The organism is Yoonia sp. GPGPB17 (genome assembly GCF_037892195.1).
In the GTDB taxonomy this organism is placed as follows: domain Bacteria; phylum Pseudomonadota; class Alphaproteobacteria; order Rhodobacterales; family Rhodobacteraceae; genus Yoonia.
The window spans coordinates 2,053,368-2,508,242 of the sequence record NZ_JATACI010000002.1 but is presented as its reverse complement, the minus strand read 5'-3'; the positions used below and the strand labels follow the sequence as shown (position 1 = coordinate 2,508,242).

438 protein-coding genes, 1 tRNA gene, 50 pseudogenes and 1 riboswitch (2 of these 490 running past the window's edge) are annotated in these 454,875 nt (G+C 56.5%); of the genes and pseudogenes, 229 read left to right on the top strand and 260 right to left on the bottom strand.

Annotated features, from left to right (window positions below; translation table 11 throughout):
* Nucleotides 1-375: the 3' portion of a dioxygenase family protein gene (locus QTO30_RS13435; RefSeq protein WP_340425936.1), read on the top strand. The gene continues 213 nt to the left of window position 1, outside the view; the window shows 375 of its 588 coding nt (coding positions 214-588); its start codon lies off the left edge, out of view; it ends in the stop codon at nt 373-375.
* 152 nt (nt 376-527) lie between these two features.
* Here the strand turns inward: QTO30_RS13435 and QTO30_RS13430 are convergent, their stop codons facing one another.
* Entirely contained in the window at nt 528-1,430 is a 903-nt protein-coding gene (locus QTO30_RS13430) for a hydrogen peroxide-inducible genes activator (RefSeq protein WP_340424605.1), read from the bottom strand.
* A gap of 104 nt (nt 1,431-1,534) precedes the next feature.
* Here QTO30_RS13430 and katG point away from each other — a divergent pair, with 104 nt between their 5' ends.
* Nucleotides 1,535-3,718 (top strand): catalase/peroxidase HPI, encoded by a 2,184-nt coding sequence (katG, locus tag QTO30_RS13425; protein WP_340424603.1) that lies wholly within the window; start codon nt 1,535-1,537, stop codon nt 3,716-3,718.
* 244 nt (nt 3,719-3,962) lie between these two features.
* Here the strand turns inward: katG and QTO30_RS13420 are convergent, their stop codons facing one another.
* Complete coding sequence (locus QTO30_RS13420) at nt 3,963-5,171, bottom strand: DUF4331 family protein (protein WP_340424601.1); 1,209 nt, start codon at nt 5,169-5,171, stop codon at nt 3,963-3,965.
* Nucleotides 5,172-5,251: 80 nt separating this feature from the next.
* A complete protein-coding gene (locus QTO30_RS13415) occupies nt 5,252-5,779 on the bottom strand; it encodes a phage tail protein (RefSeq protein ID WP_340424600.1) in 528 nt (175 codons plus the stop codon).
* Between the two features lie 379 nt (nt 5,780-6,158).
* On the opposite strand from QTO30_RS13415, the gene QTO30_RS13410 reads away from it, so the two are divergent.
* The 6 genes from QTO30_RS13410 (at nt 6,159) to QTO30_RS13385 (ending at nt 16,535) form a co-directional block, all read left to right on the top strand.
* Nucleotides 6,159-10,040, top strand: a complete 3,882-nt coding sequence (locus tag QTO30_RS13410) for an HYR domain-containing protein (protein WP_340424599.1) — start codon at nt 6,159-6,161, stop codon at nt 10,038-10,040.
* 321 nt (nt 10,041-10,361) lie between these two features.
* Nucleotides 10,362-11,564: an aminopeptidase P family protein gene (locus tag QTO30_RS13405; protein WP_340424598.1), complete on the top strand. Its 1,203-nt coding sequence runs from the start codon at nt 10,362-10,364 to the stop codon at nt 11,562-11,564.
* 227 nt (nt 11,565-11,791) lie between these two features.
* Nucleotides 11,792-12,886, top strand: a complete 1,095-nt coding sequence (locus QTO30_RS13400) for an ABC transporter ATP-binding protein (RefSeq protein WP_340424597.1) — start codon at nt 11,792-11,794, stop codon at nt 12,884-12,886.
* A 75-nt stretch (nt 12,887-12,961) separates the two neighbouring features.
* Complete coding sequence (locus QTO30_RS13395) at nt 12,962-14,068, top strand: extracellular solute-binding protein (protein ID WP_340424595.1); 1,107 nt, start codon at nt 12,962-12,964, stop codon at nt 14,066-14,068.
* Between the two features lie 59 nt (nt 14,069-14,127).
* Entirely contained in the window at nt 14,128-15,705 is a 1,578-nt protein-coding gene (locus QTO30_RS13390) for an ABC transporter permease (protein ID WP_340424594.1), read from the top strand.
* Nucleotides 15,645-16,535 carry an ABC transporter permease gene (locus QTO30_RS13385; protein ID WP_340424593.1) on the top strand — a complete coding sequence of 297 codons (891 nt, stop codon included), beginning with the start codon at nt 15,645-15,647 and terminating at the stop codon, nt 16,533-16,535. The genes QTO30_RS13390 and QTO30_RS13385 overlap by 61 nt, the downstream gene beginning before the upstream one ends.
* A 76-nt stretch (nt 16,536-16,611) precedes the next feature.
* On the opposite strand, the gene QTO30_RS13380 is transcribed toward QTO30_RS13385, so the two are convergent.
* From QTO30_RS13380 to QTO30_RS13345, 8 genes are all read right to left on the bottom strand, one after another.
* On the bottom strand, nt 16,612-17,643 hold the full coding sequence (locus QTO30_RS13380; RefSeq protein ID WP_340424592.1) for a GlxA family transcriptional regulator: 1,032 nt from the start codon (nt 17,641-17,643) through the stop codon (nt 16,612-16,614).
* Between the two features lie 10 nt (nt 17,644-17,653).
* A complete protein-coding gene (locus QTO30_RS13375; protein WP_340424591.1) occupies nt 17,654-18,457 on the bottom strand; it encodes a phytanoyl-CoA dioxygenase family protein in 804 nt (267 codons plus the stop codon).
* A gap of 176 nt (nt 18,458-18,633) precedes the next feature.
* Nucleotides 18,634-19,455 (bottom strand): adenylate/guanylate cyclase domain-containing protein, encoded by an 822-nt coding sequence (locus tag QTO30_RS13370; RefSeq protein ID WP_340424590.1) that lies wholly within the window; start codon nt 19,453-19,455, stop codon nt 18,634-18,636.
* A 16-nt stretch (nt 19,456-19,471) separates the two neighbouring features.
* Nucleotides 19,472-20,089 (bottom strand): FIST signal transduction protein, encoded by a 618-nt coding sequence (locus QTO30_RS13365; RefSeq protein WP_340424589.1) that lies wholly within the window; start codon nt 20,087-20,089, stop codon nt 19,472-19,474.
* A gap of 46 nt (nt 20,090-20,135) precedes the next feature.
* Nucleotides 20,136-20,624, bottom strand: a complete 489-nt coding sequence (locus tag QTO30_RS13360; protein WP_340424588.1) for an FIST N-terminal domain-containing protein — start codon at nt 20,622-20,624, stop codon at nt 20,136-20,138.
* Between the two features lie 29 nt (nt 20,625-20,653).
* The gene (locus QTO30_RS13355; RefSeq protein WP_340424587.1) at nt 20,654-21,589 is read right to left on the bottom strand and encodes a hypothetical protein; all 936 of its coding nucleotides are present in this window, start codon (nt 21,587-21,589) and stop codon (nt 20,654-20,656) included.
* Between the two features lie 29 nt (nt 21,590-21,618).
* Nucleotides 21,619-22,902, bottom strand: coding sequence for a pyridoxal-dependent decarboxylase (locus tag QTO30_RS13350; RefSeq protein ID WP_340424586.1), 1,284 nt, complete (start codon nt 22,900-22,902; stop codon nt 21,619-21,621).
* A gap of 132 nt (nt 22,903-23,034) precedes the next feature.
* Complete coding sequence (locus tag QTO30_RS13345) at nt 23,035-23,724, bottom strand: Crp/Fnr family transcriptional regulator (protein ID WP_340424585.1); 690 nt, start codon at nt 23,722-23,724, stop codon at nt 23,035-23,037.
* A 197-nt stretch (nt 23,725-23,921) separates the two neighbouring features.
* Between QTO30_RS13345 and QTO30_RS13340 the strand changes: the two genes are divergently transcribed.
* The 5 genes and pseudogenes from QTO30_RS13340 to QTO30_RS13320 all read left to right on the top strand — a co-directional run bounded on the left by QTO30_RS13340 (nt 23,922) and on the right by QTO30_RS13320 (nt 27,554).
* Complete coding sequence (locus QTO30_RS13340; protein WP_340424584.1) at nt 23,922-24,167, top strand: hypothetical protein; 246 nt, start codon at nt 23,922-23,924, stop codon at nt 24,165-24,167.
* A 69-nt stretch (nt 24,168-24,236) separates the two neighbouring features.
* A complete protein-coding gene (locus QTO30_RS13335) occupies nt 24,237-25,307 on the top strand; it encodes a phosphotransferase (RefSeq protein ID WP_340424583.1) in 1,071 nt (356 codons plus the stop codon).
* Nucleotides 25,304-26,293, top strand: coding sequence for a T3SS effector HopA1 family protein (locus QTO30_RS13330; RefSeq protein ID WP_340424582.1), 990 nt, complete (start codon nt 25,304-25,306; stop codon nt 26,291-26,293). The genes QTO30_RS13335 and QTO30_RS13330 overlap by 4 nt, the downstream gene beginning before the upstream one ends.
* Nucleotides 26,290-27,018 (top strand): annotated as a pseudogene (locus tag QTO30_RS13325) (lanthionine synthetase LanC family protein); the annotation flags it as partial. The gene QTO30_RS13330 and the pseudogene QTO30_RS13325, both read left to right, overlap by 4 nt.
* Entirely contained in the window at nt 26,976-27,554 is a 579-nt protein-coding gene (locus QTO30_RS13320) for a lanthionine synthetase LanC family protein (protein ID WP_340425935.1), read from the top strand. The pseudogene QTO30_RS13325 and the gene QTO30_RS13320, both read left to right, overlap by 43 nt.
* A 7-nt stretch (nt 27,555-27,561) precedes the next feature.
* On the opposite strand, the gene QTO30_RS13315 is transcribed toward QTO30_RS13320, so the two are convergent.
* The 5 genes and pseudogenes from QTO30_RS13315 to QTO30_RS13300 form a co-directional block, all read right to left on the bottom strand.
* Nucleotides 27,562-28,272: a hypothetical protein gene (locus tag QTO30_RS13315; protein ID WP_340424581.1), complete on the bottom strand. Its 711-nt coding sequence runs from the start codon at nt 28,270-28,272 to the stop codon at nt 27,562-27,564.
* Nucleotides 28,269-28,547, bottom strand: coding sequence for a hypothetical protein (locus tag QTO30_RS13310; RefSeq protein WP_340424580.1), 279 nt, complete (start codon nt 28,545-28,547; stop codon nt 28,269-28,271). The genes QTO30_RS13315 and QTO30_RS13310 overlap by 4 nt, the downstream gene beginning before the upstream one ends.
* Nucleotides 28,544-29,563, bottom strand: a complete 1,020-nt coding sequence (locus tag QTO30_RS13305; protein ID WP_340424579.1) for a hypothetical protein — start codon at nt 29,561-29,563, stop codon at nt 28,544-28,546. Before QTO30_RS13305 ends, QTO30_RS13310 begins: the two co-directional genes overlap by 4 nt.
* Before the next feature lie 190 nt (nt 29,564-29,753).
* The gene (locus QTO30_RS22125; protein WP_445327152.1) at nt 29,754-30,044 is read right to left on the bottom strand and encodes a substrate-binding domain-containing protein; all 291 of its coding nucleotides are present in this window, start codon (nt 30,042-30,044) and stop codon (nt 29,754-29,756) included.
* A gap of 37 nt (nt 30,045-30,081) precedes the next feature.
* Nucleotides 30,082-30,732, bottom strand: a pseudogene (locus QTO30_RS13300) (LacI family DNA-binding transcriptional regulator); the annotation flags it as partial.
* A 222-nt stretch (nt 30,733-30,954) separates the two neighbouring features.
* Between QTO30_RS13300 and QTO30_RS13295 the strand changes: the two are divergent.
* The 6 genes from QTO30_RS13295 to QTO30_RS13270 are packed head-to-tail and all read left to right on the top strand — an operon-like array spanning nt 30,955 to nt 34,875.
* On the top strand, nt 30,955-31,353 hold the full coding sequence (locus tag QTO30_RS13295) for a hypothetical protein (RefSeq protein WP_340424578.1): 399 nt from the start codon (nt 30,955-30,957) through the stop codon (nt 31,351-31,353).
* Entirely contained in the window at nt 31,350-32,249 is a 900-nt protein-coding gene (gene ltnD / locus QTO30_RS13290) for an L-threonate dehydrogenase (protein WP_340424577.1), read from the top strand. The genes QTO30_RS13295 and ltnD overlap by 4 nt, the downstream gene beginning before the upstream one ends.
* Nucleotides 32,246-33,160, top strand: a complete 915-nt coding sequence (gene otnK / locus QTO30_RS13285; protein ID WP_340424576.1) for a 3-oxo-tetronate kinase — start codon at nt 32,246-32,248, stop codon at nt 33,158-33,160. Before ltnD ends, otnK begins: the two co-directional genes overlap by 4 nt.
* Nucleotides 33,150-33,479, top strand: a complete 330-nt coding sequence (locus QTO30_RS13280) for a nucleotide-binding domain containing protein (RefSeq protein ID WP_340424575.1) — start codon at nt 33,150-33,152, stop codon at nt 33,477-33,479. The genes otnK and QTO30_RS13280 overlap by 11 nt, the downstream gene beginning before the upstream one ends.
* The gene (gene otnC, locus QTO30_RS13275; protein WP_340424574.1) at nt 33,476-34,123 is read left to right on the top strand and encodes a 3-oxo-tetronate 4-phosphate decarboxylase; all 648 of its coding nucleotides are present in this window, start codon (nt 33,476-33,478) and stop codon (nt 34,121-34,123) included. Before QTO30_RS13280 ends, otnC begins: the two co-directional genes overlap by 4 nt.
* Nucleotides 34,120-34,875, top strand: coding sequence for a hydroxypyruvate isomerase family protein (locus tag QTO30_RS13270; protein WP_340424573.1), 756 nt, complete (start codon nt 34,120-34,122; stop codon nt 34,873-34,875). The genes otnC and QTO30_RS13270 overlap by 4 nt, the downstream gene beginning before the upstream one ends.
* Before the next feature lie 40 nt (nt 34,876-34,915).
* On the opposite strand, the gene QTO30_RS13265 is transcribed toward QTO30_RS13270, so the two are convergent.
* A complete protein-coding gene (locus tag QTO30_RS13265) occupies nt 34,916-36,670 on the bottom strand; it encodes a BTAD domain-containing putative transcriptional regulator (RefSeq protein WP_340424572.1) in 1,755 nt (584 codons plus the stop codon).
* Nucleotides 36,671-36,774: 104 nt separating this feature from the next.
* Nucleotides 36,775-36,939, bottom strand: coding sequence for a hypothetical protein (locus QTO30_RS13260; RefSeq protein WP_340424571.1), 165 nt, complete (start codon nt 36,937-36,939; stop codon nt 36,775-36,777).
* A gap of 212 nt (nt 36,940-37,151) precedes the next feature.
* Here QTO30_RS13260 and QTO30_RS13255 point away from each other — a divergent pair, with 212 nt between their 5' ends.
* From QTO30_RS13255 to QTO30_RS13245, 3 genes are all read left to right on the top strand, one after another.
* Nucleotides 37,152-37,643 (top strand): hypothetical protein, encoded by a 492-nt coding sequence (locus tag QTO30_RS13255; RefSeq protein WP_340424570.1) that lies wholly within the window; start codon nt 37,152-37,154, stop codon nt 37,641-37,643.
* A 57-nt stretch (nt 37,644-37,700) separates the two neighbouring features.
* On the top strand, nt 37,701-38,732 hold the full coding sequence (locus QTO30_RS13250; RefSeq protein WP_340424569.1) for a trypsin-like serine peptidase: 1,032 nt from the start codon (nt 37,701-37,703) through the stop codon (nt 38,730-38,732).
* A 99-nt stretch (nt 38,733-38,831) separates the two neighbouring features.
* A complete protein-coding gene (locus QTO30_RS13245; protein WP_340424568.1) occupies nt 38,832-39,641 on the top strand; it encodes a hypothetical protein in 810 nt (269 codons plus the stop codon).
* 151 nt (nt 39,642-39,792) lie between these two features.
* Here the strand turns inward: QTO30_RS13245 and QTO30_RS22120 are convergent.
* From QTO30_RS22120 to QTO30_RS13235, 3 genes and pseudogenes are all read right to left on the bottom strand, one after another.
* Nucleotides 39,793-39,985, bottom strand: a pseudogene (locus QTO30_RS22120) (IS3 family transposase); the annotation flags it as partial.
* Between the two features lie 38 nt (nt 39,986-40,023).
* Nucleotides 40,024-40,461 carry a hypothetical protein gene (locus tag QTO30_RS13240; RefSeq protein ID WP_340424567.1) on the bottom strand — a complete coding sequence of 146 codons (438 nt, stop codon included), beginning with the start codon at nt 40,459-40,461 and terminating at the stop codon, nt 40,024-40,026.
* Nucleotides 40,458-40,733 (bottom strand): hypothetical protein, encoded by a 276-nt coding sequence (locus QTO30_RS13235; RefSeq protein ID WP_340424565.1) that lies wholly within the window; start codon nt 40,731-40,733, stop codon nt 40,458-40,460. Before QTO30_RS13235 ends, QTO30_RS13240 begins: the two co-directional genes overlap by 4 nt.
* Before the next feature lie 128 nt (nt 40,734-40,861).
* Here QTO30_RS13235 and QTO30_RS13230 point away from each other — a divergent pair, with 128 nt between their 5' ends.
* The gene (locus QTO30_RS13230) at nt 40,862-41,212 is read left to right on the top strand and encodes an H-type lectin domain-containing protein (RefSeq protein WP_340424564.1); all 351 of its coding nucleotides are present in this window, start codon (nt 40,862-40,864) and stop codon (nt 41,210-41,212) included.
* 3 nt (nt 41,213-41,215) lie between these two features.
* Here the strand turns inward: QTO30_RS13230 and QTO30_RS13225 are convergent.
* Nucleotides 41,216-42,236, bottom strand: a pseudogene (locus QTO30_RS13225) (ribose-phosphate pyrophosphokinase).
* A gap of 118 nt (nt 42,237-42,354) precedes the next feature.
* Between QTO30_RS13225 and QTO30_RS13220 the strand changes: the two are divergent.
* Together QTO30_RS13220 and QTO30_RS13215 are read left to right on the top strand one after the other, a co-directional pair.
* Nucleotides 42,355-42,951, top strand: coding sequence for a 2-hydroxychromene-2-carboxylate isomerase (locus QTO30_RS13220; protein WP_340424563.1), 597 nt, complete (start codon nt 42,355-42,357; stop codon nt 42,949-42,951).
* Nucleotides 42,951-43,736, top strand: coding sequence for an alpha/beta fold hydrolase (locus tag QTO30_RS13215; RefSeq protein ID WP_340424562.1), 786 nt, complete (start codon nt 42,951-42,953; stop codon nt 43,734-43,736). The genes QTO30_RS13220 and QTO30_RS13215 overlap by 1 nt, the downstream gene beginning before the upstream one ends.
* On the opposite strand, the gene QTO30_RS13210 is transcribed toward QTO30_RS13215, so the two are convergent.
* From QTO30_RS13210 to QTO30_RS13185, 6 genes and pseudogenes are all read right to left on the bottom strand, one after another.
* Nucleotides 43,705-44,751, bottom strand: coding sequence for a threonine aldolase family protein (locus QTO30_RS13210; RefSeq protein ID WP_340424561.1), 1,047 nt, complete (start codon nt 44,749-44,751; stop codon nt 43,705-43,707). The genes QTO30_RS13215 and QTO30_RS13210 overlap by 32 nt on opposite strands.
* Nucleotides 44,752-45,219 carry a YcgN family cysteine cluster protein gene (locus QTO30_RS13205; RefSeq protein ID WP_340424560.1) on the bottom strand — a complete coding sequence of 156 codons (468 nt, stop codon included), beginning with the start codon at nt 45,217-45,219 and terminating at the stop codon, nt 44,752-44,754.
* Nucleotides 45,209-46,150: a bifunctional riboflavin kinase/FAD synthetase gene (locus tag QTO30_RS13200; RefSeq protein ID WP_340424559.1), complete on the bottom strand. Its 942-nt coding sequence runs from the start codon at nt 46,148-46,150 to the stop codon at nt 45,209-45,211. The genes QTO30_RS13205 and QTO30_RS13200 overlap by 11 nt, the downstream gene beginning before the upstream one ends.
* 93 nt (nt 46,151-46,243) lie before the next feature.
* Nucleotides 46,244-46,687, bottom strand: a complete 444-nt coding sequence (locus QTO30_RS13195) for a MaoC family dehydratase (protein ID WP_340424558.1) — start codon at nt 46,685-46,687, stop codon at nt 46,244-46,246.
* 90 nt (nt 46,688-46,777) lie between these two features.
* Nucleotides 46,778-47,652 (bottom strand): annotated as a pseudogene (locus QTO30_RS13190) (TIGR01459 family HAD-type hydrolase).
* A gap of 37 nt (nt 47,653-47,689) precedes the next feature.
* Nucleotides 47,690-48,607, bottom strand: coding sequence for a manganese-dependent inorganic pyrophosphatase (locus QTO30_RS13185; protein WP_340424557.1), 918 nt, complete (start codon nt 48,605-48,607; stop codon nt 47,690-47,692).
* A 541-nt stretch (nt 48,608-49,148) separates the two neighbouring features.
* Between QTO30_RS13185 and QTO30_RS13180 the strand changes: the two genes are divergently transcribed.
* The gene (locus tag QTO30_RS13180; RefSeq protein WP_340424556.1) at nt 49,149-49,799 is read left to right on the top strand and encodes a DUF2161 domain-containing phosphodiesterase; all 651 of its coding nucleotides are present in this window, start codon (nt 49,149-49,151) and stop codon (nt 49,797-49,799) included.
* 6 nt (nt 49,800-49,805) lie between these two features.
* Here the strand turns inward: QTO30_RS13180 and QTO30_RS13175 are convergent, their stop codons facing one another.
* From QTO30_RS13175 to QTO30_RS13145, 7 genes are all read right to left on the bottom strand, one after another.
* Entirely contained in the window at nt 49,806-50,798 is a 993-nt protein-coding gene (locus tag QTO30_RS13175) for a TraB/GumN family protein (protein ID WP_340424555.1), read from the bottom strand.
* 63 nt (nt 50,799-50,861) lie between these two features.
* Nucleotides 50,862-51,176 carry a hypothetical protein gene (locus tag QTO30_RS13170; protein ID WP_340424554.1) on the bottom strand — a complete coding sequence of 105 codons (315 nt, stop codon included), beginning with the start codon at nt 51,174-51,176 and terminating at the stop codon, nt 50,862-50,864.
* A gap of 444 nt (nt 51,177-51,620) precedes the next feature.
* Nucleotides 51,621-52,301: a Crp/Fnr family transcriptional regulator gene (locus tag QTO30_RS13165; RefSeq protein WP_340424552.1), complete on the bottom strand. Its 681-nt coding sequence runs from the start codon at nt 52,299-52,301 to the stop codon at nt 51,621-51,623.
* Nucleotides 52,291-55,293: an ATP-binding protein gene (locus QTO30_RS13160; protein ID WP_340424551.1), complete on the bottom strand. Its 3,003-nt coding sequence runs from the start codon at nt 55,291-55,293 to the stop codon at nt 52,291-52,293. Before QTO30_RS13160 ends, QTO30_RS13165 begins: the two co-directional genes overlap by 11 nt.
* Nucleotides 55,294-55,420: 127 nt before the next feature.
* On the bottom strand, nt 55,421-57,061 hold the full coding sequence (locus QTO30_RS13155; RefSeq protein WP_340424550.1) for an FAD-binding dehydrogenase: 1,641 nt from the start codon (nt 57,059-57,061) through the stop codon (nt 55,421-55,423).
* A 62-nt stretch (nt 57,062-57,123) separates the two neighbouring features.
* Nucleotides 57,124-57,897, bottom strand: a complete 774-nt coding sequence (locus QTO30_RS13150) for a crotonase/enoyl-CoA hydratase family protein (RefSeq protein WP_340424549.1) — start codon at nt 57,895-57,897, stop codon at nt 57,124-57,126.
* Nucleotides 57,887-59,530, bottom strand: a complete 1,644-nt coding sequence (locus QTO30_RS13145; protein WP_445327193.1) for an AMP-binding protein — start codon at nt 59,528-59,530, stop codon at nt 57,887-57,889. Before QTO30_RS13145 ends, QTO30_RS13150 begins: the two co-directional genes overlap by 11 nt.
* Nucleotides 59,531-59,673: 143 nt before the next feature.
* On the opposite strand from QTO30_RS13145, the gene QTO30_RS13140 reads away from it, so the two are divergent.
* Nucleotides 59,674-60,336 (top strand): response regulator transcription factor, encoded by a 663-nt coding sequence (locus QTO30_RS13140; RefSeq protein ID WP_340424547.1) that lies wholly within the window; start codon nt 59,674-59,676, stop codon nt 60,334-60,336.
* Complete coding sequence (locus QTO30_RS13135) at nt 60,333-61,685, top strand: sensor histidine kinase (RefSeq protein WP_340424546.1); 1,353 nt, start codon at nt 60,333-60,335, stop codon at nt 61,683-61,685. Before QTO30_RS13140 ends, QTO30_RS13135 begins: the two co-directional genes overlap by 4 nt.
* Here the strand turns inward: QTO30_RS13135 and QTO30_RS13130 are convergent.
* Together QTO30_RS13130 and QTO30_RS13125 are read right to left on the bottom strand one after the other, a co-directional pair.
* On the bottom strand, nt 61,682-62,671 hold the full coding sequence (locus QTO30_RS13130) for a YcjF family protein (RefSeq protein WP_340424544.1): 990 nt from the start codon (nt 62,669-62,671) through the stop codon (nt 61,682-61,684). The genes QTO30_RS13135 and QTO30_RS13130 overlap by 4 nt on opposite strands.
* Nucleotides 62,668-64,080, bottom strand: a complete 1,413-nt coding sequence (locus tag QTO30_RS13125) for a YcjX family GTP-binding protein (protein ID WP_340424543.1) — start codon at nt 64,078-64,080, stop codon at nt 62,668-62,670. Before QTO30_RS13125 ends, QTO30_RS13130 begins: the two co-directional genes overlap by 4 nt.
* 95 nt (nt 64,081-64,175) lie before the next feature.
* Here QTO30_RS13125 and truA point away from each other — a divergent pair, with 95 nt between their 5' ends.
* Entirely contained in the window at nt 64,176-64,943 is a 768-nt protein-coding gene (truA, locus tag QTO30_RS13120; protein WP_340424542.1) for a tRNA pseudouridine(38-40) synthase TruA, read from the top strand.
* Here truA and QTO30_RS13115 read toward each other — a convergent pair.
* Nucleotides 64,940-65,458: a DUF3726 domain-containing protein gene (locus tag QTO30_RS13115; RefSeq protein WP_340424541.1), complete on the bottom strand. Its 519-nt coding sequence runs from the start codon at nt 65,456-65,458 to the stop codon at nt 64,940-64,942. The genes truA and QTO30_RS13115 overlap by 4 nt on opposite strands.
* Complete coding sequence (locus QTO30_RS13110) at nt 65,458-67,107, bottom strand: hypothetical protein (RefSeq protein WP_340424540.1); 1,650 nt, start codon at nt 67,105-67,107, stop codon at nt 65,458-65,460. The genes QTO30_RS13115 and QTO30_RS13110 overlap by 1 nt, the downstream gene beginning before the upstream one ends.
* A gap of 152 nt (nt 67,108-67,259) precedes the next feature.
* Here QTO30_RS13110 and QTO30_RS13105 point away from each other — a divergent pair, with 152 nt between their 5' ends.
* From QTO30_RS13105 to QTO30_RS13095, 3 genes and pseudogenes are all read left to right on the top strand, one after another.
* On the top strand, nt 67,260-68,531 hold the full coding sequence (locus QTO30_RS13105; RefSeq protein WP_340424539.1) for an autotransporter assembly complex protein TamA: 1,272 nt from the start codon (nt 67,260-67,262) through the stop codon (nt 68,529-68,531).
* A complete protein-coding gene (locus tag QTO30_RS13100; RefSeq protein ID WP_340424538.1) occupies nt 68,452-69,030 on the top strand; it encodes an autotransporter assembly complex protein TamA in 579 nt (192 codons plus the stop codon). Before QTO30_RS13105 ends, QTO30_RS13100 begins: the two co-directional genes overlap by 80 nt.
* A gap of 29 nt (nt 69,031-69,059) precedes the next feature.
* A pseudogene (locus QTO30_RS13095) lies at nt 69,060-73,282 on the top strand (translocation/assembly module TamB domain-containing protein).
* A gap of 46 nt (nt 73,283-73,328) precedes the next feature.
* Here QTO30_RS13095 and QTO30_RS13085 read toward each other — a convergent pair.
* From QTO30_RS13085 to dapB, 8 genes and pseudogenes are all read right to left on the bottom strand, one after another.
* Complete coding sequence (locus tag QTO30_RS13085) at nt 73,329-75,152, bottom strand: ABC transporter ATP-binding protein (protein ID WP_340424535.1); 1,824 nt, start codon at nt 75,150-75,152, stop codon at nt 73,329-73,331.
* Nucleotides 75,153-75,154: 2 nt separating this feature from the next.
* Nucleotides 75,155-76,081 carry an ABC transporter permease subunit gene (locus QTO30_RS13080; RefSeq protein WP_340424534.1) on the bottom strand — a complete coding sequence of 309 codons (927 nt, stop codon included), beginning with the start codon at nt 76,079-76,081 and terminating at the stop codon, nt 75,155-75,157.
* A gap of 12 nt (nt 76,082-76,093) precedes the next feature.
* Nucleotides 76,094-77,020, bottom strand: a pseudogene (gene oppB / locus QTO30_RS13075) (oligopeptide ABC transporter permease OppB).
* Nucleotides 77,021-77,091: 71 nt separating this feature from the next.
* Nucleotides 77,092-77,847 (bottom strand): peptide ABC transporter substrate-binding protein, encoded by a 756-nt coding sequence (locus QTO30_RS22115; protein ID WP_445327151.1) that lies wholly within the window; start codon nt 77,845-77,847, stop codon nt 77,092-77,094.
* Nucleotides 77,848-77,860: 13 nt separating this feature from the next.
* Entirely contained in the window at nt 77,861-78,727 is an 867-nt protein-coding gene (locus QTO30_RS22110; protein WP_445327150.1) for a peptide ABC transporter substrate-binding protein, read from the bottom strand.
* A 254-nt stretch (nt 78,728-78,981) separates the two neighbouring features.
* Nucleotides 78,982-79,344, bottom strand: a complete 363-nt coding sequence (locus QTO30_RS13065; RefSeq protein ID WP_340424533.1) for a dihydrodipicolinate reductase — start codon at nt 79,342-79,344, stop codon at nt 78,982-78,984.
* 121 nt (nt 79,345-79,465) lie between these two features.
* Nucleotides 79,466-79,915, bottom strand: a complete 450-nt coding sequence (gene rpiB, locus QTO30_RS13060) for a ribose 5-phosphate isomerase B (protein WP_340424532.1) — start codon at nt 79,913-79,915, stop codon at nt 79,466-79,468.
* 27 nt (nt 79,916-79,942) lie between these two features.
* Nucleotides 79,943-80,753 (bottom strand): annotated as a pseudogene (dapB, locus tag QTO30_RS13055) (4-hydroxy-tetrahydrodipicolinate reductase).
* Between the two features lie 97 nt (nt 80,754-80,850).
* Here dapB and rbfA point away from each other — a divergent pair.
* From rbfA to QTO30_RS22105, 3 genes are all read left to right on the top strand, one after another.
* Nucleotides 80,851-81,246 carry a 30S ribosome-binding factor RbfA gene (gene rbfA / locus QTO30_RS13050; protein WP_340424531.1) on the top strand — a complete coding sequence of 132 codons (396 nt, stop codon included), beginning with the start codon at nt 80,851-80,853 and terminating at the stop codon, nt 81,244-81,246.
* Nucleotides 81,246-81,965, top strand: a complete 720-nt coding sequence (locus QTO30_RS13045; protein WP_340424530.1) for a phosphodiester glycosidase family protein — start codon at nt 81,246-81,248, stop codon at nt 81,963-81,965. Before rbfA ends, QTO30_RS13045 begins: the two co-directional genes overlap by 1 nt.
* Before the next feature lie 110 nt (nt 81,966-82,075).
* Nucleotides 82,076-82,402 carry a hypothetical protein gene (locus tag QTO30_RS22105; protein ID WP_445327149.1) on the top strand — a complete coding sequence of 109 codons (327 nt, stop codon included), beginning with the start codon at nt 82,076-82,078 and terminating at the stop codon, nt 82,400-82,402.
* Between the two features lie 72 nt (nt 82,403-82,474).
* On the opposite strand, the gene QTO30_RS13035 is transcribed toward QTO30_RS22105, so the two are convergent.
* The 10 genes and pseudogenes from QTO30_RS13035 to QTO30_RS12990 all read right to left on the bottom strand — a co-directional run bounded on the left by QTO30_RS13035 (nt 82,475) and on the right by QTO30_RS12990 (nt 91,625).
* On the bottom strand, nt 82,475-83,242 hold the full coding sequence (locus QTO30_RS13035; protein WP_340424529.1) for a nuclear transport factor 2 family protein: 768 nt from the start codon (nt 83,240-83,242) through the stop codon (nt 82,475-82,477).
* Between the two features lie 200 nt (nt 83,243-83,442).
* Nucleotides 83,443-84,216, bottom strand: a complete 774-nt coding sequence (locus QTO30_RS13030; protein WP_340424527.1) for an outer membrane protein — start codon at nt 84,214-84,216, stop codon at nt 83,443-83,445.
* 370 nt (nt 84,217-84,586) lie between these two features.
* Entirely contained in the window at nt 84,587-84,712 is a 126-nt protein-coding gene (locus QTO30_RS13025; protein WP_340424526.1) for a hypothetical protein, read from the bottom strand.
* A gap of 9 nt (nt 84,713-84,721) precedes the next feature.
* Nucleotides 84,722-85,899: pseudogene (locus tag QTO30_RS13020) on the bottom strand (formate dehydrogenase subunit gamma).
* 77 nt (nt 85,900-85,976) lie between these two features.
* The gene (gene fdh3B, locus QTO30_RS13015; RefSeq protein WP_340424525.1) at nt 85,977-86,570 is read right to left on the bottom strand and encodes a formate dehydrogenase FDH3 subunit beta; all 594 of its coding nucleotides are present in this window, start codon (nt 86,568-86,570) and stop codon (nt 85,977-85,979) included.
* Nucleotides 86,571-86,583: 13 nt separating this feature from the next.
* Entirely contained in the window at nt 86,584-89,484 is a 2,901-nt protein-coding gene (locus QTO30_RS13010; RefSeq protein ID WP_340424524.1) for a formate dehydrogenase subunit alpha, read from the bottom strand.
* A gap of 148 nt (nt 89,485-89,632) precedes the next feature.
* The gene (locus QTO30_RS13005; protein ID WP_340424523.1) at nt 89,633-89,830 is read right to left on the bottom strand and encodes a twin-arginine translocation signal domain-containing protein; all 198 of its coding nucleotides are present in this window, start codon (nt 89,828-89,830) and stop codon (nt 89,633-89,635) included.
* Between the two features lie 78 nt (nt 89,831-89,908).
* Nucleotides 89,909-90,517 carry a TorD/DmsD family molecular chaperone gene (locus QTO30_RS13000; protein ID WP_340424522.1) on the bottom strand — a complete coding sequence of 203 codons (609 nt, stop codon included), beginning with the start codon at nt 90,515-90,517 and terminating at the stop codon, nt 89,909-89,911.
* Complete coding sequence (locus QTO30_RS12995) at nt 90,514-91,068, bottom strand: DUF3306 domain-containing protein (protein ID WP_340424521.1); 555 nt, start codon at nt 91,066-91,068, stop codon at nt 90,514-90,516. The genes QTO30_RS13000 and QTO30_RS12995 overlap by 4 nt, the downstream gene beginning before the upstream one ends.
* The gene (locus QTO30_RS12990; protein WP_445327192.1) at nt 91,065-91,625 is read right to left on the bottom strand and encodes a DUF3305 domain-containing protein; all 561 of its coding nucleotides are present in this window, start codon (nt 91,623-91,625) and stop codon (nt 91,065-91,067) included. The genes QTO30_RS12995 and QTO30_RS12990 overlap by 4 nt, the downstream gene beginning before the upstream one ends.
* Before the next feature lie 274 nt (nt 91,626-91,899).
* On the opposite strand from QTO30_RS12990, the gene QTO30_RS12985 reads away from it, so the two are divergent.
* The 5 genes and pseudogenes from QTO30_RS12985 to QTO30_RS12965 all read left to right on the top strand — a co-directional run bounded on the left by QTO30_RS12985 (nt 91,900) and on the right by QTO30_RS12965 (nt 96,306).
* Complete coding sequence (locus QTO30_RS12985) at nt 91,900-93,831, top strand: 4Fe-4S binding protein (RefSeq protein ID WP_340424519.1); 1,932 nt, start codon at nt 91,900-91,902, stop codon at nt 93,829-93,831.
* A gap of 21 nt (nt 93,832-93,852) precedes the next feature.
* On the top strand, nt 93,853-94,047 hold the full coding sequence (locus QTO30_RS12980; RefSeq protein WP_340424518.1) for a DUF6494 family protein: 195 nt from the start codon (nt 93,853-93,855) through the stop codon (nt 94,045-94,047).
* Between the two features lie 3 nt (nt 94,048-94,050).
* Nucleotides 94,051-95,117, top strand: a pseudogene (locus QTO30_RS12975) (Mrp/NBP35 family ATP-binding protein).
* A gap of 20 nt (nt 95,118-95,137) precedes the next feature.
* Nucleotides 95,138-95,815, top strand: a complete 678-nt coding sequence (locus tag QTO30_RS12970; RefSeq protein ID WP_340425933.1) for a biotin/lipoate--protein ligase family protein — start codon at nt 95,138-95,140, stop codon at nt 95,813-95,815.
* Complete coding sequence (locus tag QTO30_RS12965) at nt 95,812-96,306, top strand: DUF6505 family protein (protein WP_340424517.1); 495 nt, start codon at nt 95,812-95,814, stop codon at nt 96,304-96,306. The genes QTO30_RS12970 and QTO30_RS12965 overlap by 4 nt, the downstream gene beginning before the upstream one ends.
* 5 nt (nt 96,307-96,311) lie before the next feature.
* Here QTO30_RS12965 and QTO30_RS12960 read toward each other — a convergent pair whose 3' ends face one another.
* The 4 genes from QTO30_RS12960 to QTO30_RS12945 form a co-directional block, all read right to left on the bottom strand.
* Nucleotides 96,312-97,115, bottom strand: coding sequence for a substrate-binding domain-containing protein (locus QTO30_RS12960; RefSeq protein WP_340424516.1), 804 nt, complete (start codon nt 97,113-97,115; stop codon nt 96,312-96,314).
* The gene (locus QTO30_RS12955; protein ID WP_340424515.1) at nt 97,112-97,819 is read right to left on the bottom strand and encodes an ATP-binding cassette domain-containing protein; all 708 of its coding nucleotides are present in this window, start codon (nt 97,817-97,819) and stop codon (nt 97,112-97,114) included. Before QTO30_RS12955 ends, QTO30_RS12960 begins: the two co-directional genes overlap by 4 nt.
* Before the next feature lie 2 nt (nt 97,820-97,821).
* Nucleotides 97,822-98,526, bottom strand: coding sequence for an ABC transporter permease (locus QTO30_RS12950; RefSeq protein WP_340424514.1), 705 nt, complete (start codon nt 98,524-98,526; stop codon nt 97,822-97,824).
* Nucleotides 98,527-98,636: 110 nt separating this feature from the next.
* The gene (locus QTO30_RS12945; protein WP_340424513.1) at nt 98,637-99,548 is read right to left on the bottom strand and encodes a bile acid:sodium symporter family protein; all 912 of its coding nucleotides are present in this window, start codon (nt 99,546-99,548) and stop codon (nt 98,637-98,639) included.
* 155 nt (nt 99,549-99,703) lie between these two features.
* Between QTO30_RS12945 and QTO30_RS12940 the strand changes: the two genes are divergently transcribed.
* Nucleotides 99,704-100,612, top strand: a complete 909-nt coding sequence (locus tag QTO30_RS12940; RefSeq protein WP_340424512.1) for a 1-acyl-sn-glycerol-3-phosphate acyltransferase — start codon at nt 99,704-99,706, stop codon at nt 100,610-100,612.
* Nucleotides 100,613-100,773: 161 nt separating this feature from the next.
* On the top strand, nt 100,774-101,865 hold the full coding sequence (locus QTO30_RS12935) for an MraY family glycosyltransferase (protein WP_340424511.1): 1,092 nt from the start codon (nt 100,774-100,776) through the stop codon (nt 101,863-101,865).
* 4 nt (nt 101,866-101,869) lie between these two features.
* Here QTO30_RS12935 and QTO30_RS12930 read toward each other — a convergent pair whose 3' ends face one another.
* The 14 genes from QTO30_RS12930 to QTO30_RS12865 form a co-directional block, all read right to left on the bottom strand.
* Nucleotides 101,870-103,090, bottom strand: coding sequence for a glycosyltransferase family 4 protein (locus QTO30_RS12930; RefSeq protein ID WP_340424510.1), 1,221 nt, complete (start codon nt 103,088-103,090; stop codon nt 101,870-101,872).
* Nucleotides 103,091-103,095: 5 nt separating this feature from the next.
* On the bottom strand, nt 103,096-104,739 hold the full coding sequence (locus QTO30_RS12925; RefSeq protein ID WP_340424509.1) for a heparinase II/III family protein: 1,644 nt from the start codon (nt 104,737-104,739) through the stop codon (nt 103,096-103,098).
* A gap of 6 nt (nt 104,740-104,745) precedes the next feature.
* Entirely contained in the window at nt 104,746-105,303 is a 558-nt protein-coding gene (locus QTO30_RS12920; protein ID WP_340424508.1) for a Gfo/Idh/MocA family protein, read from the bottom strand.
* Nucleotides 105,304-105,394: 91 nt separating this feature from the next.
* A complete protein-coding gene (locus QTO30_RS12915; protein ID WP_340424507.1) occupies nt 105,395-106,879 on the bottom strand; it encodes a zinc-binding dehydrogenase in 1,485 nt (494 codons plus the stop codon).
* A gap of 99 nt (nt 106,880-106,978) precedes the next feature.
* On the bottom strand, nt 106,979-107,983 hold the full coding sequence (locus QTO30_RS12910) for a glycosyltransferase (protein WP_340424506.1): 1,005 nt from the start codon (nt 107,981-107,983) through the stop codon (nt 106,979-106,981).
* Nucleotides 107,950-109,185, bottom strand: coding sequence for a glycosyltransferase family 4 protein (locus QTO30_RS12905; protein ID WP_340424505.1), 1,236 nt, complete (start codon nt 109,183-109,185; stop codon nt 107,950-107,952). The genes QTO30_RS12910 and QTO30_RS12905 overlap by 34 nt, the downstream gene beginning before the upstream one ends.
* A gap of 9 nt (nt 109,186-109,194) precedes the next feature.
* Complete coding sequence (locus QTO30_RS12900; RefSeq protein WP_340424504.1) at nt 109,195-109,581, bottom strand: hypothetical protein; 387 nt, start codon at nt 109,579-109,581, stop codon at nt 109,195-109,197.
* Between the two features lie 10 nt (nt 109,582-109,591).
* Complete coding sequence (locus QTO30_RS12895) at nt 109,592-110,371, bottom strand: hypothetical protein (RefSeq protein ID WP_340424503.1); 780 nt, start codon at nt 110,369-110,371, stop codon at nt 109,592-109,594.
* Nucleotides 110,364-111,596 (bottom strand): hypothetical protein, encoded by a 1,233-nt coding sequence (locus QTO30_RS12890; protein WP_340424502.1) that lies wholly within the window; start codon nt 111,594-111,596, stop codon nt 110,364-110,366. Before QTO30_RS12890 ends, QTO30_RS12895 begins: the two co-directional genes overlap by 8 nt.
* 7 nt (nt 111,597-111,603) lie before the next feature.
* Complete coding sequence (gene wecC, locus QTO30_RS12885; RefSeq protein WP_340424501.1) at nt 111,604-112,863, bottom strand: UDP-N-acetyl-D-mannosamine dehydrogenase; 1,260 nt, start codon at nt 112,861-112,863, stop codon at nt 111,604-111,606.
* Entirely contained in the window at nt 112,853-113,968 is a 1,116-nt protein-coding gene (wecB, locus tag QTO30_RS12880) for a non-hydrolyzing UDP-N-acetylglucosamine 2-epimerase (RefSeq protein ID WP_445327191.1), read from the bottom strand. Before wecB ends, wecC begins: the two co-directional genes overlap by 11 nt.
* 88 nt (nt 113,969-114,056) lie before the next feature.
* Nucleotides 114,057-114,464: a MarR family EPS-associated transcriptional regulator gene (locus QTO30_RS12875; RefSeq protein ID WP_340424499.1), complete on the bottom strand. Its 408-nt coding sequence runs from the start codon at nt 114,462-114,464 to the stop codon at nt 114,057-114,059.
* Nucleotides 114,465-114,710: 246 nt separating this feature from the next.
* Nucleotides 114,711-116,840, bottom strand: a complete 2,130-nt coding sequence (locus tag QTO30_RS12870) for a GumC family protein (protein WP_340424498.1) — start codon at nt 116,838-116,840, stop codon at nt 114,711-114,713.
* Between the two features lie 143 nt (nt 116,841-116,983).
* Entirely contained in the window at nt 116,984-117,631 is a 648-nt protein-coding gene (locus QTO30_RS12865; RefSeq protein ID WP_340425932.1) for a metallophosphoesterase, read from the bottom strand.
* A 391-nt stretch (nt 117,632-118,022) separates the two neighbouring features.
* On the opposite strand from QTO30_RS12865, the gene QTO30_RS12860 reads away from it, so the two are divergent.
* The 4 genes from QTO30_RS12860 (at nt 118,023) to QTO30_RS12845 (ending at nt 122,547) form a co-directional block, all read left to right on the top strand.
* Nucleotides 118,023-120,107, top strand: coding sequence for a YjbH domain-containing protein (locus QTO30_RS12860; protein ID WP_340424497.1), 2,085 nt, complete (start codon nt 118,023-118,025; stop codon nt 120,105-120,107).
* The gene (locus QTO30_RS12855; protein WP_340424496.1) at nt 120,104-120,733 is read left to right on the top strand and encodes a YjbF family lipoprotein; all 630 of its coding nucleotides are present in this window, start codon (nt 120,104-120,106) and stop codon (nt 120,731-120,733) included. Before QTO30_RS12860 ends, QTO30_RS12855 begins: the two co-directional genes overlap by 4 nt.
* A 110-nt stretch (nt 120,734-120,843) precedes the next feature.
* Nucleotides 120,844-121,065: a hypothetical protein gene (locus QTO30_RS12850; RefSeq protein WP_340424495.1), complete on the top strand. Its 222-nt coding sequence runs from the start codon at nt 120,844-120,846 to the stop codon at nt 121,063-121,065.
* Nucleotides 121,066-121,200: 135 nt separating this feature from the next.
* Complete coding sequence (locus QTO30_RS12845; protein ID WP_340424494.1) at nt 121,201-122,547, top strand: polysaccharide biosynthesis/export family protein; 1,347 nt, start codon at nt 121,201-121,203, stop codon at nt 122,545-122,547.
* Between the two features lie 20 nt (nt 122,548-122,567).
* Here QTO30_RS12845 and QTO30_RS12840 read toward each other — a convergent pair whose 3' ends face one another.
* The gene (locus tag QTO30_RS12840) at nt 122,568-123,449 is read right to left on the bottom strand and encodes a bile acid:sodium symporter family protein (RefSeq protein WP_340424493.1); all 882 of its coding nucleotides are present in this window, start codon (nt 123,447-123,449) and stop codon (nt 122,568-122,570) included.
* On the bottom strand, nt 123,449-125,170 hold the full coding sequence (locus QTO30_RS12835) for an AMP-binding protein (protein ID WP_340424492.1): 1,722 nt from the start codon (nt 125,168-125,170) through the stop codon (nt 123,449-123,451). The genes QTO30_RS12840 and QTO30_RS12835 overlap by 1 nt, the downstream gene beginning before the upstream one ends.
* 331 nt (nt 125,171-125,501) lie before the next feature.
* Between QTO30_RS12835 and QTO30_RS12830 the strand changes: the two genes are divergently transcribed.
* Entirely contained in the window at nt 125,502-127,718 is a 2,217-nt protein-coding gene (locus QTO30_RS12830) for an NADP-dependent isocitrate dehydrogenase (RefSeq protein WP_340424491.1), read from the top strand.
* Nucleotides 127,719-127,833: 115 nt separating this feature from the next.
* On the top strand, nt 127,834-128,268 hold the full coding sequence (locus QTO30_RS12825; protein WP_340424490.1) for a universal stress protein: 435 nt from the start codon (nt 127,834-127,836) through the stop codon (nt 128,266-128,268).
* A 47-nt stretch (nt 128,269-128,315) separates the two neighbouring features.
* Here QTO30_RS12825 and QTO30_RS12820 read toward each other — a convergent pair whose 3' ends face one another.
* Genes QTO30_RS12820 through QTO30_RS12805 form a run of 4 tightly spaced genes read right to left on the bottom strand, consistent with a single transcriptional unit; the run spans nt 128,316 to nt 132,600 of the window.
* Nucleotides 128,316-129,527, bottom strand: coding sequence for an efflux RND transporter periplasmic adaptor subunit (locus tag QTO30_RS12820; RefSeq protein ID WP_340424489.1), 1,212 nt, complete (start codon nt 129,525-129,527; stop codon nt 128,316-128,318).
* Between the two features lie 3 nt (nt 129,528-129,530).
* The gene (locus tag QTO30_RS12815; protein ID WP_340424488.1) at nt 129,531-130,256 is read right to left on the bottom strand and encodes an ABC transporter permease; all 726 of its coding nucleotides are present in this window, start codon (nt 130,254-130,256) and stop codon (nt 129,531-129,533) included.
* On the bottom strand, nt 130,250-131,893 hold the full coding sequence (locus QTO30_RS12810; protein ID WP_340424487.1) for an ABC transporter permease: 1,644 nt from the start codon (nt 131,891-131,893) through the stop codon (nt 130,250-130,252). Before QTO30_RS12810 ends, QTO30_RS12815 begins: the two co-directional genes overlap by 7 nt.
* A complete protein-coding gene (locus QTO30_RS12805; protein ID WP_340425931.1) occupies nt 131,893-132,600 on the bottom strand; it encodes an ABC transporter ATP-binding protein in 708 nt (235 codons plus the stop codon). Before QTO30_RS12805 ends, QTO30_RS12810 begins: the two co-directional genes overlap by 1 nt.
* Nucleotides 132,601-132,764: 164 nt before the next feature.
* Here QTO30_RS12805 and QTO30_RS12800 point away from each other — a divergent pair, with 164 nt between their 5' ends.
* Nucleotides 132,765-132,974, top strand: coding sequence for a YgaP family membrane protein (locus QTO30_RS12800; RefSeq protein ID WP_340424486.1), 210 nt, complete (start codon nt 132,765-132,767; stop codon nt 132,972-132,974).
* A gap of 91 nt (nt 132,975-133,065) precedes the next feature.
* On the opposite strand, the gene QTO30_RS12795 is transcribed toward QTO30_RS12800, so the two are convergent.
* From QTO30_RS12795 to QTO30_RS12760, 8 genes are all read right to left on the bottom strand, one after another.
* Nucleotides 133,066-134,343, bottom strand: a complete 1,278-nt coding sequence (locus QTO30_RS12795) for an FGGY-family carbohydrate kinase (protein ID WP_340424485.1) — start codon at nt 134,341-134,343, stop codon at nt 133,066-133,068.
* Complete coding sequence (locus tag QTO30_RS12790) at nt 134,340-134,474, bottom strand: hypothetical protein (protein WP_340424484.1); 135 nt, start codon at nt 134,472-134,474, stop codon at nt 134,340-134,342. Before QTO30_RS12790 ends, QTO30_RS12795 begins: the two co-directional genes overlap by 4 nt.
* Nucleotides 134,471-135,292, bottom strand: coding sequence for a class II aldolase/adducin family protein (locus QTO30_RS12785; protein WP_340424483.1), 822 nt, complete (start codon nt 135,290-135,292; stop codon nt 134,471-134,473). Before QTO30_RS12785 ends, QTO30_RS12790 begins: the two co-directional genes overlap by 4 nt.
* A gap of 4 nt (nt 135,293-135,296) precedes the next feature.
* Entirely contained in the window at nt 135,297-136,106 is an 810-nt protein-coding gene (locus tag QTO30_RS12780; RefSeq protein WP_340424482.1) for a TIGR01459 family HAD-type hydrolase, read from the bottom strand.
* 3 nt (nt 136,107-136,109) lie between these two features.
* Nucleotides 136,110-136,385 (bottom strand): hypothetical protein, encoded by a 276-nt coding sequence (locus QTO30_RS12775; RefSeq protein ID WP_340424481.1) that lies wholly within the window; start codon nt 136,383-136,385, stop codon nt 136,110-136,112.
* Entirely contained in the window at nt 136,382-136,603 is a 222-nt protein-coding gene (locus QTO30_RS12770; RefSeq protein ID WP_340424480.1) for a hypothetical protein, read from the bottom strand. Before QTO30_RS12770 ends, QTO30_RS12775 begins: the two co-directional genes overlap by 4 nt.
* The gene (locus tag QTO30_RS12765) at nt 136,575-137,045 is read right to left on the bottom strand and encodes an MBL fold metallo-hydrolase (RefSeq protein WP_340424479.1); all 471 of its coding nucleotides are present in this window, start codon (nt 137,043-137,045) and stop codon (nt 136,575-136,577) included. Before QTO30_RS12765 ends, QTO30_RS12770 begins: the two co-directional genes overlap by 29 nt.
* Nucleotides 137,046-137,139: 94 nt before the next feature.
* Nucleotides 137,140-137,796, bottom strand: coding sequence for a GntR family transcriptional regulator (locus tag QTO30_RS12760; protein ID WP_340424478.1), 657 nt, complete (start codon nt 137,794-137,796; stop codon nt 137,140-137,142).
* Between the two features lie 150 nt (nt 137,797-137,946).
* Between QTO30_RS12760 and QTO30_RS12755 the strand changes: the two genes are divergently transcribed.
* The 6 genes from QTO30_RS12755 (at nt 137,947) to QTO30_RS12730 (ending at nt 144,042) form a co-directional block, all read left to right on the top strand.
* Nucleotides 137,947-139,020 (top strand): ABC transporter ATP-binding protein, encoded by a 1,074-nt coding sequence (locus tag QTO30_RS12755; RefSeq protein WP_340424477.1) that lies wholly within the window; start codon nt 137,947-137,949, stop codon nt 139,018-139,020.
* Nucleotides 139,021-139,049: 29 nt separating this feature from the next.
* Nucleotides 139,050-140,393, top strand: coding sequence for an extracellular solute-binding protein (locus QTO30_RS12750; protein WP_340424476.1), 1,344 nt, complete (start codon nt 139,050-139,052; stop codon nt 140,391-140,393).
* Nucleotides 140,394-140,469: 76 nt separating this feature from the next.
* A complete protein-coding gene (locus QTO30_RS12745) occupies nt 140,470-141,384 on the top strand; it encodes a carbohydrate ABC transporter permease (protein ID WP_340424475.1) in 915 nt (304 codons plus the stop codon).
* Nucleotides 141,381-142,253, top strand: coding sequence for a carbohydrate ABC transporter permease (locus tag QTO30_RS12740; RefSeq protein WP_340424474.1), 873 nt, complete (start codon nt 141,381-141,383; stop codon nt 142,251-142,253). Before QTO30_RS12745 ends, QTO30_RS12740 begins: the two co-directional genes overlap by 4 nt.
* On the top strand, nt 142,253-143,377 hold the full coding sequence (locus tag QTO30_RS12735) for a Tm-1-like ATP-binding domain-containing protein (RefSeq protein WP_340424473.1): 1,125 nt from the start codon (nt 142,253-142,255) through the stop codon (nt 143,375-143,377). Before QTO30_RS12740 ends, QTO30_RS12735 begins: the two co-directional genes overlap by 1 nt.
* Before the next feature lie 5 nt (nt 143,378-143,382).
* Nucleotides 143,383-144,042, top strand: coding sequence for a class II aldolase/adducin family protein (locus QTO30_RS12730; protein ID WP_340424472.1), 660 nt, complete (start codon nt 143,383-143,385; stop codon nt 144,040-144,042).
* 645 nt (nt 144,043-144,687) lie between these two features.
* On the opposite strand, the gene QTO30_RS12725 is transcribed toward QTO30_RS12730, so the two are convergent.
* The 3 genes from QTO30_RS12725 to QTO30_RS12715 form a co-directional block, all read right to left on the bottom strand.
* On the bottom strand, nt 144,688-145,479 hold the full coding sequence (locus QTO30_RS12725) for an alpha/beta fold hydrolase (RefSeq protein WP_340424471.1): 792 nt from the start codon (nt 145,477-145,479) through the stop codon (nt 144,688-144,690).
* Nucleotides 145,480-145,639: 160 nt separating this feature from the next.
* Complete coding sequence (locus tag QTO30_RS12720; protein ID WP_340424470.1) at nt 145,640-146,278, bottom strand: helix-turn-helix transcriptional regulator; 639 nt, start codon at nt 146,276-146,278, stop codon at nt 145,640-145,642.
* An 804-nt stretch (nt 146,279-147,082) separates the two neighbouring features.
* A complete protein-coding gene (locus QTO30_RS12715) occupies nt 147,083-147,304 on the bottom strand; it encodes a hypothetical protein (RefSeq protein ID WP_340424469.1) in 222 nt (73 codons plus the stop codon).
* A gap of 171 nt (nt 147,305-147,475) precedes the next feature.
* Between QTO30_RS12715 and QTO30_RS12710 the strand changes: the two genes are divergently transcribed.
* From QTO30_RS12710 to QTO30_RS12695, 4 genes and pseudogenes are all read left to right on the top strand, one after another.
* Nucleotides 147,476-148,486: an ABC transporter permease gene (locus QTO30_RS12710; protein ID WP_340425930.1), complete on the top strand. Its 1,011-nt coding sequence runs from the start codon at nt 147,476-147,478 to the stop codon at nt 148,484-148,486.
* Nucleotides 148,486-149,261 (top strand): annotated as a pseudogene (locus QTO30_RS12705) (ABC transporter ATP-binding protein). Before QTO30_RS12710 ends, QTO30_RS12705 begins: the two are co-directional and overlap by 1 nt.
* Nucleotides 149,262-149,322: 61 nt before the next feature.
* The gene (locus tag QTO30_RS12700; protein ID WP_340424468.1) at nt 149,323-150,438 is read left to right on the top strand and encodes an MlaD family protein; all 1,116 of its coding nucleotides are present in this window, start codon (nt 149,323-149,325) and stop codon (nt 150,436-150,438) included.
* 4 nt (nt 150,439-150,442) lie between these two features.
* Nucleotides 150,443-151,051 (top strand): ABC-type transport auxiliary lipoprotein family protein, encoded by a 609-nt coding sequence (locus tag QTO30_RS12695; protein ID WP_340424467.1) that lies wholly within the window; start codon nt 150,443-150,445, stop codon nt 151,049-151,051.
* A 4-nt stretch (nt 151,052-151,055) separates the two neighbouring features.
* On the opposite strand, the gene QTO30_RS12690 is transcribed toward QTO30_RS12695, so the two are convergent.
* Nucleotides 151,056-151,484 carry a DUF2267 domain-containing protein gene (locus QTO30_RS12690; RefSeq protein WP_340424466.1) on the bottom strand — a complete coding sequence of 143 codons (429 nt, stop codon included), beginning with the start codon at nt 151,482-151,484 and terminating at the stop codon, nt 151,056-151,058.
* 132 nt (nt 151,485-151,616) lie between these two features.
* On the opposite strand from QTO30_RS12690, the gene QTO30_RS12685 reads away from it, so the two are divergent.
* Together QTO30_RS12685 and QTO30_RS12680 are read left to right on the top strand one after the other, a co-directional pair.
* On the top strand, nt 151,617-151,976 hold the full coding sequence (locus QTO30_RS12685) for a hypothetical protein (RefSeq protein ID WP_340424465.1): 360 nt from the start codon (nt 151,617-151,619) through the stop codon (nt 151,974-151,976).
* 2 nt (nt 151,977-151,978) lie between these two features.
* On the top strand, nt 151,979-152,935 hold the full coding sequence (locus tag QTO30_RS12680) for a 1-phosphofructokinase family hexose kinase (RefSeq protein ID WP_340424464.1): 957 nt from the start codon (nt 151,979-151,981) through the stop codon (nt 152,933-152,935).
* Nucleotides 152,936-153,066: 131 nt separating this feature from the next.
* Here the strand turns inward: QTO30_RS12680 and QTO30_RS12675 are convergent, their stop codons facing one another.
* The 3 genes and pseudogenes from QTO30_RS12675 to ppsA all read right to left on the bottom strand — a co-directional run bounded on the left by QTO30_RS12675 (nt 153,067) and on the right by ppsA (nt 157,216).
* The gene (locus QTO30_RS12675) at nt 153,067-153,744 is read right to left on the bottom strand and encodes an ATP-binding cassette domain-containing protein (protein WP_340425929.1); all 678 of its coding nucleotides are present in this window, start codon (nt 153,742-153,744) and stop codon (nt 153,067-153,069) included.
* A gap of 417 nt (nt 153,745-154,161) precedes the next feature.
* Nucleotides 154,162-154,545: pseudogene (locus tag QTO30_RS12670) on the bottom strand (ATP-binding cassette domain-containing protein); the annotation flags it as partial.
* A gap of 292 nt (nt 154,546-154,837) precedes the next feature.
* Nucleotides 154,838-157,216, bottom strand: coding sequence for a phosphoenolpyruvate synthase (gene ppsA / locus QTO30_RS12665; protein ID WP_340424463.1), 2,379 nt, complete (start codon nt 157,214-157,216; stop codon nt 154,838-154,840).
* Between the two features lie 132 nt (nt 157,217-157,348).
* Between ppsA and QTO30_RS12660 the strand changes: the two genes are divergently transcribed.
* The 3 genes and pseudogenes from QTO30_RS12660 (at nt 157,349) to QTO30_RS12650 (ending at nt 159,093) form a co-directional block, all read left to right on the top strand.
* Nucleotides 157,349-157,669, top strand: a complete 321-nt coding sequence (locus QTO30_RS12660) for a TraR/DksA family transcriptional regulator (protein WP_340424462.1) — start codon at nt 157,349-157,351, stop codon at nt 157,667-157,669.
* 70 nt (nt 157,670-157,739) lie between these two features.
* A pseudogene (locus QTO30_RS12655) lies at nt 157,740-158,623 on the top strand (MBL fold metallo-hydrolase).
* Between the two features lie 11 nt (nt 158,624-158,634).
* Complete coding sequence (locus QTO30_RS12650) at nt 158,635-159,093, top strand: hypothetical protein (RefSeq protein ID WP_340424461.1); 459 nt, start codon at nt 158,635-158,637, stop codon at nt 159,091-159,093.
* Between the two features lie 51 nt (nt 159,094-159,144).
* Here the strand turns inward: QTO30_RS12650 and QTO30_RS12645 are convergent, their stop codons facing one another.
* A complete protein-coding gene (locus QTO30_RS12645; RefSeq protein WP_340424460.1) occupies nt 159,145-159,507 on the bottom strand; it encodes a phasin family protein in 363 nt (120 codons plus the stop codon).
* A gap of 164 nt (nt 159,508-159,671) precedes the next feature.
* Between QTO30_RS12645 and QTO30_RS12640 the strand changes: the two genes are divergently transcribed.
* Both QTO30_RS12640 and QTO30_RS12635 read left to right on the top strand, forming a co-directional pair.
* Complete coding sequence (locus tag QTO30_RS12640; RefSeq protein ID WP_340424459.1) at nt 159,672-159,806, top strand: hypothetical protein; 135 nt, start codon at nt 159,672-159,674, stop codon at nt 159,804-159,806.
* A 17-nt stretch (nt 159,807-159,823) separates the two neighbouring features.
* Nucleotides 159,824-160,387: a VIT1/CCC1 transporter family protein gene (locus QTO30_RS12635; RefSeq protein ID WP_340424458.1), complete on the top strand. Its 564-nt coding sequence runs from the start codon at nt 159,824-159,826 to the stop codon at nt 160,385-160,387.
* Nucleotides 160,388-160,391: 4 nt separating this feature from the next.
* Here QTO30_RS12635 and QTO30_RS12630 read toward each other — a convergent pair whose 3' ends face one another.
* Nucleotides 160,392-160,829, bottom strand: coding sequence for a host attachment protein (locus QTO30_RS12630; protein WP_340424457.1), 438 nt, complete (start codon nt 160,827-160,829; stop codon nt 160,392-160,394).
* Nucleotides 160,830-160,948: 119 nt separating this feature from the next.
* On the opposite strand from QTO30_RS12630, the gene QTO30_RS12625 reads away from it, so the two are divergent.
* The gene (locus QTO30_RS12625) at nt 160,949-162,514 is read left to right on the top strand and encodes an ATP-binding protein (protein ID WP_340424456.1); all 1,566 of its coding nucleotides are present in this window, start codon (nt 160,949-160,951) and stop codon (nt 162,512-162,514) included.
* Here QTO30_RS12625 and QTO30_RS12620 read toward each other — a convergent pair.
* Nucleotides 162,430-163,197: a response regulator gene (locus tag QTO30_RS12620; RefSeq protein ID WP_340424455.1), complete on the bottom strand. Its 768-nt coding sequence runs from the start codon at nt 163,195-163,197 to the stop codon at nt 162,430-162,432. The genes QTO30_RS12625 and QTO30_RS12620 overlap by 85 nt on opposite strands.
* Before the next feature lie 167 nt (nt 163,198-163,364).
* On the opposite strand from QTO30_RS12620, the gene QTO30_RS12615 reads away from it, so the two are divergent.
* Nucleotides 163,365-164,039, top strand: coding sequence for a helix-turn-helix domain-containing protein (locus tag QTO30_RS12615; protein WP_340424454.1), 675 nt, complete (start codon nt 163,365-163,367; stop codon nt 164,037-164,039).
* 167 nt (nt 164,040-164,206) lie between these two features.
* Here the strand turns inward: QTO30_RS12615 and QTO30_RS12610 are convergent, their stop codons facing one another.
* From QTO30_RS12610 to QTO30_RS12600, 3 genes are all read right to left on the bottom strand, one after another.
* Nucleotides 164,207-164,791 (bottom strand): hypothetical protein, encoded by a 585-nt coding sequence (locus tag QTO30_RS12610; RefSeq protein WP_340424453.1) that lies wholly within the window; start codon nt 164,789-164,791, stop codon nt 164,207-164,209.
* Nucleotides 164,792-164,886: 95 nt separating this feature from the next.
* On the bottom strand, nt 164,887-165,111 hold the full coding sequence (locus tag QTO30_RS12605; RefSeq protein ID WP_340424452.1) for a hypothetical protein: 225 nt from the start codon (nt 165,109-165,111) through the stop codon (nt 164,887-164,889).
* Entirely contained in the window at nt 165,096-165,398 is a 303-nt protein-coding gene (locus QTO30_RS12600; RefSeq protein ID WP_340424451.1) for a hypothetical protein, read from the bottom strand. The genes QTO30_RS12605 and QTO30_RS12600 overlap by 16 nt, the downstream gene beginning before the upstream one ends.
* A 143-nt stretch (nt 165,399-165,541) precedes the next feature.
* Between QTO30_RS12600 and QTO30_RS12595 the strand changes: the two genes are divergently transcribed.
* Nucleotides 165,542-166,027: an Hsp20/alpha crystallin family protein gene (locus QTO30_RS12595; protein WP_340424450.1), complete on the top strand. Its 486-nt coding sequence runs from the start codon at nt 165,542-165,544 to the stop codon at nt 166,025-166,027.
* 53 nt (nt 166,028-166,080) lie between these two features.
* Nucleotides 166,081-166,920 (top strand): universal stress protein, encoded by an 840-nt coding sequence (locus QTO30_RS12590; RefSeq protein ID WP_340424449.1) that lies wholly within the window; start codon nt 166,081-166,083, stop codon nt 166,918-166,920.
* Here the strand turns inward: QTO30_RS12590 and QTO30_RS12585 are convergent.
* Nucleotides 166,856-168,310 carry a GntP family permease gene (locus QTO30_RS12585; RefSeq protein ID WP_340424448.1) on the bottom strand — a complete coding sequence of 485 codons (1,455 nt, stop codon included), beginning with the start codon at nt 168,308-168,310 and terminating at the stop codon, nt 166,856-166,858. The genes QTO30_RS12590 and QTO30_RS12585 overlap by 65 nt on opposite strands.
* A gap of 67 nt (nt 168,311-168,377) precedes the next feature.
* Nucleotides 168,378-169,097, bottom strand: coding sequence for an endonuclease/exonuclease/phosphatase family protein (locus QTO30_RS12580; protein ID WP_340424447.1), 720 nt, complete (start codon nt 169,095-169,097; stop codon nt 168,378-168,380).
* A gap of 38 nt (nt 169,098-169,135) precedes the next feature.
* On the opposite strand from QTO30_RS12580, the gene QTO30_RS12575 reads away from it, so the two are divergent.
* Nucleotides 169,136-169,777 carry a hypothetical protein gene (locus QTO30_RS12575; RefSeq protein ID WP_340424446.1) on the top strand — a complete coding sequence of 214 codons (642 nt, stop codon included), beginning with the start codon at nt 169,136-169,138 and terminating at the stop codon, nt 169,775-169,777.
* Here the strand turns inward: QTO30_RS12575 and QTO30_RS12570 are convergent.
* Entirely contained in the window at nt 169,774-170,280 is a 507-nt protein-coding gene (locus QTO30_RS12570; RefSeq protein ID WP_340424445.1) for a ClbS/DfsB family four-helix bundle protein, read from the bottom strand. The genes QTO30_RS12575 and QTO30_RS12570 overlap by 4 nt on opposite strands.
* Before the next feature lie 41 nt (nt 170,281-170,321).
* Here QTO30_RS12570 and QTO30_RS12565 point away from each other — a divergent pair, with 41 nt between their 5' ends.
* From QTO30_RS12565 to QTO30_RS12550, 4 genes are all read left to right on the top strand, one after another.
* Nucleotides 170,322-170,768, top strand: coding sequence for a MarR family winged helix-turn-helix transcriptional regulator (locus QTO30_RS12565; protein WP_340424444.1), 447 nt, complete (start codon nt 170,322-170,324; stop codon nt 170,766-170,768).
* On the top strand, nt 170,765-171,982 hold the full coding sequence (locus QTO30_RS12560; protein ID WP_340424443.1) for an MFS transporter: 1,218 nt from the start codon (nt 170,765-170,767) through the stop codon (nt 171,980-171,982). The genes QTO30_RS12565 and QTO30_RS12560 overlap by 4 nt, the downstream gene beginning before the upstream one ends.
* Entirely contained in the window at nt 171,979-172,104 is a 126-nt protein-coding gene (locus QTO30_RS12555) for a hypothetical protein (protein WP_340424442.1), read from the top strand. The genes QTO30_RS12560 and QTO30_RS12555 overlap by 4 nt, the downstream gene beginning before the upstream one ends.
* A 285-nt stretch (nt 172,105-172,389) precedes the next feature.
* Nucleotides 172,390-173,241, top strand: coding sequence for a universal stress protein (locus QTO30_RS12550; RefSeq protein WP_340424441.1), 852 nt, complete (start codon nt 172,390-172,392; stop codon nt 173,239-173,241).
* Here QTO30_RS12550 and QTO30_RS12545 read toward each other — a convergent pair whose 3' ends face one another.
* Nucleotides 173,242-174,009, bottom strand: coding sequence for an alpha/beta fold hydrolase (locus QTO30_RS12545; protein WP_340424440.1), 768 nt, complete (start codon nt 174,007-174,009; stop codon nt 173,242-173,244). It abuts the gene before it with no gap.
* 242 nt (nt 174,010-174,251) lie between these two features.
* On the opposite strand from QTO30_RS12545, the gene QTO30_RS12540 reads away from it, so the two are divergent.
* The 6 genes from QTO30_RS12540 to QTO30_RS12515 all read left to right on the top strand — a co-directional run bounded on the left by QTO30_RS12540 (nt 174,252) and on the right by QTO30_RS12515 (nt 180,470).
* A complete protein-coding gene (locus QTO30_RS12540) occupies nt 174,252-175,442 on the top strand; it encodes a helix-turn-helix domain-containing protein (RefSeq protein WP_340424439.1) in 1,191 nt (396 codons plus the stop codon).
* A 250-nt stretch (nt 175,443-175,692) separates the two neighbouring features.
* Nucleotides 175,693-176,250 (top strand): outer membrane protein, encoded by a 558-nt coding sequence (locus tag QTO30_RS12535; RefSeq protein ID WP_340424438.1) that lies wholly within the window; start codon nt 175,693-175,695, stop codon nt 176,248-176,250.
* Nucleotides 176,251-176,333: 83 nt separating this feature from the next.
* Nucleotides 176,334-177,137: an alpha/beta hydrolase gene (locus QTO30_RS12530; RefSeq protein WP_340424437.1), complete on the top strand. Its 804-nt coding sequence runs from the start codon at nt 176,334-176,336 to the stop codon at nt 177,135-177,137.
* A 194-nt stretch (nt 177,138-177,331) separates the two neighbouring features.
* Nucleotides 177,332-178,153, top strand: coding sequence for a hypothetical protein (locus QTO30_RS12525; protein ID WP_340424436.1), 822 nt, complete (start codon nt 177,332-177,334; stop codon nt 178,151-178,153).
* A gap of 85 nt (nt 178,154-178,238) precedes the next feature.
* Nucleotides 178,239-179,006: a penicillin-binding transpeptidase domain-containing protein gene (locus QTO30_RS12520; protein ID WP_340424435.1), complete on the top strand. Its 768-nt coding sequence runs from the start codon at nt 178,239-178,241 to the stop codon at nt 179,004-179,006.
* 93 nt (nt 179,007-179,099) lie between these two features.
* Nucleotides 179,100-180,470, top strand: a complete 1,371-nt coding sequence (locus QTO30_RS12515; RefSeq protein ID WP_340424434.1) for a S41 family peptidase — start codon at nt 179,100-179,102, stop codon at nt 180,468-180,470.
* On the opposite strand, the gene QTO30_RS12510 is transcribed toward QTO30_RS12515, so the two are convergent.
* Nucleotides 180,439-181,257: an N-acyl homoserine lactonase family protein gene (locus tag QTO30_RS12510; protein ID WP_340424433.1), complete on the bottom strand. Its 819-nt coding sequence runs from the start codon at nt 181,255-181,257 to the stop codon at nt 180,439-180,441. The two genes, QTO30_RS12515 and QTO30_RS12510, sit on opposite strands and share 32 nt — an antisense overlap.
* On the bottom strand, nt 181,254-181,544 hold the full coding sequence (locus tag QTO30_RS12505) for a putative quinol monooxygenase (protein ID WP_340424432.1): 291 nt from the start codon (nt 181,542-181,544) through the stop codon (nt 181,254-181,256). Before QTO30_RS12505 ends, QTO30_RS12510 begins: the two co-directional genes overlap by 4 nt.
* A gap of 197 nt (nt 181,545-181,741) precedes the next feature.
* Between QTO30_RS12505 and QTO30_RS12500 the strand changes: the two genes are divergently transcribed.
* Genes QTO30_RS12500 through QTO30_RS12485 form a run of 4 tightly spaced genes read left to right on the top strand, consistent with a single transcriptional unit; the run spans nt 181,742 to nt 184,532 of the window.
* Nucleotides 181,742-182,056 (top strand): isocitrate/isopropylmalate family dehydrogenase, encoded by a 315-nt coding sequence (locus QTO30_RS12500; protein WP_340424431.1) that lies wholly within the window; start codon nt 181,742-181,744, stop codon nt 182,054-182,056.
* A gap of 1 nt (nt 182,057) precedes the next feature.
* Complete coding sequence (locus QTO30_RS12495) at nt 182,058-182,834, top strand: isocitrate/isopropylmalate family dehydrogenase (protein ID WP_340425928.1); 777 nt, start codon at nt 182,058-182,060, stop codon at nt 182,832-182,834.
* Nucleotides 182,831-183,859 carry a Gfo/Idh/MocA family protein gene (locus tag QTO30_RS12490; protein ID WP_340424430.1) on the top strand — a complete coding sequence of 343 codons (1,029 nt, stop codon included), beginning with the start codon at nt 182,831-182,833 and terminating at the stop codon, nt 183,857-183,859. Before QTO30_RS12495 ends, QTO30_RS12490 begins: the two co-directional genes overlap by 4 nt.
* Nucleotides 183,816-184,532: a GntR family transcriptional regulator gene (locus QTO30_RS12485; protein ID WP_340424429.1), complete on the top strand. Its 717-nt coding sequence runs from the start codon at nt 183,816-183,818 to the stop codon at nt 184,530-184,532. Before QTO30_RS12490 ends, QTO30_RS12485 begins: the two co-directional genes overlap by 44 nt.
* A gap of 81 nt (nt 184,533-184,613) precedes the next feature.
* Here the strand turns inward: QTO30_RS12485 and QTO30_RS12480 are convergent, their stop codons facing one another.
* The 8 genes from QTO30_RS12480 to QTO30_RS12445 all read right to left on the bottom strand — a co-directional run bounded on the left by QTO30_RS12480 (nt 184,614) and on the right by QTO30_RS12445 (nt 191,719).
* A complete protein-coding gene (locus QTO30_RS12480) occupies nt 184,614-185,405 on the bottom strand; it encodes a hypothetical protein (RefSeq protein ID WP_340424428.1) in 792 nt (263 codons plus the stop codon).
* Between the two features lie 144 nt (nt 185,406-185,549).
* Nucleotides 185,550-186,461, bottom strand: a complete 912-nt coding sequence (locus QTO30_RS12475; protein ID WP_340424427.1) for an RDD family protein — start codon at nt 186,459-186,461, stop codon at nt 185,550-185,552.
* Nucleotides 186,458-187,459, bottom strand: coding sequence for a stage II sporulation protein M (locus QTO30_RS12470; protein WP_340424426.1), 1,002 nt, complete (start codon nt 187,457-187,459; stop codon nt 186,458-186,460). Before QTO30_RS12470 ends, QTO30_RS12475 begins: the two co-directional genes overlap by 4 nt.
* On the bottom strand, nt 187,459-188,733 hold the full coding sequence (locus QTO30_RS12465; protein ID WP_340424425.1) for a DUF58 domain-containing protein: 1,275 nt from the start codon (nt 188,731-188,733) through the stop codon (nt 187,459-187,461). The genes QTO30_RS12470 and QTO30_RS12465 overlap by 1 nt, the downstream gene beginning before the upstream one ends.
* 17 nt (nt 188,734-188,750) lie before the next feature.
* Entirely contained in the window at nt 188,751-189,707 is a 957-nt protein-coding gene (locus QTO30_RS12460; protein WP_340424424.1) for an AAA family ATPase, read from the bottom strand.
* Nucleotides 189,697-191,001, bottom strand: a complete 1,305-nt coding sequence (locus tag QTO30_RS12455; RefSeq protein WP_340424423.1) for a hypothetical protein — start codon at nt 190,999-191,001, stop codon at nt 189,697-189,699. The genes QTO30_RS12460 and QTO30_RS12455 overlap by 11 nt, the downstream gene beginning before the upstream one ends.
* Complete coding sequence (locus tag QTO30_RS12450; RefSeq protein ID WP_340424422.1) at nt 190,998-191,453, bottom strand: DUF4129 domain-containing protein; 456 nt, start codon at nt 191,451-191,453, stop codon at nt 190,998-191,000. Before QTO30_RS12450 ends, QTO30_RS12455 begins: the two co-directional genes overlap by 4 nt.
* Complete coding sequence (locus tag QTO30_RS12445) at nt 191,420-191,719, bottom strand: hypothetical protein (protein ID WP_340424421.1); 300 nt, start codon at nt 191,717-191,719, stop codon at nt 191,420-191,422. Before QTO30_RS12445 ends, QTO30_RS12450 begins: the two co-directional genes overlap by 34 nt.
* Nucleotides 191,720-192,027: 308 nt before the next feature.
* On the opposite strand from QTO30_RS12445, the gene QTO30_RS12440 reads away from it, so the two are divergent.
* Nucleotides 192,028-193,050 carry a LacI family DNA-binding transcriptional regulator gene (locus QTO30_RS12440; RefSeq protein ID WP_340424420.1) on the top strand — a complete coding sequence of 341 codons (1,023 nt, stop codon included), beginning with the start codon at nt 192,028-192,030 and terminating at the stop codon, nt 193,048-193,050.
* A 215-nt stretch (nt 193,051-193,265) separates the two neighbouring features.
* On the opposite strand, the gene QTO30_RS12435 is transcribed toward QTO30_RS12440, so the two are convergent.
* The 5 genes and pseudogenes from QTO30_RS12435 to QTO30_RS12415 form a co-directional block, all read right to left on the bottom strand.
* Nucleotides 193,266-193,640, bottom strand: coding sequence for a hypothetical protein (locus tag QTO30_RS12435; RefSeq protein WP_340424419.1), 375 nt, complete (start codon nt 193,638-193,640; stop codon nt 193,266-193,268).
* Nucleotides 193,641-193,650: 10 nt separating this feature from the next.
* Nucleotides 193,651-194,343, bottom strand: a complete 693-nt coding sequence (locus tag QTO30_RS12430; RefSeq protein ID WP_340424418.1) for a hypothetical protein — start codon at nt 194,341-194,343, stop codon at nt 193,651-193,653.
* Nucleotides 194,340-194,780 (bottom strand): winged helix-turn-helix transcriptional regulator, encoded by a 441-nt coding sequence (locus QTO30_RS12425; protein ID WP_340424417.1) that lies wholly within the window; start codon nt 194,778-194,780, stop codon nt 194,340-194,342. The genes QTO30_RS12430 and QTO30_RS12425 overlap by 4 nt, the downstream gene beginning before the upstream one ends.
* Before the next feature lie 194 nt (nt 194,781-194,974).
* Entirely contained in the window at nt 194,975-195,694 is a 720-nt protein-coding gene (locus QTO30_RS12420; RefSeq protein ID WP_340424416.1) for a winged helix-turn-helix domain-containing protein, read from the bottom strand.
* Nucleotides 195,651-195,933 (bottom strand): annotated as a pseudogene (locus QTO30_RS12415) (hypothetical protein). The gene QTO30_RS12420 and the pseudogene QTO30_RS12415 overlap by 44 nt, the downstream one beginning before the upstream one ends.
* 160 nt (nt 195,934-196,093) lie before the next feature.
* On the opposite strand from QTO30_RS12415, the gene QTO30_RS12410 reads away from it, so the two are divergent.
* The 3 genes from QTO30_RS12410 (at nt 196,094) to QTO30_RS12400 (ending at nt 198,580) form a co-directional block, all read left to right on the top strand.
* On the top strand, nt 196,094-196,567 hold the full coding sequence (locus QTO30_RS12410; RefSeq protein WP_340424415.1) for a hypothetical protein: 474 nt from the start codon (nt 196,094-196,096) through the stop codon (nt 196,565-196,567).
* A 181-nt stretch (nt 196,568-196,748) separates the two neighbouring features.
* On the top strand, nt 196,749-197,381 hold the full coding sequence (locus QTO30_RS12405) for a ribonuclease HII (RefSeq protein ID WP_340424414.1): 633 nt from the start codon (nt 196,749-196,751) through the stop codon (nt 197,379-197,381).
* An 89-nt stretch (nt 197,382-197,470) separates the two neighbouring features.
* Nucleotides 197,471-198,580, top strand: coding sequence for a site-specific DNA-methyltransferase (locus QTO30_RS12400; RefSeq protein WP_340424413.1), 1,110 nt, complete (start codon nt 197,471-197,473; stop codon nt 198,578-198,580).
* Between the two features lie 110 nt (nt 198,581-198,690).
* On the opposite strand, the gene QTO30_RS12395 is transcribed toward QTO30_RS12400, so the two are convergent.
* On the bottom strand, nt 198,691-199,467 hold the full coding sequence (locus tag QTO30_RS12395; protein WP_340424412.1) for an ion transporter: 777 nt from the start codon (nt 199,465-199,467) through the stop codon (nt 198,691-198,693).
* A gap of 136 nt (nt 199,468-199,603) precedes the next feature.
* On the opposite strand from QTO30_RS12395, the gene QTO30_RS12390 reads away from it, so the two are divergent.
* A complete protein-coding gene (locus QTO30_RS12390) occupies nt 199,604-200,260 on the top strand; it encodes a hypothetical protein (protein ID WP_340424411.1) in 657 nt (218 codons plus the stop codon).
* Here the strand turns inward: QTO30_RS12390 and QTO30_RS12385 are convergent.
* Both QTO30_RS12385 and QTO30_RS12380 read right to left on the bottom strand, forming a co-directional pair.
* Entirely contained in the window at nt 200,226-201,086 is an 861-nt protein-coding gene (locus tag QTO30_RS12385; protein ID WP_340424410.1) for an SDR family oxidoreductase, read from the bottom strand. The genes QTO30_RS12390 and QTO30_RS12385 overlap by 35 nt on opposite strands.
* Before the next feature lie 95 nt (nt 201,087-201,181).
* Nucleotides 201,182-201,932 (bottom strand): annotated as a pseudogene (locus tag QTO30_RS12380) (class II aldolase and adducin N-terminal domain-containing protein).
* Nucleotides 201,933-202,003: 71 nt separating this feature from the next.
* Between QTO30_RS12380 and araD the strand changes: the two are divergent.
* On the top strand, nt 202,004-203,764 hold the full coding sequence (gene araD, locus QTO30_RS12375; RefSeq protein ID WP_340424409.1) for an L-arabinonate dehydratase: 1,761 nt from the start codon (nt 202,004-202,006) through the stop codon (nt 203,762-203,764).
* Nucleotides 203,764-204,672 (top strand): Gfo/Idh/MocA family protein, encoded by a 909-nt coding sequence (locus tag QTO30_RS12370; protein ID WP_340424408.1) that lies wholly within the window; start codon nt 203,764-203,766, stop codon nt 204,670-204,672. The genes araD and QTO30_RS12370 overlap by 1 nt, the downstream gene beginning before the upstream one ends.
* A 16-nt stretch (nt 204,673-204,688) precedes the next feature.
* Here QTO30_RS12370 and QTO30_RS12365 read toward each other — a convergent pair whose 3' ends face one another.
* Nucleotides 204,689-204,838: a hypothetical protein gene (locus QTO30_RS12365; RefSeq protein WP_340424407.1), complete on the bottom strand. Its 150-nt coding sequence runs from the start codon at nt 204,836-204,838 to the stop codon at nt 204,689-204,691.
* Here QTO30_RS12365 and QTO30_RS12360 point away from each other — a divergent pair.
* Genes QTO30_RS12360 through preA form a run of 3 tightly spaced genes read left to right on the top strand, consistent with a single transcriptional unit; the run spans nt 204,837 to nt 207,856 of the window.
* Nucleotides 204,837-206,174, top strand: a complete 1,338-nt coding sequence (locus QTO30_RS12360) for an NAD(P)-dependent oxidoreductase (protein ID WP_340424406.1) — start codon at nt 204,837-204,839, stop codon at nt 206,172-206,174. The two genes, QTO30_RS12365 and QTO30_RS12360, sit on opposite strands and share 2 nt — an antisense overlap.
* A gap of 38 nt (nt 206,175-206,212) precedes the next feature.
* Nucleotides 206,213-206,530 (top strand): hypothetical protein, encoded by a 318-nt coding sequence (locus QTO30_RS12355; protein ID WP_340424405.1) that lies wholly within the window; start codon nt 206,213-206,215, stop codon nt 206,528-206,530.
* A 21-nt stretch (nt 206,531-206,551) separates the two neighbouring features.
* A complete protein-coding gene (preA, locus tag QTO30_RS12350; protein ID WP_340424404.1) occupies nt 206,552-207,856 on the top strand; it encodes an NAD-dependent dihydropyrimidine dehydrogenase subunit PreA in 1,305 nt (434 codons plus the stop codon).
* On the opposite strand, the gene QTO30_RS12345 is transcribed toward preA, so the two are convergent.
* From QTO30_RS12345 to QTO30_RS12335, 3 genes are all read right to left on the bottom strand, one after another.
* Nucleotides 207,857-208,480 (bottom strand): zeta toxin family protein, encoded by a 624-nt coding sequence (locus tag QTO30_RS12345; protein ID WP_340424403.1) that lies wholly within the window; start codon nt 208,478-208,480, stop codon nt 207,857-207,859.
* Between the two features lie 20 nt (nt 208,481-208,500).
* On the bottom strand, nt 208,501-208,860 hold the full coding sequence (locus tag QTO30_RS12340; RefSeq protein WP_340424402.1) for a hypothetical protein: 360 nt from the start codon (nt 208,858-208,860) through the stop codon (nt 208,501-208,503).
* A 214-nt stretch (nt 208,861-209,074) separates the two neighbouring features.
* Nucleotides 209,075-209,677 (bottom strand): TetR family transcriptional regulator C-terminal domain-containing protein, encoded by a 603-nt coding sequence (locus QTO30_RS12335; RefSeq protein ID WP_340424401.1) that lies wholly within the window; start codon nt 209,675-209,677, stop codon nt 209,075-209,077.
* Nucleotides 209,678-209,839: 162 nt separating this feature from the next.
* Here QTO30_RS12335 and QTO30_RS12330 point away from each other — a divergent pair, with 162 nt between their 5' ends.
* From QTO30_RS12330 to QTO30_RS12285, 10 genes are all read left to right on the top strand, one after another.
* Nucleotides 209,840-211,090, top strand: a complete 1,251-nt coding sequence (locus tag QTO30_RS12330) for a Zn-dependent hydrolase (protein ID WP_340424400.1) — start codon at nt 209,840-209,842, stop codon at nt 211,088-211,090.
* Between the two features lie 93 nt (nt 211,091-211,183).
* Entirely contained in the window at nt 211,184-212,638 is a 1,455-nt protein-coding gene (gene hydA, locus QTO30_RS12325) for a dihydropyrimidinase (protein ID WP_340424399.1), read from the top strand.
* 558 nt (nt 212,639-213,196) lie between these two features.
* Complete coding sequence (locus QTO30_RS12320; protein WP_340424398.1) at nt 213,197-213,970, top strand: ABC transporter ATP-binding protein; 774 nt, start codon at nt 213,197-213,199, stop codon at nt 213,968-213,970.
* Between the two features lie 48 nt (nt 213,971-214,018).
* Nucleotides 214,019-214,939 (top strand): ABC transporter permease, encoded by a 921-nt coding sequence (locus tag QTO30_RS12315; protein WP_340424397.1) that lies wholly within the window; start codon nt 214,019-214,021, stop codon nt 214,937-214,939.
* Nucleotides 214,936-215,787, top strand: a complete 852-nt coding sequence (locus QTO30_RS12310) for an ABC transporter permease (RefSeq protein ID WP_340424396.1) — start codon at nt 214,936-214,938, stop codon at nt 215,785-215,787. Before QTO30_RS12315 ends, QTO30_RS12310 begins: the two co-directional genes overlap by 4 nt.
* A 52-nt stretch (nt 215,788-215,839) precedes the next feature.
* On the top strand, nt 215,840-216,832 hold the full coding sequence (locus QTO30_RS12305) for an ABC transporter substrate-binding protein (protein WP_340424395.1): 993 nt from the start codon (nt 215,840-215,842) through the stop codon (nt 216,830-216,832).
* A gap of 230 nt (nt 216,833-217,062) precedes the next feature.
* A complete protein-coding gene (locus QTO30_RS12300) occupies nt 217,063-217,518 on the top strand; it encodes a twin-arginine translocation pathway signal (protein ID WP_445327190.1) in 456 nt (151 codons plus the stop codon).
* Nucleotides 217,505-217,801, top strand: coding sequence for a hypothetical protein (locus tag QTO30_RS12295; protein WP_340424393.1), 297 nt, complete (start codon nt 217,505-217,507; stop codon nt 217,799-217,801). The genes QTO30_RS12300 and QTO30_RS12295 overlap by 14 nt, the downstream gene beginning before the upstream one ends.
* On the top strand, nt 217,777-218,109 hold the full coding sequence (locus QTO30_RS12290) for a hypothetical protein (protein WP_340424392.1): 333 nt from the start codon (nt 217,777-217,779) through the stop codon (nt 218,107-218,109). Before QTO30_RS12295 ends, QTO30_RS12290 begins: the two co-directional genes overlap by 25 nt.
* A gap of 81 nt (nt 218,110-218,190) precedes the next feature.
* Nucleotides 218,191-219,372, top strand: a complete 1,182-nt coding sequence (locus QTO30_RS12285; RefSeq protein ID WP_340424391.1) for an NAD(P)/FAD-dependent oxidoreductase — start codon at nt 218,191-218,193, stop codon at nt 219,370-219,372.
* Here the strand turns inward: QTO30_RS12285 and QTO30_RS12280 are convergent.
* From QTO30_RS12280 to QTO30_RS12255, 6 genes are read right to left on the bottom strand one after another with little or no spacing between them, the layout of a single operon-like run.
* A complete protein-coding gene (locus tag QTO30_RS12280) occupies nt 219,369-220,394 on the bottom strand; it encodes a P1 family peptidase (RefSeq protein WP_340424390.1) in 1,026 nt (341 codons plus the stop codon). The genes QTO30_RS12285 and QTO30_RS12280 overlap by 4 nt on opposite strands.
* Entirely contained in the window at nt 220,378-221,115 is a 738-nt protein-coding gene (locus tag QTO30_RS12275) for an SDR family oxidoreductase (RefSeq protein WP_340424389.1), read from the bottom strand. Before QTO30_RS12275 ends, QTO30_RS12280 begins: the two co-directional genes overlap by 17 nt.
* Before the next feature lie 41 nt (nt 221,116-221,156).
* Nucleotides 221,157-222,743 (bottom strand): ABC transporter ATP-binding protein, encoded by a 1,587-nt coding sequence (locus QTO30_RS12270; protein WP_340424388.1) that lies wholly within the window; start codon nt 222,741-222,743, stop codon nt 221,157-221,159.
* Nucleotides 222,740-223,555, bottom strand: a complete 816-nt coding sequence (locus QTO30_RS12265) for an ABC transporter permease (protein ID WP_340424387.1) — start codon at nt 223,553-223,555, stop codon at nt 222,740-222,742. Before QTO30_RS12265 ends, QTO30_RS12270 begins: the two co-directional genes overlap by 4 nt.
* The gene (locus QTO30_RS12260) at nt 223,552-224,496 is read right to left on the bottom strand and encodes an ABC transporter permease (protein ID WP_340424386.1); all 945 of its coding nucleotides are present in this window, start codon (nt 224,494-224,496) and stop codon (nt 223,552-223,554) included. The genes QTO30_RS12265 and QTO30_RS12260 overlap by 4 nt, the downstream gene beginning before the upstream one ends.
* Nucleotides 224,493-224,993 carry a GNAT family N-acetyltransferase gene (locus tag QTO30_RS12255; protein ID WP_340424385.1) on the bottom strand — a complete coding sequence of 167 codons (501 nt, stop codon included), beginning with the start codon at nt 224,991-224,993 and terminating at the stop codon, nt 224,493-224,495. Before QTO30_RS12255 ends, QTO30_RS12260 begins: the two co-directional genes overlap by 4 nt.
* A gap of 43 nt (nt 224,994-225,036) precedes the next feature.
* Nucleotides 225,037-225,180: riboswitch (FMN riboswitch) on the top strand.
* Nucleotides 225,181-225,259: 79 nt separating this feature from the next.
* Here QTO30_RS12255 and QTO30_RS12250 point away from each other — a divergent pair.
* Nucleotides 225,260-225,700 carry a 6,7-dimethyl-8-ribityllumazine synthase gene (locus QTO30_RS12250; RefSeq protein WP_340424384.1) on the top strand — a complete coding sequence of 147 codons (441 nt, stop codon included), beginning with the start codon at nt 225,260-225,262 and terminating at the stop codon, nt 225,698-225,700.
* A 38-nt stretch (nt 225,701-225,738) separates the two neighbouring features.
* On the opposite strand, the pseudogene QTO30_RS12245 reads toward QTO30_RS12250, so the two are convergent.
* A pseudogene (locus tag QTO30_RS12245) lies at nt 225,739-227,215 on the bottom strand (ABC transporter substrate-binding protein).
* A gap of 119 nt (nt 227,216-227,334) precedes the next feature.
* Between QTO30_RS12245 and panB the strand changes: the two are divergent.
* The gene (gene panB / locus QTO30_RS12240) at nt 227,335-228,162 is read left to right on the top strand and encodes a 3-methyl-2-oxobutanoate hydroxymethyltransferase (RefSeq protein WP_340424383.1); all 828 of its coding nucleotides are present in this window, start codon (nt 227,335-227,337) and stop codon (nt 228,160-228,162) included.
* A pseudogene (panC, locus tag QTO30_RS12235) lies at nt 228,159-229,002 on the top strand (pantoate--beta-alanine ligase). Before panB ends, panC begins: the two are co-directional and overlap by 4 nt.
* Nucleotides 229,003-229,298: 296 nt before the next feature.
* Here the strand turns inward: panC and QTO30_RS12230 are convergent.
* Entirely contained in the window at nt 229,299-229,796 is a 498-nt protein-coding gene (locus tag QTO30_RS12230; protein WP_340424382.1) for a response regulator transcription factor, read from the bottom strand.
* Nucleotides 229,797-229,994: 198 nt separating this feature from the next.
* Here QTO30_RS12230 and QTO30_RS12225 point away from each other — a divergent pair, with 198 nt between their 5' ends.
* Complete coding sequence (locus tag QTO30_RS12225) at nt 229,995-231,569, top strand: alpha/beta hydrolase (RefSeq protein WP_340424381.1); 1,575 nt, start codon at nt 229,995-229,997, stop codon at nt 231,567-231,569.
* Here QTO30_RS12225 and QTO30_RS12220 read toward each other — a convergent pair.
* On the bottom strand, nt 231,530-232,384 hold the full coding sequence (locus tag QTO30_RS12220; protein ID WP_340424380.1) for a surface lipoprotein assembly modifier: 855 nt from the start codon (nt 232,382-232,384) through the stop codon (nt 231,530-231,532). The genes QTO30_RS12225 and QTO30_RS12220 overlap by 40 nt on opposite strands.
* 305 nt (nt 232,385-232,689) lie before the next feature.
* Nucleotides 232,690-233,295, bottom strand: a complete 606-nt coding sequence (locus QTO30_RS12215; RefSeq protein WP_340424379.1) for a hypothetical protein — start codon at nt 233,293-233,295, stop codon at nt 232,690-232,692.
* Nucleotides 233,296-233,845: 550 nt separating this feature from the next.
* Between QTO30_RS12215 and QTO30_RS12210 the strand changes: the two genes are divergently transcribed.
* Together QTO30_RS12210 and QTO30_RS12205 are read left to right on the top strand one after the other, a co-directional pair.
* A complete protein-coding gene (locus tag QTO30_RS12210; RefSeq protein WP_340424378.1) occupies nt 233,846-234,175 on the top strand; it encodes a hypothetical protein in 330 nt (109 codons plus the stop codon).
* Between the two features lie 76 nt (nt 234,176-234,251).
* Nucleotides 234,252-235,280: a Hint domain-containing protein gene (locus QTO30_RS12205; RefSeq protein ID WP_340424377.1), complete on the top strand. Its 1,029-nt coding sequence runs from the start codon at nt 234,252-234,254 to the stop codon at nt 235,278-235,280.
* A 152-nt stretch (nt 235,281-235,432) separates the two neighbouring features.
* Here QTO30_RS12205 and QTO30_RS12200 read toward each other — a convergent pair.
* Nucleotides 235,433-236,072: pseudogene (locus tag QTO30_RS12200) on the bottom strand (tyrosine-type recombinase/integrase).
* Nucleotides 236,073-236,194: 122 nt separating this feature from the next.
* Here QTO30_RS12200 and QTO30_RS12195 point away from each other — a divergent pair.
* Together QTO30_RS12195 and QTO30_RS12190 are read left to right on the top strand one after the other, a co-directional pair.
* Nucleotides 236,195-236,440, top strand: coding sequence for a type II toxin-antitoxin system ParD family antitoxin (locus QTO30_RS12195; protein ID WP_340424376.1), 246 nt, complete (start codon nt 236,195-236,197; stop codon nt 236,438-236,440).
* Complete coding sequence (locus QTO30_RS12190) at nt 236,440-236,739, top strand: type II toxin-antitoxin system RelE/ParE family toxin (protein ID WP_340424375.1); 300 nt, start codon at nt 236,440-236,442, stop codon at nt 236,737-236,739. Before QTO30_RS12195 ends, QTO30_RS12190 begins: the two co-directional genes overlap by 1 nt.
* A 553-nt stretch (nt 236,740-237,292) precedes the next feature.
* On the opposite strand, the gene QTO30_RS12185 is transcribed toward QTO30_RS12190, so the two are convergent.
* Complete coding sequence (locus tag QTO30_RS12185) at nt 237,293-238,459, bottom strand: glycosyltransferase family 2 protein (RefSeq protein WP_340424374.1); 1,167 nt, start codon at nt 238,457-238,459, stop codon at nt 237,293-237,295.
* A 208-nt stretch (nt 238,460-238,667) separates the two neighbouring features.
* Here QTO30_RS12185 and QTO30_RS12180 point away from each other — a divergent pair, with 208 nt between their 5' ends.
* Genes QTO30_RS12180 through QTO30_RS12165 form a run of 4 tightly spaced genes read left to right on the top strand, consistent with a single transcriptional unit; the run spans nt 238,668 to nt 240,841 of the window.
* Nucleotides 238,668-239,453 (top strand): hypothetical protein, encoded by a 786-nt coding sequence (locus QTO30_RS12180; RefSeq protein WP_340424373.1) that lies wholly within the window; start codon nt 238,668-238,670, stop codon nt 239,451-239,453.
* Nucleotides 239,454-239,457: 4 nt separating this feature from the next.
* Complete coding sequence (locus tag QTO30_RS12175; protein ID WP_340424372.1) at nt 239,458-239,847, top strand: hypothetical protein; 390 nt, start codon at nt 239,458-239,460, stop codon at nt 239,845-239,847.
* 38 nt (nt 239,848-239,885) lie between these two features.
* Nucleotides 239,886-240,455 carry a hypothetical protein gene (locus QTO30_RS12170; protein WP_340424371.1) on the top strand — a complete coding sequence of 190 codons (570 nt, stop codon included), beginning with the start codon at nt 239,886-239,888 and terminating at the stop codon, nt 240,453-240,455.
* Nucleotides 240,452-240,841 (top strand): GtrA family protein, encoded by a 390-nt coding sequence (locus QTO30_RS12165; protein ID WP_340424370.1) that lies wholly within the window; start codon nt 240,452-240,454, stop codon nt 240,839-240,841. Before QTO30_RS12170 ends, QTO30_RS12165 begins: the two co-directional genes overlap by 4 nt.
* On the opposite strand, the gene QTO30_RS12160 is transcribed toward QTO30_RS12165, so the two are convergent.
* Complete coding sequence (locus QTO30_RS12160; RefSeq protein WP_340424369.1) at nt 240,828-241,442, bottom strand: class I SAM-dependent methyltransferase; 615 nt, start codon at nt 241,440-241,442, stop codon at nt 240,828-240,830. The genes QTO30_RS12165 and QTO30_RS12160 overlap by 14 nt on opposite strands.
* Nucleotides 241,443-241,610: 168 nt before the next feature.
* Between QTO30_RS12160 and QTO30_RS12155 the strand changes: the two are divergent.
* The 5 genes and pseudogenes from QTO30_RS12155 (at nt 241,611) to QTO30_RS12135 (ending at nt 248,045) form a co-directional block, all read left to right on the top strand.
* Nucleotides 241,611-243,616 (top strand): annotated as a pseudogene (locus QTO30_RS12155) (hydantoinase/oxoprolinase N-terminal domain-containing protein).
* 236 nt (nt 243,617-243,852) lie between these two features.
* On the top strand, nt 243,853-244,461 hold the full coding sequence (locus QTO30_RS12150) for a CDP-alcohol phosphatidyltransferase family protein (protein ID WP_340424368.1): 609 nt from the start codon (nt 243,853-243,855) through the stop codon (nt 244,459-244,461).
* Nucleotides 244,462-244,472: 11 nt separating this feature from the next.
* Nucleotides 244,473-245,674 (top strand): annotated as a pseudogene (locus tag QTO30_RS12145) (ABC transporter substrate-binding protein).
* 51 nt (nt 245,675-245,725) lie between these two features.
* The gene (locus tag QTO30_RS12140) at nt 245,726-247,420 is read left to right on the top strand and encodes an ABC transporter permease (protein ID WP_340424367.1); all 1,695 of its coding nucleotides are present in this window, start codon (nt 245,726-245,728) and stop codon (nt 247,418-247,420) included.
* Nucleotides 247,413-248,045 carry an ATP-binding cassette domain-containing protein gene (locus tag QTO30_RS12135; RefSeq protein WP_340424366.1) on the top strand — a complete coding sequence of 211 codons (633 nt, stop codon included), beginning with the start codon at nt 247,413-247,415 and terminating at the stop codon, nt 248,043-248,045. The genes QTO30_RS12140 and QTO30_RS12135 overlap by 8 nt, the downstream gene beginning before the upstream one ends.
* Nucleotides 248,046-248,153: 108 nt before the next feature.
* On the opposite strand, the gene QTO30_RS12130 is transcribed toward QTO30_RS12135, so the two are convergent.
* Genes QTO30_RS12130 through QTO30_RS12115 form a run of 4 tightly spaced genes read right to left on the bottom strand, consistent with a single transcriptional unit; the run spans nt 248,154 to nt 251,841 of the window.
* Nucleotides 248,154-248,501, bottom strand: coding sequence for a hypothetical protein (locus QTO30_RS12130; protein ID WP_340424365.1), 348 nt, complete (start codon nt 248,499-248,501; stop codon nt 248,154-248,156).
* 8 nt (nt 248,502-248,509) lie between these two features.
* Complete coding sequence (locus QTO30_RS12125) at nt 248,510-249,124, bottom strand: hypothetical protein (RefSeq protein WP_340424364.1); 615 nt, start codon at nt 249,122-249,124, stop codon at nt 248,510-248,512.
* Between the two features lie 11 nt (nt 249,125-249,135).
* On the bottom strand, nt 249,136-251,376 hold the full coding sequence (locus QTO30_RS12120) for a xanthine dehydrogenase family protein molybdopterin-binding subunit (protein ID WP_340424363.1): 2,241 nt from the start codon (nt 251,374-251,376) through the stop codon (nt 249,136-249,138).
* 3 nt (nt 251,377-251,379) lie between these two features.
* Nucleotides 251,380-251,841 (bottom strand): (2Fe-2S)-binding protein, encoded by a 462-nt coding sequence (locus QTO30_RS12115; RefSeq protein ID WP_340424362.1) that lies wholly within the window; start codon nt 251,839-251,841, stop codon nt 251,380-251,382.
* Between the two features lie 81 nt (nt 251,842-251,922).
* Between QTO30_RS12115 and QTO30_RS12110 the strand changes: the two genes are divergently transcribed.
* From QTO30_RS12110 to QTO30_RS12095, 4 genes are all read left to right on the top strand, one after another.
* Complete coding sequence (locus QTO30_RS12110) at nt 251,923-252,483, top strand: TetR/AcrR family transcriptional regulator (RefSeq protein WP_340424361.1); 561 nt, start codon at nt 251,923-251,925, stop codon at nt 252,481-252,483.
* A gap of 373 nt (nt 252,484-252,856) precedes the next feature.
* Entirely contained in the window at nt 252,857-253,537 is a 681-nt protein-coding gene (locus QTO30_RS12105; RefSeq protein ID WP_340424360.1) for an ImuA family protein, read from the top strand.
* Nucleotides 253,506-255,149: a Y-family DNA polymerase gene (locus tag QTO30_RS12100; protein WP_340425927.1), complete on the top strand. Its 1,644-nt coding sequence runs from the start codon at nt 253,506-253,508 to the stop codon at nt 255,147-255,149. Before QTO30_RS12105 ends, QTO30_RS12100 begins: the two co-directional genes overlap by 32 nt.
* A complete protein-coding gene (locus QTO30_RS12095; RefSeq protein WP_340424359.1) occupies nt 255,056-258,364 on the top strand; it encodes an error-prone DNA polymerase in 3,309 nt (1,102 codons plus the stop codon). Before QTO30_RS12100 ends, QTO30_RS12095 begins: the two co-directional genes overlap by 94 nt.
* A gap of 252 nt (nt 258,365-258,616) precedes the next feature.
* Here the strand turns inward: QTO30_RS12095 and QTO30_RS12090 are convergent, their stop codons facing one another.
* From QTO30_RS12090 to QTO30_RS12075, 5 genes are all read right to left on the bottom strand, one after another.
* Nucleotides 258,617-259,048, bottom strand: coding sequence for a universal stress protein (locus QTO30_RS12090; RefSeq protein ID WP_340424358.1), 432 nt, complete (start codon nt 259,046-259,048; stop codon nt 258,617-258,619).
* The gene (locus QTO30_RS12085) at nt 259,045-261,657 is read right to left on the bottom strand and encodes a TRAP transporter permease (RefSeq protein WP_340424357.1); all 2,613 of its coding nucleotides are present in this window, start codon (nt 261,655-261,657) and stop codon (nt 259,045-259,047) included. Before QTO30_RS12085 ends, QTO30_RS12090 begins: the two co-directional genes overlap by 4 nt.
* A gap of 90 nt (nt 261,658-261,747) precedes the next feature.
* A complete protein-coding gene (locus tag QTO30_RS12080) occupies nt 261,748-262,716 on the bottom strand; it encodes a TAXI family TRAP transporter solute-binding subunit (protein ID WP_445327148.1) in 969 nt (322 codons plus the stop codon).
* Nucleotides 262,717-262,750: 34 nt separating this feature from the next.
* Nucleotides 262,751-263,047 carry a MurR/RpiR family transcriptional regulator gene (locus QTO30_RS22100; RefSeq protein WP_445327147.1) on the bottom strand — a complete coding sequence of 99 codons (297 nt, stop codon included), beginning with the start codon at nt 263,045-263,047 and terminating at the stop codon, nt 262,751-262,753.
* A gap of 5 nt (nt 263,048-263,052) precedes the next feature.
* Entirely contained in the window at nt 263,053-263,613 is a 561-nt protein-coding gene (locus QTO30_RS12075) for a MurR/RpiR family transcriptional regulator (RefSeq protein ID WP_340424356.1), read from the bottom strand.
* A 102-nt stretch (nt 263,614-263,715) separates the two neighbouring features.
* On the opposite strand from QTO30_RS12075, the gene QTO30_RS12070 reads away from it, so the two are divergent.
* Together QTO30_RS12070 and QTO30_RS12065 are read left to right on the top strand one after the other, a co-directional pair.
* Nucleotides 263,716-265,035: an aspartate aminotransferase family protein gene (locus QTO30_RS12070; RefSeq protein WP_340424355.1), complete on the top strand. Its 1,320-nt coding sequence runs from the start codon at nt 263,716-263,718 to the stop codon at nt 265,033-265,035.
* Between the two features lie 17 nt (nt 265,036-265,052).
* Entirely contained in the window at nt 265,053-265,802 is a 750-nt protein-coding gene (locus QTO30_RS12065; protein WP_340425925.1) for a 3-keto-5-aminohexanoate cleavage protein, read from the top strand.
* 265 nt (nt 265,803-266,067) lie between these two features.
* Here QTO30_RS12065 and QTO30_RS12060 read toward each other — a convergent pair.
* A pseudogene (locus QTO30_RS12060) lies at nt 266,068-266,795 on the bottom strand (SGNH hydrolase domain-containing protein).
* A gap of 404 nt (nt 266,796-267,199) precedes the next feature.
* Nucleotides 267,200-267,694, bottom strand: a complete 495-nt coding sequence (locus QTO30_RS12055; protein ID WP_340424354.1) for an acyltransferase family protein — start codon at nt 267,692-267,694, stop codon at nt 267,200-267,202.
* Between the two features lie 325 nt (nt 267,695-268,019).
* On the opposite strand from QTO30_RS12055, the gene QTO30_RS12050 reads away from it, so the two are divergent.
* The 4 genes and pseudogenes from QTO30_RS12050 to QTO30_RS12035 all read left to right on the top strand — a co-directional run bounded on the left by QTO30_RS12050 (nt 268,020) and on the right by QTO30_RS12035 (nt 272,787).
* Nucleotides 268,020-268,694 carry a Crp/Fnr family transcriptional regulator gene (locus QTO30_RS12050; RefSeq protein WP_340424353.1) on the top strand — a complete coding sequence of 225 codons (675 nt, stop codon included), beginning with the start codon at nt 268,020-268,022 and terminating at the stop codon, nt 268,692-268,694.
* 183 nt (nt 268,695-268,877) lie between these two features.
* Nucleotides 268,878-269,087, top strand: a complete 210-nt coding sequence (locus tag QTO30_RS12045) for a YgaP family membrane protein (RefSeq protein WP_340424352.1) — start codon at nt 268,878-268,880, stop codon at nt 269,085-269,087.
* A 194-nt stretch (nt 269,088-269,281) separates the two neighbouring features.
* Nucleotides 269,282-270,963, top strand: a pseudogene (locus QTO30_RS12040) (TIGR01244 family sulfur transferase).
* Nucleotides 270,964-271,050: 87 nt separating this feature from the next.
* Nucleotides 271,051-272,787: a SulP family inorganic anion transporter gene (locus QTO30_RS12035; protein WP_340424351.1), complete on the top strand. Its 1,737-nt coding sequence runs from the start codon at nt 271,051-271,053 to the stop codon at nt 272,785-272,787.
* 226 nt (nt 272,788-273,013) lie between these two features.
* Here QTO30_RS12035 and QTO30_RS12030 read toward each other — a convergent pair whose 3' ends face one another.
* A complete protein-coding gene (locus tag QTO30_RS12030; protein WP_340424350.1) occupies nt 273,014-273,700 on the bottom strand; it encodes a response regulator transcription factor in 687 nt (228 codons plus the stop codon).
* 156 nt (nt 273,701-273,856) lie between these two features.
* Here QTO30_RS12030 and ribA point away from each other — a divergent pair.
* Nucleotides 273,857-274,934, top strand: a pseudogene (ribA, locus tag QTO30_RS12025) (GTP cyclohydrolase II).
* A gap of 42 nt (nt 274,935-274,976) precedes the next feature.
* Here the strand turns inward: ribA and QTO30_RS12020 are convergent.
* The gene (locus QTO30_RS12020) at nt 274,977-275,546 is read right to left on the bottom strand and encodes a putative glycolipid-binding domain-containing protein (protein WP_340424349.1); all 570 of its coding nucleotides are present in this window, start codon (nt 275,544-275,546) and stop codon (nt 274,977-274,979) included.
* A gap of 135 nt (nt 275,547-275,681) precedes the next feature.
* Here QTO30_RS12020 and QTO30_RS12015 point away from each other — a divergent pair, with 135 nt between their 5' ends.
* The 3 genes from QTO30_RS12015 (at nt 275,682) to QTO30_RS12005 (ending at nt 277,292) form a co-directional block, all read left to right on the top strand.
* Entirely contained in the window at nt 275,682-276,176 is a 495-nt protein-coding gene (locus tag QTO30_RS12015) for a L,D-transpeptidase family protein (protein ID WP_340424348.1), read from the top strand.
* A 52-nt stretch (nt 276,177-276,228) separates the two neighbouring features.
* Nucleotides 276,229-276,732 (top strand): RNA pyrophosphohydrolase, encoded by a 504-nt coding sequence (locus QTO30_RS12010; protein ID WP_340424347.1) that lies wholly within the window; start codon nt 276,229-276,231, stop codon nt 276,730-276,732.
* Between the two features lie 74 nt (nt 276,733-276,806).
* Nucleotides 276,807-277,292 carry a hypothetical protein gene (locus QTO30_RS12005; protein WP_340424346.1) on the top strand — a complete coding sequence of 162 codons (486 nt, stop codon included), beginning with the start codon at nt 276,807-276,809 and terminating at the stop codon, nt 277,290-277,292.
* Here the strand turns inward: QTO30_RS12005 and QTO30_RS12000 are convergent.
* Nucleotides 277,272-278,459 (bottom strand): lytic murein transglycosylase, encoded by a 1,188-nt coding sequence (locus QTO30_RS12000; protein ID WP_340424345.1) that lies wholly within the window; start codon nt 278,457-278,459, stop codon nt 277,272-277,274. The two genes, QTO30_RS12005 and QTO30_RS12000, sit on opposite strands and share 21 nt — an antisense overlap.
* 122 nt (nt 278,460-278,581) lie before the next feature.
* Between QTO30_RS12000 and QTO30_RS11995 the strand changes: the two genes are divergently transcribed.
* Complete coding sequence (locus tag QTO30_RS11995) at nt 278,582-279,004, top strand: DUF1801 domain-containing protein (RefSeq protein WP_340424344.1); 423 nt, start codon at nt 278,582-278,584, stop codon at nt 279,002-279,004.
* Here QTO30_RS11995 and rnr read toward each other — a convergent pair.
* The 4 genes and pseudogenes from rnr to QTO30_RS11975 form a co-directional block, all read right to left on the bottom strand.
* Nucleotides 278,985-281,242, bottom strand: a pseudogene (gene rnr / locus QTO30_RS11990) (ribonuclease R). The gene QTO30_RS11995 and the pseudogene rnr sit on opposite strands and share 20 nt — an antisense overlap.
* A 207-nt stretch (nt 281,243-281,449) precedes the next feature.
* Nucleotides 281,450-282,594, bottom strand: a pseudogene (gene dapE / locus QTO30_RS11985) (succinyl-diaminopimelate desuccinylase).
* Nucleotides 282,595-282,681: 87 nt separating this feature from the next.
* Nucleotides 282,682-282,804, bottom strand: coding sequence for a hypothetical protein (locus QTO30_RS11980; RefSeq protein WP_340424343.1), 123 nt, complete (start codon nt 282,802-282,804; stop codon nt 282,682-282,684).
* Between the two features lie 122 nt (nt 282,805-282,926).
* Nucleotides 282,927-283,634, bottom strand: a complete 708-nt coding sequence (locus tag QTO30_RS11975; RefSeq protein WP_340424342.1) for a heme-dependent oxidative N-demethylase family protein — start codon at nt 283,632-283,634, stop codon at nt 282,927-282,929.
* A gap of 146 nt (nt 283,635-283,780) precedes the next feature.
* Between QTO30_RS11975 and QTO30_RS11970 the strand changes: the two genes are divergently transcribed.
* Nucleotides 283,781-284,182 (top strand): hypothetical protein, encoded by a 402-nt coding sequence (locus QTO30_RS11970; RefSeq protein WP_340424341.1) that lies wholly within the window; start codon nt 283,781-283,783, stop codon nt 284,180-284,182.
* Here QTO30_RS11970 and QTO30_RS11965 read toward each other — a convergent pair.
* The 3 genes from QTO30_RS11965 to dapD all read right to left on the bottom strand — a co-directional run bounded on the left by QTO30_RS11965 (nt 284,179) and on the right by dapD (nt 285,715).
* Nucleotides 284,179-284,508: a hypothetical protein gene (locus QTO30_RS11965; RefSeq protein WP_340424340.1), complete on the bottom strand. Its 330-nt coding sequence runs from the start codon at nt 284,506-284,508 to the stop codon at nt 284,179-284,181. The genes QTO30_RS11970 and QTO30_RS11965 overlap by 4 nt on opposite strands.
* Nucleotides 284,505-284,786 (bottom strand): hypothetical protein, encoded by a 282-nt coding sequence (locus tag QTO30_RS11960; protein ID WP_340424339.1) that lies wholly within the window; start codon nt 284,784-284,786, stop codon nt 284,505-284,507. Before QTO30_RS11960 ends, QTO30_RS11965 begins: the two co-directional genes overlap by 4 nt.
* A gap of 101 nt (nt 284,787-284,887) precedes the next feature.
* Nucleotides 284,888-285,715 carry a 2,3,4,5-tetrahydropyridine-2,6-dicarboxylate N-succinyltransferase gene (gene dapD / locus QTO30_RS11955; RefSeq protein WP_340424338.1) on the bottom strand — a complete coding sequence of 276 codons (828 nt, stop codon included), beginning with the start codon at nt 285,713-285,715 and terminating at the stop codon, nt 284,888-284,890.
* A 137-nt stretch (nt 285,716-285,852) separates the two neighbouring features.
* Here dapD and QTO30_RS11950 point away from each other — a divergent pair.
* Nucleotides 285,853-286,700, top strand: a pseudogene (locus tag QTO30_RS11950) (LOG family protein).
* A 1-nt stretch (nt 286,701) separates the two neighbouring features.
* Here the strand turns inward: QTO30_RS11950 and QTO30_RS11945 are convergent.
* The 3 genes from QTO30_RS11945 to QTO30_RS11935 all read right to left on the bottom strand — a co-directional run bounded on the left by QTO30_RS11945 (nt 286,702) and on the right by QTO30_RS11935 (nt 288,954).
* The gene (locus QTO30_RS11945; protein ID WP_340424337.1) at nt 286,702-287,118 is read right to left on the bottom strand and encodes a ribbon-helix-helix domain-containing protein; all 417 of its coding nucleotides are present in this window, start codon (nt 287,116-287,118) and stop codon (nt 286,702-286,704) included.
* A gap of 34 nt (nt 287,119-287,152) precedes the next feature.
* Complete coding sequence (rlmN, locus tag QTO30_RS11940; protein ID WP_340424336.1) at nt 287,153-288,328, bottom strand: 23S rRNA (adenine(2503)-C(2))-methyltransferase RlmN; 1,176 nt, start codon at nt 288,326-288,328, stop codon at nt 287,153-287,155.
* 95 nt (nt 288,329-288,423) lie between these two features.
* A complete protein-coding gene (locus tag QTO30_RS11935) occupies nt 288,424-288,954 on the bottom strand; it encodes an invasion associated locus B family protein (RefSeq protein ID WP_340424335.1) in 531 nt (176 codons plus the stop codon).
* Nucleotides 288,955-289,151: 197 nt separating this feature from the next.
* Here QTO30_RS11935 and QTO30_RS11930 point away from each other — a divergent pair, with 197 nt between their 5' ends.
* From QTO30_RS11930 to QTO30_RS11920, 3 genes are read left to right on the top strand one after another with little or no spacing between them, the layout of a single operon-like run.
* Nucleotides 289,152-290,144 (top strand): asparaginase, encoded by a 993-nt coding sequence (locus QTO30_RS11930; RefSeq protein ID WP_340424334.1) that lies wholly within the window; start codon nt 289,152-289,154, stop codon nt 290,142-290,144.
* A 54-nt stretch (nt 290,145-290,198) separates the two neighbouring features.
* Nucleotides 290,199-290,987, top strand: coding sequence for an exodeoxyribonuclease III (locus QTO30_RS11925; RefSeq protein WP_340424333.1), 789 nt, complete (start codon nt 290,199-290,201; stop codon nt 290,985-290,987).
* A 9-nt stretch (nt 290,988-290,996) separates the two neighbouring features.
* A complete protein-coding gene (locus QTO30_RS11920; RefSeq protein ID WP_340424332.1) occupies nt 290,997-292,022 on the top strand; it encodes a zinc-binding dehydrogenase in 1,026 nt (341 codons plus the stop codon).
* Here QTO30_RS11920 and QTO30_RS11915 read toward each other — a convergent pair.
* Together QTO30_RS11915 and QTO30_RS11910 are read right to left on the bottom strand one after the other, a co-directional pair.
* Nucleotides 292,003-292,251: a helix-turn-helix domain-containing protein gene (locus tag QTO30_RS11915; RefSeq protein ID WP_340424331.1), complete on the bottom strand. Its 249-nt coding sequence runs from the start codon at nt 292,249-292,251 to the stop codon at nt 292,003-292,005. The two genes, QTO30_RS11920 and QTO30_RS11915, sit on opposite strands and share 20 nt — an antisense overlap.
* Nucleotides 292,248-292,784: a hypothetical protein gene (locus tag QTO30_RS11910; RefSeq protein WP_340424330.1), complete on the bottom strand. Its 537-nt coding sequence runs from the start codon at nt 292,782-292,784 to the stop codon at nt 292,248-292,250. The genes QTO30_RS11915 and QTO30_RS11910 overlap by 4 nt, the downstream gene beginning before the upstream one ends.
* 66 nt (nt 292,785-292,850) lie before the next feature.
* On the opposite strand from QTO30_RS11910, the gene QTO30_RS11905 reads away from it, so the two are divergent.
* The 10 genes and pseudogenes from QTO30_RS11905 (at nt 292,851) to QTO30_RS11860 (ending at nt 301,863) form a co-directional block, all read left to right on the top strand.
* On the top strand, nt 292,851-293,366 hold the full coding sequence (locus QTO30_RS11905) for a hypothetical protein (RefSeq protein WP_340424329.1): 516 nt from the start codon (nt 292,851-292,853) through the stop codon (nt 293,364-293,366).
* A gap of 62 nt (nt 293,367-293,428) precedes the next feature.
* Nucleotides 293,429-293,863 (top strand): ribosome silencing factor, encoded by a 435-nt coding sequence (rsfS, locus tag QTO30_RS11900; RefSeq protein WP_340424328.1) that lies wholly within the window; start codon nt 293,429-293,431, stop codon nt 293,861-293,863.
* Complete coding sequence (rlmH, locus tag QTO30_RS11895) at nt 293,863-294,333, top strand: 23S rRNA (pseudouridine(1915)-N(3))-methyltransferase RlmH (RefSeq protein WP_340424327.1); 471 nt, start codon at nt 293,863-293,865, stop codon at nt 294,331-294,333. Before rsfS ends, rlmH begins: the two co-directional genes overlap by 1 nt.
* Nucleotides 294,334-294,390: 57 nt before the next feature.
* Nucleotides 294,391-295,904 (top strand): annotated as a pseudogene (gpmI, locus tag QTO30_RS11890) (2,3-bisphosphoglycerate-independent phosphoglycerate mutase).
* Nucleotides 295,901-296,974 carry a murein hydrolase activator EnvC family protein gene (locus QTO30_RS11885; protein WP_340424326.1) on the top strand — a complete coding sequence of 358 codons (1,074 nt, stop codon included), beginning with the start codon at nt 295,901-295,903 and terminating at the stop codon, nt 296,972-296,974. The pseudogene gpmI and the gene QTO30_RS11885 overlap by 4 nt, the downstream one beginning before the upstream one ends.
* A 13-nt stretch (nt 296,975-296,987) precedes the next feature.
* On the top strand, nt 296,988-298,331 hold the full coding sequence (locus tag QTO30_RS11880; protein ID WP_340424325.1) for a S41 family peptidase: 1,344 nt from the start codon (nt 296,988-296,990) through the stop codon (nt 298,329-298,331).
* Between the two features lie 99 nt (nt 298,332-298,430).
* Nucleotides 298,431-299,354 carry an MBL fold metallo-hydrolase gene (locus QTO30_RS11875; RefSeq protein WP_340424324.1) on the top strand — a complete coding sequence of 308 codons (924 nt, stop codon included), beginning with the start codon at nt 298,431-298,433 and terminating at the stop codon, nt 299,352-299,354.
* Between the two features lie 124 nt (nt 299,355-299,478).
* The gene (locus QTO30_RS11870) at nt 299,479-300,297 is read left to right on the top strand and encodes an ABC transporter substrate-binding protein (protein WP_340424323.1); all 819 of its coding nucleotides are present in this window, start codon (nt 299,479-299,481) and stop codon (nt 300,295-300,297) included.
* Nucleotide 300,298: 1 nt separating this feature from the next.
* Nucleotides 300,299-301,132, top strand: coding sequence for an amino acid ABC transporter permease (locus QTO30_RS11865; RefSeq protein ID WP_340424322.1), 834 nt, complete (start codon nt 300,299-300,301; stop codon nt 301,130-301,132).
* A complete protein-coding gene (locus tag QTO30_RS11860) occupies nt 301,132-301,863 on the top strand; it encodes an amino acid ABC transporter ATP-binding protein (protein WP_340424321.1) in 732 nt (243 codons plus the stop codon). Before QTO30_RS11865 ends, QTO30_RS11860 begins: the two co-directional genes overlap by 1 nt.
* Before the next feature lie 179 nt (nt 301,864-302,042).
* Here QTO30_RS11860 and QTO30_RS11855 read toward each other — a convergent pair whose 3' ends face one another.
* The 5 genes from QTO30_RS11855 to QTO30_RS11835 form a co-directional block, all read right to left on the bottom strand.
* The gene (locus QTO30_RS11855) at nt 302,043-303,035 is read right to left on the bottom strand and encodes a glutathione S-transferase family protein (RefSeq protein ID WP_340424320.1); all 993 of its coding nucleotides are present in this window, start codon (nt 303,033-303,035) and stop codon (nt 302,043-302,045) included.
* A gap of 10 nt (nt 303,036-303,045) precedes the next feature.
* Nucleotides 303,046-303,507: an SgcJ/EcaC family oxidoreductase gene (locus tag QTO30_RS11850; RefSeq protein WP_340424319.1), complete on the bottom strand. Its 462-nt coding sequence runs from the start codon at nt 303,505-303,507 to the stop codon at nt 303,046-303,048.
* Nucleotides 303,504-304,061, bottom strand: a complete 558-nt coding sequence (locus tag QTO30_RS11845; RefSeq protein WP_340424318.1) for a DUF924 family protein — start codon at nt 304,059-304,061, stop codon at nt 303,504-303,506. The genes QTO30_RS11850 and QTO30_RS11845 overlap by 4 nt, the downstream gene beginning before the upstream one ends.
* A 61-nt stretch (nt 304,062-304,122) precedes the next feature.
* Nucleotides 304,123-304,995: an NmrA/HSCARG family protein gene (locus QTO30_RS11840; protein ID WP_340424317.1), complete on the bottom strand. Its 873-nt coding sequence runs from the start codon at nt 304,993-304,995 to the stop codon at nt 304,123-304,125.
* A 118-nt stretch (nt 304,996-305,113) separates the two neighbouring features.
* Entirely contained in the window at nt 305,114-305,968 is an 855-nt protein-coding gene (locus QTO30_RS11835) for a LysR family transcriptional regulator (protein WP_340424316.1), read from the bottom strand.
* 106 nt (nt 305,969-306,074) lie between these two features.
* Here QTO30_RS11835 and QTO30_RS11830 point away from each other — a divergent pair, with 106 nt between their 5' ends.
* Both QTO30_RS11830 and QTO30_RS11825 read left to right on the top strand, forming a co-directional pair.
* Entirely contained in the window at nt 306,075-306,632 is a 558-nt protein-coding gene (locus QTO30_RS11830) for an NADPH-dependent FMN reductase (protein WP_340424315.1), read from the top strand.
* A gap of 10 nt (nt 306,633-306,642) precedes the next feature.
* Nucleotides 306,643-307,800, top strand: coding sequence for an MFS transporter (locus QTO30_RS11825; RefSeq protein ID WP_340424314.1), 1,158 nt, complete (start codon nt 306,643-306,645; stop codon nt 307,798-307,800).
* A 181-nt stretch (nt 307,801-307,981) separates the two neighbouring features.
* On the opposite strand, the gene yidD (QTO30_RS22095) is transcribed toward QTO30_RS11825, so the two are convergent.
* The 3 genes from yidD (QTO30_RS22095) to QTO30_RS11810 are packed head-to-tail and all read right to left on the bottom strand — an operon-like array spanning nt 307,982 to nt 310,947.
* A complete protein-coding gene (gene yidD, locus QTO30_RS22095; RefSeq protein ID WP_445327146.1) occupies nt 307,982-308,494 on the bottom strand; it encodes a membrane protein insertion efficiency factor YidD in 513 nt (170 codons plus the stop codon).
* Nucleotides 308,491-309,831 (bottom strand): cysteine--tRNA ligase, encoded by a 1,341-nt coding sequence (gene cysS, locus QTO30_RS11815; RefSeq protein WP_340424313.1) that lies wholly within the window; start codon nt 309,829-309,831, stop codon nt 308,491-308,493. Before cysS ends, yidD (QTO30_RS22095) begins: the two co-directional genes overlap by 4 nt.
* A gap of 3 nt (nt 309,832-309,834) precedes the next feature.
* Entirely contained in the window at nt 309,835-310,947 is a 1,113-nt protein-coding gene (locus tag QTO30_RS11810; protein ID WP_340424312.1) for a CobW family GTP-binding protein, read from the bottom strand.
* Between the two features lie 124 nt (nt 310,948-311,071).
* Here QTO30_RS11810 and hisI point away from each other — a divergent pair.
* A pseudogene (hisI, locus tag QTO30_RS11805) lies at nt 311,072-311,503 on the top strand (phosphoribosyl-AMP cyclohydrolase); the annotation flags it as partial.
* A gap of 9 nt (nt 311,504-311,512) precedes the next feature.
* Nucleotides 311,513-312,124 carry a bifunctional diaminohydroxyphosphoribosylaminopyrimidine deaminase/5-amino-6-(5-phosphoribosylamino)uracil reductase RibD gene (ribD, locus tag QTO30_RS11800; protein WP_340424311.1) on the top strand — a complete coding sequence of 204 codons (612 nt, stop codon included), beginning with the start codon at nt 311,513-311,515 and terminating at the stop codon, nt 312,122-312,124.
* A gap of 783 nt (nt 312,125-312,907) precedes the next feature.
* Here the strand turns inward: ribD and QTO30_RS11795 are convergent.
* Nucleotides 312,908-313,332 (bottom strand): annotated as a pseudogene (locus tag QTO30_RS11795) (RrF2 family transcriptional regulator).
* A gap of 181 nt (nt 313,333-313,513) precedes the next feature.
* Here QTO30_RS11795 and QTO30_RS11790 point away from each other — a divergent pair.
* Nucleotides 313,514-314,678 (top strand): annotated as a pseudogene (locus tag QTO30_RS11790) (S-(hydroxymethyl)glutathione dehydrogenase/class III alcohol dehydrogenase).
* Between the two features lie 55 nt (nt 314,679-314,733).
* On the opposite strand, the gene QTO30_RS11785 reads toward QTO30_RS11790, so the two are convergent.
* Nucleotides 314,734-315,126 (bottom strand): VOC family protein, encoded by a 393-nt coding sequence (locus QTO30_RS11785; protein ID WP_340424310.1) that lies wholly within the window; start codon nt 315,124-315,126, stop codon nt 314,734-314,736.
* A gap of 220 nt (nt 315,127-315,346) precedes the next feature.
* On the opposite strand from QTO30_RS11785, the gene QTO30_RS22090 reads away from it, so the two are divergent.
* Nucleotides 315,347-315,523, top strand: a complete 177-nt coding sequence (locus tag QTO30_RS22090; RefSeq protein ID WP_445327145.1) for a TGS domain-containing protein — start codon at nt 315,347-315,349, stop codon at nt 315,521-315,523.
* A gap of 15 nt (nt 315,524-315,538) precedes the next feature.
* Nucleotides 315,539-316,069 (top strand): annotated as a pseudogene (locus QTO30_RS11780) (His/Gly/Thr/Pro-type tRNA ligase C-terminal domain-containing protein); the annotation flags it as partial.
* A gap of 145 nt (nt 316,070-316,214) precedes the next feature.
* Here the strand turns inward: QTO30_RS11780 and QTO30_RS11775 are convergent.
* The 4 genes and pseudogenes from QTO30_RS11775 to QTO30_RS11760 all read right to left on the bottom strand — a co-directional run bounded on the left by QTO30_RS11775 (nt 316,215) and on the right by QTO30_RS11760 (nt 319,926).
* A tRNA-Arg gene (locus QTO30_RS11775) sits at nt 316,215-316,291 on the bottom strand.
* Nucleotides 316,292-316,351: 60 nt separating this feature from the next.
* Nucleotides 316,352-317,752 (bottom strand): sensor histidine kinase, encoded by a 1,401-nt coding sequence (locus QTO30_RS11770; RefSeq protein ID WP_340424309.1) that lies wholly within the window; start codon nt 317,750-317,752, stop codon nt 316,352-316,354.
* A 19-nt stretch (nt 317,753-317,771) separates the two neighbouring features.
* Nucleotides 317,772-319,191, bottom strand: a pseudogene (locus QTO30_RS11765) (dihydrolipoyl dehydrogenase family protein).
* A gap of 3 nt (nt 319,192-319,194) precedes the next feature.
* Entirely contained in the window at nt 319,195-319,926 is a 732-nt protein-coding gene (locus QTO30_RS11760) for a TVP38/TMEM64 family protein (protein WP_340424308.1), read from the bottom strand.
* Nucleotides 319,927-320,224: 298 nt separating this feature from the next.
* On the opposite strand from QTO30_RS11760, the gene rpmH reads away from it, so the two are divergent.
* The 3 genes from rpmH to yidD (QTO30_RS11745) are packed head-to-tail and all read left to right on the top strand — an operon-like array spanning nt 320,225 to nt 320,978.
* Nucleotides 320,225-320,359 carry a 50S ribosomal protein L34 gene (gene rpmH, locus QTO30_RS11755; protein ID WP_008231458.1) on the top strand — a complete coding sequence of 45 codons (135 nt, stop codon included), beginning with the start codon at nt 320,225-320,227 and terminating at the stop codon, nt 320,357-320,359.
* A gap of 47 nt (nt 320,360-320,406) precedes the next feature.
* On the top strand, nt 320,407-320,760 hold the full coding sequence (rnpA, locus tag QTO30_RS11750) for a ribonuclease P protein component (protein ID WP_340424307.1): 354 nt from the start codon (nt 320,407-320,409) through the stop codon (nt 320,758-320,760).
* Entirely contained in the window at nt 320,757-320,978 is a 222-nt protein-coding gene (yidD, locus tag QTO30_RS11745; RefSeq protein WP_340424306.1) for a membrane protein insertion efficiency factor YidD, read from the top strand. Before rnpA ends, yidD (QTO30_RS11745) begins: the two co-directional genes overlap by 4 nt.
* Here yidD (QTO30_RS11745) and QTO30_RS11740 read toward each other — a convergent pair.
* The 3 genes from QTO30_RS11740 to QTO30_RS11735 form a co-directional block, all read right to left on the bottom strand.
* Nucleotides 320,975-321,562 (bottom strand): YwqG family protein, encoded by a 588-nt coding sequence (locus tag QTO30_RS11740; RefSeq protein ID WP_340424305.1) that lies wholly within the window; start codon nt 321,560-321,562, stop codon nt 320,975-320,977. The two genes, yidD (QTO30_RS11745) and QTO30_RS11740, sit on opposite strands and share 4 nt — an antisense overlap.
* Nucleotides 321,501-321,698 carry a DUF1963 domain-containing protein gene (locus tag QTO30_RS22085; RefSeq protein ID WP_445327189.1) on the bottom strand — a complete coding sequence of 66 codons (198 nt, stop codon included), beginning with the start codon at nt 321,696-321,698 and terminating at the stop codon, nt 321,501-321,503. The genes QTO30_RS11740 and QTO30_RS22085 overlap by 62 nt, the downstream gene beginning before the upstream one ends.
* A gap of 254 nt (nt 321,699-321,952) precedes the next feature.
* Nucleotides 321,953-322,489, bottom strand: coding sequence for a DUF3833 family protein (locus QTO30_RS11735; protein ID WP_340424304.1), 537 nt, complete (start codon nt 322,487-322,489; stop codon nt 321,953-321,955).
* Nucleotides 322,490-322,926: 437 nt separating this feature from the next.
* Here QTO30_RS11735 and QTO30_RS11730 point away from each other — a divergent pair, with 437 nt between their 5' ends.
* Nucleotides 322,927-324,330, top strand: a complete 1,404-nt coding sequence (locus QTO30_RS11730; RefSeq protein WP_340424303.1) for a PstS family phosphate ABC transporter substrate-binding protein — start codon at nt 322,927-322,929, stop codon at nt 324,328-324,330.
* Nucleotides 324,331-324,646: 316 nt separating this feature from the next.
* Nucleotides 324,647-325,252 carry a LolA family protein gene (locus tag QTO30_RS11725; RefSeq protein WP_340424302.1) on the top strand — a complete coding sequence of 202 codons (606 nt, stop codon included), beginning with the start codon at nt 324,647-324,649 and terminating at the stop codon, nt 325,250-325,252.
* A 38-nt stretch (nt 325,253-325,290) separates the two neighbouring features.
* On the opposite strand, the gene QTO30_RS11720 is transcribed toward QTO30_RS11725, so the two are convergent.
* Both QTO30_RS11720 and QTO30_RS11715 read right to left on the bottom strand, forming a co-directional pair.
* A complete protein-coding gene (locus QTO30_RS11720; protein WP_340424301.1) occupies nt 325,291-325,881 on the bottom strand; it encodes a transglycosylase SLT domain-containing protein in 591 nt (196 codons plus the stop codon).
* Nucleotides 325,882-325,955: 74 nt separating this feature from the next.
* Nucleotides 325,956-326,837: an AEC family transporter gene (locus tag QTO30_RS11715; RefSeq protein ID WP_340424300.1), complete on the bottom strand. Its 882-nt coding sequence runs from the start codon at nt 326,835-326,837 to the stop codon at nt 325,956-325,958.
* Between the two features lie 81 nt (nt 326,838-326,918).
* Here QTO30_RS11715 and hspQ point away from each other — a divergent pair, with 81 nt between their 5' ends.
* Nucleotides 326,919-327,245 (top strand): heat shock protein HspQ, encoded by a 327-nt coding sequence (gene hspQ / locus QTO30_RS11710; RefSeq protein WP_008231445.1) that lies wholly within the window; start codon nt 326,919-326,921, stop codon nt 327,243-327,245.
* Here hspQ and QTO30_RS11705 read toward each other — a convergent pair.
* Nucleotides 327,242-328,081, bottom strand: coding sequence for a fumarylacetoacetate hydrolase family protein (locus QTO30_RS11705; protein WP_340425924.1), 840 nt, complete (start codon nt 328,079-328,081; stop codon nt 327,242-327,244). The two genes, hspQ and QTO30_RS11705, sit on opposite strands and share 4 nt — an antisense overlap.
* Before the next feature lie 102 nt (nt 328,082-328,183).
* Here QTO30_RS11705 and yaaA point away from each other — a divergent pair.
* A pseudogene (yaaA, locus tag QTO30_RS11700) lies at nt 328,184-328,962 on the top strand (peroxide stress protein YaaA).
* On the opposite strand, the gene QTO30_RS11695 reads toward yaaA, so the two are convergent.
* The 3 genes from QTO30_RS11695 to QTO30_RS11685 form a co-directional block, all read right to left on the bottom strand.
* The gene (locus QTO30_RS11695; RefSeq protein ID WP_340424299.1) at nt 328,959-329,798 is read right to left on the bottom strand and encodes a DUF2927 domain-containing protein; all 840 of its coding nucleotides are present in this window, start codon (nt 329,796-329,798) and stop codon (nt 328,959-328,961) included. The pseudogene yaaA and the gene QTO30_RS11695 overlap by 4 nt on opposite strands.
* Nucleotides 329,799-329,986: 188 nt before the next feature.
* On the bottom strand, nt 329,987-330,280 hold the full coding sequence (locus QTO30_RS11690; RefSeq protein WP_340424298.1) for a Dabb family protein: 294 nt from the start codon (nt 330,278-330,280) through the stop codon (nt 329,987-329,989).
* Between the two features lie 74 nt (nt 330,281-330,354).
* On the bottom strand, nt 330,355-331,530 hold the full coding sequence (locus tag QTO30_RS11685; RefSeq protein ID WP_340424297.1) for an acetyl-CoA C-acyltransferase family protein: 1,176 nt from the start codon (nt 331,528-331,530) through the stop codon (nt 330,355-330,357).
* Between the two features lie 251 nt (nt 331,531-331,781).
* Between QTO30_RS11685 and QTO30_RS11680 the strand changes: the two genes are divergently transcribed.
* The 7 genes and pseudogenes from QTO30_RS11680 to selD all read left to right on the top strand — a co-directional run bounded on the left by QTO30_RS11680 (nt 331,782) and on the right by selD (nt 339,472).
* Complete coding sequence (locus QTO30_RS11680) at nt 331,782-332,042, top strand: glyoxalase (protein ID WP_340424296.1); 261 nt, start codon at nt 331,782-331,784, stop codon at nt 332,040-332,042.
* 107 nt (nt 332,043-332,149) lie between these two features.
* Nucleotides 332,150-332,653: a hypothetical protein gene (locus tag QTO30_RS11675; protein WP_340424295.1), complete on the top strand. Its 504-nt coding sequence runs from the start codon at nt 332,150-332,152 to the stop codon at nt 332,651-332,653.
* A gap of 91 nt (nt 332,654-332,744) precedes the next feature.
* Nucleotides 332,745-333,401 carry an ABC transporter ATP-binding protein gene (locus QTO30_RS11670; RefSeq protein ID WP_340424294.1) on the top strand — a complete coding sequence of 219 codons (657 nt, stop codon included), beginning with the start codon at nt 332,745-332,747 and terminating at the stop codon, nt 333,399-333,401.
* A pseudogene (locus QTO30_RS11665) lies at nt 333,398-335,783 on the top strand (FtsX-like permease family protein). The gene QTO30_RS11670 and the pseudogene QTO30_RS11665 overlap by 4 nt, the downstream one beginning before the upstream one ends.
* A complete protein-coding gene (locus QTO30_RS11660) occupies nt 335,773-336,801 on the top strand; it encodes a lipocalin-like domain-containing protein (protein WP_340424293.1) in 1,029 nt (342 codons plus the stop codon). Before QTO30_RS11665 ends, QTO30_RS11660 begins: the two are co-directional and overlap by 11 nt.
* Nucleotides 336,794-337,351, top strand: coding sequence for a pyridoxamine 5'-phosphate oxidase family protein (locus tag QTO30_RS11655; protein WP_340424292.1), 558 nt, complete (start codon nt 336,794-336,796; stop codon nt 337,349-337,351). Before QTO30_RS11660 ends, QTO30_RS11655 begins: the two co-directional genes overlap by 8 nt.
* A gap of 24 nt (nt 337,352-337,375) precedes the next feature.
* Nucleotides 337,376-339,472, top strand: coding sequence for a selenide, water dikinase SelD (selD, locus tag QTO30_RS11650; protein WP_340424291.1), 2,097 nt, complete (start codon nt 337,376-337,378; stop codon nt 339,470-339,472).
* Here the strand turns inward: selD and mnmH are convergent.
* Nucleotides 339,459-340,511: a tRNA 2-selenouridine(34) synthase MnmH gene (mnmH, locus tag QTO30_RS11645; RefSeq protein WP_340424290.1), complete on the bottom strand. Its 1,053-nt coding sequence runs from the start codon at nt 340,509-340,511 to the stop codon at nt 339,459-339,461. The two genes, selD and mnmH, sit on opposite strands and share 14 nt — an antisense overlap.
* A gap of 82 nt (nt 340,512-340,593) precedes the next feature.
* Between mnmH and QTO30_RS11640 the strand changes: the two genes are divergently transcribed.
* The gene (locus tag QTO30_RS11640) at nt 340,594-342,519 is read left to right on the top strand and encodes a hypothetical protein (RefSeq protein ID WP_340424289.1); all 1,926 of its coding nucleotides are present in this window, start codon (nt 340,594-340,596) and stop codon (nt 342,517-342,519) included.
* On the opposite strand, the gene QTO30_RS11635 is transcribed toward QTO30_RS11640, so the two are convergent.
* From QTO30_RS11635 to QTO30_RS11625, 3 genes and pseudogenes are all read right to left on the bottom strand, one after another.
* On the bottom strand, nt 342,516-343,304 hold the full coding sequence (locus QTO30_RS11635) for a metallophosphoesterase family protein (RefSeq protein WP_340424288.1): 789 nt from the start codon (nt 343,302-343,304) through the stop codon (nt 342,516-342,518). The genes QTO30_RS11640 and QTO30_RS11635 overlap by 4 nt on opposite strands.
* 11 nt (nt 343,305-343,315) lie before the next feature.
* A pseudogene (gene serA / locus QTO30_RS11630) lies at nt 343,316-344,909 on the bottom strand (phosphoglycerate dehydrogenase).
* A gap of 44 nt (nt 344,910-344,953) precedes the next feature.
* Nucleotides 344,954-346,092 (bottom strand): annotated as a pseudogene (locus tag QTO30_RS11625) (phosphoserine transaminase).
* 478 nt (nt 346,093-346,570) lie between these two features.
* Between QTO30_RS11625 and QTO30_RS22080 the strand changes: the two are divergent.
* Nucleotides 346,571-346,785, top strand: a pseudogene (locus tag QTO30_RS22080) (transposase); the annotation flags it as partial.
* 145 nt (nt 346,786-346,930) lie between these two features.
* Here QTO30_RS22080 and QTO30_RS11620 read toward each other — a convergent pair.
* Nucleotides 346,931-347,908, bottom strand: coding sequence for a hypothetical protein (locus QTO30_RS11620; protein ID WP_340424287.1), 978 nt, complete (start codon nt 347,906-347,908; stop codon nt 346,931-346,933).
* A 5-nt stretch (nt 347,909-347,913) separates the two neighbouring features.
* Nucleotides 347,914-349,446 carry an Ig-like domain-containing protein gene (locus QTO30_RS11615; protein WP_340424286.1) on the bottom strand — a complete coding sequence of 511 codons (1,533 nt, stop codon included), beginning with the start codon at nt 349,444-349,446 and terminating at the stop codon, nt 347,914-347,916.
* 1,297 nt (nt 349,447-350,743) lie between these two features.
* On the opposite strand from QTO30_RS11615, the gene QTO30_RS11610 reads away from it, so the two are divergent.
* Genes QTO30_RS11610 through QTO30_RS11600 form a run of 3 tightly spaced genes read left to right on the top strand, consistent with a single transcriptional unit; the run spans nt 350,744 to nt 353,078 of the window.
* Nucleotides 350,744-350,980 carry a TFIIB-type zinc ribbon-containing protein gene (locus QTO30_RS11610; protein ID WP_340424285.1) on the top strand — a complete coding sequence of 79 codons (237 nt, stop codon included), beginning with the start codon at nt 350,744-350,746 and terminating at the stop codon, nt 350,978-350,980.
* Between the two features lie 58 nt (nt 350,981-351,038).
* Complete coding sequence (serB, locus tag QTO30_RS11605; RefSeq protein WP_340424284.1) at nt 351,039-351,914, top strand: phosphoserine phosphatase SerB; 876 nt, start codon at nt 351,039-351,041, stop codon at nt 351,912-351,914.
* Nucleotides 351,915-351,956: 42 nt separating this feature from the next.
* Nucleotides 351,957-353,078 carry a trans-sulfuration enzyme family protein gene (locus QTO30_RS11600; RefSeq protein WP_340424283.1) on the top strand — a complete coding sequence of 374 codons (1,122 nt, stop codon included), beginning with the start codon at nt 351,957-351,959 and terminating at the stop codon, nt 353,076-353,078.
* Nucleotides 353,079-353,185: 107 nt separating this feature from the next.
* Here the strand turns inward: QTO30_RS11600 and QTO30_RS11595 are convergent, their stop codons facing one another.
* Nucleotides 353,186-354,343, bottom strand: coding sequence for a M24 family metallopeptidase (locus QTO30_RS11595; protein WP_340424282.1), 1,158 nt, complete (start codon nt 354,341-354,343; stop codon nt 353,186-353,188).
* 321 nt (nt 354,344-354,664) lie between these two features.
* Here QTO30_RS11595 and QTO30_RS11590 point away from each other — a divergent pair.
* Together QTO30_RS11590 and QTO30_RS11585 are read left to right on the top strand one after the other, a co-directional pair.
* Nucleotides 354,665-355,800 (top strand): annotated as a pseudogene (locus QTO30_RS11590) (amidohydrolase).
* Complete coding sequence (locus QTO30_RS11585) at nt 355,797-356,990, top strand: diaminopropionate ammonia-lyase (protein ID WP_340424281.1); 1,194 nt, start codon at nt 355,797-355,799, stop codon at nt 356,988-356,990. Before QTO30_RS11590 ends, QTO30_RS11585 begins: the two are co-directional and overlap by 4 nt.
* A 45-nt stretch (nt 356,991-357,035) precedes the next feature.
* Here the strand turns inward: QTO30_RS11585 and QTO30_RS11580 are convergent, their stop codons facing one another.
* Both QTO30_RS11580 and QTO30_RS11575 read right to left on the bottom strand, forming a co-directional pair.
* Nucleotides 357,036-357,830, bottom strand: a complete 795-nt coding sequence (locus QTO30_RS11580; protein WP_340424280.1) for a maleate cis-trans isomerase family protein — start codon at nt 357,828-357,830, stop codon at nt 357,036-357,038.
* Nucleotides 357,830-358,972 (bottom strand): M24 family metallopeptidase, encoded by a 1,143-nt coding sequence (locus tag QTO30_RS11575; protein WP_340424279.1) that lies wholly within the window; start codon nt 358,970-358,972, stop codon nt 357,830-357,832. The genes QTO30_RS11580 and QTO30_RS11575 overlap by 1 nt, the downstream gene beginning before the upstream one ends.
* Nucleotides 358,973-359,179: 207 nt before the next feature.
* Between QTO30_RS11575 and QTO30_RS11570 the strand changes: the two are divergent.
* Nucleotides 359,180-359,230, top strand: a pseudogene (locus QTO30_RS11570) (hypothetical protein); the annotation flags it as partial.
* A 70-nt stretch (nt 359,231-359,300) separates the two neighbouring features.
* Entirely contained in the window at nt 359,301-359,630 is a 330-nt protein-coding gene (locus QTO30_RS11565) for an Lrp/AsnC family transcriptional regulator (RefSeq protein ID WP_340424278.1), read from the top strand.
* A 120-nt stretch (nt 359,631-359,750) separates the two neighbouring features.
* On the opposite strand, the gene QTO30_RS11560 is transcribed toward QTO30_RS11565, so the two are convergent.
* Nucleotides 359,751-360,677, bottom strand: coding sequence for a LysR family transcriptional regulator (locus tag QTO30_RS11560; RefSeq protein ID WP_340424277.1), 927 nt, complete (start codon nt 360,675-360,677; stop codon nt 359,751-359,753).
* Nucleotides 360,678-360,787: 110 nt separating this feature from the next.
* On the opposite strand from QTO30_RS11560, the gene QTO30_RS11555 reads away from it, so the two are divergent.
* Nucleotides 360,788-362,326, top strand: coding sequence for a trimethylamine methyltransferase family protein (locus QTO30_RS11555; RefSeq protein WP_340425923.1), 1,539 nt, complete (start codon nt 360,788-360,790; stop codon nt 362,324-362,326).
* Complete coding sequence (locus QTO30_RS11550) at nt 362,256-363,236, top strand: NAD(P)-dependent oxidoreductase (RefSeq protein ID WP_340424276.1); 981 nt, start codon at nt 362,256-362,258, stop codon at nt 363,234-363,236. Before QTO30_RS11555 ends, QTO30_RS11550 begins: the two co-directional genes overlap by 71 nt.
* On the opposite strand, the gene QTO30_RS11545 is transcribed toward QTO30_RS11550, so the two are convergent.
* The 11 genes from QTO30_RS11545 to QTO30_RS11495 form a co-directional block, all read right to left on the bottom strand.
* Nucleotides 363,233-364,150 carry an alpha/beta fold hydrolase gene (locus QTO30_RS11545; RefSeq protein WP_340424275.1) on the bottom strand — a complete coding sequence of 306 codons (918 nt, stop codon included), beginning with the start codon at nt 364,148-364,150 and terminating at the stop codon, nt 363,233-363,235. The two genes, QTO30_RS11550 and QTO30_RS11545, sit on opposite strands and share 4 nt — an antisense overlap.
* Complete coding sequence (locus QTO30_RS11540; protein ID WP_340424274.1) at nt 364,150-364,581, bottom strand: hypothetical protein; 432 nt, start codon at nt 364,579-364,581, stop codon at nt 364,150-364,152. Before QTO30_RS11540 ends, QTO30_RS11545 begins: the two co-directional genes overlap by 1 nt.
* 110 nt (nt 364,582-364,691) lie before the next feature.
* Nucleotides 364,692-364,925, bottom strand: coding sequence for a hypothetical protein (locus QTO30_RS11535; RefSeq protein ID WP_340424273.1), 234 nt, complete (start codon nt 364,923-364,925; stop codon nt 364,692-364,694).
* A gap of 31 nt (nt 364,926-364,956) precedes the next feature.
* Nucleotides 364,957-365,136, bottom strand: a complete 180-nt coding sequence (locus tag QTO30_RS11530) for a hypothetical protein (RefSeq protein WP_340424272.1) — start codon at nt 365,134-365,136, stop codon at nt 364,957-364,959.
* A 264-nt stretch (nt 365,137-365,400) separates the two neighbouring features.
* Nucleotides 365,401-366,288, bottom strand: coding sequence for a dynamin family protein (locus QTO30_RS11525; RefSeq protein ID WP_340424271.1), 888 nt, complete (start codon nt 366,286-366,288; stop codon nt 365,401-365,403).
* Nucleotides 366,285-367,877, bottom strand: a complete 1,593-nt coding sequence (locus QTO30_RS11520; protein WP_340424270.1) for a hypothetical protein — start codon at nt 367,875-367,877, stop codon at nt 366,285-366,287. Before QTO30_RS11520 ends, QTO30_RS11525 begins: the two co-directional genes overlap by 4 nt.
* Before the next feature lie 196 nt (nt 367,878-368,073).
* Complete coding sequence (locus tag QTO30_RS11515; RefSeq protein ID WP_340424269.1) at nt 368,074-368,376, bottom strand: hypothetical protein; 303 nt, start codon at nt 368,374-368,376, stop codon at nt 368,074-368,076.
* 161 nt (nt 368,377-368,537) lie between these two features.
* A complete protein-coding gene (locus QTO30_RS11510) occupies nt 368,538-369,899 on the bottom strand; it encodes a hypothetical protein (protein WP_340424268.1) in 1,362 nt (453 codons plus the stop codon).
* 123 nt (nt 369,900-370,022) lie between these two features.
* The gene (locus QTO30_RS11505; RefSeq protein ID WP_340424267.1) at nt 370,023-371,078 is read right to left on the bottom strand and encodes a PP2C family protein-serine/threonine phosphatase; all 1,056 of its coding nucleotides are present in this window, start codon (nt 371,076-371,078) and stop codon (nt 370,023-370,025) included.
* Nucleotides 371,062-371,664, bottom strand: coding sequence for an FHA domain-containing protein (locus QTO30_RS11500; RefSeq protein ID WP_340424266.1), 603 nt, complete (start codon nt 371,662-371,664; stop codon nt 371,062-371,064). The genes QTO30_RS11505 and QTO30_RS11500 overlap by 17 nt, the downstream gene beginning before the upstream one ends.
* Nucleotides 371,665-371,973: 309 nt before the next feature.
* Nucleotides 371,974-374,325 carry a protein kinase domain-containing protein gene (locus QTO30_RS11495; protein WP_340424265.1) on the bottom strand — a complete coding sequence of 784 codons (2,352 nt, stop codon included), beginning with the start codon at nt 374,323-374,325 and terminating at the stop codon, nt 371,974-371,976.
* A gap of 470 nt (nt 374,326-374,795) precedes the next feature.
* On the opposite strand from QTO30_RS11495, the gene QTO30_RS11490 reads away from it, so the two are divergent.
* The 8 genes and pseudogenes from QTO30_RS11490 (at nt 374,796) to uvrC (ending at nt 381,946) form a co-directional block, all read left to right on the top strand.
* The gene (locus QTO30_RS11490; protein WP_340424264.1) at nt 374,796-375,773 is read left to right on the top strand and encodes a type I glyceraldehyde-3-phosphate dehydrogenase; all 978 of its coding nucleotides are present in this window, start codon (nt 374,796-374,798) and stop codon (nt 375,771-375,773) included.
* A 125-nt stretch (nt 375,774-375,898) separates the two neighbouring features.
* Nucleotides 375,899-376,192 carry a hypothetical protein gene (locus tag QTO30_RS11485; RefSeq protein ID WP_340424263.1) on the top strand — a complete coding sequence of 98 codons (294 nt, stop codon included), beginning with the start codon at nt 375,899-375,901 and terminating at the stop codon, nt 376,190-376,192.
* A gap of 145 nt (nt 376,193-376,337) precedes the next feature.
* Complete coding sequence (locus QTO30_RS11480) at nt 376,338-377,264, top strand: ABC transporter ATP-binding protein (protein WP_340424262.1); 927 nt, start codon at nt 376,338-376,340, stop codon at nt 377,262-377,264.
* Nucleotides 377,261-378,021, top strand: a pseudogene (locus tag QTO30_RS11475) (ABC transporter permease). Before QTO30_RS11480 ends, QTO30_RS11475 begins: the two are co-directional and overlap by 4 nt.
* A gap of 38 nt (nt 378,022-378,059) precedes the next feature.
* Nucleotides 378,060-378,854 (top strand): S49 family peptidase, encoded by a 795-nt coding sequence (locus QTO30_RS11470; protein ID WP_340424261.1) that lies wholly within the window; start codon nt 378,060-378,062, stop codon nt 378,852-378,854.
* Entirely contained in the window at nt 378,851-379,018 is a 168-nt protein-coding gene (locus QTO30_RS11465) for a hypothetical protein (protein ID WP_340424260.1), read from the top strand. Before QTO30_RS11470 ends, QTO30_RS11465 begins: the two co-directional genes overlap by 4 nt.
* A complete protein-coding gene (locus tag QTO30_RS11460; RefSeq protein ID WP_340425922.1) occupies nt 379,015-379,791 on the top strand; it encodes an SDR family oxidoreductase in 777 nt (258 codons plus the stop codon). The genes QTO30_RS11465 and QTO30_RS11460 overlap by 4 nt, the downstream gene beginning before the upstream one ends.
* A gap of 286 nt (nt 379,792-380,077) precedes the next feature.
* Nucleotides 380,078-381,946 (top strand): excinuclease ABC subunit UvrC, encoded by a 1,869-nt coding sequence (gene uvrC, locus QTO30_RS11455; protein WP_340424259.1) that lies wholly within the window; start codon nt 380,078-380,080, stop codon nt 381,944-381,946.
* Between the two features lie 98 nt (nt 381,947-382,044).
* On the opposite strand, the pseudogene QTO30_RS11450 reads toward uvrC, so the two are convergent.
* The 9 genes and pseudogenes from QTO30_RS11450 to phnG all read right to left on the bottom strand — a co-directional run bounded on the left by QTO30_RS11450 (nt 382,045) and on the right by phnG (nt 388,399).
* A pseudogene (locus QTO30_RS11450) lies at nt 382,045-383,237 on the bottom strand (alpha-D-ribose 1-methylphosphonate 5-triphosphate diphosphatase).
* 79 nt (nt 383,238-383,316) lie between these two features.
* Nucleotides 383,317-383,862 (bottom strand): phosphonate metabolism protein/1,5-bisphosphokinase (PRPP-forming) PhnN, encoded by a 546-nt coding sequence (phnN, locus tag QTO30_RS11445; protein WP_340424258.1) that lies wholly within the window; start codon nt 383,860-383,862, stop codon nt 383,317-383,319.
* Nucleotides 383,859-384,540, bottom strand: a pseudogene (gene phnL / locus QTO30_RS11440) (phosphonate C-P lyase system protein PhnL). The gene phnN and the pseudogene phnL overlap by 4 nt, the downstream one beginning before the upstream one ends.
* A gap of 3 nt (nt 384,541-384,543) precedes the next feature.
* Nucleotides 384,544-385,314 carry a phosphonate C-P lyase system protein PhnK gene (gene phnK / locus QTO30_RS11435; RefSeq protein WP_340424257.1) on the bottom strand — a complete coding sequence of 257 codons (771 nt, stop codon included), beginning with the start codon at nt 385,312-385,314 and terminating at the stop codon, nt 384,544-384,546.
* Nucleotides 385,311-386,168, bottom strand: coding sequence for an alpha-D-ribose 1-methylphosphonate 5-phosphate C-P-lyase PhnJ (locus tag QTO30_RS11430; RefSeq protein ID WP_340424256.1), 858 nt, complete (start codon nt 386,166-386,168; stop codon nt 385,311-385,313). Before QTO30_RS11430 ends, phnK begins: the two co-directional genes overlap by 4 nt.
* Nucleotides 386,165-386,293, bottom strand: a complete 129-nt coding sequence (locus QTO30_RS11425; RefSeq protein WP_340424255.1) for a hypothetical protein — start codon at nt 386,291-386,293, stop codon at nt 386,165-386,167. Before QTO30_RS11425 ends, QTO30_RS11430 begins: the two co-directional genes overlap by 4 nt.
* Nucleotides 386,290-387,380, bottom strand: a pseudogene (locus tag QTO30_RS11420) (carbon-phosphorus lyase complex subunit PhnI). The gene QTO30_RS11425 and the pseudogene QTO30_RS11420 overlap by 4 nt, the downstream one beginning before the upstream one ends.
* Nucleotides 387,380-387,944, bottom strand: a pseudogene (phnH, locus tag QTO30_RS11415) (phosphonate C-P lyase system protein PhnH). Before phnH ends, QTO30_RS11420 begins: the two co-directional pseudogenes overlap by 1 nt.
* On the bottom strand, nt 387,944-388,399 hold the full coding sequence (gene phnG / locus QTO30_RS11410) for a phosphonate C-P lyase system protein PhnG (RefSeq protein WP_340424254.1): 456 nt from the start codon (nt 388,397-388,399) through the stop codon (nt 387,944-387,946). The pseudogene phnH and the gene phnG overlap by 1 nt, the downstream one beginning before the upstream one ends.
* 81 nt (nt 388,400-388,480) lie before the next feature.
* Between phnG and phnF the strand changes: the two genes are divergently transcribed.
* Nucleotides 388,481-389,200: a phosphonate metabolism transcriptional regulator PhnF gene (phnF, locus tag QTO30_RS11405; protein WP_340424253.1), complete on the top strand. Its 720-nt coding sequence runs from the start codon at nt 388,481-388,483 to the stop codon at nt 389,198-389,200.
* On the opposite strand, the gene QTO30_RS11400 is transcribed toward phnF, so the two are convergent.
* The 5 genes and pseudogenes from QTO30_RS11400 to phnC all read right to left on the bottom strand — a co-directional run bounded on the left by QTO30_RS11400 (nt 389,197) and on the right by phnC (nt 393,830).
* The gene (locus tag QTO30_RS11400) at nt 389,197-389,814 is read right to left on the bottom strand and encodes a DapH/DapD/GlmU-related protein (protein WP_340424252.1); all 618 of its coding nucleotides are present in this window, start codon (nt 389,812-389,814) and stop codon (nt 389,197-389,199) included. The two genes, phnF and QTO30_RS11400, sit on opposite strands and share 4 nt — an antisense overlap.
* Nucleotides 389,814-391,127 carry a phosphonate ABC transporter, permease protein PhnE gene (phnE, locus tag QTO30_RS11395; RefSeq protein WP_340424251.1) on the bottom strand — a complete coding sequence of 438 codons (1,314 nt, stop codon included), beginning with the start codon at nt 391,125-391,127 and terminating at the stop codon, nt 389,814-389,816. The genes QTO30_RS11400 and phnE (QTO30_RS11395) overlap by 1 nt, the downstream gene beginning before the upstream one ends.
* Nucleotides 391,124-391,999 carry a phosphonate ABC transporter, permease protein PhnE gene (gene phnE / locus QTO30_RS11390; protein WP_340424250.1) on the bottom strand — a complete coding sequence of 292 codons (876 nt, stop codon included), beginning with the start codon at nt 391,997-391,999 and terminating at the stop codon, nt 391,124-391,126. The genes phnE (QTO30_RS11395) and phnE (QTO30_RS11390) overlap by 4 nt, the downstream gene beginning before the upstream one ends.
* A 65-nt stretch (nt 392,000-392,064) precedes the next feature.
* Complete coding sequence (phnD, locus tag QTO30_RS11385) at nt 392,065-392,973, bottom strand: phosphonate ABC transporter substrate-binding protein (RefSeq protein WP_340424249.1); 909 nt, start codon at nt 392,971-392,973, stop codon at nt 392,065-392,067.
* Between the two features lie 54 nt (nt 392,974-393,027).
* A pseudogene (gene phnC / locus QTO30_RS11380) lies at nt 393,028-393,830 on the bottom strand (phosphonate ABC transporter ATP-binding protein).
* A gap of 212 nt (nt 393,831-394,042) precedes the next feature.
* On the opposite strand from phnC, the gene QTO30_RS11375 reads away from it, so the two are divergent.
* Nucleotides 394,043-394,333 (top strand): hypothetical protein, encoded by a 291-nt coding sequence (locus QTO30_RS11375; protein ID WP_340424248.1) that lies wholly within the window; start codon nt 394,043-394,045, stop codon nt 394,331-394,333.
* Between the two features lie 120 nt (nt 394,334-394,453).
* Here QTO30_RS11375 and QTO30_RS11370 read toward each other — a convergent pair whose 3' ends face one another.
* The 4 genes and pseudogenes from QTO30_RS11370 to QTO30_RS11355 form a co-directional block, all read right to left on the bottom strand.
* Entirely contained in the window at nt 394,454-394,690 is a 237-nt protein-coding gene (locus QTO30_RS11370) for a MoaD/ThiS family protein (RefSeq protein WP_340424247.1), read from the bottom strand.
* Nucleotides 394,691-394,703: 13 nt separating this feature from the next.
* Entirely contained in the window at nt 394,704-396,941 is a 2,238-nt protein-coding gene (locus QTO30_RS11365; protein WP_340424246.1) for a xanthine dehydrogenase family protein molybdopterin-binding subunit, read from the bottom strand.
* A 1-nt stretch (nt 396,942) separates the two neighbouring features.
* A pseudogene (locus QTO30_RS11360) lies at nt 396,943-397,421 on the bottom strand ((2Fe-2S)-binding protein).
* Nucleotides 397,418-398,281, bottom strand: a complete 864-nt coding sequence (locus QTO30_RS11355) for an FAD binding domain-containing protein (RefSeq protein ID WP_340424245.1) — start codon at nt 398,279-398,281, stop codon at nt 397,418-397,420. Before QTO30_RS11355 ends, QTO30_RS11360 begins: the two are co-directional and overlap by 4 nt.
* Nucleotides 398,282-398,444: 163 nt before the next feature.
* On the opposite strand from QTO30_RS11355, the gene pgsA reads away from it, so the two are divergent.
* The 3 genes from pgsA to QTO30_RS11340 are packed head-to-tail and all read left to right on the top strand — an operon-like array spanning nt 398,445 to nt 399,795.
* Nucleotides 398,445-399,113, top strand: coding sequence for a CDP-diacylglycerol--glycerol-3-phosphate 3-phosphatidyltransferase (pgsA, locus tag QTO30_RS11350; protein WP_340424244.1), 669 nt, complete (start codon nt 398,445-398,447; stop codon nt 399,111-399,113).
* Nucleotides 399,110-399,355 (top strand): molybdopterin converting factor subunit 1, encoded by a 246-nt coding sequence (gene moaD / locus QTO30_RS11345; protein ID WP_340424243.1) that lies wholly within the window; start codon nt 399,110-399,112, stop codon nt 399,353-399,355. Before pgsA ends, moaD begins: the two co-directional genes overlap by 4 nt.
* Nucleotides 399,355-399,795, top strand: coding sequence for a molybdenum cofactor biosynthesis protein MoaE (locus tag QTO30_RS11340; RefSeq protein WP_340424242.1), 441 nt, complete (start codon nt 399,355-399,357; stop codon nt 399,793-399,795). Before moaD ends, QTO30_RS11340 begins: the two co-directional genes overlap by 1 nt.
* Here the strand turns inward: QTO30_RS11340 and QTO30_RS11335 are convergent.
* Complete coding sequence (locus QTO30_RS11335) at nt 399,782-400,384, bottom strand: DNA-3-methyladenine glycosylase I (RefSeq protein ID WP_340424241.1); 603 nt, start codon at nt 400,382-400,384, stop codon at nt 399,782-399,784. The two genes, QTO30_RS11340 and QTO30_RS11335, sit on opposite strands and share 14 nt — an antisense overlap.
* Nucleotides 400,385-400,452: 68 nt before the next feature.
* Here QTO30_RS11335 and QTO30_RS11330 point away from each other — a divergent pair, with 68 nt between their 5' ends.
* The 4 genes from QTO30_RS11330 (at nt 400,453) to gcvA (ending at nt 404,649) form a co-directional block, all read left to right on the top strand.
* A complete protein-coding gene (locus tag QTO30_RS11330) occupies nt 400,453-401,259 on the top strand; it encodes an EAL domain-containing protein (protein WP_340424240.1) in 807 nt (268 codons plus the stop codon).
* A gap of 150 nt (nt 401,260-401,409) precedes the next feature.
* Nucleotides 401,410-402,585, top strand: coding sequence for an acetyl-CoA C-acetyltransferase (locus QTO30_RS11325; RefSeq protein ID WP_340424239.1), 1,176 nt, complete (start codon nt 401,410-401,412; stop codon nt 402,583-402,585).
* 80 nt (nt 402,586-402,665) lie between these two features.
* Complete coding sequence (gene phbB / locus QTO30_RS11320) at nt 402,666-403,391, top strand: acetoacetyl-CoA reductase (protein WP_340424238.1); 726 nt, start codon at nt 402,666-402,668, stop codon at nt 403,389-403,391.
* Between the two features lie 316 nt (nt 403,392-403,707).
* On the top strand, nt 403,708-404,649 hold the full coding sequence (gene gcvA, locus QTO30_RS11315; protein ID WP_340424237.1) for a transcriptional regulator GcvA: 942 nt from the start codon (nt 403,708-403,710) through the stop codon (nt 404,647-404,649).
* A gap of 37 nt (nt 404,650-404,686) precedes the next feature.
* On the opposite strand, the gene QTO30_RS11310 is transcribed toward gcvA, so the two are convergent.
* The 3 genes from QTO30_RS11310 to QTO30_RS11300 form a co-directional block, all read right to left on the bottom strand.
* Nucleotides 404,687-404,854, bottom strand: coding sequence for a YdcH family protein (locus QTO30_RS11310; RefSeq protein ID WP_340424236.1), 168 nt, complete (start codon nt 404,852-404,854; stop codon nt 404,687-404,689).
* Nucleotides 404,855-404,971: 117 nt separating this feature from the next.
* Nucleotides 404,972-405,748, bottom strand: coding sequence for a tRNA1(Val) (adenine(37)-N6)-methyltransferase (locus QTO30_RS11305; RefSeq protein ID WP_445327144.1), 777 nt, complete (start codon nt 405,746-405,748; stop codon nt 404,972-404,974).
* Complete coding sequence (locus tag QTO30_RS11300; protein ID WP_108814091.1) at nt 405,720-405,938, bottom strand: putative signal transducing protein; 219 nt, start codon at nt 405,936-405,938, stop codon at nt 405,720-405,722. Before QTO30_RS11300 ends, QTO30_RS11305 begins: the two co-directional genes overlap by 29 nt.
* Before the next feature lie 55 nt (nt 405,939-405,993).
* On the opposite strand from QTO30_RS11300, the gene QTO30_RS11295 reads away from it, so the two are divergent.
* Nucleotides 405,994-406,992 carry a polyprenyl synthetase family protein gene (locus tag QTO30_RS11295; protein WP_340424234.1) on the top strand — a complete coding sequence of 333 codons (999 nt, stop codon included), beginning with the start codon at nt 405,994-405,996 and terminating at the stop codon, nt 406,990-406,992.
* On the opposite strand, the gene QTO30_RS11290 is transcribed toward QTO30_RS11295, so the two are convergent.
* The 4 genes from QTO30_RS11290 to sfsA form a co-directional block, all read right to left on the bottom strand.
* Nucleotides 406,989-408,272: an O-antigen ligase family protein gene (locus QTO30_RS11290; protein WP_340424233.1), complete on the bottom strand. Its 1,284-nt coding sequence runs from the start codon at nt 408,270-408,272 to the stop codon at nt 406,989-406,991. The genes QTO30_RS11295 and QTO30_RS11290 overlap by 4 nt on opposite strands.
* A gap of 320 nt (nt 408,273-408,592) precedes the next feature.
* Entirely contained in the window at nt 408,593-409,630 is a 1,038-nt protein-coding gene (locus tag QTO30_RS11285) for a TRAP transporter substrate-binding protein (RefSeq protein ID WP_340424232.1), read from the bottom strand.
* 127 nt (nt 409,631-409,757) lie between these two features.
* The gene (gene map, locus QTO30_RS11280; protein ID WP_340424231.1) at nt 409,758-410,567 is read right to left on the bottom strand and encodes a type I methionyl aminopeptidase; all 810 of its coding nucleotides are present in this window, start codon (nt 410,565-410,567) and stop codon (nt 409,758-409,760) included.
* Between the two features lie 56 nt (nt 410,568-410,623).
* Nucleotides 410,624-411,325: a DNA/RNA nuclease SfsA gene (gene sfsA / locus QTO30_RS11275; protein WP_340424230.1), complete on the bottom strand. Its 702-nt coding sequence runs from the start codon at nt 411,323-411,325 to the stop codon at nt 410,624-410,626.
* A gap of 40 nt (nt 411,326-411,365) precedes the next feature.
* On the opposite strand from sfsA, the gene QTO30_RS11270 reads away from it, so the two are divergent.
* The 4 genes from QTO30_RS11270 to QTO30_RS11255 are packed head-to-tail and all read left to right on the top strand — an operon-like array spanning nt 411,366 to nt 414,316.
* A complete protein-coding gene (locus QTO30_RS11270) occupies nt 411,366-412,088 on the top strand; it encodes a competence/damage-inducible protein A (protein WP_340424229.1) in 723 nt (240 codons plus the stop codon).
* Nucleotides 412,085-412,810, top strand: a complete 726-nt coding sequence (locus tag QTO30_RS11265) for a GNAT family N-acetyltransferase (RefSeq protein WP_340424228.1) — start codon at nt 412,085-412,087, stop codon at nt 412,808-412,810. The genes QTO30_RS11270 and QTO30_RS11265 overlap by 4 nt, the downstream gene beginning before the upstream one ends.
* 4 nt (nt 412,811-412,814) lie before the next feature.
* The gene (locus QTO30_RS11260; protein WP_340424227.1) at nt 412,815-413,381 is read left to right on the top strand and encodes a peroxidase-related enzyme; all 567 of its coding nucleotides are present in this window, start codon (nt 412,815-412,817) and stop codon (nt 413,379-413,381) included.
* Nucleotides 413,378-414,316 carry an OmpA family protein gene (locus tag QTO30_RS11255; RefSeq protein ID WP_340424226.1) on the top strand — a complete coding sequence of 313 codons (939 nt, stop codon included), beginning with the start codon at nt 413,378-413,380 and terminating at the stop codon, nt 414,314-414,316. The genes QTO30_RS11260 and QTO30_RS11255 overlap by 4 nt, the downstream gene beginning before the upstream one ends.
* On the opposite strand, the gene QTO30_RS11250 is transcribed toward QTO30_RS11255, so the two are convergent.
* A complete protein-coding gene (locus QTO30_RS11250; protein ID WP_340424225.1) occupies nt 414,297-415,067 on the bottom strand; it encodes a GGDEF domain-containing protein in 771 nt (256 codons plus the stop codon). The genes QTO30_RS11255 and QTO30_RS11250 overlap by 20 nt on opposite strands.
* A gap of 148 nt (nt 415,068-415,215) precedes the next feature.
* Nucleotides 415,216-416,121 carry a LysR family transcriptional regulator gene (locus QTO30_RS11245; protein WP_340424224.1) on the bottom strand — a complete coding sequence of 302 codons (906 nt, stop codon included), beginning with the start codon at nt 416,119-416,121 and terminating at the stop codon, nt 415,216-415,218.
* A gap of 195 nt (nt 416,122-416,316) precedes the next feature.
* Between QTO30_RS11245 and QTO30_RS11240 the strand changes: the two genes are divergently transcribed.
* Complete coding sequence (locus QTO30_RS11240) at nt 416,317-417,390, top strand: NAD(P)-dependent oxidoreductase (RefSeq protein ID WP_340424223.1); 1,074 nt, start codon at nt 416,317-416,319, stop codon at nt 417,388-417,390.
* Nucleotides 417,391-417,417: 27 nt separating this feature from the next.
* Here the strand turns inward: QTO30_RS11240 and QTO30_RS11235 are convergent.
* A pseudogene (locus QTO30_RS11235) lies at nt 417,418-419,445 on the bottom strand (FAD-dependent oxidoreductase).
* A gap of 156 nt (nt 419,446-419,601) precedes the next feature.
* On the opposite strand from QTO30_RS11235, the gene QTO30_RS11230 reads away from it, so the two are divergent.
* The 3 genes from QTO30_RS11230 (at nt 419,602) to QTO30_RS11220 (ending at nt 421,989) form a co-directional block, all read left to right on the top strand.
* A complete protein-coding gene (locus tag QTO30_RS11230) occupies nt 419,602-420,585 on the top strand; it encodes a fatty acid desaturase (protein WP_340424222.1) in 984 nt (327 codons plus the stop codon).
* Nucleotides 420,582-421,424 carry a sugar phosphate isomerase/epimerase family protein gene (locus QTO30_RS11225; protein ID WP_340424221.1) on the top strand — a complete coding sequence of 281 codons (843 nt, stop codon included), beginning with the start codon at nt 420,582-420,584 and terminating at the stop codon, nt 421,422-421,424. Before QTO30_RS11230 ends, QTO30_RS11225 begins: the two co-directional genes overlap by 4 nt.
* A gap of 88 nt (nt 421,425-421,512) precedes the next feature.
* Nucleotides 421,513-421,989, top strand: a complete 477-nt coding sequence (locus QTO30_RS11220; protein ID WP_340424220.1) for a hypothetical protein — start codon at nt 421,513-421,515, stop codon at nt 421,987-421,989.
* A gap of 141 nt (nt 421,990-422,130) precedes the next feature.
* Here QTO30_RS11220 and QTO30_RS11215 read toward each other — a convergent pair whose 3' ends face one another.
* The 5 genes and pseudogenes from QTO30_RS11215 to ilvD all read right to left on the bottom strand — a co-directional run bounded on the left by QTO30_RS11215 (nt 422,131) and on the right by ilvD (nt 426,306).
* Nucleotides 422,131-422,622 carry a fasciclin domain-containing protein gene (locus QTO30_RS11215; RefSeq protein WP_340424219.1) on the bottom strand — a complete coding sequence of 164 codons (492 nt, stop codon included), beginning with the start codon at nt 422,620-422,622 and terminating at the stop codon, nt 422,131-422,133.
* A 129-nt stretch (nt 422,623-422,751) separates the two neighbouring features.
* Complete coding sequence (locus tag QTO30_RS11210; protein WP_340424218.1) at nt 422,752-423,108, bottom strand: hypothetical protein; 357 nt, start codon at nt 423,106-423,108, stop codon at nt 422,752-422,754.
* An 11-nt stretch (nt 423,109-423,119) separates the two neighbouring features.
* Nucleotides 423,120-423,893, bottom strand: coding sequence for a DUF6478 family protein (locus QTO30_RS11205; protein WP_340424217.1), 774 nt, complete (start codon nt 423,891-423,893; stop codon nt 423,120-423,122).
* A 61-nt stretch (nt 423,894-423,954) separates the two neighbouring features.
* Complete coding sequence (locus tag QTO30_RS11200) at nt 423,955-424,566, bottom strand: dihydroxy-acid dehydratase (protein WP_340424216.1); 612 nt, start codon at nt 424,564-424,566, stop codon at nt 423,955-423,957.
* 5 nt (nt 424,567-424,571) lie between these two features.
* Nucleotides 424,572-426,306, bottom strand: a pseudogene (ilvD, locus tag QTO30_RS11195) (dihydroxy-acid dehydratase).
* Nucleotides 426,307-426,416: 110 nt separating this feature from the next.
* Here ilvD and QTO30_RS11190 point away from each other — a divergent pair.
* The 7 genes from QTO30_RS11190 to QTO30_RS11160 all read left to right on the top strand — a co-directional run bounded on the left by QTO30_RS11190 (nt 426,417) and on the right by QTO30_RS11160 (nt 432,919).
* Complete coding sequence (locus QTO30_RS11190; protein WP_340424215.1) at nt 426,417-427,322, top strand: CPBP family intramembrane glutamic endopeptidase; 906 nt, start codon at nt 426,417-426,419, stop codon at nt 427,320-427,322.
* Nucleotides 427,323-427,382: 60 nt separating this feature from the next.
* Nucleotides 427,383-428,327 (top strand): acetyl-CoA carboxylase, carboxyltransferase subunit beta, encoded by a 945-nt coding sequence (gene accD, locus QTO30_RS11185; RefSeq protein WP_340424214.1) that lies wholly within the window; start codon nt 427,383-427,385, stop codon nt 428,325-428,327.
* 29 nt (nt 428,328-428,356) lie between these two features.
* Nucleotides 428,357-429,598 (top strand): bifunctional folylpolyglutamate synthase/dihydrofolate synthase, encoded by a 1,242-nt coding sequence (locus QTO30_RS11180; RefSeq protein WP_340425921.1) that lies wholly within the window; start codon nt 428,357-428,359, stop codon nt 429,596-429,598.
* Complete coding sequence (locus QTO30_RS11175) at nt 429,598-429,777, top strand: hypothetical protein (protein ID WP_340424213.1); 180 nt, start codon at nt 429,598-429,600, stop codon at nt 429,775-429,777. The genes QTO30_RS11180 and QTO30_RS11175 overlap by 1 nt, the downstream gene beginning before the upstream one ends.
* Nucleotides 429,778-429,820: 43 nt before the next feature.
* Nucleotides 429,821-430,102 carry a hypothetical protein gene (locus QTO30_RS11170; protein WP_340424212.1) on the top strand — a complete coding sequence of 94 codons (282 nt, stop codon included), beginning with the start codon at nt 429,821-429,823 and terminating at the stop codon, nt 430,100-430,102.
* Between the two features lie 278 nt (nt 430,103-430,380).
* The gene (locus QTO30_RS11165) at nt 430,381-432,075 is read left to right on the top strand and encodes a tetratricopeptide repeat protein (protein WP_340424211.1); all 1,695 of its coding nucleotides are present in this window, start codon (nt 430,381-430,383) and stop codon (nt 432,073-432,075) included.
* Nucleotides 432,032-432,919, top strand: a complete 888-nt coding sequence (locus tag QTO30_RS11160) for a 4-(cytidine 5'-diphospho)-2-C-methyl-D-erythritol kinase (RefSeq protein ID WP_445327143.1) — start codon at nt 432,032-432,034, stop codon at nt 432,917-432,919. The genes QTO30_RS11165 and QTO30_RS11160 overlap by 44 nt, the downstream gene beginning before the upstream one ends.
* A 33-nt stretch (nt 432,920-432,952) precedes the next feature.
* Here the strand turns inward: QTO30_RS11160 and QTO30_RS11155 are convergent, their stop codons facing one another.
* From QTO30_RS11155 to QTO30_RS11140, 4 genes are read right to left on the bottom strand one after another with little or no spacing between them, the layout of a single operon-like run.
* Nucleotides 432,953-433,141, bottom strand: coding sequence for a hypothetical protein (locus tag QTO30_RS11155; RefSeq protein ID WP_340424209.1), 189 nt, complete (start codon nt 433,139-433,141; stop codon nt 432,953-432,955).
* The gene (locus tag QTO30_RS11150) at nt 433,138-433,812 is read right to left on the bottom strand and encodes an HAD family hydrolase (protein ID WP_340424208.1); all 675 of its coding nucleotides are present in this window, start codon (nt 433,810-433,812) and stop codon (nt 433,138-433,140) included. Before QTO30_RS11150 ends, QTO30_RS11155 begins: the two co-directional genes overlap by 4 nt.
* The gene (rsmD, locus tag QTO30_RS11145) at nt 433,802-434,359 is read right to left on the bottom strand and encodes a 16S rRNA (guanine(966)-N(2))-methyltransferase RsmD (RefSeq protein ID WP_340424207.1); all 558 of its coding nucleotides are present in this window, start codon (nt 434,357-434,359) and stop codon (nt 433,802-433,804) included. Before rsmD ends, QTO30_RS11150 begins: the two co-directional genes overlap by 11 nt.
* Nucleotides 434,356-435,570, bottom strand: a complete 1,215-nt coding sequence (locus QTO30_RS11140) for an NAD(P)/FAD-dependent oxidoreductase (protein ID WP_340424206.1) — start codon at nt 435,568-435,570, stop codon at nt 434,356-434,358. The genes rsmD and QTO30_RS11140 overlap by 4 nt, the downstream gene beginning before the upstream one ends.
* Nucleotides 435,571-435,664: 94 nt before the next feature.
* Here QTO30_RS11140 and QTO30_RS11135 point away from each other — a divergent pair, with 94 nt between their 5' ends.
* Nucleotides 435,665-436,177 (top strand): peroxiredoxin, encoded by a 513-nt coding sequence (locus QTO30_RS11135; RefSeq protein WP_340424205.1) that lies wholly within the window; start codon nt 435,665-435,667, stop codon nt 436,175-436,177.
* 165 nt (nt 436,178-436,342) lie between these two features.
* Here the strand turns inward: QTO30_RS11135 and QTO30_RS11130 are convergent, their stop codons facing one another.
* Both QTO30_RS11130 and QTO30_RS11125 read right to left on the bottom strand, forming a co-directional pair.
* Entirely contained in the window at nt 436,343-437,632 is a 1,290-nt protein-coding gene (locus QTO30_RS11130; RefSeq protein ID WP_340425920.1) for an MFS transporter, read from the bottom strand.
* A gap of 508 nt (nt 437,633-438,140) precedes the next feature.
* On the bottom strand, nt 438,141-438,758 hold the full coding sequence (locus QTO30_RS11125) for a TetR/AcrR family transcriptional regulator (RefSeq protein ID WP_340424204.1): 618 nt from the start codon (nt 438,756-438,758) through the stop codon (nt 438,141-438,143).
* Nucleotides 438,759-438,945: 187 nt separating this feature from the next.
* Between QTO30_RS11125 and QTO30_RS11120 the strand changes: the two genes are divergently transcribed.
* From QTO30_RS11120 to QTO30_RS11100, 5 genes are all read left to right on the top strand, one after another.
* Complete coding sequence (locus QTO30_RS11120) at nt 438,946-439,890, top strand: homocysteine S-methyltransferase family protein (RefSeq protein WP_340424203.1); 945 nt, start codon at nt 438,946-438,948, stop codon at nt 439,888-439,890.
* Nucleotides 439,891-439,927: 37 nt separating this feature from the next.
* Nucleotides 439,928-440,605: a hypothetical protein gene (locus tag QTO30_RS11115; protein WP_340424202.1), complete on the top strand. Its 678-nt coding sequence runs from the start codon at nt 439,928-439,930 to the stop codon at nt 440,603-440,605.
* Between the two features lie 70 nt (nt 440,606-440,675).
* Nucleotides 440,676-441,008, top strand: a complete 333-nt coding sequence (locus tag QTO30_RS11110) for a hypothetical protein (RefSeq protein ID WP_340424201.1) — start codon at nt 440,676-440,678, stop codon at nt 441,006-441,008.
* On the top strand, nt 441,005-441,286 hold the full coding sequence (locus QTO30_RS11105) for a GNAT family N-acetyltransferase (protein ID WP_340424200.1): 282 nt from the start codon (nt 441,005-441,007) through the stop codon (nt 441,284-441,286). The genes QTO30_RS11110 and QTO30_RS11105 overlap by 4 nt, the downstream gene beginning before the upstream one ends.
* 27 nt (nt 441,287-441,313) lie before the next feature.
* Nucleotides 441,314-441,631, top strand: coding sequence for a hypothetical protein (locus QTO30_RS11100; protein ID WP_340424199.1), 318 nt, complete (start codon nt 441,314-441,316; stop codon nt 441,629-441,631).
* Nucleotides 441,632-442,023: 392 nt separating this feature from the next.
* On the opposite strand, the gene QTO30_RS11095 is transcribed toward QTO30_RS11100, so the two are convergent.
* Genes QTO30_RS11095 through QTO30_RS11075 form a run of 5 tightly spaced genes read right to left on the bottom strand, consistent with a single transcriptional unit; the run spans nt 442,024 to nt 445,593 of the window.
* A complete protein-coding gene (locus QTO30_RS11095) occupies nt 442,024-442,914 on the bottom strand; it encodes a mechanosensitive ion channel family protein (protein WP_340424198.1) in 891 nt (296 codons plus the stop codon).
* Nucleotides 442,871-443,170: a 4a-hydroxytetrahydrobiopterin dehydratase gene (locus QTO30_RS11090; protein WP_340424197.1), complete on the bottom strand. Its 300-nt coding sequence runs from the start codon at nt 443,168-443,170 to the stop codon at nt 442,871-442,873. The genes QTO30_RS11095 and QTO30_RS11090 overlap by 44 nt, the downstream gene beginning before the upstream one ends.
* Nucleotides 443,167-444,351: a GNAT family N-acetyltransferase gene (locus tag QTO30_RS11085; protein ID WP_340424196.1), complete on the bottom strand. Its 1,185-nt coding sequence runs from the start codon at nt 444,349-444,351 to the stop codon at nt 443,167-443,169. The genes QTO30_RS11090 and QTO30_RS11085 overlap by 4 nt, the downstream gene beginning before the upstream one ends.
* 31 nt (nt 444,352-444,382) lie before the next feature.
* The gene (locus QTO30_RS11080) at nt 444,383-445,135 is read right to left on the bottom strand and encodes a glycerophosphodiester phosphodiesterase family protein (protein ID WP_340424195.1); all 753 of its coding nucleotides are present in this window, start codon (nt 445,133-445,135) and stop codon (nt 444,383-444,385) included.
* Nucleotides 445,132-445,593: a RidA family protein gene (locus QTO30_RS11075; protein ID WP_340424194.1), complete on the bottom strand. Its 462-nt coding sequence runs from the start codon at nt 445,591-445,593 to the stop codon at nt 445,132-445,134. The genes QTO30_RS11080 and QTO30_RS11075 overlap by 4 nt, the downstream gene beginning before the upstream one ends.
* A 121-nt stretch (nt 445,594-445,714) precedes the next feature.
* On the opposite strand from QTO30_RS11075, the gene QTO30_RS11070 reads away from it, so the two are divergent.
* Nucleotides 445,715-446,095: a hypothetical protein gene (locus QTO30_RS11070; RefSeq protein WP_340424193.1), complete on the top strand. Its 381-nt coding sequence runs from the start codon at nt 445,715-445,717 to the stop codon at nt 446,093-446,095.
* Here the strand turns inward: QTO30_RS11070 and QTO30_RS11065 are convergent.
* Nucleotides 446,092-448,254: a transglycosylase domain-containing protein gene (locus QTO30_RS11065; protein ID WP_340424192.1), complete on the bottom strand. Its 2,163-nt coding sequence runs from the start codon at nt 448,252-448,254 to the stop codon at nt 446,092-446,094. The genes QTO30_RS11070 and QTO30_RS11065 overlap by 4 nt on opposite strands.
* A gap of 279 nt (nt 448,255-448,533) precedes the next feature.
* Between QTO30_RS11065 and QTO30_RS11060 the strand changes: the two genes are divergently transcribed.
* The 5 genes and pseudogenes from QTO30_RS11060 (at nt 448,534) to QTO30_RS11040 (ending at nt 453,353) form a co-directional block, all read left to right on the top strand.
* A complete protein-coding gene (locus QTO30_RS11060) occupies nt 448,534-448,872 on the top strand; it encodes a P-II family nitrogen regulator (protein WP_100368648.1) in 339 nt (112 codons plus the stop codon).
* 22 nt (nt 448,873-448,894) lie between these two features.
* Nucleotides 448,895-450,212, top strand: a pseudogene (locus QTO30_RS11055) (ammonium transporter).
* A gap of 233 nt (nt 450,213-450,445) precedes the next feature.
* Nucleotides 450,446-451,447 carry an N-acetyltransferase DgcN gene (gene dgcN, locus QTO30_RS11050; RefSeq protein WP_340424191.1) on the top strand — a complete coding sequence of 334 codons (1,002 nt, stop codon included), beginning with the start codon at nt 450,446-450,448 and terminating at the stop codon, nt 451,445-451,447.
* Nucleotides 451,448-451,528: 81 nt separating this feature from the next.
* The gene (gene dgcA / locus QTO30_RS11045; protein WP_340424190.1) at nt 451,529-452,488 is read left to right on the top strand and encodes an N-acetyl-D-Glu racemase DgcA; all 960 of its coding nucleotides are present in this window, start codon (nt 451,529-451,531) and stop codon (nt 452,486-452,488) included.
* Nucleotides 452,485-453,353: pseudogene (locus tag QTO30_RS11040) on the top strand (D-amino-acid transaminase). The gene dgcA and the pseudogene QTO30_RS11040 overlap by 4 nt, the downstream one beginning before the upstream one ends.
* Here QTO30_RS11040 and QTO30_RS11035 read toward each other — a convergent pair.
* The 3 genes from QTO30_RS11035 to QTO30_RS11025 form a co-directional block, all read right to left on the bottom strand.
* Nucleotides 453,350-454,156, bottom strand: a complete 807-nt coding sequence (locus QTO30_RS11035) for an aminoglycoside 6-adenylyltransferase (RefSeq protein WP_340424189.1) — start codon at nt 454,154-454,156, stop codon at nt 453,350-453,352. The pseudogene QTO30_RS11040 and the gene QTO30_RS11035 overlap by 4 nt on opposite strands.
* Before the next feature lie 42 nt (nt 454,157-454,198).
* Nucleotides 454,199-454,438, bottom strand: a complete 240-nt coding sequence (locus tag QTO30_RS11030) for a hypothetical protein (protein ID WP_340424188.1) — start codon at nt 454,436-454,438, stop codon at nt 454,199-454,201.
* A gap of 89 nt (nt 454,439-454,527) precedes the next feature.
* Nucleotides 454,528-454,875, bottom strand: partial view of a 2-hydroxychromene-2-carboxylate isomerase gene (locus tag QTO30_RS11025; RefSeq protein ID WP_340424187.1) — the 3' portion only. 297 nt of this gene lie beyond the right edge of the window; the window shows 348 of its 645 coding nt (coding positions 298-645); its start codon lies off the right edge, out of view — the gene reads right to left on this strand; the stop codon is at nt 454,528-454,530.

Below are 454,875 nucleotides of genomic sequence, written 5' to 3'. Positions count from 1 at the left end.
GCGCGCCCCGATATCGGCCGGTGGCGTCCTAAGCATATCCATATCTCGGTGAGCGGTGGATCATCACGCCTTGTGACGCAAATGTACTTCCCTGATGAGCCAAACAATGCGACCGACCCAATGGCGATCCTGATGGGGGATGGGTTTAAACACAATGTCGGCAAACCCTATGGCACCCCGGATCAAAACGTCGACGAGGGTTTTCGTTTTGATATCGTTGTTGGCGGACGCAACGCGACTTTTTTGAATGAAGGATCTGGGTCGAAGGGCTCCCGGTACTGTTCGACCTTGGAACCGACCCCGTGCATCAAGATCAGATCAGGCGGATGCGCGAGACGCTCTTTGCATGGGCCTGCTAGCAACATTCGCGTGTGACCGTCTCTGATAATATGATCGAAACAGTTTCTGCGCAGATGATGCGGTTGATGCTGTACAATTGGGCTTTTGACATGCGGTAGAGCATGAGGCATGAAAAACGCGCAACGCGCGTGATGCCAGAACACTGCTGTCAGGTATCAGATCGCCACTCAACCAACCGATGAGGCGTCTGACGCCTTGCGCACCATAGCACCTATTTCCATCAATTCATCGCTCAGTGGGTTGGTTTTGCGCCATACCATGCCGATGGTACGTCGCGGTGGGTGTTTAGGAAAAGGCTGTACCGAAACATCGGCGGCACGGGTTTCGAAGTGTCGCGCCATTTCTGGGATCAGGGTAACCCCGATCCCGGCGCTGACCATGCGAACCAATGTGGAAAGCGAACTGCCTTCCATGATATTGCGTGCACGGGTGCCAGTGGCATTGCAGAAAGATAGCGCCTGATCGCGAAAGCAGTGCCCTTCTTCCAGCAACAACAGCTGCATCGCGGGCAATGCGGCGGCATCTGGCACGGGCAGGGCCGCGTCGCCTGCCGGACGCACCAGCAAGAACTCTTCATCAAATAAACTGAATTCCTGTAAATCAGGCTCCGAGACAGGCAAGGCGACAATGGCAACATCAAGCCGCGACGCCAGGATCTCATTCACGAGTGATTGCGTGATGGTTTCTTTTGGCTCAAGTGAAAGGTCAGGATAGCGGACCGACAATGCCCTGATAATCGTTGGCAACAAATAGGGTGCAACCGTTGGGATAACCCCAATGCGCAGGCGCCCGGAAAAAGGGCTGTCGCGCTTGCGCACCAGCGCATCAAGATCATCGATACGATGCAGGATTTCGCGCGCACGCACCAAAAGATCCTCACCCAAAGCGGTCAGGCGGATCTGCCGGGCCGCCCTTTCGACGAGCGGGCCCCCCATGATCCCCTCCAGTTCCTTGATCTGCAAAGACAAGGCGGGCTGCGAAATCATGCAGGCGTCAGCGGCGCGGCCAAAGTGGCCATGGTTGGCCAAAGCTTCGAAATAACGCAGGTGTTTGAGCGTCAGTGATTTCATTTGCAAAACTTATCGTTGGTATTTGTATAATGTATTGGAGCTTATTTTTGAATCATTCTAAAGAGGATGCAAGTTTCCAAAAATATCGACAGAGGAGAGATCTCATGGACGGCAATCCCATTAACAGTAAATCTGGTGGCGGCTGCCCCGTTATGCACGGCGGGAATACGGCCACAGATAATGCAGTGACCAAATGGTGGCCCGAGGCTCTGAATCTCGACATTCTGCATCAACATGACCGTCGGACCGACCCGATGGATGAAGGTTACAACCACCGCGAGGCCGTCAAGGCGTTGGACTTCGCGGCGGTGCGCGCAGATGTCGAAATGCTTTTGACGGATCGCCAGGACTGGTGGCCTGCTGACTGGGGCCACTACGGCGGCTTGATGATCCGCCTCGCCTGGCACTCGGCCGGATCTTATCGCATGGGTGATGGCCGTGGCGGCGGTGGTGCGGGCAATATCCGTTTTGCGCCTTTGAACTCCTGGCCCGACAACGCCAGCCTTGATAAGGCGCGCCGTCTCTTGTGGCCGGTTAAAAAGAAGTACGGCAATGCTCTGTCCTGGGCTGACCTGATCCTGCTGAGTGGTACAGTGGCCTATGAGGCAATGGGTCTGAAGACTTTTGGTTTTGGGTTTGGCCGCGAAGATATCTGGGGTCCCGAAAAGGACGTCTACTGGGGGTCCGAGAACCAATGGTTGGCCCCATCCGAGAACCGTTATGGTGATCTGGATACGCCGGGCACCATGGAGAACCCGCTGGCGGCGGTGCACATGGGTCTGATCTACGTCAACCCAGAAGGTGTGAACGGCAACCCTGATCCGGCGCGCACTGCACTGCACATCCGCGAGACGTTTGCGCGGATGGCGATGGATGATGTCGAAACAGCTGCATTGACCTGCGGCGGCCATACTGTTGGCAAGGCACATGGTGCGATGGCAGGTGACAATATCGGCGCGGAGCCCGAGGGCTGTCCCGTACACGGTCAGGGTCTGGGCTGGAACAACGCTGATCAAGACGGCAAAGCGACCAATGCTTTCACATCCGGTATCGAAGGTGCCTGGTCCAAAGAACCGCTGAAGTTCGACATGGGCTATTTCGACTATCTGTTCGGTTACGAGTGGGAGTTGACCAAATCCCCTGCTGGAGCACATCAGTATCAGCCGGTCGATATGCCAGAGGATGAAAAGCCGGTCGATCCAACGGACCCATCCGTGCGCCGCATGCCGATGATGACGGACGCTGATATGGCGATGAAAGTGGACCCAACCTACAACGAGATTTGCCAGAAGTTCATGGCCGATCCCGATTTCTTCCGCGATGCCTTTGCACGCGCGTGGTTCAAACTGACCCACCGTGATATGGGGCCACGGCCAAACTACTATGGCCCATTTGTACCGCAGGAAGAACTGATCTGGCAGGATCCAATCCCTGCTGGCAGCACCGATTACGATGTGGATGTCGTGAAGGCCAAGATCGCAGAAAGCGGCCTGACGGCTGCCGAGATGATCGCTACCGCCTGGGATAGCGCGCGGACATTCCGTGGCTCTGACAAGCGGGGCGGGGCCAATGGCGCCCGTATCCGGCTTGCTCCGCAAAAGGATTGGGCGGGTAATGAGCCGACACGCTTGGCCAAAGTGCTTGGTATTCTAGAGCCGATTGCGGCCGCTGCCGGTGCCTCGATCGCGGATGTGATCGTTCTGGCGGGCAATGTGGGTCTGGAACAGGCGATCAAAGCCGCTGATTTTGATGTCGACGTGCCCTTCACGCCGGGCCGCGGTGATGCGAGTGATGCGCAGACAGATGCTGACAGCTTTTCTGTGCTCGAGCCGCTGGCGGACGGGTTCCGCAACTGGCAGCTAAAGGAATACGCGGTCTCGCCAGAGGCGATGATGCTGGACCGCGCGCAGCTTCTGGGTTTGACAGCTGCCGAGATGACGGTTCTGGTTGGCGGCATGCGGGTGCTTGGCACCAACCATGGCGGCAACACCCACGGGGTGTTCACCGATCGCACAGGTCAGTTGACAACCGATTTCTTCGTCAACCTGACCGATATGGCGTTAAGCTGGCATCCGGTTGACGGCGGTACATACGAGTTGCGTGATCGGGCCTCTGGCGCGGTCAGGTTCACGGCGACAAGTGCTGATCTGGTGTTTGGATCAAACTCGATCCTGCGCGGTTACGCAGAGGTCTATGCCCAGGATGACAACGCTGGGAAATTCGTGCGTGACTTCGTTGCCGCATGGACCAAGGTGATGAACAATGACCGGTTCGATCTGGTTGCCTAAGTAACTGTCTGGCCGGGCGGACGTTCGCCACCCGGCCAGACGCATTCCGCAAGCTGCACGCGTCTGTAAGTAGCGGGGTGTCTGGGTTTGCAGTTCGCCCTACATGACTCAGTTTTTGACATGAGGATAAGCAACTATGGTGAACACTTGTGACCACTTAGCCTGCACATCACTTGTCTTTTTCCAACTTCTATAAGAAATCCCCGCAGATCGCCCTCTGCGGGGATTTTGGCAAGTTTGATCTCTAGTCCATGTAGATTGGTGCTACGGGCCGTACCGGAACACCAGGTTGCCACGCCTGATTGAACGAAGGTGCGGCGTAAGGGAATTTCTCCATATTGAGCGCCTGATCAGAAATGCGGGGCAGGAAACTGTCAGGTGCGGCGTACAGGAACGGGTTAATGTCCTTGATCGTCCAATAAATTGCATCCTCAGCGAAGCTGCGGCCATTGGGATAGCCAGCAGGCTTTGACGGATCCCATGCCAGCATGTCCGGGGCATAGAATGCGACGGTATCGTCCAGTTTCTGCTCTTCGACTTCTAGCCGGTTAAAGCTAAAGGCGAATTGATCGCCAAAGCGGGACAATCCTTCATCAGGACTAGCGGCATTATAGGCGTTGTTGAAATCGCCGACCGTTGGATAGTCGGGATCGACGGGCAGGTAGCGATCTTCGTTATAGCCGACGGGTGGGTCGACGAAGAAAATACCTTGCACGCCTGCGCGGCCCATACGGTCAACGGACGTTCCATCCCGGTCCGCCACCACGGCCCAGTAATTCAGCGCCTGATCGGCCAGTCCGGGGACCTCGAGCACGATCAGGGTCATATCGGAGATACCAAACGCCCCAATGGATGTGGGTTCAGCCGGTAGGTTGTCGCCCCCGGCCAGCGCTTGCTTGATAGCGAGGGCCGCAGGCGCCTGAACTGTCGTGAAGTCAAAGAAAAACGGATCACGTCTTGGCCCAATGAACAGCAATTCGCCGTTGTCGCCTTCAGTCACTTCAAGCGCGCGGTTCAGGGCTGTGGTATAGCCGCGGGCAATCTCGCGTCCGTTCCAGTCGTTTGACTGTGCATCATCGCCTTCCGCAAGGCGTAGCTCGACCGTCTGCTTTTGACGGTCATCCTCGATGTCGCGCACTCTGATCTTATAGGCGATATCGGCGATCGCGTCGCCATCTGTATCAAGGCGAAACATGTAGATCAGGTCTGGATCAAGCTTGATTTCTTCAGACCCTAACGTGCCTGGAGCGCCGCTGCCGGATAGCGGGTTTAGCGTATATGCCATAGTTAACCCGCCGGTTTGTGCCCCGCGAAATAGGAAGCTGTCACCGATATCGGACATGGGATAAAGCTGGGTCAGCGGCGCATCGCGATGGTCAGATGCGCTGACAGCTGAGGCCTGCAAAGTAATGCAAAAAAGGGCTGTCGCGCATGGCGGAAAACGGAGAGACAAATGCTGTTCCTTTCGAAATTGATGAAATCGGGCAAGCCAAAATGTCTTGGCTTGCCCATTTGTATGCGATGCAATCAGCTTTAGCTACGCGACGGGAAGATTCCCTGCAATGCGATGATGTAGTTGATGCAAAGTGTTGGCTGCATGTTTGGGTGTGCTTGACCGCCGCCCGCGTTTGAGATTGTACCGGCATTCAGGGCAATCGACGGCAAGGTCGCCGGATTTGAATCGTCCCGGTTTACGTAGATTGAGGTGCGGCCAATCGCGTCGCCGGATGCACGGTCATTTGCGGCAGGCGCAGCAGCAGTAAGAAGCTCGTGATTGTGGTTGGGTAGCTCTGCTGCGCTCAAGGCAACATCCTCGATACCGACACGCTGTCCAATTTGACGTGGTGTCAACCCGGGTCCGGTGCCTGCATGCATGGGTACGCGCCCACGCAGATCGGGCAAGCCGAATGATGTGCGACCGTCGCCCCCATAAGTTGTGCCAAGAATTGAGAACAGCGCCGAATTACTTGCAATGGGTAAAAGCTGCCCATCACAGAATGCCCAACCACGCGGGGCGAAGTTGCCCCCGAAAAGCATGATTTGCGCGATAAATGGTTCCATTGTTACTCCAATCAATGTGTTTCAGCGGGGTGAGTGGAAACCTTTGCAGGTCTGCCCGCCTTCGTGATGTCAGAGTGATCGGCTTATCCACGATGTTCTGTGTCTGCGCGCACATTACTACTTTTTCTGTTCGGCTAGTCATATCGCAAGCGTGCGTCGCCTTGGCGTGCAGCAATTATGTGAAGGGTTGTTTAAATGGGTCGTTTTGCGAAACCGAGACTTTTGAGAGCTATGAAGGCCGTTGCTGTGGTCGGCGCAATTCTGGCGCCTGCATCTGCGAATGCGTTGGGGGGCAGCAATATTGACACCGGCAGTACCTTGAAGCCGCAAGGCATCTCAGACGCGTCATGTTTGTTTACGGGCTTCAATGAGCCAGGCAATGATTCAGCTTGGCGTATCGTTTAACGCTCCAGGTCTCGGGATTACCGCAACAGGTGGTAGCGAGTGGTTTTTCGGAAGTGTGGACACCTTTGCAAGCCCGGTCACTGAAGCAGACCTTTTGGCCAGTTGTCCTTTTCAGAATGCGACCATTGTTTCGCAGAATGGTGCTGACAACGGCAGCTACGCCGCCGACGATTTCATGGGCATCACATTTCGTGCGCAGCCCAATGGCGACCCCCTCACCTATGAGTACCGAATAGGGATAGAGGGTGTCACAACAACGGTTGTTGTGAACGAAAGGACGGTATTCACAGCCCCGAACGTCGCACCTACCGCTAATGCGGGGTCGAACCAGTCTGTTCAATCCGGCACGCAAGTCACACTAGACGGTTCGGGCAGCGCTGACTCAGATGGCAGCATCGCATCCTACGCCTGGTCACGGACGGGTGGCACCGGATCGGCAGCCGACGCCATGTTGAATGACGCCACCGCCGAAAACCCGACATTTACAGACAACTCGCTCAACGCAAGCAGCAGTGCTGTGACACATATCTTTGAACTTGTTGTGACGGATGATGATGGCGAAAGCTCTGTTGCTGATTCTGTAACGATTACGATCACACCACCACCAAACACAGCACCCACTGCGAATGCCGGTACTGATCAAACGATTCCCTCTGGTTCCTTGGTTACACTTGATGGCTCTGCCTCAAGTGACCCGGACACCGGCCAAACATTGACCTATAGCTGGATGCAAGTGGGCAGCCCGGCGGTGTCTTTGTCAGATCCCACTGCAGATATGCCGACCTTCACAGCACCAACCTTAAACCTTGGCGATGCTGATGTTGGTTTAACATTCTCGTTAACCGTATCTGATGGGATCACATCCTCGGTAGCGGCAACCGTCACAGTCACGGTCGAAGCTCCCGCCGATACAGTGGACCCCGTTGTGACTGTGCCTGCTGATATCAGTGTGAACACGGATCCCGGTGCAAGTACGGCAGTTGTCAGCTATGCCGGAGCGATGGCGACAGACAATGTTGGCGTCACCAGCGGTCCTACGCTCACTGGTGGTTTGGCCTCTGGTGCTGCTTTTCCTGTTGGAATAACCGTTGTGACATTCGAGGCCGCTGACGCTGCCGGGAACACCGGTTCCGCCAGCTTTAGTGTCACCGTCAATGACAACGAGGACCCCATCGTCAGCGGACCATCCGATGTTGTTGTCTCGACGGACTCGGGCCAAAATATTGCGACTGTCACATATGCAATCCCGACAGCTACGGACAACGTAGGTGTTGCATCTGGTCCTGCATTGACGGCAGGTCTGGCCTCTGGTGCCAGCTTCCCGCTTGGCACAACGACGGTAACCTACACCGCGACCGATGCTGCCGGAAACGCTGGGGCAGCCAGTTTCAATGTTACCGTCAACGACAACGAAGCGCCGGTTGTTAGCGTCCCAGCCAATATCATGGTCGCCACTGATCCGGGCCAAAACACAGCCACCGTTACTTATGCGACGCCAACCGCCACGGACAATGTTGCTGTGACAACTGCTCCGGCGCTGACCGCCGGTCTGGCCTCTGGCGCGATATTCCCTGTCGGGGTGACGACGGTCACATTTCAGGCTGGCGATGCGGCTGGCAATCTTGGCGATGCAAGCTTCACGGTGACCGTCACAGATGATGAAAATCCGGTAGTGAATGTCCCGGCCGATATCGCCGTCACAACAGACGCTGGTCAGAGCACGGCGACGGTAACTTACCCTGCCCCCACTGCGACAGACAACATTGCCGTCACCTCTGGTCCGACGCTCACCGCTGGTCTTGCCTCTGGTGCCGGGTTCCCTGTCGGGGTTACCGTTGTGACCTATCAGGCTACCGATAACGAAGGAAATGTTGGCGAAGCCAGCTTTAACGTGACGGTGACAGATGCCGAAGATCCGGTTGTCTCAGTGCCAGCCAATATCGTAGTGTCCGCTGATCCGGGGCTGACGACAGCCGTTGTCACCTACGCTGCCCCTACGGCCACGGACAACGTTGCCGTGACAACAGGCCCGGCTTTGACAGCGGGTTTAGCGTCTGGGGCGGCATTTCCCACAGGAATGACGACGGTGACATATCAGGCCGGTGATGCGGCCGGAAACACCGGCACTGCCAGCTTTACGGTAACGGTCAGCGATACCGAGGCTCCCGTGATCACCCCACCAGCGGCGATCTCTGCCGAAGCAGGGCCCGGTGGCACGGCGAACGTCAGCTTTGCTGCTGTGGTCACCGATAACGCTGCCGGGTCAATCACACCTGTGTACACTCTGGCAGGGAATGCGATTTCCAGCCCGTTCGACTTTGCCGTTGGTGCCAATACGGTGCTGGTGGATGCAACCGATGCGGCTGGCAACATGGCTGCGCAGCAAAGCTTTGTGGTGACTGTCGCCGCAGCGGTGGCACCGGATGCACCTTTGATCACGACGTCGGTAATCAATGCAAACCGGTCCCTGACAATTGGCGGCACGGCGGAGGCTGATTCAATCGTCAACGTGACCTTCCCCGACAACAGCATGCAAAGCGTTACTGCAACGGGGGGCACATATTCGGTGACTTCAGCCGCTGATATGACGGGCGGCACGGTGTCGGTTACGGCCACCGATGCAGTTGGCAATACGTCTGCCGCGGCAACCGTTGACCTGTTCCCGGACTTTGACGGACCGACAGTGGCGATCAGTGGCGCACCTTCCAGCATCTCTGATGCGACGCCATTTGTTGTGACGATCACTTTTTCCGAAACTGTGACTGGCTTTGTGCAGGGTGATCTAAGCGTGACAGGTGGCAATGTGACGTCCTTTGCGGGGTCAGGTACGACCTACACTGCGCAAATCACGCCGTTGGGTACTGAAGTGGTTACAATCAACGTGGCCGCCGGTGTGGCCGAGGATGATTTTGCGAACCCCAATGAAGCCTCTGCAACGGTATCAATCGGCTTGGGCGCCATAACCGCAACAGAAGAGATGATCACGCAAACGGCGCGTCAGCGCGCCAGACAACTGATCCAGTCGCAGCCGCAAATCAACCGGTTCTTGTTGGGTGGTCATGATGGACGCTTCAACCTCAGCGCGACGCAAGGGGCCGGTAACTTTGATCTGGGCACCGCGTCCGACCGTCCCATCTGGCTGTCTGCGCGCGGGCAATGGAGCACGCAGGACGATCTTGAAGGCGCTTATGCCAACCTGACCTTGGGCTCACATTATGAGGTGCGTGAAGGTCTTTTGATTGGTGCAATGGCGCAATTCGACACGATGACGTCTGACGATGGTCCGATGGAATTCGAAAGCACCGGCTGGCTGGTCGGCCCCTATGCTGTGGTGCGTTTGCCCGAGCAAGATATTGTCTTCTCTGGTTCCTATCTGTTGGGTCAAACCGACAACACACTATCGCCCTTGGGTACTTACGAAGATGACTTCACAGGCGACCGCAGCATCCTGACGCTGAATGTGGCGGGTGAAGTTGCGCTGGACCGGGTCACGCTGATCCCGATGCTGGATCTTGCTCATGTCAGGGATGAAAATGAGGCCTATCTTGGCGGTGATGGTTTTGAGGTACGCGCCATCACCGTCACCACAACCGAGGCGCGGCTTGGCATCGATTTCATTGTGCCGATAAGCATGGATGACGGCGCGCTTGATCTGCTGGGTGGGTTTGGCGCTAACGCATCGGTCTTTGATGATGGGTTCATCCGGACCGAGAGCGACCGGGGCGAGGTGAGATTGGGCGCGCGCTACGCGTTCGGGACCACTGGCCAATTCTCGATCATGACCAGCTATGATGGGATCGGGGACGACAGTTACGAAGCCTTCGGTGCCAGCGCTTTGCTGGAATTCGATTTCTGATCTGATCTGGCCAAAACGGAAAACCTGACCCCGGCTGTTAACGTACTGGGGTCAGGTTTCATGAGCAGTTCCAGCTCTTTTAGTACGGCGAGCATCAACTGCCGAACGTCACCTTAAATGAGGTGGCAATTTTTTCTTGCCTACAGTTATGAAATTTCGCAACATAACTTCGCTGGTTTGGCGATGGCGTCGTCAGGGCACTTTGATGCGCCAGCATATCTTATCTATCCTGAACGCCGGGATTTTGCTTTGCTGATGTGTGCGGTGGGGAAAGTCTTGGCCCCTCGTTGCGCGTCGCATGCGGAACGAAGGAGTTCGAATATGGATCGTCCACAGCAATACCGTTTTCATCAGGGTGAAAAGACCCTCCCGTTCGCGGATGCCGAATATGATGCGCGCCTGTCCAAGCTGCGAACGGCGATGGCTGCCGAAGGTGTAGATGCCTGTGTTTTCACGTCGATGCACAATGTCGCCTACTACTCGGGCTTTTTGTACTGTGCGTTTGGTCGCCCATACGCCTTGGTTGTGACCCCCGGCGAAAGTGTTACTGTTAGTGCTGGCATTGACGCCGCGCAGCCATGGCGCCGCAGCCATGCAGACAACATCACATTCACAGATTGGCAACGGAACAACTACTGGCGTGTCATTGAATCTGTGACAGGGCAGGGCAAGGTGATCGGGTACGAAGGTGACCACATCAGCCTTGCGCAAAAAGCGCTGCTGGATGGGTTTTTGAAACCGAGCGCATCCAAGGATATCGCGCCGGTCACCATGGTGCAGCGCATGCATAAATCTGACGCAGAGATTGCATTGATCCGCGCAGGTGCACAGGTGGCTGACGTGGGTGGCTATGCGATCAAGGATGCGATCAAGGCAGGCACCCGCGAGATTGATGTCGCCATGGCCGGGCGTGATGCGATGGAGCTTGAGATCGCCAAACGGTTCCCGGATGCCGAATACCGCGACACATGGGTCTGGTTTCAGTCCGGTATCAACACTGATGGCGCCCACAACCCGGTCACATCGCGCCAGTTAGAACGTGGCGATATCCTCAGCCTCAATACCTTCCCGATGATTTCCGGGTATTACACCGCGCTTGAGCGGACCCTTTTTGTGCAAGAGGTGGATTCGACCAGTCTGAAGATCTGGGAGGCCAATGTCGCGGCCCATGAATACGGGATGAACCTTTTGAAGCCGGGTGCCACCTGCGCCGAGGTCACCCATAAGATCAATGCGTTCTTTGAAGAACGCGATCTGCTGCAATATCGCAGCTTTGGCTATGGTCACTCCTTTGGGGTTCTATCGCACTACTATGGCCGCGAGGCTGGTTTGGAGTTGCGCGAAGATATCGACACTGTGTTGGAGCCCGGCATGGTGATCTCGATGGAGCCGATGCTGACAATTCCGGAAGGTCAGGCAGGGGCTGGCGGTTACCGCGAGCATGACATTCTGGTCATCACAGAAGATGGCAATGAGAACATCACAGGCTACCCCTATGGCCCGGACTTCAATGTCGTTGGCTAAGGCTTACCCACAATCCATCGGGCGGCACAGCATGCTGGCTGTCCGGTGCCACAAATTGCAGCAAACTGCTTTGCATCCATGCGTAAAAAATCATTGGGTGAGATTGTTCAACATAGTGTCGCTGACTGTTTGCTTGCGTTCTGCATCTGCATTTTGCACGCTACTCGCTAACGTGCCGTTTTATGACCGGTTCCAGTAGACGATTGTTTGAAAGGGAAACCCTCTCAATGCTAGATGCACAAGACGCCTTTGTTGCTTTTGAGCGTGTCCAAAAAAGTTACGATGGTGAGACATTGGTGGTTAAAGACCTGAACCTGTCGATGCCAAAGGGCGAGTTTCTGACGATGCTGGGGCCATCGGGGTCTGGCAAGACAACCTGCCTGATGATGCTGGCGGGATTCGAGACCGCAACCCATGGTGATATCACGCTGGACGGTGTGTCGATTAACAATATCCCACCGCACAAGCGCGGCATCGGCATGGTGTTCCAGAATTATGCACTCTTTCCGCATATGACGGTAGGTGAAAACCTCGCGTTTCCGCTGGAAGTGCGCAAGATGGGCAAATCCGAGCGCGATGAGAAGATCAAACGCGCCCTTGATATGGTCCAGATGGGTGATTTTTCAGGCCGCCGCCCTGCGCAGCTTTCAGGCGGTCAGCAACAGCGGATTGCTTTGGCCCGTGCCTTGGTGTTCGAACCCGAGCTGGTGCTGATGGACGAACCATTGGGTGCGCTGGACAAACAGCTACGCGAAACTTTGCAGTTTGAGATCACCAATCTTGCGCATGAGCTGGGCATCACAACCGTTTACGTGACCCACGACCAGACTGAAGCACTGACGATGTCAGACCGTGTGGCCGTGTTTGACGATGGCCGTATCCAGCAACTGGCCCCACCGGATGAGCTTTATGAGAAGCCCGAGAACAGCTTTGTGGCGCAGTTCATCGGCGAAAATAATACGTTGGATGGTGTTATCGAGGAGATTCAGGGCGATACTTGTATCGTCAAGCTGGATAGCGGCGACATTATCGATGCCGTGCCTGTGAATGTCAGCAAGGTGGGCGAACGCACCAAAGTGTCCATCCGTCCAGAGCGTGTTGAGTTCGACCGTGCGCGTTTGCATGCCGATGCGCATACGCTGCAGGCTGAGGTGCTCGAGTTCATCTATATGGGTGATATCTTCCGCACGCGTTTACGTGTGGCGGGGACGGACGAGTTTGTAATCAAGACACGCAATGCGCCGGACCAAACGCGCCTGAAACCCGGCCAGACACTGGAAATCGGCTGGCTTGCGCAGGATTGCAGGGCGCTGGACGCCTGAACCAAACAAGGGATTGCGGTCGCCCGGATCGCTCTTCTCTCAATACCAAACCGGGCCTTACTTCGGGAGACGAAAATGAAAACTACGATGAAACTGATGGCAACCACGTGCCTGACGCTGACGGCGTCGATGGCGGTATCTGACGGCCATATGGCCAGCGAAATGACGATCGTCAGCTGGGGCGGCGCATATTCTGCATCACAACAGAATGCATATCATGACCCCTATATGGAAATGACGGGCGTCAACATCATCAACGACGAAAGCTCAGCCGAGGCTGTTGCGAAGCTGCGTGCCATGAACGAAGCTGGCAACGTCACCTGGGATGTCGTTGACGTTGTGGCCTCGGACGCGATCCGTCTGTGTGACGAAGGTCTGGCGCTGGAGATCGACCACGATGAACAGCTTGCCCCCGGTGATGACGGGTCAACGGCATCTGACGACTTTGGTGACTTGATTGTATCCGACTGCTTCATTCCGCAGATCGTGTATTCGACAACTGTTGGCTATCGCACTGATCTGGTAGGTGATACCGCGCCAACAGATATCTGCGCGATCTTCGACACAGAAACCTACCCCGGTCAGCGTTCGCTGGAAAAGCGCCCCATCAACAACATGGAATGGGCGCTGCTGTGTGACGGCGTTGCCAAAGACGACGTCTATGACGTTCTTGAAACAGACGAAGGTCAGGCGCAGGCATTTGCCAAGCTTGATACGATCAAGGACAGCGTTGTCTGGTGGTCTGCTGGTGCAGATACGCCGCAGCTTTTGGCTGACGGCGAAGTTGTCATGGGTTCGACCTATAATGGCCGTCTGTTCAGCTTGATCGAAGAGCAAAACCAGCCCGTTGCCATGCTTTGGGACGCGCAGGTGTTTGACCTTGATGGTTGGATCATCCCAACCGGTCTGAGCCCCGAGCGCGAAGCGCGTGCGCTTGATTACGTCCGCTTCGCGACAGACACGCAGCGTCTTGCAGACCAGTCGAAGTGGATCGCCTATGGCCCGGCGCGTGCGTCCTCGGCACCGTTGGTCAGCACACATGCTGAACTGGGCATCGAAATGGCCGCGCATATGCCGACAGACCCTGCCAACGCGACAAACACCTTCCTCTATAACTACGAGTGGTGGGCGGATTATCGCGACGATCTGGACGCAAAGTTCCAAGCGTGGCTGGCGCAATAAGCCAATGATTTGGGGCGCGGCACAAAGATCGCGCCCCATACCCAACGGGAGAGCGTAACGTGACAGAAGTACTGGCAGCAGATGGGCGGCCCCTAAAGGCGTCGCTGAACCGTGCGTTACGACGCCAGAAACTGCGCGCACTTGCGCTAATCGCGCCTCTTTTGCTTTTCATTCTGGTCTCGTTTGTGATGCCGATTGGCGACATGCTGTTCCGCTCGGTCGAAAACCAGATCGTATCAGAGACTTTGCCGCGCACGGTCACAGCACTTGAAGACTGGGACGCCAACAGTGATGAGGCACCGGGCGAAGCGGTCTTTGCCGCGCTTTATACCGACATGGCGCTGGCAACCGAATACAAGACCCACACCCGCCTTGGCAGTCGCCTGAACTATGAGATGACAGGGATTTCGTCACTGTTCCGCAAATCGGGCCGCGGTGTCGGGCGTTTTGACACGGATACCTATACAAACGCTTTTCAGGAAGCCGATCCTGCCTACGCCGACCCGGCGCAATGGTCCGCATGGATGCAGGACGCCAACGTGCGCACAAGCCTGCCCGAAACCGCCGCGACCTATGATGCATGGGCGCAGATGATTGTTGAGGCCGAAGGCGACGTCCCCTCCGAGGAAGAGCCTTGGGATTTCGTTTATACCGCGCTTTACAAAGAGGTGATGGCCGGAGCGCAGCCCCCCATCGCCGTTGATCTGTCTGATATCGTGCCGATCTCATTGCAAGCACAGTTTGCCGATATTGATGAGGATTGGTTGGATCCGGATGTCTGGCAAACCATTAAGATTTATGCGCCTTCGTACACCAGCGGCTATTTTCTGAATTCCGTAGATCTGGCCAAAGGGGCCGACGGGATCGAAACGCGGCCCGAAAACGAACAGATTTATATCACCCTATTTGTGCGCACGATGGTCATGTCGTTGTCGATCATGGGAATGTGCGTGTTGCTGGGTTATCCTATTGCTTGGTTGCTGGCGAACCTGCCCGACCGCAAGGCGAACCTTTTGATGATCCTTGTGCTGTTGCCGTTCTGGACTTCCTTGTTGGTGCGGACATCTGCATGGAAAGTGCTGTTACAACAGCAAGGTGTGATCAATGATGTGTTGGTCTGGATCGGGATTGTCGCCGATGATGGCCGGTTGCAGCTGATCAACAACCAGACCGGTACGATCATTGCCATGACGCATATTCTGCTGCCGTTCATGATCCTGCCGTTGTATTCTGTGATGAAGACGATTCCGCCCAGCTATCTGCGCGCCGCCAAATCATTGGGCGCCAACGATTGGACGGCATTCTGGCGGGTGTATTTTCCGCAGTCCGTGCCGGGCATTGGCGCCGGGTGTATCCTCGTGTTCATCCTCGCTATTGGATACTACATCACGCCCGAACTGGTGGGTGGCACCAAGGGTGTCTTTATCTCGAACCGGATCGCGTTCCATATCTCATCCTCGCTGAACTGGGGACTGGCGGCGGCGCTTGGGTCAATCCTGCTGGCTGTCGTGCTGATCCTCTATTGGGTCTACGACAAGATTGTCGGCATCGATAACGTGAAATTGGGGGCTAGGACATGGCACTGCCAGCATATGCAAGCACCGGTCAGCGCGTCTGGCACTACAGTTTCCGCGTGATCTGCGGGTTGATCTTTTTCTTCCTGATCGCACCGATTCTGGTAATCATCCCGCTGTCGTTTAACGCCCAGAATTTCTTTACTTTCACCCCAGAGATGCTGGCGCTTGATCCGGCCGGGTATTCAACGAAACACTACGAGGATTTCTTCACCAACTCTGACTGGCAACTCGCGCTGCGCAACTCGCTGCGCATTGCGCCGGTGGCGACGATCCTGTCAGTAACGCTTGGTACATTGGCGGCTATCGGTCTGTCACAAAGCCACGTACCATTTCGCCGGGCCATCATGGCGATTTTGATTTCGCCGATGATCGTTCCGCTGATCATCTCGGCGACGGGCATGTATTTCTTCTACTCCAATCCTTACATCCCCACGCCATTCGGAAAGATTGAACTGCCCTTCACGCTGACGGGCACCTATTGGGGCGTTGTGCTGGCGCATGCGGCCCTTGGTATCCCCTTTGTGATCATCACCGTGACAGCAACCCTTGTTGGATTTGACCAGTCGCTAACCCGTGCCGCGGCCAATATGGGGGCCGGACCTGTGACGACCTTTTTCAAGATCCAGATGCCGTTGATTCTGCCAGGCGTCGTATCAGGCGGGTTGTTTGCTTTCATCACGTCGTTTGACGAGGTTGTTGTGGTGCTGTTTGTCGGTTCAGCCGGACAAAAGACACTGCCGTGGCAGATGTTTACCGGGCTGCGCGAGCAAATCAGCCCGACCATTCTGGCGGTTGCGACGATCCTGATCGGAATCTCGGTGCTGTTGCTGTTTACGCTAGAGCTTTTGCGCCGCCGGTCCGAGCGTTTGCGGGGTATGTCACCGACCTAGGTCATTGAGAATGGGACATGCAATGGCAGTTGCAAGCTGTACCTTTGCATGTCCATTTGTCCCACTGGTGAAAACACTAGCTCTTGCCACGTCCGCGCTGTCCGTATGGGCTTTCGCCATAGCGTGCTTTGTAATGGCGGGTGAAGACCGAGTTTGAGTTGAAACCGGCGGCGACGGCGACTTCCGAAACACTGAGATCGGTTTCGGTCAGCAAGGCGTGCGCCCGGTCGAGCCGGATGTTGCGATACACCTTCGCGGGTGGTTCATCCATCAGTTGAATGAACAGGCGCTCCATTTGTCGGCGTGATACCTGGACGTTCTCGGCCAGTTCCTCGAGCGTCAGCGGGTCTTCGACGTTGGCGTACATTTGGCGCAGGATTGACAACATGCGTGGATTGCGCGAACTGATCGCTTTGGCAATGGACGAGCGTTGATCGGTATGTGGCGATACCTCTGGCCGGTTCAGACACATATCCGAAACGGCCAGCGCAAAATCCTGACCATAGTCCTCCGAGATGAGCGATAGCATCATCTCGGTCGACGCCATGCCGCCGCCGCAAGTCAGCAAATCTCCGTCGCGTTCAAACCTGTGACGTGTCGGGGCATAGTCGGGGAAGGTTTCAAAGAAACCGGGCTGATTTTCCCAATGCAGTGTGAAGTCTTTTCCATCCAACAACCCGGTGCGTGCCAATGTTGCAGCCCCCGTGCAAATCCCGCCCGCCATGCCGCCAAATCGGACGTGGCGGCGGATGCGGGCAAGGACATTTTCCGAGGCGACTTTGATGCCGTTGTTGCCGGAACAGACAAACAGATAGGTATCCGGGTCAAGAACATCGAGGCTCGCATTTACACCGATATCGATGCCTGAAGACGACGAAACAGCGGTTCCATCTTCGGATAGGACCACCCAGCCATAGAGCGGCTTTTGCGCCAGCTGGTTGGCAATGCGCAATGGATCAACGGCGGCGCTAAAGGCGAGTAAGGTAAACTGCGGCAAGAGTAGGAAGCCGAACCAACGGGTGCCGTGTGGGTCCTTCACTGGATAGGTGAAGGCGCCCTCAGGAACGAGGTCGGGCCTAGTCGCATCTGTCGTTATGACTTTGACCAAATTGCTACCGTTAGGTTGTTGTATCTAACAGAACGGGGAACCAGTCCGTTCGCAAGCGTTGGCCCGCCGTCATGGCATGACCGGGAAAGGGCGGAGACGTCGGACCTGGACGTTCCACGTACCGCGCGTCATCGCCAAGCAAGCGCAAGGAAAACGCACGGCGGCGTGCGTCGCTTTCATTGCCGCGTGCGCCGTGCAATGTCTTGTAGTTGAACGCCACCGCATCGCCCGGTTCCATTTCGTATTCACGGATGTCCATACCTTCGGCGTCTGGGTCGGGGACCTGCATGTAGTCATCGTCATTGGGGTAAAAACTGGTCTCGGCGAGCCAGCGGGTTGGCAAGACTGGCTTTTCCCAATGATGCGAGCCCGCGACGCAGCGCAGTGAGGCATCGCGCACCGGATCAAGCGGTGACCAGAAGCTGACCGTCTGTTCACCTTCAACAAAGTAGTACGGGCTGTCCTGATGCCAGGGTGTTGGTTTTGATGTGCCCGGTTCTTTGACCAATACATGATCATGGAACATCTGAACGGTCTTTGACCCCATTAGTTCCGCCGCAACGGCGGCTGCAGATGACGCCGCAATGGCCTCTCGGAATTCGGGGATGCGGGTCCAGTTGCAGTAATCGTCAAAGAAGCGCCCGCTCTCACCTTGTTTGAGGTTTTCGGCGGCATAAGGGCCCGGTTCGGCCATGTTGCGCGCGACACCCGCGCGCAGTTGTGCGACCTGATCCTTGAACAGGCCTTTGACAAGCACGACGCCGTCGCGCGCATAGCTGTCGATGTGATCCTGAGTTAAAAGCGGGTGGGCCATGGTACTTGCTCTCCTTTCGTTCAGTGACCCGGAATACCGGACAAATTCAAGCTATTTTCGTGGGCGCAGTCCGATGCATCTTTGGCGCCATCACAACAAATGACCATGCGTGAATGCCAGGAAAACCATGCGGAAGCCACCGGTATCGTGCTGGGACACCCATGTCGCGCCGTCCTTCAGGCCGGGCAAAACAGCTCAATCATGCCGCGCCCCTTGGCATTGACGCGACCGCAAGCCTCAAAGCTTGATGGATTTGTCATCATTTCGACAGTGCTACGCGACAGTCTGATTTCGTTGGGGTGGCTAGCACTTACGATCCGTGAGGCGATGTTGACCGTATCCCCCCAAACATCGAAACTTAGCCTGTCCTGACCGATGACGCCTGTTGATACAGGACCAGAGTTAATGCCTATCCGGATCTGCCAAAGTGGTCCTTGCGGGTCCAGACTGGGCGGCCTGACCTGTGCAACAAACTGCACAAACTCATGGGCTGCGGCAATGACGTGGTCGGGGGATGCCGGATCATCGTCCAACCCAGCGACGCACATATAGGCATCACCGATGGTTTTGACCTTTTCGATGCGGTGACGGGCGGTGATGCGGTCAAACTCGGAATAATAGTGGTCAAGGATGCGTAACAGCACCAGCGGATCGAGCGTTTCCGATTTGGCTGTGAATCCCACGAAATCTGCGAACATGACAGTCGCATTTTCGCAGCGCCGGGGGGTAACACCATTTTGTTGTTTCAATTCGTCGGCGATGGAGTTGGGCATGATCGAGCGCAATAGCCGGTCGCTGCGCGCCTGCTCTTGCTGCAACTTTTCGTTGAGCTTTTGCAGCTCTGCCTTTGCCCTTTCGACTTGAGCCAACACACTGCGCTGAAAAGACTGGCCGGTATCGATCAGATGCTCAAGCTCGACCCTGCGCATGTCCGATTTCGCCAACCGGCGTTTCAGGCGCGACAACTCTTTGTTTAGCGGCGCGGGTTGGTTGGTCATGGGGCTTTCTTCTTTGCTAGGCCCCTGATGCGCTCAGGAATACTGCCACAAAGGCGTTGGTATGTGTCAGCGAGGGGCCGTCCACTGTTTCGGGGCCAATTTCACCATAGCAGTAGAATCCGACAGTGGGTACATCCTGCCCGATGATGGTGCGCACTGACTCATACTCTTCCACGGTGCGCGTACCCAATGTTGCCCGACGCCCCGCGCAGGAATAAAGCAATGCGGCATCGACCGTGTTGCCCTGCATGCCAGCCGCCGCTTGGCCAACCGCATTGCGCGCCGCATCGACAATTTCCTGTCGCGATGCTGTGGAAAGCTGCACAACGCTGTCTTGCGCTACCGGATTGACCAGATGCAATGCGCCGGTATCAGCGTCAAAGTTAAGCGGTGAACTTAGCACCAGTGACTTACGTGTCTCGTCCTGAACCGCGAGGGGGTAGAAGATCGACGGTTGTTGCAGATAGTCGGCATAAAGGTCCGCCGCCGGGCGGTTGTCGATCTGGTGGACGACGGCACCTTCGGCCTTGGTGACCTTATGTGGTTGACCCAATGGGGTATAACCCGTGGCCAGACCAACCGAAACTTTGACCGATCCGTGCAGCGTCAGAAGAACGACAGCATCACTTGTCACGGTGTCATTGCAAATCTGGTGCGTTCCCTCAAACCGTAGTTGGTCGCTAAGCTGCCCCGCCAACAACGGGTACATTTGAGCCCAGTGCCGTTTGCAACCCGCCTACAAGGTGATGGATGTTCGTGCCCAACCCTTCCAGCATGGCAATGCCAAGGCAGATATCCTTGTCTGATCCGGCCCGCGCCATGGCCACGGCATCGGCTGTGGACTGGGCCGGTTCTGCAATGGCGTTGTGTCCAATACCCACGGAAAAATCCAGGGTGTCAGAGGCAAAGAGCATTATCACAATGCTGTCTTCGAGAAAGCCTTCACCACCGGCGATTTCGCCATCTGTCGTCCCGCCTGCGATCAGAAGCTCAGGATAATCGGCGCGCATCGCTTGTCCGACCAATGCAAGGTCCTGATCAATGGCTGCATAGACTAATGCCGCTTTCGGAGCATGGCCGTCCAATGCTGAGACGGCCATGTCCAAGGCCTCTTTCGCTGCAATGGCACTATCGGGATCATCTGACCAACCAGTTCCAACTTTCAGCATAAGAGACCCTTTCTAAGGTTTTGGTGTATTCAGCCGCGCTGCAATCCGTGTTTGCGCATAACGTCGTCAGCCGCAGTTTTAGCAGCCGCTTTGAATGCTGCAACAACTTCGGGTAGATAATTCCCCTTTGCTGTTGCAGATACCCATGGATCCTGCGTTGTCGAGATCAAGAAAGAGATCGACGTGCCATCCGTGGGGTCCAATCCGGCCCTTGCACCGTAACCATCCACAAAACTTTGACCATAACTTGGCACATCGAAGGCCGAAGATGTCACAAACATCGGATTTTTGGGGACAGTGCCACCATCGAAGGTGCTGATCGACAAGGCTTGATAGATCGCAGTGTTCACCTCGTTCATCAGGTCGACATCCGTGTTCCAGCCGTCACTGGTTTTGAAATTGACCGCATAGGTGACGATGTTCTGGTCCGACCCAAGTTCCTTGAACAGTTCCAGTGCCTTGTCATCATGGTGCAGGAAATCGACCAGATCATCATTTTGCCGCGGTACAAAGTTCCTACGGATGTAGGCAACCTGTTCAGCGCGCGCGTGATCGCCCTTGTGTTGTTTTTCGCAAGGCAAGCGCTGGAAGGGTACCACTTTGATGTAGTCATCGGTGCCATCCAGCGAGACGAGTTCGGCATAAAGTCGTTTGGAGTTGAAGATACACTTGCCAAGCAACTTACCATAGCCCGATTTATCAGGTCGGATCATCGCGTGGGACAGATAGACACCTGCGGCGGCTGCCCCCGGTTTGGACCCTTCGATACCATAAACACCGACTGTTGGATCAACTCCGCCGTGATAGACGACCGGTGCGGTAAAGGTGATCATGTCGCGCATCGCCCCATTACGATAACACAGGGCGCCCGCTGGGTAGGGGATAAATCCGGCTTTATGCGGGTCGACGGTTTGTGTGTCGGCATGTTTGAAGGCGCGGTATTGGCGCATGACATAGTCGCTCATGATCATGGCAGGGGTTTGTTCCAGTGCGCTTAAGCCTGATTGGGGTCAATCGGTTCCTTGCTGTCGCGCAACATCGAGGCAAAGTAGCCGCCCCATGCTCCATCGACATGTAGGGAAAACTCTAGCCCTTTCTTGCGGAATTCATCGCGCAATTCCACGATATCGGCGAGCGGATCGACGGCGCTTTCTTCGGTAGAGCCGATGACGGCGACCACTTCGACAATGGGGCGCTTGTTGTCCAGACAATCCTGCAATGTCTCGCGCAGGTGATCCATGCGCATGCGACCATCCTGATCAACATGGACGCGCCACAACTGATTGGCGCCCAACCCGATCAGAGCTGCACTTTTCGGCCATGAGTAATGCGCCGTTGATGGAGCCAGCACCACTGGCAGGTGTTGGACGTCTTTGGCAATAAAGCGTTGCTGGTATTCAGCCAGCCCAAGGTTCTGGACCGAGTATTTGTCCAGCGCTGCTTTGATCGCCTCTTGGGTGATGTGGAAATCCTTTTGCAGGCGCGGGGACAGGGCGATGACATCATCCAGTGCCACGTTCAGCAATTCCCAACAATCCAGATCAAGCAATTTGGCTGATCGCCCATCCGCAAGGGTGACTTTGACATCCTTACCACCTGCCATTTCCGGTTCATTGCGGATCGCTTCGGCCAATGTGATGGGCATGTATTTCAGGTTACGCGCCGCCCACATGGATTCGCCATTGGCGACCGACCCATCGCAGGTGATATGCGCCCATGGCGTCAGTGCGCCTTTGGCTGTCTCTGCATCGCTGGGCACATGATACCCCAGCATACGCGCCAGATCCTTGCCGACTTCGATTTCAAGCAGAGTTGTGACGGGCGATGCCTCTGCTGCCACGTTGTTTTGATTGTACAGCATTGCCGCGAAATACCCGATGGCACCCGGCATCGTGATATCCCAATACATATGTGATTGGTTGCGATAGCTGGAAAGCGGGATGGATCCGTGCAGCGCACCCAGAAGATCATCCAGCTTGGTGTCCAATGTGGCAATGGTTTTGCGGTACTCTTCAGAGGCCTTGATCTCTGGTGTGACAAAAACCGGATCCCCAAACTGATCGCCGTATTCACGGCGGGCATCGCAATGGGCGGCGACTGCCTTGGTCACAGATTGCGCCAGCACCTCCTGGTTTTCGGCCATGGGCCCCAGAAACCAACCCGCCAGCGAGGTCGAGCCTTTGCTGCGATCCAGATCCATGCGCCCCTCATCTTTTTCACTGCTATGAAAGGCTGACAGCACACCGGTGATGTGTTTGTGTTTTTGATTGCGGTCCATGGAGGTCTCCGTGATTGATAGGTTTTATTGATTGCGCGGCACGTAGCCCAAAAACAAAAGGGCCCTCGCAAATCGGCCCCATCACTCAATCATCTGCACAGGTGCTGCGATGTGCGTTGGCGCACGCCACAGCTAATCTTGGACATCCATTAGAGTCTCGACGTCATTGATCCTAATTTCGCCGCGTTTTGCGGCGATCACACCAGCGCGGTTCAGTTTGGCGATGACACGGCTGACCGCTTCGCGGTTTGCGCCTATGAAGTTCGAGATCACCTCATGCGTTGGGGCGTTGGCAATCACACCGCCATCCAAAAGCTGTTCCTGTTCCTGAGCCAGTTGCATCAGCCGGACGCGAACCCGTGTTTCGACATCATAGACCACAAGACCGAAGACGCGGTCATTCATGTTTCGCAGTCGCGCGCCCAGATCAGTGGCAAGATTGATAGCGATTTGGGGATATGCGCGCAGGAGCTTCAAGAAGGTTGGCCCCCGAAGCTTGCCCAGCACACAGTCGGAATGAGCTGAAATTGCGATCGACCGGGCTTTGCCGTCAAGTGCTGCCAACTCTCCGAAATACCCGCCTTCCGCAATTTCGGTAAACAGGATTTCCCGCCCGGTTTCGGCAACAATCTGGCCAATGACAGACCCTGACAACAGGAAATACGTCTCGGTTGTCGTATCGCCATGCATCATGATCAGCTTACCGCGCGGGACGCTCAAAACTTCCATTTCCTGTAACACCGCATCCAATGCTCGCTCATCAATACCCCGCAAGAGGGTGCAGTCTTTCAGCGATTGTTGGGTTACGTCTTTGACGGCCATTTTTGCCTCAGGGTCATCTTGGCGTCACCTTAGCTTTGTCGTCCCACGATAGCCAGCCTGCAGCGACGCGCAAATTTTTCGTAAAATTGTGTCCGGCCGCACATCTGTACCATTCTCTGCACCCTAAAACGAAGTGGTCACGAGGTCGATGAGACGGCCTTGGGCATCAAACAAATTTCAATCGAGAGGATTTTATAATGTGTGTTAGTGTTGCATTTACAGCAGGTTGTACCTTTGGTGATGTTGCTGAGGCGACAAAAGCCGCAGCTGCGACTACGCCGCCAGCGGTCTCTGATGGCTGTGTCAGCGTCATGTTCACGGCGGGTTGTACCTTTGGTGATATCGCCGAAGCTCAGGCCGCTGCAAAACCCCATATTGATGCGCTTACATCAACAGAGCTTGGCTGCGGCAGTGTAATGTTCACCGCAGTCTGCAGCGTTTAAAAATTTAGGGGGCGGCACGTCGTGCGCCGCCCTCAACAAGACCTTTTAGCACTTTCTAGTGAGGAACCCGTGGAACCGATTGCACGCAACATTATCCAAACGCTTCAAACGCAAGGATTGGTGTCGCAACGTGATCTTGTAGATGGCTCGAGTGTATTGTTTATGGGCCGCCAACGTAATCGTTTCTTTGTCTACAAACAGCTCCACGGGCCCTCATTTTTTATCAAACATGCGCATGAGGGCGAGGCAGGTACAGTTGAGTCCGTCACCCTTGAGGCGCAGATTTACAAAGCCGTTGCAGATAACGCTGACTTCCAACACCTGCAGGCCGTAATGCCGCAGCTTTTGCATTTTGACCAAGACAGCGCGACCATGACGCTGCTGTTGATCAAAGACGCCGAAGATCTTGGTACCCGCGCGCGGCGTCTTGGCCAGAACTCCTGTGATGACGCGGGGCAGATGGGTCGGATAGCGGCGCAGTATCATATTCTGCCCCAATCAGCCGTTGACGCGCTAGCGGTCGATTTCCCGGCCAAGCCGCATTGGATCTTCCGGCTTGAGGAAACTCCCAGCCCTTTGCCATCCTTACGTGGGCGCAGCCCGGCCAGTGCCGCGCTGATTGATGCCCTGCGCGCTAATCCGCAGATCAAGCACAGCTTGCAATGGTGTCGCGACAACTGGGTGTCTGACGCATTGATCCATGGTGATTTCAAGCTTGAGAACTTCCTGACCGCCCCGTCCGAGGCTGATCCCGGCCACCAGACACTGCGTCTGATTGATTGGGAACGGGCGGATCGGGGCGATCCCGCATGGGATGTGGGCTGCGGATTTGGGGCCTTTGTGATCCATCGTGTCATGCAGAAAAGCGGTGACGCTTTGGGTGCAGCTTTGCCCGAGATGCGGGCCTTCTGGACGGCCTACAGCGCGTCGCGCAGCGGATGTGACAGCGCGTTTCTGGACCGGTGTATCGCAATGATGGCGGCCCGGCTGTTGGTTGCGGGTTACGAATACTGTTTTGCACAGGATGATCTGCCGGACTTGTCTTTGGCTCTGATGCAGCTGGCAGAGACTGTCATCTCCCTAGAAGGGCAGGCTGAAATTGCCGCCACTCTGGCTCGGCCATGCAAGCAAGCAGCATGACACCTGCACTAGGGGCATTTGTCGCACAGGTCGGCATTAACGCGCAGGATCAGATCACTTTCAAAGGTCAGCCGGTACAGCGCGCCAGTCAATCGGGCGCACCGTTTGAACTGCAATTGACTGAGTTTGCTTACAAGTACTTCTACACCCACCCGAGCGGCCAGATCGGTGACGCCTTTGGCAGTGGCACACCAAGCGCGGCCTTGATCGCGGATATCTCGGCAGCGAATACAACCGTTCCCAAGGTTGAGGACGGCTGGGTGGTGCGCAGTGTGCTTGCCGAAGGATCCGTTATGGCTGAGCGTTTTGGCACTGTGCGCAAGTTTATTGCCGGTCAGTTTTTGGCGGCACCCGATGCTGCACCTGTCCGCTCGGGGTCAGAGATTACTGTGACGCATCTTGCAGGCTCCAAGACGGTGCAACCTGGGTTCTTTCATATCTTTGGACAGGAACACCTGGATGCAGCAGAAGAGGTTAAAAACATCCGCCTTTATTTCAATCTGACGGGACCGGGCGCCGCGGCACCTGTGGCCGGGCTGATTTCGCAGGTTCTGAACGACTACCTTGTGCCCTTTCGCTTCAAGACCGCCACGCGCATCTGTGATTTTTCGCGGGTGGATACAGCGGTGCTGTATCTGCCCCAACGTGTGTTCACCGTCGCAGCCATGGCATTGGCAACACAGCTGGCGCGGTTGGAGCATTTCCTTGATGACGCGGTCCCGCCATTTACCAAACCGATGGGGCGCGGTATCGGACTGGCCGAAGATACCCCTGACGCAGGCAGTTTTGGCGCAGCACGATGCAAGCTGGTGGCGCAGGCCATCATGCAGGCGCGTGCTGATGGAGAGATTGATCCAAACCTTTTTGAGACAGTGTTCAAGACACTCTGCGCAGCACAAAATCTGGACGTTGGCAGGCTCTATCTAAACCCGGGTTCAGATACGGACTACTGTCTGAATGCGCCGTCAGCGACGATTGCCGCATGACCGACGACGATATCCGACAGATGGCATTGCATATTGGCAAGATGCTGGCGCGTGATGCGATCTGGGATGATGCACGATGCAACTGGCTTGGCCCGGCGAATGATATGTTTCTGGGTGCGACGATGGCGGGCTATGGTGCGCTTGGCCCGAGTATCTATGACGGGACCGCAGGCATCGCACTCTTTCTGGCGCATCTGGGCCAGATGACAGGCGATCCGGTGATCCAGCAGACAGCACAAGGCGCGATCAACCATGCGCTCTCGCGGTATCAGGATTGTCCGCCGACGGTTGCGCTGTCGTTCTACACTGGTCATGTCGGTATTGGCTATGCTGCCATTGTGGTCGGGCAGATGACAGGGCAGGACGCGCTCATTGCCAAGGGCAAGGCGATCATTCTGCAAGCGCTGGAGGCAGACACCGAAGGGACATGCATTTTGGATGTCATGCTGGGTGTCGCAGCATCCATCCCCGCGATCATCAGTTTGCAGGATGTTCTGGGTCGGGACCGCATCGAGGAACCGTTGCTGCATTGGGGCGAAGACATCCTTGCGCAAGCTGTCGAAGACAGCCGTGGGTTGTCATGGGATACAACATCCGAAATGCGCGCCAATGCGGGTAATGCCGGTTGGCTGGACGCCGATGCGCCAGCAAAACCTAACCTGTTGGGTTACGGTCATGGGGCCTGCGGCATTGGTTTGGCGCTGATCGAACTTGGTGTGGCTTTTGGGCAAGACCATATGACAGCAGCAGGAAAAAAGCCTATGCGTATGAACAAAGCTGGTTTGACAATCTGCGCGGTGTCTGGCCGGATTTACGTTATCATGGGCAGACAGAGGCCAGTGGTTGCACAGAGGTCGCATGGTGCCATGGTGCAACAGGCATCGGCCTTGCTCGGTTGCGCGCCTTTGCGTTGACCCAAGATCCAGCATTTTTGGCACCGGCTCAAACAGCGGCTGCTCTGACCAGAAAGACCCTACTTACGCGGCTGACGCCACAGACAAATCTATGCCTGTGTCATGGTGTGTGCAGCGACATCGAGGTTTTCCTGCATCCCATCACAGATGATCGCTCGGTGCTGCACGAAGTGCTGGATTTCATCAAATCGACATATCTGGATGCCGGGCGCCCTCTGGCTTACGGCGGCGGTGCCACACACAAACCACCCGGCCTTATGCTGGGGTTGGCAGGGACGGGGTATGCTGTCTTGCGTTGCATGACCACGGACCGACCTCCGTCATTGGTCTGCATTGGTAGCAGTTGATCCCGGGTCAAGCCGATGCGGCGTGACCCTCCTGCTGGCTGATCACGGGCCCGGGTACAAGGTATTCCCAGCAATATTCGTTCAGGTAGGTTGCGGACAGCCTGCCGTTTCCGCGGCCTTTGGCGGCTTGTGGCATGTCATCACCCAGCGATCTGGCAGCAAATTCCGTGCCCCAGCTATTGCGGAACGTGAACCACCCACCCATTGGTTCGGTTTCGTCGGGGACAAAGCCGGTCAGGCAGACCACATGCCCGTCAGATCGGGGGCCATCCAATGGTGGGCTTTCAGCATCTTCGGGGCAATGAACCAGACCGTGCGCCAGGGCTGAGGGTAAGGTCCAGTTCGTCAATCCGCTGGGATGTAGAAAAAGCGGAATGCCGACCACAATGGGATAGCCCGCCGACAGGAAATCGAGGCATTTCTGGGCGATACCCTCACCGGTGGAAAAATAGACCGTGCGTGGATCATCACCTTCACGGGCTTTGCCGATGCGCCCGTATTCAACACAGGTAAATGTGTCCTGAGCCGCACGCGTCTCTACACTTGCGGGGGCGGGCGGGCCCGAGGCGGCCATGCTATGGGCCGCCGACCGGTAGGGCACATGTGCCGTGTCAACAAGGCCCACGTTCTCGATTACAGCCCAGGCCTGACGTAGCAAGAGACCGCCATCAGGCATCGTGGCTTCTTCAGCGCTTCTCAGAGGGAATTTCGATTTCATTTGCTCATCCATAAACTGTTCCGACAGTCTTTCGGGGGCAGGTCCTTTTCGCGGGCACGCATAAGTTCGATCGCGGCAATGGTGCCGAATGCCACGCAAGTGCCGCGGCCGAACTGGTCTCGCGCGGGCCAGATGTTACGCCATTGCGCGTCAAGGAAGATGGGGCCTTGTGGGTTCAGGGCTTGCGGGGCAGCACGGCCCTTACGGGTGGCGCGGTCACTGTCATAATCCGCCTTGAACGGCGCTTCGGTGCCAAATGCAGGGCGAATACTCATGCGTGGACCTCTGTTTCAGGTGTGTTGGTTGAGCCGCCAAAACCGGCGGCATAGGAGATTCCATTCAGATACGGCAGATTGCGCATGGGGGCGTGGCCTGCGATGTTCCATTCAGCGCGAGCATCCGCAAGAAGTGACTGCATCGTCGTCAGATTGCGCAGATAGGTTTGGTCCAGCCATCGGGCAATCTGGCGCCCGGCATCGCTGTCCTGCGAAAAATGTAGACCGCCAATTTCGCGATTTTCGGCCAACCGGAATGCCATCGCACCGATCGTGTCGCCATAGCAGTGCTTCATCGAATCTGGTAGCAGCCGCAAGAGCAACAGGCCCACCAGTTCGTTCTGAAGCGCATGATTGGATGGGTACGATGGGTGATTGGGTGTTGGCACCACTGTCAACAGGTTGGGCATCAGGTGTGCAGGACGGGCGCGGGCAAAGAAGTCCTTGAAATACATTCCCACCATCTGACCAATACTATAGGCGCAATGGATTGCCGCCATCGTCGCGGGCTTGCTAGCGGCATCAATGGACAACAATGTGGTCCAGTAATCCACGGGGCGGTCCGCCTGCCAGGCGATCTCGGACATGCGGGCGCCATTGCGTTGCGTGTCGCGTTTTTCAAGAAGGGCGGCAATCTCGGCCTCGGCGCTGTCCACATGATCCAGCGGCGCGGGCGCAAGAGTGAAACCATCGCTGTGTTCCCAGCGGACGCGGGGTACAGTATTCGCGTTGTTGATGTCGCGCCAGTCGGTGGCACCAAAGTCGCCCAGCACCAATTGCGCACGCAGTTCGGGCGACCAGGACGCCTTTGGAAAGGTCATCCCGGTGGGCAGACAGGCATTGTCGATGTCATCAAGGGCCAAAACGCCATCAAATGGGATCACCCCGGATGCGCCGTCCAACCCGCCTGTTGGCACGGTAAATCCGGTACTGCCCCCATTGGACCCGCCGTTACTACCGCCGTTGGACCCACCGTTGCTGCCACCATTGGAGCCCCCGTTGCTTCCGCCGTTCATAAAACCAAACAATGGGCATCCCCCTCATGCGTTTATCTTGCGAGAAAGGTAGCCCAAGGGCCGTCAAGCTATCGTCAAGTCGCAAGACAGCTTTAAAGGTATCCTCTATTGGCGAAACTTATGCTGGATGAGCTGTTGTCATCTTGAAACGGGGCTGTTTTACCGCAACAGCTGCCTTGCCCGCGATCCGCTATGTGGTGTCACCGATGCGCAACGTCGCTTCAAGCACAACCTTACGTATGGCTGTCTCTTCATCCGGTTGCATGAGCCACTTTGCAGCGGCTGTCCCGATATCAAAGCGTGGGGTTACCGTTGTCGTGATTAGTTTGGGCAGGGCTGACAGGAAACTCAGACCATTGAACCCGGCGAGGGCAACCTGCTCTGGTGTGGAAACCCCTTCTGCCAAGCAATGCATCAGACCACCCGCCGCCAAATCGTCGTTCGCGAAGTAGATAGCGTGCGGCGGGGTTTGTTGCTGCATGAGCTAAACTTGTGATTGCCCGCCCGATTTCCATCGAAGATGCACCATCCGACGTTTCCAGCGCCACGATTTGCGCGCCTGCTTCCTTTATGACCTGAGCGAAGGCCTCAAAGCGTTTTGTCGCACGCAGATCAAGGCCACCCTGACTGCCAACATAAGCAAAGGTGCGATAGCCCTGCGCGATCAGATGTTTGCCCATGTCGTGCCCCGCCTTGGTATGTGAGACGCCGAAACAGGCGGACATCGGGTCGCCGTCTGTATCCATAATCTCTGCCAGCCGTACGCCTGTTTGCGCAATGATTTTCCGCAGGGAATCGGTGTGTTCCAAACCCGAGAGAATCAGGCCGCGCGGGCGCCAGGACAGAAGGTCGAAAACTAGGTCTTCTTCTGTCTCAAGGGAATAGTCGGATACGCCAAAGACCGGCCTCAACCCGCTTTCGTCAAGGGTTGCGTTGATGCCTGAAAGCACTTCGGTAAAGACGCGGTTTTGCATGGTCGGCACCACAACCCCGACAATCGGATTGTCGTATGTGGCATTCCCGCTTACCAGTCTGTTGTGCACATAGCCGATCTCGCGCGCGGCCCTAACCACCTCTTTTGTCACGTCTTTTGAGATGTAGCCAGCACCGCGCATGACGCGGGAAACGGTCATTTGGCTTACGCCTGCGACGCGCGCAACATCATGCATCGTCGGCTGTTGTTTTCCAGATCGCGTCGCCCGCCGTTTCGCCATGTTGCGGCTTCCCCTGAATCTTCACTTGACTACTGTTTATGTAAACATCTACCGTGGAGACAATATGTTTACGTAAACACTTATGGCGCATTGCAAGGATTTGAAGATGGCGGCGGCAGGGAGGAAAAATGAAAAAGCTTCTATTAAGTTCGGCAATTGGCTTCGCTTGATAGTCTGATGCCCGATTTTGGCGTTGTCGTATTGATCACCGTGGGGAGCTTTTTCTTCACGCAAGTACTTAGCGTTGACTACCTCACCCAACGACTTCAGATCGCTAACGCTGGCGCGATTGAGGGCGCTAGTTTTCCCGGAATCGATTATGATACCCCTCACCATATCATGGTCTTTGACGTCAAAGTCATCGCGCTGTTCAATCCTCCCGACTTTGCTGTCGTGGCTCCGGGCGTACCAAACGGGTTTCGCGTTGATCATGAGGGCTTCATCTGGGCCTCTGCGATTGATGACGTGTCGGGCCGCACCGCGTTTATCACTTCATCTGACAAAATTCACCTTGTGGAAAGCAAACGGCGCGATGCATCCCACGTCTTGAAAGGCACTGGAAGGAACCCATTATGAGCGTGCGTATGGCTGTCTTCGGTCTTGGGTCCATGGGCCATGGCATGGCGCGGTCCTGCTTGCGGGCCGGGTTCACCGTACATGGCTTTGACGTTGTAGCTGAACACGTCGCGCGGTTTGTCGCGGAAGGTGGGAAAGCCGGTGACGTTGCAGAGGTGGCACCAGACCTCGATACGGTTGTGGTGGTTGTTCTGAATGCAGCCCAGGTCGAGAGCGTGCTTTTCGGAGCGGATGGTATCGTGCCCCGCCTGCGCAAGGGGGCGACCGTTATGGCCTGCGCCACAGTCCCACCGGAGTTTGCAAAGGACATGGAATGTCGCTGCAATAGCCATGGCGTGCACTACCTTGATGCGCCGATTTCCGGCGGCTCGGTCAAAGCGGCAGAGGGTAAGCTGGGTATCATGGCATCCGGGAGCGCTGCTGCATTTACAGCACTGGCGCCGATCCTTGACGCAACGGCCGAGACCGTGTTCCGTCTTGGTGATGTCGCAGGCGCGGGATCTGCCATGAAAGCGGTCAATCAGTTGTTGGCGGGCGTGCACATCGCCACCATGGCCGAAGCAATGACCTTTGGCATGACCCAAGGCATCAAACCTGATGTTTTTGTCGATGTGATCGCCAAATGCGCTTGCAATTCTTGGATGCTGGAAAATCGCGCGCCCCATATCGTGGCGGGCGACTATACCCCGCACAGCCAGGTCAATATCTGGCCGAAGGATCTTGGTATCGTGCTGGAAACTGCGCGGACAGCGGGCTTTCACGCTCCAATTACAGAGACAGCTTTGGAGCAATATAAACGCGCGGTTGCCATGGGGCTTGGCCATGAAGACGACGCCGCCATCGCCAAGGTCTATGCAGCAGAAGCGGGGCTGGTTTTGCCAGAAGAAAAACAATGAAACTTGGCTGTATCGGAGACGATTTTACCGGTTCAAGTGACCTTGCCAATACGCTGGCCAAACACGGCATGCGCGTTGCGCAGTATTCCGGTATCCCCGCGGGGCCTGCCGCACCGGAGGTAGAAGCCGGAGTTGTGTCTCTCAAATCACGGTCAATCGCGCCAGAAGATGCTGTTACGCAATCGTTGGCGGCGCTCAAATGGCTACAGGATCAGGGCTGCACCCAGTTCTTTTTCAAATACTGTTCGACCTTTGATTCCACACCAAAGGGCAACATCGGCCCGGTCGCGGATGCGCTGGCAGATGCGCTGGGCGCCGATCGCGTGATTTTTTGTCCTGCATTTCCCGGAACGGGGCGCTCAGTCTACCAGGGGCATCTTTTTGTAAATGATGTATTGTTGAATGCATCGGGCATGCAGAACCATCCGTTGACGCCCATGACCGATCCAGACCTGCGACGATGGCTTGCGCCGCAAACGACAAACCAGATCGGCCATGTCGCAGCTGCCACAGTTTTTAAAGGCGCAGAGGCAATACTGAAGGCGCTGGATGCCCAGCACGCTGCGGGAAAGCGTCATATAGTTGTCGATGCCATTCGCGATGCGGACCTGATGGAAATTGGGCGCGCCGCAGCAGATTTGCCGCTTGTCACAGGTGGATCCGGCGTTGCATTGGGTTTGCCGCGCAACTTTGGCTGCACACCCGGCGTACCTGTTTGGACGGGGCAAGCGGGGCCGGTTCTGGCGGTTTCAGGGTCATGTTCGGCGGCCACTCGCGCTCAGGTGAAGTATCACGCTGCGCGCCATCCCGCACGCGAAGTGGTTGCCGAAGATATCATTGAACAACGTATTATGCCCGACGCCATCCTTGACTGGGCGCTTGCCGCCTGGCGGGTTGCCCTTGATCTATAGCTCTGCTGATCCAGAGGTTGTGAATGATGTGCAAAGCAGGTTTGGCCGCGAGATTGCCGCCACCGCCATTGAGGGTTTCTTTGCCAACCTCGCCCGGGCGGCTGTTGCGGCTGGTGTGCAGCGGATCATCACCGCCGGGGGCGAAACATCTGGCGCTGTTGTAGACGCGCTTGGCCTTGACGCGCTCAGCATCGGACCCGAAATTGACCCCGGCGTGCCTGCGTTGCGGGCGACCCCCGACCTTGTGCTGGCACTCAAGTCGGGCAACTTTGGAGCAGAGGACTTTTTTGAAAAAGCATCTGTCGTATTGGACGCATGAGCGAAGCAAAACTACGTGAACAAATCTGTCTTCTGGCCAAGTCGCTGTTTGATCGTGGCCTGACCCATGGGTCAACCGGTAACATCTCATCGCGCACCGAAGATGGCGGGCTGCTTGTATCGCCCACGGGCACGAGCTTTGGGCGTTTGGACCCTGCGCGGCTTAGTCGGTTTGACACCGCGGGTCGGCTGATTGATGGTGATCAGCCCACCAAAGAGATGCCGCTTCATACGGCCTTTTATGACACACGCAGTACAGCTGGTGCGGTCGTTCACCTGCATTCATGTCATTCAGTGGCGCTGTCACTTTTGCCTGATTGCGACGAAGACAGCTTTTTGCCGCCTCTGACGCCTTACGCGATCATGCAGCTTGGCCATGTCAAACTTCTGCCCTTCTTCGTGCCTGGTGATCCCGCGATGGGCGATGCTGTGCGTGGTCTGGCAGGCAAGCGCAGCGCTGTGATGCTGGCCAATCATGGGCCTGTTGTCGCGGGCAAAACCGTCGAAGCGGCCTGCAATGCCATTGAAGAGCTTGAAGCGACAGCGCGCCTTGCCTTGATGATGCGAGGCATCCCGGCCCGCACGCTTTCACCAGAACAGATCACGCGTGTTGTCACTAAATTCGATGTGGATTGGGACAAATGACCCGGTTTTCAGCGAACCTGGGCTTCCTTTGGACCGACCGACCCTTGCCAGATGCGATCCATGCGGCGCATGCAGCTGGTTTTGCCGCCGTGGAATGCCATTGGCCGTATGAGACGCCCGCAAGCGATGTTCGTGCGGCGTTGGATGCAACAGGCCTGCCGATGCTGGGCCTTAACACCGTGCGTGGGCAGGTCGGTGAAAACGGCCTTGCGGCACTTCATGGCCGCGAGACAGAGGCGCGCGCCGCGATCGACCAGGCGATCGCCTATGCCGACGCAGTTGATGCGCAGGCCATCCACGTCATGGCGGGTTTTGCCAAGGGCGAAGCGGCACGCGACACATTCGAAACGAACCTCACCTATGCGACCGCTCAGACTGATAGGACCATTCTGATCGAACCGCTGAACCGCCATGATGCGCCGGGTTACTTTCTTGAAACGACGGGTCAGGCGCATGAGATTATGTCACGGGTCGATGCCCCCAACCTCAAGCTTATGTTTGACTGTTATCACGTGGGCCGAACCGAAGGTGATGTGATGACAAGGCTCGGCGATTTGCTGCCTCTGATCGGCCATATCCAGTTTGCTGCGGTTCCCGATAGGGGTGCCCCGGATCATGGTGAATTGAACTATACTGCCATTTTTGGCCATATCTCATCACTCGGGTGGACCGCGCCGCTGGGGGCAGAGTTCAAGCCGCGCGATCCTGATGCGCCTTTGCGCTGGATGCAGTCGCAATCTCTGCTTGCTTAGAAGGTCACGACCGTCTTTTCGCCCGCCTTGCAAAAGGCATCTAGTTCGGTAAGCCCGCCCGCCGCAGCAGATCACCAAAATCGGCACGTCGGGCAGGGTCACGAAAACCCTGTCGCTTGATGAATTCCGAAACTCTGAAATCGGGTTCTAGCAGCAGGATACGCGCGCCAAGCTCGCGGGACTTTTCCATGTCGCCGATGGCTACGCAAGCCCCGGTCGTCACACGCAAGCTTGAGGTATAGCGGCTGTTCCGCATCAGGGAACTCACGCCGATCCGGGCGGCCTCTGACATGTTCCCGGCGGCAAAGTAGGCAAGACTAAGGAAATGCTCGTAGCGAAACCGCAACGGGTTATCGAGCGTCAGACGGCTGGCTTGCAACAGCCGCTCAATTGCTTCGCCCTCCTGATCGGTATAGGCCAATGTTGGGCCTGTCCACAAAAGCGTTTCGGCATCGCCCGGCGTAGCACGCAAGGCATCTTCAAAGAGGGAAAGTGCCTCGTCATAGCGGCGGGCATAAATGGCAAGGTTATGTCCAAGCATCGCCAGCGCACGCCCGCTGCGCGCATCATTTGTCACGACATTTTGCAACATGGACTGGATCGCGCGCATATCGGCCTGCGGGTCCTGCGACCAGCCTTGCCCGACCCACAAACTGTACCAATCGGCCAGCGCGACGCGGGCAGGCACATAGTCCGGCCAAGTGGCGACGGCGTCTTGCAACATACCACCGGCCATTTCGACCAGCGGTTTGGATAGCGTATAGACCAGTTCCTGTGCTTTGAGCAGTTTTTGATAGGCTGAGAGGTTTTCGATGGTGTTGCTGCCCATGCCTTGAATCTCAGAGCGTTGCAGGTGTGGCATCAACATATGCACAACCTGTTCTGCGGTGTCGCTGTTTGCCTGAAACAATGCGTCTTCCGTCACTTCCAGGCTATGCGCCCAGAGCAGCACACCATCATCGGTGCGGGTAAATGCCATGTTAAGGTGATAACCCAGATCGGTGATCCGGATTGTCCCGCTGAGGACATAGCGGACGTTAAAGTTTTCGGACAGGACGGCCACAACATCTGGCCGGTCAGTCAGATGCCGTATGGAGACTTGCGATATGACCGAGATCTCGCGCTGCCGGGTGATCTTCATAATGACATTGTCAACAAGCATGTCCGTCAGATGAGTCTGCAAAGGCTGTGTACCAACCACCTGCAAGGGCAGGACTGCCATGATAGGTCTGCCGTGGTTGCGCAGCGCGGCTGGTTCGTTTGGCAACGACACGGCCGGGTTATGGGCTGGTGTGGACGCAGGGGTGGTCTTGTCCAATTCATTGGTTGTCCCAAGTTTGATGCTGGCCGCCAGATCCTGCGTGGCCAAAGACGGCTCCATATCCAGTTCGGCCTCCATCCGGGCATAAAAGGCCGAATAGATCTGAAGCGCGCGTCCTATATCGCCAAGGTCATTGGCCAGCGACATAGCAAAGCGGCAAACGTTTTCGCCAAGCGGATCAAGGGCAAGTGCTGCTTCGGCCATATCGATGCGTAACTGGGGCGACAAATCCGTACGATTGGCGGCCTTTTCCATGCGATCAAGGTAGCTCGCCGTGATCTGGCGTTTCGTGTCGGCCAGCCAATCGGCGAACCGGTCACCCAATGCTTCGAAACCGTAGAGCAGATCATTGACCAACTCGCCACCGCCACCGCGTAAGGCAGGTGGCAGAACACCAGCTTTGAGGGCATCCCGCAGAACAGTTATGTCGCATTGCACTGCATTCTGATCAAGCAGCACATTTGTTCTGTCCACTTGCAATGCGTCGCGCAGGATTGGATGAGCAGCGCGCAACTCGGATAAGGCCTGCCGCAGCGATGCGCGTGCATTTGGGTCGGGTACATCGCTCCACAGTAGGCCTAAGCCAGCAGGTCACGGGAGGCACTGAACCGATCCAGCGCCAGATATGCGATCAGTGCAACTTTCTTAGGCGCGGTGATGCGCGCCACCTCGCCCGGCAATTCGATCCACGCACCCCCAAGGGCACGCAGTGTGATATAGTGATCACCTTGCGCGTGTGCCATGTCATTCCTTCCCCTTGGCGTCAAACTAACCAAACAGCTCTCTTTTGTCTTGGAAACATTGTCGCTGGCATGACAGTGCCGTGACGCTGACCTGACGGTCCGTCGGCATGGTGGTTGGCAGGTGATCAACGTCACCAGATCAGCCGATATTTCTGCGGTTGATTTCAACGAAGCCGCATGGCGGCACAACATTTGAAAAAGAGAGTTTTAAAATGGACAACGAAGTAGTCGGCAACACGCCAACCGCACCCCAGATGACAGCAAACGATGCGCCTGAAAGCGCCGAAGTTGCAGAGATTGCGGCGGATTTTGCACAGGTCGAAGAAGATTTCGGTCTTGGCCTTACAGCTCGTCTTGGCGCACCAGAGGCGATGGACGAGCTTGACCAGGCCGCGCAGGGGACAGTGTTTGCAGCACCCAGCGCGGAAACAGGCGGCACATTGACATTGCTGGATATCGCAGACGGCAATGTGGGCAACGGGCAGGAAGGGTTTTTTGACTTTCTGAAACCGGTCGTGAACGCGATCAAGCGTCGGGCGCAAAAGATTATCCGCAAGATTGTGGCGCTGGTGCGCAAATACGCGAAGTATGCGGGTTGCATCCCAAAGGTCGTTAAGGCCGTCCGGTCGTTTGCCGCCAAGAAGTACGGGACCGCATTGCAAGATGCCCTGGCCGCCTTCGCTTGCATTCAATCCAAAGCTTAATGGCCACGGCGCATCGGGCATCGCGGCCCGGTGCGCCCCTGATTGGGAGGGCTTGAAATGCCTGCGAAGAAAACTCCGCCGAAGAAGGCACCCGCGCGTAAAACCGCCAATAAGTCGGCCAAAACCTCCGGTACGCCATCTGTATCCGAGGCAGCAGAAGCCGAGATGGCTGCGTTTCTGCGAGATTATGCAGAGGCAGAACCAGCTCCTGAGATGGCAACCAACGAAACCTTGCTCGAAGATGGTTATGACGTCATGACTCATGGCGGCGGTAGCCTCGAGACAGCCCCCGGTTTTTCGCTACTGGAACCGATGGTGCACGGGTTGGGTGAATCTGCACCATGCGGCCTGCCCGAAGCTTATGACCAAATGCCGCTTGCGGCCTCGTTGCACTTTGGTGGCGGACCACAGGAATCGGTTTGTGGTCGCGACGGGCGTGTCCAGATTGCCCAGGATGGCGCGCCACCCTGGCGGATGATCTGTCAGCTGCTGATCACTATGGCCAATGGCGCGGTCAGCCGCGGCACAGGTTGGCTGATCTCACCGCGCACAGTGATTACCGCAGGGCATTGCGTGTTTTCAGCGCCGAATGGCGGATGGGTACAATCGATCGAGGTTGTGCCGGGCATGAGCGGTCAACTGCGCCCTTATGGATCGGCCATCAGTACCACGTTCCAAAGCGTCAGCGGCTGGGTCAATCGCGGCGAAATGGCCGAGGACTATGGCTGCATCATTCTGCCTGAAAGTGCGCCACTGGGTGACAAGACAGGCTGGTTCGGTTTTGGGGCTTACTCGGACGCGTCACTGATGAACCTGCTGGCCAACAATTCTGGTTACCCCGGAGACAAAGCCTTTGGCACGCAGTGGTACAACGCCGGGCGGATTGTCGGGGTCGAGCCAAAACGGCTGGCCTATATGTTCGACACCGCGCCGGGTCAAAGCGGTAGCCCGACATGGCGATACTCGAAGACCACGGCCAAGCGTCATGTGATCGGCATCCACAATTATGGTGGATGCGCGAATAAATCGACCCGCATCACGCCGGAAGTCTTTCACCGGTTGAAAGGCTGGAAAGCTATGGGTGCCTGACACAAAGATCAGTTGCATCGCTATTTGGTGCGGCTGGTTTTTCGACTAAACATACGTCGCATCGCGCAAATGATCGCGACATCATAAAGGAGGTCACAGATGGCCAGTCTGGGTATTCTTACATTGCACGGCATGGGCGACACCAAACCAACCTATGCAGACGAGCTTTTTGACGAAATCGCTGACCGGCTCGGGCCTGTGCATGCGCAACGTGTTGCCACAGCCTCGGTTTTTTATCAGGACATTTTGCAGGACAATCAAAGCCGCTACTTTAAGGCAGTCAAGCGCCGGTTGCGGTGGGATGATCTGCGTCAGTTCATCCTTTATGGGTTCTCCGATGCGGCCAGTCTTGAGTCGCGCAAAGACGGCCTGAACAGCCCGTACTTTCAAGCGCAGGCGAAGATCCTGGACAGATTGAGGACGCTTTATAACGCATTGGATGGCACTGACCGGCGACTGATCATTGTCGCGCAATCGCTGGGTGGTCAGGTGATTTCAAATTACCTGTGGGACGCAACCCGCACTGGCTTTGCACGCGATGGGGTGTGGTCGGTCCCCCAGAACTTTGCGAGCCCAGAGGAAGAGGCGTTTTGCCGTGGCCGAACAACCGTCCGCCTGCTGACCACCGGATGCAATATTCCGATCTTTGTCGCAGGTATTGATCCGGTTGATATTACACCCATTCCGCAACTCAGCCCAGATTTTGAGTGGCACAATTATTATGACAAAGATGACGTGTTGGGGTGGCCGCTTGCCGACCTCAGTGCCAGTTACGCCGCGCGAGTTACAAAGGACCACGCCATCAATGCCGGTCTGATTACCGGGTTTACGCCGCTTAGCCATCAAAACTACTGGCGTGATCGCGATTTCCTGAGGCCGTTGATCCGGCATATCAAGAAAACACTTTAAATGCTCTAAAAATCCTAAAAAAGATCAAGTTGACACCTTTTTGAATTTTGCGCATGCGGCCCGATTAGGTGTTATGCTCCTGTGCATATCTATGCAAACGCGCTGCAGAGGCCTGGGCAATCAACAGACTCGGTGTGCCGAGGCACATAGGAAGCTCGCGCGGTGACTGCACCGTCTCCTGCAACGCCAGCTTGACGACTTTGCGCCGCACCTCCGTTGGCGCACGGTTCCAAACAGGCTTTAGCCTTGGTGCTTGATCTGGCAATTCACCCCCGCCGCGCTGAGAAATCGCTTTCTTTCACGAGCCGAATGATCTGCAGTTTTTCTGATGCGGCATATCTCATGCGTGAACCGAGAGCTGTTCAGCACTTTCGCCCTGCATTTAATCCTTCACAGCCCATATCGCTGCGGTGCCAAACACAGGTTGCCCATCAGCGGAGAAGTCCAGATTGCTATTTGTTCCAAAGTCGCTGCCCGTGACAAAGACGCCATCCGTATTGGGCCCGTAGATAAACCCATTCAGTTGCCCATCCACGGTGAAGGCTTGTTCGCCGTTATCAAGCGCGCCGTTGATCTGCATATTGTACTGTGTCTGGCCAATGCCGCCAGCAAAGATGTTCCCGCCTGACATCATCACGTCACCTTCATAAAGCGCCAGTTCCTCCAGCCCGGTTTCGGGGTTAGCGACCCACCCCATGAATTCTGAGGCACTGCCGCTGGTGGCACCTGTCTGCATGTCGACGTACATCTCTGCCTGACTGGTGATGTTGGCATTGGGCGTACTGGTAAAGGCCAGCTCTATAAAGCCTTCATAGTTCACAGTGGTTGCCGCCGCAGATCTGCAAAAGGAGTGAAACCACCAGTGTTGTAGACGTCTTTCACCGCAGTGAACGCCCCTGGCATTTCAGTAACAAAGTAAAGTGCCTGTGCCTCGGACGGCTGGGTAAACGGGCTGGTCGGGGTGCCGCCACCATTCCCACCGCCGCCGTTGCCTCCGCCGCCACTACCGCCACCGTTGCCTCCTCCTCCGCCATCATCGGTCGCGCCCCCGCCGCCCCCGCAAGCCGAAAGCACCAAGACCAGCGCATACACTACTAAAGATCGAATATATGGATGTTTCACAGCAACAACTCACCTGACGTTTAAAAATCGTTAAGGTTGAGCTATCAGTGATTCATTAACCAAGTGTTATTATGAGTTAAGAGAGCATTGGGGTGGTCATGCGTCGGTTTCAGAGTGGCACGGTAGGTATAGACCACGGTGATGTGGTGCTCTTTTCTGATTTTGAAGATGACGGCCAGATGTGGCGTGGTGACGGGCCGCGTCAATCACGCGCCGCCGTCAGTTTTGCGCAAGCCTACGCCACGCCACCGCATGTGCAGGTATCGATGTCGATGTGGGATATCTCAAACAACACAAACATCCGCGCCGATGTGCAGGCTGAGGGCATCACCGAGGCGGGTTTCACCATCGTCTTTCGTACGTGGTCAGATACCCAGGTTGCGCGAGTACGCGTCGCCTGGACGTCGTTTGGCGAGCTTTCACATGATGATGGTTGGGAGCTTTACTAGCGTTTACTCTGCCGCATAGAGCCCTTCGTAGATTGGCCCCAGCGTCTTGTGATCAAACAGCGATGAAACCGATGTGCCATTCCAGGTGTTCAGGATTGCCTGCGCAAACATCGGTGCGGTTGGCACAATGCGGATATTCTTGCAGTTTTTTACAGCCTCGGACGCTTGAATCGTATCGGTGATCACAAGGCTTTTCATGACGGATTTGGAGACGCGATCCACCGCGGGGCCGGACAGCACACCGTGTGTGATATAAGAATGCACTTCCTTTGCGCCGTTTTCCATCAGCACCTCGGCGGCTTTGCAAAGCGTGCTTAGCCGTATCGACGATGTCATCCACGATCACACAGACTTTGCCTTTCACGTCGCCAATCACGGTCATTTCAGCAACCTCACCCGGCTTGCCGCGGCGTTTGTCGACGATCGACAGCGGTGCTCCGATCCGCTGTGCCAGATCACGGGCGCGGGCCACGCCGCCGACGTCAGGAGAGACGACCATAACATCACCCATCTTGCCCCGGAAGTTATGCATCGCATCCAGCGCGTAGATCGGCGAAGCATAGAGGTTATCCACGGGAATATCGAAAAAACCCTGAATTTGCGTTGCGTGCAAATCCAGGGTCAAAACGCGTTCTATGCCAGCTTCTACGATCATATTCGACACCAGCTTGGCCGTGATCGGGGTGCGCGCCTTTGATCGACGATCCTGGCGGGCATATCCGAAGTAGGGGATTACCGCGGTGATCCGGGCCGCAGATGAGCGGCGTAGCGCGTCGGCGATAATCAGCAGTTCCATCAGATTGTCGTTGGCGGGGTTCGAGGTTGGCTGGACGATGAACATATCCTCGCCGCGCACGTTCTCGAACACCTCAACAAAGATCTCACCATCATTAAACCGTTCGACCCGCGCATCACATAGTCCGACCTCCATGCCCCGGTGCATCGACATGCGACGCGCGATGGATGTGGCGAGAGGCTGATTGGCGTTTCCTGCAATCAGCTTGGGCTCGATCATTGTGGGCATTGGAAGGGGTCCTTTGGCAGAAGGGCTGCTACACCGATGTAACAGAATCGTGGCGTTGACACCGCCTAGCACAAGCTTACCGTTCCGCAAAGAATTCAGCTGCCCAAGGAGCCGCAAAATGCCCCATATCGACTATTACTTCGCTACCCTTTCACCGTTTACATACCTCAGCGGGACGCGACCGGCAGAAATTGCGAAAAAACATGGGGCCACGATCACGTACAAACCGCTGGATATCATGGGGCTGTTTGGTCGGACGGGCGGTGTGCCACCCAAAGACCGCCACCCCAACCGGCAGGAATACCGCCTGCAGGATATGGCGCGCCGGTCCAAGCTGTTGGGCAAATCACTGAACCTGAAGCCGATGTTCTGGCCGACGAACGGCGCGCCTTCGGCCTATGCGATTATCGCGGCGCAGAATGCGGGTGCGGATGTGGCCGAACTCGTAACGGCATTTGGGGCGGCCTGCTGGGCGGAAGAACGTGACATTAGCCAGGACGAGGTTGTGCGCGATTGTTTGGAAAAATGCGGTCTCGATCCGGCGTTGGCCGACAAGGATATGCTGACGGCGGCCGATACCTTTGCCAAAAACCTTGAAGACGCGGTCAGTGCGGGTGCGTTTGGTGCGCCCTTCTTCATCACCGACACGAATGAGCGCTTTTGGGGTGAAGACCGGATCGTCGATCTGGATGCGTATTTGTCTGGCAAAATCTAATGCCTGACGTTTCAGGGCATTATGTCCATGCTGTCACGATGGGCGATGGTGCGCCCACCGTGATGATCCATTGTGCCTTGTCCAGTCACACGCCATTGCTGCCTTTGGCAAATGCTGTTGACGGGCAGGTCACGCTGATCGACCTGCCCGGGCATGGCCGCAGTGATGACTGGGACGGCAAGCCTGATTATCAGACACTTGTGATGGATGCTGCGGCTGCCTGCTGTGATGGACCAACCCATTTGATCGGGCATTCCTTTGGAGCTACCGCCGCCTTGCGTCTGGCTGTTGAACGTCCAGATCTGGTCAGCCGTTTGACCCTGATCGAACCGGTCTACTTTGCAGCAGCCAAAAGCACGCCGGAACACGCCCAGCACGCCAAGGACTTCCGCCCCTTCGTTAGTGCAATGCTGGCAGGGGATGAGGCGCGGGCGGCGGCGGTCTTTAATGATCTCTGGGGTGCCGCCGCTTGGGCAGATACCCCAGCGCGTTTGCAAGACAAACTGACCCGCCGCATTCATTTGATCGTGGCAGGGGCCGCCCCGATTGAGGAAGACGCAGCCGGGATCACATCAGCGGAGCGCCTCGGTACGGTAAATGCCTCTGTGACCTTGATCCGGGGCACAGATACCCAACCCGTGATCAGGGCCATCCATGATACGCTGTTGGCGCGTCTGCCAATGGCAACCGATCACGAGATTGCGGGTGCTGCCCATATGGTGCCAATCACGCATGCCGAAGACGTCGCCGCGATTATCCGTGCAGCAGATCAAGAAACTGGCTGACACCTTCCTCAGTCATCGACCAATCGCAAACGAGCCGCCCAATCAGCGGTTCGTCTGGATTACCAACCTCATGGTCGCCATTCATCACGTAGTAGACGGCACCAGCATCCAGCATACGCTTATGCTCGCGACGCTGCATCTCGAAAAAGATCATATTGGCTTGCGGTTCAAACAGCATCGTGACGGTGTTGTGCTTGCGCAGCCCCTCAGCCAGTTGCGTGCAGCGCGCGTTCGCTGACCGCGCCATATCCAGCCACAGCCCGTCAGCCAGATAGGCCTGCATCTGGGCAGACAAGTAGCGGTGCTTGGACAACAAATGCCCGCCCCTCTTGCGCCGCAACTCGAATTCCCAAGCGATCTCTGGGTTGAAGATCACGCAGGCTTCAACGCCGAGCGCTCCGTTCTTGGTGCCGCCAAAGCTGACCGTATCGACGCCCGCTTTCCACGTCATCTCAGCCGGTGTGCAATCAAGCGCCGTCAACGCATTGGCAAAACGCGCCCCATCCAGATGGGTTTGCATGTCAAACTCCTGCGCGGTGGCGGTCAGCGCGCGGATTTCGTCAAGCGTATAGACTGTCCCTTTTTCGGTTACCTGTGTGATCGACAACGGGCCTCTTTGGGGGCCATGCACGCCACGGTTTTCTTCCCCAAGGATTTTCTGGCGCAAGCCTTCTGGCGTCATTTTGCCATCTACTGATGGCACCAAAGTCAGCTTGGCCCCGGTAAAGAACTCGGGCGCGTTGCATTCGTCCTCATGGATATGCGCGCAATCGGTACAGAAGATGGTTTCCCAGGGCTTCGTCATCGCCGCCAACAGCACCGAATTGGCAGCGGTGCCATTGATGATCAGGTAAACGGCGGCCTCTGGTGCTTCAAAAACCTCGCGCAGCTGCGCACGCACGTCATCCATGATCGGATCGGCGCCATAGCCCATGGCATAGCCCTGATTGGCAGTCATCAGCGCTTCCATCACTTTTGGATGGGCCGGGCCCGCATTGTCTGAAGCAAAATACATCTAAAGTGGCTCCTCGATGATATGGTCGTCCCAGTCATCTTCATCGACGTTTATCTCGGGGATCGTCATGCCTTTGACCGACACGCCAGCGTCATGCACCGACGCCGGATCGCCCGAGATCAGCGGGTGCCAATCGTAGAGCGGACGGCCTTCGTAAACCAAGCGATAGCCACAGGTCATGGGCAGCCAATACAGGTTGTCGGCGATGGTTTTGGGTGTCAGCACGATGCATTCGGGCACGTAGCGGTGGCGGTTGGTGTAGTTGCTGCACAGGCAGCTTTCACCGTCCAACAGGCGACAGGCGATGCGGGTCAGGGCGACCGTGCCATCGTCATCCTCCAGCTTGTTCAGGCAGCATTTGCCACAGCCATCACAAAGCGCTTCCCACTCCTGTTGGCTCAGCTTCGCCATCGGTTTGGTTTCCCAAAACCGTGGGGCCAGGCCGTCGCGGGGGATTTCAGCGGACATCGGCGAGAATCTGTCGCGCGGTGACACAGTCGGCGTCCATCTGCGTGATCAGCGCGTCAAGCCCGTCAAACTTTAGTTCAGGGCGCAGAAAATCGACCAAAGCGACCGAAAGGGTGGTGCCGTAAAGGTCGCCCTTGAAATCAAAGATGAAGGTTTCGCAATTGGCGGTATTCTCACCAAACATCGGGCGGACACCGATCGACGCGGCGCCGTCATATGTTCCTGTATGCGGCCCATCCAGCACATCAATCTTCACCGCATAAACCCCAAACTTGGGCGGATGCAGGCCTGTGATGGACATATTCGCGGTTGGATACCCAAGATAACGGCCGCGTTGATCACCACGAATGACCTCACCCTCAATTCGGTGCCAGTGACCCAGCATCGCAGCGGCGTCACGCGGCTTGCCGTCGGTCAGGGCCTGGCGGATCGCAGTCGACGACACATTGGCCGTATCGATGGCGACGATCGGGGCAATGGTGACGCCGAAACCCATTTCTGCGCCGAAGGCCTGCAGGTCTTTTACGGTTCCGGCGCGACCTTTGCCAAAACAAAAATCCGCGCCAACGACCACATGTTTGAGGCCCAGTTGATCGTGGATGATCGTTTGCGCAAACTCACGGGGGGTCAACCCAGCGAGGGCGGCATTGAAGGGCACTTCGTAGAGCTTTTCGACACCAAGCTTGGCCAGACGATTGGCGCGTGCTTCGGCGTTCATCAGGCGGAACGGCTTGGGATCGCGGGAAAAATAGCTGCGCGGATGCGGTTCAAACGTCATGATGCCCAAAGGCGCGTTCGCGTCCTTTGCCGCCTTGCGTGTCAGATCAATGACGGCCTGATGCCCGATATGCACACCATCGAAATTGCCAATCGCCGCGGCAGCGCCACGGTCGGATGGATCAACGAAAACGGTGTCACGAATGATATGCATGGCTTTGCGTAGCGGACGGCGCAGGGCCGTGCAAGCATCGCTTATCAGCCCTTGCAGGCTTCTTCGCGCAGAAAGCGGAACGCTTGATAAGCGCTAGTCGAATTTCCGGGATGGTGCGAGCACGGTCGCATCGCCAACCAGCACCTTCTTGTCGTTCACGAGGCAGCGTGTGTTCATGGTCACACGGCGCTTGGAATGGTCGATTTCGGTCACTTCGACCTCTGCCAGAACCATATCGCCGGGGCGTACAGGGGCGAGGAATTTCAGGCTTTGGCCCAGGTACACCGTACCGTGCCCGGGCAGTTGTTCGCCAATCACAGCGCTGACCAATCCTGCTGTCAGCATGCCATGCGCGATGCGCCCGCCAAAGATCGTATCCTGCGCATAGTCCTCATCCAGATGCACGGGGTTCCGATCCGTCGAGACATCGGCAAACATCTCAATATCACGATCCGTAATCACCTTGCGCAGCGACCGGGTCATGCCGATTTCGATATCTTCGATACAGATCGTCCCGCGGGGTGCGTTGTCCAACATGTCCGGCTCCATAAAGCAACAAAAATTCCACTAATACAGTGATATTGAAATTTTATTACTTCGCGGATGCAGAAAAATCAAGTGATTCCTCTAGCGTAGTTGCCCGATTGTGTAGGTGGCGCTCATCTGTTCGCTTTGCAGATAGGCGTTGAGCGCATCTGGGTCGGGCTGACGGTCTGTTTTGGTCTCAGCAGCGGCCAAGCCACCCGAAATAAACAGCGCGTCGATGTCTTCTTGGACGGCACCCAGAATATCGGTGCCTATCCCGTCGCCTATCCCGATGATGCGTGGATCGGATGGGGCATTGGGCAATGCCGCAAGCCTGCGGCGCGCGAGATCGTAGATGGGCGGGTGGGGTTTGCCAAAATAGAGGCTCTCGCCACCCATTTCGGTATAAAGTGCAGCCAAAGCGCCTGCGCACCATTCACGCACCTCGCCCCGGTCAACAATGATATCCGGGTTGGCGCAAAGCAGCTTGAGCCCTTTGGTCTTTGCGTAGAGGAACTCGGGCCGGTTGATGTTAACATCGGCCAGTGGATCAAAGGGACCGCAGCAGACAATGCCTTCAGCCTCCTCCAGGGGTACTTTTTGGATGTTTGCCGGATCATCAATGATCTTCAGCGGCTTGAAGAAATCATCATCACGCGGACTTTCCCCCATGAACCAAATCTTCTCACCCACAATCCCCCGAAACATTGCCGCGCGCGCACTGTCGCCCGAGGTCGCAATCGCATCCCAGGCATCATCCGGCACACCCAGCCCATTGATCTGACGCGCCACACTGTCCCATGGGCGGGGGAATTGGTGACAAGCACGACAACACCCCCTGCGGCGCGGTATTTCTGCATGGCGGTGACGGCCTCTGGCAAGGCCGCTACGCCGTTGTGCATACAGCCCCAAAGGTCCACGAAAGCGGCGTCATACTGACCTGAAATGTCGGCGAATTGGTCGATAATCTGGGTCATAAGGCGGCCTTTTGAGCGGATGTTCAGGGTGCAGTGATCAGACCTTCAGTGCCGGGATGATCTGTTTCTTCCGGCTCATGATGCCGGGCAGAACAACGCTGTCGCCCTCGACCGTGGCATCAAAGGATTTCTCAGCGACGGTTTTGACCATGTCATTGGGGATCAGCATGGTGGCTTCTTCCTTGATGATGTCCACCACGAAGAGCAGAACTTCATCTACCTTGTCGGTCTTCGCGACTTTGGGCATTTCTTTTATCAGCGCATCTTTGCGGTCCAGCACGATCTGCGGCGCTGTGGTCTCAAGCACCGAGACGCGGAACTTCTTGCCGTCGACTTCGTATTCCTTGCTGTCCATGCGCAACAACTCGGCGTCAGAGAAGGCCGAGACATCAGATTTCGCCTCAAACATCTCACTCGCGTAGGCTTCGATGTCGACGCCAAGGTCTTTGGCGAGGTTTTCGGCCAAATCCTTGTCTATCTCTGTTGTTGTGGGCGAGCGGAAGGCCAGCGTGTCGGACAGGATGCATGACAGCATTAGCCCTTTGATCCCTTCGGGCATATGCCCCGCGTGTTCGCCCATCATCTGATGCATGATGGTGGCGGTGCAGGCCAAGGGGCGCACGGTGATGTTGATCGGGTTCTTTGTCTCTAACCCGCCCGCCAGCTTGTGGTGGTCGATGACCGCCAGCACATCGGCGTTGTTGATGTTGGCAGGCAGTTCGGCGGGGTTGTTGGTGTCGACGATGACGCAGGATTGGTCGTCTTCAACATCGGCAATGATCTCGGGCAGGTCAAAGCCCCAGCGCTTGGTCACAAATGTCGCTTCGGTGTTCGGGTCACCCAGCAGGGCCGCCTTCGCCTCAATCCCGGTATGGTTCAGGAACCATTCCCAGATCAGCGGTGATCCGGTGCTGTCGGTGTCGGGGGATTTGTGGCCAAATACGAGCGTTGTCATGGGTGTCACTTTCAATGGGATCAGATTTGGCCCGTATATAGAAGCGTGCGTTCTGAGTGTCACCCCATGGTGTCTGTTTGACCGACAGGTGGCGGTGATGTACATTCGGGGCACTCAAAAGGAGGACGCTGACAATGGACAAGCACGCTTAAACCGCCCGCATTGATCCCACGTAATCCACTTTGAGGAGCACCCTGACAATGGACATGACGCAGTAACGCCGTTTGGCGCACCGCCGGGCCGTTTGGTCCTATGACCACTTTCAGACGAGAGGTGCACAAGATGCCCCGCAAAACAGCAAAACCCCGCAAGCCGGGTCTGAACCCTATGCCTGCAACCAAAAATCGTCGTGCCGCGCGACCCGACCCCAAGGGTGCACCCCGCACGCCGTCAGCCATAAACCGCGACAAGCGGTTTGATCGCCGACCACCAAAGTTCCCCGGGCGTTTGGGCGGCAGATAGCAAACGGGCCCCGCTGCCGATGGTGGCGGGGCTTGTCACGGCATGGTTTTTCCATTTGGCTGCGCGCGAAGGAGACTCGATGCCACGTGAGGCTGACTTATACCCCCCGATCAAAGCCTACCTGCAAAGGCAAGGCTACGAGGTGAAGGGCGAAGTTGGCGCTGCCGATGTCGTTGGGCGCCGCGGCGACTATCTGGTGGTGGTTGAGCTGAAACTGGGGTTTTCGCTGGCGCTGTTTCATCAGGGGGTGGAACGGCTTTTGACCACCGACCATGTCTATCTGGCCGTGCCGTCTGGCGGCAAAGCGAAGGCGCTGAAAGCGAATGTGAAATTGGCCCGCCGCGCTGGCTTGGGTGTTCTGACCGTGCGGTTGCGTGATGGGTATGTAGAGGTTCTGGCCGACCCGGGGCCTTATGCTGCACGGCAATCGCAGAAGAAAAAGACCCGTCTGTTGCGGGCCTTTGAGCGCTTGCAGGGCGACCCCAACGATGGCGGTGCCACACGGCATGGGATCATCACGGGCTACCGGCAGGATGCGTTGCGCTGCGCGCGGTTCTTGGCAGTACATGGGCCGTCAAAGGGGGCCAAGGTCAAGGAATGGACCGAAGTGCCGCAGGCCACACAAATCATGGCGGCGGATCACTATGGCTGGTTCATTCGGGTGTCGCGTGGCGTGTACGATTTGACGGATGTGGGCCGCAAAGGGTTGGCTGACTATGGGGACGTTTGAGGCACCTTAATCGATGCGCGTGATGGCCCAGCCTTCGTTTTCCAAGAGTTGTAACACACCGCTTTCGCCGATCAGGTGGCCCGCACCGACAGCCACGACAATGTCGTCATGGGTTTCAGAGGCTTCGGCAATCACCGGAATCCAGTTGCGGTTTCGGGTGTTCAGCAGGGATTCTTCCATTTCATCGAACATCGCCGTGGCCTCGGCAGGGTCCAGATCTGGAACGTCCGACAACGCGATGCGCGACATCTCCCACAACCGCCCGATGTCTTCGGCGAAGTAACGATCCAGCATCGCAACGAACATTTGCTCTTGCAGATCGGGCACCAGCATATTCACGCGCAGCATATCAATCTGTTCGTCAAAGCTGTCATCCTCAAAAAGGTCAAACAAAGTCGTATAGGGCTCAACCGCCTGCATGGGTACACCAGCGGCTTCGGCCTCTTGAATGATCATATGGTCTAAACCGCGTGCACCTGCCATCATGTCGGACATCGCGCAAGACGGTACGGCAAGGGTCAATGACAGATACCAAGGCTGCATCTTCGCAGCCATGAACGATGGGATACCCCGTTCGCTGGCGGCGGCGGAGATTAACTGCCACGTCTCTTCGTCCACCAATTCAGGCAATGTTGGACCATCTACGATGAAAAGGCGGCTGGGATCTGTCGTGATCAGGTTTTGAAGCGCAGCTTCTTCTTCCGGGGTTGCCTCCAGCATCACCAGATCGGCGGATGCAACCGTGTCGACCAACTCGGCACGCAATTCCTCCAGACGCGGGTCATAAATGTGCATCGTGCCAACGACGGTGATTGAGGCATCCTCCTTCGTCGCTGTCCAAGTCAGCCCTTCGGCGTAAGGCATGTGTGCGACGGCCGCTGACAATTCAGCGTGCTGGTCCGGCGTCATGCGGTCGAGGTAGCTTTCGCCGACGCAGGCCGCGGCCACAGGCAACGCCGTCAGGGTGAAAAGAACTGATGCGGCGGAACGAAGGAACATGCGCCATCCTTTGTGTGATTGTCTTAGATACAGGTAAGGGCTCCGCGCCGAGGGTCAATTCCCTCAGACGCGGTTTTCCATGATCATACGTTGACCCGCCCGGATCAGCATCCGACCAATGACATCACGCCAGGTGCGTTGTGGCGGCGGTACGACTTGCAAGGTCGTCTGGGGGGCCAGCATAGCACCGCTGGGCAGATGCAGCGCGCCATTGTCGGTGAACGCAGCGGACGACATCGGTATCGGGGGCCAACCTGACGCGCTTGGCCGCAACGCCAGCCGTTCAGGCAAGCTGCGCCGGGTGACAGGTTTCTTGTCACTGTGGTGATGAATATCGGGGCCGATCTTGTGATCGACCATATAAAACGGGGGATGCATGGATGTATCCGATCTTGAATCTCAAGGGAGTGTTTGCTTTGCGCCAGAAGGGCACAACAGCACTGCAACGTGGTGGCTAGCACCAGCGGGTGAGTAGAACCTTTCTTGTCATTGCAGTCTCCTTGATTCGGGGTCGAACAACTGTGGTTTAACCCAACGGTTGTGTTGGACCCAAGGGAAATCTTTCACGACATCCCTATTGGGCAGCATTTGGGTGGATTGTGCCACCGTGAATATCTTGTCACAGATCGCTATGATACAGGGTGCGTTTAGCCAAAGATCAAGAAAACCAGACCAATTGTGCCACCAGCCAGCATCAGTGTGACTTCACCACCCAAGATACCAATAATACGTGCCAACTTACTCACCTTCGCTTCCGTTAATTTATAATTAATCTAGGATCATGGCTGAGTTTTGACGAAAAAGATGAAAATGCGATTAAATTTAGGCAAGGCCCTTTGACAGTGCTGCGGGATTGAGAATCTCGATGCGTTGGCGCGCTGATTTGATCACGCCTTTCTTTGCCAGTTTGCTGATCGACCGGCTGACCATTTCCCGGTTGGCCCCGATGTATCCCGCAATCTCTACATGGGTCGGGGCGTCTTCGATCACGGCACCTTGGGTCAGTTTGCCTCGCTCTGCCGCCAGTCGCAGCAAAAATTTGCCGACACGCTGTTCGACGGACAATGTTGTCATTTCCATGTTGCGTCGGGTTAATGTGCGGATACGACCGATCAGATTATGGGTGATCCTTTCCCGGATCAAAGGCACTTCATTGAACAACTGCAAAAGGCTCTCGCGCTGCATGGCCAGCACCTTGGCTTCTGTCTTGGCGACAACCGCTAGAGACCGTGGCGTGCCATCAAATGCGGCCAGCTCCCCAAAGTAAGCGCCGATGGGGAATCGTGAAAAGACGATCTCGCGCCCTTGTATTGTCCAGAACACCGCCAAGAGAGAACCGGACAACAAGAAATAGAGATCGTAGGATGTATCTTCCTGATCAAAAATCGTTTGCCACGGTTCGAGGGTTTGCTCCTTCACCCCCAGCGCAATATCGGCGATATCGGCGGGCTTGATACCCTCGAATAGCGGCAGATCATAGCTGAGTAGTTTTTCAGGTGTCATGCGGGTCCAGCCGTTTCTGAGCGGCAATCAATTCGGGTGGTTGTGCGGCAGGGTCAAAGCGGCTCAGGGCCCGGCGCAGCGGAGCATCGGCGATTTCACCTGCCCGGTGCTGATCCAAGCGCACACGCAATAGCCACAAATGCGCATTTTGTGTCTGCGCAATATTGGCCGCCTTCTTTCGAAACCTTGCGGCGCCGGTTGTTGCGCCGCGTTGCGCACAGATACGTGCATGCAGGCGCAGCACCTCCGGGTGCCAGCAATGCAGCCCGCTTGATTCACTGTCGCGGATGGCCTGCAAAGATGCCTGATAAGCATCATCGGCGCGGTCGTGCTTTGCCAAAGCGGTCGCATAATGTGCCCGGAAATACGGCAGCCCAACATGCGCGCCGATGGCTTCATGCGATTTGATTACAGTAGAGAACTGTTCCAACCCTTCAGCGTCGTAGGTTTCTGTCGTGTCCATGACATTCAGCCAGGCAGCACCGGTGACCTGCCAAAATGCGGCGGCCTGCTGTGTTGCAATCTTCAGGCCACGCTGCACGCGGGTGATCGCAGCCTCTGTCCGACCGGCATAATACAGCGGAACCGCGCCCCAGATCAACGCCCATGGCTGCATAACAGGAATGTTCAGCCGCTCTTGGTGGGTATCGGTTTCGGCGACCAATGCGGGCACAATATGCGTATCACCACAGATCGCACGGGCAACGCTTTCAAACATCTGCGCGGCTGCGTAAGTATCGGCACCATACTTTGAGATCATCGTGCCGTGTTGTGCAACATCATAGTCGTTGCGTAAGGCATGAAAGGCAGCCGAGGCCTGATGGAATGCACCTGTATAGAAATGCAGGGACGTATCGACATTCAGTGATGCCAGCCGCAGTTCCTTGGCTTGATCTCCCGCCGGACCCGTGGCCGCCGTATCCTCAAGCATTTCGCTAAATTGTACCGCTGCGGGCATATCGCCCGAAATCACAGCATGGGTAAAACCGCCATAAAACGCCGGTCCGTTACCGGCCGCATATGCGTTTTGATCTTTGGCACGCCGAGCCACTTTCTCAAAGGTTTCTTTCACGGGTGTTGCTGTGAAACCCTGCGTTTGCATGCGAATTGAACCAAGTGCCGTATAGCATGCGATTTCAAGGGCGCTGACGTCCACATCTGCGGGTGCCGTATCGCATAGTGCAACCGCCGCCAGCACGTGCGCCTCGGCATCCTCGAAAGCGCCCTTAAACAGCGCGCTTTGGCTGACCGACAAATAGCACTGGATTGCAGGGGCATGCTGTTCTGCCCGGCGGAGGTGTTCAGCCAAAAGGGCTGGATCACGCTGAATGGCCGCTGGGTGATCATCCTGCAAATGCGCCGCAATCTGCGCATGATGTTTCACCCGCACCGGTCGCAACATGCTGTCATAGGCGGTTTGCTGCAACAGGGCGTGGGCAAACGCCCATGTGCCTTCGGTGACCTTGCGCAACACGCCTTGCTTGCGTGCAGTGTTGAGGTGAGTTTCAAGCGGGCCGTGCTCTGTCGCGATGGCGCCCAGCATCTCAAGATCAAAGCGTACGCCAATCACAGCTGCACATTGCAAGACTGGCTTGGCGGGGCTGGTGTTCTCAATCTGCTGAGCCAATAGATCTTTCAGTGATCCCGGCACATTGCGCCGGCGATTTGGCTGTGCCGCATCGCGCTGGAGCAGTTGCTCGATAAAAAGCGGAATGCCAGCCGCGTGATCAATCATCATCGTCCGCTGATGGGCAGCCATTTTCCCTTGCGACAAGGCATTTAGAAGCTGGGTTGCCTCATTGCTACTCAGCGGCCCAAGCGGGATGGTATTGATCTTTGCTGACGCCAGAAGGGTATTCATCCGTGTGTCGTCACGGCTGGTCAGGACAAGCTGGTAGCTTTCTGCTTCTTTGCTTTGAATGATGTAGTTTAGGACGCCAAGGGTTGCATTGTCCATCCAATGCAAGTCTTCAAAAATCAACAGACCCTGTGGTTGCAGGGTCTGGATCGCATCCCACAAGCTGCGTTCAATTAGCGCCTTGAGGCCTACATTGCTGCGCTCGGTCAAAAGCCGCTGTCCCTGAGGCAAACCCAAGATCAGGGCGAGGGCCAGATGCGCTGTCTCTGTTAAGGTGGAGAATTGCGCTGATACATCAGCAAAGTCAGGTAGGATTGGCTTTGTTTGGCGCAATAGCCACCGGGTGAACGGATAATAGCTCGCGTGCCGATGTACGCCGTCCGCCGCCAAAAAAGTGGTTCGTTCTTCCCGTGCAGCCAATTGTTGAGCAACTGCAGTTTTTCCGATGCCTGCAGGGCCAATCAATAACGCAGGGTCGGCGCTGTCGGCGATCCGCTGCAAAACTCCTGTTCGCCCGACAAAGACTCGCTTTGCGGGAAGCAAAGTGGCGCGGTCCGTCAGCGGTCGAAACAAGGTTTGCTCTTCGGCAAAACCCCGTAATTTTTCGTTTGTGAACTCTTGCGTCGTGATCCGGCCCCGCAGCAAGTCCTGGGTGCTTTGCGCGATCATGACTGTTCCGGGCGCGGCCCTTTCCTGAATGCGCTGGGCCAGCGTTGTGACAATGCCTGTCGCGCGGGTGCGATTGCTGTTCTCATCTGCCGCACGCACCACCGCATCACCTGTTGCAACTCCGGCTCGTAGTTGAAGTTTGATCCCGTTGTCATGATGGCCTGCGTCGATTTTGTCCAGTGCGGCCATCGCGGCCTGAACAGCCTTGGATGCCGCCAGCTCGTCAGCGTGATCCATGCCAAACAGAGCGACAATGCCGTCACCGAGGTACTCCGTCACCTCGCCGTCATGATCTGTTACAATATCGCGGGCCTGCACATAAAACGCCTCAAGCCAGTCCTGCAAATCTTCGGGATCTTTTGTGCTCGCGATTCCACTGAAGCCAACAATATCCATGAACACTGCCGTAATCTGCTTACGCTCACCCGGCAAGGTGGTCGACTTGGACGTGTTGGGGTCGCTCATAAAATCACCTGCCCGCGTAACGGACACACTATAAGTGTGTTTTGCGCGCTTCCAAGCCCGTATTCCGCGTGGTCGGCCTGTTCAGACAAAGTGTCAGGTTTCGGCAACTCGGATGGGTCGCGCCAGATCAGCCAACCGCGCGCCCGGCCCGCCTGCCAGAATGGATGCAGCCCCCCAAAAATGTCCCCTCCAGCGCGTTATTGCCATGATAGCCGCCACCGCCAAAACCTGCAGCTTCGCCTGCCGCATATAGCCCGTCGATGGTTTGCCTACCCGGCGCAAAGACCTTTGCATCCAGATCGGTGTGGATACCGCCCAAGGTCTTGCGCGTCACCACATGCAGCTTCACAGCGATCAGGGGTCCCTTATCGGGATCGAGGATTTTGTGTGGTTTGGCCGTGCGGATCAATTTGTCGCCCAAATAGTTGCGCGCGGTGTGAATGGCACTGACCTGGACGTCCTTGGTGAAAGGATTGTCCATCTGCGCATCCCGGGCTTCGATCTGGGCGCGCAGTTTGGCCGGGTCAATGAGGTTGCCACCCAACTGGTTCATGCCCGCAACCAGCGTGTCAAAGTCGTTCGCGACGACGAAATCCTCACCCTTTTCCTTGAAGGCCTCAACCGCCGGCGTCGCCCCTTTTCCCAGCCGTGCTTGCAGTACGTCTTTCCAGCCACCCTCGGTCAGGTCGAAGTTCTGTTCGGACCCTGAAAGGGCGAACTCTTTCTCGATGATCTTCTGGGTCAGGACGAACCATGTGTGGTTATAACCGCGACGACAGATCTCATGCAGCGTCGACATCGTGTCAAAGCCGGGCATGCAAGGGGCGGGCAGCCTGTCGCCCGTCGCATCGAACCACATCGAGGACGGTCCCGGCAGGATGCGGATCCCGTGATGTGGCCAGATCGGATCCCAGTTTTGTACACCTTCGGTGTAGTGCCACATCCTGTCGGTGTTGATCAGCTCGCCGCCTGCGTCCTTGAGGATGTCCAGCAACAGGCCGTCTACATGTTCAGGCACACCAGAAACCATCTTGTCAGGCAATGGCCCGGATTTGGAGGCATCCCAGTTGCGCCGCACTAAATCGAAGTTCCCGCCAATGCCGCCAGAGGTGACAATCACCTGATCGGCGCGAATATCGAAGCTGTCAATCACATCGCGGTTGGTGGCGGCACCCCGGATCGCGTCATCGGGCGCGAGGATGTCGCCGGTGATGCCTGCGACCTTGCCATTCGTGATATCAAAACCGGTGACGCGGTGGCGGAAACCAAAGGTCACCTTGTCTTGCTTTTCGGCCTCCAGCACACGGCTCTCAAAAGGGCGCAGCACACCGGGGCCAGTGCCCCAAGTGATATGAAAGCGGGGCACCGAATTGCCATGCCCGTTGGCAAAGCTGCCACCGCGCTCGGCCCAGCCGACGACAGGAAACCAGCGCATGCCCAGATCATAAAGCCATGGGCGCATCTCGCCTGCGGCAAATTCCAGATAAGCTTGGGCCCATTGGCGCGGCCAATGATCTTCCGGGCGGTCAAACTGCGCCGATCCCATCCAGTCATTCGTGGCCAGTGCAATGCTGTCTTTTACCCGCATCCGCCGCTGTTCCGGGGTGTCAATCATGCAGAGCCCACCCAGCGACCAGAACGCCTGACCACCCAGGTTCTGGCGCCCTTCCTGATCAAGGATTGTCACGGTCTTACCGCGCGCGACCAATTCGTTTGCCGCAACGAGCCCTGCCAGACCTGCGCCGATGATGATGACATCACTTTGCATTTGATCATCCTCCCATAACGCATCTTTGCGGCTTGGACGGCGTTGTCAAACTCTGCGTAGCGTTACTTGCCTTGCCAGATGGGCTTGCGTTTCTCAATAAAGGCGCGCGCGCCTTCGGCAGCGTCTGCGGTTTGACCAATTTCTGCGATGATCCTGTCGTTTTGGGGCCAATGTGCTGCGTCATTTTCCGCATGCGCGCGATTGGCGATGGCCAGCGTATGCCCCACGGCGAGTGGCGCGTTTGTGGCGATATCCGCGGCGATGATCTGTGCGGTTTGCAAAGCTTCACCATCAGCAGTCGCACGGTTGATAACACCCCACTGTGCCGCCTCTTGCGCATTGAATGGCTTGCCTGTCAGCAAAATTTCATTGGCGCGGACGCGGGGGATAGATATGGGCAAACGCACAGCCCCTCCTGCACCGGGGATCAGGCCGATGCGGACTTCGGGCAAGGCGAATTGGGCGGAGGTGCCAGCGACCACCATGTCGCAAGCCAGCATCATCTCGAACCCACCGGCGAGGGCCGCACCCTCGACCGCGGCGATTACGGGCTTTGTACGCGGGCGCCTGACGAAGCCGCCAAAGCCGTACTCGCCGAAAAGGATCGTGTCGCCAGCCCCACCGGCAAAGGCTTTGAGGTCCATGCCCGCGCAAAACAGCGTGCCCGCGCCGGTGAGTATGGCGACCTGCACGTCCGGATCCGATTCGACCTGATCAAAAGCGGTGCGGATCGCGTCACAGACCTCTGGATTGATCGCGTTTCGTTGCGTGGGACGGTTCAGGGTCACCGTCGCAACCCCGTTTTCAGCATGATAAAGGACGACGTCATTGTTCATTTTCTGCTTCCTTTTCGGCACGTGCGCGCAGATCGGCGCGGATGATCTTTCCCGTGGTCGTCATAGGCATGTCATCGATGAACCGGACAGCGCGCGGGAATTCATAGGCGGCAAGTCTGGATTTGACGTGCGCGGCAATGTCGGTTGCGAGTGCGTCAGACCCGGAATGGCCGTCAGCGAGCTGAATATAGGCGGCAACGATGGATCCTCGGATCGGGTCTGGCTTGCCGACAACACCCGCCAATTGCACCGCGGGATGGGTCAGCAAACAATCCTCGATCTCTGCCGGACCGATGCGGTAACCACCCGAACTGATGACATCGTCATCACGTCCGATAAACCGGATGCGGCCTGTGGGCGTTTTGCAGCCCTTGTCACCGGTCAAAAGCCATTGCGCACCCACAGCCTCGATGAATTTATCGGCGGTGGCCTCTGGTTTGTTCCAATAGGTGAGAAACATCACAGGATCCGGGGCACGGACTGCAATGCTGCCTTCCTGCCCAATGCCGCATAGCGTGCCGGTATCTTCGTCAATGATATCAACGGTGTGACCGGGTACGGCCCAGCCCATGACACCCGGTTCGGCGGGCTCCAATGCCGCGCAGGACGACACGATCATGTTGCATTCGGTTTGCCCGTAGAATTCGTTGATGGTGGTGCCAAAGACCTGCTGACCCCAGGCGATCAGCTCTTTGCCCAAGGTCTCGCCGCCGCTGGCGACTGAACGCATGGGCACAGGGTGCTCGGGCGTATCAAGGCGCATGAGTTTCAGTGCCGTCGGTGGCAGAAATGCATTTCGGACGCCGTGGTCGCGGATCAGATTGAACGCGGCTTCTGCGGTAAACTTGCGGAACCGGCAAGCAACAACCGGAACACCGTGATGCAAGGCAGGCATCAGCACGTCCAGCAATCCGCCGATCCATGCCCAGTCAGCTGGTGTCCAGATTTTGTCACCCGGTTGCGGAAAGAAATCATGGCTCATCTCCACCCCCGGCAGATGGCCCAGCAGCACGCGATGAGCATGCAGGGCGCCTTTTGGCGCGCCTGTCGTACCAGAGGTGTAGATCAGGATTGCGGGGTCGTCTGCTTTGGTGGGGTATGGGTCAAACGCCGTTGGCTGACTGGCACAAAGCGCGTGAAATTCTTCGGCCCCGGCAACGATGCCCTCAATACAAATGATGCGTTTGAGATCGGGAAGTTGCGACCTGAGTGGGCCTAGCAGGTCCACACTTGCGGCATTGGTGATGATCGTATTTGCCCCGGAGTCCCTGAGCCTGTGCAAAAGTGCCTCTGGCCCAAAAAGTGTGAACAACGGCAGTGCAATACAGCCCATCTTGGCAATAGCCACATGGGCAACGGCCGTTTCAAAACATTGCGGCAGCAGGACGGCAATACGGTCCCTTGGCGCGCATGTCTGCGACAGCGCATGTGCCAGCTGGTTAGAGCGGTCTTGGAGTTGTCCAAAGCTGTATGTCGTTGCCTGCCCGTCCGCATCGACATCAACGATAGCGCATTTTTCGGGCGTCATGCGGGCATGCTTGTCGCAGATATCGACGCCGATGTTATACCGCACGGGAATATCCCAGCGAAAACCGTCGCGCGTTTGTGAAAGGGTTGGATAGTGTTCCAGCATCGCGTAAAAAATGAACGTTTGTTCAATTCTTGTCAATTGCTTCATAAATTTGGGCGTTTGGGGCCTTGCAACGAACAAAATCAAACTGTGTACTGTCGTATATTCGTCAAACTTTTGCCACCTCACACCGATAGCCAACCCCCATGCGTATACTGATTGCTGAAGACGAGCCCGTGCTCGCGAGCCAACTGAAGAAAACATTGACGTCCGAAGGCCTGACCGTTGACGTGGCGGTTGATGGGGCTGAGGCACAGTATCTTGGTGAAACTGAGCCCTATGACGTCATAATTCTCGATCTGGGCCTGCCTATTCGGGATGGCTTGACGGTATTGAAAAACCTGCGCAGCGGAGGCAATGAAACCTCAATCCTGATCCTGACCGCCCGCAATGACTGGACCGATCGTGTCGATGGGCTGGATGCGGGTGCCGATGATTATCTGACCAAACCGTTCCATATGGCCGAGCTTTCGGCGCGAGTACGCGCCCTGATCCGCCGCAAGGCTGGCAAGGCAACCCCAGTCTTTTCCAAAGACGACGTGACATTTGATACACGCACCAATCAGGTTATGGTGGATGGCGTTCCCATGAACCTGACCTCGCAGGAAATTGCCGTGCTGTCGTATCTGTTCCATAACTCTGGTCGCCTTGTGTCGCGGACTGAGCTGTCCGATCACATCTATCAGCACGATGGGGATCGCGACTCCAATACGATTGCGGTCTTCGTGAACCGGCTGCGCAAGAAGCTTGGCAGTGACCTGATCGAAACGGTACGCGGCAGAGGCTACGTGATCAAAGCAAGCGCATGACATCGCTGCGCGCCCGTGCTGTCACGGGTGGTATCCTATGGGCCGTGGCGATTATCGTGCTGGGATTGGCCGGTGTATCCTCTTATTTGACGTCCCAAACGCAGGCACGTTTTATCGAAGTGTTGGAAACACGCCATGCACAGGCCATCGTGGCTGTGTCCAACAATAGCAACTCTGCCGATGATCTTGCTCGTGCGATTGGCGATCTGGCCTATCAAGTCCCGTTTTCAGGGCAGTATTGGCAGGTTCAGACGGACAGTGGCGCGATTTACGCTTCTCCGTCCCTGGAGCAAGAACGACTGCCCGGTCCGACTGGCCTCTCGGGCGAGCGCCAGATGCGCGAAGTGATCGGGCCTGCCGGTGAATCCGTATTCGCAATTGGCCAGTGGGTATCCATCAATGACGGGACGATGTGGCATGTTCAGGTAGCGTCATCGCTGCGTAGCTTTGAGGAAGATCAGGTTGTTTTGCGTAACACCCTGTTAACCGCCTTTGCATTCGTGTCCTTTGTGGGTGTTCTGGGTGCGCTGACACAAGTGGCGGTCGTCCTACAACCGCTCAACAAGCTGCGTCAGGATGTGTCGGGGCGCTGGGAGCAGGATGACGGACTTGAGGTGCAAAGCTACCCGATTGAGGTCGCTCCGCTGGTCAACGACATCAATACGCTGATGGAGCGAAACCGCGATATCATGCGCCGTTCGCGCCGTCAGGCCGCTGACCTTGCCCATGCGATTAAGACCCCCTCAGCGATTATGCGCAACGAGTTGGACAACCTGATGATGGAAGGCACCGATGTGCAAGAGGCCGTTGATGCGCTTGACCGGCTGGATGCCCAACTCAAACGGTCTTTTGCCCGGATGCGCGCCGATGGGACAGATGCGACCGTTGGGGTGGCAACCGAGCTGGATACCGCCCTTGGCAGGATGCAGCGCGCCTTTACGGCACTTGCCCGCAATGAGGGCAAGACCTTCACCGCCTCCTATGATGAAAACCTGCGCGTGCGTATGGATCAGAATGATTTTGAGGAAGTGATGGGCAACCTCTTGGACAATGCGCTGAAATGGGCCAAGTCCGAGGTGAAGCTGGAGGCCAGAGTGGCGACCGACGGTCAGATCATGATTTCAATTGCGGATGACGGGCCGGGTATTCCGAAAGATGAAGTGGCAAAGGCGACACAAAGTGGTCAGCGCCTTGATACGTCAAAGCCAGGCACTGGCCTCGGACTAGCGATTGCACATGACCTGATCCATGCCTACGGCGGAAAGATTTTGCTATCCAAAGACGATGCGCTGGGCGGTCTTGCAGTGCTGATGCGCTTGCCGTTCGCTTCTGCCAAGCGCGCGGACTAGTCGCGACCGAAAAGCCCGCTCATCGCGCGGCCGACAAGACCGCTGACCGACGGCTTCTTAGCGGCGTGAAATGGAAGTGGGCGACAAACTTCAATTGCGGCGACCCCGACGCGTGCGGTTAGCGCACCGTTGATCACCCCTTCACCAAAGCGACGCGACACTTTTGACAGGACACCACCACCCGCCACTGACCCGATCAGGTCATCCCCGACGGCGACTGCACCGGTGGCCACAAGATGTGTCAACACCGTGCGTGTCAATCGCCAGCTGCCCAAGGTCCCCGAACGTCCACCATAGATTTCCGCAATTCGTCGGATCATGCGCAGGTTTGCCGTAAGGGCGGTGAAAAGATCAGCCAAGGCCAGCGGCACAATAGCGGTAACTGTTGCCACCTGTCTTGTTGCTGCTTCAACCTCGCGTTGCGCGCGGGCATCAAGCGGAGCCAATAGCGCGGTTTCAGCCAATCCCAGCAGTCCATCGGCATCAAGAACATCGCCTTGCCGCGCTTTCAGTTCAGCGCGCCCCCAGGCCGTATCCTCACGGTTACTGTAAAGACCTTCAAGATCGGCCACGACAGTACGGGCATCCCTGAGGTCAAGTGAGGCCAGTGCACTGGCGGCTTCGTGTTGAATGCTATCGAGCTTGCGCAACCGCCCAAAGGTCGCCAGTTCCCGCAGGCCGATGATGCAGAGAATTAGTAGCAAAAGCCCGATCAGGGCCGTCGCAATGCCACCCAAGACGGGTGAGCGTGTCAGCAAGCCGGTGATATAGTCCCATGCCGCCAGCGAGACGATAAAACCAACGAGCGTGATGGCGATCAACCAGAACCACCGGGCCAATCGCGACGGACGGCGCGCTGCGATGGCGGCAACCTGTTGCATCGCCACCCCTTGCGGCGCGTCGATGTCATCCTGAACAGCAGGGGCTGCGTCAGGTTTTGCCGCCTCGGTGCCTTCAAGGTCGATCAATACGGGGCCGCGGTTCATAGTCGATCTCCAAACAGGAACTGTGCCGCTTTGTCCAACCGGATATGCGGCGGCCCGTCGCCCGGCCGTCGGGTCAGCGGGGCGGGGGCGAAGTTCATGATGCTGTAGTCGGCATCCAGCCATGTGTCCGAGCCTTCGCGTGCGGGTGCGAGTAGATGGGCCGGATCGGACGGCAGTTTGCCGGGGTAGAAGGCGGCCTGTTTATTGGTGTCAAGCAACCGACCGCGGACCACATCGAGCGGGCCGTCTTTGTGATCGACCGTTTCCTCGACCGTTGTGCGCAATGCCGCAATCGACATCGCAGCAGTTTGTGCCCCGGCAAAGTCAGCGCGGTCCTTGGCTTCGCGCAGCAGCGCTTCGGTGATCGCGGTCAGTTGCGGGTGCTGGCTGTGGTGTAGGTGGTCGGCCTTGGTGGCGGCAAAAAGGATTTTCTCGACCCTGCGCCCTTGGAAGATACGGGTGAGGAATGCGTTGCGCCCGGGGCGGAAGGCCCCAAGAATGCGGGCCATGGCACTGCGCAGATCGTCCAGCGCGGCAGGGCCAGCGTGGATCGCGCCCAACACGTCGACCAGAACAATCTGGCGGTCGATCTTGGCAAAGTGATCGCGGAAGAAAGGCCGCACAATATTGCGTTTATAGCTTTCAAAGCGCCGCTCAAACTCACGCCCCAATGATCCGCGTGGATAGCGGGTGGTGGGGAGCGGTGCGAAGGTGAGCACAGGCGAACCGGCAAGATCGCCGGGCAGCAGGAACCGACCGGGCGAACAGTCAGAAAACCCTGCCTCACGCGCTTCGCGCAGATGCGCAGTAAAGCGTTCGGCCAGCACTTGCGCTTCGGGTTCGTCCAGCCGGACCGTCGGATCAACGCCAGCGACCAGCGCCACATAGTCTTCGCCGCCGGGTCGTCCGCGTGCACGGCTCAAGGCCGCATCTGACCATTCTGCATAGGTCTGATCCAACAGCCCTAAATCCAGCAACCACTCACCCGGATAATCGACAATGTCGATATGCACCGTGCGCGGGCCGGAGATACCGGATAACAACCCGCTGGGCTGGACACGTAAAGACAGACGCAATTCGCTGATCTGACGTGTGCCATCAGGCCAGCTTGGCTCAGGTGCCGTCAGTTGGGAAAGATAAGCCTCGTAATGAAACCGCGGCACCGTGTCGTCGGGCTGTGGCTGCAAATATGCCGTGCGGATGGCCCCGGTCGCCGCCGCCTCCAGTTGCGGCATCCGACCCCGATCCATCAGATTGGCGACAAGTGAGGTGATAAACACCGTCTTGCCCGCGCGCGACAGCCCGGTCACGCCCAGCCTGATCACCGGATCGCTAAAGGGCGCTGAGAGTGTGTCGCTGACCCCCTCAACCATGCGGGTAATCTGGTCGGCTATGGTAGAGATGACCAAAACAGGCCCTTTCAATGCTTTAGGGGCAAGATAGGGACGGTGGCATGCGATGTGTAGGGATTGATTTTATCCGATGCTCCCCCTAATCGGATCAGATGCCTCGTTATGCCCTTCTTGTTGAATACCATGGCGCCCCCTTTGCCGGGTGGCAGCGACAGAACGATCAGCCCTCGGTACAAGGCGCGATTGAGGCCGCCTTGGCCAAGCTGGAACCGCGCGAACACACGATTGCGGCGGCAGGACGCACTGATGCGGGGGTGCACGCAAAGGGCCAAGTCGCCCATTGTGATTTGGCGCGGGAGTGGGATCCTTTTCGGCTGTCCGAGGCGCTGAATTTTCATTTGAAACCTGCGCCAGTCGCGATCCTGGATTGCGCGATGGTCGCAGACGACTGGCACGCCCGTTTCGATGCGGCCGAGCGCCAGTACCTCTTTCGCCTGATGTCGCGCCGTGCGCCGCTAACGTCAGAGGCGGGGCAGATGTGGCGGGTGAACCATCCTCTGGATGCCGCCGCCATGCAGGCGGGGGCGGACCATTTGGTTGGAAACCATGATTTCATGACGTTCCGGTCGTCAATTTGTCAGGCGAAAAGCCCGGTCAAGACATTGGATGAATTGCGGGTTGAGGTCGTGCCGCGCGCGAATGGCACCGAATATCGCTTCCATGTCCGCGCCCGGTCTTTTCTGCATAATCAGGTGCGCAGTTTTGTCGGCACATTGGAACGTGTTGGTGCCGGAGCCTGGACGCCGGATGATGTCGGGAAAGCTTTGGCCGCTAAGGATCGTAGCGCGTGCGGTCCGGTATCACCGCCGCACGGCTTGTATCTCGCGGGCGTCAAATACCCCCAGAACCCGTTCGCCTAATCGTTGTCCGTCAGCCCTGCGCCAGCCCCCGCCAACCGCGAGGACGCGGTCTCTGGCACATAGGTCTTTGCCGCAAGGCCCTGCCATATTTGCCAGTCATCTGTCGGGATCGTGACCGCTTTGCAAGCGGGTTTCAGGACGGTCGTGTCGCTGGGCGTTACGGTGCAACCATCCCATTTCTGCGCGATCCCTGATTGCGCAAGACATGCGCTAACCAGCGGGGCGTGGGCCGTATCCGCCAGTACAGCCGTCGTGCATCCCATCGCAAAGGCATCCCGAACAATGGGGCCGATCAGGATTGCGGGGCCTTGAGCGACCTCGATCCTGTCGTCTTGCCAGCGGACGTCAACCGCGCTTACCGGTTCCTGCAACGCTGCGGTCACTGGTGCAATGCTGCCCCCTGTTCCTGCGAGAAAGGCAGCGATACGCCCCAGGTCTTCGGCCTGTCCAACCGGAAAGCCCGCACCGCGTGCGGCCTTTTGCACCATACCTGCGACCTCATTCAGGGATTTCATCAGATATTCGCCACCGGCAGCCACCAGTCGTCGGCATTGTCCAACTCGTCAAAGAGTGGCGCACCCTGCGCGAGGGTGATCCGCGTCCAGCGGTCAGATTTCGGGTCAAACTTGCCCGCACCAAAAAACGCTAGTTTGCAGCGCAGAATGTCGATGGGCAGGCAGGCGTCGCCAATCAGGTTGTCGCGGATTTCGCCGTAGGGGTGGCGCGCCAGTGATTGCACACGACGCGTTGCGGCGCGGTGTTCAGGATACATGGCCAGAAACCGACCGACCGGCGTGTCGCCACCCGTCAGATCGGCGGTCAATGCTTTGACCTGCCGCCCGATATCAAGCGGCGTTTCCAATTCCGCGCCGGGTTCTTCATGGCGGTTGCCCAGACGGGGTTCGAGTTTTTCCTCCGAGACGTACCAGAACTGGGCGCATTCCGCAGGGGCGTCATAATCGACGTCGCAAGCCCAATCCCAATCAGCCGCGATTAGCGCCTTAAGGTCAGCGCAGGACATGGTCGGGTCCAACTCGGGCACAAAAGGTGTCGCCATGCAGTCGGTCAGCCCGTCAATCAGATCGCCAAAGGGCTCTAACATCAGGGCTGCGATTAGCTCTTGGGTATCAACGGACCACTGCGCGCTTTGTGTGATGATGCGGTGAATGGGCTGTTCGGCTGACAGCGCCTCGGGCGTTAGTGTCGCGGCAAACTTGGGCCATTCGTCGCGCATTGTTGCGATGCGTTCTGAGGCGATATCATCGGGTACATTCCATTCCGCAAGATACTGCGCGACCCGGATCACAAGATCATAGATGCGGCCTATCTGGTCCTCATCAAGGCGGGGGATCGCCCGCACCCGCGCGATGGCAGTTTCGCGCACCGCCATCCATGCATCCAGCAATAGCGGGTGGTTCACAACGAAGGGCGCCATGCCGAGCCCGGTGGAGTTGCCCACCCCAAGATGCCGCTTGGCCTCGCGCGACAGCGTGCCGCCACCCACATGTTCGGCCAGATCGTGTGTGAACCCGCGGATCAACCAAACGGTCAGCATCTCGGCCATAAAGGGGCCGCCCATGCCGGGATGATCGGCGATATGGCCGCGATCGGCGATGCCGAATTTGCCGTTGCCATAAACGGCGGTGGTGCGCATCAGATAGCCGGTGTCGCGGATTTTTTGTGGGTCAGGTTGTTTGCCTGCTTTCAGTGCGTCGGTCACATGATCGAAAAGCCGGACGGATTTGTTCGCACGGCTCAGGACCAGATCACGGGCGGTAAAGCGGGCGGCCTCTTGTTTGGGGGCGCTGGCGACGATGCGGTCGATCTCAGCTTGGTCAGGAATGCCGTCATAAAGGACATAAGTGGTGTCCCACGCCGTCGCGATCACCCGGTCGGTGCGCATTTCAGGCGGCAGATCGGTGGATACGGCGACCAGCGCATAGTCATAACCGCCAAAGCGCAGGGTATAGACGGCGTGGCCAAAACCAGCGGCGTCCATGTTCCAGACAGGGCGTGTGACCTGGACTTTATCGGCAGCCAGCGAGCGCATTAACGTGCGCAGGAAAGACAGGCGCGTGGGAAACGCAGCACCCATCCGGCGTAGCCGCATGACGGTTGACGGCGGGCGCAGAGGCATCTGTTGCGGTGTTGCAAGATCTTTCATAAGTGGCAATCTAGCCGCTTGCAGGCATCAGACCTAGTACAAAAACGACGCATGTTTGCGAAGTGATTGGTAAATACCGACCGGCTTGGATAAACCCGGTTGGAACCAAAGATGTTTGGCCGCGCGTCGGGCGAGGGAGGCGATGTTTTAAGATGCTTAGACACGTTTGCGCTGCTTGGCTTCTTTGCGCCATGCCTGCTGTGGCACAAGATGTGCGCCTGAACTCTGAAGCGGCGCGTGGCGCTTTGAATGATGCGTCGTTGCTGCGTGCATTGGATGATACAGCCGTGCCACAAGACTATATCGCCGCTGCCCGCGCAGACTATCGCCGCCTGCTGACGGCACTTTATGCGCAAGGCTATTACGGGGGTCAGATCTCGATCACGGTTGACGGTGTTGAGGCGGCGAATATTGCGCCGCTGGCTGCCCCAGATGCGATCGAAGAGGTCGTCATTTCCGTTGATCCTGGACGGCGGTTTACTTTTGGCAACGTCCAGATCGCCCCTCTGCCGCCCCGAACGACCGTGTCAGAGGACCTTGGGCCGCGTCGTACCGCACGTTCTGCACGCATCCAGGCGGCGGTGGCGGGCAGCATCAACAGTTGGCGTGATCTGGGCTATGCCAAGGCCCGGGTGGTTGGTCAGTCTGTTGTCGCACGACATGAACAAGCCAAACTTGATGTGGATGTCGTCCTTGATACTGGCCCAAGTCTGCGGTTTGGCCCGCTGAACGTATCGGGCAATGAAACTGTCAGCGATGACCGTGTCAGGCAAATTGCCGGATTACCAACAGGTCAGGTCTATGCCCCATCCGAGATTGCAGCCGCCGCACGCCGCTTGCGTCGCACCGGTACATTTGCAAGCGTCGCTTTGAGCGAAAGCGACCAGATAGGCCCTGGCGATACCCTGCCCATCAACGCCCAACTGTCGGAGGCGAAACCACGCCGCTTCGGCTTTGGGTTAGAGCTGTCCTCGGTCGAGGGTCTGACCGTCTCGACTTTCTGGCTGCACCGGAACTTTCTGGGAGGGGCAGAACGATTTCGCGTCGGCGGCGAAATATCAGGCATCACGGGCGAGACCGGGGGAGTTGATTACTCGTTGGGTGGCACATTCACCCGGCCTGCCACATTTGGCCCCGATACCGAATACTTCCTCAGCGGTGAGATTTCGCGCGAAGATGAGCCTGAGTTCCTGCTGGATACGGTCGCCCTTGAAACCGGCTTTTCACGTATCTTGAGCGATGATGTGACCGTGCGTGCCGGCTGTTGGTATTCTGCGCGCGCGGGAAGAAACGGCATTGGAAACACGCCAATACACGCTGCTGACGCTGCCGTTGGACGCCACATTGGACCGGCGCGATGTGCCGACAAATGCCAGCAGTGGCTATTACATCGACCTCAGCGCGACGCCCTTTGTCAGTATTGATGGCGATATCAGCGGGTCGCGCCTGTTTGGTGATGCGCGGGGATATCTGACCACAGGCGAACAGGAGGCGTTAACCCTCGCTGCCCGGGTGCAGGTGGGCAGCGTGCTGGGGGCCGGTTTGTCCGAAGCACCCGCTGACTTTTTGTTTTATTCGGGCGGCGGCGGGACTGTGCGGGGTCAGCCTTACCAGTCGTTGGGTATTGATACGGTGGATGGGGCCGAGACCGTGACCACGGGTGGTACGTCTTTCGTCGGTGCGCAGCTAGAGGCCCGCTATATGGTGCGCGATAACATCGCGCTGGTCGGTTTTTACGACTTTGGCCAAGTGGGCGCGACCGCAACCCCGGGTGAGGATGCCGAATGGCATGCCGGTGCCGGCATTGGCCTGCGTTACAACACCGGGATCGGGCCTATTCGTCTTGACCTGGGTACACAGGCCAATGGTGATGATGCGGGTCGCGACTTGCAAGTCTACATCGGGATCGGGCAAGCGTTTTGAAGCGGCTTCTAATCATAGGTGCGCTGTGCATGGCCCCGTTTGCAGGGATAGCCCAGACGCAAGAGGACGAAGACAAAGGTTATCTGACCGAACTGATTGAAGAGAATCTCTCTGGCGTCAGTCGCGAGGTTACGATCCAGGGATTTCAAGGCGCGCTTAGCTCTGAGGCCACAATTGACGTGCTGAACATCGCAGATTCTGATGGTGTCTGGTTGACGCTTGAAGATATTGTGCTGAGTTGGAACCGGGGCGCTTTGCTGCGCGGCGCCATCGATGTGCAAGAGTTGAGTGCCGCGCGCATTGTTGTTTCGCGCCCACCCGTGGCGGAGAACACCGGACCATCGCCTGAGGCGCAGCCGTTTTCCCTGCCTGAACTGCCTGTCAGCGTATCGCTGGATGCGCTGAGGATAGATCAGGTGGAATTGGGCGAGGTCTTTTTGGGGGAGCCGATTACCGTATCTCTGAGCGGGTCGGCGCAACTGGGCGAGGGTGAGGGGACGGCGAATGTGATCGCCGAACGCATGGGTGACAAGGCCGGGGTGTTCGAGATCAACGGTAGTTTCGTCAACGCCACCCACGTGCTTGATCTGTTGCTGAACCTTGAAGAGGGGCCCGATGGCATTGCTGCCCGCATACTTGATCTGCCGGGGCGTCCAGCGATCAGGCTAGCGGTGGCAGGGAACGCGCCGCTGGATGACTATGAGGCGACATTGGCCATAGCGACAGATGGCGAAGATAGGCTGTCAGGGACGTTCGGCCTGAGCAACGCCGAAGGCGAACAGCAGATCGCGCTTGACCTGGGCGGTGATATCTCGCCTCTGTTTGCCCCCGAATATCAAGGGTTCTTCGGCAGTGACGCCAGCCTGCGGGCGCAAGTGGTACAAACCACAGATGGGCGGATCGATATCCCGCAGATCGCGTTGGATGCAGGCCGCCTTTCGCTAAACGGTGTGGTTAAGATTGGCGCGCAAGGATGGCCTCGTTTGATTGATCTGTCGGGTGGGATCACACCGCTGGGAAATGAGCCTGTGCTGTTGCCACTGACTGGACCCAGAACATTTGTCGATGGCATGGATCTGGCGATCACCTATGATGCGAACCTGTCCGAGGACTGGCGTGCCGATATCATCATAAAGGGTTTTGACCGCCCCGGACTTGGGATCGACGTATTGCAACTTGCCGGTGGAGGCACTTTGCGGTCCGGTGCAGGTGCGCAGGACGGTCTGGTGACGGCGGAACTGGAATATGGAGCATCTGGCCTGCAATTGGCAGGGGCTGGTGTCTCTGAAGCGTTCGGCAACGAGATTGGGGGTACATTCATTGCCACGCGTGCCGAAGGCGAGCCGACCGAGATTTCACGCTTTACCTTGCGCGGTGCCGGGCTTGATGCCGAGGCGCAGGCGACAATCGCTGGCCCGGATGCAGGTTTTCGTACCAACGCAAACCTGAACGCCGAGATTGCAGGGCTCGCCCGGTTTGCCACCTTGATTGGTCAGGATATCGGCGGTGGTGCAGAAGTGGCCGTGCAGGCAGATATCACGCCGCTTGATGGCCTGTTCGATATCGTGCTGTCGGGGCAAACCAATGATCTGTCAGTGGGTATCCCCGAGGCAGACCACGTGCTTGCCGGGCGTGGCACGATTGCTGCAACGGCGATGCGTGATACCGATGGTACCCGGTTGGAAAACCTAAGGGTGCAGACGGATGCGGCCAACCTGCGCGCTGCCGTAGACCTGACCAGTGAGGGTGCCGCAGCGCGTGTGAATGCCAGTTTGCGGGATGTCGCTTTGGTATTGCCTGGTGTGTCTGGTCCCGCCGCTGTTGCGGGTGAGGTGACCCAAGGTGCTGATGGTGTCGTTGGATTCTTGCTGAACGGAACGGGCCCAGCCGCCGCCTTCGAGACCAACGGTACAGTCAATCCCGCCGAGACCGGTCAGACCGTAAATGCGGCGTTGTCTGCCGATCTGCGCGACCTTAGCCGTTATGCCGTTTTGGCGGGCCGCCCCCTCGCGGGTGCTGTCAACCTAGAGGCCAATGGCGTGCTTTTGGGTGATGGGCAGCGCTTTGATCTGAACATCAGCGGCGCGACGCTGGATGTGGTTACGGGCGAGGCGCGTATTGATCCGCTGTTGGCCGGTGATGGGAGTTTTACAACGGCTGTTGCGCACACTGGCGAGGCGCGGTTTCGTTTTGCAGATATGCTGATGCAGACACCCGCGATGTCGCTGCGCGGCGATGCGGATATTTCTTTGGATGGGTCCAATACCGCCGATCTTCTGTTCCGCATCAATGATGCTGCTGTTCTTGATGGCAGTCTGAACGGCCCAATAACAGTCGATCTTGATGCCACACCAGCAGAGCTTGATGCCACGGACGTTAATTTACGGGTTTCCGGCCCGGGCACCAATGTTGTGCTTGATGCGCGAGTGGCCTCACCCGCCAATGACCGCGAAGTCACTGGTGACTTGACCGCGCAGATCGCAAGTCTTGCGACATTTGCCACGCAGATCGGGGAGCCGGTAGCGGGCAGTATTGATGTAGCCGCGTCAGGCAGCGTTCTTCCTGACCTGACCCGCTTTGACACGCAGGTTAATCTGCGCAGTGAGGGTTTGGCTATCGGGAACCCTTCGCTTGATCCACTTTTGGTAAGCACAGGCCGGATCAACGCCACAATCGGTTTTGCAGATGATGTACTTGCTGTGCGTACGTTGGAGATATCAACGCGCGAGGTGTCCATCGTAGGCGCGCTCAACGGGGCGTCAGGCTTTGGTCAGGGTCGTTTCAACGCAAGTTTGCGTGATGTTGGCGTATTGACCGACCAGATCAGCGGGCCGGTCCGGGCGCGGGGCGCTGCGTCTTTGGATGAGGAGGGCAACTGGGGGATTGATGCCACGGGTACCGGTCCTGGCGGTTTGGCCGCACAGGTCGTGGGTGAGGTAAACCAGGATGGCAACTTGGCGATTGATGTCGACGGCAGCGCGCCTTTGGCACTGGCTAATGCTGCACTTGATCCACGACGGCTGAGCGGGTTGGCAAATTTTGATCTGAACGTGAATGGCCCCCCTGCGATCTCGTCGCTGAGCGGCGAGGTTACGTTTAGCAACGGGCGGTTGGCCGCGCCCAATCTCGGCGAAGCCCTGACCGACATCGGCGGTCAGGTCCGCCTGACCAACGGCAATGCCCAGATCGGTTTGAATACGCGCGTCGAAAGCGGCGGCAGCATCAGTGTGACGGGGCCGGTGGCGCTGACTGGTGCGAACCAGGCTGACATCACGGTTACCCTGGATGATGTGGTCTTGCAGGACCCTGACCTTTATTCTTCCCGCATAGCGGGCTCAATTAACCTGAACGGCCCGCTGCAAGGTGGTGCGGGTATCTCGGGGCGGTTGGAACTGGGACAGACCGATGTGCAGGTACCATCCTCATCGATCAGCGCTTTGGGTGATCTGCCAGATGTCACCCATGTGGGCGAAACAGCGGCGGTACGGCGAACCCTCGCGCGGGCTGGGCTGCTGGGTGGGAATGGCGGCGAAAGTGGAGGTAGCGGCAATGGGCGCGCCTTTCCACTGGATATTGTCATCAACGCCCCTTCGCGGATTTTCATTCGGGGGCGCGGCCTGGACGCAGAACTGGGGGGCGATTGACCATTGGCGGGACAACCAGCAACGTCATCCCGGTCGGGCGTTTCGAACTGATCCGGGGCCGTATTGATATCTTGCAACAACGCTTCGCACTGGACGAAGGTACAGCGACGCTTCAAGGCGATTTTGATCCGTTCATCCGCCTGGTTGCCACAACCGAGACGGATACTGGCACCGTGATCAGTATCATCGTGGAAGGACCGGCGGGCGAACCAGAGGTGACCTTCACCTCGATCCCGGAACTGCCGCAGGACGAGGTATTGTCGCAACTGATCTTTGGACGCGATCTGCAAAGCATCAGTCCTTTGCAGGCGGTCCAGCTCGCGTCGGCAATCAGCACGTTGGCTGGGCGGGGTGGTGGCACGCTGAACAACTTCCGCGAAAGCATTGGCCTGGATGATTTTGATGTCACGACGGATGATGAAGGTAACGCGGCGGTGCGCGCAGGGGCTTATCTGTCAGAAAATGTCTATACCGATGTCACCGTCACCAGCGAAGGCGACACCGAGATTAACCTCAACCTTGATATCACGAATGAGATCACGGCCAAGGGGAGCGTGGATCAGGATGGTGAGACAGGGATCGGTCTGTTCTTTGAACGGGACTACTAGTGCACTGTAGTGTAACGCCATGATGGCTCGGCGAAGGTGTCAGCCACTAGATCGCGATACGTAGCTTTTCCGCCTCGACAATATCTTCAACCGTGTCGTGTTCAGCCACCCAATGGCCCGGCGTAACCTGCTGCAGGGCAGGTCGATAATTTGGGTCCTTATGCCGTCGTGATGGAAGGAACCGTAGACCGGCGCCCGGATCAAGCGGCGATGGTAGTTCACCGGGCAAACGCAGGCGTTGGCGTGTCCGTTCAATCCGAGGATCTGGAATGGGCACTGCCGAAATCAGAGAGCGCGTATAGGGGTGGATGGGGTTTTCATAAATCGTGTCACGGTCCGTCAGTTCGATCACGCGACCAAGATACAAAACCATAATACGGTGCGAGATATCGCGCACCACCGACAGATCATGCGAGATAAACATCATCGATAGACCCATGTCGGCTTGCAGCTCTTTCAGCAGATCAATGATCTGCGCTTGAATAGAGACATCAAGCGCGCTGACGGCCTCATCGCAGATCACCAGTTCAGGCTGGTTAATGACGGCACGGGCAATACCTACCCGCTGGTTCTGACCGCCGGACAATTCATGCGGATACCGGTTCAGCATCCGACGGTCCAGCCCGACGCGCTCCATCATTTCGGCCACGTGTTTTTGTCTGTCCTGATAGGACAGTTCTCGGCGAAAGCTCTGCAGTGGTTCGGCAATCGATGCGCCGATGGTCATACGCGGGTCGAGGCTTGCCAGCGGATCCTGAAACACGATCTGAAGGTTCTTGCGGTGGGGCATCATCTCTTGTCGGCTTAGCCCGCATAAGTTCTTGCCCAACCAGGCAACAGATCCCGCAGTCGGTGGGATAAGCTGCAAAACGGCGCGTGCCAGAGTGGATTTGCCGCAACCGGATTCCCCCACAATCCCCAGCGTTTCACGCCGGGCCAGATCAAAGCTGACACCATCGACGGCACGCAATGGAATGGTTTTGCCAAACAAGCCGCGATTGACGCGAATATCAAAGTCAACTTCTACATCATTGACCTCCAGCACTGTCTTTTCGGGCGTTGCCTCGATGTGCAGTTCTTCGGTGGGCTGATCAATGCGTGGCATGGCATCCAGCAGCATGCGTGTATAGTCATGCTGCGGATTGTGAAAGATTGCGTCCACGTCACCCTCTTCGACATAGATGCCGTGCCGCATCACTGCAACGCGGTCGCACAGTCGGGCGACGACCCCCATATCATGGGTGATCAGCGCAATGGCGGTATTCTCTTCACGTTGTAGCGTGGCCATCAGATCGAGAATTTCGGCTTGCACTGTCACATCCAGCGCGGTCGTCGGTTCATCAGCGATCAACAGCTTGGGTTTGCAGACCATGGCCATGGCGATCATAACCCGCTGGCGCATCCCTCCAGATAACTGATGTGGGTATTGGTTGATGCGATGGCGTGCCTCGGGGATGCGGACCCTGTCCAGCCAATCCAGGCAAATTCGATGGGCCTCTCTGCCACCGATGCCGTTGTGTATCTCCAACACTTCCGCCATTTGCTGGCCGACCGTCAGATGCGGGGTCAAGGCCGTCAGCGGGTCTTGAAAGATCATCGAGATGTCTTTGCCCCGCACGCGGTTTGCTTCGGCTTGCGGGATGTTCAACATCTCTCGACCGCCAAAAACTGCCGACCCGGTTGCGCCGCCATTCCGGGCAAGCAGACCCATCAATGCCATGAAAGTCTGGCTCTTGCCGGACCCGCTTTCGCCGACAATGCCAAGGCATTCGCCAGCCGCAATGGACAGATTGATGTCTTTGACCGCATTCACTTGCCCATCAGCTGTCTCAAATGTGACGCTCAGATCTTTGACCGAAAGAAGTGACATGTTTAACGGTCCTTTGGATCAAGTGCGTCGCGCAGACCGTCACCGACGAAGAAAAACGCGAAGATGGTTACGACGAAAAAGAACAAAGGAAAGGCGATCTGCCAGTAGTAGCCGAATTGCATCGTGCGTGATCCTTCGTTGATCAATGCCCCAAGTGATGTGGCCGGTTCTTGAACGCCAAGGCCCAGGAAGCTGATAAAGCTTTCAAAGATGATCATATTGGGAACCAGCAGCGTGGCGTAGACGATCACAATACCAAGCAGATTTGGTACGATGTGACGCAGAATGATCTTGAGAGGATGCACACCGATTGCGACGGCGACCTCAACGAATTCCTTGTTCTTGATGGTCAGCGTCTGCCCCCGCGCGATCCGCGCCATGTCGAGCCATGAAATCAGACCGATGCCAAGAAACAGCATAAAGATCGAGCGCCCGAAGATCACAAGCATCAGGATCAACACGAACATGAACGGAATGGACATCAGTACATCGACAATCCGCATCATGATCCCATCAACACGACCGCCGTAGTAGCCTGCCGTCGCACCGTAAAGCGTGCCGACGATCACCGCGACCAAGGCCCCGACAATGCCGACCATAAGTGAGATACCGGTCCCCATCGCTGTGCGGGCAAACAAGTCGCGTCCGTTGCTGTCCGTGCCGAAGTAGTGGCCGCTCTCGATAGACGGCACGCCAAGATAGGCGTTGCTGCCGATCAGGCTGAAGTTCACGAAATCCGGCTCGTATTGCGCGAACATGCCCCCAAAGAGGGCAAATGCAGCAACCAACCCCAGCATAACAAGTGAGATGACTGCCGCCCGATTGCGGAAGAAACGCATGCGTGCATCGGCCCAGAGGGACCGGCCTTTGACCTCGGCCAGTTGCGCGGCGTCGCCGACACCCTCGATGGCTGCTCTGTTAGGAAACATCTGATGGCCCCCTTAATAGCGGATCTTGGGGTCGATCCATGCGTAAAGGATATCGACCACAAGGTTGAACAGGATTGTCAGGGTGCCCACCAGAATGGTGATCCCCATGATGACGGAGTAATCGCGGTTAAAGGCAGAGTTCACAAAGAACTGCCCGATGCCACCGGTAGAAAAGAACACGTCGATGATGACCGAGCCGGTGATCATGCCGACGAAGGCAGGCCCGAGGTAGGACAGGACCGGCAGAATGGCTTAAAGCTTCATTGCATGCCGCCAGATAACGCGGCGCATGGGCAGGCCCTTGGCCTGGGCAGTGCGGATGAAATTAGTGTTCAGGACTTCGAGCATCGAAGACCGGGTAATCCGTGCGATGGAGGCCATGTAGGATGTCGACAGGGCGATCACCGGCATGATCAGGAATTGCCATTGGCCACCCTGCCAACCGCCTCCGGGTAACCAACCAAGCCAGAGCGTGAAAACCAGAAGCAGGATCGGGGCCATCACGAAGTTTGGTAGGACCTGCGCGCCGATAGAGACACCAACAGCGAAGTAGTCGATCCATGAGTTTTGCTTGATTGCTGCAGCGACGCCGAGCGAAACACCGACAACGACGGCGACAACAAATGACCAAAAGCCGTAGGTCAAGGTAACCGGAAAGCCCTGTGCAATGATATCATTGACTGAGCGATCTTTGTATTGAAACGACGGCCCGAAATCGAATGCCGTCACAACGCCAGACACGTAATTGACGATCTGCTTCCAAAAAGGCTGATCCAGCCCGTACTTCGCTTCGATGTTCGCCAGAACCTCGGGCGGCAAAGGGCGTTCAGAGTTGAAGGGGCCTCCGGGGGCCGCGTACATGAGGATGAACGACAGGATGACCAATATTAATAGGGTAGGGATGGCCACTGCAAGGCGGCGAACAACAAAGCTGAGCATGTGTCAGATGTCCTAACGGAATGGGAAAGCCGCGCCCCAAATAGGGGGACGCGGCTGATCACGAAACGTGATTACTCAGCGATCTTATAGAGATCTTTGGAGTACCATTGCTGTTGGAAGTTCTCAAAAGGCCAGCCTTCGAGGTTTTCGCTATACATATAGACAGATGCATAGTGATAGATCGGGATGATCGGCGCTTGTTCCGCGATGATTTCCTCAACGCGGTCATAGTTGGCTTGCGCATTGTTTGAAGTCTTGGCCTCTTCCATCAGCGCGTCAACTTCGGCACTGACGAATTTGCTGTCGTTGTAGCCAGACTCAGATTGCATCAGATCAAGGAAGGTCGAGGCTTCGTTATAGTCAGCACACCAACCACCGCGGGCGACTTCATAGTCACCATTGGAACGCGCTTCAAGGAAGGTCTGCCATTCCTGATTGGCGAGCACGGTCTCGACACCCAATGTTTGTTTCCACATCTGGCTGATAGCGACGGCGACAGACCGGTGGCTGTCAGAGGTGTTGTAGACCAGATCAATCTCAAGCGGGTTGTCCGGGCCATAGCCTGCTTCTGCCATCAGTTCCTGCGCCATTTCGTTGCGCTCGGCTTGGGTCATGGATGCTTTGGGAATGTCGGGGGTTTCAAAGCCAGCTGTGGCCCAGTGCGTGAATGTATAGGCCGCTTTCTGACCACCGGCGAGCACGTTTTCGACGATGATGTCACGGTCAACGGCAAGGCTGAGGGCGCGACGGACGTTCACGTCTTGCACGTCCGCGGATGCACCGTCACGCAGGTTGAACATGTAGTAATAGGAACACGCTTCTGGCACGGATACGGCTTGATCAGGGTATTCGGCGGACAGGCGAGGGAACTGGTAAAGCAGGCACGTGCGTGCGGTCCAATTCGCCAGCCAGATAACGGGTCAGGGCCACATTTTCATCGTTGATGACAAGGGACGTTACTTTCTCAAGGATTGTGTTCTCGTTGTCCCAGTACATCTCATTGCGTTCACGCACGAGCCGCTCTTGCGGGACATGTTCGGTCAGGATGTAAGCGCCGTTGGATACCATATTGCCTGGCTTGGTCCAGTCGGTGCCATGCTCTTCAATTGTGCCCTGCGGCACAGGGAAGGTTGTGAAATGGGTCAGCATAAGCGGGAAGTAGGGTAACGGCTGCGTCAGCCGAACTTCCAATGTGGTATCGTCAATGGCTGTGACACCCAATTCGGATGTATCAAAGTCGCCAGAGATTACCTCAGAGGCATTCTCAAGCGCCATGATTTCGATGAACCATGAGTATGGGGAGGCCAGTTCGGGAGAAGCGGCGCGTTTCCAAGCATATTCAAAATCACCTGCCGTGACCGGGTCACCATTGGACCACATCGCGTTGTCGCGCAGTGTAAAAGTATAGGTCAGATTGTCGTCACTCACCGTGTGGTTCAGTGCGACACCGGGGGCAAGGTTGCCAGCGGCATCTTGGTTATAAAGACCTTCGAAAAGGTCACGCAGGATATCGCCCCCCGCCTGATCTTCTGCCAGACCCGGATCAATCGACGGGCTTTCGTCGAGATCGCGGTATGTAAATGACTGGTCAGAGGCGAGCTTTTCGCCGGTGACGGGATGCGTTGCGTGGCCGTCGGCATAGAGCGCGCCGGTTGTGGCGATCAATACAGCAGAGGTTGTCGCTAAGAGTTTGGTTCTGAGTGTCATGTAGAATCTCCCTATGGTTGCATCTTCTTGTGATGCAATCGTTGGCTTCGGGGCGCAATCGCGCTGGTGCCACTATCCTTTGACGCGAGACAGGAAATGGCAAGCCGAATCCAAGATTGACCCTACGGTAGTCTGTGCTTCGTCCAAAACTTGGTCCGACCGAACAATAAACTGCGCAATTCCAGTAGCTAAGCGAAATTATGTAATTCGATGGCCGCGAGGAGTGACATCGATTCGCCCGCTTTCAATCCGGCCTACTGCAACCGGAATGAAGCCGAGTCGCCCGCACCTTGATCCACGGTGAACCGCAATCTGTCCTCACCGCGTGCTTCAACCAACTGGCAGTTATAGGGGATCGGATCGCCACCCCAGCTCAGTTCACGGCAGAAGTAGCCGTCTTGCCAACTCCAGTTCCCGTCGATCTCCCAACCGATGGCCGAGCCGTCAATGTCCCCATTTGACAGCACGTTCAAACGGACACCGTAGAAGAAATTGCGCAGCTCCTTGCCCTCGACAAGCGACAGGAAGGTCGCTTGATCTTTCACCGGGACGTAGCTGTCGGCCACCGCAGGTGCGGCGACGGTTGCAAAGGTCAAAGATAGGATCGCGGATCGCATCGGGCCCTCCATCGTCAGCAGGATACCCCTTGATACGGTGAGCACCGGTGTTTGGTTCACTTACACGGCGCAGAACGTACGATTTGCGCCTGCGATCGGCGGCTTTAGGCCGATTGGCGGATCAGGCTTCCAGTGCTTTGATCATCTCGACCCGTGTACCATGCCGTCCGCCGCCGAAATCCGTAGTCAGGAACGCACCAACAATTTCAATTGCCTTTGCGTTATCAATCACACGTGCGCCCATCGCTAACATATTCGCATCATTGTGTTCGCGGGTCATCTGGGCCGAGAACACGTCGGAGCAGACACCACATCTAATGCCTTTGACCTTATTGGCGGCCATCATGATACCCTGACCTGTGCCACACAGGATTATACCGAACGCGCAGTCACCGTCCGCCACGCGACGCGCAGCTGCTTCGCCATGTGCGGGGTAATGCGTGCTTTCGGGCGTTGTAGGGCCGATGTCAATGGCTTCCCAACCCTTGGCCGTGATATGCGCCGCAATCTCCTGACGCATTTCGATGGCGGCGTGATCGCTTGAAAGCACAACGCGTTTGTTGGTGGTCATAGAGGTGTTCCTGTTTTTTGGACTTGGTCAGATGCCAAGCACATCCATCATGTCGTACTCGCCGGGGCTCTTGTCCTGTCCCCAAAGGGCGGCCTTCAGTGCGCCGCGCACGAAAATGGCGCGATCCGTTGCAAGGTGACGCAGCACAATCCGCTCGCCCGCCGCTGCGAACAACACGTCATGTTCGCCGACGATGTCGCCACCACGAATGGCGCTGAACCCGATGTCACCTTTCTTACGCGCACCCGTGATCCCGTCACGCCCCCGATCACTGACGTCTTTCAACGACACGCCGCGCCCTTCGGCGGCAGCCTCACCCAGCATCAGCGCGGTGCCTGACGGGGCGTCGACCTTTTGGTTGTGGTGCGCCTCGATCACCTCGATATCAAAGTCATCGTCCAACGCGGCGGCGACCTTTTTGGTGAGTTGCACCAGCAGGTTCACACCCAAAGACATGTTGCCCGCGCGCACGATTACGGCGTGGCGCGATGCGGCGTTGATGGCTTTCAGGTCATCGTCCGATAGCCCAGTCGTGCCAATCACATGCACCGCACGCGCCTGCGCTGCGAGGCCCGCAAAATCGACCGTCGCCGCTGGCGCAGTAAAGTCGATCACCGCCTGCGCCTTGGCAAAAACCTCAACTGCGTCGTCCGTCACGTTCACGCCGCATGGGTTGCCCACCCATCATGGTGCCGACATCCTGCCCGACCCAATCATGCCCGGATCGCTCTAGCACACCCACCAGACGGCATTTGTCTGATGCCAACACCAATTTAATCAGCATTTGCCCCATTCTGCCTGATCCACCCGTGATCACGATGCCTGGTGTGTCTGTCATGTCGCGTTTCCTCTTCTTGGCCCCTCCTTTAGCGCCGGATTGCCGCTGACGCAAAGCCTAGCTTGGCATCGTCTTCCGCAACGACTAAATGGGCGGTATGGCAAAGCAATCAAACCGAGACGGCAAGGCCCCTACCCAGCGCATGTTGCGCGTGGGCGAGGTGATCCGCCGGACCCTGTCCGAAGTCCTGCAACGTGGCGACGTGCATGACGATGACCTCGCGCGCATGTCCATCACGGTGGGCGAGGTGCGTATGACATCCGATCTGCGGATCGCGACGGCTTTTGTGTTGCCCCTTGGAGGGCAGGGCAAGGAAGAGGCATTAGAGGCTCTGCGCCGCAACAAACACGAAATTCGGCATTTGGTGGTCAAGGGTGGCACGATGAAATTCGCACCAGAGCTGCGGTTCGAAATTGACGGCACCTTTGATCAGATCGACGCTACCCGCGCGCTTTTGGCAGAGGATCATGTCCGTCAGGACCTAGACGACTGATGCGCTGGTTTTTCGCGGTGTTGCTGTTCTGGACTGCGCCAGCGGCGGCAGTGACCTGCGAGGATGTTGCGTATGCAGGCAACAGCTACACCGCTTGCACTGTGGATGTGACATCTGAAAACCTCAGCTTGTTTCACAAAGATGCTGACGGCACGGTCATCGGCAGCTTTGGCGGGATTGAGGATTTGCCGGAGGTGAACAGCCTGTCATTCGCAATGAACGCTGGCATGTACCACGATGATCGGTCCCCGGTTGGCCACTACATTGAGGATGGTGTGGAAACCATGCGGGTCATTCCGAACGCGGGGCCGGGCAACTTTGGGCTGCTGCCGAATGGCGTGTTCTGCATCAATGAAGACAGCGCGCTGGTCTACGAAACGCTGGACTATGTGGCCCGCGCGCCAACGTGCCGGGACGCGACACAGTCCGGCCCGATGCTCGTGATTGATGGGGCGCTGCATCCGCGGTTTTTGGTGGACAGCACGTCACGTTTTATCCGCAATGGGGTTGGGACCAGCGGGGATGGTGAGACAGCCGTTTTTGTGATTTCCAACGATGGCGTAACGTTCCATGAATTTGGCAGCTTCTTTCGTGATTATCTGAAAGTGCCGAATGCACTCTATTTCGACGGAAAAGTGTCACGGCTTTACGCCCGGGCCCAAGGGCGGAGCGACTTTGGGTTTCAGTCATTGGGGCCGATGGTTGCCGTGACGGAGTAGGGCATGGACGGTCGGATGATTGCGGTACCGACCCTTGAACCTTGGCCCGAACGGGAAACCAAATCTTTGTATAGGGTGGGTGATTTGCCGTTTTGAGCCCGTCTCGACAAATGGGTGCTATCCCTGAATGGCTGCAAACCGTCTCTGCGGATCGGCTCAACAAGTATGCTGAGTCCATACTGGATTGCGCCCAATGTGTTCTAACAGGAATCCATAAACAAACCCCCGCACTTGGCGTTGCCAGTATTATTCTGCCTTTGCGCCTTGCGGCAGGGGCCGCAGCCTCTGCCGATGTGCTCTCGGGTGGACATCTTCTGCTGGGCGTAGCGTCTGTGGATCGCCCATTCTATGTCGATCTTGTCGCCGTCGACGATGCTGCGGTCCGGCCTATTCACCTTGGCTTGAGGCTGCCACAAAAGTGGTCGGAGATGACATAGTCACCTGTCTTCGTTGGAAGGGGCAACTATGCTGTGGTTGATTGACGGCGAGTATGCACCAATTTTGGTGCTTTAGAACTTCCCGGTATTTCCCCAGTTTTCGCGGGGGCCAATCTCTTCTTCATTCATCCAATGCTCGACGATCAGCCCGTCTGCCACGCGGTACAGATCAAAAACGGCGATGTCTTTGCCGTGCGCATGGCGTTTTCCGTATGTTACCACGAAGTTGCCCTGCCCAATGATCTGGAACATCATCTCGTAGCGCCCCCCATCGGCCGACGCGAGCCAAGAAGCAAGACCCGCGCGGCCACTTGCAATTGTTGGCGCGTGCTGGATCAGGCCCTCGGCGACAAACGCGCCCAGTGTCCCATGATCACGCTGCTGAAGAACCTGCTTGGTATACTCGAGAACAAGCGCTTTGCTGGCCGCGCCATCCGCGGATTCATCAACGTCGGTTGCCCCGCGCACCATGTTTGCGCCAGACAGGGTCTTAGCTGTGTAAGGTGCGATGGTATCCCAGTGTTCCAGGATCAATCCGCTGGCATCGGTATAAAACATGTCCATTGTGACCCATTGTGCGGCCCCATCGTTCAGCGATTGATAGGCGTTGCAAAATACCCATGGCCCATCCTCAAAGATGCGGACAATCTCAATGTGACGTTTGGGGTTTCTGGCGACGAAGGGTTCGAAGAAAGCCAGGAAACCATCGGCGCCGTCACCCACACCGGTAGAGTGCTGCGTATAGCGGTGCCCGGTGTACTTCATCACGGCTTCACGCGCGTTCCCGCCCGCGATCCCTTCCAGATAGATACGGCGCACATTCTCCAGTCCCCGTCCCATAAGCAACCTCCTTTTTTGTGCGCGGCCTGCTGCCTGCGGGCCACAAGTTATGCTAGCATCTGTGATTATCAGCCACGAGCGCATTCATATCGCCGCTTGCCATGGCGCCGATAAGTGGCAGATCTGGTACTCAAAAAGCGTCCAGACCTGCCACTTGCGCGCTACTTACTGGCGCGCTTTGTTAGTATCACACCGTAACACTAGAAGCGCAGCCGCAAGACCGCCTGTAAGGTGTGCGCCGACAGATCGACATCGAATTCATGGTCTGCCGGATTTGCCTCGGTTGTCGTGGTGCTCAGTTCCGCGTCACCGTAGTCGTAGTAAGCATATTCCAGGCCGACGCTCAGATTGCCGCCGCCGAACTGCACATCTGGCAATTGATGCTCTACGCCAAAACCGATCGTATAGCCGAACACGGTATCACTAGCTTCGGCACAAGCGCCGGTCGCAGTGTCGCAGTCGGCCACAAGGTCAATCGTGCCGGGGTCAGGGTCCGCATCGTCCGCATCCCCGTTAGAGGCCCTGATGTCTGCCGCCGCAAGCCCCGCCAGACCGTAGAGAAGTGTGTTCTGCTCGGCACCAACAAGATATCCAACGCGACCCCTGATCGAGCCGAGGCCGCTTATCTCCGTCTCGTAGAACTCGCCGACGTTGTCGCTGGTATCGTTGACAGCACTAAACTGGTTCACGCCGTTTCCCGCCTTGGAAATCTCAGCCTCGGCACCGAACACGAGTGATCCACGCATCCAGTCGCGCCCCGCCCGTATGCCGACTAGCCCACCTTCGATCTCATCCAATTTGGTCGGTGCATCGAGGTCGAAGTTCTCAAAGCCGTCTTCGGTAATATTGTGCTGCCCTTCCGCGCTGATGCCGCCGAATTGCAGACCGGCATGCCAACCCTCCCAATTCTGGGCGTGTAGGGGCACTGCCATCGCGCAAAGGGAGATAGCCAAAAGAGGTGTTTTCAATTGCATTTTTAGGTCCGTTCTTTTCATCACTGATGTCACTAGAAGTCTCGCCCAAAACGACCATACGGCGTGTGAGGCACAGGCCATGGCGCTTGTGGGTCGGTAGCCACTTCTGCACGATCAACGAGGTCAAGTCGCTGGCTGTCCGACTGATCTGCGTCCGTGCCGACCGGGCCGGACAGTTTGGGAGCCGGGCAGAACGCTATTTAGGACATGACATCAAGAACGGCCAAACCGATCAAAGCATTACGCCATCGCATCCACGATGCGCTGGTGGAGGAGATGGCACATGCTTGGCGTTATATCTTTCGGTAACAAATGGTATGGTTGCCCAATGGGTCCGCCACGCGTAGGTGCCTTTATGGCACAACAGACTTCAGTCCAGCCGCACGCTTTCGCCGCTTTGCGTTTCTGCCGATGAAAAGCCAATCAAAGGCAGCCCATATCCTGAGAGCAGCGTAATGAGAACCGCAGCGGCGAGCCCTGCAAAAATTGCTTTCATGCGTGGTTCCTATTCCGCTGGGGTCGCGCTGGATTTGCGTTCTTCGGCCTGCAGTTCCTCAAGCCAGATCGAATGGTGTTGTTTGGCCCATGCTTCATCCACTTCGCCATGGGTCATGGCACCAGAGGCCCCTTCCATCCCGACCGAACCGATGTAGATATGCGCGATGATGATCGCCATCAGCAGGAATGCAAAGCCTGCGTGCAGTACCTGTGCGAGCTGCATTTCAGCATGCGGTGTGAGCGTTGCAGGCAGAGGAGCCCCGGTGAAGAGTTCAGCCAAACCAGTCGCGTTCAAAACGCCGAAGGCCCAGGCAAAGACCGGGATTTCAAAAGGAAAGATGAGCGACAGACCTGTCACTGAAATCAGCCCACCGAACACAATGCAGGACCAGAAGATGAGCTTTTGTCCCGCGTTGAATTTCTTGGCTGGCGGGTGCTTTGACCCGATGATGCCGCCAGCCTGAGCGAACCAGACAAGGTCCAGCCGGTTGGGGATGTTGTGCCAGACCCACATCACAAAAATCATCACCAGCGCCAGCATGAAAGCCCATGACACGTTGTTGTGTACGAAAATCCCAAAGCGCAGGATCACCGCATTTGCTTCGTGTCCGAAGACGGGCACGATGAAGAACCGCCCAAAAAGGATCAACAATCCGGTCAACCCTAACAGGATGAATGATCCGGCCAGCAGCCAATGGGCAAAGCGTTCGATGAATTTGAACCGCTGTACAGTGCGTCCGGCCAGCCCGCCATCCACGCCGATGCGGCCACGCAGGAAAAAAACACAATCAATGCACCAATAGTCCCCAGCAAGGCCCAGCCGCCATAGGTTGCCAATGGACCTTCGCGGAACTCAAGCCAACGCATGCCGGACGATTGCACCAGTGTTTCCGCCACACGGCCCCCGGCGGATACGGTGATATCGGCGCTGTCATAGCGCAATGCGCGCCAGACTTCGGCGTCCGAGACACCACCTAGAGACCCTAACTGGTCAGTCGTCGCTGCTGCCGCCTCAGGATCACCCGTTGCATCGCGCCGAAAGGCGTCATCCACCTCTTGGGCGGCTTGGCGGGCCATGATATCTTCCAAGGTCTGCGCGCCGCCTGTTTCAGCACGATCCTGTGCGGCCAAAGGGGCGGCCAGAAGCAGCATAACAAAAAGGGTCATGAGGCGTTTGATCAACATGAGGCAAATCCCAAATCATTTGAATTCTGTATGAAAGGGGCGCTCCTATGCGCCCCTTTCACAATGTCAGTCGGTGCTTAGGTATCGCGCCCGTCATAGGCGGTACCCCAACCCCATGCGCCAGACCCGAACCCGCGTGCAACGACACGCTCGCGGTAGATGTCAGACACTGTATCACCATCACCGGCCAGTAGCGCCTTGGTCGCACACATTTCAGCGCAGATCGGTAACTTGCCTTCTGCGATGCGGTTGCGCCCGTACTTCTGGAACTCGGCAGCGGAATGGTTTTCCTCTGGGCCACCGGCACAGAAGGTACATTTGTCCATCTTGCCGCGTGATCCAAAGCTGGCTGCCTGCGGGAACTGTGGTGCACCGAAAGGACACGCATAGAAGCAATACCCGCACCCAATGCACAGATCTTTGGAGTGCAAAACTACACCATCAGCGGTCTGATAGAAGCAATCCACCGGACAAACGGCCATGCATGGCGCATCCGAACAGTGCATACATGCCACCGAGATCGACCGTTCCCCGGGGGTACCATCGTCGATGGTGACCACCCGGCGGCGGTTGATGCCCCAAGGCACCTCGTGTTCGTTCTTACAGGCCGTGACACAGGCGTTGCATTCAATGCAGCGCTCGGCGTCACAAAGGAACTTTGCTCTTGCCATAATATGTCCTCCCTTACGCTGGCATGATTTTGCAGAGTGTGGCCTTGGTCTCCTGCATCTGCGTTACAGAGTCGTAGCCATAGGTCTGCGCTGTGTTGCACGATTCACCCAAGACGTAGGGGTCAGCACCGGCAGGGTATTTCGCTCGCCGATCCTCGCCCTGGAAATGGCCGCCAAAGTGGAAAGGCATGAAGGCTACGCCTTCGCCAACCCGCCGGGTGACCATCGCCTTGACCTTTACCTTACCGCCCTCGGGGCCTTCGACCCAGACGTCTGCGCCATCGCGCACGCCCAGATTGTTGGCGTCACGTGGGTGCATTTCCACGAACATGTCCTGCTGCAATTCCGCAAGCCATGGGTTCGATCGGGTCTCATCGCCGCCGCCCTCATATTCGACCAGACGGCCAGAGGTGAGGATGATGGGATAGTCCTGCGAGAAGTCGTTTTTCTGGATCGAAGCATACATGGTTGGCAAGCGATAGAACTTGCGGTCCTCGTATGTGGGGTAATCCGCGACCAGATCGCGCCAGCTTGTATAAAGCGGCTCGCGGTGCACAGGCACCGGATCGGGGAATGTCCAGACAACGGTTCGCGCCTTGGCATTACCGAAGGGCGCGCATTCATGCTTGATCGCAACCCGCTGGATTCCGCCAGAGAGGTCGGTTTTCCAGTTGGTATTCGGACCGGCAACGGCTTCGATTGACGCGCGCTCTTCTGCGGTCAAATCGCCATCCCACCCCAGATCCATCAGCATCTGCATGGTAAATTCGGGGTAGCCATCCTGAATTTCGGAGTTTTTGGAGTAAACTCCTTCGGCCAGCAGGTTTTCACCGTCACGTTCCACGCCAAAGCGGGCGCGGAAGGTCAAACCACCTTCAGAGACAGGCTTGGACATGTCGTAAAGGTTCGGCGTGCCGGGATGGTTCATCTCGGGCGTACCCCAGCTTGGCCAAGGCATACCGTAATAATCCCCGTCGGCCGGTCCACCAACCGCCTGCAACGTTGTGCGATCAAAGGTGTGCTGGTTGGCCATGTGCTTCTTGATCCGCTCGGGGCTTTGACCCGTGTAGCCGATCGTCCACATACCGCGGTTGATCTCGCGCAGCGTGTCCTCGGGATCAGGCGTCAGGCCGTCATCCTCAAGGGCGATGTTGCGGAAGATACGCTCGTGAAAGCCGAACTTTTTGGAGAACAGCGCGATGATTTCCTGGTCTGTCTTTGCCTCAAACAAAGGATCAACGACCTGTTCGCGCCACTGCAATGACCGGTTCGATGCCGTGACAGAACCACGGGTTTCAAACTGTGTCGTGGCCGGGATCAGATAGGTGTTGTCTGGCCGATCCTGCATGACAGCTGACACCGTTGGGAAGGGATCAATCACGACAAGCATGTCGAGCTTTTCCATCGCTTCTTTCATCTCGACCTGACGAGTCTGAGAGTTTGGCGCGTGGCCCCAAAGCACCATGGCCCGGACGTTTTCGTTCTGGTCCATGTTGTCTTTGTCTTCCAGAACGCCGTCGATCCAGCGCGATACCGGAATACCGGTCAGGTTCTGCAATGACTTTGTGCTGCCATCAGCGGACTGCAAGCTATCAAAGCGACCGGCCAGCCATTCAGGGTCTTCTTCCCAAACGCGGGCCCAATGCGCCCATGCACCAGCACTTAAGCCATAGTAGCCTGGCAATGTGTGCGACAGAACGCCAAGATCGGTTGCACCTTGCACGTTGTCGTGGCCACGGAAGATGTTTGTGCCACCCCCGCTAACGCCCATGTTGCCCAAAGCAAGCTGCAACACACAGTAGGCGCGGGTGTTGTTGTTACCGTTGGTGTGCTGTGTGCCACCCATGCACCAGATGACAGTGCCGGGACGATTATCAGCCAAGGTACGGGCCACACGCTCAAGCTGGCTGCCGGGCGTACCGGTTACACGCTCAACCTCTTCAGGTGTCCACTTGGCGACCTCTTCCTTGATCTGGTCCATGCCCCATACGCGGGTGCGGATGAACTCATCATCCTGCCAGTTGTTCTCAAGGATGTGCCAGAGGATACCCCAGACAAGGGCGACATCCGTACCGGGCCGGAAGCGCACATACTCATCCGCATGCGCCGCTGTCCGCGTAAAGCGGGGGTCACATACGATAACGGGTGCGTTGTTGCGTTCTTTGGCACGCAAGATGTGCATCATGGAAATCGGATGCGCCTCTGCGGCGTTGGATCCGATCATGAAGATCGCCTTGGAATTGTGGATGTCGTTGTAGCTGTTGGTCATGGCGCCGTAGCCCCATGTGTTTGCCACACCAGCCACAGTGGTCGAGTGACAAATCCGTGCCTGGTGGTCGACATTGTTCGTGCCCCAGTAGGCAGCAAACTTGCGGAACAGATAGGCCTGTTCGTTGCTGTGCTTGGCCGACCCCAACCAATAAACGCTGTCAGGGCCGCTTTCTTCGCGGATTTGCAACATCTTGTCGCCGACTTCGTCGATCACCTGATCCCAAGAGATGCGAACCCACTCGCCATTCTCTTTCTTCATGGGGTACTTGAGGCGGCGTTCACCATGGGCGTGTTCACGTACGGCGGCCCCTTTGGCGCAATGGGCGCCCAGGTTGAACGGGCTGTCCATGCCGGGCTCTTGGCCGACCCAGACACCGTTAGACACCTCTGCAATGACCGAACAGCCCACTGAACAGTGGGTGCAAACGGTCTTTCTCAATTCAATGTTTCCGCTTACAGCGGCTGTCGCGGCATCAGCACGGGTCACCGTGCCGCCGGTCGCGGCAATCGCGGCCATGCCACCAATGGCAAGGCCAGAACCGCGCAGAAATCCGCGGCGGTCTACCGAAGCGTTTGCTGCCTCGGTCAGGATCGAAGTCCGTTGGGAGCGTCGCGCAACCCCGTTGGTCTTTTTCCTAAGCATGTTTCTCTCCTCCCCGTATCAACGCAAACAGCGTTTGCACGTCATGGGTCTGTTGGTTTTGCATCAAGGCAGTCGGGCGTCACGCAACCAGTCGCCAGATGCAGTTGATCCGCGCACCCAAACAAGGGTCACGGCAAACGGCGTCAGACTAAAATCGGGCGGCGTCGTAATATGCGCGGGTCTGCGCGGTGTCTTGTATCGTATCATCCGAAAGGTCGGCGACAGATGCCGCAGCCGGGTCCGCGCCGGTTGCAACGACAGCGGCGGCCAATGGCGCGGCTGTCATAGACAATTTGAGAAAATCACGGCGGCTTTCGCTGCGTTTTTCGCTGGATGGGTGAGTCATAGATAACTCTCCTTTCTTGCGTGGCGGTGACCGCCGGTGAACCAAACACACCCCCTTAAGGGCGCGTTCGGGATTTGGTTACGCCTGCCCGCTCATGCGGAAGGCTTCGACCTCGACCTCGATAAAGGTGCGGCCAACAGTGCCGACAGGCGCATAGAAGACAGAGCCTTCTGCCGCCTCTAGATCGGCAAAAAACACGCGGGCCCATGGGGCGATATGCGCGTTAAAGAACGTCCGTTGCTCCGATAGGGGCGCGGGCTGACCAAAACGACCAACAATCATCGCCGCCATGATCTCCATCAAAGAAGCGATGTTATCTTCGGGTTCGAACACATTCTCAGAGCGGGTCAAACCAAGGCGGGACATATCCAGGCGCAGTGTCGCCAATGGTTTTTCATTGAGAAAACCGGTCATGTAGTAGCTGGCGTAGGGCAAGAGTTCGCCGCGCCCGATTCCGATAAACAGATTGTTGAACTCGCGTTCGACCATCTCGGGTTTGCTCAGCTTGGCAAGCTTGGCCAACGTGGCAATAGCCTGCCCCAGATCTGTATAATCACCCGATAGGCTGGCCACCTGAGCCAGCATCATCTCATCGGGTGGCGATGACAGGATGACCCCTAAGAAGTTATAAAGATCAGCGCGCTGGCGATCTTCAGTCGGGATCTGAATGTCGGTCGCCACGTTCATGCGGTTCCTTCCGGTGTGGTCTCAAAGGCAAATGTCATACGACGACGAAGTGGCGTAACGGCTGCTTCGTCAGGCTCATCCGTGTGCGTTTCCAGAAAAGAGGTGTGCGCCAATTCTGGCAGCTCCTCGTCGTCATCCGCGACGTCCGGTAACGTCACTGTTTCCGGCTCGGGCGGCTGCGCTATCGCCTCGATCCGGGCGATCATGCCCTTGCCGACTTGATAAGCCGTTTGCAGGTTTTCAACGACTGTTGCGCTGTTGGTAAAGTCTTCGCCGTAATCAACAAGGCCGTCCAGATTGGCGAGCATCGGATTGATGCGCCAAAGCTGGCGTAGCGCCCGCGTCTTGATGCGTTGTGGCACGGCCTGTGTCAGGAACGCGCGGATTCTATCGGGGTCTTCAACCTCTTCTGGCATGGGCAAATCCAGCTCGGCCAGAATCTCTTCATCGCTGCGCTCAGCCAGGTCAGCTTCGCGTTCGGCGGCGCGAACCTCCTCCGCTTCAACCGCAACAGCCGCGCGGCGACGATCCCAGAAGCTCGCTTTGGTCATTGCAGGCGCTCCCTTTGGCGGCGGGGCGACGCGTAAACATCAGGTCCGCGGCTGACACGGGCGTCACCGATTCCATCCTGCTTCAGATCAATCCGCTTTTTGTCGCGCTTGCGCTTGATGAAGGTTTCTTCCTGATGATGTTTCTCGACAAAGTCCTCTACCCAGGCACGCAAGGCAGGTGGCATGGATACTTTTTCGATAATCTCCTCACCACTGTCGGCATAGTCCTGCGCCTCGTAGGGCGAAACCGTCAAGAGGACGAGGTCAAGGGGTGCATCACCCACGCCTTCGCGCAAAATGATATAGACGCTGGGGTCCTTGGCATGCAGGCCATGCAGATAGGCGTCGGTGTCCGCGCGGTGCAACTCAAGGTTCAGTGTGCCCGCATGATATTCGGTGGTCTCACCATCGCGGCGCATTTCAACCCAGTGTGCGGGTTGCGCTCCAGGAAGCACCGCACGTGCCGTCCAAGACCACTTTGCCCAAGGCGTGACACCCGGTGCCCGTTGCATCACAACACCCACCGGAAGAACGTCATATCTGTTGGTTACGTGGATCAAAAGTTACCCCCCGTAAACTGTATACTATTGTATGAAAAATCGTTGACGCAACGGAAGATCGTACTAGCGCGACCATTTGTGTCGCAATTTGTATCAACGCACTGATATCGCAGCAGAGTTTCTTAATCTGATGAAAAGACTAGGTTTTTACTGCATCTGCAAAGAAAATCGGGCGGGCTATTCCGCCGCACCATGTTGCGATTGTCGTTGCAAACCGAATGTGTGTAGGGTGAGCAAATTGTCGCGCCAATCCGCAGGGAGGGGGGATCTGATGGCTGAAAAAGTGATGATCTGTCCATGTTCCGGTCTGCAACCTGCGCATACAGAAAAGCTGACCAAAGCTACGGGTGCCGAGATCAAAATCGCCTCGTCCGCACTTTGTGATATTGACACATCTATGGCGGTAAAGGCGCTGGCGCAGGACCACGCGCTGTGGTGCTGCCAACAGGATGCCGACCACCTAGACGCGATGGCCGACGATTTGGAACTGGCCGCCCCGGCCGTGCTCGACCTGAATATGGCGACTGGATGGACAGGTGAGGGCACCGCGCCTTTACCGAAACTTGCCGCTGCTATCGCAGAAGCGCTCTTGCCCGCCCCTGCCGCCAAGACATTGGACGTTGTGTCCGAAGGCATGTGTCTGATCTTCGGCCCCGAAGAGGTGACATTGCCAGTGGCCGAACAGTTGGCCCCCTATCTCAGCGTCACATTGCTCTTGCCGCCGGGTGCCGATTTGCCTGACATCTCCGGGATTGATGTGATTGCGGGACAGCTGCGCCGCGCCACGGGCGCTTTGGGGCAGTTCAATGTTGTGATTGATGCGCTGCAACAGCCCTTGCCTGACTATCACTGGTCCAAAGCCCGCGATGGGGGGCAATCTGCCTGCGATATCTTGCTGGACCTCAGCGGCGGAACGCCACTGTTCTCTGCACATGAAAAACGCGAAGGCTATTTGCGCGCGGATCCGTCACATGCGCCCGCGGTCGCGGCTGCTGTGCTTGCAGCATCGCATCTGATGGGGACGTTTGAGAAGCCGCTCTATGTGCAGACCGCGCCACTCCTCTGCGCGCATTCGCGGGCGGGCCAAACCGGTTGCACCACCTGTCTCGATCTTTGCCCCACGGGTGCGATTAGCCCGGACGGCGATCACGTTAGTGTCGACCCGATGATCTGTGCAGGTTGCGGCGCCTGTTCGGCGGCCTGTCCCTCAGGGGCGATCAGCTATGATGCACCGCCAGTGGATTTGACACTGCGACGGGTTCAAACACTGGCCCGGACAGTCCGCGAGGCCGGGGGAATGACGCCGCATCTGTTGGTTCATGACGCCCACGGCAGTCAGCTGATCCGCCTTGCCACCCGGCATTTCAGCGGTCTGCCTGATGACGTAGTGCCAATGGCACTGCCTGCCGTCGGTGCCTTTGGCCATGCAGAGGCACTGGCGGGTCTGGCTGCTGGTTTCGCCGCTATCACGATACTACCCGGACCCGGCGCTGACCGCGACGCGTTGCAAGCGCAAATCGCGCTGGCGCAGGCAATGGGCGGTGGTGCACCGGTAGCTCTGGCCGACACTACCGATCCAGAAGCTTTGGCGGACATCTTATCCACCGGGCCAGCCTCAACCACTGCTCCGATCCGCCCGATGGGCAGCCGCCGTCAGGTTGCCCGCCAAGCCGCACGCGCACTGAACCCGGACGCCACCGCATTGGAGCTGCCCGAAGGAGCGCCCTATGGCACGATCCTTGTGAACACCGATAACTGCACCCTGTGCCTGTCCTGTGTGTCGCTGTGCCCATCGGGTGCTTTGGGCGACAACCCGGACAAGCCGCAACTGCGCTTTCAGGAGGATGCTTGCCTGCAATGCGGCCTGTGCGTGCAAATATGCCCGGAAGACGCCATCACCCTGTCCCCGCGCCTTGACCTGACTGATGCAGCGTTGAACCAGACGGTTCTGAATGAAGAAGAGCCCTTTGCCTGCGTCGAGTGCGGCGCGCTTTTCGGGTCAAAGTCTACCATTGACCGGATCACCGAAAAGCTGACCGGCCATTCCATGTTCGCCGATGAAAGCAAACTGCGGATGATCCAGATGTGTGATGACTGCCGCATCGTCGCGCAGGTCCACAGCGCCGATCAACCGTTGCAAGGGGGCGAACGCCCACGCCCGCGCACCACAGATGATTATCTGTCAAAGCGGCGTGACCACTAATACCAAAGGGAGAGAGCGAAAATGGATGACGAAGACTTCAACATGTCGATGCGCAAGTTCCTCAAGAAGGTTGGCATCACGTCGCAAGCCGCGATTGAGGAGGCCGTACGCGCCGCTGAAGGTGGCGGCAAAACCTACAATGTACGCGCCGTGATTACGATCGAAGAGCTTGGTATGACCCATGAGGTTACAGGCACCATCAACGGGCGAGACTGACACTTGAGCATTGAAAGAACCGCCGTACTGGACGCGCTCAAGTCCATCGCAGACCCAACAGGCAGTGATATCGTCAGCGCTGGTGTGGTGCGCGCCCTGAACATTGGCGACGATGGCGCTGTGCGCTTTGTCATGGAAATTCCACCATCGCAGGCGCAGGAATACACGGCTATCAAAGACGCAGCGGAGGCTGCTTTGACTGCACTGAATGGTGTAGGTTCGGTTTCTATTGTGATGACCGGACACAGTGAAACACCTGCGCCGCCTGACCTGAAACCGCAACGCACCGCTGGTAAGCAGGCCCGCAGTCCATTCCCGGTGTTGACCGTATTCTGGCGATTGCCAGCGGCAAGGGTGGCGTGGGTAAATCAACTGTGTCAGCCAATCTGGCCTGTGCCTTGGCACAGCAAGGACGGCGCGTCGGTCTGTTGGACGCAGATGTTTACGGGCCTAGCCAGCCGCGGATGCTGGGTGTCTCTGGGCGGCCCGCCAGCCCCGATGGCAAGATCATCCTGCCGATGCGCAACCATGGCGTAACGATGATGTCGATTGGTCTGATGACCAACGAAGACCAGGCCGTCGTCTGGCGTGGCCCCATGCTGATGGGTGCGTTGCAGCAGATGATGACGCAGGTGCAATGGGGCGCACTTGATGTGCTGCTTGTTGATCTGCCGCCCGGAACCGGCGACGTGCAAATGACGCTGGCGCAGAAGGCAAAAGTGGACGGCGCGATCATTGTTTCAACCCCGCAGGATGTGGCCCTGCTGGATGCGCGCAAGGGGATTGATATGTTCCAACAACTCCACGTTCCAATTCTTGGCATGATCGAAAACATGAGCACGCATATCTGTTCCCAGTGCGGGCATGAGGAGCATGTCTTTGGGCACGGTGGTGTCGCCGCAGAGGCTGCGAAACTGGATGTGCCGTTGCTGGCCGAAGTCCCGCTTGATCTGCAAATTCGGTTGGCCTCTGACGGCGGTGCGCCAATCGCCGTCAGTCAACCTGACGGGGCGCAGGCGCAGGCCTTCCAAGGCATCGCCAAGACCCTGATCAACGGGGGGCACGCGTGAGCCTGACTTTCCCACCTCTGATGCATGGCCAACCTGTTGCCAGCGACGCCATGGCAGAGGCAGCGCGGCAAGCAACATTGGGGTGTGACGCTGGGCTTGTAGCCTATGTTTTGCGCCCTGATATGGTCGAAGCGGCATTGGTCTTTGCGCCAGAGGTGCCCTTGGCAAAAGCTATGGCCATGCTGCCCTTATGCGGTGTGGGCTTTCAAAACGCGCTGGGTGCGCTGGCCCCACCCGAAGTTGCGGTGCATCTGGAATGGCAAGGTGGTATCCGCATCAACGGTGCCGCCTGCGGGAACCTGCAGATAACGGCCTCCACCGCCGATCCGGCAGAAGTCCCTGACTGGCTGATCGTCGGCTTGACCATACCGCTGATGGCAGATGCCGAAGACATGGGACATACACCCGACCGGACCGTACTTTACGCCGAAGGCTGCGCCGATGTCGCCCCCGGTGATTTGATCGAGGCCTGGGCGCGTCATACGTTGCACTGGATCAGCCGGTGGGAAGCAGATGACGTGCGTACATTGCATACCAATTGGCGTGGTCTGTGCCACGGGATCGGAGCTGAGGCGCGAATAGGCGACCGCACTGGCACCTTCGTCGGTGTAGACGAGGACTTTGGGATGCTTTTGCGTGATGGTGACGACAAAACCCATCTAATCCCTCTGACAACACTTTTGGAGGCCCAGCCATGATGCTTGCCCGCGCGATCCATTTCGATGAAAGCGATCAACGAGTCTTTGCCAGCCCAGCGCGCACCGGTGAATATTGCATCTCGGGTGGGTTTGAGTTTTCGGACTGGACCGAAGGTGATCTGGTCGGCAAGGCGCGGCAGGCCTTTGCGAATGGATGGCTTGGGTTGGAAACAGGCGGGCGGGTGACATTTGTCGCTGTCACCCAAGTTGAGCAGGCAGAGATAGACACACTCGCGCAGCAATTGGCTGCGCATTTTGTGACCTACTATGGCGCGCCCTCGGTAGAAGCGGCGTTGCCTACGGCGCAAGAGGAACTGGCGCAAATGGCCGAACTCTGCGCCGATCACGCACCCAACACCCTGTTGACCGTTGCACGCGAGTTAACACCGGCTGGCGTGCGCGAAAGCTATCGCGCGATTGAGGCGCAAGCCGCCGGGTTAGAGCAATTCGCGATTCACGTGACCGAGGATGATCACGGGCATAGCCATTAGGCGCGCTATTCCGCTTGTGCGTTGAAAACGAACAAGGTTTCACCTTCAACCGTGTAGTTATTGATCAGCTCCGCCGCGCGCTCTGACGTCAGCCAGTCTTCCAGCTGCGCGGCAAGGTCAGATTTTACATGGTCATGCAGGCCCGGGTTTACGGGTAGATAGGCATACTGGTTGAAGAGTACCGGATCACCTGAAAACAGAAGGGCGAGGTCACCCTTGTTGGCAAAGTTCAGCCAGCTGGCCCGATCTGAAAGGATGTAGGCATTCATGCCTGACGCCGTATTCAATGCCGCCCCCATGCCTGCGCCCACCGCGCGATACCAATCATCAAAACCGGCCGGATCAAGCCCGGCATCGCCCCAGAGGCCGAGTTCTTTCTTGTGTGTGCCGCTGTCATCGCCACGACTGACAAAGGGCGCGCTTGTATCGGCCATTCGCTGCAAACTATCGGTCGCATCCGCCGCATCACCGATCGCAGCCGGGTCATCCGACGGCCCCACAAAGACAAAATCATTATACATGATCTCGCGGCGGTGCGTGCCAAAGCCGTCCGCCACAAACGCCTCTTCTGCGGCCCGCGAATGCACAAGGATCGCGTCAACGTCACCAGACTCGCCCAAGCGCAGCGCCTGTCCGGTGCCAACAATCAACAACTGGACCTCAAGTCCCAGATCAGCCTGAATTTCGGGTAGCAGAACATCCGAAAGGCCAGAGTTGTGAAAAGATGTGGTCACAGCCATACGCATGCTGTCCTGTGCGTGGGCGGCGGTTGCGCAAAACAGGGCGGCGGCAAATAAGAAGCGGTTCATTCTACTATGTCTCCATTCAGAAAGGCGCGCGCCGCATCTGTTTGTGGCGCATCAAAGAATTGCGCGGCAGGGGCTGTTTCATGCACCTGACCGCCACGTAGAAACACTACTTCATCGGCAAGACGGCGGGCTTGACCCATGTCATGCGTGGATAAAATAAGACGCGTACCGCACGCTTTTTGATCTTGCAGGATGGCTTCAATTTCAGAGGTGGCGCGACCATCAAGAGACGCACAGGGTTCGTCCAGAAAAACGACCTGTGGTTCAGTGATGAAAGCACGGGCCAGAGCCAGTTTTTGCTGCTCGCCACCCGATAGGCTGGGTGCGGCACGCTCTGGCATATCGCCCAGACCAACGCGTGTTGCCCAATCGCGGGCCTGTGCCAGTGCTATCGGTTTTGGTACGCCTCGGATCAACAGCGGATAAGCGATATTGTCCACGACACTCCGGCGCAGCATAACCGGGCGCTGGAATACAAAAGACTGTACCGCGCGCGCTTCCGCCATTGGTAGTTGCCAGGCAATTGTGCCCGCATGCAGCCGCGCGGTGCCGTGCAAAAGGCTGAGCAAAGTGGTTTTGCCTGACCCGTTCGGTCCGATGATGACTGTCGCGCCTTCGCCATTCAATTGCATATCCACCGGCCCCACAAGGGTTTTGCCCCGGCGACGGGTCTCGGCCCTTGTGACGTTCAGAGGGAACAACATCGCTACCACCGCCCTTCACGTTCAGTTTTGCCAAGCCAATGGATTGTAAGGTTGATCGCGATAGTCAGCGCAATCAAAACAAATCCAAGCGCGAGCGCGAGGCCGAATGCGCCTTTGCCGGTCTCGAGCGCGATGGCCGTGGTCAACACGCGGGTGACATTATCGATATTGCCACCGACAATCATGATCGCACCGACTTCGCCAATTCCGCGCCCAAAGCCCGCAAGCGCTGCTGTCAGCAAAGCCCGCCGGGCATCCCAGATCAACGTCCGCATCTTCTGGCGCTGAGTGACATTCATGGAAATCAGCAGATCATGATACTCCTGCCAAAGATCACGCAAAGACTGATGTGCGATGCTGGCAATCAGCGGCACGATGATGACGACTTGTGCGATGATCATCGCCGTTGGGGTAAAGAGCAGGCCCAGAACGCCCAAGGGCCCCGACCGCGACAGGAGAACATAAACGATCAGACCGACAACAACGGGCGGCAAACCCATCAATGCGTTCAAAATGGCAATGATCAGACGGCGAAACCGAAACCGGCGCACAGCAAGGAATGCAGCCAGGGGAAACGCGATCAAGCAAGCGATCACCAATGCTGTCAGCGTCACATAAAGAGACCGCAATGCAATTTCAGCAAGCTCTGCATCAAAGGTCAGCACCAACCAAAAGGCCTGTGTCAAACCGTCCCACAGATCGACCATGCGCCTTTTCCTTCTCCCTGCCGGTAGAAACTGACAAGTTTCGCGGGCATAGACCAGAGTGAAGCAGCCGCAAAAGCTGCGATTGGGTCATAAAGTCCCAACATGCCTATTCAGGAGTAACCAGGTGCTGTGGTCCGCGACATCATACCGGCCAGAAAGATGCCCGACAGGATATGCCACATCCCCCAAAACGCCGCTACAACAGCCATGCCACCCAAACCGTTAAAGAACCCGAATATCAGGATAAGGCCAAGGCCAGAGTTCTGAATGCCGGTCTCGATCGTGATAGAGCGCCGGTCAAAGACTGAAAGGCCCGCGAATGTAGCCGCAGTGTATCCTGCGGCGAGCGCCAGTGCGTTGTGCAGAAACACCAATGCCGCAACGGCTGTCGCATATTGCAGGAACAGTTGCCAATTGCTGGCCAAAGCCAAAACGACGAAGGTGATGAAAATACCCATGGATACATATTGCAAGGGTGTCCGCAGGCGTGCCGTGATATCGGGCCGTTTGACGTTCAACAACATGCCCAGGCATAGCGGCAAGACCAGCATCAGCCCCACAGTGATCGCAACCGACATCGGATCAATCGCGGTTTCCCGCAATATCGCACGGGTCGGTCCATAAAGGCTGCCCCAAAAGGCGATGTTGGCTGGGGTTAGGAAGATCGCGGCGACAGTGGAAAATGCCGTGAGAGATACCGATAGGGCAGAATTGCCACCCGCCCGATGCGTGATGAAGTTAGAGATGTTTCCACCCGGACAGGCCGACACAAGGATCAGACCAAGGGCAATGGATGGCTGTGGATTGGTTACCACAACAAGGCAAAACGTCAGCGCTGGCAATAGGATGAACTGTGACACGACACCCGTCATCAGGGCCTTGGGTGCCCGAAACAATCGTTGAAAATCTGATGGCTTGAGTTCAAGCGCAATCGAAAACATCACAATCGCCAGAACCAGATTGAGGATGTTCAGGCTGGTTGACGAAAAGTTCAGTACAACGGCGTCTATGTCCTCAACCATGGCGCAGCCTTTATCCTGTTCGAAACAAACGCATCTGACGGCCAATGATAACTGGACCGTACCGGTAAACGGAATTTGACGCAGCCCGCGCGTTTAGTCCATGAAAACCTTCATGGATCAATGACTTGATGCGCTGGGCGAAAAGGCGTGTTAGCGTGCGGCAAACGACAGACAGGCGCGACAGGCGAATATTGAACCAACCCAAGACCGATAACCCGCTTGATGCACTTTTGCGCGCGCGGTTGCGTATTCCGCAAGGAGCAGATCGACGGCTGAAGTTACTGCGCTGGCTAATGCGGGCGGTGGATGCTGTTAATCGCGGTTTCACTGGACAGGCTTTTTTTGCCTTGCGTGAAACCGAGGAGATCCTGATCGCGCTCGATGGCCGTACCGGTACAGATCTGATCCACGCGCTGCTGGCAATGAACGGGGGGACACAGATTATTCCCCATGGACTAGAGAACATTCCAAGGGCGGGGCCAGTCGTCATTGCTTCGACCCATCCAATTGGAACATTCGACTTCATCGCGCACGCCGGCGCGTTGCTTGATCATCGTCCTGACCTCAAGGTGGTTGCGGGCCGCGAAACCGAACGGTTTTTGGGGGCCGAACGTCTTATCGCGGTGGATCTGGACAGCAAGGACAGAGTGCTGACGGCACGGCATACGCGGGCAGGCATGATCGCCCACCTGAATAATGCCGGTGCGCTGCTGGTCTTTGGATCCGGGCGCGTGCCACGCATGCAGGGTGGGCTGTTGGTTGAGCCGCCCTGGCGCACCGGTGTGACACATACATCCGCATCTTGCGCCGCACCGATTGTGCCTGCTTCGGCCGATATGCGCAATTCGCGGCACTACTATCGGACGCGCCGACTGGTCGCGTTGTTGAGCGGCGGAAACGACGAGTTGGGGCGCAAGGTTGCATCACTGCGATATGTGTCGGAGCTGAAGGCCAAGCTTGGCGGAGCCTATGATGTCCACTACGGGCCGGTACAGCCGCCCGGAACAGCACCCGAGACTTTAAAGATACTAGCTGAAAATTTGGTTCCGGGACTTTACAACTAGGGGTAAGCAGACAACCGGAGTGCACCGATGAAGGTGGCAACAATTGGCGCCTTGCGTCCCCTTGGTTCTTGGACATTGCATCCCACATGTTGCCGTGGCAATGGTTAACGGCATGCACCAGTGGGTTGTGTTGTTGCAAGTATCAAAGTTGGGCTTTAGTGATGGATATTGAGAGAATTCAGCTCTTTGAAATTCACCTCGTCTATCTTGCGCTGGTCTCATTCTTTTTGTGCATTGCATTGATCGTACTTGCACGCGTAGTCCCAAGGTTGCGCGGACGGGCCGATGACGCAACAGCAGTTCAGGCTATGCATGTTGGGCTCACACCACGCGTCGGGGGCGTGGCAATCTTTGGTGCGCTGGCCTGCAGTATATTCTTCGCACCCGAAGCACTCGTGCGGCAGTATGGGGTGTTCATCATCGCGACCGCGCTTGTGTTTCTTGTGGGGCTGAAAGAGGACCTTGGGTTTCGTGTCACACCCAGAATTCGTTTGCTGACGGTTGCCGTCGCCAGCTTGTTCGTCATTGGGCTGATCGGGGACTGGCTGCGAACCATCGGCTGGCCGGTTGCCGATCAGGCGTTGGCGTATTGGTTCATAGGTGTGCCGTTCACCTTGCTTCTGACGGCTGGCGTTTCAAATGGCTTCAATCTGATCGACGGTGTAAACGGCCTGGCAGCTCTCGCTGCGATTGGCGCGGCGTTCTCAATTGCCTTGATCGCAGAGCAGGCGGGATATGTTCCGACCGCAGTATTAAGCATGATGGTGGCCGCAGTTGTGGCGGGCTTTTTTGTTCTGAACTACCCTTTTGGACTGATCTTTCTGGGGGACGCGGGGGCCTATACGATTGGTTTCGTACTGGGTTGGTTTGGTATTGCGACTTTGCTGAATGCGCCGGCGGCGGCACCATGGGCCATCTTGCTGACGATGTTCTGGCCATTGGCGGACACGCTGCTTGCCATGTATCGCCGGGCCCGTAGCAATCGGGATGCGATGCTGCCTGACCGTTTGCATATGCATCAACTGGTGATGCGCGGCATCGAGATCCGCGTCTTGGGCCGCAACAGGCGCCATCTTTGCAATTCGCTAACCACTGCCGTCCTTGCGCCGTTCGTTCTGATCCCACCGATCACCGGGGTGCTGCTGTGGGACGATAACTTTGCCGCTTTTCTGGCCGTCTTGGCGTTTCTGGGGATCTTCTTTGTGTCCTACTATGCCGCCATGGCTGCGGCGCGGCGGCGTGGAAAACCTTAGCCCTTTACCCTACCACATCCGTCAAAACCAATAACATTTCGTCCGCAAGTGACGTCCGCTCGTACTGCTGCGCACAATTCAACCCATTCTGGCGAAACCGGTCACGCAGATCAGGACGCGCGTGCAATCGTTTTAGCGCAGCGGCCAGCGCGGCTGGGTTTTCCGGCTCCACCGGCACGCCGACATCATGTCGGGCTATGATGTCGGCAGATTCACCCTCGACCCCGTGCACAATTGGTATGCCCATGCCCATGCATTCAAACATCTTGGATGGTATGACCGTCTTGAAAAGATCATTCCTTCTGAGGTGGATGATCGCGACGTCCAGCAGCGACCAATAGCGGGCCACTTCTTTCTTCGATACGGTTTCGACAAAGGTGATATTCGACAGGCCCGCTGCACGTGCGATGATCGCATCTCGGCGCGCGCCATTTCCCAGCATCATTAGCTTGATGTCGCCCGCGTCGGGGTCCGCCTCGAGCAGGCGAGCGGCATCGACCAGTGTTTCCAAAGCATGGGCCATACCATGCGTGCCAATGTAGCCTGCAACAAATGCGTCAGTCAGGCCGTGTTCGTTCAGCAGCTCGGGATCTTTGGCCCTGGGGGAAAACTGCGACGTATCAACACCATTTGTCACAACATGGATTTTCGCCCCGTCGATACCGCGCTGAACAAGCGTATCCTTGAATGAATGTGTGACAGAAACGATGGCCTTGGCGCGGCGGTACAGAAACATTTCCATCCGTTCGAAAACATCAAGCACTTTTGATGCCTTCATGGCACCGACGGCGCGAATGGACTCTGGCCAGATGTCGCGCAGCTCAAACACAAACGGTCTGCGTTTGACTGCTGCTGACGCCCATGCAGCACATACGGTAAAGAACTGTGGTGAAGTGCCAACGACGACATCAACATGGCGGACAAAAAGGGACGCAAAGAAACTGCTGATCATGTAGCTTTGATAGTCCAGAATACGTCTGACAAAGCCCTGATTGCGCGAGATGAAGCTCCAGACACGAATAACGCGAATACCTGCGACGACTTCGCTTTGCCACAGCTTGTTTCTGTACCCTTCAAAGACCTTTCCATCCGGGAAATTGGGGGTGCAGGTAATCACGGTAACCTGATGTCCCTGTTTTACCCACTCGCGCGCATGCTCGAACGTGCGGGACGCTGGCGCGTTGACCTCTGGCGGGAAGTTGTCTGTGAGAAAGAGTATATGCATCCGGATCAGGGCCACTCCAGTGTCAGGCAAATATGTTGATCGTCAAGAGCAGCAACGAGGCAATGCGTGTCTTGAGATATCCCGAACTCTGGATGCCATGTAGCAGGTTCCAGCCGCAGCGCGCCGGGTTCGACACGGAACGATAGTTTTTGCCCATCTGGCAGTAACAGGTGCCCTTCCGCCTTGCTGGAAAGCGTGGCTTTCACGGCGGGATGCAAATGGAACCGGGCCTCCGCCTGTGCCGGGCGGCTGATCTGATCGTTGATTGTCAAAGATCGGGTGGTCAGTCGGAAGTCCCGCTTGTGTTTCAAGCCGGTGACCACACGGCCATATCCATCATGGCTTGCCGATGCCAGCAGGACATTATCATCCTGCACGACCCGGCGATCCAGAATCCGGGCGCGGGCACCCACACGAAACCCCGACCAAACTTCGGATGAGTTTGCACCGTTCACGGTCACGGTATTATGGGCTGGCGTACCACGTTGCCGCTGTCGTTCTTGCCCCAAGCCGTAGACGGATGTGCCAGAGTTTACGAATACGCGCTGACCGTAAACCGACAATTCAAACGACAGCGTATCCGCGTGTCCATGACCGGGCAGATAGTCGGGCCCAATCCTTGCCAAATCTGCCAGAAGGACAGCAGAGCCTTTGGCCAAACGGCTGAAGCCCGATGCAGGCAGATCAAGAATGCCCTCTTCATCAATGACAGGCCGTGCAAAGCCAAGGCGTGACGCATAGTCGTATAGGGCGGTGTTCGAAGGTGCGATGTCGAAGGCGGCATCGCTAAATAGTGCGATGCGTCCATCAGGATGACTCATGGCAAGAAGCCACCGTAGCATCGCTGGGATCGTCTGACGCCAATGATCAACCTGTATTGACCGCGCCGGGGCCGCGAACGCTTCCGGGTAGGCTGATGCGATGTTCACAAGGTCAAGCAGGTCTTCGAGCGCTAAGGCATGATACATCGGCGTTAGTTCAAATTGGCCACCGTCCGAAAGTATCTGTTCCGGCAGCTCTTTTGCCAGTATTGCAAGGCCCTTTTCCAGCCACTTCTCTGCTTCCGGCCCTTCGAAAAACAGCCCTGCATGGACCAAGGCCTTGGCATTCGCAAATAAGTGATTGCCTAGCAGATGCCATTCCAGACGTTTTGTCAGCCAGCGTGTCTGCACCGCGAGGCTGTGCATCATGTCTGGGGTCAATGTTTGCCCGGCACAGGTCCATTTGACCCAGTTCACAATGCGTAACGATGTGGGATACGGCTCCCACCCCTGTCCATGGGCGGCAGGATTTTGCTTGATCCAAATGGCAACCAGATCCATATGCCACCCCAGACGATCCTGTCCGGCCTCGGCATTCAGATCGTCAAAGTAATGCTGATTGTAGCGCCAGAGCTTTGAGCGCTGATCATTCTGCCAACCAATTTCGGTCAATTCACCGTCTTCGTTAAGAAACCGCCATTTTGTCGGACCCAGCATACGGGCAGAGCGACGCGCGACATCCCGATAGGGGCCGCGCCCTGCTCTGGGTCGGGGGCCCGGCAAAAAGTTTGGTCGGGGCCGCATCATACGAAAATACACACGGCCAAATATCTGCACGGGTTGCAGGTACCGCAAGGTACGCCATAGCAATCCGACCCTTCCCAGCATCCACCCTTACCGCCGCGCCATCGTCGCGGCTTCAATTGCCGTGCGGCTGACCTGAAAGATATCTGATCTTGGAATGGGTGTTTGTGTGCCTCGCCTAATGGCATCGACAAAGGATTTCGCACAGGCTGACTGGCCCTTATCCTGGCGCCAAAGGTTCATCTTGGAAAACTGAGACCAGCCCCATCCTTTGAGTTTCTGGAAATTGTCCAGTTGCAGAATACGACCGGAGCAGAACACCTCGATACGTTCCTTTGGGAAACCTTTGTGACCATTGGCCAAATAATGGATTGCCGCAAAAGAACCATCCTCAAACCCTAAGGTGACGACGACCTTGTCATCGCAGATAGCCGAGGATGATGACCGTCCGAGCGCCTGCACCTGACACGAAGCGATTGGCGATCCTACAAGATGAAGTGCCAGATCAATGAAGTGGCATGCCTCACCAATGATGCGCCCGCCGCCAATTTCGGCATCCTGTGACCAATGATTGGCTGGGATGGCACCCGCATTGACGGTCATTACAATCGACTTCGGTTCATTCTCGTTCGCTAAAAGCTCTTTCATTTTGATCACATGTGGCGCAAAACGGCGGTTGAAGCCAACCATCAGGTGCAGTTCTGGGTGCAACGCGGCCTCGGCCTGGATGTTCGCGAGTTCAATTTCCGTCAGGCAAAGCGGCTTTTCGCAAAAAACATGCTTGCTTAGCCTTGAGGGATGCAATAACCTGACCAGCATGGGCATTGTGCCGGGTTGCAATGACGACGGTGTCGATGCTGTCCTTTTCCAGAACGGCCGATTGATCAGCCGCAGCTTCAGCAAAGCCAAACTTGCGGCCAAAATGGACGGCACTGACGCCGCCACCGCTGACGACCGTATCCAAAACTGCACCGGCAGATTGGAATGCGGGGATCAATACGCGTCCTGCATAGTTACCAGCACCCAGGAAACCGACGTTGGATTTGCTTGAGGCGGTTGTCATAGCCGTATTGTCAACCAGAACGACGCTTCGTGCAGGCGGGGCCCAGGGCTGATCCGTTGGGTAGTCAAGCAAGATACCCAGCGCAGCGTCCTTTGACGCCAGCAGGTCCATTGCCTGCTTACCCTCAGAGATGTCGAAACGATGGGAAATCAGTGGTTTCAGATCCAGCGATCCAGCGCTGATCATATCTAATACGGCTTCAAAGTTGCGTTGCTCGGTCCAACGGACAAAACCAATGGGATAGTCCTGCCCCAGCTCTTCATAGTTGCTGTCGTAGCGGCCCGGGCCGTATGAACATGACACCTGAAAGCTGAGCTCTTTCTCGTAGAAGTCAGCGCGGTTCAGCTCTAGCCCTGTGACGCCAACAAGAATGATACGGCCTCTTTGCCGACAAATATGGGCTGCTTGCGAGATGGGTCCATTGCTCTTTGTTGCTGCAGTGATAATGACGGCATCAACGCCCGCGCCTCGGGAAAACGCTGCCGCTTTGACCAACACGTCACCACTTACCGTCGGATCAACTGTTTCTGCGCCGAACTGACGCGCGAGTTGTAAGCGCGTGGCATCAAAATCGACACCCAATACGCGACACCCCTGCGCTTTGAGCATTTGTACGGTCAGAAGACCGATCAAACCCAGCCCTGTAACTACCACCGTTTCGCCCAGCGTCGGATTGGCAAGACGGATACCCTGTAGCCCAATAGACGCAGTAACGGTAAAGGCGGCCTCCTCGTCACTGACGTCGTCAGGAATACGCGCGCAAAGGTTCTTGGGAACAGCGACAATTTCGGCGTGTTTGCCGTTCGAGGCGATGCGATCGCCGATTTCAAATCCACTTAAACCCTCGCCGCAGGCAATAACCCGTCCGACATTGCAGTACCCCAATGCAAGCGGTTGATCCAACTTACTTCGCACCGCATCAACAGTGGCGGCAAAACCGTCAGTCTTGGCCTTTTCCAGCACCATCTTCACCTTGTCGGGCTGGCTACGTGCTTTTTGGACAAGATTGCTCTTTCCAAAGGTGACCAGCATCCGCTCAGTGCCCGTCGATACCAGTGTTTTTGTTGTACGTATAAGCAACTGGCCATGCGCAGCCTTCGGTGCAGGAACATCCGCCAGATCGGTTGATCCATCCTTGAGAGATTGGAGAAGTTGCTTCATTTGCAGATCCTAAGTGGACGCGCGTTGCCTGAGCGATAGTGGGACACTGCCAGAACGCGTCGAGCCTTGCTTGAATTTTGAGTTTCCATTGGCCTGTTCTTAAAGAGCATCAAACACTTCTTTCCAATCACCTTGGCGAAAATCTGTCGCGTGAGTGATTTGTTTATCGCCGTTACTGAACATCGTAGTCCAATCCTTAGCTTCAGCGGCGCTGGCGGCGATTCCCAAACCCGACGTGATACCAAACGTCTCTTGAAACAAGCGGATGTAGGGGGCGTCATACGCGACAACCGGTGTTCCGACACTCAATGCCTCGAATATGGGAAGGCCAATCGTCTCATGGGTTGACGGCATCAGAACGACAGTTGCTTTGTGGTAAAGGCAGAATAAATCCTCCCGCGTTTGGGGGCCGATGAAGCAGATATTCTCTGCCACCCCTTCAAAACCTGCGCTGTCTCTTGCTGTAACCACAACGCGCCAGTCTGAGCCTAGCGTTTCGGCGACATCATGCACAAACGCGAAGTTTTTATGCGGGCTTTCAAAACCCGCAACGGGCACCAGTACTTCGTGAGTGTTTCTAGCATGTGCATCTACACGAGCTGGCGTTGTAAACCCCGGCCATGCAATCTGAACCTCATGACGCTGCCCAAAGAGCGCGACAAAGTCCGCGTGGACTTGCGGTGATTGCACAACAACCCTGTCGCGTGTGTGCATTAGATAGGTGCGAATGATCCGTGCTTTGACGTCACTAAAGGCAAAATCCAGTGCCTTTGGTTGGTGAAAATAGGTTGTACGGCGATCCGTTGGCACAAGGACGCAGTTCATGTTGTTCAACGAAAGTAGGGCATGGCAGCGGTGCCAATAGAAGTAAAACGCAACACCCAAAAGGTTGAAAAGTACGGCCCGCAAACCTGATTTTGGCAAGTAGACCCATACAATGTTGGCAGCATATTGGCGGTCCGCCCGAAAACCGGCCAGAATAATGAATTCGTATTGATGATAGTGGTCTGCAGCGGTGACAAGCCCTTCGACAATTGTGCGGGCGCCGCCATCTTTGGCCGAAACTGCATTCACCAAGACGTTTGTTTTATTTGGGTTTCGCAATTGTCATTCCTAACATCGGTCCGCGTGGCGTCAGCTACTAAGAGCAACCTCAACAGCCCGATAAATGTTGTTGTGGTAGTTTTCGATTGAGAGTTTTTCGTCGACCGTTCGTAGCGCGCCGCTCGCCAGCGGCTTTGCTTACCGCGGTCATGCGCTAGCTTCACCAAAGCATCCGCTAACTGCGCAGAGTCCATTTGGGGCAACAGCAGTCCACATTGTTCGGTAACGATGTCTTTTTCCGAGCCATCACCTTCGTTGCAAATCACAGGGACGCCATGTGCAAGCGCATCTGGTATGACCAGCCCTCCAAGGCCAGGCATCACCAAAACGCTTGCATCATAAAAGAACCGTGGCATCTCGTCCGAGATATGCCCCCAGAAGGAAACGCGGTCTGACAGGCCCGCGCTATTGACTTGTGCTTCCAATTCCTCGCGCAGGGGGCCATCGCCGGCAATCGACAGACGGCTGTTCGGGATTTCCTTGCTGACTTTGGTAAATGCCTCGATCAACAGTGCGGGGCGTTTGACATCAATCAGAGCGCCTACATAGGTGATGTTGAATACCTCTGGGCAGGGCGAAGGGTAGGCAAGCTCGTGAGTGTCGGCATAGGCCTTGTGCTTTGCAATCCGATCTTTTGTGTCGATTGTATTGAGCGCTACGACGATCTTTTCTTTCGGCATGCCGATACGCTCGAAATAGGCAGCACCAGTTTCGCTATAGGCAATGGCGGCATCGGATTTGCGTTCAATGGCATGAAAACACACGGCGTTCAGCAATCGCCGCGGCAGTGATAGTTTGCGATTGCGCAGCTCACCAAGGCTCCATTGAACAATCCGGCGGCGAAAAAGCTTGGCATAAATGAAGGCGGTGATGTTGCTAAAGACATGCGAGGCGCCCTCGGTAATCACCACATCGGGAGAAAAGCGAAACAGGTTGCGTCCCAACCCTAGAGGAACCGATAGTTCCGCCTTGCCATTGCGGGTGTATATAGCCGGGCGCCAGGCCCATAGCTTGACCAGATCGAAATTGATCGGACCCCGGAAATTTTGCGCTTTGCTGCCCTTTCGATCACGCGTCGTAATCACGCGGAACGTGATCCTGGGATCCTTGGCTAGCGCTTCCAACAAGGGGATACGGTAGTGAGGTATCACGCGGGTAGAATAGACCACCTTGATCGTTTTTGCCGTACTATCTTTGGACATTTGATCTGCTCATGGCTGACCTGGAACGGCTGGTGCCCGTCCTAAATGCAAGAAAAGCCTGCGTGCAATGGTGATTGCAAAGATCATGTTGGTGATTGAAATGGCCCAAAGCAGTGTTGCAAACGGAAGACCGGCAAAGCTGACGGCCAGGCCAGTGGCGGCAACGCTCAAGGCGATCATCGTGTTACACATCAGGTCAAACCGCTGCATGCGATAGAAAACAAAAGCCGACCCCAAAAGGCCAACATAGGCCCGCAGTACAAAGTAGGGCGCCAATGCAATCAGGAAGGTGGCAAACTGGGCGTATTTGGTCACTGCGGGGACAAAGTATGATGCCACCAGTACTACGGCAATATAGCCGATCCCGATCACTGGAACGATTGACAGCTTGATCATGGCAGTCACATCAAAACGGCCCGATGCCACATAGTTTGATACAACAGCCGCAGCCGAGCGGGCCAGCAGGCCAATGGGTGCGCCGACGGTGCGCAAAACCAGGCCCAGTGCCCCGGCTGTCTCTGGCTAAGCCCAGCGCGCCTGACAGGATCACCGGGAATTCACGTGTGAACGACCCCGCCAAAAGTGAACCCAGCGCCATAGCCGCGATCCGGGCGCTATAGGCGGCGCGGCGGATGTCATGCCGCAGTGTTCTGTGAAACAAGGCATGCCGGGTTGGTTGATCCAATGCAAACAGACCCGCACCAAAGTACGATCCGACGAAAGCGATCCAATACAGGGTGTCCTGTTGCACGGCATAGATGATGGCACTGAGGCCAAGCAGGCTGGTGGCCTGAACAGCCTTCATCACCCAGATGCGTACAAATAGACCCTGCCTTGCGGCACCATAGAGCGCAATCTGGGACAAGCCGGTGGCGGCGGCCAAAAGGACGGCGATCTGCCCGATACCCAGCGCGATGGCAACTGCCAGAAAACCGGCTGACACACAGGCAAGGCAAAAGATATGAAAGGCGATATAGCGGGCCAGTGCCGCCGTACGGACGCGGACATAGACCCGCTCGAACTGGAGTGTACACAGGATGGACAGGACGGCAGCAAGAGACAACTGAATGCTGAGCGCCCCGAAAACGGCGGCATCAAGGACGGCCGCAAGGGCAACAATCACGACCAGTGAGACCGCCTGCGCACCCCCGGTAAAAACAGCATTCAGGAAGGTTTGTTTAAGCACGGCGATACTTCACAACTTTAAATCGCAGCATGTATGCCAAAACAAACGAGACGACTATTCCTGCAAAGAGCGCTACCAATCCATTAAAAATACTGCCCCGAGCAAAGAAAACAGTGTAGCTGCCAAGGAATCCTATCAGGAACAGCATCCGCTGACCGGTCACATGGATTTTCAAGACGCCATGTACACCGCCGAGAAGTAAGACGAAAACCATACCGGCAACTAGACCGAAATCGGCAAATATGGTGCCAAATATCGTCGGATGAATGGAGCCTCCCACTCCCTCCTGAACCAATTGATCAAAGAGCGCATACTCAATTCTGGAAGAAGTAGTGTCCCCTAACCCGAGGCGGCCAGCGATCGACGTCAGATAGGTGAAGTTGAAGCAGTCTAGCGTTTGCCCACATTGCTCAATGATCTGTAGATAGTACTGGTAAACGGATAAATCACCCGAAACGAATATTTCGGATAGATGGCGCTGAAAGATAAACAGGACGTCCGATAAATCTGTTACATTTGAAAATGAGCCCATGAAACGAACCGACCGCACCAGAACAGCCACAAATGCAGCAATCCCAGCAACGATGACTACCGGGACAAATGAGCCTCTCTTGTGGATTATCCAGTAGATGCAACCAGCTACAAAGTAGCTCGCGACAATGCCTCTGGTCCGGTAGAAAACCAAGACTGTCAAAGAAACACCAATGATCGAGATTGCAACAAAAAGATATCTTTTCTCCAGCGCGTAGAAAAGACATCCAGCCAAACCGGCGACGAGCCAACTGATCAACACGCTATCGAAGCCAAGTTCTGACTTGTCACGCCAATTTGAGAACCAGATTAGCTGCAGTGTTACCCCATTGATGTACAACAAGAACACAATCAACGCTATTGCCGTAAAGCAGATCAGAGCGAACTGACCACGATGGCGAAAAACTGGTGGGGAGATAGCCGTGCTGACGAGACTGCCGTAATTATGTGTTATGACTAAGAAGCCCGACAAATAGCAAACACTGAAGACAATGCCGATGCTTAGCCCATAAAAAATTGTTCTTGGATCATGCGGTGGAATGACCCCTGCAATCTCAAGACCTATTGGCAGCCCTACAAAAGCGAAGATCATTGGCCAAACCAACAGGAACGGGCTTCTGAGCCTGTATTCGCACAAAAAACCAACGGCCAAAAAACCGACAAAAATAGACCAAAGGGCTGTGTTAACGATCAATGGTTCCTCAATCCCACACACCTCGTGTATCGACAATTGTGCCGTCGGGGCGCGCCGTCTCTTTGAATATCTGGTGATCTACCAGCATCACATGTACATCGGCGTTCACTTGCGTCTCCGTTGCAAGGGTCGCGGTCGCCAAACCATCCGGCAGGGTGGTGATATGCGGTTCAACAATCACTACGGTGCCAGGGTGGACCGCCGCCGTCTGGATCGCGATTTCCAGGGCGGGGCTTTCGCGCAGATCATCAATATCGGGTTTGAACGACAGCCCATAGAGCGCGATCGTCACGTCGCGTGCGGTCTTGTCGGGGTTTTCTGTCAAATATGTGCCGACGGCCCCCTTTACTCTATCAAGAACCCAATCGGGCTTCCTGTCGTTCACGCCGCGCGCCGCTCGGATCAGTTGGCTGTGTTCAGGTGCTGAGGCGACGATAAACCACGGATCAACGGCAATGCAGTGCCCACCCACGCCGGGCCCGGGTTGCAGCACATTGACCCGGGGGTGTCGGTTGGCCATCGCAATGACCTCCCACACGTCCATATCAAGCGCGCCGCATATCATCGACAGTTCGTTTGCAAAGGCGATGTTGACGTCTCGAAAGCTGTTTTCCGTCAGTTTCGCCATTTCGGCCGCGCGCGGCCCCGAAGAGACAACGCATTTGCCGGTCACAAACGCCTTGTAAAGTTGGGTTGCCGCCTCGGAGCAGCGGGCCGTCATGCCGCCGATGATCCTGTCATTGCTGACCAGTTCCTGCATTACCCTGCCTGGCAAGACACGCTCTGGACAATGGGCTACCCGGATATCGGACGCGGGTCCTTCGTTCTGCGGAAAACTAAGATCCGGCCGGGCCTCAGCGAGCCACTGCGATACCGCCTCTGTTGCGCCAACAGGGCAGGTGGATTCAAGGATCACAAGGCACCCCGGCGCCAGCACCGGTGCAATGGCCTGTGCCGCTGCTTTTACAAAGGACAGGTCAGGGTCGTGATTGTCGCCGGTAAAGGGCGTGGGCACCGCAATCAGAAACGCATCGGCAGGTTCAGGGGTTGTCGTGGCCCGCAGATATCCTTCGTTCACCGCCGCATGGACCACCATATCAAGATCAGGTTCCACGATGTGGATTTCGCCGCGGTTGATCGTATCGACTACAGCTGCACTCACATCAACGCCCACGACTTCGATTTTGCGCGACGCGAACATGGCTGCTGTGGGTAGGCCAATGTATCCAAGGCCAATCACAGAAACCTTCTTGAATTCATCCATCATTTTGTCTTTCCGCCAGCATATTGAGAATACGACCGCAGGCTTTGCCATCACCATAGGGGCTGTGTGCGTGGCTCATGGCTTGATATGCAGATGTATCGGTCATCAGTTTCACAACTTCGCTGACAATCAGATCAACATCCGTGCCCACCAGACGCACAGTTCCCGCCGTAATCGCCTCGGGTCGTTCGGTGGTCTCACGCATGACGAGGACGGGTTTGCCCAATGACGGCGCCTCTTCCTGAATGCCGCCGGAATCTGTCAGGATCAGATGCGCGCGCGACATGACAAACACGAAAGGCAGATAGTCCAAAGGGTCGATCAGATGGATATTCTTAACGCCGCCCAAAAGCCGTGCAACCGGGCCCTGCACATTCGGGTTGAGATGCACGGGATAGACAATCTCCGCATCAGGAAGCTCTGTCGCGATTTGGCTCAGCGCCTGGCAAATGCGGTCGAACCCGCCACCAAAGCTTTCACGCCGATGACCCGTCACAAGGATCAGTTTCTTGGACGTATCCAGGTATGAGAATTGCGTGTCGAGCGCGCTACGCAAGTCAGCATCACGATCAATCCGGTCACGCACACTGATCAGAGCATCAATCACCGTGTTCCCCGTCACAATGATTGACTGCGGATCAATGTTTTCCTTCAGCAGATTATCGCGCGCTTGTGGTGTTGGTGCAAAATGCAAGCTGGCCAGTGCACCGGTGCCTCTGCGATTGCCCTCTTCCGGCCAGGGCGCGTACATATCCCCCGTGCGCAAACCCGCCTCAACATGCCCGACAGGAATATGTGCATAATAGGCCGCCAGCGTTGCTGCCAATGATGTGGCCGTATCCCCATGGACCAGCACCATGTCAGGTTTTTCAGCCTCAAGGACAGGGGCAAGACCAAGCAAGATCCGCGCCATAACTTCGTGCAGGGATTGGCCCGGCTTCATAATGTCCAGATCATGATCCGGCTTGATCTGAAAGAGATCAAGCACCTGATCGAGCATCTCACGGTGCTGTGCTGTGACGCAAACCTTTGCATCAAAGCGCGGGTCTTGTGCCAAAGCATCAACCAGCGGTGCCATTTTGATGGCTTCAGGCCGTGTTCCAAACACCAAGAGGACTTTATATCTGTTCTTCAAACCCGATCACTCCAAAGCTCTTGCATCGCAACTCAAACGCCAAGCATGCTCACCTGTTATGTTATCCATCTTGATCTTCTGTTCGCAGCTCATCTTCGAGGCGGCTGATCTCGGCCTTTAAGGTTTCATATTCAGCGATCTTTCGTTGCAGGAAACGCCGTGTCAGTCGCCCTTTCTGGGTCAACCCTTCCGGTGTCAGAATGTAGGCATAGCCCTTCTTGTTATTGGATGCGCGAAAGTTCTCAACCTTGATGGCTCCCTTCTCAATCAATGCCCTGATACAGTAATTCACGCCACCAAGGCTGACGCCCAGCTTCCGCGAAAGTGCGCGTTGGGACATTTTGGGATTGTCCTGCAAAGCTTGCATGACCCGAAACCGGATTTCGGCCCGGTCACTGAGAACATGTTGTTCAGAACGACCCATGGCTACACCACCAGAGGTCGCGGCTGTGATCTGTGAAAGACACACATTTTCTCCTTGCGTTCATTCTTGAACACTTGCAGCAATTCAGTGCCAGAACAAGATTGATATATGATGAATCATGTTTTGTATGGGGGTTGGCTGCTTACCATCAGGCCACTGCGCCTTTCGATATCATGCCCTTTGGGTCTGAACCGACGTTGCATGCCTTAAAAATCGCACATTAGACAACACGCATCTTGTTGGAGATGAAAAAAGAAAGATGCCAGAGGTCACGCGAGATACTCTCAGTTTTTAGGTGTCATAATATGTCTGATACGCGCCGTAGCTGTCGCCATATCCATAACGTTTCATGCCCTTGGGCGAGATCTGCCCCAGGACCAAGCCAGCGACCTTGACGCTGACTTGCTCAAAGGATTTCAGACCATCAAGAACTTGCCTTTGTGTCGTATGATCCCAGCGTACCGTATAGAGTGTGGTGTCAACCCAGCGCCCGATTATCCGTGCGTCAGCGACGGCCAGAACCGGTGGTGTGTCGATAATGATATAGTCGTATCTATCCCGAAGATCGGCCAAAAACGCGCCAAACCGGTCAGAGGAAAAGATATCGGCGGCGTTCGTCTGCGATTTTTCCCCAAACAATACATCAAAGTTCATCCCCGGCAGTTGTGTGATTGCTTCGTCAAGCGGGACCTCACCGAGCATCACACTTAGGAAGCCGCGTTTTTCGGGTACGTCGAAATATGAGCTCATGACGCGGCGACGGATATCGCCCTCGATCAACAGAACCTTCTTGCCCAGCCCAACCAGATTAAGGGCCAGGGCTATCGATTGTGTGGTTTTGCCTTCACCCGGGACCGATGATGTTGACATGATCACTTTTGGTGGGTTGTCCAGATTTGCCAGCAAAAGCGAAGTGCGCAGATTGCGTATTGCTTCGGCCACGCTCGAGTTTGGTTTGTCCTGCAGGTATCGCAGCACCTTCTTGCGGCTGCGTGCAGGCACCAAGGGTATTTGACCAACAACGGCAAAACCGGTCTTTGCTTCAAGATCTTCGGCAGTGCGAAATGTGTTTTGCGCCATTTCACGCAAAAGCACCAATCCTGCACCTGCGATCAGCCCCAGAATGACTGAAAGCGCCAAGACAATAGGTTTTCGTGGTGCTGACGGTTCGATGGGCAGAACCGCGTAAGATAAGATGCGACTTTCCGCCTGTTGCAGGCCCTGTTGTACCGATGTCTCTTTCAATCGCGCCAAGAAAAACTCATAGATCAAGCGGCTTGCTTCGGTCTCACGCTGTAGCTGTTGCAGGGCAACCAGTTCAGTCGATTGCGTTGCAATGCTCTGGGTCATCTCAGCAATCGACGATGCAACGGTATCTAGCTGAGTTGTGGACCTTTCACGCTCCATCTCTGCGCGCGAAAGAACGGTGCTAAAACGGGCCTGAAACTGATCCTGCATTGTGTATGCATCACCTGCCATGGCAAGCTGACGCAGTATCGGGTCATTGGCGGCATCGGCCATACGGACAGGATCGCCGGTGTTCAATGCAGCGTTCAATACGGCCACGCGATTGGTGTTTGTTGCAACCTCGGCGTCAATATCTGCTTGCCGTTCGCGCAACTCTTTCAGCTGGCGGTTCAGGCCGATCAGACCCTCCGGGCTGACCAGATCGGTGTTGCTGCTGAATTCCTTCAGTTGGTTCTCGCTGGCCTCCAACTCGATCTGAAGCTCTGCAACACGCGCGGTCAACCATTCGGTCGCTTCGGCCGTCTTTTCAAATTTCAGGACAATCTGATCTTCGACATAAAGCTCTGCAAGCCGGTTTGCCATTTGGGCTGATTTTGCGGGGTCTTCGGTGACCACAGAAATGTTGAAGACATAGCTTTGGCGCACATTCGATACAGAGATCTGATCAAGCACCGCATTCACGACCGCGTCGCGTATCGCCTCATTCGATTGAGGCGCATTTTGTATGGTTTGCCCAAAGATGTTTTCGCGCACCGCATCGGCAATAGCGCCCAAAGAGAACCATGCTTCTTCGGTCAGTAAGGAATTGAATTCAGGATCTGCGACAAGGTCCAGATCATCAACGAGTTTGCCAATTAGACGGCGTGATCGCAGTACCTCGACCTCTGTATTGATGGTGATCTGATCGCCTGACAGCCCGGACATGACGCTTTCAATATCGACAATCTGTTCTTGGCGGCTTTCCAAAGCGACAGAAGAAGTCGTCGTGTAAACAGGCGTCGCCACTCCAAACGCATAATATCCACCCGCGAAAAGCGCGATCGTGGCACATATGATAACCCAAAGTTTGCCGCGCCACAGGGTGCTGATCAGGGCACCAAGATCGATTTCGTCCTGGGGTTTTGACACAACAGCTTGCGCGCCTTTGGTCAGATCGTGGGGATGGCGTGTCATATCGAACCTTGTGGCTGGCATAGCATTCAAAACGTCGCGCATGACGAAGAACGGTCAGAGCAAACGAGCGCTACACCGGCATCATTCATTAAGGTTAATATTTGGCAAAAATCTGTATTGCAACCTAAGCATGCGTGATGGTGCTAATTCGGCGGAGAATGGATAAAGCGGCAGGTATCCTTTGCGATATAGGCCGCTGTGAGGCATCCGGTTCTGTGTGCGCCGGTATCTACTGCAATGCGATTGTTGTAATTTGTTGGCGTACTGACCGTCGTATGCCCATGCACAACGCACAAGTTGTCATGTCGCGGCATCTTTAAAAAATCGGCATGGCCCCATAGCATCGTCTTTGTGGACTGGTCTGTCGGTGCTTTGGCCGGGTTCATTGCGGCATGTACGCACCACAGGTTTCCGCTGTTCCAGAATAATGGCAGATGACGCAACCATGCAGCCACTTCAGGGTCCAAGACGCGTTCCAGCTCACGCGACGCGTCCATGGCATCGTCCGACGCAGACTGCGCAGACAGACCCTCAATGCCGTAACTGCTCATGGTTGTCACACCCCCATTGCGCAACCAGATGTTGCCGCGCCCCAATGGGTCATCGATAAAATCCAGCATCATCCGTTCATGGTTCCCCATCAAACACACTACCCGGCCCGGATGCTCAGCACTCATTTCGAAGAGCCGTCGAAGTGTACCGGCCGAATCCGGTCCGCGGTCGACATAATCGCCCAAAAAGACAAGCTGTTGATTCTTGTCTGGATCTATCGTGGAAACCAGTGCGTCCAAAAGATGCAAACAGCCATGGACATCGCCGATTGCATAAAACGGCTCATCGGGCTTGATGATATTGGCGGTTTTCCGAGCTAAGCCCCATATGCCCCCCAAGTTTGCGCAGGAACCGTGGTAACAACTGCCGCATCAGCGATTCTCCTGCTATGGGTGTCTGATTATGGTTGAAGTACCTTCAGGTAACTTCTTTCATGGTTGTTGTCTAAATCTTAACCAAGAACAGTTCCACCCTCGTTACAGATACCTGTCGTGCCCTTGTCATGCGACATACCCAAAGATACCCATTTCTCTTCACCGGCCGGAGAAGCAGTTGCGAACATATCTGATACGCCTATGCCAGAAAATGCGCTGCCGCCCGCTATGGGCCTGTTGTGTCACGTTAGGTGTGATGGGAAACCCGCTATATGCTGAAGGTCAGACAGACGCTCCAACCTATCACTACAACATGTTTGGCGCGCCCGGACTGATCGATATGCCAACGGCGCGCAGTGGAGATGATGCTGAACTGGCCGCAACGCTGAGCCATTTTGCCGGAACGACCCGCACAACCCTAAGCTTTCAGATCACGCCCCGCCTGTCGGGCAGTTTTCGATATACCAACATCGAGAACGCCCCCGATGTTGGGGGCGACGGTCTTTTTGATCGTTCCTTTGATCTGCGGTATCGGCTGGTAGATGAAGGGCACGTCAGGCCCAGTGTCGCTGTGGGGTTGCGGGATTTCATCGGCACAGGTGTCTATTCGTCTGAGTACATTGTGGCCACCAAGCAGGTAACACCTACGGTCGAAGTGTCAGGCGGTATCGGATGGGGCTTACTAGGGTCTTATAACGGTTTCACCAACCCTTTGGGTGCTATCAACGACCGTTTTGAAACCCGCCCAACGGGGTTTTCAGGGACAGGCGGACAGGTGGAAAGCGCCCGTTGGTTTCGCGGTGATGCGGCCCTTTTCGGCGGGTTGCGGTGGCAGACCACCGATAGCCTAAGCCTGATCGCTGAGTATTCGTCTGACGACTATGCCCCCGAACGCAATGCCCAGCGCGACCTGTTTGATCGCGCATCTGCGCTTAACTTTGGGCTGTCTTATGCGTTCAATGAAACGACCGCCGTACAGGCCCATTATCTTTATGGCTCTGAATTGGCGGTTGGTCTGACTTTTGGTCTGAACCCCAAAAGGCCCTTGGTCAACGGCAGTACTGGGCAACGCCCGACACCTGTGGTGACCCGCCCGCCCGAAGAGACCCGATCACTCGCATGGACACAGCAACCTGACGGCCTCGATATCCTGCGCAGCAACGTTGATCGCCTGCTCGCCTTTGAGGGGATGACGCTGGAGGCCATGACTGTTGCACCGACCCTCGCCACAGTTCAAATCCGCAACAACACTTACATCGCAGGGGCCGAGGCGGTGGGGCGCACGGCACGCATTCTAACCAAGGTGATGCCGGCATCAGTCGAGACATTCGTCATTGTCCCTGTTGTGCGTGGTATCCGCACATCTGCGGTGCATATCACACGTACAGATGTGGAAGTATTGGAGTTTGAACCGGACAATGCGTGGAAGTCCTACGCCAGGGCTAAGATCACCGACGCTGCCGGAATCGGCCGTGGTACGGTACAAAATGAGGCGCTTTATCCCCAGTTCCGGTGGCGCTTTGGCCCTTACATCACAACATCATATTTTGACCCTGACAGCCCAATTCGTGCCGATATCGGGCTTGAGCTTTCGGGGCGCTATGTCATTGGCCCCGGTCTGACGCTGGCAGGCAAGCTGCGCCAACCTCTTGTTGGCACCATAGGCGATGGGCAGGGGTCTGACTCTGTGATTGAACCCGTCCGCACCAATGGCGCGCTTTACGCGCAAGAAGGTCAACCTGCGTTGACGCAACTGACAGGGGCGTATCATTTCAATCTGGCCCCCGATTATTATGGGCGGGTCTCCGCTGGCTATCTAGAACCTATGTTTGGCGGATTGTCGGCAGAGGTGCTGTGGAAACCCGTCGACAGCAGGTTAGGTGTTGGGCTGGAGCTGAACTACGTCAAGCAGCGGGATTTTGATCAGCTCTTTGGCTTTCAGGATTATGATGTCGTCACCGGACATGCCTCGGCCTACTATACGTTTGAGAACAATCTGCATGCCCAGATTGATGTTGGCCGATATTTGGCCGGGGACTATGGCGCAACACTCGCGCTAGATCGGGAGTTTGACAACGGATGGCGCGTGGGTGCCTTTGCGACTTTCACCGATGTTTCCTTTGATGATTTCGGTGAGGGATCATTCGACAAAGGGATACGCTTTTCTATCCCGATGGAACATTTCCTAGGCACTCCGTCGCGGCGCGTCGAACAAGTGGTACTGCGGCCATTGACCCGCGATGGTGGCGCGCGTCTAAACGTTGATGGACGGCTCTATGAAACCGTGCGCAGCTATCATGACAATGACCTGCGAGGCAGTTGGGGAAGGTTCTGGCGATGACCGGGTTACGCGTGTTCCAACGTTTGGGTGTTCTGTTCGTCTTGGCCGCCTGCGGCAATGTGCCTCGTGATTTCCCCAGTGTTTCAGAGGTTTTGGCGACCATGATACCACAACCAGCGGCACAGGTGATCACCGCCGATGACCTGCGGCGGACGTTGACACCCGACGTGGTCTCGCAGCTCAACACACGCTTGATCCTGATCGAGATACCAGCGCGGCAAGCTGTGGCAATTCTCTCACTGGTCAACACCAACCAGGGTGTTGAGACTTATCTGACGGCCGATGGTGTTTCGATCAGTCTGCAAGACGGGCTGGTTGTGGCGACGCGGGGTTTCGGGTTTGACCTGATGACGGCAGATGTTTCTGAAGTGGCCGCCAGATTGAGGCACGATATGGGCAACGCGGTACGGATTCACCGGTATCTGGATGGCGAAAATCAGATCATTGCGCAAAGCTTCCGCTGCGACCTGCAGTTCCACGACGCTCTGTCCGCGACCGAGACATGCAAATCGTCAAAGGTATCCTTCACAAATTCATACACTTTTAACGAAAGTGGACGTATCACGGAATCAAAGCAGTGGGTTTCGCCGGAAATTGGGTTACTTGAAGTTCAGGAGCTCAATTGACGGCGACAATTGGCTGGTGTCATGGCCTCGTTGTGCTAGATCAATTGTCAGTCTTGGCCCATCAGTATAGACTAAAGTATGAAACTCCTTCTGAATAAAGGGACATAGAAATGAAACGTCTTATGCCTATCGTTGTCGCGTTGATGCTGACAGGGACCACCAGTTTCGCGCTAGAGCAGGAGATTACGATTGTTGACCCTACGGTTGCACAGGGTGCGACTGTGGTGGTGAACAACGCGATCTATTTCGCCTACGCTGCGGGAATTCTGACGTTTGTCGCCGTGGTCGCCAGCGGTGATGAATCCGGTTCGAGCACGACAACAACAAATTAGTAAAGCAGCAGTCACTCTGCATTGAAGGATCGGCCGCACTGCGGTCGCTCGACCTATGCGATATGGGCCCATCAGGCCTCGCGCAGCCTTCATGCATAAGCCACTCAGTTTTGGGGATCATAGTTGAAGGTTGCAATGCGACGATGGTGCTTGGGGATCCTGACCGTGGTGACACTAAGCGCTTGCGGTACGGCTTATATCTCGCCTCAGGTAACAGCAGCGGATGGTAAAGTACGGATCGTCCCGCTGACGGCTGAGTCGGTTTTGGTCGCGAACCGTGACATAAGAACCCCGGAACAGATACCTGACGCGTTCTTTCAGACTGCAGGCAGCCCCTCTGCGCTGCGCGGTGCCGGTGCTGCTCCGCCGCCCAGCCTGACCGAACAGCAACGCCCCGCATCTTTGACCACTCGGCCGCCACCCACCGCGGACCCCGGCCCCTATCGTATCGGGGTTGGCGATGTTTTGTTACTAGCGACGCGGTCTTCGGGCGACACGGTTGAAGAGCTTAGCGGTCTCTTGGCAGCGCAGAACAGCCGTGAAGGGTATACCGTGCAAGATGACGGGGCTATCGCAGTACCTGACGTGGGCCGTGTGATGCTGGCAGGGCTGACCTTGGAAGGCGCCGAGGCGCAACTTTTTCAAAGCCTGGTCGAAAACCGCATTGACCCGACCTTCAGCCTCGAGATTGCCGAGTTCAACTCCAAACGGGTGTCGATTGGCGGGGCGGTTGGTAACCCAGCCATTGTGCCAATCGCGTTGACGCCGGTGTTTCTGGACGAGGCGATTGCCCTGTCAGGCGGCATCGCCACACCGGACATCGATTTTGCCTCGATCCGTATTTATCGGGGCGGCACCCTTTATCAGATTCCATTGGTCGCGTACCTGCGTGACCCCAGCCTGCAAAAGACGCGGCTGCTTGCCGGGGACAGTATCTTTGTCGATACCGCATTCGAACTGGAAAGGGCGCAAGCCTATTTCGAAGAGCAGATCACCCTTGCGCAATTCCGCCAACAAGGACGTGTACAAGCGTTGGCCGAGTTGACCGCCGAGGTTGAGCTACGCCGTGCTGCATTGGCCGAGGCACGCAGCAATTTTCAAGAACAGATCGCGCTTGATGCTGTAGCAAGGGACTTTGTCTACCTGACCGGTGAAGTCACCAAGCCGGGACGCTTCCCGTTGCCGTTCGGGCGGCAAGCTACTCTTGCAGACGCGCTTTTTGCAGAAGGCGGCTTTTCCAGCGAAACGGGCAACCCTGGCCAAATCTATGTGCTGCGCAGTTCGGATGAGGATTTCGGCGCGATTACAGCATGGCATTTGAATGCCGAGAACGTCAGCAATCTGCTTCTTGCAACGCGCTTGAACCTGCTGCCAAATGATATCGTCTTTATCGCAGAACAACCCGTGACGCGCTGGAACCGGGTGGTTCAGCAACTTGTGCCGTCACTGCTCACGACAAGTGCGGGGATTGCCGCGAACTAACGTCGCGGCAATACGCATGGCTAGAGCAAACCGTTCGGCAGCGGTTGTTCATTCGCTGTGTTCACGCGGCGGAACCAAAGCGTCAGCATGGTTGATGTGATGACGATAAAGAGCGAATAAAGCACCGGAACGGCCATGATCGACTGCGCCTCGGTCCCCGCAAAGGTGAAGGCGATAATCGCGATAGCTAGCGGTCCGTTCTGGATGCCGGTTTCAAGCGCTACGGTACGGGCGTTCCGAGGGTGCAGTCTCAGAAGGATCGAGAAACCATAACCCAACGCAAACCCGAAAAGCCCCAATACAATAGACCCAAAATAGGTGGCCCACGTTGTTGTCAAAAGGAACTCCCAGTTTCGCGGAATCCAAGACACGATCAGGAACAGTATAAAGAAAATCGCAAGCATGGAGCCCATGAACTCGGTTACGGCGCCGACGTTGGCATTCAGCTTACGCATCACCATGCCAATGCCCACGGGCACCAGTAGCAACACAAGCGTGGCTATGATGTTCTCGCGCGGGATATCCAGATCAAGCGCACCGGCATAGAGCACCAGAACAAGTGGGATCAAAACAACACCAAAGACCGTTGAAGTCACCGTCATCAGCACTGACAGCGCCAGATTGCCTTTGGAAAAGTAGGTGAAGATATTCGAAGTGGTCCCACCCGGCATACAAGCCATGATCAGGATGCCAATCTTGATTGTGTCTGACACGGGCAACGTCGTTGCTAAAACAAAGCCGATCAGCGGCATGAACCCGTACTGAGACACAACGCCAATCATCAAACCGTAAGGTCGTTTCAAGGCTAATGTGAAGTCGCGCGGTGTCAGCGATGCGCCCATCCCCAGCATGATCACAAAAATCATCAACGCCAGAATGGCTTGCTCAAGTGGTCCAACCATTATGCGTTCTCCACTTTGGCTTGTTCTTCGGCACGCAGATCTCTGCGCAGGATTTTTCCGACATTTGATTTGGGTAGCTCTTCGCGGAACTCAACCGCTTTGGGCACCTTGTAGGCTGTCAGATGTTCTTTACAGTAGGCCCGGATCGCGTCTTTATCGAGTGTATCATCGCGTTTGACGATATATGCCTTCACTGCTTCGCCCGATGCTCCATCCTGAACACCGATAACGGCAACTTCCTCAACGCCGGGGTGTGCGGCAATCGTGTCTTCGATCTCATTGGGATAGACGTTGAATCCAGACACGAGGATCATGTCTTTCTTGCGATCGACAACCTTAAAGTATCCATCATCGTCCATCACCCCGATATCGCCGGTCAGCAACCAACCGTTCTGCAAGGTTTTGTCAGTCTCTTCAGGCTTGTTCCAATACCCTTTCATGACCTGAGGGCCTTTGGCGATCAGCTCGCCTGCCTCACCCTGCGGTACATCCGCGCCATCTTCATCGACGCATTTCACAACGGTTGAGGGCAACGGCACCCCGATCGAGTTCAGACGGCTTTTGCCATAGGGGTTGAAGGTGAGGATCGGCGAAGACTCGGTGAGCCCGTACCCTTCAAGCAATGGCTTTCCAGTCAACTCTTCCCATCGTTCGGCGACAACGCCTTGGGTGGCCATCCCGCCGGACGATGCAAATTTGAGGTGTTTTGGCGGCGTATCCTGAAACCAAATCTCACCATTGAGACCATTGAACAGCGTGTTCACACCGCTGAGCCAAGTGATCTTATAGTTCTCAAACGCCCGTTTGAGGTTGCTCAAGGGGCGTGGGTTCGGGATCAGGATGTTGTGCGCGCCTTGGGAATACATGCCCAGAAAATTTACGGTGAAGGCGAACACATGGTAGAGCGGCAGCGCCGTCAGAGCGACTTCTTCACCTTTCTCGAACTGCTCGATCAACTCCATCGTCTGTTCCATATTCATCAGAATATTGGTGTGGGTCAGCATCGCACCCTTTGATACACCGGTGGTCCCGCCTGTGTATTGCAGGCAAGCCACGTCGTCAGGATCAATGGTCTTGCGATAGCTTTGCAGCGCGTTGTGTGTTTCGTCGTGCTTGGCACGGCTTACCTTCACGGCCTCAGGCAGGCGCATATGCGGGATCGTGATCGGTTTGATTGTCTGGTCCCAGTATTTCTGAACAAGACCGACGATACCACGCGGCATAGCTGGAAAGTACTCGGCCACGCGGGTCACGATCACATTGGGGATCGGGTGGCCCTGCATGGCCTCGACCAGCTTGTCGGCGAACATATCTACCACGACAATCGCCGAAGGCCCTGCATCAGCAAACTGCTTGGCCATCTCTTCGGGCGTGTACAGCGGGTTGACGTTAACCAATACGCACCCGGCCTTAAAAACAGCCATTGCTGCAATCGGATAAGCCAGGCAGTTCGGCACCTGGATAGCCACACGGTCGCCCGTTTTCAGCCCCGCGATTTCGCGAAAATAGACGGCCAGCGCATCTGACATTTCGTCGGCCTGCGCATAAGTCAGCGTGCCGTTCATCCCATTGGGCAGGCAAGTCGTGAATGCAGGCCGGTCACCATAAAGCTCAGCCATTGCCGTGATAAAACCGCCAATTGTTCTATGTTCGGGGGCGTCAATGGTCTTGCGAACGGACGGGCCATAAAAGGCCGTCCATGGGCGTGTCTGATCTGTCACGTACTTCCTCCCAAAAGCGTTCCCGATACTCTAGCCTGTCGAACTGCTTTGTGAAGCAAAACTGCGTCTGTGAACCATGTAACACTACGTTCGGTTGTGGTGGTCCATGATCGTTCACGGTGGCGCCCAACTCGGTCGATGCTCGGCTATTGGCTTGTTCCTCAACATCGGGGAGTCGTTCCGTCGCCTTTGTGTACAATTGTACACCAAAACTATTCCCTTTCTGAACCCGTTCCACTAGTGATGTGAATCAAATCCGGCCTGTGTATTCCTGCTAGGTTGCACCGGCCCCTCAAAGCCGACGAAACACACCAAAAACGAGGACATGCGCATGTCAGATCAGACCCTTCCCGATATCATCTACACAAAGACCGACGAAGCGCCGCAACTGGCGTCCGCCTCTTTGCTGCCGATCCTGCGCAAGTTTCTGTCGGCGGCAGATATCAGCATCGGCACCAAAGATATCTCGCTGGCCGGTCGTATTCTGGCGGCTTTCCCCGAAAAGCTGACTGACGCCCAAAAGGTGTCCGACGATCTGGCGCTGCTTGGGACCGTTGTGAAAGAAGCCAGCGCAAACGTGATCAAACTGCCAAATGTCTCGGCTTCGGTGCCACAGTTGGTTGAAGCTGTGAAGGAGCTGCAAGGGCAAGGTTATGACATCCCTGACTATCCTGACACACCAGAAAGTGCCGACGAGATCGAAGCCCGCAAACGCTATGACGCGATCAAAGGTTCGGCAGTGAACCCGGTGCTGCGCGAAGGCAACTCCGACCGCCGTGCGCCATCCTCTGTCAAAGCATATGCCAAGGCGCACCCGCACCGGATGGGCAAGTGGACCGCCGACAGCAAGACGCGCGTGTCGACAATGGGCGCGAATGACTTCTTTTCGAATGAAACGTCGGTCACCTTGTCCGACGCCGCTACACTGAAGATCGAGCTGACAGACGGCGGCGGTGGCGTAACCACCCTCAAAGACGGGATCGCGATGCCCGCAGGCACGATCGTCGATGCGACCTTCATGTCTGCCAAGGCGCTGAAAGCGTTCTTCCACCGGCAGATCACACGCACGCTGGGAGATGGCACGCTTTTCTCGCTACACATGAAGGCGACGATGATGAAGGTCTCAGACCCGATCATCTTTGGCCACGCAGTTGTAGCCTACCTGCAGCCGGTCTTTGACAAATACGCCGATGATTTCGCCGCCGCCGGGATCAGCCCGAATGCGGGTTTTGGCACGTTGTTTGATGCCATCGACACGATGCCAGACGGTGCTGCCATCCGGGCAGAGATCCACGCGCTGCTGGCTGAACGCCCACCGCTTTACATGGTGAACTCGGACCGTGGCATCACGAACCTGCATGTGCCCTCTGACGTGATCATCGACGCATCTATGCCTGCGGTGATCCGTGCAGGTGGCAAAGGCTGGGGTCCTGACGGAGAGGAGGATGACACCAACTGCGTGATCCCCGACAGCTCTTACGCGCCTGTATACGACGCCTCGGTTGAATTCTGCAAAGCAAATGGCGCGCTTGATCCGGTCACGGCCGGTACCGTGCAGAACGTTGGCCTGATGGCACAGAAGGCAGAAGAATACGGATCGCACCCGACAACGTTCGAAATCCCAACAGACGGCACCGTGCGCGTGATCGCGGATAACGGCGATGTGCTACATACACATACCGTCGAGGTCGGCGACATCTGGCGTATGGCCTCAGCCCGCCGCGCACCGATTGAAAACTGGATACAGTTGGCGCTCGACCGTATGGCGACCACCGGCTACGAGACGATCTTTTGGCTCGACCGCAACCGCGCGCATGATGCGGAGTTGCTGAAGTATGTGGAACCAGCGCTGGCAAAGGCCGGTGTCGCGGGCAAGGTCAAGATCATGGCCCCGCGTGACGCAACCATCCGGTCGTTTGAAGTGATCTACAAAGGCGACAACACGATAGCCGTTACTGGCAACGTCTTGCGCGACTACCTGACCGATCTGTTCCCAATCCTTGAGGTCGGCACATCGGCCAAGATGCTGTCCGTTGTCGGCCTGATGAACGGCGGCGGCCTGTTTGAAACCGGTGCTGGTGGATCAGCGCCCAAGCATGTGGAACAGCTGGTACAGGAAAATCACCTGCGCTGGGACTCTCTGGGTGAATTCTGCGCCTTGGGCGAAAGCCTGCGGTTTCTGGGCGCATCGCAGGGCAAAGCTGCGGCTAAGGTCATGGGCGACGCCGTCGATGCAGCCACGGAAAAGCTATTGACCGAAGGCCGATCGCCGCAGCGAAAAGTGGGACAGCCCGACAACCGCCACAGCCATTACTGGTTCGCACGCTACTGGGCCGAAGCGCTAGCCGCGCAAACCGATGATGCGGATCTGGCAGCAGCCTTTGCACCTTTGGCCGAGGGGCTGACAACAGGCGAAGCCGCGATTTTGGCTGAGTTGGGTCAGGGACAAGGAACAGCGGTTGATCTGGCTGGCTATTACAACCCATCCGAAGAGCGCGCCGCCCAAGCAATGCGCCCATCTGCAACTCTTAACGCGTTGATCGGTTAGAGTATCTAAAGGACGTCAACGGGGTGAACGGCATCATCTCGTTGACATTGATCAAGGCATCCAGATTTTGGGTGCCTTAGTTGTTTTAGGTATCCACTATTGAGGGGTACTTGCGATGTTTCACAATATCACCATTGGTGTCGACGGGTCGGATCATAGCTGGCGCGCGCTGACCGCCGCATGTGATCTGGCACAGCGATACACAGCGCAGTTGCACATTATCCATGTTCCTGAAATCCCACCATCTGCAATCGCGATTGGCATCGGTGCAATTGACGTACCGGTCGATATGGAACAGATCATGCATGTAGGTCAAACGGTTATGGCCGATGCGGTCGCGCGCGCAAGAGCACACGGGATCGCCCCATCAAGCCAGATCATACGCCCCGGCATTCCATCGGCAGAGATTTTACACGCTGTCGAAAGCACCAATTCTGATCTGGTTGTTTCGGGGCGGCGGGGGGTTGGAAACATTGCCAGTCTCCTGCTAGGCAGCACCTCGCAAAAGATCGCACAGGACGCGCCATGCGCGTGCCTGACGGTGAAGTAAAGTATAACAAGGTCACGGCATTTGCCGGTGTTCAGACGGTTCCTCTTTTATGAACTGCCTCGTGCAATGATCTCGGCACCAGAGGTTAGTTGATCATTGGGGTGGGTCACAACCCGCGCGCCAGGTTCTAGCCCTTCGAGGACTTCGGCGAATTGGGTGTTTTGACGCCCAATGCGAATGGTCTGCGCCGTCACAATACCGTCCGATGCGGTAAAGACGGCCCAATCGCCATTGCTTTTGAACAAAGCGCTAAGAGGAACTTGCAGCGCATCCTCTGTTTGCCATTCTGTGATGCGCAGAAAGACGGCGAAGCCATCGCCCAAACCATCCCGCTCTGATGCGGGCGTTGTAATGTCAAAAAAGGCATCCAGCCGTTGTTCATCAATCCCCAAGGCCGACACTTTGGTTTCTGCAGCTGGCGAGATGCGGTTTAAGTTGGCCGAGAGCGCGTCTGGCCCGCCCCAGCGTTCCACGACCGCGTCGACACCCGGTTGCAAGCGCACGGCGTCGCTGGACAGCAGATCGGCCACGATCTCTAGCTGGGATGGGTCGCCGATGCGCAAAAGCGGTGCACCAGTCAGGACAGGGTGTTCGCTGATGTTTTCCACACTTAGGACAACGCCATTCGCGGGGGCGACGATTTCGAGGCAACAACTCGCGGCCGCCTCCGCCCCGGATTGTGGCGCCTGTAACATCGTCTCAGCCCGGGCGAGGGTGCTTTGCGCCATATTGATCCGGGCCTCGGCGGCCTCGACGGCGGTTTGGGCAACAGTGAGGGTTTGGAGTGCGTCTTCAAGCTGGGTCAGCGAGGCCACATCGCGTTCCACCAGCGTTTGTGTTCTGTCGTATTGTGACCGCGCAACAGATCGTTCCTCAGATGCGCGCGCGAGATCGGTTTCGGCAACGTTCAATGCAGCTTCGGCCTCTCGTACGGTTGCCTGAGCCTGCAGCATGCTGCGGCTATCCAGCAAGCTGGGGGCGACCGGGCGAACAACGGCGACCAAGGTTTCGCCCGCAACCACCGGATCGCCCACATCAACGGGTGAGCGTAGTGCGGTGCCGATAATAGGGCTGGCGACATCATAGATATCCTTGATCCGCGTGACTCCATCGGCATTGATGGTCACGTCCAGCGGGCCGCGCGTCAGCACATGCAGGTCAACGGGTATTGGGTCATCCTGAAGGGACACATATCCCAGCCCAAGCATGATGGCGGCACCCACGCCGACCAGTCCGATGGTCCGAGGTTTCCAAGTCATCGGTTACTCCCTTACTTTCATGACAGAAACGAGGTTTTGCTTGTCCAGACGCCTTCGTACCAACATGACAGAACCAAAACTGGCCAAAAGCACGAAAAAGCTGGCTTTGGCATAGACGGCGGGCTCCATGACAAGCGGCAGGTTGTAAAGATCGCTGGAGAAACTGTTGAACATGCTGGCTGCGATCAACGTGCCGATCCACCAGCCCAGTGGCTGAGCCAGCACGGCCAGCAACATGGTTTCGCCAATCAGGATGTAGGATACCTCAGACCGGGTAAAACCAAGGATGCGCAGGCTAGCCAACTCGCGCGACCGTTCGGATAACTGAATGCGTGCGCCATTATAGGTGACACCAATAGTGATCAGCAGGGCGATGATGATATAGATCGCGTTGATCATGCCTATGCTTTCCTCAATTGTTTCGGAAAACGATCGGCGCGTGTCGGTCATCATCACAATACTGGCAAGGTTTGGGATGTCTTTGAGGCGGGCATGCAGCTCCAGCACTTGCGTATCCTCAAGCGAGACATTGATAACTGAAATGCGCGGCGATTGGCGCAACAGACCGTTCACATAGTCGAGGTCCATATAGGCGCCGATCCCAAAGTACTGCGCGATGATGTTGGTCACAATCAGCGAGTGGGTTTCCTGCCTGCCGCCAAGGAATTTGGCATCAAGCGTATCGCCAACCCGCACATCAAGGTGCGCGGCTAGCCTGTCGGTCAGCACAACACCCCCGGCGGTACAATGACCTGAGCGCTATCGCTATCGAGGACACGGCTCAGGTCGGTTGCAGGCTGGCTCGCCTGAATTGAGGTACGCTTTTCATGAAGGCCGTTGCGCAAGATGACGGCATGGAATTGCTGCCCCTCGGTTTGCAACACGGCTGGTAGATCCGCGGCTGTTTCCATCACGATCTGCGGCATGTCATGCGACAGCACCAACATGCCGTCCTGCCGGTTGGTTTCATAGAAAGCGCTGTCGATGATTTTGTTCAGGGAGGGTTGAAAGAACGATGGCGACACGATGGTTGAAACCGCCAGCGCGATCCCCAACACCGTCAGCCCGCTGCGGATTGGCCAGCGGATCAGGGCGCGCAGGATCATGATCGTTGGTTGGCTGAGCCGCATCGCCGCCATTGTGCGATCTATCAGCGAATGTTTGAACTGTGGCGGTGCTGGTGGTTGCATCGCGATGGCGGGCGCAAGACGTGCAGCTTTGACGGCGGTTTGCGTGGCTCCCAGCATTGTGGTCAGCAGTGCGGCAATGGCAGAGACAGCGTAGACCCAAGGCGATGTATTGAAAATCAGGAACGGAAAATCGAAGAACTGGGCATATTCGGCGGCCATGTATTGCGCCAGCCATGTTCCGACGAACCAGCCGATCCCGATGCCGACGACAGCAATCAACGCTGCCAGCATCAAGTAGTGCAGGCAAATCTCGAGGTCAGAGTAACCCACTGCCTTGAGCAACCCGATTTGGCTGCGCTCCAATGCGATGATCCGCCCCATGACCATACTGACCAGAAACGCGGATATCCCGAAAAAGATCGGGGGTAATACGGTCGCCATGTTGCGCTGCTGCTTTATCTCGGATTCGATAAAGGCATCGGATGGCTGAAGATCGCGGCCATACGCCCCCAATGACCCATATGGATCAAGCAAGCGATCGACAGCGTCGATCACATTTGCCTCTTGTGCGCGTGGGGTCAGTTTCAGGGTGACGTCATTGAACGCGCCTGTCATATTAAAAGCGGCATCGACAGCCACCTTCGACATCCACAAAATCCCAAAGGTTGCATTGTCCGGCATCAGCGCACCGGGACCAATGGTATAGATGAATTCGGGCGATTGGGCGGTGCCGCTGATGGTCAATTGCCGTTTCTGACCGTTGAGATTGGCGAAGAAGTGGTCCCCGATTTGCAAATCATTGGCGATGGCGAAATTGGCGTTCACCATCACCTCATCCGTCGCGGCTGGGTCAGGCGCGCGTCCGTTGATCACAATGGGCACATTCAGTCGCGGCATGCCATCAATCGGCAGAGACAGAATGCGCCCGGTGACGCTGACATTGCTACCGGGTACGTCTAATATCGCGCTGCCAGAGGTGCGGGTTTCAACCGCCCAAACGCCGTCAATCGCCGCCAATTCAGCGGTCAACCGTTCCGGCGCGCGTTTGACCGCGCTGAAGACGTCGGCAAATTGGTTGCGTTCATAATAAGTCTCGCGCGTGTCGCTAAGTGACTTATACGTGCCCAGCGCCATCAGCAGGATCGCTACGCCACAGGCGAGAACCATCGCGATGGCAAGGGCTTGCTTCCAAAGCCGCCCAAAGTCGCGCAGTAGTTTGCGATCCAGCGCCTGCATCACCAGACAATCTCGGCCGGGGCAAGCCGTTCGTCATTGGTGGATACGCTGCTGATCTTGCCATCCTGAAACTGGATGACGCGATGCGCCATGCGCTGGATTTCGGCATTATGGGTGATGATGACGGTGGTCGTGCCAAAGCGTTCGTTGATGTCTTGCAGCACCTCAAGCACCTGAATGCCGGTTGTACTGTCCAGTGCGCCGGTCGGTTCGTCACACAGCAGTATTTCGGGCCGTTTCGCGATCGCGCGTGCGATGGCGACGCGTTGCTGTTCACCTCCCGACATCTCGGATGGGAAATGGTCCAACCGGTCGGCCAGATCGACCTGAGCCAGCGCCTCTTCTGCGGGCATGGGATTGGGTGAGACATCGGTCACCAATTGCACATTTTCGCGTGCGGTCAGGCTGGGGACCAGATTGTAAAACTGGAAGACGAAACCGACGTGATCACGCCGGTATCGTGTCAGGCCGCGATCTGGCATATTTGTCAGTTCTTTGTCGCGAAACCAGACCCTGCCAGTTGTCGCGTGATCCAACCCGCCAAGGATGTTGAGCAGGGTAGACTTGCCGCTGCCGGATGGTCCCAGCAAGACTGCCATTTCACCGGCGTAAAGGTCCAGATCGACACCGGCGAGGGCGAAGACTTTTACGTCACCGGTCTGATAGACCTTTGTGACGCCCTGCGTGCGAAAAACAACCTCTGGCACAGATTTGAACCCCTTTTGGGTGCGGACGGATGATGTGCCGATATTGGCAAGTTGCACGGTAGGGACATTGACCAAAATCAATCATCCAGTCCGATAAATCCCTAGAATTCGCAATACAGAAGCTGGTCAGTTTTGGCTCGCCCCATACACGAAAGGAACGAAACATGTCTTCGAATGTAGGAATGATCGACCGCGTGATCCGTTTGGTCGTCGGTGCTTTCTTGATCGTGGCACCACTAGTCAATTTCATGGGTTTGGGAGCAAATTCAATCGCAGTTTACGTCATGGTCGGCGTGGGTGCCATTCTGGGTCTGACGGCCGTGTTTGGCATCTGTCCCCTCTACCGGGTGCTTGGAATCGAGACGAAATCGTAAGTCAGGATCAGTCCAAACGGAGCGATGCAGATCGTATTGTTTGCCACATACGGTTTGCGATGTGGTGGCCGGGCGACGTAACCCGAAAGCGCTAGTAAGCGTTAATCAGTTTGGCGATGCCGACACATGCCTCAGTTTGGGCGGATGGCGCGGGTGTTATCCCCAGAACCCGCGCGCGAATTGCTGTCCAGACCGTGTTTTGCGACCCACCGCCCGCTGTAAAAAGACGCTTCGGTTTAGGGCCGCCGCGCGCTGCAATCGCGTCATAGGCCTGCCGTTCAATCCGCGCGACGCTTTCCAGAATGCCATGCAGGAAAACGACGTCATTGGCTGGGCGCGGTGACAGGCGCGGCGCTAGGTCGGGATCGTTGATCGGGAACCGCTCACCTTTCTGCAAGAGGGGATAGTAGTCGAACGGGCTGGCAGTAGTCGGGTCAATCTGTTCCGAAAGTTTGGTCAGCTCGTCCGGATCGAAGAGGTCCGCCAAAACCCCTCCGCCGGTGTTCGACGCCCCACCAACCAGCCAGACTTTGCCCAGTTTATGTGAGTAGAGCCCCATTTGCGGTTCATCAATCCGTCTCGTTGACAGGATCTTGACCGCCAGCGTCGTCCCGAGTGAGGTCACGGCGTTACCTGCTTCCAACGGCGCTGTGGCCAAAAACGCCGCAATGCTGTCGGTGGTGCCTGCATGAATGACAGCTTGCGCGGACAAGCCAAGCATAGCCGCCACATCGGGTGCGACAGGGCCAAGCGCCGCGCCTGCCTGTACCACAGATGGTAGTAGATGGGTGCGCAAACCTGCTTTGGCGAACCAGTCTGGCCACGTACCTGTGTCAGGGTCATAGCCGAGCTTAAGCGTGTTGTTTTCGTCGCTGACGCCACCTGTGCCGCGCAGACGAGCTGCTACGAAGTCAGCCTGATGCAGCAGATGGGCGGCGCGGTTTTCCGGGTCGTTTGTCTGCAAGCGCAGCGCCCGTCCTAGCGCGGAATTGCTGCCCTTTGTGATGTGGGTGGCAGGGGCGTGTTTTGCGATCTCTGCCGCCTCGGCGGTGAAACCGGCTGAGTTGTACATCAGCGCTGGGGTCACCGGGTTGAGTGCGGCATCCGTCAGGACCATTGTGCCAGATGTGCCGTCAACGCCGATACGGCCGACGTTTGCTATGTTGTGTCCTGCGGCTTTCAGCGCTTTTGCTTGTTCAATGATGCAGTTCTGGACGGTCATCCACCACTTGCTGGCATCAATGGCAGCGGGCGCCTGCGGCAGATGTTTGGTTTTGACCGAACTCAGCACTGTGCCACTTGCGTCAATGACGGCCGTGCGCACGCCAGAGGTGCCCAGATCAATGCCCATTGACAGATCGTCTGTCATCTTGCCGCCAATGCCTGACGGTATTTTTCGGCGTCCCAGTTCAAAAGTGATGCTTCGGCTTCTGCCCCAATGGGTTCTGCTGTCCAGTCCTCTGGCAGGCGCGACATGCAATCAGATAAGCATTTGGTCATGGCGCGTTGCGATGATGTGGCGCCGTTGCGCAGGTAGACGCCTTGTCCGGGTTTGAGGATAACCGGGGGTGCTCGTTATGATCTGCTGTTGGCAGGGCCGGACCAAGGAAGACCACGTGGTCGGGGTAATACGATCCGCCAAGGGCCAGTGCGCAGATTTGCGCATCATGTGCCATCCAGCTTTCGGTGACGGCTTCGAAACCGTCCATGGCACTGGCAGCTCTGGCGGCTGTGTCACGCAGCACGGGCATTTTCAGGCGGTCTTCGACCTGCTGCATGATCTGATTGGCCTCGTCCACGGTGTTGCCACAACAGATCAGCCCATGGTTTTCAAGGACGACGATCTGGGTCTCAGCCGTCACCCGTGCCAGGATTTCGCGGGTCAGTGGCAGGCCCGGTTTGGCATAGGGGACAAAGACGACGGGCAGACCGACCAGCTTGTCAGCTGCGACCTCGCGACCTTCCGGACTGATCGCGTGGACGAGCGTTGCGATAGAGTGGGTGTGGGCCACAACGGGCCAATCCAATGCCGCATGGAATGTCGTCTCGATCGAAGGGCGCAGCGTGTTGGCCGGATCAATCACCGTGTTCTTGCAGCTGCCATCGCCTTCGCCTGCGGCCTCGGCCTTTGCCGCTGCCCGGTCTACAGCGACGAAAATAGGTTTCGTGTCTGCGTCTGCCAATTCCGTGCCTGATGCTTTGATCCACATGATGTCGCCCAGTTTGATCGAGGTGTTGCCGCCAGGGCCTTGGACGCGGAGCGGGTCTTGGCCCAAACGGGCAGAAAAGGTGCAGAATTCTGCGGAAGGTTCAGTCATTGCGTCACCTGAGTGTTGGAATTGTATAAGTGGCGGGCGGGTGGCCAGCGAAGATATCTGTCGTTGCGTCGGCATGCAGCCCACCGGCCACAAAAAGGCTGTCCCAGCCCACTGTTTGCGCCCCGGCGATGTCATGTTCGGGGCTGTCGCCCACCATCAAAACGCGCGTGGGGTCCGCGAAGCGAAGCGTATCAGAGAGCACATCAAAGATTGCCTTATGCGGCTTACCGTAGAACATAACGCGCCCACCGGCATCCGCATAGTCATGGGCCAATGCCCCGGGGGATTGCACCGTTTTGCCCTGCGCGCGGGGCGACGCGCGGTCGGGGTTGGAGCAGATTAGCGGCAAGTCGAGGCCGCGGGCCCGATCAAGCACGGCTTGCTGTTTTGGGTGATCGGTTGCATCCGGCAGGCCCATCAACAGGACAGCGTCGGCCTGATCAATCGTATCGGCGAACGTCACATCCAGTGACCCTGCCCAATTGGCGGCATCGCCCGCGGCTGCTGTAATCGGCAGCAGCGTTTTGATATTGCGCAGGCGACCGCCTTTGAACTCAATATGCAGCGCTTCGCCTGATGTCATGACAGTGTCAAATGCATCAGGCGCAAACCCCATGCCGGTGATGCGCTCGGCGTTGATGTCGGCGCGCTTGCCAGAGTTTGACAGCACGGCCAGCGCCTTGCCCTTCAGCGCATCAATCGTGTTGACCGCATCGGGGTAGGGCGAGGTGCCGTTATGCAGCACCCCCCATTGATCAAAGACAATGGCGTCATACTGATCTGCGATCGCCAGTATGCTGTCGATCGGTTGCATCGCCTATTTGGGGTCCGGCATTGGCGGGACAAGCCCGGCGATGTAGGCTTCGGCCTCTTCCTTACTTAGTGCGGGCGCGGCTTTGTTTGTCATGTCTGCGGGCATGTCGCCGAAGTAGAACTGATAGCCGGGGATCACCTGACGCCGTTTGCGCAGCGGCATGCCTTCGTAAGGGAACACGTCAGAACGCGCGTTTGCGACCTTGTCGTGACAGGCAAGGATATAGTCAGCGCGTTTGTCCAATTCTTCCACGGATTTCCAGCCCTCATAGGAGTTCACAAACCGCGCTTAGGCACCCAATAGCGCCAGCCTTCATCGGGGTTGGGTTCCATGTTGCGTTCCTGAAAGATCGCGTCGCCTGCGACGACAATATCACCCATGCTGGTCGCCACTGTTACCGCCATATGCCCAACAGAATGACCCGGTGTGTGGAACATCGTGATACCGGGCAGCACCTCGCATTCATCTTCAACCGCTTCGAATACGCAGCTTGGCATAGGCCGGTTCAATCCCCAGATAACCGCTTTCATAGGTGCGGTAGTAAAGCGGCAGGGGGTTGTAGGCCATTTCGATTTCGGCCTTGGGCGCAATGTAGCGGGCGTTTTTGAACTCTTTCATGTTCTGCACGTGGTCCCAGTGCAGATGGGTGAAGACAATCGCGTCAATCTCATCTGGGTGCACACCCAGCTTTTGCTCAAGATGTTCGTGCACTTGCAAGCAGCCGCGTTTGTCACATTTATGGTGGTACTTGGTGGCGCGCTCTTCATCGCACAGGCCGGTATCGATCAGAATCTTATGGGTGCCAGTGTCAACGTAGTGGCAATAGACCGGGTTCCAAATCTTCTTTCCTGCCGGACCTTTCCAGAAAATATATGTGCCCAGGTCGGCTTCGAGCCAACCGGTGTTGATTGGGTAGATTTTGGTTTCAGCAACGCCCATGAGGTCCTCCAGTTACGAGTCCTCACTTTTGTATACAAAAATCTAAAACTGTCTACAGTGCAGCGTGATTTTTTCGAAAATCTCTCGATCGACTTCAGTTATTCGCGGCCAAAACACGCATAAAGCTCTCTGTCATATGTTTGCGCATACCATCAACAGCGACCTGTGAGTCGTCGGAGAAAATCTTGGCCAGCAGATCTTCGTGGTTTTGCACGGATGCATTCAAGTCAGCCTGTGTTTCTAGTTTCTTCGCCCGGAACGGTCCAGTCTTGCGCCGGAAGTCCGAGGCGAGATCGAAGATATAGCGGTTTTCTGTGGCACGGTAGATGGACAGATGCAGCGCTTCGTTCGCTCGGATATAAGCCAAGCGGTCGTTTGCCTTAGCGGCCGCTTTGCAATCTTCTTGCGCGGCCTCAATCTCGGCCCGGGCCAATAAAGTTAGGCGCTGATTGGCTAATCTTGCGCAAATGCTTTCTATTTCTTGCATAGCTTCGAACATTTGAGCAAGTTCTTCGCGCGAATACTGGGCTACGCGCACACCACGTTTCTCACCGCTGACCAGCACGCCTTGCGCGGTCAGGCGGCTGAGTGCTTCGCGCACGGGTGTGCGGGATACATTGAACCTTGTGGCCAGTTTGGTTTCATCCAGTCGTTCGCCGGGTTGCAGCTGCCCGCAGGCGATATCATCGAGCAAAGCGCTTTCGATACGATGGAAGGTCGATTCGCGGAGTGATGTGCCGTTTCGATCCATGACTTGCCCTTCAATTTATTTGCGAGCCTGCTTTGCAATAGCATGTTCTTTGCCTGAAAACTACTAAAACCACGATTTTTGGATATTTTGTGTTGATTTTGTATACAAACTCATGTTTCCCTCTGGGCAACGAGGGGGAGAAGTCCGTTAATGCCAGAGATAAGACTGCAACATCTGCGCAAGGACTACGGCGCGTTGACGGTGATCGAGGACCTGAACCTTGAGATGGCGGATGGTGAATTCACTGTTCTGGTTGGCCCGTCCGGCTGTGGCAAATCCACGACCCTGCGTATGATCGCAGGGCTGGAAAGTGTCACCGGTGGGGAAATCATGATCGGTGATCGCGATGTATCGCAGCTTGAGCCAAAGGAACGCGATCTGGCGATGGTGTTTCAGGATTACGCGCTTTACCCGCATATGGACGTGGCCAAGAACATGTCATTTGCGCTGCGTCTGGCGCGCATGAACAAGACAGACATTGATAAGCGCGTGAAAGAAGTGGCGGAAACGCTTGATCTGACTGCCTATCTGAACCGCAAACCGGCAGAATTGTCTGGCGGTCAACGGCAGCGCGTCGCGATGGGCCGCGCGCTGGTACGTGATGCGGGCACGTTCTTGTTTGATGAGCCGCTGTCGAACCTGGATGCCAAGCTGCGCGGGCAGATGCGCGCCGAACTGGCGCTGATGTCCCAGCGGATCAAGAAGAACATGATCTATGTGACCCATGATCAGGTTGAGGCGATGACCTTGGGAGACAAGATCGTCGTGATGAAGTTTGGTGAGATCATGCAAGCTGGCACGCCGGAAGAGCTGTACCGCAGCCCGGCGAACAAGTTTGTGGCGGGGTTTATCGGGTCGCCAACGATGAATTTCCTGAATGCGGAATTGGCCGATGAAGGTGGGACGCTCTTTGCCAAGGGCGAAGGATTCTCAATCCCACTGCCGGAAGCGCGTAAGGGCGCGTTGCAGGCCCACCGCGACCGAAACATTCATCTGGGCATTCGCCCGTCCAGCTTTGCCGAAGGTCCGGGTGGCCTGAAAATGCCGGTGATCTTGTCGGAATACATCGGCGCGCAATCGGTTCTGATCTCAGAACTGGGTGGTCAGCGCGTGTCTATCGAAATCAACACCGTCGCGCCCATTCGGGCAGGCGAAGAACGTGAATTCACGGTGCAAGGGGATGAAGTCCATCTTTTTGATCCCAAAACCGAAGCGGCCCTTTGAGGCCCGCAAAATCCATCTGGGAGGATGATATGAAAGTGACGAAAACGACTGTCTGGTCTGCGGCGATGGCCGTGTCCCTGACTTACACAGCGGCATATGCGGATGGCCATACGGCTGATGTCTATGCCCCCTATGAAGGGACAACGCTGGTTGTGAACTTCCCTGCGCACCCGCACTATAATGCGGTGCTTGAGGTGCTGCCAGAGTTTACCGAGCAGACCGGCATTGAGGTTGAAGTCGATCAGTTGCAGTACCTGCGGATGCGCGAGCGCCAGACGTTGGAGCTGACAAAGGACGAAGGTGATTATGATCTGATCGCTTATGTTGTGTTTTCCAAGGCGGACTATGTCTTTGCCGATCAGTTGGAAAACCTTGCCAAGTATTTCATGAACCCACGGCTTGCTGATCCAAACTATGACGCAGGTGATTTGATTGTTGGCTACGTCGCCAACATAGGTATTGCAGGTGGCGAAAAGGGGTATCTGCCGGGTCAGACAGGGTCGCTCTTTGGTATTCCTTTTGGGTCAGAGACATCTGTTTTGGCCTATCGTAAGGACATCTTCGAAAAGCACGGCATCGACGTGCCCACCAACTATGATGAGCTGCTGGAAGTAGCCTGCCAGATCCCAGAGGTCGAGCCGGGCATGGGCGGTATGGCATCACGCGCGGCCTCTGGGCACCAGGCCAGCCATGCGTTCCTTTTGCACCTCGCCCCCCTTGGTGGTCGCGTGTTTGACGGCGAATGGAACCCGATCATCAACAGCCCTGAAGGTGTCGCCGCTGCAAATGCGCTGAAAACCATCGTTGATTGCGGCCCCGAAGGTGGCACGACGTTTGGCCCGGCCGAAGCGGCTGCTGCCTTCCAGCAGGGTCAGGCCGCCATGTTCATGGACTCGATCGCCTTTGCCGCCGGGTTTGAAGACCCGACCCGTTCCACTGTCGTGGGCAACGTCGGCTATGCGATGCACCCCGAAGGTGTACGTCGCGGATCGCAGACAGGTGGCTTTGGTATCGGCATTCCGTCGAACGCCCAGAATAAAGAAGCGGCGTTCCTGTTGATGCAGTGGCTGACCAGCAAAGAGCAGGATCTTGCGATTGCAATGGCTGGCGGCAACCCATCGCGGTTCTCGACCTACCAGAATGCCGAGTTGAACGAGAAGTTCCCTTATTCGGCAACATTCGGTGAGGCGCTGCAATACGCTGACCCGGACTGGCGCCCGATCATCCCGACTTGGGGTACGATCAATGCGGATATCGGCACAACCATGAGCCAGGTTCTGACCGAAGGTCTGGACCCGCAAGAAGCGCTTGATGGTGTGGCTGAACGCGCCCGCGCGACGATGGAAGAGGCCGGGTACTACACCTGGCAGTAACACCTCCCAAGTGGCGGGCCGGTGCATCTGCATCGGCCTGCCATATTCGCACCGCGCATAGGAAAGCCCCCGGATCATGAGCATTGCCCGCGCTAATCGCCTGACGCCCTATCTGTTTCTGGCCCCTGCTGGGGCCGTGCTGGCTGTCGCGCTGTTCTATCCCATTTGCTATATGATCTATGCCAGCTTTCTGGACTGGAACCCCAGCCAGCGCATTGGCGAAGCTGACTTTATCGGCCTGCGCAACTACACCAAGCTTTTCAGCGATGATGCCTTCCGCGAAAGCATGTGGGTGACGATCAAGTTTTCTATGGTCGTAGTGACTATTGAGATGATCCTTGGTGTCGGCCTTGCACTTTTGCTGGATCGCAACATTCGCGGCATGTCCGTTTTACGAACCTTGTTTATCTTGCCGATGATGATTGCGCCTATCGTTGTGGGTCTGATGTGGCGGTACATGTATCACCCGACCGTGGGGATATTTAACCGCACGCTGACAGATTGGGGTTTCGAGCCGGTCCCGTGGTTGGCTGATGGGGACTGGGCTTTTGCGTCTATTGTAATCGCCGATATCTGGCAGTGGACCCCGTTTATCTTCATCCTGTCGCTGGCAGCGCTGCAATCGCTGCCTGCCTCTGCCATTGAAGCCAGCAAGATTGATGGCGCCAGTGGTTGGCAGCAGATCGTCTATATCAAACTGCCACTGATGTTGCCCGTGCTGATTGTGACCCTTCTGCTACGTCTGATCGACAGCTTTAAGGTGCTTGAGGTGATCCTTGTGATGACCAACGGCGGACCGGGGCTGTCGACCGAAATCCTGTCGATCCGCATCAACCGTACCGCATCCGAGTTCCGCGAGTTGGGCGAGGCGGCGGCCATGTCGAACCTGCTGTTGATCGTTTTGCTGATCCTGACCTTTGCGATGTTCATCTACAACAAGGCGCAGGAAGTGCGCGCCCAACGTATGCGTGCGGTGGAGGAAGAGGCATGAGCCAGAAAACCTACGACCGCCAGAACCCGGCCTTCTACGTCCTGATTGTTATGCTGGTGCTGATGGCCATCGGCCCGATATATCTGATGCTGGTGACTTCGTTGAAGCTGAATGTCGATATTATGTCCGACACCTCCAGCCTGATTTTCATGCCGACACTGCGCAACTATGAAACCGCCCTCTGCGATTTTCTGTGGTACGAGCCTGAACATCTGCGCCGCTGCGATCCGACCTTTGGGCGGGCACTAACAAATTCATTGATTATTGGTCTGGTCTCAACTGCAATCACATTGGTCATCGGCACGATGGCCGCCTACGCGCTGGTCCGCTTCCGGTTCATGGGCCGTGATGTCGTGTCAATCTGGACCTTGATGATGCGCATGGTCCCACCCGCTGTTCTGCTGGTACCGGTCTTTGGCATCTGGACGTTTCAGTTCGGCCTTGATGGCACGCGCGGCGGGATCATTCTTGTTTATGTGGCGCTTAACCTGCCCTTCGTGATCTGGATTTTGCAAAGTTTCATTGTACAAGTACCAATCCAGCTGGAAGAGGCCGCCCGTATGGACGGTGCCGGTCCCTTCCAGGTTTTCTTTCTTGTGGTCCTGCCCTTGATCAAGCCGGGGATTGCAGCTGCTTCGATCTTTACCTTCCGCGTGGCTTGGAATGAATTCCTGTTGGCCAACGCGCTGGCAGATCGCAACAGCCGCACAGTGCCGGTGACGATTGTGAACAGCCTGACCGAGTTTGACATCGACTGGGGTGTGATCATGGCGACGGGCATGTTGCTGGCCATTCCGCCGATTATCTTTACCTTTCTGGCCAGTCGCCAGATTATCACCGGCATGACAGCGGGGGCCGTGAAAGGGTAATGTCAGTCCTTCTTCTTGCGACTTATGACACCAAGCAGGAGGAAGCAGACTATCTGATCCTCGGATTGAAGGCCTTGGGGGTCCCGGTCGAGAAATGTGACATCTCATTGAACGCAGGCGGCAAACACTGGTCGCCCGCTGCCAAGGTCGCCGGCATGAAAGCCGCAACCGCGCGCGCTATCGCCGAGATTGGTAACGCGCCACAGGCGGGGCGACGCATGGTGGTGGCGATCGGTGGCGGCACCGGCGGGCAGATAGCGGTGGATGTGTTGCGGGCGTTGCCCTTGGCGATGCCCAAAGTATTGGTGACGACGCTGCCCTTTGATCCGCGTTATGTGATTGCCGACAGCTCTATCGTGTTGGTTCCAACAATAGCCGATCTCTGCGGGTTGAACGCCACAACGCGCGCGGCCTTGGATCAGGCGGCGGCGATTGCAGGTGGCCTCTATCATGCCAGCTTACCGACTGGCCCGGTGTCGCTGGCCCCTTCGGTTGGCGTGACCTCTTTGGGTGTGACCGGTCCGGGCACGGATGTGCTTTGCGACAGGCTGCGTGCAGATGGCGATGAGGTGACGGTCTTTCACGCCAATGGGTTTGGCGGTGCGGCCTTTACCCGTTGGGCGCAGAATGGCGCGTTCAAATCGGTCATCGACTATACCCCGCATGAGCTGACCCGCTGCTACATCGCCGGGGTCAATGCCGATATGCCCGGTCGCTTTACCGCGATGGGCGACGTGCCGCGTGTGGTCTTGCCCGGTGGCGTGAATTTCATCGGTATGGGGCAAGCTGACCTGATGCCCGAGGCTTATGGCGCTCGGCCCCATTACAGCCATTCGCCCTTGTTCACACACGTGCAATGCACCGCCGATGAGGTGGAAAAATGCGCTGACATCCTTGGCGTCGCGCTTGCGAAGGCCACGGCACCAACGCGGGTGCTGATCCCCATGGGCGGTTTTTCTTCCGAAGATAAACCTGGGGGTGCCATCGAAAGCCGCGCCTTGCGCGAGGTCTTTCGCGATGTGATCGCTGCTCATTTGGATGTGGCCTGCCTTGATGGACACATAAATGACCCTGCCACAGCGCATGCCGCCGTTGATGCTTTACGTGAAATCACAAAGGACTAATGCCCATGTTCGACCCTTCCGATATCGAAGCCAAGAAAGACGCTCTGATCTGGTCTGCGAACCGCTGTTTTGAGCGGGGTTTGCAGTCGAACGCGGGCGGCAATCTGTCGGTGCGGTTGTCGTCGGGGCCGGGGATCGTGATCAAACCCTCGGGCGTGGGCTTTGCCGAATGCAGCCGTGATAACCTGCAGGTCGTGCATCTGGATGGGACGATTGAACCGTCAGCTTTCAAACCGTCCAAGGACATGGATTTTCATCTCGATCTCTATCGCATCCGGCCAGACATCAACGCGATTGTGCATTGTCACAGCCCATGGGCGACTGGTTTTGCCAGTGCAGGGATCGAGATTCCCTGCCTGACCGTGCAAACCATCGAAAAGATCGGGCGTATGCCGCTGATCCCCCTGTCAGACAATGGTGGACCGCAAACAGAAGTCGAGATCAGCCCGGTCTTCGAAGACACATCGGTGCGGGCCGCGGTGCTGGCCAATCACGGCACGATCGGTGTTGGCAAGACGCTGACGGCGGCGCAGTACCTGGCCGAGATCATCGAAGAGACCGCCCATATTGCATTCGTGCGCGACACGCTGATGGCCGCACATGGCAAGACAGCAGCGGATTTGCCGGTGTATGGGACGGCGAAAGAGGCGCGGGGGGAAAAGTAGACGGCAATACATCAGATCCGGGAGCAAGTTCCGAGTGTGCCGCAAAAGACTCAACTGTACGTGACCAAACAACCTAAGCTTGCGCAATCTGCCCCCATTCGGTAATCCTGCGGGCAATGTGTCTGGTCTTTTACCGCGGGCCAGTGACGATCAATAGTAGCTGAATTGACTGATCGAGGGGTCGACATGAAAAACTTCATTTTTGCACTAGGATGCACTATCGCGATTGCTATACCAGCGCATGCCGGAAGCTTGTCTGAAACGATGGTTGAGCCCGCACCAGAGCTTATGACACCGACGGAACCGGGTCCAAGTGTATCCAACTGGCTCGTGCCAGTTTTAGTGGTTACGCTTCTTGTGGGTGTGGCTGCTATTACGAACCAAGACGACTAGCTGAAACAACCATGGATTGTGTGAGTGACAGGCCAAGAACAACTGGTCTGATCAATCCCGCCGTCCGCTCTCTCCCAAGTGGACGGCGGTTGAGCGACTGCAAACATAATGCATGCCCTCCTTGCTGCGCGGGCATTGTCCAGATCAGCTTTGAGGGTCCGGGGGGCCTGGCATCTCAGCCGCGGCATCACTGAGGTTGGGGGTTGTGTGACAAACTAAGCCGTAAGCAGCAGGCGAAATGCCTGCGACAGGTTAGACAGCCTGACGGAGTGAAGCAAAAGCGGTGGGCAATTGCGAGGCATAAAGCGGAAACGTTCTGTCAACTTTGATAAGATCCGCGCCGATGGATTTGCGAAAATCTTCAAATGCACCGTTTTGTGTGAAGGGGCTATCAGCTGTTTCCACCCAGATAATACGCGGGAGCGAGTTTTGGCGCACTTGACTGGGCAACCAGTCAGACAAACTCAGGCTTGCTTCGCTCCAAATTGTGTCGGGACCGTTGGACAAAGCATCATCCGCATTCTGCTTGAATGCTGCGTAACCACTCACTGTCTCAAGCGCTTTTAAGTCATAGCCGGGCAAAACAGTTGGAGACGTACGGGTTTCGCGCGTGGCGCGATGCATCCGGGCGTGAAAGTACGGCAAAGCCTTAAAAGACACCGGAGCATATTTCGCTGCCATGAACCCCACTTTGAACGACCCTTTCAGGTTGCTTGCCTTGCCGATGGCAGACATTGGGGGTATCGGATTGATCGCGACAAGGTCGCGGCAGCGCTGCGGATGCGCAATGGCATAGCTAAGGGCAACTGAAAAACCGGTACCAAAGCAAACCGCAGTGACGGGCCCTGCGGCACCAACCGCTTGGACCAACTCTGCCGTATCCTGCACATGCGTTTGCAATAGACTTGCACCATTGCGCTGACTGCTCTCTGATCGGGAAAAGCCTGCTCGTGATGGGCTTAACACACGAAAATTCTGCGATTTGGCCCAGGCCACTGTTTCGTCCGACAGATGTTTGCCGCCCGCCAGACAGTGGAACAACATCAGGGTTCTTTTGCCTGTGCCATTATAGAGATTGAACTCTTGTTGTTTACCATCAGATAGCTGCCGTATTTGCGTGATTGTATTGTCAGGCTTTAGGCTGTGATCAGTGTTGCTTAAACTTGCGCGGGGGCGAGCGCTGCAACGCGGGTCACTGCCGATGTCAGTTCGGCTTGCGAAGATACGCTGAGCTTTTATCCATCGCGCTGCGGATCTGATTGCGCACGGTATTGTAGGAACTACCTCTATTCTCGGCGATCATGCGTAAGTCGGCCCCGCGGGCGAACCCGACCAAAACATCGAGTTCGGCATCTGTGATGGCGAATTGCGCCTTGAACCGGTGGCGTAGGAATGTCTCCCAATTCTGTGGCATGCCATAAGCTTCGAGCGCGTAAGCCCCACGCGCAACGATGATCCAGTCGATGTCTTCATCAGCGGAGACGAGACGCACAACACTTGCCTTTGTATCCTGTCCCTTCGACAGAAAGCCGATATCTTCGGGGTAAGGGACGAACCCCTTTTGCACCAAAAGGGATTGCAAAGTGTGCAGGTCGGATGCCGTGAGCCATGGTGTCGCCTCGGGCAACATCTTGCGTTCTTCGGCGATCAGTTTCTGCAAGACATCCTCGGTCGGGCGCTCCAACGGGCCAAAGACTTGTTCGGCTGCCTCATGAGACAGGGCGTTTTCGAGCAAGGTCAGAAAGGTCAGGAATTTTTCAGGTGCAAAGACGGTTTCGTAGAGCGCGAGCAAGATGTCAGTTTTTTGCGATTGATCGCCTTGGTCATAGTGCGTTTGCGTCATGACGTACCCTCAAGCTGCCCTTACGTAAGTTGGATAACATTTTTCACAGTTGCAAGGATGACAGCACCGGTTTTTGCCTCGTGCCAATCACCTCACGGGTGGCGATCTCTGGGTCAATATAAACGGATGAAACAATTGCCCTTACCTCCCTCAAAGCTTCCGCGCAGTTGCCAGTCATGCCGGACCATCCAGGGACAGCTCGCCAGATGCACGCCGCGATACGCACTGTTGTATAGCTTTGTCGCCCTTATGTTATCGGGCTGTACCGACGACGGGCTCATTCATCCCACGGTGATGGGCATCGCGGCAGGAGTGGCATCCGTCGAGAACCCAGATTTTGATCAGGCCGCGTTCAATCAATCAGCTGCCCGCTATTACGGTGGTCCTTCGCAAGTGGCCGCGTCGCGCCCCCAATCCAGTTCATCAGGCGGGGAATGTACTTTGATTTCACGTGGCGCAAATGGTCATTCGGCTTGGGCCTGCAATTCTATTCAGTAGAGGAATTCAAAATGAAGAAATCAGTTTTTACAGCGGCATTTTTGGCACTCATGCTGGGTGCGGGCGCTGCCTCTGCCTGTGTCGCAACTGTCAATACATCGCAGCCGGGCGACACCCGCTTTATCAGATGGGTGCTGGAAAACCGGTGCAGGCAAAACGTCTCGATTTTCAGATCAAGCGATGGGGCATATATGGGATGGCTTGCGCCAGGGGGCAGATGATCGCGCCAACATATGGATGGTATTGGGAATACAGCTGACAGGCCGCGAACGCCCCCCAAACACCGGGATCAGTATTGAAAGTCCATTAGCCTAGGGCAGGTACGCCGCAATCAGCCGCATCCAGGGTTAAAACCGGATCATTGGGGCCGCATTCTTCGCCCGTGATCGGATATTGGCCTTCTTGGGCGCAAGCAGCCAGAACAAGAACGGCAAAGAGAGGGATGAATTTCATAAAGGGCCTCAAAAAGTAATCTTCGATGGATGTCAGGATATCTGCGTCTGCACCCGCACGATTGATGTTTGTCAAAGTTGATTGACCTTGATCAATTTATCTGGCCTGCTGCGGGTTTAGGACACTGATATGAAGACCGAAACTCCCCGTACGGCGCAGGTATCAACCCGCCCGCAAGCGGTGCTTGCGGATGGCGTTTTTGTGTTGAAGGGGGATCTGCTGATCAACACGATCGCGGGTCTTTCTATGCCGCGAGGCAATGGAAACCGCATTGACCTTAGTGGCGTGTCGCGATGTGACACCGCTGGTGCATGGGCCGTAATCATGTTGGAACGTCGCCTGCAGGCCGCTGGTGCAGCACCAGTGATCACGGGCGCAACGGCTTTGCAACACGACCTGATCGCGACCCTGCGAGACAATATGCCAGTGGCGGATGCAGCACCCATTTCACGTATCACTGTGATGGATCGGTTAGAACAAGTGGGGCGTCAGACAGTCTCTGCTTTGCGCCAAACCTTGTCGATCATTGGGTTTCTTGGCCGTGTTGTGGCCACGATTTTCAGTTTGTTCCTGCACCCTTCGCGTATCCGGTGGACGGCGATTGTGCATCATATGCAACAAGTCGGCCTGAATGCCGTGCCTATCGTATCGTTGATGGCGTTTCTGATCGGTGTGGTATTGGCGTTTCAGGGGGCTGCCCAGTTGCGCCAGTTCGGGGCCGAGGTCTTTGTCGTCGATCTGATTGCCATCTCAATCCTGCGCGAGCTGGGTATCCTGCTGACAGCAATCATTGTTGCAGGGCGATCCGGGTCGGCCTTTACAGCGGCTATCGGCTCGATGAAAATGCGCGAAGAGATCGACGCAATGCGCACGCTTGGGCTGGATCCGGTCGAGGTACTGGTCGCCCCGCGCGTCATCGCCCTGATCATCATGCTGCCCGTGCTGGGTGTGGTCGCCAATTTTGCCGGTCTGTTCGGTGGTGCGCTGATGTCGTGGATTGAATTGGGTGTTTCACCCGGTGTATTCCAGTCTCGATTGGTCAGTAACACAGGTGTAGAGCATTTGCTTGTTGGCCTGATCAAAGCGCCTTTCTTCGCGCTGATCATCGGTATTGTCGGCTGCTACGAGGGGATGCAGGTGAAAGGAAACGCCGAGTCGCTGGGGCGTCTAACCTCGACTTCGGTCGTGCTGGCGATCTTTCTGGTGATCACGGCCGATGCTTTGTTTTCGATCTTTTTTGCTGTGCTGGGGGTATGATGTCCGGTGCCTCTATTGTCAGTGTGCGTGGTCTTGTGACCCGGTTCGGCCGCCATACCGTTCACGACGGCCTTGATCTTGATGTGCGGCAGGGCGAGATTATTGGTATTGTTGGTGGTTCTGGCACCGGCAAATCGGTGCTGTTACGAGCGGTCGTGGGCCTGTTAAAACCCGCCGCCGGGCAAATCACGGTATTTGGGGAAAACGTGCGCGATACCAGCGCCGCTGACTACCGCCGCCTGCGCAAACGCTGGGGCGTGATGTTTCAGGACGGGGCGCTTTTTTCATCGTTGAATGTTCAGCAAAATGTCGAAGCACCGATGCGCGAACAATTGGACCTGCCCCCGAAACGCGTGCGGCCTTGGCGGCAATCAAGGTGCGCATGGTGGGCCTGCCGGAAGACTCGTTGCAAAAAATGCCGTCGGAATTGTCGGGTGGTATGCGCAAACGCGCAGGCTTTGCCCGGGCGATTGCATTGGATCCCGAGATTGTCTTTCTCGATGAACCGACCGCCGGGTTAGACCCGATTGGCGCCGCTGCCTTCGACGCATTGATCGCACAGTTGCGCCGTTCTTTGGGGTTGACCGTGTTCCTAGTTACCCATGATCTTGATAGCTTGCACGCGATTTGCGATCGCATTGCTGTGCTGGCCGAGGGTCGCGTCCTAGCGACTGGTACAATGGCGGAAATGCAGCAAGTTGATCATCCTTGGGTGCAGGCTTACTTCAAAGGGCCCCGCGCCCGTGCCGCGCTTGCGCAGAAAGAATTGATCTGATGGAAACCCGCGCACATTTCATCATTGTCGGGCTTTTTACGGTGTTGGGCATCCTTGGGGGTTGGGCTTTTTCCTATGGTTAGCCAGTGTCCAGATTGATCGGCAGTATGCCCAATACGGTGTGCTGTTTGACAATGTGACCGGCCTTGATCAATCAGCCGATGTGCTGTTCAACGGGGTCGCTGTGGGCAGTGTGACGGCTATCCGTATTTGGGAAAACGACCCCAGCCAAGCCTATGTGGCATTGGAAATTGACGCGACGACGCCGATAGCTGTCGATACCATCGCGCAGCTGGAATCCCAAGGTGTCACAGGCGTTGCTTATATCGCCTTGTCTGGCGGTGCACCCAGTGCGGCCATGCTGACCCCGGAAACCAATGGTCCGCCGATCATCGCGTCCCGCCAATCGTCGTTCCAGTCGTTGGTCAACAGCGCGCCAGAATTGCTTGAGGACGCCGCGACGATCATCAATCAGCTTGAGGAACTGACTGGCCCGGAAAATCAGAGCCATGTACGCAGTATCCTTGAGAACGTCGATAACGCGACCACGGGTCTTGAGCAGGCGCTCGTGGATTTTTCCGATATCTCCGACACGTTGCGCGCCGCCACAGATCAGGTCACCGGTTTCGTGGAAGGGTTTGAAGGCGTGGGCGACGCGACGCGCGCCACGCTTTCGGCAGCCGACACATCATTTGCGACCATCACCGAGACGTTTGACAACGCCAACGCCGCGATTGAAAATCTGGGTCCGACAATCGACCAGGCGCATGAGGCGATTGCCACCATTAATGCGCTGGTTGCTGAGGATTTCGCACCGCTGGCAGACGATCTGCGCGCGGCATTGGGCAGTGCGGATCAGGCTTTCATCCGCGCCGATGAGGTCATGGCCGCCGATCTTGGCCCAGCCCTGACAGATGCCCGCGCGGCACTTGGTGAGTTGACCGGCACAGTGACAGCACTGACCACAGATGTCCCGGCCATCATGGCCGACCTGCGCGCAGGCGTGACCGAGGCGCGTGCGGCGATTGCTGCCCTCAGCCCCGGGATGCGGGACTATAGTGAACTGGGGGGCGAGGCCCGTGCGGCGGTGCGCGCCCTGAATGACCTGATCCGCCGTCTGGACCAGAACCCGGCAGGGTTCGTTCTGGACAACCGCGTTCCCGAATATCGGAGGTAGCCTCATGGCTCTGACACGACGCATGTTCACACTGGGCATTTTTGCATTGCCGGGATGCACCGCGATCAGCTCGCTCAATGAAGCCGCACAGCCGCGCGACACATTCGCACTGCAACCCATCAATATAGCTGCTGAAGGGCGCCGGTCTGCACGTTCCTTGCTGGTGCTTGAGCCAACGGCCTCGGCCGCGATTGACACGGACCGGATTTTGATCCGGCGCGACCCGTTGTCAGTGACCTATCTGCCCGACGCCCGTTGGGCCGATGGTGCACCCCAGATGCTGCAATCGATACTGGTGCAGTCGCTCGCCGCGACCGGGCGGATCGGTTTTGTGGGTGTGCAAGGCGCGGGGCCGATTCCTGATACCGTGCTTTTGACACGCATTGATGATTTTGGCGTGGACCGCCAGGCAGACGGCCTGTTTGTCGTCCGCATTGCATGTGAGCTGACCCTGTTGCGAGACCGCGATCAGCGCGTCATTGACACGCGCCGGTTTGCCCAGTCCGGGAATGTATCTGATGATGCGGCATCCACAATTGCGCAAGGCTTTCAGACGCAACTTGATGCGCTGTTGTCCGATGCTGTGCCTTGGGTGTTGATGCGCGCGATCTAACTAGTCATGGCGCTGGCCATAGATCCCGCAGCTCTTGCGGCAGACAGGCGCGCACGTCTTCGACCTCGCCGCGTGAGATGCGGGCGTTGATGACGTTGAACACCGCTTTGATGTCGGTGACACCTTGATAGTCGATGACGTCGCCAACCTTCTCATCGACTGCGGCGACAAACTCAGGCGCGTGGCGTTCATGCACGGGCGTGTTCTTGGGCTGCCAACCTTCGTAGAACATGCCCCGCAGGATCAGCGGCAGTTGCGCGGCAAACTGCGCCATTTCATTCACCGGCAGGTGGTCGCGGATCTTGCAAAGGACGGTGCGCAGCAGGCGAAGGACTTCGCGCTCATTCCCCCAACCGGTGCGCCCGGCCAGATCGTTGACCCATTCATGTGCTTCATGGTTCGTGCGTTCAAAGACGTGGATCGTACGTGTCATTGGAACTTCCTTTCATGATGGTGGCTGAAATCCCCTAGCTCATGCGGCGGATGGTGGATTGACCAAAATCAAAAGAGGTCAGCATGGGGCTGTTAACACAAGACGAAGTATACCCATTTTGGAGCAGGATTGATGAAAGACCCCGAACTGGACATCTTGATTGACGAGCTGGAAACCAAACGCGACATGACCATTGCGGATTTTGATGGTGTGACCCATGCGCTCGCCTTCTTGTTGCCCGATCTTGCGTTGCGTTCAACTGACCAGGTGCGTGCGACGGATGAGGCCATCCTGATCGCGGATGAAGCCTATCCCAATTGGTCCATTCATATCCGGGGCCGCGCCAATGATCGTGATGGACATTGGCATTGTACCCTGCGCGAAAATGACAGCCGCGACAGTGATGCCGCCATTGGTATGGGGCGCTCACCTGTGTTGGGGCAGGCCATCCTTGCCGCCGTGATGCGCCTTGCGAAGCTGCAAAAAACCTGAACATGCGCGCCCAGGCCGATATTCTGACAATTACCCTGAATCCGGCAGTGGATCTGGCGACAAATGTTGCCCAGGTCATTGCAGGCCCGAAACTGCGTTGTGGGCCGCCGCGGTTTGATCCTGGTGGTGGCGGCGTGAATGTGGCGCGCACGGTGTGCAAGCTCGGCGGTGTCGCCCGGGCGATTGTTGCTATCGGCGGGGCGATGGGCGAGATGTTGATCGAACTGCTGGCCGCCGAAGATGTCCCCGCTCTGCCTGTTGCGGTCAGCGGTGAGACCCGCCAAAGCTTTGCCGTCACTGACAATAGTAACAGTGCGCAGTTCCGGTTTAGCGTGCCGGGACCAGCGTTGCAGTCAAAGGATGCCTATCAGTTGCTGGCCGCGATTGCGGAACACGCCGCAAAGGACGGGTGGGTGGTGATCAGCGGCAGCGTTGCCCCCGGGCTGCCAGCCGACTTCCAAAGCCAGATCGCGTCGCTGGTTGCCAAAAAAGGCGCGCGGGTGATCATCGACACCTCAAGCCATGCACTGGATCGGCTGATTGCGCATCCGACAACACCTGTGCACCTGCTGCGGGTCGATCAAAGTGAGGCGGCAGAAGCTGCCGGTCGCCCGATGACCACTGTTGCCGATAGCCTGAGCTTTGCCGCTGATCTGGTCGCATGCGGTGTGGCGGAGACTATTGTGACAGGGCGCGGCGCCGAGGGGTCCATTCTTGTATCCAATAAACACAGGTTTTTCTGTCGCCCCCCCGTGATCAAAGCGCATAGCACAATCGGCGCAGGTGATGCGTTTGTTGGGGCGATGACGCTGGCGCTGGCCCGCGGCGATGCGCCTGATCAGGCCTTGCAATGGGGCGTCGCCGCGGCGGGCGCGACCGTGAAGACGGAAGGCACAGCCTTGTGCGAGTTGGCATCCGTGCAGACCTGTTTTGACGCCTGCCGCATTGAGGTGCTTTAGCTCACGTCCTATCGGGTCTGACGACGATGATTTCCATGTTGGATAGGTATGAATAGCAAAGCGGCTTGGCGCCCGTTTGTCTGCCTAAAGAGATCGGCGCGAACGGTCGCCTTGCAGGTTGGCGCAGTTGTTCAACGCGACAATGCGAGCGACCGTTCCACGCCGATACGTTCCAAAAACGTCACATCGTGGCTAACAACAAGGATCGCGCCGTCGTAAGCGATCAGTGCTGCCTCCAGCGTCTCGATGGCTTCAATGTCAAGATGGTTGCTGGGTTCATCCAAAAGCAGGAACTGACGTGGTTGGCTGTGCCCGAGAGTACAGGCTAGCCCCGCGCGCAGACGTTGCCCACCGCTGAGGGCGCTGATCCGTTGATGCGCGTCATCCCCTCGGAAAAGAAATCGGGCCAGCACTGCACGCCGGGCATTCTCGCTCGCTTCCGGGTCGATGCGCGCGAAAGCATCGCGTACGGTTTCCTCTGGATCAAAAAGGCTGAGGTCCTGATCAAGAAGTGCCATGGGAACATGCCGCGTTATGGTGCCGCTCGTTGGTTGCAGATCACCATGAATGCAGGCGAGGAGTGTCGATTTCCCCGACCCGTTCTGGCCCTTGATGGCGATGCGTTCGGGCCCTCGGATTGTCAGGGACACACCTTCAAGTAGTGGCGCCCCATCTTGATACCCAAAACACAGATCATCGACGCGCAGCACATCGCGGCCAGTGACGAGGCCCGAAGGCGGAATGTCGATACTGAGCGGTTGCAAAACCTCGACTGCCTCGCGTGCCGTTTCCAAAGCGTTGCTCGCCATTTCCGCCTGGCGGCTGCGTAGTCGCGCCGCCGCCCCACCTGATCCCTGACTGCGCTCTTTGGCGGCATCAAGAAGCAGTTTCGATTGGCTGCCCGAGGCACGAAGCTGTTTGCCCTGCTGGTCGGTGCGGGCCTTGCGCTCTGCGGCAAGCTGTGCGCGGGTCTGCGCGTCTGTCACAGCCTGTTCGGCCCGCGCCAATTCAGTCTCGGCTGATGCCAGAGCTGCGGCTTTCAACGTGCGGTAGGTGTCGTAGTTGCCGCCGTAGCTGTGGGCGCCGCGTGTTGTGAGTTCTACAATGGCGTCCATTTCGCCTAACAAGGCCCGGTCATGGCTCGCGATGATCACGCATCCGTGCCAGGCGCGAAGCATGTCGATCAGGTGGCGGCGTCCGGCACTGTCGAGGTGATTGGTCGGCTCATCCAGCAACCACGCATCCGGTTTGGAAAATGCGAGCGCCGCAAGACCAGCCCGGGTGCGCTGCCCGCCGGAGAGTGTGCTAATCCGGGTCTCTGGCGGCTGGTCAAGACCCATGCTTGCCAAAGTTGCCTCCAGCCGCGCTTCCAACGTCCAATCGGCATCTGCAAGATCGTCAGCTGTTGCCTCACCTCTCTCGGCACGGCCCAATAGGGCAAGTTGGTCCTTTACGCCAAAAACATCAGCCAATGTGGCATCCATCTGCCGTTCCGGGTTCTGACGCAGGAACCCGACCGAAGATGGTTTTGTGATGGTACCGGACACCGGAACGAGGTCGCCCGCGATGAGACGCAAAAGCGTTGTTTTGCCGGTTCCGTTTCGGCCGACGAGTCCGGTGCGTACCGGCCCAAATGTTAGGCTGAGATCGGTGAAAAGAGGGGCGTTGCCCGGGGTGTGCCAGCTGAGGCTTAAGCAATAACGATGGACGACATATTAGATGCTCGCTGTAAGAAACCGTGTTGGGTTAACTGACGTGTGTGCAATCCATGGTCTTCATCCCGTTTCTCCGATGTGCAACGGAGTTAAGTATAGGTCAGCAAAAGTGCAAGATGCGAAGGCCCGGACCCACGTCGTTGAGCCAAGACCTGCCCCGTTGGCGTCTGTGTCACGCCCGCCCCTACTATCCTTTCTCGGCTTTCGCCACATTCCGCAGCACACTGACAAAGCTGTCCGGTGTGACCGAAATGCTGTCGATCCCGTATCCCACTAGTTTCTGCGCATACCCCGGGTCGTTGCTGGGGGCCTGCCCGCAGAACCCAACCTTGGACCCTGTCTTATGGGCTGCGTTGATCACAGTTTCGATCATCCACAGAACTGAAGGATCATCTTCGCGGAACAGGTCAGCCAGTGCATCTGAGTCCCGGTCGATACCAAGGGTCAGTTGCGTCAGGTCATTGGACCCGATGGAGAAGCCGTCAAAGCGCTCTGCAAATTCGGCGGCGCGTACCACATTGGCCGGGATTTCGCACATGACATAGACCTGCAGGCCGTCCTTGCCCCGTTCCAACCCGTTTTTGGCCATCACAGCCAGAACCTGATCAGCCTCTTGCGGGGTGCGGCAGAAGGGGATCATCATGATGACGTTGTCAAAACCCATCTCACCGCGCAGCCGTGCGATCGCCTGGCATTCAAGGGCGAAACCATCACGGTAATGGTCGGAATAATAGCGCGACGCCCCGCGAAATCCGATCATCGGGTTCTCTTCATGTGGCTCAAAATCGCGCCCGCCCAGAAGCTCGGCATATTCGTTGGTTTTGAAATCGCTCATGCGTACGATCACGGGCTTGGGATAACAAAAGGCCGCAATACGTGACAGGCCGCGCGAGAGCTGGTCGACAAAGTATTCGGGCTTGCTGTCATAGCCTGCTGTCAGGGTTTCGATCTTGTCGCGCGTGTCTTCATCGGTGATGGCATCGAAGTTCAGCAAGGCCATCGGATGCACCTGCACCGCCCCATTCACGACAAATTCCATCCGTGCCAGCCCAACACCATCAACTGGCAAGCGCCACCAGCGCAGCGCGGCCGACGGGTTGGCGAGGTTCAGCATGACTTTGGTTTTGACCTCTGGCAGATCGCCCAGTGTTTCCTCGGCGACGGTGATCTTGGAAATCCCTTCAGTGACCACGCCCTCTTCGCCACCGGCGCAGGATACGGTGACATCCTGCCCATCGTGCAACAGATGCGTGGCATCACCACAGCCAACAACCGCTGGCAGACCCAGTTCCCGGCTGACGATGGCCGCGTGCGACGTGCGCCCGCCGTGGTCCGTGACGATGGCGGCGGCTCGTTTCATGATCGGCACCCAATCTGGATCGGTCGTGGAGGTAACCAGAACGGACCCGTCCACAAATTTGGCGATATCTGCAGCACTTTCGATCATGCAGACGCGCCCGGCGATAGCCGCGTTGCCAACGCTCAGCCCGGACACCAGCGTGTCGCCAGCATCGGTGACCGCGTAAGATTTGATTGATCCGACATCCGCGCGCGATTGCACGGTCTCGGGCCGTGCTTGCACGATGTACAATGTGCCGGTCTTACCATCGCGCGCCCATTCCATATCCATCGGGCAGCCGTAGTGGTCTTCGATCACTTTGGCGTGCCGCGCGAGGGTCAGAATCTCTGCGTCATTTAGCACGAACTGCCCACGTTCCGCCTTGGAGGTTGGCACATTGCGGGGTGTGCCATCACGGTCGTGGATCATCTTGATCTTCTTTGCGCCCAAAGCCTTCTCAAGGATCGGCGTCTTGGTTTCATCATCCAGAAACGGCTTGAACACCTGATACTCGTCTGGGTCCACAGCACCCTGCACCACGTTTTCGCCCAAGCCCCATGCGGCATTGATCAGCACAGCATCGGGAAAGCCTGACTCCGTATCAATCGAGAACATCACCCCAGACCCGCCGGTATCGGCACGGACCATCTGTTGGACACCCACAGAGAGGGCGACCTGCGTGTGCGAAAACCCTTGAATCTGACGATAGGAGATCGCCCGGTCGGTAAACAGCGAGGCATAGCATTTACGGCAGGCCTCTAGCACGGCGGCTTCTCCGATCACGTTCAGGAACGTTTCCTGTTGCCCGGCGAAGCTGGCGTCAGGCAAATCCTCGGCCGTTGCGCTGGACCGCACGGCGACGGGGATATCCGCTTCGCCCGCCGCATCTGACAGGGCGCGGTATGCCGTAAGGATGGCGTCGCGCATCTCGTCGGGCCATTCGCCACCCAGGATCAGTTCGCGGATGGCTTTCCCCGCCTTTTGCAGCGTGGCCCGGCCTGCCGCTAGCGCATCCAGCATCTTGGCGATCTGAGCATCCAGATCATTGGCTGTCAGATAGGTCCGAAACGCATCTGCTGTGGTTGCAAAGCCCGGCGGTACCAGAATGCCCTTTGGTTCCAAAGCGTGAATCATTTCACCCAGTGACGCGTTCTTACCGCCAACGGTGTCCACGTCGCCACGGCGCAGCGTGGCAAAGTTCAGAACAAGGGGTGCAGCTTTGGTCATCAGGCGTCCTCTCACATCGCGTTTGACGTGATACTGCCTGCGTGTGCTTCCGACCGACTGACATAGGTCAATTGGTGGCCGATGCTTTGATGCACAGTTCTGCGATCCATCACCATTGCAGGAGGCACAGGCATGAATACCGACAAACACAAGAAACAGATTGAAGACCGGATCGCTGAGCTGACGACGCAGATGCAAAAGATATCGGATGATCTTGACCAGCCGTTACCAGCGCATCTTGAAGATCAGGCGATTGATTTGGAAGATGATGAGGTGCTTGAACGATTGGGACAGGCCAACCAGCAAGAGGTACGTTTGCTGAATGCCGCACTGAAACGGATCGCGGATGGCAGTTACGGAGTATGTGCCAAATGCGGCGATGACATCTCGGATGCGCGTCTTGCGGCCGTGCCTTACGCGATGATCTGTCGCAACTGTGCCGCTGCGGCTTGATCTTGATCAATGTTGGGGCGCAGATCCTAATATATTTTAAAAATAAAATATATTATTGAAGGAGCACGCGATGACTTATCCCGTTGATATGACTGTAAAACCCCACGTCTCTGCCTTTTTCGATGAGGCGACAAACACGATCAGCTATGTCGTATCAGAGCCCGACGGTGACCATTGCGCCATCATTGATAGCGTTTTGGACATCGACTATGCTGCTGGTCGTATCACCTATGACAGCGCGGATGCACTGATTGCCGAGGTGGAACGCCGCGATCTGAAACTGGATTGGATCATTGAAACCCATGTTCACGCTGATCACCTGAGCGCGGCCCCCTATATTCAGGAAAAGCTGGGCGGCAAGATTGGTGTCGGCGATAAGATCACCGTAGTGCAGGACACCTTCGGCAAGGTCTTTAACGCCGAGCACAGAATTCCAGCGCGACGGGTCGCAATTTGATGCGCTGTTCAAAGAGGGCGACACATACACCATCGGCGGGATGCAAGGCTTTGCCATCGCCACCCCCGGCCATACACCCGCCTGCATGGTGCATGTGATTGGTGACGCCTGCTTTGTGGGTGACACGCTCTTTATGCCAGATGGCGGGTCAGCCCGCGCTGACTTCCCCGGCGGTGATGCTGGTACGCTCTACGACAGCATTCAAAAGGTCCTGGCCCTGCCAGATGATATGCGTCTTTTCATGTGTCACGATTACGGGCCCAATGGTCGGGATATCAAATGGGAAACTACCGTGGGCGAAGAAAAAGCCCATAACATTCATGTGGGTGGTGATAAAACGCGTGAGGAATTCATCAAATTCCGTACCGAACGCGATGCGACGCTGGATATGCCCAAGCTGATCATCCCATCCCTTGCAGGTGAACATGCGGGCGGGCGAAGTGCCCAAGGATGACGACGGCAATGAGATGCTCAAAGTCCCTTTGAACGTTCTATAAAAAGAGCCCGGATGCCGAAGATCGCCATCGTCTATTATTCAAAGTCCGGCCATTCTCAGTTGATCGCCGAACGTCTTTCCACAGCGCTGGGCGCGGATGTTTTTGCGCTGCACACCCCGCGCTACGGCACGCCTTTCTTTGGGTATTTCCGGGCCGGAATAGACAGCTTGCGCCGCACGCGCCCGCCGCTTGCGCATCCTTTGCCTGATATTGGTGGGTTTGACGTGGCCGTGCTTTGTGGGCCGATCTGGACCTCATATCCGGCAGCCCCGTTGATCAGCTACATGAGGCAGGCGCGAAACCTGCCCCCAGTGCTGGGCCTGATGTTGACATGCGGTGACCATTCCCCGCCGGAAAAAGCGTTTGCCATGGCAGAGGTGGAACTGGGGCGGGGTTTTCAGGGTAAGGCGGCGATTGGGAACAGCATCGAAAACGAACCCAAGGCGCAGGACGGATCGATGATTTCTTAAAGAGATTGCTGCAGGGGCTTGACCCAGAATGAACCGGGGCAAGCCAAGTTGCTAGACCGGTGTGTTCTTGGTTTCGTCATTGCTGGTTGGCAGCATATCCATGCTCATCTTCAGCAATTTTCCCGTCTCTTCGGTGTATTGGGCATAGGCCTTTTCCAAAAACGCGACTTGCGTTTTCTGCACCTCTTCCGTGGTCTTGCAGTGCAGCAACGCATGCTGCGTTTTGACATCTTCGCGAATACGGTCAGCGACAAAGCTGATCACCTCGCCGTTCATATCCGCCATTTTTTCAAACCACGCAGCACCCAGCCAACGCATCGGGCCAAGTCCTGCATCTTCGATCTGCTTCATCAAGTCCTGACCCATTGCGACAGGGTCAGTGCTTGCCGTGGTGTCCGCCTTTGATTTCGCCATCGTCTGTCTCCTGATCTGAGCGATTTTTGGATTTTATCCGGGGTAGCAAAGACAGGATTGATCTGTATCAACGCCGCTCAAATGGCAGCAGGTTGGACTGTATTATGCCCCGCCCCGTAAGATGCGTAAACGTGTCGAGAGGATCATGCACCGAAGGAAAACCGATGACATTTGAACACGGGCATACACCGCAAGATATCGCCGCGCGACTGGATGCAAACACTGACAGTACGCGATTGCGGGATGCGATCTTTGGCGGGATTGATGGGACCGTCACGACCTTTGCGATTGTTGCTTAAGCGTGCAGGGTGCGGGTTTGCCCGCGGGCGTTGTCGTGGCTTTAGGGTTGGCCAATGTGTTGGCGGATGGGTTTTCGATGGCGGCTGGCAATTACTCCGGGACCAAAGCTGTGGCTGATGATCGACGCAGATTGTTACAGGTCGAAGAACGCCACATCCGCGAGAACCGCCAAGGGGAACTGGACGAGCTGAAACAGATTCTGGCTCGAAAGGGGCTGCGTGGACGGGTGCTGAAAGATGCGACTGCGATGATCAGCGAAAACAAAGAGCAATGGGTCAATCTGATGATGGCCGAAGAATACGGGTTGCCAACGGTCGAGGCACGCCCGATGCGGGCCGCTGTTGTCATTTTTGTAGCCTTCGTGGCAGCGGGCCTCTTGCCCCTGCTGCCTTATCTGATTGGCCTTGATCCGGCGTTTTCGTGGTCCATTGGCATTGCTGCCTGCACATTCTTTGGCATTGGCGCGATCAAGGCGCGCTGGTCACTTGCCCATTGGCTGCGCTCAGGGACTGAGACACTGGTGATCGGCGGTGCGGCCGCGACCTTGGCCTTTGCGGTGGGGCGGCTTTTTCATCCTTAAAGATTTAGACCACCATAACATCGCTTAAATGCGCTGGCAGATCATTGAGCGGCAGATGGGTCAGGTCTTTGGCGATATCCGCGCGCAACGCATGTTTCAGCGGGCCAGTCAGTCTTTGGCGCAAGATCCCCAGCATCGCGGGTGCGGCACAAAGGACAAGGCGCTGAAACTGACCGCTCTGCAGGGCATGATCCAGATGCGTGACGATTCTTTCGGCAAAAGCGGCGGCGGCCTGAGCTTTGAGGTCGGGCTCATTGATCCCGCCACGGTTGGGTCCGACGGGGGCATTCATAACGCCCGGCGCATCCGATAGTTCTGTCACTGCGGGCGCTGCTAGGCCATCGTTTGGAACCCCGTAAATACCCTTACCGGGGCCTTCATTGGCAGCGATGCGTATGGTTTGGGCATCGGCCAATACAATCCAGGTCTTGATCGGTTTCATTGCTCTGTTCCTTCGTGTTCTGAGCAAGCTATTGATTGGCGGCGGGCGGCAGTTGATTTTTCTCAATGATCAGCGGCACAGTCGTGGGATGAACAGTGCGGCAGCGAAGTGGAAGAGCAATGATTGATCATGAACGCGACGCACTTTTGTTGTATGCGCTATTGGACGCGATACCCGATGCGGTACTGATCAGTGACGCGCGCGGGATAATCACGCGGGCCAACCCCGCTGTCGGCAAGCTTTTCGGCCATGACCCAGCCACGCTGATCGGACAGAGCGTGAATATGCTGATGCCCCTGTCGCTGGCAGATCGCCATGACGGTTTCATGCAAAATTACCTTGAGACCGGAAAGGCACGGATCATTGGACACGGGCGCGTCGTCGAAGGGCTGCGCTGGAATGGAAGCGCCTTTCCACTACATTTGTCAGTCGGCAAAGCCGAACATGATGGGGAAACGCAATTCGTTGCAGTTTTGCAGGACCTTACCGAGCGCTTCGCCGCTGAAGATGCCCTAGCGCGGTCGGCACGGGTTGATGCCATTGGGCAGATGACTGGCGGGATTAGCCATGATTTTAGCAACATCCTGACTGTTATTATCGGCAATCTGGAACTGTTGCAGGCGCGATTGAGCGGCCGAGAAGATCAGGCAATGGTGGCCGACGCGCTCGAGGCTGCTGCACTGGGTTCAGAATTGACGGAAGGGCTGGGTGCCTTTGCACGCAAGTCGGGCATCCACAGCGACCCGGTTGATGTGAACGCCGCCTGCGATGCGGCGATGACCCTGATCAAACGCACCTTTGACCCGAAGTATGATATCACTTTTGAACTCATGGACCCGCTCCCGGTGGTGCTGGCGGACACCACACAATTGCAATCGGCGTTGATCAACATTGCCCTCAATGCGCGGGATGCGATGCCCGATGGGGGCAAGCTGATTGTGCGTAGCGAGATGGTCAGCATCGATGACACCTACATTGCGCAAGAGCTTCACGTGACCGAGGGCGACTATGTGCGCATTTCTGTCACCGATACCGGGCGGGGCATGGGGCCAGACACCCAGCAACAAGTGTTCGAACCCTATTTTACCACAAAGCCGGTCGGCAAAGGCAGCGGCCTTGGGTTGGCCATGGTCTATGGCTTTGTGCGCCAGTGTGGCGGGCACGTCACGATTTACAGTGAGGTCGGACACGGCACGACAATCGCGCTTTACTTCCCGATTATTGACGGGCCAACCAACGCGGACCACAAACCCTTTGAAACCCCTGCGCACCACAAGGCGCAGGGCCAGACACTGCTGGTAGTCGAAGACAATCCACATGTGCGCAAACTGACCACTGCACGGCTTAGAGATATGGGATATCAAGTGCGCGAGGCCGCATCAGGTGATGTCGCGGCCGAGATATTGCGTCAGGAACAAGGGATTGATGCCGTGTTCACGGATCTTGTGATGCCGGGCGAACTGGACGGGCTGGCGCTGGCCCGGCATGTTGTCGCAACATACCCGACGATGCGCATCTTGCTGACCTCGGGCTATGCGGAGGATATCCTGCGCCGTCAAACCGACGACATCCAACATCAGATCTTGCGCAAACCCTACCGTCAGTCTGATCTGGCCAAGGCGCTGTCTGCACTCTTTGAAACCACCGGGGCGTCGCAGGATCTGACATCACAGGTGAAGGAGTAGCCAATCCCGCGTATGGTCGAAATCACGCGCGGGCGCGCGGGGTTGCGCTCGATCTTTTTGCGTAACCGGGCGATTTGGTTGTCAATGGTCCGGTCCATTGGTGCATAGCTATGTCCGCCGGTCAAATCCATCAATTGTTCACGCGATAGAACCCGCTTGGGGCGTTTGAGAAACACCTCAAGCAGCTTAAACTCGCCACTGGTCAGATCGATAAGGTGTCCTTCCCGATCCGCAAGTATCAACTCATCCGGAACGGCCCGCATCTCGTCAAATTCCCAGCAGTTGCTTTTGGGGGTAGATGTGGGATGCACCTCGCCACGCACGCGGCGTAAGACGGTTTTGACACGCGCGACAACTTCACGCAGATGGAACGGCTTGGTGATGTAGTCATCTGCTCCGATTTCGAGCCCGACAACCCGATCGATGACATCGTCTTTGGCCGTGACCATAATGATAGGGACAGCTGATATTTTGCGGATCGCCTGGGCGACGTTCAACCCATCATCTGCGCCAAGACTGAGATCAAGCGTCATCAGATCAAATGAGCTCGAAGTGATTGCGGCCAAAGTTGTTTTTTTGTCGCTGGCTTCAAGCACGGTTGCGCCTTCACCCTCAAAGCAGCGGCGCAGCAGGTTTCGTATCTTGGGGTCGTCGTCAACGACCAGAATAACAGCGTTTTTCATGAGGCGCCCCAGTCCCGTTTTCACGGACATTACCTAAGGGTTCGATCATTCCAATCCTAACCGATTTCCGATTTTGATACAAATTGATACAAATCGATACCGTCGGGCCAGTGCGCGCGATACAACCAAACCACAGCTTCTTTTGAACGCCATGAAAGGAAGCTGCAATGTATGTCACCGACCCAGGGCAAGATGACGACCTTCATGCGAAACCAACGCGCCCTTCGATTGTCCGCAACAGGACAATCAAGATCAGGCCGGGCAAGCACCTTTTTTTAGAGGGCGATTCCGCTGATCGCATCTATGAGGTTGCTAGCGGCGTTTTGCGTCTGACCCGTATGATGGAAGACGGCCGCCGCCAAGTGATAGCCTTTGGGTATCCGGGGGATACGGTAGGCTTTCCCAGTGATGGGCTTTACCATACGGATTGTGATGCGCTGGTCGAGGCGACGTTGATTGTCCATCAGCGCAGCCAACTGGAATCGCCCAAGGGTGACCATGAATTGCATCAGCGCCTCTTGCGCGCCGCTTTGCGCGAAATCAGCGCGATGCAGGATCATTTTATGATGCTCGGGCGCAAGTCATCCGTTGAAAAACTGGCCTCATTCCTACTGGTGCTCACCGCGCGCGTCGGCGAACCACTGGGTGAGTTCGATCAGGTCACGCTGCCCATGACCCGTGCTGACATCGCTGATTTTCTGGGGCTGACGACCGAAACGGTCAGCCGCACCTTCACCCAGTTACGCAAGTCCCAGATCATCGCCATTGATCACGTCAACACCGTGATCATCCTCAAACCGACCGCATTGCGCTGCATTGCGCAAGGTGACGACAACAACTAGTTCCGTTCACCCCCTAACTTGCCGAGGCCGTTGTTTTTACTGCAACGCCTCGGTGGTTTTTTGTCAGATTAGACAGGTATCACGCTAGCCATCGGTGTCGTGACCTGTTCATTGACCTAGGCAACGCTGAGGGTCCGGGCATAGCGATCCACCTGGTCCCAAATCCGTCAGTCATCAATCGGCGTTTGCATATCCAACTCAACCGCCGGATCGGGATCCGTGATCCATAGCGATAGCAGACCGGCCGTCATCGCACCCACGCCCAGCAAAACCAGCGTATAGTTCACAACCCAGCCCACAAAGGAAATGAAGTTAAGGATCGCAACGACGCAGATAGCCACAAGGATCGTCGCCAGTTTCATCAGTAAGGACGGGTCTTCATTGCCATCAAAGGCCAGCAGTATCCGCCGTGCTACACCGTATGCTGCAAGCAAATAGCCCAGTGTCCATGCCACGATAATCAGCAGTAAGGCGAAGGGGACAAAGGGAATGCCGATGATGGTCAGCCCCGTCACCGGCACCATGCCAAACAGTGCCGACAGTCCGATCACCCCCAACAGAAAGGTCTGCAACGGCTGGCGGGTCACCCGGCGGCGCATCTTTTCCACACGGTTCGGGACCAGTGTCAGGAACACCGCGGCAAGAAGCAGCAGAAAGATCGTCGAAATCACGAAGGCCGAGAAAAGTGACAGCCAAACCGGCAACATCGGCATGTCGACCATGTCCCAACTGCGATCAAATTCGCGGTACATCTCACGGGTGTTCCAGTCTTCGAGGGTGATCCGCTCTGCCGGGATGACACGGGCCGGGACGGATTGGTCGTCGGGAGCGGTCAGTGTCAGGTTGCTTAAGCGATGCTGGCATTTGGCCCGAATGTCATCTGTTTAGCGGCGATCCAGGCATCGCCAGACACCGGTGCATTCAGATGCACCGAGCCGCCAAAGGCCGAGACAGCGCCATTGATCGGGCCGTCAATGATTAACGAGCGACCAAAGAACCGCAGATTGCCGCTGACAATCGCATCAGCCGTGCTGCGCACACTGAAACCGGCGGCGGTTACGTCTTCGCCCACCGGAGCGTCAATCGTGACCGAACTGCCTGCTGCATACACATCACCACCTGTCTGTGTGCTGACATCGACGTCATAGCCGCAGCGGCATGGGTGTCGCCGCTTGTCGTGCCGGTGGTGCTGACAACGCTGCCAGCGGCAAACACGTCACCAGTGGCCGACAGCGTTTGGGTCACTGTGTCGCCCGCCAGATAGGTGTCTCCGCCATGGGTGCGGCTAACCTGATCCGCCGCAGTTGGACCAGATGACAGCGTGAGGATCGTTAATATCGAAATCAGAAAATGTCGCATGGATCGTCTCCTTACAAAATCGGATTTTCTGGCCCTTGGTAGTGCAGCCCGGCGCTGGCCCGATTGAGCAATATCAAAGCCGCCCGCCTGGCTCTGGGCTAAAATCTCCTGACGCATCTGGCGTTGCCAAAAGGAGAATTGATATGCAAACAAACCTCCCCCCAACCCGGCCCAAAGGCCACGAGCCGCAACCCTTTTTTGAGCAACTTCAACACGAGATGGAGCGACTGCTTGATCGGTTTCGCGGCTATCCGCCGCTTGCGGGTCAGGGATCATTCGGCGCGTTTGGTACAGGGCTGAACCCCGCTGTCGATGTGGCTGAAACGGCCGAGGCTGTCGAAATTACCGCGGAAATCCCCGGCGTCAGTTCAGAGGATATCGATGTTTCGCTCAATGGTGATGTGCTGGTGATCAAAGGCGAAAAATCTGATGAGCGCGTCGAAGAGAACAAAAACTATCATATGCATGAACGCAGCTATGGTAGCTTCTGTCGGCAGATCCCGCTGAGGTTCACGCCTGCGGAAGATGCCATTGAAGGGCATTTCTCAGACGGCGTGTTGCGCTTGTCCATTCCCAAACCGGCAGAAGCAAAAGCCGCCACTCGCAAGATCGAGATCAAGACTAAATAGGACGGCGGTACCCGGTCTGTCCGGGTGCGGCACACTGAGTTAAAGGAAGTCTTATGTCACTGCGTACCATTCTTGTCTGCCTGACCAACACCGCATCAGCCGACGATCTACTGCGTGCCGCGACGGTTCTGGCGCGGCGCGACAATGCCCATGTTATCGGGCTTTATGTCGCGGAATCGCTGATGGTCTACCCTAGTATCGCGATGCATATCCCTGACGTGAACTTTGAACGCCTGGTGGCCAGCCAGAAGGCACATGCAAATGAGGTCAAGACGATCTTTGATGCGCGAACAATCCATGAAGAGTTCCCGAGCGAATGGCGCAAAGTCAGCAGCGATACCGGGTTTTCCTCTGATAGTATCGTGGCTTCCGCGCGCGGGGCTGATCTTGTTGTCATGGCGCAAGAGGACGATGACGATGATCGCATGCTGCTTAACAACCTGCAAGAACGGGTCATTAAGGAATGCGGTCGCCCAGTGCTCATGATCCCGCGTGACTACACGGCTGAAAAGCTAGGTGAAAAGGTGCTGCTGGGGTGGAGCGAAACCCGCGAAGCGACCCGCGCGGTTCATGACATGCTGGATGTCGCCAGCCCCGCCGCTGAAATCCGCATCCTGCATGTTGGTGCGCCGCCCGGTAATGCGCTGGCCGACTATGCTGCCAATGATCTGGCCGCAGCTCTTGCTCGCCATGGCCCCAATGTCGAAATTGTGCACCGCGAACCGGATGGCGGAAAGATACCCGATGTTCTTTTGCAGGATGCCTTTGAGGTCGGTGCTGATATGCTGGTCACCGGGGCCTTTGGACATTCGCGCGCCTATGATTTCGTCATCGGCGCCGCCACGCGGGGGCTTTTGAGCGAGGCCAAGCTGCCGGTCCTGTTTTCCAAGTGATGTCTTGGGGCTCTGGCCCTAAAATACCCCGATCCATTGTGATAGGAACAGCGCCGCGAGCAAAGCGATGATTGGGATGACCACGGCGACCATAAAGATCGGGCCATACGCCTCTTTGTGGGTCAGGCTTAACAATGCCAAGCAGCGTGACGACGGCACCGTTATGCGGCAATGCGTCCAACCCGCCCGTCGCAAGCGCAACAATCCGGTGTAGTGCTGCGGGATCCACACCTTCTGCCAATGCGGCCTCTAGATAGCGGGGTCCCAAGGTATCCAAGGCGATCGACATCCCGCCCGAGGCAGATCCCGTCAACCCAGCCAAAAGGCTCGCCTGTACTGCCAACCCTGTGAGCATACTGCCAGCCATATCCGCCGTCAGGTCCGTAACGATGCCAAAGGCTGGTAAGCCCGCCACAACCGCCCCAAATCCAACAAGGGCCGCCGTGTTGAATAGTGGTAAAAGCGCGGCTTGCGCCCCTTGGTTTAGGGTCTCGCGTGGTTGGTCCAGACGGGTCCAAGTGAAAACCAATAACACCACAATGGCGCCAGTCAGCGCACCAATTAATGCCCATAGCCCGATCACCTGCGAAGGCGTTGCATCGCCCCATTCAGATGACGCCAGATAACCCAGATCCAGCCGGGGCAACACGATCTGAGCCAGACACCAGTTTGCCACAAAGACCGTAAGGATGGGTAAAGTAGCGCACCACAGTGGGGGCAAGGGCGGGTCATGCGCCACGCTGCCATCGGCCAACTGTGCCGCCAAATCAGGGTTAACCACCCGTGCCTTGTGTCCAAGATAGGTCAATCCTCCCACAAGCATGATGGCTCCGGCTATCAGCCCCAATCCGGGGGCGGCAAAGACCGTTGTGCCAAAGTAGGGCATCGGTATCGCGTTCTGGATTGCGGGCGATCCGGGCAGCGCGCTCATCGTGAAGGTAAAAGCACCCAGCGCGATTGCTGCAGGGATCAGTCGATGCGCGATGCCCGCCGCGGAAAACAGCGCGGTTGCCAAAGGGTAGACGGCGAACGCCACCACAAACAGCGATACCCCGCCATAGGTCAGCGCGGCACAAGACAAGACGACCGCAGATATAGCGCGCCCGGTTCCCAGACGATCGACAATGGCGCGGGCCAGTGCCATGGCGGCTCCTGTGTCCTCCATCAGTTTGCCAAAGACGGCCCCCAATAGGAACAAGGGCAGGAAGGAGACCACAAATCCCCCCGCCGCGGGCATAAAGCGTTGTGTTAGCGTCGCAAACAGCGGGTCAGCGGCCATACCCGCAGCAAGAAGTGCCATAGCTGGCGCTGCCAAAAGAACCGGCCAGCCGCGATAGACAATCCAGATTAACAGCCCAAGCGGGGCTATGAGCGTAAGTAAAATTGACACGTCGGAGATACCCCGTCAAAGACGGGCCACCCTTAGCATCCCACATCAGTGCAGTAATTGCGGCTTATCAACGCGATAGGCCTTCATTTCGCACATCAGCCCATATTGGCAGATGATCAGAGGCGCGCTTGGCCAAACGGCCTTGTTCCACACCTGCATCGGTCAGGTGCAGTCCTTGGGACAGAGCCACCCGGTCCAGTGCGGCCACCGGGCGCCGCGCATGAAAACTGCGCCCCGGAGCATAAAGGGTGTAAGCCTCCTCAAGCGGCTCAAACCCGCGGCGCGTGGCCCATTCGTTCATATCACCGATGATAATGTTGTTTTCAGACGACCCGAGCCGGGACAAAATCGTGTCCAGTTGGTTGCGTCGCGAACTGCGTAAAAGCCCCAAATGCACCCCGACGATGGTCGGACCATGTTCCAGTTCAACCGAAACTGCACCGCGCGGCTCTGCGCCGGGCAAGTCAAACAGGTTCGTTTCGGCCACGGCCGTACCGCGCCGCACCAAGACAGCATTGCCATGCCAGCCAATGCTGACCGTGTTGGTGGCCAGCGGAACGACGTCAAAATCGGTTGCCCTTGCAATGAGATCACGGGGCAAGGCCGCAGGCCGGTCGCCCAATCGTCGGTCTGCTTCTTGCAATGCGATGATATCCGCATCCAATCCGTTGATGACATCTACGATACGGCCCGGATCACGCTTCCCGTCAAGGCCACGTGCCTTGCGGATGTTATAGCTGGCAATCCGGCCGGGCCGGTCCTTGAATGGTTGGGGCATGACTGACATATAGGTAAGGAACGCCTTAGATTACAGGGGTTGCTCTCATGATCTCGCATCTGCGCCAGCAAGGTATCCTTGTGCACGGTATTTGGGCACTCCTTTTCCTTTCGGCCATCGCCGCCGCATTCGAGGGGCGCTGGTCGCTGACTTTTGTGGCGCTTGCGACGCTTGCGCTGGCTCTAGCGCCACTGTTTCTGGCCAGCCGTTTGGACATCACCCTGCCACTGCCCTTTGTCGTCGCCATGACGATTTTTATGGTGGCCTCGGTTTTCATGGGCGAGGCCTTTGATTTTTATGAACGTGTCTGGTGGTGGGATATCGCCTTGCACGGATCATCGGCCATCGGGTTTGGCCTGTTGGGCTTTGTCTTTGTGCTGATGATGTTCGAGGGTGACCGTTTTGCGGCCCCGCCGTGGGCCATGTGCGTGATGGCATTTGGACTTGCGGTCACTGTCGGCACCTGTTGGGAGATTTTCGAATTCGCAATGGACCAGTGGTTTGGCCTCAATATGCAAAAATCGGGATTGATGGATACGATGGGCGACCTGATTGTCGATGTTATCGGCGCGGCCTTTGCCAGCTGGCTGGGTTATGTATACCTCCGGGCTAAGGATCGGTCTTTCTGGACTTGGCCGATTGACCGGTTTGTCGCACTGAACAAACGGCTGTTTCGCAAGCACCGCTAGGTCGTGCTTGCCGCGCGGAGGACCTTACGAATATAGGTGTTCGCAGATCGGAAATGGGACGGACCAGATGCCTCAGCAAATCGGCCAAGGGTCCATTTACCCGTCCATGCGTGCGCAGCTGCTTTATAGAGATCACCTTCGTCATGTTCCGCGATAAAGGCCCGCAGAGTGTCGCATGCCACATCAAACTCTGATCGCAGATTGTCCCAATCCATCGCATTCCCCTTGGCATAAAGGGGTGCGTTGTATTCCTTTAGCTGGTTCCACTTGTAACCCTTAGCAGGGACGTGGACCTCGCGACCTGCGACCCCATCTTCATACCATTGGTGGAACATACTCATCCAATGCGTGCGGTGCGCGACAACCCCTTTGATCGTCGTGCCATCATCAGGCGCTGACAAAGAGGCATGTTCTTCATCAACGCCATCAAGCGTTTTTCGCAGCTTGGCAAGATCCTTATCAAAGGTCGCAAGTAGTTCGGGTTTGTTTGTTGCAGCGGGCATGGTTGGATCGTATCGCAATCTCATCAACCGGATTTTGATTTGTGTCAATCATATTGCGGGTATATACCAGTATTATGGTAGAGGCCTGCATCTGTACAGCATTGCGCCAGGCGGCGGCCCAGAGCACATCGCATTATGATGCGATGCTTGCCCCCGCTGGTGTCAAGGTCACCATGTTTCGGCTGCTGCGGCGCATCAATGACGCGACAAACCTGTCCATCTCTGCATTAGCCGCGGATGTGGGACTGGACCGCAGTACATTGGGACGCAACCTGCGTGTTCTAGAAAGGCAATCCCTCATAAAAATGAGCGTGGGAGAGGATGGACGCAAGCGTATGATTTCATTGACCGATATGGGCCGGGTCACACTGGTGGCGGCAGAGCCGCTTTGGCGGAGGGCGCAAGCTGATTATGCCCAGATGATTGGCGCAGACACGATGGCGCTTTTGGAACGCCTTGCCGCCCATGAAGTAGGGCGCCAGATATGACAGCCCAGACAACCAGCAAATGGCATGGTGCCAGCGTCGCACTTATCTGCGGGTCTTTGATCCTGCTTATCTCGCTGGGTGTTCGCCATACTTTCGGACTGTTCCTGCAACCTGTCAGCATGGATCAGGGCTGGGGGCGCGAGACCTTTGCATTTGCGATTGCGCTGCAAAATCTGGTCTGGGGCGCCAGTCAGCCCTTCACCGGCATGCTGGCTGACCGGTTTGGGGCGAAGCCTGTCATCACCATTGGGGCAGTCCTTTATGGTCTTGGGCTTTGGATGATGAGTGTGGTTGCAGGCGAGGGCCTGTTCATTCTTGGTGCAGGCGTTCTGATTGGGTTGGGGCTGTCGGGCACGACATTTCCGGTTATCTTCGCGGCGATCAGCCGTCTGGTCGCGCCAGCGCAACGCTCGCTCGCGATGGGAATCACCATGTCCGTCGGTTCTTTCGGGCAATTTGCCTTGCTACCCATCTCGCTTGGCTTGATTGTGGGATTAGAGTGGCAAGGGGCGCTGATCACCTTTTCCGTTCTTGCTCTTGCGATGTTTCCTCTGGCCTTCGGGATTAGGAACGCACCTGCGCCCATCGCCAGTGCCGATGAAGACGTGACCTTTGCGCAGGCCCTGCGCGATGCTTTTGCAGAACGCGACTTCTGGCTTTTGTCTCTGGGTTTTTTTGCATGCGGATTTCAGGTGGTCTTTATCGCCGTTCATCTGCCCGCATACCTCGCGGATGAGGGTGTCGGCAGTGGCGTCGCTACGATTGTTCTGGCCCTGATCGGTTTGGTCAATATCGCTGGCACCTATTTTGCGGGCCTTTGGGGTGGCAGGCACCGTAAGCCGATGCTGCTTTCATGGATCTATTTGGGTCGCGCCCTTGCGATTGCAGCCTTTGTACTCTTGCCCGTCACGGCCGGTTCCGCCTATGTGTTTGGTGCGGTCATGGGGCTGTTTTGGTTGTCTACCGTGCCTTTGACCAACGGTACTGTTGCTGCGGTCTTTGGTGTCAAACACATGTCCATGCTGGGTGGCATTGTCTTTTTTGCGCATCAGCTGGGGTCATTCGCGGGTGGCTGGCTTGGCGGCTGGCTCTATGATCACACGGGTAGCTATGACATGGCCTGGGGCATTGCGATTGGTCTGAGCATTCTGGCGGCCATATTGAATTGGCCAATCACCGAGCGCACCCTGTCCGAAAGGAGGGCGACGGCATGAGCAATCATCCTGCGATCTATTGGCTTGCAGGCGCAACCGGGCTGGTCGTGCTGTCGGGTATTTTCGTGCTTTATCAAAACCCGTTGTTAGAGGTCTACCTGTCCAGCTGGACATTATGCTGATCCATCCTGGTCGCTCCTCTTCCATCCGGACAAGCCAGCGCGTGCGATGTGGGTGGGGGCGAACTCCCATTCCGGGGCATTGCGGGTGATGGGTGTAACGACACCATTGCCTACCAACCAGATCACCCAATCGGTACCGTGGCGATCATGGCCCGCGCGTTTTTAGGGGTGCTAAGCATATCATAACAAGTGTGCATAACACTCTCCGGCTCTGAATTGACCAATCTCAATCCACGACCACAGTAGAGGCCTAAGGTCAAACGGAATTAACCAAGAGGCCGAACCATGACCAGCGCGACATTCCTTGCCCTTCAGGGCCCAGAGGGGACTACTGCAGATCTTGCCCCTATCATTGACGCCGCACAGGCCCAACGCGGGCGTTTGAGCGTCATGCATATTGGTCCGGTTCCTTTGTTGAGCTATTCGATCACCGCCAGCCCCTATGCGATACCAGTGATCCCCGAAGGATGGTTGGGCGAACGCAACAAAATGGCCGCGCATCTGGTCAAACAGCAGAAGGAAACCCGCGCGCATCTGGTCAAACAGGGGTTGACGGGCGAGGTTGCCACGCTTTGCGTGGAACCTGCAGCGATGCATGATCTTGTCGGTCTGCGCGCCCTATTTGCGGATTTCAGCATTGTGCAGGACAGCCTGCGGGACAATGACACCGCTTTCAACAATATCGTCTATGGCTTGCTGTTCGAAGCGCCGGGACCGGTCTTGCTCAACGTTGTACCGGGCAGCAAGGCCCTTACCCCCAATACCGTGATGATCGCATGGAATAGCTCCGTGCCTGCCGCCCGCGCAGTGCGTGCCGCACTGCCGATGCTGAAAGCCGCATACGAGGTAATTGTTGCAAGTTTCGACGCCGATCCCTCGCGCTGGGCGGATGGAGAAAATCCGGGCGCTGACCTTGCCACCTGGCTAAGTCATCATGGGTGCAAGGTGACGGTGCAAGAATATGTCACCGGACGCAAAACTGTGTCTCAGGCTATTTTGGACCGCGCGCAGGAACATACCGCAGATCTGGTGGTCATGGGGGCCTATGGACGCAGCCGCTGGAACGAACGCTTCTTTGGCGGTACCACCGAAGAGATGATCAAACAGACCGAAAGGCCGGTTCTTCTAACCCATTGATCAAAGCTTGGAAGAGGTCACAGAAGCGAGGAAGTCCTCAATCGCCCTGAGCATCTGCACTGGGTTGTCGACGTAGAGGATATGCCCGCCTGATAGTTCTATCAGCGTTGCTGTCGGAATGTGCTGTGACGCAAGCAACGCGCCGCTATGGGTCGATTTGTTCTGGCTCGCGACGATGATCAGGGTTGGTGTTTTGATCTGCGCCAGTCTTTTACGCCCGTCATAAGCTGCGGCAGCGTCCATTGTTGCCGCAAGGCTTGCTCTGGTGTGTTGCGAGAGTTGTTTGTTGAGTTCCGCGCGGACCTCTTCGGCTTGCCCAGCACTTGAAAGTCTGGCGAGCCACTTTGGCGGTGTTAGCCGGACAAAGAGACGGGCAAATCCGGCGACCATTTTTTGGGCAAATCCATCGGAGGCGGTTGGTACAGATTCGATCAAGATCAACGCTGCAACCTTTTCCGGCATCTTCACAGCCAGTTCCATCGCGACCATTCCGCCCAAGGAATGCCCAACTAGAATGGTGTCTGGCTTTACGTCCTCTGCAAGGTAATCTGCAAAGGCCTCGACCGTTGGTGGCGTGATCTCTTCTGCTGCGCCGTGCCATGGCAAATCCGGCGTTTGGGCCAGCGGCATGGCCGCAGTAAGGGCGTCCCACGTTGAACCGGACATGCCCGCACCGTGAATCCAAAAGCTGGGTCTGCCCGCCAGTTGAGATTGGTTGTCGCCCGCCTTGTGCATTGGGTTCTGTTTCAGTTCCGATTTATGCGCCATGCCGCTTTCCTTCTGGTACAATGACAGATGATGCATCGGCCAGCCGAAGGCGTTCATCTTGATTATGAAGATAGTACTGGTTGGCCCAATATGCGCCCGAATGCAGGTCAAATATGTCCGAACCTATGCGCAAAGACACAGCGTACTACTGCGCAGATTGAAGCACCGGTTGATGCCCTGTAATAGCCACGTGAAGTTCACCGCAAACCGCACCCCAACTTGAAGGATATTGGAGGCAGGCAATGTTTCTAGATGCAGATTTGCTCTTTGCCGCCACACAGTTTGCGGGTTTTTCAATTGCGATCCTGGCCGCCATCCTGAGCATTGCAAGGCGCGGCCACAATAGGACAAGATACGTTCTGGCGGCCTTGTTTCTGGCATTGGCCGCAAGTGAGCTTTCCAGCGTTACCGAGATTGTCATCTTGCAGGCGCCGCAGATGTTTCTGGACGTCATCCGTATCGCGTCCTTTGTCGCGACCTTCGCTATTGCGCCGCTCTTGGTGCAATACGTCCGGCATCTGATTGTTTTTGGTGATCCGCCCAATCCGATGGCATCGTTGGGCTGGCATATGCCCTTGCCAATCGGGGCCGCTATCGTTGGTGTCCTATTTTTAATTCTTGACGTGTCGGAACGTGAGGGGCTTTTTGGCGGCGGTCGATTTGATCTGCTTACGGTTCAAGCGCGGGCCGTTGGTCTGGCGCTCGTCGTATTGGAGTTTTTGATACATATTCAGTGGCTCGTTTGCGTTGCGTGGATCTTTCGCGCGCAACTCAATCGCCTCAAGGATTTGCGGCAACATTTTGCCAGCACGCAGGGAATGGAGTTGCGTTGGGTCAGCCTGGTGGCCGGTGCGATTGGGGTTTATACCTTGATTTCGCTGACTGATTTTCTGGCTGTGATACTGGACCATGGTGCCTTGATCAGTGAGCAGTTGGATAGCCTGCTGATCTTGATTGTCGTGACGATACTTGCGCTGTGGGGTCTGCGCCCCTCAATCGGCGTAGCACGGGCATCGCAAGAGATTGCGACGGAAAATCGAGGGGTCCCAAAGTACCAAAAGAGCGCGTTGGGTGTCGATCAGGCAGAGCGGATAGCCCGCAAGCTACAGGCTGCGATGCGTGACGATAAACAGTACCGTAACCCCAACCTGACGCTGAGCGCGCTTTCCAAGCACATCGGCGTGACCCCGAACTATGTCTCGCAAACACTGAACGAGCGAGTTGGGCAGTCTTTTTTCGAGTTCGTCAACAGTTGGCGTGTCGAAGAAGCCATTCCCTTGTTGCTGAAAGGTGAGAATACAGTACTCACCATCGCCTATGAGGTCGGGTTTAACTCGCGTTCCTCTTTCTACACGGCGTTCAAAGTGAAGACCGGCCAGACTCCGTCTGGCTACAAGAAGACCCGGACAAGCGAGACGACGGTCATGATGTAAGCCTATCCGGCTGCTGTGCAGCAGCACGATGCATGGTTTATGCTGTCTTAAGTGGCTTGGCCTATCGGCGCGGACGTTTTGACCCGCCCAAATGCTTCTCAACATTCTGAACCCCGGCTAGCCAGCGGGCGCGTCCTGTTTGGTGCGACATATCAGATTTGCTTCGTCGACCAGTTCCTTATGCCAAACAGGCGCACGCTTTTGGTCTGCGCGACGCGGATCATGAACCCTGACTAACAAGGATTGAATTATGAAAAGCATCTTTAAAATCTTGGGCGTTGCATCCATATGCCTCGTCCCGACACATGCCTTGGCTGACTGGAGTGGTATCTATGCAGGTGTTTCCGGCGGTACCACCATACACAATGAACTGAGATCAAATGACGGCGATCTGCCCGATCTCGACATAGACGACGGCTTACTGCGGGGCGTATTCATCGGCACTCAGGTTCAACGGGGTGATGTGGTTTATGGGGGTGAATTTGCCTTCTTAACCGCGTCTGACGCGCAGTCCTCCGGCCAAGATGATCTGGATATTGACATATATGATGTGAAAGGTCGGCTAGGATACGCATTTGATAAGACGCTGGCCTATGCCACCATCGGGCTTTCCAACCTAGATGCAGAGCAAGACAACGATGACTACGAAGGCCTTGGGGCGAACTTTGGTCTTGGCGTTGACTACCTTGTTGGTGAGCACTTTGTGGTTGGGGCTGAGTTCCTTTTCAGGCGCGCCGAAGATGGCGAAGACGACAGCATTGATTTCGATGCCAACAGCCTGAGCTTTCGTGCGGCGCTCAAGTTCTAGGCGACCATTTGCACTGTGCGTTCCATGTAAGACCACGTGGTGCAGGCCGAAATTTAGAATCTCTTATCAGAAAGTAAAATCGAATGACCAAGGCTATGCAACGCCGGACGATTGTATTGATCCACGGCTTTGGTTGTGGCGGCGACGTGTGGGATAAAATGAAGGCCGCATTGCAGGATCACAGCTGGCCCTGCCTCGCGCCAACGCTTTGCGACGCAGATCGCCCGCTGAATTTTCCGCCGCAAGAAGCGGCGCAGATTGGACTAAATGAATATCTCGCTGATGCCAGAAAACTCTGCTTGCAGGTTGAAAATGAGACGGGTCGCAAGCCTGTTGTAATTGGGCATTCGATGGGCGGTCTAATCGCTCAGGCACTCGCCGCCGAAGGCCGCTGCAGCCACGCTGTTTTGATCGCACCGGCCCCGCCGAGGGCGGTCAAAAACCTGTCGCTCTGGCAGCTTTGGCTTTATGCGAACGTACTTCTAACGGGTAAGCGCAACCGGTACCACAAGGCATGGCGATGCGGTGTGGAAACTGTACTTCTGAATCGGGTTCCACCATTTCAGCGGGATCGCATTCACGCCAAGTTGCGTTACGAGCCGGGGCACTTATTCAGCGATATGATGAAGGGCGTGGATATACCGAGATACGGTATCCAGGTTCCGCTGCTCGTGATTGCCGGTGGGCGAGACAGGATCATCCCCGCGAGGGTCGTTCACAAGACGGTCGAGCATTATCGCCACAAGTCCGTCGAGCACTATCGGCACAAGTCTGTCGCATGTGACGAGCTTTACTATGGCACCCGTGGTCACTGGATCATTGATGAGCCGGGCAATCAGCAATTCATCTCTGATGTCATTGCTTGGCTGGAAGGCGCGGACAGTTGACGTGTTCGTTGCGGTGCAATCGCAATCCATCCGTGCCGGTAGGACTGGACGACCTGAATGGGTCGAAGATGACAGTTGTCTGGCAGAACAACATTATGAAAGTAAATCCCGTTATGGCAAAGCACCCCCAGTTATCTGGATGGCGAAAATCCTTTCGAACGGCCCTCCCTTTAGCCTGCTTAATGATCGTCCTTATGTCTTGCGCAGATCCCAAGCCGCATGTGTTTAGCACTGAAGCACCGATTGAATACCACTATAGTCAGACCGGCCGTTATGCAGCCGAGGTGATAGAGATCGCAACACAAGGTCAGGCAGGACATCTACGGGCCTACATTCCGGTGGGCAGGCAGTCAGAGCGACCGGTTGTTGTTTTGCAAAACGGCACCGGAGTTGACATCGATACCTATGACGCGCTCGCACGGCATCTGGCCAGTTGGGGTCTGATTGTCGTTGGCTCATATGATCAGCAAATGGGCTCGGGCGCAGCGGGTATTGCAATCTTACACAATCTGCAGGAATGGGCCACTTTGCCCGGCCATCCACTGAACGGACGCATTGATGTGGATAACATCGCCATGGCGGGCTCTTCCCAAGGAGCGGTCGGCACTATTAACGCGCACACCAGATTTGCCGAAGGCCGCACGATCAAAGCACTGGCCATACACGGGTTGCCCACTCGGCAAGCGATTGATTTCTTTGGCCTTGATTTGAGCTACGATGTCGCCGGTGTCACTGCGCCTATCTTTGTCATGACGGGCACTGAAGATGAGTTCATTTCGCCAATTGCATTGAATCAAGCAAGTTTTAACGCAATGACATATGCGAACCTCCGGGTCCTTGGTGTCGCACAAGACGCCACCCATATTGAGTTCGCGGATGATGGTGGGCGCATGAAAGGGTATCTGACCGCCTGGATGCTGTACCGCCTCACGCAAGACAGTTACGCAGCACAGGCCTTTGAAGAGCCTGCCGAAATCACTCTTAATCCAAGCTGGAGCATCGCCAATGTACATTGATTTTAACGTCACCTGCAGGGTTGCCTGCGCAGCCGCACTTCTTTTTGCGATATCCACCTGGCCGCTACATGCAGAGGCTGGTCCAATGGATGTATCTACCAATGTGTCGGCTTCCGGGGCAGATGCAGACACATCGACTTTGGTGATCAAGCGTCTGTCGGACGATCAGGTCTGGATCAGCAACGCTGCGCGGGCATCAGTCAGATACTCACCCGCATCAACATCTAAAATTCCACATACTCTGATCGCACTTGAAGAGCTTGATCTGACATCTGAAACTCCATTCATATGGAACGGTGCAGCCACCTGGAACGACAACTGGAACCGGGATCATACGCTGGTCACAGCATTTCAGCAGTCCGTCGTTTGGGCATATCAGGACATCACTACTCGGGTGGGGTATGAAGGAATGCAATGGTGGATGGCCGGTCTGAGCTATGGCAATCAATCCATCGGCTCCGAAGAACAGCTGACATCATATTGGTTGGATGGCACGCTGCGCATCTCGGCACAGGAACAGATTGATTTTCTGTCCAGACTGGTCAGAGAGCAGCTTCCACTAGCGAATGAAACCTACGCTGAAGCGGCCGACATAATGGAAGTCGGACATGGGGCTGGTTGGTCGCTGATGGCAAAGACAGGTTGGTGGTATGACGCCAACATCACCGATATCGGCTGGTACGTCGGCTGGTTGACCTGTGAAGATGACGCCTATGTCTTTGCCTTCAATCTGGACATGCCGGACCGGACGTATCGCACAAAGCGTCAGTCGGTCGTTGGCTCCGTCCTCTCTGATGTTCTTGTCGGGCAAGGCCACGGGCGCTGTGCGAGCTTTGCAAGTGCCATAAATTAGCGGCTGATCTATCGTATTTTATCCGCCCCTACACAGCCGGACGATCTTTCTTTTTCTCTCGCTTAATTGGATTTCACTTACAGGAGAGCGCCAATGAGAAAGATGATACTACTAATGTGTCTTTGCACTATGTCCGGCTTTGCCGGAGCGAATTCACAAGATCAATATGAAGGGGTCTGGGTCACGGACGGCTACGGCTGGTTGCTTCATATCGAAGATGGTAACACGCAGATCTACCAGTATAGTGGCGATATTTGCATAAAAGAGCACCCTGAACCGGCCCCCTTATCGGCGCTGTTGCCAACGGCCCGGTTAGAGCTTTCCGATGAAGGCACAGCATTGAGGGTCTTTGCGGAATCCACGGAACCTTTTGCGATTAACGCAAGGCGCATTGATGCGTTGCCGACGGCCTGTGATCAGACCACCATTGATACGCCAGAAGACAACTTTTTGGCGTTTGTCACCTTCTTTGATGAACACTACCCTTTCTTTGATCTCTACGATGTAAACTGGGCCGAGACAGTCGCCGAGGTGCAACCAATGATTGGCCCCAACACCAGCGACCAAGAGCTCTTTGAACTGATGACTGGAATGATGGAGCCAATCGAAGATGCGCATGTTTCGTTGTGGGCAGAATTCGATGGTGCCTTTCACCGGTTTAACGGCAACAGGGGCCGGACCAGTACGCAGCTGCGCAAAGCAGCAGAGGCGGCAGGTCTTGAACCTGCACAGGCCGCGCATGAGTTCCGTCAGAGCTTTTGGTACGAGGGCGTAGCGCAGGGCATTCTGCAAGACAAAGGAACCATGGCCGGGAACGAGGTTGTCCAATACGGCATGCTGGAAGACGGTGTTGGTTATTTGGCAATTGCGGGCATGTCCGGGTTCGCCGAAGACGGGGCCGACCACGCTGCGTTGCTGGTCACCACGCAGGTATTATTTGACCGCATCATCCGGTTTTTTAACGAACAAAATGCCCAATCACTGATACTTGATGTTAGTTTCAACCTGGGTGGTCATGACTACGTCGCCCGCGAGATCGCCAGCCGGTTCGTCACCGAACCATTTATGGCCTATTCAAAATACGCGGCGGACGCATCAGCGCGAGAAGAAACGCAGTTTGTGATCGCACCAAGTGAAGGCCCAAGGTTCGAGGGCGACGTGTTTCTGATCACCAGCAACATTACCGTAAGCGCAGCAGAGGTGTTTGCGATCACGATGCGCGCGCTGCCCCAGGTTACACATCTCGGAGAACCCACCAGAGGGGCCTTCTCTGATATTCTTTCACGCACGCTTCCGAATGGCTGGGCGCTGAACCTCTCGAATGAAGTGTATCTTGATGCCGATAACATGCATTGGGAAGGCCACGGCATCAGCCCACATCTGGCGCATGTTGTCTTTTCAGACATCGCGCCGATGGAAAGTCACAGGCAACTTATTTGGGGTCTTGTGGAAACATTGCGCTGAATTGTGGATGTGGACCTGCATCAAGCCGGAAGATATGCGGTGCCATCGCTTGCGGAAAATAGGTGCGTACCAAAGGGTCATGCCCTGGAATGATCAGGCTGGGGGCGGAGGCGAGGCTGTGTAAGGTTTCAAAACCGTCAAGCATGTTTTGCAGATCGACCACGATCGGGAACGGTTTGCGGGCAAAGACGTTTTCATAGTAATGGCTTGCGTCCGAAGCCAACACCATCCAGCCCGCTTGGCACCGGACGCGTACACATTGAAGCCCGCGACTGTGCCCTCCAATGCAATGGACGGTCACACCTTCAGTTACCTGCGCCTCGCCGTCGTAAAATACGACCTTTCCTGCGTAGAGCCGTTTGATCGCTTCGCAAACATGTCCGGCGGTAAAGGGCATCTTCAGTGTGTCGTGGCACATACAGGGGCCAGTGGCATAGGCCATTTCGGCGCTTTGCAGATGCAGGGTCGCGTTCGGGAACAAATGCAGACCGCCCGCGTGATCATAATGCAGATGGGTTACGATCACCTTTGTGATGTCCTCTGGCTGCAGCCCAAGCGGCTGCAAGGCGGTGACAGGGTCAAGCCGGATGGGACGATCGCGTGCTTTGGCCTCTGTCGCATCATAGCCGGTATCAACCAGGATAACCTCAGCGCCGCGGCGTAAAACCCACATGAAGTAATCCATGGGATGAGGTGCGTCGTGGTTATCATCAAAGATAAAGCTATCGGCGCGGACGCGTGCGTTCCGCTCTGCGTATTTGATACAGTAGACTTCCCAATCGCTCATGTGGTGACATCCCGAAATGTGCGTATGAATTTTGCCGCGATCATCGCCTTGGTTTGCGCATCGAAGCTTTGAAAGTGGTGACTGGCAAGATGCAGGTCAAACGCAGCTCTGTCGGTGTATAGTTCGTACAGAAACACGTCGTTTGGGCGCGCAGGGTCAGTACAAACATCAAATCGATGACACCCGTCTTCTTGCGCCAGCGATATGGTGGCGTTGTCCTGCATTAAGGGCAGGAATGCAGCCATTTTTTCGGGCACGATCTGAAACGTCACAACAACAGCGTACATGCAGGTTTCCTTCTTGGCTGTGTTGCCGGTCATGGCACTGCGAAGATGCCAGCAAGTGATTGTGGTGCAAAGAAGAACATTAGTCTTTCGGGGTTCATCTTCACTTATTGCATTTCTTAATGCATACATTAATGTATGGATTGTCAACGATTCGATTTCTTGGATATTTAAAGTTGCCGCTACACAGAAAGGCTCAGATGACCCAAAATTTCGATATCGCAGTCTTCCATGGTGATGGGATTGGCCCAGAAATAATGATGCCAACGGTGCAGATACTCCGACGCATGGCCGCGGCGTCCGGGGCCTATACGCTGTCTTTCACCGATGCGCCTGCGGGCGCTGCGCATTATGCCAAGACCGGCGATGCGCTGCCTGATGCCTCAATGGATATCGCGCGATCATCCGACGCGATCCTGCTGTCGGCGATGGGCCTGCCCGATGTGCGTTACGACGACGGAACCGAGATTTCGCCACAGATTGACTTGCGCAAGACCTTGACGCTTTTTGCTTAGCGTGCGCCCAGTCACCGTCCGCGCGGGTCAGAATACACCGCTGCGTTTGCCACCGGGGCGCGAGATTGATTTTGTGTTGATCCGTGAAAGCACCGAAGGGCTTTTTCACACCCAAGGGTGCGGCGCGCTGACCAAGGATGAAGCACGTGAGACGCTTTTGATCACGCGCGATATCTCTGAAAAGCTGTTCCGCTTTACCTTTGACCTCGCCAAGTCTCGCAAGGCGATGGGTCGCGGCAAAGGCAGGGTTACCTGCGTCGACAAAGCCAACGTGTTTCGCGCCTTTGCCTTTTTTCGTGAGATGTTTGATGCAGAAGCCATCAACCATCCTGATCTCACAGCAGATCATGCTTATGTGGATGCGGCTGCGCTTTGGATGGTCCAAAAACCATGGGACTTCGACGTGCTGGTCACCGAGAACATGTTCGGCGATATCCTGTCAGACCTTGGGGCAGGTTTGATGGGTGGGCTTGGGCTGGCTCCCTCCGCCGACATTGGGTTGGAGCATGCGGTGTTTCAACCGTGTCATGGGTCTGCCCCTGACATCGCGGGGCAAGGTCTTGCCAATCCCTTCGCGATGATCCTATCGGCGGCCATGATGCTGGATTGGCTGGGTGTTCGGCATGACAACCCAGCGATGCGCGCCGATGGTACGCGGTTGCGTGAAGCGGTTGAGACTGTTGTCGCGCGGGGTGAGGTGTTGACACGCGATCTGGGCGGAAAACATGGCACTAACGATGCGGCGCGCGCGGTTCTGGACGCGTTGTTTGTCGCATGACTGGGGGCAACCATCTGCGCGTTGCCTGCGTGGGGGCGGGCTATTTTGCTCAATTTCACTATGACAGCTGGCGGCGTATGGCCCGGGCTGATCTGGTAGCCGCATGTGATCGCGATCTTGAGAAAGCCGCTGCAACCGGCTTGCCTGCATATACCGATATGAGACAGATGCTGGGAGATCAAACGCCTGACCTGCTGGATGTGATCGTACCACCCGGTGCCCATGCTGAGGTGATCCGTGCGGCTCTTGCCGCGGGTGTGAAATGGATCATCTGCCAAAAGCCGTTCTGCCGTGATTTGCCCGAGGGGCAGGCTGTCACCGCCGCGGCAAAAGCCGCCGGCGCGACGATTGTCGTGCACGAGAACTTTCGGTTTCAACCCTGGTATCGCACTATCAAAGCAGTGTTGGATGAGGGCGCAATCGGTGATGTGCATCAAGTCACGTTTCGATTGCGGCCCGGTGATGGCCAAGGCCCTGATGCTTACCTTGACCGGCAACCTTACTTCCAACAGATGCCGCGCTTTCTGATCCATGAAACCGGGGTGCATTGGGTTGATACCTTTCGATATCTGCTGGGTAATCCGACGGCCGTTTATGCTGATCTGCGCCAAATGAACCCCGCGATTGCCGGGGAAGATGCAGGTTACATCCTGTTTGATCACCCAAACGGCGCGCGCGCGTTGTTTGACGGCAACCGCCACCTTGATCACAAGGCCGATAATCTGCGCCGCACCATGGGCGAAGCGTTGATCGAAGGCACGCAGGGCACGCTCCGATTGCATGGCGATGGATCTGTAACACAACGTGCCTTTGGTAGTCCGACCGAGACCACGGTTCTTGGGCCGGACACATGGGATGGCTTTGGCGGTGATTGCGTCCATGCCTTGCAAAGCCATGTGGTGAGCGGCGTACTGGACGGGCAACCGTTCGAGAATGAAGCCGCCGACTATCTGTATGTCATGCGCGTCGAGGAGAAAATCTATGCCGCCGCAAACACAGGTCAAAAGCAGCGGATCGAGGGGTGATGCTGTGACGGGCAAGCCGATCTCAAATACACAACGCGCCTTGGGCAAACTGCGCGAGATGATCTTTGCGGGTGATCTGCCTGCTGGGTCCAACCATCTTGAAACAGAGCTTGCCGCGCAGCTGGATATGTCACGTACACCGATCCGCGAAGCGCTTTTGATGCTCGAAGGACAGGGCCTTCTCGAGCTGCAACCGCGCAAAGGGGTGCGTATCCTGCCGATTTCACCTGGCGATATGGCCGATATCTATGATGTCCTAACCGAACTGGAAAGCCTGTCTGCGGAAAGGGCTGCCATCGCAGGGCACCCCGCCAGCGCCTTTGCTCCGCTAGAGGCCTCAATCGATGATATGGACAAGGCCATAGCCGCCGGTAACCTTGATGCCTGGTCCGCGGCCGATGACCGTTTTCACAGAGAACTGGTCCAACTGGGGGGCAACGGCAGGGTCAAAGCGATTGTCGATATGATGAGCGATCAGGTGCGTCGCGCCCGCGCGATCACGTTGGCACTGCGGCCACTGCCGACCAAATCAAACGAAGACCACCGCAAAGTCTTTCAAGCGATCAAGGATGGCCGACCTGACATTGCACGCGAAACCCACCGTGCTCACCGTCACCATGCGAAGGAAATCATTGTGGATGTCCTTGAAAAACATCGGCTGCGTTTCGTCTAAAACAGCCACTTACGCCTCAAAGAAGAAAGGCCCCGCTGCCATCCCTCGCAACGGGGCCTTTTTCATTTCAAAGGGTGTGCCTCAATCGAAAACGGCCGCAAGTTTATCAACGCTGACACCTTCTTTGATGTCACGCAGGCGGGCATAGATCAGTGCAGCGCCGATGCCGGACAGGCCGTAGGTCAATCCGTTCACTAAGGCGAACAGCAGGATACCAACGCCGTAACCGGCGGCGTTCAAACCAATGATTGGGACAATCATACCAACAAGGAAAGTCATCACAATCGACAAACCAATGGTGCAGATCCCAAGCAGGATCAAAACGCCGACAACAGGCCAGCGGTACTCTTTTGTCAGCGCCGCCGAACGACCCATACCAGCGAAGCCTGCGCGCTCAATCATGATCGCTGGTGTCGTGACACAGAAAACTGCGTAGATATAAAGGCCGGGAATGATCAACAGCGCGAAGCCGATACCGGCAAGAATACCGATGACGAGTGACAGTACAATAATGGGCACAATCGCTTTGATTGCAGGCGCAATATAGGCGATCGGTGTAATCGGCTGGCCGAGTTTCGCATCATAGGCAAGCTGCACCAACAGCGCGATTGTTAGGCCTTGAAGGGCAAGCTGAATGATCACGCCAATGACAATCATCGCAGGTGATCCAACGGCCAGCGGCTCGCTCGTGGCGACGCCAAGTGTCAAACCAACGCCGTTGGTTGCAACCGAGAACAACAGCCCAATGAGCGATGGAATGAATGCAACGATCATTACCGCAACAAGATTACGAAACAGGATGGAAAAGCTGTTAGAAATGATGCCGCCAACGCCAAGGGGCGCTTTGGGGCCGGTGGAAGGTATGCTCGTCATGTAAAGTTCCTAATGACAATTTTAGTTTTGGTTAACGCAGAGCTGGCTGCCCAATGCGTCGAGATGAGCAAGCTCAATAAACCGGTTTCTAGACAGGATTATGGCATGGGCCAAGGCACCATACGCAATTGCAGCAAATATGCATCAGTCCTTTGTCGTCTGATCCGCATGGAACTTGTCCTGTCGTCGCTCGCCAAAAAGCTGCTTCTGCTCAAGATGCGCACGTTGCGCGTTGTAGAATGCCCGTAGGAAGGCGACACTGTCCGCTGGCTCAACCTTTTCGGCATAGCTGATCTTGTTGCGGATTTTCTCAATGACCGAGTCTAACGTTGCCTTGTTGCGCGCATTGGTTTGCATACTTGGACGGTTTTCCTGCGCGCGCAGCAGGTCTTCCAGTGTTTGCAGTTCCAATGCGCCATAGTGATCCAACTGGTGGGACAAGAACACGAACTTGTCTTTCACGGGCTTTGGTACCGATTGCGCGAGGTCCTTCAGCAGGATCGGTGTTGGCAGATCGATCACATAGGTGCCTGCAATCATATCACCCAAACGCTGTCGTCGTTTGTTCAGCAGTGGGACCATGATGGTGCCGACGATCCAGCCCAGCGCGATCAAGGATGCCACGGGCGATGCGGTATCCAATGTCAGCAAGAGCGTACCGGGCAGGAAAATCTCGGCCTCTTTCATCAGGTTCCGCACCACCAGCGCATGCGCGCTCAGCGACAGTCCATCGCGTGAAACCACTTTAATTTTCAGCATCCGCTTGCCAATAGTCTGCCCGTTCCACGCCAGTTCGGTCAGCACATAGTAAGGGATGCGGATGATGAAAAAGAGGAGCGCCGAGATCGCCCAAAGTGTTTGAGGCGAAGTCAGGTTCATCACGGCGAGCAGAACCACCAGCGCAATGGCGCCAATAACGGTAATCAGGATGTCGGTGATTTGCGCGCCAAACCGCGCACCCATGCCAGCCACTGACAGATGCAAAGGCACGCCCTCTGGGGGCAGCAGGACATTCGGATCGGGTGCAGGCGCTTTGGTGTTTCGGCGCAACCTCATGACTGCGCCCTCCCACCACGGACAAACCACATCAGCCAGAGACCACCGATGGTCCAGCCGATGATCAACCGCGCGTTTCTGTCTTGGATCAACTGCCGCCCGAACCCTTCGATCAAGGCCGCTGCAACCAGCATAAGTGCGGCGATAATCGCCAGTTTGGCAGCATCCCGTCCTGCGATGCGCAAAGCCTCGGCCCTTGTGTTTTGGCCGGGGAAAAGCACCGCTGCACCCAGCTGTATCCCACCGCCGCAAGCAATGCAGATCGCCGACAATTCGGTCACCCCATGGATCGACAACCAACCGAACAGATCCCAGCCAAGCCCGCGATCCACATGCAGTGCGACAAAGACGCCGATAATCAGACCATTGTAGAAGGTCAGCAAAATGGCAGGAGCGCACAGAAACACGCCAAGCCCAAAGACAAAAATCGCAATCCTTGTGTTATGCGAAAAAAGGAAGGTCGCAAAAGCACCCAAACCCGATGCGCTTGGGTCATCGTCGTAGATCACTGATCGCAGGTAACTTGTCGTTGCCTCTGGGTTGCGCCCACCGGCAAGTTCCCCGGGCATGAGAACGTAGAACCAGGCCGGGTCATCAAGATACAGCAGATAGCCCGCCAATCCGCCGAGCCCCATGCTCAGGAAGCCCAGCAGGACAAAGAACCAGGATTTGCGCATCGCGACAGGCCCGCTTTTGCGCATAAACCGGGCAACAATGCCGCGCGCGCTTTCCTGTGGGGCATAGACAGACAGATAGGCGCGAGCAGTCAGCGCCTCCAGATAACGCAACAGACCCTTATCGAGCGAGATTTCGCGGGCAATCGCCAGAGATGTCGTCGCCTCGCGATAGAGTGCTGCCAAATCGCGTGCCTCGCCAAAGCTCATCCGGCGCAGCCCTTGTCCTTCGGCTTTGGTCACCAGCGCCTCAAGGCGCATCCAGTCGTCTTCACGTTCCTTGCGGAACCTGGCAGAGCGGATCAGATCGGTCGGTTCTTCCATCAGATCAGCTCTTTTGCTTTGATTTCAAGGTAATGCGAGATCAGTTGCGCAGTCACTTTGCCGGGTTCGGTGTCAATCACTGTGACACCCATGCGGGTCAGCCGTTCCATCACGATGCGGCGTTCGTCAATGGACTGGTTCGCGGCGACCAGTTCGGCGACACCGTCCATACTCTCGGGCGCTTTCGCAACCATCTGTTCCAACTCCGGGTCGCGCAGGGTGACAAAGATCAACAGATGGCGGCGGGCGAGGATGCCAATGTTCTCGATCAGCAATTCGGCAGAGGTCGTATCGACGAAATCGGTGAAAATGATGATCAGGCTACGCTTGGGCGTGCGTGCGTTCAGCTCAGTCATTGCCAGCGTATGGTTTGTCTCGCGGCTGACATAATCCAGATCAGCGGTGCGGCTGCGCAGGCGGGCAAAGGCTTTGCGGCCCGCTGTTGGGGCCGAAAAGATGCGGGGGCGGACGTCGTAGGAGTAGAAGCCAACCAGATCACCGCCGATGGCCGCGGCCCATGCGGTCGCCAAGGCTGCCGTAATTGCATGATCAATCCGGGGCATGCCGCCGATTTCTTCGCGCATCAGATAGCCGTTATCGAGGGCGATGATGACATGGTGGTTACGTTCGGCACGCAATTCCTTCGCCACCAAAGACCGTTTGCGAGCCGAGCGTTTCCAATCAATTGTTTTCACGTCCATACCCTGCACAAAGTCTTGCAGCTGATGGAATTCAGACCCTTCGCCAATGGCACGGTTTTCCTTCACGCCAAAAAGGGCAGAATTGACGGAGGTAGTGATCTGCCCGGACTCGACCAAACGGATATTCGGCACAACCCGCAGCTCTGCGCCTAAAGTCAGCTTGGGCACATATTCAAAGAAACCCCAATGGGAGGTCCAAATCAGCCATAAATGCTCGCAGGTCCAAGTGCCACGGCGGACCGCACGGCAGGTGATAACGGCACGCGCTACGCCATCAACGGACGTGAACGCAATGTCGGTGTCCCCGCTAATGCCGTCAGGCCAGTCGATCTGCCCCGAAAGCGCTATCGGTGCGTTGCTGACGGTCAGTTTCAGATCAACTGTTTCGCCGACAAACACTTCGGATGGGTAATCGACCGTGATCGCTTTCCGCGCGGATCGTGACATGATTAGATCTGCAAGCACGGCAACACCCAATACCACCCACAACCCCGCTGCCGCAGCAAAGGGGGCGTCGCCCACAAAGGCGATCAGCATCGAGATCAGCAGGGCGGCCCCGCCGACTGTCAGCAATCTGCGCGATGGCCGTATCAGTGGGGTGCCTCGACTTGATCAAGGATGTTTTCAAGGATTTGCACAGGTCCGCGTCCTTCAATCTCGGCCGTGGGGCCAAGCACGATACGGTGACGCAGGGCCGGGACAAATAACCCTTTCACATCGTCAGGGATCGCGAAGTCGCGGCCTGCCAATGCAGCGGTGGCACGTGCGGCAGTTGCAATCGCGTCAGCGGCACGGGTAGAGGCACCGTAAGAAATCTCGTTATTCTCGCGCGTCGCCCGCACAAGACGCAGGATGTACGCCAAAATCTCATCTTGCAGGATGATCCCATCAATCGCCGCACGGCATTCGGCAAGGATAGCGGCATCCATCACCTTGTCCTGGGCATCCATCGTGGCGCGTACCTCAATCGGTTCTGCCGCGTGCGCTTGCAAGATTGCCATCTCGATATCGGCGGGCGGGAAATCCACGACCAGTTTGAAGAGGAATCGGTCTAGCTGCGCTTCGGGCAGAGGGTAGGTACCCTGCTGTTCAATCGGGTTTTGGGTCGCGATCACCAGAAACTCATTACCCAGCGAATGGTCGGTGCCATCAATGCTGACCATGCGTTCGTTCATCGCCTGCAACAGGGCGGCCTGCGATTTTGGAGGCGCGCGGTTGATCTCATCCGCCAACAGAACCTGACTGAACACCGGGCCTTTGGTCAGCGTGAAATCATTGGTCTGGAAATTGAAAATCGAGGTGCCCAGCACATCGCCCGGCATCAGATCGGGCGTGAACTGGATACGTCCAAATTCCAGATCAAAAGCGGCGGCAAAGCTACGGGCCAAAAGGGTTTTGGCGGTGCCCGGTGGCCCCTCTAGCAAGACATGCCCACGCGCAAAAAGGGCCACCAGCAGCAGATCGATAATCTCTTCTTGGCCCTTCACGGTTTTGCCGATCTCGGTGCGCAGGGCGTCTGCGCGAGCGCTGAGTGTTTCAAGTGTCATGGGCAAGTTGCTCCAAAGTAAGTTCAAAGGCTTCGACATAGGAAATGGCCGCGGTTGCCGGTAGATGCGGTGGCAAGCTGCGCATTTCGTTCAAAAGAGATGTCAGTTTTTCGGTCAGAGCGGGGTGCAGGCGCCTCATATGCTTCAGATACGCCTGTTCCTTGGTGGCAGTGCCTGAAATAGCGGGGCCAAAAAGCGTGCTGCTGACGGCACTCATCCGGGCGGTTACGTAGTCATCCAACAAGGCACCATCCTGACCGGTCATGCGCATCAGCTTGGCCCGCGCGTTGATTGCCTGTCCCTTACGCGCGCTCAGTTTGGACGTTGCATCCACAATCGGGCCATAGCGTAGACCCGCCCGCCAGAAAGTGATCAGCATCAGGATGCCGCCGCCAATCCAAAGGACTGAAAACGGGTATTCAAAATAGCGCAGAAAATCGGACCAGCTGCGTTCATGCTGAACAACCTCTTGCTGTTCGGTAATCCAGACATCCTGACTGTAGTCGATCAGAATGCGTCCCCCGTCTGCCAATTGCGGCAGCAGGACTTGGGCAATCCGGGCGTTGTCCCCCAGACGCAAACCATGGTTGTTGATGAGGTCAGGATCGGAGAGGACGAGAACGCTGTCGTCGCTGTTCGCCAACGCGCAAAATCCCAGCACCATCTCGCCGACATCGCCAATGATTGGGTCACAACCCTGCCCTTCAAACACCTGCGCCACATAAAATCGCGCGGTCAGGCGGTCGCCATTGGGGGCGCGGTAGGAGAAATCACTAAACGGCCTAGGAATGTGACCGACTCCGCCGATTTCTTCACCGGTGATGAGATGCAGTGCATCTTCGGTTCTTTCTGGATCAACCAACAAAATGGGATGACTCAGACCGGTCAGGCGCACGCCACTGCGCCATTTGGGCAGTACCACCATTGTCTGGGCCAGAGCGGCGCGTTCTTCAACCTGCCAGAGCCACAGATCATATTCGTCCTGCTGCAATAGCAACTCTTCTTGCGTGGTGGGGCTGACGCGCTGCTCTGATAAATCGCTGTCATAGAGCGGGGTGATCACCAAACCCAGAGTCTCAGCGTTGATCGTCCAGCCGCCCGCAAAACTCTGCGCATCATGCCCTTCCGATGACAGCCAGATATCCAGCCCATCCATCCCCGACGCCGAACTGCGCAGCTGTTGTTGCTGCTGGCTTGAAAAATAGAGCAATACCGCAATCCCGATCGCAACAAACACAGCGATCAGAACCAACTCGGGGCGTTGTTTGACAGGTTGGGCTGTTGCGTCGCTCACGATGCCAACTCGCGATACAGTGGGGTGATCTGGGTCACATGATGAGCGAACTCCGGCTCGGTCACGTCGCGACCGCCGAATTGGACACGCTCACTGGCGCGGATCAGATCACGCAAGGCGGGCAGATGCCGCTGGTCGGCAGGTAAGCGCCGCAGCGCCTCGCGATCAGTCCAGCTTTGGCGCAATAGCACGCCGTTGGCGGTCACGGCTTTGCGCAGCGCATTCTGCGCAAGGGCCACAAGTGCCGCGCGTCGATCTGCCATGCTGGTGATTTCAGACAGGTTACGAGGTTGCACCTTTGCAGCGCTATCACGCATATGCCTTGGGCCGCGACGGGCAGCATGTGGATTATCAGATGAGGGCTGCAACATGATCCCGACGTTGCCGCCAAACCGCACAAAAACCACGATGATGGCAATCAGGATGATCGCGGCGACCAAACCAAAGGCCAAGCTTCACCCGGCCCGTTCCAGCTACGAGAGTTGTTTTCAGGTTCGTCCACCGTGGCCAATCGTTCCTGTGTATTCAACGCGGGGGCGGCGGCGGTTGGGTCAAAGTAGGCGACGTCGCTGTCAATGCGACGGCGCGCGATGGCATCCAGATAGGCCTTTCCTGATGTTGTCAGCTCAGGTGCGCCCAACGCCCCATTCTGTGCAAAGGCAAAGGGCGCGGACAGCACCGATGAAGCAAGAACCAAAAGCAGGAGATAAAGACGCATGCGCTATTGATACGCAGGTTGAAAACAGGGCTGCAAACAGGTTGTCATGGTTGCCGCAACGGAACAGCGTTGATGTGACAAGAATGCGCCAGCTTTCCAGGGTGACGACGCGCTATCCGGCATGATCAGCTTGCGCCTTGATGGTGCTAGTCATAACCCAAATCAAGCCTGGTGCTGGGGTATGTCACCTGTGCATTGCTCATACCAACGCCACATCGAGTTTGTCGCAGGGGGCAATGATGATGCTGTTCTGGTCTTTGTCCACAAGCCCCGCTAACAATGGGGAAACGACTGATAGGACTAGTCATTTGACCGATGCAATCAAACGCCCCCTGACGCTGCGCGATGTTTCTGAGGCCTCAGGCGTGAGCGAGATGACCGTAAGCCGCGTGTTGCGCAACAAAGGCGACGTAAGCGCCGCAACGCGCCAGAAGGTGCAGGATGCCGCGAAGCGACTGGGCTATGTGCCCAACAAGATTGCTGGTGCGCTGGCCTCGCAACGGGTGAACCTCGTGGCGGCAATCATTCCATCATTGGGCAATATGGTCTTTCCAGAGGTTCTTTCGGGGATTTCCGAGACGCTGGAGGATACAGAGCTTCAACCGGTTGTGGGTGTCACGGACTATCTGCCAGAGAAAGAAGAGAAGGTCTTGTTCGAGATGCTCTCTTGGCGCCCATCGGGCGTGATCATCGCGGGGCTGGAACACTCCGAAGCGTCACAGGCTATGTTGCAGCAGGCTGGCATCCCCGTTGTCGAGATTATGGATACCGATGGCGAACCGATTGATCATTGTGTTGGTATTTCGCACCGTCGCGCCGGGCGAAAGATGGCGGAAGAGATTATCGCCGCTGGCTACAAACGTATCGGGTTTATGGGGACGAAGATGCCTTTGGATCACCGGGCGCGCAAACGGTTTGAGGGGTTCACCCGGACCCTCGCCAAAGCCGGGATCGAGATTGCGGATCAGGAGTTTTACTCTGGCGGGTCTGCACTTGCCAAAGGGCGTGAGATGACGGCAAAGATGATTGAGCGCACCCCCGATCTGGATTTCCTTTATTATTCCAATGACATGATTGGCGCCGGTGGTTTGCTGTACCTGCAAGAGCAGGGCGTCGATATTCCAGGTACCATTGGTCTGGCCGGGTTTAATGGCGTCGAGCTTTTGGATGGTTTGCCGCGCAAATTGGCCACCATGGATGCGTGCCGCCGCGAGATTGGGGTGAAGGCGGCCCAGATCATCGCAGCACTGAATGCCGGAGACGCTGTGCCCGATGGTCCGACCGTCGCGCTGGAACCTACGCTGTCACCGGGCGATACGCTGCGTCGTTAGGGTGGTTCGTCTTGGCGTGAAGCCTTCGGTTGCAATGATTGTAAAACGACAGCGCGCTTACTCGGCCTAGGTCGGATGAATTGGTAGCGACGTCAGGTTTGCGGACTTTGCTGCCGTTCATTTTGTAAACGTAAATGACCGCTTCAGCGCTATGCGGCCTATTTGGCCTTCATGAACGAGAAACTCAGAAGGTCGGTCGCGTCGCAAGGCAGCTTTCAATTGTAGTCCTTCCCGCGCTCCAGCCAAAGGCCATGGACCTCCTCCCAATTCGGAGCTTCCTTCGCGTGGTATCCGAACGTCTTGCCTGTGGCTATTCTGCCAAAAACCTTGATCGCGCGCGCATGAGCGTCGCTGTGAATAAACTCAAGCATGGCCGCTTTGCTGGACCAAATGCTGAGCGTGTGGTGTACACCGTCGATCAGCTTGGCGTCTGCAGACAGGCAGCCTTGAGCATTTTTCGCCTGCCTCATCGACGCGCCTGCATGTTTTGCGAAGACAGGCCAGTGCCAGACTTGTTTTAACTTTAGACCGGTAATTGAGATGTATTGGCTCTGCTCGTCTGAGCTTTTGGCGTTTCTCTCAAGTATCATTTCGTATCCCTCAAGCTTGAGCGACTGGCAGTTGGCGCTTCAGCAGGCGTCTAAGCACTTCAAGATGAATGATGACCCCGAATGGCACAGCGAAAACCGTCGTCAGCATAGACGGAACCTGACCTATTGCGGATGGCTCAGGCGTAAGTGAGACCACTCCATAAACCGAAAGAACAACTAATGAGACCGCCAATGCAAAGTCGAAAAGTCCAATGGCATTCCATCCAACAACAGCAGCGCGCATGGGCCGTCGTGTTATCAAATAGGCGAGCGGAAGAGCGGTGATCCCAATGAAAACATCCATGATTGCAGCAGGGAACGCAATTTCGGCGGGATAAAGTCCCCCGAGGTAAGCAAAATAAAACGTGAAGCCGACGACACGATAAAACTGGCTGCCTACCAAAAGACTGGTTGGCACATTGTCTATTGCCGTCCGGCGCGCCAAACTTGTGGAACGCGCAATGAGGTAGATCACAACGGGCAAAGCCATGATCGCGAGATAAATTGGCGTACGCGCCCGGTCCCCTTCCACCCAGATACCTACGCCTGGGTAAATTGGAAAGGCATTCAAACCTAACGCGACCAGAAACCACCCAATGAAGAATACCGAGATCGTTCGATCCCGTTTCCAGAAGTAGCGACTGAAATAGACAGTGACACCAAGGGGGACGAGCAAGATGAGCAAGGGGACAACGATCATCATTTCAGTGTTTTCCTTCTGAATTCACGTGAATTTGCAGCAACCATGTCGGCAAGTGTCTTGGGGTCAGCACGATAGGCCTGTATGACTTGAGTATTCTGTTTGGTGTCAGGCATGTGCTGCTCGGACCATGCCATCGCGGCAAGCAGTACCGGAATAAGGTCGAGTGCCCGATCTGTCGGCAGGTAGATTGAGGCGCGACCATCAACCGGGTCAGGAAACTTCTCGACCAAACCATGCGTGATCAGGTGATTAAGGCGCGCGCTCAGAATGTTTGTGGCGACGCCTTCGTCCGCACTCTTGAATTCGGAAAAATGCGACTTGTTCGAGAAAATCATGTCCCGCAGGATCAAAAGACTCCATTGGTCGCCGACCACTTCGACGAGAGCGTTGATGGGACATTTGGATCGGTTGCCGCATGAGTTCAATTTAGATTGCATTTCGCAACTTATATAGATTGCAAAATGCAAGTCAAGTGACTTCTTGTAGAGAAGTTAAGTCATGACAAAAGAGCTCTAGTTGTTTTTGATAATTGTGAAGCGGTCATTCATACGCCCCGCAGCATTTGACAGTTTGGGCTCATAGCTGACATCCATCCCGGCTTCGTCAAAAAGCTGGGTAACCGCCTCAGGCGCTAAACCATCCGGATGACATCTTTATCGATCGCCAGAACATAACCCTTACGGGCGATGTTCTTGACCAGAAGTTCGCTCATCATCTGATTGCCCAGCGTATCGCGGAGACGCTTGATACGGGTTGCACCGGCGGCTTCATCACAGTCGGCAGCGGAGCGTCCCGAAATCACGCCCTCGATTTCGGCACCGGTCAGTACCTCATCATCCATGCGCGCCTCGGCGAGGACCGACAGCGTTTCAATCGCGGCATCCGTCAGTTTGAACTCAAAGTCGTTGAGGTAGACGGCCTTTTGATCGCGGCTGATCGTCAGTGAGTTCACCTCTATCCCTTGCCGTTCGATCCGGCCCATGCGGCGGTTCAAGGCAATCAACATGACCAGGAAGGCAACAGCGGCGACCAAAAGGGCCGTCGCAAAGATCAGCAAGACAAAGATGACGAAGCGGTAAGAGGCGAGCGTGTCGGAGAAGGCGGTGCCTGACCCGGCGAGGATTTCCAGAAGTTTAATCTCAGCATTGCTGGTCAGGTTATCATTCTCAACAAACAACCGCTCTACCCGCATGTTAAATGCGTTGGCATCGGGCAGGTTGATAAACAGCAGAATGGCTGCAATGGCCAAGATCAGTACAATTGCCGCAATCCCTGCGACGACGATTTTATTGCCAATTTCGCGTGCTTCAGTAGCGGAGGAAGAACTCACCTGCGCTGTCCTTTCTTTCATCAAGGCTTGGCGTCATCAAAGACACCCAGCACATTCAACAGCTGCCAACCGTTGCCAGCCAGCCGGTCGCGCAGCTGGCTTTGGGCGGAACCGACAGAACACTCGCCCCGCACCTCTGCCACCCCATAGTGGAGCCGCAAAGGATCGTCTTGCTTGGCTTTATAGTCGGCGTAGCAGGCGGCTTGCGCAAAGGTAGCGCTCAGCATCAGAGCTATGAATGAGAAAGAAAGATGTTTCATGCGCTCCACCTGATCCAAAGCCGTTCTGCTATTCAATAACGCCCAATGTTATCGCGATGGCAATCGTATAACCATCCCCCGTTATTGTTTGGCAGGCATCACTCGCGCCAATTTTGGTTCATCGCCGCCATGACGGCACCCGAACTGAAAGGATGCAGATATGTTTAAGCCATTGATCGCCGGGATTACCGCTTTGTCGCTGACCCTCGCCACGACAACGCCCCTTCAGGCGCAAGGTCTGGATCGTGACGATGTAGGCAAACTGATTTTTGGTCTGGCTGCAATCGCAGTGATTGGCGCGGCCATTGATAACAACCGTGATCGCGACCGCAATCGCAGGACGCAGGTCCATCAGACACCGCAACGCAACAACTCGTGGTCTGACTTGAACCGAGACCATCAGAATGCCCAAAACAGACGCCGCGCGCTGCCGCATGCTTGCCTGCGCAGTGTTGAAACGCGCTTTGGACAGCAACGCCTTTTCGGCAAACGCTGCCTTGAGCGGAACTATCGCCATGTAAACCGTTTGCCGGATCGCTGCGCCGTACGGATTTATACCACAGATGGCCCCCGCCGCGGCTTTGATCCCGTGTGCCTGCGCGAACAGGGTTTCCGTTCTGATCGGCACTACTAAGGTGCCGGCGTTGCGCGGTTCCAATGCCCCGGTTACCGCGCCACCTTGGGTGGTTTGCCCTTTAAAGAGTGCGCTGCGTAGAGCGTAAAGAGGCAAACACCCTGTATGGGGCAGAGAGGTTGGACATGGCTCTCTGCCCCTTTTTCCTTGCAGTGACAGCTGTGTTCTGGTCACTGACCCCATGACCAAACCCGATTTCAGTTTTGAGAGTGCCGCACATGAACATGGTTTTGTGCATGTGGCGGGCGTTGATGAAGTCGGACGCGGGCCATTGGCCGGGCCAGTCGTGGCTGCTGCGGTCATTCTGAACCCAGCGCATATCCCTGACGAGTTGAATGATAGTAAGAAGCTGACCGCAAAACGGCGGGATGCGCTATATGACGAACTACTTGCGGTTGCTGACGTTTCTATCGCTGAAGCAACCGTTGCCGAGATTGACGCACATAACATCCTGCGCGCCTCACATATCGCGATGGTCCGGGCGGTTGCAGGATTGTCCGCCAAAGCAGATCACGCGCTGATTGATGGCAACATGATACCCCGCGATTTGGCCATCTCATCCGAGACAATCATCAAGGGCGATGCGCGCAGTTTGAGCATCGCTGCGGCCTCTATCGTGGCCAAGGTGTGGCGTGACAGACACATGGTGGCATTGGCGCAACAGCACCCGCACTATGGCTGGGAGAAGAACGCCGGATACCCAACAGCCCAACATAAATTGGGGCTCCAGCAGTTTGGAGTGACTGCGCATCATAGACGCTCTTTCAAACCCATACACAACATCTTGTATCAAGATAAAAACGTAACCCCCTGAATCAATAAAGATTTTGACACGGAATCGCCTCTGACTCACATTGGGCTCAACCAAAGAGCGGGACACCCGCCGGGGCTATGAGGCAAGTGATGACGACCAAGACGAAAGCAAAAGGGGCTGTGAAGCTCCCGCTCAATACGATTGTGGATGGTGACTGCATCGAAGTGATGAACAGTCTGCCAGCGAGCTCTGTCGACCTGATTTTTGCTGACCCGCCCTATAACCTGCAATTGAAGGGCGATTTGCATCGCCCCGACAATTCCAAGGTTGATGCCGTTGATGACGCATGGGACCAATTCGATAGCTTCAAACTCTATGACAAGTTCACCCGTGAATGGCTTGCCGCGGCCCGTCGTCTTCTGAAGCCAAACGGCGCGATCTGGGTCATCGGCAGCTATCACAATGTCTTCCGCATGGGCGCAGAGTTACAGAACCAGGGGTTCTGGATCCTCAATGATGTCGTGTGGCGCAAATCGAACCCGATGCCGAATTTCCGGGGCAAGCGCCTGACAAACGCCCATGAGACACTGATTTGGGCCTCCAAAGAAGAGGCCAGCAAGTACACCTTCAATTATGAAGCGCTTAAAGCCCTGAACGAGGGCGTGCAAATGCGGTCTGACTGGGTTCTGCCTATCTGTACCGGCCATGAGCGACTGAAGAATGATGAAGGCGAAAAGGCGCATCCCACGCAAAAACCGCAATCCCTCTTGCACCGCGTCCTTGTTGCCACCACGAACCCCGGCGATGTGGTCCTTGACCCCTTCTTCGGGACTGGCACCACGGGCGCGGTCGCAAAAATGCTGGGCCGCGATTTCATCGGGATCGAGCGTGAAGAGGCATACCGCAAGGTCGCCGAGAAGCGCATCAAAAATACCCGCAAGTTCGACAAGGAAGCACTGGAAGTTTCCACGTCAAAACGGGCTGAACCCCGCGTCGCCTTTGGTGTGCTGGTGGAGCGCGGCATGCTGCGCCCCGGTGAGGAATTGTGGAGCATGAACGGCCGTCACAAGGCAAAGGTCCGTGCTGATGGCACGTTGATCGGTGACGACATCAAAGGGTCAATCCATCAGGTCGGGGCCCACCTTGAAGGTGCGCCAAGCTGTAACGGCTGGACCTATTGGCAGTTTAAACGCGACGGGCAGAAGGTGCCCATTGATCTGCTGCGCCAGCAGATCCGCTCAGAGATGGCGAAGCATTAAGTTTTACCAAAGTTGATACCGCCGGTGCCTGCGGCAAGCCTGTCCAATACTGGATGGGCACGCGAGCACTAACTTTTCCCCCGCCATCCCATGTGATGGCGGGGTTTTTTCTATTTGCCACCCTGATCGAGACGCGCCTCAATCGCTTCCAGCTTTTTCATCACCTCGTCGCGATAGGCATCTGTGGCGGCATTGCCTTCCTCGGCATGTGCGTCCTGCATCGAATTCACGATCAGACCGACCAACAGGTTCACCACAGCAAAAGTGGTCACCATAATGAATGGCACGAAGAACACCCACGCATAGGGGTAGACTTCCATCACCGGGCGCACGATGCCCATCGACCAGCTTTCCAGCGTCATGATCTGGAACAGGGAATAGCCCGAGCGACCCAAGGTGCCGAACCATTCGGGGAATGATGTGCCAAAGAGCTTGGTCGCCATGACAGCGGCGATATAGAACACAATGCCCATCAACAGAAATACCGACCCCATGCCGGGCAGGGCGGTCACGAAACCTTCGACCACCCGGCGCAGGGATGGCACGACTGAGATGACACGCAGGACTCGCAGAATGCGCAGCGCACGCAGAACGGACAAACCGCCATTGCCGGGCACCAGTGACACGCCGACAATGATGAAATCAAAGATGTTCCAACCGCTGCGGAAGAATTGAGCACGCTGGGCAAAGAACTTCGCCGCAAGCTCAACCACAAAGATCGCAAGGCAAAGATTATCAAGCGCCGTAATCAAAGGACCCGCCGCCGCCATGATGGTTTTGGATGTCTCCATCCCCAGGATCACGGCATTGAAGATGATCACGCCGACGATGAAATTGCGCACCCAGGCAGTTTCAAGCAGATCAGCGGTTTTTTGGCGAAGGGTCATACAGTTAGCCTTTAATGAAGAGCGCCCTTGATATGGGTTGTTTGCAACATTTGAGCAAGAGCCTGTCGGGACGTGAGGTTATGCTGGACGGATATTCGCAGCGCTGCGCATGCTCTGCTTAAAAAGTGAGCCTTAAATGTCGATGAACCCGCGTTTGATTTTCCGCTGGACCGCGTTTCTTTTAGCCGGGGGCTATTGCATCCGCATGCTGGTTTTTGGCGGCTGGGACCAGTTTGGTGGTCCGTTTCGGTTCCTCACCGTCTGGGCTTTGTTTTGTTCGTTCTTCGCCTTCAGCCGTATGATGGCGATTGAGGAGGAACGCAGCACCCGCCGCTGGGATGGATTCGTCTGTATGACGGCGGTGATCAACACGATGGTTGTGCTTCTTTACTGGCGACTCTTCTTTGCAGACCCAAATTCTGTGACCAGCGACGGGCAGCTGAACAGCTGGCATCTGGAGCTATATCTGCACGGGCTGGGGCCTGCGTTACAGGTGATAGACAGCATATTCATCCATCGCAGTTACCGCAGGCTAGGTGCGGCCTTCGCTTGGCTGTTTGGTGTAGTAGCTGCCTATCTCTCAATCGCGGAGTTGGTCTACGAACCACTGAACACCAGCCCGTCAGGCACAGTGACGAGTGGTTTGCCCTATCCGTTCCTGAACAATCTGGAGTTTGCGGATCGTATGATCGTTTACGGCTCTTACTTCGCCACTGGCGTTGTATTCTTGTTGATTTATGCGGGTATCGCCTGGGCGTTCAGGCGCCGATTTCCTGCGCCAGCAACGCCTTAAGCCCTGATTTATAGTCGGGGTACAGCAGTTCGACCCCCAACTCATCCTTGATGCGGTCGTTGCGCACCTTCTTGCTCTCAGCATAAAAGCTGCGGGCCATTGGGGTCATTTCGGCCGTTTCAAAATCGACGGCTTCCGGGATCGGTTGCCCCAACAGTTCGGCGGCATAGGCGATCACATCCTCCGGCGGCGCCGGGTCGTTGTCGCAGACGTTATAGGCCGCGCCGGGGTTCGGCTTGTTGATTGAGGCGGCAAGGACACGCGCAATATCGGCCACATGCGTGCGGCTGAACACCTGCCCCTTTTTGATGATCCGCCGCGCGGTGCCATTGCGTACCTTCGAGAAAGGCCCGCGTCCGGGTCCATAGATGCTTACCAGACGGAAAATATGCAGTGGCAGGTCTGGAATAGAGGACCATGCTGCCTCTGCCTCAACCCGCGCGATGCCTCTTTTTGTGGCCGGGGTGAGGGGGGTGTTTTCATCGACCCAATCACCTTGGTGGTCGCCATAGACGCCCGTTGTGGACAGATAACCAACCCATTCAAACTGATCTGCGCGCTGCATGATCTCTTCGCGCAGTTCCGCCAACACCGGATCGCCTGCATCACCCGGCGCCGCCGAGATCAGCAAATGCGTTGCTGCATTCAGTGCCGGGATCATATCGGCCCCCGGCCAGATGCGCGGTTCGATCCCTTCGTTCATCAGGCGCGGTGCTTTGTCTTCGGATCGCGTAGTGCCAATGATGCGCCAATCCTGTGGGAGCAACAGGCGAGACAGAGCGCGGGCGCTATAACCGTGGCCAAAGGAAAGCAGTGTCTTGGTCATATCTCTAAGTGGCTCAGTCCGGGTGTCATCACAAGCCCTCATTCATTGGGCGCCGTAGGCAAGAAAACTTTTGACGCCAGGCGTTTAGTGGCGGGCTAGCTTGCGTAATCTGCACTCTCATTATCCAAAATCGCCTTCAACTCCGCCAGATGCCGCACATCCTGCTCAGGATACTCTTCCAACTCCTGCGCGGTTTTTTCGGCGATGTCATCCGGTAGAACACGTAACGCCATCCCGGTCTGCAGGGGCGCGGATGTACGTCTCGCAGGACCGCTCGAAGTAGTACATCCGGTTGAAGGTTTCAGCCACGCTATCACCAATCACAAGCACACCGTGGTTGCCCATGATCATGACCTTTTGTTTGGGGTCGCTGAACAAGGCTGCACAGCGCTCGCCTTCCTCTTCAAACGCCAAACCGCCATAGCCATCGTCAATCACATAGCGGTTAAAGAACGTGGCGCAGTTCTGATCAATCGGTGGCAGGCGGCTGTCCTTGAGAGACGCAAGCACCGTCGCAAAGATTGAATGCACATGCATCGCGCAGCGGGCATGCGGCACCAAACGGTGAATGCCCCCATGCAGCCCCCAGGCCGTGGGGTCCGGCGCGTTTGGTCCTTTCAGCGTGTCAGGATCATTCGCATCCACGGTGATCAGATCACTCGCCTTGATCCGGCTAAAGTGCATTTGATTGGGGTTCATCAGGAACTTGGTGCCATCATCATTGATTGCCAGACTGATATGATTTGCGACCCCTTCGTGCATGTTCAAACGCGCAGTCCAGCGGAAGGCAGCAGCCATATCAACCCGTTCGGCCCAATGGGCAATGTTTTGTGGATGGGTATTCATGACGGCTCCTTGGAATTGGGTATGGTGCAGGGTATTGATGACGTATCAACCCCATCAAAGGAAGTCTTAACATGGCATTCAAGCCCGCGAAGTGGCCCCGCAAGCTGCGGTCTCAGGAATGGTTCGGGGGGTCGTCAAAGGACGCGATCTATCACCGGTCATGGATGAAGAACCAGGGTTTGCCAGCCGATTTGCTGGACGGGCGACCTGTCGTGGGGATTTGCAATACGTGGTCAGAGCTGACGCCTTGCAATGCGCATCTGCGCGATCTGGCCGAAAGGGTGAAGTTCGGGATTTACGAGGCGGGTGGTTTTCCGGTCGAGTTCCCGGTGTTCTCGCCAGCGGAGTCAAGCCTGCGCCCGACCGCGATGATGTTCCGCAACCTGTGCGCCATGGACGTCGAAGAGGCGATACGGGGTATGTCGATGGATGGTGTCGTGCTGCTGGCTACGAGCTGCGACAAGACCACGCCTGCGCTATTGATGGGTGCTGCCTCTGTCGATCTGCTTACAATCGTCGTTTCTGGCGGCCCGATGCTCAACGGGATGTTCCATGGTGAACGGGTGGGCTCTGGTACACATCTTTGGAAATTCTCTGAAGCGGTCCGCGCTGGCACCATGACTGCGGAAGAGTTCGTCGAGGCTGAGGCTTCCATGTCTCGCTCACCTGGTTCCTGTAACACGATGGGCACCGCCAGCACGATGGCCTCTATGGCCGAGGCGCTGGGCATGGCTTTGTCCGGCAATGCCGCAATTCCAGCTGTTGATAGCCGCCGCCGGGTGATGGCGCATCTGACGGGGCGGCGCATTGTGGATATGGTGAAGGATGACCTAAAGCCGTCTGATGTGATGACGAAAGAAGCGTTTGAAAACGCCATTCGCACGAATGCCGCGATTGGCGGGTCGACAAACGCCGTTATTCACCTTTTGGCCATGGCGGGTCGCACCAAGGGGGTTGAGCTAACACTGGACGATTGGGATCGCTTGGGGCGTGATGTGCCGACAATCGTGAACCTGATGCCATCGGGCAAATACCTGATGGAAGAATTCTTCTATGCGGGTGGATTGCCTGTCGTCATCAAACGGTTGGGCGAAGCGGGTCTGCTTCACAAGGATGCGCTTACCGTGTCAGGCGGGTCTATGTGGGACGAAGTCAAGCACGTCAAGAACTGGAATGAGGACGTGATCCTGCCGGTTGAAAAGGCGCTGACCCAATCGGGTGGCATCGCCGTTCTGCGCGGCAATCTGGCCCCGGGCGGTGCCGTGATCAAGCCCTCTGCCGCGACGTCTGAACTGATGCAGCACACAGGCCGCGCCGTCGTGTTTGAGGACATTGACGACTACAAAGCGCGGATCAACGATGATGATCTGGATATCGACGAAACCTGCGTGATGGTTCTGAAAAACTGTGGCCCGCGCGGGTATCCGGGCATGGCCGAGGTTGGGAACATGGGGCTGCCGCCGAAGATCCTAAAGAAAGGGATCACAGACATGGTGCGGATTTCCGATGCGCGTATGTCGGGCACCGCCTTCGGCACGGTCGTATTGCACACCTCGCCAGAGGCCGCCGTAGGTGGCCCACTGGCCGTGGTGCGTGATGGCGACATGATTGAGCTAGACGTTGCAGGTCGCCGTATCCATCTGGATATCACCGATGAAGAACTCGCGTCCCGTATGGCAGAATGGACCGCCGAAAAATCTGGGGCCAATCCACGCCCGGAAAGCGGCTATGCCATGCTCTACCATGACCGTGTGATGGGCGCAGACACAGGCGCAGATTTCGATTTCCTCGTCGGTCACCGCGGCAATGCCGTTGGCAAGGAAGCCCACTGATGACGCCCATTTGTCTGGTAGGGATCGGCAAGATCGCGGTCGATCAGCACGTACCCGCGATCAACGGCAGCGATGAGTGGGAACTGGCCGCAACCGTCAGCAGGGCAGGCACGGTAGATGGCGTCCCCGCCTACACTGATTTTGATCAGATGCTGAACGAACGGCCGGATGTCCCTGTCATATCGCTCTGTCTGCCCCCGGTGCCGCGCTACGATTACGCGGCCAAAGCCATTGCGGCAGGTCGCCACGTGATGCTCGAAAAACCACCCGGTGCGACACTTGCAGAGGTCGATGCGCTGGCCAAAATGGCAAAAGATGCAGGCGTCACGCTCTACACCACATGGCATAGCCGCATGGCCAAAGGGGTTGCGCCCGCCAAAGCATGGCTTGCCGACAAAAGTGTTACTGGCGCGCATATCACTTGGAAGGAAGACGTGCGGCGCTGGCATCCGGGGCAGGAATGGGTTTTTGCGCCCGGCGGCATGGGGGTCTTTGATCCCGGCAGCAATGCCCTTTCGATCATCACTGAAATCCTGCTAATGCCGATCCATCTGCGCGTTGCAGACCTGTATTTCCCTGAAAACCGGGACACACCGATTGCAGCACAGCTGCAATGGACCGAGAATGTCACGGGTGACTTTGATTGGCGGCAAGAGGGGCCGCAGAACTGGGACATCACTGTGGAAACCACGGCGGGCACGCTACACCTGCACGACGGTGGTGACCGTTTGATCATCGCTGGCAAAGAGATCGTCGCTGGCAATAACCGCGAGTACCCCGCACTCTATGATCGTATGGCAGAACTGGTGAAAAATAGCGCATCAGAGGTGGACGTATCGCCAATGATCCATGTGGCCGACGCGCTCACGTTGGGCAAACGGATCACAGTCGACCCGTTCCATTTTTGATCTAACCCTTTGCTTTTCATGTTGAAAAAATACCTCCGCCGGAGGCATCCTGATCCATAATCAGACGCTCACGGGCCTTTTCGCAAATCGCCAAAAATTTACCATTTGATAAAAAATAAAACTGTGGCAGGCTGTTCGTGAGAAGCCACGACAGGATGACACCCATGTCCAGCCCTATGACCCCCGGTATTGCCGCGGCGCGTTTGCCAGAAGACGCGCTTGCCGAAAACTTCGCAGACTTACATGCACCATTCGCGCCGCACGAGGCTGCAGTTGCTGCAGATCGTTGCTATTTTTGCCATGATGCGCCCTGTGTGACGGCCTGCCCGACAGAGATCGACATCCCGCTCTTTATCCGCCAGATCAGCACGGGCACGTCCGAGGCAGCAGCGAAAACCATCTTTGATCAGAACATTCTCGGCGGCATGTGCGCCCGTGTGTGCCCGACAGAAGACCTCTGCGAACAGGCGTGCGTGCGTGAATTGGCCGAGGGTAAGCCGGTTGAGATCGGGCGCTTGCAGCGACATGCCACCGATACCCTGATGGCCAAACAGCGCCATCCTTATGACCGTGCGCCAGAGACGGGTAAGAAGATCGCGGTTGTCGGTGCCGGACCTGCCGGGTTGGCTTGTGCCCATCGGTTGGCGATGCATGGCCATGACGTGACAATCTACGATGCTGCGGCCAAGGCGGGCGGGCTGAACGAATTCGGCATTGCTGCCTATAAATCCACCGACGATTTTGCCGCGCGCGAGGTGGATTGGCTGCTCGGCATTGGTGGGATTGAGATCAAACCGGGTATGCGTCTTGGGGATGAACTGACCATGGACTCCCTGACCCATTGCTTTGATGCGGTGTTCCTTGGTGTAGGCCTTGGCGGAGTGAACGCTTTGCGCAGCGAAGGCGAAGACAAAGATGGCGTTCGCGATGCGGTCGATTTTATCAAGGACCTGAGGCAAGCCGGTGATCTTGCAACGCTACCCGTCGGGCGTGATGTGGTTGTCATCGGCGGCGGCATGACAGCCGTCGACGCTGCTGTGCAATCCAAGCTGCTGGGTGCCCAGAACGTCACAATTGCCTACCGTCGTGGCCGCGATGCGATGAGCGCGAGCGCATATGAGCAAGACCTCGCAGCCTCCAAAGGCGTGCGTTTGATGTTCAACGCGCAGCCGGTTGCGATCCATGGCAACGGTGCCGTGCGCGAGATTGAGTTGGAATACACAGCAGATGACGGCGGCGGCCTGAAAGGGACGGGTGAGACGATCCGACTTGCCGCTGATCAAGTTTTCAAAGCGATTGGACAGACGCTGACCACCGATGGCGGGCTAGATCTGGAAGGGCGCAAGATTGCTGTGACGGGTGCCGGTCGCACCAGCCACGATGGTGTTTGGGCCGGTGGTGACTGTGCCAGTGGTGGTGATGACCTGACAGTGACTGCCGTGGCCGAGGGGCGCGATGCCGCGATGGATATTCATGCGGTCTTGATGGGCGCAAAAGGGTGAAGTGGGGCGCCATCATAGTGGCGGCGAACCTAGGAACGATGGCGCTTGCACAGCCCGACCCTTTCCTCGGGACAAGATGCGGTCCGAACGAAAACATCCACGTTGAGCCCGGTGCGATTGGTTTCAACGAACATACGGTCTGCGACTGGCGCGATCCGCCGGTGGTTAAAGCCTTCTCGCTTCACGGATTGATTGATTGCCGGAACGTCTATGTTTTGGATGCCGCGACCGATCCGGTGACAACACGAACCCTTGATCAAGGCACCCGACATCTGCGGTTGGTGCTGGTGAACGATATAGATATGGACGTGTACCTTGATCGCGTTCCGGTCGGGCGCTTTGGCGCATGCGGCTGATTTTGACAGGAGAAACCAACGATGGCTGATCTGACGACAGACTTTCTAGGGATCAAATCCCCTAACCCGTTCTGGCTGGCCTCGGCCCCGCCGACAGACAAAGAATATAACGTTCGCCGCGCATTTGAGGCTTACTGGGGCGGCGTCGTTTGGAAAACACTCGGGGCCGAAGGGCCGCCGGTCGTAAACGTCAATGGCCCGCGTTATGGTGCGATTTATGGCGCGGATCGGCGGTTGTTGGGTCTGAACAATATTGAGTTGATCACCGACCGCCCGCTTGAAACCAACCTCGAAGAAATCACCCGCGTGAAGGCCGACTACCCCGATCGCGCGATGATCGTGTCGATCATGGTGCCTTGTGAAGAACAGGCCTGGAAAGACATCCTCCCCCGCGTGGCAGCCACTGGCGCAGACGGAATTGAGCTGAACTTTGGCTGCCCGCATGGGATGTCGGAACGGGGCATGGGCGCGGCTGTTGGGCAGGTGCCTGAATACATCGAGATGGTGACGCGCTGGTGCAAACAGTACTACGATAAGCCAGTGATCGTGAAGCTGACACCGAACATCACCGATGTCCGCAAACCGGCTGCTGCCGCCATGCGTGGTGGGGCGGATGCGGTCAGCCTGATCAATACGATCAACTCGATTACATCGGTCGATCTTGACACAATGTCACCCGAGCCTTCGATTGACGGCAAAGGATCGCATGGTGGCTATTGCGGCCCGGCGGTGAAACCCATCGCCATGTCGATGGTCTCAGAGATTGCGCGCGATCCCGAAACGCACGGCCTGCCAATCAGTGGCATTGGCGGGATCACAACTTGGCGCGATGCGGCGGAATTTATCAGCCTTGGTGCAGGCAATGTGCAGGTTTGCACGGCAGCGATGACCTATGGTTTCAAGATCGTGCAAGAGATGATCAGCGGGTTGTCGCAGTGGATGGATGAAAAAGGCTATACCTCGGTGGAAGAGGTGGTCGGTCGTGCCGTCCCGAATGTGACGGATTGGCAATATCTGAACCTGAACTATATCGCCAAGGCCAAGATCAATCAGGATGATTGCATCAAATGCGGACGTTGCTATGCGGCCTGCGAAGACACCAGCCACCAAGCGATTGCGATGTCAGAAGATCGTACCTTTACCGTGATTGATGAGGAATGCGTCGCCTGCAACCTTTGCGTCGACGTATGTCCGGTTGAAAACTGCATCACGATGGAGGCGATGCAGCCCGGTCAGATTGACCCGCGCACGGGCAAGGTTGTCGAGAAGGAATACGCCAACTGGACAACGCACCCGAATAATCCGGGTGCGGTGGCGGCTGAGTAGTCAAGCTCCAAATACAAATCGTATGTCTGCCTGCATACGCGCCAGCAGGGAGACGGGCCAAGACAGTCCCTCAGGATCCTTTACAGTGACATGCCATCCGCGAATATGGGCGACAAACTGCGGTCTCGCCATCGTGTTTCCTCGCGTTGTGTCAAACAGCATTGCTTCGTCAGCGGTCGCGATGGCATCGAACAATGTGTCTTTAAAAATACGATGATAGCGGTTTATGATACGGTCAGTGGGCACGTCATGTCCACCTTCGCGCACCCGGTTTGCAACGCGTTGCACATTGATCTGCGGATCATCGGTGGTCACAAAGACCAACTGAACAAAGAACCCAAGATCCCTCGCCTTGACCATGGCGTCGACATGGCTGTGATGCGACATCACTGTCTCGTAAGAGAATGAGGCATATGCATCAATGGCAGCGTCACGTCTCGTTCTTACAATACGCTGGGATTGTATATTGCGTTCATGCAGATCGCCGGGAAGCATCTTCGCAATCTCATCAGCGTTTGCATAGTCTGGGATCTCGCGCCCGGCGCGCTGTAGGAAAGAAAGAACAGTCGTCTTTCCAGACCCGTTCGGGCCGCCAATAACAAGAAGTGTTGGGCGGTCCGCCATCTCTTTTGGCGGTCCTGACCCTATCGTTTATTTGCAGGCGTTAGGCCAAGCTTTGTTGTCGCAGCGATGGCTTGCGTTCCAGCGGCTTCAAAAGCAGTATGCCACGCATCTCCACCCATTTCTGTTACATTCCGCGACTTTGGGAATTGCAGATTGAATAGCTCTTCAGGTGTGAGCAGTGGTCTCAACCGATCCATGATTTTGGCGGCATCCTTATGAATAGCAGTCTTGTCGCGGCCACCAGCGATCTGCACTGTCCCTGCGGCAATAGCTGCTTCAAGTATCTGCAGGATCGTAAATGTTCCTGGGGCATAATCGTTGCGCGTACTTGGCTTCGACCCCTTGCTCGAGGCAGGCGAATATGCGATTTTTTCGTCCATATCAAAGGTCCTTTTTGCCTGTCGTCAGTGAATCGATGTTCGTGCCGCAGGTCAAGCACCAATCATTCTGCCAAGGATCTGGGCCAAAATGGGGCGATGAGCCCCAACATTGCAGATACACCTAAATATTTCGTTCAGGGTGCGCCGATGCCGCAAACACTAAACTAATATGGGGAGGGTTCCGGACTTACGCAACCAAGTTTCCATTTTGTGATCACAATTGAAGGGTGCGCGCAATGACCTTCGCGACGTGTTCTTCGGCGCCATCAAACGGATCGTCCCGGCCTAGTACAGCCCGCACCTGCACATCGAAATCGGCGTAATGCTGGGTCAAAGCCCAGATTGAAAAGATCAGGTGGTGCGGATCGATATCGGCGATCTTGCCCTCATCTACCCATGCTTTGATGATCCGGGCTTTCTCATCAACAAGTGCCTTGAGGTCGTTTTTCAGGATATTCTCAATCCGTGGTGCGCCTTGCAGAACTTCGTTGGCAAAGAGGCGACTTTCACGCGGGTAGTCCCGGCTCATCGCCAGTTTGCGCCGGGCGTAGCCCATGATCTCGGCGACGGGGTCACCTGCACCGTCAAGGGCTTTGAGCGGGTCTAGCCATGTTTCCAGCAACCGTTCCAGCAATGCGGCATGGATCGCTTCTTTTGAGGCGAAATAGTACAGCAAGTTGGGTTTTGACAGCCCGGCTGCTTCAGCAATCTGATCCAAAGTCGTTCCACGAAACCCGAATTGTGAAAACACGTCTAAACCGGCGGACAAAATCGCAGCGCGGTTGCGTTGCTGAATACGGGTGGGGGGTTTGGTCATGCCGATCCTTCGCTTAAAAACCGGGCGGAATTTGGGCAAACGTGCCCGTGACTGCCAGCTTTGGTTGCATCTGCCTGTAATCCGAGCGGAAAACTTGACTGGTGCTTTCCCTCTGTTAGCGTTGTTTTGACCACTTGGTCAAATGCAAGCGAAGGAGCCCCCATGCCAGCCCCCGGAGAGAACCTGCGTATCAACGGCGAACGGCTGTGGGACAGCCTGATGGAAATGGCCAAGATCGGCCCCGGTGTTGCAGGCGGGAATAACCGCCAGACCTTGACCGATGAAGACAGCGAGGGCCGTCACCTGTTCCAGAAATGGTGCGAAGCGGCGGGCTGCACAATGGGTGTTGATGAGATCGGCAACATGTTTGCGCGGCGCGAGGGCACGGATCCGGATGCGCTGCCTGTTTATGTGGGCTCGCATTTGGACACCCAGCCTACCGGCGGCAAATATGACGGCGTGTTGGGCGTATTAGGTGGTCTGGAAATCCTGCGCACGCTCAATGACCTCGATATCAAGACCAAACATCCGATTGTCGTGACGAATTGGACCAATGAGGAAGGCACGCGCTACGCCCCCGCCATGCTCGCCTCGGGCGTCTTTGCGGGCAAACATACGCTCGACTGGGCGAATGACCGGGTGGATGCGGATGGCAAACGTTTCGGGGATGAGCTGGAGCGGATCGGCTGGAGGGGTGAGGAAAAGGTCGGTGATCGCAAGATGCATGCCTTCTTTGAACTGCATATCGAACAGGGGCCGATTTTGGAGGCTGAAGGCAAGGACATTGGCGTTGTGACGCACGGCCAGGGCCTGCGCTGGATCGAATGTACGATCACCGGCAAGGAAAGCCATACCGGATCAACGCCGATGCATATGCGCAAGAACGCGGGGCGCGGTTTGGCTTTGGTGACCGAGTTGGTGCACGAGATTGCGATGAAGAACCAACCAAATGCGGTGGGGGCCATCGGGCATATCGACGTCTACCCAAACAGCCGCAACATCATCCCCGGTAAGGTGGTCTTCACCGTCGATATGCGGACGCATCTTTTGGACAAGCTGAACGGGATGGTGGCCGAGTTCGAAGAACGCGCACCGAAGATCTGCGAAGAGATCAGCGTGGAGTTCTCCTGCGAAATCGTCGGGCAATTCGACCCGCCCGCCTTTGACGAAGGCTGCGTGAAAGCCGTGCGCGACGCGGCGGAGCGGTTGGGCTATAGCCACATGGATATCGTCTCGGGTGCCGGACATGATGCCTGCTGGATCAACGATCTTTATCCGACAGCGATGGTGATGTGCCCTTGTGTGGATGGTTTGAGCCACAATGAGGCGGAAGAGATTTCACCGGAATGGGCGGCGGCGGGCACGGATGTGCTGTTTCATGCGGTGGTCGAGACGGCGGAGATTGTGGGGTAAAGGGGGCGCTGCCCCCGGCCTGCGGCCTCCCCCAAGGTATTTGAGAACATGAGAAGATGAGGGCCCGCGAAAGGCCGACAGGGAGAAAAGATCATGACCAAAGTCATCAAGAACGGCACGATTGTTACCCATGACCTGACTTATGAAGCGGACGTCCTGATCGACGGCGGCACGATCATCGAGATTGGTCCCAACCTGAAGGGCGACGAGGAACTGGATGCGACCGGTTGCTATGTCATGCCGGGTGGTATTGACCCCCACGTCCATCTGGAAATGCCGTTCATGGGCACCTACTCCTCCGATGATTTCGAGAGCGGCACCCGTGCTGGCCTTGCGGGTGGCACCACGATGGTTGTCGATTTCTGCCTGCCTAATCAGGGCGAGAGCCTGCTCGACGCGATCAAGCGCTGGGACAACAAATCGACCCGTGCGAACTGTGATTACTCCTTCCATATGGCGGTGACATGGTGGGGTGAGCAGGTCTTCAACGACATGGAAACAGTCGTGAAGGATCGTGGTATCAACACCTTCAAGCACTTCCTCGCCTACAAGGGCGCGTTGATGGTGAATGATGATGAGCTTTTCTCATCCTTCAACCGCCTGTCAGAACTGGGGGCCATCGCGATGGTCCACGCGGAAAACGGGGATGTTGTCGCCGAGATGACCGCAAAACTGCTGACCGAGGGAAATACCGGCCCAGAAGGTCACGCCTATTCACGCCCATCTCAGGTTGAGGGCGAGGCCACCAACCGCGCGATCATGATCGCTGATATGGCGGGTGTGCCACTCTATGTGGTGCATACCTCTTGCGAAGAGGCGCATGAGGCCATTCGCCGGGCGCGGCAACAGGGCAAGCGCGTTTGGGGTGAGCCACTGATCCAGCACCTGACGCTCGATGAGAGTGAATATTTCAACAAAGATTGGGACCATGCCGCGCGCCGCGTTATGTCACCGCCTTTCCGGAACAAGCAGCATCAGGATAGCCTTTGGGCGGGTTTGCAATCTGGGTCATTGAGCGTTGTGGCGACGGACCACTGCGCCTTTACGACCGAACAGAAGCGGACAGGTGTGGGTGATTTCTCGAAAATTCCAAATGGTACGGGTGGGCTTGAGGATCGGATGCCGATGCTCTGGACCCACGGGGTTGAGACGGGGCGTCTGACACCGAATGAGTTTGTGGCTGTGACCTCCACCAACATCGCGAAGATACTCAACTGCTATCCGAACAAAGGTGCTGTGATGGTCGGGGCTGATGCCGATCTGGTGGTCTGGGACCCAGCGAAGACCAAGACGATCGCTGCCGGTACCCAGCAATCGGCTATCGACTATAACGTGTTCGAGGGCAAAGAGGTGAAGGGCCTGCCGCGCTTTACCCTGACGCGCGGCCACGTGGCGATCCATGATGGGGAAGTGCGCACGCAGGAAGGGCACGGCAAGTTCGTGAAGCGCGAGGCGAATACGCCTGTGAACAAAGCGCTGTCCTCGTGGAAAGAACTGACCGCGCCGCAGCCAGTGAAGCGGACGGGTATTCCGGCGACAGGAGTCTAGGGAAATTGGGAAGCTAGCATGTGGGCAATTGCAAGTAGCAAAGAGATCCGAACGCTATACCAACGAAATGCTGTTACGAGTGTCTTAGTTGCTGATTATTCCTGCCAACAGACCGATTGGCTGTTTGCAAATTGGAACAGGATTCACCAGGACAGCGACAGCACTTGGCACGTGTGTGTTCCGACCACAGAGACGCGGAGTGGCATTGGCTATGGAGAGTTTGCGAAGGAGCACTTCAATTCTAACTTATCGCTACGATTGGGAATGATGTATGGCATTCCAGAGCCAAAGTATCCCTGTATGGTCTTTGATAACTACGATCCTGGAAGCAGACAAAAGTATGTGTCGCTGGACGACTATTCAGACAGTCAGCTAGCAGCATTCTTCCGCGAAACATCCCGAACACTGAGAGAACGGCGAGCGAAGGGCAACTGGGGTCACAAGCCAGATGATATCATTCGTGAGATAACAAGGCGCGAGCGAATAAGGAGAAATGTGACTTGGGCGACTGCGGAAAGACTCTTCTCATTGATTATGGGGTTTAGAGGCTAAATTGCGATGATTACAGTATCAGCCTCGGGCCTCAACCTCACCTTCCAGACCAACGATGGCCCTGTACATGCGCTCAAGGATGTGAACCTTGAGATCAATAAGGGCGATTTTGTTTCGTTTATCGGCCCCTCGGGCTGCGGAAAGACGACGTTTCTGCGCTGTATTGCGGGGCTTGAGACGCCAACAGGTGGCCAGATTTCTGTCAATGGCATGACCCCGGATGAGGCGCGGATGGCGCGTGCTTATGGCTATGTGTTTCAGGCGGCGGGCCTTTATCCGTGGCGCACAATTGGGGGCAATATCAAGCTGCCGTTGGAGATTATGGGGTTTTCTAAAGCCGAGCAGAACGAAAGAGTGACACGTGTGCTGGAGCTTGTTGATCTGGCCGGGTTTGACAAGAAATTCCCTTGGCAATTGTCGGGCGGGATGCAGCAGCGTGCCTCGATTGCCCGCGCGCTGGCGTTTGACGCGGACATCCTGCTGATGGACGAACCCTTTGGTGCGCTGGATGAGATTGTCCGTGATCACCTCAATGAACAGCTCTTACAGCTCTGGGCACGAACGGAGAAGACAATTGGGTTTGTGACCCACTCAATCCCCGAGGCGGTGTATCTGTCGACCAAGATTGTTGTGATGTCCCCGCGTCCGGGGCGGATTACGGATGTGATTGATAGTCCTTTGCCAAAGGAGCGGCCTTTGGACATTCGCGATACGCCGGAATTTATCGAGGTGGCGCATCGTGTACGCGATGGTCTGCGGGCGGGGCATATTGATGAATAGACCCCACGGGTTGAAATTTGATTGGGCGAAGAGCGTCAGGGGGCCTGCTTGAAGTCTTTGTTGCCCGTATTGACCGTTGTCGGGGCGATCCTTTTGTTTTGGATCGTCTCAGTCGTGCCGATGAATATGCATCTGACGGCGGATCAGGCGCAGCGGCAGGATATCGCGGTGACGCCTGATACGCCTGCGGCGCGGCAGGAGTACTCGGGCATCGGGCTGGCCCTACGCAACACGCATCTCTTTGGAATGACCTATACGTTGGAACGCCCGCGTCTGCCGTCCCCGCATCAGGTGGCGGTCGAGATGTGGGATACGATTGCCTTGAAGAAGATCACGTCCCGCAGGTCGTTGGTTTACCATGGGTGGGTAACGCTGTCGGCCACTTTGCTTGGCTTTGCGATTGGGACCGGCCTCGGCATCTTGCTGGCGGTTGGGATTGTCTATAACCGCGCGATGGATATGAGCGTGATGCCTTGGGCGATTGCCAGCCAGACTATTCCGATCCTGGCGCTCGCGCCGATGATCATCGTGATGCTGGGGTCGATTGGGATACAGGGGTTGTTTCCCAAGGCAGTGATCAGTGCCTACCTGAGTTTCTTTCCGGTCGTTGTGGGCATGGTAAAGGGGCTTCGGAGCCCTGATGGGATGCAGTTGGACCTGTTGCGGACCTACTATGCGAGCCCATCGCAGGCGTTTTGGAAATTACGACTGCCTGCATCTGTGCCGTATCTCTTCGCCTCGCTGAAGATTGGGATTTCGGCATCGCTGGTTGGTGCTATCGTGGCGGAACTGCCGACAGGTGCGCGGGCTGGGTTTGGTGCGCGTATGCTGGTTGGTGACCAATACGGGCAGCCGATGGTCACTTGGGCGGCGCTTTTTGCGGCGGCCATTACGGCAGCGGCGCTAGTGGGGCTCTTTAGCTTGATAGAGCGCTGGACCTTGCGCCGCATGGGGATGCAAGCGGCATGACAGGGACGGCTCTTATAAGTGCATTGGCCGTTTGGGGTGTGGGGTGGTTTGTGAACAGCCGGTTGGCCAATAGCGTCATGGCCAAAAACAGGCTGGTGAAGCTGCTGGTTCCGGCGATCTTTGGTTTGACGCTGCTGATCATGTGGGAGTTGCTGGTGCGAATGCTTGAAATCAGCCCTGTGATCCTGCCGCCACCAACCATGATCGCGGATCGCTTTGCCAGTGAACTACCGACACTCTGGGCCGATTTTGAACAAACGATCATCAAAGGCGCGATGACGGGATATATCATCGGGATGATCGCGGCCTTTGCCGTGGCCATTCTGGCGGATCGATCTGCGTTCTTGACCCGTGGTATTTTGCCGGTGGGTAGCTTCATGGCGGCCTTGCCTATTGTCGGCACGGCGCCAATCTTTGTGCGCTGGCTGGGCAGTGACTGGCAGTCGAAGGCGGCGGTTGTTGCGGTGATGGTGTTCTTTCCGATCCTGGTGAATACTGTGGCGGGTTTGCGCGATACGACGCCTATGCAACGCGACCTGATGCGCACCTATGGTGCGGGCTATTGGCCAACGCTGTTCAAGCTGCGCTTGCCTGCAGCGATGCCGTTTATCTTTAACGGGCTTAAGATTGCGACTACTCTGGCGCTGATTGGTGCGATTGTTGCTGAATTTTTCGGCTCTCCCACGGTGGGCATGGGCTTTCGTATATCCACGTCTGTAGGCCAGCTTGCGCTTGATATGGTCTGGGCCGAGATTGTGGTGGCTGCACTCGCGGGAAGCGCGTTCTACGGGCTGATGGCATGGATTGAGGGGCGGGTGACCTTTTGGCACCCATCGCAACGTAAATAACGGGACCAAGCCCCGATAAGAGGGCAAATGAAACTGACTAGGAGGTCATGAAATGAAGAAATTAATGATGGCAGCGGCACTGGCCGCAGGACTGGGTGGGACCGCGCATGCTGACGGCCATGCCAATGATGTGACGCTGCAATTGCAGTGGGTCACGCAATCGCAGTTCGCGGGGTACTATGTTGCTTTGGATCAGGGCTTTTACGAAGAAGAAGGGCTGAACGTCACGATCCTGCCTGGCGGTCCCGATATTGCCCCACCACAAGTGCTGGTAGACGGTGGCGCTGATGTGATGCTGAACTGGATGCCCTCGGCACTGGCCGCCCGTGAAAAGGGTTTGCCAGTGGTGAACATCGCGCAGCCGTTTAAGACATCCGGTCTGATGCTGACGTGCTGGAAAGATACCGGCATTGAAAGCGTCGCGGATTTCCGTGGCAAAACCATTGGCGTTTGGTTCTTCGGTAACGAATACCCGTTCCTCAGCTGGATGAGCCAAGAGGGTATTCCAACCGATGGTAGTGACGATGGCGTGACCGTGCTGAAGCAAGGCTTTAACGTCGATCCATTGCTGAACCGTGAGGCGGATTGCATTTCGACCATGACCTACAACGAGTACGGTCAGGTGTTGGATGCTGGTGTGTCCGAGGATGAACTGGTGACCTTCAAGTACGAAGACCAGGGCGTCGCGACGCTGGAAGACGGTATCTATGCGCTGGAAGAGAACCTCGAAGATCCGGTGTTCGTCGACAAAATGGTCCGCTTTGTGCGTGCGTCGATGCGCGGCTGGAAATGGGCTGAGGAGAACCCCGAAGATGCAGCAGGCATCGTGCTCGACAATGATGAAACCGGTGCACAGTCCGAGGCGGCACAAGTGCGCATGATGGGCGAAATTGCCAAGCTGACCGCCGGGTCAGATGGTTCACTTGATCCGGCAGATTTCCAGCGGACCGTGGATACACTGCTGGCTGGCGGATCCGATCCGGTGATTTCCCAGCAGCCTGAGGGCGCGTGGACCAGCGTGATTACGGATCAGGCGCTGAACTAAGCGAATAGGTCGGCGCCCGTGACGCGCTGACTTTGATGATCTGGCGATACCCCGGGGCTTTCCCGGGGTATTTGCTTTTTAGCGGTGATCTCACGAAGGTTTGAGGGATTGGACCCATGACAGGCACAACGAAGGGTCGGCAAACGGCGGTGACGTGCTATGATTGAGGAAGCGAGATCGTTTTACGGAGATTTCAGATGAAGACATCACCGATGAACCGCCGTTCGGCGATGGCCCTTGGTGCTGCTGCCCTAGTGACACCTGCAACAGGCCTTTTGACCCCCGCACGGGCTGCGGGGCTGGCCCCAACCCCGACCATGCGTGGGGGTGCCAACAACTATCGCCCTGACGCGCCGATTGTGGACCGCATCGGCGGTGGCGGCTTTTGGATGACCGGAACGGTGCGCCGCGCGGGTGATGGTATGCCTTTGCCTGATCAGCGCATTCAGATGTGGGCGCATACCACCGAGGGGCACGAACGGGATCCCCATAGTCATGGGGCGACCTTGACTGACGCCGACGGCGCATTCCGTTTGGAGATGCCGCAGATTGTACCTGCTTTTGGGCAGGCGCATGGGCATTTGGCCTATGACAGTACAGCGTTCAAGACTGTGTTCTTGCGACCATTGCTGGCGAGCCCCAACGATACCACACTACATGTAGAATTCGTGCTTGAGCCTGCGTAGCGTTCTGGTCTGGGGCGCGCTCATCACGGCGTTCCTCGTGCCGATCCTTGCGGCGGCAATGAGTCCCTTGTTGCAGTGGCGTGATCCGATTTACATCGCAGCGGGCTTTGCCGGTGTCATTGGTATGTCTCTGATGCTGATCCAGCCTTTGCTGGTGATTGGGGCACTGCCGGGGCTTTCGCTACAAGCCAGTCGCCGCGTGCATCGCTATGGAGGCACTATCCTTGTTCTGGCCGTCGTGATCCATATGGTAGGCCTGTGGGTCACCAGCCCCCGGACGTGATTGACGTGCTTCTGTTTCGGTCGCCCACGCCGTTTGCAATCTGGGGCGCGCTGGCGATGTGGGCTGTTTTCGGGGCCGCTTTGCTTACCATTTGGCGGGCGCGATTGCCGCTGCGCCTATGGCGTTGGGGGCATACGGTTTTGGTGAGTGTGGCTGTCGCAGGAACGGTTGTGCACGCTCTCCAGATTACCGGCACGATGGAGCCTGTATCCAAAACGGCTCTGTCAGGTTTATTGGTTGCAGTGCTGCTTTTGGCGGTGATCCGGCGCAGGGTTTGGACAATGGGCGTGCGCCCACGCCGTCCGTAATGTTGCATCACGCTATGGGCCGTTTTCATTTCTGGCAAAGCTTGGCATGCTTCTTGTACCGACGTGTGTTTGAGGGCCAACATGACTGAGCAAAGCTTTGACGTGATCGTTGTGGGCGCAGGCCTGATGGGCAGTGCTGCGGCGCGCCATCTGGCCGAAATGGGGGTAAAAACAGCGCTGGTTGGACCGGCAGAACCTGAGGTGAAAGCGGCCCATACCGGTGTTTTCGCCAGTCACTATGATCAGGCGCGGATCACCCGCAAAATTGATGCCCGAAAGAATTGGTCCCGGTTCTCGCAAGCGGCGATCAAACGCTATGAAGAGATTGAAGAGAAGGGTGGTGTATCATTCTTCTCTGCTGTGGGTGCGATCATTGCGGGGCCAGAGGTCGGCGATGGCAGTGATTTCATCCTCAATGCCAGGCGCAATGCGGTCACGGATGGCGTGGCGCATGAAGCGCTGCGTGGGGCCGCCCTTGCTGCCCGTTTCACTGATTTTGCCTTTCCTGAAGGTATTCTTGCCCTCTATGAGCCTTCAGAGGCAGGTTGGATAAACCCACGCGCCCATGTCCGCGCCGAGATTGCGGCGGCCCGATCAACCGGTGCCTATATTTTGTGTGATGAAGTGGTGCGGATCACTGAGGAACACGGCGAAGCGCGTGTGGTCTGCGCAGGCGGTGACGTTCTGGCGGCCGATAAGGTCGTTGTCGCCTGTGGCGCTTTTTCGAAGTCAGAAGGGCTACTGCCGGACCCAATTCCGACGAGGGTCTATGCTCGCACGATCGCGTTCTTTGAATTGGATGCGGAAGAAGCTGCGCGGCTCGCGGGGATGCCTTCGGTCGTCTATTTGCCGCCCGATCTTTCCGCGGATCCTTACATCCTGCCACCTGTCCGCTATCCTGATGGCAAAACATACATCAAAATCGGTGGCGATGCGGTGGATCGTGAGTTGGGGTCCGTGGCCGAGATGATCGACTGGTTTCGCAGCGGTGGCGATCCGTCGGCGGGTGCTGCGATGGCTGACATCCTGACCGGTTTGATGCCGGGGTTGCGGTATCACTCAGTTTCCTTCGACAGCTGTGTGACGTCATTTTCGCCCAACGGCAATCCGTTCATTTATCCGCAATCTGACTGCATCATCGCTTTGACGGCCGGGAATGGGGCAGGCGCGAAATGCGCGGATGAACTGGGGCGGTTGGGTGCGTTGGTAGCGACTGGCGGCACCATTCCCGCCGATATGTATGAAGGGGCCTTTGCCCCCTAACGCAAACCATTCATCGCACGGTATGTTGGGATCAGGTCACCCGGCGCAGCCGTTGCATCATAGACGCCGCGCGCGATGGCCCGGCTCAGGCAGACCGCCCCGGCGGCTGCTATTTCGCGGAACTTGATCTGATCTACTGGTGTGTCGTCCCCGGTGGCCACACCAAAAACCAAGTCCCCATCCAGCGGTGTGTGCGACGGTACAATCGCACGCGCCATGCCATCATGCGCTGTCACGGCAAGGCGGTGGCATTGAGTCTTGGTGAGCGGGGCATCGGTTGCGATGATGGCGATGGTGGTGTTGGCGCCTTGGGTTGTCTGCAACATCATTGCTTGTTCTTTGCGGCTGGGTTCTGGGGTGACGTGGCCGGTGTTTGTATCCGGTCCCATCCCACCAAACTCTGCATCCATCTCAAACGGTGCTGCCCAAAAGTGTTTGTCGCCTGGTGTCGTCACACTGCCAAGTGCGTTGACCGCGACAAGAGCGCCAACGGTCGTACCGTCGGGCAACACCATTGAGCCAGAGCCCAGCCCGCCTTTTTGCATGGCCGCCGTAGCGCCGGTGCCCGCGCCCGCGGTACCCGTTTCAAACTGCGCGGACGCGCTTTCCAGCGCTTCGCGCCCAAGAGCACGATAAGGGTTTTCACCCCAATCCTTTGCACCGCCGTTGATTAGGTCAAAGATAATCGCGCCTGGCACAATGGGAATGTGCATTGCACCAATCTGAAAGCCTCGGCCCATCGCCCGCAGTCCATCCATCACGCCAGAACAGGCATCCAGCCCGAAAGCTGACCCACCAGAGAGGACGAGTGCGTCAACCTGTTCTACGGTCTTGTCGGGTGCGAGCAGATCGGTTTCTTTTGTCCCCGGTGCGCCGCCCATGACATGGACGCTGGCAGTGAAAGGCTTATCACCGACCAGTACGGTGGTCCCTGTCTTGATATGATCATCCTGCGCATTGCCAACTCTCAGGCCAGCCACATCGGTGATCAAATTGCGCGGTCCCTTAGATGCAGCGGCCACCGTCCACCTCCATCGCGACACCAGTGATCATGCTGGCCTCGTCCGAGCAGAGGAAACAGGCGGCATTGCCCATGTCCTCCGGTGTGGAAAACCGGCCTAGCGGGATGGTGGCCAGGAACTTGGCCCGTACCTCTGGCGTGTCTTCGCCCATAAAGGATTTGAGTAAGGGCGTATCGCCCGCAACCGGATTGATGGCGTTCACACGGATACCGTCGGGGGCGAGTTCTACGGCCATGGTCTTGGTCGCGGTGATCATCCAGCCCTTTGAGGCGTTGTACCAGTTCAGGCGCGGGCGCGGAGATACGCCTGCGGTGGAAGCCACGTTCAAGACGACCCCGGATTTGCGTTCCTTGAAGTGTGGAACGAAGGCGCGCGCGGTCAGAAACACCGACTTCATATTCACCCGATAGACCCGGTCAAAGTCGTCCTCGCTCACATCCTCCATTGCGCTGGGCAGATGCGTGACGCCTGCGTTGTTTACCAAGATGTCCAACGGTCCAGCACCCAGCACCGACTGCGCCAGATAGTTGACAGAAGCCCCGTCTGTTACATCGCAGGTCAGCGCGCGCCCACCGATTTCATCTGCGATGTGCTGGGCACCGTCGGTGTTGATGTCGGCGACGATGACCTGTGCCCCCTCGGCCGCGAATTTCCGCGCGATTCCGGCACCAAAGCCAGATCCGCCGCCGGTTACAATTGCAGTCTTGCCTGCCAGTCGCATGATGTCGCCCTCCGCTGGCTGAAAGCGTAGCAACCTCTGCCTCAGACTGCCATGCCCAAGGTGGGCAGTTGTGGTGCAGCGGCGATCAGCGTTTGGGTATAGGGATGCTGCGGATTGGAAAAGACAGCCTCTGTCTTATCTTGTTCCACAATTCTTCCGGCCTGCATGACCATCACACGATCCGTCACGGTCCGCACGACAGACAAATCATGGCTGATAAAAAGATAGGCCAAGGGTCGCTTGCGACAGAGGTCGGCAATCAGGTCGAGCACTTGGGCGCGGACAGAGACATCAAGCGCCGAGACGGCTTCGTCGAAGATGATCAGTTCGGGCTCGATCATCAGCGCGCGGGCGATGGCGATCCGCTGGCGTTGGCCGCCAGAGAATTCATGGATGTATTTGCCCGCATCGTTGGGCGAAAGGCCAACGTCGGTCAGCGCTTTGGCGATGGCTTTATCGCGTGCGGTCCCGGTCGGCGGGTGTTCCAGCAGGTGAAATGGCTCGGTGATCAGCCGATCCACGCGATGCCGGGGATTGAAGCTGCTGTAGGGGTCTTGGAACACCACTTGCATCTTGCGGCGCACGGCGAGGTTGGGGTGTTTGCCGGTGAAAACGGGTTCACCATCAAGACGGATTGCGCCGCCCTGCACGTCCTCCAGCCCCAAGATGGCGCGTGTGAGCGTCGATTTTCCACAACCGCTTTCACCGACAAGCCCGACACGCTCGCCCTGATTGATTTGAAAATTGATGTCATGCAGGGCGCGGAAAGAGGGCCTTGGCCCGAGGAGCGTTTGGCGCGGCATGGCGTAGTCCCGGTTAACGTTCTGCACGCTGAGCATGGGCGCGGATTGTGACGCCTTTGGAAGTGAAACGGTGTGTGCTGACGCCTCGAACAGTGCCTTGGTGTAAGGGTGCTGCATATGGGCGAGTAAGTGTTGTGTCTGACCAGCTTCGACCACACGGCCCTTTTGCACAACAACGATTTGGTCAGCGACGTCAGCTACGACAGCGAGGTCATGGGTGATGATCAGCAGACCCATATCAAATTCGCGCACGAGATCGCGGAGCAGATCAAGGATGCGCGCCTGAGTGGTCACATCAAGCGCTGTCGTTGGCTCATCCGCGATAAGCAGTTTGGGGCGCAAGGCAATTGCCATGGCGATAACAACGCGCTGCCGTTGCCCGCCCGAGAGTTCGTGAGGATAGCGTGTCGGCGCAACCTTCAGCCCAACCCGTTCCAGCATGGCGGTGGCGCGTTTGTGGGCCGCTGCTTTGGTTGTCTTCTCGTGAATCAGAATGGTTTCGGCGACTTGATCGCCGATGGTCTGCACTGGGTTCAGTGCTGTCATCGGCTCTTGGAAAACCATGCCCATGGTGTTGCCGCGCATCTTGCAGAGGTCTGGTTCTGACGTTTGCAGAATGTCGGTACTATCCAGGACGATCGTGCCCTTGGGGTCCGCTCCACGCGGCAGTAAGCCCATGACAGCAAGCGCCGTCATAGATTTGCCCGAGCCGCTTTCACCGGTGATCGCGACGATCTCGCCCGCCCGCATCGTGAAGTCGACGTGGTGCAGGATTTCTGTGTCGCCAATCGATAGCGAGAGGTTATTGATCACAAGCAGGCTCATGTTCGCGCCACCCGGATGCGCGGGTCGAGCCAGTCGCGCAACCCGTCACCCATCAGATTTAGGCCAAGAACCATCAGAAGGATGGCGAAACCCGGAACAAGGGCGGTATGCGGCGCGATGCTGACCAGCGTTTGTGCGTCCGCCAGCATGCGCCCCCAACTGGCGGTGGGTGGTTGGGCGCCAAGACCGATGTAGGACAATGCAGCCTCGGCGAGGATGCCGAGCGAGAACTGGATCGTGCCTTGCACGATCATCAGGTTGGTGATGTTGGGCAGGACATGTTCGATGGATATGCGGGTCGCCGACTTGCCGCACACGCGGGCGGCAAGGATGAAATCGCGCTCCCACAGCGGTAACGCTGCCCCGCGTGTCAGGCGCGCGAAAACGGGGATGTTGAAGATGCCGATAGCAATGATGGCGTTGACCGCAGATGCGCCGAAAACCGCGGTGATCAGGATGGCGATAACCAGAGAGGGGAAGGCAAAGACAAGGTCGTTCCCGCGCATGATCAACTCATCCAGTAGTGAGCCGTGACGTGCCGCCGCGAGTAATCCCAAAGGGATGCCGAGCGCCATACCGATGCCGACAGCAACCAGCGCGACGGCGATTGAGGTGCGCGAACCCATCATGATCATCGACAGGATATCGCGCCCGAAGTGATCGGTGCCGAGCAGGTTGGCTCCGCTTGGTCCTTGCAGTTTGTTGGGAATGTTGAGGGTTTCGATATCCGCGGGCGTCCAGATGAAGGAAACCGCCGCAAGCGCCATAAAGGCAAGCGTCAGGATCGCGCCAATGATCAGATTGCGGCTCATGCCTTCGTCCTCAATCGCGGGTCCACGGCGGCATAGGCCAGATCGACGAGGAAGTTCACCATGATCACGGTGAAGACAAGCAGCATCACCACGCTTTCCACAACGATCAGGTCACGTGCGCTGATCGATTGGAAAATCAGGCGGCCGAGGCCCGGCAGGAAGAAGACTTGCTCGATGATGATACCGCCCGCGAGCAGGAATGAGAATTGTAGGCCGATGATGGTTAGCACCGGGATTAGTGCGTTACGCACCGCATGTTTCCACAGCGCTTGACGCGCCGAGAGGCCCTTCGCGCGCGCGGTGCGGATAAAGTCCTCACCCAGCATGTCGAGCAGCGAGGAGCGCATGACGCGCGCAAGGATCGCAGCTTGTGGCAAGGCGAGCGCTATGGCGGGCAAGGTGAGGGACTTGATGGCCCGGAGCGGATCGGACCAGCCCGGAAATCCGCCCGCAGAAAACCAACGCAGGTTGATCGCGAAAATCAGCACAAGGATCATCGCAAACCAGAAATTCGGGATCGCGACGCCCAGTTGGGTGGCCCCCATGATGGTCACATCACCAGCGCTGCCCCTGCGGCTGGCGGCATAGATACCAGCCGGAAAGGCAATGAGGGTGGACAAGATCAATGCATAGATTGCGAGGGGGAGAGAGACCCAGATACGGTCGTTGATCAACTCGGATACGGGGGTTTTGTAGGTCCAGGATTGGCCGAAGTCGCCGCGTAGTAGCCCCGTGACCCAGTCTAAGTAGCGCGTGATCAGTGGCTGATCGAGACCCATCTCCGCCCGGAGCGCGGCGATGGTATCTGGCCGTGCGTTCACGCCAAGCATAAAGGCCGCCGGGTCGCCAGGGATGACCTCGATGACTGCGAAGATCACAATAGAGGCGACGATGAGGCTGATGATGAGAGATGTCAGACGGCCCAAAGCATAGCGGATCATGGATGATCCTCTTCCAAAGCTTCCGCGAAGTTGATTTCGCCTTTGGGGGCTGTGCCGTTGAAGGTCATGTAGAGGATGAATTTGGGATTCAGGCCGCTATAGGTCAGCGCGTGGTCGTTCGAGAAACCCATTGGGCGATAGACATCCGGGTTCCCGGTCAGGACACATCCTGCGGCACCCATCTTGCGCAGCATGTCCAAGCCAGTATGCGCGAGTTTTGTGCCTATCCCTTGCCTTTGCTTATCAGCCCGAACCGAAATCGGGCCGAGCCCATACCACACCCCCCTGGTGTTACTGATTTTGGCCGGAGAGAACGCAACATGCCCGATGATCTCGTCCTCTTCCGCCACCAAAGACAGTATCAAATCACCGTCCTTGCGCATCAGATCAATCATGTCGGGTTCGCTGCCATCACTGAAAGACATCGGCGCGAATGCATCCCGCGTCAGGTCATAAATCGCTTGATGATCGGCCGCTGTTTCCAACCTGACAATCATATCAACGCGCTCTTGTAGTGTCGTATATGAGATGTCAGAACAAAACTATTCTCAGGGCGGGGCGGAAATCCCCACCGGCGGTATGTGGTAACTCCACGAGCCCGCGAGCGCCTTCCACATGGAAGGGTCAGCAGATCAGGTGCGAGGCCTGAGCCGACGGTCATAGTCCGGATGAAAGAGAATGCGGAGCGTTGTGTGCCTGCCGGGTGCATGGTGTTGCGTGTGATGCCTTGGGTGACGTGTCGGAACCAAAAGGAGATCACATTATGACACTTCCCCAGTTTGCATTCATCAAGGCCAATTGGCACGCCGATATCGTGGACCGGGCGCTTGATGGATTCTTGAGTGAAATTCCCGCCGAGCAGGTGACCGTCTACGACGTGCCGGGGGCGTTTGAGATGCCGATGCTGGCGCAAAAGCTGGCTTTGACCGGACGCTTTAACGCAATTGCTTGTGCCGCGCTGGTCGTCGATGGCGGGATCTATCGGCATGATTTTGTCGCTAGTGCAGTGGTCGATGGGCTGATGCGTGTGGGTCTGGATACGCAGGTTCCCGTGCTGTCGGTCAGTCTGACACCCCATCAATTTCAGGAAACTGATCATCACCGGGCGATCTTTCGTGAACACTTTGTGACGAAGGGAAAGGAAGCGGCACTAGCGGCGAAAGCCTTGGTTGACCTGAGCGGAGCTGAGACCCGCGCCGCGTGATTGGAGGCCCCCGCAAAGATATGACGGGGGGCACTGTCTTAATTGCCCCAGCTCACACCAGTCAGGTCAACGGCGGCGGTGGGTTGGTTGACCCACAGCCCCTCGATACCTGCTTTCGCCACGGTCGCGACAGCCAGTTCAAAGAGGTACCCGTTCACGTAATCCTCTGAGATGATGGCCTGCGCTTGGGCCAGCAGATTGCTGCGCATCGCAGGGTCTGTGGTGGCGTTGAGCGTTTCCATCAGGTCTTGGAACGCGGGATTTTCGTATTGGAAATAGTAGTCGGGGTTCGCATAGATCCCGATGTCCATCGGTTCTGTGTGGCTGACGATGGACAGGCCGAAGTCTTTGTTGGAAAAGACCTCTTCGATCCACTGGGCCCATTCCAGATTGGTGATCTTTGTCTCAATCCCGACCGCGCGCAATTGGCTGGCGATAATCTCGCCGCCGCGTCGTGCATAGGATGGGGGCGGCAGTTTCAGGGTAGTTGTGAAGCCACCAGAGTATCCTGCCTCGTCCAGCAAAGCGCGCGCAAAGTCAGGATCGTACCGGGAGTTGTCCAGCAAATCGACATAGTCGGGGTGATGCGGTGCGAAATGTGTGCCAATCGGTGTGCCTAACCCAAACATCGCCCCATCAATGATGGCCCGCCGGTCAATCGCATGGGCGACAGCCTTGCGGACGCGCACATCGTCAAAAGGGGGCATCTTGTTGTTGATCGACAGGATCGTCTCACCTTCGGTATTGCCAACAAGGACCTGGAAGCGCGGATCGGCCTCAAACTGCGGCAGGTTTTCAGGGGCGGGGAAGCCGATGAAGGCGTCAACGTCTTCGGCCATCACCGCCGCGAACGCTGCTGTGGGGTCAGAGATGAAACGGAACGTTGCACTCTCCAACGCAGGCGCTTAGCCCCCAATAATCGGTGTTGCGCGTCAGCTCTAACCGGTCGCCCTGCACCCAATCGGTGAAGGTGAAAGGGCCTGTGCCGATGGGGTCTGAGGCGATACTCTCGATACTCTCGGGCGCCACGATCACCGCGTCGCCCCATGCCATGTTGAACAGGAAGCTGCCGTTTGGCTGGTCCAGCGTGATCTGCACGGTCAACGGATCAACCACAGTCACATCTGCTATCCCCGCAAACAGGCCCTTTTGCGCATTGGTGCTATCCTCGGCGCGCGCGCGATCAAGGCTGAACTTCACGTCCTCGGCGTCCATCGTGGTGCCATCATGAAACGTCACACCAGCGGCGAGGTTGAAGGTATAGACCAACCCGTCGTCCGAGATATCCCAGCTTTGCGCGAGCCCCCGAATGATTGCGCCATCAGCGTCAAACCGGGTGAGGCCCTCGAACACATTGGCGTAAAGCACGCTATCAATCGCCTGCGCGGCCCCGCCTGTGGGGTCAAGGTTCGGGGGTTCCAACTGGATCGCGACGGTGATGCTGTCCTGAGCCAAGGCCCCGGACGCACAAAGAACAACGGCGGCGGAAGTGGCGAATGTCTTGAGATGATGCATGATGGACCCCCTTATGGCTAGGGGAAGTGTTGACGGAACGTTTCGTCAAATCAAGTCCTTCGCGCTGGAAACACAAAAGGCGGGCTGATATCGAGCGGGCAGACTTGAGGGAGCCTGATATGAGTGCCACCGCCAGAAAACGCAGCCCCATGCCGGATGATATCCGCGCCGCCAAAGGCGGCACACCGCTGGTCAGCCTGACCGCTTACACCACGCCGATGGCACAAATGATGGATGAACATTGCGACTTTGTGCTGGTGGGTGACAGCGTGGGGATGGTGCTGCATGGGCTGCCCTCGACCCTTGGGGTCACGATGGAGATGATGATCATGCACGGACAGGCCGTCGCGCGGGGGCTGACCACTGCGATGATGGTGATCGACATGCCATTTGGGTCGTATGAAGAGAGTAAGGAACAGGCGTTCCGCAATGCCGCCCGTTTGATGGCTGAAACCGGGGCGGGGGCTGTGAAGCTTGAAGGCGGCCTTGCGATGGCCGAGACGATAGCGTTTCTGGTCGCGCGGGGCATTCCGGTGATGGCGCATATCGGGCTGACGCCGCAGTCGATCAACACGCTGGGCGGCTATAAGGTGCAGGGGCGCGGTGAGGCGCGTGATGCGGCACTGGCGGACGCAGATGCTGTGGCCGAAGCCGGGGCCTTCGCTGTGGTGTTGGAGAAAGTGCCACAGTCCTTGGCCGATGAGATTACCGCGCGCATTCCGATCCCGACGATTGGGATTGGCGCGAGTGCGGGGTGTGACGGGCAGATACTGGTCGTTGATGACATGCTGGGCTTGTTCACCGCGTTCAAAGCCAAGTTTGTAAAGCGTTACGCCCATCTAGGGGATGATGCCGAGGCCGCAATTGTGGCTTACGCAGCCGAAGTGCGCGCGCGCAGCTTTCCGGCGGACGAACATGTTTTTGCGGATGAGGCCCCTTCGACATGATCGCCCCAATTGAACGGACGTTGTTAGGCCTGCGCCAGCAAACGGCGCTGTGGCGCAAGGCGGATGAGACGATTGGCGTTGTGCCCACGATGGGCGCTTTGCATCAGGGGCATCTGTCCTTGGCCCGCGCAGCACGGGAAAAGTGTGACCGGGTGATCGTGACGATCTTTGTGAACCCCAAACAGTTCAACGATCCTGATGATCTCAAGAAATATCCCCGAACCGAGGATGAGGATGCGCGCAAGCTGGAATCCATTGGTGTCGATCTGATCTATGTGCCGGAACCAGACCAGATTTACCCTGATGGCTTTGCGACAACCGTGTCGGTATCCGGTCTGACGGATATGCTTTGCGGGGAAAGCCGCCCGGGGCATTTTGACGGGGTGGCGACGGTGGTGTCCAAGCTGTTTACGCAGACGTCGGCCAACTATGCGTTCTTTGGCAAGAAGGATTATCAGCAACTGCAGATCGTGCGACGGATGGCCCGCGATCTGGATTTGCCCGTTGAGGTGATCGGCTGCCCGACGATCCGTGAAGAGGATGGGTTGGCGATGTCTTCGCGTAATCTGCTTCTGTCAGATCGCTCACGCATTCGTGCACCGGTATTGGCCGAGGTGATGGAGGATATGCGGGAGAAGCTGCGAGCTAAGCGCGTCGATGACTGACATCCTGCCAGACGCCAAAACGCGCATCATGGCCGCTGGGTTCAACGACGTGGACTATCTGGAACTGCGGGATGGTGGTGATTTGTCGTTGCTTGACAAGACTAAGCCAGAAGCCCGCCTGTTTGCCGCGGCTTGGCTGGCGGGTGTGCGGTTGATTGATAACATCGCAGTGTAGAGCAGACCGGTGCACTGAAGGTCGGCTTTGCCGGACGAAGCGAGCACTACCCATATGCGCTTGATGACGTGTGCCAGCCCCAACCGGACACGATCCTTCCGCAACCTGAGGCCCAGGGTTGCCAATAGATACGGACTGCAGAGAAAAGCTGACATTCGCGAACAACTGTTGAGTTTGTATGTCTGATTGTAAGCAGAAGTATTGCGCCGACGTTACTGACAGAACATCAAAGGTATCCGGTAAGTGGCCCTACTTGCCGCGCTACGTGGCGTATGTCTCGGCAAAGAAGTATCCAACTAGCCGACTAACCACCTGTGAACCGTCGCCTTTGCAACGGCTTCAGCCGTCGTCCTTGCATTGAGTTTATGACGCAAGTTGGCGCAGTGCAGGTCGATGGTTGCGACTGATATTCCCAATGCATGCGCCATTCTGTCTCGTCTGAGGCCGCGTGCAGCCAGGCGGACAACATCCTTCTCTCGTGGTGTAAGCGAGAGTGTTTCGTAAGAACTGACACCTTTATGGATGTTGATAACGACGAGTGAACGCTCAAGAGACTGCTTGAGTAAGTGAACGGCCACATCCGCATTCGCGCGCCGCGAATAGAGAACAAAAGACCTGTGCAGGGGCGAAAACGGATCAGTCAAATGTGCCGCAAGCTCAGAGCTGTGCCCACTGTCCGGACACACAATAGACAGGTGATCGCCGACGTTCAGAACATCAGAAAACGCAGCCAGTGTCTTTGCTTCGTCATCAGGAAGGTCAATCAAACGACCGTCAGCGTTTATTTGCGACACCACAGTCGCAATGTGTTGAAGGGGGCTAAAGTCTTTTGCATTCTGAAACACAGCAAGGCACCTCAATGATAACTGCCGTTGTGATGGCAGATATCGAATGTGCCGCTCGCCCCCCTACAGGGGGGTCATTGCCTACTTTTTGAAACTTGCTTTATTGCCACCCGAAAGGGCACAGTTGGCCCAACGTGGAGATCATTGATGAGTATGTCGCGAAAAGGCCGTTCTGCCTTGCAAGAAACTGTCCAAGCGGGTTTACCGACCTGGCGTGATCACGCAAACGGCACGCTTTCCTTACCTGACGACATGCGGGTCTTTGACCGTTTCTTTTTCGGCGCATTTGGCGATTGCAACCTACCCGTCACGCTCTACGGACATGATGGGCGCCGGTTGGTGCACCCCCTTAGTCCCGGCGAAACCTCTCCTTTCCCTGAGCACTTCGCAGAGTTTGCTGGGCGGGCCAATGGACCGCGCTTTGCGATGACCGAGGCGGGGCTGGTCTATGTCTTTGATCGACTGGAGCGATGGCCCCTGGCCCCACGATCGGTCGCCGCTATTGCAGTCTTTGTGACGCGGGAAACATTCGCTGCATCGACGGCTTTGGACCTGACACCCAGCGAATTCAGATTGGTCAGCTTGCTGCTGACGGGCCACGACCTCGCCTCGGCTGCCGCTTTTGTTGATGCAAGCTATGACACCAAGCGCAAACAAGTTCGTCTGATTTTGGAAAAGGCTGGTGTGAACGGTCAGCCAGCCTTGCTGCGTGAAATCTCAATCGCGCTCTCATCATACATCTTAGATGATTTGTTGCGGCCTGATCAGCGCAGTCCCGAAGTTGATTTGGTACGAGACGTTTACGGTCGCGATGTTGTTGTACATTCGATCTCTTTCGACGCAACAAGAGATATCCCAGTCTGGGAGTTTGGCGCACGTCGTGGACAGCCAATCTTGTATTTTCATTCGATGCTTGCGCCCATCATGTTCACGCCAGACATGGTCGAAGAGCTTAGGGCCAAGAATCTGCGGCTATTGATGATACCCCGGCACTTTTTTCGCGCCAATGACGGTGCAGGCACCGCCCAAAGGCAAATCTTGAAGGCAGCATCAGAAATCGTAGAGTATTTTTGCGGTGAACCCGTTATCTGCATGGGCGAAAGTGCTGGGTGCGCCTGGGCCGCGCAGTTTACACGACACCATCCCGAACAAGTGAGTGAAGTCGTATTCGTTGCAACACCGCAGGCGATCCGACCCGAGGATGAAGCCCGCGTGCTTTCTGGGTCTGCCGCACTCTTTTCCGAGGTTTCAACGCGGTTCAGGCAGGATGGTCGGGTGATTGCCGGACTGACACGGATTTACAATGCGATCGCGCGCGTTCCATCGCTGGGGCGCAAATCACTGGACTTCATGCTGCGCGAAGCCCCGTCCGATCTTGCAAGCATTGATGTCGCTTACAGGTCTCTTGCGCTGGGAGAGTGGATCCGGCTGATTGCGAATAAGGCAGCACGTGCGTCAATCGACGAGGTGGCCCATTTGCATTCAGATTGGGTCAAAGATCTTTCTAGCCTGACCCGGCCGATGCGCTTCTTTCACGGGGTCGAGGATACGCTATGTCCGATTGATGACGCACGGGCGATGGCAGCGGGTATACCCGGCACAACATTTCGGTCATTTGAGGATGCAGGGCATCTGGTCCTGGGGCAAAAGCTGGATCAGATTTTGGACGGTCTTTTTGTTGATCAAAATGCAAATGACAGCGTAATCGAACAATCAGTATAATCCGTTTCATAGAGCGCGATGTTGGACATGTGGTCTGTGTAGGTGCACGAGAATGTTGGCATTGCGCCGGCGAGGCGCAATCGCGAGTCTGCAACCGAAATCGCAAGACGATTGATCTTGTCTTCACGCGCATAGTCAACAGCGCCAAAGTCCGTGTCGTAGAAACGGTAGGTCGTGCTGGCTGTACCGCTGAGGCGAAAAGTATCTGTCAGTAGGTGGCTGTAGCCGAGATGCACCGTCCCACCCAGATTGCGCTGATACGCCAACTCTGGAAAATGTCGTTCAAGCCCAAAACCCCACTGCAACCTGCCTCGCGATCCTGCTGGTTTCGACCAAGTGGCGCCAAACGACAGAAAGGGGCCGTCTTTTGCGTCCTGCTCGACATAGTCACGGTACTCAAGACGGGCTTTGAGGGAACGCGTTGCAGTTTCAAGATCCTGAGAATGACTTGCGCTCAGAGTATATCGCCAAGCGTCCGGACTATCGGTGTCGCTCGGACCGTTCTGGTCATAGACCGTCCGACTGATCGCGAGCCCGTATTGAACGGTGGACCGAGGTCTGCGCGCGATGATGTCGGCACCTAAGTTGCCTGACCAATAGCGCTGTGCATCATCTTCGTAAAGCGTCCTTCCCAATTGCCCGCCCAGTTGGAGTGTTCGCCCGCTTTCCAGCGGCAGCCGATAAGTTGCGCCAAGGCCGACAGTCAGGCCAAGTCCAGATTTTGGATCACCACCATTATCAATATTGAAGTCACCCAATAGCGTTGAAAACGTTCTTGATGCCGCCGCCCTGGTGACATTTGTGCTCGGGAGCAACCTGAAACTGCTATTTAGTTGCACAGGCCTTCGCCGCAAGACGTCTGCCAGGAGCACAGCATAAGGTGCTGCGGCTTCCTCAGTAGGTGCCTTTCGGATAAGCCGCGCCAAATTGGCTTCGACACGTCGATGTTCACCATCTCGGATAAGTGTCTCAAGTGTTGACAGGAACCGAGAGCTTCTGTCCTGCGCCTCAGCAGGAACGCCGAGCGCTATCATCCATAAGGTCAAAAGAATAAGGTACAGATACATCACTTTTGTAGCTTGGCGGGCAAAACGTCTTCGGATTTGCCCGCCAGAACTCATTACTCAGAGGCAGCAAAGCCGCCCTCAACATCTTCGGGCATGGCGTCTGGGCCAGTGATGGTTCCAGACACACCCCCGCCAACGACTAAAGTGCCGCCATTGTCGGCAAAGCCACCATCAAGCGTCAGCGCGACGTCAAAATCATCACCGCTTTCGGTCAATGTACCCGACAGCATCGCGTCGAAATCGGCGGCGTTAATGGTGCCGCCGGACATCGTCAGCGATCCTGTAACATCGCTGTCAACGGCATCAGTGTCTTCGTCGAACAGCGTAAAGCCATCTGCAGACCCGGTGGCGGTGTCGGTGTCAAAGTTTGCGTTGACGACCAGATCGCCAATCAGTGTTAGATTTTCGTCATCGCCAAGATCGCTCACACCCACCGCGCCGGTCATCGAAACAGAGCCTGTGCGCGCCGTCGTATCCTCGGCTGCAAGCGTGCCGTCTTCGATATCTGTCAGCAGATCGTCGACATCGTCATAGTCAGTGAGGCTTTCACCGGCAGAGTCGCCAAGACTAGCCCCTCCACCTGAGCCACCAGAACTACCGCATGCCGTTAGTCCAAGCAGGCTTAATCCAGCAAGTGCCAGAAAAAGAGATTTTTGCATTTTTTGACCTTCCAATTCTACGTTCCTATGCGGAACAAACGTATTGGTAGCCTGCAGTTTTTCGCTTTTCAGATAACCTAGAAGAACCTCTAGGTTGACGGCCTGAAACAGTGATGAATGCCCATACCGCGATATCGCTGAACGCCATTGCATCTGACCAAAGATGTCGAATTTCCTCAAAAACCTATGATCGGCTGGTATTGATTGAGTTCAAATGAGCTATTTGAACTCAATACCGAACAGTGGCTTTGTCCCGCGACTTTCCGATTCACAGTTCTCGAGACTTCGCTATCGCGGAGAATGTCCGTAAAGCGGGCTGCAAGCTCGGCATTCTGACAGTTCATTAAAAGTCCGCATCGGGCCGTCACACACTGTAGCCATGACGATTATGGGGCTTTCTGACTGAGCTTTGCACGATGCGCTGTTGAAACTGGTAATCGCGCTATGATTGTGGGTGCCCAATAGAGTGTGTCGTGTTAACCTGTCCTCATGTCAGACTAGCAACACAATGGCAGCGGGGGAAACTGGGCTTTCCAGTTTTTTGAAATGAATGGCAATTGGTGAGGCAGGCAGCATAACCACTGGTTCGCCGGTAGCGAACCAACCAATCACAGTGAACCTCACAGAAGCCCTAGACGATCCCGTCTTTGCGTTTTCGGCGACCAGTAACGGCAGTGATGACTTCACTATCCGTCTGACCGGCCAGACATTTGATGCCGATGGAAACACGACCTCTTTCACCTTTATTATTGAGGAGTGGGAGTATCTTGATGGCCCACATCCAGCCGTAGAGACGGTGAATTGGCTCGCCATCGAAGAAGGTGTCCATACTCTCCCGGATGGACGGACGATAGAGGCTAAGCACAACCTCTGTTTCTAGTTCTGGGCAAAATGCGGGTGGGAGCGCGACCTTCAATGGAGGGTTTACTGACCCACCGGTTGTGCTGACGTCAGTGATGTCGAACAACGATACAACAACAGTCGATAGCGACCCTTCAGCCATCACGACGGCAGGTTTTAATCTTACACTACAAGAGGAAGAGGCGGAGGACGGCGTACATGGCGCTGAAACTATTGGATGGATCGCTATTCAAGCGGGTGGAGATGCAACAAGTGGCACAGCAAGCGTTTCGGGCGATACCGTCACGCAGACAGTAAGTACATTCGGTTTGGGTGCGACGTTTACGGATAGCGTAGTTCTAGCTGAAACCCAAACACTCGATGGTCCAGATACTGCAACCGTTTCTATCACAGGTCAGACTGACAGCACCGTTGGCGTCTTTATTGACGAAGAACAGTCAAATGATGGAGAGACAGGTCACACAACTGAGGTTGTCGGCATCATTGCCTTTGAAGATGGGCTGATCCCTTGCCTTACTGCGGGTACGTTGATGACCGGAAGCACAGGTGATAGGTCTGCTGAGGAATATGCGGTTGGAGATCCCGTTCTCACGGTTGAACATGGCCTTCAAAAGATATGTTGGATTGGTCGTCGTCGATACTCATCCAGTGAACTGAAGGAAAATCCAAATATGCGCCCCGTTCGCATCGTGAAGGGAGCGTTGGGCAATGGGCTGCCCGAACGAGATCTCTTGGTTTCAAGGCAACATCGGATGCTCGTGCGGTCAAAAATTGCGCTGCGGATGTTTGGAAATTCTGAAGTACTAGTTTCAGCGATTAAGTTAACCGCCCTTCCGGGGATCTATGTCGATGAGTCTGTCGACACTGTCGAGTACTTTCATTTTCTTTTCCAAGAGCATGAGCTCATCTATGCTGAAGGGACTCCAACAGAAAGCCTCTTTACAGGGCCCGAAGCCTTGAGGGCCCTTAGCCTTGATGCGAGAGATGAAATACTGACAATTTTTCCGGAGATATCAACGCGGAACCACGCACCAAAAGCAGCTCGGTATATCCCAACAGGAAAGTTGCAGCGGAAGCTAATTGCTCGGCATGTCAATAACAAGAAGCCCCTGTTGACCAACTGAACTCTCGGTAACTGAGCAATAGCAGCAAATGTCTGGTTCGACGGGCCGCAGCGCAGACTGCTAAGATCAATTCAGCGGCAGTAATGGGCCCGGCGGCACCGCAGCAGCCCGAACTTTGACCCGGGGTCGGTTCGAGCCGCTTCTATCTTAGCTCAAATTTCGATCAACTGGGCAATCGCAATCGCAATCGCATCCTCAAGTTCAACGCCAAGATACCTGACTGTGCTGTCCATCTTGGTGTGCCCAAGCAGCAGCTGGACGGCGCGCAGGTTGCCTGTTTTCTTGTAGATCTGCGCTACCTTGGTTCGCCGCATTGAATGTGTACCGTAAGCGCTTTCCTCCAGACCAATCGATGTAGCCCAATCATGGACGATCCGCGCGTATTGGCGTGTGGAGATGTGCAGACGCCCGTGAAACCGTTCTGGCCAAAGGTATTCCGACCCGGCCATTTGCGGATCTTGCACCCATCTGATCAAAGAGGCGCACGTGCCTTCCGATATTTCGAAGCGAACGGCGTTCTTTGTTTTGCTTTGTAGGACCGATGCGCGTTCTTTAATTTGACCTGAAGCCATAACGTCGGCGATCTTCATCCTCACCAAATCACACCTGCGGAGTTTACTGTCGATTGCCATATTGAACAGGGCAAGGTCGCGATGGTGTTCGGCAAGTTCAAGACGAACCCTGATGGCCCAGACATGCTTTGGTTTGAGCGGACGCTTATGCCGCAGCGATCCGGCCCTTGTTCCATGCCGAGCGAGCCGCACGAATTGCTGGTAAGTTTTGTGTGTCCATGACTGATCCTCTGATCCGCTACATGCACTCCATCGTCAGTAGTCTGACAAGGTCACATAACACATTTCGACGATATTGAAAAATACCCAATATTGGTATAGATACCCTCAGGGAGGCAAGTCATGGCAAAAAATACTTCGATGTCCCTGGGGGACCATTTCGCAGGTTTCATTGAGACGCAGGTCAGCAATGGGCGCTACGGATCGGCGAGCGACGTTGTTCGGGCTGGTCTTAGGCTTCTCGAGGAGCATGAAGCAAAAGTTCAGGCACTGAAGGACGCCTTGGTGGCCGGTGAGAACTCGGGAGAGCCGCATTTCTTTGACCGTGACGCCTTTCAAACGCGTATGCGTCAGAAGAACACGAGCTGATGTCGTCACCCTATTTGCTTTCGCCGATGGCGGAAGCAGACCTCGCGGACATCTGGATATACACCGCGCGTGATTGGTCAGCCGAGCAGGCAGAGCACTACACCAACTACATCATCAATGTTTTTGAGGAAATTGCGCTAGATCACAAGACAGGAATAACGGTCGATTTCCGCGAGGGATACCGCAAAGTATTCGTTGGCCATCATGCCATCTACTTCAAACGCCATGGTGAATTCATCACAACCATAAGGGTTCTTCATCAAAGCATGGATGTTGAGCGGCATCTCTCGTCACGTTGAATGTCCGCTATCCGGGCTGCACCTGCAGCATCGCCGCTTGTGATTAGGCGTTCCTTTGGAAAGGCCTTCGCAATCGGCGGAAACGGTACTTTGCATCTTTGCAAAGTCCACTTTCTGCGCATCGCTGAAATTGGTCGCGAACGCAACATCCGGCACTTCCGGGCTCAAACCGGACCTTTGCTACGCCGTTAGCCATCAACCTTTCTACTCGCGTGGTAAGATTTTCTTTAAAGCCCCCGCCATCACCTGTGCACTATCTATCATATCATCACCGCGACATATTCGTCGGGCTTGTTGTGAGCCAGGACAAAAATCGCCAAGCCCATGGGCGATGCAGCAAAAGTTCAATCGGCGCAGGCCCACTCGATTGCAAGGCCAGATTGTTGCAATCGCCCGTCCGGATATTCGCAGATCTCGCGGTCGCAATCCCCGACGGGTTCAGTGTGGGTATGTGGATCAGGTCTTCGTGTGGATCGTTGACCTGTTGTATCAAAGGATGCGTGTTCTCTCTCGTTCTGGTGAGCGACCAGAGAACGGGTTGTCGCAATAGCCGTTAGTCAGTGATGGGTGTATCGGGCCGGATTTGCTGTTGGAGCATCGAAGACAGGAAACCGGTGGTGATCACCTGCACGCCTAGCGATGCGCATACCACCGATAGTGCTGCTGGTCGCACAATGTCGGTCGCGATCATATCGCCAAACCCGGTGGCACCCCAACTGAACACACCGGCAAGGGTTGAGATAAGGGCGATAAGTAAAAGCAGCCCGCCAAAGATGCACGCGTTATCAACCGAAATCTTGTTGCGGAAACGCTCATATCGGGGCGATTGGGGCAAAAGGTTGAAACGGACGGCAAAGATACGTGTGAGGACGTGAAAACAAACCATCTGGAAACCGGTCAGGATCAGCGCACTTGCCAAAATCATGGTGGCCACATCGAAGCTGACGTCGCCGATCGTGACCGGCCCGAACATCAGCGCAGTAAAGCTAATCACTCCGACGCCGAAAAGCACCAACCCGGGATAGTAGAACAACCAATAGGGCGCGAAGGTCAGAAGTAGTTTCAGATGCAGCCAGCCATCGCGCCAGCTGCGCAGGTGGGGTGCGCGGGTGCGACCATCGGGTTTCAGCGTGGTTGGCACCTCGCGGATATCGAGGCCGAACAGTGTCGCACGGATCACCATCTCGGATGCGAATTCCATGCCGGGGGTGTTCAGATGCAGACCCAAAATTGCATCGCGTGAAAAACCGCGCAGCCCGCAATGAAAATCGCCAACAGGTGTGCGGTAAAAGACACGCCCCACAGTCGATAGCACGGGGTTGCCAAGATAGCGGTGTAGCGGAGGCATCGCGTTTTTGGCGATCCCACCTTTGAAACGGTTGCCCATTACAAGGTCGGCGCCATCGCGCAGTTCTGTGACAAAGGGATCAAGATTGGAAAAATCGTATGAATCGTCGCTATCGCCCATGATCACGAAACGGCCCTTGGCCGCAGCGATACCGGCACTCAGTGCCGCACCATAGCCCTTAATCGGTACATCCACGACGCGGGCACCCAACTGCCTTGCAATCTCTTGGCTGCCATCTGTCGAGCCGTTGTCCGCTATCAATACTTCACCGTCCACGCCGGACCGCTTGAGATAGTCAAAGGCTTTGACGATGCAGGTTTCAAGCGTTTCAGCCTCATCAAGGCAGGGCATCAGGATTGTCAGTTCGGTCATATTGGTCCGCTTTGGTTTGTCACATCGCCGGATTGCAGATAGCGGTTAAATAGGGCGCAATTCAGACGGCGCTGTACGGTACATTTGGCACACCGCGACCTTTGTGCAACAGCTTTTTGTGACGATCTGACGCCCTATTTCAAACAATGTTGCGCGATACGAACAGATGTTATCCGTTTCACTGTTTATCCAAAGATTGTTGGCCGCCATGACCCACCCTTCCGGATTGCGATTGTTGCTTGCGCACCCCCTGAGGGCCGCGCTTTGGTTAGCTATTTTGGTTGTCATGCTGAAGTCTGCGCTTGATGGGGCGAAACTCGGCTCTGAATTTTCGGGCCTTGGCAATGATGATATCATGCGCATGTTGTCTGTGCGTGACTGGATTGCAGGCCAGGACTGGTATGATGTGGCGCAGTATCGCTTGCTGCCGCCAGACGGTGTGCCGTTGCACTGGTCGCGCTATATTGACGTTGGCATTGCTGCGCTCGTTATCCCATTTTCTTTCATCTTTCCGATGGACACCGCCGAACTGATCGCAGCCACGCTTTGGCCGACTTTGATTATGGTCGTTCATCTGTTGGCAATTGGCTTTGGTACGCGGCGTATTTTTGGAGGCGCGGCAGCGTGTTTCGCCGTATTTTGCGTGGCGTTCTGGCCCGTTACTGCCGACTTGCATTCGCGGGCGGGCCAGCTTGACCATCATAACATGCAGATGTTGACGATGGTGTTTCTGATATTTGCGGTGATCTGGCCCAGCAGGCCTGTTGCCGCGGGTTGCGTTGGCGGCATCGCGGCGGGTTTTTCGCTGGCCGTTGGGTTAGAAAGCCTGCCGTTTATTGTGGGCGGCGGCTTGGCCATATTCATACGTGCTGTCTTTTTGCCATCATCCCATAGTCGGACATTGCTGTTTACCTTTTGTGCGGCCTTGACGCTTGGCAGCGTCCTTTTTTGGATGGGCCAAACCCCCCGGAATATGGGCGCAGCAAGTCTGTGACCAATTGGGTCTGCAGACACTGCTGCTGGTGGCGATCGCTGTGGTTGCCAGCACTGTACCGCTGCTTGCCGGTAGGTGGTTTCAAGGCCCATGGTTTCAACTGGCTGCCGCCCTCGGATTGACTGCAATTGGCATGGGCTTGGCGTGGCCGCTACTGTCGGGGTGTTTGGCTGGGCCTTATGGTGCGTTGCCTGAGGTCATTCAGGAGACAATCAGCGGGCGCATCACCGAGGCCCGACCCGGGCTATCTTTTGCCCGTACCGAGCCTGAGAGAGCGCTTTTGTTCATGCTGCCCGTTTTGGTATCGTTGCTGGTAACGGCCTACTTTGGATCGTGTCGCGCTTGTCAGGTGAGCCGAAGCGTTATCAGGATCAAGCGCTCGGATTGCTTTTGATCCTGTGCGTCATCGGGGTGTTATTGGTTTTTGTGCAAATGCGCAGCGTCATCATGGTTGCGTCCGTTGTCCCTGTGATTGGCGGTGTTGTTGCGGCGCATTTGGTGCGTGGCTATCTCAAGAACCGCGATCTGGCGCAAGGATTGCTGGCGATTGTTATGGTTGTGGTGATCACGTCTCCGGGGTTGATCATTGGCCCATTGGAATCTTACGTCGCAAAAGAGCGGAGCGAAGAGGTCATATCGCGCGGTGGTTGCCTAGAGCAGAGGTCTCTGATGGCGCTGAATGCCGTGCCACCCGGTGTGATCCTCAGCCATTTGAACTTTGGCCCTGGGTTGATCTGGGCCACCCATCATGACGGATTGTCGGCACCCTATCACCGCAGCGCCAAAGCCATGGAGAACGGCATCTTACCGTTTCGCATGGAAAGCGCAGATATGGCGACCTACGTCCGTGCATCACCCGCGACGCATTTGCTGATCTGTCGCGGATATGACTACGAAAGCGATTTCGTCGACACCCTTGCCAATGGCGGCGGTGCGGATTGGTTGCACCCTGTCGCTATTGATGACGACACCCAAATCCTGTTCGAAGTTCTACGCGAATGAGGGAGCCCAACCAATTATGGGCATTCGCGCGTTTTCTGTTGGTAGGAGGCAGTTTTAGTCTTGCCTATGCACTGGTGATGGCCGCTTTGATTGGTATGGTCGATGCCCCGCCGCTGCCAACCAGCATGATTGTATATTTGTTGTGCATTCCATTGGCATTTCTGGCGCAAAAGAAGTTCACCTTCCGCGATGATCAATCAGGCAAGGCGGCCATGTTGATTTATGGTGTAACACAATTGGGCAGTCTTACTTTTGTGTCGGCAATCAGCAGCCGTTTTGTGACCAAAAATTTCATTCTCGATACAGGCCTGTTTCTGGTGACCGCAGGCACAGCTGCAGTCATCAGCTATCTGATTTGTCGCTATGTGATATTCAAGCCGCAGTAGGTGTCAGTCGGGCGATGAAATGGAGCTTGCGGCCGAACACCCAGCTCAGCGGGGCGGGATAAAGTGGCACGTCAGTGATGAACTCATCCGTTGCTAGGTCCGCTTTGTCAAACCAGCCATCCCAGTTGCGGCGTGGCGCATAGTTGTAAGGCAGTACGACGCCATGTGGCGCGTTGCCGACCCAGTCCATTGCCCGCAAAGTCATATGATCCAGTTTGGTTTCGCTCAGATGGTCTTTGATGATCACTGCCTTGCGGGCTACGCGCGCGGCTTCGCTTATCAGGATTTGCGGATCATCTGTGTGGTGCAGAACGTCAACAAATGTCACGACATCAACGGCGTTGTTCTCCATTGGGATAGTCGTGCCGTCGAAGAGCGTGACCGGAATATGGATTGTCTCGCGCTTCATGATGTCGATGCCTTGTACCTTTGTACCATCCTGCCGCGCGCCAATCATCTTGGCGATCTGGCCGTCCCCCGTACCCACATCCAGCATGTCTGACCCGGGTGGCAGAAGGGCTCCGATCTGCTCGACAAGAACGCGAACCCGGCGGTTGAACACTAGTTTTTCATGTGCTTGGCCAATGGATTGCTTGAACATCTTGGGTCTCTTGTCACTTGGGCTTGGGTCAGACTGGATGAACAGCCGGTTAACGTAAAGGATTGCCGCGCATTAAATGGCGCTTTTGGCAGAACTGAGGTGGATTGGCGTCGCAATTTGGACCATCGTTGTGCGCAGTGGCAAGGCAGCAAAGAACAGGGCGCATCAATGGCTTACCTCTTGGGTGTTGATACTGGCGGAACCTATACAGACGCGGTTGTCATTGATGAGGCACGGGACAGTGTTGTTGCCTCAGCCAAGGCGCTGACATCGCGGCCTGATCTTTCCATCGGTGTCGGGGCAGCGATTGATGCGGCTATTAATGATGCGCAGGTCGCCGAGGCCGATATTGCGATGGTCTCATTGTCCACAACATTGGCGACCAATGCGTTGGTCGAAGGGCAGGGTGGGCGCATCGCGCTGATTGCGATCGGCTTTTCAGATGCCGATTTGTCACGTGCGGGCCTGACCGAGGCCTTGCGAGGTGATCCGGTGATCCATTTAGCCGGTGGGCACAATCATTCGGGGGCGAGGTCGCGGCGCTTGATCTGGCAGCGTTGAAGGACAGGTTGCAATCTTTCGATCCGGGCATCACAGGTTTTGCCGTCGCTGCAAGCTTTGCTACGCGCAATCCTGCGCATGAAGTGGCCGCACGCGACGTGATCCGCCAGATGACTGACAAGCCGGTCAGTTGCTCGCATGAGTTAAGTCAGGCCTTGGGCGGCCCGAAACGGGCGCTGACGGCCGTATTGAACGCCCGATTGATCGGCATGTTGGATCGCCTGATCACGGCCTGCGAAACCCACCTGCATCAGATTGGGGTGACCGCCAAACTCATGGTCGTGCGCGGCGATGGGGCTTTGGTATCGGCTGATCTGGCGCGTGAAAAACCGATAGAGACCATTCTGAGTGGGCCCGCTGCCTCAATTGCTTACGCAGCTTGGCTGACGGGCGAGACAGACGCTTTGGTCAGCGACATTGGCGGAACGACCACCGACGTTTGCCTGCTACGCAATGGCCGCCCCAAGATTGACCCCAAAGGCGCGCGCGTTGGCCCCTTTCGTACGATGGTCGAGGCCGTGGCGATGCGCACAACAGGCCTGGGCGGTGACAGCGAAGTGCATGTGGTCGAGGGGTTGAACGGTGGCTTACGGTTGGGTCCGCGACGGTTGATGCCAGTGTCGCTGGCGGCGCATCGCTATCCAGATCTTGTTCATGCAGCGCTGGATCGTGGCCTGGCGCAGGATATCCCCGCACCGGATGGCGGTCAGTTTGTGATCCCGCTTTGGGCACAGATACCTGCTGGGCTCGACACACGCGAACAGACCGTCGCAGACCGGCTGGCGGATGGACCTTTGCGATTGGGGCACGCTGTCCAATCACGCATGGAAAGCCCGGCACTTGGCCGTTTGGTCGCGCGTGGATTGGTTGTATTGGCCGGTGTGACCCCGTCTGATGCATCGCACGCTCTTGGGTTTGTCGATGCGTGGGATCGTGAAGCGGCCGAAAAGGCACTGACGCTTTTTGCCCGGCGTCGGACTGGGGCGGGCGCGCGGGTTGCCCAGAACGGGCCAGCGCTTGCCCGCCAAATTATAGATCAATTGACGGATCAAACAGTGAATTGCCTGTTAGAGGCGGGATTTGCCGAGGATGACCGCAATTGGACCGATCCAGATAAACTTGCCCGGCACCCCCTGAGTGTCGCGGGACTAGACCGGCACGATGGTGTTGTGCGAATGCAGATGTCTTTGGGCGTGCCGGTGATCGGGCTGGGTGCATCTGCCGCCACCTATTATGATGCGGTTGGCGATCGGCTTGGTACGCGTATGATTTTGCCTGAGCACGGCGGTGTGGCAAATGCGATCGGTGCGGTTGTCGGCCAGGTGCGTACTCAGGCGACAGGCTCGGTCACAAGCGCGGGCGAAGGGGTGTTTGCTGTCCATCTGGCGGAGGGGCCGCAGAAATTCGCGAACCGGGATGAGGCGCTGGGTGTACTTGAGGCGGCCCTGAGGTCAGAGGCTGAAATGCGCATGCGTGCGTCTGGTGTAGATGAAATCAGGTTTCAGGTTGCGCGTGACATATCCGAGATCACCGTCGAGAGCCGCGCGATGTTCATCGAAGCGACATTGCGGGTCGAGGCAAGTGGACGACCAAGGATTGCATCGGACGAGTGATCGGGATCGACCTGAATGACGGTTCATGCTGACATTGGCGCGTATTTCAAAAAGCTTTTCTCTATCGTTGCTTGCAGCAGAACCGGCCGCCTCGATGATTGCTGGGTCATGCACCATTGAAACATCATGCGCGTGCCAATTGTGACAATCCGACCTGTCGACCTCACATTCTTGTCAGGCTGATTGCGCCAAAGGGTCGCATCGTCCACAAGGAAGCCAACTTGGGATGAGGCCAGATGCTTGACCGTCACGCACGTCAATTGATCGACCCGCCGTTGAACCGGATCGGTCGCGGGCTGGCATCGCGTGGGTTTACAGCTGATAGCGTAACACTGATTGGGCTTGGCCTTGGTTTGATTGCGGCGTTTTTGATTGTCTTTGGCCAATTTGCGCTTGCGCTTGTCCCTTTACTGGCAAGCCGCATTGCTGATGGTTTGGATGGTGCTGTAGCCCGCGCCACGCAAAAAACGGATTTTGGTGGCTATCTGGATATCGCGGTCGATTTTCTGTTCTACGGCGCGATCCCAATGGCCTTTGTCATCTATGATCCGGCCTCGAACGGTGCCGCTGGCGCCTTCCTGCTCGCGTCGTTCTATTTCAATGGGACCAGCTTTCTGGGCTACGCGATCTTGGCTGAAAAGCATGGGCATAAAACCGACGCGCAGGGCCAAAAGTCGCTCTACTATTCCAACGGCATTCTGGAAGGGACCGAGACGATCGTGTTTTTTGTGATCCTTTGTCTGCTGCCTGTATACTTCTCCCCTCTGGCCTGGGTGTTTGGTGCCCTGTGCTTTGCGACCGCCACACTGCGGATTTATGCCGCCAAACAAATCTACACGAACTGAAGGACACCTACATGAAACATCTTACCGTACTGGCCGCATTGCTGACCCCTGTGCCTGCGCTGGCCGACATTGACCCCACCAACTGGGATGCCGTCACAGCCGAGGCTGAAGGCCAGACCGTCTATTGGAATGCTTGGGGCGGATCCACGACCACCAACGATTTCCTTGCTTGGGTCGGAGACCGTGTGATGGAAGACTACGGCGTTACGCTGGAACATGTGAAACTAACGGATACCGCTGATGCCGTCACCCGCGTGCTGTCCGAAAAGCAGGCCGGTGAAGATGACGACGGCGCCATCGACATGATCTGGATTAACGGCGCAAACTTTGCTGCGATGAAAGAGGCAGATTTGCTGTTTGGCCCCTATGCCGAGCAACTGCCAAACTGGGCCTTTGTCGATGCTGAGGGCAAAACCGTGCAGACCGACTTTACCGTCCCCGTCGAAGGGTTCGAAAGCCCATGGGCCATGGCGCAGGTTGTGTTCGTTCATGACACTGCCGACATGCCAGAGCGCCTTGGTTCGATGCAGGCCCTGCTGGAATGGACCCAGGCCAACCCCGGTCGTTTCAGCTACCCACAGCCACCGGATTTCCTTGGGACAACATTCCTGAAGCAGGTGTTGGTCGACATTCTGCCTGACCCATCCATATTGGCCGACCCGGCAACAGATGAAAACTATGATGAGATCACGGCCCCTCTCTGGGTCTATCTGGACGAGTTGACGCCAAACCTGTGGCGTGAAGGCAAAGCCTATCCGCCCACAGGCACGGCCATGTTCCCACTGATTGCGGACGGCGAGCTGGACCTGTCCATTTCCTTCAGCCCCGGTGCGGCCTCAACCGCAATTGCAAACAATGAACTGCCGCCATCGGTGCGCACATTTGTGTTGGATAAAGGTACCATCGGTAACGCGTCATTTGTCGCGATCCCTTACAATTCTGGCTCAAAGGCTTAAGCGCGATGGTTGTTGCCAACTTCCTGATGTCGCCAGAGGCACAGGCGCGTGCACAAGACCCCGCGATCTTGGGCTACGGCACAGTTTTGAACATGGATGCCTTGTCCGACGATGACCGCGCCTTGTTCGACGCGCTTGAGCTGGGCGTTGCCACCCTGTCGCCCGCTGAATTGGGCACTGTACAGGCCGAGCCGCACCCAAGCTGGGCCACCCGTATCGCCGATGACTGGATGACACGCTACGGTGTGTCCGAGTAAGCCGATCACCATGCTGACCCGTCCCGGGTTCTGCCCGGGACGGGAGCCCAGATGAACCGCCGCCGTTTCCTTCCTATTCTGCCAGTCCTGACATTGCTTGCGATGTTGGGGCCTGTGGCGGCTGGCTTGTGGGGTACGTTGCTGCCAGCCTTTGGACACTTGCCAGCGGCAGGGCTGACCGGCCCATCGATCGACCCGTTCCGTGATCTGTTTGATTGGGCGGGCCTGCCGCGTGCGATGCTGCTGTCGATTTCAACAGGATTGCTGGCCACGTCCATATCGCTGGCCATCGTCATGCTGGTCACGGCCGGTTGGTCAGGTACCAAACCATTCCGCGCATTGGAGCGGTTGCTTTCGCCGCTATTATCGGTCCCGCATGCGGCGGCCGCCTTTGGTTTGGCCTTTCTGATCGCGCCATCAGGTTGGCTGTCTCGTCTGTTCTCTCCGGGTCTGACGGGTTGGGACCGTCCACCAGACCTGTTGATCGTGCAGGACACCTGGGGTCTGACGATGACAGCCGGATTGATCGTGAAAGAGGTTCCCTTCTTGCTCTTGATCACATTGGCCGCCCTTGGGCAGGCTGACGCACAGCGCAGCGTCGCGATTTCGCAGGCCTTGGGCTATGGGCGCGTGACGGGCTGGCTCAAGACCGTGTTCCCGCGTGTCTATGCGCAGATCAGACCGCCGATTTATGTGGTGCTGGCCTATTCAATGTCTGTGGTGGATGTTGCCGTCATCCTTGGGCCGAACACGCCGCCTCCTTTGTCCGTGCAGATCGTCAAATGGATGTCTGATCCTGATCTTGCCATGCGGCTTGAAGGGGCTGCAGGTGCCTTGCTGCAGCTGGGATTGGTGATTGGTGCGCTGGCATTCTGGCGATTTGGAGAGTTCGCGATCGGAGGCTTGGGGGTGCGATGGATTGCGTCTGGCACGCGCGGGAAGCTGGATGGCGTTGTTGCTGTCGGCGCTTTGACAGCTGGAGTGGTTTGTGCGCTGAGTGTTTTGTTCGGCCTTGTCGTTCTGACGATCTGGTCCTTTGCCGGATTTTGGGGATTCCCCGATGCATTCCCCGACGCGTTCACGCTGCGAAACTGGATGCGTTTTGGCCCCGGTACGTTGGAAGCATTGGGTGAAACGGCCCTCATTGCGGTGACCGTGGCGCTTGTCGCGCTGATCCTGACCATCGGATGTCTGGAGGCCGAGTATCGCTTTGGTCTTTCCTTCAGCCAACGCGCGGTTTGGTTGCTTTATCTGCCGCTTCTTATCCCGCAGACGGCTTTCCTGCCGGGGTTACAGACGTTGATGCTGAGCCTTGGCGCAGACGTTGGGCGTCTCCCTGTGATGCTGGCGCATCTGGTTTTTGTGCTACCGTACGTGTTCCTGTCCTTGGCCGATCCATTCCGCGCATGGGATACGCGTATGGGCACGATCGCCGCTGCATTGCGCGCCAGCCCGAATGGGGTGCTTTGGCGTGTGCGTCTACCGATGTTGCTGCGCCCGATCCTGACGGCTTTGGCTGTAGGATTAGCTGTTTCCGTGGGGCAATACCTACCAACTTTGCTGATCGGTGGCGGGCGTGTTGCCACCCTGACGACTGAAGCAGTTGCGCTCGCGTCTGGCGGTGACCGCAGGGCGATTGGCGTGTATGGGCTGATGCAAACCGGGGCTGCGCTGGTGCCGTTTGCGCTGGCCTTGCTGATCCCGGCATTGGTTTGGCGCAATAGAAGAGGGCTACGACATGGATAGGGGTTTGGCCCTGCGTGATGTGACGATCACCAAAAACAAAGTACCGCTACTTTCAGTGAACCATGAGATTGATCCTGGTCAGGTACTGACCCTCATGGGGCCTTCGGGTGTTGGGAAATCAACCTTACTGGCCTTCATCACAGGCACACTTGCACCCGAGTTCACAGCCACTGGCGAGGTTTGGCTGGATGGTCACAACATCACAAATACCGCTCCGCACCAGCGCCGGGTTGGGATCTTGTTCCAAGATGATCTGCTGTTTCCCCACCTGTCGGTTGGGGCAAATTTGGCCTTTGGCCTACAGCCGGGCGGCAATGCCGCTGCGCGGCGAACCAAGATCGAGGAAGCTTTGCTGGAGGTCGGCTTGGGCGGCTTTGCAGACCGCGACCCCGCGACCTTGTCCGGCGGCCAAAAGGCGCGCGTGGCACTGATGCGGATGTTGCTGTCAGAGCCTTGCGGGCTTTTGTTGGACGAGCCGTTTTCGCGGCTCGATGCGGCTTTACGCGCGCAGGTCCGCGAAATGGTCTTTGACAGGGCCAAGGCGCGTGCATTGCCGGTACTGATGGTCACACATGACGCAGATGATGCGCAGGCTGCAGGTGGCGCGATCGTCACCCTCGGGTAGGCTTTGACAATATACTCAGATTTCGTCACCGAAGCGTCAGGTATTCCGCCGGCCTGCAGCGTTTTCATGCATTACGGTCAACCTGCGTTGACACGTGCAATAATCTGATCAGGTGGACGCTTCCGGCGCTTTCCAAAGAGCTGCAAACAGCGCCGCTGCCGCCAGTATATTGGATGCAGCGATAGAGCTATAAATCCATTGCGGTACATCACCAGATGCCCAAATCCCCAACACGGCGAAGCTGGTGCCGATCAGCATCACAAGGAAAACGGCATAGGCCAGCAAACGCCATCCACGCAGCACTCCATAGGCCAATACTGCATAGACCAGCGCGACCGGCAAAAGTCGCATCGCTTCGCTGCTAAAGCCGCTCACGAAGAGAGCAAGGACATGCAGGCCAGCGGAAATACCAACAAAGACGGCCCCCCAGCGCATTGCACCGCTTGCTTTTGTCATATCGGACCTCATTGATCGTTAGCACATGGGTAGCCCGCAACGCCCCATGCGAGGATATCGTTGACGTGCTCTTGGAGGCTATAGGGTGCTGGTTCGCGTGTACCACCTGGGCTCCACGCCCAATGCAGGATAAGATCGTGGTCAAGATGGCTTGCGATCTCGCGGAAATCGCGTCCGCCATTGCGTTCAGGATCGCGCAGCTGATTGCAGATCTCAACCGATGATTTGCCAAACCATTCCGCTTCGACCGGAGCCAATTGCCAGTTCATCGCAACCTGTGGGGCGGCATGTGGAATATCGTTGCTCGCTTCGCGATAGGCATGACACGCACTGCATTGCACGTATTCCATGCCAATGCGACTGTCGCCTGCATTGATGTTCATGCCATGCGGGCGGGCCTCTCCGTAGCTGGGCCCCGACCACATCGGAATGTTGTCCGCTCCCACGTGGCAATTGGCGCAGCGTGGGTGCGACGTTACTTCGTAAACACGGGACCAGGCTTCCAGGCCAGCCTGACGGCTGACAGACCCTTCTTCGGGGGGTGCAATGATGACGTTTTCACCTTCCGCAAAGGCCGCGAATGCGACGACCGTTACGCATAGCGCTCCGAGGACTCTCTTCATACCCTTCACACCTATACAAAATCGACGAATTTGTTGAACGGCATCTCGCGCAGACGTACCCCGGTCAGGTCATAGATCGCGCTGGCAAGGGCTGCTGCCGCTGGCGGCACCGGTGGTTCGCCAATGCCTCGGATTTTCGCGGCGTTTTCAAGGCCCAGCACCTCGATCTCTGGCGTTTGGAATATCCTCATACCCTCGGCGGCGTGATAGTTCGTCTGCTCTGCCATGCCGTCGGAATAAGTGATTTCCGAGTTGATCGCATGTCCCAGCGCCCAGACGACACCGCCTTGCACCTGGTTTTCAAAGTTGATTGGGTCGATGACTTTGCCCACATCAGCAACGACATAGACATTGTCGATTTTGATGCCATAGTCGGTCATGGACACATCAATGACCTCTGCTGTGGGCACACCAAAGCTTTCGACTAGTGCCAGACCACGCCCCCTGTTCGGACCAAGGTCTTTGCCCCAATCCGACATCTCTGCCACAGCTTCGAGCACTGCACGATGGACCGCATGGTTCACGAGTCGCAGACGTTCTTCCATCGGATCAGCGCCTGCCGCGCGGATCAGCTCGTCCAGCGTGTTTTCGGCAAAGAACCCGGCATGGCTGGCGCCAACTGACCGCCAGGAACTGACCGGTGCCAGTTCTGGCACCCGGTAGCCACGCACCCTTAGATCGGGGATGTCATAAGGCATGTTCCATGCGCCCGCGACGATCTGCATATCCGGTCCAGGCACAGATTGCCCTAATCGAGCACCCTGCGATCCGATAACGGAAGGAGATGCGATATCGAGTGAAAGCGCTGTGACCTGACCGTTTTTGACAACACCCTGCGCCCGTGACATCGCGATTTGGCGCGGGAAGTCCTGTAAGAAATCCTCTTCACGGCTGTAGGTCAGCTTGACCGGTGTGCCAGGTATTGTCATGGCGACTTCGGTCGCCTGTTTGATGTGCTCAAACTCCAGCCGGTGCCCGAAACTTCCGCCAGAGAACTGGTTGTGGAATATGACTTTCTCCGGGTCAACACCCGCGACGCCCGCAACCTGTTGCTGGACAAACCGGGGCATCTGATGGCCCGTCCACACTTCGACGCTGTCGTCAGAAACCAGTACAATTGCATTGAGCGGTTCCAATGGCTGGTGTGCGACATAGGGTGCGCGGTTTTCGATGGTGATGGTTTCAGCGTCTGCGAGCGCCGCATCAACATCCCCATCGGCGCGCCATTCCTGATCAAGTCGGTCCGCAACAAAACTGGCCGCGACTTCCTTCCAATGGCCGTCCATTTCGGCCGGGTAGGGGGCTTCTCCCCAATCAACCTCGATCGCGTTGACCGCCTGGATGGCCCGCCACGTATTATCCGCAATCACCGCAACGCCGTTAGTCACAGGTACAATGGCCCGCACGCCGCGCATGGTTTCGGCTTCTGTTGCACTGTAACTTTGTATAGGACCGCCTTTGCGCGGATTGATCCGGACGGAGGCATGAACCATCCCCTCAAATGTGATATCGATGCCAAAGATCTGCGTGCCGGTGGATTTGGCAAACGTGTCGGTCCGCATCATCGGCTTGCCGACTTTCACCCATGTCGAAGGGTCGCGTAGCGCGACTTTGGTCACTGCCGAAATCTCAGCGGCATCAGCCGCTAGATCCGTGTAGGCAATTGTCGCCCCGTCGGGCAGGACGACTTCACCTTTTGCGGTCTTGAGCTGCGCTACGGGTATACCCGTGCGCTGGCTTGCGGCAGCTTTGATCGTTTCGCGCGCGACAGCACCCGCCATGCGGAGCTTCTCGTATTGGTCGGGCATCGAGGTCGAGCCACCTGTACCCTGAATACCCAGCAGTTTAACCACGCCACCCATGACGCCGCGCATCGTCTCTGCTACTGAGCCGTCGTCAAACGACATGAAAGGGACGCCTTCTTCGGCAAATGCGGTGTTGTAGTAGGCCGCATTGGGTTCACCAAAGCTAAGCGTGGCCTGTTCAACGTCGATATCCAGCTCTTCGGCTATGAGGGCTGCCTGCGAAGACTGCACGCCTTGACCGATGTCAGCATGCGGGACGATGAGCGTAATCCCGTCAGACGTCAGTTTGACAAAGGGGTTAAATGCGGCCTCTCCTTCACCCAATCCTACCTTCAGTGGATTGGCGTGAGGACGCGCCGCCATGAAGGTGCCAAAGGCCACACCGCCGAGAACCGTAGCCGAACCAATCAGAAACGAACGCTTACCAATTGTTTTTAAACGTCCCATGGATCACGCCTCCTGCAGTTTGGTTGCGGCCGTCTTCACAGCGGCCCGGATACGTGGATAGGTGCCGCAACGGCATAGGTTGCCGCCCATGACGATGTCGATGTCATCGTCTGTCGGCTCCGGGTTGTTTTCGAGCAGGGAGGCCGCTTGCATGATTTGGCCTGACTGGCAGTAACCGCACTGTGCGACTTGATGTTCGACCCATGCCTCCTGCACCGCATGCAAGGCGTCGGGCGCGCTCAACCCTTCGATCGTCACGACATCTGCGCCTTCAGCTGTTGCTGCTGCGACCTGACAACTGCGTACGGCAACGCCATCCATATGGACAGTACAGGCACCGCATTGGGCAACTCCGCAACCATACTTTGTGCCGGTCAGCCCCAATTCGTCGCGAAGCACCCACAACAGGGGCATGTCATCTTCGACATCGACTTCACGTTCCTCACCGTTCACCAGTAGTCGCATCTGTCTGTTCCTCTGTTGATTGGACAATTAGTCACTTTAAGTCTAATTGATATATTTTCGCTGATATGTCAAATGGAATTCATGACCAATAAGAACCACATGATCATTACTGCGGCGACAAACATGTTCGCCCGCTACGGCTATTCCAAGACGACGATGGGCGATATTGCTGCGGAAGCGGGTGTCGCGCGACAAACCGTCTATAACGCATTTCCGGGCAAGGAGGAAATCCTGCGCGCCGTGGTGCGACAAGCCGGTGAAGAAACCTATGCCGCTGTCATGAACGAGTGGGCCGACGCGACGACCCTTGAGGAGAAACTGAGCGCGTTCCAGACGTTCGGTCCGCTCAAATGGTTCGAAGCGATCCATGCAGCTCCAGACTGGGCTGAGCTTATGGACGGCATGCACAAGGCCGCATCCGAGGAGATGACAACCCTTGACCTGCAGTGGCGCAACGCGATCACCCAAATGCTGAACACCGATGGACCTGAACGGACCGACGCTACAAAAGGGCACGACGAAATTGCCGACTTCTTCTACGCAACCAGCTTGAATGCAAAGTATGGGGTAAAAGACATAGAACAATTGCGGTCACGCCTGCGCACAATCAGGGCGGCGACCTTGGCGCTGCTAAATACATGATTTGTACTCTATAGCCGCCCAAAGATCATCGGGATATCGCAAAGAACAATTGCTAGAACGTTGCCAAGTATAGGGATTCACGCAATTGGTGCGAAACGCGGCTGTGAGCGTTTCAACTGACAAGGCCACACTGTGCTATGAAGGGGTCGGTCGCGGGCTCGGCTGTTACGATGCAGTGTGCGTTTTGGCATCGTGTAGTTGTCAAGGCTAATGACGTTTTCACAAGCTGGATTCAAGCTAGGCGGTAGGCTGCATATTGCGCGATGCATTCCTAACGAACCGTTGCAGCGCCCATAATCAACCTTTGACGGCATCTTGTATATTTTGATATAAGAACAAATAGTGAACATTATGCAGATTCGGTATGTCTTAGATGGGATCATTGAAAACCCAAAAGCGTTTGGTAGATCAATGTCGCAAGTCCGACCAAACCCAACAGTCATTTTCGTCAGAGGTTTTTGCCGATGTCGTCACCGATGCCGGGGTTATGGGCTTTGTACTCGCCAGTCTCCCGCGCAAGGTCGCACCTATCTTGTGGGTGCAGGATCATCTTTCGCGCAAGGAAACAGGTGCGCCATATCTGCCGGGAATTGGCATAAAACGCCCGATTATTCAGGTGACTGTCAGCCGCGCTGCCGATGCATTATTTGCGATAGAGGAAGGGTTGCGCTGTCACAGTCTGACCGCCGTTATGGGCGAGATCTGGGGCGACCCGCCAGCGTTGGATTTCACTGCGACCAAACGGTTATCCATGCGGGCGGAGGCGGCCAGGATGCCGTGTTGGTTGATCCGCCGTGCGGCCTCTGCCGACCTCAGTGCGGCGCGAGACAGATGGCGTGTGAAGTCGCTACCATCTGCCCCACATCCGCAAGATATACACGCCCCAGGTGCGCCACGCTGGCAGGTCACGTTGTTCCGGTCGCGCAATCGTTCGCCGGGAACATGGGTCGCCAGTTATGATGGAACGGCGGATCGTTTCAATCTCGCTGCCCCATTTCGCGATGGAGAGGTGGCAGCGCGTGATGGAGCGACAGGGCAACGCGCCGCCGGATGATGTCCCAATCGCACTGGTCAGTGAAGGCCACCATGGCCCTGTGATCCATGCTGCCAACCGCGCCGCCCGTTTGCAGGGGATCAATCTGGACGCCCGGGTTTCTGATATGCGTGCAATCTGTCCTGAATTGCAGATTGAATATGCTGATCTGGCAGGGGATCGCACCGCCTTGGACCGTTTGGTGCTTTGGGCGCGCCGCTGGTGTCCCTGGACTGTGCGGGATGGCGCGGATGGCCTGATCCTCGACACAACGGGATCGGACCATTTGCTTGGTGGTGAGGCCGCCATGTTGGTTGAGATGGAAACGCAACTGTCACGCTTGGGTCTTAGCGCACAACTGGCGGTCGCACCCACATGGGGTGCGGCATGGGCTTTGGCCCGTTTCGACGCGGTCCGCTCTATTTGTGAGGCGGATGACGTTTGTCATAAACTAGGACCCTTGCCTGTAACTGCACTTCGCTTGCAGCCTGAGACTGTCCTTCTCTTACGTCGTTTAGGGCTCAAGACCATTGGTGTGCTTATGGGTGTACCGCGCTTGTCGCTCACTCGCCGCTTTGTCAAAGCGCCCCTGACAAGCAATCCGCTCATGCGACTTGATCAGGCTTTGGGTAAACTGGCCGAACCAGTTGCAAGCGTGGATGCCAAACCCCGGTTTCATGTGCAAAGCCGCTTGGCCGAACCTATTTTTGACCCAACCCCCTATCTGCCAGAACTATGCACAGAGCTTTGCGATAAGCTACAAGAGGCAGGTTATGGCTGTCGCCGCCTGCATTTGGCGGTCTATCGCACCGATGGTGATGTGAGCGAGGTCAGCGTGGCGACGGCGGCCATCACCCGTGATCCGATACACTTGCACAGTCTTTTCCGGGATAAGGTTGAACGCATCAATCCGGGTTTTGGGTTTGACCTCATCATATTGAATGCAGGCGATGTTGAAGAGATGCAGACACGCCAAAATCGCTTGGATGGTGGAACAGATGATGGGGTGCACCTGAACCGATTAGTGGATCGGCTCAGCGCAAAATTTGGGACACATGCTGTCACGCGCCCTGTTTTGTATGAAAGCCATGTACCGGAACGGGCCGAACGAAGGCTTTATGCCCTCAGTGGCGATGTCGAGATGGGTGTTGCAACGGGCCAAGAGCGCCCGCTGCGCCTGTTTGCAAACCCTGAGGAAGTCCGTGTGCTTTATGCTGTACCAGAAGGGCCACCTGCACAATTTGTCTGGCGCCTAAGCAAACACATCGCGTGGCCAGATATGCGGGACCAGAACGTATTGCGCCTGAATGGTGGCATGATCGCCCCAGTACCCGGCTGCGAGACTACTTTAAGGTCGAGAACCAGTCCGGTCATCGCATCTGGATGTATCGCGAAGGGCTGCATGAGGATGGCCGTGGCGGTGACCCGCGCTGGTTTGTGCACGGGTGTTTTGCATGATGATTTGGCGGCAATACATACGGCGCGTTTGGGATCTTTCCAGCGCGCGCTTTCGGGGCAAGATGATAGGGATTTCATCATATGCCTGAGATGGACAATCAACGCCCGCGCCGCACGATTGAAGATGACGGGTTTCGCAGGAACCCAAAGGCAGCTTTTGTCGAGCTGGGTGTGACCACGTGTTTTTCTTTTCTGCGTGGTGCCTCTGATGCCGTGGACCTTGCAACGACAGCCAATAGGCTTGGATATGACAAGCTTGGCTGTGCGGACCTCAATACAATGGCCGGGGTTGTACGATTACATGCCGAAGCGAGCAAAGCGCAGATAGTCCCTGTCATTGGGTGTCGCCTGCAACTCGTCTCTGGTGAAGAATTTCTGGCTTACCCATGCGATCGCGCTGCCTATGGGCGGTTATGTACATTGCTCTCTAAAGGAAAAATGCAGAACCTTGACGGGGCATGGCAGGACAAGGGCACCTGCCACATCACATTAGATGATCTTGCGCGATACAGTGATGGTGTACAGTTAATTGTCGTTCCACGTGTCGATGTAGACAGCTTTGCATCTGGATTACATCGCCTAAAAAACGCACTCCCAACACTTAAACATATTGCAGCCAGTTATCTTTATCGTGGGGATGATCGTGCGCGCATCAACAGGCTCGACAATCTTGCCAAGACACATGGCATGTCCATCCTTGCGACCAATGATGTCCATTACCATGCGCCGGAGCGTCGGCCATTACAGGATGTGATGACTTGCATCTTACACAAGACAACCATTCAAAAAGCTGGGTTTTTGCTGGATGCTAATGCGGAACGTCATTTGAAATCCCCCACTCAAATGGCACAACTTTTTGCCGAATGGCCCCATGCGATCAAGGCCACCCGTGACATAGCGGATGCCTGTCAATTTACTTTGACAGAACTGGCCTATGAATATCCCAAAGAAACAGTGCCAGAGGGGCGCACGCCGCAAGGTTATCTGGAAGAACTGACATGGCAAGGGGCCGCACAGCGATATCCAAATGGTGTGCCAGAAACACTAAAAGTCACTCTTAACAGAGAACTTGCACTGATTGGGAAGCTGGATATCGCCCAGTACTTTTTAACGATCCAGCAGGTTGTGAATTACGCGCGCTATGAATCCAAACCGCCAATCTTGTGTCAGGGGCGCGGGTCAGCGGCCAATTCTGCGGTTTGCTATGTGCTGGGAATTACGGCGGTTGATCCTGATAAGAACGATCTGTTGTTTGAGCGCTTCATCAGTGAAGAACGCAAAGAGCCGCCGGATATTGATGTCGATTTCGAACATGAACGGCGTGAAGAAGTCATCCAGCATATTTACGAGAAGTATGGGCGCGACCGGGCCGCGCTTTGTGCAACTGTCATCCATTACCGCCCGCGTATGGCCGTACGTGAGGTTGGCAAGGTCATGGGATTATCTGAGGATGTAACTGCCGCCCTCGCCAAGACAATCTGGGGGTCATGGGGGCGCACCGTCGGGATGAAAGAGGCCGAAGAAGCGGGTATTGATCTTAAAGACCCACTGATGGCGCGCACGATCAAACTGGCTGACCAGATGATTGGCATGCCACGACATCTTGGGCAGCATGTTGGCGGGTTCATCCTGACAGAAAAGAAACTGATCGAGACCGTGCCAATTGGCAACGGCGCAATGCCGGATCGCACATTCATCGAATGGGACAAGGACGATATTGATGAATTGCGTATCCTCAAGGTCGATGTGCTGGCCTTGGGGATGCTGACCTGTATCCGTAAAGCCTTTGATCTGATTGAAGCGCATTATGGGGAAAAGTTGACGCTCGCAGATATCAAAGGTGGTGATGAAGCAACCTACGACATGCTCTGCAAAGGCGACAGTGTCGGTGTGTTTCAGGTCGAAAGCCGTGCACAGATGAATATGCTCCCGCGCCTGAAACCACGAGAATTTTATGATCTGGTCATTCAGGTTGCCATTGTGCGCCCTGGCCCGATCCAAGGGGATATGGTGCACCCCTATCTGCGGCGACGGAACGGGCTAGAACCAGAGGATTACCCATCGCCCGCGCCGCCGCATGACCCTGATGAATTGCGCAATGTGCTGTCTCGTACCAAGGGTGTGCCCATCTTTCAGGAACAAGCTATGAAGCTGGCGATGGTTGCCGCAGAGTTCAGCCCAGATGAGGCGAACCAACTGCGCAAGGCAATGGCTACATTCAGGTCCAAGGGCACTATTGGCGAACTTGAAGACAAAATGGTCAGCCGCATGATCAAGCGCGGCTATGATCCTGAGTTTGCGCATCGCTGTTTCAACCAGATCAAAGGCTTTGGTGATTACGGGTTCCCCGAAAGCCATGCAGCGAGCTTTGCGCATCTGGTCTATGTTTCAAGCTGGATCAAATGCCATTATCCTGGTGTGTTTTGTGTGGCGTTACTGAATTCCCAGCCGATGGGGTTTTACGCCCCCGCCCAGATTGTGCGGGATGCAAGGGAACATGACGTTGAAGTGCGTCCAGCCGATATCAATTACAGCGATTGGGATAATACACTTGAGCCATTAGGGAACGGGCAATTCGCGGTGCGTTTGGGACTGCGGCAGGTTGATGGTGTTGCACAGGAAAAAGCCGCGCGGGTTATGATGGCTCGCGACATGCCTTATATTGACATCCAAGACCTCAAAGAGCGTAGTTTGATTGATGCGGGCACAGTGCAGAAACTCTCTGCGGCAGATGCGTTTCGCTCTATAGCCCTTGACCGTCGTCAGGCGCTTTGGGATGCGCGAGCGTTGCGCGACGCACCCGATTTGCCGCTTTTTGCGGAAACACGGGATGAGGGGCCAGAGGTGGCATTCCCTTTGCCGCAAATGCCCATATGCGAACATGTGGTGGCAGATTACCAAACACTTCGGCTGTCGCTCAAGGCGCACCCGATGTCATTCCTGCGCAAAAGCATGACACGGCAAGGTTATAATCCTGCCGCTGACCTCGCCCCAATGCGTAATGGGCAACGAATCTCTCTGGCAGGGATTGTGTTGATCCGGCAGAGACCGGGCAGTGCGAAAGGCGTGTGTTTCATCACGCTTGAGGATGAAACAGGGGTTGCCAATATCGTGGTCTGGCCGAAAGTCATGGTCGCGTTTCGAAAAGTGATCATGGGCGCGAGATTGATCGACGTTTCAGGCGTTGTGCAAAAGGATAAAGACAGTCAGGTCATCCATATTGTCGCACATCGTTTGACGGATCGCAGCGATGCGCTTTTAGGATTGTCAAATGATCATATGGATGTCCCGCTTGCACATACAGATGAAGTGAAAAAACCCATCCCGCCCCATGTCCAAAGGCATCCACGTGATGTCAGGATCATTCCGAAGTCTCGGGACTTTCATTGAAGGACTGTTCTTAAGTAGCAAGAGCCCGTTCCAACCAAGTAGAAATGTCACCAGAGCGCGCGACGAAAGCGCGGCCTTTGAAGGTGGCTGTAGCTACATTGCCCTTACGGCTGATATGGAGCCGGTAGCGTTATCATACTTTGGCCCATAGCAGACATTGCAAGCAGTTCGTGATGCCCTGGTGCCGCTACTCCGGCGTTGACATTCGTACAGCGCCAATACGAAACTCAGACATGTGTTGTGCTTACGCCGCTATCTGACCACGTATACCGAACATTCAGAATGGCGTACGACACGTGCCGCATTCGGGCCGAGAAGATAATCCTTAAAGTCTGGCTTATGTGCCCCAATCACAATCAGATCAGCTTTTGACAGTTTCGCTGTCTTAAGAACTTCCTCATACACTGAGCCAATAGAAACGATATGCCGAACCGCCAGGTTCGCATCTTTGCCAATCGCCTGTTCCGCCATCTCACTTAGAGCGGCGGCTGCACCGTCTTGCGCAGATTTGACATGGTGATCTTGGAAGTAAGCACCAACCACTGACGCCCCAAAGTCGGGAACAACGGTAATGACATCAAGTTGCGCACCGTCCATATCGGCGAGCTTTTTTGCGGCCTTAAGCACATTCGCATCTTCGTCAGGACGGGTAATATCAACCGCACATAAGATCGTTTTGATCATGCCATCTCTCCTTCTCGAACGGCGGGTGCTGCGCGCCCTTTTTGCAAGTAAGCGATCAAAGCCAGCAACAGCAACGCAGGGATCCAGATCAGTTCTTTGGGCATTTGATTGGATGCGACTTGAACACCGGTGATCGCAACAGGCTCGTCTCCATAGAAATCAAACGACGACAAAGTATCTGACAAGTCGGTACCGAACCCGGGCTCGTCCATTTGTTGAACATCGTCATCTGGCACCAGAATAATGCCCAGAGCGTCAAGCCGCGCATCGCCGCCATCAACATCAGGCACGGTCAAGGGAACAGTCACATCCTTCATTTCGAAGGTGTCAAAGTCGGGTCCGGAGATAATTGTCCGCAAAGTGCTGCCGGGTTCCGCGTTCGCCAATGCCTCTGTAAATGCAGCGGGTGCGATTTCTTCAAACGGCGGTTGGATTTGGTTCATAAAAAAGCCAGGGCGGAACAGCGCAAATGCGATAAGCAGCATGGCGAGCGTTTCCCAAATCCGGTTCTTGGTCAGGAACCAGCCCATCGTGGCAGCCGTAAACACCAAAATGCCTATCGTTGCCGTGATGAAGACCACGATGCCCTGGGCCCATGTCACATCGATCAGCAGCAGATCGGTGTTGAAGATAAACACAAAGGGCAGGGCAACGGTCCGCAAGCTGTAGAAAAACGCGGTAAATCCGGTCCGGATCGCGTCACCGCCCGAGACAGCGGCCGCCGCAAAACTGGCAAGTCCTACCGGTGGCGTCACATCCGCCATGATCCCGAAGTAGAAAACAAACAGGTGAACCGCGATCAATGGAACGATCAGGCCGTTTTGCGCGCCTAGCTCGACAACCACAGCGACCATCAGCGACGACACGACGATGTAGTTCGCCGTCGTTGGCAAACCCATCCCAAGGATCAGTGACAGGATCGCCACAAAGACCAGCATCAGGATCAGGTTGCCACCTGACAGGAATTCCACGAAGTCAGCCATAACTTGGCCGATACCCGTGAGCGACACCGTGCCCACGATGATACCTGCTGTCGCCGTCGCAAGGCCAATACCGATCATGTTGCGCGCACCGTCGATCATGCCTTCGACCAGATCAACACACCCGTCATAGAGGCGTCCAACAGCGTTTGCTTCGCCACGAAACATCGCCTTGAGCGTCTTTTGCGTGATCAAGATGCCAAATAGCAGGAAGGTTGCCCAAAACGCCGACAGACCAGGTGACTTGCGTTCAATCATCAGGAAATAGACCAGAACGATGATTGGCAGCAGATAGTAGAGGCCAGACTTGTAGATCTTTGCAAGGTCGGGAAGCTCCACGACCTCTGCATTTGGATCATCTGGTTCCAGGTCGTCTGTCTGCGCGGCCAAATAGACCAGTGCAATATAGACCAACCCGAGAAGTGCTGCGAGAATCCAACCGGAGCCTTCCGGGAACAGCGACACGACGGCCGCCACCGGATATTGCGTTGCATAGCATAGCAAAGCAAAACCGGCGAAGAAGCCAAACATCCCAAGGACCGTGTTGAACAGGTTCACAACCTTGTTGCCGATAGTTGGCATGTTGTTTTTCACCGCTTCGAGGTGAACGATATAGACCAGAGCGATGTAAGAAATAATCGCGGGCAAGAAGGCGTGGGTAATCACCTCGACATAGGAAATGCCGACATATTCCACCATCAGGAACGCCGCAGCACCCATGACCGGGGGCATGATTTGGCCGTTGACGGATGACGCCACCTCGACCGAACCTGCCTTTTCCGCGCTAAACCCCACACGTTTCATCAGCGGAATGGTGAACGTGCCTGTTGTCACCACATTGGCAATCGAAGATCCCGAGATCAGACCGGTCGCGGCAGAGCCAACAACGGCGGCTTTCGCAGGTCCGCCACGCAAGTGCCCAAGCGCGCCGAATGCCATTTTGATAAAGTAGTTCCCAGCGCCAGCCTTATCCAGCAAGGCCCCAAACAGAACAAACAGGAATACGAACCGTGTGGAAACGCCAAGCGCGATCCCGAACACACCTTCAGATGTGATCCACATATGGCTCATCGCTTTGCGCAGGCTTGCCCCGGCCCAGCGGATTTGGTCTGGCACAACCTCGGATGATCCGAAAAAGACGTAGCCCAGGAACACAACAGCCAGAACCACCATGACGGGCCCAAGCGTTCTGTAGGCCGCGATAAAGAGGAAGATCAAACCGGCAAGGCCGAAATAGGCGTCCGCAGTATCAGCGAGGCCGCCATTGCCGACAATCTTGTCGTAAAAAAAGTATCCATAAAGTGCCAGAAACGCACCACCGACGCCCAAAATCCAGTCATACCACGGAATATGGTCACGCGGGCTGTTCTTGAATAAAGGATAGGCCATCGCAGAGAGAAAAATCGCAAAGGCGAGATGGATTTGGCGGGAGTTATTGATCAGATCACCGGGCAGGATGTAAGGACCGACCGGCGAGGCGAGAAGCACCTGAAAGACGGACCATAACAGCGCGGTGATCGCGATCATCTTCCCCACGGCCCCACTTGGGCTGCGTGCGCCGCTGTCACTTGCCGCGACCAGTTCCTGAAGCTCTTCCTCGCTGAGCGCGCGGTTCTCTGATTTGGTCATATGTCCCCCTGCCGCCGGTTTCCGGCTGATTGAGTTGATGACCGAGGGCGCGCGAACCCGCCCCCGGCGTTATTATTGATCTGACCAGAGTTATTCTATCAGGCCAGCTTCTTTATAGTATTTGGCAGCACCATCATGCAGTGGTGCGGACAGGCCAGCGGATGCCATGTCTGCTGGCTCAAGGTTTGCAAATGCAGGGTGCAGACCTTTGAAGTCGTCGATGTTGTCAAAGACAGATTTGACAAGCGTGTAAACCACATCTTCAGAGACAGATGCAGAGCTTACGAATGTCGCACCAACACCGAATGTTGTGACGTCATTGTCGTTTCCGCGGTACATGCCACCGGGAATTGTCGCCGAGCGGTAGAACGAGTTGTCAGCGATCAGCTGATCAACAGCTTCGCCGGAAACTTCGACCAGAACGGAATCGCAAGCTGTTGTGGCCTCAGAAATCGAACCGGAAGGGTGACCGACAGTGTAGACCATCGCGTCAATCTGGTTGTCGCAAAGTGCGGCAGACTGCTCTGCGGCTTTCAGCTCAGTCGCCAGAGCGAAATCATCGGTTGTCCAACCGAGGGCCGCCATCAGCACTTCCATTGTGCCGCGCTGACCAGACCCGGGGTTGCCAATGTTCACACGCTTGCCGGCAAGATCTTCAATGCTAGTGATGCCTGAATCCGCACGGGCAACGACGGTAAAGGGTTCTGGGTGCACAGAGAAGACGGCGCGCAGATCGTCAAATGCGCCATTCTCTTCAAAGCGGGACGTGCCGTTATATGCATGGTATTGCCAGTCAGATTGGGCGACACCAAACTCCAATTCGCCTTCGCGAATGGTGTTGATGTTGTACACGGAACCGCCCGTGGATTCGACGGAACAGCGAATGCCGTGATCGCGGCGACCCTGGTTTACCAGACGGCAAATCGCGCCGCCCGTTGGATAGTAAACGCCCGTCACACCGCCTGTCCCGATCGTGATGAACTCTTCCGCATAAGCGGTTGGGGTCATCACGACGGTGGCGGCCGCGGCCATTGCTGTCATCTTGATTTTATTGAACATTTTCATTCTCCCTTGGTGTAATGTTCTTCGTGGGTTAAAGATCCCAGACTTCCGCCAGGACCCTGTTTGCATTCTCAACGTCAGCGATCCTGGCCCGCGCATCCGAATTGGATCGGCTGACCAAGACCCCAATCAGGGTTTCAACAAGAAACATTGTCACGACGTATGACGAATAGAAGTGTGGACTGTTTGTCGGCACAATAAAACACACCGCCGCATGTTTTAGCGCGGGGCAGCTATGAGTATCGGTGATCAGGACAACATAGACGCCTTGGGACTTTGCCATTTCCGCCGCGCGTAAGGCGCGACCCGAGAACGGTGGCTTCGTCACAATGATCAGAACGTCGCGCTCATCAAGTCCGGCAAGCCCCCACCCAACGACGCGCCCATTCTGGACGCCATCATCCAGTTTTCGGCGCAGAAGTTCGCGAGGTATGACAAATATTCGACGACGCCGGTCGACCCAAGTGCGCCCAGCAATAGGACCTTTCGTGCGACAGAAATGCGATCAACTGCAACATCAAGTGCGTCTCGATCAATGTCGCGTACAAGCGTTTGAAGGTTTGATTGGCACGCAGCAAGATGGGCATCAATAAAATGCGCGTTCTGCGCGCTGTGATCGTGGTGTAGTTGTTCAGCGCGATCCGCAAATCGGTTAACGCGGTCTGATATTTTCACCCGTAACTCTTCACGCAGTTCAGCAAAATCTTCGTAATCAAGCGCCCGCGCAAGGCGGGAAAACGCGGCCGGTGAAATGCCGCTTTCGCCTGACACATGACGGAGTGGGCGTGTTGCTGCATCGATTGGGTTTTCGGTAATGAAATCTGCAGCCGACTGAAGCGACCCGCTGAGGTCACCATATCGTTTTTGCAGCCGTGCTTCGAACTTTGCGTTCAAACCCTATCCCCCAGTAGACGCAATGTTCAAATTGTTTCACACGTTGTCAACACCCGAATCATCTGTTTCATTGCATTCAATCTCACAAACCCAAGGTGCACCATGTCAAAGGTCTTTCCGCGTCACACACAGGCCGTGTTACCGACCGCCCATAAAGGTGACGGGATATATATCATTGATAGTGAGGGAAAATATTACCTTGATGGCTCGGGTGGTGCTGCTGTTTCGTGCCTTGGCCATAGCGATCCAGACGTCATCTCAGCCATCAAAACACAACTTGATTCTCTGGATTTTGCACACACTGGTTTCCTGACATCGGCCCCGGCTGAAGCTTTGGCAGCGAAACTGATCGCCCATGCGCCAGAAGGAATCGACCGCGTCTATTTGGTTTCTGGTGGGTCAGAGGCCGTCGAGGCCGCACTGAAACTTGCCCGCCAGTATATGATTGAAATTGGCCAGCCCGAACGCACGCGGTTCATTTCTCGCCGCCAAAGCTATCATGGAAATACTCTGGGTGCTTTGGGCACAGGTGGCAATGCGTGGCGGCGAGAACCCTTTGATCCAGTGATGGTATCGGCCAGTCACATCAACGCGTGCTTCGAATATCGGGGCCGCGCCGATGATGAAACCCCTTACGACTTTGGTCAGCGCGTCGCCAATGAACTCGAAGAAGAATTGTTGCGTGTCGGCCCCGAAACTGTGATCGGATTTCTTGCTGAACCGGTGGTTGGTGCCACGGCAGGTGCTGTTCCGGCGGTTGAAGGCTACTTCAGACGCATTCGCCAGATTTGCGACCAATACGGCATTCTGTTGATCCTCGATGAGGTCATGTGCGGGATGGGCCGCACTGGCACATTTTTTGCGTGCGAGCAGGACGACGTTCGCCCGGATATCATCACGATCGCCAAAGGGCTTGGTGCCGGGTATCAGCCGATTGGGGCCATGTTGTGTAGCGGTGGCATCTATAGCGCGATTGAGAATGGCAGTGGGTTTTTCCAACATGGGCACACCTATCTTGGTCATCCCGTTGCATGCGCCGCCGCGCATGCGGTTGTGACGAAACTGACCGATGGTGGCATGACAGCCCGAGCAGCGCAGATTGGTGCGTACTTTGGCGCGGCGTTGTCAGAAGCCTTCGGGCAACACCCGCACGTGGGTGACATCCGTGGGCGCGGCATGTTCCGCGGGCTTGAATTTGTGGCCGACAGAGAAACGAAGGCGCCGTTTGACTCGGACAGGAAACTGGCGGCGCGCTTGAAGACAAAAGCAATGGAGAATGGTTTGATCTGTTACCCGATGGGCGGGACAATCGATGGCCAAAATGGCGACCATGTGCTGCTGGCGCCGCCTTTTATCTGCACTGAAAGCCAAATTGATGAGTTGGTCGACAAGCTTCAAAAAAGTGTAGAGGGCGTGATTTGAGACCGCTGCCTCAGATCATGGTTGCCCCAAATGGTGCGCGACTTCTTAAGACTGATCACCCCGAGGTTCCTTTAACGCAAGCGGAAATCGTCGAATGTGCAAAGGCGTGTTTTTTGGCCGGAGCAGATGGGATTCATGCGCATATCCGTGATGATGCGGGGCGGCATCTTTTGAATGTTGAATCGTATCGAAAGTTGTTGCTTGCACTCCAAGATGCGGTGCCAGAAATGGCGGTTCAGATCACAACAGAGGCGGTCGGCATCTACGACGTTGATGTGCAAATGGATGTTGCTCTGCGATCTGGTGCGACCATGGTATCAGCTGCGGTACGTGAAATTTGCCGCGCTGGAACACAAACGGCAGCATCGTTCTACAACAAATGCGCTGACCAGGGAATCGCGATCCAGCATATATTGTATGACAAGACCGATTGCGCGCTGCTGGAAAGCATAGTGTCGCGCAGCACATTGATGGATCCTTCGCTGCAAATCCTGTTTGTTTTAGGGCGGCACAGCCCAACCTCAACCGCCGATCCCGCCGACCTTGCGCCATTTTTGCGTTGGTTGACAGAACGAGAGATCAATCCAGATTGGGCTGTGTGTGCATTCGGAACGACGGAAACTGAGTGCCTATCAAAGGCTTTCGCGCTGGGGGGAAAGTGTCGGGTTGGTTTCGAGAATTCGCGGATACTCAGCTCCGGTTCTGTTGCGAAGGATAACGCGCAGAAAGTTGCGGATCTGAAGGAAGCACTGCTTTCTACGGTGTGACACTCATTCAGACACCGGCCTCAGGAAGAACCTGTCTGATGCGAGGATGATTGCAGCAAGGCACCAAGACAATCGCCCTATGGCGGCAATTGCGCCACCGGAGCGTCGCCGCCATCAAAACATGGCATCACACATTGACGTGGGCGGTCTTTGACAATTGCTTGTCAGCTTGGATTGCAGACGGTTTTGGCCTATCCTCAAAGAGTGGCTTCAAATGCGACGCGCGCGGTAAAATCCTGGATGTTCAAATGATAATACGTTGCACTTACTGGGCAAACTGGCCGTGTAAAATGCTGCTTTTCAGGCTGGCTGCTACGAGGTCGGCTCCTGCAACGCTTGGATGATCGCTGTCAAAGTAAAGAGGTACCCCACTGCGCATTGCATAGCAATTTTGATCATCGCAAAAGACTGGCAATGGGTCGAAAACCTCAACACCATTTTGTCCCTCAGCCAAAGCGATTAGACGTTGTCGCACATCAGCCGACCGTGCTTCATAATATGCTCTAGAGACCGCAGGAATGGAGCCAGTTTCGACATCAAGATCTGATTTGAACAGGTAAGCTGTCATAGGCCTGACGATTTCGGGAAAGGGTTGAACCAGGATCACATCATGACCCGAAGAGCGTAAACGTGTCACCATGGTTTCCAACGATGCCCAATAGGCAGCGCGTTTGGCGTCCGTTGACGCGTTGGCCAAAATGCTGGAGGGGGTGTCTGGCAGGTTGGGGTAGGCGATATCAGCACGCTCGTTGAGACCATAAAGATATGCGGCATGCCGGTAGACCAAGACAACTACCCCGGGGGGCTTTGTTCCAGAGCGTCAATGCTTGATGTGGTCCAGTCCGTACAGCCGTCTACATTTGTCTTAAACAGTAGAGCCGGTGGGCAACCAGAGCGTGATAGGTGCGTCACACCATAGTCATGGCCTTCAAGTGTGTTTTGCAGGCTATAACTGAGTTCGACTGCGTGGCTGTCACCGATAACTGTGAGCATACGTGATGAACCGACGTTATACTGACAGGCCGCATCGGGTGGGAGATTGTGGCATTTGTCGCGATCTGGGCTGGAGGCTGTGGCATCAAAAGCCGCCAATATGATGGGGTCGAACCGCTGTGCGCCAAATCCGTTTTGAACCTGCCCGGCGAGGCCGAATCCCACAATTCCAAGCGCGCCAATCCACCCCAGCACGGTCCGATGCCTCCCAAGAAACCGCCATCCTGCGGGTCCCGATGCGCCATCTGGCAACCCATAATGCGCCACAAGATATCCGGCTAAACTGCCCGCCAATAGCTCCCATGCCCGCGACGTCACAAGATAGAACGCCGCTGAGGGGGCGAACCGCCCCATAACCTCGGCTAAAACGAGGCTGCCGATCAGGGCCAAAGCCAATCCAATCACTATTTTCTTGCGTCGCCACAAAACAGAAACAAAAGCGGAAACAGGACATAGAATTGTTCCTCGACCGCCAGGGACCATGTGTGGATCATCGGCAGCTCTTCGGCAGCGGGGGCGAAATACCCAGAAGTCAGCCAAAAATAAATGTTTGAGGCGAAAAGGCCGATACCAATCAGACTTGCACCAAATTCGGTGAGCTGTTCGGGTGACATCAACGTCCATGCAAAGGGAATAGATACAAGCGTGACAAGGATCAGCGCCGGTAAAATGCGCCAAGCCCGACGTTCATAGAAGTTGCGAAAGGTAAAACTGTCGGCATTCATTTCGCGATAAAGAATACCTGTGATCAGAAAGCCGGAAATGATGAAAAAGACGTCAACGCCGATAAAACCACCCCTAAGATAGTGCGAAAATGGGTCCCCCATGTGGGACACGATCACGGCACTTACGGCAATTGCGCGAAGTCCATCGACCTCTGGCCGGTACTTGTGCTCCATATATCATCCATTTGATGCAGGAAGAGTAGAATAATGTTTACTACGTTGATAGGGCTTGTTCCAGCGTTGATCCGTGATCTACCTTTAAACATGTTTGATCGCAATTCAGATGGCTGGGGCCGCCATCGGTCTGGACTACTGGCACCGTGTGTCACGGACGTCGACGTTCTTGGATGCTGTTTGGCTTCTGGGCAGACCAGAAACCGAAGTTGGTAGGATTGGTGTTTTTAACCAAGTATCTTCCGTCCAGATTTGAAAGTGCGGTTACGATCCGGGCGCTGTCATGCCGCGACCCTTATTAACACGCTGCCTGGGACATAAGAAAATGGATGAGTCATGGATCAACAAATTCAAGGGGCTTAGCTTACTGCCTACTGATATCCGCAAAGAACTCGAAGCAGGAAGCCAGATCGTGTCGGTTCTGGCGGGGACCGAGATATTTGCGCCGGGGCAGACCGCTGACAATCTGTGGCTGCTTCTGGATGGGACCGTGAAAGTACAGCAAAAGTCCGAGACGGGGCGCGAAATCTTTCTCTACCGTGTCCATGCGGGTGAGAGCTGTGTCCTGACGACGGCTTGTATGCTTGCCTTTGAAGACTATGCGGCGGAAGGCAAATCCGAAACCGACGTGACCGCCGTCGCGATCCCGCGCAAGACGTTTGACGATCTTGTGGCAAAGTCGCCGGTGTTCAGGGAATTCGTTTTCACGGCCTATTCACGTCGGATTACCGATCTCTTCACGCTAATCGATGACATTGTCTTTCAACGCATGGATGTGCGTCTGGCGTCCCGCTTGCTGGAACTTGCCGACGTAGACAATGTCATACATGCGACGCATGCCGTCTTGGGCACCGAATTGGGCACCGCACGGGAGGTGATCTCAAGAACGCTATCGGAGTTTCAGCGCCGAGGCTGGGTTGAACAGTCCCGCGGTGAAGTGCGCCTTATCGGGAAAGACGGTCTGGAGCGGCTGGTCAAATCTGCCGGGGCGCATGCATAGCTGACGTGATCCGTTGAGAAACGCCTTGCAAGTCTATCGCGGTCGTCGCTTGTAAGTTGATTGACGGTTGCCCCTTGATTCAGGGTGGCATCTTAAGAAAGGAATCGTCTTGGTGACTAGATCACCAAACTTTTCAAACTGCGCATGCAATTGTCTCATCATTGATTCTCTATGGAGTGAGACATGACAACTAACATGGGAAAAATTGACCGTGGTTTGCGGCTCTTCATCGCGGCAGCAATTGCTTTTGTCGCCTTCGGCACAGCGATGCTTGGATCCGGTATCCTGTTCTGGCTGGCACTGATTGTCGCGGGCGTTTTCACCTTGACCGCTTTTGTCGGCAACTGCCTGCTCTACAGCATTGTTGGCCTCAAGACGTGCCAGGACTGCTGACAGTCGAAACGGCCTTTGCAACTTGGGTCTCGCTTGTAGGTAGCGTCGCGACTGGCCTCATTGCAACCTTCCGACTTTGACGAGGCGATGACTACCATCAGCTATATCACAAAAGAAGTGCCAACCGATCTGGATGGTAATCCGATGCTCAAGGTGCCGGTCAACGGTTTGTAAAACGTCCGGAGGAGGGACCCATGGAACTCAAGAAAATCACAGAAAAAGTCATCGTCAGCCCGCAAATCACCGCCGCCGACATGGACGACATCAAGGCGGCTGGCATTCGCGCCATCATCTGCAACCGCCCCGATGGGGAAGGTGCCGATCAACCCTCGTTTGAAGAGATCGAAGCGGCTGCGAAGGCCGCAGGTATTGAGGCGCGCTATGTACCAGTGCAAACCGGAATGGTTAAAGACGATGATGTGACGGCGTTCAGCAATGCGCTGAACGACATCCAGCGGCCTGTCCTCGCGTATTGTCGCACGGGCACGCGGTCGGCGACGCTGTGGTCGTTCCACGAGTCCAAGAAACGGCCTATGCCCGAAATCCTCGCCGCGACCAAGGCTGCGGGGTATGACATGAACGGTGTTGCCCGCCGCATTGCCAATGGGGGCAAGACCCCCACCGACACAGGTGATGCTCATTTCTCAGTAGTCATAGTTGGTGCCGGTGCAGGCGGCATTTCCGTGGCTGCCAGCCTGAAGTCCCGCAAACCGGGGCTGAACATCGCTATCATCGACCCTGCTGACATCCATTATTACCAGCCGGGGTGGACGATGGTGGGTGGCGGTATCTTCGATGCTCAGCAAACTGCGAAAACGATGGGTAGCCTGATCCCAAAAGGCGTGCATTGGATCAAAGCTGCCGTCGCGGCATTCGAACCCAAAAACAATGCGGTCATTCTAGATGGTTGTCGCGTCGTGAAATACGACCGTCTTGTCGTCTGTCCTGGTTTGAAGCTGGATTGGGACAAGGTTGAAGGTCTGGAAGATACATTGGGCCGCAATGGTGTCACCTCCAACTATCGCTATGATCTGGCTCCTTATACATGGCAACTTGTGCAAGAGCTGAAAGAAGGCCGTGCGTTGTTCACGCAACCACCGATGCCGATCAAATGCGCCTAAGCGCACCGCAGAAAGCGATGTATCTTTCGGGCGATGCCTGGTTTCGAAATGGTGCACTCAAGGATGTAGATATCCAGTTCATGAATGCGGGCGGTGTGCTGTTTGGCGTCAAAGACTACGTCCCGGCATTGATGGACTACGTTGCAAAATACGATGCGACGTTGAACTTCTTCCACAATCTGGTCGCGGTCGATGGCCCAGCAAAGAAAGCGACGTTCAAGGTTGCAAAGCCCGATACCGATCCTACCGAAGTGACCGTCGAGTTCGACATGATGCATGTCTGTCCCCCCCAAACTGCACCGGATTTCATCCGGGTATCACCTTTGGCCGACGCTGCTGGATGGGTTGATGTGGATCAGACAACGCTGCGCCACAAAACCTACGACAATATCTGGTCGCTTGGTGACGTCATGAATGCACCAAATGCCAAGACGGCAGCGGCGGCGCGCAAACAGGCACCGACTGTGGCCAACAACATCGTTGCAGATATCAGCGGGCGCTCAGCCGTGGCGCAATACGATGGCTACGGATCCTGCCCGTTGACAGTGGAGCGTGGCAAAATTGTGCTGGCCGAGTTTGGCTATGGCGGTGCCCTGAAGCCAAGTTTCCCGTCCTTCCTGATGGATGGAACCAAGCCAAGCCGGGCAGCCTGGTTCCTCAAAGAAACCCTGCTGCCACCGGTTTACTGGAAGGCCATGCTCAAGGGCAAGGAATGGATGGCCAAGCCCGAAAAACTGAACGTTACGGCCGAGTAAATCGGCAAAAGCTAACCCTTGCCCAGACTCGCGAACAGGTCGGGGTGAGAGTGCCGACGGAACCGCACGGAACCGTCGGCATTTGACATGAAAGCCCCGCAACGGATGCAACTCTCTCGTTATCTCCCGGTCCTCGACTGGGGCCGCACCTACAACCGCACCGCGCTGTCGAACGATATGATCGCTGCGGTTATTGTGACGATCATGCTGATCCCGCAATCGCTTGCCTATGCTTTGCTTGCAGGACTGCCGCCAGAAGCAGGGATCTACGCATCAATCGCGCCCATTATTCTCTACGCGATATTCGGAACCAGCCGCGCATTGGCTGTTGGACCGGTTGCGGTTGTCTCGCTCCTGACCGCTTCGGCGATTGGACAAGTGGCGGAACAGGGGACTGCGGGCTACGCAGTGGCCGCACTGACGCTGGCATTTCTTTCAGGGGGATTTCTAGTGCTGATGGGGATCTTCCGTCTTGGTTTTCTTGCCAATTTCCTCTCTCACCCCGTGATTGCGGGTTTCATAACAGCATCGGGCATCCTTATCGCGACAAGTCAGCTCAAGCATATTCTGGGTATCAGCGCACACGGCCATACGTTGCCCGAGATGGTGAGGTCGATATTTGAGCACCTCGCCGATGTCAGCTTGACTACAGTCATCATCGGCGTTGCGGCGACGGCTTTTCTGTTCTGGGTACGCACAAACCTCAAACCCACACTCAAGCGGCTTGGCGCATCGGCGCTTCTGGCTGACATTCTGACCAAGGCAGGGCCTGTGGCCGCCGTCGTTGCCACCACGCTGGTAACGTGGGGCTTTGGTCTGGATGCGCGAGGCGTCAATATCGTCGGTGATGTGCCGCAAAGCCTGCCGCCACTGACGCTGCCGGGCTTTGCGCCCGACCTAATGCGCGCGCTATTGGTCCCGGCAATCCTGATTTCCGTGATCGGCTTTGTCGAGTCTGTTTCTGTCGCACAGACCCTTGCTGCCAAAAGGCGGCAGCGCATTGACCCCGATCAGGAGTTGATCGGCCTTGGCGCCGCCAATATTGGGGCGGCCTTCACCGGCGGCTATCCCGTCACAGGTGGGTTTTCGCGCTCAGTCGTGAACTTCGACGCCGGGGCAGAGACACCCGCGGCAGGGGCCTTTACGGCTATGGGCCTGGCCATTGCGGCCGTGGCTCTGACCCCGCTTGTCTATTATTTACCCAATGCAACGTTGGCCGCGACAATCATCGTGGCGGTCTTGAGCCTTGTCGATTTGTCGATCCTCAAGAAAACTTGGGCCTACTCTCGTGCTGATTTCATCGCAGTCACTGCAACTATTCTGCTCACGCTTAGTCTGGGGGTTGAAGTGGGGGTCGCGTCTGGTGTCGCGATTTCGGTGCTGCTGCATCTTCACAAAACGTCCCGCCCTCATGTCGCTGAAGTTGGCCTAGTGCCAGGGACCCAGCATTTCCGGAATATCCATCGTCACAAGGTCGAAACTGACCCGACTTTGGTCTCGCTCCGCGTGGACGAAAGCCTTTACTTTGTGAATGCCCGATTTCTCGAAGACCTGATACAGAAACGCGTGACCGATGGTCAAACGATCCGCAACGTCGTTCTGATATTCTCTGCGGTGAACGAAGTTGATTACTCTGCCCTCGAAAGCCTTGAGGCCATCAATCACCGACTAAAAGATATGGACGTCGGTCTTCACCTGTCCGAGGTGAAAGGGCCGGTCATGGATCGGCTGCAGCGGTCACACTTTCCAGATAGCTTAAACGGCAAAGTTTACCTGTCTCATTACGCGGCTTGGAAGGCCCTGGCGGCAGATGCTGCCGAATAGAGTGATCCAAGGCTGACCAGCCATAGGGGCCGGGCGCGACGCAAGAACAAATGCCGCATAGTTTGTTTTTGAAGGACGTCATGCGTCGCCGTTGCGGAGCAAAAAAAGCCCGGACACAAGGTCCGGGCAAGTCCAACAGGGAGGTGGAGATATAACCCGATCTCCGGCGGGATCTTGGGAACCCGGTGATCAAGAGAGGGAAAACTCAAGACCACCGGGCGGAGTACTACGCCACTAATCTATAGCCACCGGATTCGGTGACAAGAAGGCGGGCATTTGACGGATCTGGTTCAATTTTTTGGCGAAGACGGTAAATATGTGTCTCTAATGTGTGCGTGGTCACACCAGCGTTATAGCCCCAAACCTCGTGCAACAGCACATCGCGGGCCACAACACCCTCGGTCGCGCGGTACAGGAATTTAAGGATATTTGTCTCTTTTTCGGTCAGGCGGACCTTCTTTTCGTCCTCTGTCACCAGCATCTTCTGGGCAGGCTTAAAGGTATAGGGCCCAAGCTGGAAAACAGCATCCTCGGACTGTTCGTGTGTGCGCAACTGGCTGCGGATGCGCGCCAAAAGAACCGGGAATTTGAAGGGCTTAGACACATAGTCGTTTGCCCCTGCGTCAAGCCCCAGAATAGTGTCTGCATCACTGTCCTGTGCGGTCAGCATCAGGATCGGGCATTTCACCCCTTGCTTGCGCATCAAGCGGCATAGTTCGCGGCCATCCGTGTCGGGCAGGCCCACGTCAAGGATCATCAAATCATAAAGGCCTTCCTTGGCCTTCACCATTGCACTGGCCCCATCGTCTGCCTCAAAGACGTCAAAATCTTCGGTCATCAGCAATTGTTCGCCGAGTGCTTCGCGCAGGTCATCGTCATCGTCGACGAGTAGAATCTTTTTGAGTTGTCCCATGACATGCTCCTTGGTTGTGAACTTAGATTTGTGCTTTGTTTACGTTTCAAACAACCGCTCCCTTCGCGGTTTCACACGGTCGTGTGATTTAAAGTGCAAATGTTTCACTTTGGGTCAGAAACAGCTATCAGTTGAAACAAATGAGAGGTGGATGACATGGGATTTGCCCCCGATACCACAGAACGGCTGGCCCGCGCCCGGGCCGATTTGCGTATGGGCGTGCCTGTCGTGCTTGATGGCGGGGCTTTGGTCTTGTCTGCCGAGACGCTGGATGCCGCGCGGCTGGCTGATTTGCGCACATTGGGCGGGCAGGCCGTTTTGGCTGTAACCGGGCGACGTGCGCAAACGCTCAAGGCGCGGGCATATGATGGGGATATTGCGCGGATCGTGCTTCCACTTGATGTCACGATGAACTGGGTGCGTGCCGTCGCAGACCCCGCAGATGATTTGCGTGCGCCGATGAAGGGGCCGTTGCAAACCCTGCGAGATGGGCTAGGCGGATTTGCATCGTGCAGCCATCGCAATGGTGAAGGCCGCGCGCCTGCTGCCCGCGGTCGTCGTTTTGTCGTTGGACAACGCGTCAGCGTTTGCAGAGCAGCACAACCTCACGCTGGTTCCGGCAGATGCGGCTCTGGATACCGGGCTGAGCCCGCTAAACCCCATTATCTCGGCCCGTTTGCCATTGGATGTGTCCGAGGCCGGACGTTTGCACATCTTTCGCCCCGATGATGGGGCGGAGGAACACTATGCCGTAGAGATCGGGCAACCGGATCGCAGCAAACCGGTTCTATCACGGTTGCATTCGGCCTGTTTTACTGGCGACCTGCTAGGGTCGTTAAAATGCGATTGCGGGCCACAGCTACGCGGGGCGCTGTCACAGATGGGTGCTGAAGGGGCAGGCGTGCTGCTTTACCTTAATCAGGAGGGGCGCGGGATCGGGTTGGCTAACAAAATGCGCGCCTATTCCCTGCAAGACCAAGGGTTCGATACGGTCGAGGCCAATCACCGCCTTGGTTTTGAAGATGACGAACGTGATTTTCGCATTGGTGCTGAGATATTGAAACGTATGGGTTTTGGTGCTGTGCGGTTGCTGACAAACAATCCGGCCAAGGTGGCACGGATGGACGCCTGCGGGATTACCGTGGCCGAACGGGTGCCGCTGAAAGTGGGCGAAAACAAACATAACCATGCGTATCTGGCGACGAAAGCCGCGAAGTCAGGGCATTTGTTGTAGGTTAAGGGTCTGTTTGCTCAGGCCGACCCTTGACCTACTGACCTACGCAGACAGGGGCACCCGTCTGAAGGTGTCGGGATAGTCGATCACTAGCCCATCTTGATCAATTTCCAGCACCGCTGTGAACCCTCGAAAAAGGCCTTCGTAGCGATATGTCTGTGCTGGTACCAAACATGTATAGCGTTGTGGGGCCGGGCGCGGCAGAAAATCCCCTTCGATTTGATCGGGCAGTGGCACATAGGCTGCCAGTATGTCCTGACTTTCGTCTTTGCGCAGCTGCAAGCGCTTGATAGGCAAGGCGTTTGTGGCGGGCGTCACGCCGATGTCGACGTCAATGCAACCCTCCAGCGCTGCAATGGGCTGATGGTCGTGGCGGTTTGTCCAGTTACCTTCGCCATCCGCTTCGACATGCATGCGCGCGCCGCCCACATAGTTGACGGTCACCTCGCGTGTTCTGAAAAGGCGATCTGTGCGCACAAGGTAGTGGGCACCATACAATCCATGCCGGGTTCCAGCCACCACACCTTCGAGACTCAATCCGTCATTGTCATAGCGACACACACAATGTTCTAGCCCGGCACCGTTCCAGTTATGCCAACGTACAGAAATCATGTCTCATCCTAACTGTCTGCTTTACATGGCACCTTGTGAGGATGGAATTGGCTTGTAAAGAGCATGCGGCCTTTGCTGTCAGATGGAAAAGGGAACGCTGCTGACAGATCCGGCCTGACCTATTATGCATCAGGTATGAAACACTCTGATCTTGTCCTGACCCCAACGCACTTGCGCTTTATGAATCGGCGCTTCCCTTGCACGATTGGACGTGGTGGTCTGACCAGTTGTAAGAAAGAGGGTGACGGTGCCACACCCCGTGGAACACATCGCATTGTGGGGATGCTCTACCGTCCTGACCGTATGGCGCGCCCTGCGGATTGGGCGCTACCAATTGGGCCCGGTGACCTTTGGTCGGATGATGTGAAGGACCAAGACTATAACCTGATGGTGCGGACACCGCATGCCTATAGCCATGAACGGCTGCGCAGGGCTGATCCCATGTACGACCTTGTGATTTTGACTGATTGGAACTGGCCCTATGCCATCAAAGGCCGCGGTTCTGCCATTTTTGTCCACGCGTGGCGTGGTCCCGGTCGCCCCACCGCCGGTTGCGTGGCCTTCCGCCCAGATCACCTGCGCTGGATCGCTGCGCGTATTCGTCATGAAACCAGGCTTGTTATCGCATAACCGCTGGTACTGATCTTATTCTTAGGCCAAACCTAAAAAGGATCGCCCCCAAATGAAACACCAAGGCCCGTTTATGACCCCTGACGAAATCGCTGAACTGCCTTATCGACCCTGTGTCGGTATCATGCTGGTCAATCCCCGCGGGCATGTCTTTGTCGCGCAACGCAAGGATCGCGATACAGAGGCATGGCAGATGCCACAGGGTGGTGTGGACAAAGGCGAAACCAGCCGCGACGCGGCGCTTCGCGAGCTTGAGGAAGAAACGAGCGTTCCGCCCAAGCTGGTCACGATTGAAGCTGAGAGTGAGGGGCTCATCCGCTATGATATCCCGCATGCATTGGTGCCAAACATCTGGAAAGGTCGCTATCGTGGTCAGGAACAGAAGTGGTTTTTGATGCGGTTTCACGGGCTGGACAACCAGATTGATCTGGATACCAAGACGCCCGAATTCACGGCGTGGCAATGGATGGCGGCAGACAAGATTGTCGACAACATCGTGCCATTTAAACGCGCGGTGTATGAACAGGTTCTTGCCGAGTTTGGCCCCAAGCTCTGATCTTCCATGTGAGGCCCCAAGGATCAGCGCCAAACAAACGTCCGACAAAGGTATCGAATGAAGAGGACAGATGAATGAAGCAACTTCTTCTTGCCGCCGCTCTTGCGATGATCGCGGCACAAGGCAACGCGCTCAGCTGCCTGCGCCCCGATCCGATTGAGACGTTTCAGCGGCTGGCTGCTGCACCAGAAAGCTACTTTGTACTCTATGGGCAACTGACCTTTGATGAGGCTGAACTGCCAGCAGGTGTCTTAACGAACCAGACACGCGCACCTGATCCGATTGCAGCCCGGTTTGCCGGAAACGGCCTGAGCCGGGATGGGTTTACGATTGACTATCACAGCGATGTCACCTTGCAGATTGAATGCGGCGGACCATGGTGCGGCTCTGCCCGCAGTGGGGTTGATGCCGTCTACTTCGTCGCAGCCAGTGACCCACCAGTTACAATGCAGGCGGGTCCATGCGGTGGCATGATTTTTGAAGAACCCAGCGCAGCCGTCATTGAAATGCTGACCTCTTGCATGCAGGGCGGCGCCTGTTCACCGCAGCCTTTGCAGTAACCCCAGCGACGGATGCCCATCGGGCGGCAGGCCGGCGCTGCGTTGATAGGCGCGAATCGCGGCTCGTGAGTTTGGACCGATACGCCCATCGACACCCTGCGTGGAAAAACCGGCATTTGTCAGGCGCTGTTGCAGCTCGCGTCGTTCCGCGCGCCGTAGTCGTCGCTCATTGGCCGGGAATGCAGATTGCAAGGGGCCTGCCCCGCGAATGCGATCCGACAAATGGCCGACACCAATGATATAGGCTTCGGCGTTGTTGTAACGTCCGATCACATCGTAGTTGCGGAACAACAAAAAGGCCGGACCACCCGCCCCTGTCGGTGTGCTGAGTGTGGCATCACCGTAGTCAGGCACAGCGCGCCCATCAGTACCGACCACGCCCTGCCGCGCCCACGCGCTTGGGCGGCGTGTCACGGTACGGCCCGTTTGACCAAAATCAAAGCCGGGCGGCAATTGCACCTCAACACCCCAGGGCTGGCCCTTGCGCCAACCGAAGCGGCGAAAATAGGCAGCTGTGGAGGCTAGCGCATCACTGGGATCGTCGGCCCATATGTCACGCCGCCCATCGCCCGTGAAATCGACGGCATAGGCTTCGTAGGAAGTCGGGATAAACTGGGTATGGCCCATGGCCCCGGCCCATGAACCGGTCATGTTGCGGGGGGCCACATCCCCATTTTGCAGGATCTTCAACGCAGCGATCAACTGGCTTTCGAAAAACTGCCCCCTGCGCCCATCATAGGCCAGTGTCGCTAATGTCGAGATCAAAGGCGTATCGCCCCGGCGCTGACCATAGTTGCTTTCCATGCCCCAGACAGCCACGACCACCTGTGGTTCGATATCAAACCGCGCTTCAATCTGCGCAAGTACATTTGCGTAGCGGCGCACCATCTCACCTCCGTTGCTGACACGTGCGTCCGATACGGCGGTGGACATATAATCAGCCAAGGGGCGCACGAATTCGGCCTGGTTGCGGTCGCGCTCGATACTGTCGGGCAGATAGCGCACGTCGGCGAAAGCGGCATTGAAAGTCCGATCCGAAATGCCAGCGGAACGCGCGCGCCCGCGAAATTGCGCGACCCAGTTTTGAAACCCTGCGGCCTGCGCCCAAGGCAAAGTGGGTAGCGCGAGTGCGGAAACGGTTGTTGCGATGAATTGCCTGCGGTGCATGTCTGCCTCCTTGTTTTGATCCCAATCTAGCGCAATCTGATGCCAGCTAAAATCAACTCTTGTTCAAGGCGCAGCTTTTTGCCGGTATGTTGCGGATGAAAGAAGACAAAGGTGACATTGCCATGAAATACCCCTTTGCCAGCGACAAGGTTGCTGGTGTTTTTGCAGCCTTTCCAAAGACTGAACGACAGATGGCGCTTGCGCTGCGTGATCTTATCTTTGAGGTCGCGGAAACCACGCCAGAGGTGGGACAACTGGAAGAAACGTTGAAGTGGGGTCAGCCGTCCTACCTCACACCTGAAACGAAATCAGGCTCGACCTTGAGGATCGGGTTGGCGAAAGGTGGCGGAGCGGCGATTTTTGCCCATTGCGGCACCGACATCATCAGCACCTATGCGGCGAGCTTTGCCGATATGGATCAGATTGAGGGGAACCGCGCGGTGGTTTTCCACAGCGCCGATGACATTGTGCCTGCGCGACTGCGGCTATTGGTGCACCACGGCCTGACCTATCATACACGCAAAGCTACTTCCGCGTCCGTTTGACCTTTCGCGCTGTTTTGGCGGCCTTCTTGCGTGCTGATCCCATCTTGCGTCGCGGCGGTTTTCCGCGTCCCTTCGACGGGCCGCGCGGCATGATGCGGTCTTCAAGTGTCAACAACTCAACGATCAATCCGCCAGTGACGGGGGCGGCCTCTGCCAGTTTCGCGGTCACGCGCTGCCCCAACGCAATCACCATGCCGGTGTCTGATCCCATTAAAGTTTGACTATCCGCGTCATAGTGGAAGTATTCGCGCCCCAAGGTGCGGATCGGGATCATCCCATCGGCGCCGGTTTCATCCAGTTTCACAAAGACACCAAACTTGGCAATGCCGCTGATCCGCCCGGTCAGTTCGGCCCCAATGCGATCCGACAGGAATGCAGCAAGATAGCGGTCGGTGGTATCACGCTCTGCTGTCATCGACCGGCGTTCCGTATCGCTGATTTGCTTGGCTGTCTCGGTCAGGTGTTCAATATCCCACGGGCTGAGACCATCATCGCCCCAGCCGTGCGCTTTGATTAGCGCCCGATGCACGATCAGGTCTGCATAGCGGCGGATGGGCGACGTAAAATGCGCATAGGCGCGCAAAGCCAAACCGAAATGGCCAAAGTTTTCGGGAAAGTAGTACGCCTGCGTCATCGACCGCAGGGTCGCCATGTTGATCAGCTCATCATGCTCGGTGTCTTTCGCGCCCTTCAGTAGCCTGTTCAGATGTGCGGTTTTCAGAACCTGACCCTTGGCAAGCACAAGGCCAGATGCTGTTGCAACCTCGCGCAGTGTGTCCAGTTTTTCGGGGCTTGGCTCTTCATGGACCCGGAACAATAGCGGTGACTTCTTGACGATCAGCGTTTCGGCCGCAGCCACATTCGCCAGCACCATGAATTCTTCGATCAGCCGGTGGGCATCCAGCCGTTCTTTGTACTGCACGGATGTGACCTTGCCTGCATCATTCAGCACGATCTGACGTTCTGGCAGGTCAAGTTCCAAGGGCTGGCGCTGGGCGCGTGCCTTCATCAGGGCGGCAAAGGCTTGATAGAGCGGCGTGATGACCTCATCCATCATCGGAGCCACTTTGTCGTTTGGCGCGCCATCAACGGCAGCCTGAACTTCTTCGTAATTCAGAGAGGCAACCGATTTCATCAACCCGCGATGAAAGGCATGATCAATCTTGTTGCCAGCCATATCAATACGCATTGCAACGGCCAGACACGCGCGTTCCACCCCCTCGTGCAACGAACAGAGATCGCCGGACAACCGGTCTGGCAGCATTGGCACAACGCGGTCGGGGAAATAGGTGGAGTTGCCGCGCTTGCGCGCCTCGCGGTCCAGTTCCGATCCGGGCGTGACGTAGTGGGCCACATCTGCAATTGCGACCCAGATGATGAAACCGCTGCGGCGTTCTTTGGGTCAGTATCTGGTTCCACAAAACATGCATCATCGTGATCGCGTGCATCCCATGGGTCGATGGTGATGAGGGGCAGATCACGTAAGTCTTTGCGGCCTTTCAGGCCAGCAGGTTTGGCGTTGTCCGCCTCGGCAACGACCTGATCAGGGAAATGATCGGGAATGCCATGTTGGTGGATCGCAATCAGCGAGACTGCGCGCGGTTCGGTCGGGTCGCCCAGACGCGCTACAATCCGTGCTTTGGGCAGACCCATACGGCCTTTTGGCCCGGACTGTTCGGCCTCGACCAGTTCGCCATCCTTTGCGCCGCCGGTGGCCCCAGCTGCAACGGTCCATTGCTTGTCGGTGCCCTTGTCGATGGGCAGGACACGTCCCCCTTCGGACGCCTGACGGAAAACGCCAAGGATACGTTGCGGGTTGGTCCCGATCCGCCGGATCATGCGGGCCGTATGGCTGTGGTCTTCGGTCTGGTCGACGGTCAACCGCCCCAAAATGCGATCACCTGCGCCAAGGGCGGGATCGCTGGAGCGCAGCATCATCAGAATACGTGGTTCAGCCCCGTCGCCCTTCCATTCGAGAGGGCGGGCGAACAGATCTCCATCAGCATCCGTTCCGACAACCTCTAGCACAGCGACGGGCGGTAGCTCCTCTGCATCGCGATAGGAACTCCGGCGCTTGGTCAGTTTGCCATCTTCCTCAAGCTCTTTGAGCAGGCGTTTCAGATCAATCCGGGCGGCACCCTTGATACCAAAGGCCTTTGCGATATCGCGCTTGGACGCTTTTGTCGGATGCTCGGAAATCCATGCAAGAACTTCGGATTTGGAAGGAATACGTGTCATGTCACCCGCCTAGCACGCCGCGATGCGGGCGTCATCACAACTCTGGGATCAGTTCCTGATGCGGAATGGCAGCATTGTCATTGAACGGGCCGGTTGCGACAAAGCCAGGGTGCTGTCTTAAGCGCCCAATCTGTAGATGCCTTATTCCGCAATGAACACCTGAAGCCGCCATACGATACCTGGCGGCGTAGCCAGCAAGCACCGAAATCACGCAAAATAGTCCGTCAAAATGCGCGTGTAAATCGCCTTGAGCTGGCCGATCTGTTCCACGGCAACCCTTTCGTCCACCTGATGCATTGTTTTGCCGACCAACCCGAATTCAACCACCGGGCAGTGGCTCTTGACGAACCGCGCATCCGAGGTGCCACCCGACGTCGACAGCTCTGGCTTGCGTCCGGTCTCGGCCTCAACGGCCTTGCCGATCAGATCGGACAGGTCGCCCGGAGGGGTCACAAAGCTTTCGCCTGAGATTCTCAAGTGCATGTCGATCTGAACGCCAAAGGTATTGGCGACTTTATCCGCTTGCGCTTGCATCCAAGCCGTCAAATCCGCACTGGTGTGTGTATCGTTAAAGCGGATGTTAACTGTCGCTTTGGTCTGCGCTGGGATCACGTTTGTGGCGGGGTTGCCGGTGTCGATGGTCAAGATCTGCAAGGATGATGGGTCGAAATGGTCTGTGCCTTCGTCCAGCACATGACTGGACAGAACATCCATCATGCGGGCCATTGCTTAAGCATCGGGTTTTTGGCCTCGTGCGGATAGGCCGCGTGCCCCTGCACACCCGTTATTGTGAAGAAGGCGGTCATGGACCCGCGCCGCCCGATCTTCATGGCGTCACCCATTTCGTTGGGGCAAGTGGGCTCGCCTACCAAGCACACGGTCATTGCTTCGTTGTTGGCCTGCATCCAGTCCAGCAGGGCGATGGTGCCGTCTATGGCATCACCTTCTTCATCCCCCGTGATCGCGAGCACGACGGCACCATCTGGCGGGGTGTCTTGCACAAAATCAATCGCAGCTGCGGCAAAAGCTGCCACACCCGACTTCATATCGGTTGCACCACGTCCATAAAGAAAGCCATCTTTAATCTCGGCTCCGAATGGTGGCATTGTCCAGGCAGCTTCATCCCCCAACGGTACAACGTCGGTATGACCGTTGAAGCCAAAGGTCCGGTTTGCACCTTGCCGCCCCCAGCGCGCATATAGGTTGGACACGCCGCCGCGGTCGACGCGCCTACAGGTGAACCCGCCTTCGGTTAAGACTTTTTCCAACAGCGCCAACGCACCGCCTTCGATTGGCGTGACGGACGGGCAACGGACCAAATCAGCGGTCAGGGCAACGGGATCAATGGGCATGCGTAAGGCTCCTTTGCGCTATGGCTAGCGGGAAGGATGCAAGGATGCAATTTTGGATTTATGCCGGGCCGAAAGCACCCGGTCCTGTTAACCCGCCAGATATGCCCAAAAGATGAACATCAGGATCAGGACCAAAACGACCTGAAAGATCATCGCCTTGATGAGAAACTTGGAACGTTTGGTATCGGCGTCGACGTCGATCTTTTTCATGATCTGTCTTTCTTTAAAATGCCCTCAGCGTTTGGGGCAAAGGTGCTACAGCGGGGGCGTGTTACACAGATATGGTCCATCCCGGCAGTTCTTTAAAGGGCGCTGGCTGTGTAAAGCGGCGACTATGCGCGCACGACATATGTATGGATCGTGAATACTACGGCATCTGTAAGGGGCAGGCGTAAGATGCACTGTCGTTCGGACCGGACATACGGCATCTCACCGTCCTCGGGTTTGCGGCCTGGCTGATACAGATCGGCATCCGCATAGCGTAATTTGTTGAACCGCCACAGGGGTTTCCCCACGCGCACGCCGTCAAACAAGCGCTGCACACGGCGCGCGATGTTGTCATCGTATTCATCGACCGGGGCGTGAATATCGGTCAACGGCCGGTCGGCCTTGTCGGCCAGACGCCAACTGGCCGGAAAACACAGTACCGCCCCGGTCAACACATGTTCGTCCCCACGCTTTTGAAGAATGCAGATGTCTTCCTGCACCAGATGGCCCAAGGTGCGCAGAGGATGATCATGGTTGATTTGAAGACAGTGCCCGTCGGGACAAGTCACCGTGCTTTCAGAAACCTCAAACCCAAGTCCCGAAAGCAGTTTTAGGGCCTCGTGCAAAACCTCACTTCCTGCGGCGCGGACCTCTTGGGGTTCATAAATCACCTTATCTGGCTGCGTATGGATCAGATTCCTGCGCAGGGCCAACTGCGCGCCGTACGCATCATCGACGTGCAACCATCCATCAGGATCACAGGGCATTGTGCCGGGCAGTCGTGGATCATTGAGATGCGAATCGGGCAGGGCGTTTTGCAGGATCGGTTCCATAGTGGGCTATCGTAGTTGATTGTGGTTGGACTTTGCACGTTGTCAGGGTCGAGTTAAATCGCAAATCCATAGGGGCAGGCTGCGTCAAATGGCGACCGGCGGCATATTGGCTTGACGCGCCTGAGTACGTCGCACAGGTACAGCTCATGTTCTACGTTGCCACTATGCCTGCATTGACTTGGGCGATTGTCTTACTGGCCACATTGGGTTGGCTGACCATCGCCTATCGCCGTCATCGCGCCATCCTCTTTGCGCCGCTGCCTTACGTTTTTGCACTGGGGCAGGGGGCGGTCGCTGGACTGGCGTTATATCTGACCGCACAGAATAGTATCTCAATGGCGGCCTGTATGACAGGAATGATGGGTGCACAGGCCAGTATGCTGTTGATCCTGGTCCTGTTGGGCACGCTCTTTGCATTTCTTATTGCGGCCCGTGGAAGGTTACTAATGGTCTTGAATGCCAACAGGTCATTCGTCATCGCATTTGCCGTATTGCAGATCGTCGTCACACTGATCCTGATGCGATCTGCAATGCTCTGTACCGTTTAGGCCTTGTCGAAGAACGGGGTCATTTGCGCCACGATCACGCTGTTTTCTTCCAGCGCGCGGGCCATCAGCGCCTTTTCATCGTCCGAAATGTCGTGCCCCTCGGCCAGACGTTCTTCCAGCGTGCCGTATCCTGACACATCCAAAGGGGCGAGGTCGGCTTGTTTGAGGATTGCCACGGTTTCGCGCACGGCTTCGGCCTCATCCACACCGCTGGCATAGCACATCAGCGCCGCACCCGTTGCCTCTTCCGGCAGGCCGTCGCCGGTATTTCGGCCCACTTCGACAAGCAGCGTATAGACCTGCTGGCGGCTTTCTTTCTTGCTCATTTCGTTTCTTTCTCTTCCCAGCGCGACCGGACCGCCCAGATTGTTGAGACGATAATCACGATCTGCAAAGGCGCATAGATCACCAGCATCAGCGCAAGAATGCGCAAAAAGAGCGACAGGTCCATCACAATGGTCAAAGACACCGCTGGCAAGAAAAGCGATGCCAGCAAAAGCGAGATAATCACGATGTCGGCCGCCACCGGCAGCCATGCGGCCTTGAACGACGGGCGCACGCCCGCCGCAATGCGCTTGCGCGCCAGAAGGCGGCTGATGATCATTTCTGGCGTTTCCAGTTCACCAAAATCAATATCCTTACGAGCAATCGCGTTCGACCGTCAGGGAGAGGCAGCGATTGATGGTTCATTTCGAACTGAAACGCCTAGTCGCGCAGCAGTTCATTGATGCCGGTCTTGGAGCGTGTCCGCTCGTCCACCCGCTTTACGATCACCGCGCAATACAGGCTGACGTTGTTCTTGGATGGCATGGAGCCTGCGACGACGACGGAATAGGGCGGTACCTCACCATACATGACTTCGCCGGTTTCCCGGTCCACGATCTTGGTCGATTGGCCGATGAAAACGCCCATGCCGAGGACGGACCCCTCGCGCACGATACAGCCTTCGACCACTTCCGAGCGAGCGCCGATAAAGCAGTTATCTTCGATAATGGTTGGTCCAGCTTGCATCGGTTCCAATACGCCACCGATGCCAACACCGCCAGAAAGGTGCACGTTCTTGCCGATCTGGGCACATGACCCGACGGTGGCCCATGTATCGACCATTGTACCCTCGTCGACGTAGGCCCCGAGGTTCACGAAAGATGGCATCAGTACCACACCGGGGGCGATAAACGCGGATTTGCGCACAACACAGTTGGGCACGGCACGAAAACCGGCAGCCTGCCATTGGTTTGCGCCCCAACCTTTGAACTTGCTGTCGACTTTATCCCACCAGCCGCCACCTTGGGGGCCGCCGTCCTGTGGTTCCATATCCTTGATGCGGAAACCCAAGAGCACCGCTTTCTTGGCCCATTGGTTCACATGCCAGCTGCCGTCATTCTGCTTTTCAGCCACGCGCAGCTTGCCGCTATCCAGCGCATTCAGCGTGTCTTCAATCGCCTCGCGGGTTTCCCCGGTTGTTGATGTGGTGATTGTATCGCGGGCCTCCCACGCAGCTTCGATTGCGGTCTCAAGGGCAGCATTGGACATGGGGGATTCTCCGGTCAGACTGTTTCCCCGGGTATCTAGCGGGGTGGGGCGGATCAATCAATCTATGTGTAGGGCGTTGCATCTTGGGCTGGGTCGGGCAACTCTGCACGGAACCAAAGTCAGGATACCAAGAACAAATGAAAGACAACCGTCACCACCCGTTCCGCGACAGCCATGAAGACCGTGAAGCCGCAAGTCATATCCCCGACACAGCCCAGACACGCGCGCCATCATACGCGCTGGCCTTTGCAGACGAAGATTTCATGTGTCGCGAAGAACTGCGGCCTGTGCGGTTGCAGTTGGAACTGCTCAAGCCTGAGATGTTGATGAACGAGGCGGATGTGAACTCGACCATCGTTCTCTTTGGCGGCGCGCGTATTCCTGAACCGGCCAAGAAAGACACCGCCCGCACGCAGACACTCGCGGATTTGTCCAAATACTACGCCGAGGCACAACGCTTTGCGCAGATGATGACCGCCAAATCAATGAAGACCGGCGGCACGGACGACGTCATCGTCACCGGTGGTGGCCCCGGTGTGATGGAGGCGGGCAACCGTGGGGCGCAAGACGCTTAAGCGGACGCTCAATCGGGTTGAACATCGTGCTGCCGCATGAACAGGCGCCGAACCCTTACGTCACGCCCGAACTGTGTTTCAACTTCCACTACTTCGCGATCCGCAAGATGCATTTCCTGATGCGGGCATCTGCCGTTTGCATCTTTCCCGGCGGATTTGGTACTTTGGATGAAATGTTCGAGGCATTGACGCTGATCCAGACCGGTCGGATGGAGCAGGTGCCGTTCTTGCTGTTCGGGCAAAGCTTCTGGGAAAAAATCATCAACTGGGAGGCGCTGGCGGATGCCGGGACAATCTCTGCGGATGATCTGAAACTTTTCCGTTTCGTCGAGACAGCCGAAGATGCGGTGGCGGCATTGGAAAACTGGGAAGGCAAAGGTGAGAAGCGTGGGGTGATCCCTGGGCGTTAGGTTACCGCGCAGTATGCAGGTATCGGTGACTATGTCCGGGAAATGGCGCTTTGAAGCGGCGCATCAGGCGGCTGTAGCTATAGCCGAGGTCGGATCCTTTGCACATGCGCGCGCCAGCGTTGTTGTGCAAGGCAAGCCCACCGCCAGCTTCGCGCAATTGGTATCCTTTGCGCGACAAACGCGCCTGCAAATCGTCCCATCCGGTGGCATAGGCCAAGTCATCAGCGAGAAGCGCCCGCAAGGGCGCGACGAGCCGCTCATCCGCTCTGCGAGCTGTCTTCGCGCGCGTTCTGCGATAGAGGTCACGTTTAACGGCACCTCGGATCAGTTCACCCACGGAAGTATCTTCATCCCCGGCAATTTGGCGCAAGGCTGCGACCATCTCGGGTGGCATGTGAATCGTCGCGGTCGTGTTCATTCCGCCAACATGCATCCGCATGGTAAACGCGAGGTTAAAGCCCAGCCTCTTGCGCGATCTGCGCTTTCGATTTCCGCGCCCGTTCTGTCGCAGATTTCAACTGACCACAGGCCGCCATGATATCTTCACCCCGTGGTTTGCGCACGGGCGATGCATAGCCAGCTTCATAGATGATATCAGCAAACTTGCGGATCCGGTTGTTGGATGACCGCTTGTAAGGTGCGCCCGGCCATTCGTTGAAAGGGATCAGGTTGATCTTGGCCGGAATGCCCTCAATCAGTTTGATCAGGCGGTGGGCATCCTCATCACTGTCGTTCACACCATCTAGCATCACGTACTCAAAGGTGATGCGTTCAGAATTCGACACTTTCGGGTACTCACGCAGCGCATCCAACAGATCAGCGATCGGCCAGCGTTTATTGATCGGCACAAGGCGGTCACGCACCTCATCGGTGGTCGCATGGAACGACACTGCCAACTGGCAGCCGATCTCTTCGGCCGTGCGTGCAATCTCAGGCACGACACCCGACGTCGACAGCGTGATCCGACGGCGCGACAGTGAAATCCCCTCAGGGTCCATCGCGATCTTCATCGCATCGCGCACATTCTCAAAATTATACAGCGGCTCACCCATGCCCATCAGAACAATATTCGACAACAGACGTGAGTCGTAGTTGCGCGTACCCGGTGCGGGCCACTCTTCCAGATCATCGCGGGCGACCATCACCTGACCGACAATCTCTGCCGCCGTCAGATTTCTGACCAGTTTTTGCGTACCCGTATGGCAGAACGAACATGTCAGCGTGCAGCCGACCTGACTGGAAATGCACAAGGTGCCGCGATCCGTCTCTGGGATATAGACAACCTCAACCTCATGGCCCCCGGCGATACGCACAAGATATTTGCGTGTGCCATCATCCGACACCTGCCGCGTCACGACTTCGGGCAGTTCGATCACGAAGGTCTCGGCCAGCATCGCGCGATAGTCTTTGGAAAGATTGGTCATCTCGCCAAAGTCACGCACACCCCAATGATAAATCCACTGCCAGATCTGGCCGACCCGCATCTTGGCCTGTTTTTCCGCTGTGCCAGCCGCGATCAGCGCCGCGCGCATCTGATCGCGGGAGAGACCAATCAGGTTCTGTGGTCCGTCGGACAGCTTGCGCGGAATGGTCAGCACGTCCTGCGTGATGGGGGCCTTGGCGTCCATGGGCTGATCTCTCAATTCGGGGTTTGGGGGCCGTATAAGAGAAAGAGGCGGTTTCCACAAGGAAACCGCCTCTTTGCGTTAACAGAGTGAGGGGCCTAGCCCGCGCAGCGATTGGCCGCTTCGTCCACAGCGGCGGTAAAGCCCAGCAAGCTGAAGGTATCTTGTGTTTGGGTGCCCCGGCCAGAACGGCCTGTGACAACAGCATTGGCGCCACGCTTCATGGCCGCCACGAATTTTGCGTCGTCCTCTGGCGTAGCAGGCCAGGCGGTTTCACCTTGGGTGAACATCTGGAACGTGGTGTCGCCCACTTGCACGCTGACGGTTGATTCGTTTGCGAATGGATAGCCACCGGTGAACATGACCTGACCGCTCACGTTCTCTGACGGACGATAGAATACGATCAACCGGATATCACCGCGGCGCACATCAACGGAGTTACCATCGCGCGTGTTGAGCGTTTCCTTGGGCGCGGATACCGCCCAGCATTCATTTGGATCGCTTTCAACAAACACGCTCCAATCGGTGTTTGCAGACACGCGGTTATCGCTTTCTTCCTGTGCTGTGGCCGCATTTGCCAGCAACAGCGCCAGCGACACGCCAATCATACGCGAAAAATTCAAAATCATTCTACAGCCTCCAAGCTGTCCTTGCCTCTGGATGCCCCATCCGGTCATTGGCGCATCTGACGGCACCTTTTCGACTGGCGAGACGTTGTTCAACTCGATAGCCTAGAGCTTAGCAAAAAATCGCCCGCAGGGGAAAGCCCCCGTGTGACGTGCTCTGCGCTACGCAACTGACATATACAATCCAAAAAGGCAAAAGAATGGCAAATCCCGTTGATCTGGTCGAAGTGTGGCGCGGCGACCTGTTGGAGTGCATCCATCAAGGTCACGCAGTTGCGTGCGATGACACCGGTCAGATCGTCGAAAGCTGGGGTGATCCGACAGCGCTGATCTATCCGCGGTCATCCGCGAAGATGATTCAGGCCTTGCCCTTGCTGGAAAGCGGGGCAGGAGCAGGTTTGACAGATGAGCAGCTCGCCTTGGCTTGCGCGTCCCATCAGGGTGCGGCGATCCATACCGATCGTGTGAAAGCATGGTTAGATGACCTTGGCCTTTCAGATGATGCCTTTCGTTGTGGGCCGCAGATGCCCGATGATCGCGATGCGCGGTATGGTCTGATCCGCGCCCATCAAAGCCCTTGCCAGGTGCACAACAACTGTTCTGGGAAGCACGCAGGTTTCCTGACGCTGTCCAAGCACCTCAAAGCTGGGCCGGATTACGAATTGATTGACCACCCGGTGCAGCAAGCTTGCAAGGTCGCTTTCGAAGAAGTCACCCAGGAAACCAGCCCAGTGTTTGGGATCGACGGCTGCTCTGCGCCCAACCACGCATGTACCGTGCATGGGTTGGCGCGCGCGATGTCGTTTTTTGCGACGGCAGGGGACCGATCAGATTTGCGCAGCAGTGCAGCGCAGAAACTGGTTGCCGCAATGACGCGCTATCCAGAGTTGGTGGCGGGCGAAACCCGCGCCTGCACAGATTTGATGCGTGCGATGGACCATAAGGTTGCCATCAAGACCGGCGCTGAGGGCGTGTTTGTCGCAATTGTTCCTGAGAAGCGCCTCGGCATTGCGTTAAAGATTGCAGATGGCGCCACCCGTGCCAGTGAGGCCGCGATCGCCGCGATCCTCGTCAAATACGGGGTGCTTGATGCCGATCACCCGGCTACTCGGGCGCGGATGCGTCCGGCAATCAAAAACCGGCGTCATATTGAAACAGGGTATATTCGCCCTGCGCCGGTACTCGGCCTTTGAGACGACTTAAATCATGTTGGGCAAAACGCCCCAATCATCAGAACGGATAGTACAATGCCATTTACACTCGCCACTTGGAACATCAACTCAGTCCGACTTCGCGAAGACATCGTTGCCAAGCTCATGCAAGAGGAAGCGCCGGATGTGCTGTGCCTGCAAGAATGCAAAAGCCCTGTTGATAAAATCCCGCTCGAGCAGTTTCAGTCCCTCGGCTACACCCACATGGTTGCGCGCGGGCAAAAGGGGTACAATGGCGTCGCGATCTTCTCGAAAATCCCGATGGTCGAGGCCGGGGCCGAAGACTACGCTGGGCTGGGTCATGCCCGTCATATTGCTGGCAAGCTGGAAAACGGGGTGACGATTCACAATCACTACGTCCCTGCGGGCGGCGATGTTGCTGACCGCGAGGTGAATGAGAAGTTTGGCCAAAAGCTCGACTATCTGACCGATATGCGCGACGCTTATCATGCGCAGAAGCCGCAGAAATCCATCCTTGTTGGTGATCTGAATATCGCACCGCGCGAGGACGATGTTTGGGATCATAAAAAACTGCTCAAGGTCGTCAGCCATACACCCATCGAGGTCGAACATTTCGCCGATGTGATGGAAGCTGGCGATTGGTCTGACGTGACCCGCAACGACATCACAGAAGGCAAGCTTTATAGCTGGTGGTCATACCGCGCAAAGGACTGGGCCGCCGCCGACAAGGGCCGCCGCCTTGATCACGTCTGGGCGACACCCGATATCAGGAATGCTGCATATGGTAGCCGGGTTCTGCGGGATGCGCGTGGATGGGAGAAGCCCAGCGATCATGCGCCAGTCTTTGCTACTTTTGATCTTTAGGAGACCCTGATGACACTGCCTAACGAAATGACTGCGCTTGTCCAACTGCATGATGGCTACGCCGGCACGCAGAGCGGCCCGAATATCGCCGATTTGACCCCGTTTCTGGAAAAACGGTCTGTTGCAGTTCCGACGCCGGGTAAGGGGCAGGCGGTGATCAAGGTCAATCTCGCCGCAGTGAACCCGTCAGATATCCACTTCATCAAAGGCGAATATGGTCAGCCGCGTGTGAAAGGCATGCCCGCCGGGTTTGAGGGTGTGGGCGAAGTGGTTGCAGGAGAGACGCCGCTAAAGGGCCAACGCGTCAGCTTTTTCGCCTCCGCCTCTGGTTCTTGGGCCGAATATGCAATGACCGATGTCACGACTTTGGTACCCTGCCGTCCTGATCTGGCCGATGTGGATGCGGCTGGTCAGTTGGTCAATCCGCTGACAGCCATTGCGATGTTCGACATCGTGAAGGAGAGCGGTGCGGACAGCTTTGTTCTGAATGCCGCCGGGTCTCAACTGGGCAAACTGCTGATTGCCCTAGGCCGCGATCACGGCGTGAAACCGATTGCCGTGGTGCGCCGCTCTGCACAAGCCGAAAGCCTGAAAGCACTGGGTGCTGCCGCGGTGATCGTGACCGGAGAACCAGATCCGCTAGGCGCGGCAAAAACGATTTTCGAGACGCTGAAACCGCGTGTCCTGCTGGATGCAGTAGGTGACCAATTCACCTCGGACCTGTTCTTTGCCATGCCCAGCCATACCCGCTGGGTGAACTACGGCAAACTGTCAATGGAGGCGCCCGCGCTTTCGCAGCTGGGACAGCTGATCTTTCAAAGCAAACAGATCGAAGGGTTCTGGCTGACCCGCTGGATGAAAGAGGTTGATCAGGCGCGCATCCCGCAGGCTTTCGTCGAGATTCAGGACCGGTTCGTCAGCGGCACGTGGAAAACCGATGTTGCCGGGATCGTGCCATTATCTGAGGCTATGGATAAGTTGCCAGCGGTCTTGGCCTTGCCCGACGGCAAAGCCTTTATTGACCCGCGCGCATAAAGTCAGCGTCATCTGCGGGCGTCTGCGCCTCGAGCAAATCGCCCGGCTGGCAGTTCAAAACCGCACAAATCTTGGCAAGGGTATCAAACCTGATCCCCTTGACCTTGCCTGATTTCAGCAGGCTGATGTTTTGTTCGGTAATGCCGACAGCCTGCGCAAGATCACGCGATTTCATTTTGCGCAGCGCCAGCATGACGTCGAGACGGACGATAATCTGCACGTCGGTCATACGAACGACTTGTTTTCTGCCGCAACGTCAGAGGCTTCGCGCATCGCCCAGCCGATCACGACAATCAGCCCACCTGACAGCGCAAAGAAGATCATATCGTTGTCCAAACCGATGGCAATGCTGCGCTCGCCCGGTGGGTTGGCCAGTGTCATCAAGGCGGATTGCACGGGTCGCAGCACGAAAGGTACAATCGCCAGCGCCAGAAAACCCTGCCCAATCCGTTGGATCAGTCGCGCGCTTGCCTCTGTCAACACGTGACCTTTGACATAAGCGCCAAAGAGCTTGCGCATTTCATTTAGCGTCAAAAACAGGATCAGAGGACTGATCAGATTAAGGGCAACAACTGTCATCATCTGCCCGCGCGTGGCGTCCGGCGATGCCGTGACCCCGTTGAGCGCACCGTTCAGGGCCTCTGGCACCAACGGTGTGTTCAACAATCCGCCGGTGATGGTGACAGGCAAGACAACCATCGCGCCGATTGTGATGCCGCGCAAAACAGCGGCCCATTTTGATACTTGGTTGAGTTTCGACATTTATCACCTTTTCATTTTTATAATTTATCGTAAAACAATAAATAAATAAAGTCAAAGGAGATTCGTATGCGAATTGGAGTTCTATCTGCCCTACTGCTTTCAGCCTGTACCAGCATCGTGCCGTCCACGGTTATGCGTTTGAACGATGTGTCGCCAACAACGGCTGACCTGGCGGGGTTCGCGATTGACCTGTCACTGCCTGCGGGCATCGACATCGTGCCCGGCACGGCCCAGTTGATGTTCGCCGTCACACGATCTGACACCGGAGAGATGCAATCAGGTGCCTTTGTATTAGAGCGCGAGGGATCAGTGTTCCGGGTGGCACCTCAGGATCTCTCTGAACTGCGGGCCTTACAAGCGACCGCGCGCGCGTGGGAGGCCGAGAATGAAGATGCGAGCAATGGGTCACTGGGAATCAGCCTATCACCTTGCCTTATTGGCGATGGCCCAGCCCCCAATGCGCGTGTCAGTGTCGGTCTGCGCCTCGCAGAAGACGGTGCATTCCTGCCACTTGTCCGCAACGGCCCGCTTTCGGCGGTTGCACCGGATGCACAAATCCGCGACATGGGCGCTTGCCCATAAGCGAAATGTTGAAAAATGCGCTGGGCGTTGCTACTTTTTGGATATGCCCTCGCGTCGGGGCCATGACGACGTGCTATAAGGAGGACAATGAACTGTCTCTTTCTACAACGGCTGGTACACCAGCCAAAGCCGGAGCCGCAGCAATGACGGCCCAGCAAGCAAGCAGCGAAACCCTTTTGGCGGCTGTTCTCAAATCTCTTGAAGAAGACAAAGGCGAAGACATCGTGCAGATCAATCTGCGCGGCAAGTCTGAGATCGGTGACTATATGGTCATAGTCTCCGGTCGTTCATCGCGTCAGGTCACGGCCATGGCTGAAAAGCTGGCTGATCGCGTCAAACAAGACTTTGGGATCATCTCCAAGACCGAAGGTAAAGACACCGGTGATTGGGTACTGATCGACACGGGCGATATCATCGTGCACATCTTCCGTCCCGAAGTGCGCGAGTTTTATCAGCTTGAAAAGATGTGGCAGCCCGGGGTTGCGAACGCCGTCTGATGCGCGTGCAAATCTGCGCTGTGGGCCGTTTGCGCAAAGGGCCTGAGCGCGATCTTTATGATGATTACCTCACCCGGTTTGACCGGACCGGGCGGGCCTTGGCCCTTGGCCCTGCGCAATTGATCGAAGTCGAAGATAAAAAAGGCGGCGGCATGGCCGCCGAAGCGGGGCTATTGGGCCGTGCCCTGCCCGATGGTGCCCTGATCTGCACCATGGATGAACGGGGCAAGGTGATGAGCTCGCCGGACTTTGCAGCCCTACTCGCTGATTGGCGTGACCAAGGGCGGCAGGATGTGAGCTTTATCGTTGGTGGTGCGGACGGAATTGATCCAACATTGCGTGCACGTGCGGATGCCAGCCTGAGCTTTGGTAAAATGGTCTGGCCGCACATGCTGGTGCGTGTGATGCTGGCCGAACAGCTTTACCGTGCGGCGTCTATTCTTGCCGGTGGACCATATCACCGCGCTTAGCGGTTTGCGGCCCGGCCACGATGCGCTAAACCACCGCCAAGCTATCAGGAGACCACCATGCCCACCCCCAAACCTGTCGTCCTCTGTATCCTCGATGGCTGGGGGCTGCGTGATGAGGTGGAGGGCAACGCTCCTGCGCAAGCCCATACCCCGCACTTTGATGCTATCATGCAAGGCCCGCATGCCCAGCTTTTGACCCACGGTCGTGAAGCAGGCCTGCCCGGTGGTCAGATGGGTAATTCTGAGGTCGGCCATACGAACATCGGTGCCGGGCGTATTGTGGCGATGGACCTTGGGCAGATCGAACTGTCGATTGAGGATGGGTCGTTTTTTGAAGCTGACGCGCTTGTCGCGTTCATCGCGAAAATGAAGGCAGCGGGTGGCACTGCGCATCTGATGGGTGTTGTATCTGACGGTGGCGTGCATGGACATTTGGACCATATTATTGCCGCGGCCAAGGCGCTCACCGATGCGGGCGTGCCTGTTGCGGTCCATGCGATTACCGACGGGCGGGATGTGGCGCCCTCTTCGGCAGAAGGCTTCATGACTGCCCTTCAGGGTAACCTGCCACCAAACGCTCGCATTGCGACTGTAATTGGCCGCTACTTTGCCATGGACCGGGATAATCGCTGGGAACGGGTCGAAACGGCCTATGATGCGATGATGAAAGGCGAAGGCGGCAACGCCGATACACCACAGGCTGCAATCACAGCAGCCTATGAAAACGGCAAAACAGATGAGTTTATCCCTGCCACCGTGATTGCAGATTACAACGGTGTCGCCGAGGGTGACGGGTTTTTCTGTCTCAACTTCCGTTCTGATCGGGCTCGCGAAATTTAGCCGCGATTGCGGATCCGGATTTTGATGGGTTTGCACGCACGCAGTCCAAATTGGCCGCGCTCCTTGGCATGGTTACCTATTCAGACTGTCATGACAGATGGTTCGACACTGTTTTTCCCAAACGGGATATTCAAAACACACTTGGTGCATGGGTCGCCAAACATGATCTGCGTCAGTTTCGCTTAGCAGAAACCGAAAAGTACCCCCACGTGACCTTCTTTCTGAATGGCGGGATTGAGACGCCTGAGAAGGGCGAAGATCGCTATATGCCTAAATCACCTAAAGTAGCGACCTATGATTTGCAGCCCGAGATGTCCGCACCAGAAGTCACCGCGCATTTTGTCAAAGCCATTGAAGAGGGCTATGATCTGATCGTCACAAACTATGCCAATCCCGATATGGTCGGGCATACAGGTGATCTGGGCGCGGCGATCAAGGCCTGCGAAGCCGTTGATGATGGCTTGGGGCAGGTGGTGAAGGCGCTTGAAGCCGCCGGTGGCGCGATGATTGTCACTGCTGACCACGGCAATTGCGAAACCATGATTGATCCTGAAACAGGTGGGCCGCATACGGCCCATACGCTGAACCCGGTTCCGGTGGCTTTGGTCGGCGGACGGCCGGGTGCAACCTTGCGCGATGGGCGCCTGGCGGATCTTGCACCGACAGTACTGGATCTGATGGGGCTGGAGCTGCCTCCTGAAATGACCGGGCGGAGCTTGATTGAAAGATGATCCGCCTTGCCGCCCTTTTGATCTGTTGTGCCACGGGCGCGATGTCCCAACAAACCGCGCAAGAGGCGGCGTTGCAATTGCAGGCGGCCCGGGATCAGTTGGAAGCGGCAGAGAGCGCTCGTGATCGGATCGCAGCCTTGACCGAAACGGTGCGGGCCTATGAAACAGGGCTGGCCGCCATGCGCGCCAAACAACGCGAGATCGCGTTGCGTGAAGGCATCCTCACCGAAGAGCTGGACCTTCGCCGCGCAGAGTTTGCACAGCTTCTTGGTGTTCTGTCTGCCATCAGCACCACGCCCCAGCCTGTCCTGCGCGCCCATCCTGATGGGGCATTGAACACGGTGCGCGCCGGCATGTTGGTGGCCGATGTCACGCCAGGACTGAAGGGCGAGGTTGAAAGGCTGAATGCGCTTCTGGCCGAAACCCAATCCGTGAGGGACGCACAGGATGTTGCGGCACAAACCTTGCGCGATGGATTGGAAGGGGCACAAACCGCGCGGGCTGCTTTAGGGCAGGCAGTGTCTGAGCGGACCGACCTGCCGTCGCGGTTTGAAGATGATCCCGTCCAAACGGCATTGCTGGTGGCAAGTGCGCAAACGCTGGATGATTTTGCCGCGCAAGTTGCGGCAGCGCGGCCCGACGGCGGCAATACTTTGACGGCAGAAGGTGATTTGCCATTGCCCGTTGCGGGTGTGCTGCTACCCGATGACGCCAGTGGGCGCGCAGGGTTGCGCATCGCCGCAGAGCCGCGCGCCCTTGTCACGGCGCCCGCACCCGCCACCATCCTGTTCCACGGTCGGCTGCTGGACTATGGCACCGTCGTGATTCTGGAGCCTGCAGTCGACGTCATGTTCGTGCTGGCGGGCTTTGAAGAGGTCTTTGTTACAATCGGCCAAGTGCTGCCTTTGGGTGCACCAATTGGCCTTTTGGGGGCAGATACGGTCCTCAATGACGGTATTTTGACCGAAAATATGGGGAATGCGGCTGGGCAGCCTGCCCAAGTCCTTTATCTTGAAGTCAGAGAAGGGCAAAGTCCCGTGGACCCCGCCACATGGTTTGTGGTCGAGTAGGTAAGGATATGCGATGAAGAAGTTACTTTTGGCAGCCGCTGGTGGTGCCGTTCTGGGATTGGTGGCAACAACGCAGGTTGCAGGTCCGCTGTTGGCCCAAGAAGCGCAATCGGAAACCAATGTCTATGAGCAGCTTGACCTTTTTGGTGATATCTTTGAGCGGATTCGGTCCAACTATGTTGAAGAAGTTGATGACCGCGAGTTGATCGAAGCGGCGATCAACGGGATGCTGACGTCGCTTGATCCACACTCAAGCTATCTGTCACCCGACGCAGCGCAACGCATGCGGGTCAGTACATCTGGCGAGTTTGGCGGATTGGGCATCGAGGTCACACAGGAAGAGGGTTGGGTCAAAGTTGTCTCTCCCATGGATGGCACCCCGGCCGAGGCCGCGGGCGTTCTGGCCGGTGATTTCATTACCGCTGTTGATGGCGAAAGCGTTCTGGGTCTCACCTTGGACGAAGCCGTGCGCCTGATGCGCGGCCCGGTGGGAGCCGAGATTGTCGTGACAATTGTGCGTGAAGGCGAGATCGAACCATTTGACGTCTCGATCATCCGCGACACGATCAAACTCACTGCCGTGCGTGGGCGGACCGAAGGCAATGCCGTTGTGATGCGGATCACGACATTTAACGAACAAACCTTCCCGAACCTGCGCGAGGGTATGGAAGAACAGGTCGAAGAAGCGGGTGGTTTTGAAAACATCGACGGCATCGTGCTGGACCTGCGAAACAATCCCGGCGGTTTGCTCAGTCAGGCTGTCTACGTTTCTGACGCTTTCCTCGACGCGGGCGAGATTGTCTCTACCCGTGGACGCGAGGCCGCAGACGGGGATCGTTTCAACGCAACACCGGGCGATCTGGCAGAGGGCAAGCCAATTGTGGTGCTGATCAACGGTGGCTCTGCGTCTGCGTCCGAGATCGTGGCAGGCGCTTTGCAGGATCACCGCCGTGCGATTGTGATCGGAACCAACTCTTTCGGTAAAGGCTCTGTACAGACCGTCGTACCGCTTAGCCAGGATGGCGCAATGCGTCTGACAACGGCGCGGTATTACACGCCGTCGGGCCGGTCCATTCAATCACTGGGTATCTCGCCAGATATTATCGTCGAACAACCTGCACCGCGCGATGATGGCAGCGAAGACGCGGAAGAGGGCACGCAGCGCTCTGAAGCCGGACTGCGCGGGTCGTTAGAGAACGACAGTCTAAGCGAAGATGAAATCCGTCAAATCGAAGAAGATCGTGCACGGGCAGAGACGGCTGCGGCCTTGCGCGAGGATGACTATCAGTTGGCCTATGCCATCGACATTTTGAAAGGTCTGAACGCTTTGGGCCCAACGGCTTTGGCCAGCGAATAGAGGCGTTCTGAACTCTTCACGGGCATTTGAGTGAACTGTCGCGATTTTGCTCTATCTTTGGTTCATGCTGCTCATCGCATGACCCAAAGGAGAGACGAGATGACAAATCTGACCCGCCGCAATTTGCTTGCCACAGGTGCCGCGCTGCCATTGGCCGGACTCGCCGCAGGTGCTGCACATGCCGAGGCTCCGATGAAAGGGGCCAGCTTCGCCTCGCACCGCCGTTTCATGATTGGTGATTTTGAAGTCACGACGATCCTTGGTGGCACAACCCCACGCGAAAACCCGCAAGGCATCTTCGGGATGAACGTGTCCGAGGAAGAATTTGCCTCCGTCAGCGCGCAAAACTTTCTCTCAACCGAAGCCTCGCAATTCTTCTTTACACCAACGCTGGTGAACACCGGATCAGAGTTGGTATTGTTCGACACCGGGCTGAATGCGGCCGCCACACTTGGGGCGCTTGAGGGCGCAGGGTACACCGCTGATCAGGTTGATATCGTCGTACTCACGCACATGCACGGCGACCACATCGGTGGTTTGATGAACAATGGCGGACCAACTTTTGCCAATGCGCGGTATGTCACCGGGCAAGTCGAATATGACCATTGGACAGTCGCTGGAAACGACGGCTTTGATGCAAATGTGCGCCCTCTGGCCGATCAAATGACCTTCCTTGGTGATGGGAATGACGTTGTCGGCGGAATCACTGGCATGGCGGCCTTTGGGCATACGCCTGGCCATATGGTCTACCGCCTTGATAGCGCCGGCGCGGGTCTTGTGATCTTTGCCGATCTCGCCAACCATCCGGTCTGGTCTTTGGCCCGGCCTGAATGGGAGGTCCGCTTTGACGCCGATAAAGAGGCCGCCGCTGCCGCGCGCCGGAACGTGCTGGGTATGATCGCGGCGGACCGCGTGCCCGCGATTGGTTACCACATGCCTTTCCCCGCTGTTGGCTATGTCGACACGGGCGGCGACGACGCAGCGTTCCGTTGGGTGCCGGAAGCCGGACAACTGATGAGCTGATCACCTGAGGTCGGCGGACTGCCCATATTTTGACATTGTGGCGTGGTCCATCTGCCTTTGCTGGACAGCCTAATGACGGCGCACTACCCTCTGGTCCGACGGGTTAAACAGAAGGGTAGAGAAAATGACAAAAACGCTTTCCATTGCGGCGGCAGCGTTCGCGTTCACATCAACGGTCGCTTGGGCCGATGGTCATTGTGCGGCGGGCAAAACACTGACCGAAGGTAAGTTCACCATCGCCACCGGCAATCCGGCCTACTACCCTTGGGTGCTGGATGATGCACCCGAAAGCGGGCAGGGTTTTGAGGCCGCTGTGGCCTATGCCGTGGCGGGCGAAATGGGCTTTGCCGATGAAGATGTGGTTTGGGTGCGCTCATCCTTTGATGAGGCGATCCAACCGGGTGCCAAGAACTTTGACGTGAACATTCAGCAGTATTCGATCAGCGCTGCCCGCGATGAGATTGTCGATTTTTCGACACCTTACTACACGGCACCTATGGCCGTTCTTGTCGGCCAAAATGTCACCGACACAGAGCCCACCTTGGATGCGCTGCGCGACCTGAAATGGGGCGCCATGGGATCGACCACAGCGGTGCCGAAGCTGGCGAATGTGATCCAACCCGCGACCGATCCACTGCTTTACGGTGACAACGCTGACGTGAATGCAGCGATGTCGGCCAATCAGATTGATGCGGCGCTGTTTGATTTGCCCACCGCCCTGTTTCTCAGTGCGGTCATGATCGAAGGGTCCAAAGTTATTGGGCAGTTCGCCCCTGATGCCAGCGACAACCCCGATCAGTTCGGCATGTTGATGGAAGAGGGCAATCCGCTGAAGGCTTGCGTGGACGAGGCACTTGCCGCGCTGACCGAAAGCGGTGAACTGGCCGCGATCGAAGCGACCTGGCTACAGGACACCACAGGTGTTCCGCTTATCGACTTCTAATATGACGACGATCAAAGCGGCGGGCATGACCCGCCGCGCACGATACGAGGCACAGCAACGCAGGCGATCCCTGATCATCGCAGCGACCAGCACAGTGGTGGTGGTTGCCTGTTTGATCATTTTCATTCCCCTAACCCCGGGATGGGAGAAGGTACAACGCAGTTTCTTCAATGGCGATGTGCTGGCCGATACCTTTCCCAAACTGCTGGATGCGTTCAAGATCAACCTGATGATCTTCGCATGGTCCGCGCCTGCGATTGCGATCTTGGGATTGCTGATTGCGCTCGCCCGCGACGCGAAATCCCCGGCGCTCTTCCCGCTCCGCATCTTTGGCGCGACGTTTACCGATGTCTTCCGGGGTGTCCCTGTCATCTTAACCGTCTACCTGATCGGGTTCGGCATCCCCGGCCTTGGCCTCCCGCGCCCGTGGAACTCGCCATACATCTGGGGTTCACTCGCGCTCATCCTGACTTATTCGGCCTATGTGGCCGAGATCTTCCGCTCCGGCATCGACAGCGTGCATCAAAGCCAACGTTCAGCGGCCTTGTCACTTGGCCTGACAGAGCGGCAGGTGATGCGAGACGTCGTTCTGCCACAGGCGATCCGCAATGTGGTACCATCGCAGATGAATATGCTGATCGCGCTGCAAAAAGACGTATCGCTGCTCAGCTTCATTGGCCCCGTCGAAATCTTTCGCCAAGCCGGTGTCTTCAAATCCCTCACCGCCAATTTCACACCCTACGTCGGCGCTGCCATCATCTTCCTCATCGTCACGATCCCGGCCACCCGCTATGCCGACTATCTGATGGCCAAACAAACGCGAGACCGCAGCTGATGCCGAAACTGAAACTGCGCGGCGTGGTCAAACGGTTTGGTGACAGCACCGTGTGCGATGGCATTGATCTGGATGTGGACGAAGGTCAGATGGTCTGCCTGATCGGGGCATCGGGTGCCGGGAAATCGACCTTGTTGCGATGTATCAACCTACTGGAGCCTACCGAAGACGGCGAGATTTTCCTTGATGGCGAAGACATCGCCATCCCCGGTCTGAACCCGCAGGGCGTGCGCGCGCGGATCGGGATGGTGTTTCAAAGCTTCAACCTTTTCCCGCATATGACGGCCCTTGAAAACGCCATGCTGGCCCCGCGCCGCGTTCACGGTCGGTCCAAGGTTGATCTGGTCGGTGAGGTGGAGGAACTGTTCAAACGGTTCGGGCTGGCCGACCGGATGCACAACTACCCTGATCAACTCTCCGGCGGGCAACAGCAACGGGTCGCGATCATCCGTGCCTTGGCGATGCGGCCTGAGGTGATGTTGTTTGATGAAATCACCTCCGCGCTCGACCCGCAATTGGTGGGCGAAGTGCTGGATGTGCTGTTGATGCTCAAACAGCAAGGCATGACAATGGTGCTGGCGACCCACGAAATGGGGTTCGCACGTCAGGCGGCGGACAAGGTCTGCTTCCTCAAGGACGGCAAAATCATCGAAGAGGGCCCGCCCGCGACCCTGTTCGAAACACCACAACGCGAAGAGACCAAAGCCTTCCTCGCGCGCGCGCTGAAGTAGATCGATCATTCTATTGTGACTTCAAACGGCTTTGTTGCGCAAATCCGGGACTGAGCGAGCTTCCCTATCGTCAGGATGGACCAATCTTTTGGCCAGGTCGTCCTCCGATGTTTTGAGGTGTTTAGTGCCGTAGCAAGCTGCGGCCATTCCGCACAGCAACACAACTTCGCGCAAGCGCTCTAGCCGGGGTTGGTGCTCAGATGTTCTCGTTCGTGCGGTTGGTCAAAAGTCATGTCCGGTCCGAAAGCCACCACGCGGCTTGGATTGATCCAGTCGTGGCTGGCATAGTAGTTTGGGATGACGTGATCGAGACGGACGGTCTCAGAAATCCCCGGCATCTGAAAGAGTTCGCGTAGCCAACCAGTCAGATTTGGATAGTCGATCAACCTACTCCGGTTGCACTTAAAGTGCCCATGGTAGACGTGATCGAAGCGCACCAGCGATGTGAAGAGCCGCCAATCGGCTTCGGTGAGCCTGTCGCCGATGAGGTATCTTTGCCGCCCCAGCACCTTCTCAAGCTCATCGAGCATGTCAAAGAGCTCAGTGATGGCTTCATCATAAGCGATCTGGGCTGTCGCAAACCCGGCTGCATAGACGCCGCTGTTGATTGCTTCAAAAACCCGCGCGTTCATGGCGTCGACCTCATTCCGCAATTTGTCTGGGCAGTAGTCTCGGGTATTGCCGGTGACCTTATCGAAGGCGCTGTTGAACATGCGGATGATCTCGGCACTTTCATTGGACACGATCTTCTCGGTCATCGTGTCCCAAAGAACCGGTACCGTCACACGGCCTGACGCTTTGGGCTCAGACGCAATATAGATGTCGCGCAGATGCTTGTGACCCATCAGTTTGTCGCCAGTCGTATCCTTGGCATCCTGTTCAAAGGTCCAGCTTTCATCCCCGAGGAATGGCGACACGACGGAAACGTCGATGTGCTTTTCCAAGCCCTTCAGCACACGAAAGATCAGAGTCCGGTGCGCCCAAGGACAAGCATACGATACATATAAGTGGTATCGGCCACTCTCAGCTTTAAAGCCGCCTTCTCCGGTCGGACCTGCCGAGCCGTCTGCTGTGATCCAGTTACGGAACTTCGATGTGGTCATCTGGAATGCACCGTTGATGACTTCCTCGTCACCGTCCCGGTGCCATGTGCCTTCAATGAGAACGCCCATCGGTGTCTCCTTAATCTACCTGATAGGATGCGGGGCGGAAGCCTGCATCGGTGTTGAGATGGGTGTCTGCACCATCCACGCGGTCGGTGTTCTGACAACTCACGATGCGGAAGCCGCCGTCTTTCTGCCGGTGTGCCACGATGGTGATGACGGCGATGCGCTGACCTGCTGTGATACCGTGTTCGTCATTCTGGCCAACGAGGGTCGAGACAGTGTGAACGACCTCGACATCCTTGCCCAAGGCGCGCGATTTCAGCGCGACGATTTCAACGCGCGCGTCTTGGAAAATCTTACGAAACCCGTAGTCATGCGCCTTGCGGATTTGGCGACGCGTCGTCCACCAGAAGCCGACGACATTCACGAAGTCCGCGTCGTCCACGAACAGATCGGCGAGCCAATCGAGGTCTTGTGCGTTCCACGCGTCGAAGAAAGCCCGAGTCACGTCCTCGCCTGTTGTATAGCTCCGCATCATCCGACGATCTCCTTTACGGTCATGAAGACCAGTTCTTCGGGTGTGCTGTCGCGGCCAAGGATAGCGTTGCGGTGCGGGAAGCGTCCGAAGCGCGCAACGATGTCGAGATGGTGACGTGCGTGGGCCACGCCATGTTCGGGGCCATGCATTTGGAGAAGCTCCAGGCATAGGCGCTGATCCTCCAAGTCTTCGCTGTGCATGAATGGAAGGTAAAGAAAAGTCCGCCAGTCGTCGGGGCGGTAGGTCTTGAGCCAGAGGTCATCTCCCATGCGCAGCGCATGTTTTGCCAAGGCGAGCCCTGCGGGGTCGTTGGCATAGGTCGCGGCATCGCCGCGATGGATGTTGCGGCTGAACTGATCGAGCACGATCACGAGGGCTAGGCGCCCATCGACCGTCTCTTTCCAATTCTCAAGTTGCCCTGCTGCTGCCGCTTGCAGCGTTGATCCAAAATGCTCCTTCACCGTGGCATCAAAAGCATCGCCGCCACTGAACCAGTTGCGAGCGATGTCTTTGGCAAACCAGAATTCGAGAACGTCTTGAACAGCGTCGGTCATCTTAGAAACCCTCATTGGTCCGGGCGGGCGGCTCTTAATCCGCCTCGCCCGTTTCAAGTGCTTAATCTTGGCCCCATCCGGCGTTGCGCAGATAGGGTTCAAAGTCGGTGATCTCGCCAAGCCACTGACGCAGGTTGTAAGGGCTGCCGTCCATGCCGATGTCATCGAAGGATTTGAACATCAGCATCAGCTCTTCGCCCATTGCCTTCTCGGCCTCATCGTAGCTGACTTGGTTGTAGGCCACGTCGCGCCCCATCACCCGCCCGAGCGTCGCTGCGACCTCGTTCATGGTGGAGATGTCACCGGTGATTGGAGAGGCTTTGTTGGCCCACATGCTTGGCTGTTCAAAAGCAAGCGCCACCATGCGGCCGATATCGTCACAGGCGATCTGGGCGTAGGGCATGTCAGGCTGCATCGGGTAGTGGATCGCACCACTCTCGGCGATGCTTTCGCGTTCCCATTCCCAGTTATCCATGAAGGCGGCGGGGCGAAATACGGTCCAGGGCTTGCCGGAGTTGCGGATCGCTATCTCAACGTTCCACTTACTGTCGAGATGCGGAACGCCGGTGTTCCTGTCCATGGTCGACGCGCCCGTGTAGACGATATGCTCAATATCCGACGCTGCGGCTGCTTCAGCCAAAGTTTTTCCCTGACGCTCTTCGGCCTCAACGCCTGCTTCCAAAAAGTCTTGCACTGAATACAAACCAGCCGCACCCTTCAGTGCCGCGTCCAGCGAGGCGCGATCCTCGAGATCGGCTTTCACCACTTCTGCTCCGATCTCTGACAGCGCCTTCGCGGCAGGCTTATCCGGGCTGCGGGTCAGGGCTCGCACAGAATGGCCGTGGGCCAGCAGATGCTTAGCGACGGCACCACCCTGTTTGCCGGTCGCGCCGGAAACAACGATGGGACGATCATAGATTTTGGGGGACGACATGGACAAATCCTCTCAGAGCCAATTGATGTTACTCTGAAAATGATATGTCGACTGTATGATGAGTAGGTCGTCAAATGAGCAGTATATGCTCATTTATGTCATATATTTAGCCTCGTCATTAGGATCGAACAGCACTCAAGACTGCCTGAACCTTGGAGCTGCGGTGTAGATCCATATGCGTCACGGCCCAGACGGTTTCCTGCCACAGTGGCTCTGGTTCCATGATTTGAACACAGCCAAGCGCCTCAGCGGTATGTTTTGGTAAGAACCCTATCCCAAGGCCAGCTTTGGCGGCTTCGAATGTACTGACCACATTGTTGCAGCGGAGGTGAATACAGTTGCTTGGAACATGGGCTTCGAGCCAATCAAAGTAGAGGGGGCGGGGCGCGGTGTCGTCCGGACCGACGAAACGATGTGCTTTGAACGTATCTTGATGGTGCGGCCGCCCATGAATCTCGATGTACTGCGGTGACGCGTAGAGCCCCATGTCAATTGTGAGCGCCGGAATGACGACGTTGTCTGGATGATCTGGCTTGGCTCCAATCCGAAAAGCCAATGCAGCCTCCCCATACTCCAGTTTTAGCACCCGGTCGCTGCTGACAAGGTTCACGTTCAGGCCGGGATGCTCGTTTTGGACCTGAGCAATCATTGGCAGAATGAAGGGGATCAGGACATCGAGAGCTGTGATGACGACTGTGCCGTCGATCTTGTCTGAAGCACCTCGCGCCAGCCGATACAGTTCGCCAAACTGTGCGTCCGTTGCATCGGCAATGCGCAACAATTCCAGCCCTAACTCGGTTGGGGTGAAGCCACGCGCGTGTCGCTGAAACAGCTTGGCCCCCAGCAAGCTTTCCAAGGCATCGATATGCCGTGTCACGGTGATCCGGTGCACGCCAAGCTCTGCAGAGGCGGCGCTTATCGTCCCTAGCCGAGCGACATGTGCCGCCGTGCGAATTTCATTCCAATTGTCCAAATCAACCTGTCACTTCTGTGAGCATATGATGCTCATTTTGTGCTCTATCAAACTTTGATGCAACAATAGATATTTAGCAAGAGACTTTGAAACTCGGAGGCCATTAATGCTCATTCTTGCTTTCGGTGCGAGCAACAGCACCACTTCGATCAATGCCCGTCTTGCACGCCACGCCTCACAAGTGATGGCTACAGAGATTGCAACAGGCGCGGAGGTTCATGTTCTCGACCTCAACAAATTCGAGATGCCAATCTACTCACCAGAGCGCGAAGAGGCGTATGGGATACCTGATGCGGCTCATGCGTTTCGAAGTGTGATCGAAACGGCGGACGCTCTGATCGTTTCATTCGCGGAGCACAACGGCAGCTACACAGCAGCGTTCAAAAACACACTCGATTGGGTATCCCGGATCGACGTGAATGTCTGGCAGAACAAGCCCGCTCTTTTCATGTCGGCGTCGGGCGGTCAATGGGGCGGTGCCACGGTCCTGGCTACAGCTGTCGAAGCTGCACCATATCTTGGTGGAGATGTGCGGGCGCATTTTGCGGTCGGCCCGTGGCAGGAGAAGTTCAACGAGACGACAGAAAGCCTGTCGGACCCGGAGTTGGTCGAAAAGCTCCGAAGTGGTCTGGCACTTCTGATTTCAGAAACCGTACCTGCATAGGACTGTCGAAATGCCCATTGCAATCTATATCCTTGCGCTCGCGGCATTTGTTGTCGGCACGCAAAGCTACGTGTTCTCGGGTCTGCTTGCAGATCTTGCGACCGATCTTGGCGTGTCTGTTTCGACGGCGGGACAACTCATTGCCGCGTTCGCAATTACCAGCGCAATCGCGTCGCCTTTGGTGGTAAGTGCGCTGTCGGGGTTTGAGCGCAAGAGAGTGTTAATCGCTTCATTGGTAAGCGTTTCGGTGGTCAATTTGGGTACGGCGTTCCTGCCAGCGTTTGAAGGCTTTCTTGCAGCGCGTGTCTTGGTGGCCGCCGTGTCGGCAGGTGTCATGCCAATGGCCGGAGCCATCGGCGCGAGTCTCGTCCCCGCAGAGCGCCAGGGGCAAGCTCTTGGCATTATCCTGTCCGGGCTCACTATCGCGTTTATCGTTGGGGTCCCGCTTGGTACAATCGTGGGAAGTGCCTTTGGGTGGCGCTCTACCTTTGTGTTTGCGGCCATAGTTGTGTTGGCAGTAATCCCTGCGATTGCCCTCCTCGTGCCCCACAGCGCTGCTGACGAAACCCCGCCGAAATCTGATTGGTCGGTCGTAAAAAAGCCAGTCGTACTGCTGGGGCTCTTCCTGATCGGCACATCGTTCATCGCTGCTTATCCGATTATCGCCTTTCTCGGCCCAATCATAACAGCATCTACGGGCCTTGAAGGCGCTGGCATCGGCGCAATGCAATCGGCCATAGGGTTTGGGTCCATCGGCGGCCTCATCGCTTGCAGCAGCATTCTGGCGGATCGACGGGCCTTCCTGCCAAACATGCGCGTCATGTATCTTCTCTTTGCGCTCGTCCTTGGAGCGTGGAGTGTCGTGTTCCTAAGTGGAACGCAGGGCTCTTGGGTCAATATCGCGCTCGTCGCAGTCGTGATTTTCCTAACCTCTGCCACGCTCATTGCGCCGTCGCCAGCGATTGAAAAGGCGCTGGTTCAGGCGGACCCTGAACAAAGTGCGCTTACGCTCGCGTTGAACACCTCCGTCATTTATCTTGGCCAAGGCATTGGAGCCGGGATTGGTGGTCTTGTCGTCGGTTCAGTTGGCTTCGCAGCTCTCGGATTTGTAGGAGCAGCCATCGCGTTTGCCGCTTTTGCGGTTTCGATTATAGCGAAGGTTCGCTGACACAAGTACCTTGGTGCAGTGACTTCAAAATTTGGAGGTGCCTCTATGGCTTTGGTAGCAAGCATCTGGTCTGGGGTGACTCTGAATGGCTTCACCCCGGCCTCGTATTCCTTGATCGTTCCAATGATCTGCTCATCACTAAATCTGCGTTTCATAGTCCATCCTTTGCTTGGACGGATTACTAGCACCCCAGTGGCCCGATTTCAGGGGGCTGGGTCAGTGTCGTAAGCGTTTCAGATGTCCAAGTTGTTCGGGCAGACTGATTCTGACTGGGGTTCACAATATTCATCAGACTTCGGACCCTTCGTCTTTGAGAAGACGCCGCAGCCGAAACGCATGCCGTGCGCATCAATGACCTGACGCTATGGCAGAATCCGGTTTCTTCAGCGAGGCCGGTGGGGATTTGTAGCCGCAACTGATCACTGCGTTTTGCTATGCAACACCTGGCTTCATTTGATCCGGGGGTTTCAACTGGTGGCACAGGATCAAACCCTGACCCGCCCCATGGATTGCAGCGTGCCAGTCGGTGAAGCGTGAGCCAGAGGCCGCGAACAGGTCCGTGGGTTTCCAGGGCTTCGATCGCGTAGACAGAGCAGGTTGGTTGAAATCGGCATGAGTGGCCAAGCCAGGGAGACAGGATGAGCCTGTAACCACGGGTCGGAAGGATCAAAAGCCAGGTGACGAAACCCCTCATGCGCGCATCCGCCAGCGGCTCTCGCCGCCAGAGTCCTCAACTTCCACGCCAAGGGCCAGCAACTGGTCACGCAAGTCGTCTGCGCGTTGCCAATCGCGATCGGCACGTGCTTGAGCACGGTTTGCCACCAGCGCTTCGATGTGATCGACCTCGCCAGCACCCGCTTTCGCCCAAGCAATTGGATCCTGCTGCAGGAGACCAAGGAAACCGCCTGCCTGGCGCAGCCCTGCGGCGATCTGGGCGCGGCGGCTTGGGTCGGCTTCAGCATGCACTCGCGCAGCAAGCGCATGCAGAGCGGCAAAGGCGGCCGGGGTGTTCAAGTCATCATCAAGCGCGGCCAGCACCGGGGCCATGTCATCCGGTGATGGCTCTGCCGCCGGTTGGTCGCGCAAGGCGCCATAAAGCCGATCAAGCGCCGCGCGCGCCGCCTTTGGGGTCTCGGGCGTCCAGTCAAGCGGCTGGCGATACTGCGCTGACAAGAGAGCATAGCGGATCGCCTCGCCCGGAGCTTTCTTGAGAAGATCGCGCACCAACAGAACATTGCCGAGCGATTTGGACATCTTGGCGCCCGATACGGTCACATGGCCGTTGTGGACCCAAAACCGTGCCTTGGTGCCTTGCGCAATCTCGTTTTCATGATGGGGGAAACGCAGATCGATGCCGCCGCCATGAATGTCGATCTGCTCGCCCAGATGCGCGCGGATCATGGCAGAACATTCGATGTGCCAGCCGGGGCGTCCAAAGCCCCACGGGCTATCCCAGCCGGGCTGGTCGGCATCAGACGGCTTCCAAAGCACGAAGTCGCGGGGATCGCGTTTCCAAGGAGCGACCTCCACCCGCGCTCCTGCAAGCATCTCGTCCGGGTTCGCACCCGAAAGCTTGCCGTAATCCGGGAAAGCGGGAATGTGGTATAACACATGGCCTTCTGCGGCGTATGCTTTACCTTCAGCGATGAGCCCTTCGATCATCTCGATCATCGGCCCGACATGCGCCGTTGCATGCGGCTCGATATCCGGCGGGGCAACACCCAGTGCGGCGAGGTCTTCGTGATAGGCTTTTGTGAATTCGGCTGAGATGGCATCGCAGCTCACCGCGCGTGACGCGGCAGCCGCGATGATCTTGTCATCCACATCCGTGATATTGCGGGCATAGGTGAGCTTTGGCACCTGCCTTCGCAGCACCCGCGCCAGAACGTCTAAAACGACGGCCGGTCGTGCGTTGCCGATATGCGCGTAGGAATACACCGTTGGTCCGCAGACATACATGCGGGCGTGATCCGGGTCATGGGGAACAAACGGTTCGATCTTGCGGCCCATGGAATTGAAAAGATTCAGCATTTGTCAGAACGGCATCTCAACGGTTTCGAGGACCATGCCATCGGTTGCCGTCTCGACCTCCTTTGGCTTCATACGAAGCATGTTCAGGCTGGCGTCGAGATCATCCTGGCTCATGTTCCGAGCAATAACGACAACCCGGCTGGTCGTATCTTTCCCGGTCCAGGATTTCAGAGGCACTGGAGCATCAAAGATATGTTGGACACCATGAAACACGAAGGGCCAATCCATACCTTCAACATGCACAATTCCCTTTATCCGCAAGAGATCAGGACCTTTGATCGCGATCAGCATGTCGAGCCAGAAATCAAAAACGCTGGCCGGGATTGGCTCAGGCACTTCGATGGATGCTGACCTGATCTGGTGTTCTTGATGGTGATGGCCTTGTCCATGCTGGCCATCATGATGATGGTGGTCATCGCCGTGGTGGTCGTGCGTCTGTGGTTTTTCCGCCTTGCCAAGCCAAGCTTCGATGTCATCCGTGGCCACGTCTTCCCGTAAAGCCGACAATCCGAACAAAGCGCCGGTCGGTACCTTCCCATGGTTGGCGTAGATGCGTTGCGCCGAGTTGTTGATCGTGTTCACTTGTGCCTCATAGGACGCAAGATCGGCGTCGGACACCAAATCCGTCTTGGTTACGACGATCAAATCTGCAAGGGCGAGCTGGTTGACGGCTTCCACCTGTGTCTCCAGCGTGCTTGCACCTGTTGCCGCATCGGCAACGGTCACAATCCCGTCCATGCGGTAGTAATGCGGCATGAGTTGGTCGACGACCAGAGTATGAACGATGGGGGCAGGTTCCGCGATCCCTGTCGTCTCAATGACAATGCGGTCAAACGAAAGCTCACCATTCTGTTTTCGCGCCATGAGCTTGCCAAGCGTTTTGGCAATGTCGCCCCGGAACGTGCAGCACAGGCATCCGGACTGCATCAAGATCGTTTCTTCGGTGGAGGCTTCGATCAAGTCATGGTCAAGGCCAGCAGCACCGAATTCGTTCATGATCACAGCGATCCGTCCTGCTTCTGGATCATTGATCAAGTGGTTCAATAAGGTCGTTTTCCCCGCGCCGAGAAACCCAGTAAGCAAGGTTACGGGGATACGCTCATCAATGGTGTCCATGGAAGTGCTCGTCCTCTTTACAATCCAGCGATCCTGCGCGAAGAACTATATGTTATAAAGTAACAAATCACAAGGCGACTCCATGAGCAAAGCTGAGTTCTAAACCCGCCAATCCGTTGAACAAGTCGAAGAAGGTACCGACTTCGCGCCGAAGTTCGACGCTGATGGGCTTTTGCCCTGCATAACGACAGACGCAAACAGTGGCGAAGTCCTCATGTTAGGTTGGATGAACGAAGAAGCCCTCAGGCTGACCATCGAGATGGGCGAAGCCCATTACTTCAGCCGCGCGCGGCGGGTTCTTTGGCACAAGGGAGCAACATCTGGGCTGGTCCAAAAGGTTGTTGAAGCTCGGATCGACGATGATCAGGACGCGATCTGGTTGCGCGTCTCTGTGGCCGGATCAGGTGCGTCGTGCCACGTGGGGTATCGGTCTTGCTTTTACCGGGCTGTCCCAGTGGCCGAAGATGCTGGAAAACCTCTGAAGTTTCTTGAAGATCAAAAGACCTTCGATCCCGTGGAAGTCTATGGCGATGTCCCCAACCCCACTGAACTCTGATCTTTTTTCATGCACCGCGCCTTGGACCTGGCTAGGAGTGCGCGGGGTCATGTCTGGCCTAACCCACCTGTCGGCTGCGTGATTGTGCGCGATGGCGCGATCATTGCCGAGGCGGCCACACATCCCGGCGGCCTCCCCCATGCCGAGCGCAAAGCGCTGGATATGGCAGGCGATAGCGCGAGAGGTGCCACCCTTTACGTGAGCCTTGAACCCTGTTGCCATTGGGGCAAGACGCCACCCTGCGCCGATGCGATCATCGCGCGCGTAGTTTGCGCTATTCAAGACCCTGATACACGCGTAAACGGCGGCGGATTTATGAAGCTACAAGATGCTAGTGTTGATGTTGCAGTCGGTTTGTGCGGCGCAGAAGCCCGAGAGGTGACGTCGGGTTTTTTTCATCGTGTTCGCGCGGGCGCGTCAGAACTTGTTAAAGCTGCTGTTGAACCCGACACGATCCCTGATGGTGCCGATGCAGTGTTAAGGACCATCCAAAACTGCTTGACACGCGAAACGCGAACCGGTGCAAACGAATGCAGTTATAGATCAGTTGATAAGGTGACACGCTGGATGGGCGCACTTGGGCTTACGACGGTTGCCGTGCCACAAAAGGACCCGTTCTGACGGGACTTGCCTCTGCTCGGTGACTTGGAAATCTCAGAACCTTCGGAGCACCAAAATGCGCCGCTCGGGATTGAGGCATAGCAATGGACATCGCCTTCAAAGTACGGACCAAGTCTTTCTGGCATACACAAAGGGTCAAGCGCTTGGTCCGGGAGCGGCTTGGACACGGTGCCCAATGCCTCGTCTCTGTAAGGGAAACGGTTTGTACTGACCCTGGTTGCGAAGGTCCGGCAACCGAGATCAGGATCGTTACCTTAGGGTTCCAGGAGATTAGGGCGCTGGTTCACAAACAACCCGGGCAAATTGTCGGGAGCGACATCGCCGACGTTTTGTAGTTCCGTTTGCTTTCGCCCGCTTTAGATCTAGGATGAACGATGACCACGGAAATACGGAGCGTCAACCCTTGTGACGATGCGGCTCGCGCCGCGATTGTAAACGACTGGATCGACGCAACGGACAGGCTGCCGAGACAGCATTCATGTGAAGTCATCGAAGATATGACCCACATGGGAAGCCCCTTACGCGAATTTTAGGGCGCCGGAAGCTCGATCCACGTTTCTGTCCTTCAAAAAAATAGTTGAGCCAGATTATGCGACTTATGCGGCGGTGATTTGGCGCAGCTCTGCGATCGAGAGCCGCCGTTGATGCCCGCGTCGTGTCGCAATAGCGACGTCGGATGCAGTCCATTGCCAAATGGGAAGTTGGTCCATCATGCAGCAAAGCTCTCTATGTCGCTTCGCCTGACTGGGTCCAGATTTCGAAGTACAGTTATCCTGTGCAGCACTACAGGTTCTCTTGCAGAGGTTTACTGCTACCGGTCTCGGCAATCGTTGTGCAGTACAGCCGATCTATCAGTGTAGCTTCGACTTCATTCAGGATTTGGATCACTCGTACCTCCAAGTGACGCTCAACCTGACATGAATGTGGTTCAGGGTCGGATCGGGATGCGACCAGCCTCTCTTCAAGCGCGAGATAGACATCGGCCAGGGTAATTTCATCCGATGGCCGCGCTAGCCGCCAGCCCCCTGAATGACCGCGCTCAGAGGTCAGCAGCCCAGCTTTGCGCAACTTGCTAAAACGCGCCGGACAACGACGGGGTTGGTGCCGGCATGGTCTGCAATTTCTGAGGACGTCTGGGTGCGGCCCGTATCTTGGGCCATGTGGGATAGCGTGTGCAATGCAAGAGATAGGCGAGAGTTACGTTTCATCATGTAGGCCTACCTAGCTCAATTCTGTTTGTAACTTAAGGAGTTGCGAGAGGCATTTCTCTCGCTTAGCCTCAACGCATAGGATTACCCAGCAATGCGTCTTTTTTGATCGCACATCCAATACCCCATCGCCCAAACCCAATTCCGATTTTATCGTTGATCCATTGGGAGGACAAACAAAATGAAGACACGCGCTGCTATCGCTTGGGGACCCAACCTGCCCCTGGAGATTGAGGACATTGATCTGGAAGGGCCGAAAGACGGTGAGGTCCTTGTTCGTATTGTCACCACGAGTCTGTGTCACACGGATGTCTTTACGTTGTCCGGCGATGACCCAGAAGGGTTGTTCCCATGCATTTTGGGACATGAAGGCTGCGGTGTGGTTGAGGAGATCGGCAAAGGAGTGACCTCAGTCAAACCCGGTGATCACGTTATCCCGCTCTATGTGCCCGAAGACCCCGACTGTCCCTACATCAAATCTGGTAAAACGAACCTATGTCAAACGATCCGCGCGACCCAAGGGGCCGGTCTTATGCCGGACGGCACGTCGCGTTTCTCATACAAGGGCAAGCAGATCTTGCACTATATGGGTACCAGCACGTTCAGCGAATACACTGTTCTGCCGGAAATCTCGGTCGCTAAAATATCCAAGGAAGCGCCCTTGTCCAAGGCGTCTGTAATGGGCTGTGCGGTGCCGACGGGCATTGGCGCTGTGCGCAACACTGCAAAAGTCGAACCTGGCTCGACGGTTGCGGTCTTTGGCCTGGGTGCTGTGGGGATGGCTGTCATTCAAGGTGCGGTTCTAAAGGGCGCATCGCGCATCATCGGGGTCGATGTGAACCCGAATAAGTTCCCGCTCGCCAAGTCGCTCGGGGCTACCGAATGCGTGAATCCCAAAGATCATTCGGCACCGATCCATGACGTTTTGATCGAGATGACGAACGGAGGATTGGACTATACCTTCGAAGCCGTCGGCAATGTGGAACTTATGCGGTCGGCGCTTGAAGCCTGCCACAAGGGATGGGGGGAATGCACGGTCATCGGCGTCGCTTAACGCGGGCCAGGAAATATCCACCCGACCTTTCCAACTTGTGACAGGTCGCGTGTGGCGGGGAACGGCGTTTGGCGGCGTATTAGGCCGCAGTCAACTGCCCGGCATGGTGAACGAATGGTTGCGCGGTGATTTTGATGTGGACCCCTACATCACACACCACATGCATCATGAACAGATCAACACAGCCTTCGACCTGCTAAAGGCAGGCGCGTCCATACGCTCGGTGATCCATTTCCAACCGGAACAAACGATGACAGTAAACTCTTTGCCGGGAAAAATCGTTCCGGTGTAAAGGTCTCGCTGAACCTGGTCTGGCCTCCGAGTAAGGTTGGACCAGGAACAAATCGCTAACCTTGATCTTCACCCAGATAAACAAAGCTCATTTTGTTACCGTCTATATCGCGGACATAGGCACCGTAGAAGTCGGGCCCATACATCGCCCTTGGGCCCGGGTCGCCTTCATTGGTTCCGCCTTCAGCAAGAGCGATTCTATGCGCGGCATCAACTTCTTCTTTGGTTTCGCACGCAAGACCAACCATATTGCCGTTGCCCGAAGTCGCAGTTTCTTCGTTGAAAGGAGTTGCAACCCAAACGCGCCCGCCTCCTCGCACTTCGTAGCAGAATGCATGAGGCATACACTCAGCTGTCAACTTGCCGCCAATCGTGGGCAAAACCGCATCATAGAAGCCACGCGCCTGGTTAACATCGTTCGAGCCAAGCATGACGTAGTTGAGTGACATGAGGTGGACTCCTTCAAGGCAGGTGTTGCTAGTGTTTCTGCGTCCGCGTTCCGCGTAGTCGACACAGTTTGAACCGTATCGTAACATTAAAAGTTGCGAAACAGCTCTCTGTGATTTAGCAGCTACGACTAATGCTTATCTGCCATTGCTAGATCCAAGTCTGCTTGTTGGAGATACGCTGTGGTCGATCCGAGACCAATGCGAAGATGAAAGAACAACGATGATCCATGTAAGTCTGCCAGATGGCGCGACCCGCACACTTTCTGACAATGCGACGGCGTCAGGCCTTGCATCAGACATCAGCAAAAGCCTTGCAAAGCGCACGGTTGCGGCAGTGGTGAACGGAGTTATTTCCGACTTGTCTGCACCACTCCCAGACGGGCAAATGTTGAGTTAATTGGCCGAGACGAACCGCATCGGCGGCGATGAAAGCTGGGATCGCTCAGAGGATTCTTTGAGGAAGGCGCTGGATACTGCGGGCCTAGAATACACGATTTTCGAGGGAGAAGGCGCATTCTATGGTCCAAAACTGGAATACGTCCTGCGCGACGCAATCGGGCGCGACTGGCAATGCGGCACGCTGCAAGTAGACTTTAATCTGCCAGAACGGTTCGGCACAACCTATGTGGCGTCCTCCGGGGAAAAGCTGCCACCGGTCATGTTGCACCGGGCCCTTTTTGGATCGCTCGAACGGTTTGCAGGGATTCTGATCGAGCATCATGCGGGACATCTACCCCTGTGACTCGCGCCTGTTCAGATCGTAGTTGCAACGGTAACCGAGGCCGCAGACGGCTATGCGGAGGAGGTCGCTGAAACCCTGAAGCAGGCCGGGCTGCGTGTTGAGGTCGATCTAAGGAACGAGAAAATTGGCTACAAGGTTCGCGAACATGTGCTGAAGAAGATACCGATCCAGATTGCAGTTGGTGCGCGAGAACCGGAAGACCCTAGCGGCGCTGCATTTCTCAGTTGTCTGAAGCACGAGATGTGAACCGGACGTCTGCGACCGAGCTACAAGCATCCGGTTCGCGGTGATTGGGTCAGTTCTTGACGTAAAAGCCAATTTCGTCTGACGTTCGACATGAATTCTTTGGCGGACTGGGGAGGATTCGAACCCCCGACCCCTTGATTCGTAGTCAAGTACTCTATCCAGCTGAGCTACCAATCCGCGTATCGGGGGATTTAGACCTGCTTGTCTGATGATGCAAGGCCCAAATCGCATTCTTTCTCATTCTGCCGCAGGTGCAAGTGCGAGGTCCTCTTTGGGCAGTTGGATCATGAAGGTCGTGCCGTCTTCGTTCGTGCGTTGCAATTCGAGCCGCCCGCCATGCCCGCGGATCAGGTCGGCCGCAATCACCAGCCCCAGACCAGAGCCGCCTTTGCGCACGCCCCCTTGGAAAGGCTGGAACAGATGTTCTTGTGCCTTTTGTGGCAAGCCAGGTCCGGTGTCCGTAATGGTTAGCCGCCAAGACTGATCATCTTCGGTTGCTTGCAGGCCGATCTCACCTGGCTTGCCCGTCGCCATGATCGCCTGCCGCGCGTTGCGCACAAGGTTGAAAATGACCCGAAAAAGCTGTTCGCCATCGGCACGCAAGGTCATCGAGGCTGGAATGTCTTCTGAAAAGGACAGCGGGTAATCGGCGGCGGCAAGCCGCTCGCTATCGATCACGTCGCCGACGATTTGTGACAGGTTCACCCGGGTCAGGGCCGGAGCGGGTTCGTCGACGCGACCGAAGGCGAGGGTCGTTTCGCACAGGTTCACGGCGCGGGTGATGGAATTTACCAGTTTTGGTGCCATGCGCTTAACCAAAGGATCGTCGGATGACTCAATCCGGTCGGTGAACAGCTGTGCCGAGGTCAGGATGTTGCGCAGATCGTGGCTCACCTTCGCGACCGCGCCGCCCAATTGGGCCAAGCGTTCCTTCTGCTTCAGAGCGCCGGTCAATTGGGTTTGCATCATTTGCAGCGCCTCTTCCGCGTCCCGCAGTTCTTTGACCCCAGCCGACGGCGTGATGATCTGCCGGGCATCTTCGGGGGCCTTGGCGTAGGCTTGCATATGCTCGACCACGCCTTTGATCGGGCGCACCAGCAGGATCTGCACGGAAAGGAACAGCAGGCTGGCCGTGATGACCGAGATAAAGGCCGACAGGAACAGGATGTTGCGCCCATAGGCCAAAAGCGCCTCGCGCAGTGGCATTTCGTCCATTGTGACTTCGATCAGTAGCCCGCCGTCGCGCACCGGGTTGCCGATGACGCGGATGATCCGGTCTTCACCGTCAATCAGCGTGCGCAATGCGTCTGAGATCAATGTCATGCTGCTGGGGTTGCGCAGGTCGTATGTGGCGGTGATCGGGGAGGGGATCGGCGACGACAGCGCCAATTGCCGAATTTCGTCACGCCGCAGCACCACATTGTAGACTTCGGCGTTCCGCAGCAGTTCCACTTCCAGCGCGGGGCTGATCATATCATCGGCCTCAAGGGCCAAGGATGCGATCTGTGCGCGTTCCAGCCGGGCCAGCAGATAGTCCTCACGAAATCGCGCGACCGATGGCACAAAGATAAAAATCTCGGCCAGCATCACGAAAATCACCGTGAGGATCAGAAAGCGACCTGAAAGTGAGTTGGTCATGTTCCCTCGCTCAAAGGGCTTATGGCAGCCACCGCTGCACGAAGCCGACAACACGCTTTACCGTGGGGTTTTCGAAAAGTCTTGGGCTAAAATAAGCGCCCGCGGCCCGTTTGTTAACCTCACTGACCGTCGGATATGGCAGAACAGTGTTTGCGATGGCCGACATCTTCATTTTGTTGGCAATGGCCATGGCCCACATGCCGATCAGTTCGCCCGCCATATGGCTAAGCGATAGAAGCGCCGACCGGCTTGCCTTTGACAACCATGACCTTGATCAGACCCTTGGTTTTGCGTTCTGCGATCAGACGGTCGTTGTGGTGGAAATCAAAGCGTACAACTTCGAGTGCTGCGCCGTATTTCGATTTGGCTTGCGCCTCGGTCAAGCCAACCTGGGCCAGTTCCGGGTCGGTGTAGGTCGCCCAAGGAATGTGATCTGTCCGCTGCTTGGACGGCAGGCCGAACAACATCGAGCGGATCAGCACGCCTGCGTGGTAGCCCGCAACATGGGTAAACTGCAGACCACCTGCAACGTCACCCGCCGCATAGACCTTTTTGTTGGTCACTGAGCGCAAATCAGGGCCGACCTTCACACCAGTGCGGTCGTGTGCGATGCCGCCTGCGTCCAGATCAAGCTTGTCCGTGTTTACCTTGCGCCCCACGGCCATCAGCAGGTGAGACCCTGTGAAATCGCCCTTTGGCGTATGCACGGTGATAGCCTCACCTTTGCCGCTGATCTTCTCGGCTGGGGCTTCCTCAACAATGTTGATGCCCTCGGCCTTGAGGTTTTCCAGCACGATGACTGCCATCTCCGGGTCATCTTTGCCGAAAGCCTTCATGCCTTCGATTACTGTCACCTCACAGCCTAAGCGCCGGTGCGCCTGCGCCATTTCCATACCAATGGGACCTCCGCCGATGACGATCAGATGCTTGGGCTTTTCGCGCAGATCAAAGATGTCTTCGTTGGTGTAATGCTTGACCGTGTCCAAACCGGGAATTGGCGGCACGAAAGGGCCAGAACCGGTTGAGACCACAAAGCGGCGCGCTTCGATGATGTTATCACCGGCCTGTACTTCGGTTTTCGAGATGAAGGTGCCGAATTCTTCGATCACTTGCACGCCGAGGCCCTCGAACCGCTCAACGCTATCCACCGGGGCAATTGTCGCGATCACGTCATGGACGTGGTCTTTGGCTGCGGCATAGTCCACCTGCGCCTCAACGTCGCTGACGCCCAGTTGCGCACCATGTGACATGGCGTGCGCTTGTTTGGCCGACGCAATCAATGCTTTGGAGGGCACGCAGCCGTAGTTCAGGCAGTCGCCGCCCATCTTATGCCCTTCCAGCAGGACCACTTTGGCGCCCATCTGGACCGCTCCGGCTGCAATGGACAATCCGCCAGAGCCGCCGCCAATGATGCAGATATCTGTCTTGATCCGGTTCATGACTTAAAGACCTTTCTTGCCGCGAATGGCATTGATCGCGATGGGGAGGGCAGCCAGTACGCACAGGCCGATGATGGGGAAGATGATCTGCGGTTCGAAGATGATGCCAAGGTTCGGGGTCTCACCACGGGCGAAGACTTCGCCAAGGCCAGCACCGACAGAGGTGTAAACGACTGAGCCGGGGATAATGCCGAGGAAGGTAGAGATCACAAAGCGATGCAGTGGGACCTCAAGGAAGGATGGGATCAGATTGGCGAGGAAGAAGGGAACGGCGGGAACGAGGCGGATCAGGAACAACATGGACCACTGATTTTCGTCGATACCGTCTTTGATTTTTTTGACCGCACCTTCGGAGTTTTCCAACTTCTTACCCAAGCTTTCACCAAACCCCCAGCGGGCAGCGAGGAAGATCGCGGTGGCACCGATGGTCGCCGCGGTCATGTTGAATAGCGCACCTGGGAAGGTTGCGAACAGGAAACCACCTGTCAGCGTGGCGATTGTTGCCCCGGGGAGGGAGAAGGCAACAATCACCACATAGGCCGCAATAAACGCCAGAACGGTCAGCAGATAGTTGGCGTCACGGAAGCTGAGCAGGGCTTCCCGGTTCTCGGCCAGCGCCTCGAACGTCAGGTAATCGCGCAGGAAGAATGCACCAAGGATTGCCACAACACCGATAATGATCAGCGGGAGCTTTTTAAGTATCGGGTTCGTGGGGGCTTCAGTCATATCGGTCATCTCTCGGGTCCTATGGGTGTATGGGTGTCTGTTTTGTTGCAGGTTAGATGGACCGATCCCTGCTTTCGCGATACCCACCTCACGGCGCATTGATGCAAAGCACCCCTGATGTTTCAGTTTTGCGGGGTGCACCCGTGAAGATTGTAACAATTGATGTGATCGAAATATGGGAATTGTTGCAGTTTCACCCTGTGTGCTGCGTTGACATGGGTAGCAGCCCCCTCTAAACGACGGGTCTGAAATGTCATTCGGCTTCGAATCCCCCGATCGGATTTGGCCATAAACCGGAGAGCACGCGATGAAGCGCACGTTCCAACCATCAAACCGGGTTCGCAAGAACCGTCACGGCTTCCGCGCACGCATGGCCACAAAGGCTGGTCGCAAGATCCTGAACAATCGCCGCGCCAAGGGCCGTGCGAAGCTGAGCGCGTAAGCGCACCAGCCGTTTTGACCGATTTGAAACCGCCGGTTGGGCCTAAGATGGGCACTCCGGCGGTTTCTGTTTGCGTATTGACCAAGCGTGCCGATTTTGTCCGCGCGTCACACGCCCACAGGCAGGGCACCCCCGGTATTCATCTGCAAGGCCGCAGGCGCAGTGCAGGCGAGGCCGGGGGCATCCGCGTCGGTTACACCTGTTCCAAAAAAGTTGGCAATGCCGTCGCCCGCAACCGCGCCAAACGGCGCCTGCGCGAAGTAGCGCGTATCGTGCTACCTGAAATCGGCCGTGATGGATGGGATTACGTGTTGGTGGGTCGCAAAGACACCACGGCGACCCTACCTTTTGACGTATTGGTGGCCGATCTGCGCCGCGCCATGAAAAAGGTCCATGGATGAGCCCGCTTGCCTATATCGTCTCTTTGCCCGTGCGGGCCTACCGCCTCGTGCTTTCACCTTGGGTGGGGATGAGCTGCCGGTATCACCCCACGTGTTCCGCTTACTCGTTAGAGGCGCTGGAAAAGCACGGGGCGATTAAAGGCAGTTACCTCACGGTGCGACGTATCCTGCGCTGTCATCCATGGGGCGGGTCGGGGATAGATAACGTGCCGGACTAGCTGCAGTCCCAGTTGTAGGCGGCACGTTCAAACCTCTTCGCGTGCAGGTCCTCTGGACGCATCAAGAAACAGGCTTCGCCAGCATCGCCCCAACAAATTTCGATCCCTGTCTCGCGATCAAAGAAGAAACCCATTTGCAACAACACTTCGGTGTATTCCAGATAGTCTGGTTGGCTCCCGGCGCGGCGGAAATCATCTTGGGTAAAGTCCGGGTGCCCACCATAATAGAGAATGCCGGGTTTGGCTTTGGTCAAACCTTCCCAGAAATCATCCCACAAATCGGTCGGACAGTCTGGATACCAATCCTTGGTCAGTTCGCCGACCATACTGCTATTGGGCGAGGGCACCCCGGTGGAGGCCCGGCCGGTTACGCGTCGCCCCTCTAGCAAGAGTTTGTCGCTGAGCGGTGAGCACTCCCATGTCACGTCCGGGAACTCGTGACGCTCCAGCTTCGACACATCCTCGAAATGGAAGACACGGAAACCCTTCTGGTTAATCGAAGGAAAATCGCAGCCGTTAAGGTCATCGTCTGCGACAAAGACGCTTAAAAGGCCCTCGTTGGGGTAGCCCGCGAGCGCGGGCATTTCGGAAAAAGTTGATCTGTGCCAGAAACAGCATTGGCTTGTCATCTTGATCGAGAGGCCAAACCATATCCTTTGGCAAGCTGGGCCGCCCCCCGACGCAAGAGTGCGGGGCATCGGTATTGGCGTCGCCGCTCATTTGCAAAGCGACCGCAGACTTCTCTCGCAACTTGGCAAGGTCCGTTGCTTTGGCAACTATCGCTCGCCAATCACGCATATCGGTTGGATCAGGCTTACGGCTAATCTGCTTGGGTGCCGCGGCAGATTGTTTCTCAGCTTTGTGCTGCCGGTACAGGAAGAAGCCCACGACAATAAGTGTTACGAGAAGTCCGATGAGATTTGCCATCGCGTGCGCCTTGTGCCTTTTCCTTCTGGCGCAGACTAGCTGGCACGCTATTCCTTCTCAAAGGAAATCGTCACCGTTCCGATGTCGAACCCAAACCGTTTGACATAAGCCAGATTCAGCAACCGATCCTCGGCCAAAAGCCACATCCAGTCATCGAAGGTTACACGCAGCGTTTCCGTCTCACCGGTTGCAGAGGGTACAGGCAAGTCAATCTCGTACCTCCAGTTGAAGCGATCACCTTGTTCTTCACCAGTCGCCTGTCCAATCACGCCGGGGGCCGTGCCGACCCAGCTATCCGGACCGGTTTTGGTCAGGGTCCAGATGCGTTGTTCGGTCGAGCCGTCTTCATAGATGAAATCCTCTACCAGTCGCAGCCGCTCGCCGTCCCAATCGCCGTCAATGGTGACAACAAAGCTGCGACGTACCGTGCCGAGAATGTCCTGAAATTGGCCATAAGCCACCAATTCGCCGTCAAAGAATTCTTCGAGGTTCAGCTTGCGGTCGCTGAGGTTAGGGTCATCAAAGGACGGCTTGCCGGTACAGGCGGCAAGCAGGGTAAAGGCGGCAGCAAGGATCAGGCGCATGGTAGATGTCTCCAGAGGTTACATTTCTGTACGTAATGCTGTGCGCTTTAGATGCTTCTGTTCTCACGGTGGGCTGACGAGGTGCAGTTTTGGGGTATGTGTGTACATTCATTCAACCGATGATTGATCTATGGTTTAGGGGCGGCGAAGTTGTCATGATTTGATGTCGATTCTGTTGTTTTACAGGCCTGATCGGGTTGTGGTCGTAATTGCTGCATGCCATCGTCACAATGTGGCGAGACTATGGAGCGTGATTATCTGGCAAAGTTTTGGGATCACATGGGACCTAAGAAACAAGGGCCGCTTTATTGTTGCGAAAAGCTGCACAATTTGTAGATAAATGCAACAATTTCCCTAGTTTTGCCAGTATTCGGTGTTTCTATCCTGCCACCAACGCCAAATATGATCTTGACGAACTTTCGGAGCCTGGAAGCAAAATGATTTCACGAATTGGTACCACTTTGTTGTGTTCAGTCGCACCTTTTGCGCTTTTTGCACAGGCGGTTGAGTTGCGCTCAAGTGATGATTTTATCAATGTGGAAGGTGAGATTGTCGGCTATAACGGTGTTATGGTGCAGGTCGAAACGACCGTCGGCGTGGTGGCTGTTCCGGCTTCAGAAGTGATCTGCTTTGGGGCCGGTTGCAATGACATTATCGCGTCCAATGATTTTGGACTGACTGCAAGCGCTTTTCAGGGTGTCGAAGCTTCGGAAACATCTGAAACAGTTGTGGCTGTGGTGCCGGGTGCCTCTGACGAGCTTACTGTTGGGTTTGCAGCCTCGGATTACGCTGCGCTGCACCGGACGATTGTCGGGGCCTATGCCGTGACAAATGCTTCATCGACCCGTGTTGATCTGACATCCGTCGGTGAACTGGTCATGGAAGACAATACGTCAGGCCAGTCGGCATCACTCGCGCTGAGTGCCAGTGATGCCACCGCCGATATTGTTGTTGGTGCGGTTTCGCTGAACGGAACAGCGCCAGCGGAATACAACACGCTAGCAGCATGGGCGCTGGGCACTAACCTGACACATCAGCTGCTGGGGCTCAGTGCTTTCTCGGTCATTGTTGCGCCAAACGCAGGTATCTCTGAAATCTCGATCAATGATCTGGCCCGCGTCTTTGCGGGCGAGATTACAAACTGGTCTCAGATCGGTGGCGCCGATGTCAATATCCTGCCCCTTCAACTGCCGCCCAATTCTCAGATCGGGGCAGAGGTTCAGCGATTGATTATGGATCCAGCGGGCAAGGAAATCGCTGGTAATGTTTTGACAATGTCCGATGAAGCCGGTGTTTCGGCCTCGATCAATCAGTTCCCGGGCAGTGTAAGCGTTGTGACAGCGGGTGCCGCAAGCAATGATCTTGTCGTTGATGTTGTTGGGACCTGCGGCATTTCGGTGGCGCCGACGATGTTCAATATCATCTCGGGTGATTATCCTTTGGTGCGCCCGATCATGGCGACCTACAGTGCACCTGCGACAACCACGCTTGTGGCCGATGTGTTTGATTTTGCTTCCTCGGATGTGGCGCAAGGCCTGCTAGAGAACGAAGGCTTCATCAATCACAGTGCTATGATGATGGACAGTGGAGAGAAGAACACCCGATTGAGTGGTTTGCTTGAGGCATCCTTCGATGACGCACAGCGCGCGGCCGCCGCCGAGATGTTTCAGGTGTTGTTCGATGCCGAGCGTCTGTCGCCCACAATGACCGGCGGTGTTGCCAGCGGGCCAGAGGGTGCGTGGAACCGTGCAATGTTGATCAATCTGATTGACATGCTGGAGGACGGCGCAAATGCCGGGCGCGAGGTGATCTTTGTAGGCTTCGGCCAAAGCAGTGCTTAAGCAGCGTCGCAGCGATTGACACCTCTGTTGCAGCGGCGGCCGAATTCGCGGCGCTGTTCAGTAGTGCAGCGGCAAGCACGATCGCCGAAGGTGGCTATACGGTAACGTCCTATGGTTTTGGCAATGTCTCTCCTGCCACATGCGTGGATGGTCACGTCGCAGGGTCAGAATACTCTCGCGTTGAGGTGTGGCTTCGCTAGTCGCGCCACTGCTATTCCAAATCAGATGGCATGATATCGCTTAACAGCGGTTCACATGCTGTTGTATCGCCTATCCAAAGGGTGCATTTCAGCGCCCAGACACATAGGTAAGACACATGAGCACACGTATCCTATCCGTTATCACCGCCATGGTATTGACGCTTTGCGCAGCCTCGGCCTCGGCCCAGCAACTGACTTTGGGGCAAATCTCGGCTTATCTGAATCAGCTTCAGACGGCGCAGGGCGGCTTTACGCAAATCAATGCAGATGGCACCCTGAGCACCGGCCAGATTTACATCAAACGCCCCGGGCGCATTCGCTTTGAGTATAACGCGCCATCGGACTCTTTGGTCCTGGCCAGCGGTGGACAGCTTGCGATTTTTGACGCCCGTTCGAACACCGGGCCAGAACGGTATCCGTTGAACCAGACGCCGCTCAGTATCATTCTACAGCAGAATGTAGATCTCGGACGCGAAGATATGGTTACTAACGTCGTCTCTGACGGCACGACAACGACAGTAACGGCTCAGGACCCCGATAACCCCAACTACGGCAGCATCCAGATGGTGTTCACCGCCAACCCGGTCGAACTGCGTCAGTGGATCGTGACGGATGAGTTCGGAACCGAGACGACTGTGATCCTGAACGACCTGATCTCAGGCAGCAGCATCCGCGACATTCTGTTCAATATTCGCGCTGAGACGCGCAACCGTGCGGGGTGACGCATCAAATGGCGGTCTTACAGAGACCGCCATTTGTTTTACCGCTTCCGGCAGGACCGTAGCTGCTGATCATACATCACTGCACGTCCTTCCACCTCGCCCGCGATGCGTATCAGCCAGCTTTTGGAGCGCCATGTGCCACGCCGAAACCCGGTGCGCCCATCGTGGTAGGCGAGGTATTGATTGCGCGTGTCGTTGATTGGTACGCCGGTCTCTTCAACTGTTTGGACCATGTACCAACCCATGAAATCCGTTGCGTCAAAGATGTCATCACGCCGCGCGCGGCTTCCGCCGGGGCCCTCTTGATACTCTTTCCAGGTTCCGTCCAAAGCCTGACTGTATCCGAACGCGGATGATTGACGCCCCACAGGGATCACACCCAGCGCATAGCGATGGGGCGTGCGGTTGTTCCCGATGAATTTGCTTTCCTGATAGATGATCGCCATCAGCGACGGCACTGGCACGCCGTATTTGCGTTCAACCGCGTTGAATGCGCGAAGGTACTCGGGGCGCTCGGACACGATACTGCATGCATCATCAAGGTTGCGCGGCGCCGAGTTATGACTCGATCCACCGCTGCAGCTTGCTAGAAGCATCACACATGCCATGGCGCGAAAGAAACTGCTCATCTGCCTCTCGCTTATATTTGTTTTTTTGAGCATAGCGGGTCTGGGCACGTCTGGGAATCCCCAAGTCGCGCCAATCAGATCACAAATGCAAGGATCAGCGGTAAAGCCAGCACCGAGAACAAGGTAGAGGCCACAACAAGGCCCGCCACAGGTTGCGCGTCGGCCCCGTATTTTTCTGCCAGCAGGTAAGATGTGACTGCCACGGGGGTTGCTACCTGTACAATCAGGACGCCTGCCGCAATCGGGCCAAGCCCGAACCAGGTTGCCGCAACCCACCCAGCAGCGGCGCAGATGATCACCTTGATCACCGACAAAACAACAGCTTGCGTCATGGCCTTGGTTTCAAGCCGTGCCACGGCAACGCCAAGTGTGATCAGCATCATGGGAATCGCCATTTGGCCGATCAACTCAATCGCATTGGTCAGGAATTCTGGCGTTTCCCAGCCCTGCCACAGGAACAAAGCACCCAGTAATGTCGCCCCGACCAAGGGTTCTTGGATAACGCGCCTAAAAGACCCGGACCCGGCGACCATCCAGATCCCAATGGTAAACGACAGGATCGCCATAATCGCAAACACAACGACGGCGTAGCCGAGCCCCGTTTCGCCAAAGGCAAACAATGCCAACGGTAAGCCGAGGTTGCCGGTATTGCCAAAGATGAGCGGTGCCAGATAGGTTTGCGAATGCAGCCCTGCTGCCTTCACGACGATAAAACAGCCAACCATAACAAGCCAATAGGCGACAAATGAGGCCAGCGAAAGGGCGGCAAGTGCTGCCGGTTCCACTTCGATGTTCATTAGGGCCACAAAGATCAGGCAAGGGACTGCCAGCGTCATCGCCATGCGGGTCACGAATTCGACGCGGTACTCAAACCCTAGTTTGACCCAGATAAACCCCACGGCAGCCAAGAGGAACACGGGCGCTGTGATATTCAGCACTGTCAGGGCGAGGTTCACAGACTGTTTCCTTCAAATCTTAGTGCAAACCGTGGACTTTGCACCCGCAGCAGACATATACAGGGCTGAGTTAGGAAGGCCATGTTCAAAACGCGCGCGAAATATCATCTGGGTCAAGTGGTCCGCCACCGCAAGCATCCTTTCAGGGGTGTCGTGTTTGATGTGGACGCCATGTTTTCGAACACCGATGAATGGTACAACGCCATTCCCGAGGACAGCCGCCCCAAGAAAGACCAGCCGTTTTATCACCTTTTGGCTGAGAATGATCAGAGCTTCTATGTAGCCTATGTTTCTGAACAAAACCTTGTTGCGGATTATTCTGGTGAGCCGGTGGATCACCCTGATCTGGATGATCTATTTGGTCCGTTCGAGGATGGTCAGTACCCTTTGCAGGTGCAACTGAACTAGTCCTGATACGCGACAACCTCTTGTCGCATATCACCAAGCCCTTCAATTTCAGCCGTCACGATATCCCCTGCTTTTAGAAAGCAGGGCGGTTTTTGACCGCCGCCTACACCCGGCGGTGTCCCGGTCAGGATCAAGTCGCCAGGATGCAGTGTAATGAACTGGCTGACATGGGCGACGATATGAGCAACACTAAAGATCATCGTTTTGGTTGATCCGGTTTGCATCCGCTTTCCATTCACGTCCAACGACATAGACAAGTTCTGCGGGTCTGCAATCTCGTCCTTTGTCACGAGATACGGACCAATGGGTGCAAAGCTATCGGCAGACTTGCCCTTAACCCATTGACCGCCTCGTTCCATTTGAAAGTGCCTTTCCGAGACATCGTTGGCCACAAAATATCCCGCAACATGATCCATCGCATCCGTTTCGGCAACATGCAGTGCACGGCTACCGAGGACGATACCGAGTTCGACCTCCCAATCGGTTTTCTCCGCCCATTTTGGGATCACAATTGGGTCGGTCGGCCCTGTTACCTCGCATGCTTTCATAAAGAGGATCGGGTGATCTGGGATCGGCATGCCCATTTCGTCGGCATGGTCATAGTAGTTCAAACCGATGCAGAATATGCGTCTCACGTCGCTAAGGAAGGCAGCGTGGTCGCCTGAAATTTCGGGCAGCGCAGCAAGATTGATATCGGCCAGTTTCTGCAAGCTATCCGGCATGACAGTGGCACTTGTGATGTCTGCGACATGCTCAGACAGATTGCGCAATACACCACTTTGGTCAACGGCCGCAGGCTTGATCCCACCGGGCGTTTTAATCCGACATAGTTTCATTGGCACACTCCGTTGTTTGTCAAAGTCATGCCGCAGGTCATAGGGGTGGTCAACGGCGTCCGTCATGTTACATCCCTATCCAAGACCAAAGAAGGATCCAAAATGCTTGTCGTTGTTTCCCCTGCCAAATCCCTCAATATGGACCCTGTCGACCTGCTTAAGCAACTGCGCCTGATTTTCAGGAAGATGCGGTGCGTTTGTCGAAGACGGCAAAAAACCTGACGCTGAAAGAACTGAAAGGCTTGATGAGCATTTCAGACGATCTGGCCAAGCTGAACCGCGACCGGTTTCGGGCCTTTGCCGCAGAACCAGAGGCGGAAGCGACGAAGCCTGCGGCGCTGGCGTTCAACGGGGATACCTATCAGGGGCTTGAGGCGAAAACGCTGACAGAGGATGACTTGGCATGGGCGCAAGACCACTTGCGCATTCTGTCGGGCCTCTACGGGCTGTTGCGTCCACTTGATGCGATCCAACCGTACCGACTGGAAATGGGCAGCCGGTTGAAAACCCGGCGTGGCAAGACGCTCTATGACTATTGGGGCGATACGATTGCCAAGGCGCTGAATGCGCAGGGTGAGGCGGTTGGTACGGATACGCTGATCAACTGTGCCAGTCAGGAATACTTCGGTGCCGCGGATCGCAAGGCGCTGAAACTGCGGGTGATCACGCCCGTCTTTATGGAACTGAAAGATGACAAGCCGCGCATCGTCAGCTTTTTTGCCAAACGTGCGCGCGGTGCCATGGCCCGCTTTGTGGTAGAGAACCGCGTGATCGATGCCGATGGGATCAAGGCATTCACCTCGGGCGGTTACGCCTATGACCCTGATCTATCCGAAGGCGATAAGTGGGTTTTTGTGCGGGACTACCCAGCGGCCGCCTAAGGCCGTGCTGCGACCCCGATCAACCTTTCCTGCTGCATGTTCACAAAGACGTCCGCAGCCTTTTGGGCCGTATCGCCCGGTGTCACGTCCTGACTGTAAAGGGCGCGCAGAAGCTGGAAGTCAGGCGCGCGATCTTCGCGTGTGATGCCGGTGTTATCAAAGGTGAAAAGCGACGAGTCTTGCGAGTCATTAAGCAGACCGAGCGTCTGCATGAACTCCTCGTAAAGGCACTCTGCCACCGGGGTCAGCGCATCATCCATATTGATGAAAATGAATCCGGCCCGCAGTTCATCATTCTTTGACATCACATTGAAGTAGCACCGCATGTCGCCGCCTTCGGCGAACTGGCGGCTGAGGCGTTTGGTGCTCTGGGTCAGGGCACCAAAGGTGATGCCATCATCCAATCCTGTCAGAAAAATAAAGATGCTTCCTGTAACCGAAAGGTCCTGCTCTTCCTGCTCGCCCTTAAAGAGGGCGCGGACGATGGAGCCTTCGATCCCGTCGAAATCAACAACCGGCATGCGGAATTGGGTGTTGCCCGCCAAGCGCCGATTGAACTGGGTCAGATCAAAGAACTCTACCGCGCCGATACCGGGAAAATCGGGCACCTGCGCATGTACCATCTCTACCATATTGTTGATCTGGTCGCGATGCGGATCACCGGTGTGAATGACCGTCAGTTTCGGCGGATACGCCCACCGGCGCACGGTACCGCGTTCGGATGCCAAAATCTCGACAACCTGATCATAAACGGGTTTTTCCTGTGCTGCGACCACCGCTGGAAGCGTGGCGAAAACGAAAGACAATGACGTGAGTATTCTTAGTATGCGTGGCATTTTCAGTACTCTTTAGCTGGTACAGTGAAGTCGCCCCAATGCCTTTAGTATTGGTGGCCGTCAGTCAAAAGGCGAGCGGTTTATTGCCCAAAACCCTTGTCTGGTAGAAAATCATTGCTCGACGTGTCTGTGCCGCAACACGTCCGAAAAGGGGCATAGGCACCTTGGAGCACCAGACGGTAGGCCCGCTAAAAGTCCGCTGCTATGCGCATGTCCCGCAGCGGACGTACCGCCTTGATGGAGGCCTGATAGAGCGGATCAGCCTTGTAGTCGGCCAGCGCTTCAGCACTGTCAAACTCGGCATAGACGATCACATCGACCTCGGATGAGAGCGCGTCGGCTTGCGAGTTGCGACGCACCTCAAACACGTTGCTGTGCGGAATACCCGCCAAGAGCTCCAGGCCCTCGATGATGCGTGGAATGTCAGCCTTGTCTTTGGCGCTAAAGAACACAACGTGGCGAAGGGGCGGGCGTGTGGTCACGGGGCAACTGTCTCATTTGTGGCTTTGGCCGTTAGAAACATGACCTACACGGGGCCGCAAGGGGCATACCTGCGTTAAATCCGCTCAATCGCCAAGGCGATTCCTTGACCGCCGCCAATGCACATCGTGATCAGGGCGCGTTTACCGCCAATACGTTCCAGCTCGTACATCGCCTTAACGGTGATAATCGCGCCCGTCGCACCTACTGGGTGGCCCAATGCAATCGCGCCGCCATTCGGGTTCACGCGGGCCGGGTCAAAGCCCAGTTCTTTGGACACGGCAAGCGCTTGGGACGCGAAGGCTTCGTTTGATTCAATCACGTCGAAATCATCAACAGTCAGCTTGGTCTTCACCAGCAGGTTTGCAACGGCTGGCACTGGCCCGATGCCCATGACCTCTGGCCGCACCCCCGCGTGCGCATACCCAAGGATGCGGAACTTTGGCGTCAGACCTGCCGTTTCCGCCGCCTCGGCCGTAGCCAAAACAATTGCTGCCGCGCCATCGTTGAGACCAGAGGCATTGCCTGCGGTCACCGATCCGTCTTTCTGGAACACCGGGCGCAGACCCGAGAGCGCCTCCAACGTTGTCGCCTTGGGGTGTTCATCGGTCACGAAATCCACCATCTCGCGGCGCTTCTTGACTTGCACAGGCGTGATCTGACTGTCAAAGTATCCCGCCGCCATCGCCGCTGCCGCCCGTTCCTGGCTTTGCAGGGCAAAGGCATCCTGATCGGCGCGGCTGATGTCATGCTCGCCCGCGACGTTTTCGGCGGTCACGCCCATATGACCAGTTCCAAAGGGACAGTTCAGCGCGCCCAGCATCATATCGCGCGTGCGGATGTCACCCATCTTCGCGCCCCAACGCTGATCTGAAATGATAAAGGGCGAGCGGCTCATGTTCTCGGACCCACCGGCGAGACCGAATTCGGCGTCACCCAGCATCAGCGATTGCGCGACTGAAACGATGGCTTGCACGCCAGACCCACACAGGCGGTTCACGTTCATCGCGGGTGTTGTGTCGGGGATACCCGCGTTCATCGCGGCGACGCGGCTGACGTACATATCTTTGGGTTCGGTATTGATGACATGACCAAATGCGACATGTCCGACCTGCGCACCTTCCACGCCAGAGCGTTCCATCGCAGCCTTCGCCGCGGTCGTGCCCAGTTCAATGGGCGATGTACCCGCGAGAGAGCCGCCAAAAGTACCAATTGCCGTGCGTGCGCCACCCAGAATTACGATATCGGTCATGTCAGCTCCTCTGTTTCATTGTGTCAGGATCGTACTTTCGGACGCCGAAAGAAACAGCGAAACGTCGCGGCAAACCTTGAATTAATGTCGCAGGTACCTATATAGTATACTATCGTATACAGTTTAGAGGTGGTCATGCTGTTAGACTTGACCGGGGGCAATCCGCTTGTGGTCGTCGCCGTATTTATTGCCGTTGTTTGGTTGCTCGTGCGTTATAGTGGCGGGCAGAACAAGAATGGAAAAGACGAAAAGTGATTGTAGGACTGGATCACTTGCAACTGGCGCACCCGGCGAAGGCAGAGGGCCTGATGCGTGCTTTCTATTTGGACCAGTTGGGTATGAAAGAGGTGCCAAAACCAGCGCCCCTGAAAGGGCGCGGCGGTTTCTGGGCGCGTGCAGGTGCCTTGGAGTGTCACTTTGGCGTTGATCCCGGTTTTCACCCGGCGACCAAGGCGCACCCGGCATTTGTGGTAGATGATCTTGATGCGCTTTCTGCGCGGTTGGCTGAGTAAGCCATGTGGTGCACTGGGATACGGCATTGCCGGATGTCAGACGCTTCTTTACCGCTGATCCTGTTGGTAACCGGATTGAGTTGATCGCAAAGAACGTCTGACACCTGATGCAACTCCCTTTTGATATCCCGCCCGAACTCATCCTTCTGCTGATGGTGCTTGCATGGCTTTATTACAGCTTCAAACAACGCGAGCGGGACGAAAATGAAGAGGATCCGCGTCCTAAGGCGAAGATCCACGGTCGCGGCATGGATTTCAGCGCCAGTCGCGACGCGGCACAGCAAAACGCGCGATTTCAGCAGGTTTTCATTCCAATGGAGCCCGAAGAAGAGGCGGACCTGCGCGCTTTCTATCTGGGCGAACTTGGTTTGACCGAGATGCGCGCGCCCAATTATCCTAAAGACGTCGATGGGTTCTGGGCCGTCAGCGGGACCCGGCAAATCTATTTTGGCACCCAGCCTAGTTTTCCTTTCGATGTGAATGCGTTGCCGTCGTTTCCAATTGCACATCTGGACAATGTCGCTGAAAAGCTTGCCGCCTCGGGGCACAGCATCGCGTGGGATCGCAGCATCCCCTACGTTCAGCGCTTGATCGTGACTGACCCCGCTTAAGCACCCAAATCGCCCTGATCGGGGGCTAATCGCCGCAAGGGGCGTTTCCTTCCGGGCCTTGCGTGTTACCTCTGACCGAGGAAATGAAAACATGCTGCTGACCGTTCGAGATATTCACAAAACCTATCACACTGCCGATGGCCCTTTTGAGGTGCTGCGGGGGGTTGATTTGGAATTGGATGCGGGTGAGACACTGGCGTTGACCGGCGAATCCGGGAGTGGGAAGAGCACCTTGCTCCACCTGATTGGCGGGCTGGATACGCCCGATCAGGGGCACATTCATCTAAACCACCAAGATATTGCGGCGCTTGATGACAATGGGCGGGCGGCGTTGCGTCGCGGCACTGTTGGCGTCGTCTTTCAGCAGTTCAATCTGATTCCCAGCTTGCGGGTGGCGGATAATATCGCCTTTCAGGCCCGCCTGGCCGGTCAGTATGACCCTGCATGGAATGCAACGCTGTCGGACCGGATGGGGCTGACAGCGCAGTTGAACAAATACCCTGAACAGCTTTCGGGCGGCCAACAACAGCGTGTCGCAATTGCACGTACCCTGGCCCCAAAGCCGCGTCTTGTTCTGGCCGATGAACCCACCGGCAATCTGGATGAAGATACAGCCGCCGTGGTTCTTGATCTGATGTTGGAACTGGTATCCGAGACCGGGGCGGGCCTTTTGATCGTAACCCATTCGAACGCATTGGCAGGTCGCATGTCCCGTCGCCTGCATCTGCGGTCAGGTCTGGTGGCATGACGCGGGCAACTTTGCACGCGCTTTTGTCGCATTGGGAGCGCAATCCCTTGCAGCTTTTTACTTTACTGGCGGGTCTGGCGCTGGCGACGGCCCTGTGGTCCGGCGTGCAGGCGGTCAATGCCGAAGCGCGCGCCAGCTATGATGCAGCAGCTGCAACACTTGGGGAAGGGCAATACGACAGGCTGGTGCGGCGTGATGGGCGACCTATGGCGCAAGCCACCTATGTGCAATTGCGCCGCGCTGGTTGGCTGGTCAGTCCAGTCGTGCAAGGGCGTCTGGATGGAGTACGGATCGTCGGGGTGGACCCGCTGACGGCACCCGGCGGTATTGGCCCGGTTGCCCCAACCGCAGGGGGCGATCTTGCTGCGTTCTTGTCGGGGCAGGGGCAGCTTTTCGCAAATGCTGAGAGTGCAGCGCGATTGCCTGCGCTGGATGTGATCGTTGCGCCAGAGGTCGCACCGGGTACCGCCATAACAGATATCGGCGTCGCACAGCGTTTGTTGGACAAACCCGGACAGATTGACAGCCTGATTGTTTTGCCGGGTCAGCCTATAGGGCGTGCTGACCTTCAGGAAATTGCGCCTCATTTACTGCGGCAACCCGCGCAAGGCGGCAGCGACATCGGGCGGCTGACAGATAGCTTTCATTTGAACCTCACAGCCTTTGGTCTGCTGTCATTCGCAGTTGGCATCTTCATCGTAAACGGTGCCATCGGGTTGGCGTTCGAGCAACGCCGCCCGGTGGTGCGCACGTTGCGTGCGCTGGGCCTGCCCTTGCGCCGTTTGATCGTTCTGATGGCGGCAGAGTTGATGATCTTTGCGATGATCGCAGGTGTGATTGGCGTGGCGTTGGGGTATGTGATTGCAGCACTTTTGTTGCCGGACGTCGCGGCAACGCTGCGCGGGCTGTATGGGGCCGATGTGTCCGGCACGCTTCAGTTAAGGCCCGTCTGGTGGCTTTCAGGTCTGGTCATCGCGTTTGGCGGTACGGCGATTGCGGTTTGGCGGCGCACTTTATCAATCGGCGCGGATGCCTTTGTTGGCTGCGGCACAGCCCCGTGCGCTGGCCATGGCCGCGGGACGGCGTGCCCTTGTGCAAGGCATTCTGGCGGCGATCCTCTTGGTTATCGCGGGGGTCATGATGTTTACTGCAAACGGCCTGATCGGTGGGTTCACGCTTCTGGCCGCGCTGTTGGTCGGCGCGGCGCTTGCGCTGCCCCTTATTCTGGATCGTATCCTTGCCGGGGCCAGTATGATCGCAAGATCGGTCACGGCGCAGTGGTTTTGGGCCGATACCCGCCAGCAGCTACCCGGTTTGTCGCTTGCACTCATGGCGCTGTTATTGGCCATGTCTGCCAATGTTGGCGTGTCGACGATGGTTTCCAGCTTTCGGTTGACCTTTACCGATTTTCTGGATCAACGCCTCGCGTCGGAACTCTATGTGCGCACCGAGAACGAGGATCAATCCGCCGCCTTGGTCCAATTTGCCGCGCCACGTACCGACGCCATCTTGCCCATTCAAAGCGCCGACATCGACATCGCAGGTCAACCGACCGAAGTTTATGGCGCGCGTGATCATGCCACCTACCGTGACAATTGGGTCTTTCTGCAGCAGGCCGCCCAACCGTGGAACACGACCTTTGGCGGGCAGACCGTGCTGATCAACGAACAACTGTCCCGGCGCGCTGGCCTGAATGTGGGGGATGAGGTTGTTTTGCAGGGACGATCCTTTACGATTGCCGGGGTTTTTGGTGATTATGGCAACCCCATTGGTCAGGCCGTGATTGGCGAAGCGGTGTTCAGGGCACTTTACCCTGACATCACACCCCGCAACTACGGGCTGCGGATGGATCCCGCGCTGGTTCCCGAGTTCGTCGCGGAATTGGAGGTGGCGACAGGCATTCCTGCGACGCAATCGGTCAATCAGGCAAGCATCAAAGCGATTTCATTGGGCATCTTCGAGCGTACATTTACCGTGACGACTGCACTCAACGTGTTGACCCTTGCCGTGGCAGGTTTTGCCATTCTGATGAGTTTGCTCACGCTTGCCAGCATGCGCGTGCCACAACTGGCACCGGCCTGGGCCATGGGGATCACCCGCGCCCAAATTGGAAAGCTGGAACTGATACGCGCGACGATGCTTGCGCTTTTGACCACTGTCGTGGCCTTGCCCCTTGGCTTGGCACTCGCCTGGGCGCTTTTGGCTGTGGTCAACGTGGCCGCGTTCGGATGGCAGTTGCCGATGTACCTGTTTCCGATGGACTATGCCCGCCTTGGGCTGTTTGCTTTGCTGGCGGCGGCTGTGGCTGCACTATGGCCTGCGCGTCGCTTGGCACGGACTCCGCCTGCGGATTTGCTGAAGGTGTTTTCCAATGAACGTTAAAACATTGCTTCTGGCGTTATTTCTACCTGTCGCCGCAGTCGCCCAGGGCTTTGCAGGCCTTGGCACGGACGCCGAAGGTTTCTCCGTGCCGCAACCCAACCCACAGTTCGCCTTTCCGGCGGATCATGGCGCGCATCCAGACTACCGGATCGAGTGGTGGTATCTGACCGCCAACCTGACTGCTGCGGATGGCACGCCCTACGGATTGCAATGGACGCTTTTCAGATCAGCACTTGCGCCGGAGGATGGTGAAGGCTGGACCGCCCCGCAGCTTTGGATGGGGCACGCGGCGGTCACGACGCCAGACACGCACTTTGTGAGTGAACGGTTGGCGCGCGGTGGGATCGGGCAGGCGGGTGTGACCGCGGACCCGTTTGAAGCATGGATTGATGATTGGATACTTGCGGGCGATTGGGAAACACTTCGCATGACGGCGAGTGGGTCTGACTTTGCTTACGATATGAACCTCACCGCCGAAGGCCCTCTGATCTTTCATGGTGACGCAGGTTTTTCAGTGAAATCAGCGGCGGGGCAAGCATCATACTACTATTCTCAGCCATTCTTTGCCATTGAAGGCACGCTGCAATTGCCGGAAGGCGACATTGCCGTCACTGGCAACGCTTGGCTTGATCGTGAATGGTCTTCGCAGCCTTTGGCGGACAATCAAACGGGATGGGACTGGTTCTCGCTGTCATTTGACGATGGCAACAAGATGATGGGTTTTCGGTTGCAGCAAACGGATGGGAACAACTTCACCTCGGCCACGTGGATTGCGCCGGACGGGGTCACAACCCCTTACACGGATGGTGCGTTGGTCGCGACGCCGCTGGCGGTGAACGCCGATGACGTGCCGGTACGCTGGCGTGTAGAATTGCGCGAACAGGGTGTGGATGTCACGGTAGCTGCCATCAACGAAAACGCATGGATGGCGACTAGCGTGCCTTACTGGGAAGGTCCGGTTGTCGTAACAGGCAGCCATAATGGCATCGGATATCTGGAGATGACAGGCTATGAGTGAGTGGTTTGAGACAACGGCCGACATCCTGACCAAGGTCTGGGACACATTGGATCGCGGTGTCATAGATGCCGACCATCCGGCGCGGCGCCCGACATTGGCAACCGTCTCGCCTGACGGGTGGCCGGAAGCGCGAACGGTCGTTCTGCGGAGCGCGGACCGCACGGGGGGTGTGGTGACCGTGCATACCGATCTCTATTCTGACAAGATCAAGAGCTTGCAGCCGGTCCCGCGCGCCGCCTTGCATATTTGGGACGTTGAGCAGAATCTGCAGATACGTTTGCAGGCCGAGGTAGCCATCGCACGAGCCCCTGAGACACGTACCCTTTGGGACGAAATTCCCGATCATGCCCAACAGTCTTATGGTGTGACACCGCCACCCGGTACGCCAATTGAGACCGCCTTGGATTACGTAAAGCAACCTGATCCCGAGACCTTTGCTGTGCTGCACTGCACCATCATCGCCATCGACGCGTTGCACCTTGGCGCCGACCACCGCCGTGTCAGCTATTCACGTGTCGGTCATTGGCAAGGACAGTGGCTTTCCCCCTGATCCCGTGCCCGCTACAACGGCACTATGAACAGTCTTCCCCTTACCCGTGACCTTGTCCTGATTGGTGGTGGCCATACCCATGCACTGGTGCTGCGCAGCTGGGGGATGAACTCTTTGCCGGGGGTGCGCGTTACGGTAATCAACCCGGGGCCGACGGCCCCATATTCAGGCATGTTGCCGGGCTTTGTCGCAGGGCACTACACGCGGGATGAATTGGATATTGATCTGATCAAGCTTGCGCGCTTTGCCGGTGCGCGGATCATCAATGGCTATGCAAGGGGCATCGATAAAGACGCCCGCATGATCCACGTCGATGGGCGTCCGCCGATTGCTTACGATGTGGCCGCCGTGGATGTCGGGATCACCTCAGCCATGCCTGATCTGCCGGGGTTCACAACCCACGCCATCCCGGCCAAGCCGTTGGGGGTATTCGCGTCGCGCTGGGATGCGTTTCGCGCGCAGGCGGACGCACCCCAGATCGCGATCATTGGCGGGGGTGTTGCAGGGGCAGAGCTTGCCATGGCGATGGCGCATGCGTTGCGGAACAAGCAACCAAAGGTGCGTTTGATCGAAAGTAACCGCGTTCTGACAGCGCTGGGCTACAAGGCCCGGCAAAAGATGCTGGCGGCACTGACGGCCAGCGATATCGAGATCATCGAAGACGCCGAGGTGACCGAGATATTTGCCGAAGGCGTTGTGCTGCGCGATGGCCGCACTATTCGCAGTGATTTTACGACAGGGGCCGCTGGTGCCAAGCCACATGATTGGATCGCTGAGACCGGCCTTGATCTGCATGACGGCTTCATCACCGTCGATGCCAACCTGCAATCCAGCGCGCCAGAGATATTCGCAGTGGGTGACTGCGCGCACCTGAGCCATGATCCCCGCCCCAAAGCGGGCGTTTATGCTGTGCGCGAGGCGCCGGTACTGTTTGACAATCTGCGCGCCGCTTTGTCTGGCGGATCGTTGCGGGTCTATAAACCGCAATCGGACTACCTCAAGCTGATCTCCCTGGGTGGAAAATCTGCGCTCGCCGAGAAATTCGGAACCGCGCGGGAAGGTCCACTTTTGTGGAAGCTGAAAGACTATATCGACCGCAAATTTATGACGCAGTTCGATACGTTGCCCGCGATGGAGACGCCCAAACTGCCGCGCACAATTGCCTTGGGCGTAAAAGAGGTGCTGGGCGACAAACCAATGTGCGGCGGTTGCGGCGCCAAGGTGGGCCGTGCTGCACTGCAAACCGTGCTGACGGATCAGTTTGGCGACGACGCGGCAGAAGTGCAGTCCGGCCAAGTGATGAGCACTGATCATTTGCGCGCGTTAACCCATGATCCCGTTGTGATGACCCGAATTGCGGCGGTCCACGCTTTGGGTGATATCTGGGCAATGGGCGCAAAACCGCAGGCCGCCACAGCAAGCCTGATCTTGCCGCGCATGTCAGCGGCGCTGCAAGAACGCACAATGGCCGAGATTATGGCCGCTGCCTCGGGTGTTTTTACTGATGCGGGTGCCAAGATTATCGGTGGGCATTCGTCGTTGGGTGATGAGCTGACCATCGGGTTCACCGTCACCGGATTGACCAAAGCGCCCATTACGTTGGCCGGTGCGAAACCGGGTGACAGGTTGATCCTCACAAAGCCCATCGGCAGCGGTACAATCATGGCTGCGGAAATGGCGGGCAAAGCCAAAGGATCTGATGTGATCAGTTGTCTGGCCCTGATGGTACAGGATCAGGCGCAGGCTTCTGTGATTCTGAGCAAGGCCCATGCGATGACCGATATCACCGGTTTTGGTCTTGCTGGCCATCTGCGTGGAATATGTGATGCATCCGGCGTGGGCGCGACATTGGATTTGGATGCGATTCCGCTGATGGATGGGGCGCTTGGTCTGTCGACCGCCGGTGTACGGTCTTCGCTCTTTGAGGATAACCAAATCGGGGCCGGTGTCATAAACGGGCCAAGCATTGATCTGTTGTTTGATCCGCAAACTGCGGGCGGCCTCTTGGCCGCTGTTTCGGCAAGGTCGGCCAATACGGCCCTGAAAAAACTGCAGGACGCAGGCTATGATGCCGCTGTGATAGGTGAGATCACCGAAGGTTCGGAAATTAAAACGCGTTGACGGCTGCGGCAATCCCATCAGCAGCGCGCTCTTGGCCCGCATCATCTAGCGTATCAACCGACACCTCTGCCACGACCTCGCGCTCATCAATCCGGCGCGATTTGGTGTAGGATGGATCATAGTGATCCACCATCAATGCATGAGACAAATCCACCAGCGCACCGTTTTGTGACAGCGCCACCCAGCGATCGACCGTTGCATGTCCCCGCAAACGCCGCAGGGCGTGCAGCTTTTGCGCGACGACATCGGGGTCCGCAATGACCTCGCGATAGGCTTTGGCCAGGTAGTTGGCGCGCGCCTCCATGGGTGCCTGGATAGCAATACGGGGTGCCGCCAGCATTCCAGCCCAGAAGGACGCGGGGATCACGATCCGGCCAATTTTACTGCTTTCGGCTTCGACAACGACGGGTCTGTCAGGGTCCAGTTTGTTGAGAGCTGCGGCAAGGCCGGTCTCAAAGGCCTTTTGTGATGGCTGCCCGCCGGGCATTTCGCCTAAAAGCGAACCGCGATGGCCCGCAAGCCCCTCCAGATCGACGGTTTGCACACCCCGCGCAGCAAGGCGCGGCAGAATCTCGGTTTTGGCTGTGCCGGTGTAGCCATCAAGCAATATGATGCGGTGGGCAAGCGGATGATCATGGAGGCTGGTCTTCACCAGACGTCGAAAAGCAGCGTAGCCACCTTTGACCGTATCGGCGCGCCAGCCAATCTCGGACAGCAGTGTCGAAAACACACCCGACCGTTGTCCGCCGCGCCAGCAATAGACCAAAGGACGCCACCCGCCGTCCTTTTCCCTGAGCGGTCCGTCAATGTGGTTTGCGACATTGCGGATCACCCAGCCCGCACCGATTTTGCGGCCATCAAAGGCGCTGATCTGCTTATAGATTGTGCCGACTTCCGCCCGCTGTTCATTCGACAAAGCGGGCAAGTTGATCGCGCCGGGAATGTGATCTTGCGCAAATTCAGCAGGTGAACGCACGTCAATCACGGTGTCAAACCCGTGGTTGAGGATCGCATCAAAGCTGTCAAATTCAATCGGCATTGCAATGGTCTACGGTAGTTGGGTCAGGGGCAAAAGGGCGAAAACCATTGCGAGCACGTGCCCCGCGCCCTAGCGTGACTTCATGAACTATGAAGACCTGCATTTGATCACGCGCTGGGCGCAAGTCGTCCAGCTGCGCGACAATGATCTGCTCACCCCGGCAGAATTGACCTTGCTGGAAAGCGCACAGGCCGGGACAACGGCGCGGATCAGCCTGACCGTCCCGAACCTGAAAGCGCCGGGTGTGCTGATCCGGGCCGCCCTTTTGCGGTATCTGATCCTTGGCGGGTGCAATGATTTTCGCACCCAACCGTCGGGGATCACGGTGAATGGGGCATGGATTGCCGGCAAGCTGGACCTGAGTTTCACGCAAGCCCGCGGACCGGTGGATTTCTTCAACTGTCACTTTTCAGAGCGTGCGCAGATGGTGCAGTTGCAAGCCGATGGGCTCACGATTGTTGGCTGTACCATGACAGATGGCATTAACGCGGCGCGCATTCAGATCAGTGGGAACCTGACGCTGAATGGCAGTCGGATTGATGGCAAAGTCTCACTGTCGGGCAGCGATATCAAAGGGCATCTGTCCTGTACGCAAGCCACGTTGCGGCATCCAGAGGGATCAGCCTTCAAAGCGCAAGGCATGAAGGTGGCCAGCAGCGTGCTTCTGGAAGGCACCACAGCAACGGGGCAGGTCAGCCTACTGGGCGCGCAAATCGGCGGTCAGCTGGTGGCGATCGGCGTGGCGTTTCACAACCCCAATGGTCACGCCTTGAATGCGCAAAGCACCCAAGTGCGGGGTGATGCATTCCTGCGCTATGCCACCACGGACGGCGAAGTCAGCTTTATGGGGACCGAGATCAACGGTGTCTTGGATTTCAGCCATGCAACGCTGCGCAACCCCGGTGGTCATGCGCTGAACGCACAACGTCTGATCGTCCGCGAAGGATTTATCTGGCGACGGATGAAGGATGTGGTGGGCGTGGTTGATCTGACGTCGGCGCATGTCGGCGATCTTTGGGATGACCCTGAAAGCTGGGCTTTATGTGATCGCTTGTATCTCAGCGGGTTCATCTATGATGTGCTACACGGGGGCATCAATGTGCCCGACCGGCTGGCGTGGTTGAAAATGGGTGCTGTATCTCAGCGCGAGTTCTATCCGCAACCTTATGAGCAATTAGCGAAGTTGTTGCGTGAGACCGGCCACCGGTCTGATGCGCGTGCCATCATGGTCGCCAAAGAAAAAGAGCAGCGCAAAGCCTCGCGTGCCCGGTGGCGGCGTGAGCGGGGGTGGCGGGAATCCCTGCTGGACGCCAGCCTGATGCCACCCGAAGAGCGCCAGGCGGAGGTTGAGGTGCTGCAAAAACGACGCCCCAATGATCCTCATGTTGCGCGGTTGGCGATGCTCCACCCCCAAGATGAAAGCCGTCTGGACGTTGGCGCGTTCACGTTAGAGCTTGCGCAAAAACAGTTCCGAGACGAACAACGCTGGTATGGTATTCGCGTCGGCTGGCGCAATATGGGCAGCTTGATTGCGGATCGCGTGTTTGGCTTGGTGGTGGGCTATGGCCACAAACCAGAGCGTAGTTTCTATATGCTACTCGCGCTGGTCTTTATTGGCTGGTTCCTTGCGGATAGGTCCTGGGAAGAGGGCGATTTTGCGCCAACAGCGGGGCCTGTTCTGATGTCGGAAAGCTGGCAGACGCTTGCAACTGATCCGCGCATCGCAAATCCGGCAAAGGTTTGGTCGGACAAATATATGTTGGCCCCTGATGGAAACCCCATCCTGACCGCCGGGCGAGATTATGAGACATTTAATGCGGTGTCTTACGCTGTTGATCTGGTTGTGCCCATTGTGTCGCTGGGGCAAGAGGCCGCCTGGGCCCCTTCAACAACGCGCGGCCCATGGGGCTGGTGGCTGTGGTGGGCGCGCTGGTGGTTGATCGCCCTTGGCTGGATTGTCACCGCCATTGGCGCGGCTGCGGTGACCGGGGTTATTCGGCGCGACTAGGGGATAAGCGGCGCGCGCCCCTTGTCGGTCAGCAGCCAACAATCGCGTCCTTCAAAGACGGCGGGGATCAGCGGGCGGTGATACCCGGCACCGCCGTCCAGATCGATGCGGTTGCCAAAGTGTTGCGGGTAGTCAAGCGCCGTATGCCCATGAACGATCAGTTTGCCGAAGTCATGCTCACTTGTCAGAAACGGCTCCCTGATCCAAATCAGATCTTCTGGGTCCTGCCTATCAATCGGTACACCCGGGCGCAGACCCGCATGAACGAATAGCAAATCATCGGTTTCAAACCAAAGCGGCAGGGCGTCGAGAAAATCCAAATGTGCGCTTGGTACGGCGGCAAGAGCCATCTGTTGCAGTTCCTCTGCATCAATGTCCCCGTCCGGGCCTTCGAAGGCCTCCAGTATCTCGCGTCCGTCTACGTGGTCCCGTGCAAAGTGCATGACCCCTTTGATGCCGTAAGAAGCAAGCGTAGCGGTGCCACCCAAACGTGGGTTCAGCCAGTTGATGCCGGATGTCACGCGCGGGTCGTGCTGCCTGCCGTGACGTACGAAGTGCGTGAAAGAGCGGTCATGGTTGCCTTTGATGAATACCCAATCACGCCCTGCGTCGCGCTCCGCAATCAGCGTGTCGATCACGGCCCGGCTGTCCGGGCCACGATCTGTGTAATCCCCCAGGAACACGATCTTGGCGTCATCACCGCCATCTGCTGTGACTAGCGCAAGTGCGCGATCCAACATGCCTTTCTGGCCGTGAATGTCGCCGATGGCGTATATGGGGGGCATCTTGGCGTTTGTCAGACGTTGAAGGTCAGCGGCTTGACCTGTTGGAAAAGGCCGGTGTTTTCCAACGCCTTGATTGCTGGAGCGGGCACCGGTTCGTCCACATACAGCAGCGCAATGGCTTCGCCATGTGCCTCAGATCGACCCAGCGTAAAGTTTGCGATGTTGACGTCATTCGCCCCCATGGTCGTGCCAAGTGTACCAATGATACCGGGTACGTCTTCGTTTGTGGTGTAGACCATGTGTTCGCCGATCTCGGCATCAATGTTGATGCCTTTGATTTGAATGAAACGCGGCTTGCCATCGCTAAAGACCGTTCCGGCAACCGAGCGTTCGCGCTTCTCGGTCACAACTGTGACCTTCACATAACCTTCAAAGGCACCGGATTGGTCCTGCTTGGTGGTGGAGACCTTGATACCGCGTTCTTTCGCAATCACCGGCGCACTCACCATGTTAGTGTCCGGGTTCGCCTTTGTCATGATCCCAGCAATCGTTGCAGCCGTCAGCGCCTTGAGGTTCATCTCGCTTGCTTCGCCGTCAAACAGGATGTTAATCGCCTTGATCGGCTCATCCGTCATCTGACCGATGAAGTTACCCAGGTGCCCGGTCAGTTTGATCCATGGTCCCATGACCTTGGCTTCTTCTGCCGTCACAGAGGGCATGTTCAGCGCATTTTGCACGGCCCCTGTCAGCAGGTAGTCGGACATTTGCTCGGCCACTTGCAGGGCCACGTTTTCTTGTGCCTCGGTTGTTGCGGCACCCAAGTGCGGGGTAACAACGACGTTCGGCAGATTGAAAAGGGGGCTTTCGGTTGCAGGTTCCACCGCAAAGACGTCGAAGGCCGCACCGGCAACATGGCCGGATTTGAGCGCCTCGGCCAAAGCCGCCTCATCCACCAAACCACCACGCGCACAGTTCACAATGCGCACGCCTTGCTTAAGCTTGGCGATGTTTTCGGCCGACAGAATGTTTTTTGTCTGGTCGGTCAGCGGGACGTGCATGGTGATGAAATCGGCGCGGGCCAGAAGTTCGTCCAATTCGACCTTTTCGACACCGATATCGACGGCACGTTCTTCGGACAGGAATGGGTCATAAGCGACAACCTTCATCTTCAGACCTTGCGCGCGGTCGATTACGATGGACCCGATGTTGCTTGGCACCAATCACGCCCAGCGTCTTGCCTGTCAGTTCCACACCCATAAAGCGGGACTTCTCCCATTTACCAGCGTGGGTCGAGGCGTTTGCCTCAGGGATTTGTCGTGCGACAGCCATCATCATGGAAATCGCGTGTTCGGCGGTGGTGATCGAGTTCCCGAAGGGCGTGTTCATCACGATGATCCCCTTCTTCGAGGCTGCGGGAATATCGACGTTGTCGACACCGATCCCGGCACGCCCGATCACCTTGAGGTTCGCAGCTGCTGCAATGATCTTCTCGGTCGCCTTAGTGGCCGACCGGATGGCAAGGCCATCATATTGCCCGATCACTTCCAGCAGCTTTGCCTTGTCCTTACCAAGGTCAGGCTGGAAATCCACGTCGATGCCGCGATCCTTGAAGATCTGCACGGCTGCGGGGGAGAGTTTGTCAGAGATAAGTACTTTGGGGGCCATTTTGCCGCTCCTTACGAATGTCGTGAATTGTCGGGAAACCCGGATTATGCGTTGATTTCAGCCACAAACGCCCATTCCAGCCAAGGCAACATGGCCTCGATGTCGGACGTCTCGACCGTCGCGCCACACCAGATGCGCAGCCCGGCAGGGGCGTCGCGGTAGGCACCGATATCAAGGGCAATCCCTTCGGCTTCCAGCCGCTTTGCAACGGCCTTGGCAAAGGCGGCACCGTCGGTGATGCGGTCGTCTGTGAATTTCAGGCAGACGGAGGTGTTCGAGCGCGTGGCCGGATCAACCGCCAAATTGTCGATCCAAGGCTTCTCGGCACAGAAGTTCCAGATTGCCTGTGCGTTGGCGTTGGCGCGGTGGACCAGCGCATCCAGACCGCCGATTGAACGACCCCACTTTAGCGCGACAAGGTAATCCTCGACCGCCAGCATAGACGGCGTGTTGATCGTTTCACCACGGAAGATGCCGTCGATCAGCTTGCCACCCTTGGTGAGGCGAAAGATCTTGGGCAGGGGCCATGCGGGGGTGTAGCTTTCCAACCGCTCAACTGCGCGGGGGCTGAGGATCAGCATGCCGTGGGCCGCTTCACCGCCCATGACTTTCTGCCAAGAGAAGGTGGTCACATCCAGCTTGTCCCAAGGCAGGTCTTGAGCGAACGCCGCAGATGTTGCGTCGCAAAGTGTCAGACCGGCACGGTCGCCGGGAATGACATCGCCGGATACAACACGCACCCCGGATGTGGTGCCGTTCCACGTAAAGCAAACGTCGTTGTCATAATTCAGCGCTGCCATATCGACGATCTCGCCATATTCCGCCGTGTGCACGGTCGCGTCGATCTTGAGTTGCTTGACCACATCGGTGACCCAGCCTGCGCCAAAGCTTTCCCAAGCCACCATCTGGGCGGGGCGTTCGCCCAGCAGCGACCACATCGCCATTTCAAATGCGCCGGTATCCGAAGCAGGTACAATGCCGATGCGGTAGTCCGCAGGCACGCCCAAAATTTCGCGGGTCAGGTCAATCGCCTCGGCCAGTTTGGCCTTGCCGACAGCCGCACGGTGCGACCGGCCCAAGGGGGCGTCGCGGAGTGAATCGAGTTTCCAGACGGGGGTTTGGCACAAGGGCCAGAAGAAAAACGCGGATTATCCGGCCGCGTTGCCGGTTTCGTCGTAACCATCAGTGGTATCCTCACAGATATGCGCCCTTCGTTGGGGAAGGGTGTCCCACCGCTGGACATACGGAACCCCAGTAAGAACAGCAACAGGCAAAGGTACGCGGCTTGCAGGGAATGAAGCCCGCTACAGAGCGATGCAGGAACGCATGTTTCCTATATGCACAAATCAGAGACAAACGGATTGCGCTTTGTCCTTCAATGGTCAAACTGCGAGTCGGGCGGTACGCCTTCAAAGCTGTGATGTTGGGGGCTTTGTTATACATGCCTGCCGGGCGATACACGGCATAGATTGATCGTGATAGCTGAAGTCTATGAGCAGTTTGCCCCTAGGAAATACCAGACCACCAACTGGTCGGCTCACAATGGCAGTCTTAGATAGTGCGGATAGTTTGGAATCTGTTTTGACTCGGAAACGTTTTGACCACTACCACCGAGCAGCAAGCCACATTGACAGAAGCAATTTGACGATGTCGCGATGTAGACCTGTCTGACCATGAAAACCCTGTTTGAAATGCCATCGCGGCAAACAACCGGTTTCGTCCGAAGTCTGTTGCAGTTGGTTGGATTGGGCTGGTTTGTGCTAGACCTCCGCACGCTGTACGGCCGCCAGAGAACGCTTGGCGTGAACCGGCGGTATGGCGACCGCGCTGGCCACTGCACTTGCTCATAGATAGCATAGGCACCAAATTAGAGGGTTAAGGCGAGTGATACGCCCGCTAGGATGGCAACCCCAAGTGCCGCATTTGGTGCAAGACGCACATAGCAACCCAGATTTCCCGTCCGGAAACCGTTGCGATCGCAGCGGCAGTGCAAGCTTGCTTTACCGCTGCAATTCGGGTGCTTAAAAGCGGCGCTCCAGTTTCAACTGTGCTGACGCTTGTGTGCTGTCTCCGATGCGCTCAACCGAGATACCAGCATCGAAGCGACCCAAGTCATCATCTGAGCGCGTCGACAAGTTGATGCCTGCTCCGCCGCCGCAGTCTTCCTGCGTTGTCGTGCCTGAAGTGCGCTGACAGCTCCGTCGTGGTGTGACCGTAAAGGTGGTTGAGGCAAAACCTTCGACATCTCCAGAAATTGCGACCTTGATCTCGGGCTCAAAGCTGACCTTGAAGATTGAGACATCGCCGCCATCGAGCGACACATTGTCAACGAGCCCGAATGCTTCGGCGTCAAAGTCAACTGTACCAATGCTCGAGTAGCCATAGTCGGCTGCCAGCTGTGGCCAAAACTCGATGGCACCTTTCTCGTAGACGCCGGTTACGCTCGCACCAGTCTGGAACGACAGACCGCGGTGCTCACCATCAAGGCCAAGGGTATCGTTGGACATCTCGAGTTGTGTGACACCATATCCAAGCGATGCATATCCATCCGCGAAAAGATCATCGCGCAGCTCAGTCACAAAGTAAGAACCAAGCGAGAGCGAGTAACCAGTTGCGGTGCCATTGAAGTTATCCTCAATTTCAGAGCGTGAGACGTCGCCGCCGATGTAGTACGCGAGCAGCGTGTCTTCTGACTGATTGTGCTCCCACGCGACGCGGCCAGAGATCAATGCAGACGTTGCACCATCATCATTCCGAGTGATGTTGAAGGTGCCAGAGATGACACGCCAGACATCACTGTTGGCACTACCTCGCTGCCCAAAGAAGGAGCCACGCGTTGCGAACTGGTTTTCGCCGAGGCTAAGATCTCCGGTGAAATCAAGTGGGGTGTCGCGACGTCCAACTCCATCTGGACATACGATCTGACCCGTATCATCAGCAAAGCACTGCTCTTCGCGGTTTCTCGCACCGATAAAGCGGGTCCGTGCGTCCTCTGTCATTTGCTTTAGCTGGCGGCCATGCGGTTTTGAAGATCGCGCGTGGCAATGCCAACCACGATATCCTTGATTTCATCCTCCACTTCTGCAAATGCCGTTGCCGGAGAACCCGATTGCACGGAAAATGTTTCGGCAACAATACTATCGTTTCCGGCAGTATCTTGCGCCGCGCCTCCCGCGATATCGATGGTTACGGTCTCCCCGACAACAGGTGTCACATCCACGGTATAGCTGGAACCTGTGCCCTGAAAGTTCGAGGGTGTACCGCCGGAGACTACGATGTCATCAATCGTAAACCCGACAACATCTTCCGTGAACTCAAAGCTGACAGAGAATGTTTCTGTGACACCGGCAGCAGGTCCGGTTATCGTAACGCTCGGCGCGACAATGTCAGCAACGACTGGTGTGCTGGAGGCGCTTTCATTTCCATTGGTCGCCGCATCTGTGACAATATCTTCTGCGATTGACAACGCAACGGGGCCGTTCGCTGTTGGCGTCACAGTGAATGTGAACGTCATATTGTCAGTAGTGGTCAATTCCGACGCAACCCCATTCTGAACCATGAGTTCGGTCAGTGTGAGTCCCTCGACAGGCTCGCTGAAGGTGATCGACGCAGGGAACGGGCCGGTTTGGGTACCGGAAGGTGTATTGAATGTCGCGGTCGGGGACGTTGTATCCACCTCAATTGTAACAGGTGTTGATGGTGCAGACGTTGTACCTGCCGGGTCCGTTGCAGTTGTTGTGATGACATTGTCATCTTCCGCCAGATCGCCGTCGGCAAAGGGGAACTCCCATGCGCCGCTGGTGGGGTCGGCGGTCACGGTGCCGACCGAGACACCGCCGACAAAGACCTCAACCTCAGAGCCGGGCTCGGCAGTGCCAGCGATGGACGGTGTGTCATCATTGGTGATCGTGTCAGATGTGCTGCCCGAGTTTGTTGCGTCCGTCAGGTCAATACCCGCAGGGGCGGCAGGCGCGGTGCCATCGGGAGTGACCGGATTGCTGGTCGTCGATGAGGAACTGGACAGCGGTACGGTATCACCACCGGCGTTCGTGAAATCAAAGACCGACGTTACTTCAAATGTGTACTCCTGATCGTTTGTCAGGCCTGGGATCACGACAGGGCTACCAATTGCCGACGCGGGGACCGTGATCTCAGCTCCACCGGGCTGGACCGTGACAAGGTATTCCGTTGGTGTGTTACCAGTGAGTGGTGGCGTAATGGTCAAAGAGGCGCTGCCATTGCCAGCGGTGGCAGCGACGCTTGCGGGTGGTTGTGGGGCATTGGGGTTTTCGGCACCGCCTTCGATGTCAAGTCTGAAATCCACAGTTGTTCCGAAGGTATACGTTCCGCAAAGGTTTGGGTTTGCGTTAAACTGCATGATCATACGGCCGTAGGACGTGCCGTTGAACGCTGTTGAGGGGATGGCGACCGATGTCCCAGAGAATGTCAGGCCGCTTCCATCGACAATAGCGTTTTGCGTAAATACGCGTTCGGTTGCATCGTCAATGGTGCCATCCTGGTTCAGATCCAACCACAAGATGACATATTCATCGTAGACGCCGCCGTTTGTAATAACGTCGACTTCGATTTCAAAAGTTGCGCCTTAAGACTAACAGTGCTGATGGACGTATCAGAGCCGTCAAGGTAGTTTGTGTTCGCTGGAACGGCGATGTCATTGCCATCGATGCCAACGCGCGTGACCCATTCGATGGTGGCATTCGTGCTTGCTGATGTACACAGCGGTGACTCCGCGTACGCGGTTGTTGGTGCCGCAACGGAAAGAACGGCACTGGAAAGGGCAGCTACGGATGTTGTTGTTTGGTAGTAGCGGGATACGGATCGCTTCGGCATTACAAATACACACTCTTTTGATTCAAAAGCGCTTTGGACGACAGTTTCGCAGTCGTTTTTTGCCTGTTGAGTGTGCTGAAATAGTTGAATAAAAATTCAAATATGTTTGAAATCTGGTCAATTTTAGACTGATGCCCGTACATCTAATCCGTGTATTTGGCAAAAATATGCAATTAAGAGCGAATCGTTTCTGACATGAACGGCCCATCAGCATTGTGCGAAGGGCGACAGAGATGCATCTGCGGGCTCTGAACACGCCCTCTGAATTGTCAGAGCGTTGTGACTGTCCAGGTTACCATAAGTTATGCTTTAGAATTGGAGAGATGGCGCCTATGTGTTGTGGTGGGTGACACTGGGCTATTGAAGAGAAAAACTGCAGTTCACAACAGTTGAATATCCGCGCGCCGCCCATTTTTCCGCAGGGTTTGAGATCTCTTTTTCAAGCCCCAACCCAGATAATCTGATTCTTGGCTGCACGTCAGGCTGTAGCTTCGGTCGGGTTTGAAACAATGATATTTTATGAACGAGTGTTAAGAAATTGTCGCCACATCGCTGTCGCCACGGTTTTGCGATATCCATGTTGCATGTTGAGGTTGGTTCCAATGCAACCGCAGTCCGTGGACGATGGAAAGACGTTGCTGTCGTTACGAGATACTATGCGCGCGCGATCGGCGATACGACCGTCACGGGGGTGATTTTTTAGCTTAAAGCCCATATGGCGCAAAGCAAGAGTGCTGCAAATAATGTAAACAGTAGTGGGAAAATAGATCCGATATGATCCTTGGCTGGGCAAGGGTGCCCCAACTGTGCACAAAACGACACCTCGCCCGCAAAGAAGTGCAATCGGCCAAGTTTCGAAAAATGCTCCGTTTATTGCGACGCTACCGACGCGCATCGGAAACCTGCGCGGCCTTCCGACGCATGTAATTGTACGGCGCATGTCGGTGCCTACCTATGGACAACAGCTTGGAAAGGATTGCTCTATGAAATGTCCCATCGACGGTGCCACACTTGTGATTTCAGATCGCAGCGGGGTTGAGATTGACTATTGCCCGGAATGTCGCGGTGTTTGGTTGGATCGCGGCGAGTTGGATAAGATCATTGAGCGGTCGATAGGTTCAAGCGGAGGTGAACGTAGATCTGACCGTCGTGATGATCGCTATCGGGAACGCCCACGCAAGAAACGCGATAGCTTTCTGAGTGAGATTTTCGACTTTTAGGGGTGCGCCCTTGGCCTGACAGCGCTAGACCTTGCGCATCATCGCAATGAGGTCCGCCATGCAGGTCGTCACCCTGATCACCACACCCAAAGAGCGCAATCTTGATGCGGCACTTGTCGACAGTCTGCGTAATGCCTGGGGCGGTGGGGACGCTAACTGGCTTGCCGTCGATGAAGCGGCGGAATTTGCGACAGCGACGGTGCCTGATAATCAATGGGATGTCTGGGCCGATCTGCAAAACGCCTGTGTCGACTTGGTGATCCAGCCGCTCGAAGGCCGCCGCAAAAAGATGCTGTTGGCCGATATGGACAGCACGATGATCCGGCAGGAGTGCATTGATGAACTGGCTGCCGAAGCGGGCGTCGGTGCGCGTGTGGCTGATATCACGGCGCGGGCGATGAACGGTGAGCTGGATTTTGAAGAGGCACTGATTGAGCGGGTTGGCTTGTTGAAAGGCCTGCCCGAAGCGATGATCGAACAGGTGCTTGATGAGCGTATCACCCATATGCCGGGTGGCTATGAATTGGTGAACACGATGAAGTCGCATGGGGCCTATGCGGCGCTTGTCTCGGGCGGGTTCACGGCGTTTACGGCGCGCGTGGCGGCGGCACTCGGGTTTGATGAAAACCGGGCAAATACGCTGATCGCTGCTGATGGCAAACTGACCGGCGACGTTGGTCGGCCCATTCTGGGCAAGGCGGCCAAGGTTGAAGCATTGGAAGACATCACAAGACGTTTGGGCTTGTCTGCTGATGATGTGCTGGCTGTCGGCGATGGGGCCAATGATCTGGGCATGCTGAAACTGGCCGGTACTGGCGTGGCCCTGCATGCCAAACCAACTGTTCAGGCTCAATGCGATGTCCGCATCAATCATGGCGATTTGACAGCACTTTTGTTTGTACAGGGGTACAGCCGGGACGAATTTGTGACCTAGTCACTACTTGCATCGGGTGCCAGTCACACGGCACAAGGCGTTATGAATAAAGATATCAAGCCCGCCACTATAGCTGCCCATGCCGCAGGCGCCATTGACCCGCAATCAGGCGGCGTTGTGCCAGCATTGCAACCATCGACAACCTACCTGCGGGATAAGGGATATGATCTGGTCCGCCAAGACAACGTCTATTCGCGCGCAGACTCAGACAACCTGCGGCAGGCAGAAGAAGTGCTACGCAGGCTCGAGAATGCGGAAGAAACGTTTCTTTTTCCATCCGGCATGGCCGCGATAGCAGCGGTGTTTCGGACGCTGCCAAATGGTGCGACCGCAGTTGTACAGTCCGGTATTTATTGGGGGACCAGCGCCTGGACCAGAGAGTTCTGCGCGCGACGCGAAATCAATTTGGTTGAGGTCGATGCTGACGATTTACTGGCAACCTGCAACAGCGCCAAACCCGCACTGGTGTTCATCGAAACGCCTTCAAACCCGTGGCTGAAAACGGTTGATATCCGCGCAATAGCCAATGCTACCTCGGCCACTTTGGTTGTTGATGCGACTGCGGCGACGCCAGTTCTGACCCGCAGTCTGGAGTTTGGCGCAGATATCGTGATGCATTCTGCGACCAAGGGCATTAACGGCCATTCAGATGTTTTGGCCGGTGTGTTGTCGACCAATGCAAAAGGTGCCGCTATCTGGGAAATGATCCGCGATGATCGAAAAATGGCGGGTGCTATCCTTGGCCCCTTTGAAGCGTGGTTGTTGACACGCGCGATGCGGACCCTGCCATTGCGGGTCGAGCGTATGTCGCAAAACGCGCAGGCCTTGGCCGAATATCTGCTTGCACATGACGCAGTGGACGATGTGTTCTACCCGGGGTTACCTTCTCACAAGGGTCACGAGATCGCCAAAAAACAAATGAGCGGCGGCTTTGGTAGTCTGCTTTCCGTTCTGGTGAAGGGCAGTAAAGAAGACGCTCTACGTGTCGTCGGTAAGCTACAGCTGTTTTTGCGCGCCACATCACTCGGCGGCGTCGAAAGCTTGGTGGAACACCGGCACACGATTGAGCCGCACACTGGTATTCCGGAAAATCTGATCCGGGTTTCGGTCGGGATCGAGGATATTGGCGATCTGGTTGCCGATTGGGATCAGGCGTTGACCTAGCCATCGGGGTTGCACAACAGCCTCTTACCAATCGTCAAAGCCGATTGGCCACCCGCGCCGCAGATCAGCAAACCATTTGTGTCACATCACCAAACACGGTTTTTATCCTATATGACCGGAAGATCAGGTGCCGCACGTGTGCTGAGCAGGTGGCCACCATTGAGGGTGACCACGATGTTTTCCTCATGCACCATCATCAATCCGTCCCCGTAAGATAGCGACGGTTCAAGCGTCAGAACCATGTTTTCTTGCAAGGGGGTTGTGTCAAATGCAGCGTGTGAAGGTTGTTCGGTCAGTTGCAGGCCCAGCCCGTGGCCCAGTCGTCCGATATCGCCGCCGCTATCGTCCATTTCGCCAATAACCCCCGACATAGCCAGAAACAGGTCACGACAGGTGTTTCCAGAACGGGCGGCTTGCAGCCCAGCCTCGGTTGCGCGCCACAGGACGTCATAGGCCCGCTTTGCGGTATCATCCGCATGCCCGATGGCCCAATTGCGATCAAAGTCGCAGTAGTACCCATCGCAAACCAGCCCGGTGTCCAACATCAGGATATCACCTGCGGCAAGCGGTGTGGCATCTGGCGGAGAAATCACATCGGCATAGCCACCCGAAGCGGAGGCGCCCACCACGTAGGGTGCCCCATCGGCACCCTGAGCCAGCGCTTCGCGACGGAAGGCGCGGAACAGATCGTCCAGCGGCATCCCCTCATGGGCCATCTGAGGCACTTGCGCGAAGGTGGCAGAGCCGATGGCACAGATATGGCTGAGTTTTTCAATCTCGGCTGCGGATTTTACCATGCGCAACCCTTGGACCAGCCCGGTCGCATCGGCGATCTGCAACCCCGGAAGTGCAGCGATTAGACGCTCCCAATCCCCCAAAGGCATGCGCAAATGCGTTTCATGTCCTTTCATCACGCCGATCCTTGACAGGGGCGTAAGCAGGTCAGTTAGCAGGCTGATCCCGTCATCCTTGGGGGCGGGTGCGCTCCAGGTTCTGATATCATCGAGCCAGCTTTGCCGCATTAGATTTGCACCAATTTCGGGGATGATAGCGATTGGTTTGCCGGTTGCGGGAACAAATACAAACCATGGCCGTGTCGGACTTTGCCAGAACAGCGACTGGAAGCCGGTAAAATACTGCACCTCAGGTTCGGTCATGACAAGCAGACCATCCAGTCCGTCGCTTTCCATCCGTTCCTGCGCAAGGCGTGTCCGGGCGGCAAACTCACTATCGGGGAACCCACGGGTTGCATTGGGTGATGTCATGGCAGACTCGTTCGGGAAGATGATGTTGAGAACAAGATATCAAATCGCACGGAGGATTCCTGTCAAATTAGTATGGATTTGCGCGCGCAATCACCCTTTGCGCCTCGTTTCATGATCTTTTTCAGATTGGAGTTTTGAAGCCCGGCGCGAAATCTACCATACCCCGACGTGATATGTGCCGTGTTTCAGTCGCAAAACATGCGTATTTGATCGAGTCATGGAATGATTTCCTCATCGAAATCCAGATAATTGATTATTATCGTCGATCTAAACCCCTATCCTCGACTTACTGACCCCGGACCCAGTGTTGGATAATATGACATGGATTTGACAGATATTCGGCGCGACTTTCACCGCCATCCCGAACTTGGTTTTCAGGAAGACCGCACCAAAGCGCGTGTTGCTAAGCTTTTGCGTGATCTGGGCCTAGAGGTTTACGAAGGGATCGGCGTTGTTGGCATACTCAAGGCGGGGTCGGGTAACCGGGCTATCGGGCTGCGTGCTGATATGGATGCCTTGCCAATCAACGAGAAAAGCACCCACGACTATGTCTCGCAGACACCGGGTGTCATGCATGCCTGCGGTCATGACGGGCATACGACAATGCTTCTGGGGGCCGCGGAAAAGCTTACGCAAAGCCGCGACTTCGATGGCACGGTTGTCTTTCTTTTCCAGCCGAATGAAGAGCACGGGTTTGGCGCGCGCGCCATGATTGACGAAGGCGTGCTTGAGCGGTTTCCTATCGATGAGGTTTACGCCATTCACAATCTGCCGGGCGAACCGACGGGACATGTATCGACCCGGATTGGCCAGATATGCGCCTCTGAAAGCCTGTTTGAAATTACCATCTCCGGGCAGGGGGGCATGCCTCGATGCCGCATGTGGGCGTTGATGCAATCACCGTAGGCGCCGAAATGGTGATGGCGCTTCAGACTATTGTCGCACGCAAGCTGTCGCCAAATGCCGGGGTAGTTGTGTCAGTGACGGAATTTCTGACGGATGGGCAGCGCAATGTCTTGCCCGGGACGGCCACACTGAAAGGCGATGTGCGCGCCCGGCAGCCAGAAGACCGACATGCGGTTGCACGTTTCATGCGGCAGATTGTGGACGGCGTCGCCGCCACTCATGGTGTGACTGCAACGATGTCTTTTGACACAGTATTCATCGAGACGATTAACGCTGCCGAACCCACGCAGGCCGTGGTCCGCGCCGCTGGTGCCGCTGGGCTGGAAGTTGACGGCGACCGGCCTGCAATGAGTTTCTCAGAAGATTTCGCCCATTTCGCGCATGCCATACCCGGTTGTTTTGTGCTGATGGGCAATGGAACCGAAGGCCCGCATGCACAGCCCCTTCATGCCAATGACTATGACTTCAACGACGCGCTTTTGCCGATAGGTGCTGCCTTCTGGGCAAACCTTGTGCGGGATCGCCTTCCACAAAGACTGGACAACAAATGACCGATTTATTGCCTGCTGCCAACGTGATGCATATCAGTGCCAAACGCGTTGCGGGGGATGCAGCCCACAGGGTGCTAAGCAAAGACGGGTTTGACACTGCCGAGGTCGAGATTACCGCATGGGACGGGTACGCGCCAACGCCGCTTTACGCGCTTGATGCACTGGCTGCAAAGGTCGGTGTCGACAAGGTACTGTATAAACACGAAGGTCCCCGCTTTGGATTGGCAAGCTTCAAGGCCCTTGGTGGTGCTTATGCGGCGCTGCGTGTCCTGCAACGCGAGGTTTCGCAACGTATTGGGCAAGATGTCAGCCTTGCCGATATTCGCAACGGCCATTTCCGTGACGACTGCGCGAAGATTACGCTTGTGTCGGCAACAGACGGGAATCACGGTCGTTCGCTTGCGTGGGGTTGCGAACGGTTTGGCGCGCCCTGCCGCATCTATATTCACGCTGAGGTCAGCGAGGCGCGTGCGCAAATCATGCGTGACTTCGGCGCCGAGGTGATCCGCATCACTGGCGATTATGATGCCTCGGTTGCATTGGCCAAAAGCGAGGCGGAAGCGAACGGATGGTTCGTTGTTTCTGACACCTCGTGGGAGGGCTATACCGAACCGCCCCGCGATGTCATGGCCGGGTATGGGGTGATGACGCGCGAGATTTGCCGCGCACTTGATGACGCACCAACCCATGTTTTCCTGCAAGGCGGGGTCGGTGGCATGGCCGCCGGGATCATTGCGGCGCTTGTACAGCATTGGGGTGCCGTATCACCCCGTGTCGTGATTGTTGAGCCCGACCTGGCCCCCTGCCTTTTTGAAAGTGCGCGCCAAGGCAAAGCCACAACAGTTGAAATCGCTGAAGAGACAATCATGGCGGGTTTGTCCTGTGGAGAGCCATCGGCGCTTGCCTGGGATATCCTTGAACAGGAAGCCTCAGATTATCTTATCATCCCAGACACATTGGTGGCACCCATGGTGCGGCTACTGGCGCGGCCCTTACCCGGCGATCCGGTGATCGAGGCCGGGGAAAGCGCTGTTGCGGGCCTGTCGGCCCTGGTCGCCGCGCGTAGTGATGCCGCCCTGTCCGCAGCACTCGGGTTAGATGCATCGTCACGGGTGCTGTTGATTGGGTCTGAAGGTATCACCGACCCGGTGATCTATCAGCAGATCATGGAAGGGCTTGACGCTGCCTGATTTGCGATAGTCATCTCGGCACCGGTCAGCCACATCAAGCGCAATTCAGATCGTGGGTTGCAGCACCCGTCCGGGGTGTTTGAAAATTTGGCCGAACCCTTCCAGTTCGTCCATGATCCCGGCGCGCCGCAAGCATGCCCACATCTGCGCCTGGTTCGAGGTGATCACGGGTTTTCCTGTGACCTGTTCAATTTCAGAAACAGCCTCCAGCGCGCGTACGCCGCCACAGCTCAGGAAAATGGCATCCGCGCCAGGTTGATCAATCTCGATGGCGAATTTCTTCCAATAGGCGGGTGTGACCCGCCCCATATCCAGACCGTTGGCGATGTTAAGCCCCTGAATGTCGAGCACATCAAACCCTCGCGCCACGAGGAATTCGGCCTCGGCAGTATTGATCTCATCCAGATAGGGTGTCCCGACCACCAGCTTTTTCGCGTCCAACTCGCGCAACGCGTCCAGCACCCCTTGGGCCAGACACATAGGCTGTGCCCACGGCGCGCCATTGTGAATTTCCTTCATGACACGCTCTTCCCCAATGACGATCGAGCCTGACGTGCAATGGTAGCTGATCACATCTGGCCGCGCGTCTGGTTGCAGGCGTGCCGCAGCGTCGGCCATATGGTCGATATGGCGCGCCAGCGTTTCATTGGTGGTGTAGTCATCCGTTTTCAATCGGGTCACATAGACTGCAACGCCTTCGGGCACCATGTCCCGGAAATCGCCCTCTGCTGATGGGTCGGTTGACATCAGAATGAAACCCAGCTTGGCGCGGTGAAAGCGCCCTTCGTCCATTTCGGGCGTCCGCGATTTGGAGTTAAGCGTCTGACCGGGCTGAAACATCACAAAATGACCTCTTCCACTGATTTCGGATGATGGGTGAGCGGCTCCCAGCCATCTTCGGTAATGATGAAACTGTCACCGACCTGAGCGCGATACGTCTCGACCGAGACCGAGCCATCGACCGCCAGCACCATACCTGGCTGAATGACAGTGCTGTCACCAGTGACAAGCTGGGGCGCTTCGAGAAAACTGAAACCCGTGGCTCGGCCACAGCGGAATGGGTATTCGTACCCCGCACCCTGAATGACCTCTGCGTAAGCTGCATGGACACTCTCAGCTGTTACACCCGGGCGCAACGCGTCCAGCGCGGCTTTCTGACTGGCCACCGCGACCTCATAAACGGCGATTTGATCATCCGGGGCGTCCCCGATCCAGAACGAGCGGTCAAACCCCAGTTTGAAACGATGGAAATTCGTCATGCCGCAGAAGCACAAAAACACGGGTTCACCACGTTTCATGATGCGGGTCGAGGCGCGGTGATGGGTCTTCACGATATCCTTGCCAGACGCCATGATCTGAAGAAAATGCGTGTTGGGGGACATATCACCATCGTCGTAATGGGCCGCCAAAAGTGCCGCCGCTTTGCGTGTTCCTGCCTGTGATGTGGCGATGGCCACCTCATACTCGGGCACACCATGTCCAATGGCATCACGGCCAGCGGTCATCATCGCGGTGGCAACCTCTCCGGCGTGGCGCGCGAGTTGTAACTCGTTACCCGTTTTGATCATCCGCATGGCATTGAGGATGGGTGTGGCGCTGGTGATCCGTTCGGCAGTGACCAGATCATCCACATAGGCACGCACGGGCGGAGGCATGTGATCTGGTTCAATCGCGACCTTGGCAGCCGTTTTTACTGCGCCGGGTAGCTCCTCGCGCCATTCATGGCCCATTCCATCATTCCAAGCGGCAATGTGGCCGACGCGTGCGGCATGTTGGGCAGAGTTAAGATCAATGGTCGGGGTGATCAGCAGCGCCTCGTCATCTTTAGGCACAACAAGGATTGTGGGGCGGCCAAATTCCATATGCAGATAGTCGTAATAGCCAGTCAGATAATAGACGTTGTCATCATCGGTGATCAGCGCCACATCAACCCCGGCGTCTGTGAGGTGAGATTGAAATCGTGCCAATCTGCGTTCAAACATTTCTGTCTCCTGATCAGGCTTTCTTTAATGTGCTCAAAGACGTCCGCGTAGCTCTTTTTTTGGGCCTCCGAACGGCTGAGTCGGATTGGGCGCACCAGATTTTGGTTGCGTAAGATTAACCAAGTCATGCGACGCCGCTTATCAAAAAACGAGCATTGATAGACGAAGTTAGTTGCCAGTTGGCCGAAGCTCGGAGAAAAACCTCCCATGGACGATAAAGATCTAGAGATTCTCAGGTTGGTGCAATCCAATGCGCAACTCACGGCCGAAGTTCTGGGCCATGAGATAGGGTTGTCCGCGCCGAGCCGTTCAAAAGCGCCTCAAGAAGTTGCGCGAGACCGGTGTGATCGAAAAAGAGATTGCCGTGCTTTCCCCGGCCAAACTAGGGCGGGAAATGACCGTGATTGTCGGGGTTGTGCTCGAACGGGAAAGCCGCATGCATCTGGATTTGTTCAAACGCCGCATGCGACAGGCCCAGCAGGTACAGCAATGCTACTACACGACAGGTGAGGCTGATTTTATCCTTGTCGTGGTGGTCAGGGATATCGCGGAGTACGAAGCGTTCACGCAGGAATACTTCTTTGATGAATCCAACGTCAGCCGCTTTACGTCCTCTGTCGTCATGGACCGTGTGAAGGTCTCTCTGGATATTTTGTAAACTGTGCCTTGTGTTGTCGGTGCAAAGGCGACAGAGGGCCGTTTCGGCGCTTTGCTAAAATGATACCGAAACTCCAATGTGACATATATGTGTCAGAAGTGTTTCAGAAGATAATTGATTCTAAAAATAGATGTTAATTTGATTTTTTTGGTTGCTTCCAGATTGGTGCGGGCTTCTGTCACGCCGCTTGCTTTGGTTGCGTGGGTGATACTGATCGTGGAGCACACCGATCAGCTTGTGATACGCCGCTCGGTGCCGGTTCCGCACATTCACGCCTGCAAAGACCGGTTGATTGATGGCGGGCGCGTCATGGACAATCTGGCAGACACCCGCAGCAACCAACGCTTTGGCCGAGTGTTCAAGCACATAGGCTGAACCGGAAAGTGACGTAAGCAAATCTACCATTGCCGCATTTTGCCCAATCGATAACGACACATGTCCGAACTCTGGCAGTAGACCGGCATGGGCGTGCGCGAAGCTGGCAGAGTAGTTAGCAAGGATGTAGTTCTGCTTGTCAATGTCACCCAAGGTGTCGCTCTCGGTTGAAACCATGACATATTGCACCTCGCCCAATGTCTCAAAATAGAGGTCTGGCTGGATTATGGGAGAATAGAGAACGGCAATGTCCTGTTGCCCCGAGATAAGATCAGCACACATCTGGCCGGAGTAATCCGCCTCAAACAAAAACGCCGTGTCCGGCAGAATATCTCGCAGACGTCCAATCAACTGTTTGATCTCGACGCCTACCAAATCATGCTGCAAACCAAGGCGCATGGTCACGCCGGTCATGGCGGTATCGCGTGTGGCATTCAGCGCGGTGACCCAATCATGCCGCAGGCTTCTGGCATGAGGCTCGAACCGCAATCCTTCGGTTGTCAGTGCAGTACCAGAGCGGGACCTGAGAAAGAGCCTGACACCAACAGTTGTCTCCAGGGCCTTTATGCGCCCGGAAACCGTGGATTGGGTCACGCCCAACCGCTCAGCCGTTTGGTTAAAGCTCTTCGTCTCACAGAGGTCGAGGAAGGTGTCGATAAGTTCAATCTGCATGCCAGTTACTTTGCTCTAATCGGTATTGCCGATCAATAATGACCGGATAAACAGATTGAACGGTTCGCCGCAGGTGTTCAATACTCAGACCATTGCGGGGAGGTAAAATGATGACAGACACCAAAAGAAGAGCAGGGCGCAGTGGCGGGCGTGCCGCCCGGGTTGCTTTGCGCAATGCGCCTTTGGCCGAAGACCTGCGCCCGGTTCGCGCTGGCCTGCCCGGGGGCAAATTCAAACCGTTGACCGATGCCGAGGTATTGCGGATTCACCACGCTGCCCTTGATGCGTTGGAACAGATAGGGTTGTCACAGGCCCCGCCTTCCGGTGTTGAGATCCTGACGAAGGCGGGCGCAATCCTCGGCGACGATGGCCGTATTCGTTTCCCTCGCGCGCTGGTCGAAGACATGCTGACCAAAGCTGCGCGCAACATCACTCTTTGTGGGCGCGAGGAAAAACATGATCTGCACCTGACCGGATCGAACGTGCACTTTGGCACAGCGGGTGCAGCTGTGCATGTCGTCGATCTGGAAACGAACACCTATCGCGATAGCTCTGTCCAGGACCTGCACAATGCCGCCAAGATCACCCACGCGCTTGATAATGTTCATTTCTTTCAAAGAGCGATGGTTGCACGAGATATCACTGACAACCTCGAAATGGACCTCAATACGATTTACGCATGTTGTGCTGGTACCACCAAACATATCGGCACGTCTTTTGATGACCCAAGTCATGTCGGCCCGGGTATTGAACTGCTGCATCGCTTGGCAGGCGGCGAGGAGGCATGGCGCGCGCGCCCCTTTGTGTCAAACTCGAACTGCTTTGTTGTGCCCCCGATGAAGTTTGCTGAAGAAAGCTGCCGCTCGATGGAGGCCTGCATCCGGGCAGGCATGCCAGTCTTGCTGTTGTCAGCGGGTCAGGCGGGTGCGACAGCCCCGGCACCTATCGCGCTGGCAATCGTACAAGCTGTGGCAGAATGCCTTGCCGGGGTAGTCTATGTGAACGCCATCGCGCCGAGTCATCCAGCTGTCTTTGGCACATGGCCCTTCGTATCGGATTTGCGCACTGGCGCCATGTCCGGCGGGTCAGCGGAGCAGGCTTTGCTTACCGCTGGCTGTGCGCAGATGCATCGGTTTTACGATATTCCTGGTGGCGCTGCCGCTGGTATTTCAGATGCCAAACTGCCCGATATGCAGGCCGGTTGGGAAACCGGGATCACGAACGTACTTGCCGGTCTTTCGGGTTTGAACATGGCATATGAGGCGGTCGGCATGCATGCCTCGCTTTTGGGGTTCTGTCTGGAATCGCTGGTCTTGGGGGACGATGTGATCGGTCAGGTCTTGCGTACTGTGCGCGGCATCGATGTGACCGACGAAAGCACGTCGATTGACGCGATGAAGGCGGTTTGCCTTGATGGACCCGGCCACTACCTTGGCTCTGATCAGACGCTCAAACTGATGCAGACCGAGTATATCTATCCAACGCTGGGCAACCGGATGAGCCCCAAAGAATGGAACGAAGCGGACCGCCCGATGTTGTTGGATCAAGCGATTAAGCGGAAGAACGAAATCCTCGACAATGCGCAGATTAAGTTCGATCCTGAATTCGATGCGGCAATCCGCGCGGACTATAATATCTATTTCAAGTAAGGATACCCCCATGCATTATGGATACATCGGCCAAGGCAATCTTGGGGCGAATTGCGCTGCGTGCCTGCTGCGCGCAGGGCTGGATGTGACGGTGACGGACCTTAACCAGGAAGCCGCGGCAGAAGCTGTCGCATTGGGTGCCAAATGGGCCGACAGCCCCGCAGAACTGGCCTCTGGGGTCGATCATGTCATCACCTGCCTGCCGTCGCCAGCAGTGTCAAAGTCCGTGTCCGCCGAGATGTTGCCCGCAATGCGTGACGGGGCGCATTGGATTGAGATGTCGACCTTGGGGCGTGAAGAGGTGCTGGCCTTCGCCGAAACTGCCGCCGCACATGAGGTACGGATGATGGAACTGCCTGTCACTGGCGGTGTTCATTTGGCAGCGCAAGGTAACATCACCATGCTGGCGGGCGGCGATAAGGACATGTTCGACACGCATCTGCCCGCGCTTCGTGCCATGGGCAATCAAGTCTTCCATATGGGGCCACTTGGGTCAGCCTCAATCATCAAGGTGATCACCAACATGCTGGCCTTTATCCACCTCAAAGCAAGCGGCGAGGCGCTGATGTTGGCCAAACGCGGGGGTCTTGATCTAGGCCAGGCATGGCACGCGATCAAGGCATCGTCCGGGACATCCTTCGTGCATGAAACCGAAGGCGCATTGGTACTGAACGGATCCTATGATGTTGCTTTCAATATTGATTTGGCACTCAAGGACCTGGGCTTTGCGATGGGGTTCGGGCGCGAATTCGAGGTGCCGCTGGAACTGGCCGCCGCCACCGAGCAGACATATGTCGCGGCGCGTGCGGCCTACGGCGGCGATGCGGAGTCCCCGATGATTGTGAAACTGCTTGAGGACTTGTTGGATACCGATCTGCGGGCCGATGGCTTCCCTGCGCGGCTGACTTAACCGGTAGTTTCTGCAAAGAACGGCAGCCAAGCCTCCAGTACTTTGTCGGGGTGCTGTTCGGCCAGATAGTGCCCACCGGGTAAGGCCCAACCGCGGACATCTGCCGCGCGCTCTTTCCAAAGTGCAAGGCAATCAAAATGCGCTTCAATCGCGCCGTCTTCGCCCCAAAGTGCCAGCAATGGCATGGATAGCTTTGATGGGTCCGCATCGTCATGGGTGATGTCGATAGTGGCTGCGGCACGATAGTCTTCGCAAGCGCCATGGATCGCTTCTGGCGTTGAGAAATAGGTGAGATATTCATCGAGGGCTTGTTGAACGAATGGCGTCAAGCCCGCCTTACCCGCCCCACATTTGCTGAGCCAATAAAACGCAGGGTCCGCCCCGATCAGGTGTTCCGGGAACGGATGCGGCAAGGTCAGCCAATACCAGTGCCAATATGTATGGGCAAACCCGCTATCCGCCTCGCGGTACATCTCGCGGGTTGGCGCGATGTCGAGTGTCGAAAGCGCAATCACCCGGTCGGGGTCGTCCGCAGCGAGGCGGTGCGCGACGCGCCCTCCACGATCATGCGCGCCAACGAGAAAACGTGTGTGGCCCAAGTTATCCATCAGGGCAAGAACATCACCGGCCATGGCTCGTTTGGAGTAAGGCGTGTGTTTTGCATCCGTTTGTGGTTTGAGCGACCGGCCATACCCCCGCAAATCGGGGCAGATCACCTGATATTTTTGCGCAAGGACCGGGGCAACGGCATGCCACATGGCGGAGGTTTGCGGATATCCGTGCAGCAAAACCAGAGGCGGACCGTCCCCCGCAATGCGAAAAAAAACGGGTCCGTCGGGTGTGTCCAGATAACGCGCTTCAAACCCGTCAAAGAAACGTGCCGCGGGTGTCGCAGATGCTGCACCCGGATGCATCAGGTGAATATGCGTTGCCAGGATGACTGCATATGACCAAAACGCTCGGCCTTATAGGCAACCAATGCGACTTCGTTTTCATAAAGCGCCATCGCAGCAGAAGATCCGTCGTCAAAGGCGCTATCGAGGCATACAAGTTGGGCGCCTTCTTCACCACGGAGCGTCTTACTATGCGCTTTGCGGAAGGCATCAACCTGTGTGCTCCAGATGGTTTGCAGTGCGGCAAAGTCACCGGCTGTTGTGACGATCTCACCCTTGCGGACGTGCAAAAGGGACAGAAACGCATCCGCATTCGCGCTCAGGAACTGTTCCATCGGCGGTTTCGGCGTGGTGTCCAGCGAGACACCCCAGAGTTCGGTCAGGCCCTTAGCGGAAATGCCACGTTCTCCGCCTTTCCCAAAGGGTTCGGGGGGCAGGCTGCGCACGGTCATTCTGTTGGCATTGCTGCAAAGGTCCTGCAAAAGATCGTAAGCGGCTTGCACACTTTCAGGCTCTTCGCGCGAGATGACCTGACCTATGATTGCGGCATCTGTTTCGGGGGTTACGCTGACGATTCCGCGCAGACGACGGTAGCAGCGGCAACAACTTCAATTGTGGTATCGCCACAAGAGAAGGCCAAAAACCGTTCCAGAACTGTGTCATCCACCTCGCGCAGGATCGCCGTTATCGGCACGGGGTCTCCATCCACAGAGACAAGACGCGCGCCGCTTTGATCAAGGGTATCCCCTGACGTCAGCATCGCGAGTTTTTGTGCCAAGGCGTTTGGTTCGCTCATCAGCCCGTTTCCAGCTCTTCGTTACTTCTTTTCATTCGCCGCCACTTATGCGGTCAAGACAGGCGCAGGCATCAGCAACAAAGGCATCTGCATCCAGCTTTGGATTGCAGATACAACATAAAACATCATTCGGTTCTTGCGTGGCGCGCAGAAATACACGCAACTGTGATGGGCTTGTGACAGAAGCAATGTCGCTTGGCTGTTCAGCCAAGGCCGGCATTCCGTTCGCCCCCAACAACAACGCGGCTTCGGCGCAGAGAACATCCAACGCTTCTCGCCGAAGATTTGAACCGGAGTCAGTTACAAGGATCATCTTTGTAGACAGGTCCGCAAAGGCCAGCGCAGTGCAGCCTTCAAACCTTTCCCGCAGAGCATCCAACTCATCAACAACCATTAGCAGCCTGCATTTTAAATACGTCCAGATATGACTACGGCAATTATGTTGCTTGTGAAAGGCCCGCGAAGGCGTTTGCCATCAAGACGAGCGGAAAATGGGATCAGCGATGGACGTTGGCAGGTCTTCAGGGGTCTCGAGACGCGAACGCTCGCGCTTGGGGCGGCTGCTCTCTGGTGCGCGCTGGACACGGCGCGGGCTGATAGGTGCGGCAACAGGCTGTGGCACATCGCTTAGGCTGTCCACATTGTAAAGCGGCAGTTCGGTACGGGCAGTGAGCGCTGTTAGTTTTTCGATCATATCAATCAGGTGTGACGTAAAAGGCCCCGCACCGCTGGCATCCCACTTATCATAGTCATCGCAAGCCTGAATTGCTTGCAAAAGGGACACAGGGAAAGTGCCGCCAAACTGACCATCCGTTTCTCGCATCACGCGTTTGATCACGCGGCCACGGTCTTTATCGTTTGTCAGCTTATCAAAGCGGGTAATCAGCAGGGTTGAGTTTTCACGCACGGCTTGGGGCATGTCATTCCATACCGCAGCCTCGGATTGGCGCCAGGCCTGAGTGGCATGCGTGCACCATATCACGGCGTCAACCTCTGGCAGCATGCGCTCCCAGACGGCAGATGACATATTAGGATCCGAGATGCCGGGAAAGTCGATCAAGTCGCAGACTTCCAAGATATCCGCTTCGAGAAACAGGCGGATGTTACGGGTTTGCTCGACCGGGATGCTTTCAAGGTTTTCAATATCAACGGGTTCAGTCGTGCCATCGACATCAACGCGGTATGGTGCGCCCGCGCCATACGATATCCAGACTGGGGACAGCCGGGTCGCAGTCACCTTTTCGGGCAGCGGGCGTTGCCCCATCAAAAGATTGGACAGCGTGCTTTTCCCTGCGCTGAATTCGCCCATAAGGGCGATGCGCGGCTTTCGCCGTGTGCCCGATTTCGGTTCACCTAAACTCATTTACTCACTCCAACCGCTAAAACTGGTTCACCTTCGCTCAGCTCTTCGAAGATGTAATCAAACAGCTCATCCCGTTCTTGCTGGGCAGTAATACCGAAAATGTCTTCTAAATCGTCAATGGCGATTTCTGATTTGCTGCTGATATCCGCCAGGATAGCGCGCTGTTCCGCATGGAACTCACGCAATTCAGCCTGCGCGCGTGCCCGGATATCATCTGCTTGACGGACCTTGAGTTCGTCAACGATTGGCGCCGTTTCGGCTTCAATCAGGTCGTAAAAACCACTGGCAAAGGCACGATACCCTTTGCGCCGTTTCCACCAGCCTTTCCACCAAGAGGTTTGCAGATCAAGTGCGATGGTTTGACCCAATGACACAGGTGCTGGGATTTCAGGTGGGGCGGGGGGCGTGATGGTAAAGTTCTCAACATCCACACCAAAGGCCGAGCGATAGGTATTGGCCAAATCGGCCGCCGCCGCACCATAGACATCCTGACAGGTCGCGGTGACGTTGCGGCGCATCACCTGATAGCTGGTGCGTAACAACATGCGCAAGCCATCGGGGCTATATTGCCAAATCTCTTCTTCGCCATTGGTTTCCAGGTGCTGCAACAGGGATTCCAAAGCACGATCCAGAAAGCGTTTATGCGATTGGTCGACGCGCGACCCAAACTGTTGGAACGCAATATCAAGGCGCTCATCAAGGGACTGCAGGCTTTGAGCCTCCAATTCGGTCAGGTGCTTTGCCAGCTTGTCGCCCGACATCACCTCGACCGTGTCGCCATCAAGACGCATGGATACGACAGCGTTCGATGCACGCACGCCGCCCACAAGGTTCAGGGCGCGTTTGCGCGAGGCTGACAGGATTTCGGCGCCGGGGCCTTCGGCGATACGTTCAGACAAGGCGCGGTACAACTGTGGCACGCCAGAAAGATGCCAGACCAGTTCCTTGGTATCCATACCCGCGGTTTCAGCACTTAGCGCGGCTTCGGCCCAGTTAAACATGGCTTCGGCGCTGTCCTCGACGATGTCATCAAGGTCGTCAGACAAGGCAATGTTGGCCCAATAGGCGCTGCCGAAAATCACCTGAGGATTTTCGGGGCCGTTATTATCGGCCAAAGTCTGCAAGATGCTGTCGCGAATTTCAGGGACCTGTTCACCGGGGTTCGACAATTCATCGATCCGGTTGACAAAGATCACAACCTCGCGCGCCTTGACGTTCGAAATCAGACGGATCAGGCCCATATCCATTGAGCTGAGCGCCTGATGCGCCGATAGAACAACCACGCAAATGCGGCTGTCGCGCAGCGCATTGATCGTGATCTGTTCGCGCATCATAAAAGTATCGTTGACGCCTGGCGTGTCGCGAATACAGATCGGCATCGGGATTTTGTCGGCCGACAGATAGAGATCAGCTGATTTGGTGATATCGGCGAACTGACCTTGCTGATCTTCTTCGTCCATATCCTCAAAATCGTCGCCCATGCAGACGTAGCGCTGGACCAATTCATCGCTCAATTCGGCGTAGTTATGTTTCTGTCCCAGCAACAATTCGAACTTGCGACCCAGGCGCTGCTTGGTCTTTTCGCGCATCTCTGCGATCTGTACGCGGACTTTCTCCAACTCATCGTCGGCGCTTAAGCACGCTCAGAAAGCTCACCGATTCGGCCACCATTCTCGACCAGATGATCCCATTCCCCTTGGCTGAAGAACTGAAACGTCGCCGTTGGGGCGTCTTCGGGCAGGGGCGCGTTAAGGTGAAGCGATGTGACAACCGACGTCCACGGGTTTACATCCGCTGCAGCAGCAAATCCGGTCGGCCGATCATGGCGTTAACCAAAGATGTCTTACCTGCTTTGATCTGACCAATCATCGTGATACTAGGTTCAAACGCGCGTAACTGCTTGATAAGGCGAGCGGCTTTCTTTTCAGCATCTTGCCCGCCAAGTTTGACGACATCGCCAAGTGTCGCCTCTAGGTCGACGACTTCATCATGGAACGTATCCAGCTTTTCCAGGCCAAGTCGCATGAAGGGCAGCTGTTTTGGTGGGACGGCTAACCCATCCTCATTTGCGACCTCTTCCATCTTCATCCTAGTTTCGTCCTTAGCATTTTTATCGCACTAGCATTATCATCTGTTCCACCCGCAGCCAAATAGCAACAATAACACCATCTTTATTGCCGTAATGGAAACAGACCAGCGCGGCAAAAGTATGACGTATTCACTAAAATTTCTACAAGATTTACTGCAACTTAAGCGGCAAGATCCGCCTGCAACTCTCGCTTAATTTGGAGCATAAGGCTCACGGCTTCAAGGGCCACGTCGTCACGTTTTTCCATTTGCATTAACTGCACCATATCTGCTGCATCAAATGCGGTGTCCCGTGCGCGCTGCAATGACTGATCCGCATCGTCCCCATTTTCATTCAGGTAGTCGCAAAGCCACTGAATGTGATCCGCAGTCAGCGCCATTACTTCCGCCGCCCCATTGTCGCCTTGTTCTTCCAGCACTGCGGCAAGCTCGGTGCCGCGCTCCTCGATATAGGTGATGACATGGGTATAGGCATCACGGGTGGCTGGTTTGAGGGCTGCAAGCGCCTTTGCCTCGGCGATCTCTGCCGCAGCTTCTGCGGCGGCGGCAGCGGCGGCATCTGCGGCGGCATCCCGCGATACGTTCTTGCGCTTTGCAATCTCGCGCAGGCGGGAAATTGCATCTTGAGCGGCAGGTTTGGCCTCGGCTGGTTCCTCTGGTTCGTCCAGGGTAGGCGCAGGGACAGGTGCCTCTTCCGGAACTGGTTCTGTGACAGGTGTGGGTTCTGAGACAGACGCATCGGTGTTGACTGTGGCTGTCTCTTCCGTTGCCTTGGGCTCGGGCTCCGCTGCGGGCGCAGTGGTCTGCTGGGGCGCTCGTGCCAATAGGTCAGCATGTTGATGCAGCATCATATCAGCCATATCTACGGCTGATTGCCGCCCGCGTTCCACTTGTTTGAGCACGGCTGATATCAGCGCCGAGCCGCCGCTGTCGCGCATAGCAACTTTGTCAACGGTGCCGTCAGTACGGCGTGCATTGATTGCCTGGGTTGTGGCTATTGGCAGTACTTCGGCAAACTCATCCTTTGCCGCAAGCTTCACTGCACCGACCGTCGTTTCCAGCATACCTTCTGTTTTTAGAAAATCAGCACGCGTGATCATGCAAAAGGCGTGATCCTTGGTCAGATCGGGCATTGTGCCCCAAATCCGTTGCTCGGTTTCGTTAAAGCCGCGTGTTGACCAGAGCGTCACATCGCATCGTTTCGCCGCCCATTGCGAGGCACGGTGGATTGCGTTGGGATCGTTGGGGGCGACAACTTCAAGCAGTGAGATCTTGCGTAACGCAGGGAGCGGCATCCGCATTTCCACAAAAACCGGCGACATTGCGGCAATCTCGGCCGTATCTATGTGGTCCAATGCGGTTTTTGATCCATCCGGCAGCGTACAGATTGCTTTTTCAGCGTCACCATAAGCAAGTTCCAATGTTGGGAGCCGCACACCATCAGGGATTACATCCTGACCAACCAGCAAGTTCAAAATGGCCGATTTACCTGACCCTGGCATGCCCAACAAAGCGACACGCACCGGTTTTTGCAGGCGCGTGAGAAGTTGTTCGGCTTTGGGTTGTACGGAATCAGGAAGCAGGCCACTTTGTACGGCCTGCTCGAGTTCAGCCTGAACCCGGTTCCCCAGTGATTGATTCTGACATTACTTACCTCCGGCGGCAATCTTAGTAAGCGGCTCAGCCGCATCAACCTCCTCTGTCATGTCAATGTCATCGTTCAGCTCAACTTTCTTGAGCGGTTTGACCTCTTTGATCACCGTGGGCTCTGATTTATTGGCCGCAGCGGGCTTGCTTTCAGGCTTTTCGGCAACTTTCTCGACCTCGTCCAGCTCGACTACGCGCGTGACATTGCTGGTTGCTGCGTCAACATGGCCGACGGGCTTGGCACGGATGGCGCGGATCACCGGCTTGTTGTGGTTCAGCTTGATGACCGAGAAGGTGCAATTGTCCTGATCGGGATCTGCCAATGTCTCAATGGCTTCCAAAAGATAGCCCGCAATTTCCGCGGCCTTCTTGCGGCGATACCGGTGCAGGATCTTTTGGATCTTGGGATCTTCCAGATACTGCAAGCCGTCACTTGAGACGACAACGATATCGCCGACCTGCAATTCAAAGGGTGTTTTCGGGCAATCCGACTTGGCCACGCGATCACCAAGGATCACAGAGGTCAGACAGTTGCGGTCAGGATGGTTCTTGCCGGATTCTTCATCAAGCAGGCCTTGCTTGACCATAAAATCAATCTGCGGCGCCATCGAATGGTCTTCGTTCAGCTGCTGCATCTTACCGGCGCGGTAATGATAAAGCGGGCTGTCGCCAATCGACATCCAATACATCCGGTTTTCGACCAGCACGACAGATACAAGAGTTGCACCCATGCCTCGGGTTTCAGGGTGGGATTGCACATGTTCGCGCACATAGCTGTTCGCATTGGATGCAGATTCAGACAGGAAACGCGGAATTTCGCTTTCGAAGTCGGCAAAATTTGCGCTTTCGAACTTCAGTTCACTAAAGACTTCCGTCACGACGATCTTACTGGCGACGTCACCGGCCGCATGGCCGCCCATCCCGTCAGCAAGTACAACCACGCCACTATCCGCCCCAAAGGGAAAATCCGTGACAATAGCGTCTTCTTGGTAGTCGCGCCCGCCCTGACAAATCGCAGATGCGACGTCAAAACGTGGTTCAGGCGATCGCCACATCTTCGTCCTCCTCGGTCGTACCGTCCGACCAGTTGAATGACTTGTCGCATAGGGCAACAAAGCGCAAAACGGTTTCACCAATGCGGATCACGTCACCCGTTTTTAGCGTTTCATTGCTAATCAACGGCTTGTCATTCAAGCGTACAATATTCGATTTACCGCCATGACCAAGCAAGAATTCTTTCGTGTCAGCATCATAGACAATGGCGGCGTGATTGCTGCGCGAGATCGAGTTGTCGCCGAAATCAAGCTGGATGGCCTGATCTTCGCCACGGCCAATCTGCGACATACCAGACAGCAGGGAAAAGCTTTCGCCGCGCCCTGGACCTTCTGTCACGACAATCCAGCCCACCGGGAACTTCACGTTTTTCGCCGGTGCGGCCTTTGGACTGTCGTTGAACAAGTCAACAACATCACCATCAGATTTATCAAAACCAATCAGGCGCGTTTTTGTGCGGCGCGACCGGGCCGGGGACCGGGCTGCCGCAGCCGAGGCCACAGCGGGTTCAGCCACCGGGGCAGATGCCGCCGGTGCTGCCGGGGCCGTTGGTTCGGGCAGCGCGGTTGATGTCCCGTCGTCCTCCATATCCCAGATATTGACGGCGGCGGCTTCGGTAGGTGCTTAAGCTTCGGGTCGGGGGCGACAATGCGCACCTCTTTGGTCAGGACATCACTGGGCGCCACATCACCAGGGTTCGGCTCCTCCAGCGATCCTGTATCATCGACCATCGATCCGATTGTGTCGCGATATGATTGCTCAAGAGATTCAACCGGCGGCACATACCGCGAGGTCTCTTCATTGCGTTTTTTACCAAGCAGATCACGAATGAATTTCATCTTAGCCACCTTTTCAATTTACATAACGCTAGCACACTTCGAAGCATACTATACCGTATTACTGTGTCGTGCCTTTTGAGGCGAGCGACGCAACCCACAGGCTACCACCGCGTTGTACGGCGAACATGAACTGTTCTGTACCGCCGTCGAGTTCGCGCTCAAACAAATCTACCATCGAGTCGCGCTGATCAATAACCTCACCTGTAGGGATGTAGGATGTAATAACGTCGCCAACTTCCAACCCGCCTGTCTGGCCTGCATCCAGTGCAACGACCGAGGTGCGCCATCCAGAACCGGCATAAACCGTTTCAAACTTAGTGCCATCTTCCAACTCAACGCTCTGGACGACGGGCAAAATCCAGTTTTGCAGAAGTGCTTCGCCGGTTGACGGATCAAGGGTGTTGAACGCAACCGCAATAGTTGGCGATTCTTCCGGAGCACCGGCTTGTTCACGCAGAACACCAGGAATATCGGCGATTGCTTCAACATCCACACCGTTCACGCCAGTGATAACTAGGCCAGGTTCAACCCATACAGGTGAAATCGGACCCGCCTCTGCGATGATGTTGGATCGTTCACCAGCAGCAACAAATGGCAGCTGGACGCCCCAATCGGCCGCAACCTGCGCAGTTGCGAGCTCGTTGCCTGGGGTAACCGCGGCAATTTCCACTTCAGGGCCGCTACCGATGGCTTCAACTGTTTCTGGTGTTGAAGGCAAATCGACTTCGGCAATCTGTGATGTTGCGACAGGGCGGTTTGCGACTGCTTCGGGAAGGGCTGTGCCTGTTGTAGGCTCTTCGCTGACAGGACGTGGTGTCGCAACCGGCTCGGGCAGAGGCTCGGGCTCAGGTAAAGCGGCAAGTTCGACAGCCTCTGGGCGTACGGATGGGCGCACAGTCGGGGTCAGCGCATCACCGGCTTCAGGGCCTTCGACGACGGCGGGTGGAACAACGCTTTCCTGCTCGGCAATTACGGTTGGGTCACCGGCGATCTGTGGGGTCTCGGTCACGGCCAGTTCTTCGGCCAATTCCTCGGCAACAGATGGCGCAACCGGCTCAACAACTGCGACTTCTTCTTCGACGGGTGCAGGCGTAGGTTCAGGCACGACCGGCGCTGGTTCTGCCACAGTTTCAGCAACCGTTGGTTCAGCAACGGTTGGTTCAGCAACGGTTGGCTCAGGGGTTTCCGTTGGCGTCGTCAGGAAGGAAGGTAGCTCCTCGGCAGGTTCTTCACTTGCTGGGGCTTCGGCCACAACAGGTGCTTCAACCGCCGGGGTTGGCTCTTGTGCAACCGGGGTTTCATCGCCGCCGGTCATTGTCATAACGCCGACACCGACGAGCAGTGCAACTGCGGCAGCAGAGCCAAGCAGCAAAGGCATCTTGGATTTTTGCTGCGCGGCAACCATTGGTGCCGCTAAGGTGGCGTCATCATCCTCTTCTGCAGCAATAGGTGCACCAACGTTAAGGGGTGTGACATTGCTATGTGTGCCGTCCATCATCGCAATCCAGTCCTTTGCGGACTGAACACGATCTTTCGGCAGTACAGCGAGGGCCTTGTCCATCGCCGCCAGGAATTCGGGCTCGTATTCGTCGAAACGACCTGAAAGCGGCTGATACGGATCAGGTTCACCTGATGCGATGGCGGCCAGACGGGCCTGAGAGTTCGGCGGCACATCACCATTGATTAGGTGATAGAAAGACGCACCCAATGCATAAAGGTCACTGCTTGGGCTTTGCTCGGACCCGGCAATGTAGAATTCCTGCGGGGAATAGCCGTCTTTGACCACGCGCAAGGCTGACAGAACCCGGCTTTGCTTGGTGGCTTCTTCACGGGCAGCACCAAAGTCGATCAAAACAGGATGGAAGTCCTTATTGATCAGAATGTTGTCGGGAGAGATATCACGGTGCAGGATGCCCTGATCGTGAATAAAGCTGACGGCACCAAGAACCTCTTTCAAGATCGACTTGATCTGGCTTGGGTTCAGGCCATGGTTCGGATCTTCGATGGTGTCCAGCAGATCGCGACCAGTCACAAAGTCGAGCGCCATGTAAGCGGTCTCATTGTCTTCAAACACCTGGTGCACGCCAACGATGTTGGGGTGATCCAGTTTTGCAAGGCTGCGGGCCTCTTGCACAAAAAGGCGCACAATGGACTTCAATTCATTCTGGTGCGCACGCGAACGGGCCTGCACCACATAGCGGCTGCGGCGGCAGAACGCGCCAGGGAAACACTCTTTGATGACAACCTTACGGTCCAGGCTATCGCGGGCAAGATACGTGATGCCGAAACCGCCAGCATTCAGGAAGCTCTCGATCGTATACTGGCCGTGCATCAGTTTGGTGCCCGGCTTCAGTTCGTCAACGAAGCTATCCTTCTCGTTCTCTGTTTCTTTCGCTTGCGGCTTCGCCATCTGTCTACCCAGCTTTCAAAATCACTCATACATCGGTTTCCCGATCTCAGCCTTTTAGCTCTCATTCAAATTAGGCCAAAAAGTGACGCTAACTTGTTGTTTAGTGGTTCTTAATCTATCCGTTTATCGCGGATTAGATGCATATTGTGAAACAGTGACCGGCAAGAAATCGCCGATTTCTCTTAATTTTAACTGAAAACACATGGCTTTGTGTCCGGGCTGTGTCCTACGGGCGAATGAGGCAGGTTTTCTTGGAAAAAGCCCGAATAATCGTAACCATGCTTAAAATTTCTACGCTCGGGAACCGATTCTCGGCTGCGCGCATCGCGATTCTAATGTGAATTGCGTTAGGATTTTGCCCGATTCTGTTAACGCCATATGAATAAGGGTGTTAGGCCACCGGCGCAAACCCGACTTGTGGCCGCCCGCGCAAAGGTGCAGCATCCCGCTGAGTTCGGAGGTGCAAAAGAATGGTGCGTGTCTTTATCAATGGCTTTGGCCGGATCGGGCGGACAATGCTGCGGGCGCATGTATCGGGTGCCTGGCCCAAGGTCGAGATTGCTGGCATCAATGATATTGCCGATCCGGCGCTGTGCGCGCACCTATTTGCCTACGATAGCGTCTTTGGTCCTTTTCCCGGTGATGTCAGCTTTGCCGACAATGCGCTGGTGCTTGACGCAAAGGCGATACCATGGACCGGAACCTCCGATATCTCGGGGCTTGATCTGACGGATGTCGATGTTGTTCTGGAATGCACCGGTAAAGCCAACGACCGAGAGGTCGCAGAGCGTGGTTTAAGAGCCGGAGCAGGACGCGTGCTGATCTCTGGCCCCTCGGATGCAGCTGACCTGACGATGGTGTTGGGCGCAAATGATCATTTGCTGGCAGATCAACCGATCGTGTCCAACGCATCCTGTACGACCAATGCGCTGGCCCCTTTGGTCAGGTTGATCGACGATACATGGGGGTTGCAGACCGGCTGGATGACGACGATCCATTGCTATACTGGCAGCCAGCCCAGCATCGACGCGCCACGCGGGGATATGTTGCGCAGCAGGGCTGCGGCGCTGTCGATGGTGCCGACAACTACGTCTGCCCAGCGGCTGTTGAACCAGGTCCTGCCGGATCTGGCGGGTCGGATCGAGGCGGCAGCGGTGCGCGTCCCCGTCGCGTCAGTTTCGGCGGTTGATTTGTCCGTCACACTTAACACCAGCGTATCTTTAGAGGATGTGCACGCGTTGTTGCGGGCCCAATCCGGCATTATTGGCTGGACCGACCAACCACTTGTCTCAACCGACCTGCGTGCACGCCCCGAAAGCCTGATCATTTCCCTGCCCGAAACGCGTGTGACGCAGGGTGGTCTAGTGCGGGTCTTCGGTTGGTATGACAATGAATGGGGTTTCTCATGCCGGATGCTGGACGTGGTCCGGATGATGGGTGCCGCGTAAGCACCCGCAATGCTCAACCTGAACTTCTGGGACGGCAGTCTGGGTGCTTTAATACCATGTCTCTTGTGAGAAACACCAAGTTATCCTAGGTTCTGTATGGGGGCGGTAAGTATCGAGGAACTAGCATGACCATTAAAACACTTCTGAGTGGGGCCGTCACATCCTTCACGTTGCTTGCCACGCCACTCAGTGCGTTCGGCACGACTTATGGCAATGAAGATTGCAACAACGATGTCAGCTTTCTTGAGGAAAATGACATCATCTGTACCGCCGTTTTCTCTGAGACGAACATTTGGGACTTTCTGAACACCCTGCCGCGTCGGATTACGTTTGATGAGCTTGTCGCGCTAAATCCACTTCTTATCATTGAAGACTACGACACTATAATAACAGGTATTACTTTCGTGCGGGTGCAATAGCCCTTACCCACAGCGATTTCCAAACGATACATGGCCGGTCATCTTGCGGCCCTGAGCACATTCTGTATCAGCATGGTGCATGGTTAGGGCTTTCCCTTCAGCGCCACACGAATTACCTTCGGTAGACCAAACCAAAGGTCGCCCTATGTCCGCAATCGTTTCCGTCCAGAACCTGCGTAAGGCCTACGCGGGGGGCTTTGAGGCCCTCAAATCGGTCAATCTTGATATCGAAGAAGGTGAAATCCTTGCTTTGCTTGGCCCCAATGGCGCGGGCAAGACAACGCTTATCTCGACCATCTGTGGCATCACCGTGCCGACCTCGGGCCAGATCACCGTCGGTGGCTTTGATACGCAAACGCAATTCCGCGCCGCGCGCAATCTGATCGGGCTGGTCCCGCAGGAGATAAATCTAGAGCCCTTTGAGACGGTGATGAGCTCCGTCAGCTTCTCACGTGGGATCTTCGGCAAGCCGCGCAATGACGCCTATATTGAGGATGTGCTGAAACAACTGTCGCTTCACGACAAGAAAGATAACAAGATCATGACGCTCTCTGGTGGCATGAAGCGCCGCGTCCTGATCGCGAAAGCACTCAGCCATGAACCACGTGTCCTTTTCCTCGACGAACCTACCGCAGGTGTCGACGTCGAGTTGCGTAAAGACATGTGGGAGGTCGTGGCACGGCTGAAAGCCTCTGGCGTCACCATCATCCTAACCACCCACTACATTGAAGAGGCCGAGGCCATTGCCGACCGTGTCGGTGTCATCAACAAGGGTGAAATCCTGCTGGTGCAGGACAAGGCCGATCTGATGGCGCAGATGGGGCAAAAGCAATTGAAGATCGAACTGGCCGCAGCTTTGGAAACAGTTCCCGATGAACTGGCTGGTTACAATCTTGAGCGCGCGGCCAACGGCCTGTCGCTGACCTACAGTTACGACACCAAGGGCGAGCGCACGGGGATCACGACGCTCTTGAATGACCTGCAAAAGGCGGGGTTGCAAATGACAGACATCCAAACCCAGCAAAGCAGTTTGGAAGACATCTTTGTCGGTCTGGTGAAGGAAACAGTATGAACTTCAATGCCATCTGGACGATCTATATTTTTGAAATGCGACGGTTCTTCCGCACGCTCACGCAAAGCCTGATCTCGCCTGTTCTGTCCACATCCCTTTACTTTGTGGTCTTTGGCGCGGCCATCGGCAGCCGCATTCAAGAGGTTGAGGGCGTCAGCTATGGCGCGTTCATCGTGCCCGGTCTGATTATGCTGTCTGTGATGACGCAAGCTACTGCCAACGCCAGTTTTGGCATCTACTTTCCGAAATTCATTGGCACGATTTACGAACTGCTGTCAGCCCCCATCAGCTTTCTTGAGGTTGTTGCAGGCTATGTTGGTGCCGCTGCCACCAAGGCGCTGTTCATCGGCATTATCATCTTGATTACGGCGTTCTTCTTCGTCGATATCCAGATCGCACACCCGCTGGCAATGATGGCTTTCCTCATCCTGACCTGCGTCAGTTTCGCCTTGCTGGGCTTTATCATCGGTATCTGGGCAGACAACTTTGAAAAGCTGCAACTGATCCCGCTCCTGGTGATCACCCCTTTGGTTTTCCTTGGTGGGTCGTTCTACTCGATCACCATGCTGCCGCCCGTTTGGCAGACGATCACGCTGTTCAACCCGGTTGTCTATCTGATCAGCGGTTTCCGCTGGTCGTTCTTTGGTGAAGCGGATGTGGCCATCGGTGTTTCCCTTTTGCCATTGCGCTGTTCACCGGTGCTTGCCTGACCATCATTTGGTGGATCTTCCGCACGGGGTGGCGGATCAGGCAATGACCCTTGCGTGCGCCCATGGAAGGCCTAAGTAACTGAGCATGAAAAAGTATATCCCCTTCATGAAATCAGAGCCCTTCGTCGCCGTGATCCGGCTGCAAGGGGCCATCACCAATTCCGGGCGCGGTCTGGACAACCCCGGTCTCGCCCCTGTCATTGAGAAAGCCTTCAGCAAGGGTAAACCTGCCGCTGTCGCATTAGAAATCAACTGCCCCGGCGGATCACCCGTGCAGTCGTCGCTGATCGCATCCCGCATCAGACGACTTGCGGATGAAAAGAAGATCCCCGTTTTCGCTTTTGTCGAAGATGTCGCGGCCTCAGGTGGCTACTGGCTGGCCTGTGCCGCCGATGAAATCTTCATCGACAGCTGCTCCATCACTGGCTCTATCGGTGTGATCAGCGCAGGTTTCGGTGCGACTGGCACCATTGAAAAGATTGGCATTGAACGCCGTGTGCACACCGCCGGTAAATCCAAATCCATGATGGACCCATTCAAACCCGAAAAGCCTGCGGATGTAAAAAAGCTGAAAGGCTGGCTTGAGGACCTGCATGCGACCTTCATCGACTACGTCAAATCCCGTCGCGGCACCAAACTGTCCGACAACCCCGACCTCTTCACTGGCGAAGTCTACATCGGCCAAAAGGGCATCGACGAAGGGCTGGCAGATGGCATCGGCCACCTTGTGCCGGTGATGAAAGACCGCTTCGGTGATAAGGTGCAATTCCGCCGCTACGGGCAGAAGAAACCGTTGTTGGCCCGCTTTGGCGCGCAGATCGTTGATAACGCCGTCGCGGGCATCGAAGAGCGCGCCGCCTTCGCGAGGTTCGGTCTTTGATCCTTAAAGCGATCTTCATCTTTCTGGCCTTCATGCTGGTGCTGGCCATGTTCGGCAAATGGCGGTTCCCGGGGCAGGCACGTCTGGCGCAAGCCAAATGCCCCAAATGCCTGCGTTACAAGATCGGCAAAGGACCATGTCAATGCGAGAAGCCGCGCAAATGAGGGCGCTGGTCACCGGGGCAGGCGCGCGGCTTGGGCAAGCAATGGCGCTCTATCTTGGGCAGCGCGGCTATGATGTAGCGGTGCATTATGCAGGCTCGCTGGCTGGCGCGCAGGATACTGTGGCTGGGCTCGAAGTGCTGGGTCGTTCCGGTGTCGCCTTGCAGGCTGATTTGCTGGATGAGGACGCAACGCAGGCCTTGGTTGCACGTGCGACCGACGCGCTGGGCGGGCCGTTGACTTGTCTGGTCAACAATGCCTCGATCTTTGAGTACGACAACATCGACACGGCCACGCGCACTAGCTGGGACCGACATATGGACTCGAACCTGCGTGCCCCCTTCGTCCTGACCCAGAATTTTGCGGCACAGGTGCCCGATCCTGAAGCGGATGACCAAGGCGAACCCGTGGCCAAAGGCCTTGCGATCAATATGCTGGACCAGCGCATTCACAAGCTCACGCCGGAGTTCATGAGCTACACGATTGCCAAGATGGGCCTTTGGGCGATGACACGCACGACGGCGCAGGCGCTGGCCCCCCGCGTACGGGTCAACGGCATCGGGCCGGGGCCAACGTTGCAGGGGCATCGGCAGAGCAAAGATCACTTTGATCGGCAGCGCGCGGCGACAGTTCTGAAACGTGGTGCGAACCCGTCTGATATCACAGCAGCACTCGGATATTTCCTTGATGCGCCCGCCGTGACGGGACAAATGATCGCCGTCGATGGTGGCCAGCACCTAGCTTGGGAAACGCCCGATGTGCTTGGTGTCGAGTAGACGTTACGGAAAGTTGTACACCCCGCCTGACAGCTATTCACGAAACTGTCACAATTGGTCTATTTTTCAATGTGTTAACACGATCGTAATTAAATTTTTGCTATTTTTCAATTACTTAGAAAAGTGCCTCTTTTTTAGGCAAATCGGCGAAACCAGCCAAATACAACAAAAAATTCCACCTGACAGGGATTAACCCACGGAGTTATCCACAGAAACGGTGGATGCCTTTTCTCTTGTCCCTCGTGCGTTACCATTGCAGCCAAATGAGAATCATAGCCGAAACCTCATGACTGAGCAGCCGACCAAAGAGACAAAGACCGGATATGACGTGATCCACGGCTATCTGCGCACGCTGGATGCCTCGCCGGGTGTCTACCGCATGCTCGATGGTGATAGTCGTGTTCTTTATGTTGGTAAGGCGCGCAACCTGAAGGCGCGTGTTTCGAATTACGCCCGGCCAGGTCAGCATTCGCCGCGGATCACCCGGATGATCCGCGAAACGGCTTCTATGATGTTTCTAACCACGCGCACGGAAACCGAGGCGCTGTTGCTTGAGCAGAACCTGATCAAGCAATTGAAACCGCGCTACAATGTGCTGCTGCGCGACGACAAATCCTTCCCTAACATTCTGGTCGCCAAGGATCACGCCTTCCCGATGATCAAAAAGCACCGTGGGGCCAAGAAACAGAAAGGGAATTACTATGGCCCTTTCGCAGGTGCAGGCGCCGTCAACCGCACGCTCAATCAACTGCAACGGGTCTTTTTGTTGCGCAACTGTTCGGACAGTGACTTTGAAACGCGTACGCGCCCCTGCCTGCAATATCAGATCAAACGCTGCTCCGGCCCCTGCTGCGGCCTGATCTCGGAAGAAGAATATGAAGGCTCCGTTCGCGATGCCGAAAAATTCCTGCAAGGTCGCACCAAAGGTATTCAGGAAGCGCTCGCCAGACAAATGCAGGACGCCAGCGCAGCGATGGAGTTTGAACGTGCTGCCGCGCTGCGTGACCGGATCAAGGCGTTAACACAAGTGCAATCTGCCCAAGGCATCAACCCCCAGAACACGGCCGAGGCGGATGTCATCGCGCTCCACCGCGACGGCGGGCAAGCCTGCGTACAGGTCTTCTTCATCCGCGCGAACCAGAACTGGGGCAACCACGACTATTACCCGCGTGTCAGCGGGGACGAGGACCCATCCGAGGTTATGGAGGCCTTCGTCGGTCAATTTTATTCCAACCGCGAGCCACCCCGCATGCTGATCCTGTCGCATGGGTTGGATAACGATGACCTGATGGCGGATGCGCTGGCCGAAAAAGCCGAACGCAAGGTCGAGATCATCGTCCCTCAACGCGGCGAAAAGGCCGAGCTGATCCAGAACGCCCTGCGCAACGCCCGCGAAAGCCTCGCCCGCAAGATGTCAGAAACTGCCACCCAAGCGCGACTGCTGAAAGGTGTGGCCGAGGCGTTCGAGATGGAAAAGGTCCCCCAACGGATCGAGGTCTACGACAACTCACACATCCAAGGTGCCCATGCCGTTGGCGCCATGATTGTCGCGGGCCCTGATGGGTTCGACAAAAACCAATACCGCAAGTTCAACATCAAGGACGACAGTCTGACGCCCGGCGATGACTTTGGCATGATGAAAGAGGTGCTGACACGCCGTTTCCAACGCCTGCTGAAAGAAGACCCCGAGCGCACACAAGGCACATGGCCTGACCTGCTGTTGATCGACGGCGGGCAGGGGCAGGTCAGTGCCGTGCGCGAGATCATGGACGACCTCGGTGTCAGCGACATCCCCATGGTGGGCGTCGCAAAGGGCGAAGACCGCGACGCGGGCAAGGAAGAATTCCACCGCACCGGCAAACCCGTCATGGCGCTGCGGCACAACGACCCCGTGCTCTACTTCATCCAGCGGATGCGGGACGAGGTGCACCGCTTCGCCATTGGCACGCACCGCGCGAAACGTTCCAAGGCGATTGGCGCGACGCCCCTTGATGATGTCCCCGGCGTGGGCGCGACACGGAAGCGGGCGCTACTGGCACACTTCGGGTCGGCCAAAGCGGTGGCCCGGGCGAATTTGGCGGATTTGAAAGCGGTGGACGGTGTTTCAGCGAAACTGGCGCAGACGGTGTATGACTACTTTCATGAGAACGGGTAAGTCTGGTTTTGCATCGACACGTGTCTTGGGGCAAAGGCAGCCTCTGGTAGCGCACAGCAAAATATCTGACTAGGCGGTCAAGTCTGCCATTCGCGCACCTAGCAGACCCGTGTTCCCTGACTCCAAACACCGTGTAGCAGGGGCGTTTTGCCGATGTGGCGCACCCTCAGTACGTCGCCGCGCAAACCGATTTGCAATGCGCCCCGGTCATCCAGCCGGGCTGCCTTGGCCGGGTTGTGGGTCACTGTGGCGACGGCTCTTGGCAGGTCATCCCATATTTCCGACAGATAGAAGGCCGACAACAGCAGCGCGGATGGCACGTAGTCCGATGAAATGATGTTCAGCAGACCAGCCTGCGCCAGGTCCTTTGCCGCGACATTGCCTGAATGCGAGCCGCCTCGGATCAGATTGGGTGCCCCCATCATGACGGCAATGCCCTGCGCCTGACAGGCTTGGGCTGCCTCAGCCGTTGTGGGGAACTCGGCAAAGCCGACGCCATTTTCGGCGGATGTGGTGACATGCGCGGCGGTCGTATCGTCGTGGCTGGCCAGTACCGCGCCCAGACGCTGCGCTTCGACGACGGCGCCGCGTTCATGCTTGGCCCCAAACTTCTTTTGCAGACCCAGCAAGTTTTCCACGTGGTCAGCGAACTCTGCATCATTCATGCCGCGTTTCTTGGCCACATAGGTTTTCAGCGCGGACAGATCACGGAACTGGCGTTGACCGGGCGTGTGGTCCATCAGACTGACGATCCCTACGCGATCCTCGGGTCCAAAGCTGCCAGCTCTTCGAGCAGGGTTTCTGAGCAGACTTCAGCTCGCAAATGCAGGAAGTGGCTGATCTTGAACATGCCAGCGGCACGGGCGGCCAACAGCTCATCCGCCAGTTTGCGCGCATAGTCGATATAGCGGCCTTTGCCTGAATGGATGGACCCCACGCGCATCGCATCGAACACGGTTGTGATACCGGTCGAAGCCAGCTCTGCATCATGTGCGATCAGTGCGGGCAGATGTGGCCAATCCACGGCGGGGCGCGGTTCGATGTGGCGTTCAAGGTTGTCTGTATGCAGTTCGACCAGACCGGGTATGACCAGATCACCTTCACAGTCGATGCCGTCGGTCGGGATATGATCGCCCTGGGTTACATCGACAATTTCGCCATGCTCTATCGTGAGCGCGCCATTAATGACCTGCTCTGGCAACACCAGCCGTGCGTTGGCCAGACAGAGATTGCCAGGCACGTCACGATCATATGCCGCTTTAATCGCAGGCTTTGGAAAAGGGGAGTTCATGCTAATCTCTCGAATTGTGAAATGCTGATTGCCGCTGATTGGGTTTTGATGGTCTGAAACTGTGTGAGGCGCACCATCGCTACACCCTGGCTGGTTGAAGCGCGGCAACGGCGCGTGCCACGGTCTGTTGTAGCGGGCCATCATTGGACAGATGGATCACATCAAGCCCCGAAGGGAGTGGTTTATCCGCTTGGGCCAGCCGCCTGATAATCTCTTCTTCGGTTTCGCGTGCGCGATCGGCCAGCCTACTGGCCAGCGTTGCGGGCTCTGCGGTGATGTTCAGGACAGAGAAGCGCGGAAAAATCTGGGTGGCCTGTGCTAATGCTTTACGGGAAAAATTAGCCATACAATCGGTGCCCTTATTCAACTGGTATTTCACTGTGACCGGCAGGCCGTAGCAAAGATCATGTGCACCCCAATGGATTGAAAACGCTCCGTCCGCGATCATCTGCTGAAACTGGCTGACCGTCACGGCATCATAGTCTTCACCCTTCAGTGCAGGCGCACGGGTAATTACACGGCGCACCAGATGCAGCTGTGGCATGGCCGCGTGAATACCCGCCATCACACTGTCCTTGCCAACGCCTGATGGTCCAACAACGGCAATAAGTCGCCCCCCGTTCATGCCGCCATTCCGGGGGTAAATTGGCCCACGTCAATTTCGCGGTCACAGACCTGTGCGCGTGCGGCCTCGTCGTGGAAAATACCGATGATGGCCGCGCCACGGTCTTTGGCCTCTGTGATCAGTGAAAGAACAACCTTGCGGTTGGCTGCATCCAGACTTGCGGTCGGTTCATCCAGCAGCATCGCAGGATAGGGATGGGCAAAACCCCGTGCGATGTTTACGCGCTGTTGTTCGCCGCCGGAAAAGGTTGTCGGCGACAACGACCAAAGCCTTTCGGGGATATTGAGTTGTGTCAGAAGCGCGCGCGCGCGCTTGCGCGTCATCCGCTGACGCACCGACCGCCCGCAACGGTTCAGCCACGACATCCAGTGTTGACACCCGGGGCACCACCCGCAGGAACTGGCTGACATAGCCCAGCACTTCGCGTCTAAGCCGGATCACCTCGCGCGGTTCTGCCTTGACCAGATCTACATTGCCAATGCGGATTTCGCCTGCCTGCGTCAGGTAGTTGCCGTATATCATGCGCATCAGGGTGGACTTGCCCGCCCCCGATGCGCCAGTTAGCGCCACGCATTCGCCGGGGGCCACATGCATCGAAACATCGTTGAGAACCCCAATTTCTGCACTGCCCTGATTGTGCAGCGTGAAGGTTTTGGACACATCATTAAGTTCTATCATTTCTTACACCTGTAAAACAGAGCTGACCAGAAGCTGGCTATAGGGATGTTGCGGGTCATCTAAGACTTGATCAGTCAGGCCCGCCTCGACCACATGCCCCGATTTCATCACCATCAAGCGATCTGCCAAAAGGCGCACGACCGCCAGATCATGGGTCACGATGATGGCCGATAGCCCCATGTCGCGGACCAGCCCCCGCAAGAGATCCAAAAGCCGCGCCTGCACCGAAACATCAAGCCCGCCTGTCGGTTCATCCATGAAAACGAGGCGCGGACCGGTGACCAGATTGCGGGCAATCTGTAAGCGCTGCTGCATGCCGCCGGAAAATGTGGTGGGCCGATCATCGACACGATCGGCGCTGATTTCCACCCGCTGCAACCAATCGGTCGCCTTGTCGCGGATGTCACCGTAGTGACGTTCGCCAACGGCCATTAACCGCTCGCCCACGTTGCCGCCAGCGCTGACACCCATGCGCAAGCCATCGCGAGCATGCTGGTGCACAAAGGCCCAGTCCGTGCGCGATAGCATCCGTCGGGCAGGCTCTGACATGGTGACAGTATCCTGTGGGCCGTCGGCGCGTGTATCAAAGACAACCTCGCCTGCATCCGGGGTCAGGTGCCCGGCCATACAGTTCAGCAGGGTTGATTTACCCGACCCGCTTTCGCCAACGATCCCCATGACCTCACCGGGGTACAGATCAAAGGATACGTCAGCACAGCCGATATGTGCGCCATAGCGCTTGGTTATCCCCTGAACAGACAGCAAAGGTGTCATGCGGCGTCCTTTCCCTTGTGACCAGCCGCTTGGCGGGCTTCGCAATAATCTGTGTCCGAGCAGACAAACATCCGTCCACCCGCGTCATCCACGATGACCTCGTCAAGATAGCTATGCTCTGCACCACAAAGGCCGCAGGCATGATCGGCCTTCGAGGCTTCAAATGGGTGATCCTCGAAATCAAGGCTAGCCACCTGCGTATAGGGCGGCAGCGCATAGATACGTTGTTCGCGGCCTGCGCCAAACAGCTGGATTGCAGCCATATCCCCCAGTTTTGGGTTGTCGAACTTTGGAATGGGGGAAGGGTCCATGACATAGCGGCCCTCGACCTTTACGGGATAGGCGTAAGAGGTCGCGATATGCCCGTGCCGACTGATATCTTCGTATAGCTTCACATGCATCAAACCGTATTCTTCCAGGCTATGCATTTTGCGGGTCTCGCTTTCGCGCGGCTCAAGAAACCTGAGCGGTTCGGGGATTGGCACCTGATAGACAAGGATCTGCCCGTCGGTCAGTGGCTCTTCAGGGATGCGGTGGCGGGTCTGAATGACGGAAGCCTTTGCCGTTGCAGTCGTTGTTGCAACCCCCGCTGTCCGCTCAAAGAACGTTCTGATTGACACGGCATTGGTGGTGTCATCTGCGCCCTGATCAATGACTTTGAAGGTATCTTCCGGCACCAGAACGGCAGCAGAAACCTGCACGCCGCCTGTCCCCCAACCATAAGGCATTGGCATCTCGCGCGACGCAAAAGGCACCTGATACCCCGGGATTGCAAGCCCTTTGAGGATGGCACGCCGGATCATCCGCTTCGTCTGTTCGTCCAAATATGCGAAATTATAGGCTTGATCGGTCATAGCAGCCCTCGTTTTTCAAGTTGTGCACGTAAATCATCTGCGCCCGGTTCGTTGGCCCAAGCCAGATGCCGCTGCCTGTCTATCAGCACATCGCCGATGCCGAACAAAACAGTCCTGACCGTCATTCTGCGGCCTCCTGCACATGGCCCGCGCCCGCTTCGCGCCGCAGTTTGCGCACCAGTTCCAACTCGGACTGAAAGTCGACGTAGTGGGGCAGCTTGATGTGTTCGAGAAAGCCGGTCGCCTGAATATTGTCTGCATGATACAGAACGAATTCCGCATCCTGCGCAGGCGCGCCTTCATCGTCCTCACCCAGTTCTTCCCACCGCAATGCCCGGTCGACCAGGGCCATTGAGATAGCCTTGCGTTCGGTCTGTCCAAAGACCAAGCCATAGCCGCGGGTGAATTGCGGCGGCTCGGTCTTGGACCCTTTGAACTGGTTGATGGTTTCGCATTCGGTCAGTGTCACTTCGCCGATTTCAATCGCAAAGCCTAACTCGGGGATCTCCATCTCGACCGGCACTGTGCCGATGCGAAGTTCCCCGACAAAGGCGTGATTGCGGGCATAGCCGCGCTGCGTTGAATACGCGAGGCCAAGTGTAAACCCTTCGTCTGCACGGGTCAGCGCCTGTAGACGCAAAGCCCGATCAGCCTAAGCATTTCAAGTGGCTCGCGGGTCAGGTCAGGTGGCGGGGTATCATCCAGAGGGGCCTCTTCGATTAGGCCCTCACGGTTAAGGAACGCGGTGACGTGGGGCACGTCACCTGGTTCTGCCTCGCGTGTTGGGGCTGTGGGCACCGTGCCATCTGCTGCGAGTTTGAAATCAAGCAGACGGTGCGTGTAGTCAAAGGTTGGTCCCAGCACCTGCCCACCGGGCAAGTCTTTGAATGTCGCGGATATGCGCCTGTCGCAGGCCATTGCGCCTGTATCGATGGGTTCTGATGCACCAAAGCGTGGCAGCGTGGTGCGGTAGGCGCGGATCAGGAAAATCGCCTCGATCAAATCGCCGCGCGCCTGTTTGATCGCCAGTGCCGCAAGGTCTGGGTCATAAAGTGAACCCTCGGCCATGACGCGGTTAACGGCGAGGCTGAGTTGCTCCCGGATTTGGTCAATGCTCAGTTCTGCAACATCAGTATCGCCCCGGCGTTCCTCGGCCAACCATGCATGGGCGTTTTCTATCGCCCGCTCACCACCTTTAACGGCAACATACATTATGACACCTCTGTTGAGCGTGGGAGCGCGGCAAGCCGATCCCCACTGGTGAAAATGAAATCCAGCCCCAATGGAAACAGCGCATTGTTCTGCTGAAATGGCGCCATATCCGGCAATGAGAGTGTGGCGCGGTCCTGAATGCCCGGGCTTAGCCAAAGTTGCGCCGGATGCTGCGAGCGTCGCGCTTTCAACGATTAGCGTGGCCGAGCGATCAGGATATTCTGACGTGCCAATAGGGTAGGCTGACAGCGGGCCAAGTGCGGCCCATGTGCCGACAGCGAACATCGCGTGGGATGGCCCGGACATGGGTGCGCCCGTGTGAAAAGCGAGCCAGCTGCGGACTGCATCACAATCAGCGGCACCAGCCAGATAAACCGGCGTTTCAGTATCACAGAGCGTTAGCAAAACGACAGCCGCTGCAGGCGACAATGGCGCAGGTGGTTGTGCACCGGTGATGCTGTGAATACTGCCAGGCCGTGCCATCGCCTCCATCACGCCGCGGAACGCATGGGCGGATTGCACTGCGGGATTATCAAAGCCCCTCGAAAGTGTCTGAGTCTGCATCAGTCTTCTCCCCGTACCATTGTGAAGAAATCAACCTTAGTGGCCGCGGCTTTTGCAGCGCGGCTGGTGCGGGTCGCCGCAATTTCAGCCTCCAGCGGGTCCAGCACGGCGCTGCGTAGCTGGTCCGCAGCGGGGGTTTGCATCAAAGCGTCAACCAATGCGGCTGCTTCTGCATCTGCCTTTCTGCGCCCTTGGATATAGGCGTGCCCGACCGCGCCATTGGCAAGCGTCAAGGCGCAGCGGGTTACTGTCATCTCACCCAAATTAAAGGGGGCGCCAGTTCCGCCCGCGCGCCCGCGCACCATCGTGCTGCCAATTTCAGGGGCGCGTAGCCAAGTGAAATCCGGTCGCGGCATCGCGGCTCCAAGCAAGGCGGCAACGCGTCCTTCTGGCGCTCTGGCCATCAGCCCCATCCACTTTTTGCGGGGGATATTTTCATCAAAGGTGTCTTTCATCTCGACAACTTACCCAATTCCTATACAACTATACATATCTTATCATATAGCGCTCCAGAAGACAGAGGAGAATTGTGAAACTTGCGTAACACTTCAGACAAAACACCCATCTGGAAGGCCATCGCCGCAGCCTTGCGCGGCGATCTGGCCGAAGGGCGTTATGCCCCCGGTGATAAGCTGCCGACCGAAGCGGCGCTGGCTGAACGCTTCGGCGTCAACCGGCATACCGTGCGCCACGGTATTGCGGCGCTGGTGGACGAAGGGCTGATCCGTACGCGGCGCGGTGCCGGGGCTTTCGTGGCCGCGACGCCTACGGACTATCCCATCGGCAAGCGGGTGCGGTTTCACCAGAATCTGATCGCTGCCGGTCGCCGACCTGACAAGCGGGTTCTGCAGATTGAAGAACGCGCCGCAACGGATGGAGAGGCCAGCGCGCTGAACATCGCAAAGGGTGATACGATTTGCGCTTATCACGGTTTGTCCTTGGCCGATGGCCAGCCAATTGCGGTTTTCGAAAGTCTCTTTCCGATCTTACGGTTGGCCGAAATAGCGCAGGCCCTTGAAGACACGAGCAGTGTGACCGAAGCACTGCGCGCCGTGGGTGTGCATGATTATACCCGCGCTTCGACCCGCCTGACGGCCACTCGCGCCACGGCGACCCAGGCGCTGCACCTGCAAATCGCGCAGGGTGATCCGCTTATTCGGTCCTCGGGCGTCAATGTTGATGAGGCTTACCACCCAGTGGAGTACGGACGAACGTGGTTTGCAGGCGACCGGGTGACGCTCACTTTGGAGGGCTAGGGTTCGTATTTTTCCAAAAAAGCCGCAGCTTCCAAGGTGCGGAAATCCTGTAGAGCCGCGAGCAATGCATCGTGGGGCCAGTCCCAGTAGGCTAGCGCGATCAGCCGGTCTGCGATCTGACGTGGTTGGCGCAACCGCAATGGTGTGGCAGGTGTTCCGGCGACAATTGTGTAGGGGGCGACATCCTTTGTTACCACCGCACCGGCCGCCACAACTGTGCCATCGCCCAAGGTTACTTCTGGCTTGATCATCGCGCCTGCGCCGATCCATGTGTCATGGCCGATATGGGCCGTGCGGGACTTGCGGTGGGCAAAGAATGCGTCATCACGTGGCGCATCATCCCAATAGTCATCCGAGCGATACAGAAAATGGTGGCAGGTTGCCGTGTGCAACGGATGATCGGTGGCCCCAATGCGCGAGAAGGCCGCGATATTGGCAAACTTTCCAATTCGCGCATTGGCGATATCGGCATATCGGTCGCAATAGCTGTAATCCCCAAAAACGGCATTGGCCACACGGCTGCCTTTTCCGATCTCGACGAAAGCGCCAAATGTGCTGTCAGTAATTTCGCACTCGGGATGGATGAAGGGTGTCTCTTTTGAAAGGCGTGCCATCAGTCTTTGCGCCCAATCAACTTACCGCGCAACCAGCCCGAGAACCAGTCCATGAACATCACCATGGCGATGATCAGCACAATGTAATAGGCAACTTCTTCCCAGTCTTTTTGGGTCTGGATCGCCTGTGTCAACATCAGGCCGATGCCACCACCCGTAATCGCGCCAATAATCGTCGCCGAGCGTGTGTTGGATTCAAGGAAGTAGAGAATTTGCGCCAACAATACTGGCACCACTTGCGGGATCACGCCAAAACGGTAGCGTTGCAGGGGTTTTGCCCCGGTGGATGAGACACCTTCGATCTGCTTGTTGTCGACGTTTTCCAACGCTTCGGAGAAGATTTTGCCAAATGTCCCGGTATCCGTGATCAGGATTGCCAACGCGCCGGTCATCGGCCCCGGCCCGAAGGCGCGCGCCAGCACAACCGTCCAAATCAAGGCATCTACGCCGCGTACAAAGTCGAACAGACGCCGCGTGCCCGCACGCAATAGCATGATCGGCGAAAAGCGCTTGGCTGCAAGAAAGGCCAGCGGCAGCGCGATGATGGCTGCACCCATTGTGCCCAAAAACGCCATGAGGATGGTTTCGCCAATCGCCCAGGCGACATCTTTGTGCCGCCACATCGGGTTGTTCCACCAGTCGGCTATGGCACCGGTAATATTCGCACGCTCAGGATCAATCCGCGCGCCGAACATGATTTCACCCAAACCATGTCCATGATAGGGGCTGTCGAGGGTGAACCAGAACAGCTCCCAGCCGGGGAAGTAGTTGAACACTTCGGTGCGGGCACCAGTAAGTGTGATGCGGCCTTCGGCTGTTGTAATGCCTACGCGCCGATCTGACGCGGAAATCCAGTCTGGCAAATCTGCCGGAAGGTTGGTGGTAACGGTGCGGCCTTCGGCCTTGGCCTCGATAGTCTGGAAACCGGGGATTTCGATCTCGGTGCGGTTGTCTGGCAGGTAGCGCACGATATGGTCTGCGCCCAGATCGATGACAATCACTTCATCGCCGGAAACCCAAGCAGGACGTTTGCCTTCGGGATAGCGGCCCTTGCGTTCGCCTTCGACCGCATAGTCGATTTCGCCCGTGCGGTTGTTGCGCGTCACGTGAACCTTATGTGACCAGCTGTCAGACGCCAGTGTAACTGCATTGTCCCAATTGGCCCGTTGCGCAAGACCGGGCAGATCGAATGCGAAGAAGATATAGATCAGGTATGCGGCAATCACCGCAGGGATTCCAAAGCTGAACAGACGCTTACGTTGAAAAAGCTGATCGGCCTGGTGTTTGGCAAGGCTCAGGTCTGTTGCGGTCATTGTCCTTGCCCCTCGGTCAGACGATTACGATAGCGGCTGGATACCTGATCAAAAAAGACGATTGTGCCGAACAGTAGAATGAAAATCGCGCCAGCTTCGTCGAACCGCCCTGGGCCCCATGCCATTGCATTGCGCAGCTCATAGCCTAGACCACCGGCACCAACGAAGCCAAGGATGGCCGAGGCGCGGATATTGATCTCAAATCGCAGAAGCGTGTAGCTGACATAGTTGGGCGCGATCTGCGGCAATACGCCCAAGAGCATGCGTTGCGACCAGGTCGCGCCGGTCGAGGCGAGCCCCTCAACTGGTTTCAGATCGGCGTTTTCGGCCACTTCGGAAAACATCTTTCCCAGTGCACCGGCCGTATGAATGGCAATGGCGATCATCGCGGGGACAGGCCCGCCGCCCAACACAAAAATCAGTACAAGCGCGATCACGATCTCTGGCACCGCGCGCATGATATCAGAGATCCGGCGAAACAGCGGGATCAGGCGCGGCCATTTGGCCAGCCCGCGGGTGCCAAGTAGCGACAGGAAAAGCCCGCCGATGGCCCCAATCAGGGTCGACACAGCGGCAATATTGATCGTTTCAATCAACGCAGGAAAATACTTGACGATAAGTCCTGGCAGATCGGCGCGTTTTTCCCAAGCCTCGGACAGAACATCGGCGGGGTAGTCGCCGATCTGGTGCAGGCCTTCCCAAAAACCACCGGCGTTGCGGTCATCGGCAACATTGAAGCCTGAGACCATCAAGACAACGAAGAGCAGAAGTGTCAGACCCCCATAAAGCCTGCGCCGCTGTACTTGTGCCATATAGCTGGACTGAATCGTGTCCACGCTTTTTGGTGCACCGCTGAGTGTTATGTCTGCCATCCCGAACCCCGACAAAGAAATACCGGCAGCCCCATCGGGGCTACCGGACACGTCATAAAATTGAATTATCCGCCGATCTTGGCTTTGCGTGCTTCGATCACAGAGATGTAGGCGTCATGGGTGATGGGATCAAAACCGAGGTTCTCGCCAGCGCCAACACTGTAAGCACACTCAGAATCAACCTCGTAAAGGTTGTCGACCAGATCTGTCATTGTGGCTTTGACGTCATCTGGCAGGGTGCTGCGCAGCACAACCGGACCTTCGGGAATAACGGCAGATTTCCAGATCTCGACGATTTCGTTCATGTCAACGAGGCCCGCATCAACCGCTTTGCGCAATGCGCCAGAGTTATAGCCATCTTCCCAGTTGCCTTGTGCATCGGCCCAGGTGACGCCGCCGTCAATGTCACCGTTGGAAACGGCGACAATGGTCTGCTCGTGACCGCCAGTAAATTTGACTTCACCAAAGTAATCGCCCGATTCCATGGTTGCACCAGTGGCCTGCGGAATCTCGATTGATGGGATCAGATAACCGGATGTGGAGTTCGGGTCACCAAAGCCAAACACACGGCCCTGCATGTCTTCCAACGATGCAATGCCGCTGTCGACGCGTGCAAAACCGATAGAGTGGTAGCCGTACGATCCATCAAGGTTGATTTTCACCAGGACGGGCTCAACAGCGTCAGCATCCTGCAGGTGCACGGCAGCGTAGCTGGAGGCGCCCAGCCATGCCATGTCAATGGTGCCGCCGAGCAGGCCCTGAATGACGCCGTTATAGTCGGCTGGTGCGAACAGCTTTGTTTCCACACCCAGCGCGTCGGATGCATAGTTTTCAAGGCAGCTGAAAGAGTTCAGACGGTCCTGTGCGTTTTCGCCACCCAGGATGCCAATGCGGAACTCTGTGATCTCTTGGGCGAAAGCGCCCGAGCTTAGGGCCGTGGATGTGGCAAGCGCCAGTAGAAGGGTCTTTTTCATCGGTCTCTCCATTTGATGAAATGTCCCGCATGGTCGCGGGTTAGGTTTGCTGGATCAGGCAGGCACCGCCTGCCGCTCCAGCGTTTCGATTTCGGTGGATGTTGCGGCTTCGGAAAAATCCGCGCTTAAGCGCCATAGATGTCGCGTGCTACACCAGTGGTTAGTTGCGCAGGCGTACCGTCAAAGACGATCCGCCCATCACGCATGCCAATGACGCGGTCGCAATAGCGACGTGCAGTATCCAGCGTATGCAGGTTGGCAATGACCATGCGCCCATCTTCTTCGTGAATGTCCCGTAGTGACTGCATCACCACCTGCGCGTTCATCGGATCAAGGCTGGCAATCGGTTCGTCTGCCAGAATAATCTTGGGGTCCTGCATCAGGGCACGCGCAATGGCGACGCGTTGTTGCTGCCCTCCTGAAAGAGCCTCGGCGCGCTTTGGCGCTTGTTCGGCGATACCCAGACGGTCGAGGATCTCAATCGCTTTGTGAATGTCCGTCTGCGGATACAGATTAAACAGCGTCGTAAAGGTCGACCGTTTGTTCAACGTCCCATGTAGCACGTTTGACACCACGTCCATGCGGGGCACCAGGTTGAACTGTTGAAAGATCATCGCGCAACGCGATTGCCAGTCACGCTTGGCTGCGCCGCGGAGGGCTGTGATCTCTTCGCCTTCAAAGATGATCTGACCTTCCGAGGCATCGCTCAGCCGGTTCAGCATCCGCAACAGCGTCGATTTTCCCGCGCCAGAGCGACCGATGATCCCAATCATTGTCGGTTTATCGACCATGATTTTCGCAGCATCGACTGCCGTGTTTTGCCCGAACCGTTTGGTCAACTTGTCAATCTTGAGCATGTCACCCCCATCTTTCCGGCAAGCGGATAGGGAGCGCAGGCAACAGATACGTGAAGGATTTGAATCAGTTTTTTGACACAATCACAAAGGAATCGTGACAGCAGTAACCGGATTTCAAGATATGGCGGGTCCAATAGCCACAGGTGCGAAAGTTATCCACAGGATTTCATAAAACTGTTACATTTCCCGTATGCACGCTCTAGAGTTGTTGTATGATACGTCAACTGGCAAAGATATTAACCCTTGGGTGCGCCCCGGTGGCGGCAAATGCGCAATTGGCCGATGTCAGCTGTGATGACAGCGCAAGGCTAAAAGAGACGCTGACACAGGTTGTGGGTGCGGAGCGTCACGGCATGGGCCTGCGCGATCCTGAAACGTTCCTGGAGGTGTGGATAAAGCGCTCCAATGGCGAATGGTTGATCGTGCAGAGTTACCCAAACGGCACATCCTGCATCGTTGCCATGGGTGAACACTGGGAAGACGTGGTTTCTGGTCCGGCCTAAGCGCGCATGCCAGCCATGCGATCTGGGGTTCAATACCGGCGACTACGCCACGCTGCGCGCATGGCAACCCGCGGTCACTTGTTCCACCCCGCAGTAAGCAGGACGAGGCTGCGCCACACCTTACCCGCCCACCATGTAAGGCATCAACACTACCTCATTCTCTGGCCCAATCTTTGTGAACCACGCCTCGCGGTAGATCACTCCGTCAAGTGCCAGTGACACCCCCGCTTGATTTGCGGCTCCAACCCAGGATGTTTGGCTACCAGTTGATCTAGCAACTCCATGAAGTTGCTTTACCTCAACCTCGACCCATTCCTCGCCATCCGCCAAAGCACGCAGAGATCCCCAGAGTTTCACCCGGACCATACCCCTAGCCAGTCATCGCTTTCAGCAGGCGTGGCGGCGACATTGGCAGTTCCGTCATGCGTACACCTGCGGCCCGCGACACGGCGTTTGCAATGGCGGCCAATGGTGGCACGATCGGCGTCTCGCCCACACCGCGCACGCCGTAAGGGTGGCCGGGGTTGGGGATCTCGAGGATCACCGTCTCAATCTCCGGCAGGTCAGAGGCTACGGGAACCCGATAGTCAAGGAAACCGGCGTTTTGCAAACGCCCGTCTTCGCCGTAGATATACTCTTCATTCAACGCCCAACCGATGCCTTGCACGGCCCCGCCTTGCATCTGCCCTTCGACGTAATCGGGGTGTACGGCTTTGCTTGCGTCCTGGAACACAGTGTAACGCAGGATCTTTGTGGCACCTGTTTCCGGGTCCACTTCCGTATCGCAGAGATGCACACCAAAGCTGACGCCTGCGCCATCCGCATTCACCTCATGGTGCCCCGCAATTGGGCCGCCGGTGTTACCGGCAATTGCCGCAATCTCGGCCATACTCATCGGTGGATGTGTTCCCGCATTGGGTCCGGCAGGTTTGGCACAGCCGTCTTCCCAGATCACCGCATCTTCGTCGATATCCCAGATCTTCGCGGCACGGCGGCACATCTCTTTGATCGCAGCACGCGCTGCCTCAATCGTGGCAAGCCCCACCGCAAAGGTCACCCTGCTGCCGTCGGTGATATCGTTGAACCCCAGCGATGATGTGTCCGCGATCACCGTCCGCACTTTGTCATAAGGCACGCCTAGTTCTTCTGCCGCCATCATCGAGATTGACGCGCGAGAGCCGCCGATATCAGGGTTCCCTTCGACCACTCCGATGGTGCCGTCATCATTAATGTTCAGCGAAACGCAGGTGTTGCCGCCAAAGTTGAACCAGAATCCGCAGGACAGCCCGCGCCCTTGGTTCGGTCCAAGGGGTGCAGTGTAATGCGGATGCGCTTTCGCCGCTTCCAGGGTGGCGACCAGCCCGATTTCGTTGAACGTCGGCCCGTAAGACGACAGCGTGCCTTTGCGCGCGGCATTCATCAGGCGTACATCCAGTGGATCAAGGCCGAGCTCCTGGCACAGCTCATCGACCACGCTCTCAACTGCATAGATCGAGGTCGGTGCACCTGGTGCGCGGTAGGGGATTTCCTTGGGGCGGTTCGTCATTGCGTTCCAGCCGACGGTTTCCACCGCAGGCAGGTCATAAGCGGCAAAGGCCGCCTGCGCGCCCATATCAACGGTCGCATTCGGATAGGCCCCGCCAGAGTAACGTAGCTCTCCGCGGGCAGCGGTGATGCGACCATCTTTGGCCATCCCGATCTTGATATCCATTGAGGTCGATATCGTCGGCCCTGTGGCCTTCAATACCTCGTCACGAGTCATCACGATCTTCACCGGTTTGCCGGATTTGCGTGACAGCGCGAGTGCGACCGGTTCAATAAAGGTTGAGGTCTTGCCACCAAAACCGCCCCCGATTTCGGACGCAGTGATGCGCAATTGGCTTTCCTCAACACCAAGAGCTGCCGCGCAATTCGCGCGCACCATGTATTGGCCTTGCGTACAGCACCACACCTCGCCGCGGCCATCGCTGCCAAGGCTTGCCATGCAGGCCTGCGGCTCGATATAGCCCTGATGGGTCGCGGCGGTCTTGAAGCTGCGCTCAATGATCTTGTCGGCCTTGGCAAACCCGGCCTCCAGATCGCCATGTCCGAACTGGCAGTGGGTCGTGACGTTCTGCGACATGCCCGCAGGCACAGTTTCCAACGCGCGGCCTTCCTGCACCACGGGTGCGTCAGGTCTCATCGCCGCGTCTACATCTGTGACGTGCGGTAGTATTTCGTAGTGCACCTTGATCAACCGGATCGCCTGTTTCGCGATGGATTTGCTGGTCGCCGCGACGGCAGCAACCGCATGACCATCGTAAAGCACCTTGTCGCGGGCCAGACAATTGATCGTCACATCGGCAAAGAAATCATCCTCCGGCTGTGCAAGATCAGCCCCGGTGACAACGGCTTTCACCCCGGCCAATGCCTCAGCCGCAGACGTATCAATCGCCTTGATCCGCGCATGTGCATGCGGGCTGCGCAGGATACGCCCGTGCAGCATGCCGGGGGCAGAGATATCGGCGCCGTAAGCTGCTTTGCCAGTCACCTTGTCGATCCCATCGGGGCGCAATACCCGTGTGCCGACCACTTTGAAATTCCGTTCAGCTTGTGCATCAAAGGCCATGTTATGCCCCTCTCATTTCAGCCGCTGCGGTTTGGACCGCTTTGATGATCTTGTCGTAGCCGGTGCAGCGGCAGAGGTTGCTTAAGCCAGCCAATAACGTACTTCGGTGTCCGTTGGGTCGGGGTTCTTTTCCAGTAGGGCTTTTGCAGCCACCAGAATGCCCGGCGTGCAGACGCCACATTGCAGGGCCGCTTCTTCAAGAAAGACGCGCTGCAAAGGATGCAGCTCTTCGCCGTTGGCCATGCCTTCGATGGTTTCGACCTCGGCACCTTGCGTCTCAACGCCCAGCACCAGACAGGAACAGACCAGACGCCCGTTCATCATCACGCTACACGCGCCGCAATCACCCGTGCCGCAGCCTTCCTTGGCGCCGGTCATCCCAAGACGGTCACGCAAGACATCCAAAAGGCTTTCGTCGGCGTGACATAGGAACTCGGTGCTGTCGCCATTGATCGTTGTTTCGACTGGGATCGTCTTCATGCCTGACCTCCGGCGCGTGCGTAAGCGATATGGGCGGCGCGCTTGGCCAGCACGCCTGCTGTTTTGGTACGGAACTCAATGGTGCCGCGTTTGTCTGTGATGGGGTTGCAGGCGGCCTCAACCGCGCTGACGAGTGCCGCGATTGCGGTGTCATTCAGCTTTGACCCAACCAAAGCGTCGCCTGCGTCTTTCACCAGCAACACGGTGGGGGCAACTGCGCCTATAGCGACATGCGCGGCGGTCACAACGCCATTGCCATCAAGCTCCAAACTGACTGCGGCGGATGACACCGCGATGTCCATTTCGGTGCGTGGAATAAACCGCAGGTAGGCGTCTGAGGCCTTGTCTGGCCGCGCTGGCAAGAAGGTCGAGGTGATAAATTCGCCCTTCGCCAATGAATTCTTGCTGGGGCCCGTGGGAATATCGACGACCGGCACATCGCGCGCACCGTCCGGACCCTGCACCCGGGCCACAGCACCAGCGGTCACCATCGCTGGCACGGAATCACCCGCAGGTGACCCGGTACACAGGTTTCCCGCCATCGTCGCCCGGCTTTGGACCTGAGACGAGCCGATCAGCTCGACCCCTTCAACCACACCCGGCCACATGGCTTTCAGTGCGGCGTGCTCACCCATCTCAGCGCCCGAAACAGCGGCACCGACACGGAAACCCCCAGCCTCTGCCACGATATCGCGCATGCCGGGCAGATGCTTCATGTCGACCATCAGGTCCGGTTCGACCATCTCGGCCTTCAACTGCACCAGCACATCGGTGCCGCCTGCCAGAATGCGCGAAATGCCTGTCTCGTCACGCAACAGTGTTGCAGCCGCCTCAAAGCTTTCGGGCTTTACGTATCTCATCGGGTCTTCCCATATATCGGTAGAAGGGTGCGGGCCACTCGGCCTCGCCTTGCGCATATTGTGTCCTGACTCCCTCATAGCGTCAAACCCAATCGCGTCACCACAGTGCAGATTTTCGCCACGCGCACTGGTCACCGGGGCATGCCCGCGCTACCACTCAGATATGACGTTGAACTTGCCCAACTTCCTGACGATCCTGCGTTTGGCCGCTGCACCCGGCGTTGTTGTGATGTTTCTCTACTTCGCGCGACCCTGGGCGGATTGGTTTGCGTTGGTATTGTTTATCGTGGCCGCACTCACTGACTTCCTTGATGGTTATCTGGCGCGTGCGTGGAAGCAGGAAAGCAAGCTGGGCGCAATGCTCGACCCGATTGCCGACAAAGCGATGGTCATTATCGCCCTCGTCGTCATCACCGGGTTTTCCGGCATGAACCCGTGGATTTTGCTGCCCGCAACGGTGATCATCTTTCGCGAAGTCTTTGTCTCTGGTTTGCGGGAGTTTCTGGGCGATACCGCTGGTACGTTGAAGGTGACAAACCTTGCCAAATGGAAAACGACTGCGCAGATGGTGGCCATCTCGATGCTCTTCGCCACGGGCGCATTTGAGCACTACTTCGGCATGCAATCACTCGCTATGACCCAAGAAATGGTGACCGAAGCCATCGAAGGGACGGGCCCGGACGAACTGGGGCTGTGGTGGAAATATCAAGGTATGATGATTAGCTGGTGGGGCGGGATTGTGATGTTGTGGGTTGCCGCTGTGCTGACGCTGGTCACCGGCTGGGACTACTTCAACAAGTCGCGTCCTTATCTGAAGGATACAAACGCATGAATGTTGTTTACTTCGCTTGGGTCCGCGAGCGGATCGGTTTGCCGCAGGAGACCGTTGAAACGGATGCGGCCACGGTTAATGATTTGATCATCGAACTGCGCGCGCGTGAAGACCGCTATGCCGCCGCGTTTGCTGACACCAGCGCATTGCGGGTGGCATTGGATCAGGAACTTTCGGACTTTGACGCATCTCTCGATGGGGTGCGTGAGGTTGCATTCTTTCCGCCCATGACAGGTGGCTGATGACCGTCCGCGTGCAGTCAGACCCGTTTGACGTGGGTGCAGAGCTGGGCAGCTTTGCTCAAGACCGTACCGATGTTGGCGCGGTCGTCAGCTTTACCGGTGTCGTGCGTGACACAAAAGGTGATCTGCAAGAGATGCTGATCGAGCATTATCCCGGCATGACTGAACGCGCGATTGGCAAGATTGCAGACGAGGCCGTACAGCGCTGGGCGCTGGCTGATGTATTGGTCATTCACCGCCACGGCCCGCTACAGCCGGGCGAGCCCATAATGATGGTCGCCACTGCGTCAGCACACCGCGCGGCGGCGTTCGAGGCCGCGGATTTCCTGATGGACTACCTCAAATCCCGCGCGCCCTTCTGGAAGAAAGAAGTGACCACAGAGGGCGCAACTTGGGTAGATGCCAAAGATGCGGACGAAGACGCGCTTAGGCGCTGGTAGGCCAGACCACGGCCGGGTCGCGAGCCAGCGCAGCGCAAGGGGCATGGCGCGGGCAGGTGGTGAGGTGGTTGTTCATCAGCCCCGTTGCTTCCATAAACGCATAGACAATTGTGGGGCCACAAAACCGAAAGCCCGCCTTCTTAAGGTCCTTTGAGATTTGCACTGTCAGCGGCGATTGCGTCGGGATCAACGCGCGATCGGCATGGGTGGTTTGAAGCGGCACCCCATCGACGTAGTTCCACAGAAAGCGGTCAAACCCCTCGCGGGCCTCAATCTCTTGCCATGCACGCGCATTGCCAATTGTCGCTTCGATTTTGCCACGATGACGAATGATGCCAGCATCCCCCAAGAGGCGCTCAACATCGGTTTCGGTCCATTCGGCAATCACGTTGGGATCAAACCTTTCAAAGGCTGCGCGGAAATTCTCGCGCTTTTTGAGGATCGTGATCCACGATAGTCCGGCCTGAAAGCCATCAAGGATGAGTTTCTCCCACAAAGTCCGGCTGTCGTACTCCGGCACGCCCCACTCGGTATCATGATAGTCGATGTAAATTTCTTCTGGTCCAGCCCAGCCACATCGTTCCGTCATCGCTCTGTCCTTAACCCATTGTTAGCGCAGCCCTGCGCATATTCCGAAGGTCAGTATGGAGCGGACAAATGCAAAACGCCACGCTCAGCCGCGCACAACTGGATGAACAGGCGCTGGTTGATCCTTTGATTTATGCCATGGCCAGCAGGGATGCGGATGTGCCGCGTCTTGTGCGTGAGGCGCTTTCCGGCGGGCGGGGACAATTGGCCTTTCACCCTGTGGTGACGGCGGATGATGACAACCTGATCGCCTTCCACGAAGGGTTGATGCGGCTATCAGATGAAGAGGGGCGATTGATCCCGGCGGCGCATTTCATGCCGCTGATCGAGGAATCGGAACTTGGACGCGAGATTGACTGTCTGTCGCTGGAACTGGCACTGCACCAACTGCGGCAGCATCCCGGATTGCGGTTGTCAGTAAACCTGTCGGCACGGTCCATCGGCGACGGTGAGTGGCGGCGTACGCTGGATCGGGGGCTGATGGATCGTGGCAATCTGGGCGATCGGTTGATATTCGAGATCAGCGAAACATCGGCCATGATGCTGCATGAAAACGTCATCCGCTTCATGAGCGAGATGCAACCAAAGGGTGTGGGTTTCGCGCTGGATGGGTTCGGTGCGGGGTTGATCGCGTTTCGGCATCTCAAATCGTTCTTCTTTGATCTGGTTAAGATCGACAAAAGTTTTATCCGCGGCATCGACAATGACGCTGACAATCAAATTCTTGCCGAAGCCTTGATCACCGTTGCCCATCAATTTGAGATGTTCGCGGTCGCTGACGGGGTTGAAACTGCAGGCGAAGCGGCATTCCTCAACGGGCTGGGAGTGGACTGCCTGCAAGGATATCACTTTGGGGTCCCCCGATTGGAGCTTTGAGACGGGTTGCACCGGGCGCATAGGGGATTTGATTTGCGCTACGTCAACTTTCCCAATACCCAACGACCATGTGGCAAATGGGATTGTCTTGCACCTGATACGTGTAGATGGCACCCTTTAGGCCAGACTTAAACCTGAGGGGAACCATTCATGACCAACGTCGTTATCGCATCTGCCGCCCGCACCGCAGTGGGCAGTTTTGGCGGATCATTCGCAAACACACCTGCGCACGATCTGGGCGCGGCCGTCCTGGAAGCCGTTGTGGAACGTGCCGGTGTCGACAAATCCGAAGTCAGCGAAACGATCCTTGGTCAGGTTCTGACGGCGGCCCAAGGCCAGAACCCCGCGCGTCAGGCGCACATCAATGCGGGCTTGCCGCAAGAATCGGCGGCGTGGGGCATCAATCAGGTGTGTGGGTCTGGTCTGCGTGCCGTGGCACTGGGCGCACAACACATTCAACTGGGTGATGCATCCATTGTCGCCGCAGGTGGACAAGAAAACATGACATTGTCGCCCCATGCAGCACACCTGCGCGCTGGCCAGAAAATGGGCGATATGAAGTACATCGACACTATGATCCGCGATGGCTTGTGGGATGCATTCAACAACTACCACATGGGCCAGACCGCTGAAAACGTGGCGGAAAAATTCCAGATTACCCGTGATATGCAGGATGAGTTTGCGGTCGCATCTCAGAACAAAGCGGAGGCGGCCCAAAACGCTGGCAAATTCGACGATGAAATCGCAGCCTTCACCGTGAAGACCCGCAAGGGCGACATCGTCGTCGACAAAGACGAATACATCCGCCATGGCGCAACCATGGAAGCGATGCAGAAACTGCGCCCTGCTTTCACCAAAGAGGGGTCTGTCACCGCCGCCAATGCATCCGGCTTGAACGACGGTGCCGCAGCCACATTGCTGATGTCTGCAGACGAAGCCGAAAAGCGCGGGATCGAGCCTTTGGCGCGCATCGCCTCTTACGCCACGGCTGGCCTCGACCCATCCATTATGGGTGTTGGTCCGATCTACGCATCGCAAAAAGCGCTGGATAAAGCAGGCTGGTCCGTTGGCGATCTCGACCTTGTTGAGGCGAATGAAGCTTTTGCTGCACAGGCCTGTGCCGTGAACAAGGAAATGGGCTGGGACCCTGAAATCGTGAACGTGAACGGTGGCGCCATTGCTATTGGCCATCCCATCGGTGCGTCCGGTTGTCGCGTCCTGAACACGCTTCTGTTCGAAATGAAGCGTCGCGATGCCAAGAAAGGCCTTGCCACGTTGTGCATTGGCGGCGGCATGGGGGTTGCTCTGTGTGTCGAGCGCCCTTAAGTCACTTGGTAACATTGTTGCGCCCAGGGCGGCGCAACGATAATTAGATTACGCAAAGAGATTCCCTGGAGGAGAAAACTATGTCCCGTGTTGCACTTGTAACAGGCGGTTCGCGCGGTATCGGCGCTGCCATTTCCACTGCATTGAAAGATGAAGGTTACCAAGTCGCCGCCACCTATGCAGGCAACGACGAAAAGGCCGCAGCCTTCACGGCTGAGTCAGGTATCAAGACCTATAAATGGGATGTCGGAAACTACGAGGCGTGCCAGGCTGGTATCGCCCAGATCGAGGCGGATCTCGGCCCGGTTGAGATTCTTGTGAACAACGCAGGCATCACGCGTGATGCCCCGTTCCACAAGATGACGCCACAGCAGTGGCATGAATGCATCGACACCAACCTGAACGGCGTGTTCAACATGACGCACAATGTTTGGGGCGGCATGCGCGAGCGCAAGTTTGGCCGTATCGTCACGATCTCGTCCATCAACGGTCAGAAGGGTCAGTTCGCTCAGGCCAACTATGCAGCAACCAAGGCGGGTGACATCGGCTTTACCAAGTCGCTGGCACAGGAAGGCGCGCGTGCTGGGATTACAGTGAACATCGTTGCCCCCGGCTACATCAACACCGAGATGATGAGCACGATCCCTGAAAAAGTCATGAACGAAGTTATCCTGCCGCAGATCCCCGTGGGTCGCCTTGGGGAGGCTTCCGAGATTGCGCGCGCTGTTTGCTTCCTAGCATCTGATGACGCGGGTTTTGTGACAGGCTCAACCCTGTCCGCAAACGGCGGGCAGTACATGGCGTAAGCCTCACCGCACGACGAAATAAGGGCCACGCTGATCAGGCGTGGCCCTCCTTTTTCGTTCGGCGACGGGTGTCGTCGTAGCGAAATTTTCAACGGCGGCGTGTGAACCAGCGCACTGCATTGCGCAGTGCTTCTGCACGCTCGTGATGCGCGCGTTCGATACCTTTACGAATGCGGGGGCTTGTTGTTGTCTCGTACATGGTGTGTTCCTTCGATGTGTGTCTGTGTTTGTCTTGATGTGTCTAATATGCGCATTGCACGCCGTTTCGACAAACGAGACTTTCTATTGCTTCAGTTAAGCTGTATTAAACTGAAATATGTCAGATAGATTGCCTCCTCTCACCGCCCTGCGTGCCTTTGAGGCCGCGGCCCGCCATATGTCTTTTGCCAAGGCGGCCGACGAACTTAACGTCACGCCTGCTGCATTATCCTATCAAATTAAGGCCTTAGAGGCGGATCTAGGTCAACTCGTCTTTCGTCGCCTCAACCGCGCGGTAGAGTTGACCGAGGCGGGACGCTGCCTTGCACCCGGCGCAACGGACGCCTTCACAACGCTGTCGGCTGCATGGCGTAGTACAAAAAGATTAACTGAAAGTGGTGTGTTGACGGTGACTGCGGGCCCTGCCTTTACATCAAAGTGGTTGGCCCCGCGGATGTATGATTTTGCGCAGGCACATAAGGACATCGAACTGCGTTTTCTGGCAACTTTGCGGATTATCGACTTTGACCGCGATGAAGTTGATGTCGCGATCCGCTTTGGATTGGGCCACGACAAAGAGGTCTACGCCCGCCCGCTGATTGATGAGTGGATGACACCCATGATGACGCCAGAAATGGCGGCAGACTGCGACACGCCCGAAAAGCTCGCGCAAGCTACATTGATTCACGACGATTCGATTAGCTTCTTCAAAGTGCCCACCGGTTGGGACGTATGGTGCAAGGCGGCTGGTATTGCGGTTGACACGTCGCATGGTCCGCGGTTTTCCCAAGCAGATCACGCAATCGACGCAGCGATTGCAGGTGCAGGCGTGGTTCTAGGCCGCGTTTCATTGGCAACGCGCGCGTTGGAAGCCGGGCGGTTGGTCGCCCCATTTGAGGTTGGCCTAATTTCCGAAGCACAGTTTCGCTTCATCTGCCCGCAAGGCAGCGAAGAGCGCCCGCATATTGCAGCGTTCGAGGCTTGGGTGCTTGAGGAAATCCAGACATCGAAGAAATTTGCCGAAGGCCGCCGTCTGGTGCGAGCTTCTGAATTGCTCTGACAGCGCGTTCTTCGCTGCCAGAGCGCTTTGGACTATGCTAGTGCGTGCTCAGGCGCGTGATTTCTTCCTTGAGCATCAGCTTCTGCTTCTTAAGTTTCGCAATCTCAATGTCGTCGGTGCCGGGGCTACGCTGCATCACTTCGACATTCTCGGAGAGGGTTTGGTGTTTCTTCTTCAGTTCCTGCAAATGCGAACTCAAGCTCATGGTCGTCCTCCTCTGGTTTGGTGTGAATTGATTGCACCACATCTGTCGCCTTGTGTCACGCCGCGTGGCAGCAATTCTGCACGGGACCAATTGTCGCGTGATTGTATTGCCAAATCCTTAAGGCCAGATGGGCAATTCCGCGCCACTTCGCAAAGCGCGCCCTACATCCGGTCGATAGCTTTCCTGATCGCCTGCATGAGAATCGCCTTTATGCATGATCAGCGCGGGTGCCATGCGGAACGGTGTTCTTCCCTCCTGGCGTGCCTGCAGTAAAAACAATTCCGGCGCACGCCCACCGCGCCCGGAGATCGGCCTAACAACGATTGCGCCAAGCCGTCCTTCCAGAGCACGCAGCACATCTGGCAACCGCTCCATCCGCTGAATAAGCGCCATATACCCCCGCGGGCCGACGCGTTTTGCGCCAACCGCAAGCCAGTCTTGTAAAGGTGTATCGCCGCCTAAAGCGATGTCTTTGCCTGAATCGTCGGACGCTGTGCCAGCGTCGCGATCAAAATAGGGGGGATTCATGATGACATGATCAAACCGCCTCTGGCGCAGGCCCGTTGGCAAATCGCGCAAATCAGCGGTGATCACGTCAAAGGGTAGCGCATTTTCCTGACCATTGCGCCGGGCAAGTTTTGCGTAGTCGGCTTGCACTTCGACACCGGTGATCTCTAGATCCGGCACACGCGCAGCTAGGCACAGCGAGGCAACGCCCACCCCACATCCCAGTTCCAAAATGGACTGTTTGGGTTTTGCCGCGACCGATGCTGCCAGGATCACCGGATCAACACCGGCCCGATACCCTTTGCGCGGTTGCCAGATTGCGATCTTACCGCCCAGAAAATCATCCTGTGTCAGATCTTCAGTCACGGCCCAAATCAATCTCGCCATCGCGCATCACGGCCTCTGCCATGAACAAATCACGGTCCAGCACCATAAGGCGGCGCGGCATAATCCCGATGCTGCCTTCCAGCACGCTCATATTTACGTCAAAGGCGAACCAGTCTATACCCTCGCTGTCCAACAGGGCGGTTGCAAAGGCAAGGACGGTCGGGTCATTGGTGCGCAAAAGCTCTTTCATATCCAAGACCTAAGACGCCCTTTTGCGGATGTCTATTCACATGACGGAAACTTGCATGAGCCTTGACCACGCGGCCACCAAACCACATGAACAACTGGCAGCGGCGCTGGCCGATGATTTGGCAGCTGTGAATAGGCTGATCCGCGAGCGGATGGCGTCAGAACACGCCCCGCGCATCCCCGAAGTCACCGCGCATCTGGTTGAGGCAGGGGGTAAACGGCTGCGCCCGATGCTGACGTTGGCTGCGGCGCGGATGTGTGGCTACGATGGCCCGTATCATGTGCATTTAGCAGCGACGGTAGAGTTCATTCACACTGCGACGTTGCTGCATGATGATGTGGTCGATGAAAGCAGCCAGCGCCGCGGCCGGCCTACGGCAAACCTGCTGTGGGACAATACATCAAGTGTGCTGGTAGGCGACTATCTGTTCGCGCGCTCGTTTCAGCTGATGGTCGAAACCGGTTCGATGCGTGTGCTCGATATTCTGGCAAATGCGGCAGCGACTATCGCCGAAGGCGAAGTCTTGCAACTTACCGCCGCCAGCGATTTGGCAACGACCGAAGATATCTATCTGCAAGTGGTGCGTGGCAAAACAGCAGCGCTGTTCTCGGCTGCTATGGAAGTCGGTGGTGAGATTGCGGGGCAAAACGCCGCTACCAAACAGGCGCTTTATGATTATGGCGATGCTTTGGGCGTCTCATTCCAGATCGTTGATGACCTGCTCGACTATGGCGGGACGAAAGCCACAGGCAAAAACGTCGGCGATGATTTCCGCGAGCGCAAACTGACCTTGCCTGTGATCCGCGCCGTGGCTGCGGCTGATGCAGAAGAACGGGCCTTTTGGGTGCGTACCATTGAGAAGGGCAAACAGGAGGAGGGCGACCTTGATTATGCCATCACCCTTCTTGCCAAACACAACACGATGGAAGCGACACGGCAGGATGCATTGGCATGGGCCGAAAAGGCGAAAACAGCCTTGGATACGATCCCTGACCAACCCCTGAAGAAAATGCTGGTAGATTTGGCTGATTATGTGGTTGCGCGGATTACCTAAGAGTCCGGCCTCAGTTGCGGTGCGTTGCCCTTTGAAGATCGAAGACCCAGAAGAACGCCCGACGCGATCGCAAAAATAAGCAAAGGGAAGGTTCTGGCGTAGGGCCCTGAAATCATGCTGTAAACCAACAGAGTTGTGACGACGCAAAACAACGCTGAAACACGATGATCATTCGCCTTTCGAAAAAAGGTAAAGACCGTAACCCAAAACAAGACCCCAAGCAGTATAAACAGTGTTCCGATGATCAGGCCAAACCAAAGCCAAGAATCGAGTATAATGTTATGGGCGCTGCCGTGATTAAAACCTTCGAGGCTTTTGTGGGGTAAAAACCCATACCCTGTGAACGGTCGCTCGAGTATGTATTCGATAGTCTTGTTCCAGACTTCAATACGGCCAGAGCTTGCCGCGGCAATGCTCTCTTCCTCCAGACTTTGACCAATGCGGCCAAACAAGCCGAATACCTGCGAAGGTAGGTACAAAAAGTATGAAACAGCAGCACCCACGCAAGCCGAGGATATTGCCGACAAAAGGCCCTTATAATTCTTGGTCTTCGAGAGAGAAAATACAAAGGCAATACTGACGGTGAACGCGACCAGCCCACCCCTTGACCCACTCCAGAATAAAATCGCCGTAGACACTATGATCAGTAGCAGGAATACGGGTCGAATTCTGTTTTCGTCTGGTTGAGTTGATACATGGGCCGCCAACATTGAAAGGCAGATAGTAGAAATCCAACCCACAGCGCGAGGGTTTTCATAACCATAGAGAAGGTTTGCGGCACCAACTCCCTTCGACAATTCAGCGAAGCGTTCGATATCAATTTGTATAAGCAATAGTGGCATCACGACAAAGACCGCGGCACATGCCAACGAATAAATGACTGTTCTGGGGCTGATGATACTGTCCCTTACGGCCACGTAAAACACAGTTCCAACCAGGGTGGCCCCCAAGGCCGATGTCAGCCCATAGACTGGATAAAAACGATCACTCGCCAAGTATAGTGTTAGCGAAAAAGCATAGAGAAAAAACACGGCCATACATCGCACAAAGAGCTTTTCACGACGTGACTTTAGAGACAGCACAGATGCGGCGAGAAGCGGCATGGATGCCAGAACAAAAACAAATGCAGACAGTGTGACAGTCCAGTTTGTTCCCCGTTCTTCGACTGTGAAAAAGTCAAAGATAGGTGAAAAAAACATGTTGATGGGTATGAAAACCAGTACAAACGGGCAAATCGTCTTTGTCAGCCGTTGTGGTTCAAACAGTGCGGTGTTTTTCATGGCATGGTGCGTGATTTGGAAGTGATGAGGGACAAGTATGCCTGATCCGTTGTCTTGATCACAACGGATGTTTCCGGAGATTTGCAGATTGACCGGCGGCGGTACGGTGTATTTTCAGAGGACCTCTTAGTGCACGATCTTCTGTAGACTGAGCTGGTTGGTCGGCGCAATCTTTCCCGAACCCGATAAAGACGGTCAATGATCAGGCAGGACATCGGACACCGTAAGCTGTGCATGGCCGCCATATTGCCGGTAAATGAGAACGCATTAAGGCAGGGATAAGTCATACCCCTGCCTTTTGCACTGTTTTTCGAGTGAGATCAGTTTGTGGCGGCGCGAACGGCCTCTTGTGCGGCGGCTACTAGTGCCGCTCCATCATAGCCCTTGGCATCCATCTCGGCGATCCAGGCTGCAGTGACATCCGCGCCGAGCGCCTTGATCCGGTCCGTCTCAGCCTCAGAGAGTTGCGCGATCTCATTGCCATCGGCGGCCATCAGATCACGCCCAACCACATCACCGGTATCATGGGCACGGCCTGCCCATTGGCTCGCCATCATGCCAGAGTTGGCGTCGATGATGGCGCGCAGGTCGTCCGGCATGCCTTCATACACATCCTTGTTCATCGCCCAGATGAAGTAGAGGTTGTAAAGTGCCTGGTCACCCGCGACGTCAGTATGGCTGTCCGTCAGTTCATCTAGCTTCAGCGATGGTGACATTTCCCACGTGATCACGCCCCCATCAACGACGCCACGCGACAAGGCCTCAGGGAATTGCGGCACAGGCATGCCGACAGGCGTCGCACCTAGTTCCTCTAACAGCAAAGTCGCAGGACGCGACGGGCCACGCAGTTTCAAACCGGCAAAATCTTCGACTGTTTCAACAGCCGCGCCACGTTTGTGCACGATGCCCGGCCCGTGCATATGCGCCGCAATGATATGGACATCGGCGAAGTCATCCATCAGGTATTCTTGCGTGAATTCCCACGCCGCAGCGCTCGCTTCTTCACCGGATTTTGTGGTCATGAAGGGCAGTTCCATTGCCTCGGCTTCCGGGAAACGGTTGGGCTGATAGCCGGGAATCACCCAGCCGCCATCAATCGCACCATCGCGTATCAGGTCAAATTGGTTCGGGGCAGAGCCACCCAACTGCATGAAGGGGTACAGCTCGACCTTGATACGGCCATCTGACTGTTCCTCAATCGCATCGGCCCAGGGCTGCATGAAATAGGTCGGGTTCGCGCTCGCCGGGGACACAAAGTGCTGAAAGCGCAATGTGACGTCCTGCGCGGATACAGAAGTTGCAGTAAGGCCAAGAGCGGCCACCATAGCGGCAGTTTTCATCAGGTGCATAGGGTGCATCCTTTTCGTCAAGTTTTCAGGGGAAAGGCGTCACCGCTAGCGACGCATTTGATATAGAGGTTTACACATCTAGTTGCAAGTCATTCGCAAGAGGGGAAATCGTGCGTGATTTTCCCCATTTAGTTGGTTAGCCATATGTGGGGTGAAACTTGCCCCCTGGCGACAGCGTAAATATCTCGCACCCGTCTGCAGTGATCCCGATCGAATGCTCGAACTGCGCAGACAGAGATTTATCGCGGGTGACCGCCGTCCAGTCATCGGCCAAAACCTTGGTTTCAGGACGGCCCAGATTGATCATCGGTTCAATTGTAAAGAACATGCCTTCCTCAAGCCGCGCACCCGTTCCGGGGCGACCATAGTGCAGGACGTTCGGCGGGGCGTGGAATACGCGGCCCAAACCATGCCCGCAGAAATCACGGACAACAGACATCCGGTGGCTTTCCGCATAAAGCTGGATCGCGTGACCGATATCTCCGAAGGTATTGCCGGGCTTCGCAGCCTCGATCCCCTTCATGAGGGCATCATGGGTCACTTGGATCAGACGCTCTGCTTTCCGCGGCAGGTTGCCTGCCACATACATGCGGCTCGTGTCGCCAAACCAGCCATCCACAATAACCGTGACATCAATATTCAGGATATCGCCATCCTTCAGCCTCTTATCACCGGGGATGCCGTGACACACGACATGGTTTACCGAGATACAGCTGGCATGCTGATAGCCCTTGTAGCCGATGGTCGCCGATACGGCACCAGCCTCATCAACCCATTGTGTGATCAAACGGTCCAGCTCACCAGTGGTCTGGCCGGGAAAGACATGTTCTGCAATATCATCGAGGATTTGCGCGGCCAAAGCGCCCGCCTTTGTCATGCCAGCAAAGTCGCCTGCCTCATAAAGCCGGATGCCATCTTTGGTCAGCTGCGCGGTATTCGTTTCCAACGGGGTTGTTCCTTTTGCGGTGTTGCAGGCGACATAAGCTAACCCCGCACCAAATTCTAGGGTCGGAACGGGATAGTACGGCCAAGAGTGATCGCCGCCGGACTTATCATACAGGATTGCGCAAGAACGGTCACGCCCGCTGCTGTTGCGCTGTCAAAAGCGGCTTTGTAGGCGGGGTCAATGTCACTTGCCAAAGTGACGGCATCACAATCTGTGCGCTGCACGAGGTAGAACATGATCGCACGGTGTCCACCCGCCACCATCCGCGCAAGTTCTGCCAGATGCTTGGCCCCACGAGCGGTCACGCTATCGGGGAACTCTGCCAACCCCGGTTGGCGAGACAGGGTCACGCTTTTCACTTCAACATAGGTATCAGGTCCATTCCCACTCAGCAAAAAGTCAATGCGGCTGTTCTCACCGTACTTGACCTCTGGTCGCACCAGATCATAGGCAGGCAGCCCCTGAACATGATGTCCCATCAACGCGGCCCTGAGGGCTCGGTTCGGGACCGACGTATCGACGCCCGTAAAGTGCCCATTCTCGTGGTCAACCAAACGCCAGCCGAATTTGAGCTTCTTTTTGGGGTCGCTATTGGGTTCTAACCACACCTTTGTCCCCGGTTCCGCCAAGCCCATCATCGAACCGGGGTTGGCGCAATGCGCAGTCACTTCACGCCCATCTTCCAACCGCACATCGGCCAGAAAGCGTTTGTATCTTTTGATCAGGCGGGCGGGGACAAGAGGCGTGGCAAATTCCATAGTGGCGCTATAACCTCTTATGCAAGACAGGAGAATACCGATGCCTAACCCGACCGCCGCAATGCTTGTGATAGGCGATGAAATCCTTTCTGGGCGGACACGGGATGCAAACATGCACTATCTTGCGGGTCAACTGACCGAGCGGGGGATCGACCTGAAAGAGGTCCGCGTGGTCAGTGATGATCGCGACGCGATTGTCACAGCGACCCAAGCGCTCTCCTCCGCTTACGATCACGTCTTCACCAGTGGGGGCATCGGGCCAACACATGATGACATTACCGCCGACTGCATCGCCGCCGCATTTGATGCGCACATCAGCGTCCGCGATGATGCAAGGGCGCTGCTACAGGCCCACTATGACCGCTCGGGGTTGGAACTGAACGAAGCCCGTTTGCGCATGGCGCGGATTCCGGACGGGGCGACACTGATTGACAACCCGGTCAGCACGGCACCGGGGTTCAGCCTGCAGAACGTCCACGTCATGGCGGGGGTTCCGTCCGTGTTCAAGGCGATGGTAGCCAGTATCCTGCCAACCCTGACCGGCGGTGCGCCACTTTTGTCGCGGACGTTACGCCTGATGATCGGCGAAGGTGATATCGCCGGGCCATTGGGCAAGTTCGCCGACGCCTTTCCGGATCTTTCCGTGGGGTCTTATCCCTTCCAGCAAGACGGCACCTACGGCTGCAATATTGTCGTGCGTGGCTGTGATGCGGCGCTGCTGGACGTGGCCATGACAACGCTCGAGGCCCAGTTTTCGGGATGACCTTCCCAACGGCCCAAAAGCTCTACGCCGTGATTGATGGCACTTGGCCGTCCTCTGCCAAACAGGCCCTGGGCCCCTGGACCATTCGCATAGATGGCAGTGGCAGCAGCCGGGTGAGTGCTGCAACAGCAGAACAGCTGGTCACGGATGCCGACATCCCCCAGGCTGAAGAAGCGATGCGCGCGGCAGGGCAGGTCCCTCTTTTCATGATCCGCGAAGGCGAGGCGGCGTTGGATGATCTGCTGCGCGCGCGCGGCTACGTGATCAAAGACCCGGTCAATATGTATGCCGCCCCAATCGCAAAGATTGCGACTGAACGGCCCCCGCCCGTGACAAGCTTTGAGGTCTGGCCACCTCTTGCGGCGCAGATCGAGCTTTGGGCTGAAGGCGGCATCGGTGCGGGCAGGCTTGCGGTGATGGATCGGGCGCGGGAACCGAAAACCACTCTGCTCGGACGGTCGCATGACCGGCCCGCTGGGACGGTCTATGTCGGGATCGCGGCGGACTGCGCCATGATCCATGCGCTTGAAATCGGCACAAAACTCCGACGCCAAGGTCTTGCAAGGCATCTGACGCAGGCCGCGGCCTTTTGGGCGCAAGACAACGGGGCCGACTATCTGACCCTGGTCACGACACAAGCCAATACCGGCGCAAACGCGCTCTACTCTTCCCTCGGCATGACGCTTGTGGGACACTACCATTACAGGACTTTGCCGGAGTGATCTCTTGACCGACCAACCCACCGCCCTTGATCTGCCTATGGCCGACCCGTTGCCTGAGGCAACACAGAAGTATTTCGATATCTGTCAGGAGAAGCTGGGGATGGTGCCCAATGTGCTGCGGGCCTACGCCTTTGACATCGACAAGCTGAATGCCTTTACCGCACTGTATAACGACGTGATGTTGGCTGATTCCGGACTGTCCAAACTGGAACGCGAAATGATCGCGGTTGTCGTGTCGTCCATCAACAAATGCTACTACTGTCTGACCGCGCATGGGGCGGCAGTGCGTCAGCTTTCTGGTGATCCCAAGCTTGGTGAGATGCTGGTGATGAACTGGCGCGTGGCTGATCTTGATGCGCGCCAGAAGGCCATGTTGGACTTTGCCGAACAGATGACGGTCGCCAGCGCGAAGATCGAAGAAAAAGACCGTGACGCGTTGCGGCAGGTCGGGTTTTCGGACCGCGATATCTGGGATATTGCCGCTGTCGCGGGTTTTTATAACATGAGCAACCGTATCGCCTCGGCCACGGATATGCGTCCTAACGACGAATACCACGCCCTCGCCCGATGATCCGCATTTGCGCTGTCATGGTGTGTGTCGCGTGTGGTGCGGCACAGGCGCAAACGCTGGATTTTCCCAGCAATGCCAACTTGCAGGCTGAAGTTGTACGCGCCGATGACAGCTATGTTTTGCCGATGGATATCTGGGATCGCGGTGAGATGCCCACCAAAGTGGTCGAAGGCCGCGTGACCCAACAAGCCTGGCGGATCGCAGCCCGGTCACTGACGACCTTGCAACTTGTACGCCCTTTGCGTGAACAACTGCGCAATGATCGTTATCGTATCATCTTTGAATGTCAGACCGAGGCTTGCGGTGGTTTTGACTTCCGTTTTGGTGTCGAAACCCTGCCGCCGCCGGAAATGCGCATTAACGTTGGTGATTTCCGGTTTCTTGCGGCCGAACGGCTGGGGACGGACGGCCCCGAATACGTCAGCCTATTGACCAGCCGCACACGTGAGGCTGGCTTTGTCTTGGTTACCCACGTTCGACCCCCGACAGAAGAGCCTGCACCAATTGCCCAGGCCGATGCGGACCCCGTGCGTGCATTCGGCGCAACGCCCGGTGCAGCATTTGCTGATCAACTTGAAACGACTGGACGCGCGGTGCTCGAAGGTCTGAGCTTTGAAACCGGGTCCGCGCAACTGTCCGATGGGGAATATGCCTCGCTTCAGGCCTTGTCCGATTACCTGCAGGCGGCACCGCAGCGCACGATCGCCCTTGTGGGACACACGGACTCGTCCGGCGCGCTGGATGCCAATATCGCCTTGTCCAAGCGACGGGCCGCATCGGTACTGGAGCGGTTGGTTAGCAACTACGGCGTTAGTCGCGGACAATTGGAAGCCGAGGGCATGGGGTATCTCGCACCTATTGCATCCAATCTGGAAGAAGCCGGGCGCGAGGCCAATCGGCGGGTCGAGGTGATTATTACATCGACGCAGAACTAGCTTTGTCCGCCACCGCATTCTGTTGATCCACCAGCATTTGCGGATCCCACACCTCTAAGCGGGCGCGGCCGTTCTTTTTGGCTTGATAGAGTGCAACATCGGCCCGTGCAAACGCGGCATCAATCGAAATATTGTGCTGCCATTGTGCCGCGCCAATCGAAAGCGTGACAGAGAGGCTGGCGTCTCTATCGCTTTTGAAAGAGATTGGTTTGGTCAGGCGTTCGCCAATGACCCGCGCGGTTTCTACGCTGACGCCGCCAAGGTAGAATGCGAATTCCTCACCACCGAGCCGCCCCACGATATCTTCCTTACGGAGTGACCGTTGCAAGGTGTAGGAAATGGATTTCAAACAAATATCACCCACCTGATGCCCATAGGTATCATTAATACTTTTAAATCGATCTGCATCCAGCATCAGCAAAACACCGGTTGGATGTGATGTGCGCGCCTTTTGCGCAAGTTCAAAGAACGTTCGTCGGTTGTTCAACCCGGTCAGCCCGTCCTTGCGTGACAATCGCCATAGTTTCTGCTGCAGGCGCACCTGATAGACCGACACCCCAAGAAAAATCGCAATAAGCGGCCCCCCCACAAGCGAGGCATGGGATATGTAGTATGATGTAGAGTGCATTTCACGTTGCTCAAGGCTTTCAAAGAAACGCGCAAATAGAATGTTCTCTGCGGCGACAAAACCGATCAAGAGCACAAGGCGAACGATAAAGCCCAGCCAACTGCGCGGTGCGAGCAGGCGCATTATTGAATCCATACAAGTCCCCTTCGCTTTCGCGGGTCACACTAGGGGATTGGTGTGATCAATAGCTTAATGCTCAAAAAACACGGCCAAAAGGTTGACCGCGTCGGAGGATTGAATGCGTTCTCGTCCAGGGTTTGTGCTTTGGGCGTTACCAGATATCTGGGCCCTTGTCGGCAAAGGCATGCGCCAGAAAGTCAATGAACGCCCGGACCTTTGGCTGCGTAAAGCGACCCGGCGGGTAGACCGCATAAATGCCTTGAGTCTCAACCGGCAAATCAGGGATGGCTTCTTCAACCAGGCCATTCTGCATGGCGTCTGCATAAAGAAAACTGGGAAGATAGGCGATGCCCAGACCACCAATGCAAGCATTCAACAGCGACTGGCCGTCATTTACGGTCAACCAGCCAGCGGTACGCACCTGACGTTTTTCGCCCGAGGGTGCAGTCAGTTTCCAGACCGCCGAGTTGGCCTGATTGGAATAATGCAGCAGCTTGTGTTCGTTCAGGTCATCAATCTTTTCGGGGCGGCCATACTGCTCAAAATAGGCGGGGCTTGCGATCATACGCTTTGTTGTGTCCGTCAGTTTGCGGGCGCGCAAAGTGCTGTCTTCCAGCTCGCCAATGCGCACAGCCATGTCAAACCCTTCTGAGATAAGTTCAACATAACGGTTGTTCAGAGCCATATTCACGGTGATGTCGGGAAACTCGGTCAAGAAGTCACCCAGTACGGGCGAGAGGTGATTCACGCCAAAATCCGTTGCGACGCTGATGCGTAGCAGGCCGGACGGTGCAGATTGCATCGAAGTGACCAGTGCATCGGCTTCGCCTGCATCGTTCAGCACACGACGGGCGCGGTCATAATAGGCTAGGCCAATTTCTGTTGGGCTGACGCGGCGCGTGGTTCTATTCAGCAGGCGGGCGCCAAGACGGGCCTCAAGCGAGGAGACGTGTTTGGAAACAGCAGATTTGGAAATTCCCATCTTCTTGGCCGCATCTGTAAAGCCGCCTTGATCCACCACAGTGGCAAAGGCCTCCATTTCCGTCAGGCGATCCATATGAAATTCCTAGCACTATTCTTTTTGATACCGTTGTTTCCTGTTTGAGGATCAAATCGGGCAGGAATGGGACGAATGCCTGACAATTAGGGGGTATGAATCGGTTTTGATGCCCATGCGGAAACAGCGAATTATTGGAGAATCCCTTGACCGCAAGGGGTTTCAGCCACGACTACCGGCCAAAGCACGCCGCAATTGACGCGACGCTTTGCGCGGTTGGGTCACCCTGCCCATCGGTTTTGCCCAGCGTCGTGGACACCATTGTCAAACCTGTTCGGTCTTTCTCGCGGGCACATCGCCACTTCCCTTTTCTCTCGCGGGGATAGAGATTTAAGCAAACGGCGACATCGGATAAATCAGGAGAGTGAAATGGCGAAAGAGAACATAGGTTTCATCGGTGTTGGGCTGATGGGCCACGGTATGGCCAAGAACATGTTGTCCGCCGGTCATGCTGTCACCGTGATCGCACACCGCAGTCGTACCTCTGTTGAGGATCTCATCTCTCATGGCGCGAAAGAGGCAGACAACCTCGTCGCATTGGCAGAGGCCTCTGATATCATCCATATCTGCGCGCCCGGCTCTCCCCAGGTTGAGGCCATTATCGCTGGGCTGATGCCGGGCCTGCGCAAGGGCTGCATTATTGTGGACTGTTCGACCTCAGACCCCACCTCAACCGAAAGGCTGGCAACCATGCTGGACGGGAAAGGGTGCTGCCTTGTTGATGCCCCGCTTGGCGGCACACCGGTGCAGGCCGAGGCGGGGGCGCTCAGCACGATGGTGGGTGCGCCAGATGACGTCTTTGCGCGGATCAAACCCGTGATTGACTGTTGGGCGGCAACCGTTGTGCATCTGGGGCCAACCGGGCTGGGCCACAAAATGAAGCTGATCAACAACTTTCTGTCGATGGGCTATGCCGCGATGTACGCTGAGGCGATGGCGCTTGGGCGCAAGGTCGGTATCAGCGTAGATCAGTTCGACAGCGTGATCCGTGGGTCACGGATGGACTGCGGGTTCTATCAAACCTTCATGGGCTACGCCCTTGAGGGGAATACCGAAGCGCATAAATTCACGCTGAACAACGCCTATAAGGATACAAGATATCTGGCGAAGATGGCGGATGATGCGTCAGTGGCGAACCCTGTTGGAACCGCGATCAAGAATTCCTTTGCCGCTGCCGTCAACATGGGTGGCGATGGGGCCGAAGACTATGTGCCGCATCTTGTGGACTACATTGCACGGCTGAACGGACTGCCACCCGGAAAGGACTGATACCCGGCACTGGTTCAGGGCAAAACGCTAAAGTGTTGCAGCCAGCCGCGTGCCCTGATCAATCGCGCGCTTTGCGTCCAGCTCTGCCGCCACATCTGCGCCACCAATAATGTGGACAGTGCGCCCTCGCGCGATCAATTCATCGGCCAATGTACGCTCTGGCACCTGACCAGCGCAAAGGACAATCGTATCTGCGGCGATCACTTTGGGGTTCTCGCGCGCCTCGCCTTGGCTGACATGCAGGCCTTCGGCGTCAATTTTTTCGTAGTTTACACCACCAACCATCTGCACGTTCTTCATCTGCAGTCCGGCACGGTGAATCCAGCCGGTCGTTTTGCCCAACCGCTTGCCGAGTTTCTCGGATTTGCGCTGCAGCAGCGTCACCTGCCGCACTGGCGCCTCGGGTTGCGGACCTTCTGGGCGCAGGCCACCGCGGGTCTGCGCAGGATCGCCAACGCCCCATTCCGCAAGCCATTCATCCAGATCCTCGGTCGGGCTTTCGTCTGTGACCAAATACTCGGCTACGTCAAACCCGATGCCGCTTAGCGCCCACAATGGCAACGCTGTTCCCGACATCGGCCTTGCCGCGTAGCACATCAATGTAGGACAGTACGTTCGACCCATCCTGACCGGGGATGGCTGGGTCACGCGGGGCAACGCCGGTGGCGATGATAATCTCGTCGAAATCGGCCAATGCGTCCGGGGTTGCGGTGGTGCTCATCCGCAGGGTGATCCCCGCCTTGGCGACCATCGTGCGATAGTAATCGACCAGCCCCCAGAACTCTTCCTTGCCGGGCACTTGCTTGGCCATGTTCAGCTGGCCGCCAATTTCATCCGACTTGTCAAATATCGTCACCGCATGCCCTCGCTCAGCCGCTGTCAGTGCGGCTGACAGACCCGCAGGGCCCGCCCCGACAACGGCAACTTTCTTGGCTGTCGTGGCGGCTTCTATCGTCAGCTCGGTCTCATGGCACGCACGCGGGTTCACCAGACAGGACGATAGCTTGCCGCTGAACGTATGATCCAGACAGGCCTGATTGCACGCTATACACGGCGCAATCTCTGCGGATTTACCCGCCTTGGCCTTCGCCACGAAATGCGCATCGGCAAGGAACGGACGCGCCATACTGACCATATCGGCGCAGCCATCCGCCAGCACACCCTCGGCCACATCGGGCATATTAATGCGGTTGGAGGTGATGACCGGAATCTGCACCTCACCCATCAGTTTTTTGGTGACCCAGGTGAACGCGCGACGGGGTACAGATGTCGCGATAGTTGGAATCCGCGCCTCATGCCAGCCGATACCGGTGTTCAGGATCGTCGCACCAGCCTTCTCAATCGCTTTGGCCAATTGTACGACCTCTTCCCAGGTCGATCCATTCGGCACCAGATCAATCATCGACAGACGGTAGATTACGATGAAGTCGGTGCCGACGGCTTCGCGCACCCGGCGCACAATCTCCACCGGCAGGCGCATGCGGTTCTCGTAAGAGCCACCCCAGCGGTCCGCCCGCTTGTTGGTGTGGGTGACAAGGAACTGGTTGATGAAATAGCCTTCAGACCCCATCACTTCGACCCCGTCATAACCTGCCTCTTTCGCGCGGGTCGCTGCGGTCACAATATCGCCGATCTGCTTTTCGATCCCGTCCTCATCCAGCTCCTTCGGCGGGAAGGGCGAGATAGGGGATTTCACAGGCGAGGGGGCCACACAGGCGGGCGAATAGGCATAGCGGCTTAAGCATGCAATATCTGCATCGCGATCTTGCCATCCGCGTCGTGAACACGGTCCGTGACAATGCGGTGGTTGGCAATATCTTCGTCGGTGTAAAGACCTGCCGCTCCCGGAAAAACACCACCTTCGGGGTTGGGGGCCATGCCGCCTGTGACCATCAAAGCGACATCGCCCCGTGCGCGTTCCGCATAGAATTCGGCCACCCGGTTCCAATCCTTCGTTTCTTCCAGCCCGGTGTGCATCGAGCCCATCAGCACGCGGTTTTTCAGGGTCGTGAAACCCAGATCGAGAGGGGACAGAAGATTGGGATAGTGGGTCATGAAAGTGCCTCCGCTTGTGCTGCAATCATGGCGAATGCCGACGCCTGCGTCACCCTCAACGTCGCGTAATATGTGCGGCAATCTGGCCTGCGCGAAAGGATTTGCCAAACGGGCGCGCTAGGCTAGGCTGATCGTCGACAATGAAGGAGGTGGAAAATGGAAGCGAGCTTTTCCCGGCGCAAGTTACTGACACCAACTGAACTGCGGGCTTTGTCAGAACGCTCTGACCTACGAGGTGGGCTGCAAATGACCAGCCATATGGGCGCGATTGTCATCGTCGGCGTCCTGCATGCGCAAGCGATGGGCACCGGTTGGGTCTGGGTCACAGGCCTTGCTTTGGGCGTTTTGTTGAACTTTCTTTATGCCGCACAGCATGAACTGTCGCATGCCACCGTCTTCAAAACCCGCAAACTGAATGAGGTCTTCGGCCGTATCATCGGTTTCATCCAAGTCTTCCCGCGTGACTTCGACCAGATCATGCATTTTGCCCACCACCAATATACGCAAGACTGGGAACGGGACGGAGAACTGGTCCGCGAACCCTATACGCTGACAACCTATCTGCTTTGGCTTAGCGGGATCACCTATTGGCGCAACCGCATCTTTGGTGTGATCCGCCGTGCAACGGGCACCATTATTGAACCGTTCATTCGGGCCGAGCAAGAGGCAAGGGTGATCAAAGAAAGCCGTATACATCTGGCGGGTTACGCGCTGATTGCGCTGGTCTCAATAATCACCGGCTCGTGGGCGGCGCTGACATTCTGGATTATCCCGATGGTCCTGACCAAACCAATCCACCAGATGCAGAACACAATTGAGCATCTGGGCCTGAGCCACGAAAACGACATCATGGAAAACACCCGCTCGACACGGGCCAACGCCCTGCAAAACTGGCTTTGCTGGCAGATGCCTTACCATACGGCACACCACACGTTCCCTGCGGTACCGTTCTGGAAACTCCGCGAGTTGAACGACCGGATCGAAGAAAAGGCGGGCGAGGTCCACCGCATGGGCTGGCTCGAATTTCAGGTCGAAGTGATCCAGAAACTCATGGCCAAGGACGAAAGTCAGTACCCAATGGACGAAGTCTGGATCATCCCGCGCAGCGGTGGCCGCGTGACACGGATGCCAGCAGAGTGAGGCAACTAAAGGTCTACACATCGCTCTGGGCAATGCAGCCGCATGACCAGAGCGGCGTGAAACTGCCGCACGATCAGGTTTGCGAAATGGTCGCCGAGGCCGGTTTTGACGGCATGGCGATTGATCTGGGCGCGTCAGATGTAGCCGTTGCCCATGCGGTCAGACCACATATGGAGGCGAATGGCCTCACGCCGCTTATAGTAGCTTTCCCCAAGACAATCGAAAGCCTTGAAGACACGCTGTACATGGCCGCCGACTTTGGCGCGCCCTTTGTCGATGTGATCGGGCAAGTGATGCCCATAGCATTAGATGATATGGTGCCGGTGGTTGAGACATGGATAGGTATGGCCCATAGGATTGGCATACCGGTTCAGTTCGAAACACACCGCAACTGCATCACCAACGACCTTTACACGACATTGCAATTGCTTGATCGCATCCCCGAGATGCGGATCTGCGCCGACCTGTCACATTATGTCGTCGACCGCGAGTTCTGGTTTCCTTTGTCCGATCACGACATGGGGCTGATGAGCCGCATCCTGCAACGCTCTGACAGCTTTCAGGGCCGGGTCGCGTCGCGACAGCAAATCCAACTGCAACTGGACTTCCCCCAACACCAAAAATGGGTGGAGCTGTTCAAAGGCTGGTGGCGCGAGGGACTGGCGGATTGGCGCGCGCGGAACGCATCAGGCGACTGCATCTTTGTCTGTGAGCTTGGGCCACCTGAATACGCAATGACCGGGGCCGATGGGCGTGAGATGTCAAACCGCTGGGAAGAGGCGCAGGTGATCAAAGGTTGGGTGCGCGAGATTTGGGATGAACTGGGCGGGGACGACTAGTTGCCTCCGATTGCGAATTGTGGCCGACCAGCATTTGAACCCTAGAGGCGGACAGCGCGCCTTTCATGCGATTGAATTTGATATTCAGATGACCAGACCTTTCGATTTCAAACCAATTGACCCCGAAACGCGGCTCACCACCATTCATGCTTTGAAAGCATGGATGATCGCGAACCGGTGCAATGGGTGGTCTTACGACATCGGGGGGTCCACCATTTTCGAGGGCTATCGACTGATCCAAAACGCGGCTTCTTTCGATTGGGTTTATACCGAACGCGGCGTTGAGAGCGTGGTGAAACGCTTTGCGCAGGAAAGCGATGCGGTAGCTTATGCCTTTGCGCAAATCAGGCGTGATGGGTTTGCTTGGGCATATCACGTTTGTTCCGTCCGAGAGCTGGCACAGCGCGACGCAATCAAGCACGAACTCGAAAGCCGGAACATTGGCTACTATGACGATGCCATCCCATATGGCGGGATGAAGGATATGCGCTATCGCATCTATGTTCACGTGTCCGACGCCGATGCAGTGACTGATCTGGTATCAAAGTATCATGACGTGACATAGACAAAGCACCGTTACTGACATGCGTATCTGCGAAGAAGAAACCCCACCGCTTTGCAGCGATGGGGTCGCGTGGCACCGTGCAGGGCGGCCCGGGCGCTAATTCTGGGGAGAAGACGCGACCAGACCGGTGGTGAGGTCGCCCTATGGCAGCAGCACGCTGTCGATCACGTGGATCACGCCGTTTGAGGCGATGATGTCCGCTGTGGTGACGTTTGCATCTTCGACTTTCACGCCGTTGCGCCCGTCAATATGCACGTCGGCGCCGTTCACGGTTGCAACGCTCAGACGCTGACCAGCCAGCTGGTCAGATGTGACCGCACCGGGGACAACGTGGTATGTCAGGATCGCTGTCAACTGATCCTTGTTCTCTGGCAGCAGCAGACTGTCGACCGTACCGGCTGGCAAGGCAGCAAACGCTTCGTCGGTTGGTGCGAAGACGGTGAATGGACCTTCGCTCTTGAGTGTGTCGACAAGGCCAGCGGCCGTGACGGCTGCAACCAATGTGTTAAAGCTGCCGTTGGAGGCAGCGATATCGACGATGTCGGGTTCCTTGTCCATCATCGGCGCACAAGCGGCGGCAATGGCAACGCCAGCGGCAAGAAATGTGGATTTGATTGCAAAGCGACGGTTCATTGGGTGTTCCTTTCGTTCCCTGTTAACGATGTTGTTACGGGACGAGAGGTGCACCGGTTGTCATTCTGACAATGAGTTTATGGGGTGTATTAAACTCATCCAAAGCAACGGCCGATACGTAGCGTGACGCTACGTTTCTGTAGCGTGCTTGCGGAACGCTTTCTTTAACACTTCCAATTCGCTGCGCAGCAACGAAATCTCGGCACGCAAATCATCGGCAAGCGGTTCGCCACAGACAATGGCAAAGCTGCTAAGCGTTGTCCCGCCAGCATCGCCAATCACAAATGTCTGTACACCGTCGCTAAGCAACGCAGGTGGGATCGGGACGGTGATGCGCCACGCACCATTGGTGGTGTCGCGTGCATAAGTGACCTGATCAAGTGTTGTGCCAAGATGTGTGATACGCAGATCGGGTTGGGCGTCGCCTGCGCCGATCAAATCGCCCCGCCAGATACCTGCCTTGATCTGTGTGTTGAGAAACTGCATTGGATGGGTCCTTAGATTTCAGCGCGTGGATAACGACACAGCGTCAGGTCACGGATGTAGATCTTGTTCATGGCAGGGCTTTCGATCATCAGGTCAATCCACATCCGCTCGGCCCGCCGCTCATTCAGGCCGCTATAGGCTAGATCGAATTCCACCATGGTTTCGGGCTTGGCGCCAGGGAGCGTCAGCAGGATCTGTTCGGTGTTGGGTCCGTTCTTTACGTTCAAACGGGTATGGATCGCCGTGGGCTGTTCCCGTTCGATGACCGCAGCCAATCGGATCAAATGTGTCTTTCGGAGCCCCGCGCATGATTCCTCAGGGATTTCAACGACCAGCGACAGGTAACTGCCCGCAAAGTGAAAGGTCTCAAGCGAAACCGCAAAAGGGGCCAGATCCGTATCGCGCGTGTTGCGGGTCTGGCGCAAGGTGATCTCGGCATCCTTGCAATCATGAAAGATTACCAACTCGTTCGTCAGTTCCATTTTAGTCAGAGCTGGCGCAATTCCCGCCGGGATGATGGGCGCCCGCCATGGCTTGGGGCGCCATGCCCAATCTGTGCCCGGCGGCTGGGGGAAGGTCTTTGATCCGATGCGCGGTAGCGCCAGTCTGCCGTCAGCCTCATGCCTGAACCTAGCGACTGCCCGTGCCAGCCTTTTGGCAGTATCGTTTTTGTTGTCCAGCGCCGCCAGATTTGTTTGCGCTACCCTTTGCGTCGCCTTGCGCCAATGCGCGATCGTGCGGCGCTGCAGGAACCGATCAAAGGGGCCTTGAAAAGGGAATGGCATGCGCGGTGTCTTTCCTTATCCGCTGGCAATTGTGCCAAACAAGAGGGCAGTTGGAAACCGCCTAGACCTCTGGTTGGCTGGTCTCGGTATCGGTGGTTGCGGCTTGTACGCCAGCAAGGATCAGTTTGAGCAGGGTCGCGCCCGGTCCATCCCCAAGCGGGGCAACCGCCAGTCCACGCACACCGATGGTGACCAACCGGCCATTGACGTTGGTGAAAGCGCGCCATTCTTCATTCTGCAATCCGGCAAGCGGTGGCGGGCTGCTGTCTGTGAAATGCACCATCACCTGACTGTTGAAGGCTTGGCTCGACAGAATTTCGACAGTGCTGGCATCGCCTGCTTGGCTGAGAAGGCTGACGCCCTCATCGGTGATCAAAAAGTCGCGCAGCGCCAGCTCATCTGCCGCAGCATTGCCGCTTTCGGCAGGGCCCACCTGTACGGTCGCAACCCCGATGACATCGGGCGCAACGGAATCCGCCCCCAAGCTCGTGCACGGCGCCAGAACTGCGAAATCGCTTGCGGGCTGGCTTGAAACATCGTCGACGCAATAGCCGACAGGCGTGGTCGCGACCACATCTCCCTGACCCAGCGAAACAGACCGCGTGGCGGTAGTGAGAGGGGTGCAGGCCGCGATGGCCAGCACCCCCAAAGGCACAACGATGGCACGGAACATCAGGGTCAGAGATCCATGTAGATGTGTTTTTCGTCTTTTGCGCCGGGGTGCGTGACCGCCCCAAGACGGGCACCACCGACGAGCTGCGCGTACTTCCATAGCGCACCGGAGGCATAGATCGTCTCCTTCGGGCCCTTCCAGTTCGCCGTGCGCGCGGCCAGTTCTGTGTCGCTCAGGTCTACCGTCAACGCGCCCGTGATTGCGTCAATGGTAATGACATCGCCATTCTCCAACAAACCAATCGGACCACCATGCGCGGCCTCTGGCCCGACATGGCCCACGCAGAACCCGCGCGTCGCACCGGAAAAACGGCCATCGGTGATCAGCGCCACCTTTTTGCCCATACCCTGGCCAGACAACGCGGCCGTCGTCGCCAGCATCTCGCGCATCCCCGGCCCACCGGATGGGCCCTCGTTGCGGATGACGAGCACTTCGCCTTCTTCGTACTGGCGTGCCTTTACCGCCTCGAAAGCGTCTTCTTCGCTTTCGAACACACGGGCGGGGCCGGTAAAGGACTGTTCTTCCTTCGACATCCCCGCGACCTTCACAATCGCCCCTTCCGGGGCCAGATTGCCCTTCAGGCCGACAACGCCACCCGTCGGCGTCAGCGGTGTTTCGACAGGATAGATCACCTTGCCGTCCGCTTCGCCTTCGATCATATCCAGTTCTTCGCCAATGCTGCGGCCCGATGCAGTCATGCAATCCTCATGGATCAGACCCGCCTTGCGCAGTTCTTTGAGTACGACAGGCACGCCACCGGCCTCGTAAAGATCCTTGGCCACATACTGGCCGCCCGGCTTGAGATCGACAAAATATGGGGTGTCACGGAAGATGTCGCAGACATCCATCAGGTCAAAGTCGATCCCGGCCTCATGCGCAATCGCGGGCAGGTGCAAACCGGCATTGGTGGAGCCACCTGTGCAGGCGACAACACGCGCTGCGTTTTCCAGCGACTTGCGCGTCACAACATCGCGCGCGCGAATGTTCTTTTCGATCAGGTTCATGACCGCCTCGCCCGAGGCAATGCCATACTGATCGCGGCTTTCGTAAGGGGCAGGTGCACCAGAGGAGTTCATCAACGCCAGACCAATCGCCTCGGACACACAAGCCATGGTGTTGGCTGTAAACTGGCCACCACAAGCACCGGCCGATGGGCAGGCAACACGCTCGAGCACTTCTAGCTCCGCATCAGACATATTGCCTAGCCTGGTGTTTGCCCACCGCTTCGAACACGTCCTGCACCGTCACGTCTTTGCCATCCAAACGGCCCGGCAGAATGGAGCCACCGTAGATGAACACAGAAGGCACGTTCAGACGCACCATCGCCATCATCATACCGGGCAAGGATTTATCGCAACCGGCAAGACCGACCAAAGCGTCGTAGCAATGGCCGCGCATCGTCAGTTCAACCGTGTCCGTGATCGCCTCACGCGATGCCAGAGAAGAGCGCATGCCCTCGTGCCCCATCGCGATGCCATCGGTAACGGTGATTGTGGTGAACTCGCGGGGTGTACCGTTGGCTTTTTTGACACCCAGCTTGACCGATTGTGCCTGACGGTTCAGCGCGATGTTACATGGTGCGGCTTCGTTCCAGCAGGTCGCGACACCAACCCAAGGCTGCTGGATTGCCTCTTCATCCAGGCCCATGGCATAAAAGTATGACCGGTGCGGCGCGCGCGACGGCCCTTCGGTGACGTGACGGCTGGGTAGGTGTGTCTTATCGACCGGGGTCTTTTGCATCTGGGGTGTCTCCTCGAAACTGCTAGAAACGGTCTAAATAGAGGGCCGCCGAGGTGCAAGCCCTCGCAGCGGCGGTTGCGCAAGGACACAAAGCCTGACAACAGTTTGCCATGCCCCAAGACTACGCCCCGCACGAAGACTTCATCCGCCCGGCGCGGGGTGAACCAAGCTTGCGGTATGTGTTTTCAGTCGCCGTCATCTGCGTCGTGACATTCATGCTGTCGCCGGTCCTGATCTACATATTGCTGCCGTCACCGTTGAACGATGATATCTTTGAGATGACCACACCACTGGGCACGCTCCTGTCGTTTGGGACGTTCGGAATAACGGCCTATGTTGTCGTCAAAACCATCCGGTTCTTTCACAGGCGCGGGTTTTGGTCACTGATCGGGCCTTATCGCACCGCACTTGCAGATATACGCAAGGTGGCGATCGCCGTTGTGGCGAATCAGTTTTTCGTACAGATTGTGCTGCCCTTCGGGTCTTGGGGCGACGTTGCCGAAGTGCGGCCCATCGCCCTTTGGCTGGCATTGGTCCCGCTCAGCCTGTCGGTGATTTTCATACAGGTCAGTACCGAAGAACTGGTCTTTCGGGGATACCTGCAGCAGCAGCTTGCCTGCGTCTCGCAGAGCCGGTGGGTCTGGATGTTTTTGCCCTCCATCGCCTTCGGGACCATCCACTATTGGAACGGGAACAGCGCGCCCGAGGGCTTTGTCTACGCTTTCTGGGCCGGTCTGCTGGGGGTGGCCTGCGCCGACCTCACTGCGCGGACCGGATCGCTTGGGGCGGCCATCGGGCTGCATTTTGGCGTCAATGTCGTAGCGATCATGTTCGTCGGCATTCAGGATTGGCCATTTTCTGGACTGGCGCTGGTGCTGATTACCTATTTCGATCCAGATGTGCTGAGCGCAGAGATTATAGCGGAAGGCATGACTTGGGTGATCCTGAGCATGATCATGTCCGCCGTCTCGGTCCTGATCGTCTGGCTGGTGGCACGTATCACCATTCGGCGCTGATTGCATTTCATGACGCCCCGTCATATTTGATGGGGCAACACCCCTGAGAGGCCGCGCCTTATGAACTGGATTACCAACTACGTCCGCCCTACCATCAACTCGCTTTTTTCACGCCGCGAGGTGCCGGACAATCTTTGGACGAAGTGCGACAACTGCGGCACGATGCTGTTTCACCGCGAGCTGGCCGATAACCTGAATGTCTGTACCAACTGTGATCACCATATGGCGATAGGTGCGCGCGACAGGCTGAAGTCGATCTTCGACGGCGGTATCTTTGTTGAGGTTGCTGTGCCCGAACCCACCGCCGACCCCCTGCATTTCCGTGACCAGAAGCGCTATACCGACCGGATCAAGGAAGCGCGCAAAAAGACCGGCGAAAAAGACGCGATGCTGGTGGCCGAAGGCGAAATGGGCCGCACAGGCGTCGTTGTTGCGGTGCAGGACTTTTCCTTCATGGGCGGGTCGATGTCGATGTACGTTGGCAACGCAATTGTTGCCGCTGCCGAGCGTGCCATTGAACTAAAACGCCCACTGATCCTGTTTTCTGCTGCCGGTGGTGCACGGATGCAGGAAGGTATCCTTGGCTTGATGCAAATGCCACGTACAACCATCGCCGTGCAGATGCTGAAAGAGGCGGGCCTGCCGTACATCGTTGTGCTGACCCACCCGACGACCGGAGGTGTTACGGCGTCCTATGCCATGCTGGGTGACGTACAGATTGCCGAACCTAACGCACTGATCGGCTTTGCTGGCGCCCGCGTCATTGAACAGACCATCGGAGAAAAACTGCCCGAAGGGTTTCAGCGCGCCGAATATCTCTTGGATCATGGGATGCTTGACCGGGTGACGAAACGGACGGTTTTGAAGGATGAGTTGGTGACGATTGTGCGTTTGTTGATGAAGCAGGACACCCCCGTGAAAGGTGATCTGCCTGCCCCTGAAATCAAGTCTGATGCCGCGGCCGCAGCCGAAGCGCCTGACAAGCCGGCGGAAGAAGCCAAGTGATCCAAACCTCTGACGTGATCCTGGAACGGATGATGGCCTTGCATCCCAAGGTCATTGATTTGACCTTGGACCGTGTCTGGCGGCTGTTGGAGGCCGTCGGAAACCCGCAAGACCGCCTGCCGCCCGTGATCCATGTGGCCGGGACAAACGGCAAAGGGTCCACCCAAGCCATGATCCGCGCGGGACTGGAGGCGGGTGGATCGAAAGTGCACGCCTATACCTCCCCGCATCTGGCGCGTTTTCACGAGCGAATCCGGCTGGCGGGCGATCTTATCACTGAAGAGGCGCTGACCGATGTGCTTGATCGGTGTTATGTGGCCAACGGGCCTGATCCGATCACTTACTTTGAGATCACGACCGTCGCTGGTTTGCTGGCGTTCGCCGAAACCCCTGCAGATTACACACTGCTTGAGGTCGGCCTTGGCGGGCGTCTGGACGCCACCAATGTCATCTCCGATCCCGCGATCACCATCATTACCCCTGTTGATTTGGACCACCAGCAGTTCCTCGGTGATACGCTTAGGGCCATCGCGGGTGAAAAGGCCGGGATTATCAAGCGCGGTGTACCCTGTGTTGTCGGGCCGCAGCATGAAGAAAGCATGGATGTGATTGAAGCAAAGGCCGAGGCGCTCGGCGCTCCGCTACTCGCGTATGGGCAGCACTGGCATGTGAGTGTGGAGCGTGACCGGCTGGTCTATCAGGATGAACGCGGTCTGCTTGATCTGCCGCTGCCAAACTTGCCCGGGCCACATCAGGTGATGAACGCAGGCGCAGCGATTGCCGCTCTGCGCGCGCTCGGCCGCGACGCGGCGGCCTGCGAAGCGGCAGTGACCCGCGCCTACTGGCCAGCGCGGATGGAAAAGCTGACTGAAGGTGCTTTGGTCGATCTGGCTGCCCCGGCAGAGCTTTGGCTGGATGGTGGGCACAATCCGGCCGCGGGACAGGCACTTGCCGACACACTCCGCGCGCAACCGCCAAGACCAACGCATCTGATCTGCGGGATGCTCAACACCAAGGACATTGGCGGCTACCTGCGGCATTTGGCCGGGGTGGCGAAGACACTGATGGCTGTTTCAATCCCCGGCGAAACTGCAACGATCCCTGCCGCGCAAACGGCGGCAGAGTCGGAAATGGTGGGCCTGCCAGCGCGCGAAGCGACTGATGTGAAAACGGCGATTGCGACAATTGTCAAAGACACGCCGAACGCGCGTATCCTGATTTGCGGGTCGCTCTATCTGGCAGGGCATGTGATGCGGGAGAACGGCGCTTGATGAAAGGTTTGATCGCAGCAGCCTGTGTGCTGGCGACTGGTGCGAACGCGGCAGATTTCTATTTCTGCTGGGACGGGGCGAACGGCTATACCATGACCGGGCAGATGAGCATCAATCCCGCGTCATTGAACAAACCGATTGTGACGCAAGACGACGTCACGCTGTTCAAGATCGCTTAGCTATCATGACGGACAGCTGCTGGGCAAATGGGATCTGGCGAACATGGCTGAAGATACCAGCTGGGTTTTGAACTACGATCCGACGCGCAGTGTCTTCATGACGCCCGGTGAAATGGGGCTGGGCGTCAGCCAGGCCTGGAATGCCGACGGCACGGCGACTGACTGCGGCAACCCCGGTTTTGGATTCAACCTTGGGAACTTTGCGCAGGATTTCTGCCTGAATGGCGTGTGGTTGGAGGAAAGCGGGATGCCGCCCGAGACCCCGTTTCTGGTCAGCCCGGTGCCGGTTGATCCGCTTTGCCGGGTCTATGCGCCAACTAGTTGACCGATTCGCGAATCAGTCTCTTGACGGCGAATCACTTCATCGCGTAGTGTCACTGGTAACGTGAAGCGCCATAAGAAATAGGCGCGTGCGAGCAGTATTGGCAGGGCGAGCAGATGGGCCGTAATGGCCTGTCTTCTTGTTTTTTAGCGCCTTGGGCCCTGACAGCGGAATTCACCATACTCGCAACATCTTGCCGCCACGACTTTGTACAATTTGCATGGCAGCCTTTCGCTGACTAGGGTGAGTGGACAGGCAGGGAACGGCGGAGTTTAACAATCGTGAAACGTATATTTGTTGGGGCAATTGCGGCCTTAGTGATCGCAGGGGCCAACCCTGCCGCTGCGGATCAGGATGCTGGCGCTTATCTGGCGGCAAGGCAGGCCGGGCTGGCCAACGATTTTGCGCAGGCCTCACAGTATTTCGCGCAAAGCTTGCTGACTGATCCGTCCAATCCCTATCTGCTTGAAAATGCGATGACGTCATTTCTGGCCTTGGGTGACGTATCGCGGGCGATCCCAGTGGCTCAGTCAATCGTGGACGACGGCTATGACAGCCAGATCGCAAACCTGACCCTAATGATTGCTGCCGCTGAAGCGGGAGACTGGGCGTCGATTTTCAATAGCCTTGAAATGGGACACAGTGTTGGCCCATTGGTGGATGGTCTGGCCAAGGGCTGGGCGCATCTGGGGCAGGGTGACATGGCAGAAGCCATTGCTAGCTTTGATCAGGTCATCGCAACAGAAGGCATGGCGGTTTATGGATTGACCCACAAAGCCTATGCGCTGGCCTCTGTCGGTGATTTTGAAGGGGCCGAGGCCATCCTTTCCGGGTCAATCCCCGGCGGCATGCGGTATAGCCGTCAAAGCGCGATGGCCCATGCTCAGGTCCTCAGCCAGTTGGGCAGCAACGACGATGCTTTGCAGATTGTTGATGCTGTTTTCGGTGGACAGATTGACCCCGGCATCGACCAACTGCGCGTGCGGCTGTCCGCAGATCAGGCTGTGGCCTACAGCGCGGTACGTTCGCCCGCGCAAGGTCTGGCTGATTTGTTCCATGTGATCGCAGGGCTTATTCAAGATGATGCCGCAAAGCAGTTCACGCTGATGTATGCCCGCGCCTCAGTCTACCTCTGGCCCGAGAATACGCCCGCTGTCTTGATGACCGCCGGTTTGCTGGAAGAGCTTGAACAATATGATCTGGCCAATGCGGCCTATTCGACCATCGCGCGCGACGATCCGTCGTTTCATGCAGCCGAGCTTGGCCGGGCCGAGGTGTTGCGCGCCGCGGGCCGCAAGGACGCAGCGATCGAAGTGCTTGAGGCACTGACGCGTAGCCATCCTGATTTGCCAGAGGTCTATGCCACCAAGGGTGATACCCTGCGACAAGCCGAACGCTATGATGAGGCCGTCACAACCTATTCCCGTGCGCTGGAGCTCTATGATGAAGGGCACAGTTCGCGTTGGTTTGTGCATTTCACACGCGGCATTTCCCATCACAAAAGTGATGACTGGCCCGGGGCCGAGGCCGATTTCCGGGCCTCACTTGCGCTGCGTCCGGACCATCCACAGGTGCTGAACTATCTGGGCTATTCTCTGGTCGAGCGTGGCGAAAAGCTGGATGAGGCGTTGGGCATGATTGAAACAGCTGCTGCTGCACGGCCCGACAATGGGGCCATCGTGGACAGTCTTGGTTGGGTCTATTTCCAACTGGGCCGTTACGAAGAGGCGGTCGTCCACCTTGAACGCGCAGCCTCGCTCGAACCTGTCGATCCGGTGATCAACGATCATCTGGGCGATGCGCTTTGGGCCGTGGGCCGCGAAATCGAGGCGCGTTTCCAATGGCAGCGTGCCTTGTCCTTTGCCCCAGAAGAGGAAGAAGCACTCCGTATCCGTGACAAGTTGCAACGTGGGTTAGATCTGGTTTTGGTCGATGAGGGGTTTGCCCCCATTCGGATCGCCAGTGGCGACGATTAAGGCCAGCGCCCCCGCCAAGGTCAATCTGACCTTGCATGTGACCGGTCAGCGGGATGACGGGTATCATTTGCTCGATAGTCTGGTGGTATTTGCAGATGTCGCTGATCAGATCAGCGCCAGCGTCGCACCTGATTTGCGCATGACAGCAAGCGGCCCTTTTTCGACAGGGGTGCCCACCGATCACACCAACCTGATCATGCGCGCAGCAGAAGCTTTGCGCTCTGTCCGTGGTGTCACCAAAGGCGCCGCACTTGCGCTCGAAAAGCACCTGCCACATGCTGCAGGTATCGGGAGCGGGTCGTCTGACGCCGCCACCACCCTGGCGATGCTGGCTGAACTGTGGCAAGTCGCTCCGTTACCTGCCACCGCGCCTGAAGTTGTCGCTTTGGGCGCTGACGTGCCCGTTTGCGTCGGCGCACCACGCCCTGTGCGCATGTCCGGCATTGGCGATGTCCTGTCCCCAGTTGCGGGATTGCCGGACTGCGCCATGATCCTTGTGCGTCCACCCGTCGAGGTCCCGACCGGTCCGGTGTTTCAGAGTCTTGCCACCAAAGAGGGCAAACCCATGGACGCACTGCCAGAGGGGCTGGACTACGACGCGTTCATCCGGTGGCTCGCCGCGCAACGCAATGATTTGCAGATCCCCGCAGAGGCCATTGCACCCGAGATCACAGAAGCCATCGACAAACTGAAATCACTGCCCGCTGTGTCCTTGGCGAGGATGTCCGGCTCTGGGTCCACCTGTTTTGCGCTGGTTAAGGACATGGCAACTGCGCGGCACGTTGCGCGGATCGTGCAGGTCGCCAAGATGGATTGGTGGGTTGCACCTGCCGCTTTGCTCTGACGGCGCATAATTTTCGTCAAAAATCTTTGACGTTCACCCGTCGTTGATTGGCTGATCCATCCGTTTCCAAAGCAAACTCAACAACGTTTCCCCCGCCAACGGGTTCACGCAGTCCGAAATCAGGACGGGTGCACCAAATGCTAAGGGCGTGGGTAGCGGAATGCTAGGTGGCGCTTGCATGGCCACAGGTGGGATACTGGCAAAATCAGTCGCATCTGTCATAGCCGAACCTTAGCGAGAGAACCTGAACCGCGCAAACTCAGTAGTCGCGCGATCTCTGCCATTGACTGGACTTGGATTGCGCCGGTGCCGTCCAATCGATCCGGATCCCCATCCGCCACATAACCAAAGCACCGAATACCTGCAGCCTGCGCAGCGCGACATCCTGACGGCATGTCGTCGATCATCACGGTTTGCGTAGCTGCAACCCCCATATCCGCCATGATCTTGAATAGCATATCCGGCTTTGGTTTCGGCCCATGCTCATGCCCCGAATAGATACGCCCTTCAAACCGCGACCACAGCCCAGAGGGACGCAATGTGATTTCCATCTTCTGCATTGGCCCGTTGGAGGCAATGGCAATCGCGATCCCGTTTGCCAACAGATTATCAATTAGGGCGTCAACTCCGGCGATGAGCGCAACTCCATGCCGCAGCGCGCCAAAGACCTCATCATAAATCGCGTTGAGCCACCCGTCAGGCAATACCGCTCCGCGCTTCGCCGCTTCGATCCCGACAGAAGCCATGGTTCCACCAGGGAATAGCGTGATGATCTCGTCCTCTGCGATTGTTAGCCCGTACCGCCCTAGAAAATCGGCAATGATCTTGTTTGTCACAGCCTCCGTGTCGACCAACACGCCATCGCAATCGAAGATGACCAATTTAGGCGTCATGACACAGAAAGCTGACCCACGTGTCGCCATAGCGGCGTTGATCCAGGCCGGTGAAGCCGGGTGGCGCAATTTGCGGATTGCTTTCCTCCCAAACGATCACTGCGTCAGGCGCGAGCCATCCGGCGGCCTTTGCAGTCGCCAGAGCTTTGCCGCCTAACGCCTGTCCATAAGGGGGATCAAGGAACACCAGCTGACAAGCTTCACCCTGCGGTAGCTTAACAGCATCGACACCCAGTACGGTTGCGTCGTCTTGCCTGCGCAACTTGGCAACGTTTTCGCGGATCAGTTTCTGCGCGACCCGCCCGCTGTCCACCAAGGTGACATGGGCGGCACCGCGCGACAGTGCCTCCAATCCCAATGCACCAGTCCCTGCAAACAGGTCCAGCACCCGCATATCATTGATCGGATCGCCAAAGCGTCCGCCTTGCAGCACGTTAAACAGGCTCTCGCGGACCCGGTCTGTGGTGGGGCGCAAATGCGCGCCCGCATCGCCCTTTCCGACCGCTGCCAATGCAGTTCCGCGATAGGTGCCGCCAATGATCCTCACGGTTTCAGCAGGGCTTTCATATCAGTGGCCGGATCGGTGATCAGCGCCGGATCGGGACTGCGCCCTGCTTCGATCAAGCGCTTGCCGATCATGTAGTTGCGTGGATCGTTCATGGCATCAACGGCGAGCAACGTATCGCCCTTGTAGTACCAATTCGACTGCACACCGGGGGCATCACCCATGCGCACATGGACATCCGTGTAGCCGATGTTCAGACCCGCAATTTGCAGTTTGCAGTCGTATTGATCCGACCAGAACCATGGCTTGGGTTTGTAAGGTTGATCTCCGCCTGCGATATTCACGGCGACCGCCTCGGCCTGATCAATGGCGTTGCCCACACTTTCCAACCGGATGGTTTGGCCGCCAAACAGGCACGACGCACAATCGCCCGCCGCCCAGATATGCGGATCAGAGGTGCGACCGTGACTGTCCGTCGTGATCCCATTGCCCACATCAACCCCCGCACTCTCGGCCAAGATTGTTGCAGGCGTGATCCCGACGCCGACGACAGCGAAATCAATGGCCAGCTCGGTACCGTCCGTCAGGATTGCACCTGTGACATGGTCATCACCCAACAGGCGGTCGAGGCCGACCCCCTCCCGGACATCAACCCCATGCGATTTATGAAGCGTGCGGAAATAATCGGAGGTCTGTGGTGCCGCCACGCGTTGCAGGATACGATCAGCCATCTCAACCAGCGTGACCTGCAGCCCTAGCTTGGAGGCTACCGCTGCCGCTTCCAGCCCGATGTAACCGCCACCAATAATCAACACACGCTTGCCTGCGGTGAAGGCCGGGGCCATTGCGTCAGCATCACTCAAGTCGCGGACAGCGAGCACACCGTCCAGCATCCCGCCAATCGCCGCAGGCAAGGTGCGCGGATGTGCGCCGACCGTCAACGCCAGCTCATCATAGGCCAACGTCTCGCCATCGCTCAAAGTCACCGTCTGCGCAGCACTGTCGATCCCCGTCACACGGGTGTCCAAACGCAAGGTGATATCCTGATCGGCATAGAACTCAGCGGGGCGCAGATAAAGCCGCTCCTCGGCCATCTCCCCAAGCAAATAGGCCTTCGAGAGAGGGGGACGTTGATATGGGGGCACCTTCTCGGCCCCGATCAGTGTGATCTGCCCTTCAAACCCAACGGCACGCAATTTTGCGACAAGCGACGCACCGGCCTGTCCGGCGCCAACGACAACAACATGAGGCATGCGGGGGTTTACCTTTCGATCTGACTGGTACTTGTTCCTGCAAACTCTATATGTGAAGCGACAGCAGAAACAATTGCGAACGAGGGCTAGCGATATGACAATCAAGACAGGCGACACTTTGCCAAATGCGACATTGCTGCAAATGGGCGGTGATGGTCCGGAACAGGTGGTTCTGGCCGACAAGCTGAAGGATCGCAAAGTCGTGCTCTTCGGCCTGCCCGGTGCCTACACCGGCACGTGCTCTACGGCCCATGTGCCCAGCTTCATGGTCACCTTCGATGACTTCAAAGCCAAAGGGGTGGATGAGATTATCTGCGTCGCCGTCAATGACCCCTTCGTCATGCAGGCCTGGGGCGAAAGTACCCGCGCGACCGAAACGGGGATCACCATGCTGGCCGATGCGGAAAGCGCATTCACCACAGCCATCGGCATGAACTTCAGTGCGCCACCTGTCGGTTTTGTGGATCGGTCGAAACGCTACGCTATGCTGGTCGACAACGGCGTGGTTGAGATATTGAACGAAGAACTCAGCCCCGGCGAATGCGAAATCTCGGCAGGTGAGACATTGCTGGCCGCCATGGATTATCAGGAAAAGGCACTGGACTAGATACTGTAAGACCCGCCCAAAAGGGCCGGTCCCTTACAATCTTTCCGCGCAGCACGGCAGGCCGCGACGGGAGTGCGATAGTGGTCTTTTTCGTAAATGATGCATTTCGACAAGAGTAGGGTTTGAGCCCAAAGTGGCCGATACTGAACCGCGTACGAACGTCAGTTATTCGGATTCTACGGCCAGCCGTCTGACCAAAACCAAGATCAGCATCACTGCGACGAACAGAAACCCGGCCCCCACAATCCATGCGATGGGTGTAGAATAGATTTCAGCGACAGTTCCTGCCAAAACCAGACCCAATGCGCCCCCCAACTGTTGTATCAGCGATCTTAGCGATAGCATGGTCGACCGCTGACGGTCTTCTACGCAGCGATGCAGAATGCTGCTCGCCGGTGTTTCGCTGACACCAAGGATGACAGAATACAGGACGAATACTGTCACAAAGCCGATGATACTGCCTTGCAACGCCAATGCGATCTGAACGCCTGCCAGGCAAGCGAAGGTCGCAGCCAGCGTCATGGCGTGCCGCCGCTTGAAGATCCGGCTGATGTGCGGAGACATGGATGCGCCGAAAGCGATGGAGAAGAAATAGGTCGCAGTGACGACACCGATGATGGTGTTTGCGTAGCCCGCATCTAACATGGGTTTTGCGTGGGTCGGCCAAAGCACCTCGACTGGGTTGGTTGCCATCAGAAAAAACGCCAACGCTGCCAGCAGGATCGACAGAGCCGGATGTTTAAGAGCCAAAAGGCCCGCGTCTTTTATCACCGTTGGAACATTGGCGAAGCCGTGCATGAGTGAAGCGACGTTCCTTGGACGTGGTTTTTCGACAATGGCCAACATCGTGAAAACAAACACGCCCAACATCACGCCAATGCTTGCCAGGTAGGACACATCATAGATGCTGAACCCGAGGCTTTTTGCGACCTCGCCCAAAACATCGGGCAGAAGACCTCCGAGGACGGCGCCCATAGCTAGCCCTACTGCGTTAGCCCATTGCGCTTTGGCCAGCGCGGGCTGGACGTCTACATTAGGTGCGCGGGCCTTGAAGGTTTCAACAAACCACGCGTCGAGCGTGCCTGACCTGAGCGCGCGTCCAAAACCGATGAATGCAAACGAAAGCGCCAGCACATGGAAATCACGTGTCGAGAGAAAGAGCGCGAGTGAAATCAAGCTGGCGACGACTGCCGTCAAAAAGACCGGCTTGCGGCCAATACTGTCGGCAAGACCGCCAAACGGCAGCTCCATCGCCATTGTCGTGAGCGAGTAGACCCCAAAGAGAAGGGAGATTTGAAAGAGGTCCATGCCACGGTCAGTCAATGCCAGAGCGACAACGGCGACTGTCAGTCCCATCGCAAAACGGTCAAGGCACTGGTGCAACTGAAACACGCGAATGTGCCGTCGCGCTGACGGGTTCAGTGCTGCGAAAGAAAACTCGATTTCGGTGGCCATCTTTGCAGCATCGTCGTTGCTGTCGACAAGCACAATACCTCAGGCGAGCGGCAACCTGTTTCGCACGACAAAGCGCCGTCCGAACACTTGCAAAGAAAGGCTGCAAAGGGCCGCGTCTAGATCCTTGACCGCACAATCCTTGTCGCACCGCAGTGTGAAGACCTGAGCATGTGCAGTATCATTCGTGCTGCGTTAGCGCGCAGCGAGAAACTCGAATTCACAGATTAGGCTCTTAGAGGCCGAATGCACTCGCAGATGTACCACTAGCAAGTGCGCGCTAGGAACGGCTCTTCAATTTGACGCAATAGCCTCGATGTTAACGCGGTGCCGACGTCTGGTTTTGGCGGGAGGATTGTGGGTCCGATCAATGCGGACGCATCTGCGCCTAAAAAGCGTGGCCTCTACAAAAGAAAGTAATCTCAAACTGAGACACTACCACGAATTTGACCAATGCTGCGGAGCCGATGACTGTTTGCTTCGAGTTGGCGAGCCTTGTCGACAGCAATGTTCAAAAGGGCTTTGGCGCAAACAGGAGTTTCAAATACGTCCTGAACAACATGATCTGTTCAGATGCACTATTGTGCTCACGAAGGGCACGTTGAAGTACCAATCCACCTTCTACCACTCCGGACACCATGTCGCCCAAAGCATCCATATTGACAACTTCCCGGGGTTCATACTTCTCGGCGATTTCTTCAAACATCCCCCTGAACCGCTTGCGCCATCCCAGAATGGCTTGCCGGTTCAACTCGCGAACGCCGTCGTCAAAGAGCCGATCCTGATATGCTGTCGATGCTATCACGCAGCCGGGGTGCCCTTCGGGCATGTCCTCAAGCATCTCCGCCAACAGCTTCAGCCCGATCAGCATGCAATGCAGCGGGTCGTCGTTTAACTCCCGCGCCCTGGCAAAGAGATCGTCATAAAGCGCGTCTTCATTTTCGATGTACCGCTCCAGCATTGCGCGCGCCAAGGCGTTCTTATCCTTGAAGTGGTAGAAAAATCCGCCACGCGATATCTCCGCACCTGCAACAATCTCTTCAATTGAGGTTGCTTCAAACCCTTTGTCCAAAACAGCCGCCTCGGCGATGTCGAGGATTCTGCTTCGTGTATCGACTTTTTGGTCCACGGCGTGCCTCTCACTGTACTGCGAGTCCAGTTGACCGCATTTCGGAGATAGGACGTATCAACTGTCTTTCGATTACCGACTGAATTTACAGCAAAAATTGAAATGAAACAACCGGACCACGCGACAACTATCAGTTGGCACAAGGTCAGAAGTATCTCCTTGGCACAAACAGACAAGGACAGCTTCGATGCGCATTCAAACACTGAAAGAGACCCGCCGTTTCTTCCTCTCTGACGGAGGACTGGAGACATTTTTGATTTTCGATAAAGGCTATGAATTGCCCTGCTTCTCGGCAGCGGTGTTGTTGGAGACAGATCAAGGCCGCGCTGATCTGCGGGCTTACTTCGAGCGGTTCATTGATATCGCAAAAACGTCCGGTCGTGGGTTCATTCTGGATGCACCGACCTGGCGCGCGGGAACCGCATGGGCTGGGCCACTTGGTCAGACGCTCAAGGAGGTTATGGAGACGAACAGACGGGCGGTCTCTTTTGTCTCTGATCTACGTACGCAGCACGAAACCGGCGACTGCCCGATCCTTATCAATGGATTGGTAGGCCCTGCGGGCGATGCATATGCGCCGGACACTGAGATTTCTCAGCAAGACGCGTTGCTGATCCACGCACCTCAGATTCATGCGCTTGGCAAGGCGGGCGTTGATATGATCAGTGCCATGACGCTGACCCATGCAGGTGAAGCCATCGGCATCGTCCAGGCTGCGCAGGAAATCGATGTACCTGCTGTCATCGCCTTTACGCTGGAAACCGATGGACACTTGCCGTCGGGCCAATCGCTCGGTGATGCGATCGCCGAGGTCGATGCCGCGACTGACAGTGGCCCGCTTTACTACATGATCAACTGTGCGCATCCGGATCATTTCCGCGACGTGCTGGATACCACCCAAGCATGGACCCTGCGCATTGGCGGCATTCGGTCCAATGCGTCACGCCAAAGCCATACCGAGTTGGACGAAGCCGAAACCCTCGATGACGGCAATCCGGCAGAGCTTGGCAAACTTAGCGCGGATCTTCTTTCGCGCCTTCCCAACATCCGGGTTTTGGGCGGTTGCTGCGGAACCGACCACCGGCATGTGGGCTGCATTGCGGCGCATGACCATCCGCTGACTGCAGCCTGACACTTACTAAATCCAAAACACACTGAAAGGACTTCAAATGTTCAAGACACTCATTACTTCAACAGCTCTTGCTTTGTCACTGACGACATTCGCGAAAGCCGAGGCCCCCGTGGCCTTTGACGTGGCCGAAGATCACACCCGCATTCACATGGCAGCCGCGCCTGTACATGAAAACGGGATGCCTGCACACGGCAATGCCTTTGTCAGCCAAGGCTATATCTACCCCGAAGGCACGCTTTCTGACGGGACCGTGGGCGTTCTTGAAGATGGCAGCCCAGCGTTCCCGGATCTCGTTTTGGGCACTTGGACCTGTGATGGCTTCTTCGTCGGTGAAGGCGGCAATGCGACGACCGGCGTCTGGATCATCAGCCGCCAGACCTTTGCCTTCAACGACGGAGCGACTGTCGTAACGCAAGGGACTGAGATTGCCGATATCGGTCAGCCAAACCTGCGCCCCGTCACCGGCGCAACAGGAGACTTCGCCAAAATGGGCGGCGGACTGACCCAAACAACGCTTGGTTTCAATGACTTCTGGGGCCTCAGTGCAACCTATTCATTTGAAGGGACCGCAGTGGTCCCGGTTTTGGCCCAAGACGCTGCATACCATATCGGCGGGTTCGAGCAGGCACCGGCAATCGAAGATGACCACTTGGAATGGGACTCCGGTGCGCCGGTCGGGCCCATTTTTGATGACAGCGTCATCCCCTCTATCTGACGCCGAAAAGAAAAGGTCGGGCATGTTCTTACGCCCGACCAATCACAAACATGCCAATTAGGTTAGAACAATGAACGTACAATCCTCACTTTCAATCCGACAAGCCGATACTTTGGATGCCGAAAGCCTAGCCAAGCTGATCAATCTCGCAGGCGAAGGCATCCCGAATTGGCTTTGGACCCGTTCCTGCTTTGAAGGTCAAACACCGCTCGAGGTCGGCATAGAGCGTGCAAAACGCACAACTGGTGGGTTCTCTTACACAAACGCTTTGGTCGCCGAGCCATATGGGCACCCAATGGGAATGGTCCTTAGCTACGCAATAACCGAAGCGCCAACCGAAGACCCTGACGATCTGCTTAAGCACCGATTGCCCCCTTTGTTGCGCTCGAAAAACTGTCAGTGAACACATGGTTCATCAATGCGTTGGCTGTTTTTGAAGAAGGACAAAACCAAGGCATAGGCTCGCAACTTTTAGCGGCCGCAGAAGATCAGGCCCGTGACAACGGCTTCGACAAGATGAGTATTCAAGTCTACGCGCAGAACACCGGCGCGGTGCGCTTGTATGAGCGCCTTGGCTATGTGCGGGTCGCAAGCGACCCTGTGCGGCTACACCCAAGTCCGCCCTACTACACTGGCGATGTTCTCTTGCTGATGAAAACCCTTGAAGGCCGCGCTGCCTGAGGCAGTGGATTTACGAAAGATTTGGTTATGATGTCCTATTGGTTGGTTCTCACTGCTGTCGGGGCCAGCTTTTCGCTTGGCAGCGTACTGTTAAAACAGTTTGCTGACACGGGTGTGGGCTCGGCTTTGCTCTTTGCTATCCTTGTTCTGGGGATTGGCAATCTGGCTTATGTGCGGCTGCTCGCGCATGGGCTCGGAAACGGGGCTGTATTGTCCAGCATGAGTCAGGTCGTCGCACTATCCATTCTTGGAGCCGTGCTTTTTGGAGAACGCCTCGGGTTGCCGCAATTGGCTGGGTTGGGGCTGGCCATCGTCAGTATCTGGCTCTTCTCGCAATCCCGTTGACGTAGCATGTGGTGGCGACAATGAACGTTCGATGTTCAGTTGGCCTCGCTCCAGCGTCGCTTTCGGTGAGCGTGCGGACTGTTGTTCTGGGCCCGCATCTGGCAATGAAGTCGCTGTGCAGCTGCCACCTCCGCTGACGGCACCGGCATTCTTTCCTGCCACGCACCGATTGGGATGGCTGGTCAATACGGTGAAAACGCTATCGCCAATGCCGCACACCATGAAAACAGGCGAGAAGTCTGGGAGATGCTTGTGCGGCGGGTTGCCGAACTGCTTGAGTATCCCGTATGCCAAGTCTTCCCTCAAAACACTTCGCTGCTTTTAAGACAAAGCTTCGTCAGAATGCCCAATGCGTCAGCTCAGGCAAAGCCACCCTGACGCGGTACTTGGCGTTACCCCTGCACCTGGACCACAGTCCGGGTTGGGAAGGGGATGTCGACGCCCGCACCATCTAGCGCCTCTTTCACCTGCCGTTTCATGTCGGCTTGAAAGGCAAAGTAGTCACCACTGTCGCACCAGACCCGCACCAGAAAATCGACCGAGCTGTCACCAAGGTTGTTGACCTGAATGAACGGCTCGGGGTCTGTCTTGGCGCGCGGATCGGCCAGAATGGTCGATCGGATCGTGTCTTCTGCCAGTTTCAGATTGGCCCCATAGCCCACCCCAAAAACCCACTCCGCCCGGCGCGTGTCATAGCTGGAATAGTTGGTGATCGTATTCCCCCAGACCTGCGCGTTGGGTATGATGATCTGCACGTTACTGACAGCGGCGAGTTCGGTGTAGTTCAGGGTGATGTCTTTGACCGTACCCATTTGCCCGTTCACTTCAACGAAGTCACCGATCTTGATCGGGCGGAAAAAGACGATCATCACGCCCGCCGCCACATTTGACAGCGTGCCCTGCAAAGCCAAGCCGATCGCCAGGCCTGCCGCACCGATAACTGCGACGACAGAGGTCGTCTGCACGCCGAATGTGTTCAGTACAAACAGGAATGCAAAGCCGATGACGACATAGCGCGCCACATTGCCCAGAAAGTTGAACAGTGTGACGTCAAGGTGATCGTACTTCTGCCCCAGCCGGATGATCCTGCGGCGGACCCACCCACCGACGAGAAACCCAACAAACAAAATGGTGAGCGCTGCCAGCACACTGCCGATCGCAGAAACGAAAAACTCAAGTGTCAGCAGGTCCGAAATGGTTTTCCCATCCCAGAGCACGGTATTCAGCAAAGCGTCCAATTCAGCCCCCGGCCAGTTTGTCCAGAATAGTGCCCAGTTTGGCATCCAGCGCGCTTAGGCCACCTGCATCATGCGTCGTCAAGGTCACTTCCACGGTTTTATAGACGTTTGACCATTCGGGGTGGTGGTTCAGCTTTTCGGCATGGATCGCGGCTTGGGTCATGAACCCAAAGGCCCCAATGAAGTTGCCAAAAACGAACTTCTTGTAGATCGCGTCGCGCCCATCCACCAAGGTCCAACCGTTCGCCAAAAGCGGGTCGATGTGTTCTGCGCGCGCGGCGTCGGTCAATTTCTCGGTCATTGGTGATCCTCCATGTCGGTTTTGCGAAAGGGGCCGTAGCTGGTCAGCACTTCGATTTCATTGTCGACGGCATCGCGTTCGGCGTCCAGATAGCGAGCCACTGCATCTTTGAAGCCTGCATCCCCAAACCAATGCAGTGAATGGGTGGCCACGGGCAGATACCCCCGCGCCAGCTTGTGTTCGCCCTGTGCGCCAGCCTCGACCTTGCCCAGCCCGTTTCGGATGGCATAGTCGATGGCGCGATAATAGCAGATCTCAAAGTGCAGGCAGGGGTGATGCTCAATACACCCCCAGTAGCGGCCAAAAAGCGTATCGCGTCCAATGAAATTCAGCGCCCCCGCAACAGGCCGACCATCGCGCAGGGCGAGCACCATCAGCATATCATCCCGCATTGTCTGATGGGCAAAATGAAAAAAATTGCGCGTCAGATAGGGCGTGCCCCATTTGCGGTTACCGGTGTCCTGATAGAAGATCCAGAATGCATCCCAATGCTCGGGCTGTATCTGGTCACCCGTCAGCTCAACAATCTCGCCGCCAAAGTCATTGGCCTGCGCCCGCTCTTTGCGCATATTCTTGCGCTTTCGGCTGGAGAGTGAGCCGAGGAATGCCTCGAAATCCGCATAACCATCATTGACCCAATGAAACTGTTGACCGATCCGGGTCAGCAGGCCCATCTCGGCTCCGGCGATGGCCTCGGCTTCGGTGCAAAAGGTGGCATGGACTGACGACAGTTCGTTGTCCGCAGCAATCTGGACCGCGCCTTGAACCAGTGCCGACATCCCCGTGACCTCGTGTCCGGGCTTTGTTAGAAACCGCCGCCCTGTCGCCGGGGTAAATGGCACAGCGATTTGCAACTTGGGATAATACCGTCCGCCTGCGTTCTCGTAGGCATGCGCCCAGTTGTGATCGAAGATATACTCGCCCTGCGAATGCCCCTTGGCATAAAGTGGCGCTACCGCGATCATCTCGCCATCTTGTTTAGCGGTCACATAGCGCGGCTGCCATCCGCTGCCGGGGCCAACTGAACCGCTGTCTTCCAATGCCTTCAAAAACCGATGCGTCGTGAACGGATCATAGGGCCGCCCATCCACAGCCTCCGGGCAAGCGCAGTCATCCCAATCAGACGCAGCAATCGCGTTGATCGTGGGATGCGCAGTGATTTCGATGGGTGCGTCGCTCATAAGGTGCAACTTGGGCGCATCGCTGGCGGCGTCAAGCCAGATAGCCCTCGAATGTCACATTATCCACGATACGGCGGGCGTCAGCTTCGGCCTGGGGTGACCGAATGGTCCAGGTTAGAATCTTTGCACCCAGCGCCTTCAGCTCTTCCACGCGCGGTCGGTCAAGGTCTGCCGCCTCATGGCTGATAAAGCACGCCCCCACCCGGTCATAATCCGGGATTTCGCGCAACGTGTCCCGGACGTGATCCGGGATCTCTGGCCAGAATATGTCCTGATAGCTTGAGGTCACGATGCCGCGCGGAATACTCGGTGCCAGCTCTGCGCAAACACCCACGGCATGCGGGTTAAATGACATCAAAGCCGCGTCGCCTTTGTAGTCTTGCAATGCCTGACAGGTCGCCGCCTCCAATGGGCCAACGTCAGGGCCCATTGCGCCATCCTGATCCTTGATCTCGATCAGCAAGGGCACCTTGCCCGCCACCATCCCGAGCACCTTGTCTAACGAAGGGATCATACCGCTGTCATCGGTCAGGGCTATCGCTTCCAGCTCTGCACGGGTCCGATCCCGTACAGCGCCGGTTTCCCCGGTCAGCCGGTCCAGTGCATCGTCATGAAATACCATCGCATGACCATCGCTGGTCAGTTGCACATCAATCTCGATGCCATAGCCCGCGTCCAGCGCGGCCTGAATGGACTTCACGCCATTCTCCACACGTCCAGCCTTGCGATCATGCAAGGCCCGGTGCGTGATCGGGCGCGCAAAGAAAGAGGCAGGCAGGGTCATTTAATCTGAAAGATCGCTTCGATCTCAACGGCCACACCGAAAGGCAGGCTCGCCGCACTGACGGCAGAACGTGCATGGCGGCCCTTGTCGCCCAGGGCGGCGACCATGAAATCAGAGGCCCCATTAATGACTTTCGGCTGATCACCAAAGTCAGGGGTTGAGTTGACAAAACCCACCAGCTTCACGACACGCTCCAGACGATCAATCTCACCACCGCAAGCCGCCTTCAATTGCGCCAAAAGACTGATGGCACAGGTTTGCGCCGCAGCCGCACCGGCCTCGGCATCCATATCCGCGCCAAGTTTGCCTGTGATCATGCCATCAGCGTTGGCCGAAATCTGACCAGACACGTAGACCATATCACCCGCGATCACATAAGGCACATAGTTGGCCGCCGGGGCGGGTGCATCCGGCAGTGTCACACCCAGTTCCGCCAGTTTGGTTTCAATCACGCTCATTGCAGGTCTCCTTTAAAGCTTGCGCGGACGCTAACCGGCAACGGGGCAGCGTGCAATCAGGTTGCCATTTCGTCAGGTCATCTGTGTTTGCGGCAATCAAAACGTTGAATGGGGCAGGCGAATGGTCAAAGATACAACTCTGATGCGATACACTTTACCACATATAGCCCTTGCTCTTGCCTGCGGCCCTGCCGCGTTGGGTGCTAGCCCATATGACGGCGTATACAAACAAACGGCCAACGCGGAATGTGCGCTGGTCGGTGTAGAAGGCGGATCGCTCAAGATTGAAGCTGACATCTTTTACGGGGTCGAAGTTGAATGCCGTATGGCGAACCCGACCGCAGTCGAAGATATGGATGCCACGCTTTATGATATGCAATGCACGGGTGAGGGCGAAACATGGACAGAACGTGCCTTGATGATGCCCGATGCCGAAAACACGGGGCTGTACATGATCTGGAACGGCTACGCCTTCCGTTATGATCGTTGCGAAAGGCCCTAGTTTTGCTCGGTCAGAATACTGTCCAGCAGGTTCAAGATATCCTGTGCAGGCGCTTGGCCACCCTGACTTTCCAGAACACCAGTCGCGGCGGGACGCTGCGGTATCACAAGAGGCAGTGGTGTCGGTTGCTTACCACTTAGCACGCCCAGCATCGTCTCGCGCCAGATTGTTGCGGGCAGGCCACCGCCGGTGACGCCTGTCAGGCGGCTATTATCATCATAGCCCATCCAAACGCCCGTGACGTAGTCACCGGTGAACCCGATAAACCAAGCGTCGCGCGACCCTTGCGTCGTGCCGGTCTTACCAGCAATCGGCCAGCCATCAATACGCGCGCGCCGCCCGGTCCCTTCGTCGACGACTTTGGTCATCATCCAGGTCAACTGGCGCGCGGCCTCTTCACGGATGATCCGTTCACCGATGCCCACATCGGTCGCGTCCATCAAAGGTGTATCATCGCCCATCAGGCGCAGGTCCGTCAGCCCGTAAGGCGTCACCCGTGATCCGCCGTTCAGGATGCCAGCAAAGGCACCGGTCATATCCAGCAAAGTGCTTTCAGACACGCCTAGCGCCAGTGCCGGACCAGCCGCAAGATCGCCCTGTACACCAAAACCGTTAGCGACGTCGCTGACCAATCCGCGCCCCACTTCTTCAGACACGAGGATTGCTGGAATGTTGCGGCTACCTGCCAATGCTTCACTCATCGTGACCGGCCCGACAAATTCCCGGTCATAGTTCTCGGGGCACCACTGCGGTGATCCCTGCCGTTCCCAACAGGTCGGAGAGTCGTCAATCATGGCGTAAGGCGACATGCCCAGATCAAGGGCGGCGGCGTAGATGAACGGCTTAAAGGCAGAGCCCGTTTGCCGCAGTGCTTGCGTGGCCCGATTAAATGCGCCAGTTGCGCTGATGTTGCGCCCACCAACCATCGCGCGCACAGCACCGTCAGCCGACATGACAACGATGGCGGCCTGCGCCTCAGATCCTTCACGCACGTCGTTTTCAAAGACCTGAATAAGCGCCCGTTCCGCCGCGGCCTGAATGCGCTGATCCAGCGTTGTGCGGATAATCACATCTTCCGTCGTGTCGCGGGTAAAGAATTCTGGCCCGCTGGCCATTACCCAATCTGCGAAAAACCCGCCAGAGCTGGCGCGCGCGGCCTCAGACAAAGTTGCGGGGTTCAATCTCGCGTCGCGGGCCTCGGCTGCGCTTATATAGCTTTGATCCTCCATCAGACCGATCACAATTGAGGCACGGTCCTGGGCGCGCTGCAGATTGCGGGTGGGCGCATTGGCCGAGGGGGCCGTCAGCAGGCCAGCCAGCATCGCTGCCTGTGCCGGGTTCACCTCCGCCGCTGAAATACCAAAGTAACGCTGGGCTGCGGCCTCAAACCCACGGCTGCCTGCACCTAGGTAAGCGCGGTTTAGATAGATGGTCAGGATTTCTTCCTTGGTGTAGGCCAGCTCCATCCCAACCGAGAACACAGCTTCCCGCGCCTTGCGCCAAAGCGTTGTGCGACGGCAATCGGCTTCATATGCGCGCTCGCTCTCCCACTTGGCGGGATCAAAGGGCACACCAAGGCACAAGAGCTTGGCGGTCTGCTGCGTAATTGTTGACCCCCCGTTGCCAGACAGCGGACCACGCCCTTCGCGCAGGTTAATGCGTACAGCTGACGCAATGCCGCGCGGGGAAATACCAAAGTGGCGGTAAAAGCGCTTATCCTCTGTCGCAACAACCGCGTTATGCAAATGTGGTGAAACCGTATCCGTAGTGACCATCCCGCCGAACTGGTCGCCACGCCAGGCGAAGACCTCGCCCAGCAAATCCGTCATTGTGACCGATCCACGGGTGCGGCCATCGATCAGGTCTGCCATCGCAGGCATTTGCGAGGCAAAGTAGAACGAAAAGCCGCTGATGATCAGGCCGACGACAAGACCCACACGCCACGTAAAGGCCCATATCAGACGGAACAGCCAGCGAAACGGGGTCAGGAACCAGCCGATGAACCCGCGCGGCTTGGCCTTTTTGGGCGTGGCCTTTCGCTTACGGGCGGTGGGTTTCGCCGCTGCTTTCTTGGGTGCGGATTTCTTTTTTGCCGCAGGTTTGCCTGCATAGCGCTTGTCGGCCACCAAAGGGGGCCGCTTTCTGCCATTTCCACTCATGATCCGCTCGATTGACTGCTTTGGGTCTAATTTTCGATCACTATAGCGCCATCCGAACCGAATGTAGAGCATGGATGAGTCGCAATTGGTGCCTTTTTAATTTGCATAATTATTAGGCAAAGTGATCAAATTGTGCAAAAACTGTGCAAAAGGCGATGTTAACGGATCATTATGCAGATGCAGCAATCTTGCCGCGCCGGGTGCCGTAGGCTTTGTCTTTGCGTGCAAGCGGGCGCTGCCGAAACGAGGGCCTGCAAGAGAATTTGCAAGGGGAAGAACGTGAAACTCATCATTGCAACAATCAAACCGTTCAAGCTGGAGGAGGTCCGCGAAGCACTGACCACCGTCGGCGTGCGCGGCATGATGGTATCTGAAATCAAGGGCTTCGGTTCTCAATCTGGTCACACTGAAATTTACCGCGGTGCGGAATACGCAGTGAATTTTGTGCCAAAGGTCAAGCTTGAGATCGTCGTGCAAGACAGCATGGCCGAACAGGTCGTATCCACCATCGCAACCACTGCCAAGACCGAGAAGATCGGCGACGGCAAGATTTTCGTTCTCGACGTTGAAAGCGCCATGCGTGTGCGGACCGGCGAGACCAATGATGACGCGCTTTGATCGCGGAATGAGGGACAAAACTATGAAACTTACCAAGTATCTATCAGTTGGGGCGGCACTGACGCTGCTACCAACTTTCGCGCTGGCGCAGGATGCCGCGCCGACCTTTGATGAGATCGGCCCTTACCTGATGACCACATTGCTGTTCTTGATCGGTGGCTTCCTTGTGTTCTGGATGGCCGCTGGTTTTGCCATGCTGGAAGCAGGGCTTGTGCGGTCCAAGAACGTTACAACACAGCTGACCAAGAACATTGCCCTCTATTCGCTATCGGCAATCATGTATTGGCTGGTGGGCTTTAACCTGATGTACCCCGGCGACGCCTGGATCGTCCCCGGCTGGTTCGGCACATTCGCCCCAACGTCGCTGGAGCCCGTGGGCTTGGCCGCTGCTGATGCAGCACTCGACTACGCCTCTGTTGCGTCTGACTTCTTCTTCCAGTTGATGTTCTGCGCGACAACAGCATCGATCGTGTCCGGTACAATGGCGGAACGCGTCAAACTGTGGCCCTTCCTGATCTTCGTGGTCATCCTGACCGGTCTGATCTACCCAATTGGTGCCTCCTGGCAGTGGGGTGGCGGCTGGTTGTCCGAGATGGGCTTCTATGACTTCGCAGGTTCGACTGTTGTGCACGCAGCAGGTGGTTTCGCGGCTCTCGCAGGTGCGATCATCCTGGGTGCCCGTATCGGCAAGTACAAGGATGGCAAAGTGATCCCGATGCCGGGTTCAAACCTGGCACTCGCAACACTGGGTACATTTATCCTGTGGCTGGGTTGGTTCGGCTTTAACGGCGGTTCGCAGCTGGCTGCGGGGACCGTAGGCGACATCACAGACATCGGTCGTATCTTTGCCAACACCAATATGGCAGCTGCGGCTGGTGCTGTTGCGGCGCTGATCATGACCAATGTGATGTACAAAAAGCCTGACCTGACCATGGTGCTGAATGGGGCGTTGGCCGGTCTGGTCTCGATCACAGCCAGCCCGCTAGAGCCCACACTCTTTGGCGCGCTCTGGATTGGTGCGGTCGGTGGTATCATCATTGTCTTCGCAGTGCCATTCCTCGACAAGCTCAAGATCGACGACGTGGTCGGTGCGATCTCTGTGCACATGATTGCTTAGCTTCTGGGGCACTATGGTCGTGCCGGTCTATGCGGATGCAAGCTTTGGAACCCAGTTGGTTGGTTTCATCGCCATCGGCGGTTTCACCTTCGTGGTCAGCCTTGTGGCCTGGGTGGTCCTGAAAGGCGCCATGGGTATTCGTGTCTCTGAACAGGCCGAGATCGACGGTCTCGACGTGTCAGAGTTGGGCATGGAAGCCTATCCTGAGTTCGCAAAAGGCTGATACCCTTCCTATCGGCTTTCACTTACCCGGGCGTCCGCGCCCGGGTTTTTTGTTGGGCTATGGATATTCTATCCACCTGAAGCGCAGTATCCGTTGTTTCTTCGACAAACAGGTGGCCTAACGCAACAAACTGTCGCTATTGATGTCTTGATCGACCCATTCTGCGATGAAATTGCATGGAATTGTTCGATACGTTCGCGTGAATGCGATCTCTTTTTTGGTGGAACCCTGTCATGATCCAGACCCCTTATCTTTTGTTCCTCGGCGATGCCCCCGATCAGCTTGCAGCCAAGGTGGCCCAAGGGATCAAGGACTGGCGCCCTGAGAATGCTGTCGGTCAATACCGGATGCCGGGCTGTGGTGCCGATGTGGGTATCGGTGACATGACCTTGGAAGAGGCCCGTGCCGCCGGTGCACAGACCCTTGTGATTGGTGTGGCCAATCGCGGTGGCTATATCTCAAAGGCCTGGAAAGAGGTGCTGGTGAAGGCCTTGCAAATGGGGTTTGACATTGCCTCTGGCCTGCACAACTTGCTGCGCGACGAAGACGAGTTGGTTGCGGCTGCTCGTGTCAACGGGCGCACGCTGTTTGATGTGCGTATTCCCTCAGTGGCGTACCCCATTGCAAACGGTAAAAAGCGGACCGGCAAGCGTTGCCTTGCCATCGGCACCGATTGCTCGGTTGGGAAAATGTACACCGGTCTGGCGATGGACGCTGAAATGCAGCGCCGTGGTATGAAATCCACTTTCCGCCCCACTGGGCAGACGGGCATTCTGATCACCGGGGGCGGCGTGCCCTTGGATGCCGTGATCGCTGACTTCATGGCTGGTGCCGTTGAATATCTGACCCCCGATAACGATGCTGATCACTGGGACCACATTGAAGGGCAGGGCAGCCTGTTCCACGTGTCTTATTCCGGCGTTACCATGGCCCTGATCCACGGCGGTCAACCAGATGCGCTGATCCTTGCCCATGAGCCGACCCGGACCCACATGCGCGGTCTGCCGGACTATGATTTACCCAGCCTTGAGACATTGCGCGACACGGCCTTGCCAATTGCGCGGGTGGCCAACCCCGCTTGTCTGATCGTCGGTGTTTCTGTGAACACCCAGCATCTGTCCGAGGATGAGGCACTGGCCTATATGTCCGAGGTGGAAGCGCGGATGGGCCTGCCCACGGTGGATACCTTCCGTCAGGGGGCCGCGCGTTTGGTGGACGCCCTGGAGGCAGTTTAAATCTGTGGCTTCTGGGCGAACGTGGCGAATTGACTTTTAAGCCTCCGGCGGAGGTATTTTTGAACATGAGAAGAGAGCTTGATGCAGATTTCCGTGGCGCGCGATGTTTTTCAACTGGCTCAAGTTTTTACAATCAGCCGTGGGTCGCGCACGCAGGCTGAAGTCTTGACCGCGACGATTAAGGGTGGCGGGTTTCACGGGCACGGCGAATGCGTGCCCTATGCCCGCTATGGCGAAACGATGGACAGTGTGGCCGCCCAGATCGCAGGGTTCGATGGCGCCTGGCCCGATCTGCCCGACGCGTTGCCTGCCGGTGCCGCCCGCAACGCGCTAGATTGTGCCTACTGGGATCATGCCGCCAAGAAGGCGGGCAAACGCGTCTGGGACCTTTTGGGTCTGCCTGCGCCGCAACCCGAAATCACCGCCTATACCCTCTCGCTCGACACGCCCGAGGCGATGGAGCAACAGGCCGCTCAGAATGCGATGCGTCCGCTTTTGAAGATCAAACTGGGCACGCCTGACGACATGGCCCGTCTTGAGGCGGTGCGCCGTGGTGCCCCTGACGTGCCGATCATCGTGGATGCAAACGAAGGTTGGACCGCCGAGGTCTACGCCGATCTTGCCCCGCATCTGATCCGCCTTGGTGTGCAGATGGTCGAACAGCCCCTACCTGCGGGTCACGACGATATTCTGGCCGAGATCGCGCGCCCTCTGCCTGTGTGCGCCGACGAAAGCTGCCATGACCGCGCCAGTCTGCCCGCCCTGCGCGGCAAATACGATATGGTGAACGTCAAGCTGGATAAGGCCGGTGGTCTGACTGAGGCGCTGGCGCTAAAACGTCAGGCTCGCGCTGAAGGCTACAGCGTCATGGTCGGCTGTATGGTCGGGTCATCGCTTGCCATGGCTCCGGCCACAATCCTTGCGCAAGGTGTGGCTTTCACGGACCTTGACGGGCCGCTCTTATTGGCCGAAGACCGTGCTGAACCTTTGAAATTCGATGAATATGGCGTGCACCCGCCCGCCGCAGCACTTTGGGGATGACCATGCGCACAGTCTATGTCAACGGCGAGTACCTGCCGGAAAACGAAGCCAAAGTGTCGATCTTTGATCGCGGGTTTCTGATGGCAGATGGGGTGTACGAAGTGACCTCGGTGCTTGACGGCAAGCTGATTGACTTTGCGGGCCACGCCAAACGGTTGGAACGGTCTTTGAATGAACTTGATATGCCGCATCCCGAGGTCCTGCCAGACCTGCTGGACATCCACCGCGAGCTGGTCCGCCTCAACGGGATCGAAGAAGGCATGATCTATCTGCAGATCACCCGCGGCGCCCCGGATGACCGCGATTTCGTCTTTCCTGACCCTGAGGCAACGACACCCACCGTTGTTCTTTTCACCCAAAACAAACCCGGCCTTGCCAACAGCCCTGCCGCCCAAAAGGGCATTAAAGTCATCTCCATCCAGGATCAGCGTTGGGCGCGTCGTGACATCAAGACCGTGCAATTGCTCTTCCCTTCGATGGGCAAGATGATGGCCAAGGCCATGCCGGCGTCGACGATGCTTGGATGGTTGAGGATGGGGCCGTGACCGAGGGCACCTCGAACAACGCCTACATCATCAAAGGCAACACGATCATCACCCGGCATCTGGGCAACGAGATTTTGCACGGGATCACCCGTGCCGCTGTGCTACGTTTTGCGCGCGAGGCGCAGATGCAGGTCGAAGAGCGCAGCTTTACGATTGCTGAGGCGCAGGATGCGGATGAGGCGTTCATCACCTCAGCCAGTACATTCGTGATGCCAGTGGTCGAAGTGGACGGGGTGGCCGTTGGTACAGGCACACCGGGGCCAGTTGCGGCGCGGTTGCGTGAGATCTATCTGGACGAAAGCCGCAAGGTGGCGATCTAACTGATATCATATGGCCGTTCGACGCCGATTGTCTCCTTCAGTTTTTGCCAGGTTGCCGCTTCAAACTGTTCCGGCCAATCAATCCCCAGGACCTTTGCACGTTGACGGGCGCGGGGCAGATAGGCGGCAGCGTAGGCCAGATGTGTCGAGATCATACTGTCCCGGTCCGGCAGGGCGGGTGGTAACCCGATCATCAGGGCTTTCTGTTCATCAGTGATCAACCGGTTGAGATGCAACACACCGCCCCGGTTCGGGGCGTTTGTCTCCGCGATCAATAACTCTACCAGCTTGTTGCGCAGGTGGAACACACCTAGCACGCCGTTGATGTATTCTTCGCGCCCGGCTGCCAAATGCAGCAAACCAAGAACCCGAATGAACTCTTCCACTTGATAAAGGAACCTTGCGGGGTTCGGGATAGGCGGCAGCGTCGTCTGAGGCAACGTGCTGTAAATCCCATCATGATCAAACAACGGCTTCAGCGTGTCTTGCGCATGGGCCCGCATCTGTTCCGGTTTCAGGATGATCAGATCGGTGCGAGTCCAATCTGCCGTAATGGCATTGATCAAAACCGGCACCGTCGTACGATCCCACCACAGAACGATGTTGCCAGTTTTGCCGACCGCCTCTTTCCACAACGCGGCAATGGAATCGGTCGCGCCGTCCTCGGTGACTATGACAAAGTCAATATCACTATAGGCGTCTGCCATCCCATTGCCGTAGCTGCCGCTCAGAAACAGCGCCTTGACACCTGGCGCGTTACGCGTGGCTTCTGTGATTGTCCGGATGGTCTCATTGTGGGTCATGGCAAAGGGGACCTCATGGCACACTGTGTCGGATCGCTGGGTCTACCCGTTGCGGCGGGGTCTTATCACCCGAGGCGCAAAATTCCGCATAAAGACAAAGCCAGCAATCAGTGTGGCCGATGTCAGCACGGTCAGCATCACATCGTTCCTACTGTTTGCATGGACCAATCCAATCGCCAAGGTCAGGATCGGCAAAAGAATAAGACCGGATGTCATCAGGCACCCGCGAGGCAATTCAAAGCCTTGCACATTGCCAGACCGGCTGTGGGGTCTTTGTTTCATTGCTACAATTGGCCTTTTCAGCATCTTCAGTTGTTCGCGGACCCTACCATGAAAACGCCGGCGCGATAGGGCTGTCCTGCGATGGGCGTTCAGCGATCCACCGGCGGATTTTGCCAATCGGGCGCGGCAAATGGTCTCTCTAACGCCCGTTCGACCATCTCTAGGCGATCCTGTCCATAAAACGCATCGCCATCAACAATGTAAGTGGGCGAACCAAAAACATCCTGCCCGCGCGCCCAATCAGAGTTCGCGCGCAGCTGATCCTGACAATCGTTCGACGCCCCTCGCGCGATCAGGGTCTGCGCGTCATGCCCTAACCCTTCCGCAATGCTTACTACCAGCGTCACTGGGTTCGACAGGTCTGCATCGTCTCGCCAATGCGCCTCCAGTATCCTGTGGGCCATCGCATCCGCTGCGGCCCCGTTTTCCCCAAGCGC

Bases quoted from the DNA above. Each gene is read 5' to 3' on its own strand.
- QTO30_RS12130 (WP_340424365.1), bottom strand. From the start codon at position 248,501: ATGACAAAAGCAAGCGGTGCAATGCGCTGGGGGGCCGTCTTTGTTGGT.
- QTO30_RS12305 (WP_340424395.1), top strand. From the start codon at position 215,840: ATGAAGAAATTAATGATGGCAGCGGCACTGGCCGCAGGACTGGGTGGG.
- QTO30_RS12720 (WP_340424470.1), bottom strand. From the start codon at position 146,278: ATGACGCAAACGCACTATGACCAAGGCGATCAATCGCAAAAAACTGAC.
- QTO30_RS13305 (WP_340424579.1), bottom strand. From the start codon at position 29,563: ATGAACGGCGGAAGCAACGGGGGCTCCAATGGTGGCAGCAACGGTGGG.
- QTO30_RS11160 (WP_445327143.1), top strand. From the start codon at position 432,032: ATGAGGGGTTTGCCCCCATTCGGATCGCCAGTGGCGACGATTAAGGCC.
- QTO30_RS11770 (WP_340424309.1), bottom strand. From the start codon at position 317,752: ATGACCAACTCACTTTCAGGTCGCTTTCTGATCCTCACGGTGATTTTC.
- phnE (WP_340424251.1), bottom strand. From the start codon at position 391,127: ATGACCGCAACAGACCTGAGCCTTGCCAAACACCAGGCCGATCAGCTT.
- QTO30_RS12480 (WP_340424428.1), bottom strand. From the start codon at position 185,405: ATGACGAGCATACCTTCCACCGGCCCCAAAGCGCCCCTTGGCGTTGGC.
- QTO30_RS12965 (WP_340424517.1), top strand. From the start codon at position 95,812: ATGATGCTTGCCCGCGCGATCCATTTCGATGAAAGCGATCAACGAGTC.
- QTO30_RS11470 (WP_340424261.1), top strand. From the start codon at position 378,060: ATGAAAAAGTATATCCCCTTCATGAAATCAGAGCCCTTCGTCGCCGTG.
- QTO30_RS11400 (WP_340424252.1), bottom strand. From the start codon at position 389,814: ATGGCACGCCTTTCAAAAGAGACACCCTTCATCCATCCCGAGTGCGAA.
- QTO30_RS11325 (WP_340424239.1), top strand. From the start codon at position 401,410: ATGACCAACGTCGTTATCGCATCTGCCGCCCGCACCGCAGTGGGCAGT.
- QTO30_RS11550 (WP_340424276.1), top strand. From the start codon at position 362,256: ATGCGCAGATTAAGTTCGATCCTGAATTCGATGCGGCAATCCGCGCGG.
- QTO30_RS12250 (WP_340424384.1), top strand. From the start codon at position 225,260: ATGACACTTCCCCAGTTTGCATTCATCAAGGCCAATTGGCACGCCGAT.
- QTO30_RS12270 (WP_340424388.1), bottom strand. From the start codon at position 222,743: ATGAGCCTGCTTGTGATCAATAACCTCTCGCTATCGATTGGCGACACA.
- QTO30_RS12435 (WP_340424419.1), bottom strand. From the start codon at position 193,640: ATGATACTTGAGAGAAACGCCAAAAGCTCAGACGAGCAGAGCCAATAC.
- QTO30_RS12560 (WP_340424443.1), top strand. From the start codon at position 170,765: ATGACAGCCCAGACAACCAGCAAATGGCATGGTGCCAGCGTCGCACTT.
- QTO30_RS11585 (WP_340424281.1), top strand. From the start codon at position 355,797: ATGACCGATTTATTGCCTGCTGCCAACGTGATGCATATCAGTGCCAAA.
- QTO30_RS12110 (WP_340424361.1), top strand. From the start codon at position 251,923: ATGACCAATAAGAACCACATGATCATTACTGCGGCGACAAACATGTTC.
- QTO30_RS11920 (WP_340424332.1), top strand. From the start codon at position 290,997: ATGACACTGCCTAACGAAATGACTGCGCTTGTCCAACTGCATGATGGC.
- QTO30_RS13000 (WP_340424522.1), bottom strand. From the start codon at position 90,517: ATGAACGTGGCGACCGACATTCAGATCCCGACTGAAGATCGCCAGCGC.
- gcvA (WP_340424237.1), top strand. From the start codon at position 403,708: ATGTCAGATAGATTGCCTCCTCTCACCGCCCTGCGTGCCTTTGAGGCC.
- QTO30_RS11270 (WP_340424229.1), top strand. From the start codon at position 411,366: ATGCCTAACCCGACCGCCGCAATGCTTGTGATAGGCGATGAAATCCTT.
- QTO30_RS13005 (WP_340424523.1), bottom strand. From the start codon at position 89,830: ATGACTCACCCATCCAGCGAAAAACGCAGCGAAAGCCGCCGTGATTTT.
- QTO30_RS12255 (WP_340424385.1), bottom strand. From the start codon at position 224,993: ATGATTGTCAGGTTGGAAACAGCGGCCGATCATCAAGCGATTTATGAC.
- yidD (WP_340424306.1), top strand. From the start codon at position 320,757: ATGAGCCCGCTTGCCTATATCGTCTCTTTGCCCGTGCGGGCCTACCGC.
- QTO30_RS12950 (WP_340424514.1), bottom strand. From the start codon at position 98,526: ATGGTCGATCTGTGGGACGGTTTGACACAGGCCTTTTGGTTGGTGCTG.
- QTO30_RS11365 (WP_340424246.1), bottom strand. From the start codon at position 396,941: ATGGCCTTTGATGCACAAGCTGAACGGAATTTCAAAGTGGTCGGCACA.
- QTO30_RS12065 (WP_340425925.1), top strand. From the start codon at position 265,053: ATGGTTGCCCCAAATGGTGCGCGACTTCTTAAGACTGATCACCCCGAG.
- QTO30_RS11065 (WP_340424192.1), bottom strand. From the start codon at position 448,254: ATGAGTGGAAATGGCAGAAAGCGGCCCCCTTTGGTGGCCGACAAGCGC.
- QTO30_RS13350 (WP_340424586.1), bottom strand. From the start codon at position 22,902: ATGGACCGCAATCAAAAACACAAACACATCACCGGTGTGCTGTCAGCC.
- QTO30_RS12460 (WP_340424424.1), bottom strand. From the start codon at position 189,707: ATGACACTTGAAACACTCAGCGCTCGCGCAGACGCCCTGCGCACCGAG.
- QTO30_RS11130 (WP_340425920.1), bottom strand. From the start codon at position 437,632: ATGGCCACCGAAATCGAGTTTTCTTTCGCAGCACTGAACCCGTCAGCG.
- QTO30_RS12660 (WP_340424462.1), top strand. From the start codon at position 157,349: ATGAATACCGACAAACACAAGAAACAGATTGAAGACCGGATCGCTGAG.
- QTO30_RS12615 (WP_340424454.1), top strand. From the start codon at position 163,365: ATGTATGTCACCGACCCAGGGCAAGATGACGACCTTCATGCGAAACCA.
- QTO30_RS12105 (WP_340424360.1), top strand. From the start codon at position 252,857: ATGGGATCATTGAAAACCCAAAAGCGTTTGGTAGATCAATGTCGCAAG.
- QTO30_RS12215 (WP_340424379.1), bottom strand. From the start codon at position 233,295: ATGCAAAAATCTCTTTTTCTGGCACTTGCTGGATTAAGCCTGCTTGGA.
- QTO30_RS13210 (WP_340424561.1), bottom strand. From the start codon at position 44,751: ATGTATTTTGCTTCAGACAATGCGGGCCCGGCCCATCCAAAAGTGATG.
- QTO30_RS12800 (WP_340424486.1), top strand. From the start codon at position 132,765: ATGTCTTCGAATGTAGGAATGATCGACCGCGTGATCCGTTTGGTCGTC.
- QTO30_RS12620 (WP_340424455.1), bottom strand. From the start codon at position 163,197: ATGAAAAACGCTGTTATTCTGGTCGTTGACGACGACCCCAAGATACGA.
- phbB (WP_340424238.1), top strand. From the start codon at position 402,666: ATGTCCCGTGTTGCACTTGTAACAGGCGGTTCGCGCGGTATCGGCGCT.
- dapD (WP_340424338.1), bottom strand. From the start codon at position 285,715: ATGTCCAATGCTGCCCTTGAGACCGCAATCGAAGCTGCGTGGGAGGCC.
- phnG (WP_340424254.1), bottom strand. From the start codon at position 388,399: ATGAAAGACACCTTTGATGAAAATATCCCCCGCAAAAAGTGGATGGGG.
- QTO30_RS11115 (WP_340424202.1), top strand. From the start codon at position 439,928: ATGTTCAAGACACTCATTACTTCAACAGCTCTTGCTTTGTCACTGACG.
- QTO30_RS12385 (WP_340424410.1), bottom strand. From the start codon at position 201,086: ATGACCAAGACACTGCTTTCCTTTGGCCACGGTTATAGCGCCCGCGCT.
- QTO30_RS13340 (WP_340424584.1), top strand. From the start codon at position 23,922: ATGTGTGTTAGTGTTGCATTTACAGCAGGTTGTACCTTTGGTGATGTT.
- QTO30_RS12970 (WP_340425933.1), top strand. From the start codon at position 95,138: ATGCATGGCCAACCTGTTGCCAGCGACGCCATGGCAGAGGCAGCGCGG.
- QTO30_RS11720 (WP_340424301.1), bottom strand. From the start codon at position 325,881: ATGAGCAGTTTCTTTCGCGCCATGGCATGTGTGATGCTTCTAGCAAGC.
- QTO30_RS11310 (WP_340424236.1), bottom strand. From the start codon at position 404,854: ATGAGCTTGAGTTCGCATTTGCAGGAACTGAAGAAGAAACACCAAACC.
- QTO30_RS12745 (WP_340424475.1), top strand. From the start codon at position 140,470: ATGAGCATTGCCCGCGCTAATCGCCTGACGCCCTATCTGTTTCTGGCC.
- QTO30_RS12300 (WP_445327190.1), top strand. From the start codon at position 217,063: ATGGCCCTTGGTGCTGCTGCCCTAGTGACACCTGCAACAGGCCTTTTG.
- QTO30_RS12095 (WP_340424359.1), top strand. From the start codon at position 255,056: ATGCCTGAGATGGACAATCAACGCCCGCGCCGCACGATTGAAGATGAC.
- QTO30_RS12425 (WP_340424417.1), bottom strand. From the start codon at position 194,780: ATGCAATCTAAATTGAACTCATGCGGCAACCGATCCAAATGTCCCATC.
- QTO30_RS12625 (WP_340424456.1), top strand. From the start codon at position 160,949: ATGATTGATCATGAACGCGACGCACTTTTGTTGTATGCGCTATTGGAC.
- QTO30_RS12520 (WP_340424435.1), top strand. From the start codon at position 178,239: ATGGATGTATCTACCAATGTGTCGGCTTCCGGGGCAGATGCAGACACA.
- QTO30_RS11155 (WP_340424209.1), bottom strand. From the start codon at position 433,141: ATGACAGATGCGACTGATTTTGCCAGTATCCCACCTGTGGCCATGCAA.
- QTO30_RS12320 (WP_340424398.1), top strand. From the start codon at position 213,197: ATGATTACAGTATCAGCCTCGGGCCTCAACCTCACCTTCCAGACCAAC.
- QTO30_RS11825 (WP_340424314.1), top strand. From the start codon at position 306,643: ATGCCCATTGCAATCTATATCCTTGCGCTCGCGGCATTTGTTGTCGGC.
- QTO30_RS11375 (WP_340424248.1), top strand. From the start codon at position 394,043: ATGATACGTCAACTGGCAAAGATATTAACCCTTGGGTGCGCCCCGGTG.
- QTO30_RS12405 (WP_340424414.1), top strand. From the start codon at position 196,749: ATGACCAAACCCGATTTCAGTTTTGAGAGTGCCGCACATGAACATGGT.
- rbfA (WP_340424531.1), top strand. From the start codon at position 80,851: ATGGCAAAGCAATCAAACCGAGACGGCAAGGCCCCTACCCAGCGCATG.
- QTO30_RS11935 (WP_340424335.1), bottom strand. From the start codon at position 288,954: ATGATTTTGAATTTTTCGCGTATGATTGGCGTGTCGCTGGCGCTGTTG.
- QTO30_RS11520 (WP_340424270.1), bottom strand. From the start codon at position 367,877: ATGCGCGAAAAGACCAAGCAGCGCCTGGGTCGCAAGTTCGAATTGTTG.
- QTO30_RS11100 (WP_340424199.1), top strand. From the start codon at position 441,314: ATGATGTCCTATTGGTTGGTTCTCACTGCTGTCGGGGCCAGCTTTTCG.
- QTO30_RS12125 (WP_340424364.1), bottom strand. From the start codon at position 249,124: ATGAAGAGAGTCCTCGGAGCGCTATGCGTAACGGTCGTCGCATTCGCG.
- QTO30_RS12570 (WP_340424445.1), bottom strand. From the start codon at position 170,280: ATGCCCGCTGCAACAAACAAACCCGAACTACTTGCGACCTTTGATAAG.
- QTO30_RS11265 (WP_340424228.1), top strand. From the start codon at position 412,085: ATGACCTTCCCAACGGCCCAAAAGCTCTACGCCGTGATTGATGGCACT.
- QTO30_RS12260 (WP_340424386.1), bottom strand. From the start codon at position 224,496: ATGATCCGCTATGCTTTGGGCCGTCTGACATCTCTCATCATCAGCCTC.
- QTO30_RS13165 (WP_340424552.1), bottom strand. From the start codon at position 52,301: ATGACACCTGAAAAACTACTCAGCTATGATCTGCCGCTATTCGAGGGT.
- QTO30_RS11975 (WP_340424342.1), bottom strand. From the start codon at position 283,634: ATGGAACCGATCCTGCAAAACGCCCTGCCCGATTCGCATCTCAATGAT.
- QTO30_RS11830 (WP_340424315.1), top strand. From the start codon at position 306,075: ATGCTCATTCTTGCTTTCGGTGCGAGCAACAGCACCACTTCGATCAAT.
- QTO30_RS13385 (WP_340424593.1), top strand. From the start codon at position 15,645: ATGGCACTGCCAGCATATGCAAGCACCGGTCAGCGCGTCTGGCACTAC.
- QTO30_RS12925 (WP_340424509.1), bottom strand. From the start codon at position 104,739: ATGCTGGGAAGGGTCGGATTGCTATGGCGTACCTTGCGGTACCTGCAA.
- QTO30_RS12985 (WP_340424519.1), top strand. From the start codon at position 91,900: ATGGCTGAAAAAGTGATGATCTGTCCATGTTCCGGTCTGCAACCTGCG.
- panB (WP_340424383.1), top strand. From the start codon at position 227,335: ATGAGTGCCACCGCCAGAAAACGCAGCCCCATGCCGGATGATATCCGC.
- preA (WP_340424404.1), top strand. From the start codon at position 206,552: ATGGCTGATCTGACGACAGACTTTCTAGGGATCAAATCCCCTAACCCG.
- QTO30_RS11740 (WP_340424305.1), bottom strand. From the start codon at position 321,562: ATGCCCGCGCTCGCGGGCTACCCCAACGAGGGCCTTTTAAGCGTCTTT.
- phnK (WP_340424257.1), bottom strand. From the start codon at position 385,314: ATGACACCTTTGCTGTCTGTTCAGGGGATAACCAAGCGCTATGGCGCA.
- QTO30_RS12505 (WP_340424432.1), bottom strand. From the start codon at position 181,544: ATGTACGCTGTTGTTGTGACGTTTCAGATCGTGCCCGAAAAAATGGCT.
- QTO30_RS12430 (WP_340424418.1), bottom strand. From the start codon at position 194,343: ATGATGATCGTTGTCCCCTTGCTCATCTTGCTCGTCCCCCTTGGTGTC.
- QTO30_RS12900 (WP_340424504.1), bottom strand. From the start codon at position 109,581: ATGATCAAGCTGTCAATCGTTCCAGTGATCGGGATCGGCTATATTGCC.
- QTO30_RS12645 (WP_340424460.1), bottom strand. From the start codon at position 159,507: ATGGCGAAATCAAAGGCGGACACCACGGCAAGCACTGACCCTGTCGCA.
- QTO30_RS12090 (WP_340424358.1), bottom strand. From the start codon at position 259,048: ATGATCAAAACGATCTTATGTGCGGTTGATATTACCCGTCCTGACGAA.
- QTO30_RS12490 (WP_340424430.1), top strand. From the start codon at position 182,831: ATGACTGGGGGCAACCATCTGCGCGTTGCCTGCGTGGGGGCGGGCTAT.
- QTO30_RS11140 (WP_340424206.1), bottom strand. From the start codon at position 435,570: ATGCCTCATGTTGTTGTCGTTGGCGCCGGACAGGCCGGTGCGTCGCTT.
- QTO30_RS12000 (WP_340424345.1), bottom strand. From the start codon at position 278,459: ATGCACCGCAGGCAATTCATCGCAACAACCGTTTCCGCACTCGCGCTA.
- QTO30_RS11760 (WP_340424308.1), bottom strand. From the start codon at position 319,926: ATGACCGATATGACTGAAGCCCCCACGAACCCGATACTTAAAAAGCTC.
- rpiB (WP_340424532.1), bottom strand. From the start codon at position 79,915: ATGACCACCAACAAACGCGTTGTGCTTTCAAGCGATCACGCCGCCATC.
- selD (WP_340424291.1), top strand. From the start codon at position 337,376: ATGAACAGTCTTCCCCTTACCCGTGACCTTGTCCTGATTGGTGGTGGC.
- QTO30_RS13135 (WP_340424546.1), top strand. From the start codon at position 60,333: ATGACATCGCTGCGCGCCCGTGCTGTCACGGGTGGTATCCTATGGGCC.
- QTO30_RS12755 (WP_340424477.1), top strand. From the start codon at position 137,947: ATGCCAGAGATAAGACTGCAACATCTGCGCAAGGACTACGGCGCGTTG.
- QTO30_RS13175 (WP_340424555.1), bottom strand. From the start codon at position 50,798: ATGTTCCTTCGTTCCGCCGCATCAGTTCTTTTCACCCTGACGGCGTTG.
- QTO30_RS12735 (WP_340424473.1), top strand. From the start codon at position 142,253: ATGTCAGTCCTTCTTCTTGCGACTTATGACACCAAGCAGGAGGAAGCA.
- QTO30_RS13025 (WP_340424526.1), bottom strand. From the start codon at position 84,712: ATGAAAGCAATTTTTGCAGGGCTCGCCGCTGCGGTTCTCATTACGCTG.
- QTO30_RS11685 (WP_340424297.1), bottom strand. From the start codon at position 331,530: ATGACCGATATCGTAATTCTGGGTGGCGCACGCACGGCAATTGGTACT.
- QTO30_RS13200 (WP_340424559.1), bottom strand. From the start codon at position 46,150: ATGCATATCATTCGTGACACCGTTTTCGTTGATCCATCCGACCGTGGC.
- QTO30_RS12395 (WP_340424412.1), bottom strand. From the start codon at position 199,467: ATGACCCTTCGCCAAAAAACCGCTGATCTGCTTGAAACTGCCTGGGTG.
- QTO30_RS12680 (WP_340424464.1), top strand. From the start codon at position 151,979: ATGCGCGCCCAGGCCGATATTCTGACAATTACCCTGAATCCGGCAGTG.
- QTO30_RS12050 (WP_340424353.1), top strand. From the start codon at position 268,020: ATGGATGAGTCATGGATCAACAAATTCAAGGGGCTTAGCTTACTGCCT.
- QTO30_RS13130 (WP_340424544.1), bottom strand. From the start codon at position 62,671: ATGAACCGCGGCCCCGTATTGATCGACCTTGAAGGCACCGAGGCGGCA.
- QTO30_RS11865 (WP_340424322.1), top strand. From the start codon at position 300,299: ATGACGACGATCAAAGCGGCGGGCATGACCCGCCGCGCACGATACGAG.
- truA (WP_340424542.1), top strand. From the start codon at position 64,176: ATGCCTCGTTATGCCCTTCTTGTTGAATACCATGGCGCCCCCTTTGCC.
- QTO30_RS11670 (WP_340424294.1), top strand. From the start codon at position 332,745: ATGCTGCTGACCGTTCGAGATATTCACAAAACCTATCACACTGCCGAT.
- QTO30_RS13110 (WP_340424540.1), bottom strand. From the start codon at position 67,107: ATGAAAGATCTTGCAACACCGCAACAGATGCCTCTGCGCCCGCCGTCA.
- QTO30_RS11120 (WP_340424203.1), top strand. From the start codon at position 438,946: ATGCGCATTCAAACACTGAAAGAGACCCGCCGTTTCTTCCTCTCTGAC.
- QTO30_RS12345 (WP_340424403.1), bottom strand. From the start codon at position 208,480: ATGGCGGACCGCCCAACACTTCTTGTTATTGGCGGCCCGAACGGGTCT.
- QTO30_RS12070 (WP_340424355.1), top strand. From the start codon at position 263,716: ATGTCAAAGGTCTTTCCGCGTCACACACAGGCCGTGTTACCGACCGCC.
- QTO30_RS12100 (WP_340425927.1), top strand. From the start codon at position 253,506: ATGGAGCGACAGGGCAACGCGCCGCCGGATGATGTCCCAATCGCACTG.
- QTO30_RS12195 (WP_340424376.1), top strand. From the start codon at position 236,195: ATGGCAAAAAATACTTCGATGTCCCTGGGGGACCATTTCGCAGGTTTC.
- fdh3B (WP_340424525.1), bottom strand. From the start codon at position 86,570: ATGGCAAGAGCAAAGTTCCTTTGTGACGCCGAGCGCTGCATTGAATGC.
- QTO30_RS13140 (WP_340424547.1), top strand. From the start codon at position 59,674: ATGCGTATACTGATTGCTGAAGACGAGCCCGTGCTCGCGAGCCAACTG.
- moaD (WP_340424243.1), top strand. From the start codon at position 399,110: ATGAATGTTGTTTACTTCGCTTGGGTCCGCGAGCGGATCGGTTTGCCG.
- QTO30_RS11335 (WP_340424241.1), bottom strand. From the start codon at position 400,384: ATGACGGAACGATGTGGCTGGGCTGGACCAGAAGAAATTTACATCGAC.
- QTO30_RS12500 (WP_340424431.1), top strand. From the start codon at position 181,742: ATGACCCAAAATTTCGATATCGCAGTCTTCCATGGTGATGGGATTGGC.
- QTO30_RS11725 (WP_340424302.1), top strand. From the start codon at position 324,647: ATGAGCACACGTATCCTATCCGTTATCACCGCCATGGTATTGACGCTT.
- QTO30_RS11170 (WP_340424212.1), top strand. From the start codon at position 429,821: ATGGCTGAAGATACCAGCTGGGTTTTGAACTACGATCCGACGCGCAGT.
- QTO30_RS11340 (WP_340424242.1), top strand. From the start codon at position 399,355: ATGACCGTCCGCGTGCAGTCAGACCCGTTTGACGTGGGTGCAGAGCTG.
- mnmH (WP_340424290.1), bottom strand. From the start codon at position 340,511: ATGCCGATTGAATTTGACAGCTTTGATGCGATCCTCAACCACGGGTTT.
- QTO30_RS12445 (WP_340424421.1), bottom strand. From the start codon at position 191,719: ATGCGTCTTTATCTCCTGCTTTTGGTTCTTGCTTCATCGGTGCTGTCC.
- araD (WP_340424409.1), top strand. From the start codon at position 202,004: ATGGCATTCAAGCCCGCGAAGTGGCCCCGCAAGCTGCGGTCTCAGGAA.
- QTO30_RS12725 (WP_340424471.1), bottom strand. From the start codon at position 145,479: ATGTTGTTCCACTGTCTGGCGGGCGGCAAACATCTGTCGGACGAAACA.
- QTO30_RS13155 (WP_340424550.1), bottom strand. From the start codon at position 57,061: ATGCAAAGTGATGTCATCATCATCGGCGCAGGTCTGGCAGGGCTCGTT.
- QTO30_RS12020 (WP_340424349.1), bottom strand. From the start codon at position 275,546: ATGATTTCTGTACGTTGGCATAACTGGAACGGTGCCGGGCTAGAACAT.
- QTO30_RS12165 (WP_340424370.1), top strand. From the start codon at position 240,452: ATGAGGGAGCCCAACCAATTATGGGCATTCGCGCGTTTTCTGTTGGTA.
- QTO30_RS11205 (WP_340424217.1), bottom strand. From the start codon at position 423,893: ATGCCATTCCCTTTTCAAGGCCCCTTTGATCGGTTCCTGCAGCGCCGC.
- rlmH (WP_340424327.1), top strand. From the start codon at position 293,863: ATGCGCGTGCAAATCTGCGCTGTGGGCCGTTTGCGCAAAGGGCCTGAG.
- QTO30_RS12045 (WP_340424352.1), top strand. From the start codon at position 268,878: ATGACAACTAACATGGGAAAAATTGACCGTGGTTTGCGGCTCTTCATC.
- QTO30_RS12640 (WP_340424459.1), top strand. From the start codon at position 159,672: ATGACATTTGAACACGGGCATACACCGCAAGATATCGCCGCGCGACTG.
- QTO30_RS11250 (WP_340424225.1), bottom strand. From the start codon at position 415,067: ATGCGCCTGCTCGCACCGCGCAGTTGGCTGGGCTTTATCGTTCGCCTT.
- uvrC (WP_340424259.1), top strand. From the start codon at position 380,078: ATGACTGAGCAGCCGACCAAAGAGACAAAGACCGGATATGACGTGATC.
- QTO30_RS12930 (WP_340424510.1), bottom strand. From the start codon at position 103,090: ATGCATATACTCTTTCTCACAGACAACTTCCCGCCAGAGGTCAACGCG.
- QTO30_RS12820 (WP_340424489.1), bottom strand. From the start codon at position 129,527: ATGACTTGGAAACCTCGGACCATCGGACTGGTCGGCGTGGGTGCCGCC.
- QTO30_RS12690 (WP_340424466.1), bottom strand. From the start codon at position 151,484: ATGACACGTACGATCCACGTCTTTGAACGCACGAACCATGAAGCACAT.
- QTO30_RS11945 (WP_340424337.1), bottom strand. From the start codon at position 287,118: ATGAACACGACCGCGACGATTCACATGCCACCCGAGATGGTCGCAGCC.
- QTO30_RS12420 (WP_340424416.1), bottom strand. From the start codon at position 195,694: ATGAAAGAAAGGACAGCGCAGGTGAGTTCTTCCTCCGCTACTGAAGCA.
- QTO30_RS13360 (WP_340424588.1), bottom strand. From the start codon at position 20,624: ATGCTGAAAGTTGGAACTGGTTGGTCAGATGATCCCGATAGTGCCATT.
- QTO30_RS22110 (WP_445327150.1), bottom strand. From the start codon at position 78,727: ATGACACTCAGAACCAAACTCTTAGCGACAACCTCTGCTGTATTGATC.
- QTO30_RS11610 (WP_340424285.1), top strand. From the start codon at position 350,744: ATGAAATGTCCCATCGACGGTGCCACACTTGTGATTTCAGATCGCAGC.
- QTO30_RS11505 (WP_340424267.1), bottom strand. From the start codon at position 371,078: ATGTGGCGATCGCCTGAACCACGTTTTGACGTCGCATCTGCGATTTGT.
- QTO30_RS12275 (WP_340424389.1), bottom strand. From the start codon at position 221,115: ATGCGACTGGCAGGCAAGACTGCAATTGTAACCGGCGGCGGATCTGGC.
- QTO30_RS11910 (WP_340424330.1), bottom strand. From the start codon at position 292,784: ATGTCGAAACTCAACCAAGTATCAAAATGGGCCGCTGTTTTGCGCGGC.
- QTO30_RS12485 (WP_340424429.1), top strand. From the start codon at position 183,816: ATGCCGCCGCAAACACAGGTCAAAAGCAGCGGATCGAGGGGTGATGCT.
- QTO30_RS12760 (WP_340424478.1), bottom strand. From the start codon at position 137,796: ATGGATCGAAACGGCACATCACTCCGCGAATCGACCTTCCATCGTATC.
- QTO30_RS12695 (WP_340424467.1), top strand. From the start codon at position 150,443: ATGGCTCTGACACGACGCATGTTCACACTGGGCATTTTTGCATTGCCG.
- QTO30_RS11135 (WP_340424205.1), top strand. From the start codon at position 435,665: ATGACAATCAAGACAGGCGACACTTTGCCAAATGCGACATTGCTGCAA.
- QTO30_RS11850 (WP_340424319.1), bottom strand. From the start codon at position 303,507: ATGATGCGGAGCTATACAACAGGCGAGGACGTGACTCGGGCTTTCTTC.
- QTO30_RS12545 (WP_340424440.1), bottom strand. From the start codon at position 174,009: ATGGCGCATAAATCGGAACTGAAACAGAACCCAATGCACAAGGCGGGC.
- QTO30_RS11600 (WP_340424283.1), top strand. From the start codon at position 351,957: ATGAATAAAGATATCAAGCCCGCCACTATAGCTGCCCATGCCGCAGGC.
- QTO30_RS11930 (WP_340424334.1), top strand. From the start codon at position 289,152: ATGGCAAATCCCGTTGATCTGGTCGAAGTGTGGCGCGGCGACCTGTTG.
- QTO30_RS11810 (WP_340424312.1), bottom strand. From the start codon at position 310,947: ATGGACACCATTGATGAGCGTATCCCCGTAACCTTGCTTACTGGGTTT.
- QTO30_RS11915 (WP_340424331.1), bottom strand. From the start codon at position 292,251: ATGACCGACGTGCAGATTATCGTCCGTCTCGACGTCATGCTGGCGCTG.
- cysS (WP_340424313.1), bottom strand. From the start codon at position 309,831: ATGCTGAATCTTTTCAATTCCATGGGCCGCAAGATCGAACCGTTTGTT.
- QTO30_RS11730 (WP_340424303.1), top strand. From the start codon at position 322,927: ATGATTTCACGAATTGGTACCACTTTGTTGTGTTCAGTCGCACCTTTT.
- QTO30_RS11660 (WP_340424293.1), top strand. From the start codon at position 335,773: ATGAACGTTAAAACATTGCTTCTGGCGTTATTTCTACCTGTCGCCGCA.
- QTO30_RS11500 (WP_340424266.1), bottom strand. From the start codon at position 371,664: ATGGAGGACGACGGGACATCAACCGCGCTGCCCGAACCAACGGCCCCG.
- QTO30_RS12830 (WP_340424491.1), top strand. From the start codon at position 125,502: ATGTCAGATCAGACCCTTCCCGATATCATCTACACAAAGACCGACGAA.
- QTO30_RS12810 (WP_340424487.1), bottom strand. From the start codon at position 131,893: ATGCAGGCGCTGGATCGCAAACTACTGCGCGACTTTGGGCGGCTTTGG.
- QTO30_RS11525 (WP_340424271.1), bottom strand. From the start codon at position 366,288: ATGAGTTTAGGTGAACCGAAATCGGGCACACGGCGAAAGCCGCGCATC.
- ribD (WP_340424311.1), top strand. From the start codon at position 311,513: ATGCACCGCGCCTTGGACCTGGCTAGGAGTGCGCGGGGTCATGTCTGG.
- QTO30_RS13145 (WP_445327193.1), bottom strand. From the start codon at position 59,530: ATGCTGGAACACTATCCAACCCTTTCACAAACGCGCGACGGTTTTCGC.
- QTO30_RS11075 (WP_340424194.1), bottom strand. From the start codon at position 445,593: ATGAGCGTGATTGAAACCAAACTGGCGGAACTGGGTGTGACACTGCCG.
- QTO30_RS12955 (WP_340424515.1), bottom strand. From the start codon at position 97,819: ATGTTGTTCCCTCTGAACGTCACAAGGGCCGAGACCCGTCGCCGGGGC.
- QTO30_RS12770 (WP_340424480.1), bottom strand. From the start codon at position 136,603: ATGCCAAGCTGCGTATTCGAAGCGGTTGAAGATGAATGCGAGGTGCTG.
- QTO30_RS11875 (WP_340424324.1), top strand. From the start codon at position 298,431: ATGACAAATCTGACCCGCCGCAATTTGCTTGCCACAGGTGCCGCGCTG.
- QTO30_RS13065 (WP_340424533.1), bottom strand. From the start codon at position 79,344: ATGCGATCCGCGATCCTATCTTTGACCTTTGCAACCGTCGCCGCACCT.
- dgcA (WP_340424190.1), top strand. From the start codon at position 451,529: ATGCAGATTTCCGTGGCGCGCGATGTTTTTCAACTGGCTCAAGTTTTT.
- rlmN (WP_340424336.1), bottom strand. From the start codon at position 288,328: ATGGACGCCAAGGCCCCCATCACGCAGGACGTGCTGACCATTCCGCGC.
- QTO30_RS12740 (WP_340424474.1), top strand. From the start codon at position 141,381: ATGAGCCAGAAAACCTACGACCGCCAGAACCCGGCCTTCTACGTCCTG.
- QTO30_RS12750 (WP_340424476.1), top strand. From the start codon at position 139,050: ATGAAAGTGACGAAAACGACTGTCTGGTCTGCGGCGATGGCCGTGTCC.
- QTO30_RS12540 (WP_340424439.1), top strand. From the start codon at position 174,252: ATGTTTCTAGATGCAGATTTGCTCTTTGCCGCCACACAGTTTGCGGGT.
- QTO30_RS13395 (WP_340424595.1), top strand. From the start codon at position 12,962: ATGAAAACTACGATGAAACTGATGGCAACCACGTGCCTGACGCTGACG.
- QTO30_RS12400 (WP_340424413.1), top strand. From the start codon at position 197,471: ATGACGACCAAGACGAAAGCAAAAGGGGCTGTGAAGCTCCCGCTCAAT.
- QTO30_RS12055 (WP_340424354.1), bottom strand. From the start codon at position 267,694: ATGGAGCACAAGTACCGGCCAGAGGTCGATGGACTTCGCGCAATTGCC.
- QTO30_RS13170 (WP_340424554.1), bottom strand. From the start codon at position 51,176: ATGCATCCCCCGTTTTATATGGTCGATCACAAGATCGGCCCCGATATT.
- QTO30_RS22125 (WP_445327152.1), bottom strand. From the start codon at position 30,044: ATGCAGCAACAAACCCCGCCGCACGCTATCTACTTCGCGAACGACGAT.
- QTO30_RS12225 (WP_340424381.1), top strand. From the start codon at position 229,995: ATGAGTATGTCGCGAAAAGGCCGTTCTGCCTTGCAAGAAACTGTCCAA.
- QTO30_RS22090 (WP_445327145.1), top strand. From the start codon at position 315,347: ATGATCCATGTAAGTCTGCCAGATGGCGCGACCCGCACACTTTCTGAC.
- QTO30_RS12410 (WP_340424415.1), top strand. From the start codon at position 196,094: ATGTTTAAGCCATTGATCGCCGGGATTACCGCTTTGTCGCTGACCCTC.
- QTO30_RS13205 (WP_340424560.1), bottom strand. From the start codon at position 45,219: ATGTCCGCTGAAATCCCCCGCGACGGCCTGGCCCCACGGTTTTGGGAA.
- dgcN (WP_340424191.1), top strand. From the start codon at position 450,446: ATGATCCAGACCCCTTATCTTTTGTTCCTCGGCGATGCCCCCGATCAG.
- QTO30_RS12785 (WP_340424483.1), bottom strand. From the start codon at position 135,292: ATGACTGAACCTTCCGCAGAATTCTGCACCTTTTCTGCCCGTTTGGGC.
- QTO30_RS12310 (WP_340424396.1), top strand. From the start codon at position 214,936: ATGACAGGGACGGCTCTTATAAGTGCATTGGCCGTTTGGGGTGTGGGG.
- QTO30_RS11635 (WP_340424288.1), bottom strand. From the start codon at position 343,304: ATGCCCCCCATATACGCCATCGGCGACATTCACGGCCAGAAAGGCATG.
- katG (WP_340424603.1), top strand. From the start codon at position 1,535: ATGGACGGCAATCCCATTAACAGTAAATCTGGTGGCGGCTGCCCCGTT.
- QTO30_RS11675 (WP_340424295.1), top strand. From the start codon at position 332,150: ATGCAACTCCCTTTTGATATCCCGCCCGAACTCATCCTTCTGCTGATG.
- QTO30_RS11965 (WP_340424340.1), bottom strand. From the start codon at position 284,508: ATGAGCAAGAAAGAAAGCCGCCAGCAGGTCTATACGCTGCTTGTCGAA.
- QTO30_RS13270 (WP_340424573.1), top strand. From the start codon at position 34,120: ATGACCCGGTTTTCAGCGAACCTGGGCTTCCTTTGGACCGACCGACCC.
- QTO30_RS12085 (WP_340424357.1), bottom strand. From the start codon at position 261,657: ATGACCAAATCAGAGAACCGCGCGCTCAGCGAGGAAGAGCTTCAGGAA.
- QTO30_RS11960 (WP_340424339.1), bottom strand. From the start codon at position 284,786: ATGATCATCAGCCGCCTTCTGGCGCGCAAGCGCATTGCGGCGGGCGTG.
- QTO30_RS12015 (WP_340424348.1), top strand. From the start codon at position 275,682: ATGAAACACTCTGATCTTGTCCTGACCCCAACGCACTTGCGCTTTATG.
- QTO30_RS12030 (WP_340424350.1), bottom strand. From the start codon at position 273,700: ATGGGACAACTCAAAAAGATTCTACTCGTCGACGATGACGATGACCTG.
- rnpA (WP_340424307.1), top strand. From the start codon at position 320,407: ATGGGCACTCCGGCGGTTTCTGTTTGCGTATTGACCAAGCGTGCCGAT.
- QTO30_RS11695 (WP_340424299.1), bottom strand. From the start codon at position 329,798: ATGCCACGCATACTAAGAATACTCACGTCATTGTCTTTCGTTTTCGCC.
- QTO30_RS13405 (WP_340424598.1), top strand. From the start codon at position 10,362: ATGGATCGTCCACAGCAATACCGTTTTCATCAGGGTGAAAAGACCCTC.
- QTO30_RS13250 (WP_340424569.1), top strand. From the start codon at position 37,701: ATGCCTGCGAAGAAAACTCCGCCGAAGAAGGCACCCGCGCGTAAAACC.
- QTO30_RS13315 (WP_340424581.1), bottom strand. From the start codon at position 28,272: ATGAAATCGAAATTCCCTCTGAGAAGCGCTGAAGAAGCCACGATGCCT.
- QTO30_RS12710 (WP_340425930.1), top strand. From the start codon at position 147,476: ATGCCGCGAGGCAATGGAAACCGCATTGACCTTAGTGGCGTGTCGCGA.
- QTO30_RS12600 (WP_340424451.1), bottom strand. From the start codon at position 165,398: ATGCGACATTTTCTGATTTCGATATTAACGATCCTCACGCTGTCATCT.
- QTO30_RS12860 (WP_340424497.1), top strand. From the start codon at position 118,023: ATGGGAAACCCGCTATATGCTGAAGGTCAGACAGACGCTCCAACCTAT.
- QTO30_RS12470 (WP_340424426.1), bottom strand. From the start codon at position 187,459: ATGGAAGAACCGACCGATCTGATCCGCTCTGCCAGGTTCCGCAAGGAA.
- QTO30_RS11870 (WP_340424323.1), top strand. From the start codon at position 299,479: ATGACAAAAACGCTTTCCATTGCGGCGGCAGCGTTCGCGTTCACATCA.
- QTO30_RS11180 (WP_340425921.1), top strand. From the start codon at position 428,357: ATGATGGCCTTGCATCCCAAGGTCATTGATTTGACCTTGGACCGTGTC.
- QTO30_RS12330 (WP_340424400.1), top strand. From the start codon at position 209,840: ATGCCAGCCCCCGGAGAGAACCTGCGTATCAACGGCGAACGGCTGTGG.
- QTO30_RS11970 (WP_340424341.1), top strand. From the start codon at position 283,781: ATGTTCTACGTTGCCACTATGCCTGCATTGACTTGGGCGATTGTCTTA.
- QTO30_RS12915 (WP_340424507.1), bottom strand. From the start codon at position 106,879: ATGAAGCAACTTCTCCAATCTCTCAAGGATGGATCAACCGATCTGGCG.
- QTO30_RS12905 (WP_340424505.1), bottom strand. From the start codon at position 109,185: ATGTCCAAAGATAGTACGGCAAAAACGATCAAGGTGGTCTATTCTACC.
- QTO30_RS12535 (WP_340424438.1), top strand. From the start codon at position 175,693: ATGAAAAGCATCTTTAAAATCTTGGGCGTTGCATCCATATGCCTCGTC.
- QTO30_RS11595 (WP_340424282.1), bottom strand. From the start codon at position 354,343: ATGACATCACCCAATGCAACCCGTGGGTTCCCCGATAGTGAGTTTGCC.
- QTO30_RS11230 (WP_340424222.1), top strand. From the start codon at position 419,602: ATGGAAGCGAGCTTTTCCCGGCGCAAGTTACTGACACCAACTGAACTG.
- QTO30_RS12650 (WP_340424461.1), top strand. From the start codon at position 158,635: ATGCCGAAGATCGCCATCGTCTATTATTCAAAGTCCGGCCATTCTCAG.
- accD (WP_340424214.1), top strand. From the start codon at position 427,383: ATGAACTGGATTACCAACTACGTCCGCCCTACCATCAACTCGCTTTTT.
- QTO30_RS11110 (WP_340424201.1), top strand. From the start codon at position 440,676: ATGAACGTACAATCCTCACTTTCAATCCGACAAGCCGATACTTTGGAT.
- QTO30_RS12205 (WP_340424377.1), top strand. From the start codon at position 234,252: ATGTCGAACAACGATACAACAACAGTCGATAGCGACCCTTCAGCCATC.
- QTO30_RS12080 (WP_445327148.1), bottom strand. From the start codon at position 262,716: ATGTTCAATAAAATCAAGATGACAGCAATGGCCGCGGCCGCCACCGTC.
- sfsA (WP_340424230.1), bottom strand. From the start codon at position 411,325: ATGGAATTTGCCACGCCTCTTGTCCCCGCCCGCCTGATCAAAAGATAC.
- QTO30_RS11885 (WP_340424326.1), top strand. From the start codon at position 295,901: ATGATCCGCCTTGCCGCCCTTTTGATCTGTTGTGCCACGGGCGCGATG.
- QTO30_RS11860 (WP_340424321.1), top strand. From the start codon at position 301,132: ATGCCGAAACTGAAACTGCGCGGCGTGGTCAAACGGTTTGGTGACAGC.
- QTO30_RS11535 (WP_340424273.1), bottom strand. From the start codon at position 364,925: ATGAGCGAACCAAACGCCTTGGCACAAAAACTCGCGATGCTGACGTCA.
- QTO30_RS11090 (WP_340424197.1), bottom strand. From the start codon at position 443,170: ATGACCGAGAAATTGACCGACGCCGCGCGCGCAGAACACATCGACCCG.
- phnD (WP_340424249.1), bottom strand. From the start codon at position 392,973: ATGAAAAAGACCCTTCTACTGGCGCTTGCCACATCCACGGCCCTAAGC.
- QTO30_RS12360 (WP_340424406.1), top strand. From the start codon at position 204,837: ATGTCCAGCCCTATGACCCCCGGTATTGCCGCGGCGCGTTTGCCAGAA.
- QTO30_RS12475 (WP_340424427.1), bottom strand. From the start codon at position 186,461: ATGAGGTTGCGCCGAAACACCAAAGCGCCTGCACCCGATCCGAATGTC.
- QTO30_RS13185 (WP_340424557.1), bottom strand. From the start codon at position 48,607: ATGACAACGCTCGTATTTGGCCACAAATCCCCCGACACCGACAGCACC.
- QTO30_RS12120 (WP_340424363.1), bottom strand. From the start codon at position 251,376: ATGGGACGTTTAAAAACAATTGGTAAGCGTTCGTTTCTGATTGGTTCG.
- QTO30_RS12590 (WP_340424449.1), top strand. From the start codon at position 166,081: ATGTCACTGCGTACCATTCTTGTCTGCCTGACCAACACCGCATCAGCC.
- QTO30_RS12370 (WP_340424408.1), top strand. From the start codon at position 203,764: ATGACGCCCATTTGTCTGGTAGGGATCGGCAAGATCGCGGTCGATCAG.
- QTO30_RS12995 (WP_340424521.1), bottom strand. From the start codon at position 91,068: ATGACCAAAGCGAGCTTCTGGGATCGTCGCCGCGCGGCTGTTGCGGTT.
- QTO30_RS12730 (WP_340424472.1), top strand. From the start codon at position 143,383: ATGTTCGACCCTTCCGATATCGAAGCCAAGAAAGACGCTCTGATCTGG.
- QTO30_RS12555 (WP_340424442.1), top strand. From the start codon at position 171,979: ATGAGCAATCATCCTGCGATCTATTGGCTTGCAGGCGCAACCGGGCTG.
- QTO30_RS11425 (WP_340424255.1), bottom strand. From the start codon at position 386,293: ATGACGGTCAGGACTGTTTTGTTCGGCATCGGCGATGTGCTGATAGAC.
- QTO30_RS12550 (WP_340424441.1), top strand. From the start codon at position 172,390: ATGACCAGCGCGACATTCCTTGCCCTTCAGGGCCCAGAGGGGACTACT.
- QTO30_RS12355 (WP_340424405.1), top strand. From the start codon at position 206,213: ATGGCGCTTGCACAGCCCGACCCTTTCCTCGGGACAAGATGCGGTCCG.
- ppsA (WP_340424463.1), bottom strand. From the start codon at position 157,216: ATGACCAAAGCTGCACCCCTTGTTCTGAACTTTGCCACGCTGCGCCGT.
- QTO30_RS11150 (WP_340424208.1), bottom strand. From the start codon at position 433,812: ATGACGCCTAAATTGGTCATCTTCGATTGCGATGGCGTGTTGGTCGAC.
- QTO30_RS13030 (WP_340424527.1), bottom strand. From the start codon at position 84,216: ATGCAATTGAAAACACCTCTTTTGGCTATCTCCCTTTGCGCGATGGCA.
- QTO30_RS11175 (WP_340424213.1), top strand. From the start codon at position 429,598: ATGAAAGGTTTGATCGCAGCAGCCTGTGTGCTGGCGACTGGTGCGAAC.
- QTO30_RS13035 (WP_340424529.1), bottom strand. From the start codon at position 83,242: ATGGGACGGGGACTGGAGAATGTGCGCCGTATCTATCTGGAAGGGATC.
- QTO30_RS12795 (WP_340424485.1), bottom strand. From the start codon at position 134,343: ATGACAGACGATCTGTCAATGGGCATTGATCTGGGCACCTCTGGCGTG.
- QTO30_RS11620 (WP_340424287.1), bottom strand. From the start codon at position 347,908: ATGACAGAGGACGCACGGACCCGCTTTATCGGTGCGAGAAACCGCGAA.
- QTO30_RS12150 (WP_340424368.1), top strand. From the start codon at position 243,853: ATGCTTGACCGTCACGCACGTCAATTGATCGACCCGCCGTTGAACCGG.
- QTO30_RS13375 (WP_340424591.1), bottom strand. From the start codon at position 18,457: ATGGCCCACCCGCTTTTAACTCAGGATCACATCGACAGCTATGCGCGC.
- QTO30_RS13345 (WP_340424585.1), bottom strand. From the start codon at position 23,724: ATGGCCGTCAAAGACGTAACCCAACAATCGCTGAAAGACTGCACCCTC.
- QTO30_RS12525 (WP_340424436.1), top strand. From the start codon at position 177,332: ATGTCTTGCGCAGATCCCAAGCCGCATGTGTTTAGCACTGAAGCACCG.
- QTO30_RS11295 (WP_340424234.1), top strand. From the start codon at position 405,994: ATGAGCCTTGACCACGCGGCCACCAAACCACATGAACAACTGGCAGCG.
- QTO30_RS12920 (WP_340424508.1), bottom strand. From the start codon at position 105,303: ATGAAAGAGCTTTTAGCGAACGAGAATGAACCGAAGTCGATTGTAATG.
- QTO30_RS13150 (WP_340424549.1), bottom strand. From the start codon at position 57,897: ATGAACAATGACGTCGTCCTTTATCATGCTGAAAACGGGGTTGCGACG.
- QTO30_RS13045 (WP_340424530.1), top strand. From the start codon at position 81,246: ATGCGCTGGTTTTTCGCGGTGTTGCTGTTCTGGACTGCGCCAGCGGCG.
- QTO30_RS12010 (WP_340424347.1), top strand. From the start codon at position 276,229: ATGAAACACCAAGGCCCGTTTATGACCCCTGACGAAATCGCTGAACTG.
- QTO30_RS12850 (WP_340424495.1), top strand. From the start codon at position 120,844: ATGAAACGTCTTATGCCTATCGTTGTCGCGTTGATGCTGACAGGGACC.
- QTO30_RS12840 (WP_340424493.1), bottom strand. From the start codon at position 123,449: ATGGTTGGACCACTTGAGCAAGCCATTCTGGCGTTGATGATTTTTGTG.
- QTO30_RS13080 (WP_340424534.1), bottom strand. From the start codon at position 76,081: ATGTTTCCTAACAGAGCAGCCATCGAGGGTGTCGGCGACGCCGCGCAA.
- QTO30_RS11925 (WP_340424333.1), top strand. From the start codon at position 290,199: ATGCCATTTACACTCGCCACTTGGAACATCAACTCAGTCCGACTTCGC.
- QTO30_RS12610 (WP_340424453.1), bottom strand. From the start codon at position 164,791: ATGTACCGCGAATTTGATCGCAGTTGGGACATGGTCGACATGCCGATG.
- QTO30_RS11210 (WP_340424218.1), bottom strand. From the start codon at position 423,108: ATGCAGTTTCTCAACACACAGATCAAGGCAGGTATCTGGCGGGGCGAT.
- QTO30_RS12515 (WP_340424434.1), top strand. From the start codon at position 179,100: ATGAGAAAGATGATACTACTAATGTGTCTTTGCACTATGTCCGGCTTT.
- wecC (WP_340424501.1), bottom strand. From the start codon at position 112,863: ATGATGGATGAATTCAAGAAGGTTTCTGTGATTGGCCTTGGATACATT.
- QTO30_RS12180 (WP_340424373.1), top strand. From the start codon at position 238,668: ATGACCCACCCTTCCGGATTGCGATTGTTGCTTGCGCACCCCCTGAGG.
- QTO30_RS11220 (WP_340424220.1), top strand. From the start codon at position 421,513: ATGACCAGACCTTTCGATTTCAAACCAATTGACCCCGAAACGCGGCTC.
- QTO30_RS11490 (WP_340424264.1), top strand. From the start codon at position 374,796: ATGGTGCGTGTCTTTATCAATGGCTTTGGCCGGATCGGGCGGACAATG.
- QTO30_RS12285 (WP_340424391.1), top strand. From the start codon at position 218,191: ATGACTGAGCAAAGCTTTGACGTGATCGTTGTGGGCGCAGGCCTGATG.
- QTO30_RS13115 (WP_340424541.1), bottom strand. From the start codon at position 65,458: ATGAAATCCCTGAATGAGGTCGCAGGTATGGTGCAAAAGGCCGCACGC.
- QTO30_RS11575 (WP_340424279.1), bottom strand. From the start codon at position 358,972: ATGTTTGAACGCAGATTGGCACGATTTCAATCTCACCTCACAGACGCC.
- hspQ (WP_008231445.1), top strand. From the start codon at position 326,919: ATGTTCAAAACGCGCGCGAAATATCATCTGGGTCAAGTGGTCCGCCAC.
- QTO30_RS13430 (WP_340424605.1), bottom strand. From the start codon at position 1,430: ATGAAATCACTGACGCTCAAACACCTGCGTTATTTCGAAGCTTTGGCC.
- QTO30_RS11080 (WP_340424195.1), bottom strand. From the start codon at position 445,135: ATGACCCTGCCTGCCTCTTTCTTTGCGCGCCCGATCACGCACCGGGCC.
- QTO30_RS12185 (WP_340424374.1), bottom strand. From the start codon at position 238,459: ATGACCGAACTGACAATCCTGATGCCCTGCCTTGATGAGGCTGAAACG.
- QTO30_RS12390 (WP_340424411.1), top strand. From the start codon at position 199,604: ATGTCGATGAACCCGCGTTTGATTTTCCGCTGGACCGCGTTTCTTTTA.
- yidD (WP_445327146.1), bottom strand. From the start codon at position 308,494: ATGAGGGGTTTCGTCACCTGGCTTTTGATCCTTCCGACCCGTGGTTAC.
- otnC (WP_340424574.1), top strand. From the start codon at position 33,476: ATGAGCGAAGCAAAACTACGTGAACAAATCTGTCTTCTGGCCAAGTCG.
- QTO30_RS13180 (WP_340424556.1), top strand. From the start codon at position 49,149: ATGCCACGTGAGGCTGACTTATACCCCCCGATCAAAGCCTACCTGCAA.
- QTO30_RS13215 (WP_340424562.1), top strand. From the start codon at position 42,951: ATGCCTGACGTTTCAGGGCATTATGTCCATGCTGTCACGATGGGCGAT.
- QTO30_RS11035 (WP_340424189.1), bottom strand. From the start codon at position 454,156: ATGACCCACAATGAGACCATCCGGACAATCACAGAAGCCACGCGTAAC.
- QTO30_RS11480 (WP_340424262.1), top strand. From the start codon at position 376,338: ATGTCCGCAATCGTTTCCGTCCAGAACCTGCGTAAGGCCTACGCGGGG.
- pgsA (WP_340424244.1), top strand. From the start codon at position 398,445: ATGACGTTGAACTTGCCCAACTTCCTGACGATCCTGCGTTTGGCCGCT.
- QTO30_RS11735 (WP_340424304.1), bottom strand. From the start codon at position 322,489: ATGCGCCTGATCCTTGCTGCCGCCTTTACCCTGCTTGCCGCCTGTACC.
- QTO30_RS11560 (WP_340424277.1), bottom strand. From the start codon at position 360,677: ATGCAGATTGAACTTATCGACACCTTCCTCGACCTCTGTGAGACGAAG.
- QTO30_RS11580 (WP_340424280.1), bottom strand. From the start codon at position 357,830: ATGTTTCAGCCCGGTCAGACGCTTAACTCCAAATCGCGGACGCCCGAA.
- QTO30_RS22105 (WP_445327149.1), top strand. From the start codon at position 82,076: ATGGGTGCTATCCCTGAATGGCTGCAAACCGTCTCTGCGGATCGGCTC.
- QTO30_RS13370 (WP_340424590.1), bottom strand. From the start codon at position 19,455: ATGACCAACCAACCCGCGCCGCTAAACAAAGAGTTGTCGCGCCTGAAA.
- QTO30_RS11495 (WP_340424265.1), bottom strand. From the start codon at position 374,325: ATGGCGAAGCCGCAAGCGAAAGAAACAGAGAACGAGAAGGATAGCTTC.
- QTO30_RS11980 (WP_340424343.1), bottom strand. From the start codon at position 282,804: ATGAAAAAGATCGACGTCGACGCCGATACCAAACGTTCCAAGTTTCTC.
- QTO30_RS11355 (WP_340424245.1), bottom strand. From the start codon at position 398,281: ATGAGATACGTAAAGCCCGAAAGCTTTGAGGCGGCTGCAACACTGTTG.
- QTO30_RS12160 (WP_340424369.1), bottom strand. From the start codon at position 241,442: ATGTTCAAGCAATCCATTGGCCAAGCACATGAAAAACTAGTGTTCAAC.
- phnE (WP_340424250.1), bottom strand. From the start codon at position 391,999: ATGGCAGACATAACACTCAGCGGTGCACCAAAAAGCGTGGACACGATT.
- QTO30_RS12765 (WP_340424479.1), bottom strand. From the start codon at position 137,045: ATGGGCGTTGCTGAAACCAAAATCTACCCAATCAACACCGGTTGGCTC.
- rpmH (WP_008231458.1), top strand. From the start codon at position 320,225: ATGAAGCGCACGTTCCAACCATCAAACCGGGTTCGCAAGAACCGTCAC.
- QTO30_RS12935 (WP_340424511.1), top strand. From the start codon at position 100,774: ATGGATATTGAGAGAATTCAGCTCTTTGAAATTCACCTCGTCTATCTT.
- QTO30_RS12580 (WP_340424447.1), bottom strand. From the start codon at position 169,097: ATGTCAGTCATGCCCCAACCATTCAAGGACCGGCCCGGCCGGATTGCC.
- QTO30_RS11840 (WP_340424317.1), bottom strand. From the start codon at position 304,995: ATGTCGTCCCCCAAAATCTATGATCGTCCCATCGTTGTTTCCGGCGCG.
- QTO30_RS11305 (WP_445327144.1), bottom strand. From the start codon at position 405,748: ATGGCGAGATTGATTTGGGCCGTGACTGAAGATCTGACACAGGATGAT.
- QTO30_RS12190 (WP_340424375.1), top strand. From the start codon at position 236,440: ATGTCGTCACCCTATTTGCTTTCGCCGATGGCGGAAGCAGACCTCGCG.
- rsfS (WP_340424328.1), top strand. From the start codon at position 293,429: ATGACGACGTGCTATAAGGAGGACAATGAACTGTCTCTTTCTACAACG.
- QTO30_RS11070 (WP_340424193.1), top strand. From the start codon at position 445,715: ATGGTCAAAGATACAACTCTGATGCGATACACTTTACCACATATAGCC.
- QTO30_RS11285 (WP_340424232.1), bottom strand. From the start codon at position 409,630: ATGCACCCTATGCACCTGATGAAAACTGCCGCTATGGTGGCCGCTCTT.
- QTO30_RS12790 (WP_340424484.1), bottom strand. From the start codon at position 134,474: ATGACCAAATGCTTATCTGATTGCATGTCGCGCCTGCCAGAGGACTGG.
- QTO30_RS11330 (WP_340424240.1), top strand. From the start codon at position 400,453: ATGCAAAACGCCACGCTCAGCCGCGCACAACTGGATGAACAGGCGCTG.
- otnK (WP_340424576.1), top strand. From the start codon at position 32,246: ATGAAACTTGGCTGTATCGGAGACGATTTTACCGGTTCAAGTGACCTT.
- QTO30_RS12210 (WP_340424378.1), top strand. From the start codon at position 233,846: ATGGCAATTGGTGAGGCAGGCAGCATAACCACTGGTTCGCCGGTAGCG.
- QTO30_RS11880 (WP_340424325.1), top strand. From the start codon at position 296,988: ATGAAGAAGTTACTTTTGGCAGCCGCTGGTGGTGCCGTTCTGGGATTG.
- QTO30_RS11905 (WP_340424329.1), top strand. From the start codon at position 292,851: ATGCGAATTGGAGTTCTATCTGCCCTACTGCTTTCAGCCTGTACCAGC.
- QTO30_RS13230 (WP_340424564.1), top strand. From the start codon at position 40,862: ATGCGTCGGTTTCAGAGTGGCACGGTAGGTATAGACCACGGTGATGTG.
- hydA (WP_340424399.1), top strand. From the start codon at position 211,184: ATGACCAAAGTCATCAAGAACGGCACGATTGTTACCCATGACCTGACT.
- QTO30_RS13160 (WP_340424551.1), bottom strand. From the start codon at position 55,293: ATGAGCGACCCCAACACGTCCAAGTCGACCACCTTGCCGGGTGAGCGT.
- QTO30_RS11995 (WP_340424344.1), top strand. From the start codon at position 278,582: ATGAAATACCCCTTTGCCAGCGACAAGGTTGCTGGTGTTTTTGCAGCC.
- QTO30_RS12945 (WP_340424513.1), bottom strand. From the start codon at position 99,548: ATGGTTGAGGACATAGACGCCGTTGTACTGAACTTTTCGTCAACCAGC.
- QTO30_RS12980 (WP_340424518.1), top strand. From the start codon at position 93,853: ATGGATGACGAAGACTTCAACATGTCGATGCGCAAGTTCCTCAAGAAG.
- QTO30_RS13415 (WP_340424600.1), bottom strand. From the start codon at position 5,779: ATGGAACCATTTATCGCGCAAATCATGCTTTTCGGGGGCAACTTCGCC.
- QTO30_RS12675 (WP_340425929.1), bottom strand. From the start codon at position 153,744: ATGGCGAGCAACGCTTTGGAAACGGCACGCGAGGCAGTCGAGGTTTTG.
- QTO30_RS11540 (WP_340424274.1), bottom strand. From the start codon at position 364,581: ATGACCGTGCGCAGCCTGCCCCCCGAACCCTTTGGGAAAGGCGGAGAA.
- QTO30_RS11705 (WP_340425924.1), bottom strand. From the start codon at position 328,081: ATGAAACTATGTCGGATTAAAACGCCCGGTGGGATCAAGCCTGCGGCC.
- QTO30_RS13295 (WP_340424578.1), top strand. From the start codon at position 30,955: ATGCCCGATTTTGGCGTTGTCGTATTGATCACCGTGGGGAGCTTTTTC.
- QTO30_RS11640 (WP_340424289.1), top strand. From the start codon at position 340,594: ATGAACTATGAAGACCTGCATTTGATCACGCGCTGGGCGCAAGTCGTC.
- QTO30_RS12630 (WP_340424457.1), bottom strand. From the start codon at position 160,829: ATGAAACCGATCAAGACCTGGATTGTATTGGCCGATGCCCAAACCATA.
- QTO30_RS22085 (WP_445327189.1), bottom strand. From the start codon at position 321,698: ATGAGCGGCGACGCCAATACCGATGCCCCGCACTCTTGCGTCGGGGGG.
- QTO30_RS13410 (WP_340424599.1), top strand. From the start codon at position 6,159: ATGATTCAGCTTGGCGTATCGTTTAACGCTCCAGGTCTCGGGATTACC.
- QTO30_RS12845 (WP_340424494.1), top strand. From the start codon at position 121,201: ATGCGACGATGGTGCTTGGGGATCCTGACCGTGGTGACACTAAGCGCT.
- QTO30_RS11095 (WP_340424198.1), bottom strand. From the start codon at position 442,914: ATGCCAAACTGGGCACTATTCTGGACAAACTGGCCGGGGGCTGAATTG.
- QTO30_RS11555 (WP_340425923.1), top strand. From the start codon at position 360,788: ATGACAGACACCAAAAGAAGAGCAGGGCGCAGTGGCGGGCGTGCCGCC.
- QTO30_RS13260 (WP_340424571.1), bottom strand. From the start codon at position 36,939: ATGGCACACGCGCAAGGTGATCACTATATCACACTGCGTGCCCTTGGG.
- QTO30_RS13355 (WP_340424587.1), bottom strand. From the start codon at position 21,589: ATGAGCGACTATGTCATGCGCCAATACCGCGCCTTCAAACATGCCGAC.
- QTO30_RS12140 (WP_340424367.1), top strand. From the start codon at position 245,726: ATGAACCGCCGCCGTTTCCTTCCTATTCTGCCAGTCCTGACATTGCTT.
- QTO30_RS13010 (WP_340424524.1), bottom strand. From the start codon at position 89,484: ATGCTTAGGAAAAAGACCAACGGGGTTGCGCGACGCTCCCAACGGACT.
- QTO30_RS12575 (WP_340424446.1), top strand. From the start codon at position 169,136: ATGATCTCGCATCTGCGCCAGCAAGGTATCCTTGTGCACGGTATTTGG.
- QTO30_RS11430 (WP_340424256.1), bottom strand. From the start codon at position 386,168: ATGACCGATCAAGCCTATAATTTCGCATATTTGGACGAACAGACGAAG.
- phnN (WP_340424258.1), bottom strand. From the start codon at position 383,862: ATGAACGGGGGGCGACTTATTGCCGTTGTTGGACCATCAGGCGTTGGC.
- QTO30_RS13310 (WP_340424580.1), bottom strand. From the start codon at position 28,547: ATGAGTATTCGCCCTGCATTTGGCACCGAAGCGCCGTTCAAGGCGGAT.
- QTO30_RS11785 (WP_340424310.1), bottom strand. From the start codon at position 315,126: ATGTCACTCAACTACGTCATGCTTGGCTCGAACGATGTTAACCAGGCG.
- QTO30_RS11485 (WP_340424263.1), top strand. From the start codon at position 375,899: ATGACCATTAAAACACTTCTGAGTGGGGCCGTCACATCCTTCACGTTG.
- QTO30_RS11245 (WP_340424224.1), bottom strand. From the start codon at position 416,121: ATGGATCGCCTGACGGAAATGGAGGCCTTTGCCACTGTGGTGGATCAA.
- QTO30_RS13400 (WP_340424597.1), top strand. From the start codon at position 11,792: ATGCTAGATGCACAAGACGCCTTTGTTGCTTTTGAGCGTGTCCAAAAA.
- ltnD (WP_340424577.1), top strand. From the start codon at position 31,350: ATGAGCGTGCGTATGGCTGTCTTCGGTCTTGGGTCCATGGGCCATGGC.
- QTO30_RS12780 (WP_340424482.1), bottom strand. From the start codon at position 136,106: ATGCAACCGATCGACAGCATACTGGCGATCGCAGATCAGTATGACGCC.
- QTO30_RS12005 (WP_340424346.1), top strand. From the start codon at position 276,807: ATGAAGCAACTTCTTCTTGCCGCCGCTCTTGCGATGATCGCGGCACAA.
- QTO30_RS12825 (WP_340424490.1), top strand. From the start codon at position 127,834: ATGTTTCACAATATCACCATTGGTGTCGACGGGTCGGATCATAGCTGG.
- serB (WP_340424284.1), top strand. From the start codon at position 351,039: ATGCAGGTCGTCACCCTGATCACCACACCCAAAGAGCGCAATCTTGAT.
- QTO30_RS11190 (WP_340424215.1), top strand. From the start codon at position 426,417: ATGCCCCAAGACTACGCCCCGCACGAAGACTTCATCCGCCCGGCGCGG.
- QTO30_RS13255 (WP_340424570.1), top strand. From the start codon at position 37,152: ATGGACAACGAAGTAGTCGGCAACACGCCAACCGCACCCCAGATGACA.
- QTO30_RS12510 (WP_340424433.1), bottom strand. From the start codon at position 181,257: ATGAGCGATTGGGAAGTCTACTGTATCAAATACGCAGAGCGGAACGCA.
- QTO30_RS11290 (WP_340424233.1), bottom strand. From the start codon at position 408,272: ATGAAAAACACCGCACTGTTTGAACCACAACGGCTGACAAAGACGATT.
- QTO30_RS12870 (WP_340424498.1), bottom strand. From the start codon at position 116,840: ATGACACGCCATCCCCACGATCTGACCAAAGGCGCGCAAGCTGTTGTG.
- QTO30_RS12855 (WP_340424496.1), top strand. From the start codon at position 120,104: ATGACCGGGTTACGCGTGTTCCAACGTTTGGGTGTTCTGTTCGTCTTG.
- QTO30_RS13245 (WP_340424568.1), top strand. From the start codon at position 38,832: ATGGCCAGTCTGGGTATTCTTACATTGCACGGCATGGGCGACACCAAA.
- QTO30_RS13195 (WP_340424558.1), bottom strand. From the start codon at position 46,687: ATGTTGGACAACGCACCCCGCGGGACGATCTGTATCGAAGATATCGAA.
- QTO30_RS11460 (WP_340425922.1), top strand. From the start codon at position 379,015: ATGAGGGCGCTGGTCACCGGGGCAGGCGCGCGGCTTGGGCAAGCAATG.
- QTO30_RS12135 (WP_340424366.1), top strand. From the start codon at position 247,413: ATGGATAGGGGTTTGGCCCTGCGTGATGTGACGATCACCAAAAACAAA.
- QTO30_RS11855 (WP_340424320.1), bottom strand. From the start codon at position 303,035: ATGGGCGTTCTCATTGAAGGCACATGGCACCGGGACGGTGACGAGGAA.
- QTO30_RS12685 (WP_340424465.1), top strand. From the start codon at position 151,617: ATGAAAGACCCCGAACTGGACATCTTGATTGACGAGCTGGAAACCAAA.
- QTO30_RS12340 (WP_340424402.1), bottom strand. From the start codon at position 208,860: ATGGACGAAAAAATCGCATATTCGCCTGCCTCGAGCAAGGGGTCGAAG.
- QTO30_RS11030 (WP_340424188.1), bottom strand. From the start codon at position 454,438: ATGAAACAAAGACCCCACAGCCGGTCTGGCAATGTGCAAGGCTTTGAA.
- QTO30_RS12595 (WP_340424450.1), top strand. From the start codon at position 165,542: ATGCAAACAAACCTCCCCCCAACCCGGCCCAAAGGCCACGAGCCGCAA.
- QTO30_RS12170 (WP_340424371.1), top strand. From the start codon at position 239,886: ATGCGCAGCGTCATCATGGTTGCGTCCGTTGTCCCTGTGATTGGCGGT.
- QTO30_RS11300 (WP_108814091.1), bottom strand. From the start codon at position 405,938: ATGAAAGAGCTTTTGCGCACCAATGACCCGACCGTCCTTGCCTTTGCA.
- QTO30_RS13085 (WP_340424535.1), bottom strand. From the start codon at position 75,152: ATGTCACTTCTTTCGGTCAAAGATCTGAGCGTCACATTTGAGACAGCT.
- QTO30_RS12265 (WP_340424387.1), bottom strand. From the start codon at position 223,555: ATGAGCCGCAATCTGATCATTGGCGCGATCCTGACGCTTGCCTTTATG.
- QTO30_RS12365 (WP_340424407.1), bottom strand. From the start codon at position 204,838: ATGGGTGTCATCCTGTCGTGGCTTCTCACGAACAGCCTGCCACAGTTT.
- QTO30_RS11545 (WP_340424275.1), bottom strand. From the start codon at position 364,150: ATGCATCCGGGTGCAGCATCTGCGACACCCGCGGCACGTTTCTTTGAC.
- QTO30_RS11085 (WP_340424196.1), bottom strand. From the start codon at position 444,351: ATGAGCGACGCACCCATCGAAATCACTGCGCATCCCACGATCAACGCG.
- QTO30_RS12115 (WP_340424362.1), bottom strand. From the start codon at position 251,841: ATGCGACTACTGGTGAACGGTGAGGAACGTGAAGTCGATGTCGAAGAT.
- QTO30_RS11200 (WP_340424216.1), bottom strand. From the start codon at position 424,566: ATGTTCCGTGCCATCGTTGTGCCTTTGGGGGTGCTGGCCATCGCGGCC.
- QTO30_RS11255 (WP_340424226.1), top strand. From the start codon at position 413,378: ATGATCCGCATTTGCGCTGTCATGGTGTGTGTCGCGTGTGGTGCGGCA.
- QTO30_RS13220 (WP_340424563.1), top strand. From the start codon at position 42,355: ATGCCCCATATCGACTATTACTTCGCTACCCTTTCACCGTTTACATAC.
- QTO30_RS12035 (WP_340424351.1), top strand. From the start codon at position 271,051: ATGAAAGCCCCGCAACGGATGCAACTCTCTCGTTATCTCCCGGTCCTC.
- QTO30_RS11215 (WP_340424219.1), bottom strand. From the start codon at position 422,622: ATGAACCGTCGCTTTGCAATCAAATCCACATTTCTTGCCGCTGGCGTT.
- QTO30_RS12960 (WP_340424516.1), bottom strand. From the start codon at position 97,115: ATGAACCGCTTCTTATTTGCCGCCGCCCTGTTTTGCGCAACCGCCGCC.
- QTO30_RS12530 (WP_340424437.1), top strand. From the start codon at position 176,334: ATGACCAAGGCTATGCAACGCCGGACGATTGTATTGATCCACGGCTTT.
- QTO30_RS13105 (WP_340424539.1), top strand. From the start codon at position 67,260: ATGCTTAGACACGTTTGCGCTGCTTGGCTTCTTTGCGCCATGCCTGCT.
- QTO30_RS12335 (WP_340424401.1), bottom strand. From the start codon at position 209,677: ATGACCAAACCCCCCACCCGTATTCAGCAACGCAACCGCGCTGCGATT.
- QTO30_RS13330 (WP_340424582.1), top strand. From the start codon at position 25,304: ATGACACCTGCACTAGGGGCATTTGTCGCACAGGTCGGCATTAACGCG.
- QTO30_RS11515 (WP_340424269.1), bottom strand. From the start codon at position 368,376: ATGAAGATGGAAGAGGTCGCAAATGAGGATGGGTTAGCCGTCCCACCA.
- QTO30_RS11655 (WP_340424292.1), top strand. From the start codon at position 336,794: ATGAGTGAGTGGTTTGAGACAACGGCCGACATCCTGACCAAGGTCTGG.
- QTO30_RS11845 (WP_340424318.1), bottom strand. From the start codon at position 304,061: ATGACCGACGCTGTTCAAGACGTTCTCGAATTCTGGTTTGCCAAAGAC.